The sequence below is a fragment of the Bacillus bruguierae genome, assembly GCF_037104725.1.
GTDB classification, from domain to species: domain Bacteria; phylum Bacillota; class Bacilli; order Bacillales; family Bacillaceae_G; genus Bacillus_A; species Bacillus_A bruguierae.
On sequence record NZ_JBAWSX010000002.1, the window covers coordinates 170,416 to 507,300 of the forward strand.

Genomic DNA, 336,885 nt, shown 5'->3' on the forward strand with positions numbered 1-336,885 from the left:
TAACGGTGCGAATAAAGAATAAACTTGTTGTTTTCATTGGTGGCGGACGAGTCGCGGCATTTAAGATAGCTCCTTTATTACAACAAGAAGCTAATATTATTGTCATTAGTAGAAAATTGGATAAAAGTTTAATTCAGCTTGTAGAAGAACATAAAATTCGGTGGTTTCAAAAAGAATATGAAACAAGCGATCTTATCGGGGCTTTTTTAGTTGTGGCAGCAACGGACGATCCGTTGTTAAATGAGAGAATTGCAGATGATGCAGCGTCAAATCAATTAGTAAATGTAATTACAAATCCGGAATGTGGTAATGTTCATTTTCCAGCAGCTATTCATCGGGGCAAATTGAACATTGCTGTATCTACTGAAGGGGCAAGCCCAAAACTTGCGAAAAAAATTCGTGATAAAATAGCAGGGAAATATGATGATCGTTATAAGGAATACCTAGATTTTTTATATGAAGTACGTATGAAAGTGAAGCAGTTACAACTAGATAAGAAGAAACAAAATATTGTATTACAGGAAGTGCTTAAGTCTACCTATGTACACGATATAGAAGAGCGAGAAACACTTCTGTATTCTTTATATAAATACAAATAAAAAAATCGACATAAAAATCCTCTTTCTTTTTAGGTGGGCGAGAGCATCTGGCCATGTATAGAAGCGGTCAGGGCCTTTTTCTGCTACATGCAAGGTTTAAAACAAAAGGAAAAAGCAAGTAGGGGTCATGTTGTATTCTGCACAGCGGCAACTTATATGTCGAAAAATTAAAATGTATATATAGATAAAAAAGCTAGTATTTTGATAGTTTGTGATGTTTTCCTCTCTTTAATAAAATAAAGAGTTACTAAAAAGGGAGAAGAGCTGTAAATTAATTTATTCTTTACAAATGAAATAATCTCCTCTATAATCACAATTAACTTCAATACATGAAATCGATGAGCAAGAAGAGTACGTATATTTGAGACGTTCAGAGAGCTGGGAAAAGGTGTGAGCCCGGTACGATAAAATATACAGAATGGGCTTGCGAGAGGTATGTTGAACGGATAGTAGGCAACCCGGGTTCCGCCGTTACAAGGATAAGGTATCGGAAGTTTTCCTGTACCTGAAAAGTGGGATAGTTTATCCAATTGAGGTGGTACCACGGTATTATATTATACATATCGTCCTCTACATGCATAATAGCGTGTAGGGGACTTTTTTATTTCCTGAAGGAGGTGGGCGAGTATGAACTGAAAGTGTATAATTAAGAAAAGTATAAATATTCAGATAAGGAGAAGTGAACATGAAAGAAACACAGCAATGGACGTCGAAAATTGGTTTTGTACTCGCAGCAGCCGGGGCAGCAGTAGGACTTGGGGCGATTTGGAAATTTCCATACGTTGCCGGGAATAGTGGAGGAGGAGCTTTTTTTCTTGTCTTTTTATTCATGACAATATTTATTGGGATGCCGCTTTTAGTGGCGGAATTTGTGATCGGTCGCAGTACGCAAAAAGAAGCGGTGACAGCGTATAAAGTATTAGTACCAAATAATAAATTATATCCATGGATTGGTCGCATGGGGGTTGTGACATGTTTTAGTGTTTTATCATTTTATAGTGTTGTTGGAGGTTGGATTTTACTTTATTTATTTTATAGCGTAACAGGTGGATTATGGGAGAATGCCGCTGATTACGCAAAATTATTTGGAGAAACAATCGCAAATCCAATAAGTGCAATTGGAGCACAATTTATTTTTATGCTTTGTACAATTTTTATAGTAAGTAAAGGTGTAGAAAAAGGAATTGAAAAAGCAAGTAAGTATATGATGCCGCTTTTATTTGTTCTGTTTCTTGCAATCATTGTTCGTTCTCTTACATTGGACGGGGCGTGGAAAGGTGTGGAATTTTTCTTAAAACCAGATTTCTCAAAATTAACAGCAAAAACAATTTTATATGCGATGGGACAATCGTTCTTTTCACTTACGGTTGGAGCTTCGGTTATGGTCACATATAGTTCTTATTTGAAAAAAGAAGAACATTTAGCAAAATCAGCAACGTCAATTACAAGCTTAACAGTCTTTGTTACTGTACTTGCGGGGCTAGCGATTTTCCCGGCGATTTTTGCGTTAGGTGTTAGTCCGACAGAAGGACCAGGATTATTATTCATCGTTCTTCCGGCTGTATTTGGAGAAATTCCTTTCGGGCATTTTTTCTTTATTTTATTCTTAATTCTGTTTTTCTTTGCAACGATTACATCGGCAATTTCTATGCTCGAAATTGTAGTTGCTTCCGTAGCGAAAGAGGATGAAAAGAAGCGTCCATCGGCATCGCTCTTAATTGGACTGCTTATTTTCGTAGTTGGAATTCCAGCAGCATTATCATTTGGAGTTATGAGTGATGTGAAATTATTCGGAAAGACATTTTTTGATTTAGTGGACTTTATGGTGAGTAACGTATTACTTCCGCTTGGTGTATTAGCCATTTCGCTCTTTGTACCAAATAAAATGAAGAAAGAGTTGTTAATGCAAGAATTAGAAGTTACAGGAACAAGAGGAAAAACGCTGTTTAATATATGGTTTTTCTTGCTTCGTTATATCATTCCGATTACAGTTATTCTTGTATTTTTAAATGTTATTGGTGTATTTTAGTTGATAAAAAACGGAGAATATTCTCCGTTTTTTATTATGATGTAGAAGTTTGTAATAGACGAGTATATGTTTTAAAAGCTACAACGGCTGCGATGAAGGAACCAATAAAAAAGATACCGGATCCAACTACTGAAAATATTCGGCCTATAAATGTCTCTTTGGCTTCTTGTAATTCTACAACTGCTTGTGATTCTTGATTCATGTGTAGACCTCCTCAAAAAACTTTTATATTATTGTATGTGTAATGCCTAGAAGGTGTTAAAAATCGCAAAATAATATGAAAGATGAGGCTCACTTGTTTTACATAAATAAAAAACTCGGCAATTGCCGAGTTTTTTTATTTAATATAAGGAGCTGGATCTACAGCATTTGATTTACTTTGATTCCATTCCCCGATATGTAGTTCGAAGTGCAAGTGTTGTCCTTGTGAATCTCCTGTATTTCCCATAAAACCGAGTTGCTGGCCTTGTGTTACTTTTTGTCCAACTGAAACAGAGCGGCTACTCATATGAGCATAAACAGTTGTATATGTTTGACCGTTCATACGGTGCGATAAGTATACAACGTTTCCGTAGCTACTGGAGAAGTCAGAGCGGATTACAACCCCATCAGCTGCAGCAACAATGGGTACGGTTCCGGGTGATGCAATATCAAGGCCTTTATGGCGACTACGACTTGGATCATCAAATCCAGAAGTAAAGCCACCAGCTGCTGGTTTAATAAAACCACCAGTATTTTTCACTTGAGATGCAGGAAGAATTGGTGCTAAAGGAGCTGATTGCTGAGATTGCTGAGGTTGCTTTTGTTCTTCAGCTTTTTTTGTTTCTGCTGCACGTTTTTCCTCTTCAATTGCATTTTGGACAGCTTGACGTTGATTTTCTAGAATAGTCTTAGCTTCTTCTAAACTTTCCATCTCAGAATCTATTTTTGAAGCCTTTGCGTGCAAATCAGCAATCAAAGTTTGTTGTTGCTGTTGGTTTGCTTGTAGTTCTTGCTGTTGTTTCTGTAATGTTTGCTCAGCTTCTTTCAGTTGTTGTTCTTTTTTCTCAATTGCTTCTTTTTCTTTTTTAATGGTATCTTGATCGTATGTTTGTTGTTTTACGATATCTGTATCATTATTTAAAATTAAACTGATAGAATACACATTTTCTAATAGTTCGGCGATATTGTTCGTATTGATTAATACTTCTGTAATTAAATTTGTACGAGGTTTTTCTTGCATAGATTGTAATCTCTGCTTAATTAATTCTTGGCGTGTATCGATTTTCTTTTGCAGTTCTTCAATATGCTTTTTTTTCTCTGCGATACTGTTTTGTGTTTTTTCAATTTCCGCTTTTGTTGCTTTTAAATCTGCCTCATTTTTATTAATAGAAGCAGTTAATTCATCGATTTTTTTCTGCAATTCTTGTATTTCTTTTTCTAATTGTTGTTTTTCTTCTGATTTCATATGTAATTCTTGTTGCTTACCGTCTAGTTGTGATTGAATATTAGATAATTTATCTTGACTCGTCTCCGCATACGCTGTTGAAAGCACAGGAGAAACGAAAATAGTGCCGGCTGTCAATAAACTAAACGCTGTTATTTTTTTGTTCATCTGCCTAACTCCTTCCCTATGTTTCTATATAATCATAGAAAAGCGAAAAATGTCTATTGTTGTAATGATAATGTAAAAAAATATTTAAATAATTGTTATTAAATGTCGGAAACTAGAAGAATTTTACGTCTTAATTGCTCATTTCTACTATAAAAATTTGTTCAGATAGTAACTGATGTATAGCAAGAAACAAGCGGAAGGAATCGTTCTCATGTTAGGTTTTCTTACATTGGTTTTATTTTTGTCAAGAAAAATATTTGCACATTGGCAAAGTTATTTAGTTGTCAGATTTTTATTTTTGCCTTATCATTTTAAGAGGGGAAGAAAGTATTGAATAGTCGAACAATATTTAATACTTCTATTTTTGTATTTTATAGAAAAATAGAATATGAAAATTAAGAACATCTAAGAAGGGGGTTGCAGCAAGTATGAAAAGAATTGGACTTGCGTGGCAAATTTTAATAGGTCTTGCTCTTGGTATTCTGGTAGGCGCGATCTTTTATGGCAATCCAGAGGTTGCAAAGTATCTACAACCGATTGGTGATATTTTTATTCGTTTAATTAAAATGATTGTTGTACCAATCGTAGTAGCAAGTATTGTTGTTGGTGTTGCCGGCGTTGGCGATGTGAAAAAGCTTGGACGTTTAGGCGGAAAAACAATTATTTATTTTGAAATTATTACAACGATTGCGATTGTTGTTGGTTTATTAGTGGCAAACGTATTCCAGCCGGGAAAAGGCGTGAATATGGCAGATTTACAAAAATCGGATATTTCTAAGTACACAGCTACGACAGAGCAAGTACAAAGTCATTCATTTGCAGATACGTTCGTAAATATCGTTCCAACGAACATTATGAAGTCGTTAGCAGATGGAGATATGCTTGCAATTATTTTCTTCTCTGTATTATTTGGTTTAGGTGTAGCGGCAATTGGAGAAAGAGGAAAACCAGTTCTGAATTTCTTCCAAGGTGTAGCCGATGCAATGTTTTACGTAACAAACCAAGTTATGAAGTTTGCACCGTTTGGTGTGTTTGCGTTAATTGGCGTAACGGTTTCTAAGTTTGGTGTAGCGTCATTAGTTCCATTAGGTAAATTAGTTATTGTTGTTTATGGATCAATGATTTTCTTCGTTGTTGTTGTATTAGGTCTAACGGCAAAGCTATTTGGAATTAATATTTTCCAATTCTTTAAGATTTTAAAAGACGAGCTTATTTTAGCATATTCTACAGCAAGCTCAGAGACGGTTCTACCAAAGATTATGGAAAAGATGGAACGTTTCGGTTGCCCGAAAGCAATTACATCTTTCGTTATCCCGACAGGTTATTCATTTAACTTAGATGGTTCAACATTATATCAAGCAATTGCAGCGATTTTCTTAGCGCAAATGTATGGTATTGATTTATCTATTTCACAACAAGTTACATTACTTCTTGTATTAATGGTTACTTCAAAAGGGATTGCCGGTGTACCGGGCGTATCGTTCGTTGTATTATTAGCAACACTTCATACAGTAGGTATTCCGTCTGAAGGTTTAGCATTTATCGCTGGTATTGACCGTATTTTAGATATGGCACGTACAGCAGTAAACGTAGTAGGTAACTCATTAGCTGCAGTTGTTATGTCTAAATGGGAAGGACAATATGACGCAGAAAAAGGACAAGCTTATTTGAAAGAGATTTCAGAGAAGCAAGTAGCTTAAATGATAGAAAGGCCTTCACGGTAAACGTGAAGGCCCTTTTCTATATAAATACATATAAAAAACCTTTCTTTTTAGATGGACAAGAGCATCCGGCCATGCATAGCAGCGACTTATATGTAAAAAAATGAAAATGAATTTATATATGGGAAAGGGAGAAATGAGGATGAAACGGAAATATGGAGATGGATCATCATGGAGACGGTTAATTGATAAAACATATTCAGTAAAAGATGTACAGGGTGGTATGTTAGGTATATTACATATAAAGCAAGTGAAGGAGCCTAGTTATAAGCAGTATAATAATCGAAAGATTTGTATTGCGCATAATGGCTATACTTGGATTCAGTATTTTATAAGTGAAAAACATTTTGTGATTACAGCGATGTTAAACGAGAACAAAGAGCTTGTTCAATATTATATTGATGTTGCAAAAGAGTATAAAATTGATGGAAGAGGATTTCCTTATTTTGATGATTTATATTTAGATGTTGTGTTGTTACCAAACGGGGAAATGTATGTATTAGATGAAGATGAGTTAGAAGAAGCATATACGGACGGAGATATTTTAAAAGAGGAGTATGATTTAGCTTGGAATACGGCAAAATGGATTATAAAAAAAATTGAAGAAGAAGATTTTTTATGGTTTTCAATTTTAGAAGCAGAAATTCAAAAAATAAAAGATAGTGTTTGATATATAAATTCATTTTCATTTTTTAACATATAAGTTGTGCTATTAGGCAGAACAAATTACTCTCTTTGTTTTCGTTTTACGCGTGGTAGGAAAATGGTCTGACTGCTTCTATGCATAGCCAGATGCTCTCGCCCGCCTAAAAAGAAAGAGGGTTTTTATGGCGCTGTTTTAATTTGTATTTATGTAATATCAAAAAAATACCAACTATTTTGATAGAAATAATGTTTGACATTTTCTCCTGTAACAAGTAAAGTAAAAAAAGATTAATTCATACAAAATATAATATGAAACCTTCTTATCAAGAGAGGCGGAGGGACTGGCCCTAAGATGCCTCGGCAGCGGACTCATAATAGAGTGCTGTGCCAAATCCAGCAAGCGATATGCTTGATAGATGAGAAGAGTGTTTCTTATATGATATATAAGACCTCTTCTCTTCAGAAGAGGTCTTTTTCGCTCTTGTGAAGGATAGGTTTAGAAATAGGAGAGGATATAACTTTGGAACAAACAAAAGGAAATGCATGGGCATTATTACCACTTGGCATATTTTTAGCATTATTTATTGGCTCTGGTGTAATTACAGGGGATTTTTATAAGTTACCAATTCTGGTTGCTATTTTAATTGCAGTTGCTGCTGCATTAGTAATGAACAGGAAAGAAAACTTTACGACAAAGGTTGAACGTTTTGCTAAAGGGGCTGGCAATCCAGATATCATGATTATGGTATTAATCTTTGTATTAGCAGGTGCGTTTTCTGAAACGGCAAAAGGAATGGGCGGTGTTGAAGCAACTGTAAACTTAGCTCTTTCTATTTTGCCGCAAGGATTTTTAGTTGTTGGTTTATTTGTTATCGGTGCTTTTATTTCATTAGCAATGGGAACATCAATGGGTACGATTGCAGCATTGGCTCCAATTGCAGTAGGAATTAGCGGAGAAACTGATATTTCTATGGCGCTTGCTATGGCGACAGTTGTTGGCGGTGCGATGTTTGGCGACAACTTATCTTTTATTTCAGATACGACAATTGCCGCTGTACGTACACAAGGAACGGAAATGAAAGATAAATTTAAAACAAATTTCTTAATTGTATTACCGGCTGCTATTGTTACGAGTGTGCTGCTAGTCGTTCTGACGTTAGGCACTCATTCAAATATGACGGCACATGCGTTTAATTGGGTGAAAATTTTACCGTATGCAGGAGTGTTAATTACAGCGCTGCTTGGATGTAACGTATTAGTTGTATTAACGGGAGGAACGGTGTTAGCTGGTATTATCGGAATGTTGGATGGAAGCTATACACTCGCAAGTTTCTTTAAAAGCGTTACAGTAGGAATTAATGGTATGATGGAGCTTGTATTATTAGCGATCTTAATCGGTGGAATGGTCGAAATTATTCAATATAACGGCGGTATTCATTATTTAATGAATGTGCTAACACGTAATATTCGTTCGAAAAAAGGTGCAGAATTTGGAATTGCGGGTCTTGTAAGTATGACAAATATGTGCACAGCAAATAATACGATTTCTATTATTTTCACAGGTCCACTAGCAAAGAATGTTGCAGATCAATATAATATTGATCCGAAAAAATCTGCGAGCTTGTTAGATCTATTCTCTTGTAGTGTGCAAGGATTAATCCCATATGGTGCACAAATGTTAACGGCGGCAGGATTTGCTTCACTTTCACCAATTGAATTATTACCGTACTCATTTTATCCAATGCTAGTTGCGGTTTGCGGTATTATCTCAATTATTATTAATTTCCCGCGTCTTTCGCCTGCAGCGGAGAAAAAGGAATATCAAAAAACAGCATAATGAATAAAAGAGGATGTCTTATAAAAGGCATCCTCTTTTGTTTTGGATATCACAACGATAGAATTCCATTTTTATTTTTAAAAATATAAGTCGCTGTTATGCACAATACAGCGTGGTCCGTACTCTTTTTCTTCTTTTGTTTGAAACCTTGCATGTGGCAGGGAAAGGCCTTGACCGCTTCTATGCACGGCCAGATGCTCTCGTCCCCCTAAAAGGAAAGTGGCTTTTATGCTTGTTTTTTATCTTGTATTTATATAGGTCTGATAATAAATAGGACTTAAGTCTGAGAGAAAAACGGTTCTTAAGCTCGTTATAGAAAAATGAAAAGATAGGTAAGATAAGAGTATCAAAACGAAGGGAGGCAAGCACAAGATGAAACAATTTTTAGCGTTTATGGCAGCCGGTATTTTAGCTTTAATTGCTCTTGGAAGTCTTGCTGGTATTGTAGGGTTAGCAATTGGAGCAGGGATTGTGTATTGGAGCTATAAATCATTTGTGCGAGCACAATCATTTTTTGGAAAACTAGCTTGGGGGATTGTCGGTTTAATTGGCTTGTCAATTGCCCTGTCCCATTCTCCAGCATTAATCGGTATTGCAGCACTAGTCGTTCTATATTATGGATACCGTGAATGGAAAAAAGAGAAAGATGTAGTAGATGTTGCTTCAGACAGCTCGAATTCGTATAGCAATTTTGAAGATGAGTGGAACAAATTAATGAAAAATAATTAATATTAAATAAAAAAAATAATAGAGTAGAAGAGAGGAAGATTAAAAATGAAACAATCATTATTCGGACGTGTACGCGATGCAATACTTGCAGATTTTCATAATGTGTTAGACGAGAAAGAAAGAAAAAATCCAATGGCGATGTTAAACCAATATTTACGTAATGGTGAGCGTGAGATAACAAAAATTGAAAAATTAATTGAGCGTCACAAAACATTGAAATCTAACTTTGCTCGTGAGCTTGAGCAGGCGCGTTATTTCGTAAATAAGAGATCCAAGCAAGCTGTAATTGCAAAGGAAGCAGGAGAAATGCAACTACATGATCGTGCATTAGAAGAAGTTGCGTACTACGAAGGGCAAGTAGCTCGATTAGAAAAAATGTATGCGGGAGTTGTAGAACAAATAGATGAGCTAGAACGTCGTCTATCTGAAATGAAAAATAAACTAAAAGAAATGAATGCGAAACGTATGGAATTAATGGCACGTGAAAATATGGCACATGCGAACCGTCGTATGAATACGGCTCTTCATAAAATGGATGAGAATAACCCATTTTTACGCTTTGAAGAAATTGAAAATCACATTCGTGATTTAGAGCTTCGTATTCATGAAGATCATGAGCGTGACACATTTGATATGAAAATTGCAAAGCTTGAGCGCGAAATGAAGGAGAAAAAAGAAGTATCTTTAACGAAAGAATCAGTACAATAATTGTAGTATATTATAAAACGAGCTTATGATATAGTGATAGAAGAAAAGGTGTTGGAATACAATACCTTTTTCTTCTATGTATATAATAAAGAAGGGGGAGCTGCAATGAAGAAACAATTTTCAAAAACACAATTATTAGGGATGCTCCTCGTCATATTTGGATTCGGTCTTTTTCTTGATATGATTCTTGGGCATTTTGAACCTGGTGCTCTTATTTTTGCATTTATTATGATTATGTTTGGGCGGCATTATCGAAACAAGAATCGATATGTGAGAGGGAATGTGTGTTTATTTGTTGGGGGACTTGTTTTCTTATTTTTCCTATTTTCATCAGCAGCATTCGTGCTCGTTTTATTTGCTTGTTTAGCCTTCATTGGTTACCAACTGATACAAAGTCAGCAAAAGACAAAAACGGTACAGGTCGAAATTAAGGAAAAAGAATATATAAATGAAGAAAAACCAATCTATCGAACAGAACCGTATATAAAAAATATAATGGTTGGTAACGTACGAATAATGGATCATATTTATGAGTTAGAAGATGTTAATATTCAATATGGAATTGGTGATGTTGAAATTGATTTAACAACAGCTATAATTCCAGAAGGTGAAACTGTCATTGTCATTCGCGGTGTGATTGGTAATATTCGTTTGTATGTTCCATACGACATTGAACTATCTTTAAATCATTCAGTTATTGTTGGGAGAATTTTGCTCCCGTCGCATGAAGAAACAGGCTTTAATCGTAATGTGAAGTTTAGAACGGAACAGTATAAAGAAGCTCCTCGCCGTATTAAAATTATTTCTTCGCTTATCGTAGGCGATACGGAAGTGAGGAAAGTATAATGAAAAAACAGAAGAACATTTCATGGATGTATATTCGTTACTCGATATTATCCTCTATGAGTATTGCACTTATTTGTACTATTGTTTATGTATGGAAAAGCCAGCAAAATGTGTATGATTTATTATGGAAAGAATCTATTGCTTCTGTTCCCGTTAGTTTGTTTATTATCGGTACGAGTCTTCTCATTGGTGGAATTGTTGGATATGCAATTGGTTATTATATGCAGCAGCGTATTCAAGAGCTAACGACTTTTTTATTTGAAGTAGAAAGAGGGAATTTTCCGAGAGATGCTTCCTTTACAGCAGAAGATGAGTTTCATGAAGTAGAACGGAAGGTAATTTCACTTGCTAGACGTTTAGAAGAGCAAGCAGGATTATTTCAAAAAGTAACGAATGAACGAGCGCATTGGAATGAAGAGATGAGACAACAGGCCATTTCAGAGGAGCGGCATCGTTTAGCTAGGGAGCTTCATGATTCTGTCAGTCAACAGCTCTTTGCGATGTCGATGATGATGTCAGCAATTAATGAGCAAACTGCTCATATATCAGAGGGTACGCAAAAACAATTAAAACTTGTTGAAAATATGGTTGTAAACGCTCAATCAGAAATGAGAGCGCTGCTTCTTCATTTACGTCCTGTCCAATTAGAAGGTAAAAAGTTAACAGAAGGCATTGAAGAATTATTAACAGAGCTTTCAAGAAAACAACATATGAAGATTGAGTGGTTGATTGAGCCAATTCAATTGAAAAAAGGTGTAGAAGATCACTTATTCCGTATTATACAAGAAGCACTGTCCAACACTTTACGACATGCAAAAGCGAAGAAAACAGAAGTGAGATTGCGCCAAATTGATGAATATGCAATTTTAAAAATTATTGATGATGGCGTAGGTTTTGAAGTAGGTGTGAACAAAGTAGGTTCATACGGTCTTCGCTCTATGCAAGAGCGCGTTCATGAAATTGGTGGAACTTTAAAGGTATTAAGTTTTCCGAATAAAGGAACGCAAATTGAGGTGAAAGTGCCAATTCTTATAGAAAGAGGGGGGGAACAAGATGATTAAAGTATTGCTTGTTGACGACCATGAAATGGTTCGTATGGGTGTATCAGCGTATTTATCGACTCAGCCGGATATTGAAGTTGTAGGAGAAGCGGAAAATGGAAGAAAAGGTTCAGAATTAGCACTATTGCTAAAACCAGATATTATTTTAATGGATCTTGTCATGGATGAAATGGATGGTGTTGAGGCAACGCGAGTGATTACTCAAGAATGGCCAGAAGCAAAAATTGTTGTTGTGACAAGTTTCTTAGACGACGAAAAGTTATATCCGGTTATTGAAGCTGGTGCAACAAGTTATTTATTAAAAACATCTAGGGCAAGTGATATAGCAGATGCAGTTCGAGCAACATACGACGGGGAAACAGTGCTTGAACCGAAAGTTACTGGGAAAATGATGTCGCGTATGCGTCAAAAGAAGGAACAGCCGTTGCATGAAGAGCTAACAGAACGAGAGTTTGAAATTTTATTATTGATTGCCGAGGGAAAGAGTAATCAAGAAATTGCTGATGAACTATTTATTGCTTTAAAAACAGTGAAGACGCATGTAAGTAATATTTTAAATAAATTACATGTAAGTGATCGAACACAAGCAGTTATTTATGCGTTTCGTCATCAGCTTACAGAATAAAAAAGGCTGTAAAGAAGCCTTTTTTATTTTGTAAGTATTCACTGTATTTTTTGAATATGATTCCCTCGAATATTTTCCAAGGATGGAGTAGAACGGATAAAATTTGCGAATGCTTCTTGATCTGTCGGGCCTTCAACACGATTTCGCCCTTTTTGAAATATAGTAAACTTATCTCCTCCATTTGCTAGGAAAGAATTTACTACGACGGAGTATGTTGTATGATCTTGGAGTGGCTCACCATTTTCTAGTGTAATTGATTCTATCCCACTTTTTCCCCATGTGTAACGAATTCCAGATACTTGTAACATACGTATTTCATCATTCCATTGTTCATGCAGTGCGCTTTGAATTTCTTTACCAGTTAAATCCATTTTAATGAGTTTATTTTCAAAAGGTTGGATGAGAAATGTATGTTCCCATGTAATGAAACCGGCTGGTAAATCATGGCGAATACTCCCCGGATTGACAAATGCAATGTCAGCTTGCATGGCTTGACGCTGGGATGTAGCAAGAAGGGCACCAAGATTTGCTTCTCCATCTTTATTTTGATCTCGCGTCAGCTCGTGTACACTTTTTCCAAGTACTTGCTCGGTTAGTGGGGCTATTTTTGTTTGATAGCTTTGGAGCCATGTTTGGATGATTGGATTAGGTTGCATTTGATCATGATGAGTAGGAATAATCTTTGCCGTTTTTCTTGTAATATCTTTCGTTTTACGATTAATTGTGAGTTGCACATTTGCAAAAGCTCTTCCATAAGAATACGCTTCAACAAGTAATTTTCCATTCACATATCCATTCATATAAGAATGATTGTGTCCACCAAATAGTATATCTACATCATCATCAAGCTTACTAGCTAAATCAGCAAGTGGCCCGTAGGTAATTCCGTCTGTTGTCTTACCATCTAGATGAGCAAGAACGATAATAGCATGGATGCCTTTTTGCTGTAATTCTCGTACGTATGTTTGAACAGCAGTAGCTTCATCTATAAAAGTGACTGCCGACATATCATTGTGCATCGTAAGAAATGGTGTCTCTTTTGTAACGACGCCAATAAAAGCAATAGGAATACCATCAATCCACTTAATTGCATATGGTGGAAATAGAGGCTTATTTGTGTTAGCATTTAGTGCATTTGCACAAACATAAGGGAAAGAACTACCTGGAAACATACCGGTTTTTGGATGAAAGCCACCATCAATTAGTCGTTTTAGCTCTTCTGCACCTTCATCAAACTCATGATTACCAATTGTTCCAACGTCAAATTGTAGCATATTTAAAAATTCTATTGTTGGCTCATCTTGAAAAAGAGCCGAAATGGGGGGGCTTCCGCCAATCATATCACCAGTATGAACAAGCAAGGTGTGTGGAAATTGTTTTTTATAGGAGTTGATATAGGAGGCTATGTAGTCAGCGCGGCCGGTGGGCTGTCTGTGCAGCGGCGTAGTTGTGTTGATTTGTCCATGTAAATCGTTTAATCCAATTATTTGTACAGGTATTTCAGGGGATTCTGGAGGAGAAAAAACGGAAGAAAGAGTTATAGAAATGAGAAAAGGGATATACGTAAGAAAGATAAACATGTTGTCACTCCTTCACATATACTAGTATTCTTATTGTATTAGAAGGACAACTTTTTATTTTATTAAAAAATCGTAAATCTTTTATGGAATTATAAAATTTTTTGTTTCTTATAAATTTACTTTCATTTTGCTCTAAGTGAAGTTTTATCCCGCTATTCGTGGGCAGTAAGATCCCTCCTCACATTCTGAACGAGCCGCTTCCGCTTTTCTAAAGAAGATAGGTGGGGGATAACTGCAGGCATGCGCCCGATTGGGCGGGCTAACCATCAGTGGGAGGAAAACCCCCACTGATGGAAGTTTTACTTTATTTTATGACGAAAAGAAGGATTTATTATTTATTATGGAGAATACTGTAATCATCCACTTGCTGGAAAGAACAAACGAAGCAGAGGTGACGATAATGCTTGTAATGGGTGTATTGTTATGTATTACTGCAATTTGTGGTTTTATATGGTTATATTATTCTCGTTCGCTTAAGCAGGCAGGAGTGTTACTTTTTGATAAAGGTAGTTTGTTTGCAAATCAATCCAGATTTTTAGTATGTCCGAAGTGTGGTACTGCACAGGCAAGAAATGGTGGATATCAAGAGTGTTGCCGAACAAGGTTATGAAAGAGTAACAAGCCTCACATGATGTGAGGCTTGTTACTCTTTCGCAGCTTTCCAAATTGTCCAACGATCTTGTTCTATAATGGGGGATTTCTTGTAAAGTTTAGAGTGAATATGTCGTAATAAACCAGAAAGTTCATTGTCTGATAATTCATGGAGAATAGAGCGGCCTGTACGTGGTGATAAGTCTTGAAGTAAATCTTCAATTGAAGGATGTGTTTTACGAACTTCCCAAAGAGTTTGAATCGGATTTGTCTCAAAGCCGTTATCATGTAACAAATGTTGTATTTGATTTGTTTCTGGTCTTCGTTTTGCTTCTATGCGGATTAATTTGGGATAGCAAGAAAAGAAATAGCCGCGAATATGTTCCGGACTTCCTGGAATCGTGCAGTCTTCAATTGTCCGATCTTGGAGAATAAGGATACCGCCTCGTTTTAAAATGCGATATGCTTCTTGAAGAAATTTCGGAATATAATCTAGATGATGAATAACAGCTCGTGATAGAACAATATCAAATGTTTCATCTGCAAAAGGGATGTTATAAGCGTCACCTTGTATAAAGGAAACATTTGATGTATGAGTACAATTTTCTTTGGCAGCCTGGATCATCTGATTTGAAAAATCAACACCAATTACTTCAGCTGCCCCCATCATAGCAAGTTGTTTCGTATAAATCCCACCTCCGCATCCAATATCAATCACTCTTTTTTCTTTGACATCTACAATGTTTTGTATCATATGTGTCCATGAATCTGTTGCTTGACGATTGGTATACGTATATTTGTTGTCTGAACTATGAAAATCTATCGGCATGTTGTAACCTCCTTTTCATGTATATTATATCGAATTTAATTTGTTAGGTTGATTTTGTTTTCTTTCGAGGACAATAAGTTTTTCTTATTTTGAGGAATGAGGATGAGAGCTATGCGAAAAAAATGGTTATTCATGTTCTTTCTTTTTTTATTAGTAGCATGTAATCAAACGGATGAGAACATAGAACAAAGTGAAAAATCAACAAAAGAAGCGGGGCGTATTGTGGAAGAGAATGTACAAGTAATTGTATCTCTAGTAGGGAAAAAAGAAACAATATTGAAGGATGACGAAGCAAAAATAGCGGCTAATATTATAAGTAAAGCAGAGAAACAAAATGTAATCGGTGAATTAGGTAAACCTGAATATGTAATTACAGTTAAGAAAAATGGACAAGAAGAGAAATATAAAGCTTGGCTTCGTACAGAAGCGAGAACAGGATGGTTACAAAAAGAAACAGATCCAAAAAATTTTTATCTTATATCAAAAGTGGATACAGAAAAACTTCTTTCTTTATTCCCGTCGGCACCTTTCATACAAAATGAGGAGGGACAGCAATCAACTATAACTGAAATCACTAAAAAAGATTTACAAATTACTCGTTTTCACATTAAAACAAAGGAAAATACAGTGTATTATACAGTGTATTATACGATTTCAGACGCATTATATAAAAAGCTGGAAAAAGAAAAAAACTATTATTTTCAATTACAATTTCCTTCGAAAATACAAAAGATAATAAATAAAGAAAAAAGTGAACAAGTACAAGGTGAGTTAGTGAAAGAAGGATATAAACAATATGAAGTGGACTTTATTGTTCCCGTTAGTGGTATATCATCATCTCAATTAAAAATGTTAGAAGCGTATTATGATCAATACAACCTAAAAGTATTGAATCATACAAAAGAAGAGATAGGTGCGTTTCAAAATATTATTCAAATAGTAAAAGAATATGGAGAGAAGATGCAGCTAGAAAGATAATGGTTGTTCTAGGAAATGAGAAAAAGAGTGATAAGATACCATCACTCTTTTATTTTGTTTTTGTTGAAGGTTCATTCATGGACTTTCGCGTAATAAAATAAGCGATAATAAGTGCAGAAAGGATAATGGAGCTAATAAAAATATTGTCGGGTAGCCAATCTAAAAGTAATACATATCCAACAGTATAAAAAATTAGCATAGAAGCTAGAAAAGATAAGGCGCCGATCATAACAGATTGCAATGTCACCGTTTTCACCTCCTTACATGTATAGTATTGGCTAAAAATGGAGGGAATAAACGATAGTTTCCAATAAACTTTAAAAATATGACATAATTAAGAAGAAAAAGATTATCGGTAAGGAGAGGAATATGAAACAAAATACAAAAGGATTATGGGGAATTATTGCAGCAGTTGGTGTTTTTCTGTTGTCTAAATTAAAATGGGTATTTGCTATTGTAAAATTAGCAAAGTTTTCTACTGTATTTAGTATGTTGCTATCTCTTGGTGCTTATGCAGCAATATACGGATGGAAATTTGGCGTTGCACTTGTATACTTATTACTTATTCATGAAATGGGTCATTTGTGGGCAGCAAGACGAAAAGGGATTGCAACATCACCTGCTATTTTTATCCCATTTTTGGGAGCGGTTATAGGAATGAAAGAATTGCCTAAAAACGCAAAAGATGAGGCATACATTGCATATATGGGACCGTTATTTGGTTTACTCTCTTTTTTACCAGCCATTCCACTGTATATGATAACAAAAGAACCATTTTGGGCACTTGTTATTGTACTTGGTAGTATGATTAATTTCTTTAACTTAATTCCCGTATCACCTCTTGATGGTGGACGAATTGTTTCTGTTGTAAGTACGAAAATTTGGGCGCTTGGCCTTGTTATATTGCTCGGTTATGCAATTGTACAAAAAAGTATTTTTCTTGGATTTATTTTTATACTAGGTTGTTTAGAGTGGCACAGAGTATCAAAGCGAAATCAACCAATCCAAGAGCTTGGTTGGAAAATAGATACCATAAAAGAATATATTATACGTTTGAAAGAAGAATTGCGAGAAACAGGTGCACTTCATCGCACCATCTATATGATGCATCATGAAGTGACAATGCTTAACCAGAAAGAAAGAGATAAAACATTAACAAAAGAAGAACGTCAAAGAAAAATAGCATTAGATTACTTGTATCCTAAATTTGAACCACTTGATTACGTACCGTATGAAGAGGAAAGCGAACGGTATCTTCTATTGATGCAAGATGCAGTAGCAGTGTCAGAGCGAAAATTACATAAGTGGGAAGAAGAAAAAGAACAGTATGAAAAGTACTATTCTGCAAATATGAAAACTCGTATAAGTATGTTCATTTTGTATGTATTATTACTTGTAGTACTCGGATATGCTACATATCAAGGAACCACTATCTTGCAGAATCAACTTCCGACACGTAATTTGTAGAAAAGTATTGTCGAAATGATAAGAACTATTTATACAGGAACCCCCATTTTTTCATAGAATATTACACTTCTAATAAATAAATGTAATATTTATAAAGCAAAGGGGTAAGGTGTATGAAAAAAATGTGGAGTATACTTGGAATTCTTCTTGTCATGGGAATCGCTAGTTACGGCTTAAGCAAATTTTTTATACACTATGCGAGTAAGCCAGTTGGTGTAGCATCAATGCCAAAAGTAGAAGATGTGGATGAGACGAAAGAAGTGTTACAATTTATCGGTACAACACATGCAAGTTATAATAACTTTTTAAATTATGGAAAAGCAGAAAAGTATACAGATGGAGATTGGGATCATTTCATGAAATGGTTTCAAGAACAGGAGAATGCTTTAAAAAATTTTGAGAAGAAAGTAAAAAACAATCAAATAAAACGAGATGTGAAACGAAGTTATGAAACTTTAAAAAAGGGAGTAACGAATCGGAATATTGAATATATTGTTTATGCACATCGTGTATACCATGATCTTGATATTATTGTAAATAAATATACAGGTGAAACGAACATTTGGGGCTATACAGAGTTTGGAAATGGAAAAGATGTGAAAATAATCGAACAGGTATTGCAAGCACCGTAAAAAGACATACTTAGTATGTCTTTTTATTATTCTGCTACTTTTGAGCAGTAAGTCACTACCTTAAGATGGAGAGACAAGCACAAAAGAGAGATGAAAGCACTGATTAAAGTTTCACTTTATGACGTTTTTCACAAAAACATCATGTTTATAGTGATTAAAATCACAACCTATATTTGGAGTATTCTATAAAATAGAGGTAGATAAAGAAATAGAGGAGTGAATAGTATGTTAAATCCAAAAACAATTGAAATCGTAAAATCAACTGTACCGTTATTACAAGAGAAAGGTGTAGAGATTACAACACGTTTTTATGAAATTATGTTTTCTGAGCATCCTGAACTATTAAATATTTTTAACCATACAAATCAAAAAAAGGGAAGACAGCAACAAGCCTTAGCAAATGCAGTATATGCAGCTGCTAATTATATTGATAACTTAGCAGTAATTATTCCAGTTGTAAAACAAATTGGACACAAGCATCGCAGCTTAGGTATTAAAGCAGAGCACTATCCGATTGTTGGAACATGCTTATTGCAAGCAATTAAAGAAGTAGCTCATGCGCCGCAAGAAGTATTGGACGCTTGGGGAGAAGCTTATGGTGTAATTGCTGATGCATTTATTAGTATAGAAGCAGAGATGTATGAAGAAGCGGCAGCAAAAGCGGGTGGTTGGAAAGATTTCCGCAACTTTATTGTCGTGAAAAAAGAGAAAGAGAGCGATGTGATTACATCCTTTTATTTAAAACCGGAAGATGGAGGGGCGCTATCCTCATTCTTACCAGGACAATATGTAAGCGTACAGCTAAACATCGAAGGAGAAACATATACACATAACCGTCAGTACAGTTTATCCGATGCCCCTGGAAAAGATTATTATAGAATTAGTGTAAAACGTGAGAAAAGTATGGAAGGTCCAGAGGGAGTGATATCTAATTATTTACATGATCATGTAAAAGAAGGAGATATTTTACCGTTAAGTGCACCGGCAGGAGATTTTGTACTTAATATGGATTCACAATTACCAGTTGTGTTAATTAGCGGTGGGGTAGGAATTACACCGATGATGAGTATGTTAAATACATTAATTAAGCAATCACCAAACCGTAATGTATACTTTATTCACGGTGCGTTAAACAGCGATGTACACGCAATGAAAGATTATGTTGCAAATATAGCGCAAGAGCATGAACAAGTAAAAGCATATACTTGCTACTCTGCACCAACTGAGCAAGATAAGAAAGTAAAAAACTATGATAAAGAAGGATTCGTTGATTTAGCGTGGTTACAAACTATTATTCCTTCTAATGAAGCAGATTTCTATTTCTGCGGACCAGTACCATTTATGAAGCATATTCATGCAGATTTGACAGAATGGGGCGTTTCATCAGAACATATTCACTTTGAATTTTTTGGACCAGCAGCAAGCTTACAGTAATTAGAAAGAACGAGGTGTTAGTTCACCTCGTTTTTTGTTTGTTCCCGAAGGAGACGATTTACGGTTTCACGGCGAATGCCAATTAATTGCCCGATTTCCGTTTGTGTTAAGATTTCATAAATGGGGATATCACCTAAATATGTTGCGAACCATTCTTGTAAACGATAAAGGCGTTCTTTTGGTGATACAGTTGTAAGTTGGTCGATACGATGCTGCATCATGCGTAATTTTGTTTGCAGCTGAAGGGCGATCTCGGCATAAGATTCAGGGGCTGTTTGTAATTGTTCATACCATGTTTTACATGTAATCGGTGTTACTTCTGTTTTAATTAAAGCGATTGCAGTACCATGATATTCTTTTGGTGAGATTAAAGAGTGATGAGGAATTGTTTCACCTGGAACAATAATGTTAAATAAAAAAGGTGTGCCATCTTCTTGGACACGAATGACTTTTAATAGACCGCTTTTTATAAAATATAGAGGGCCTTCCTCTCCTTGGCGAAATAATATTTCTCCTTTATGTAAAATCACTGTAAGCACCTCTTTATATTTTGCTGTTAATTTCATTATAGAGGAATTGTTTATATAAGACTATACTTGATACAGATAGAAGTGACTGTATATATAAATCTATCTTGAAAAAACGATATAAAAACCCCGTTCCTTTTAGGTGGGCGAGAGCAACTAGCCATGTATAGAAGTAGTCAAGGCCTTTTTCTGCTACGTACAAGGATTAAAACAAAAGGAGAAAGCGAGTACAGGTCATGTTTTGTTCTGCACAGCAGGATTTATCCCGCATTAACGGGCAGTAAGACCCTGACCTCAAGATTTGGAGAGAAGCGAAGAAAATAGGTGAGGGACAACTGCCCGTAAAAGCCCGATTGGGCGGGCTAACCATCGCTGGGGGATGGAGAACCCCCCACTGATGGAAGTTTCACTTTATATAGCTTTATCAAATCACTTATAAGTAGTAAGATTTGAATTATAAGGTTAAGAGAGTGTGCCTACTAATGGACATTTCACTTTATATATAGTAGAAAAAACATTCACCTATATAAAGTCCATTAATTGTATTGACGAAGGATACCGTATTACAGTAGTATACTGTTTAGTGTGTATGTGTAAGAACGGTACTAGAAAGGAATATTTTTTAGGGGGCATACCATGTTAGATGAAAAAATGACTGATGTGAGGATTTCAGCTGATGCAGTGATACATGTGGAAGAAATGAAGGGCGGAGTTGTTCTATCAGTCGAAATAGATGGACAAATCGTTTATACGATGGCTTATGATGAAGAAACTGATAGTTATGCAGAATTATACGATCGAAATGATAAACGAGCAAGGCAAGTTCATGAAGATTTTATGGGATGGTCGCTTGTACACTAATGGAATTTTTAACAATCCAATAAATGCTGCTTTTCATTTATGAGAGAAGCATTTATTGGATTGTTTTATATTTACAAGTTAAAAAACGACATAAAGCCTCCTCTCTTTTTAGGTGGGTGATAGCAACTGGCCACGCATAGAAAACGAAAACGGTCAGGGCCTTTTCCTAGCACATGAAAGGATTAAAACAAAAGGAAAAAGCAAGTAGCGGCCATGTTGTATTTTACATAGCCGCTACTTATATGTTGAAAAATTAAATTGAATATATTTATAAATATAAAAACAATGAGATTGTATATATAATGTAATAATTACATAGAATTTGTAACACTTATTTCTATATTGTTAGGGCATTGTAAATGTATATGTTATGTTTTTTCGGTATGATAAAGTAAATAGGGATTTTTCATTAGTTGAATCAATGAAGCTCTTATGGAAGATTCATTTTACCTATATCGGTAGGAGTCTTACTGTACGTTAGAGCGGGATCAAGTAAAAAAGATGCAACAAACATAGGAGTGATTATTTTGGAGAATTTACATATTTCTAACTTTATTTTATTATGTGCCTGCTCAGTATTATGTATTATTTTAGGAGTGTTTTTTTATACATGTATATAAAGAAACGCATTCTAAAAAAAGAATGCGTTATAAAATGGAACTAATAATCAAGCGTGTGCCGAGAATAATTAAGGTAATGCGTAATAAATTGATAATGACATTACCGCTTAATTTTGTATTAATATAAGCTCCCAATTTTCCGCCAATCCATGCCCCGGGGATTAAAACAAGGGCATAGCCCCAACTAACATTCCCAAGGGAGATATGAGTTGCTGAATTTACAATTGCAGATAAAAGAACAATAAACATAGATGTCGCAACAGCGATTTGTGCCGGAAAAGCAAAAAGAAGCATCATTGCTGGAACTAATAAGGCACCTCCACCAATCCCGAATAACCCAGAAATAAAACCTACACCAAATGAAATAATGATAGCAAGAAAAGGTGGAAACTGGTAGGTTATGATTTCTCCTTCTGAATTTGTAAAGGAACGTTTCACAACAGAACTACTTGAAAGAGAGATGGGTTTCAGTTTATGTCGTAGCATTAGTAAAATAGATACGAAAATAAGAAAGACTCCAAAATATAAAGAAAAAGATTCTTGATTTAAAAATTTATTTGCCCATGATCCGATGATTCCTCCAGGGCCACTCCCAATAAATAAAATAAGACCACTTTTGTAATCCACTCGTTTATGCCTCATATAAGTAAGGGTAGAAGCCAAACCTGTAAATACGACAGTAACAATTGAAGTACCGACGGCTAATTGTGGGGAAAGGCTATGTAAGCCAATTAGTAAAGGAACAATAATGATTCCGCCACCAAGACCAACTAGACTTCCAATCGTACCTGCTAATAATCCAACAAGTAGTAGCATAATATATTCCAACTGTAACATCTCCTCTTTTATAGCAAATACATCATTCATTATACAATGTTTTGAATGAGAATGATGTGTGTTCACAAAAAAGTCGTCTTCGTATGTAGAAGACGACTTTTTTTAGAAAATAAGATTTAATACGTAATAGCATAAAGCAGCTAATGAAGCTGAAATAGGAAGTGTGATAACCCATGTAATTAACATGCGTTTTGCTGTTCCCCATTTTACACCTTTTACGCGATGTGAAGCACCTACACCTAAAATAGAAGATGAAATAACGTGGGTTGTACTTACTGGTAAATGAATGAAAGTTGCGCCGAAAATAACAAGTGATGATGATAAATCAGCAGCTACGCCATTTACAGGGCGAATTTTCATAATCTGCCCACCAACGGTCTTAATAATTTTCCACCCACCAACAGAAGTACCTAGCCCCATTGCGGTTGCACACGCGAGTTGGACCCAAAAAGGGATATCTGTTGAAGTGTGATAATTATTTGCAATAAGTGCCATTGTAATAATACCCATCGCTTTTTGAGCATCGTTTGTGCCATGTGTGTAAGCTTGCATTGCAGCTGTGAACACTTGGAATAAACGGAAATTTTTGTTCGTTTTCGTTAGGTTAAAGTTCTTAAAGACGACTTTAAAAATACTATATACGATGTAACCAATGACGAAAGCGATAATCGGTGAAGTAATTAAGGCTTCAATAATTTTAATGAAACCTTTATAGTTTAATGAATGTATACCAGCAGCAGCGATAGCTGCCCCAGCAATAGCACCGATAATTGCATGAGATGAACTACTTGGAATTCCATAGTACCAAGTAATTAAGTTCCATGCGATGGCAGCAAGTAGCGCTGCTAAAATAACGAGACTACCATTTGGTAATGTAAATGGATCAACAATATCCTTTGTAATAGTTTTTGCTACACCCGTAAATGTCATTGCACCTAAAAAGTTCATAATAGATGCCATAAGAATAGCTTGCCTTGGCTTTAAAGCCTTTGTTGAAACAGCTGTTGCGATTGCATTTGCTGTATCATGGAATCCGTTAATAAAGTCGAAAGCTAAAGCACAAATGACAACTAAAACGGTTAAAATCAAGAGTGTATCCATGATCAAACTCCTTATGCGTTCTTCATAATAATTGTTTCTAAAACATTTGCTACGCTTTGACAGCTATCAGCAACTTCTTCTAATTCTTCGTAAATTTCTTTGTATTGAATAATCTTAATCGGATCTTTTTCACGAGAGAACAAATGTTTAATCGCATGTCTACGAATATCATCACATTTGGATTCGTAATCTTTAATTTTGATTGCATTTGTACGAATATCAAGCAACTTTTTATTTGACATCAATTCAATAGAAGAAGCAATTTCAATCGCACACTGATTAATTGCATCAACGAATTTAATCATGTACTCGTCTGCTTCTGTAATAGAGTACATCTCAAATAGACCAGCACTATGATCTAACCCGTCCAATACATCATCCATACTCATTGCAAGTTGCAAGATGTCTTCACGTTCAATTGGAGTAATAAACGCTTTGTTTAATTCCATAATGATTTCGTGAATATATGAGTCGCCTTTTGACTCATATTCTTTCATGCGCATGGAGAATTCTTTTAAATCACTTGCATTTTTAATTTTGTACTCCACAAAAAATTGCGCGCCTTCTTTTAAATTTTCGGAAATATTCGTTAACATTTCTGAAAATTTATCTTTTTTCGATTTGAAAACCATATTGTTACCCCCACCAAAAAAATAGTTATGTAAAGCATATTGGCTAGTTCATTCTATCAAAAAGCTGTCGTTTTTTAAAACATTTTATCGAAAAGTTTACAAAAACTTAACATTAGACATATTGAAAAATTAGCAATATTAACAAAAAATAGTGATGCTCTCATGTATAGAATACCCTTTTCTTATAAAAAGTATGACTAATAAAGAGAGCTTACACTTGACGAATTATAGCGGTATCATGGAAAATTTGTAAAGGTATAACGGTACATATATACATTTGAAAGTAAGATAGAGGAAGTGAATGAATGAAGTTCAGCAGCACTCATTTACAAAAGATACGGGAGTGGTTCAAAAGAAGAAAAAAATTGCGAATCGCATTGTTAACGATAGGCTTTTTTTTCTTATTCTTGTTTATCTTTGTGAATATTATGATCACAGTCCAAGATATTTCGGCATTAAAACAAGCAGTACCTCAGCCAACAGTTATTTATGATGCAAACAAGGAAGTAGCGGCAACATTGTCTTCTTCGAAAACGGAGGGAATTAAACGGAAAGACATTCCAAATGTTATGATTGAAGCTGTTGTTGCAGTAGAAGATAAAAAATTTTATGAGCACCGCGGCGTTTATTATAGCGGAGTTTTTCATGCGATTGTTAAAAATATAACAGCAGGAGAAGTTGTTGCTGGAGGAAGTACAATTACACAGCAGCTAGCTAAAAACGTATTTTTAACACAGGATCGGACATTTTCCCGAAAATTCAAAGAGTATTTTATTGCAAAGAAAATTGAACGAACATATACAAAAGATGAAATTATAGAAATGTATTTGAATCAAATTTATTTTGGAGAAGGAGCTTGGGGGATTAAAAAGGCGGCAAAAACGTATTTTGACAAAGAAGTAAAGGAATTGACGATTCCCGAAGCTGCTACTTTAGCTGGATTAATTAAAGCACCTTCTACGTACTCACCTTTTAAAGACTTTAATAAGTCGATTGAAAGAAGAAATATTGTTCTCTCATTAATGAAGGAACAAGGTTATATTACAGAGAAGCAATATCAAAAAGCAAAAGATGAAGGGCTTTCACTCCACAGAGGTATTGAAGATAAATATAAAGGAAAGTACTCTCAATATGTTGATTATATTGTTCGAGAGGCAATGAATAAATATAAATTGACACAAAATGAAATTTTATCAGGCGGTTATCATATTTACACGGAATTAAATCCAAAAATGCAAGAAGCTGCAGAAGATGCTGTGAATAATGATCATTATTTTCCAAAGACTACTTCTGATCAGATTATGCAAACAGGTGTTGTGCTTATGAATCCAAAAACGGGTGGTATTCCGGCCCTTGTAGGCGGGAGAGGACCGTATCAATTTTTACAGTTTAATCATGCGGTGCAATTAAAACGGCAGCCAGGTTCTACATTAAAACCATTAGCGGTGTATACACCGGCATTAGAACAAGGATATGAGGTTTATGATGTATTAAAAGATGAACCGCTTGAAATTAATGATTATAAACCGAAAAATAGTGGGAATGTATATCATGGTAATGTGACGATGTATGAGGCAATTGCTAATTCTTATAATGTACCAGCAGTTTGGCTATTAAAACAAATTGGTTTAGAACAAGGATTGAAGTCTTTAGAACGTTTTGGTATTCCACTGCAAGAAAATGACCAATCGTATGCGTTAGCACTAGGAGGGATGAGTGAAGGCACATCTCCCCTTGTTATGGCACAAGCGTACGCAACATTTGCAAATGATGGTGTTCAAATGGAAGCACATGCGATTCGGGAAATTCAAGATGGGGAAGGGAATACAGTAGGAAAATGGTATAAAAAAGAAATTCGTGTTACAGATGAAAAAACGGCTCAAAAAATGACATATCTATTAAAAGGAGTTGTAGAGAAAGGAACTGGTAAAAAAGCGAAACTTAATAATGTAGAGACTGCTGGAAAAACAGGTACAACACAACTAGCAGATGAATCAAATAATGGCGCAAAAGATTCATGGTTTGTTGGCTATACACCAGAATTACTTGCATCTATTTGGGTTGGTTACGATAAAACAGATAATGAACATTTTATTCCTGCTGGTAGTCAAATAACGGCAACGATGTTTCGTGATATTATGAATAAAGCAATTGGAAAGCCAAATCAAAAAAACTTTGATTTGTCTCTTATACCAGAAGCAGAGTATACAAAACAGCTACAAACAATTGAAGAAGAAATGAAGCGAAAAGAAGAGAAAAAAAGACAAGAAGAAAAACAAGGAAACGAACAAAAAGGGAGCTTGATGGATAAAATAAAAGAATGGTTTTCATCCTTTTAAGAAGTAGATCCCAGATTATAAAATAATCTGGGATCTACATGTATTTTAGACTGTTAGCACGGGAAACGTTATTATTTTAGTAACGACGTTTACCACAACGTTTACATCTTTTTGTTTTACATTTATCTTTATCACGCTTTTGGTTACGTGATTCATTATCATCATTGTTATTAGCGTTGTTATTATTATTATTTTTGTTCTTGTCATTACTGTCATTACTATTATTATAATTCCAGCACATGCTTTGAACATGGATCATTGGTACATACGTAATTTGACCATCAACATCAAGGAGAATATGACCTCTAGTACGACCTGCAACAATTCCTTCTACTTTTTTCGGGCCGCGATTTAATTGAATTGTTTCTCCTTTTAAACGGTCAATAACACTTCCAAAATAGTTACCCCCTACAATGATAGGTTCTTCATTTTCTTTATTTTGATTATCATTTTGTTCATTTTCATCAGATTCTTCTGATTCTTGTGATTCATCTGAAGATTGTTCGGCAAATCCATTAATATGATGTAATGGATAGTAAACAACACCATCGTCAGACTGTAAGACACAAAAGTCGCTTTGAATTTTTAATAAGGTTCCCTCTCCTTTTTCGGGCCCTCCTAAATTAATACGTACGTTTGTACCGATTAAATCTTTTAAATTTTTCGATATATTTCGAGCAAAATAATACGAATGATTATATGGATACATCATACATAGTTCCTCCTTAATGGAAATTCTTTCTCTTTAAATCATTTGTCGTTATATGATATTCATCTTTACAGGACAAGACCTAGGATACTTGACTAATTTATAAAAAATGTGCATATGCATAAAAACAAGCACTCTTTTAGATTAAGAGTGCTTGTTGAGTTGAATATTTATATTTGTATGCATACTATGCTCGGCTTTGGCTAATGTTGTATAAGAGATGACAATATTTCCTTTAGCAATTGGTTCATAAGCAAGGTCTTCATATTGGCCGTTATTTTTATTATGGACTGTTAGTTCAATAGAGTCGAGGTTTGCATGTGCATATTTTTCCTTTATATGTTTTGCAATTGTTTCTAATTGTTTATAGGAAGTGGCATCAGTAATCACCATCCCCTTTAAAACAACTTTTTCTTTTTGTCCGGTATGCGGTAATGGCACATGGTTTTTGTTTATATATAGAATGTGATAAGGAATGGCATCGTCATTTGAGGCTGCTTTTGGTTTATTATATTCTCCAATTAAAAAGAGTGCAAAACATAATGTTATACAAGACATGAGAATAATCCAAAAGCGGATAGATGATAATACTTTCATTAGCATTCACCCTCGTTTCCTATAAATTCTTTCATTATGAATTATACAAAATGAGCATTAAATTAACGTTAAGCTGTGGTAAAGAAAAGTAAAGATGAACATTTCGTATATATAATTACAAATTTTTTAAAAAAATAATGAAATTAATATATATATAAATTAAAAAAATACATAAAAACCACTTTCCTTTTAGGTGGGATGGGAGCATCTGGCCGCGCATAGAAGCGGTCAGGGCTTTTTTCTGCCACATGCGAGTATAGGTTATGTTTTATTCCATAGAGCAGTGACTTATATATTGAAAATCAAAATGGATGTATATAGAAAAATATCTTAGATTTGTTATAGTTAAGTAAGAAGCTATAGGATATGAATGATCTTGTAAAGAGTGTAAATGCGTCATGAGTTGTTCATTAATGAAATAACGCTTTCATTTTTTTCGATATATTATAATATGTTTTTAAGATTTAGAGGTAGATAGGGGATGGTGTTCAGATGATTTCTATTGGGTTAACAGGATGGGGGGATCACGACTCTTTATATAAGGATGCATATGAAATGAAGCATAAACTGCAAACGTATAGTGAATATTTTCCAATTGTAGAAGTAGATAGTTCTTTTTATGCTATGCAGCCTGTAAGAAATTATGAGAAATGGACTTTAGAAACACCATCAAATTTTTCGTTTATTGTGAAGGCTTATCAAGGAATGACAGGCCATATGCGCGGGGAAATTCCTTTTGCAAACATTGACGATATGTTTCACGTATTTAAAGAGTCAATTGCTCCTCTTCAAAAAGCCAATAAGTTAAAAATGGTTTTATTCCAGTATCCACCTTGGTTTGATTGTCAAAAGAAAAATGTGGACTTATTACGTTATACGAAAGAAAAAATGAAAGGTATCCCATGTTCATTAGAATTTCGGAATCAAACTTGGTTTGATCCACAATTTCGTAATCGAACATTACAATTTATGAAACAAGAAGGTTGGATTCATACGATTTGTGATGAACCGCAAGCAGGAATTGGCTCTATTCCAATTGTGCTAGAAGCCACGCATGAACAAATGACCTTAGTTCGATTTCATGGACGCAATGTACATGGCTGGCTGAACACGGGAGAGAATTGGCGGGCAGTTCGCTGTTTATATCGTTATAACAAACAAGAGTTAGAAGAATGGGTAGAAAGAATAGAAGAATTGAAAACAAAAACAAAGGAGGTTTATCTTCTATTTAATAATAACTCTGGCGGAGACGCAGCAGATAATGCGAAACAGCTAATGGAGATGCTTGGCATTATGTATGGGGAACCTAAACCTGAACAACTAAATTTATTTGACTGAAGTGAAAGATCATTCATTGATGAATAATCAAAATAAAAAGAAAAACACTGTACAAACAGGGGGAATGTACGGTGTTTTTCTTTATGAAAAAAGAGGGGTAACAATGTTACTGAGCGTTTGGTTGATTCATCAATTGTTGGCTTCGTAATCAATGATAATGGTTATCATTATCATTGTCAATGGTTTTCTCTAGCTTTTATCTTAAAAATTTAAAGTTTACAAAAAATTAATTTAATAATATAATAATATAGTTTATGTGATAATAATTATCAATTTCATTTAAAGGGGCGGGAATAGATGAAAAAGCCATGGAAAGTGATGACGACAGTTGCTGTTGTTTCCTCATTATTACTTTCAGTAGGGTGTTCTAATAAAAAAGAAGAGACGGCAAAAGAAAAAAGTACATATGGTGTACCGGTAACGGATTATACATTTGATACAGCAGCAAACATGTTTGCATATGCAGAATTTGAATTAGCCGGTGAACCGTTAGCAGAAGGTTTAGGTTTAGATTTAGATATTTTAGATGCAAAAAAACGAAATAAACCAACAAAATTTGATTATATGGCTGGTATCGAGTCTTATGAGTACTCAGAAGAAGGCATGTATGAGGTAGTAGAAAAATCAGGACTTGGTTTCCATTTACTTCATGCACCAATTGTACAAAAGATGACAAAAGAAGAAAATAAAGAAGTACCATCTTGGCTAGAAGAGAGATTTTATACATTAGCAGATAGTGTAGGATATCCGCGTAAAGAAATCTTTGCAAATATGTATCCAACATTTATGGAGTATGCTGGTGGTGATCCGCATTATATACAAAAAGTAGATACGTCTGTGTATGCAGAAAATGATGATAAGACATATGTACCATCTTTCCAGATGGATTTTAAAACACTACGCTGGGATCGTTCAAAAATGAATAAAACATTAACACCAGCAGCATACGGTTCTGCATTTTTAAAACAAGCATTATGGGCAGGGGATTTTTTAGGTGGTTTTCATACAGTAGATAAGGATGAGGAATTAGAAGCTACATCAAACACGCAAGATCAAGATTCGAATATTCGTCTTGGGAAAAGTAGTGCTGATGGTATGCAAGGTGTGATTTTAACAGAGGAAATTTGGAATAAACTTTCATATATTCGCGATGGGCTATTTTATGATGCAAATACAAAACAATTAACAAACGGGGCAGGAAGTAAATATAGTCCTGCGAGCGGTCTCGTTTACTTACCTCATGAGATTAAAGTAACGGAAGAGAACAAGAATGGTATTGCTAAAGCTAGTCAATTAGAAGTGAAAGACGCGCGCAGTGTGCTTCGGGATCAATGGATGATGTTGTGGCCAACTGCTGAATTTTTCGGAATGGTAGACCAGCGCCCAGATAATAAAAATGTAAATCCAGCGTTCCAAGCAGCATTTGATGGGGCACCGTTTGCAAAAGCGGCAACAGAAAATATCGATGGGGACACGGCTAACGATGCAAAGGCAGATGATCCTTATTCATTAAATCGTGATGTCATGTTACAAGTCTTTAAAAATATTGAAGCGATGCACTATAATAAAGAAACAGGAGCGTTTGTTACAGAGCATAGCGGAACAGAACAAGGCAAACGTATTGATACGTTTGATGCAAGTTATATGGTAGAAGCGCTTCGTATATTCCAGCGTGCCATTGATGGTATGCCAGTTGGATATGCGAGCGGAGCAGAGGCACAAGGCTTACAAACAGAAGAAGGTAAACGTGCTCTTCAAATGATGAAGACGCAAGCAGACTTCTTATTAAAAAATATGAAGACAAAAGATGGATTTATGGCAAATAGTTATACAATTGGAAAAGGACAAGATACTGATCCGGTTACATTAGAAGCGCAGCTAGGAGCAATTCGAGGGTTGACTGCAGCCTTTTTAGCAACAAAAGATGAAACGTATCGTGAAGAAGCACGTAAACTTTATGACTTAGTAGATCGTAAAATGTGGAATAAAGAAGTACATGCATATGAAACGAAAAAAGGTGAAATGAAGTATACTCCTTATACCGCTGGAAGTGTATCAGCAGTCTTGCGTGTTGCATTGCAAAATTTAAGTAATACAGATGCAGATAAAACGAAATACGATTCATTAGAACAAAAAATAATTACTTCTCGTTATGTTGATTTTTATGATCAAGTAATCAATGGGCCTTCATTAAAAGAAGGAATGCAAACAAGTGAGTTTTGGGATACTGGCGATGTTTATATAAAAGGGAAGCTTGGAAATACAGATAAGGACAATGTACCGCAAATTCAAGCAGGTCATGGTAAATATGGTATTGCTCCAGTTCTTGTCAATGTTGAAGTGAAAAAGGGAAAATAAATTTATGAGATTAATAAACCGAACAAGTTTATAAACTTGTTCGGTTTTTATGAAAGAGTGTAACAAAATGAAATTTCTATCAGAAGATGATGTGTTTTTTATTGATGGCTAAAAAGGGTGGTTACTTCTCTTCTATCTTCATTGTATAGATGGGAGAGACTGTACGGTAGAGTGAGATAAAGAGAGAAGGGCTAAATGATGAAGCGATTGTTTATGGCGATTACATTACTCCTATGTATCGGGATTTTTGCGAGTTGCGGGATGAAAACATCAGGAAAAGAAGAGAAGCGTAGCGCCGCTATTCATAGTAATAACATTGTAACGAGTGCTAATGGAAAGTGGATTTATACAGCAAATATTGATATTAATACAGTAACAATTATGGATGCAAAAAGTAGAAAAGTAGTATCAGAGATTCCAGTTGGAAAAGAACCGAGACAATTAACAATGAGCCCTGATGAAACGAAATTATATGTTTCTTGTATGTACGATAATAAAGTAGATGTTGTTTCACTTGAAAAGAAGAAAGTCATTGATCGAATTTCGACTGAAATTGAGCCATTTGGTGTTGTTACAAATCCAAATGGAACGAAGTTATATGTATCGAATTTTCGTTCTGGTAATGTATCGGTTATTGATATTGAGAAGAAGAAAACGGTACAAAAGATTAAGATTGGCGATCGCCCACGTACGCTTGCGATGACAAAAGACGGAAAGAAATTGTATGTACCGCACTATTTGGAGGGGAAAATTAGTGTTGTAGATACAGAGAGTAATAAAGTGAAGAAAGTGATTACACTTGCATCTTCACCGGATAAAGAAGACCATAAAAAGAGTCAAGGAATTCCAAATACATTAGAGCAATTTGTTATTGCACCAGATGGGAAAACGGCTTGGGTTCCACATCTGCTTACAAATGTGGATACACCCATTCAGTTTGAAGAAACAGTTTTTCCAGCTGTGTCGATTATTGATTTAGAAAAAGATGAGGAAATTATAAATCAGCGGAAACAATTATTCGAAGCGATGAATGTGAAAAATACAAAAAATGAAACGATGATTGTATCAAATCCATATGACGTAGTTTTTAATGAAAAAGGCACAAAGGCATTTGTAGTTATGTCTGGTAGTGAAGATCTCATGATGTTTGATTTAACACGTGGAGGAAATGCAACGCAAATTGTAAGGCGCATTCCAGGAAGTAATCCACGCGGTATTACGTTGCTTCCAAAAGAAAACACATTAGTAGTTCATAATGCGATGAGTCATGATCTTGCTTTTCTAGAAACAGGGGGAGATGATTCATATGCAAAAGTGAAAGCTGATAAGAAGACAGTTAAATTAATTGAAAAAGATTCCTTATCAAAACTTGTTCGTGAAGGAAAAGAAATTTTCTACAGTGCAAATAGCGATAAATATACAACAGCGATTACAGGAAACAACTGGATGAGCTGTGCAACGTGTCATAGTGATGGAGAAATTAATGGTTTATCATTACTGACACCAAGAGGGAAGCGAAATGTACCAAGCAACGTCTTAACGACAAAAACAGGTTTGTTTATGTGGGACGGCGCACGTGATGAGTTTACAGATTATATTCATACCGTACAAGGTGAAATGGGCGGTATGATGGAAATTGATCCAGGAAAAGAACTTCCAAAAGATGTTCAGCACATGTATGATGCGTTGCAAGCCTTTTTGGATGATCCGAATTCGTTTCCTGTCCCAAAAAGTCCATATCGTCAAGGAAATGGAGAATTAACACCTACTGCGAAGGATGGAGAGCAGTTGTTTAAAGGTAAGGCAAATTGTTTAACATGTCATGGCGGGGATAATTTCACAAATAGCACAAAAGCTGTTGATGAAAATGGTACATTAACGACGAACAATACAAACTTCCTTTATAACATTGGAACTGCTAATGAAACAGATACAAATTATGATGGTGATGCGCGTGGGGGATTCCAAAATAAAAGACCAAAAGGATATTTTGATCCTCCAACACTTCGCGGTGCATGGGCGACAGCCCCATACTTACATGATGGTAGTGCGAAAAACGTTGAAGAAGCAGTAGAAAAGCATCAATATGAAGAAAAGCCGCAGCTATCAAAACAGGAAGTTCATGCAATCGCAGAATATGTAAAATCAATTCAATAGGAAGAAGCCGTGGTTATCTTGCCTTAAAAGACAAAAACTCTTATCTTAAAGATAAGGGTTTTTTGTCTTTTAGAAACTTATCACTGTTCTTTTTGTTGTACGTATTGCTGTAAATCAAATGGTGTAACTTCTTGAATAAATTCTCTTGAAATAAGAGATTGAATAAGTGTACTTTCGGTAACGACAGCACCTGTTTTCTTTTTGTGAGCTTGTTGTAATAAACTTAGTTTTTCCAATGTTTCTTTCGGTAATTCAATTGTTAATGTGTTCATATTTCTCCCCCCTACTATTAGAGTATCACTAGAAGAGGAGAGAAACAAGAAAAGAGAAAGATATATAAGGTGTTACAGAAAATATATAAATACATTTTAATTTTCGAATATATAAGTCACTGCTGTGCAGGAGAAACTTCCATCTATATTCTTCGCTTTTCTTTGAATCTTGAGGTGGGAGTCCTACTGTCCGTGGATGTGGGATAAAACATAATCTGCACTCGCTTTTTCATTTTGTTTTAAACTTTGCATGTGATAGGAAAGGGCCTGACCACTTCCATGCATGATCAGCTGTTCTTGCTCACCAAAAAGAAATGGTTGTTTTAATCTATATGTATATAAAAAGAAGGTAACTATTTTCAAAATAGCTACCTTCTTTTACGATCTTTACAGTAAGTATAGTTAAGCGATACCGATGTATTTTAAAGTTTTGGATGGGGTACTATGATCAAAAAAGTGTTGTAAAAATGCAATATCTACGCCAGATTTATAAGCACAATATCCCCACGTTTTGCGAAGTGTATGTGAGCTAATCCCTTCTAAACCAACTTCTTTTGCCGCTTTGTTTAAAATGTACCAAGCATGTTGTCTCGTAATAGATTTTGTTCCTTTTTGAGATTTTAATAATGGTTCATTTCGCTTCCATACTTTTCGTTCTTTCATATATTGTTCAATTGTATGTTGCAATTCTTCATTTACAGCGAACCATTTATGCTTTTTCATTTTGTCATTGTAGAACAAAATAGAATGACGAACATGCTCATTTTCATCGATAACATCGCCAACTTTTAACTGTAATATTTCACTTACTTTTAATCCAGAATTCACAGCTAATACGAATAATAAAGCATCACGCTTTGATGATTGTATTAGTATATCTTTGATTTTTTCTAATTGTTTTTCGTTTTGAATTGGTTGTCCTACTTGTTTCATTTCACGCACTCTCCTCTTTTATATGTGTAAAGGAAAGGATTAACTAGTTATTACTGTAAAGGAAGTGTGTGAATTTCATGTGAACTTTTCGTGAAATTAGGACAATTTATTTGATTACTTTCACTTTTGGCAAATGAAAGTAAAAGACAACGCCATTTTCTTTATTATAAACACCATAATTAGCATGATGCAATTCTAAGATATTTTTTACGATAGATAGTCCAAGACCAGTTCCGCCTGTATGACGGCTACGTGATGCATCTATTCGATAGAAGCGATCCCATATTTTATCTAAACTTTCTTCGGGAATCGGTGTACCGTTATTTTCAATTTCAACTTTTATGGTTTCTTCATACTCACTGACAGATACTTTTACTTGTTCTCCAACTGGTGTATAACGAATCGCATTGCTTAATAAATTGACGACAACTTGTTCAATACGATTTCGGTTTGCTTGTACATAAATAGTGGAATCAAATACAAGTTCTACCTGTAAGTTTTTTTCTTCGATGCTAAATAATAGCTTAGTATATACTTGTTGAATCAACTCTCCTACCGAAAACTTTTCCAATTCTAATTTATATGTGCCAGACTCAAGTTTTGCAAGTTCTAGCATTTCGACAATAAGGCGGTTCATGTTATCAGTTTCTTCTAAAATAACGTCAGTATAATACGTAGTGTCGTTACTTACGCCATCTTTAATGCCTTCAGCGAAACTGCGGATTACACTTAATGGTGTTTTTAATTCATGTGATACGCCAGAGATAAATTCTTTTCTTGTTTTTTCTAGTTGTCGTTCTTTTTCAATATCTTGTTGTAGCTTTGTATTTGCTACATGTAATTTATCAATTCGGTCCTTTAAATTTACAGAAAGAGAGTTAATGCTACTTGATAGACTTCCTATTTCATCCTCTGTTGATATAGGGAGTTTTTCAGAGAAATCAAAGTTTGCCATTTTTTTTGTAACACGATTCATTTTAATAAGCGGGTTTGCAATGATTTTTGAGTAATAGAACGATAATAAAATAATGACAATAAAGACGATAATTAACGCATAAACATAATAATCTTTCAAAACAAGCATAGCCTCATTAACAGGCTGCAATGATGTCATTGCAAATGCAAATTCTTTTATTTCCCCATTTGTGATAACGGGTTTAACAAAAATCTGACTTTTAATTTCGTTTTCTCCGCCGAGTGTATATGTTGTCATTTCACTCGCATTCGTTTTCCCTAATGCGACAGAAAGTTCCCAATGCTGGATGCCTTGCATTAATGTATCTTTATTTGCAAGACGAATATCGTTTGGAGAAGGAATATGCAATTTTGATATAGTACCATCAAATTTGTTAACGCTATTACTAAAATCTTTTGTATATAAGTTTCTTTTGACGTCTGTAAGCTGAATGCCAAATAGCTTCAAATCTGAAATGATATTATCATTTTGCCATGTTTTATTATCAGCAGTAGTAATTGCAACAGGAATAATCATATTGTTTTTTAAAATACCTTGTACACTGATTGGGTCAGATATTTTTAATCCTAAATTGATAAACGAAGAATATTCAGGAATTGTGAAAGTATTATTCAATGGAATAAAAAGTGTATTATTAAATTTATCAACAATTTCAATGTGATAATTTTTATCATCTTTAATAATACCATTGCGGTCTAACAGGACGAGTTCAGCGTTTGTTTTTTCATAAAACTCTTGTTTAAACTTTGAAAGCTCTTCGAAGGTTCCATTGCTTTTTTCATATTTGTTTACAAATTTTTCGAAATTAGTCTGGACCGTATGAACTTTCTTATTAATATAAAATTTCTCTAAAAACAGTGATTGTCCAACGAAAAAGAGTAAAAATGTAGCAGTAAATAACGCTGATGTTAATAAGAAAAGCTTAAACACAATACTTCGTTTTTTCACTTTTTCACCTCATAAGCTGTAAATTCCATAATCGTCATTTTATTATAGCAAACGAATAAATATAGTAGGAGAGAAAATCTGTCGCATGCTGAGATAGTTTATTTCAAAAGGTCATATATAGTAGAGGGATAAAAAAAGAACTTGCCAGACGTATGACAAGTTCTTATCGGATTTATGATTGAATTGCTGCATCTAATGCAATTTCAATCATTTCGTTAAATGTTGTTTGACGTTCTTCAGCAGTTGTTTCTTCACCAGTAAAGATATGGTCACTTACTGTTAAGACAGATAATGCATTTACACCGTATTTTGCAGCTAATGTATATAGTGCAGTTGTTTCCATTTCAACAGCTAATACACCGTAGTCGCCAAGTTTTTTAACCATATCCATGCTTTCACGGTAAAATACATCGGCTGTTAGTACATTACCAACGCGGACGTGTAACCCTTTTTCTATACCAGCATCGTATGCTTTCTTTAATAAATCAAAGTTTGCACATGGTGCAAAATCAAATCCAGGGAATGTTAAACGATTTATGTTAGAGTCGGTACAAGTAGTCATTGCAATAATAACATCACGTACCTTTACGTCTTTTTGAATTGCACCGCATGTTCCAACACGAATTAAATTTTTTACACCGTAACTTTGAATTAGCTCGTTTACATAAATAGAAATAGAAGGAACTCCCATACCTGTACCTTGAACAGAGACGCGTTTTCCTTTATATGTCCCTGTAAATCCTAGCATGCCACGTACATTGTTGTAGCATGTTACATCTTCTAAAAAATTTTCTGCAATATACTTTGCACGTAAAGGATCTCCAGGTAATAAAATAGATTCTGCGATTTCGCCTTCTTTTGCTCCGATATGAACGCTCATATAAAATCCTCCTTGTTATGTAACAATCGATATTACTAAATATCTATCTCACTTTGTAGTATACACGAAGTAGAGCGTTTACAATAGTATATTTCTATTTATCTAACTATTTGGTCAATAAGATGCCACCTCAAGATTCAGGGAGAAGCAACACTTCTGATGGAAGTTTCACTGTATTACCCTTTCATGGGATAGGAAAAAGTCCAGACTGCTTGCCAGGCCAGATGCTCTTGTCCATTTAAAAAGAAAGTGGTTTATATGTCATTTTTTCAATTTGTATTTATATATTTTCTTGCAAATATAGTAAAACTTCTATTCATAGAGAGTGTTTATTATCTGCTTCAGACAGAATGAATTGTGCTCTAATAGATGTTTTTTTACGCAAAAATAATCTGAATTGTGTTACAATTTATTAAAAAATAGATGGGTGATTTCATGAAAAATGTTATTATAGGAGTTATTGCTTTGCTTCTTATTGTTCTTGGTGGATTTTATATGAAAAAATATAAAAATAGTGAAGAAACAACAGGACAGATACAACAAGTAAAGTGGCAACTGCATGATATGGATGTAAATGAAATCGTGAATATTACATTTGAATTACAAAATAAAAAAGGAACTGAAATTCGCGGTGTAAACGATCATATTCGAATGTTTATTGTGGACAAGCGGTTAACACAATCATATCAGATGAGTCCAACTTTTGTGGGGAATGGTTCTTACAAAGCTACTCATCAGTTTAAAAAAGAAGGAGAATATACAATTTTTCTATATGAAGAAACAGGAGATACAACAAAACAGTTCGCTGAAAAAAACATAACAGTAGGAAATAAAGTGGTAGAAAAAAAACAAAATCCAATTACTGCGGATACGGTATTAACGAAAAATATTGGTCCTTACAGAACATCGCTTTTATTTCGTACGTTATATCCGCATGAAGAAGAAACATTAACATTTCAATTTCAAATAGGGAAAGGGCAAAAGCTAAAGTTTCGCTCCAATACGGGAGAACGTGCTGAATTGCGTATAGTGGATGAAGGGCGACAGCATTTTCTATATGTTGTTCCTAATAATGATGAGGAACAATTACAATTTCGCGTTATGTTTCCGAGTGAAGGGATTTATAAAATATGGGGTACTTTTTATATAAACGGAAAGAAATATGAAGAACAGTTTACATTACAAGTTCAGAAACGAAAAGACAGCTAAGTTTTAGCTGTCTTTTCGTTTTCCGATTAATTTTGTTACAGCGAGCATCGTAATAGGTAAGGAATGATTTTTACGAAATGCTAAATACTTCCCGCTCCATGTTGGTTTATATTTTTCTTTGAAATGTCGCAGGCCGCTAAAGCTATATGTATAACGAACGTTATTAAAAATGGCTGCTGCAACGCGCTCTGACCAAAAGGATTGCGCTGATAATCCAACATTAGAAAGTGGAGCCATTCCAATATTAAAGCAGTAATAGCCATTTTCTTTTGTCCATTGGAATAAATGAATGAACATAGCATCCATAATTCCGCCTGGTGCATTAGGATAATAACGCATCAAATCAACAGATAATTCACCATCTTGGTATACAGGCATAAATGTTGTAAAGGCAATAATTTTACCATCAGCATCAGAAAGTGTTGCAATGGGCGCACGGTTTATATAATCACGATCAAAATAACCAAGAGAGAAGCTTTTCTCTTTTTTCCCCCCAAGCCATGCATCTGATACTTTTTTTAGTTCATCATACAATTCATCTGTAAATGGCGGCTCGTGAATCGCAAAAGTGTAACCTTCTCGCTCGAAGCGGTTGAAAGTGGCACGCAATCCAGCTCGTTTTTTTCCTGAAATTGTGAAATCATTCAAATCGACAACTGCTTCTTCACCAAGCTTGAAGAAGTTATAACCAAAATCATGATATAAACTCATCCATTTACTTTCAACTTGATAAAATACACAAATATAGCCGAAACGATCCGCCTCTGTTAGAAATTCTTCTAAAACTTTACGAAAAGAAGAAGGTTGTCCGATTGGATCACCGAGTACAATAAGACGTTTACCTGCAGACGCAAACTGAATCATTGCTTTTCCGTCGCTACTGAAAAAGAATTGCTTATCCCCTAAAAAACCAAGGTGACTTAACACGTTTCCACCGTATTCATCTAAAAAGTGCTGTAGTCGTGTCATATTGGCTGGTTGCCCGGGAAATTTATTTCGATAACGATTGGCGATAATAGAACCAATTAGTAGAAAGCTTGGTACAAAAAAAGCTGCTGCAATTGCACTGCGTTGTACTTGTTTAATATTACGAACAACAAAATCAGGTTTAAATACTTCTTTGGCTTCCGCAAATTGTACCCCAAGTTTTTTGTAAAGATACAATGTAATAAGTAAAAAGAGACAAACTTTTACTACATCTGAGAATGAAACCGCGATTTGTTCTCGAACAAATCGTTTGCGAATCATATATAGTACAGTAAGTACAATGAGTAAGATAAAGGTTTCTTCTAAATCAATTCCTTTTAGTGTATTGAAAATCGCTGCTCCGATTAGAGATACAATCGTCATATAATAGGAGCGTTTCGTGCCGTGATAAATGCCGCGTGATAAAATAACAAGTAAAATACCAAATGTTAGCGATAGACTAAAGGAAATTTGTACAAGGTGTTTAGGAACTAAAATATGCAGTGCATGAGCGCGTCCAATACTTGTTGGGAAAATGGTGGAAAAAATCACCATGAGTCCTGAGAAAATTGTTAATGCAGCAGATGCCCAGGAACCTAGTTTTCCTAGAAAATCACGTTGTAATGTCCAAATGACTCCGGTTGTTTCAAGGGCAGGTGCAATGAACGGTTTATCTTCAAATTTTTTTAAAGCAGCTCCTGTCATTTCAAATGCTGCAAAAATTAAACCGAGCCCAAAGGGTAAAATATAATATACAAGGCGGTATAATAACATAGCAGGGAGCAATACACCTGTATCTACTCCATATTGTCCAATCCCTGTTAAGAAAACAAGATCGAAGGAACCAAGGCCTCCTGGTACAAGACTCACAACGCCAGCCAAAGCTGCAATGACGTATACACCAAGAAACTTAGGGAAGTCTATCTCAATTCCAAATAGAAGTAAGATGACATACATGACTATGCCTGCTGATACCCACTCTACCAATGAAACAAGTGAGTAGAGGACAGTTGGATTTTTTTCTACTTGCTCTTCTTCTTTTCTTTGTTTGCGATTTTTTATTTTGGAAATACCTATGTATAATGGAACAAAAAGAGCAAAAAAGATGAAAACAGGCCATAGCCAAGGTTTTTCATGTAAAATAAATCTTGTATCTAGTACACCAATAAGGCCGAGAAAAGATAATAATGCTAGTCCGTTAATAAAAGCCGTTGTCATCCAGGCGATACTTCGAATAAGTTTACCATTTTCTTGTACATAAGGACGATATAACATTGTACGTATACCTGCCCCAACAAGACCACCAAATCCTATAAATCCATTGAATGTATTAGCAGTCCAAGAAATGCGGAAAATCTTTTTAACTGGAATATCTGCTTGCAAATGCCGCAGCATAACAAAATCATAAAAGAACATTGTAGCAACAGCAAATGCGCCGAGTATAACAGCTAAGAAAAATCCACCGGGTGGAATGTGTTTAATCGTTTCAACTGCTTCTCGAAATGAAATACCAGATAGTTCTTTGCGTGCTTGAAAAAACACAATTGTTAATACAGCAAAGGGAAAAATAAATTTTCCGATTTGTAATATACGTTTCCATGAAAACGACATAAAGACAACTCTCCTTGTATAAGAAAACTGAGGCAATATTTTTATTATGACAAACTTCAATAAAAATAAAAAGAAAAATTCTTTGAAAATTTAGTTGTAATCTTTATATGTGTAAACATTCTCCACTCATAAATTGCTAAATTCGATGCAATGGAGAGCAAATGAGGTTTACAGGCTACAATGGCTATAAACAAAAAAATGTATTCAACCACATCATCAAACTTTTTACATTTCACCACTAATATGTAAGCTAGAATAGAAAAGGCACTACATGTTTTGTGCCGCTATTAATGGTCGGTAAGACTCTAAACTCAAAAATCTGAGAAATCCCACTTTATTTTGAAGCTTTTTTGAAAGAATTTACTTCTTTTGAAGGAAATTGGTTTTTAAAATCGAAAATCAAAACATATATTTGCGTGATGTTGTTCTGTAGTTATGTGGTAAAAATAGAGATAGTGTGAGAGGATTTTCATATTAATACGCTAAAAGACTTTTGCGTATATTTTGATGAAGATACAATTGGGGGAAGACATTTTGTAAAGAAGCTGATCCAAAATAAATACATAACAGAAAAATCAACTTTCAAAATCAGTTCAAATGGTGGGGGGAGAAACTAGCATGTCCAATTTAATGGTTGAAAACCAAACGCAGCAAGTAACTGTTTTTTTGGGAGAAGTAGTTGAAGTAATTACAAAATATGTGAACAATCATACGTTACCTTTATTATTAGAAGAAACACCAGAAGGCGATGAACAGTATTTTGCTGGATTGTTAGCTTCCATTCGACGCTTACTTGTATTTTGTGAAGAAGGCTTAGATGCTTGCTGCGTATTACTGAATAATAAACCGTTTAGGAAAAATGCAGCGGAGAGAACGCTATATAAAATTTATCATCAAGTGATTGCAGAGTTTTTTTCACCCAAAAATGATCATTGGTATGAAAATAGTCGATCAGCTTATACAGGAAAGAATTCAATTGCGTTTCAAAAGCAACCTCCTTTTTCCATTGAACAAATGATGAAAGAGTTAGAAGGAAAATTCCAAATGTTGCGTGAAGAGTTAGAATATTATGAAACAGACTATCAAACGAAAATGATACAAAAATATTAACTACTGTAAGAAGTTAGGTAATTCCTAGCTTCTTTTGCTTTTTGAACCGTCATATACGACCGTAATTTTGAATACATTTAAAAAGGATATATTGATGGGGGTGTCATATGAGCCAGCAAGAAGTGTTCACTGATTACTTTCATGAAGTTGAAAGTTGGTGCGAAAGTGTTCTCCACGTATTAGATAGCCGGGCAACAGAAGTGTATGATGTTCATATGCTTGCATATAAAATTCAAATGCTATTAGATCGGATTAAAGAAAATGAATATGATTACGATGCAGAGTTTGTCTATGAAATTAGTGATGATGTCGAGCATATTCAACACTACTTACAAGAAGCGTTAATGTCTGATTCAGAACAATATGCATTATATGAAAGAAATTATGCAAGAGCTTCTGTACCAATTGGCGGACATACCTTGCCACCGCTTCCGTATCCGTATAATGCGCTAGAGCCTTATATCTCAAGGGAAATTATGATGCTTCACCACGATAAACATCATCGTAGTTATGTAGAGGGATTGAATAAGGCAGAGAAGATGATGGCAGAAGCACGAAAAACAAATCAATTTGATTTAATAAAGCATTGGGAGAGAGAAGCTGCTTTCCATGGTTCTGGACATTATTTACACACTATTTTTTGGAACAATATGAAAAAAGATGGTGGTGGCAGTCCGCACGGAGACTTATCGAGGGAAATTGAAAAAGGTTTTGGGAGCTTTTTACGTTTTCAAAAACACTTTACAGAAGCGGCAGCGAAGGTGGAAGGTTCGGGGTGGGCAATTCTCGTTTGGGCACCTCGTTCCGGACGATTAGAAATTTTACAAAGTACACTTCATCAATTATTTACGCAGTGGGATACAATCCCTTTACTAGTACTTGATGTATGGGAGCATGCATATTATTTGCAGTATCAAAACCGAAAGGAAGAATATATTAAGAATTGGTGGAATATTGTCAACTGGGGTGATGTAGAAAAAAGATTTCAAAGTGTAAAAGAACTTCAGTGGATACCATATTAGACGCATCATACATCGCGATGCGTCTTTTTTAATTGTCTTTCTATTCTTATGGAGTTAGTCTTGCATCTCAACTTCCATTCATATTTTAAAGGTCCAAGCATACACTTGTACAAAAAGTGCTAAAAAGGACGTGAATGCATGAGAGGAAGAGGGATCGTGATTGCACTTATTATAATATGTGCAAGTATGCTACCAAATGATACATATGCGCAAATGAATAATGTTAGTGCACGTAATGCGGTGTTGATGGAGCAGCATTCGGGGCGTGTACTATATGGAAAGTTAGAGCATGAATCTGAAAAAATCGCAAGTATTACAAAAATTATGACCGCACTTTTAGCAGCCGAATCAGGAAAAATGAAAGAAAAGGTATCCATTAGTAATACAGCAGTTCGGGTGGAAGGGTCAGCGATTTATTTAAAACCAGGACAGAAAGTACCGTTAGAAGATTTAGTATATGGCTTAATGTTGCGCTCAGGAAATGATGCAGCTCAGGCAATTGCAGAATATGTTGGCGGAAGTATAGATGGATTCGTTTATTTAATGAATGAAAAAGCAGCACAAATTGGAATGAAGGATACACATTTTTCTAATCCACATGGTTTAGACGGAGATGGAACACATTATTCTTCAGCATATGATATGGCACTGTTAACAAGGTATGCCATGGAAAATGAGGCATTTCGTAAAATTTTTGGAACGAAAACGTATCAGTCTGAAGTATGGGACTATCCATGGAAAAATAAACATAAGCTTGTTACTTCTATGTACGAGTATGCAACAGGAGGGAAAACTGGATTTACGAAAAAGGCAGGGCGCACACTTGTAACAACTGCATCAAAGGATGGGCTAGATTTGATTGTTGTAACATTGCAAGCTTCGAGTGATTGGGACGATCATATGTACTTATTTAATGAAGGATTTAAACAATATACAGCAACTACGGTAGTAGCGAAGGGCCCCCTTTCTGAACTGCAAGACAAAAAGTATACAAATCATATATATACGAAAAATGATTTATTAGTGCCACTAACGGAAGACGAAGCTAAAAAGGTTACATTGAAAATTGAATTTGATAAATCGGCCAAGCTGATAGATGGAGAAAAAGTAGGGCGTGCCGTTGCCTATTTAAATGATGAAGAAGTTGGAGAGCGTAACCTTTTTTATAGTAAACGGAAACTTATTGTGACTACAGGTTTGTTTTGGAAAGATTTTAAAGAAGTATTTTCTCACATGTTAGGTGTGGAAATAGATGGTTAATATTATATGGGTTGCGATGGCGGTAATTGGTATTGTATATGCAATGTTTAATGGAACGATGGATGAAGTGAATAAAGCAGTTTTCGAAGGTTCAAAAAATGCCGTAACCATTTGTATCGGATTGATTAGTGTTCTTGTTTTTTGGCTTGGTTTAATGAAAATTGCCGAGGAAGCTGGTCTGCTAAAGAAACTTGTTGCATTGTTTATGCCTCTTGTAAAAAAACTCTTTCCAGAAGTACCGAAGAATCATCCAGCACTAGGTTTTATCTTATCTAATATGATGGCAAATTTTTTTGGGTTAGGAAATGCAGCTACTCCGCTTGGGATTAAAGCAATGGAACATTTAAAAGAGTTAAATGGAGGAAGAGACTCTGCGAGCCGCTCTATGATAACCTTTCTTGCTTTAAATACATCAGCTATTACACTTATTCCCACTACGGTTATTTCGATTCGGATGACATATCACTCTGCAAATCCAACTGAAATTGTAGGCGCAACGTTTATCGCCCAAGTTTTATCTATGATTGGAGCTATTTGGATTGACCGTTATTTTTACCGAAGAAGAAATAGAAAGGGGAAGAAAAAATGAGCGTCGTTAATACGATTTCTTTATGGGTTATTCCATGTGTAATTGGATTTATTCTATTATATGGGACGGCAAAAAAAGTACCGACGTATGAATCATTTGTAGAAGGCGGGAAAGAAGGAATTCAAATTGCTGTATCTATTTTACCGTTCATGGTTGGTATGCTCGTTTCTATTTCAATATTCCGGGCTTCAGGCGCGCTAGATGCAATGATACATGTCATGAAACCAATGTTAGATGCTATCCATGTGCCAGCAGAAATTGTTCCCCTTGCACTTATTCGTCCTATTTCTGGATCAGCAGGGCTAAGTATTACAACGGATTTAATTGCCACATATGGACCAGATTCGTTTATTGGGAGGCTTGCGTCTACGATGCAAGGAAGTACAGATACAACCTTTTATATTTTAACAGTTTATTTTGGAGCGGTTGGGATTCGGAAAATGGGCGATGCCTTAAAGGTGGGATTATTTGCTGATTTAATTGGTATTGTGTGCTCAATTGTATTTGTTTCACTTATGTTTCAGTAATAATGGTTCATTTTTAATTTAAATTAGACTATAATACGGATACAGCCACTATTAAGAATGTGCTTAATAGTGGTTTTTTTATGGATTATTTTTGACAAAACCGTGAACATTTGTTGTAAGCAAAAAGAAGGGAGTAAATCATAATAAAGAGGAAAAATGTATTTTATTCCTTTATTAGCTTATAAAGTTGGCGATGTTGTTTATGGTAAGTAAGGGGAATTGTCAGCAAGGCTAGACAGTTGCCAAGTCCTTCTAATGAAGGTAAGATGAATTTGAGGTGAAGAAACGAAATGGAACGACTACAAAAGGTAATAGCGCAAGCAGGTATTGCATCGAGAAGAAAAGCAGAAGAACTCATTCAACAAGGGAAAGTTAAGGTTAACGGAAAAGTCGTGACCGAACTAGGAACGAAAGTGAGTGCACAAGATAAAGTTGAGGTAAATAATATTCCTCTCGAAAAAGAAACACCTGCTTACTTTTTATTATATAAACCAACCGGTGTTATTTCGAGTGTAACAGATGATAAAGGAAGAAAAGTGGTGACAGATTTCTTTGCGGAAATTCCACAACGTCTTTTTCCAATTGGACGATTAGACTATGATACGTCTGGTTTAATATTGATGACAAATGACGGAGAGTTTGCGAACATTTTAATGCATCCAAAGTATAAGGTTGACAAAACATACGTGGCAAAGGTAAAAGGTCAGCTAACTGGTGAAAAAATCCGCATGTTAGAAAAAGGCGTTATGCTAGAAGAAGGAAAGACAGCGCCTGCCCGTGTGAAAATTCTTTCTTGGGATAAACGTAAAGAGATTGCAATTGTACAATTGACAATTCATGAAGGAAGAAATCGCCAAGTGCGTAGAATGTTTGAAGCAGTTGGATGTAAAGTTATGAAATTAAAGCGTGAGCGTTATGCCTTTTTAGAGTTAGGTAGTTTACGCCCAGGGGATGCAAGAGAATTATCTCCTCATGAAGTAAAACAACTTCGTGCTCTTGCTTCAACGAAACCGAGATAGTACAGAATATAAAAGCTTCTATCAGTAAAGAAATTTTTGCTGATAGAAGTGAATACATATATAAATTCATTTTAATTTTTTGACATCTTTGTCTAGCTCTGCCTCCTAGGCCCTCATGTCTAAGAACCTTCCACACGAGAAGGTAAAAAACACCTTCTGTGTGAAAGAACCTTAGCCAATAGGCCTAAACAATCAGCGTCGCTTTTCCTTATAAGTCGCTGTTATGCAGAAAAATACATGACTGCTACTTGCTTTCTCCCTTTGTTTTACACCTTGCATGTGGCAGGAAAAGGACCTGACCGCTTCTATGCATGGCCAGACCCTCTTGCCTACCTAAAAAGAAGGTTTTATGTCGGTTTTTCAATTGGTATTTTTATAGAAAAGTTTAGTATGTGCTAAACTTCTTTATTTTGTTAAGGAAGGAGAGACACTGTGAAGAAAAATAGACTGTTATTTCGTGTAATTATATTGCTCATATTAGGAGGGGCATTAGGGTTTACGTTATATCAAAACTTTTTTGTTGATAAAGAGAAAGTACAAGTAGGAAAAGAAGCACCAAACTTCGTTGCCACTGATTTAGAAGGTAAAAAGATTACGCTAAAAGAATTGAAAGGAAAAGGGGTTTTCTTAAATTTCTGGGGGACATGGTGTAAGCCTTGTGAGAAAGAAATGCCATATATGAATGAACTGTACCCGAAATATAAGGAAAAAGGTGTTGAAATAGTGGCATTAGATGCAGACGAAACGGAACTTGCGGTGAAAAATTTTGTGAGTGGATATGGACTGAAATTTCCTGTAGCGATTGATAAAGGGCAAGAAATTTTAAATACATATGGTGTAGGGCCACTACCGACAACGTTTTTAATCGATAAGGATGGCAAGGTTATCGAAAAAATTACAGGTACACAATCAAAAGAACAAATGGAAGAATATTTAAAGAAAATTACTCCATAAGTGAGAAGAGTATAGAAAATCTATTCGTGCTCTTCGGTAATCGAGGTGCTGCACATGGATTTTCAGTACCTATCATGAGATTTCTGAGTATTTCGTTAATTACCTTAGAAACATAGATACATAGGAATAAGAAAAAGGCGGTGAAAAATTTGGAACAAATAAAATGTGTTTGTGGTCACGTAAACCCAATTGGTACAATTTTTTGTGAAGCTTGCGGGAAGCCTTTTGAAGATGAACAGGATACAAATTTACTAGATATGCGATATGAGGGAAGTGCACGGCGCTCTCTTACACATACCAAAACAGTAATAGATAAAATTTGGAGCTTTTTTTCCTCCGTAAAAGTTGGAATATGGCTTATTGTAATTACACTTATCGCGTCTGGGATTGGAACGATTTTTCCGCAAGAAATGTATATTCCACCAACCATCACGCCGGGAGAATATTATGAACAGCAATATGGTTTCCTTGGAAAATTATATTATCAATTAGGATTTAATAATCTATATAGTTCCTGGTGGTATATGATTTTAATAGCATCTATTGGGATTTCTCTTGTTATATGTAGTTTAGATCGTGTTGTTCCTTTATATAAAGCGCTGAAAAAACAAAGGGTAACAAGACATCCAAGTTTTTTAAAAAGACAGCGATTATACGGAGTAGCGTTTGCGACAACAGAAGAGATTGCACGTGTGAACGAGAACTTGAAAAAGAAAAAATACAACATTCAAGTGGAAGATGATAACATTCTAGCAGAAAAAGGCCGTTTTTCACGCTGGGGTCCATATGTAAATCATATTGGTCTTATTATTTTCTTATTTGGAACGATGCTGCGTTTTGTCCCTGGTATGTATGTAGATGCATCGCTTTGGCTTCGTGAAGGTGAAACGAAAGAAATTCCTGGAACAGACGGAAAGTACTATTTGAAAAATGAAAAATTTATTAAAGAAGTTTATGATAAAAGTAAAGAAAATGAAGTATTTAATGAGGCGATTGACCGAGTTGGAAATAAAATGATTGCAAAAAATTATCAAACAAATGCCGTGTTGTATAAAGTGGTCGGGAAAAATGTTGCTGGCGAGCAGCCGAAACTTGAGAAAGTGAAAGAGTATAACATTCGGGTAAATGAACCTCTTAAATTTGATGATTATGCTCTGTACCAAGTTGATTTTAAAGAAGGCGAATTTAGTAAAATGTCTTTCTCTTTACAAAAGAAAGATGGCGGACAAAAATGGGGTCCGATTACAGTTGACCTAACAAATCCAAAAGAAACATACGATTTAGGAAATGGATATTCTTTGCATTTGTTAAGTTATTTTCCCGATTTTTACTTTGATGAAAGCGGAAAGCCGAATACAAAAACGAAGCTTCCTAACAATCCTGCTTTTGTCTTTAAAATGTTTACGCCTGAAACGCCGAATGGAGAAGTAAGCTTTGTCGGAATTCGACAAAATATAGAGCCCGAAGGAAACAACTTATACAAAATGTCTTTTGCAGGTGTAGAAATGCGCAATGTTACAGCACTTACTGTTCGGAAAGATTTAACACTTTGGGTTATAGCTTTAGGAGGTTTTATTTTCATGGTCGGTGTTATCCAAGGGATGTATTGGAATCATCGTCGCATTTGGATACAGCGTGTTGATAATGAATGGTGGATTGCTGGTCATACAAATAAAAATTGGTATGGTTTGCGAAAAGAGATCGAAAAAGTGTTAGAAGGAACAAATATTCCGCAGCCAAATGATAGAGTAAATGAGAAAAAATTAGTTAAGGTGGGGAGAGAGTATGGTAGAAATAAGTAGTAATTTCTTATTTACTGCTTTCGTATTATATTTAGTTGCAACACTGTTCTTTGGGGGAGCGATTAAAGAAAAAGGGCGAAAGTGGGCAAACATCGGGATAAGTATTACGATTTTAGGTTTTGCTGCTCAGTCAGTATATTTTGTTACGAGATGGATTGCATCAGGGCATGCACCGGTGAGTAATTTTTTTGAGTTCGGGACATTTTTCGGTATGATGATGGTTGGTGCGTTTATTCTTATTTATTTTATGTATCGGACAAGTATACTTGGCTTATTTGCGCTTCCAGTTGCTATTTTACTAATTGCCTATGCAAGCATGTTTCCAAGAGAAATTACGCCACTTATTCCATCGTTAAAAAGTAACTGGCTACATATTCATGTAACAACAGCAGCGGCTGGACAAGCTATTTTATCGATTAGTTTTATTACGGGGGTTATATATTTACTGAAAAATGTGGACCAGTCCAAAAAAAGCAAGCAAACATTTTGGCTGGAAGCAGTTATTTTTTCGCTTGTTTGTGTAATTGGATTTATAGCAGTGACAACTGCTTTTTCAAGTGTGAAGTATGAAGCGAAGTTCCAATGGATTAATAAAAATGAGCAGCAAGCAGAAATGGTATATAATTTACCTGCTTTAGTCGGTCCCCATGAAGGCAAGTTAGTTACAGTTGAAAAATTTGAACCTGTAATGGAAACGCCGGCTATTATCAATGCGAAAAAATTAAACACAGTGATTTGGTCGATACTTATAGGGACGGGTCTATATATTCTCTTAAGATTGATTTTGAGAAAACGAGTAGCAGCAGCGATTCAACCTGCACTGCAGAAAGTTGATAGTGATTTGCTTGATGAAATCGGCTATCGCTCTGTCGCAATTGGATTCCCAGTCTTTACGTTAGGTGCATTAATCTTTGCGATGATTTGGGCACAAATTGCATGGACGCGTTTTTGGGGCTGGGATCCGAAAGAGGTTTGGGCACTAATTACTTGGCTCTTTTATGCAGCGTTTTTACATTTACGCTTATCGAAAGGGTGGCACGGTGAAAAATCAGCGTGGCTTGCAGTAATTGGCTTTGCAATTATTATGTTTAACTTTGTAGTAGTAAACTTAGTGATTGCAGGTTTGCATTCGTATGCATAACAAAAATTGAAGTTCAACGAATTCTATTGTGCAGTTCATTATTGCGGTATAAAATAGGAAAGTGACTGTCACTTTCCTATTTTAATTTTGTTAATTTCTTTTCTTTTTTGAGAAAAACATGACAAAGTATAGAGTGATTTTGTAAAATAATGTCGAGGACAAATGATATAGTTCAGGAAAAATACATATTTTTGGAAAAAATATGAACATATTTTATTATTTATGTGAAACATAATGCAAAAGTGAACTTTCTAATCGTGACGAGGTTTGTCTGTGAAAAGTTATTTCACTCTAATGAGAAATTACTACTAGCATGTGTCCTATTGATTTAACTAATTCTGATAAGGGAAGTTTCACTTTATTGAAGAAAGGTAGGTGTGAACCGCTGTGACATGTATGTGTACAGCGGATAGCCATGGAAAATGAACTAAAGATTTTAATTGTAGATGACGAAGATCGTATCCGTCGTTTGTTAAAAATGTATTTAGAGAGAGAGCAGTACATCATTGATGAAGCTGACAACGGAGAAACGGCTTTAGAAAAAGCATTGCAAACTGACTATGATCTTATCCTTTTAGATATTATGATGCCTGGAAAAGATGGTATTGAAGTTTGTAAAGGTATTCGTGAGAAAAAGGCAACGCCAATTATTATGCTAACGGCAAAAGGAGAAGAAATAAATCGAGTGCAAGGATTTGAAGTTGGCACAGATGATTATATCGTAAAACCGTTTAGTCCGCGTGAAGTTGTGTTGCGTGTAAAAGCTGTGTTACGTCGTTCAGTTACAACAACATTCTTTACACAAGATACAACAACAAAAGATGTTACTGTATTCCCGCACTTAACAATTGATAATGATGCACATCGTGTTACAGCAGATGGAGAAGAAGTGAATTTAACACCAAAAGAATATGAATTATTACTATTTTTAGCGAAGGCACCTGATAAAGTGTTTGACCGAGAACAATTATTAAAAGAAGTATGGCAGTATGAATTTTTCGGTGATTTACGTACGGTTGATACGCACGTAAAGCGTTTGCGTGAGAAATTAAGTAAAAAATCAGCAAATGCAGCGAAAATGATTGTAACAGTATGGGGTGTTGGTTACAAGTTTGAGGTTGTGAACGATTGATGCTTTGGAAAAGTGTTGTTGGGAAATTATGGATGACAATTTTACTCCTCGTTTCCTTCGTCCTAGGCTTTGTTGCTATTTTACTTTCTCAGTTTTTCGACAATTATTATGTGACGATGGGAGAAACGAGGCTGACGAATGTTGCAACGAGCGTTTCTGAATTAATAGAAGAGGGAGCAGATGAGAAGACGATAGAACATATCGCATATAAATTCGTTGATCCTCTTTCGCGAATTATTGTTGTTAAAGAGGGTGATAAAGTATCTGCTTCTCCGACTCAACGAGGATTGGTAACATTAACACTAGATGATTTAAAAAATGACAAAGAGTTACAAGCGGTATTTACAGAACGTAAAAAGGTACAAAAAATAAAAAGCGTCCCAGATGAAAAAAACAAGAAAAATCATGAAAATGATATTATGGTTGTCGGTGTTCCGTTAAAGTCATCAAAAGATGGTGCAGTTTTTGTATATCAATCGTTACAGGTCCCAAAACAGGGAATAGAAAAATCGACAGATTTTATCTTTTTATCTGCGGGGATTGCAATTATTTTAACAACATTCTTTGCGTTTTTCTTATCAACCCGGATTACAGCACCACTTCGTAAAATGCGTGAAGTAGCTTTTGAAGTAGCGCGCGGGAAATTTGATGCAAAGGTACCAGCGGTTTCACAAGATGAAATAGGTGAATTGGCAACAGCTTTAAATCAAATGGGGAAACAATTGAAGTTTAATATTAATGCCCTGCAGCAAGAAAAAGAACAGCTTTTTAGCATTTTAAGTAGTATGGCCGATGGTGTTATTACGTTAAACCAAGAAGGAGAAGTTGTTGTAATTAATCCGCCAGCAGAGCGTTTCTTACAAGTATGGCATGAAGAAAAAGAGATAGAGTTAAGTGCAAGTTTGCCATCTGAGCTTGTTGAACTGTTCCATTTAGTTGTAGAAAGTGAACAGCAACAAGTTGTGGAAATTAATTTAGAAAAAGGTAATTATGTTGTATTGATGACACCGCTATACAATCAGACAAAGATTCGAGGGGCTGTTGCAGTTCTTCGTGATATGACGGAAGAACGTCGTCTTGAGAAAATGCGGAAAGATTTTATTGCAAACGTATCGCATGAATTACGTACACCGATGGTTATGCTTCAAGGATACAGCGAAGCAATTTTAGATGATATTGTTCAAACGAAAGAAGAAGTACATGAATTTGTGCAAATCATTTATGATGAATCTGTACGATTAGGGCGTCTTGTGAATGAATTATTAGATTTAGCTCGAATGGAGAGCGGTCATGTAGAATTACATATATCAGAGGTAGATGTCGTTCCGTTTGTTGAAAAGATTGCCCGGAAATTCCAAGGGATAGCAAAGGAAAAAGAAGTACAATTGTTAGTTGATTTTCGAACTTCCATAAAGCAGCATTCTTTTGATCCTGATCGAATGGAACAAGTGTTAACAAATTTAATTGATAATGCGTTGAGACATACAAATACCGGCGGTAAAGTATCGCTTATTATTGATGAGAAAAATAACGGAATTGTATTTGAAGTTGCAGATTCTGGGGTTGGTATTCCAGAGGAGGACATTCCGTTCTTATTTGAGCGTTTTTATAAAGCAGATAAAGCTCGTACACGCGGGAAAACAGGTGGTACAGGCTTAGGGCTTGCGATTGCCAAAAACATTGTGCGAGGGCATGAGGGTAAATTAACAGTGTCGAGTGTAGTAGGTGAGGGTACAACATTCTCTGTATATTTGCCGTCAGAAGTATGATGAAAAGCTTATCTTTTTTGATAAGCTTTTTTTATAGCGTGAAACAATGAGTAGTAGGGGCTGAATTCTCTAATGAGTACCAATTAAATTTTTATGGATAAGTATCTGTAGTCTATATAAATCCAAATTAAAAAACGACATAAAACCATCTTTTTTTAGGTGGGCGAGAGAAGCGGTCAGGGCCTTTTCCTGCCACACGCGAAGTTTAAACAAAGGGAGAAAGCGAGTGGAAGCTCCTTTTTTCTGAATAGCAGCAATCTATATGTTGGAAAATCAAAATGGATTCATATAGTAAAAGAGTATATAAGAGAAGGGAGAAAAGTATGAAGCTCTATACAAAAACAGGAGATAAAGGCCGAACAAGTCTTATTGGAGGACGCGTAGATAAAGATGATTTGCGTGTGGAAGCATACGGAACACTTGATGAGGCGAATTCGTTTATTGGGCATGCAATGACACTACTGCAAGATAAATTGTTTCAAGATATTTACCTGGAACTTGAAAAGATTCAGCATGAGTTGTTTGATTGTGGCGGGGATTTAGCGATTGTGAAGAAAAAAAATCCGTATAAAGTAACAGAGGATATCATTACTTTTCTAGAGAAAAGGATTGATGTATATATGAAAGAAGCACCGCCACTGGAGCGCTTTATTTTACCAGGTGGAAGTGAAGGAGCAGCGATTATTCATATCGCTCGTACTGTTACAAGAAGAGCAGAACGGTGTATCGTTTCTTTAAAGAAACAAGATGAGATAAATGAACATGTTTTGCAATATGTAAATCGGTTATCGGATTATTTATTTGCAGTTGCAAGAGTTGTGAATAATCGTTTGAATGTAAAAGATGTAGAATATGAAAGAAGCGCAATTGTATTTCGGGATGAGCAAGAAAAGAAAGAGAAATAGACTCTTTCTTTTTTTGTATACTTTTTTCTATAATTAACCACAATAGAGAAAGTGTGATGGTTATTTAGAAAACGGAGGATTTACAATGAAAGCTTTAAAGGTGATATTGTTTTTCTTTTGTATCTTTTTTATAGGACAAACAGAAGGAGTTGCTGAGGAAAAACAGTGGACGTGGCCGGTAGAGGGACGAATTAGCGATTATTTTGGAACGAGAAATGGAAAGCATTTTGGCATTGATATTGCTGCACCAATAGGTACTTCAATTGCAGCTATGCAAGATGGCATTGTAACAAGATCTTATTTTTCTGATAGTTATGGTCATGTTGTATTTATTAAACATAGAGATTATGAAGCTGTATATGCACATATGAATAAACGACTTGTAAGAGAGGGAGAAGAGATTTTGCAAGGGCAAATAATTGGACAAGTAGGGAATACTGGACAATCTAATGGTGCGCATTTACATTTAGAAATTCATAAAGGGTCTTGGACGATAGCGAAAACACATGCGGTTAATCCGCTGCAAATTCTTGGAGAAAAACAAAATACAGTAGTATCTGCTTCTGTATATGTTGTACAAAAGGGGGATACATTAGTGAGTATTGCTAGGAAGTTTGGCACAACTGTTGGAGAATTGAGAGTAAAAAATCAACTGCAAAAAGATATCATTTATCCGTCGCAAAAATTACATATTAATTGAAAAAAGAGCTAGGAAGCCTAGCTCTTTTGTTGTTACCAAAAAATAAAGAGACAAATAAATCCAGCAATTGCTAAATAGCTATAATAATAAAATACTTTTTCTCTTGTTTTTTCTTCTGTTTTAAAAAGGACAATAGTAGGTTCAATAAGGCCGATAACAAAACAAAGTAGACCGAGCAACATACATCCGAGGGACAGTGAATACAAAGCGACTTGGATGACTTGAAATGGAACGATAACTTTTAATACAAACGCAATGAGTGCAGTATAGAAAATTGTTCCAATATACATATTTAATGTTGTATTAGAGCGATAACCGGGCAGTTTTTTGAAAAATGGTCTAGAAACGATTTCTATTTCTAAAGATGTGTAAGTTTCAATGATTTTTTCTGCCTTCTTTCCCTGGTGAAACAGAGAAAGAATCCAATTCCGTTTTCCTTGAAAGACGAACTGGGTTTTTGTTAAATAATGATCGATTTTGACTTTTCTCCAGCTTTTCCATGGGTGTCGTTCGCAGAGCTTTAGTTTACTGTCTGAATCTTTATCATATTGGTATATGCTAATTCCATGTTCATCAAAGGCAGCATAATATGTATCTCTTGAGAATTTTCCTAAGTCAACAGGACAATAGAACAGTAATTCCTTTTTTAAATAAAAGTATTCTTTGCGAAGATTTTTTTTCATAACTTCTTGAATAGGCTGTTTTTTTTCTTTACTCATGACATTTCCTCCACTGTAAGAAAATGCGGTTTTCTTAACAATATCATATCTTATCACTTTCGTGTACGAATGGCTAGAGAATTGTAAACAAAAAGGAACAAACACGAAAAAATGTTCTTTTTTGTCATATTATTTACTGGTTGTTAGAATGTCATGCAGTTAAGAATGTTTGACTATATAAAGTTTAATAAGAATTATATAAAGTGAAACTTCCGTCAGTGGGGGTCTTACTGCCCGCAAATAGCGGGATAAATAAAAATTAAAAAACCTTGTACTTTTAGATAGGATAGAGTATTTGACCATACATAGAAGCGATCAGGGCCTTTTTCTGCCACATGCAAGGGAAAGTGCTGCACAATGTGAATGAAAAAGAAGCATTTTCATTCACATTGTTTTAAAGTTGTTGTATAATGATGGGGAAAATAGAATATCGGTCTATCTTCGGGGCAGGGTGAAAATCCCGACCGGCGGTGATGAACACATGTATTTGTTCTAAGCCCGCGAGCCGTTAAGGCAGGATTTGGTGCGATTCCAAAGCCGACAGTACAGTCTGGATGGGAGAAGATGGAGGTTCAAGCGTTCAAAAAAGATAAGTATTTGAACGTCTATTTGATGTGCCTAAAATTTCTCCCTTTGCGTTTCAGATGCAAAGGGTTTTTTCATGCTAAAATATTAGGGCATAGCAGAACCTTTCCACTTTCCATGAGATGATCGATGGAAAAGGAGAGAGAAATATGAAACAACAGAAGAGTGTAGTAAAAATGATGAGCGTTGCGATGCTAGGTAGCATTGCGTATTTACTAATGATGCTGGATTTTCCATTTCCAGGATTACCGCCGTTTTTGAAAATTGATTTTAGTGATGTCCCAGCATTAATTGTAGCTATTATTTTTGGGCCGCTTTCAGGGGTAATTGTAGAGGCGATAAAAAACGTTCTGTATTATGGCATCCAAGGAAGTTTGACGGGAGTGCCGGTAGGGGAAATGGCGAATTTTATTGCTGGATGTCTCTTTATTCTTCCGGCATCTATTTTGTTTCGTAAACATCGCACAGTTAAAAGTTTAACAACTGGATTGATGTTAGGAGTAATTTGTATGACTCTTATTATGAGTGTGCTAAATTATTTTATCATTTTACCAGCTTACACTTGGTTCTTAGGTCAACCTGCTATGTCTAGCGGTGCAATGCGTCAAACAATTGTGGCGGCAATTTTACCTTTTAATTTAATTAAAGGAATTATAGTAACAATTGTTTTTGTTCCTTTATTTTCTCGATTAAAAGTATGGGTGTTTGCGAAAATGCAAAATGCATAAATAGAAGATTTTGCATCAGTGGAAATTTTTCTGCTGATGCTTTTTTATCCTGTAAAAGTCTGATTGCCGAGAGGTTTCCATTCATTTGGAAGGGAAATAACAATGATGGAAATTCATTTTTATAAAATAAAAAATACCCCTCAAATAATGAGGGGTATTTTTTGAAGTCAACGATGGAGACTATTCGAATTTTAATGCATCGCCGTCAAATGCTTCATCTGCTACCTTAATAGAATCAGTTGGGCAACCTTCAAATGCATCCATCATATCATCGATTAATACATCTGGAATTTCAACGATACCTTGGTTATCATCTAACGTTACGAATGCAATACCTTCATCATCGTAATCATAAATATCTGGTGCAGCTGCTCCGCAAGCTCCACATGCAATACAAGTATCTTTGTCAACGATTGTATATTTTGCCATCTTTATATTACCTCCTAGAGAATATGTATAAAAAACACTGATAAAAATTCTAATCTTATTGTAAAACGGTTTTTGGAACTTTTCAATATAAAATTATAATGATAATGCTTATCAATTAGATCTGTCAACTAATTTCTTTAGTTATCCATGATGTTTTTAAAATATCTAAATAAGATGCATTTTGTTACAATGGAAGTAGAAGTAGACTGAAAGGGTGGAAGCGGCATTGCAGCTACAATATACCGTACTATACTGTTTAAAACAATTAGAAGGTGAACGAACAGTTTCTTCTATTTATTACCTTTTAAAAGGAAAGCGTTCTTCACAAACATTACAAGATGGGAATATGTTTCACCTTTCCTTTTTATTTGGTGTATATAAATCTTTAAGACGTCATAATTATGATAAACAGATTGAAACATTATTAAACGCACAACTTATTACGTGTGTGCATGAAAATACTTACATTTTAACTGAAGCGGGAGAGAAACAAATAAATGAATGGGAGAAAATATTTTATTTTCCGAAACATTTACATGGCCTGCAATACGGCGAACTTGGAGAGAGTTTTTGGAAAAGATTATCTTTAATTATACAAACTGTATCTAATTTGCAGCAGCAATGTGTGAAATTTCTTCCGATTCAACAAGATACAGAAATTACGATATGGGTAAAACGATTTATTATGAGCTCTTCTGTTTCAAGAGGACATTTAGCAAAGCAGTTATATAAAGAAATAAATTTCATATTAATGAATGTGACTTCTATAGAAGCAACTATTTTTGTGTACCGTCTAACGGGATATCATCGTATTGGTTATACAACAGATCAGCTTGGAGATATGATGAAACAAGATGCGTTTCGCGTATATCTTTTATTTTGGGGAACAATTCATTTCATCATTCAACATGTGCAACATCATAAGCAACAGTTTCCGTTGTTAACACAAATCATTGCGTATCCGAATGAAAAAGCAGATTTATTTAGTATATCCACACAAAAAACGTATCAATTATGGAAACAAGGAAGAACTATGGAAGAAATTGCGAGAATCAGGAAACTAAAGGTTGCAACAATTGAGGATCATATTGTAGAAATTGCATTACGTGAGAAAGAATTTGAAGTAGAGCAATTTATAGAAAAAGAAAAAATGAAGCAAATACAGAACATGATTGAGAAGTTACAAACGCGGAAGCTGCGAATATTAAAACAAGCTGCTGGAGAGCATGTTTCCTATTTTGAGATTCGTCTTGTATTAGCGCGAGTAGGGGGATTACATGAAGCTTGAAAATAGTTTATATCAGTGGTTTGGATACCGAACATTTCGATCAGGGCAAAAGGAAGTTATTGAAGATTTATTAAAGGGAAATTCTGTTGTAGCGATGCTGCCAACCGGTGGCGGGAAATCGCTTTGTTATCAGCTACCAGGTCTTGTACAAGATGGAACGGTACTGATTGTTTCACCGTTATTGTCATTAATGGAAGATCAAGTTACACAATTAAAATATATAGTAAAAAATCAAGTTATTGCTCTTAATAGCTTTCGGACAATGATAGAAAAAAAAGAAGCTATGCGGCGGTTGCATTCCTATAAATTTGTATTTGTATCTCCCGAAATGTTGCAATCAGATATGTTGTTAAAAGAATTACGAAAAATTCATATTTCTTTATTTGTTGTGGACGAAGCACATTGTATTTCTCAATGGGGATATGATTTTCGAACAGATTATAAAAAGCTAGATCAAGTTATCGCATCGATGGGTTACCCACCGGTTCTTGCTTTAACAGCTACTGCTACGAAAGAAGTATTACAAGATATTATTGAAAGCTTACATTTGAAAGATGTGAAGCAGCATTTACATTCGATTGATCGTCCTAATATTGCTATGAAAATCAAGTTTGTTCAAACTATTCAAGAGAAAAAAGAAGTATTATTATCTCATGTGAAATATTTACAAGGTCCTGGGATCATTTATTGTTCAAGCAGGGCTTGGACTGAACGTCTTGCAGCGTATTTAAGGGATGAAGGTATTGACGATGTTGCACATTATCACGGGGGAATGGAACATGAAGAGCGGATGTTAATTCAGCAACAATTTATGAACGATCAACTTCAACTTGTTGTGTGTACAAGTGCATTTGGTATGGGAGTAAATAAGCAAAATACACGCTATATTATTCATTTTCATTATCCAATAAATATAGAATCTTATTTACAAGAGATTGGACGAGCGGGCCGTGATGGAGAGCCAAGCATTGCTATTTTGTTATGTAGCCCGCTTGATCATGATTTGCCGCTCTCCATTATTGAAGAAGAATTACCAAATGAACAACAAATTCGTTTTTTATTTTCCTTATTACGGGAAACAACGTTACAAAACAAAGTGTTATCGTTAGAAGATGTAGAAGAAATTTGCTATAATGCAGCGGGATTGAATGAACAATACTGGAGATTTATTCGATATCATTTCGAAAAGATGAAAATCATACAACGTAGGAAATTGATAATTGAATCCTTGTCAGATGAAGCGGAGCAGAAATTAATTACAGAAGTAAGAACGCGGCTTTGTAATAAATACGGTCAACTAGAAACGATGAAAGAATGGATATGGCGAACAGATTGTAAAAGAGAAGCAATTCTTTCTGAATTTGGATATACAAAGGAAATGCAACCGGAAAATTGTTGTACTTATTGTGGGATTCATATGGAAGATTATAAAAAAAAGAAAGCGAGACAATCTGTTTTCGACTATAATTGGGAAACAGAGTTACAATTGCTCTTCGGATTTAGAGGGAAGGAATGATGGATATACGCAAGAAAAGTATTGAAGACATGAACCCAAAAGAAATCCGATTGAATTTATATATTACACAAGTAATCGTTATATGTATGGGAATACTATTAGCGTATATATTCTTTCCAAGCATGGATACATTTCTATCTTTGTGGAACTGGGATTTTTCATCTATTTTTTTTATAGGTGGCGGAGTAGCTTGTATGATTGTTCTATTGGATTATATTGCGATGCATCTCTTTCCTGAATCATGGTTTGATGATGGTGGGATAAATAATCGTATGTTTCAAGGCATGTCTGTTATTCATGTGTTGGTTGTTACTGTTTTAATAGGAACAGCAGAAGAATTTCTATTTCGTGGTGTGATACAAACGTATTTTGGTCTAATTTTTGCGAGTGTGGTATTTGCGATTTTACATATTCGCTATATTACTAAGCCGTTTTTATTTTGTTTTGTATTGCTAATTAGTATTGTATTTGGTTATGTGTTTCAATATACAGGGAATTTATTAATTACAATTTTTGCGCATTTTTTAGTCGATTTCATAATGGGATTACAATTAAGAAATCAAATGAAAGATGGTGGTGACCGAGATGACGACGAGGCAGACAACAGAGTTTGAAGAGAATATGGAAGAGTCAACGCAAACAGAAGAGGGTTTACCGCCACGTAGTGAAGTTCATAAAGACAAACAAAAGAAAAAATCAAAATTTAAAATAAAGCACTTTTTTGTTCGAATTTTAACCGTATTATTTATCCTTCTTCCTGTTGGGGTTTTATGGTATACTGAGCATTACATTGTGGAAAAAAACAAGAAATCTGCTGCCGATTCTGAACAAAGTGCATTTGAAGTTATTTTTTTTAATTCAAAAAAGAAAACAAATCATGAACCAAAATCATCCTCATCAAAGACATTTCAGTTTCATACAGTGAAAGAAGGAGAAACTTTGGGAGAGATTGCAAAGAATTATTTTCCGGACGAAGATGGAATAGCGATTATAAAGAAATATAATGAGGTAGCAGAAGTATTAGAACCAGGACAGGTATTGAAAATTCCGAAGAAGACAGGATCAGAAACGAAAAAATAAAGTAAAGAGAAATTTTTATTCTGCAATTCGCTGACGGTAAGCCCCCTATCTTAAGATTGTGAGGAATTTGTGGAATAACTGCTGGCTCACATTAATCTTATTTTTACAGAGAGTAATTCCTCTCTCTTTATAAATTTGATGTAGGTCTTACTGCACGCAAATAACTTGATGAAGAAAAACCTTCTACTGATTGTAGAAGGTTTTTCTTCAAGATGTGTTATGATGTGATTATATAAATTCATTTTAATTTTTCGACATATAAGTTGCTGCTATGCAGAATACAACATGACCTGTACTTGCTTGCTCCCTTTAAACCTCGTATGTGGCAGGAAAGGGCCCTGACCGCTTCTATGCACGGCCAGATGCTCTTGTCCTCTCCTAAAAAGAAAGGGGTTTTTATGTCGTTTTTTTAACTTGTATATATAGATAGATTCTGTTAAGAAGAAAGTTGGGAAAAGTGTATGTCATGGGGAGTTTTAGGCTGTTTTATTTTATGTATTGTAATTGTTTGTTTTATTATGATGTATAGAGAAGCGATGCATGATACATTGTTAGAGCACACCATATCATTTGCGAATTTTCCAATTAGTTTTGGAGAAGTTCGAATTTTTTTTATTTCAGATATTCACAGAAGAACGGTCTCTCGATCTTTAATACAGCAAGTGAAAGGTAAAGTAGATCTTGTTATTATAGGTGGGGATCTAGCGGAACAAGGAGTACCTCTATCACGAGTAGCTGATAATATTAAACGGTTAAATGAAATTGGGCAAGTATATTTTGTTTGGGGAAATAATGATTATGAAATTGATTTTCACGAATTAGACGCGTTACTTCTTCAAAATGGTGTGAAAATTTTGGATAATACGGCGACTTTATTTGAATCGGAGCTTGGAGAAAAAATATGGTTACTAGGTGTTGACGATGTAGGTTTGAAGCGTGATCGATTAGATTTAGCATTAGCAGATTGTAAAGAAGAGGGTTTTCGCATCCTTGTGAGCCATAATCCTGATATTTTATATAAATTAAATGGAACCGAGCACATCTCCTGTATATTAAGTGGTCATACGCATGGTGGACAAATTCGATTGTTTCATGCTACACGTTTTTTGAAAGGTGGAATTTATGAATATCCACATACGACTTTGTTTGTAAGTAATGGTTATGGAACAACATTTGTACCATTGCGTTTTCGTGCGCCTGCACAAACGCATTTGATTACATTTCGAAGAAAAGATTGACGTTGTTTTTTTAAGGTGGGAAGATATATGCCAAGATCAACAGGTAAATATAATATTAAAGCAATTTCAAATATGCTCGGTATACATCCGGGAACATTGCGAGCTTGGGAAAGACGATATCAAATCATTACACCGAAACGTAATGATGCTGGACATCGTTTATATACGGAAGAACATGTTCAAATCTTTAAATGGCTTATTAACAAACTGGACCAAGGATTTACCATTGGACAAGCAGTTAGTTTATTAGAAAATAATCAATTACGAAATCACAATTTATTGGAAAAAGAATATAATAAAGTAGAACTTTTAGTAGACGATATCTTGTATTCTTTGTTAAAATTTGATGAAATACAAGCTCTTGAATTATTGGATGAAGCGTTTAGTATTTTTTCTATAGATAAAGTAATTGCAGATATATTCATAAAATTGTTGGTCAAGTTAAGAGAGAAACGCTTGAATGAAAAAATAACAAGCGCAGAGGAACAATATGCAATGTCCCTTTTACGATCACGTATGGGAGCGATTTACTATAGTATACCCACCAATACAGGAACATCAAAGGTGCTTTCAATATGTGTTCCAGGAGAATTACATGAACTCGAATTATTTATTTTTACAACATATTTACGACGAAAAGGTTATCCAACAATCTATATTGGGACAGGCATAGAAGAGGACAGCATTTATGATATAATCACACGAGTAAATCCTAAAATTTTGTTTATTTCTTGCACAATGCAGGAAAATATAATGGCAAGTGTTCAGCTTGCAAAGAGATTACGTGAGCAATATAAGAATCTTACTATCGGACTTTCTGGTGTTGCTTTTAGATTTGCTTCTAATGAAGAAAAAGAAGAGATTCATAACTTGTTTGTTGGCGATACGAGAGAAGAGTGGGATGAATGGTTAAAAATGTCAGAATAGTTGTTCGGAAAGAACCATCTATATTCTGTTTCATATAATAAAAATTAGATACAACGGTTGCGTAAGGAGGTTACGGGATGAGGCTGGAACGTTTAAATTATAATAAAATAAAAATCTTTCTAACGTTCGATGATTTGTCAGAACGTGGACTTACGAAGGAAGATTTATGGAAAAATGCTCCTAAAGTACAACAACTATTTCGAGATATGATGCAAGAAGCAAATAAAGAGCTCGGCTTTGAAGCTGATGGCCCAATTGCAGTAGAAGTGTTTTCATTGCAAGCACAAGGTATGGTTGTTATTGTTACAAAAGAAAATCAAGAGTTAGATACGGAAGAAGAATTTCAAGATGAATTTATTGAAATGCAAGTTACTCTTGACGAGAGTGAGCATATATTATACGAATTTACTTCATTAGACGATATAATTGCATTAGCTGGTCGTTTATATGGCCTAGGAATAACAGGTGGAAAGCTTTATGGATGGCAAGATCGTTTTTATTTATGGTTAGAAGAGGAAACGACTACGTTATTGAAAGAAGATATGATTGCTATTTTAGCGGAATTTGGTAACTCTTCCACAATTACAATTTATCGAATGATGGAATATGGAAAAGAACTGATGGCAAATGACGCAATTAAACAAATCTACAATTACTTTATCACAAAAGAAAACCTCAGCTAAGTGATATAGTTGAGGTTTTTCTTTATATAAAGCATTTAAACATTATATTATATAAAAAACGTTAATTTTTTAATCATTTTGCTTTTCTAAAAACAACAAAAAGACTATAATAACATTGAAAACGTTTGCAAAAATAAAAAAGGTTTGCATATATTTGTTAGCGTTTTCTCTTGCATTCCTATTTTAAGAGTGTATACTAGGCAATGAAGGTTTACTAAACAAGTGAAATTACAGGGGGTTTACTTACTATGGTAGCCGAAAAGGGAGCTCAAACACAAACACAACAAAGAGAACAACATTTTGAACTGTTGAATTCGACGCAAATTGTTATTAAAGAAGCCTTAGAAAAATTGGGTTATCCAAACGAAGTATATGAATTACTTAAAGAACCGATTCGTATGATGACAGTAAAGATTCCAGTTCGTATGGATGATGGAACTGTTAAAATATTTACAGGATATCGTGCTCAGCATAATGATGCTGTTGGCCCAACAAAGGGTGGTATTCGCTTCCATCCAAATGTAACGGAAAATGAAGTGAAAGCACTTTCGATTTGGATGAGCTTAAAATGTGGTATTGTTGATTTACCATACGGTGGAGGTAAAGGTGGTATCGTTTGTGACCCACGTGAAATGTCTTTCCGTGAGTTAGAAAGATTAAGTCGTGGCTATGTAAGAGCAATTAGCCAAATCGTAGGGCCGACAAAAGATATTCCAGCTCCAGACGTATTTACAAATTCACAAATTATGGCATGGATGATGGATGAATATAGCCGCATTGACGAATTTAACTCACCTGGATTTATTACAGGGAAGCCTCTTGTATTAGGTGGATCTCATGGTCGTGAAACAGCGACTGCAAAAGGTGTAACAATTTGTATTCGTGAAGCAGCGAAAAAGCGTAATATTGATATTAAAGGTGCGCGTGTTGTTGTACAAGGATTTGGAAATGCAGGTAGCTTCTTAGCTAAGTTTATGCACGATGCAGGAGCGAAGGTAATTGCGATTTCGGATGCTTACGGTGCACTTCATGATCCAAATGGTTTAGACATTGATTATTTATTAGACCGTCGTGATAGCTTCGGAACAGTAACAAAATTGTTCAATAATACGATTTCAAATAAAGAATTATTAGAACTAGATTGTGATATTTTAGTGCCAGCTGCCATTGAAAATCAAATTACAGAAGAAAATGCAGCAAATATTAAAGCGAAAATTGTTGTAGAGGCAGCAAACGGTCCTACAACATTAGAAGCAACGAAAATTTTAACAGAACGTGGCATTTTACTTGTTCCAGACGTATTAGCAAGTGCTGGCGGCGTAACAGTTTCTTACTTTGAGTGGGTACAAAACAACCAAGGTTACTATTGGACAGAAGAAGAAGTAGAAGCTCGTTTAGAAAAAGTAATGGTAAGCTCGTTTGATTCTATTTACGAAACATCGCAAGTTCGTAAAGTGGATATGCGTTTAGCAGCTTATATGGTTGGGGTTCGTAAAATGGCAGAAGCAAGTCGCTTCAGAGGCTGGGTATAAACCGATTATTGATTATGAAAACCGCAATTTCCTTGAAGGAAGTTGCGGTTTTTTGTCGTAATTAGATTGAAAGATTAAGTGGAGTTTCCATTCGTATTTTTACTGATGGTAAGTTGAAGGAATGTATATAAGTTACAAAACTGACATAAAACCCCTTTCTTTTTTATGTGAGGACGAGAGCGTCTGGTCGTGCATAGTAGCGATCAGGGCCTTTTTCTGCCACATGCTTGGTTTAAAACAAAGGGAGCAAGCAAGTGTAGGTCGTGATGTATTCTGCATAGCAGCGACTTATAAAGAACAGCGGAGCCGACTGTTTAAGCCCGTTGGATAAGCTTCTTTCACACAGAAGGTGTTTTTTACCTTCTCGTGTGGAAGGTTCTTAGACATGAGGGCTTAGGAGGCAGAGCTAGACAAAGATGTCGGAACATTAAAACAGATTTATACAGAAAAGTGCTGAAGGAAAGGCGGAGAAACATGCAAATAGATTTAATGAAACGAGTGATTGAATTAGAACAACGAATTATGAATTTAGAAAAGAAATTAGAGGAAAAACAACCGAGAAAAATACCACCTATTCGGTTGTTAGGAGAAGCACTTGCTTCTCTGTTGTTTGGAATATGTATTATTGGTCCACTCATTACAGGTGTATGTGCATTAGTTGTATTGCTTATGAGTTACATGAATTTATAAAAAGTAAAAAAAGAACAGTTGTTCTGGTAGAACGTTTGTGCTATACTCTCCTTAGATAGAAAAACAGAAATAAAGTGAAATTTCCATGGTGAGGAGTTTAGTCGGCATTCATTGATGGAAAGCATTCGCTAATTATAAAGGAGAGATTTTAATGAAAACGACTGCAGAACAACGTTTTATGATGCCAGCACATGTAATGGAGCGAGTTGGAGTTTTATGTAAGAAGAACGTGAAAGGTTCTTCCTTCCTGCGTACAGTGAGTCGTTTTTTTGGTTTAGAAACGAAACAAGATGAGATTTGGTTTTATGGCTTTTATACGGTGGCGGTAAGTGTACTATTGTTTATGGTGTTTGTTTCGAATAGGATGGATTTTCTGTTTTTATAATAATGTTTGCGATAGGGACACATCATCTGAATACATATAAGATTAGAGAGATTATTCTATAAGAGCGGAGATGATGTTAATGGCGAAGTTTCCTATACAGCGAAATTACATTAAACATGGAAGCTCAAGGTCTGGCCTTCCACTTTCAAAAGTTCGTTTTATTGTCAGTCATGACACAGGGAATCCAGGTAGTAATGCAATTGGAAATCGAGACTATTTCAATGAAGTGCAACCGAAAGCTTCAGCTCATACATTTATTGATGATACAACCATACTCGAGATTATTCCAATCAATGAGGTAGCCTACCATGTTCGGTACAACGTTCCAACAGATAATGATATGTATGGTTACAATGCTAATAGCGCAGCGATTGGCGTTGAACTTTGCTATGGTGGGAATGTGAATTTTTGGGATGCATATACACGTTTTACTTGGTATCATGCCTATTTGTGTCATAATTTTGGGTTGAATCCAAGGTCGGATATTGTTTCACATAAAAAGCTTGATCCTGCTCGTAAAATTGATCCAGAACGCGTATTAAATAATCAAGGTATACCTTTTAAACAGTTTTTAGCGGACGTCTATCGCATGTACGTATCGTATAGATGACAAATATATGAAAAATGAATACAATAAAGATAGGTGCCTACTGCTGAAAGTAGGTTTTTTCTTGTTTTTAATTGTTTATTTGGATAGAGAGTAGAAGACTAGGAGTTGAGCCTTACATGGAAAAGGAAACAGCAATTATCATCGGAGGCGGGCCGTGTGGATTAGCGGCAGCGATTGCGATGCAAAATGTTGGAATTAATCCACTTGTGATTGAAAAAGGGAATATTGTTAATGCAATCTATAATTATCCAACACACCAAACGTTTTTTTCATCTAGTGAAAAACTAGAAATTGGTGGAGTGGCCTTTATTACAGAAAACCGTAAGCCTGTTCGGAATCAAGCATTAGCATATTATCGGGAAGTAGTGAAACGGAAACATGTACGTGTGAACGCGTTTGAACGAGTAGAAGAAGTAAGGAAAGAAGAAGATATCTTCCTTGTTCAAACAATAAAAGATGATGGAGAACAAAAGAAGTACAATGCAAGATATGTTATTATCGCAACTGGATATTATGACAATCCTAATTATATGAATGTTCCTGGAGAAGAGTTAGAAAAAGTAGCGCATTATTTTAAAGAAGGGCATCCCTATTTTAATCGGGACGTTATCGTCATAGGTGGAAAGAATTCAAGTGTAGACGCGGCGTTAGAGCTTGTAAAATGCGGAGCACGTGTGACAGTTTTATATCGTGGTCAAGTATATTCTCCAAGTATTAAGCCGTGGATTTTACCAGAATTTGAAGCGTTAGTTCGGCAGGGAACGATAAAAATGGAATTTGGTGCACATGTAAAAGAAATTACAGAACATACAGTCACATATACAGTGGGAAACGAAGAATATACGGTTTCAAATGATTTTGTCTTTGCCATGACAGGTTATCATCCAGATCATAGTTTTTTAACAAAAATGGGTGTAGAAATTGACTCTGAAACAGGAAGACCGCTGTATAAAGAAGAGACGATGGAAACGAATGTGGAAGGGATTTTTATTGCAGGTGTAATTGCTGCTGGTAATAACGCAAATGAAATTTTTATAGAAAATGGTCGATTCCATGGAGATGCAATTGCGAAAATTATTGCAGCTCGAGAACAGAAAAATGAATAATGGAATAGTGACAAATGAAAAACACCTCCGTCTAATTCGTAAGTTTAAGAATTAGACGGAGGTGTTTTTGTTACAATCAAATTTTAATGTCTAAACATAGCCTGAAGTTCTGTTTGTTCTTTTGTTCCTTCTAGTGCAACAAGTAGCTTAATACGAGCCTTTTGAGCATTTAAACCATATGTGAAGATAATGCCCATATTTTTCAATTGTTTGCCGCCGCCCTCGTAAGAATATACATCTTGGACAATTCCGTTAAAACAACGAGAAACAAGAACAACTGGAATATCTTTATCTATCAAACGTTGCAGAGCAGGAAGTGTACGCGGTGGTAAGTTTCCTTGTCCGAGTGCTTCGATAATGATTCCATCAATTGGCAATTGTTCAATTGCCGCCAATAATGTTTCATCCATACCAGCATACGCTTTTAATATGACAACATTTTTTGTAATTTGTGTGACAGCATATTTTTCATGATGTACTAATGCGTGATGGAAGACGACACCGCGCTTTGTTACCATTCCAATTGGTCCGTATTGTGGACTTTGGAATGTTGCTACGTTACTTGTATGTGTTTTTGTCACATTCGTTGCACAGTGAATTTCATCGTTTAATACGACAAGAACGCCTTTTCCTTTTGCCTCTTCACTACTCGCAACTTTTACTGCTGACAAAAAGTTATATAAACCATCCGCCCCTAACTCATTACTTGAACGCATTGCTCCTGTAACGACAATTGGAACATCAGCTTGTACAGTTAAGTCAAGAAAATAAGCTGTTTCTTCCAGTGTGTCTGTTCCGTGTGTAATGACAACACCTTGCATGTTATCGTTCTTAACCTTCTCGTTAATCATGACTTGCAATTGCAACATTTCATTTGGTGTCATGTGAGGAGATGGAAGATGAAAGACATCTTCAACAATTAAATCGATATCTTCTTCTAAATTTGGAATGAATTTTAAAAGTGGATTTTGTGCGCCTGGTTGAACAACTCCAGTTTCTTTATCTTCCTCCATCGCAATTGTTCCACCTGTGTGTAAAACAAGAATTTTTTTCAATGCCTTTACCCCTCTCCAATCAATGAAAATACATTAAAAACATAACATGATTTGATTGAATTCGACAATGAAAAAAGTATAAAACTTATAAGCGAATATCACAATGAAAATAAAGTGAAAATTCTATCAGAAGGGAGAGCTTCATTCTGCCTGTTAACAGTTATCTATTTTGTAATTTAAAGGCGGACGTTTTAGCGTCTGCTAGAGCGAAATGATGAGTAAAAGGAGATGTAGGTTTTGAAAACGATAGAGAAAATTTTAATTTGGTTACTTATTGGACAATGCCTTTGTTTGTGTATTGTTCAATTGCTTTTAACAGAAGAGAACATAGCGAAATATGTATCAAAAGTTGTCTATTATGAGGGAGTCACAAAAGGGGTTATAACAAATATTTTAGAGGTCAATCAATAGTTTTTTCGTTTGCTTCTAAGAAAGAGTGTGCTACAATAGTTGAGGACTTGAAACGGGGTAAAGTGAAACGGTTATTAGTGTAAAAATCCAATCGTTAATGGAATCAATCGGATTTTTACTTCCTGTTAATGTAAAATGAAACAATGATGAGGGAAGCAGGGAATACCTGCTTTTCCTTCTGTTCTTATAAGTGAAAAATGGGGTGTTACAATGGAGAAACGAATTTCAATTGCAATTGATGGCCCGGCAGCTGCAGGGAAAAGTACGGTTGCTAAAATTATTGCTAAAAAATTATCTTATGTTTATATTGATACGGGTGCAATGTATCGTACTGTAACATATGCGGCACTAGAGCAAGGTATTGATATTGAAAATGAAGAAAAGTTAATGAGAATAATTAGGGATATAGACATTTCATTTCAGCATGGAGAAAATGCGCAGCTTGTCTTTTTAAACGGAAAAGATGTATCGGAAGTGATTCGTACACCAGAAGTAACAAATCGCGTATCAATTGTGGCAAGACATCGCCTTGTACGTGAAGAAATGGTACGTCGTCAGGAAGCTTTAGCGGAAAAAGGCGGCGTTGTTATGGATGGTCGTGATATTGGGACGCATGTATTGCCGAATGCGGAAGTGAAAATTTTTATGCTAGCTTCCGTTGAAGAACGAGCGGAAAGAAGACATTTAGAAAACACACAAAAAGGATTTCCTTCTAACTTAGAACAACTAAAAGAAGAAATTGCGCGCCGTGATAAATTAGATTCGGAACGTGAAGTGTCTCCATTAAAGAAAGCTGAGGATGCAATTGAATTAGATACAACGTCTTTATCTATTGAAGAGGTAGTTCAAAAGATAATGGATATTGTATCTGCAACATTCGTAAAATAAAGGAAGGGGGTAACCTCTTCCTTTATTTTTGTTTCTGTTTGTTAATAAGGAGACAATTTCCTTGACAAATTCATCAATTTGTTAGAAGTTAGTAAAAGAGGGTATTTTCTAAATATTTTACATACATGCAAATGGAAGCTATTGTTTCCATTTCGTATATACATAAAGATGCTTTGCCATTTCAGTAGGGAGGTATTTCCATGGTAGAAAAAATGAATGAAGAAGTTGTAAACACAAAGGCATTACAAGTAGGTGATATTGTTACAGGTACAGTAACAAAAGTTGAAGAAAAGCAAGTATTTGTAAATGTCGGGTACAAAACTGACGGTGTCATTCCAATTAGTGAATTGGCAAATGTTCATATTGAAAAAGCAAGCGATGTTGTAGAAGTAGAACAAACTCTTGAATTGAAAGTAATTAAATTGGAAGATGATGATTTAGTGTTGTCTAAGCGTGCAGTAGATGCAGAAAAAGCATGGGAAGTATTGCAAGGGCAGTTTACATCAGGTGAAGTATTTGATGTAACAATTAAAGATATCGTTAACGGAGGTCTAGTTGTTGACCTTGGTGTTCGTGGCTTTATTCCGGCTTCGCTTGTAGAGATGCATTATGTAGAAGATTTTACTGATTATAAAGGAAAAACATTGGCAGTAAAAATTGTAGAATTAGACCGTGAGAAAAATCGCGTTATTCTTTCTCATAAGGCAGTTGTAGAGCAAGAGCTAGACAAGAAGAAAAAAGAAGCGGTTTCTTCTTTACAAGCAGGTGATGTTGTAGAGGGAACGGTTCAACGTTTAACTGACTTCGGAGCATTTGTAAATGTTGGCGGTGTGGATGGCTTAGTTCATATTTCTCAAATTTCTCATGATCGTGTAGAACAACCATCTGATGTATTAACAGAGGGACAAACTGTAAAAGTAAAAGTGTTATCTGTTGATGCTGATACGCAGCGTATTTCTTTATCTATGAAAGCGGTGCAGCCAGGTCCATGGTCGAATGTATCAAATCAAGTAAAAGTAGGCGATATATTAGATGGGAAAGTAAAACGCCTTGTTACTTTTGGAGCGTTCGTTGAGATTTTTCCAAGTGTAGAAGGACTTGTTCACGTTTCACAAATTGCAAACCGTCATGTGAAAAATCCGAATGAAGTATTAAACATCGGGCAAGATGTGAAAGTAAAAGTATTAGAAGTTCATTCAGAAGAAAAACGTATTTCTTTAAGTATAAAAGAAGCACTTGAAGAAAATAATGAAACAGAAGATTATAGTAAATATGAACCAACTGCTGATTCTGCAACATTCCAATTAGGTGATATTATTGGAGAACAGCTAAAAAATTTAAAGAAATAATGAGGGATGTGTGTGGTAAGAGCAAAACGTAAATTAGAACACATTGAGTATGCTCTTTCTACTGGACAGTCTCGTACACATGGCTTTTGTGACGTTGCTTTTGTTCATCAAAGCTTACCGAATATAAGTTATGAAAGTATATCATTTCAAACAGAAATCGGCGAACTTGCTTTAAGTTCGCCGATTTTTATCAATGCGATGACTGGTGGTGGCGGAGAGCACACACTACATATTAATGCACAACTAGCACAAGCTGCACAGCAGTATCAGCTTGCGATGGCTGTCGGTTCACAAATGGCGGCGTTAAAAGACTCTAATGAAGCTGCATCTTATAAAATTGTGAGAAAAGTGAATCCGAATGGAATTGTTATTGCAAACTTAGGAAGTGAAGCAACAGTAGAACAAGCGAAGCGAGCTGTTGATATGATTGAAGCGAATGCATTACAAATTCATTTGAATGTCATTCAAGAATTGACAATGCCAGAAGGTGATCGAGATTTTACTGGTGCATTAAAGAGAATTGAACAAATTGTCAAGCATTCTTCTGTTCCTGTTATAGTAAAAGAAGTTGGTTTTGGTATGAGTAAAGAGGCAGCGGAGGATTTAGCTAGTGTTGGGGTTTCGACTATAGATATTGGTGGATATGGCGGTACAAACTTTGCGGTGGTTGAAAATGAAAGAAGACAGCGAGTACTTTCCTATTTCAATGAGTGGGGCATTTCGACTACTTCCTCTTTAATTGAAGTATCCTCTACACAAAACCCTCTCTCTATTATTGCATCAGGTGGTATTCAAACAGCACATGATGTAGCGAAAGCATTGGCCTTAGGAGCGTCAGCGGCTGCATTTGCCGGGCATTTTTTGCGAATTTTGATGCAAGAAGGTATAGAGAAACTGATGGAAGAAATTGGATTACTACATACAGATTTACAGTTTATCATGACGGCGCTTGGAGTGCGAACAATCACCGAGCTTAGGCAAGTACCACTTGTTATTAAAGGTGATACATACCATTGGCTTAATGAGCGCGGGATTGATACAACAATATATAGTAGGCGTTAAATAAAATGCATCTTAGGAAACATTTTGGTGGAGTTAATGTAAAGTGAATCCTAAACGCTGCATTTTTTATTTCACACTGGTTACAATCCTTTATTATTTGTTTAGGCTAGGATATAGTAAAACTTCCATTAGTGGGGTCTTACTGTAAACGAATAGCGAGATAAAAATCAACCATTCGGTTGATTTTTTTTATTTATAAAATCTATACAATGAAGGAGAAAGGAGAGGATGATATGAAACAGCTAATTGAAGTGAGAGCATTAGAAAAATGTTACGGCCATTATAAAGCGTTAAAAGGCATTTCGTTTGATGTGAGAGAAGGGGAAATTTTATGTTTTCTTGGTCCAAATGGTGCTGGGAAAAGTACGACTATTCATATTTTGTCGACCGTTTTACAGTACGACGGGGGAAAAATTTTATTTGAAGGGAAAGATGTAAAAAAACATGCACGATATGTAAAGCGTAACCTCGGTATTGTGCCGCAGGATTTAGCAATTTATGAAGATGTATCAGCGGAAAAAAATGTAGCGTTTTTTGCTGCTCTTTACGGTTTGAAAGGAGCGCAATTGCAGCAATCTGTAAAAGAAGCGTTGCAATTTGTTGGACTGCTTGATAAGAAAAATGAAAAACCAAAAACTTTTTCAGGCGGAATGAAAAGAAGGCTGAATATAGCATGTGCGATTGCACATAAACCAAAAGTTATTATTATGGATGAACCGACAGTTGGGATTGATCCGCAATCTCGAAATCATATTTTACAGTCGATTCAACAATTACAAGAACAAGGATCTACGATTATTTATACAACTCATTATATGGAGGAGGTGGAAGAAATATCAACAAGGATTATCATCATGGATCATGGTGAGATTATTACAGAAGGAACGAAAGAAGAACTTAAGAAGCATATTGCGGATGAAAAACGTTATTTTATAGAGTGTGAACATATAACAGCAGGTGTAGAAGAAAGCTTTTTTAAAATTGAAGGGATGAAAGAAGTAACAATAAAAGACGGAGTAATAGAAGTTGTCGTATTAAAAGGTGTGGAAAATTTAGATAAAATCATTACACTCCTTGTAAATGAAGGAATGAAAGTAAAAAATATTATGAGCGAAAGTGCGAGTTTAGAAACAGTATTTTTACAGTTAACAGGAAGGAAATTAAGAGATTGAAGGTGAAAATGATGGGTTTCTTTGTGTTATATAAACGTGATGTAGTTAATATTGTTATGAATCCAGTGCTTTTACTAACAAATACAATTTCTCCAATTTTATTTATATTAATTTTTGGTTATTTGAGCAATGGTAGATACGGAGAAAGTGAGATTACCTCCTATGATTATTATGGCGTTACAATTTTGATATATGGCATTTTGAATGTATCTATGACAGCTTCTAATAGTTTTATGGAGAAAAGGTTGAAAAATAGTAATTTACGAGTTATGTATAGCCCAATTCGTGTTTCTTATCTGTATTTGTCGAAAATATTAGCTACATTTACTTTTACATCTGTTTGTTATTTATTTGTCATGTATGTAGCTCATATAGGCCTGCATGTAGCATTCGGAGGAAGGAATGTTGGCTATATCATTATCATTATGTTGTTGTTTAATTTTTTATCAGCGGTTATTGGTGTATTGTTTTGCTGTATGTTTAAAAGTGAAGAGGTAACGAATAAAATATTAAGTTTGTTAAATAATGCTTTAGCAATTTTAGGAGGAGTATTCTTTTCTCTTGATGGATTGGGGGACACTGTTCGGACAATATCATATATTTCACCAGTAAAGTGGATTGTAGAATGTGTGATGAAGATCATATATGATCAAGATTTTAGCCTTTTCCTTACAACAGGCAGTGTGTTAGTTTTGTTAACTTGTTTTGGGTTAGTTGGTTGTAAATTTCTATTTAAGGTGGAGGATTATATATGAACGAGATTTTAATTGTTTTTCGTCATAATATCCGGCGAGCTATTAGTAAAAAGAATTATATACTGTTAACGATTCTCCTTACGTTTATTTCTATATCACTTGCCATCTACTTTACTTCCAAATTTGAAATGAAAGGGAATATCGCTTATGTAACACAAGAGGGTAAGAATGATATACATGTAGACGGGTTTCATATTAAAAGCATAAATAAAATTCCAAGTATGTCTGAATTTGTAATGAAAAAATACGATGCAGCAGTTATTCCGAAAGAAAACGGACAAATAGAGGTAAAGACAATTAAAGAACATGATTTCAAGGAAAAAATCGAGAGGGCATTTCAACAAAAAAGTATTGGTTCGTTTCATCAAAATGAAGTTAGGAAGGTAGGTACGAATATTTTGGGTTATCTCTGTATGTTTGTATTACTAGAGAGTATCATGTTTATGAGTTTTTTTACAGAAGATAAGGAAAATCGTACCTTTACTCGTATTGTATCTTCTCCTATACGTATTCATCATTATTTATTTGCACATTTCCTTTTTACATTCCTTATTGTATATATTCCAATATTGCTTATTTTAATCGTCGAGAAGATCATGTTTCAGGTAAATATAGGGTTCAGTTATTTAGAATATAGTTATTTATTGGCTATCCTTGTTATGATTGCAACATCTTTTTCGTTATTTATGAGTACGATTATAGAAACTACTGACAATACAATGATGTTGTCTTCTTCCATTATTGTTTTTACTTCTATTCTGTCAGGGTCCTTCTTTGCTTTAAAGCAAAATGACGGGATAGTTGATTGGTTTGTGCAAATTTTGCCGCAAAAGCAGTATCTTTCGATTATTGATGGTGTTGAAAATGGTTATAATATAGCACGGTATGGAGGCGCAATTACGTATATAAGCTTTATTATCTTGTTATTCTTTATGCTCAGTATAATTATTTGTAAAAAAAGAGTACAGGAAGGTCGATATTGATATTTGCTATGTTAACCATATAAAATGGAAATAAAATGGTTCATCAGCGTAACATGGGGTTGGTTTTTTGAAAATAAATTATTTTTCATACACGGAACGGAGAGTGGCGACTCCTGCGGGAATAGCGAGGAAAGTGAGACCCCGCAGGCTTGCCGAGGAGGCTCGCTCTCGCCCGTGGAAAGCGTCCACTCGGAGTGGAGTGTACATCTCTATATGTCCCCCCGTCTTTTGGTGATGAACCAATAAAACGCATAAAGAAAATAATAAGGTGATGAAATGAAGAGAGAAGTTCAAATCATTTCTACAAAATTAATGACTCCAACGCCAAGGAAAAATTATGTACGTAGAGAAAAATTATTAAAAAAATTAGAAACATTGTGCGATTATAAGCTTGTAGTTGTGAAAGGATCGGCTGGTAGTGGAAAAACGACTATATGCTCTTCTTTTGTCAAAGAAAACCCAGAATTTTCAATTACCTGGATTACTCTAGATAAAGAGAATAATAATGTATTTTCTTTTTGGTACTATATGTTAGAAAGTATGCGTGTATATATTGAAGAAATAGAAGACATTATTTCTGTATTTCAGATGATTATGCATAAAGATGATATGAAACGTATTATTGTATCTTTGATTAATCTACTAAGTAAAAAAGATGATATTACGATTATTATTGATGATTTTCACTATATAACGGATGTTGATGTTAATAAGACAATGGAATATTTTTTAAAGCATTCCTCAGAAAATGTTCGCATTGTTTTATTAACGAGAGAAGAACCTAAATTTTATGTAGGTGATTTTCTCATTTCAGGAAGATTATTAGAAATTGGAGAAGAAGAACTAAAGCTATCAGCAGACGAAGGTTTTCAGTTTATTAGACACACATTGCAGATGGATATAAAACATGAAATAGTTCATGGCATGAATATGCTGGCAGAAGGATGGATTGGTGGTCTTCAGTTAATCGCTCTTGCACGTTCTTATCATAAATATGATTGTATGCAACATGTGAAAGTATTGAATAAATATATGATTGCTTATTTGTCAAAAGAAATTTTAGAGGCATTGGAAGAAGAAGAGAAAGATTTCCTCGTAAAGACATCTATTTTGAGTTATTTTAATGAGGAGATTTGTAATGAATTGTTGGGAAAACAAGATACAAAAGAGATGATTATACGTCTATTTCAAAAACATTTATTTATAATTAATCTTGATGAAGATCGTGGAATATATCGTTATCACGCTATTTTTCAACAGTTTTTACAACATTCTTTTGAGCGGTTAGAAGTGGAGACGCAAAAGAAGTTACGTTTACGAGCGGCAGAAGTATACGAACAATGCGGTGATTTTGAGGAATGTATAAAACAATTATTAGAGATGCAATGTTATGAGGCTGCTTTGAGAAAAATTGAAATACACGGGCAAAACCCGCAAGGCTGGAGCTATTTGCGACATATTCCGTTAACGTGTATTGTGCAAAATAAAGAGATGGCATTTCAACTCATTTTTTACCATTATTGTAATATGGAGTTTGAGCAGTGCACAGAAATATTAAATACCGTGTACGAAGGGGAAAGTGGTCATCATCCTTGGGAGGTATTCGTATTTTGCAAGGCTTTAATTGAGGAAGAAAATTTACAATTAGATGTTTTGTTTATAGATGAAATTGAAGACATGGATATAAGTGATGTAACCAAGGCAATTATTTATGTAGAATTATCATTTTTTCTGTGGTTTCAGGAGCGAATCAAGGATGCACTATATGTGCTTGATAAAGCGTCTATGCTTGAGAAGAGAATGAAAAATCCATATGTCAAAATGGGCATTTTAAGTTCTTTATGCCAGATTAAAGAGGATTTAGGAGATTTAAAAGAGTGTGAGCGGTTATATAATCAGCTTTTTCAGGTGGTTGAACAACATCCATTTTTATCAGCTCTCAAAGTAACTTGTCATATTGGAATTACGGGTATTTATTTAAAGCGTTTACAATTAGATGAGGCTGAAAAATCATTACAACATGTACAAAATGACGAAGCTGCATTAGGAAAACCTTATTTATATAATTTAATGGAACTTCAATTTCTGAAAGGTGATAAACAGCAAGCGAAAGAAACGATCCAGAAATTACAAACATTTGATACATATCAAAATGAAGCATTTCTATCTTCTTTGTTAAAATATGCAATACATGTTGATGAAGAGTATGTACAGCAATTAGATCAATTTGTTCCCATATATCAACAAAAAAACGAAAAAAAGAAATTACGAACTGAAGATAAATTGTTATATGCTCAGATTTTATTGCGGAAAGGGCATATACAAGAATCATTACAATTACTTGATGACATTGCGGAATTTACAAGGAAATATAAAATGAAGATATTATTAATAGAAGCACTGTTATTAAAAGTGACTATTTTAGGAAATGAGTTGCAAAAATATAAACGAGAGCTTTTAAATTTATTAAGAGAAGCAATACATTATAGTTATGAAAATCATATTTTATTACCTTATAAAAGGCTAGATAAACAGACGCAAGTATTATTGATGTTATTGAAAGAAGAACGATTACAAGATTTAAATGAGGGAGAGAGGGAGTTTTTATATGTGTTATTACAGTTAGGAAATCATGATAAAGAGAATGTTCTTTTAAGTAATAGAGAATTAGAAGTATTGAAGGTTCTTGCGACTGGGGCATCAAATAAAAAGATTGGTGAACAATTGTGCATATCTCTTTCGACAGTTAAGACACACATTATTAACATATATTCGAAGCTTCATGTATCTAACCGTGTTGAAGCAATAAAGAAAGCCACAGAAGAAGGGATTATACAGTAAGTATTTATATGTATGAATATAAATTAAAAAACGAACACAAACTCCTTTTTTTAGGCGGACGAGAGTATCTTGCCATGCATAGAAGCGGCCTAGGCTTTTTCCTGCCACATGCAAGGTTTAAAACAAAGGGATAAAGCGAGTGTAGGTCACTTTTTGCTCTGCATAACAGCGATTTACATGTTGAAAAATAAAAATGGATTTATATATATACAAAGAAACAGCCAACGATATGTTGGCTGTTTCTTTGTTTTAATGTTGATTTTGTCTTCTTGCTTGCTCCGGTGTATCGAGTCCTGTTGCACCTGGATATTGTAATGATTGGCTGCGGTCAGATTCTACGCGTCGCGATTGTTTCAATTTCTTTTCTTGACGATCTTTACCCATGGTGTTCCCACCTCCTTAGTACAAAGTGTTGCTGTTATTTTTAAAAATATGCAGCGATAGAAGACGATTATTTTTCATGAAATATCCCCATAATGGAAATAATAGGAGGTGTTAACTTGGAAGGTGGTTATTTTTATTTTTTAGCGTGGATGGGCTGGATTGTTACGACGTTTTTTTGGAGAAAAGATACAGTTAGATTCAGGCTTAGTGCGGTCATTTTATTATTGATTATTTGTTCGCAAACAGTGATTTCAGTTGCTTCTATTACAATATCGGTAAATGCCCTTTTGTTAGGCGGAATCTCTTTTATTGGGATTGCGGCATATTCAGTATGGAAAAAGATCTACACTTTACTATGTGCACTTATAATCGCGATGTTATATGCAAGTTTTTCTTTAATTGAATTATATGATCCGATTTGGATTGTAGTAGATCGTACATTGATGTTAAGTAGTATTCTCGTTTATACATCTGTTTTATTACATAGGGACCGTCTATTACGTATATGGGGCTTATATGTAGGGGCGTTGCAAGGTGAGTTGTTTGTAGCTTTTATTTTAAAGACATTCAATTTTCCGTATCAATTAGGAAGTTTGCAATTTTTTAATATGATTGCTGTGTCTACAATGTTCTTTAGTCTTTTGTACGGAATTGGAAAAATAATTACATATACAGGGCAATTTAAGCAAAAGCAAGTGAAGGAGGGGCAAGGTTAATTTATGAACTCGTATACATCAGCTATGTTGCTTGGAGTAACTGTTGGAACTGTCACACGAATTTTAATGCTTCAAACTGATACAAGGCAGTATCCAACTCGTTTACATGGCAAGATTATTCATATTGCCATGGGAATTATTGCGGCTGCTCTTGGGGCGGTTGCCATTCCAGCTATTTTGAAAAAGGATTTCTCTGCTATTACATTTTTGACATTAGCAGCATCACAGTTTCGTGATGTACGTAATATGGAGCGGAATACACTGCAGCAATTAGACGGGTATGAACTTGTCCCTAGAGGGAACACATATATTGAGGGAATTGCAATTGTATTTGAGAGTCGTAATTATTTAGCTATGTTAACATCTTTCGTAGCTACTTTTGCTTATTTAGGATTTAAATCATGGTATGCCGGTATTTTAGCTGGAATCATAAGTTTCTTTTTCGCGAAAAAGTTGATGTCTGGTAAACGGCTGCGCGATCTTGTTGAAGTTGAGCATGCTCCATTGCATTTTGAAGGAGCAGGTCTTTATGTTGATAATATTTATATTATGAATATTGGTTTACCGGCAAGGCAAAAAGAAATTATGAAATATGGTATGGGATTTATTTTAAAACCAAAATCAATTGATGCAAGGGTGACATTGGCAAACCTTGGTCAAAGACAAGCGATTTTGCATGATATATCTGTTGCGCTTGGTGTATATCGAGATTCTGGAACACCAGCACTTGTACCTCTTGCGAAACGTGACTTAAATGATGGAAGAATAGGCATATTTGTTTTGCCGCAAGATCAAGATGTAAATAAAGCTATTCAGGTCATTGGAAATGTTCCAACATTAGAAAGTGCGATTCATATGTCTTCTGAGGCCCCAAAAGGAAGGGGAGATAAAGGATGATATTAGAAAAATGTATTCTTGCTGTTATTACAACAATTCCGGAAAAGTTTGCTGGCGGGGCGCCGTTATTTGTATGTGAGACAGTAGAGGAAATGGAGTTTGTTGCTAGCAATTTAGAGGCGATTTTAGATGGAATTGCACACCGCTTGCAAGAGAATTTATATATTATTGTGAAACATTCTTGAAATGTGTTATAATATGAGATGTTTTGATATGAAGAGAAATATTCTGGAATGCAAATCCCTTCTTGCACAAAGAAGGGTTTTTTACATAATAACAGAAGCAAATAGAAAGGATGAAAGTATATGCCAAAACCGGTAGTGGCAATAGTAGGGCGCCCAAATGTGGGGAAATCTACGATTTTCAATAGAATTGTTGGAGAAAGAGTGTCGATTGTTGAAGATATCCCTGGTGTAACAAGGGATCGTATTTATAGTGCAGGAGAATGGTTAAATCATGAGTTTAACATTATTGATACGGGTGGAATTGATATTGGAGACGAGCCATTTTTGACACAAATTCGTCAACAAGCAGAAGTTGCGATTGATGAGGCTGATGTTATCATCTTTATGACAAATGGTCGCGACGGTGTAACAGCTGCGGATGAAGAAGTTGCAAAGATTTTATATCGTTCTAAAAAGCCAGTTGTATTAGCTGTGAATAAAGTAGATAATCCAGAGATGCGCAGCGAAATTTATGATTTTTATGCGTTAGGATTTGGGGAGCCGTTTCCTATATCTGGAACACACGGCTTAGGTTTAGGGGACTTATTAGATGAAGTAGCAAAACATTTTCCACAAATTGAAGAAGAACCATACGATGATGAAACGATTAAATTCTGTTTAATTGGTCGCCCGAACGTTGGAAAATCATCAATGGTAAATGCGTTGCTTGGACAAGAACGTGTAATCGTTAGTAATGTAGCAGGTACTACACGTGATGCGGTTGATACGCCGTACAGTAAAGATGGACAAGATTACGTTATCATTGATACAGCAGGAATGCGCAAAAAAGGAAAAGTATATGAAAGCACAGAAAAATATAGTGTACTTCGTGCACTTCGAGCAATTGAACGCTCTGATGTTGTTTTAGTTGTTTTAGATGGTGAAGAAGGAATCATTGAACAAGATAAAAAAATTGCTGGATATGCCCATGATTCAGGTCGTGCTGTTATTATTGTTGTGAATAAATGGGATGCGGTTGAGAAAGATGAGAAAACGATGAAGGAATTCGAAGAGAATATTCGTGCTCATTTCCAATTTTTGGATTACGCACCAATCGTATTCTTATCTGCAAAAACGAGAAAACGTACACACACACTGATTCCTGTTATTAATGAGGTAAATGCAAGTCATAGTATTCGTGTACAAACAAATGTATTAAACGATGTAATTATGGATGCTGTTGCAATGAATCCAACACCAACGCATAATGGACAACGTTTGAAAATTTTCTATGCAACACAAGTCGCGGTGAAACCACCGACATTTGTTGTATTCGTAAACGATCCAGAATTACTGCACTTCTCTTATGAGCGTTTCTTGAAAAATCGTCTGCGCGATTCGTTTGGTTTCGTAGGAACACCGATTAAAGTTATTGCAAGAGCACGAGACTAATGGAGAGGGTGTGATTTTATGAAAAAAATCACAGTAGTAGGAGCAGGTAGCTGGGGAACGGCGTTAGCGATGGTATTAGCTGACAACGGCCATGATGTACGTCTTTGGGGTAACCGAGCAGAACTTATGGATGAAATAAATGAAAAACATGAGAATAGTCGTTATCTTCCGGGAATTACACTGCCAGCCAGTATCGTTGCTTACTCTTCCTTAGAAGAGGCATTAGTAGGAGTAGATACAGTACTTCTCGTTGTACCTACAAAAGCATATCGAGAAGTATTGCAAAATATGAAAAAAATTGTTTCGCAGCCAATTACATGGATTCATGCGAGTAAAGGGATTGAACCAGGAACTTCAAAGCGTATTTCAGAAGTGATTGAAGAAGAAATTCCGGCACATCTCATTCGAGATGTGGTTGTCTTATCAGGACCGAGTCATGCAGAAGAAGTTGGGTTGCGTCAAGCTACAACAGTTACATCAGCTGCAAAGCGTATGGAAGCAGCTGAAGAGGTTCAGGACTTATTTATGAATAGCTATTTCCGTGTATATACAAACCCAGATATTATTGGAGTTGAACTTGGCGGGGCGTTAAAAAATATTATTGCCCTTGCGGCGGGTATTACTGATGGACTTGGTTTAGGTGATAATGCAAAGGCAGCGCTTATGACGCGAGGATTAACAGAAATTGCTCGTTTAGGAAGTGAAATGGGTGGGAACCCATTAACGTTTGCTGGTCTGACAGGTATGGGTGACCTAATTGTAACATGTACGAGCGTTCATAGCCGAAATTGGCGTGCTGGTAACATGCTTGGTAAAGGTTGCTCATTAGAAGAAGTATTAGATAATATGGGAATGGTTGTTGAAGGTGTGCGGACAACGAAAGCAGCATATGAGATGGCTAAGAAAATGGATGTAGAAATGCCAATTACAACCGTTTTATATGATGTATTATTTAATGAGAAAAACGTAAAGGATGCTGTTGGAACGTTGATGGGACGTGTGCGTAAACACGAAGTAGAAGCGATTCCAGACTTGCTGTAAAAAAAGCTGTACAAATGTGAAAAGACATTTGTGCAGCTTTTTCTTTTGGGTTTTTTCACCATTCTTTATTTTCTGCATACAATGAAGTGTAGCTTACATGAGAGGGTGAACAAGGTGGATAACAATCTATTCAACAATATTGAAAAGGAAGCGAAAGTAAATAAAGATGATATTTTTAAATTAGCCTCTTCGGTTCAAAATGCAAATTTACGGGATGAGAAAGTATTACGTCAGTTAATTCATCAGGTTGCAACAATGGCGGGAAGAGATGTATCAAAAGAAAAAGAAGATCAAATTATAAATGCAATTATTAATAATAACATGCCAGCTGATTTTAGTTCATTGAGTAAAATGTTTAAAAAATAAAGTACGAGAAACCACTGTTATATATATTGCATACGATACTATGAAGGAATGAATATGAGCTGTTTGTGGGAGTATTTGGTCAAACGAAGCGAAGAAGTCCCGTTCGCTTCGTTTTTTATTCGTTTTCATATAAGTGAATGTATACCGCTCAGTATTTTAAGATGAAGTATCATCTTATTGTTAAATATATATCCATTTTAATTTTTCGACCTCTTTGTCTAGCTCCATCCCCATCCCCCTCTTGTTCTGAGCGAGCCGCTTCCGCTTTTCTTTATAAGTCGCTGTTATGCAGAATACAACATGACCGCTACTTGCTTTCTCTTTTTGTTTTAAACTTTGCATGTGGTAGGAAAAGGCTCTGACCGTTTCTATGCGCAGCTAGATACTCTTGTCCACCCTAAAAGAGAAGGGGTTTTTATGTCGGGTTTTTAACTTGTATATATATAAATGGAATATTTCTATTTGTTTAAAAGTTATAATTTGTTAAAATAATAGAAAAATATATTAAGATAAAGGGGGGTATATATGTCTGTTGGACTTATAAAGATGTGGTTTGCTTTGGGCGCAATGGTTCTTATGTTTATTTCTGTTGTTTTCATTTTGCTAAGTCGCCATAAAATAAAGAATGCATTTTTGAAAGGGTTTACAGCTTTGTTTGCATATGCATGTATGATTGTATCAGGACTTATTATTTTTCTTGTTGTATTTAGCGGACCGATTGAACAATAGAAACTAAAGGACGGATTTTTGATGAAGAAAACGCTACTGATTTTCGCATTGTGTTGTACGAGTATATTATCTGGGTGTCTATACCCGAAAGAAAAGATGCAACAACACGTCATGCCATATGAAGACCAATTACAAGCGGTGCAAACAGCAGTTAATACATATAGAGAACAAAATGGTCATATATTGCCTATTAAAACACGTGATATGAATACACCAATCTATCAAAAATATCCGATTGATTTTCAAAAAATTACCCCTAGATTGATGCAAGAACCTCCTGGAAATGCTTTTGAAAGCGGAGGCATTTATCAATATGTATTAGTTGATGTAGAAACAAATCCCACTGTGAAATTAATTGATGTTCGAACAGCTGAGCGAGTTCAAGATTTAAAGTTAAAACTAAAAATCTATCGTGATGAGCATCAATATCCACCGTTTAAAAAAGTAATTACAGATGGTGTGTATGAGCTTGATTATACTAAAATGGGATATAAAGAAATTCCTCAAGTGGAAAGCCCCTATTCTGGTAAAAACTTACCTTTTGTTGTTGATGAGAAAGGTGAGGTGTATATTGATTATCGTATTGATTTATACGATATGTTACAAAAATATGGTGATGAAGTAAAAGAAGGAGAAGATATTCGTCAGTTGCTTGTGAAACATACTCCATTTGTACCGGCGTATTCTTTGCCGTATACAGTGAAGAATAAAGAACCAATTTTTTTTAAGTGATAAGTCATGAACCTTTCTTTTAGCGAATAAGTTCTAGAAGAAGGGTTTTTTACTTCTTGAAATATTTGCATCGCAAATAAAAAGTTTTTTTAAAATAGTCATATGAAATTGGGACAAAATCATATGCTGTATTGTCCAAACTACAAGAATAATCATGATTTATTCCCAAAAATTTTGAGGGAGGGAATCACTTGGAAAAGGTTGATATTTTTAAAGATATTGCTGAGCGCACAGGCGGTGATATTTATCTTGGGGTTGTAGGGGCTGTTCGGACAGGGAAATCTACTTTTATTAAGAAATTTATGGAGCTAGTTGTTATTCCAAACATTGAAAATGACTCGGATCGCCAGCGCGCACAAGATGAACTGCCGCAAAGCGCAGCAGGGCGTACAATTATGACGACAGAACCAAAGTTTGTTCCAAACCAAGCGGTTTCTATCCATGTTGAAGAAGGGCTTGATGTAAATATTCGCTTAGTAGATTGTGTGGGCTATACTGTTCCAGGAGCGAAAGGGTATGAAGATGAAAATGGGCCACGCATGATTAATACACCGTGGTATGAAGAACCGATTCCATTTCATGAAGCAGCGGAAATTGGAACGCGCAAAGTAATTCAAGAGCATTCTACAATTGGGGTAGTTATTACAACTGATGGAACAATTGGAGAAATTCCACGCCGCGATTATATTGAAGCAGAGGGACGGGTTGTAAATGAATTAAAAGAAGTAGGAAAACCATTTATTATGATCATTAATACAGTACAGCCATATCATCCCGATACAGAACAACTTCGTCAAAGTTTAGTAGAAGAATATGATATTCCAGTGTTGGCAATGAGTGTAGAAGGGTTAAGAGAAGGTGATGTATATAACGTATTACGAGAGGCGTTATATGAATTTCCGGTTCTCGAAGTAAATGTAAATCTCCCAAGTTGGGTAATGGTGTTACATGACAACCACTGGCTTCGTCAAAGCTATCAAGAGGCTGTTCAAGAAACAGTGAAAGATATTAAACGTCTTCGTGATGTTGATCGCGTTGTATGGCAATTTAGTCAATATGAATTCATCGATCGTGCAAGTCTTGCAGGAATTGATATGGGGCAAGGTGTTGCTGAGATTGATTTATATGCACCGGATGAATTGTACGATCAAATTTTAAAAGAAGTGGTAGGTGTTGAAATTCGGGGCCGAGATCATTTGTTAAAATTAATGCTCGACTTTGCTCATGCGAAAACGGAATATGATCAAGTTGCGGATGCACTAAAAATGGTAAAACAAACAGGATACGGTGTTGCAGCACCAGCCCTAGCAGATATGAGCTTGGATGAACCGGAAATTATTCGTCATGGGTCACGATTTGGTGTGAAATTGAAAGCTGTCGCCCCGTCAATTCATATGATTAAAGTTGATGTAGAATCAACATTTGAACCGATTATTGGAACGGAAAAGCAAAGTGAGGAGCTTGTTCGCTATTTAATGCAAGATTTTGAAGACGATCCACTTTCTATTTGGAATTCCGATATTTTTGGGCGGTCACTTAGCTCTATCGTTCGAGAAGGAATTCAGGCAAAATTATCATTAATGCCAGAAAATGCCCGCTATAAATTAAAAGAAACGTTAGAACGAATTATAAATGAAGGATCAGGCGGCTTAATAGCAATTATTTTATAATCAAAAGACTCCTTATTTTGGGGTCTTTTTTCATTTTTCATAGAAAAACAAAATGCCATTATCTAATACTTTATAGTCGATTGTCAAGTTTTATCAGTTTTTCGTATTTTCATGGCAACATTTTCTTTAAAAATATTGAATTATAAAGGAGAATCGTATAATATAGGCCTTGATAATGATTTATCTACATCTTTGTAGTATAGAATTTGTAAAAATTGCCTACAAATGAAGGTAAGACTCATTTTATGATCATTATACAGTCGTATCTTTGGGAGGAGGTGAATGGCATGAACAAAACAGATTTAATCAATGCTGTTGCAGAAGCAAGTTCCCTTTCTAAAAAGGACGCAACAAAAGCAGTTGACGCTGTTTTTGATTCCATCTTAGAAGCTTTAAAGCAAGGTGATAAAGTACAACTTATCGGATTTGGTAACTTCGAAGTTCGTGAGCGTGCGGCTCGTAAAGGACGTAACCCACAAACTGGTGAGGAAATTGAAATCGCGGCAAGCAAAGTACCTGCATTCAAACCTGGTAAAGCGCTAAAAGATGCGGTTAAATAATCCTTACATATTACGGGGAAGAAGAGTTTCCTTACTTGGAAACTCTTCTTTTTGCTTTTAAAAACATATATATGCTAGAATGTGTTCGTAGCATTTTTAGGTTTTATTCGGGAGGGCTAGTGGATGGCAAATGTAAACTTAGAGCAAATCGAACATGCAGTACGCCTTATTTTAGAAGCAATTGGGGACGATCCAAAGCGCGAAGGCGTATTAGATACACCAAAACGTGTTGCGAAGATGTATGCAGAAGTATTTTCTGGTATGCATGAAGATCCGAAAGAACATTTACATAAAGTGTTTGGTGAAGATCATGAAGAACTTGTATTGGTAAAGGACATTCCGTTCTTTTCTATGTGTGAGCATCATCTCGTTCCATTTTATGGCGTTGCTCATGTTGCATATATTCCACGTGGTGGAAAAGTAACTGGATTAAGTAAATTGGCACGTACAGTAGATACAGTCGCACGTCGACCACAACTACAAGAACGAATTACATCAACAGTAGCGGATTCTATTATGGAAGTGTTAGAGCCGCATGGTGTAATGGTTGTTGTAGAAGCGGAACATATGTGTATGACAATGCGCGGTGTGAAAAAACCTGGTGCAAAAACTGTAACAACTGCAGTGCGTGGTACGCTCGAAGCAGACGCAGCAGCACGTGCGGAAATTTTATCTTTTATTAAAATGAATTAGTAGGAAAGCAGGAAACTGCTTTTCTTTTTTTATCTCGCTACTTTAAGAGTAGCAAGACCTCCACTGATGGAAGTTTCACTTTGTAACGATTTTATGCTCAAGATAAGGTGAATGAAAGGTCAATTTTTTGCTTTGGTTTGTTTCGTCAAGTTTTTTTTATAGAAAAATGAATGAATGTGTTATAATAGGTTTTATGAATTAGAAAACAAGGGTGATTTTTGTGGGTGAAATCTACGGAGGGTTTACGGATATAAAAGAGCAGCTATATAAAAAACTACGCCATCCTTATTTTATAAAATATATTGAAGAACCAGTTGTTGATGAAAAAAAAATAGCGTTCTTATATTCCATTTTAAAAAGTGCAAACTTACATAGAAAAGAAATTGAACATTACGTAGTAACGATTATGCTTGTACAAATTGCTTTGGACACGCATGAAAAAGTATCAAATAAAGAGGAGACCGATGCGTTTCATAAGCGGCGCCAATTAACAGTATTGGCAGGGGATTATTACAGCGGATTATATTATTATTTACTTTCAATGAATCATGATATCACATTGATTCGTGCCCTAGCAGAAGGCATTAAAGAGATTAATGAACAAAAAATTATGCTATATCAGCAAACATATGAAACGATAGAAGAAATGTTAAACAGTGTAGGAATGATTGAATCGGCTCTTTTACAGAAAACGTGTGACCATTTTCAAGTGACACATGTAAAGTCTGCAATTACTAACATGTTAACAATAGATCGTTTGCAAACTGAGTATCAAATATACATGAAGAAAGAATTGTCACCTGTGTTTGCTGCATTTCAAAAGATTTTATCTTATGATGAAATAAAAGTAGAAAACGTATACAGTGAATTGATAAGGAAAATGAGAAGTCAGATCAATACTTTGGTCCAAAATAATACAGGAATTGAAACGTTTTTTTCCACATTGAAAGAAGCCACTTGAACATTTTGAATTTACAGTTGGAAGAAGGGTAAAGCATGCAACAATCAAAAGAAGAAAGAGTACATGACGTATTTGAGAAGATATATAATAAATACGATGTAATGAATTCGGTTATTAGCTTTCAAAGACATAAAGCATGGCGCAAAGAAACAATGCGAATTATGGATGTTCAACCGGGCAGCATAGCGCTTGATGTATGTTGTGGAACGGCTGACTGGACGATTGGGCTTGCTGATGCAGTCGGTTCTAGCGGGAAGGTATATGGATTAGATTTTAGTAAAAATATGCTTTCTGTTGGAAAAGAGAAAGTGGCTGCTTTACAATTAAATCAAGTAGAATTACTTCATGGTAATGCGATGGAATTGCCATTTGAGGATAATATGTTTGATTATATCACAATTGGATTTGGGCTCCGGAACGTACCAGATTATATGCAGGTTTTAAAGGAAATGACGCGTGTTGTAAAACCAGGTGGAAAGGTTATTTGTTTAGAAACATCTCAACCGACAATGATTGGAATCCGCCAAGGCTATTTGTTATATTTTAAATTTATCATGCCGTTATTTGGAAAGTTATTTGCCAAAAGTTACAAAGAATATTCATGGCTACAAGAATCTGCAAGTACATTTCCAGGGATGAAAGAATTGGCTCGTATGTTTGAAGAAGCTGGATTAGAAAAAGTACAAGTAAAGCCGTTTACTTTTGGAGTAGCAGCAATGCATTTAGGATATAAACCGAAGTAAACGAGGGAATGTATTCTTTGTTGATGGAAAGCCTTCAGCAATCGGGAGCATATTAGAAGTTATCTCCCACCTTCCTTTTTTATTTTCTAATAATTTTAAGATGGAAGTTTTGTTATTGATTAGAGCGGGATAAAATAGAAAAGAAGTTTTAGGTTAAGGTGAACGATATGAAGTTACAACTTATGTATTCTTTTTTACGATCGGATATTGGTAAAATTGAGAAAGAACTAAAAATGGTTGTTGCTTCTGAGCAACAATTGCTGGAAGAAGCAGCGTTGCAATTGATTGAGGCCGGTGGAAAACGAATCCGACCTGTTTTCGTTTTGCTTGCAGGGAAATTCGGCGATTATAAGCTTGATGTGATTAAACATGTTGCGGTTGCATTAGAGCTTATCCATATGGCTTCTCTTGTGCATGATGATGTAATTGATGCCGCTCTTTTAAGAAGAGGAAGTGCGACTGTAAATGCCAATTGGGGTGATCGCATTGCAATGTATACAGGTGACTATTTATTTGCAAAGTCTCTGGAATGTATTACAAATTTAGAAAATCCAGAAGTGCATAAAGCATTATCAAATACAATTCTTGAAGTGTGTAAAGGTGAAATTGAGCAAATTAAAGATAAGTATGATTTTGGGCAAAATTTACGAACATATTTACGCCGTATAAAGCGGAAAACAGCATTGTTAATTGCAGCTAGCTGTCAATTGGGTGCAATTGCATCTGGAGCTTGTCGTGATACTGTAAATCGTTTGTTTTGGTATGGGTACTTTGTCGGTATGTCATATCAAATTATTGATGATATTTTAGATTTTGTGTCCACAGAAGAAAAGCTTGGAAAGCCAGCGGGTGGAGATTTATTACAAGGTAATATCACACTTCCTGCTTTATATGCAATGGAAGATCGTAAACTTCGTGAGAGAATTATTTGCGTAAATGAAAATACGTCTTCAGATGAAATGAAAGAAATTATTGAAGCAGTCAAAAATAGTGATGCAATTGATCGAGCTTTTGCATTTAGCGAAAGATATTTACATAAGGCATTAGAAGTTATTAAGCCGTTGCCTCGTGGACAGGCAAAACTGGCGTTGCAAAATGTTGCGAAGTATATTGGAAAACGTAAATTTTAAATGTTTTTCGAAAAAAATAATAATCTCTCCATTTCAAAACTATTGCACAATTCTGATAAGGGTGATACTATGTGTTTGGGGATATACAATCATATACATAATGAGAAGTGGAGAGATTTATTATGGAAAAAACGTTCTTAATGGTAAAACCAGATGGTGTACAGCGTGCAATCATTGGGGAGGTTGTTGCTAGATTTGAAAGAAAGGGCTTTCAATTAGTTGGTGCTAAGCTTATGCAAATCACATCAGAGATTGCTGGAGAGCACTACGCTGAACATAAAGAAAAACCATTCTTCGGCGAATTAGTAGATTTCATTACATCTGGACCTGTTTTTGCAATGGTATGGCAAGGTGAAGGTGTTGTTGAAACAGCTCGTAATATGATGGGGAAAACCAAACCAAGTGAAGCTGCACCTGGTACAATTCGCGGTGATTTTGGACTAACAGTTGGAAAAAATATTATTCACGGTTCAGATTCTCTTGAAAGTGCAGAACGTGAAATTGGTATTTTCTTTAAAAAAGAAGAGCTAGTTGAATACTCTAGAGTAATGAATGAGTGGATTTACTAATTATTTTGAAATAATTTGTAATCGCTTTAAAAATAGTAGATATAATGGAAAAGGCGCAAGAAAGGATGGTCACATTCCTTCTTGCGCTTTTTTATTTCATTTTGATGTTTCAATATCTTTGTCTAGCTCTGCCTCCTAAGCCTTCATGTCTAAGAACCTTCCACACGAGAAGATAAAAAGCACCTTCTGTGTGAAAGAACCTTAGCCAACGGGCCTAAACAGTCGGCTCTGCTTCTCTTTATAAGTCACTGCCATGCAGAACAAAAAGGAACTTGCACTTGTTTTTTCTCTTTTTTTTAACCTCGCATGTGGCAGAAAAAGGTCCTGACCGCTTCTATGCATGGCCAGATGCTCTTGTCCCCCTAAGAAGAAAGGGTTTTTTATGTCGGTTTTCAATTTGTATATATATAAATCCATTTTGATTTTTCAACATATAAGTCGCTGCTATGCAGAATACAACATGACCGCTACTTGCTTTCTCTCTTTGTTTTAAACCTCGCATGTGGCAGGAAAAGGCCCTGATCGCTTCTATGCACGGCCAGATGCTCTCGTCCTCCCTAAGAAGAAAGAGGATTTTTAGGTCGTTTCTTCAATTCGTACTTATATAGTTACGAAACAATAAAGGTTATGATATAGTGTTACATAAATACTGAAGTAAAGGGGAGTAACCGATGCGATATATAACAGCTGGTGAATCTCACGGACCGCAACTAACGACAATATTAGAGGGGATTCCGGCAGGTTTATCTTTAGTAGCAAATGATATTAATACGGAGTTAGAAAGAAGACAAAAAGGCTACGGACGTGGACGCCGCATGCAAATTGAAAAAGATCAAGTTCAAATTTTAAGCGGTGTTCGCCATGGATATACAATTGGTGCACCCATTACGCTTGTTGTCGAAAATCGTGATTTTGCACATTGGACAAAAATTATGGGTGCAGAACCGTTAACAGATGAAGAATCAAAAGAAATAAAACGGCAAATTACACGACCACGTCCAGGACATGCAGATTTAAACGGGGCAATTAAATATGGACATCGTGATATGCGAAATGTATTAGAGCGATCTTCTGCTAGAGAAACGACGGTTCGTGTTGCTGCTGGAGCTGTTGCAAAGCGTATTTTAGAAGAATTAGGGATAAAAGTAGCAGGACATGTCATTGAAATTGGAGGAGTAAAAGCAGAAAAGCAGTCGTATACCTCTACTGAAGAACTACAAACGATTACAGAGGCATCTCCTGTTCGTTGTTTAGATGAAGATGCAGGAAAGAAAATGATGCAAGCAATTGATGATGCGAAAGCAAACGGGGATTCTATCGGAGGAATCGTTGAAGTTGTTGTCGAAGGGATGCCGATTGGTGTCGGAAGTTATGTGCATTACGACTGTAAATTAGATGCAAAACTTGCAGCTGCGATCATGAGTATTAATGCATTTAAAGGTGTGGAGATTGGAATTGGTTTTGAAGCAGCTCATAAGCCTGGAAGCCTTGTTCATGACGAGATTTTATGGGACAAGGATCATGGGTATACAAGACGTACAAATAACGCAGGTGGATTAGAGGGCGGTATGACGACTGGGATGCCAGTTATTGTTCGCGGGGTTATGAAACCAATTCCAACTTTGTATAAACCGTTGCAAAGTATAGATATTGATACGAAAGAAGTGTTTCAAGCAAGTATTGAACGTTCAGATAGCTGTGCAGTGCCAGCAGCTAGTGTTGTAGCAGAGGCCGTTGTAGCTTGGGAACTTGCAGCAGCTGTAATCAAACAATTTGGAACAGATCGCATCGATTTAATTCGTGAAAATATAAAGAAACATAACGAATATGCGAGGGAGTTTTAATGGAGACAATACAGATTCAAACAAGTTCTAAACAATATAATGTGTATGTCGGAAATGATGCATTATCACAACTAGCAACGCTTATAGAAAATATGAAACCAGCTGTTTCGAATATTTTACTGATTTCTGATGAAACGGTAGCATCATTTCATTTAGACGAAGTGATAAATACTTTGCAGTTAGAAAAAGACGTATTTTCATTTGTGGTTCCAAGTGGTGAGAAAGAAAAGTCGTTTGAAAATTATTATGCTGCTCAAACGTTTGCGCTTGAAAAAGGTTTAGATCGTCATTCGCTTATTCTTGCGCTTGGCGGTGGGATGATTGGGGATTTAGCAGGGTTTGTTGCAGCGACGTTTATGAGAGGGATTCGATTTATCCAAATACCAACAACTTTACTTGCGCATGATAGTGCAGTTGGAGGGAAAGTGGCAATTAATCATCCACTTGGGAAAAATATGATTGGCGCATTTCATCAGCCAGAAGCGGTGATTTATCATACCCCGTTTTTAAATTCGCTTTCAGAAAAAGAATGGCGCTCTGGTTTTGGGGAGGTCATTAAACATTCGCTTATTGGAGATGTAGAATTATATCATTGGCTTCGTAAAGAAGTGAAACAGCTGACTGATTTAAGAGATGATAGATTAATTTATACACTGCAACGAGCGATTCCAGTAAAGGCAAAAATTGTAGCAGAGGATGAAACTGAAAAAGGTATTCGTGCTCACTTAAATTTTGGGCATACACTTGGACATGCACTTGAAAAAGAGATGGGATATGGAAACATAACACATGGTGATGGCGTTGCGATTGGCATGTTATTTGCTATCTTTTTAAGTGAACAAATATATGAAAAAGACCTTCAATATAAGGAAATCAAGCGTTGGTTTACGGCATATGGCTATCCAAGTATGCCAAATACACTTGATGTGAACCGCCTTGTTCAAGTAATGAAACAAGACAAAAAAGCGAACGGTGGAACAATTCGTATGGTTGTTATGCAGGAGATTGGGGTAGTAGATGTCGTATCTATTTCAGATGAGACCGTCCGAACGGCTTTAGAAGCATTTCAAAGAGAGGGGGAGTCTATTTGATTCGCGCAATTCGCGGCGCGATTACAGTCAATTGTAATGAAAGCGAACAAATATTGACTGCAACAGAGCGTTTAGTGAAAGAAATAGCAAAGAATAATAGAATTTCGCCTAGTGATATTGTATCTGTACTCATTTCAACAACAGCAGATATAAATGCATGTTTCCCAGCGGCTGCATTAAGACGTATTGAAGGCTGGTCATATGTACCGGTTATGTGCATGCAAGAAATAGAAGTACCAGATGCTCTTGAGAAATGCATTCGTGTTATGATGACGGTTATGACAAATAAACGACAGCATGAAATTCAGCATGTCTATTTAGAGAAAGCGGTACAACTAAGGCCTGATTTATAAAAATGACAGGGGGAATTCGAATGAAAGTAAAAGAGCAATTATTGTCGCTCAAAGCGTATGTGCCAGGGAGAAATATTGAAGAAGTAAAGAGACAATATGGACTATCTAAAATTGTGAAACTAGCGTCAAATGAAAATCCATTTGGATGTTCAAAACGTGTAGATGAAGCGCTGGCATCGTTAGCTGGGCAATATGCGCTCTATCCGGATGGCGGGGCGTATGCTCTTCGTGAAAAATTAGCAGCACATCTTCGTGTAAAAGGAGAACAAATTTTATTTGGTAGCGGCTTAGATGAAGTAATTCAAATGATTAGCCGTGCTCTTTTACAAGAAGGAACAAATGTTGTTATGGCAAAGCCGACATTTTCACAATATCGTCATCATGCCGTAATTGAAAAAGCGGAAGTACGTGAAGTGCCTTTAAAAGATGGTACACATGATTTAGAGGCAATGCTTGCGCAAGTTGATGAGCATACGCGAATTGTATGGATTTGTAACCCAAATAATCCGACCGGAACATATGTAGCAGAAAAACAATTACTTTCATTCTTAGAGGCAGTTCCGAAAACAACACTTGTTATTATGGATGAAGCATACTATGAGTATGCTGGAGCGCGAGATTATCCGCAAACATTACCATTCCTAGAGACATATGAAAATCTTATGGTATTGCGCACATTTTCAAAAGCATACGGATTAGCGTCATTCCGCATTGGTTATGCAGTCGGAAATGAAAAGTTAATGCGTTCGTTAGAAATTGCTAGATTACCATTTAATACGTCATCAATTGCACAGGTAGTTGCGCAAGCTGCTATTGAAGATCGAGCGTTTTTACAAGAGTGTGTGACAGTGAATAATGAAGGATTACAGCAATATTATGATTTTTGTGAGAAGTATCAAGTATTTTATTATCCATCACAGACGAATTTTATCTTTTTAGATCTTGGACTCTCAGGTGATGAAGTATTTGAAAGGTTATTGCAAAAAGGATACATCGTTCGTTCTGGTGGACCACTCGGTTTACCGAATGGTATTCGTATTACAGTTGGAACGAAAGAAGAGAATGCAGAAATTATAGAAGTGCTTACTGAACTTATAGAGGAGAACGTGAAAAAAGAAGAAACATATTCATAAGAAAAGAAACGGCTCCATGACTAGGAGTCGTTTCTTTCATCTTATTTGCGTAAAGAAGAAGGAAAGAAGTACAATAAAGAAACAAATACATAATTGTACATGATATAGAGGTGATAGAGGTGAAACGATTAACAAAGCTTAAGAATGGATTAAACGGAACGATTTTTGTTCCTGGAGATAAGTCCATTTCGCATCGTGCTGTCATGTTTGGGGCGATTGCAGAAGGGGTAACAAGGATTACAAATTTTCTTCAAGGTGAAGATTGCTTAAGTACAATTGCTTGTTTTCAAAAGTTAGGCATCACGATTGAACAAAATGGTACCGATGTCACTGTATATGGAAAAGGATTACAAGGATTAGTAGAACCAACAGAAGTACTAGATGTTGGGAATTCAGGAACGACAATTCGGTTAATGCTTGGTATACTTGCAAATGCACCGTTTCATTGTACAGTTATTGGAGATGCTTCAATTGGAAAACGTCCGATGAAACGTGTTACAGAACCCCTTCGTCAAATGGGTGCTAAAATCGATGGAAGAGAAGATGGACAGTTTACGCCTCTTTCGATTCGAGGAGGGAATATAAAAGGTATGCATTATTCTTCTCCTGTAGCAAGTGCGCAAGTGAAATCAGCTGTTCTCCTTGCAGGACTACAAGGGAAAGGCGTGACAACTGTGACAGAACCATTACAATCTCGTGATCATACAGAGCGTATGTTACGTGCATTTGGTTGCGATGTTACTGTTGACGGATTAACTGTATCATTACAGGGTGAACAAACGCTCTCTAGCGCAAATGTTGAGGTGCCAGGAGATATTTCTTCAGCTGCCTTTTTCTTAGCGGCAGGTGCGATTGTACCAAATAGTAAAATTGTCCTGAAAAATGTAGGATTAAATCCAACAAGAACGGGGATTCTTGATGTACTATCCCAAATGGGTGCCAATTTGTTTATAGATAATATTCGGAATGAAGAGTTTGAACCATGCGGTGATATTACAGTTGAAACCTCACAGCTAAGAGGGATAGAGATTGGTGGTACGCTTATCCCAAGACTCATTGATGAAATTCCAATTATAGCATTGTTAGCAACGCAAGCTGAAGGGATAACTGTAATTAAGGATGCAGAGGAATTAAAAGTAAAAGAAACGAATCGTATTGATACAGTTGTTAATGAATTGAAGAAATTAGGAGCAAATATTGAAGCGACAGAAGATGGTATGATTGTGCGTGGTAAAATGCAATTACACGGAAATGTGGTAAATAGTTATGGGGACCATCGGATTGGTATGATGTTAGGAATTGCAGCGTGTATAGCAGATGGAGAAGTTATCATTGAAAATAGTGAGGCGGTAGCTGTGTCATATCCAAATTTCTTTCAACAGTTACACATGCTAAAAAGCTAAAAGAATCTTTTCTTTTTGAGAAGGTTCTTTTCGTCATCATCACGGTTGATTACACAGAAGCAGTTGTTTATTATGGAATTTACATAAGTATTTATTTAAAGGAGCGAGTTATGCAAAAGTTTGAACAAGCTGTTACATATATTGAAAATGGGGAAGTAGAGAAAGGGTTACAACTATTAGCAGAACAAGTAAAACAAAGTACGGATGAAGAAAAGTATGATATTGCTCGTTATTACTATACACTAGGATTTATAGATCAAGCGCTAGAAATAACAGAAGATCTACGTTTGCTATATCCAGAAGAAAGTGAATTTACGCTATTTTTAGCAGAGTTATATATTGATTTAGATAAAGAAGATGAAGCGATTGAAGTACTTCACGATATTCCAGAGAATGATGAATTATATGTTCAATCTCTATTACTTGCATCTGATTTATATCAAATGCAAGGTTTTGATGAAGTAGCGGAACAAAAATTATTAAAAGCGAAAATGATGATGCCAGATGAGCCAGTAGTTGCTTTCGGACTTGGCGAATTGTATAGCAGTAAAGGAGAAGATAGTAAAGCAATTCCATATTATGAATCATTACTTCCAGAACACAAAGTGATGGGCGGTGTCGTTGTTCCGCTTCGTTTAGCTGAAAATTTAAGTGCACTTGGGCAATGGGATGAAGCGATTTCTTACTATGAGGAAGGTTTAGAAGAACAGAAGGACATTCATTCCTTATTTGGATTTGCGTTTACGCTATATCAAGGAGAACAGTATCAAAGAGCAATCAGTGTATGGGAAGAATTAAAAGAGTTAGATCCAGAGTATGCCTCTTTATATATGTATTTGGCGAAATGCTATGAAAAAGAAGGAATGCTTCAGGAGAGTTATGAAACGCTTCAAGAAGGAATAAAAATTGATGAATTATCGATACCGTTTTATGTAGAATTTGCTAACATTGCAGTGAAACTAGGGAGAAGAAATGAAGCGGAAGATGCGCTAAAAAAAGCGTTAGAGCTTGATCCTGCACATCTAGGTGCTACATTAAAATATTCATACATCTTAAAGGAAGAAGAAAGGTATGAAGAGATTATTACTGTTGTAGAAAAAGCTATTGATAACGGAGAAATGGACACGCAATTACTTTGGGATATTGCTTATGCGAAAAAACAATTAGAATTGTATTCAGATGCATTAAAACATTACCAAAGTGCATATACTTCTTTTAAGAATCATCCAGACTTCTTAGAGGAGTACGGCTACTTCTTGTTAGAAGAGGGATTGCGAAAAGAGGCGAAAGAAGTATTTATACGTTTATTACAACTAGATCCAACGCAAACGCATATCGAAGAATTATTATATAATTTAGAAGATTTTTCTTAAGTTGGAAGGAAACTTAATGCTGCTTCTTGAATGTAAAAAGAAAAAAGAAGGGCAGAGGAGGGATTAAGTGCGATGAATACCCCTGTTTCTGTGAACGAAAAGAAAGATTTCGTAAAATGGTTTTTAAATAATTATCAACTGAAACAGCGAGAATGTGTTTGGATTTTAAATTATTTAATGAGTCACGATCAATTAATGGATAAGGTGCATTTTGTAGAGCATGCGAAATATTGTCCGCGTGGACTGGTGATGTCAGCAAATTGTGTGAAAGATTTACCGTTTCATTTTTATAAACAAAATGTAATGACGACTGATGCGGAAAAATCCTTTCATGATATTCGCTTAAACAGAGATGAAGATATTTATATTCAGCTTAACTTCAAGTCATCTTTTCAAAATGCGAACTATGTTGCGGTGTTAGAAGAAAATCCATATTTACCGAAGAATATCGAAGTAAATGAAAAAGATCGTTTATTAGCAGAGCGATTCTTAGAGGAAAGTGTATATTCATTTCGGAAAGAACGACTTTTGAAACGAATTGACGAGGCACTTGATACTCAAGATGAAGAAGCATTTCGCAGGTTAACAGGCGAGTTAAAACGCTTATAAACTTCTCTGTGAAAGTTAATTTTGACAATTTTTAGACTATTCCAAAGAAAAACCGTCTTTTATAGATGGTTTTTCTTTTTTTACCTTTATCTGTATGGTTTAATAGAAATAAAGTAAACTGTTTTGTAATCATATGTTTTCATTTCAATTTTTTAACATATAAGTCATATAGTTTGTTAGAGTAGGAATAAGAGGAAAAGGGGGCTGCTGAGTGTGCAATGGGCTGTAGCAGATGTAGTACAATACGAAAAAACAAGAGAATATATTGATACAGGAATTATACCGCTGCTTTCAATTTCATTTGAAAAGGAAATGAAAGCAGCTGCTGTAGAAGGAGAATTTATTTCAGCTTTAACTAGAGAGCTAGAGAGGGAGTATAAAGGTAGAGTATTCTTATTACCAGCATTTACGTATGTAGAAGGAGCGTGTGCAAATGAGAGGCAACGTCTACTTGATTGGACGAACTATTTAAAAGAGAGAGGTTTGCAGCATATTGCGTTAATTACGGGTGACTTTTCTTGGAAAGAATTTGAATACGACTTAACAGAACAATTATTTTGCCTACCAGCACTACCGCTAGAACAGCTCAGTGATCAAGCGAAAAGAGAAATAATTCATGCGCAAATAAAAAATATTATGGAAATATTAACTGAAAAATGGGAAAATAAATAATTAATAGAAGGTTTTAATAATTGGGATTAGTATGATATTGACCAATGTAGTAGGGTATTATATCATGATAGTGTCCTAGTCTTTATCTTTTATTTCAATTTTTCACGGGGGACAATTTCTGATAGAGGGGGGAAATTTTCGTGAGTGAGAGAGAACATAGGGTGTCAAGAAGACAGTTTTTAAACTACACTCTTACCGGTGTAGGAGGATTTATGGCGGCAGGGATTTTAATGCCGATGACGCGTTTTGCGCTTGACCCAGTTCTAAGGAAAGAAGCAGGGGGGGAGATGGTTGCAGTCGCGCAAGTGAAAGATATTACGGCTGAACCGAAACGCTTCGATTTTAAGGTAAAACAAGTTGACGGTTGGTATAAATCAGAAGAACCAAAGTCAGCGTGGGTACACAAAGAGGAAAGCGGAGACATTGTAGCATTCTCTCCAATTTGTAAGCATTTAGGATGTACAGTAAACTGGAATTCGGACAAGTCACATCCAAATCAATTTTATTGTCCGTGTCACGGGGGGCGTTATACGAAAGACGGAAAGAACGTAAAGGGAACACCACCACTTGCGCCGCTTGATGTGTATGAGTCAAAGGTGAAAGATGGAACGCTTTATTTAGGTAAAGCGAAGCCACAAGGGGGTGCAAAGTAGATGTTAAATAAAATTTATGATTGGGTAGATGAACGGCTTGATATTACGCCTTTGTGGCGCGATATTGCAGACCATGAAGTGCCGGAACATGTAAACCCAGCGCATCACTTTTCTGCCTTTGTTTACTGTTTTGGTGGTCTTACATTTTTTGTAACTGTCATTCAAATTTTATCAGGAATGTTTTTGACAATGTATTATGTACCAGATATTAAAAATGCGTGGGAATCTGTCTATTACTTACAAAATGAAGTGGCATATGGACAAATTGTTCGCGGTATGCATCACTGGGGAGCGAGTCTCGTTATCGTGATGATGTTTTTACATACACTTCGAGTTTTCTTTCAAGGTGCTTATAAAAAGCCTCGTGAATTAAACTGGATTGTCGGAGTTCTTATTTTCTTTGTTATGTTAGGATTAGGTTTTACAGGATATTTATTACCATGGGATATGAAGGCATTATTTGCAACAAAAGTAGGGATTCAAATTGCAGAACAAACACCACTTATTGGACCTTATGTAAAAACGTTGCTTGCCGGCCACTCCGAAATTGTCGGTGCCCAAACATTAACTCGCTTCTTTGCTATTCACGTATTCTTCTTGCCAGCTGCACTTCTAGGATTAATGGCAGTTCACTTCATCATGATTCGCAAACAAGGTATTTCTGGTCCACTATAAGATGTTATTTGATTTAAAGGGAGAACAGAACATAATTAAAGGAGGGAGACTATGCATCGCGGCAAAGGGATGAAGTTTGTCGGAGATTCTCGAGTACCTGCTGTTAGAAAACCGAATATTCCGAAAGATTATTCAGAATATCCAGGCAAAACAGAAGCATTTTGGCCAAACTTTTTATTAAAAGAGTGGATGGTTGGTGCCGTCTTTTTAATTGGTTATCTTTGTTTGACGGTAGCGCATCCATCGCCACTAGAAAGAATTGCAGATCCTACAGATACAGGATATATACCACTTCCAGATTGGTATTTCTTATTTCTTTATCAATTATTAAAGTATTCTTATGCATCTGGTCCGTATACGGTCATTGGCGCATTTATTATGCCAGGCATCGCATTTGGCGCATTATTACTTGCTCCATTTCTTGACCGGGGGCCAGAACGCGGTCCGTTTAAACGTCCAGTTGCAACAGGATTTATGCTTTTAGCGTTGGCATCCATCGTTTTCCTAACGTGGGAATCTGTTGCTACGCATGACTGGGCAGCAGCGAAAAAGCAAGGTGCAATTGTAAAAACAGTACAAGTTGATAAGAATGATGACGGTTATAAAATTATGCAAAAAAATACATGTTTAACATGTCACGGTGAAAACTTGCAAGGGGGAGCAGCTGCACCAGCATTGCAAAACTTGACATTAAAGCCAGAAGAAATTGCGAAAATTGCAAAAGATGGAAAAGGTTCAATGCCAAAAGGTGTTTTTAAAGGAACAGATGAAGAGTTGAAGAAACTATCGGCATTTATTGAGAAATATAACAAAAAATAAAGTGAAACTTCCATTAGTGGGGGTCTTACTGTTCAAAATAGAAAAACTGACTACAACTTTGTAGTCAGTTTTTCTATTTTGAGCAAGGAATTTGCTATAATAAAGTAAAACTTTTATCAGTGTGGGATTGTAGCCCGATGCATTCTTGTTACGATTCATGCATCAAAGTGATGTTCATTTTTGGAAAGTTGAGGTATTTACATTTTGGCGTTTATATATTTGTTATTAAGACAACGTTCTTTTCTATGGCTTTTGCTTATTATTAATATTTTGGGGACGATTTACGGATACATTTGGTATAAAAGCCAATTGATAGAAACGCCGGCTATTTTTTGGCCGTTTGTTCCAGATAGTCCGACTGCAAGTTTGTTTTTTGTTTTTGTATTAATTGCGTTTATACAAAAGAAAAATTGGGGTCTAATGGAAGCGTTAGCAGTTGTGACATTGGTCAAATATGGGATTTGGGCAGTTGTAGTAAATGTATTAACTCTTATTATAACCGGTTATATTGGAATAGAAGGATATATACTCATTGTTTTTCATCTTGCAATGGCTGTACAAGGACTTTTATACGCACCATTTTATCGAATGAAATATTGGCATTTTATGATTGCAGTTATATGGACATTGCATAATGATGTTGTGGATTATTTATGGGGACAAATGCCGAAATACAGTGTCATGTATATGTATGACCGACAAATTGGCTATTTTACATTTTGGCTTAGTATCGTTGTTTTAGCTACTACATATTATTTTTGTCTAAGAGAGAAAAGACTAACGTTTTCTTTATAAAGTGAAACTTCTATCAGTGGGGGTCGGGTTATCCCCTACTGATGGTTAGTTGAACCAATCGGGCTTTTATGGGCAGTTACCCCTCCCAACTATCTTCTTTGTTTCCCTTTGTATCTTGAGGTGGGGTTCTTACTGCCCGTTAAAGCGGGATAAATAAAAAATAGGGAATGGGGAAGATGAATGAGTTCACATAGCGTATATTCAAAAATTTGGAATGGAGTTTTATTATGCATTGTTCCTTTTTGTATCGCCTTTTGTATTTTTTCAATAGCAGTCATGTGTGTTGTATATGGGAAAGAAATTTATTACATAGAGATTGATATGTTAAATATTCCTGAAACAGCAAGTATGACAAAAGAAGTAATTATTCAAAATTATAATGCGCTTATTACTTATTTTTCTCCTTTTTATAATAAACCATTACATTTCCCAACTTTAGATATGTCCGAGAAGGGAAGAATTCATTTTGTTGATGTGAAAAATATTCTTGTTGCAATTCAATATGCTATGTATATAAGTATTTGTATCTCTTTTAGCGGGGGAGTCTATCTTATACGGAAACAAAAGGAAAAGTTTTTGTTGTATGCAGGGGTTCTTACAATTGTATTTCCAATCGTACTCATACTCCCAATCGCAATCAATTTTGAAAAGAGTTTTGTATTTTTTCATAAACTTCTCTTTCAAAACGATTATTGGTTGTTTGATCCAGAGACTGATCCGATTATTCGTATGTTACCAGAGCAATTCTTTATGCATGCTGCCTGTATCATTTTATTACTTATTTTATTTGGGAGTGCTTGTTGTTATTTTCTATATCGTTTTTTTATGAAAAAGAGAGAATTGCATGTAGGAGGTTACAACAGCTAAAATAAAATTACCAAGAAACTATGGGAAATATTGTATATTAACTTTTGTTTGATAACATAAACCTCTCACTTTAACATATTTCCAAAAGAATTCCCCTTCCTCAAGGAATGAGAAGAGCGAAGCCTAATGAGTAGGGAGGGGATGAATTTTGATTGGCATAAGCCAAAGGAATGAAAAAGGAATTTTTTCAAATTAGATAGAATGTATGTAAAGAATATTTTTGGTCTCAAAGTTATTGTTTGCTGACTGTAGGCGGTGCACTATTAAAAGTTCTAAGACAATACATCGAAACACAAGGATAAAACTAGCGGGGGGTGATGACAATGTTGTTGAATCAAAAATATGAAATCTTTCCAACAGAAGCGCAAAAAGAAGTGTTAGACCGTTGGCTACAATATTGTCGTCAAACCTACAATTCTGCCTTGCTAGACAAAGAACGGAAATATAAGCAAAACAAAGAAAATTACGATCGTTATGATATGCAAAGACAACTTACATTGGACAAGAAGACGTATCCTTTTCTAAAAGAAATGCCTTCTCAGCCGCTACAAGAAGTTTTTGCACGTCTGAAAAAAGCATTTGATCATTTCTTTCGTAAAGATGCAAAATATCCAAAACAGAAAAAATATAAAGACTACAATAGTATGACGTTTCCACAATTCGGATTCAAACGAAACGAAAAGCATCGTTATGCCATGTCCTTCTCTGATAACGGTAAATTATACAATACAAAGCTAGGAGAAATAGATATCCTAATCCACAGACCACTCGAAGGAATAATCAAGCAACTGATTCTCAAACGCCAAGGGAAAAGATGGTACGCTATTTTCTGTGTCGAAAGACAAGTGGCACCATCTGATATCGATACCAATCGTACGATTGGTATTGACGTGGGATTACATAAGTATGCCGTTCTTTCTAATGGTTCAGAGTTTGAAAACCCTAGATTTCTCTGTGAAAAAGAAAAACAACTAAAGAAAGCACAGCGAAAACTTTCTAAGAAGAAAAAAGGTTCTGCTAACTTCATAAAACAGGCCGAGCGTGTTCGCAAGCTACATGAAAAAGTGGCGAACCAGCGCAGGGATTTTCTTCATAAACTTAGTTACAATCTTGCGAAAGAGTATTCCGTTATCGTTGTAGAAAATCTGAACATTCGTAACATGGTTAGAAACAGAAAATTATCGAAGTCTATTTCTGATGCGGGATGGGGTATGTTTCGAAACATGCTTGCTTACAAATGTGAAAATCATGGCGGTGTACTCATCAAAGTAGAACCAAAATATACTTCACAAGACTGTTCTGTTTGTGGGAATCGTGTAAAGAAGTCTCTATCTATTCGTACTCACATTTGTACAAAGTGCGGAATGATATTAGATAGAGACTATAATGCGAGCCTGAACATCCTACAAAAAGGATTAGAAGAACTGCTTATCACAAACTAAAGTCTACAAACTGTAGGGCAAGGTTATGTCCGAACAGTATAATCTACGCCTGTGGAGATTGTGTAAGACGTAGTGGGTTCCCCCCACTACGCAATGGTCTATGAAACAGGAAGCCCCTTCTTCAATCAGGCCGTAAGGTGGATAAGGAGGGGTTATTCACTTGGGATAGGTTCAAGGTCTATTCTTGTCCACTAGTTCATATATTGAACTAGAAGCTATAGGGGGGACAAGAATGAAAAAAGTATTAGCTGGAATCATAGCGTTTATGTTTATATTGTTTCCTATTCGGATATATGCAGCTACATGGAATGAGCTAAATGGATTATTAGATGACTCGCTCCTATTTGTAAAACAAGAAGAGTATGACAAAGCGACGCAACTGTTAACATATTTTTCAAAGCAATTTTTAACGGTCAATCAAAAAAAGAAAATAGCACCGGAGCATATTCGCGTGATTTCTCTTGCTTATGATAGAGCATTACAATCATTAGAAGGACAAGGAACTGATAAACAAATTAAAATAGATGATGTGCTCGCACTTCGCCTTGTGTTAGATGCTGAAATATCAGAATATCAGCCGCTTTGGATGGAACGGGAAGAAAATATAATGAGTACATTTGGAAAAATGGAAAATGCAATGCAAAAGGAAGAACATGATCGTTTTCAACAAGCATTAAATGTATTTTTGCACGAATTTGATATTATTTATCCAAGTTTAATGATTGCCTTACCGGAGGAACAGTTGCAACGTGTGAATTCTCATTTGTCGTATCTAGATGAATTTCGTCATATGATGATCCGAAATAAGAGCGGCCAAACACAAGTGAAGATTATAAAAGATGACATGAAGAAAATTTTTCGCACGGCGAAAAAGGATGAGATAGATTCTTCGCTTATATGGTTTATGACTGTAACAGGAGGTATTATTATTTTTACATTAACGTATGTTGGTTGGAGAAAATATAAAGGGGAAAAAGAGAAACAAAAAAGTACACTGCATTCAAAAAATAGATAAGTTTGTTTTCAAACGAAGTGAAATATAGAAACGATGTTGTAAGGTTTCTTTGTTGACAATGTTATGGGAAGAAAATAGAATGGTTATTACTATACAACAAAATTTTATGGGAGGTTCATGATGGGTTTTTACTTGATTTACTTTGCTATCATCATGATCATACCGATGTATGCACAATCTAGAGTACGCAGCGCATATAGTAAATACTCACAAGTGTATTCAACTTCTGGTATGACCGGAGCGGAAGTGGCTCGTAAGATTTTAGATGAGAATGGTTTGTACAATGTAGCGGTAGAAGAAACGCCAGGGCATTTATCGGACCACTATGACCCAAGATCGAAAACAGTTCGTTTATCGACGAACAACTATTATAGTCATTCTGTTGCTGGTACAGCGGTAGCTGCACACGAAGTTGGGCATGCGATTCAAGATGCAAAAGATTATAACTTTATGCGTTTCCGTCATGCACTTGTTCCTGTCGCAAATTTTGGCTCAAACATGTCGTGGGTTTTTATTATGATTGGTATGTTTGCGCATATGGCAAATTTGTTGTTATTAGGAATTATTTTGATAGCAGGCGGGGTATTATTCCAGCTTGTTACATTACCAGTTGAATTTGATGCATCAAAACGGGCAATGAAGCAAATTGAAGCGCTTGGTATTGTAACAACGGATGAATATGGTCAAGCTCGTAAAGTATTAAATGCAGCAGCTCTTACGTATGTCGCAGCAGCGGCCGTTGCAGTATTTGAACTGCTTCGTCTTGTATTAATTTATACAGGAATGCAACGTAATGATGATTAAAGGCTATCGAATTTGATAGCCTTTTTATTTTGTATTTTTGTTTTCATGATTATAACAGGATAAAAGATGAAAGTATAACATGCAAGAGGTGATAAACATGAAATATCCAGAGCTATTAGTAAAGCAAGCGAGAGAGCGAATGTCTCCCTATCCTGTTGAAGGCTTTTTATATGGACAAGGACCACAAAATCCCAAAATGATGCTTGTAGGAGAAGCGCCGGGTGAAACAGAAATTCATAACGGGATACCTTTTAGCGGAAGAGCTGGTAAGCAGCTTATGGATTTTTTAAAACGGATTAATGTAACAAGAGAAGAAGTATACATTACGAGTGCAGTGCGTAGCCGGCCATATAAATGGGGGGAGAAACGAGAACGGAACGGAGAAATCGTGAAGCGTAAATATAATCGTACGCCAAATCAGCAGGAAATACTTGCTCATGCTTCGATTTTAGATTACGAAATTGAGCATATTCATGCACCTATTATTGTTACACTAGGAAACATTGCACTAAAACGTTTAGCTGGTTCAGACAAAAAGGTGTCAGAGATGCATGGTCAAATGTTTACGCAACCTGTTCGGCGACTAGCAGATCCTAATAGCACAACCTATACGTGGACAGAGAAAACCTATACAATTTTCCCGACATTTCACCCCGCTTCCATTTTTTATAATCGCAGTTTATTGGATTTGATTTATGAGGATTTAGAAAAGTTGAGGGAGCATATTTAGTTTCATTTTTCGATATCTAAGTCGCTACTATGCAAAATACAATAGAATCTACATTCACTTTCTCCTTTTTTTAAAACATGGCATGTGGCAGGAAAAGGCTCTGGCCGCTTCTATGCACGGCCAGATGCTCTCTCCCCCTAAAAAGAGAGGGGGGTGTTGGTTTTTTTATTGGCATTTATATGTTAAGCTATCTCCTTTATCGTTATGCTATTGTTTCATAATCCAATATTATTGTCTTCTTTCTTTTCTTGTAAGTTTAGTATTTGTTTTACGTTGAGAATTAAAGGAATCTAACTTGTTTTGTTGCTTTTTTAGGTCAAAATAAAAATAAAGATATACACCATATATACCAAACACAACAGCCAATAAAGAAAAGACTAAAATTAAGAGGATTGCTAAACCATTTTGCGATAATGAACCTATACATATCTGTCCAATAATATATCCTAGTCCTGAAAAATAAACAATTGGAGAAATTTTTATGTTGTTTGTTTCTTCATTGTTTAATCGTCTTAAAAAACTTGTTATCCCAAGAGAGATTAGTTTATAAATTGTAAAAATGTAAAGCGAAAAAGTAACAATAAAAAAAAGCGGTGTTTCAATCTTAATAAAAGTATAAGCAAACTTTTGAATCACTATAAAACTTCCAAAAGAAAAAGTTGCTCCCATGAATCCATTATATAATATATGTACTAATCTTAACTCATGTGGTTTATAAAAAAATACCCAAATACCCCATATATTAGATATCAAAAGAAAAGGTAAAATTATATATAAATATATGGTAAAGGTCGGAGGAAATAAAAATGGTGTTGAGATCATAAAGTTAATAACAACCCACACCATAATGATACTTGATCTAACACTAAAGGGCATCAATGTTTGAATAATTTGTTCTGTGCTTTTTCCGTGATATTTTTCCATATTCATCTCCCAAGAAAATTAAAAGATTTTATCTAATATAATTTCGATTCCAGATTTAATTCGACCTTTTACCGAATCCTGTTTGCTATCATGATTCCAATCATTGTTTCATGATTAAACATACTAGTTAATACATATATTTCTTTACTTGATAACATAAGAGTCTCAGTAGTCAAATAGTCCCACTCCCTAACTTAATATATAATCTCCAGGAAATATAATGCAATAAAAAAATAGTTCAATATAGTAATAATTAGTTTTTGAAATCATAAGAATTCTAAAAATACGACGGGTAAAGTAACTCAATGAAGGCTTTTTAGGATAACAAAAAACAAAATTTTTCTTTTAAAATTCAAAAAGACAAGAAAAGCTCTCATATTCGAAAGCTTTTCTTGTCTTTTGTTTAGAAAAAAATGAGCGATTTCGAAGAATCTTCTTCATTAATTATGTAACGGATTTTTATTCTCATCCAGCGTAAATCCTTCACCAACTACGTCATGTACGTCACTTACTGCAACGAAAGCATGAGGATCAACAGATGTAATAATACTTTTCAGTTTTACAATTTCATTTTTTGCAACCACGCAATATAAAACGTGTCGTTCCATTTTTGTATATGTACCGATTCCTTTTAAGAAAGTTGCTCCGCGGTCCATCTCTGATAAAATTTTTTCGGCAATTTCATCATTTTTCTCAGATATAATTGTTGCTCCTTTTGCAGCGTAGGCTCCTTCTTGCATAAAATCAATGACTTTTGCACCGATAAAGACAGCAACTAATGTATACATTCCTTCTCGGTATGATAAATATGTAAGGATTGATAAAATAATGACAACGGCATCAAACATAAACATCGTTTTTCCCATACTCCAGCCGATATATTTATGTGCTAACCGTGCAATAATATCAACACCACCTGTTGTGCCGCCATACTTGAAAATAATCCCTAATCCAACCCCGATAAATAAACCAGCAAACAAAGCGGCAAGTGTCATATCATTTTGTAAGTTTAAATGTAAATTTAACGCATCATAACGCTGGAAAACCCAAAGAAATAATGAAACACTAAACGTCCCAATTAATGTGTACAAAAATGTTGTACGACCGAGCATTTTCCAACCGATAAAAAAGATTGGTATATTTAAGAGCAAGTTTGTATAGGAAGGATCCAGTGAAAATAGAAAGTAAAGCAGCAATGTAATCCCAGTAAAACCGCCTTCTGCTAAATGGTTTTCAATATTAATATTGACGATGCCAAATGAGAAAATAGCAGAACCAACTAGAATGAAAAGAATGTTTTCAATTTTTAAATTTAATTTCATGCGAATCCCCCTAGTATGTAGTAATGATCTTAGCTTGTTCTTATGGATAGTATACGTAATATATAGAAAAATTGGCAAGAAAACTTCACACATAGTAAGCATGGAGAAAGAGGGAATCGTCCTTTCAAAGTCAGAAGGGAATCAGTATCCTCAAAAATGCGATAAATAAGCGATAACATTTGTCAAATCGTTATGAATTGGCTAACATGATAATGGAAGGATTAGAGGTGAATAACATGGAACAAAAAACAATGAAAGATATGCAAAAGGAAGTAGATGCATATATTGGTCAATTTAAAGAAGGATACTTTAGTCCGTTGGCGATGCTAGCTCGTTTGACAGAAGAGATGGGAGAGCTTGCGAGAGAAATTAATCATTATTATGGTGAAAAGCCAAAGAAAAGCACAGAAAAAGAGCGTACAATTGAAGAAGAGCTTGGCGATGTGTTATTTGTGATGATTTGCATGGCAAATAGTTTAAACATTGATTTAGAAACGGCTCATAATATAGTTATGGAAAAGTTTAATACGCGTGATAAAGATCGCTGGACGCGTAAAGAAGAGGGAGAGAAAGAGAAATGAAAGAGATTAAAGTAATTATTGCAGGGCCAAGAGGACGTATGGGACAAGAGGCGGTACTTCTTATGGAAAGAACACCGCATTTCAATTTAGTTGCTGCTGTTGATTATAAACATGGTGGAAAGAAAATTTCTGATATTGCTGGATTACCTAACATAGATGCTCCAATTTATACAGATTTACATACTTGTTTAGATGAAGTAGAAGCCGATGTTTTACTAGATTTAACAACACCGGAAATTGGAAAAAAACATGTAACACTTGCAGTAGAGCGAGGCATTCGTTCTGTTATCGGAACAACAGGTTTTACAGAAGAAGAATTACAACATTTAACAGAAAATGCAAAAGAAAAACAAGTTGGTACGATCATTGCGCCAAACTTTGCAGTTGGAGCTGTTTTAATGATGAAATTCTCGCAAATGGCAGCGAAATATTTCCAAGATGTTGAGGTTATTGAATTACATCACGACCAAAAATTAGATGCTCCGTCTGGCACAGCTGTGAAAACAGTGGATTTAATTCGTCAAAATCGTGAGCCAAAACAGCAAGGGCATCCAAATGAAACAGAACAACTAGAAGGTGCACGCGGTGCAAATGTTGATGGTATCCATATTCATAGCGTACGTTTACCAGGATTAATTGCGCATCAAGAAGTACTATTTGGCGGAGATGGACAAATGTTAACAATTCGCCATGATTCCTTTAACCGTGCATCATTTATGTCAGGAGTAAAACTTTCTATTGAAACAGTGATGAACTTAGATCATCTTGTATATGGTTTAGAAAATATTATTGACTAAAGGAGAAAGTGAAGATGAAGATTGCCTTAATTGCCCATGATAAAAAGAAAAATGATATGGTCTCGTTTACGTATGCCTACCAGCCTATTTTAGAGAAACATATGTTGTTTGCAACAGGAACGACAGGTCTTCGAATTATGGAGGCAACAGGTATGTCTGTGACAAGATATCAATCTGGTCCGCTTGGTGGAGATCAAGAAATTGGTGCAATGATTGCAAAAAACGATTTAGACATGGTGATCTTCTTCCGTGATCCGTTGACATCACAGCCACATGAACCTGATGTGAATGCACTTCTTCGTTTATGTGATGTGTATTCCATTCCACTTGCAACGAATATGGCAAGTGCGGAGCTTTTAATGCATGCATTAGAGCGCGGTGATTTAGATTATCGAAAGCTACGAAAACGAGGGGAATAACATGAGCGGATTACATATTTTAGCTTTCGGCGCCCATGCCGATGATGTTGAAATCGGTATGGCGGGCACGATTGCAAAATATACGAAACAAGGATATAAAGTGGGGATTTGTGATTTAACCGAGGCAAATCTTTCTTCCAATGGAACGGTGGAACTGAGAAAACAGGAAGCGATGAAAGCAGCTCGCATACTTGGTGTACAGGAACGTTTGAACTTAGCGATACCAGACCGAGGTCTTTATATGAAGGAAGAGTATATTCAAGAGATTGTGAAGATCATCCGTACATATAAACCGCAGCTTGTCTTCGTACCATTTTATGAAGATCGGCATCCAGATCATGCAAACTGTGCAAAACTTGTAGAAGAAGCTATATTTTCAGCAGGAATTCGTAAATATATGCCGGAATTTCCTGCGCATCGGATACAATCACTCTATTTCTACATGATTAATGGTTTTCATAAACCGGATTTTTGTATTAATATCAGTTCTTATATTTCTGATAAGATTGCTGCTCTAGAAGCGTATGAAAGTCAGTTTACTAAAGGACTAGACGGTGTGATTACTCCGTTGACGGAAGGATATGTAGAGACAGTTGTAGCACGGGAGAAAATGTTTGGAAAAGAAGTTGGCGTGAAGTATGCAGAAGGGTTTATGAGCAAAAAATCAATTCTATTAGATGAAGATTTAATAGGGGGAGAAAAATGAAATTAAAAATAGGGATTACTTGTTATCCTTCTGTTGGCGGTTCTGGAGTGGTTGGAACGGAATTAGGGAAATTATTAGCGGAGCGCGGACATGAAATTCATTTTATTACATCAGGATTGCCATTTCGTTTAAATAAAGTGTATCCGAATATTTATTTTCATGAAGTGACAGTGAATCAATATTCTGTTTTTCAATACCCTCCGTATGACTTAGCGTTAGCGAGTAAAATGGCAGAAGTAGCGCAGAGAGAAAAGTTAGATATAGTGCATGTACATTACGCAATTCCACATGCGATTTGTGCATATTTGGCGAAGCAAATGATTGGAGAGAACGTTAAAATTGTCACGACATTGCATGGAACAGACATTACCATATTAGGATCTGATCCTTCTCTCAATAATTTAATTCGTTTTGGCATTGAACAATCTGATGTTGTGACGGCTGTATCACATTCACTTATTGAAGAAACGTATGATTTAATAAGAACACAAAAAGAAATTCAAACAGTTTATAATTTTATTGACGAGCGTGTGTATTTTCAGCGAGATATGTCACAGTTACGAAAAGAATATGGTATACAAGAAGACGAAAAAGTATTAATTCATATTTCGAACTTTCGTAAGGTAAAGCGTGTTCATGATGTCGTGAAATCATTTGCGCTCATTGTAAAACAAGTAAAAGCGAAATTATTACTTGTTGGTGATGGTCCTGAGTTTTGTACGATTGTTCAGCTTGTGAAGCATTTAGGAATTGAGGACAGGGTCTTATTTCTAGGAAAACAAGATAATGTAGCAGAACTCCTGGCAATGAGCGAACTCATGCTGCTGTTGTCTGAAAAAGAAAGTTTTGGACTCGTATTACTGGAAGCAATGGCGTGCGGTGTCCCTTGTATTGGTACACGTACTGGGGGAATCCCTGAAGTCATTCAGCATGGAGAAACGGGATACATATGTGAAGTAGGAGATGTAGAAGGCGCCTCGCAGCAAGCAATACAGCTTCTTCAAGATGATGCATTACATGCTAAAATGGCCAAGCGTTCCATGCAAGTGGCGTATGAGCAATTTGGCTCAGAAAAGATTGTTTCGCAATATGAAGCAATTTATTATGACATATTAAGGGATGACAAACATGAAACGATTTAAACAAGCGTCTTCAGTTATTAAGACGTTAACAGAGAACGGCTTTGAAGCATATTTTGTAGGTGGGAGCGTGCGCGATTCTATCATTGGTAGACCAATTGGTGATATCGATATTGCGACATCTGCTTTGCCAGAAGATGTAATGCGTCTATTTCCGCGGCACGTTCCTGTTGGAATTGAACACGGGACGGTTATTGTTTTACATGAAGATATTCCATATGAAGTAACAACGTTTCGAACAGAAGGTGACTATGAAGATTTTCGGCGTCCAACGAGCGTACAATTTGTTCGCTCGTTGGATGAAGATTTGCAACGCAGGGATTTTACAATGAATGCAATTGCGATGAAAGAAACGGGAGAAATAGTTGATTTATTTGGCGGACAAGAAGCAATTGTTAAGAAGGAAATTGCAACTGTTGGAAACCCAGTCGACCGCTTTCAAGAGGATGCCCTTCGAATGATGCGCGGTATTCGCTTTGTTAGTACACTAGGTTTTACCTTAGAAGAAGGAACGAAACAAGCCATTATAGAATACGGACATTTACTGGAACATATCGCAATTGAAAGAATTGCAGTTGAATTTGAAAAGTTACTTGTCGGTACACATTGTGCAAAAGCGCTTCAGTTATTGGTAGAAACAAAATTATATGAGCACTTACCTTATTTACAAATGTGCGGGGACTTCATCTCAAAAGCAGCGGAACATGATTGGAGCTTTTTTAAAAATGACATTGAAGCATGGGCGTTCTTTCTATATTGCGTTAGGGAAGAACATCCATCTGTTTTTTTACGACAATGGAAATTTTCGAATAAAAAAATAAAGGAAATTGTATCCGTTTTATTATATGTAAAAGCGCGAGAAAAACAAGAGTGGGATGCATGTTTATTATATAAAGCTGGGAAAGATGTTGCCGTTATGGCAGAGCGCGTATATGAAGGAATCATGAATACATATTTACATTCGAATGTTGAGCATATAGGGAAAGTATATGATGATTTACCAATTTGTAATCGTCAACAATTGCAAGTCAGCGGGAATGATTTATTATCATGGTCAAAGGAACAGGCAGGACCGTGGGTTGCTAATGTACTGCAAAAAATTGAAGAAGAAGTCGTATATGGACGATTAAAAAATGAGAAAGAGTGTATAAAGGAGTGGCTGCATAGATGCAATCTGCTATAAGAAAACAGTTATTGCAAATCTTTTCTGAAGCTAATGGTGAATTTCTATCGGGACAAACGATTAGCGAGAAGCTTGGATGCTCAAGAACAGCCGTATGGAAACATATGGAGGTTCTTAGGGAAGAAGGATATGAGCTAGAGGCTGTACGACGCCTAGGTTATCGCATTGCAAGTAAACCGGACAAAGTAACGGCAAATGAAATTCAGCTTGGTTTACAAACAGAGTTTTTAGGCAGAACGGTATACTTTGAAGAGTCGGTAACATCTACACAGCAAATCGCAGCTCGTCTTGCTTATGAAGGAGCGGCTGAAGGAACGATTGTTGTTGCAGAGGAGCAAACGGTAGGTCGTGGCCGATTAAGCAGAAAATGGCATTCACCAAAAGGGACAGGAATTTGGATGAGCGTTATTTTACGCCCAACAGTTCCGATTCATCAAGCACCGCAATTAACATTGTTAGCTGCTGTTAGCGTAGCGCAGGCAATTGAAAAATGCACAAATCTTTCCGTCGGCATTAAATGGCCGAATGATATTTTAATTAATGGGAAGAAAGTTGTTGGCATTTTAACAGAAATGCAAGCAGATCCTGATAAAATTAATGCTGTTATTATTGGAATTGGCATTAATGTGAATCAAAAGCAAGAGCATTTTGCTGAGGATATCCAGCACATTGCCACCTCTTTAGCAATTGAATCCGGAAAAACGATTGTACGAGCCGAACTTATGCAGCAAATTTTCTTACAGATGGAAAAGCTATATAAAGAATATTTAGAACGTGGTTTTTCAGTTATTAAGCTTCTTTGGGAGAGTTACGCTGTGAGTATCGGAAAAGAAATTACAGCGCGTACGATGACAAATACAATTATGGGAATTGCAAAAGGGATAACGGCTGATGGTGTCCTTATACTTGAAGATCAAGACGGGGTCATACATCATATTCATTCCGCTGATATTGAAGTAAAGTAAAACGTTGAGCAGCTATTTTTCACTTCTTTTCTTTGGTGATTATGAAAAACGAAGTCTCATTGTTCATTAAATTAGCATCAATATATAGCCCTTTGCTTAAAAAGAAGCGAAGGGCTATTGTATGTGAAAAAATGATTTTCTTTTTTAGAAAAGTATAGCAATTATGTTTTGCTATTTGTTATAATAAGGGCGAATATGGGCAGTATCAATAGGAACTGCACCGCTATGTGGGAAAATCAAAATAAACATGTGGTTCTGCCTTGATCCAAAATAGGACTGGGACAGAGGGATGAATATTGCCGAATGATACTACCCTTCTGCCTTTTTATGGTCAGAAGGGTTTTTTATATGTTTTTTCATCCGGCCATCTCCTCTCTCCAGGTACAGGAGGAGAAATTTGTGAAAACTGTGACGGATTTTTTGAAAATGAAAGAACAAAATGAGCCGATTGCGATGGTAACTGCGTATGATTATCCATCAGCAAAGTTTGCTGATGAAGCAGAAGTTGATATGATTTTAGTTGGAGACTCACTTGGAATGGTTGTGCTCGGCTATGACTCAACAATTCCAGTAACAGTTGATGATATGATTCATCATACAAAAGCAGTGCGCCGCGGTGCAAAAAATACATTTGTTGTAACGGATATGCCATTTATGTCTTATCATGTTTCACTGCAAGAAACGATGCATAACGCACGCCGCATTGTACAAGAAAGCGGGGCGCACGCTGTAAAAGTTGAAGGAGCAGATGAAGTTGTATCAATCATTCGTTTCCTTACGAATGCAGGTATTCCAGTTGTAGCTCATCTCGGATTAACTCCGCAATCTGTCGGTGTGCTAGGTGGCTACAAAGTGCAGGGGAAAGATGCAGAAAGTGCGAAAAAATTACTTGAAGATGCGAAAAAATGTGAAGAGGCAGGAGCAATTGCACTTGTATTAGAGTGTGTACCGATGCAATTAGCGGAACTTGTAACAAATCAACTATTGATTCCGACTATCGGTATTGGCGCTGGTAATAAAACAGATGGTCAAGTTCTTGTCTATCACGATCTGATTACGTATGGTGTGAATCGTGTTCCGAAATTTGTGAAGCAATATACGTCTGTACAAGAAGAAATTGTAAGAGGAATTGGACAATATGTTCATGAAGTGAAGCTGAGACAATTTCCAGAGAAAGCACATTCGTTTACGATGAAAGAAGAAGAATGCTTAGCGTTATACGGAGGAAAACAGTAATGAATATTCTTACAACAGTGCAAGAGATGCAGCAAATCGCAAGTGAGCTTCGTGCGAGCGGGAAAAAGGTTGGATTCGTTCCAACGATGGGATATTTGCATGAAGGGCATTTGACGTTACTGAGACAAGCGAAAAAAGAAAATGATATTGTCATGTTAAGTATATTTGTAAATCCGTTGCAATTTGGACCGAATGAAGATTTGGACCGTTATCCGCGTGATATTGAGCGTGATGAGCGTTTAGCGCGTGAAGTAGAAGTAGATTATTTATTTTATCCAAGTGTCAAAGAAATGTATCCCACGCAGCGAACAACGAATATTGAAGTCATGAAGCGCACGGATGTTTTATGCGGAAAGCAGCGACCTGGTCATTTTGCTGGCGTTGTAACGGTATTGATGAAACTTTTCAATATTACAATGCCAAATCGTGCGTATTTTGGGATGAAAGACGCACAGCAAGTAGCAGTTATTGAGGGATTTGTTGCTGATTATAATATTCCTGTTACAATTGTGCCAGTTGATATTGTAAGGGAAGAAGATGGGTTAGCACGCAGTTCTCGTAACGTCTACTTATCAGAAAGGGAACGCCAAGAAGCACCGCATTTATATAAAAGTTTATGTATAGCGAAAGAGCAAATTGCTAAAGGAGAACGTAGTCCAGAAAAGATTACGCACTTTATTAAAGAATATATTGAAATGAATACGCATGGTGTTGTCGATTATGCTGATATATATGCGTATCCAGATTTAACTGAGGCCCAGCAAATAAACGGACGCACGATCATTGCAATCGCTGTAAAGTTTGAAAATGCACGACTAATTGATAATATAACATTTACGGTTCAATAAGGGGGAGCAACTATGTTTCGTACAATGATGAGAGCGAAGTTACACCGTGCTACAGTAACGGAAGCAAATTTAAATTATGTAGGAAGTATTACAATTGATGAAGATTTAATGGATGCAGTAGGGATTGTGGAAAATGAGAAAGTACAAATTGTGAACAATAATAATGGTGCACGTTTAGAAACATATGTTATAAAAGGAGAACGCGGTACGGGTGTTATTTGTTTAAATGGTGCAGCTGCCCGCCTTGTTCAACCAGGAGATAAAGTTATTATTATTTGTTACGGACTAGTTTCAGAAGAGAAGGTACTAACACATATCCCGAAAATTGCTGTTTTAGATGATAATAATCAAATTGTGGAAATGCTTGGAGCGGAAAAAGCAGGCACGATTTTATAATGTATAAGAAAAGCTATCTCTGCAAAAGGGATAGCTTTTCTTATGGGAAAGCAAAATCATTTCATTTTTCGTATCTTTCCATTAAGATGAGGGAAAACGTGGTATAGTAACACTATAGAAATTTTGTTGTGCAAAGGTAAGAAATTGAGGTGTCATTGATGAGTAAGCGTTATGTCGTAGTCGATTTAGAAACGACAGGGAATGCCTGGAAAGATGGGAAAGATAGAATTACTCAAATTGCAGCAGTTGTTGTAGAGGATGGAGAAATTCTTGAAATTTTCTCTTCTTTTGTAAACCCCGAACGGGACATTCCACCATTTATTACAGAATTGACGGGGATTGATGAAACACTTGTGAGACAAGCTCCGTTATTCCGAGATGTGGCGCCGATGATTATTGAACTATTACAAGGTGCGTACTTTGTTGCGCATAACGTTCATTTTGATTGGAATTTTTTGAAAGAAGAATTACGGCAAGCTGGATTCTCAGAAGTAACATGCTCGAAAATTGATACAGTTGAACTGGCACATATTTTATTGCCGACAGCTGACAGTTATAAATTACGTGATTTAGCAAAAAGATATGGTTTCGACCATGATCAGCCCCATCGTGCTGATAGTGATGCAATGGTGACAGCAGAGATATTTTTACAATTACTTTTTAAAATGGAAAGCTTGCCACTCGTTACGTTGCAATCGCTATATGAATTAAGTGATATGTTTCAAAGTAACATTGGAGATATTATGTCTGCATGTATTTTGAATAAAATGATACATGGGTCAGATGATGAGAAACAATATGACATTTATAGAAATATTGCTTTAGGTAAACGTAATTATACATTGCAAATTGGAGATGATTCTCCTACTGATTTTTCTTCTTTTCTAACTGAAACGATGCAGCGTTTGAGGGAAGTAATGCCGTCTTTTGAAAAAAGAGAAGGGCAGCAAATTATGATAAATGAGGTTTACGAAGCGCTTCGAGACTCCCGTTTTTCGTTAATTGAAGCGGGAACAGGTACGGGAAAAACATTAGCATATTTACTTCCTAGTATTTTTTATGCGAAAGAAAAAGAACAGCCAGTAGTCATAAGCACACAAACTGTACAGTTGCAGCAACAAATTTTAGCAAAGGAAATTCCATTGCTGAAAACAATACTTCCGTTTCCGTTTGAAGTAGCAATGTTAAAAGGAAGAAAGCATTATTTGTGTCTACATAAATTTGAGCATGCATTGGGTGAAATTGAAAACAATTATGATAATGCATTAACGAAAGCGAAAATTTTAGTATGGCTCCTTGATACAGAAACAGGAGATCGAGATGAGTTGAATATTCCAGCTGGCGGGAAGCTATTGTGGGAGCGAATTTGCAGTGATGCTCATAGTCCAAGTAGGATGCAAAGTGCGTGGTTTAGCCGCTGTTTTTATCAACGTGCAAAAAACAAAGCATTGTTTGCAGATGTTGTAGTCATAAATCACACTTTGTTATTTCAGGATTTTGTAAGTGAAGAACCATTGCTTGCTTCATGTGAACATATTATTTTTGATGAAGCGCACCATCTTGAAGAAACGGCAAGTAGGGCGTTAGGAGAGCAATTTTCTTGCATGTATTTTCAACTCGTTTTATCACGATTTGGTACGTTAGAAACACCTAATGTGTTAACTAAAGTGTATGACATGATGAAACAATCGCAAATTGCTGTACGCTCTACTTTTCAAACGATTAATCATATGTTAAAAGAAATAAAATTTGATGCAGATGAGCTCTTTCATATGCTGCGTACGTTTATATTTCAAAAAACAAAGCAGGAACATGCCACTGGAAATATACCGCTTATGTATCGTTATCATGCGAATAAAGAAAGAGGAAAGCTTTGGCGTAGTATTGTTGAATTAACAGACCGTTTTGTACACCAGTTAGGGCGAGTACTTACGTTATTGGAAAAACAAGGTGAGATGTTGCAAAAGCAAAGTGAATGGGACATGCATATGATTACGGGAGAGTTTGTGCACCTTACTGAAATGCTTTCTAAAATGACCCAATCTTTACGGACGCTTATTTTAGAAGAAACGAGTCATGTGACATGGATGGAGGCTGAAACGAAAGGAACCATTCATTCGACTATTCTATACGCACAGCCAGTTCATATTAGTGATTTATTTGCTGATCAATTTTTGGCACGAAAACGAAGCGTTATTTTTACTTCAGCCACTTTAACTGTAAATGATACGTTTGATTATATAGAAGCAGAGCTTGGGTTAGAGGACTTTACACCAAATACAGTAACGATTCCATCACCATTTCATTATGAAGAGAAAGTAAAGTTAATGGTTTCAACAGATGTTCCTCATATTAAACATGTAAGTGAAGAAGAGTATGTAAGAGCAGTTTCTAAGCATATTATGAAAATTGCGAAAACTACAAATGGCCGAATGCTTGTTTTATTTACATCATATGAAATGTTAAAAGAGGTATTTGAAGTGTTGAAGAAGGCAGATGAATTAGAAGAATTTCTTTTACTAACACAAAGTGTTCATAACCGTAGTCGCAGCCGAATGATTAGAAAGTTTCAAGAGTTTGAAAAGGCCATTTTATTAGGGACAAGCAGCTTTTGGGAAGGGATTGACATACCAGGAGAAGCGTTAAGTTGTCTTGTCATTGTGCGGCTTCCGTTCACATCACCGCATCAGCCAATGATGCAAGCGAAAAGTGAACGATTAAAAGAAAAGGGAGAAGATCCATTTACACAGCTTGCTCTTCCGCAAGCAATTCTTCGTTTTAAACAGGGGTTCGGACGTCTTATTCGTACAACAGCGGATACAGGAACAGTGTTTGTGTTAGATCGTCGTCTTACTGCATCTTTTTATGGAAGACGATTTCTTCAGTCGATTCCAAGCATTCCATTGTATGAAGGACCATTAGACGAATTAATCGAAAAAATGGAGTAAGAGTGAAATTTTCATCATGGGATAAAGTGATTAGTAAAAGTTAACGCCTGAAGCAAATTTGCTTCAGGCGTAACATGTGGGTAGGAGGAATTTTTATTTTTTCTTACATTAGATGTAGAAATACAATGGTTTTCTACTTCAAACCTTTTTTTGAAGAACATGTCCTGCTATAATAGATGGGTGATGAAGCAGGGTTTGTAAAGAATGTACCCTTATTGTAACCGCAATGCGTTCTTCTATAATTAGAAATTTTGTGTAACGGAGGAGTTTTCATGGAGAAGAAAATTGAAGTATTATCAACGACGCGTCTGACATACTCGTCGGATTTATATAAGGTTGTTGATAGTTTAAATCGAACACTAAAAGAAAAAGATCTCATGTTCGGATTAGCATTAGACGAGAATGAAAAAGAGACAGCAATATTTACGATTTACAGAACGTAGTGATACAATGAAAAAGTGGATTTTGGCAATTTTTATTGTAATCGTTGCAGTTGTTTTATACGGGGGGCACATTTATAATACGACTATGGAGAAGAAAATTCCGAAAGAATCGAAAACAGTTGAGATTGCAAAGGAAAAAGCAAAACTCACAAAAGTGACAAAAATCGATTATTATAACGGTCAAACTCCATATGAAGTTGTACAAGGTGTGAATGAAAAAGGAGAACAATATATCGTTTGGGTGCCTGAGAAAAAAGGAGATATTCTAGTGCGAAAAGCAAGCGAAGGTATCTCTGAAAAAGAAGCATTGCAAATTGTTGCGAAGGAGCGAAAGCCAAAGCAATTTGTCAAAGCAAAATTAGGCGCTGAAAACAATGTTCCATTATGGGAAGTTACATATATTGATGATGAAAATCGTTATACTTACTATTATCTTGCATTTCAAGATGGTAAGTTTTTAAAGCGATATAGTATTGAAAAATAAGTGCAGGGGGAACTCAGGATGAGATTAGCAAAGCGAGTAGCTGCTCTAACACCATCTTCAACGTTAGAAATTACAGCAAAGGCACAAGCGTTAAAAGCGGAAGGACATGATGTGATTGGCTTAGGAGCAGGGGAGCCTGACTTTAATACGCCAGCACATATTATAGATGCTGCTTATAAAGCAATGTTAGAAGGTTATACAAAATATACACCAACAGGTGGATTAGCTGCGCTAAAACAAGAAATTATTAAAAAATTCGAGCGTGACCAAGGCTTATCTTATGAACCATCTCAAATTATTGTTTGTAACGGTGCAAAACACGCTTTATATACATTGTTTCAAGTATTACTTGATGAAGGTGATGAAGTTATTATTCCAACTCCGTATTGGGTAAGCTATCCAGAGCAAGTGAAGCTTGCAGGTGGTGAGCCGATATATGTAGATGGTTTGGAAGAAAATCATTACAAAATTACACCGGAGCAATTACGTCAAGTAATTACGGAGAAAACGAAAGCTGTAATTATTAACTCACCTAGCAACCCAACAGGGATGATTTATAGTAAAGAAGAGTTGCAGCAGCTTGGGAAAGTATGCTTAGAACATGACATTTTAATCGTTTCTGATGAAATTTATGAGAAATTAATTTATGGCGAGGCAGAGTATACATCAATTGCTCAGCTTTCTAACGAATTACAAGAACAGACGCTGATTATTAACGGTGTATCAAAATCGCATTCGATGACAGGATGGCGCATTGGCTATGCAGCAGGTAATAAAGAACTCATTAAGGCAATGACGAACTTAGCAAGTCACAGTACGTCAAACCCTACTTCAATTGCGCAGTACGGAACGATTGCTGCTTATGCTGGAGATCAACAACCTGTAGAAATGATGCGCAGAGCATTTGAAGAGCGATTAAATATCGTGTATGATAAGTTGATTCAAATTCCTGGGTTCTCTTGTATTAAACCACAAGGAGCGTTCTATTTGTTCCCAAATGTAAAAGAAGCAGTCGCATTAGCTGGTTATGAGACAGTTGATGAATGGGCAAAAGCATTGTTAGAAGAAGAAAAAGTTGCTCTCGTTCCAGGAACAGGATTCGGAGCACCGAACAATGTTCGTTTATCATATGCAACTTCACTTGAACAATTGGAGAAAGCATTAGAACGTATCCATACATTTATGAATAACAAAATGAAAGGCTAAGTGTAGTTCTTTCATTTCAATTTTTGCCAACTGTTTACTTGATAAGAGTAGGCAGTTCAAATGATACCTCCCTATATGAAAGGGAGGTTTTTTTGACGAATTGTGTCAAAAAGAAATATAAGAAGGTGTGTTATACTAGAAAGCGAGGTGTTTAAGTGTGAAGAAGAAAATCATGTTGGAGTGGTTTGAACAAGGTAGTATTGCAATTCCAAAATTATTAATGATGCATTACAAAAAACTTGGTTTAAATGAAATTGAGTTTATGGTACTGTTGCATGTCCATACATTTTTAGAATCGGGAAACTCTTTCCCCACACCAGGAGAAATTGCAGAGCGGATGACCATTACACAAACAAAGTGTATGGAAATTATTCAAACGTTAATTCAGAAAGGTTTTTTAGCGTTAGAAGGAGGACGGAAATCTGCGGAAATGATTTGTGAAAGTTACTCACTACAGCCTCTTTGGGAAAAAATATTACATTTTTTAATGAATGAAAACATTGAAGAGGAAGAGCGAGAACAAAAACAATTACAAATAAACTTATATACAGTATTTGAGCATGAATTTGGCAGACCCTTATCTCCATTTGAGTGTGAGACGTTAGCGATGTGGCAAGATCAAGATCATCATGATCCACTTTTAATTCAAACTGCCCTTCGTGAAGCCGTTATGAGCGGAAAATTGAACTTTCGTTATATTGATCGTATATTATTTGAATGGAAGAAGAACGGAATTAAAACGGTGGATCAAGCACAGAATCAAGGGCGGAAATTTAGAGAAAATCAACAGCGGAATCAGCAAGCATCACGTCAAGAAACGAAGTATACTGGAAAAGTGCCATTTTATAATTGGCTAGAGCAGTAATGGTAGGAGGAAATAATGCTAAATAAAACACAAATTAGACATTGTCTTGATGTAATGGGAGAGATGTACCCAGAAGCGCATTGTGAACTGAATCATGACAACGCATTTGAACTTGTTATTGCGGTTGCCCTATCTGCACAGTGCACAGATGTTCTTGTAAATAAAGTAACAAAAAGTTTATTTCAGAAATATAAAACACCAGAAGATTATTTAAAGGTGTCTTTAGAAGAATTGCAGCAAGATATTCGCTCTATTGGTTTGTACAGAAATAAAGCAAAAAATATTCAAAAGCTATGTCGTATGCTGATCGATGAATATGACGGAGAGGTGCCGCAAGATAGAGATGAATTAACGAAGTTACCAGGTGTAGGAAGAAAAACAGCAAACGTCGTTGTCTCTGTTGCATTTGGAGTTCCAGCAATTGCAGTTGATACGCACGTAGAGCGCGTTAGTAAACGACTTGCCTTTTGTAAATGGAAAGATTCTGTACTAGAAGTAGAGAAGACGCTCATGAAGAAAGTCCCGATGGAAGAGTGGGGCGTGACACATCATCGCATGATTTTCTTTGGACGTTATCATTGTAAAGCTCAGCGTCCTCAGTGCGAAGAATGCAAGTTGCTAGATTTATGTCGTGAAGGTAAGAAGCGCATGAGAGAGAAGGAAAAGAAATGAAGAAAGTACTTGAAATACCGAATCATTTTCAGTGCATCCCTTTCTTTGAAGAAGAGACTGTTATTGAATACAATGCAGAGAAATCATTTGGAGAGCTTTTAGAAGAGACGTGTTTTTTCTTTGATATTGAGCAGGGATATAAGCCATGGAATGAGATAGAAATGAGCATTCCTACTGTATTAGGCTTATGGAAAGAACAAAAAGAAGAGATTTCTATGTTATTTCGAAATCGAAACAAAAAAGAAGCGAAAGATCCGATGGTGCGATTTGCAGGACATCTTTTATCTATTTTACACTGGATGAATGGAACACCTGTTGGCAGTTTACAGGATATGAAGGAACAAATAGAAAGGCTAGAACAAAAGCCAGTTAACTTTATGGAGCGTTTTTTGTTTATTATGAAACAGCCAGATCATTATCATTCTTTTATTCAACTGACACAGTTATATGAAGAATTGGAAAAATTATATGTAAGAGTACTCATTATGCAAAAGAAGCCATCTTCTCAGTAGAGAAAATGGCTTCTTTTTTATTAATGTGTAGGTGATGGATTCGGACTCGGATTTGGGTTCGGGTTCGGAGGATTTGGAGTGGTTCCTCCGCCCGGTGTGGTATTTCCGTTATTTTGATTTTGGTTTTGGTTTTGGTCTTGATTTTGTTTATCTTGTTCAGCTTTCTTCTTAGCATCATCTTCAGCTTTTTTCCTAGCGTCATCTTCAGCTTTTTTAGCATCATCTTCAGCTTTTTTCTTAGCGTCATCTTCAGCTTTCTTCTTAGCTGCGTCTTCCTCAGTTTGTTTCTTAGCGTCACCACCAGGCACTACATACGTTATTGTTACCGGGTCACTAGAGCTACCGCTCTTTTTCGAAACAAGAGTGATGGTATAAGTAACACCAGGTTTTGCGCCGCTAATTGTTGCACTTGTACCGCTCACTTTTGGACTGCCACTAGACCCGTCACTACCTTTATAGCTTAGAGAGTATGATACGTCTGAATCAGATGAAGCGGCCCAACTTAATGATATAGTTTGCGATGCAGCATCATATGATGGAGTGATTCCAGCTGGTGCATCTACATTAATTTTTGGAACATCATCTTTTTTCGCACCTTTAACATAAAGTTCGTTATTAATCCGTTCTACACTACTTGGCATTTCAAAGCGAGCTGTATCACTTCCAAATTCACTCATCATCGCTTTAAACATATGCTGTGCGATAACGGTTGAATTTTTGTCAACATAATTTTCACTTTGTTTATTATACCCTGTCCATACAGCCATTGTATATTGTGGTGTATAACCTGCAAACCAACTATCAGGGCTTGCGGTACCAGGGAAATCAAATTTCCTTAGGTCTTCTGCAGAATAGTTTGTTGTTCCTGTTTTACCTGCAACGTCTAATGAAGGGATATTTGCCGCTTTACCAGTACCAGTACTAGATTTTACAACACTACGCATCATATCCGTAACCATATATGCTGTAGAATCTTTCATCACTCGTTTTCCTTTTGGTGCAAAGTTAACTTCTTTCCCATCAGGATAGACAACTTTTGTAATGAAATGCGGTTTATGATAAACACCACCATTGCCGTAAGCTGCATATGCTCCTGCAACTGTCAGAGGAGAAGAATCATTACTACCAATTGCTGTTGATTCTACTGCGCCTTTTGGAAATGTAAAGCCAAGTCCTTCTGCAAAAGCTTGTGCTTTATCACGGCCGACTGCATTCGCAGTTTGTACAGCTGGAACGTTACGTGACTGCGCTAATGCTTCACGTATTGACATCATACCTTTATGACCGTTGTCAAAATTCCGAACCTCTCGTTTTCGATCGGTTTCATAATAGTACGTTGAGTCATCAACTTGATGATACGTAGACCATTGTTTGTATTCAATAGCAGGGCCGTAGTCAAAGACTGGTTTCATAGTTGAACCAACTTGGCGCTGCATGTCAATAGCCATGTTTTGCCCTTTAAATGTTGCTTTATTTTCACCGCGTCCGCTGCCGAGTGCACGAACTTCACCAGTTTCCGTATCCATAAATACGAATGCCCCCTGGAATTTTTCATCCGGGTAGTTAATGATTTCTTCTGTGTTCAACATTTTATCCGCAAAATCTTGTGCTTTTGGATCTAATGTTGTATAGATACTAAGGCCATCAGAACCAATGTTCACATCTTTATCTTCTGCTTCAAGTTCTTTTATGGCAGCATCAAAATATCCTTGATAAGGCATTTGCGTTGCTTCTTGAGCTGGCTTAAGACCGTCTGTTACCGGAATTTTCTTTGCATCTTCCATCTCTTGCTTTGTAATATAGCCATGTCTATTCATTAAATATAATACAGTGTTGCGTCGTTCTGTAGCAGCTTTCACATTTTGTGGCTTTGTAGGATCATAATTATTAGGACCTTGTGGTAATCCCGCCAGCATCGCTGCTTCGTTTAATTTTAAATCTTTTAAATCTTTCCCGTAATAATTTTGCGCAGCAGCTGCAATTCCGTAAGAACGGTTACCTAAGTTAATTTTGTTTAAGTACATTTCTAAAATTTCATGTTTTGAATATTGCTGCTCTAGTTTGTAAGCTAAATACCATTCTTGTACTTTACGCTTCGTTGTTTTTTGCATTGTCAAGAAATAGTTTTTAATAACTTGCTGTGTAATGGTACTACCGCCTTGAGAACCAAAATCACCTGTTACGTTTTCGAAGATCGCTTTGGCAGTCCGCTTAAAATCAATCCCATTGTGCTCGTAAAAGCGAGAATCCTCTGTAGCTAGGAAGGCACTTTCTACTACTTTTGGAATTTGATCATATGTGACATTTGTTCGCTTCTCAGCACCATATTCATATATGAATTTTCCGTCTTTATCATAAAATTTTGTTGATAATGGATTTACAAGTTTTGCTTTATCTAGTTTTGGAGCATCTTTTACCATAACAAAGAAAGCAGAAACTCCCGCTACTAGTGTCACAATACCGATTAATAAGCAAGCGATTAGAAATTTACGTAGAAAAGAACTCTTTTTCTTTGGTTGCTCTTTTTTAGAATGTTCTTTTTTCTGTTTTTGAACTTGTTTTCGTTCTTCACGAGAACGATAATTTTCTGACATTATACTTTCTCCTACCTTTCATTTTCTCCCCAAAAGTCGAAAAATGAGCCTTATTGTTGACTCTATCATGAAAAATAAAGTGTGTCTAGTGTATGAATATAATCAATGCGAGGGTGATAACCGCATTGTAATAAATATCCATATTCTTCTATTTCTTCTTTTGTAATGGATTTACGCCCACCAGCTTCTTGTCGATCCCAAAATGTAATGATATGTTTTGCTTCCAATAAATAAAATTCATCGTAAAGAGTAAATTTAATAATAACAAATGCAATTCCGCTATGAGCTAATACTTCCTTCATATGCTTGATTTGATGAAGGTGAAAGTTTTGCAAAGGAAAGCTCGTTTTATTTCTCGTTTCTTTCGCTTCAAAATCAATGTACTTGCCTTTGTATACACCGTTGTAATCAGTTGTAGAAGGTTGTTTAAAGTACGCTTCTTTAATTACGGCAGCGCTTCGTTTTGGATAATCGACTTTTACGATTTGAAGAGGGGTCGGTTTTTTATGCACACAAGCAATATTGTGAGTTAAATAGTATTGATTTGTTTCATTCAGCTCCTCTTCAAGGGACATTCCCCTGTTACTATAAGTATGTTTTCTGATAGGTGACAGGTTGTGAGTTGGTTGAGTTTGCGTATACTTTCTTCCGTTTGGGTAACGAATGGTCATATTTTGTCCACTCCAAATTGCATAGAATCACTTACAAAGGTGATTATATCAAAAAAAATAAAAAATAGGCTATTTTTTTAAATAGATACGAGGTGAGATTATTTTGTGTGCACAAAATACATATGAAAAAATAAAACAAGAAAGGAAGGTTTCTTCTTATACAAATGAAGAAAAGGAGCTTGTCAGTCATATTCAGCAACAAATGATTCTTGCGAATGCTGATAACATTTCGCGTACGCATGCTTATAAGAAATATTATGAGCGTAATAAAGAAATTCGGTGGTCGTTTTTAGCTAGTATGGTGTCTCGAAATGCAGGGTGGAATATGACAGATTTAGAAGGAAAATATTATCCGAAAGTTTTATCTAAGGAGATACGTAAACAATTATTTCTTACATATGAACGTGCCAATTGGCTTATTTTTTTAGATGCGTACCCACAGTTGTTATTGTACGAATATAGTAAACGAATGAAAAAGTCCTTGTTTCATTTATTACAAATGTTTTCTGTTTCGGTATTTATGGAAGGGGAATGGTCTCGCTTTTGGCATCAAAAAAATGAAGAAAGACTTATGACAGCTCTTATTATTAATGAACAATGTATCATTCAAAAACCTATAATTGAGCATCCTTTTTATCAAAAGCACATTTTTCAAACATTAATGTTTAAATTTCAGGAGTTATTTCATTTTAGTGCAGTAATATTTCCGACAATAACTGGGGAATTATACGGTTTTTCTGTATATCAATTTGAAACATTAACAAAGAGAATTGAGTTAGGAAAACGATTAGCATGGTTGTTGTTTCATCCAACTTATAAGGAGTTTTTTTATACATTTTCTTCTCAAACAGTTCACACGGGATCAAGATTCGATTATGAACAATATTTTATTTTATCTAAGGAACAAAATACGCCGCAGCTTCGTGATGTATTTTCTGTTGTTTTTCATCACCGTAAGGCAGAGAAAGATTGGTTTCAGACAGGAGTTGATGTAGAAAAGCTGTTTTTATTTGAAGAACCGAAAGAAGAAGTTGAAATGACAGAATGGTTTTTACATAAACAGAAGCAATTACATTTCTTTGCCTCATTAAATAGCCTCTTTTAGCATGGGATATTTAGAAAAGAGAGAGCAGAATGTCTGTATTTCAATAAAGTAAGGTTATGATATAATAAAAAAATCCCGCTTTGTGGAAAGCGGGATTTAAACCACCCGTAAGAGCCCGATTGGTTCAACTAACCTTTCATGGGAAAGGCGTCCATGAAAGGAAGTTTCACTTTACCCCGCTCAAACGGTTGGTAAGAAGTATGAGCGGGAAGGAAAGCAACCCACCCGTAGGAGCCCGATTGGTTCAACTAACCTTTCATGGGAAAGGCGTCCATGAAAGGAAGTTTCACTTTACCCCGCTCAAACGGTTGGTAAGAAGTATGAGCGGGAAGGAAAGCAACCCACTCGTAAGAGCCCGATTGGTTCAACTAACCTTTCATGGGAAAGACGTCCATGAAAGGAAGTTTCACTTTACCCCGCTCAAACGGTTGGTAAGAAGTGTGAGCGGGAAGGAAAGCAACCCACTCGTAAGAGCCCGATTGGTTCAACTAACCTTTCATGGGAAAGACGTCCATGAAAGGAAGTTTCACTTTATGTCGCAGGGAAATTTGGACCGTCTAATTTTGGATTTCCTGTTTCTGGTTTATTTTGTTTGTTTTGAGGTTGTTTTTTATTGTTTTCATTTTTGTTTTTAGCCAATGTCGACACCTCCCTTTCGTATTGTTGCCACTTTCATAAACTTCATACAAAAAATCACTTTCTTTGCCGAATTACAACTAGTTTTGTCAAGCACGCAGGAGTAAAAATAGGGCTGGCGAATTAACATGACAAAGAAAAAGCAAAGAGGGAGGCGTATTGAAGATGAAAATGGTTCAGAAAGAAGATGTAATGAAAAAGATGGATCAGATGTTAAATACTCTTGATTTGCTTGAAATGAACGTGTCGCTTAGGGTTGATCATGCGCTTAAGGATAAAAGAGAATTTATAGTTAATAAAGTAGAGGTAATGGAAATGCATATGAAGCATATGGAAACGAAATTATTGAATCATAAAGAGAAAGGTAACTGGGTACAAACGTTTCAAGTAGTAGCCGTTAGTATATAAGTGGGTGGGAATAGTGGAAGATATAATATTGATTGAATTAACAAAAAAACTAATGGAGTATAATGACGAAACCATTATAAAAAAAAGAGCAAGTGAAGAATGTGAACTTGACTTTTATCAGGATATAAAGCCATTCGTATCTATAGTGGATCAAAACTTAGAAGAGTGGAAACAACTCGCTTCGGATTGGTTGCAGCGTACAAAGCCTAAATACATACATGTACAGCAAATTGAACAAGTATGTACAAATTTACAAAATAATTCTTTACAGTGCTTTGCCAAGAAAATGAATGGAAAACGTTTTTTTGAAACGCATCAAGCAATTCATTATACATTACAAAATATTTTAGAACAATGTAAGTAATAAGAGGGGAAAGCCCCTCTTATTTTTATGCTTCTGTTATAATATCTTTTTCTGTTTCGTAAGTTGGTTTTGTAGCCCCTATTGCTTCTAATTCACGTATTACACTTCTATACTGTGATAAACAAATTCTCCCTTGTAGGTAAGAATGTCTTGCAAAATCAAGTAACTCATTCAAATCTTCAGGTTCATACCCCTTTTTTACGATGAATTCTTGTTTTAAATCCCCTAATACCATGTTGATTCCTCCCCCATAAGAATCTTTTCTATTTAATGGTAGCATACAAACGCTTACTTTTTTATTTTTCGAAAATTTAAATTTCTTCAAAATTATGGTTTGTATTACATTATCTCGCTATTCGTGGTAGTAAGCACCGTATTTCAAACTTTTAGTGAAAGAAAAAAGCAGAGGATAACTGCTAACATGTTGAGATCCTCTCAGTGGTAGATAACGCACTTCCCATCAAATTTTTCAACTTATAGGATAATTACACATTTTCTTTTTGATTTCATATTCTAACTATATAGAAAACCGTTAGAGGAGGGAGAATGCATGTTTCAACATTCTAACATGTATCAGAATGAGCAAGACCCATACTTACGCTATAACATGTATCAGAATGAACAAGACCCATACTTACGTTATAATATGTATCCTTTTATGCCTTACTATATGAATTACAATAATTATTTTCAACCTTTTCAACTTCCGCATATGAATCAGCCGATGTTTTATCCACCGAAACAACCTATTCAATCTTCTTTTCATCCACATACACCATATCCAATGATGAATAAACAAAACTATACAAAACAACAGCCAAGTCAATTTTCTAGTTTGATGTCGCAGTTTAAAACATCTGATGGAAACTATGACATTAATAAAATGATGGGTACTGCAGGCCAAATGATGAATACAATGAACCAAATTACCGGTATCGTTAAACAAGTAGGGGGCTTTTTTATGAAATGAAATTAATCTGTCATAGACGCTTTTTCCATGAAAGGTTAGTTGAACAAATAGAGCTCATACGGGGAGTTTTTTTGAGTCCTTTATATAGGAAGATATGTGTAAAAGGTTAAAGGAGAATGTTTTAAAACATTTTAATATATGGAGATTAACAAATGTAAAATTTTGCATATGAAATGTCGTAAAAAATAGTTGTTCGGACCTCCTATCCATTTTACAATGACAGTAGCATTAAAAATATAATGTATGGAGAGGGCGAATGTGAAGAAAGTTATCTTACTTTTGTTTTTTGTCATGATTACATTAACTGTTTTTATTTTCACAAACTTCAAACAATTTTTATAGACAAATTTCCAGTATACAAATAGGTGTTTGTAACAAACGGCTTTTACTCTTTTCACATATTGTAAAATGTAAGGTTATTTTCAATTTGTGAGAGGGGAGAAACACTATGTATCATTGTCATCCTTGTTTTGGAGGACTGAGCCCAGTTACAACAACACCTCCAGTTGTGTGTCCGACAAAATGTTGTGAAACACACACATTTTCAAAAACGGTTGTACCTTATATCCATCCAACGCATATGAAACACGTTCACCATCAAGTAGTACAGGCGCAACATTATTTTCCACAAACACAATCTAACGTGAATGTTATACAACCTGCTCCTCCAACTTTTGTTGGAGGGTTTGGTGGACCTGGCCCTGGAGTTGGAGGGTTTGGCGGACCTGGCCCTGGAGTTGGAGGATTTGGTGGACCTGGTCCTGGAGTTGGAGGATTTGGCGGACCTGGCCCTGGAGTTGGAGGATTCGGCGGATGTGCCCCATGCGGTCCACAAATATCACCATTTGGTCCGAATGTGAGCCCAGCTGTATCACCAGCACCTAACATGGGACCAAATGTAGGTGGCATGTTTAAAAAGTAAGTGCTATGCTAGAACTAGCAAATTGCTAGTTCTTTTTTTTGAAAGGAAAAGGGGCGTTTTATATTGAAAGTTGTAGCTGTTACAGGATATAAACCATTTGAACTGGGTCTTTTTTCAAATGAACATCCCGGTGTGGAATACATAAAAAAAGCGGTGCAAAAAAGATTACTTTCTTTGTTAGAAGAAGGATTAGAATGGGTAATTATTAGTGGGCAATTAGGAGTAGAGTTATGGACAGCTGAAGTAGTCTTTGATTTGCAATTGGAATACCCAGATTTAAAATTAGCTATATTTACCCCTTTTTTAGAGCAGGAAGAAAATTGGAAAGAAAATAATAGGGAATATTACGAATTCATTCTTTCGCAAGCGGATCATGTAGATAGTATAACAAAGCGAAAGTATGAAAGCCCGGAGCAATTCCGTTTAAAAAATCAATTTTTTATTGAAAAAAGTGATGCCCTGCTTGCTATGTATGATGAAGAAAAACCAGGAAGTCCTAAATATATGGTGGAAATAGGAAGGAAAAAAGCAGAAACACAAAATTATCAATGTTATTTCATACTTTTTTCTGATTTACAAGATATAATAGAAGAAGAGCAGTGGAATAAAGATATATGATTGACAAAATGGACTGTTTCTGAAAAAATTTAAGTAATGAAAGTTTTGGTAAAGAGACTTGAGGTGGAATGAATGATTTCTGATAAAATTAAGTTAACAGCAAAAGATATTTTAGAAAAAGAGTTTAAAACGGGAATGCGAGGATATCAACAAGAAGAAGTTGATAAGTTTTTAGATCTAATTATTAAGGACTATGAAGCATTTCATAAGGAAGTTGAGCAATTAAAGCAACAGAATGCTCGTTTACAACAAGAATTGGAAGAACAAAAACAAAAAGCATTGAGTGTACAAGTACAACCAACGCCATCTCCAATTTCTACTCCACAACCAGTATATAACAATACAAATACAGACATTTTAAAACGTCTGTCGAATTTGGAGAAAGCTGTATTTGGAAGTAAATTGTACGAGTAATGGAAGAGAATAAATAAGTTCGCAGCATTTTCCGTATAAAAAATGTTGCAAAATATTTATGTTTCCACTATACTAATCCATGTCATAACGTTTGGGTAATCGCTGCAACGTTTTGTTGTAGAGGAAAGTCCATGCTCGCACGACCTGAGATGGTCGTAGTGTTCGTGCCTAGCGAAGTCATAAGCTAGGGTAATTTGGCGTAAAGCTGGATTAACGGCAGGGAAAAAACCTAAGTCCATGGGATATGGTTTGACTACCTTTAAAGTGCCACAGTGACGAAGTCCCGGAAGAAATGACGGGAGTGGAACGAGGTAAACCCCACGAGCGAGAAACCCAAATATTGGTAGGGGAACTTTTCCTAAGGAAATGAACGATGGGAAAGGACAGATGCAATTTTGCTCTGTAGATAGATGATTGCCACCGGAGTACGAGGCGTGGGCCGTTTGCAGTACAAAGGTACAGAACATGGCTTACAGAACGTTATGAACCAATCATGAGTTTGTTCAGCTCTCCTTTGTAAGAGGAGAGCTTTTTATTTGTATGAAGTGTTCTAATATGAGTTAAAATGGTAAAGAAGTTTTATCCGCTCAAATAGGCGGTATTTTTTGTATCTTATGAAACCTTCTATAAGAGCCCGATTGGTCAACTAACTTTTCGTGAGAAGAGCGCTCACGAAAGGAAGTTTCACTTTACTTAATGAGGAGAATGAAGATGGGAAAAGTTACTTTAATTGCAACTGCTGCAATGGGGATTGAAGCGCTTGTTGCAAGGGAAGTTCGCAGTCTCGGTTATGAATGCCAGGTAGATAATGGGAAAGTAATATTTGAAGCGGACGAAAAAGCAATTTGTCGCAGTAATCTATGGCTCCGTACAGCGGATCGTGTGAAAATTAAAGTTGGTGAATTTAAGGCAACAACATTTGATGAGTTATTTGAAAAAACAAAGGCGTTAAATTGGGGCGATTACATTCCGGAAAATGGAGAATTTCCTGTTATCGGTAAATCGATCAAATCTACTTTATTTAGTGTACCGGACTGTCAAAGTATCGTAAAAAAAGCAGTCGTTGAAAAATTGAAAAGTACATATAAACGTACAACATGGTTCGAAGAGAACGGCCCGCTATTTCGAATTGAAGTCGCATTATTAAAAGATGTGGCAACGTTGACAATTGATGCAAGTGGTGTTGGTCTTCATAAGCGTGGATACCGCGTTGGACAAGGGGATGCACCGTTAAAAGAAACGTTGGCAGCTTCGTTAGTTATGCTAACAAACTGGAAGCCAGATCGCCCATTTGTAGATCCTTTTTGCGGTTCTGGAACAATTCCACTGGAAGCAGCGTTAATTGGTCAAAATATTGCTCCAGGCTTTAACCGTGACTTTGCTTCTGATGGTTGGGGTTGGGTTGGTAAAGACAACTGGCGCATAGCTCGTGAAGAAGTAGAAGACTTAGCAAACTACGATCAACCACTTCAAATTATCGGATCAGACATTGATCATCGTATGGTACAAGTTGCTCAGGATAATGCTGATGAAGTAGGACTTGGTGATCTTATTACATTTAAGCAAATGCAAGTAAAAGATTTTGGGACAAAAGAGGAATATGGTTACGTGGTGACGAATCCTCCATACGGAGAGCGTTTAAGTGAAAAGCCTCTTGTTGAAAAAATGTATGCGGAGATGGGACAGGCATTTAAGCCGTTAGATACTTGGTCTTTATATGTATTAACAAGCCATCCGGAGTTTGAGAAATGGTACGGTAAAGATGCATCAAAGAAACGAAAGTTATTTAATGGATTTATTCGTACTGATTACTATCAGTATTTTGGTAAACGTCCGCCGCGTGATTAGTATAAAACTTCTTTAGAACGCATATACTTGCTATTATGCGATAATCTAAAGGAGGAAGCGCTAATGGATGGTTTGCAATTTTCTATGATTCAAAAGGCTATTCATCGAACGCATGATGAATTAGAAAAAGAAGTAAACCTTCACGGCGTAGCGGATCATGAATTCCAAAGAGCACGTGAAGAGTTTTTATCAGCTTTATCACATGAAACTTTAATTGATAAACGGTATTTAAAATCATTGATAGGGTGAAAAGTTTTCCTGCATCTAGGAAAACTTTTTTCAATCATTTGTTATGCAAGCAACAAGAAAACAGCAACTACTCTTTTTATGAGTGGTTGCTCTGTCTTTTTATATAGAAATTATGTAGTTGGAGGAATAGCATGTTTACGAAGCAGAAGCTGCCATTTGAAGTGGGGAAACAAGATAATTTTTTCGACAAGTTAAATGAATGGATTGGAGACGTTTTTTACGACGTTTTACCAGAAAAGGGATTTGAAGAGCGTGACGAGCAAATTTTTATGGCGTTTCAATTAGAACGAGCATTTCAAGAGAAGAAAGTAATGTTTGCTGAAGCGGGTGTTGGAACAGGAAAAACAATTGTATACCTTCTGTATGCAATTTGTTATGCACGCTATACAGGGAAACCAGCTATTATTGCTTGTGCAGACGAAACATTAATTGAACAGCTAGTAAAAGAAGAAGGGGACATTGCGAAATTATCAGAAGCATTAGGGTTATCAGTTGATGTACGGCTAGCTAAATCAATGGATAATTATTTATGTTTACGTAAACTTGAAGATGTAATGAGTGGACGAGCTCCGGAAGTAATTGAAGATTTATATTATGAATTGCCACAATTTGTATTTGATCATGGAACGATGCAAAACTTTACTCATTACGGTGATCGAAAAGAATTTCCGCTATTAAACGATGAAGAATGGTCTAAAGTATCGTGGGATTATTTCCAAGATTGTTTTACATGTGAATCCCGTCATCGCTGCGGACAAACATTATCTCGTGAACATTATCGTAAAGCAGCAGATTTAATTATTTGTTCGCAAGATTTCTATATGGATCATATTTGGACATATGAAGCACGTAAACGTGAAGGGCAAATGCCATTGTTGCCAGAAAGTAGCTGCGTTGTCTTTGATGAAGGTCATCTTGTAGAATATGCAGCGCAAAAAGCATTGACATATCGCTTAAAACAAACGATGATGGAACAACTTTTAACAAGATTACTGCAAAATGATGTTCGCGAAGAGTTTGCTTATTTAGTAGAAGAAACAATTTGGCAAACAGAACAGTTTTTTGAAACACTCAAAGAAAGTAAGAAGGAAATTGCTGGTTCTGATCGTTTAGAAATTCAATTAACAGAAAAAGTCATGAAAGAAGCAAAACGTCTATATGCAAAAATCTCTGAAGTCGGCGATGCGCTAGTTTTTGAAAGTGAAATGTACACAGTAAACACATATGATTTAAATATTGTTGATGAGCATTTAGATGTATTAGAGCATTCATTACGTTTGTTTATGCATGAGAAAAATGTAATTACGTGGGGAGAAGAAAGCGATGGCGACTTTACGCTTGTGATTATGCCGCGTGCTGTAGAGGAAGTACTACAAGAAAAAGTATTCTCCAAAAAAATTCCGTACATCTTCTCGTCTGCAACATTATCAGAAAATAATTCATTTGCATTTACTGCAAATAGTTTAGGGGTAAAAGATTATTTATCATTTTCAGTTGCTTCTCCGTTCGAATATGAAGAGCAGATGAAAGTGTACTTACCAACATATGCAAAAGAGAACGAATGGGAAAAAAAATGTCAGTATGCATTAGAAGAAATCCAAAAAACAAATGGACGCACATTGATTTTATTCCGTACAAAACAAGAGTTATTAGCGTTTAAAGAATATGTAGGGAAAGAACAAATGTCAGTACCGTTTTTATATGAAGGAGATCAAGAGATTAGTCAGCTTGTTTCTCGTTTCCAAAATGAAGAAGAAACGGTATTATGTGCAGTTCATTTATGGGAAGGTCTAGACATTCCAGGTTCTTCACTATCTCACGTTATGATTTGGTCGCTTCCGTTCCCTCCAAATGATCCTGTATTTGAAGCGAAGCGTAAGCACGTAAATGATCCGTTCTGGGAGGTTGATGTACCGTATATGATTTTACGTCTTCGTCAAGGAATTGGTCGTTTAATTCGTACGAGTGAAGATAAGGGTACGATTTCGTTATTCTTGTCAGATAATGAAAATGAAAAAGTGATAGAGGCTGTGAAAAAAGTACTTCCAGTAGAAGGTACAGTGCTATAGCTTGGCGATTGCCAAGCTTTTTTTCTATTTGAAAAGGGATTTCTATGTTTATGTCGAAATAAGGTTGAGGTAGAAAAAGGAGGTTTTTATAATATGACGATTACTGCATATGAAGTAGAAAAAGAATTTTTAGCATATGTGAAAAAGATAGAAAATTATGGGGAAGCGTTAAGTCTAATATTTTGGGATTTACGAACAGGGGCACCAAAGAAAGGTGTCGATCAGCGCTCTGAAGTAATCGGGACGCTTTCATCAGAAGTATTCGCATTATCAACTTCTGATGAAATGGGCAATTATTTAAATGAATTAGAGACTTTAATTTCTGAAAATAAAATTTGTGAAACTACAAAAAAAATTGTAGAAGAGTGCCGTAAAGAATATGATCGAAATAAAAAAATTCCACAGGCTGAATATGAAGCTTATGTGAAATTAGAAGCAAAAGCAGAGAGTGTATGGGAAGAAGCACGTGAAAAATCTGATTTTGAAATGTTCCGTCCATATTTAGAAAAAATTGTTGAATATAAAAAGAAATTCATTTCATATTGGGGTTATGATACATACAAATACAATACATTATTAGATATATATGAACCAGGTGTTACAGTAGAAGTATTAGATCGTGTGTTTGGACAACTGCGTGAGCGTATTGTTCCGCTTGTGAAAAAAATTTCTGAGTCTAAAAAAGAGTTAAAAACAAATGGTTTATTTGAGCATTTTTCAAAAGAACAACAAGAGAATTTTACTGTAGAGTTATTAAAGCAATTAAACTATAATTTTGAAGCTGGTCGTCTTGACGAAACGGTACATCCTTTTGAAGTTACATTAAATAGAGGCGATGTTCGGATTACGACTCGTTATGATGAGAATGACTTCCGCATGGCAGTTTTCGGAACGATTCATGAATGTGGACATGCTGTATATGAACAAAATATTTCAGAAAAATTGGAAGGAACGCCACTTTGTGAAGGGACATCGATGGGGATTCATGAGTCACAGTCTCTATTTTTCGAAAATTTTATTGGCCGGAATAAATCATTCTGGAAGAAAAATTATGATCTATTGAAACAATTTAGTAATGGCCAATTTGAAGATGTATCAGTAGATGAATTCTACGATGCAATCAATGAGTCAAAACCTTCTTTTATTCGAATTGAAGCGGATGAACTTACATATCCACTCCATGTTATGGTGCGTTATGAATTGGAGAAAGAATTGTTTGATGGCACATTAAAAGTAAAAGACTTACCAGCAGCATGGAATGACAAGATGGAGAATTATTTAGGTATTTGCCCAGCGAATGATGCACAAGGTGTATTGCAAGATGTTCACTGGTCTGGTGGCTCATTTGGATATTTCCCATCCTATGCACTTGGCTATATGTATGCAGCGCAATTTAAGCATAAGATGTTAGAAGAGATTCCGAACTTTGATGCATTACTAGAGGAAGGAAACGTGACACCAATTCGTGAATGGTTAACAAAAAACATTCACCAATATGGAAAGATGAAGAAGCCTTTAGAAATTTTACAAGATGTAACGGGTGAAGGATTGAATGCGAACTATTTAGCGGATTATTTAGAGGCGAAGTATAAAGAAATTTATGAATTATAAAAAGGAAAAGGAGCTGCATATATGTGGCTCCTTTTTATGAATTAACATTTTACTGTATGTGCGTTGCTTTGAGTTTCTTAGAATGATTTATTCAACCTCATGTTCATCAAGTTAAAAAATAAAAAGATAGTAAAATAAATAACGGCTTCTTTAACGTACAGGGAACTAGTTTACATATATCGAATATGCTTCTAAATGTACAATTAAAATAAAACAGGAAAACTCGTAAAGTACTTTCAATATGATTTGTGCTTGAGCGTGATGAAGGGATTGTGTGATAAATTGAGTAAATCAAGTGAAAAAAGTAGATTTGAGAAAAAATTCACAGAAAATGTTATTGAGGTGGCAGCTGTCACAGGGGCATCGGGAATTGGTGCGGGAAAAGCAGGTAGCGACATTTTATGGACTGCGTCAATTAATTTGATTGCATGGAAAGATTTATATAACAATGAAACTGTTATAAAAGAAGAGCTACGACTTGAATGGTTAGTTGATGATGAAGAATTGAAACAATCAAGAGAAGTTTTAAAAGAGAATGCAGTTGTGAGATTACAGGTGCGTAGAGCAGAAAATTCGATGATGCTTGTCAAGGTTCTGGAAACTCTATATAGAGATGATGAGTTGGAGATAATATTACAAGATTCGATGAAGCCGGTTTACTATAATGATGAGATGTTCGGCGAATTTTTCCTAAATAAAAGAGTTAAAGTTTTTGAAAAGAGAATTTCTTGGGCTGGTGAAGAATGCAATTTGTATTTTGATTGGGATGAAGACCAGAATAATATGAAGTCTGCGTTGGAAACAGCATATGTACTTTTCAAGGAGCAAGATGAATGGAACAAGAAAATTAAAATGTATGCTTCAGAAGAACTAGTGGAATTAGCAAATGATTGGCTACAGGATTATGATGAGGAAGAGATCAATGAGATTACAAAAGAAATGTTTATGGATTTAATGAAACTAGACAGCATAAGTGTTTATCCGGAAGGTGATTTTGAGATGTTCTTCTTTGATGGAGATATGTTTTTGGGACATTGTATCATTGTAGATGGAAATATTAATGGGATTCTCAATTCGGCTGATATTGCAGGATAAATGTGTGAAGTGAATGATTGGTGAGAAATAAAAAAATGAATGACTTATCATTTGTAGTTGAGTTAATTCATAATCAGGTACATTTTTTCTAAATAGAAGCAAATTTTTTAACATAAGATGAATTCGATTTAAGTCTGCAGGTGCATGGATGAAATCGTTACGCTTGAAATGAAGCAGAGGGGTACCCCTCTGCTTTTTATTTACCACAATTTAAACCCTTTCGAACCAGGCGGGGCATTTTGAATCATATCTATAAACGGAATTGTGTACGCGAATAAAATAAGCAGTGCTGTAATGCCGAGCCATAGTTTCCAATTCTCGAAGACAATTGGTGGTTGATCAGATGCATCAGATACTTCTGCAACCGGAAATTCAGTATGGCCTTTTGGAGCGAAGAAAGCAAGGTCTAAGAAAATAATGATAGCTAAAATAATGCCGACAAATAAAATCGTGCCGCCAACTGCTTGGGCAATTTGATATGGTATCCATTCAACTGCTTGCGGTGCATTGCCGTATGTGGAAAAAGAAGAGCGGCGCGGAGCTCCTAATAATCCAGCGAAGTGCATCCCAGCGGACATGAATAGCATTCCAAGTGTCCATATGCAAGTTTGAATCATTGCAAGGCGATTCATTTCTTTTGTCATAACACGTCCTGTTAAGTGGGGAATCAGCCAATAGCCAATGCCGAAGAATGTTAGTACGACAGATGTAGCCAACGTTAAATGAAAATGTCCTGTTATCCAAATTGTATTGTGAACCACTTGGTTTAATTGATGACTTGCATTCACTAGCCCGCCTGCTCCTGCTGGAATAAACATAAGCATTCCAACGAACGGTGCAAAGAACCTTGCGTCGGACCATGGAAGCATACGTAGCCAGCCGAATAGGCCAGTTGCTCCTTTTGAACGTCCATATTGTTCAAATGATGCAAATAGAGAGAATGCAGTCATTAATGATGGGATGATAACCATGAATGTTAAGACAACTTGTAAGTATTTCCACCCTGGGTCAATACCTGGTTCTGTTAATTGGTGATGGAATCCAACTGGAACGGAAAACAATAAGAATAAAATAAATGATAAACGAGCGAGAGAATCACTAAAAATTTTTCCACCAATAATTTTTGGGATAATGACATACCATGCCATGTAGGCAGGAAGAAGCCAAAAATAGACGAGTGGATGGCCGAAGTACCAGAATAATGTTCGGCTAACAAGAACATCAATTTTATCAACAATGCCTAAGCTCCAAGGAATGAATTGTACGAGTGCTGTTGCAGCAACGCCAAGAGTTGCAACGAGCCAAAGTAGCATTGTAATAACAGCCATAAAGCTCAGTAAGGGACCAACTTTTCCTTTATTGTGTTTTTTCCATGTGTGATAGTGAGCAAACATTGCAAAACCGCTAAACCAACTGCCGACAATAACGAGGGTAAGACCGATGTAAAAACCAGGATGAGCTTTTAACGGAGCATAAAATGTATAGAGAACGGTAGCCTTATTTAATAGTATAAAAATAGCAGTAATGGCGGTCCCAATTGTCATAAGCCAAAAACCAATCCAACCTGTCCTGCGCACTCCTTTTGAAAACGTTCCTGTTGTTTTGCTCATACAAGCAAATAAAAAGCCGATAATAAAAAATGTTGTTAATACGAGTCCTAGTAATACGCCGTGTGTTGTTAACACTTGATAATAACCGATTCCAGCTGGAAGATTAAACTTTCCAGATCGGACAAGTACTTGCAATAGCCCGCATACCCCTCCTAAAAATAGAGCGATAAATGCAACATGTATATGAGCCATTGCTAAATTTGCATCTCGTTTACTTATTTTATCTTGCAGTGCAATCATTTGTCAGTCACCTCTACTTTCGCACTCATCATATGATGGCCTGTTCCGCAATATTCATTACATACGATTAAATACTCACCAGCTTTTTGAAACACTTGAGAAGCTGTGCTCACATAGCCGGGCTCAACCATCATATTCACATTTGTTCCCGCGATTTCAAAGCCATGTACAACATCTTTCGTCGCGACAACAAAGTCAACTTTGGCTCCTTTTGGGACTTTAATGACATTTGGTGTAAAGGAAAATGCTTGTGAGACAATTGTTACTTGATAATGATCTTTACCAACTTGCTTTACACCAGGATGATCAAAGGGAGCAGTCGCATTTACTTTTTCTGGATCGATTGTCGTTAAGCAGCTAGGCGGCTGGTTTCCCATATAAAATGCGCTTACTCCAATTACGGCTAAAAATACAAATAATGAACCAACACCGAAAATGAGCCAAATTTTTTCATACTTATGCAAGTGCATATCTCATCTCCCCCTTGTTTCTGAGTCACATTACAATCGATTTAAAAAAATTTGATATACACTAAACCATGTGAAGATTAAAAAGAAACCAAGTAAAAAAACAAAAATTAATGTACCTTTGAGTGAACTCTCCTTTTGTTTTCTCTTCACTGATTGTTGTAAATTACGTTCTCCCATGTGCTCTCCCTCCTTGAGAAAGTAAATCTTATATTTTTATCATACGAAAGATTCCGACAATTTCCATATCGCCAGCGTGGCTTTCAAAAATTGTTCATTGATATAATTAAAACTATGTTCATGATGAAAAGTTGATAAATCATGATTTATTACCGATTTTGTAATGATTAAATGTGAAAAAAATGTGAAGTGAATGTTGGATTTGCGATTTTATTAAGGAAATTATAGAAATACAAATTAAAAAATTGACATAAAAATCCTCTTTCCTTTTAGGCGGACGAGAGTATCTGGCCATGCATAGAAACGATCAGGGCTTTTTTCTACCACATGCAAGGTTTCAAACAAAAGGAGAAAGTAAGTAGCGGTCATGTTGTATTCTGCGTAGCAGCGACTTATAAAGAAAAGCGGAAGCGGCTCGCTCAGAACAAGACGCGAAGCCACCGAATGTTCTAGCCGCTGGAGCTAGACAAAGATGTCGAAAATGGTGAATGATTATCATGGAATGGAAGGGGTTACAAAAAAACGAACAAAATCGGTCGGTAACGAATTTTTGTACGTGTTTTTTAAAGAAATGCTTTTCAAAGTGAAAAATGTACGTTATAATCCTTCTATAAAATGAAATAAGTTAGCAACACTCATATAATCGCAGGGATATGGCCTGCAAGTTTCTACCGAGGTACCGTAAATGCTTCGACTATGAGTGAGGACGAATATACTGCTATAGTTGCATTCTTTTTTTGCGAGGCTCCAAAAGCACGTCTCTCACTTGTATTGGGTGAAGGCTGCTTTTGGAGTTTTTTATTTGCATAAGAGGAGGAACAAACTATGAAATTATTACAAGAGAAAATTATGCGTGAAGGAAAAGTATTATCAGATGATGTGTTAAAAGTAGATGCATTTTTAAATCATCAAATTGATCCAGTGCTTATGCAAGAAATCGGAAAAGAGTTTGCAAGGCGTTTTAAAGACGATAAGATTACAAAAATCGTGACGATTGAGTCTTCAGGAATTGCTCCAGCTGTGATGGCTGCATTACAATTTGGTGTAACGGTTGTTTTTGCGAGAAAGCGTAAATCGTTAACATTACAAGATAATATGTATACTGCAAAAGTATATTCCTATACAAAGCAAGAAACGAACGAAATCTCTATATCGAAACAATATATAAATGAAGACGATCGCGTTCTTATTATTGATGACTTTTTAGCAAATGGTCAGGCAGCACTTGGTTTAATGAATTTAGTAGAGCAAGCTGGAGCAACGGTAGCAGGTATCGGAATTGTAATTGAAAAAGCATTTCAAGATGGAGGAAGTAAATTACGTGAGAGCGGTGTTCGCGTAGAATCGCTTGCGGAAATTGCATCGCTTGATAACGGGACAGTTCGTTTTGTGGAACGCGTGGTAGCGGAGGTAGAATGATGAAACAACATCCTTTTAAAATCGCGTCTCTTGGTATTCAACATATGTTGGCGATGTATGCCGGGGCAATTATCGTTCCGCTTATTGTTGGGGGCGGACTTGGATTGAATCAGCGTGAGCTTACGTATTTAGTATCAATTGATTTATTAATGTGCGGCATTGCAACGATTTTACAAGCGTTAACGAATCGTTTCTTTGGCATTGGACTTCCAGTAGTGTTAGGCTGTACTTTCACGGCGGTTGGACCAATGATTGCGATTGGTAAGCAGTACGGGGTATCTGCTGTGTACGGTTCTATTATTGCAGCAGGACTTTTCGTTGTGTTATTTGCTCGTGTGTTTGGAAAGCTTGTAAAACTGTTTCCGCCAGTTGTTACAGGTTCAGTTGTAACCGTTATTGGAGTTACATTAGTTCCAGTTGCGATTAACGATATGGCTGGCGGTGTAGGAAGTAAAGACTTCGGTAGTGTATCTAATTTAGCATTAGCATTCGGAGTATTGTTATTTATTATCATCATGTACCGTTTTTTTGATGGTTTCATTCGTTCTATTTCTATCTTATTAGGATTATTATTTGGTACAGCAATTGCTGCGTTAATGGGAAAGGTAAGCTTACAAGCTGTAGCAGAAGCGGATTGGTTTCATGGCGTGCAGCCATTTTACTTTGGTACACCAACATTCGAATTAACACCGGTCATTACAATGATTCTCGTTGCTTGCGTAGGAATTGTTGAAGCAACAGGTGTGTATTTTGCACTATCTGATATTTGCAACAAAGAAATTGGTGAAAAAGAATTAGCGAAGGGATACCGCGCAGAAGGGATTGCAATGGTGTTAGGTGGCATTTTTAACGCATTTCCGTATACGACATATTCACAAAATGTCGGTCTTGTCCAACTAACTGGTGTGCGCAATCGTGTTGTCATTTACACATGCGGCGGTATGCTGATTGTACTTGGATTTATTCCAAAGATTGCAGCAGTAACAACAATTATTCCAAAGCCAGTATTAGGCGGTGCTATGCTCGCTATGTTCGGAATGGTTATGGCATATGGGATTAAAATGTTAAGCAATGTTAATTTTGCGAAGCAGGAAAACTTATTAATTGTTGCGTGTTCTGTTGGAATGGGGCTCGGCGTAACAGTTGTACCAACATTATTCTCACAGTTTCCAGAGAGTATTCGTATTTTAACAGATAACGGAATTGTATTAGGAAGTGCATCAGCCGTGCTTTTAAATATTGTGTTTCATATGATTCCGCAAAGGCAAATGAAAGTAAAAGAGGAACAAGTTGCTAAGGGAGAAGAAAGCGTAGCAAATTTTGCAGGTTGAACGGATTAAATAATATATCTTTATCCAACATATTACCGTCTAAAATATGTTAAAACGTCGTCTATATTTTCTTTCCTTTTGGAATGAATTTAGAGGTAGCGTTTTTTATGAAAAGAAAAAGAATTAGTGTTCGTGTTGTTGAACTAACAGGTGCGTTTCTACAATAAGTGGAGACGCATTTTTCTTATTGTGCTAATGTGGCAGGTTGGTGGAAGAAAGACAAAGGATAATTCAAGTGTAAAATAGAAAACAGGGATATGATAACAGAGGTGGGATATAGTGATGGAAAGACATTTTAAAGAGGCACATCATTTTTGTAGTAAGAATAGAAAAGATTTAGAAAAGGATATCATATGTGGTTGCTTTTATTGTTTAAAAATATTTATTCCCACTGAAATTGATGAGTGGTGGGATGATGAAGATACAGCAGTTTGCCCTTATTGTGGAATTGATTCTGTTATAGGGGAGAGTTCTGGATTTCCAATCACAAAATTGTTTTTAAAAGGAATGCATAAGGAGTGGTTTTAGTATACAGGCTTGTTAACTACTAACAGCTGATTGTTGCTTAGAAGCTATTATTTCACTAACGGGTGCAAGAGTTGAACAACAAATCTTAAAGGACTTGATACTCTCCAAGTCCTTTTTCCTGTCTATTAGAACCACTTCGGAAGCATAGCGGAGGTCAATAAAGCACACACGCCCACAGATGCTCAAAATGGCTCGTGGAGGCGTTTTAAGAGGTATCTCCTCTCTTTATATAAGTTATGCTTAGCATCATGTAAGCCTAAATCATTGCTTATATAATGCTGTTAATCTACTATTTATTGAGTAATTCAAGTTCATATAAACAAAAAAGGTAAATAAACCCCGTTTTAAATATATAGTATGAAAGAATATACTTAAATTAATGAGCAAGATAGTTGAATAAGAAATATTAACTTATATGATATGTTAATTTTAAATAAATTGATGATCAAATTCAGATAAGTACTACCACCAATTAAGATGTAGGGGCGATTCAAAATGGATAACTGGAGAAATAATACGATTTGGTTTGAGCAAATACCAGATAATCTTCACGCTTACTTAAACTTAAAAGAAGTTAAATTTAATGAGATGAATCATGAAAATATTGAATATTTAACTCTTTGGTATCACAAAAGTAAATTACATAATTTAGTTGATTTATCTATTCCAGAAAGTCTTCTCTATCTCGATTTAACTTGGGCGAATATACATAATTTCATCGGAATAGAAAAATTGACTAATTTAAAAAGGCTAGAATTACACTATTGTACTAAATTACAAAATGATTTTGGTTTGTCTGGATTAGCAGATACGCTAGAACATTTACATATTAATCAATCAAAAAAATTCGTCCCAAATGAGGAATTATTCTCTTTGAAAAACCTTCGAGTTCTTTGCCTTAATTCTTGCGGTAATCTGGAGAATTTGCATTTTTTAAATCAATTTCCTAAGCTAATTGAATTTCGATTTGTTGATACTAATGTGTTAGATGAAGACTTATCACCGATATTAGACCATCCAACAATCCGAAGTGTAGGTTTTCTAAACAAGAGACATTACAATATTAAAGATGATAAGATGGATGCTATGTTAAAAGATAAAAATGGTGGGGGAAAATTTGAAACTGCTATCAAGTTTGGAAAATATGAGACTTTTAGATATATTTATTAACTAAATTTGTTATTGGACTAACGGGGCAGTTGAAGAAGAAATGCTATAATTAATTTAATTAAAAGGATTATAAAGGTGGTCATTCAAATTAAAAATTGGATTGAGTTATCTAATAAAGAGTACGAGATTATATGGGATAGAATATATAAAGAATTCAAGTTTAAACCGAGTGTTTCCCAATTCCCATCTTTTAACGTACCAAGTCCATTTATTACTTATGATATTTCAAAATATCTCAATTGGTCTGGTAATTTGAATGAGTATGATGATATTTATAATGACCTAGAGGAAAAAGCACTGCTGGCTTTTCAAGAAGTTACACAAAAAAACGAATATATTTACGCATTAGATTGGCAACATGATTGTTATTGGGTAAATCCATATTTAGAATTCACGAAAGATGAATTCGGTGAATGGACAATACCTATTTTTCCTAATGGGGATTACTATTTGTTTATTCATAAAAATCTTGAATGGGCATATTTGGGGAACCCTTGGGAAAGTACTATAACTGTTTTCGGGGTAGAACTGTTACAGGCTTTTGATAAACATAAACCTAGAATGTTTAATACGATATTACGAAAGGGATAGTACTGAACTTTATTAAGCTAATGGTTTGCTTTAGTGCTATTACAAAGGTGATTTCTCTGAGTAATTCTGTTTTGTACCCTAAAACTGAACCTGTTAATTGGAAGTTTAGAGAGTTCATAAAGCACACACGCTCACAGACGCTCAAAATGGCTCGTGGTGGTGTTTTGAGAAGTCTCTCCTCCCGTTTTCCCTTTTAATCTAGTTTGTATTTGGTATTCAATCTGAGTGCATTATATAAGCCTCTTATGACCACTCAGTTAGTTATCGACAACTAAAAAAGGAGTTTGGTTTACAAATTCCTTCTACAGTTAATCTGCTTTTCCTACTTCTTTGTATATAGTTCCATCGGTATCCATTATCACAATGTTCGATTTTAACCTATTCAGACCAATCATAATCCAAGGATTTTTCTCATTTGATTGATTATAAAAGGTTCTTATTTTGATTATTGTTGTATTTGCTTTCTCCTTTACATCTAAAACCTCAATGTTGTTTCCAGCCATTTTTTCACCTAAAGAAAGTACAATTGCTTTATCCCCCTCAGAAACTGTAAAGGTTTTATACCCTTTAATATTTGTGTGTTTTTGCAGTTGTTGTGAATATAAGTCCACTTCATCACCATAGTTTACTTTTTTTCCTACCCAATAATCTACCTTATTTAGGTAATCAAAAGAAACAAATAATACAACACAAGAAATAATGATAGTATAGATTGCCTTTTTCCATAATGAATTCCCCCCAAAAAAAGCCAATAAAATAGATACAGTAAAAATTCCTACACTTAGAACACCAAAAGGCATCCCTGCAAATCCGCCAATGATGATAAGACTCCCTAATAAACATATCGCTCCAATTATAAAAACGACTATAACTCTTCTCGAATTATCAGTGTCTTTTGCAAAAAGATATGTAAGTGAATAACATCCAAGTCCTACTAATAATCCAATTAGGTACATGTAAATAAACAAACCTTATCTCCTCCCTTTTTATCAAATTATACCAATTTTAGTCTGAGTTGTAAGGTGTTTTGACATTCTTTAGGGATACTTTGTCAATATGATGTAAACCTTCATGGAGTTACGTGTTAGTGAATTGGTCTAATACAGAAACCACTCTCATCCACAAACAAGCATTCAGTAAATTTCCGACACGACTCAAATAAATGGTGTGTTTTAGTGCGATAAAGCGATGAAATCTGTAGTAATAAGCTGATGTAGTTCGAAGAGGATATCCGAAAATAGCTTGCAACCTAAGTGTGTTATCTAAGGAATATATGTCTCTGCTTTTATCATGTTGTTTTCGATAATTTATACGTTTCAAAAGGTGCACCTTTTGAAGTATCGAGATATCTATGAAAAACATTGCTTCAAAACATTGAAAACTAAATATTCGAAGTACTTCTAAAAGATAAACACCTTTTGAAGTAAATTTGTTATAATAAATTTATAGAAAGGATAAAGGAGTTATTAAAATATGAATGTTAGAAAATTTGGGTACATACGTGTAAGTAGTAGAGATCAAAACGAAAACCGACAGCTTGAAATTATGAAGCAATATATAGAAGATGAACGGGACATTTTTATCGATAAACAAAGTGGTAGAGATTTTAATCGAGAACAATATCAACTTTTAAAACGAATGCTAAGAAAAGGGGATATTTTATATGTTCATTCACTGGATCGTTTTGGAAGAAATAAAGAAGCCATCCTTCAGGAGTGGAAAGACATCACAAAAAATATTCAAGCACACATTATTGTCTTGGATATGCCTTTGCTTGATACGACACAATACAAGGATAGTTTAGGGAATTTGATTACAGATCTTGTATTACAAATTCTTTCTTGGCTTGCTGAAGAGGAACGAACAAAAATTAAGACTCGTCAACGAGAAGGAATTGAAATCGCTAAGAAACAAGGGAAACATTTAGGAAGACCTAGAACTGAAATTACTGAAGAATTTATTGCAGCTTACACAGAGTGGAAAAAAGGCGAAATTTCAGCATTAGAAGCAATGAGAAGATGTAATATGACTAGCCCGACATTCTATAGGGTAGTCAAAAGATATGAAAATAGAAAATAATCTTATCTACAAAAAAATTTTACTTTGTCCTTAGTTACAAGAGTGCTGGTATTGGTTCTTATGAGAGAATTGGGTAAATTTCTTGTTTTCTAAAAAGGAATTTCACCGTAATACATAAAGGGGTTCTGGTGCAAATACTTAGGAAAGATATAAAGAGGCAAAAAGTTTCCTAGTGGAATCTAGTCTTAAGCAGCAATTCCAAATAGTTGATGGATGAAATTTACTTGATTTTGGACAGACTTGTCCAGTAAAACAAGTTGCCCTTTTTTTACCATATGCATAGCTTCTATTCCAGAAATAATGTATGTAGCTGTGCGAAAGGATTTCAATCCTAACATCGAACGAACTCGCTTTTTAATAAACCGATGATCTTGTTCCACTATGTTATTGAGGTATTTCACTTGCCTTAGTTGGATGCCTAATGGCATCTTTTTTTCCTTTCTCAATTCTTCAACTGCTATAGGATAAGCTGGATTCTTATCCACTGTCACGACACGAGGCTCAGAAACATGAAAAGACTGCAAAGCTTTCTTGAAGAATCGCTTTGCGGCCTTGTGGTTTCTTGCTTTGCTTAGGTAAAAATCGATGGTACTTCCTTTCGAATCGACAGCACGATACAGGTACATCCATTGACTTTTTACTTTGATATATGTTTCATCGACTCTCCAAGAGTCATTTGTTTGAGGTGACGACGATCAATATTACGATTAACAACAACATTAAAGTTCATAAAAATAAACAGAATGAATAATTGACAAAAAATGAGAATAGTAGTAATCTAACGTAAAACATACGCTACCGTATTTTACTGGAGAGATGATATGCAATTAACGAGGGAAGATTGGATAAAAGCAGGATTACAACAATTAGCTGATGAAGGGATACATAAAGTTCGTATTGAAGCACTTGCCCGATTGCTAAAAATAAGCAAAGGAAGCTTCTATCACTATTTTCGTGACCATCAAGAGCTTTTAGATTCTATGCTCGATTTTTGGGAAGTACATGCAACAAAGCTGATTGTTCAAAGTATGGAGCAACAGGATGCCTCTTTAGAACAGCTATTACAGATTAGTTTTAATCGAGATAAAAAAATTGAGAATGGTATTTATACTTGGGCGAAATATGATCCTGTTGTGGCAGCACGTTTAGTAGATATGGAAGAACAGAGAATTTCTTGTGTTGCAAAATTGTATCAAAAAATGGGCATAGACGAAACTGAATCAATTGATCGAGCGAGACTTGCCTATTTAACGTATGTAGGATGGATGACAAGGTTTGAAGTAAATCCTAATTTTGATATTGATAAAATGGTTGAGCTTTTAACTTCTTTCAGCGGGTGTCCAAACATCCGCTGAAAGAAGTTAAAGCCTCCAGCGGATGTCACGAAATTATGCCGAGGCATAATTGATTATTCGATAATAAATGTCCCTAATATGGTTATAAAACCTGAAGGGACAAAATTTTCACTATAACATACGGTAGTGTATGTTTCATTTGAAGTTACGACATTGGGGGCGAATAAATGAAATTACTATTAATATTAGTAGCTGTAGGGCTTCTGTGGTTTATCAGTTTTTTGCATATTTATTGGTCTTTTGGAGGTCGATGGGGTTCTGCCGCTGTTCTCCCAGTAAAAGAGGGAGAACATAAGCCTGCTTTTACTCCGAGAATATGGGGAACATTATTCGTAGCCATTCTTATTCTAATGGCTAGTGTCATTATTGTTGTTCAAGGAGGTTATTTGCAGGAGTTCCAAGCAAATAGTTTATCTAGAATCGCAAGTGTTGTCTGTGCTTTAGTTTTCATTATTAGGGCAATTGGTGATTTTAAGTTTGTTGGATTTTTTAAAAAAATTAAACATTCTCAGTTTGCTAGATACGACACTTGGTTCTATAGTCCATTATGTTTATTCTTTGGCTTTGTCTATATCATGTTGTTGTTTTAATAAGTATCTTCATTCCCTATTCATGACCAAAGTACTTTAAACAAACTTTTGCTTAGTGGGGTACCAATACCTTTATTCAAAAAAATAGGCTCCGTATGTAAGGAGCCCCAATAAGGAATAACATAATTATATTGCCATTAATCAAACTGGATGTTTTGCTCATCCCACTGAAAAGGTTCATTGATAAATTTTCAAATATAATCATAATAACCTTCGATTACATATCAAAAAAGTTCAAAATAAAATGCATAGAATTAGTCTTCAACACTAATATATATCTTAGTAATTATTACAAAAACTTCTCTAATTAAATCCCATACCATAGGGATTATTTGAACAATTTTATAAAACATAAAATTGAATTGAACTTCTTATTTTATAATATCAATTTCTTCGATTCCTATTTGTTTTAGTCGTGATATAGTAGGATTTTCTCTGTTGATATTAGAATGAAGTATGATATGAAATGGACACGGTAGCGTAATAAATGCACCGTATTCTCTACCTTGTGACCATTCTTCACAACAATCATATAAAATATTCATTAATATTCTAAACTCCTTGTCCTCCTCAATAAGTATCTGATCTACGTCGCTAATAAATATTACATATCCTTGGGGTACCGCCACATGCCTATCAAGCTAATATTTTGAGAACCCCCCATAACGAAAATTTTACCTTTTTATGGTTATTTATTTCGTTTTGAGGTAGCTCGTTTTTTTAGCTTGCTGGCGATGGAGTGATATCCCTTATGGAAGGTGACAATTTTGTAAGAATACAAGCTTAATTTGTAAGACAAATACATGTCTTCTTTAACCGTATTCTTCTAAAATAACATATGAACTAGTACAACAAATACTACAGTTCAATTAAACAATGGATACGCACAGCCTATTCCAAAGATTGGAGAATTAGCCACCGTAAACGAAAAGCATAAATTTAATCAAGGGGAATCGATAATGAAACTATCAGTAAGACTTTGTATGTTAATGATCGCTATGATTCTGGCAGTTAGTGGCCTCACACCCAAAATAGCTAACGCCGAATCAAGTGAAAAAATTCAAAAGATCGAACAGTTTGTTGAAGAGCAAAGAAGCATTAGTAAAACTCCAGGGATATCGGTAGTTATTGTAGAAAAGGGGAAAACGGTTTATCAAAAAGGCTTCGGGTACGCTGATGTTAAGGCGAAAACACCTGTGACTTCTAATACATTATTTGAAATCGGATCTACAACGAAAGCATTTACAGGTCTAGCCATTTTGCAATTGGAAAAGGAAGGGCTGTTAAAACGCTCAGATGATGTCCGGAAGTATATCCCATGGTTAGAGTTAAAATATAATGGAGAGCCGCAGACGATTACTTTGAATCAGCTGCTTCATCATACCAGCGGGATTGCTTCTAATTCTATAACAAAAATTCCTGAAAGTAATGCAGATAACGCCCTTGAGTTGACTGTAAGAACATTACTGAATCAGCAATTAAATCGAAAACCAGGTAGCTCTTGCGAATATGCGACAATCAATTACGATATACTGGGACTCGTTATCGAGAGCGTAACGAAGCAGCCCTATGATGTATATATGAAAAAACAGATACTAGAGCCGATCGGTATGAAAGAATCGTTCGTTGGGATGCATCAAGTTCAGTCCACTGAGATGGCTTCTGGTTATAAAATAGGATTTATGCAAGAGCAGCCTTACACGCCGCCCATTTATCGTGGGAACATACCAGCTGGATATCTTATCAGCAATACGAATGATATAGCAAAATGGATGAAATTACAATTAGGAAACGATTCGAGCAATGCAATCGACAAGCAGCTCATTCAAGAATCGCATATCCCTGATCAGTCAGTGGAACCTTTCGATAAGGACACCTACTATGCCAGTGGATGGGGAGTTATGAAAAAAAGCGAAAAACAATATATTTTCCATGCTGGAGAGAACCCAACATTCACCTCATATTTCATTATGCAGCCCGATGAACAATTAGGGGTAGCAATTCTGTCCAATATGAGCACGAGCTTTACGACAGCCATAGGTCAAGGCGTGATGGATTTATGGGAGGGAAAGAACATTACTAATAATCATTCCGACCGCAATCAAAAATTAGATAAATTCTTGACCATAATGTGTATTGTAGTCGGCTGTTTGTGTTTATTTTTTATCCTACTATCACTAGGGATAATACGGAAGCTTGTTAGAAAACAACGAGTTAGGACACCATTAAACGCAAAGAGGATCTTGCTATTATCCATTCATACGTTGATTGTAGCTGCAATATTGACACTTATAATCATGTTCCCGGAAATTTCGGGATTGCCTTGGGCATTTATTAAAGCATGGGGCCCAACGACGATTCCGGTATTTATTTATAGTATTATAGCGGTAAGTATCATTTATTATTTGTTTGGATTATTGCTTGTTTTCACTAAGAAAATAAAATTGAATTAAAGACGAAATAGATTTAGCCTAAACAACTTCAGCAATAATGAGGTAATGAAAAAACCCCAATTTCTCAATGTGTTACTTTTAAATAAAGTCACGGTGTTTATAAAAAAGACGCGATGTTTTGCCCCTTTGGGTCTGTTTATCTAAAGGGGTGTTTTTATAGTGAAAAGTGAAAAGAAAATCTGAACTGAAAGGCGGATTAAGGAACTGTTGAGTAGCAATAAAGTTACTCCACTAAAGAGCCAGATTGTTGAAGATAAAGGAAAAATAAAAATAATTATAGAAATAGTTATATAAGGGATCCCGCCCCATGCCCATAAACTTAAGAGCATTAACTATCCGGGGTACCGCCAGCATTTTGGAAAAAACCACGCTAAGCAAGAAAATATAAAAGCCGTCCTGATGGACAGCTTTTATATTTACATAATTGTCGTTAGCGGAAGTTAAATTTATGAATGTTTATTAATAATATTTCCCCATACAATCACTAATAATATTCCTAAAATTACCAATACCGCGTAAGTAATGGCAACAATATCTCCTATACTTTCTAATCCAAAAGGTAATAAAAAAGTTGTGATTCCTACAACATACAAAAAAACTCCAGATACTTTTGCTAGCCTTTCTTTATCACCCACAAATGTTTCTTCTTGATAGCCTGCAATGAGCCATAGTTTCTTTTTTATATGGATTTGATAACCCATAATAATCATAATTAAAGCAATAACTATACAAGTAATAAATCCACCGATCACACAACTTTTTAGAGTAATAGTATCAGTATGTCCGAGATTTAGAGATTACTTGCAATTGCCCTGAAGTTTTTTGCACCAGAACCCTCCTTCTACCCTATTATAGAAGCTATTTTGAACGTAAGGAATTTGTAAGGAATAGGTAAGAAAAAAGAAAGTTTCATTGTGTATGATAAAAATATAACGAGACGTGAAAGACAGAACAGATATGACTTATATACAAAAAACAAACCAGTAACAAGAGTGTTTCAAGGAAAAGAAGTAATTTCTAGGGTTAACATACATGTGAAAAAAGAGGGATTTACCGTTTGTTAGGACAGAATGGCGTTTGTAAAAATAATCATTATAGGATGATTACGAATTCAATGTTGACCTTTTGTCATTAGTGGAGATGATAGCTGTGTGGTTAGTATGAAACAGCAAGCAACCACCTATACAATATGAATAGAGGAGAAGAATGCCTTATGAAAATACGTAGTCAAATTACATGTGCAAGTCTTGCCCTTTTAATAGCTGGAAGTTCCCTTTTATACACATCGCCAACCTCAATTGTAAAAGCAGAGCCCACTCAAAATGTATCTAGTTCTTCGCACACAAGCACTCAACGAGATCGTAATTCTGTCAAGCAAGCAATGCGGGATACACTGCAACTTGGATTCCCGGGGATACTTGTTAAAACTTCTGAGGGTGGAAAAACGTGGGGTTATGCCGCTGGGGTAGCGGACCTAAGCACCAAGAAACCAATGAAAACAGATTTTCGCTTTCGCATCGGTAGCGTGACGAAGACGTTCACCGCAACCGTTGTACTTCAATTAGCTGGAGAGAACCGCTTGAATCTAGACGACTCCATCGAAAAATGGTTGCCTGGTGTCATTCAAGGAAACGGATATGATGCTAAACAGATTACTATCCGACAGATATTGAACCATACAAGTGGTATCGCTGAATACTCAAGGTCAAAAGAAGCTGATTTTGTTACGAATACAAAAAAGTCGTTTACCGCTGAAGAACTAGTGAAGATTGGACTTTCACTGCCCCCAGATTTTGCCCCAGGAAAGGGCTGGTCCTACTCAAACACAGGATACGTATTACTGGGTATGCTTATTGAAAAAGTAACCGGAAACAGCTATGCGGAAGAGATTGAAAATCGAATTATTGAACCGCTTGAATTGTCGAATACATTCCTACCTGGCAATTCAAGCGTTATTCCAGGCACCAAGCATGCCCGTGGATATTTCCAACCAGACGGAGCAAGTGAGCTAAAAGACGTTACTTATTATAACCCAAGTATAGGTAGCTCGGCTGGAGATATGATTTCTACTGCTGACGACTTAAACAAATTCTTCTCCTACTTACTCAGTGGCAAATTACTGAATGAACAGCAATTAAAACAAATGCTTACTACAGTTCCTACAGGGATTGCTGGAATCGATGGATATGGTCTTGGAATCTATGAAACTAAGCTTCCAAACGGTGTCTCGATATGGGGGCACACAGGTGGCATTCCAGGGTTTGTTACTCTTGCTGGAGGTACACTTGGAGGCAAGCATACGTTGGCCGTCAATTTGAACAGTTCGCCTAGAGCTAACACTCCTGATCCTTTTAAAAATATTTTACTTGCTGAATTTAGCAAGTAAGCAAAGAGGAAAAACGGATAAATTTTGTCATATTTTTTATAGCTAAACAAATAAGTGATGAAATCGATTACTTTATCTAAGGAGGCAATTCTCTCATGAAAAATAAACTCTCTGGGGTATTAGCCGCTACATTGGCACTAACGATGACCCTACCAACAGGGGCGATAGCGTCTTCTAGCAGTAATGTAGCTAATCAAGAAGTTGCTAGCCAAGAACTGGAGAAGATTGCGGCAGAGAAGGCTGCGCTACTCACGAAGTCTCATGGTACGACTAGCGTGCAGTATGCGTTAATTGATAATGGAAAACTTATTTTGTCGGGTCAGACAGGTAAGAACGATATGGAAGGGGAACAGCGGCTGACTAAAGATACTATATACGGGGTTGGTTCAGTCAGTAAAATGTATGCAGCAGCGGCTGTAATGAAATTGGTTGACGAAGAAAAAGTCGATTTGGATGCTCCTGTTGTCCACTATGTTCCTGATTTCAAGATGAAAGACGAGCGGTACAAACGCATTACGCCGCGTATGTTGTTGAACCATTCCTCCGGCTTGCAAGGTTCCACGTTTAGTAGTGTATATCTATTTAACGATAATGATACCTATGCCCATGATGTCTTGTTGCGACAATTGTCCAACCAGAGCTTGAAGGCGGATCCTGGCGCGTTCTCGGTATACTGCAACGACGGCTTTACGCTAGCCGAGATTTTGGTGGAAAGAGTCAGCGGTATGAGCTTTACCGAATTTCTACACCAAAAGTTTACAGAACCATTAAAGCTGAATCATACGAAAACGCCACAGGACAAATGGAGAGACGAAAAGCGTGCTGGACTTTATTTTCCGGCGTACCAAGGGCAGCTTCCCATTGAATCATTGAATGTGATTGGTTCGGGAGGGATTTCTTCTACGGCAGAAGATATGGTACGATTCTCACAATTATTTATGGGGCAGGGAAAAGGGATCCTCTCTGATAAAGCGGTCAAGGCGATGGAGCAAGAGGAATATAAAAAAGGAATGTGGCCGGGGGATGGAGATAATATTTTAAACTATGGACTTGGCTGGGATAGTGTGAAACTATACCCATTCAGTGAATATGGGATAAAAGGCTTGGCTAAGGGCGGTGACACGGCACTGCAACATGCTATACTGGTCGTGCTTCCAGAACAGAAGATGGCAGCGGCTGTGTTGTCATCCGGTGGCCAAAGCTCTACAAATCAACTGATGGCAACTCAATTACTGCTCGCCGCGCTCAAAGAGAAAGGCACAATTAAAGATATCAAGCCGAACAAATCTTTTGGCAAGCCGATCAAAGCTAAGATGCCTCAAGATGTGGCAAAGAAAGCGGGCTTTTACGGCAATAGCGGAAGTCATTTCAAAATAGAAATTACAAAGAATGGAGAACTGTTCTTACCATCTAATCGAGAAGAAAAATATGTATATACTGCGAATGGAAGCTTTATTAATGAGAAGGGTACTTCCAAGCTCAACTTCGTCACCGAGAAGAATGGAAGAACTTATTTGAGGGAGAGCACATATCAATCGACGCCAGGCTTAGGGCAAGATGTGTTAACTCATTATTTAGCTGAAAAACTAGAAGACAACGTGCTATCGAAGAAAACCGCTGCCGCATGGGCGAAGCGGGAAGGCGTCAAGTTCTATCTCGTAAACGAAAAATTTAGTTCTGCTGAATATCTCGTTGAACCGAAAATTCTTACCACACAAATTACTCGCAAGGAAGGCCTGGCGGGCTATTGGGACGGCAGAAAAATTACAGGCCCGAACACCGCAGCGCATCAGCTCCAGATTCCTGTGATGAACGGCCGTGATACGACAGAAACTCATTTTTATACAGAAGGCGGCAATGAATATATGGAGATGATCGGATTGTTATACGTAAGTGAATCCAACGTAAAACCGCTTGATGCAGGCCAATCATCCAAAGTTACGCTGCAAGCAAATGGGCATGCGAAATGGTTTAAGATCCCGCAAGCGGCAGCAGGGAAAACGATGACCGTGGCGTTGTCATCGAAGAGTTCGTTCGCGGTGTATGATGAGAAGGGAGTATGCGTCAATTTTACCATTGTGAGCGGCAATAACAAAGTAAAACTGCCGAATAACGGAACGGTTGTATTTGCTGGCGCGCCGAATTCGGAATTTGCAATCACGTTGAACTAGCTACAATTCAAGATGAACTTCAACAAAACCAGTACGACACAGAAAAGGTGTTTTGCTGGTTTTGTTTGTATTTACGCATTATCTTTACGAAGAGGCTTTCCACGAATAATATCACGCTCAAACTATGCAAGAACAGCTAGCATACCAGTTCTGGGCAATCATCTTTTGCCCCTTGTGCAAGATATACTTTTTCAATCGCTATTTCTGATATCATTGTTGTTTCTTGAATGTAAATTCGAATCGTGGCATGTATGTTTTCTTCTACGACAGGGATATTCATAGAAATCCAATTCACACACTCATTTTTATTTTGATCTTCAGTTTCAAGTGATAATTTTTGTAGCCAGTAATATAGCCGATGAACCGGTAGGTTCTATTTTTGACACCAGGAAACTTAGGATAATCCACTGTTTTTATAGTCTTGAATATAAGTTTTCCATTCGTTCTTTAATAGGTGTGTTCTGGTGCAAAAACTTCAGGGCAATTGCAAGTAATCTCTAAATCTCGGACATACTGATACTACTACTCTAAAAAAGGTGTGTGATCGGTATGGAAAAGGAAAATTTGTTCAAATGGAAGCACGAGGTTTGTCTATTGCTCACACCACCATTATGCGTTGGGTGCATCAATATGGACCTGAATTAGACGAAAGAGTACGACGTCATCTTAAGACAACAAATGATTCCTGGAGAGTCGATGAAACGTATGTGAAAGTAAAAGGTTAATGGATGTATTTATATCGCGCAGTTGATTCAGAAGGGAATACCATTGATTTTTATCTAAGTGAATCAAGAGATAAACAAGCAGCTAAGCGCTTTTTCAAGAAAGCCTTGGCTGCTTCTCATATTTGTAAACCTCGTGTTATAATAGCAGACAAGAATCCAGCCTATCGCGTAGCGATTCAAGAGTTAAAAGAAGAGAAACGTATGCCTGAAGGCATACAAATAAGGCAAGTTAAATATCTCAATAATATAGTGGAACAGGATCACCGTTTCATTAAAAAACGTGTGCGTTCTATGTTAGGATTCAAGTCGTATGAAACCGCCTCTTCTATATTGAGTGGCGTTGAGGCCATGCATATGATGAAAAAAGAACAACTTCACCTACAGGTGAAGTCTGCCCAAAATGAAGTTGGATTCATATATAAGTTGTTTGGAATTGCATCATAATCTGTCATTGAGCAGTCCATGTAGGTTCTATGTCTCTATCAAATGATTTTTGCACCAGAACCATTTATTGTATAGTACATCCACCGACGATTTGGAATTCTTACCATTTTATAGAAGAGGAAGATACAAAGAATTCACAGGGATATATATAAAGGAGATGAGGTTGTTTGTATATGAATGCTTCGTATACAAATAATAAGTAAACAAGTTTTCCTAATTTATCGGCTTACAAAATCTATAAATGGGGGTAATAAAGTGAAGAAAAAAACACTTATAACAGGTATGAGTCTAATACTTACTGTGGGAATTTTTGCGGGATGTACGAATCAATCAGACTCTAAAAGTACAGAACATCAACACGAGACAAAGAATGATAAAACAAATAAAGAGAATGAACATGTGGGTCATAGCGAAAAGAACGCACAAGATTTAAATGTCGCATGGCATTTATCATCTTCTCATCCAAAAGAAAACGAAAAAGAAAAATTAACTATCGAAATCAAAGATAACCAAAATAAACCTATTGAAGAATACGACATTAATCACGAAAAGAAAATGCATTTGATTGTAGTAAGTAAAGATTTATCTTATTTCAATCACATTCATCCTACATATGATGGAAATGGAAAATTCAACGTAGACGTAAGCTTTCCAAAAGGTGGAGAATATAAACTCATCTCTGACTTTATTCCAAAAGGAGGCTCGCAAACCACAAAAACACATACGATCAAAGTAGAAGGGACAGAACAAAAAGCAGAGCCTCTTCAAGCTGACAAATCATTAGTAAAAGTTGTGGACGGAAAAGAAATCACATTGAGTTATGACGGTGAATTAAAACCAAACAAAGAGGTCATGCTCAAATTCAACATAAAAGATGCAGCTACCAAGAAACCAATTACTGACCTTGAAACATATCTAGGTGCAACTGGGCATGTTGTCATTTTAAGTGAAGATACGGAAAAATACCTTCATGTACATCCAGCCGATACAAAGAACATGGGACCTGAAGCTATGTTCCACACAGAATTTCCAACTAGCGGCACTTATAAAATATGGGGACAGTTCCAGCATAAAGGCAAGGTATTTACAGTGCCTTATGTAATTACTATTCCTTAACTAGTCAATAAAAGGAACAATAAAAAGATCACCTTCATAGAGGTGATCTTTTTATACTGAATTTTAAACGCAAATTATTAGCCTTTCTTCACTCAACGGCTTCTTATAGGCCCAGTACCAGCGTTGCTGTAACCAGGGGCGTTTTCCAAAAGGAAAACAAGAAATTAATAAACAGCTGATTGAATATGTTGCGAAACAAGTGGGAGTGCCTGTTGATTCCTTTCAGGAATATGATTGGAATGGACGCTCCATTAAATATCATCGAGCACAAATCCGTGAATATATGGGATTTCGAGAGAGTACTTCCGAAGATATAGAACAAATGAAACTATGGCTACAAGCCAACATTTTACCACAAGAACTACAAATAGATCGTGTACGAGAATATGTTCTACACCACCTTAGACAACAACAACTTATTCCCCCAACTCAAGACCAACTAGAGAGAAATATCAAATCAGCTATTCACCAATATGAAGAATATATTTCACAATCTATTTTCACACAGCTTTCAGGACATTCAAAATCCAAATTAGATGCTTTCATACGTACTTGGTCCCAGACAGAACAACTTGAAGAGAATCAAACTATCCTTAGTTTTCGGGAACTTGTATCTGATCCTGGAAGGATTGGATTAGATAGTTTATTACAAGAAATAGAAAAGCTCCGAATTGTACGGGATATACAGCTTCCATCAGATTTATTCTACGGTGTTCCACCCAAGATGATCCGAACGTACAGACAGCGTGCAGTTTCTGAAGATATTAGAGAATTACGTAGGCACCCAGATCCTATCCGTTACACGTTATTAGCAGCTTTCTTTTGGTGTAGAGGTAGAGAAATTACAGATAATTTAGTTGAACTCATTATTCAAATTGTTCACCGTATTGGGGCTCGTGCAGAACGAAAAGTTGAAAAAGAATTTTTACGTGATTTTCGTAAAGTAAGTGGTAAGACAAACGTATTGTTTCGCATGGCCGAAAAAGCAGTGGAACAACCGGATGGCATTATACGAGATGTTTTATTTCCTGTCGTAGGTGAAGATACATTAAAAGACATTGTGAAAGAAATGAAGCATACAGGTCCGGCCTACAGACAAAAAGTTCATACAGTTATGAGATCTTCCTATGGTACTCATTATAGGAGAATGGTTCCCGCTTTATTGGATATTTTAGAGTTTCGATCGAATAATGATGTACATCGCCCTGTAATAGATGCAATTGATTTACTCAAACAATATAAGCTTACCAATCAGTATACATACAATGAAGCGGATTACATTCCGATAGAAGGAGTTGTAAAACCAGCATGGATTGATACAGTTATTGATAAGGAAACAAATCGTATTAATCGAGTGAATTATGAAATCTGTGTTCTTCAAGCTTTACGAGATCGACTACGTTGCAAAGAGGTATGGGTAGTCGGAGCAGATCGATACAGAAATCCAGAGGAAGATTTACCAGAGGATTTTGAACAAAACAGAGAAAAACATTACGAAGCACTCCAGAAACCCCTTGAAGCACAAACACTTATTCAAGAATTGAAAAATAGTATGAATACGGCTTTGGAAAAATTAAATAAACATGTGAAGAATGATACTAAAGTACGCATTTTGAGTAAAGGAACTGGATGGATTTCTGTATCACCTTTGCAGGCACAAGCTGAACCGGTTAATCTCAATTTCGTAAAAGCAGAGGTTATGAATCGCTGGCCAATGACCAATCTTTTAGATATTTTAAAAGAAGCGGATTTACGTGTCCACTTGACAGATACATTTCAAACATTAGGGAATCGAGAGATTCTCGATAAGGAGACACTGCAACGTAGACTTATCCTTTGTCTATATGGATTAGGAACGAACACAGGATTAAAACGCGTTGCTGCCGGAGACCATGGAGAAAATTATAAAGAGTTGCTTTATGTGCGCCGTAAATTTATTCATAAAGAAAATTTACGGCAAGCCATTTCAAAAGTAACCAATGCTATTCTAGCCACTCGTGTAATCGAAATATGGGGTGAAGGAACGACGGCATGTGCATCTGATAGTAAAAAGTTTGGAGCTTGGGATCAAAACTTACTTACAGAATGGCATATTCGATATAGAGGTCGAGGAGTAATGATTTATTGGCATGTAGAAAAGAATTCTACGTGTATTTATTCGCAACTCAAATCTTGTTCTTCTTCAGAAGTAGCTTCTATGATTGAAGGACTGCTGCGGCATTGTACAAATATGGAAGTAGAGAAGAACTATGTAGATACACATGGACAAAGTGAAGTTGCTTTTGCTTTTTGTCACTTGCTAGGCTTTCAACTGATGCCAAGGTTCAAAGCCATTCATGCACAAAAATTGTATCGTCCGGATGTAGGTATGCAAGAATCATATCCAAACTTGCAGCCAGTTTTAACTCGACCAATCAATTGGAATTTAATTGAACAACAGTATGATCAAATGATTAAGTATGCTACAGCCTTACGGCTAGGTACAGCTGAAACGGAAGCGGTTCTCAAACGATTTACCCGTAACAGTGGGCATCCAACTTATCGAGCACTAAGTGAATTAGGAAAAGCATTAAAAACCATTTTTCTCTGTGAATATTTATCATCAGAAGAGATTCGGAGAGAAATCCACGAAGGATTAAATGTAGTTGAGAATTGGAACTCTGCTAACAGCTTTATTTTTTATGGGAAAGGGGGAGAAATTCAAACGAATCGTATGGAAGATCAAGAGATTGCCGTACTTTCTCTTCATCTCCTCCAAAATTGTTTAGTATTAATCAATACTTTAATGATTCAAGAAGTTCTCTTAGACAAAAATAAATCTTTACTGAAGAAATTAGTCCCAGAAGATTTTAGAGCTTTAACACCACTTATCTATGCCCACGTAAATCCATATGGGACATTCAAATTAAATATGAAAGAACGTTTAACACTTCAAAGATCTTCTTAAGGTTTTTCAAATAAAAAGAAACTTCCTTATGGGGGACGGATTTACAACGCTAAGGAAATATAACATATAAGAAAGCCTAATTTTAAGCTATAATAACGAGAAATTAGGCTTTAATGATTCCATAAAAACAAAGGTTATTTATTATAGTTTTACCAACTTAGTAATTGTATTTATTTCTCCCAATTCGCTAAGTCTTTGCACTAGGATGGTTTCTGTATCCTCACTTAATACAAATTGTTCAGATGAAAACGGTACTAGTTGTAAGTTCTCACCGATCATTACTGAATACATTGCATGTTGAAACATTGTAATATCATTCGCATCATTACCGAATGATATATATTCTTTTTCTCCCACACCCAATTGTTGCAATCCACTCCACTTATCTATTCCATTTGGACTTATGTCTAAAATTCCTTCATTTCCATGAGAGTGAACCACAACATTCATGTTGCTAAGCCGTTCTTCAATTACTTCCATATTGTTTGAAGTAAGCACTAAAATTTTTATGATTGTCTGTAATTTATCCAATTTAACGTTTTTGGCACGTCCTTCTGGATCAAGATTATTCAAAATTGGATGTGTAGCTGGCCCTGTATAGGCATAATCCCACTCACCATCTATTAAATAAGAAGCATTATAAGTTCTAAGTAATTGAACAATATTTGCAAGCGTTTCTTCATCAAAACTAATCGTTGATATTATTTTTCCTTTATTTGCAATTATTGATCCATTTCCACCAATCATTGGGTATTGATGAAAACGCTCATGTAAGACGGGGAGTAAATCACGTATTGGCCTTGCTGAAGCAAAAATGACTTCATGCCCTTGAGCTACTAGCTTTTCTAATGATACTAGTAGTCTTTCGGAAATAGGCTGACCCTTAAAACAAATTGTCCCATCTAAATCAAATACAAACTTCATTCTACGCCACTCCTAAAATTTTCTATTTCCCTTATCATATCAGTTTATCTTATAATAAAAAGGACATATGTCCCAACAGGAGGATTAAATGAAATTTATTACTGACTTGAAACTACTTAAAACAAAATTACGAGAATATCATATTGAAGAAATGTTTGGTCGAGAAAAACACCCCCCATTTACTTTGCAACAATATGAACAAGATGAAATTATTTTACTTGAGGGAATTGAACTAGAATCATTATTATTTTTGGTGGAAGGAAAAGTAAAAATAACATCAAGTGTTGAAACTGGAAAATCACTTTTACTACGATTTGTCCAACCTTTTTCCATTATTGGTGATATTGAATTAATTCGAAATGTTCCCGTTCAATCACAAGTTAAAGCAGTTAATGAATGCTTATTAATTGGACTGCATTTTGATTATATAAAACAATATGAAATGAATAATCCGAAATTTTTACATACACTTTTAGAACATGTAAGCTATAAGCTTCAAACTTGTACAACAGCTTCTCGTGTAAACTTATTAGCATCTGTGGAAAACAAGTTTGCGAGCTATCTTATGTCCACGATATCACCTGATCCCGATAACATTTTTGGAATGGAGCTAAAGACTTCCAATATAAAAGAGGTTGCAGATTTACTTGGCACGACATATCGACATCTAAATCGAGTTATTCATTCGTTATCCGAAAAAAGAATCATTGAAAGAAATAAAAACTCTATTCGCATATTGAATTGGAGCGATTTAGAAGAAATGTCCAATGGAATCCGATATAAGTAAAAAGGATAATCCTGATTTTTCGAGGGTTATCCTTAAAATTCGTTAATTCTCCACTTCTGATACAGTAACCTCTAATTGATGCGAGTTTTATGAAGTTACTGTAACAAAAACGACCATTTTTGTTACAGTAGTTTGTATCAAGATATGAAGTCAAGTAAACTAGCAATCCAGACGTAACAAAAATATGTAACAAAATTATTTGTAACAATATATATTAAAAGACACTTTTGATACAATAAAAATAAAAAAGGAAGAATTACATGAAATTTGGATATATGCGAGTGTCTACGATTGATCAAAATTTAGATCGCCAAGAACAACAATTAAAAGAGGCCGGTTGTGAACGTATTTTTTTTGAAAAAATAACAGGATTTAAACGAAACCGCCCTGAGCTGAATCGTATGTTAGAATTTCTACGCCAAGGAGATACAGTAGTAGTAACAGATTTGACTCGTCTTTCTCGTTCTACAAAAGATTTAATTGAAATTGCCGAACTCATTTCTCAAAAAGGAGCAAACTTAAAAAGTCTAAAAGAAGCTTGGCTTGATACAACAACAGCACATGGAAAAATACTCTTTACTGTTTTTGCAGGGATTGCTCAATTTGAAAGAGATTTAACCTCTGAACGAACAAAAGAAGGAATCATAGCAGCCAAGAAACGTGGGAAACATCCTGGAAGACCCAAAACTGATGAGGAAAAGGTAAATTATGCTTTATATCTTATAGATCAAGGGATGAATCGTACGGATGCTGCAGAAAAAGCTGGTATCTCTCGCATGACGCTGTATCGTAAAATACAACAAAAAGATAATTAGCAATATAAATGAATGGGGCAGAGTGGAAATAGTATATCATTATTTGCTACTTTGCCCCTGGTTACAGCAACGCTGGTACTGGGCCTAAAAGAAGAGCAGATTTCAATACAAAGTACTGTTTCTGAAGCGTAAGAGAAAGCAGTGTCTCAAGATGAGATACTGCTTTGTTTTTTTAGCGGCATGCTTTTTCCATATGTGCCAAGGCGCCAAATATATTCAAGCGGTCCGTATTGATAACGAGAGAGCCACCAGCGGCTGATAAAGATTTGAATGATATAGAAGCCAATACAAAAAAGTGTACCGCCCCATAGTGGGAATATGATATTTGCTTTAAATAGTAATCCAAATACGAATAATGTTACGACCGTTTGTGAGATATAGTTCGTTAATGCCATACGGCCAACATATTGAAAAGGGCGGAAGATGTTTTGCCATTTCGCATGCTGCAAGAAACGCATAAGTGTGAAAATATAAAAAATGAATAGAGTCTTTCCGCTTAGCGTTATAAACGCAATCATTGTAAACGGTACGTATGGATCGTTTATAGTAAAATAGGTAATAATAATTCCCCATGTTGGCAAGGTAGAAAGGAAGGTAATGATTTGCCATTTTTTTAGCTTTGTATCAATCTCGTTTACGCGGCGAAACATTTCTTTTTTTCCGGCATACAGACCGAGTAAAAAGAGACCAACTGTTTCTGGTAGCATGATAAGAGATGAGCTAATTGCTTCTGAATAAAAAGCAGTAAAGCGATCTTGAACTTGCAAGCTCCAATCTAACAATGGAACGACAGGAGTAGAAAAAGCGTTAGGTGTTTCGTGGGGAATGAGCAGCATTATTAAATTCATAAACAACACAAAAAGTTCCCAAACACTTAACAAAATAAGTGACCAAATTAATAAGGTTTTTGGTTGTCTTTTATAAAATAAAAGAAGCAGGAACCCACCTATTGCATAATCATGTAAAATATCACCGTCCCAAAGTAGTACATAATGTAAAAATCCGAATAAGAATAAAATAAGTAGTCTCCGTATAAACAATAATTTTGGATGATGTGTCTTTTTTTCTGCGCGCTCCATAAAAATATAAAAACCAAGACCAAATAAAAAGGAAAAAATTGTGTAAAATTTTGTTTGGACAAACAGATCATAAAATAAGCGAATGTAACGATCGAACCCTTCATAATCACTCGTTAAATCTCGGGATTCAACTCCAGCTAATACGGGCCAATTTACAAGGAAAATACCAAAGATGGCAATCCCTCGTATAATATCAATAGAATGAATTCTTTCGTTTTGTGAAATACTGTTCATACTTCATCTCCTTATATATATTTCTTTAAGTATATTACAGTATGAATTGCAAGGTAAATATATCCATTTTATTTTTCGGCATCTTTGTTTAGCTCTGCCTCCTAGGCCTTCATGTCTAAACAGTTGGCTCCGCTTTTCTTTATGATCCAGCTCCAGCGGCTAGAACAGTCGGTGGCTTCGCGTCTTCCACTTTTCTTTTTGTATGTGGTAGGACAGTTTCTATGCGCGGCTAGAAGTTCGCGTTCTCCTAAAAAGAAAAGGGGGGTATATCGTTTTTTAACTTGTATATATGCATTTCCAAATTTTTCAACTGTTAACAATTCGCCTGTGAGTTATAATAAGAATGCACAACTATCTACGACTCCTTTAAAACAGGCAGAATGAAAGCTCTCCAAAAGGGAGCTTTTCTTTTTGAATTATATATTGATAATCATTCTCTTTAATGATACAATATGTTTAAAATTGATAATCATTATCAAAAATAAGGTGTGATAAATATGGTATATGCATTTTTGGGCGGAACAATTGTTTTATATGCAGTTGTAACAAAGCATGTGTTACATCGAGTAGGAGCAACTAAATAATGAACTATACTACATAGAAATCCTTTTCGTTCCACAGAGAATGAAAAGGATTTTTTTATTTTTTTACTGTGAAGATGCTGAAAATTTAGTAATATAAAAGATGGATACATCATGGAATAAAGGGGTACGAGGGGATGACAAACACAGTGCAAACAAACAGTTTACAAAAGCTCGTTTGTTTTTATGAAGAATGGCAGAAAAAAGGCGATATAGAACATAGTGAGAAGTTGCTTGAAGTTGTACGAAAATATAAAGAAGAGAAGCTTATGATTGCATTTTGCGGTCATTTCTCTGCTGGAAAATCAACAATGATGAACTATTTATATAAAGATCAATTGTTGCCAACAAGTCCGATTCCAACGAGCGCGAATGTTGTAAAGATAGAAAAAGGACCGAATCGCGTTGTTGTTATTTTAAAATCAGGGCAAAAATACGAGTATGACGGTATGTATACAGCAGAAGAGTTAAAAGAGCTTTGCAAAAATGGTGATGAAGTAATCGGTATTCATATTTATCGCACGGATGCACCGCTTCCAGAAGATGTTGTTCTTGTTGATACGCCTGGCATCGATTCAACTGATGATGCGCATCAACTTGCAACAGAATCTACGTTGCATCTTGCTGATGTTATTTTTTATATGATGGATTATAATCATGTGCAATCGGAAGTGAATTTACAGTTTGTTAAAGAGTTAAAACAGCGTAACAAAACCGTTTACCTTGTTGTGAATCAAATTGATAAACATAAAGAAAATGAATTGTCTTTCGAGACATATCAAAAAAGCGTAGCGCAATCATTTTTTAATTGGAATATAGAAGTTGATGGTATATTTTATACGTCTTTACGTATGCCGAATCACTCACATAACGAATTAGGGCAGTTAGAGCAACGACTTTCCTCGATAGTAAAGGAAAAAAATGTGTATGTGAAAAGAGGGATGGAGAGAGAAGTATCTTATTTGTTACAAGAACATTTCTCATTTTTACTTTCACAATATGAAAAACAATTGGAACCGTTTCAACAAGAGTTAGCATCGATGTTATCACTTCAAGATGTAACGGTGATTTTAGAACAGCTTGCAGAAAAAGAAAAACATATTACAAATACAGAAGCGGAAATGAAAGAGGAGTTTTTTAGTGGCCTGCAAAATATTTTAGACAATGCATATTTAATGCCGTTTGAAATACGTGATTTAGCAAATCAATATTTAGAGACGAAGCTCACTAAATTTAAAGTTGGTTTACTGTTTTCGAAAGGAAAAACAGAGCAAGAAAAACAGCGTCGTTTAGAAGTGTTTTATGAGTCACTAAAGAAAATAGTAGAGACGCAGCTTGATTTTCATATGAAAGAGTACGTTGTATCTTTTTTAAAGCAAGAAGAGCTATTCACAGAAGAACTTGGAAAAGTAATATATGACATAAATGCGGACTTTGGTCCGGCATTACTGGAAGCAACTATTAAACAAGGAGCTGGATTTACTGGAGATTATTTGCTTCATTATACAGCAGATGTCGCAAATGAACTGAAGAAATGTTATCGCCGCGCAGCACAGAATATACTTGAAAAAAGTTTGCCACTCTTGCAAAGTAAAGTGCAAGTAGACATGCAACGTATACGAGAAGAAATAGCACAATATGAAGCTGAAAAAGAGGCTAAGGAAATAAAGTTACAGTGCATGCAAGAGTATGATCACTATGAAAAATATTTACAAGATATATGGCACGATCGTTTTTCTGTTCCGCAAAGTATTGATATAGAGGAAGTTTTACAGCAAACAAAGAAAGTAACAAACGAAAAATTTCAAATACAAACGCAAATGGAAAAAGAGGATGAACTTACTTATAACGAGTCAGAAGCAGTTTCGAAAACAAAACTTAATATCACTCGTATTATGGAGCATGTTAAGGATGCAGAACATGTTTTGCAGAAACTTCCAGCTCTTAAACATGTACAACAAGAGATTATGGAGAAAAGGAAACGTGTGGAAGCGAAACAGTTTACAGTGGCGCTATTTGGCGCGTTTAGTGCTGGGAAATCTTCTTTTGCTAACGCGTTATTAGGAGAAAAGGTATTACCGGTATCACCTAATCCTACAACAGCAACGATTAATCAAATTTTACCAGTAACAGACGAGAAACCTCATGGTACGGTAATTGTACAGTTTAAATCAGAAGCGGCACTCTTTGAAGATTTAAAGGCTGTTTATAAATTATTTTATCGTGATATTACTTCCCTAGAAGAAGCGCTACTGCAAATTGATGATGTACTGCAATATCCAGAACCAAGCGGTAGACAAAAAACAACGTTTAGTTTTTTACGCGCTGTGCAGCATGGATATACGGAAGTAAAGCATCGGTTAGGAGAACAATCTCGTGTAACGTTATCTGAATTCGCTGATTATGTTGCCAATGAAGAAAAGTCTTGTTTTGTAGAGTATATGGAGCTTTATTATGATTGTGAATTGACAAGACAGGGGATTGCGCTTGTAGACACACCAGGAGCAGATTCTATTAACGCGCGTCATACAGACGTAGCGTTCCAATATATCAAGAATGCAGATGCAATTTTATTTGTAACGTATTATAACCACGTATTTTCACGAGCTGACCGAGAATTTTTAATTCAACTTGGACGTGTAAAAGATACGTTTGCACTTGATAAAATGTTCTTCTTAATTAATGCGGCGGATTTAGCGCAATCAGAAGAAGAATTACAAACAGTAAAGGGTTATATTAGCGATCAACTGCTGCAGTATGGAATTCGTAATCCACGGTTGTTCGCAATATCTAGTTTATTTGCACTGGAAGAAAAGCAAGGAAAAGATATTTCGAAAGAAGCGTATGGCATTTTACAACAATCTGGTCTTGCACAATTTGAACAAGCTTTCACTTCGTTTATTATGAGAGATTTAATGCTTGTATCAGTTCATTCTTTATACGGAGCACTTCAAAACAGTTATAAGCTTCTTGCAAATATGATTGAAAGTGCAATGCAAGGGAATGAAGAAAAAGAACAAAAACGACAAAAATATGAAGCAGAACGTGAAGAACTGCTTCATATGATCTCTTCGCACAGCGTTATAACAGAAGAAAAGGCATTGGAAAATGAAGTGAAAGAACTTTTATATTATGTAAAGCAACGTTTATTTTTACGATACAATGATGTGTTTACAGAATTTATTAATCCAGCTTCTTTGCGAACACAAGGGAATGTGAAAGAAAAATTACAAGAGTGCATGATGGAGTTAATAGCTTTCGTACAACATGACTTATTGCAAGAAATGCGTGCAACTTCGCTGCGTCTTGAAAAATGGATAAATGAAACGATGAGACATGTGCAAGAAGGCGTAGCAGAGCAATGTGTTACAAGGAATGAACAGCTCGTAATCCATACAGATGTAACATATGATTATCGCGTTCTTATGAATGAAAATCCATTTCCAACTATAGAAGCAACACAATTTAAAAAAGCATTATCCCATTTTAAAAGCGAGAAAAATTTCTTTGAGAAAAATGATAAAGCATTGATGCAAGAAGAAATGAAGCAAACGTTAGAACCGTTTGTAGCGGATTACGTAACAGAAGAACAACGCTTATTTGTTAGCCATTATAAACAAGAATGGCTTCATAGATGGGAACTTGTGAAAACAACTATGATGCAAGATATAGCACAATACTATGAAAGTTTATCATTTGCTTTATTGGAAACGATTGATGTTTCTGAATACGAACAGCGAAAAGAAGAATTAGGAAAGCAGTTACTAAAAATAGAACATGAAGTAGAAGGATTATAAGGATTAAGAGAAAAAAATACGTTCAATACGTTTTTGTAGTACAGTATCTAATGATTTTACAAATCCAGCAAATTCATCTGAGGAAACCATATGAGTTAAGACGAGACGTCTTCCATCTGGCGTTTCGCCGCATAAGACGAAGGAAGTGAACTCATATGGTTTTCCTTCTATTACTAATTTGGGGTAGGAGTACGTACCGTTTTTCTTTTTCTTCTCATCAATGGAGATTATATTGCACTTCTTTTCATTGTTGTCCATAGTAATGACCTCCTTTGTATTACTTATGGAAGACAAGTATGGTTTAGAACAAGGAGGGGAGAGAATTTTCATGGGAGAATTAGTAATTGAACATGTTTCACCAAATGAAGCACCGCTTTCGTTATTATTACTTGCCGATCCAAGTGAACGACAATTGAAATCGTATCTCCATAGGGGCATCATTTATATCGCAAAGTGTCTTGAACGTGTGATTGGTGTATATGTATTGTTGGAAACGCGCCCCAATACAATGGAAATCATGAATATTGCTGTTTCTGAAAAAGAACAGGGAAAAGGCATCGGAAAGCAGTTGCTACAGCATGCGATTATAACGGCAAAAGAACAAAACATGCACACGCTTGAAATTGGAACAGGCAATTCTAGTGTTTCGCAGCTTGCTTTATATCAAAAATGTGGATTTCGCATTTTTTCTATTGATTTTGATTACTTTTCAAAGCATTATGAAGAAGAGATTATGGAAAATGGCATTGTATGTCGTGATATGATTCGGCTTACGATGGACTTATAGTAGGAGGAAGAGAACATGGAAGTACATGAAGCAATTACAGCACATTCTCGCAAACAAAATGAAGTGGTGAAAGCATTTCTACAGTTAGAAGCACAGCGCGAAGCGGCGATTGAAGCGGCTGTATCACTTGCGTTAAATGGGAAATCTTTCTCTGTTGATGTAATTAATATGGTAACAAAACAAATTAATGAACTTGCAAAAAACGGCATTGCACAGCAGCGCAAGATTGTAACAGAAGAAATGGTAATGGAATACGTAGGGCGTTTAAAAGAGAAAGAAGGTCGTTAAGTATGATTGTTACAGTCGAATGGTTACATGAACATATACAAGATGAGCATGTTAGAATTATTGATTGCCGTTTTGACTTAGCAAATCCAAATTGGGGAAGAGAACAATATAATGAAGCACATATTCCAGGGGCGCTCTATTTTGATTTAAATACAGATTTATCAAGTCCAGTTACAAAGCATGGGGGGCGTCATCCGCTTCCGAGTATAGAAGAGTTTGTACAAAAGCTTTCACAAGCTGGGATTGATGAACATACGACAGTTGTGGCATATGATAGCCAAGGAGGAGCAATGGCTTCTCGTCTATGGTGGCTCTTAACATATCTTGGGCATAATAAAGCATATGTGTTAAATGGTGGTTTCCCAGCATGGAAGGAACAAAATTTGGAAGTAGTGAATGAGATGTCGGTCTTCGCACTGAAGACATTCGTTCCATCAGTGCAACATGATACTGTCGTAACAATGGAAGAGCTGCAAGCTAAAATTAGCAAACATGCTGATATAACACTGATTGATTCGCGAGAACCAAAGCGTTATGCAGGATTAGAAGAATTAGTTGATAAAGCAGCTGGTCACATTCCAAATGCGCAAAATTATTTTTGGAAAGATGGTGTAACAGAGTCTGGTGCTTTTAAGGAGCAGAAGGAACAAGAAGAGCGATTTATTCATCTTGATAAAAAGAAAGAAACGATTGTTTATTGCGGATCTGGTGTAACGGCGTGTCCAAACGTATTAACGTTAAAAATGACTGGTTTTACAAATGTAAAATTATATGTAGGCAGCTGGAGTGATTGGATTTCTTATCCTGAAAATATAATTATGAAAGAAAAACAGTAGCCTATTGCACGTCAAAAAAATTTGTATTACAATAGGGACACAAACAAGAAATACTTAAAAACAATATATTTTACACGTTGCGAACAATGTGATAAGATAACGATAAATAAATAAAACATCCTGCGGTGTGCGTAACTTATTTATGTCTAAAACCGATGATAGTAATACGGAAGTTCGATATTTAGAGGCCAACATCATGCCTTTCTTTGAGAAGGAAGATGAAAGGCAACTGTGAGAACATCCACCTGCGAGTAGCGGGTTTTTGGACATTTACGAGGGACGGCACGTGCGGGGTTCTATTTATACTTACGATTAATACTAACTGCCTACGATGTACGTAGCTTGTGTATGTCTTAAACCAATGATAGTAATACGGAAGTTCAATATTAAAATGTAGCCATCAAGCCATCTTTTTAAGAAGGAAGATGAAAGCATTTTTGAGAACATCCACCTGCGAGAGCGGGTTTATGGACATCTAGAAGAGAACGGCATATGTGGGTCTATATAAAAAACCTTACGTTTTATACGTAAGGTTTTTATTTTTTGTCAGCCTACTAGGAATGATTTGAGTTTTATTATGTGGAAAATATAAGTCGCTGCAATGCAGAATATAACATGATCGCTACTTGCTTTCTCCTTTTGTTAAAACATTGCACGTGGCATAAAAAGGCCCTGACCGTTTCTATGCGTGGCCAGATGCTCTCGCTCCCCTAAAAAGAAAGGAGGTTTTTAATTTGTATTATAACATAGGATTTTTAAATATTACCTGCATTCACCTGTAAATTCTCCATAATAAACATAGCACTTTCGATCTTCATCAATTTCTCTTGAGTCTAAGGCGAATTCCATCAATATTCCGTCCTTTTGAACGTACAAAATATCTGAATGAAGGTACGTTAAGATTTCTTCATGGTTCCATACATCTTTACTTTCTATCAAAATCGAATTTATTCCTTGTAGTTCTCTAATCTCAAAACCTATATGGGAATATGTTTTTTCTGAGGAATCATCGAAGAACTTTTCTTTTTCGACATATAATACCGCCGTTCCGTCAGAGTCCATCGCGGTCGCTGTTACGACATACGTATCTCCTTCTTTAACGAAATACTCACAAGTCATCCTTGCGACGGTTTCAGTGATAGAAATATCTGCATAGTTCCATAAGGCAGGATATTGTTTGGCTTCATCATTGAGTCGATATTCTAACCGCAATAGTAATCCCCCTTCCTTTTTCTTCTACTTTATCATGAATTCTATTATAATAAAAATATAATCTATAAAGGAGTGTAGGAAGGTGACAAAAACGAAATGGTTAGTAACAGGTGTTCTTACTTCTTTGATGGCCAGTACTTTATCTGGCTGTACAAAAGATCTCCCTCCAAAACCAAATGATAAGAGCTGTTCTGATTGGGATTGGGATGATGAACTTGGGGTGTGGCGGTGTGATGATAAGCATTCAAGTTATCATGGGCATTATTATTACAGTAGTAACTATTATCAAGATAAATCAACTTTCAAAAATTCACCTGAATTTAAGTCCTATCAAGCTTCGTCTGATTTTAAAGGGGGAATTGGAAGCGGTTCAAATGGCGGATCCGGAGGTTAAATCATGTCGTTTTACATAAAGGAACGAAGTCAATTTTATTCAAGGTTCCCTCACTTTTGGTCTGACTTATATGGGAGTGAGTATAGTCTTTTTCATGTTTTTGAAATAACAGAACAAACTATTAGGCATTTGCAATTAGCAACAGAACGAATGGGAAAAGTATTCTTTAAGACTGCTAGTCTTCTTCGGACTTTGCCGGATGATCAGCTTCTTGAACTTGGTTTTCCATCTTCAAGTCTACCTTTTATTAGAATGAAATCCCTGTTTCCTGAATCTGTTATTTCACGGTTTGATTTTGCTGTGACAGATGGTGGTATCAAAATGCTTGAGTTTAATAGTGATACCCCAACTTTTATTGTGGAATGCTTTCAAATGAATGGAAAAGTATGTGAAGAATTAAATTATCATGACCCAAACGAGAATCAGGAACGTCTTCTTTCTTCTGGTATCACAAAAGCGGTAATGGAAGCTGCTAAAGGAATAGAAATGCCAAACGTTGTCTTCACAGCCCATCATGAACATATAGAAGATTGGAATACGACTAGGTATTTGAGTCAGTTATGTCAGGTTAAAAACAAAATGATGTCAATGTCAGAACTCAGAATTACTGAAGATGCTTTGGTTGACAGAGACGGTGTGCCAATTGATATTTTGTATCGTCAAACATATCCAATTGAAGATTTAGTTGAGGACCGGGATCCTAAAACTGGAGATTTAGTAGGGATTGAGTTGCTGCAGCTTGTAAACAAAGGAAAGCTCTTTATTATAAATCCTATTTCGTCCTTTCTACTTCAGCCGAAATCGATACAATGCTTGATTTGGGGATTAGCTGAGATAGGCGCTTTTTATACAAATGAGGAACGACAATGGATTAAGGAATATATGCTGCCTACTTACTTAGAACCAGATCTATTTTTAGGAAAAAGTTCTTTTGTTCAAAAACCTTCGTTTGGTAGAGAAGGTGATACGGTTACAATTCGTGACAAAGACACGAGTATTATGATTCAAAATTCATATCAAACGTATAAAAAAGAACTTCCTGTGTTTCAAAAATACATAAAGCTTCCGGTTGTTTCCCTTGAGACTGAAAAAGGGAACGAGGAGCTGTCGTATGTGTTTGGATCGTTTTTAATTGCTGGGAAACCAAGTAGTATTGGTATACGTGCCGGTGAAAAAATTACGGGGAATGAATCTTATTATTTACCTGTAGGGATTAAAAAGGAGGATTATAAATAATGAATTTTTTACTTTATTTAGCAGTTTCACTCGGTCTTTTATGTATTGGTTTGTTTCTTATGGAAGTGACAACAAAAGTAAAGGAATTTTCGTTGATGGCGAAAGGGAATCGAGCAGCAAGCTACTCACTTGGAGGAAGACTTCTCGGTCTTGCTATCGTCTTGTATTCTACTGCTGCTCATTCTGTTTCACTAATAGATATGGCTTTATGGGGAGCGATTGGAGTTTTAGCGCAAATCGTTGTGTTTTATTTAGCTGAATTGTGCACACCGCGTTTTAACATTAATCAAAGCATCGAAGAAGATAACCAAGCCGTCGGACTTTTCCTTATGTTTTTATCAATTTCCATCGGAATTGTGATTGCTGGATGTTTAACATATTAAAAAACCTCACGTTTTATACGTAAGGTTTTTATTTTTTATTCGTTAATCCTTCTGATACGTACTCAATAAGTTTGTCTATTACTTTAGGAAATAGTTCTTCGCCGATTTCATCTTTATGTAATAGCATCATAAGAGCTTGTATTATCCCTGTGATTACTTGTGAATCATCTTTAGGTAATACTCCTCGTTCAATGAGAGCGTTGATGACTAGTGTACCTCTCTCCATATTATATTGAGAGAACTCCATCATTTCATTTGGCAATTTTCTCATCAGACGTTCGTGTTCATCATTTTGAAAAACACGTTGTAGAAAAGGATTGTCTTCAACAAATTGAAAGGATGTGTGAAAGAAGGAAGAGAGTAGTTCTTTTGAAGATAGCTTTTCTAGGAAATACTTGTTGTAATGAGGAAAAGTTTGAAATCAAGGTGTTGACATCTATTTTAAATAGGAGTAACATTTTCTATGTAATAAAATATGTCTCTGTTAGGTGAGGCTCCTGTATAGAGAGATGCTACTGCCCAAAAATGTCGAGAGACGCCAATGGGTCAACAAGAATGATCGAATTAAGGTCTTTTTTAATGTAGCTGGTTAAGAACCTATGCTATACAGTGCTAAAGCTCGGCGAGGGAGAGGTGCAATTGTTTTTAATACACACTACGTGATACGTAGTTGTATTAAACTTTGCTTATTTATGTATGTTCAGACCTTTACTCGCTCACGGGTAAAGGTCTTTTTTATTAGGGTGTATGTTGTACAAATATACATAGCTAAAAATAATCATATGAGGAGGTGAGGAACAATGTCAGCTTCGGACTCGGTTCCGTTACCCAGGTATTTCGAAAATAGAATGTGTGATGTAGGTAGGAAACGACTTGTTCCTCCCTCTATATCTGTAAATAGATAAATTGAGAAACAATGAGTTTCTTCCTGCATGTGTGAAGGAGGAGACGGACGGTGTTATATGTAAACAAGCGAGAAGGAATTATAAATAATATAAATCATAAAAAAACGATAAAAGTACAAGAGATTTTACAGAAGAATAATGAAATGCTGATGGAAGTTGCTATTCGAGATGTAAAATCTGTGTATGCTTATTTTAAAACAACAAGAAATGGTCTTTCTGTTAAAGAGGCAAAAAGACGTATTGTACAATATGGAAAAAATGAGCGATATGTGAATAAAAAAGTGATGTTGACTCATATTATGATGAAGTTGATGGAAAAAGTAAATCTGTTTGAAAAGGAAGCGAATCAAACGAACGCAATAACACCAAAAACAGTTACTGTTTTAAGAGTAGCAAATGATAAAGTGAATGGGATAGACACAGATTCTGAAATGATGAATATTCCAATAGAAGAATTGGTCCCAGGAGATGTGATTTGCCTTTCTGCAGGTGATACAGTACCAGCTGACGCTCGGATTATTTACGCAAAAGATGTATTAGTTGATGAATCTCCTTTAACGGGAAAAGAGGTGCTTGTAGAAAAGTATGAAAGTTGTTATCACATTGAAAAAAAACGATTTATGCCGCTAAAACGCATAAAAGATTATAATCCACTTTGTCTTGAAAATTTATGCTATCAAGGTACTCACATTATTAGCGGAACAGCAAAAGCAGTTGTTGTTTCCACTGGAAATAATACGTATGTGGAATTATTACATCAATGTTGTAAGTAATTTTTATGGATGCTAAATAAAGCAAATCATTGTATAATAACAATTACAATCATTATTTGATTATATAACCTTGCGTCATGACGTGAGGTTTTTATTTTTGTCATTAGGAGAGGAATTATGAAAAAAGTATTATTAGTAGATGGTATGGCATTGCTATTTCGTGCCTTTTATGCAACAAGTGTGTACGGACAATTTATGAAAAAACAAGATGGGATTCCAACAAACGGGATTCATGGTTATATGAAGCATTTATTAACAGCAGCTAGTACAGTTGAACCGACTCATATTGTAACGTGCTGGGACATGGGGAGTACAACGTTTCGAACAGAAACATTTTCAAACTATAAGGCGAATCGCGGAGCACCGCCAGAAGAATTAATTCCACAATTTGATTTAGTGCAAGAAATGACTGCACATTTATCTATCCCAGTTATTGGTATGAAAGGATATGAAGCTGATGACTGTATTGGGACATTAGCAAAAATGTATCAACATGAAGCGGAAGTGTTTATTTTAACAGGTGATACAGATTTATTACAGCTAGTTGATACAAAAATTACAGTCATGCTTCTTCGAAAAGGAATTGGAAATTACGAATTTTACACGCCTGAAAAAATTATGGAAGAAAAGGGCGTAGAGCCGTGGCAAATTGTTCACGCAAAGGCATTTATGGGTGATTCAAGTGACAACTATCCAGGTGTTAAAGGCATTGGTGAAAAGACAGCATATAAGCTTATTCAAGAGCACGGAACAGTTACAGGTGTTTTGGAAAACATTACATCATTAACAAAAGCACAGCGTACAAAGATTGAGAGTGACTTAGATAATTTACACATGTCACTACAACTCGCACAAATTCATTGTGAAGTACCAATTTTTTGTCGATTAGAAGAAGCTTTTCACACAATTGATAAGGAAAAAATACAATTCGTTTGTGAGCAGATGAACTGGGGTAGACCGGAAATGTTCATAAATATGTTATAGAAAGTGTTTTTTTAAGAACTTATATTGAACGAACTATAGATAACGCCCAATCAAATTAAGAATTTGATTGGGCGTTATTATTTATATAAATACAAATAAACCCCTTTCTTTTTGGGGGAGGCGAGAGCATTTGGCCATGTATAGAAGCGGTCATGATTTGTTTTGCATAGCAGCGACTTAGATGTCGAAAAAATAAAAAGGATTTATATAGATATGGTTTCTACAATATCTAGCTTCTGTAGAATGATAGTAATAGTAGTACATAAGCTGCTAGCAAAGTTACGTTTCAATAGTAAAACGATATACATACTAATTCATGTAAAAATATACGTAGTTTTCATTTGAATTTCAAATGGATTTCACATGAATCTTTTATTATTACACAATACAGATAATTATTTATCTTTTATATAAATAAAATTTTGTATCCCGTATTAACGAGCAGTAATCCCCCGCTCCAAGATTTAAAGAGAAATGAAGAAGAGAGGCGGGGGATGAAAAAAACTCTCACTTAGGGAAGTTTCACTTGTAATAATTAAGGAGGAAGATTGATATGCGAAAAAAAATAAGAAAATCCTTTAAACAGTTATTAATAGAAAATAAACAATTATTATTGAATGATAAAGAAAACATAAGAGAAATTGAAGAAAAAATTGAAAAAAGACATATATCATATAGAGCAACGAGTAATTGAGTAAAGAGCGGCCAAAAAATAAAGTGGAACTTCTATTCGTGAAAGAAGTTCCACTTTATTTTAATCGTTCGAATCTATAGACGTTTCTTTACCAAATGATACGTCTACTTTAGAGACCTCGTGGTTTGTATGTTCACCTTTTTCCAGCCGTCCAAAGCGAAAGGAAAAGGGTGGTTTTCGTAAGAGATAATCGTTGATAGCCACCACCTGACGGTAGCGGTTATCTAAAGATGAGCACATGTTGCTCTCTTTTTTATTAGATTCATTAGTCCGGTATTATTTTAATTAGATTCCTGTTTTAAAGTTCTAAATGCAAATGCCCCTGAAATGATTTGTAAAACCACTGGAAGGAATAAAATGAATACTGACATAACCAATGTTACTAATGGGAGTAATATCATACAAAGTCCGTAGGCGATATTGTTAACCTTATTTACTGAACATGCTAAAACTAACAGTCCTATTTGAATAATTAATAAAATAGAATAATAAGTCAAAGTTTTATAATCAACATGTCCATATAGGGCAATAACAGTAATAATAGACATGATCGATAAAATAAAAGTACCTATAACTCCTAAAATACCTCCAATTAAACCTAGTATAAATTCAGGAGTTCTTTTCATTTCTAATACCTTCCTAACTATTAATATATTATGTATATAATGTCCACTTATATATATTATCAAATACGGTTTGGAAAAACTATGCATAAATGGATTGGTTTTAACATTAGATGTAGCAAAAGAAATGTTCAATTTTATTTAGCAGAAGTCTTCAGATCACCTTATTGATTCCCTTTTCTTATACACGATCTCAATGATCCAACATACTGAAATTGATTCTTATAAGGGCAGTGAAGTAGGCCAGCTTTGGTGTGCGAACTCGAGGTTCTGGAGCAAGCACGACCTATTTTTCACTTCTACTATAAAAAAATAGTAGCACAGACCATGGCCGTGGTCTGTGCTACTAATCTTAGTATGTTTTGTTTTAAAACATCCCATGTGGCAGGACAAGCCCCTGACCGCTTCTATGCACGGACAGATACTCTCGTCCTCCCCTAAAAAGAAAGAGGTTTTTATGTCGGTTTTTTAATTTGGATATATATAAATCCAAATTGACATTCCAACACAAAAGTTACCGCCATGCTGAACAAAAAATAACCTGCTACTTTCTTTCTCTCTTTGTTTGAACTTCGCATGTGGAAGAAAAAGGAATTGACCGCTTCTACGCATGGCCAGACGCTCTCGACCATCTCAAAAGAAAAGGGGGTTATGTCAGGTTTTTAATTTGGATTTATATATACTATGTAGTAAGTGCTTCATTCTGCTCTCATTCTAGTAATTTTATGCAGCATGCATTTCTTTTTTTCGTTTATTTGGTAGTTCTACAAAGATCATTCCTAAGAAAATGCAAATACACCCAATGATAGCTGATAGCGATAATTGCTCATTTGCAACAAGAACACCTGTTATTGCTGCGAAGACGGGTTCCATTGCAAAAATAATAGCGACGCGGGTAGGAGATGTATATTTTTGCGCGGTTGTTTGAATAAAAAATGCAAGGGAAGTGGCAAAAAGTGATGTTAGTAAGAGCGCAAATAAAAATGAGCGATTTGTCCATAATGACATCGAAAATAATTTCTCCCAATCTTCAAACAGAAAAGCGCAAATAGAAGAGAGGAGTCCAACCGTTAATATTTGTGTTGTACTTAATAATAACGGAGATACCTTTTTGGAAAAGAATCCATTTACAAGGATATGAGCAGCAAATGCTACAGCACAACCTAAGATAAGAATGTCTCCTATATTGAATTGAAAAGCGTCTCCAGCTGTTAATAAAAAGAGTCCAATTGTAGCTGCTGTAATTCCGAGTACGATAAATAGATTTGCTTTTTGTTTTAAAAAGATAAACGATAAAATGGGTACCATGACAATGCTGAGCCCTGTTAAAAATCCGGCTTTAGAAGAGGTTGTATATAATAAACCAAACGTTTGTAGTAAATACCCAACAAATAAAAAGAATCCTACAATCATACCAGCACCGCTACTAAAGCCTACGTGTTTAATAGGTATTTTTTTCATAGAAATGAGCTGAATGATGAATAAAATCATTCCGGCTAATAAAAAACGTACACCATTAAAAGAAAATGGCCCGACAAATGACATGGCATTTTGAACGACAACAAATGTAGCTCCCCAAATGAAAGCAACAAACAATAAAGCGAGAGGAGCAATCCACTCTTTTTTCAATACACTACCTCCGTTACTTTTTTTGTATAGCTTTTCGTGCCAATTCATCGGCTGCTTTATTTTGGCTGCTTGGAATCCACTTTATAAAAAAGAGATCAAATTGCTGAATCATTTCCAGGGCTTCATCTAAAAGTGGTGCATATAATGGGTTTTTTACATATTGTTTTTCAATCGCTCGTTCTACAAGCTGTGAATCTGTTCGAAACGATACAATTTTATAATTATGTTCGGTGCAATATTTTAATGCAGTAAGTAATGCATGATACTCTGCTTCATGGTTGCTCATAATCCCAAGTGGAACAGTGAGCTCTACAGGTGGTTGAATCCCTTTAATAAAAACCCCAGCGCCGGAAGGGCCAGGGTTTCCTTTTGATGCACCATCGATGTACACTTCAATCAAACTGAACCCCTCCAATTAACCGATTGTAATACTATAGCAGCATGTAAATGTTTCATTCGCTTTTAACATTTGAATTCCTTTTTTCTCTTTAAAATCTTTTGCAGGCTCTAATTCATCGGCGATGCCATACCAAGGTTCAATACATAAGAACGGTGCATCATTTCCTGGTGTCCATACACCGACAAATGGGAATCCTTCAAATGAAACTTTGACAAACTTATTATGATTGTGAGAACGGATGGTAATTTCATTTTTGTTCATATCCTCAAATATAAGTGCATCGTTTTTAAATAAATCGTATGTAAGTGGAAGCTTTGTTGCTTCTTCGGCTATTACGAGTTTATTTTTAGAAAGAAATGGTCCTTTTAGTACACCTGCTTCTAAGCGCTCTGGAGTACTGAAAGATAAGTAGTAGTCTGTGAAAGATTCATTTGGTAATAACGGACAATTAAAACCAGGGTGTCCTCCAATTGAAAAATACATTTCTTCCGAGTTAGAATTGATTACTTCGTATGTTACATATACAGATGTTTCATTTAATTCATAAGAAACAAGTAATTCAAATGCAAACGGATAGTTTTGTAAAGTTTTTTCATTACTTGTTACTGCGTATGTAATTTTTGATTCACTTTGTTTTTTTATCGTAAATGTTAAATCACGAGCAAAGCCATGTTGTGTTAACGAATATGATTTACCATTAACATAATATGTATTGTCTACTAATCTCCCGACGATTGGAAATAAAATAGGAGCGCGTCGTCCCCAATACTTTGCATCTCCTTGCCACACATATTCTGTATGATCTTCTTTTAAGCGAACACTTTGCAGTTCTGCACCTTTTTCAGAAATGGACACGATCATTTTTTCGTTTTGAATCGTTGCTGTCATGAACAAACCTCCTAAATCTTTCATGTTTTTATTATACGTTTTATAAAAAGAAAAGAATAGTGTATGACTATCCTTTTGTAATTTGTTCATTTCATACATATAGCAAAGCTTTTTCTATATTGACTTGAATTCGAATCATAATTATAATGTAATTTTGTTTATTATAATATTTACGTGGTTCGTAACCATCCCACGAAAAAAAACTAAGGAGAGCGTATAATGAAAATTAAGACACTTGTTGGGAATGGTATTTTAGCGGCACTATATATTGCTGTTACTATGCTTATTCAACCTTTTGGTTTTACGAATATTCAATTCCGTATTTCAGAAATGTTCAATCACCTTATTGTGTTCAATAAAAAATATATTTACGGAATTGTGTTAGGCGTATTTTTAGCAAACCTCTTTTTCTCGCCAATGATTGCATATGATCTTGTATTTGGAGTCGGACAATCTATTATTGCTTTACTTTGTACAATTGTTTCTATGCGTTTTATAAAAGGAATATGGGCGCGTATGATCTTTAATACGGTGGTCTTTACATTTACAATGTTTATAATTGCGATTGAACTACACCTTGCATTTGACTTACCATTTTTGTTTACATGGTTAACATGTGCGATTGGTGAGTTTGTTGTAATGGCAATCGGGGGACCTGTTATGTATTTTATTAACAAACGAGTACAGTTTGAAAAATTTGTGTAAGATTCATTAGAGAGTTGTTCACTTTATCGTGGCAACTCTTATTTATTTTTTCGTGTTATCTTGTTGATGGATCTAAATACATTTTAATTTTTCATCTGCTATGCAGAATAAAACATTTCTCCTTTTGATTTCATCATTGCATGTGGTAGGAAAAGGCCCTCACCATTTCGATGCGCGGCTAGATGCTCTCGTCTGCCTAAAAAAGATGGTTTTTAATTTGTATCTATAAAGATAAATGAATTTCGAATAGAATACGGACCGCATAGACAAAATAGGATAAAATAAAAGCATAACATTTAGTATGAACGTGTATAGTTTTTGTATATAAAAGGGGGAGCAAAATGAAATATAAAATTACTTGGCTATATCGAACAAAAGATGGTTTAGAGACTAGTTTGGAAACAGATTTTCTTCGTTTAGAAGAGGCAATGCAATTCGCAGCGGATTTTGAAAAAACAGGGAGAGCGAAGGAATTGTTATTTCAGGATGAGATGGGAGTAGAATGGACGTTAAAAGAAGTTAAGAAACTAAGTAAACAAGTTGAAGAAGAAGTGCAAGATCTTACGCTGTATTTTGATGGAGGGTATGATATTGACACAAAAGAAGCAGGTGTAGGGGTAAGTATTTATTATAAGAAACAGGGGAAATTGTATCGAATTCGCCGCAATGCTTACATAGAAGGAATTGATGATAATAATGAAGCGGAATATGCAGCGTTATTATATGGAATGAACATATTAGAAGAGCTAGGGGTTAAATATGAATCGGTTATACTGCACGGTGATTCTCAAGTAGTTCTTCAACAATTAGCGGGTGAATGGCCATGTTATGAGGAGCATTTAATTCATTACTTAGACCAGATTGAACAAAAAGCAAAACAGATGAAAATAAAACTAGTATGTGAACCGGTTTCTAGGAAACAAAATAAAGAAGCTCATCAATTAGCAACACAAGCACTGCAAAGAACAAACATTGATAGTCATAAAGAAATAACAGAATAGGAGTGTAGAAGGAGTGAATCGTAAGCAACTGATTACTGAGGTGAATGATTTATTAGAAACATATTGCGATGGTTGCTTTTTGCAAAAGCATTTTCGAAAAGAACATAGTAAATATTATGCTCACTCCTTTTGTATTCGGCAATGTACGATAGGAGAAAAGCTACAAAAGTATGGAAAACAATTACAATAACCTCCTTGCTCAGGTGAAAGTTTTTTATTCCATTTCTGAACTGGCTACGCTAAAGATATAATAGGTGTACAGGTAAATAACTGAAATACATGGCTGGACAGATAAGTGAATTGCTTCTATTTGTATGATTATGCAAGGACAACCTTTATATAAAGTCTTATCTGATGGAACACAGACATATAAGGTTTGGACAAAAAGCCCAATCGAAAATCCCTTACCACCATCGGATAAGGGATATTTTTCAGTTGATTGCACAACGGATATAAGTTCTCTTTCGGATGAATATGTAGCCAATATGCTGTTAAAAGTCAGCGATAGACCTACAAGCAATTTTATGCAAGAAGATTATCTATCCTTGAAAGATCATTGCTAACGGAAAGGGGCGACTTTTTATCAAGAAAAGATAGACTGACGATAAGTGTTGTATTCTGGAAAAAATTTTTTAAAAATTCAAAGAGTCATAAGTAATTCTTATCGAATATTATAATTAATCAATATTTCAGTTATTGTATTTGGCGATATAAAATGAAAGAGGCTTTAGAAAGTGTTAAAAAAATTATTTGGTTATAGAAGAATTCAAATTTCAATTAATAATGGGAGTGGATTTTATGATTCTTGGTTTGCATCACGCTCAGATAACTATTCCAAAAGGTGCTGAAGAAGAGGGGAAAAATTTTTATTGTGGAATTCTTGGTTTACCTGAGAAAGAAAAGCCCGAATCACTAAAGGGGCGCGGAGGATTTTGGTTAAAAGTCGGAGATAGAGATGTACATATAGGTACAGAAGAAGGTGTTGATCGATTAAAAACAAAAGCCCATATAGCTTATCAAGTAGAGGATATATCGTACTGGAGAAATGTGTTAGAACAAAATAACATTCAGATAATTGAAGGAGTACCAATCCCAGGCTTTGAACGTTTTGAGTTCAGAGACCCATTCGGAAACAGAGTGGAAATGATTCAAGAAATTTAGTTACTCCATTAATTAAAAAGTAACTACTCAGTCACTCTATGAAAAACCGGTAGAAAAGCCTTTTTTAAGTGGTCAAGAGGGACTGGCTATGTATAGTAGCGGTCAGGGCCTTTTCCTGCCACGCGCAAAGTTTTAAAACAAAGAAAGGCAGCGAGGTGTAGGTCCATTTTTATCTTCATGGCAGCAATTATAGGTAAGCGTATTTTCGCTGGAATTATACTCCTTACCAAACTTCTAAATGAAATGTATGGCTGAGTAGTTACATTAAAAATAGACAAAGAGCTTAGGGGAATTTTCTAAGCTCTTTGTTGTGATTTATACTGAGAATTCGTTTGATATTTAATTGCAATTTACGATGAGAAATGGTCCGTTTTTTATCGTTTTGCACCTCAAAAGTGAACCTGTTAGAAACTTCTCTGGATGTTTTTTAATTCTTTGCTTCTTGTAATTGATGCTCGCATCTTTCTAATTTTTCTTCTTGATCCAATAGAAACGGTGCATCTAAATCTGTTGCTACTTCTTTCATTGTTTCGAGCTGATGACGAGCGGATTCAATGGCATTTGTAGCGTGCTGCAATGATTCAGGGTCCATTGTGACTGTCGCAGAACCAACCATCTTTTGCGCAGTTTCTACGCGGAATTTTACTTCTTCAAAATCGTTTACAGGTGAACCCATTGTTTTCTCCTCCTTATTTTCTCATTTCACATAGTTTTTGCTCTGTGGAAAAGAAATATGCAGAAGAATAACAAAGGAGGTTATCAGTAGATAACCTCCTGTCATGTATCAAATTAAAGTTTTACTACGTTAGTAGCTTGAGGTCCGCGATTTCCTTCAACGATTTCGAAAGAAACTTCTTGACCTTCTTCTAAAGATTTGTAGCCTTCGCCTTGAATTGCAGTGAAGTGTACGAACACATCGTCAGCACCTTCAATTTCGATAAATCCAAAACCTTTTTCGCTATTAAACCATTTTACTTTACCTTGCATACTACAATGCCCCCTAAATATGATTACTTTCTCATTTAGTGAATGGTATCTAAAATATTTACAAATTCATAAAATTGAAATTCGAATATTCTGCTAAATAATAACTTAAATATACATGTGATGGGAGATTTTAGTCAAGTAAGCGGTTTTATTTTTTGTATTTTTAAATAATCTTTCGCACTACATGAATACCAATTAAGAAACCAACATAAAAACTTTTTTAGGAGGTGAGAGCAGGACATGTTTTGTTCTGCATAGCAGCAAGCTATATCTTGAAAAATTAAAAATGAACGTTGTCAGTTCAGACAGTTTTTGTATGTTTGTGGATAAAAAAGGATATTTTAAATATGTGTATTTTTATCGTGGATTTCAAAATGTAAAACAAGGAATTTTATATTCAAATATCGAATATATAAGGTAAGAAGTGGTAGGGGGATTTCATTAATTCTTCATGGCATGTTTTTTAATCCGTTAAGCCTTGGTTTTTGGTTTGGTGTAATGGAAGTACAAATTATTTTACGGAATGTAAATATTGCTTTTTCTATTCATTTTGTATATAAAGTTTTATAATTGTTTATATAAGATTGAAGGGGAGATTTCTATGTATCGAACCACCGTAAATGAAAAGGAAATTATTATTACATTAGCAGCAAAAATACGTAAAGAAGTAACAGACAGAAATTCATTATACGAGGCTGTTCTTCAAATAGCTGAACGACTACTTCAAACAAAACAACCGACATTTGCTGTAAATCATGAAATATTAGGGTTGATTATTGGAGAAGTACAACGAGGAGAAGTGACAGTTTTTGCAGTGGAACATATTATTCCAAAACAGAATATATTCAGTTCGAGCAATACTTTCTATCCAAATGGGGGAACAAGCAAATTTGTGATGGGAATAGAATAGAAATAAAAAGGCGGCCATAACAATGCGTTACGGTCGCTTTCTAAAAGAGAGAGGGGAATGGGGATGAAACGGGTAATAAAAGAGTATTTTCTTCAGCACGATATTGTCATTATGATTGGAGTTTTAATTGCTTTTATCGTGTTTTTGAACATGAAATTGTTTACATGGATTGCAGCTATTGCAGTTATTGCAGGTATTATCTTTTATACAATTAACGAATATGTAACACATCGTTTTTTATTCCATTTAAAACCGCCAAAGAATCCATTTTTATTAAAAATGTTAAAACGTCTTCATTATGACCATCATGTATACCCGAATGATTTAAAGCTACTGTTTTTACCTGTGTGGTATAGTCTTCCTGGATTTGCAATCTATTTATGTATTGTATATGGTATTACTTCTAACCTTACGCTGACATTATCATTTGGAATTGGAATGATCTTTATGCTATTAGTATATGAATGGAAACATTACATTGCTCACCGGCCAATCCGTCCATTAACTCCGTACGGAAGGTGGCTAAAGAAGCAGCATACACTCCATCATTATAAAAATGAGAATTATTGGTTTGGAGTATCGAATCTATTTTACGATTTTCTGTTTAAAACATATAAAGAAGTAAAAGATGTCGAAACAAGTGAAACAGCTCGTAATTTAGAAGGTGAAAAAGCGGTGCGATAAGCACTGCTTTTTATTTTAATAAAATATATTAGAAAATTGGAGAAAAATGACAAAATTTGTCTATCGAAAAATCTTTGCTTACAAAAATAGATTGTCTAAAATAAACTTAAGTTTCTGAATATTTATAAAATTTAGTGTTTTGAATTATGAAAGGAAGTTTTTAGAGATTTCAATTGAAAAGAAAGGAGTAGGTATGAAATGAAACAAGAAACATCTGCGCGTAAATTGAATGGTGAAATCAATTACTCGAACGTAGTGCAGTCTACCGAATTTCAAAATTTGTTACAAGCAAAGAAAAAATTTATTGTACCGATGAGCATTTTCTTTTTCAGTTTTTTTATTGCTTTGCCTATTTTAACATCGTATTCAAAGGTGCTCAATACATCGGCGTTTGGTGATATTACATGGGCATGGGTATTTGCATTTGCTCAGTTCATTATGACATGGACATTGTGCATGATTTACAGTAAAAAAGCAGAATCATTTGATCGATTATCGAATCAAATTCTTGAAAACTTGGATAAAGAGAGGGGATAAATATTGAATACAACAGCTTTTACTTTATTTTTAGTCATTGTTCTTGGAACGCTTGTTATTACGTATTATGCATCGAAAAAAACAAAAAATGCAAGTGATTTTTATACAGCAGGCGGTGGGTTAACAGGATGGCAAAACGGTTTGGCGATTGCGGGCGATTACATGTCCGCTGCTTCTTTTCTTGGAATTGCCGGAGCAATAGCATTAACAGGGTTTGATGGATTTTTTTATAGCATTGGTTTTCTTGTTGCCTATTTAGTTGTATTATATCTTGTTGCAGAGCCGCTTCGAAACCTCGGGAAATTTACATTAGCAGATATGATTGCAGCGCGTTTTGATGCAAGAAAAGTACGCGGAGTAGCAGCTCTTAATACGATGACAATTTCAATTTTTTATATGATTGCACAGTTAGTCGGAGCAGGAGCACTTATTAAATTATTATTAGGAATCGAATACAGTGCGGCTGTACTCATTGTTGGGACATTGATGACTGTATATGTTATTTTTGGAGGAATGACAGCAACGAGCTGGGTGCAAATTGTTAAAGCGGTATTATTAATGGCCGGTACTTTTATTATTTCTGTTATTGTGTTTTCAAAGTTTAACTTTAGTATTACAGAAATGTTTGCACAAATGAAGACAGCGACACCATTGAAAGAAGCATTTTTAAATCCTGGTGTAAAGTATAAAGATGGTTTAGATACAATTTCGCTAAATTTAGGACTTGTTCTTGGTACAGCAGGGTTGCCGCATATTCTCGTTCGTTTCTTTACAGTGCGTGATGCGAAAACAGCCCGTCAATCTGTTGTATATGCCACGTGGCTAATCGGAGCTTTTTATATTATGACAATTTTCTTAGGATTTGGTGCAGCAGCATTTGTTGGGAATGGAGCAATTGTGAAAGCGAATGCAGCTGGTAATATGGCGGCACCAATGTTAGCAGAAGCGTTAGGTGGAAATCTTTTATTTGCTTTCGTTTCGGCAGTAGCCTTTGCGACAATTTTAGCTGTAGTAGCAGGACTTGTTTTAACAGCAGCATCGGCGTTTGCTCACGATTTTTATAATGAAATTTTACGCCGTGGAAAAGCAACAGAAAAAGAACAAGTAAAAATGGCACGCTACGCTTCAGTGGGAGTTGCAGTATTTTCTATTATTTTAGCGTTATTTGCACAAACGTTAAATGTAGCGTTCCTTGTATCGCTTGCATTTGCTGTTGCGGCAAGCGCGAACTTACCAGTTATTTTATTTACGATATACTGGAAGCGTTTTAATACGACGGGTGCTGTTTGTGGTATGCTTGTTGGCTTAACTTCCGCTATTCTCCTCGTTGCAATGAGTCCGAATGTATGGAATCCAGTGGCTGGAAAAGCGATTTTTGTGGGGGATCCCTTATTTCCATATACAACGCCAGGAATCATTTCTATTCCACTTGGATTTTTAGCGGCATATTTAGGAACGATTTTCTCAAGTAAGAAAGAAGATGTGGCGAAATTTGATGAAATACTTGTAAAGTCGAATACAGGACATGGTATTAGTGACGTATCGGTACATTAAGAAACAAAGTGCTTTCTGGCTAAGGGAAGGCACTTCTGTTTTTATTTGTTTTCTCAATTAAATTTATCCATTTTTATTGTAGATTTTTTTGTTTATACAGTAGGATTTATATTATTTTTGTGGAATGAAAGTTTAGTGAGAAAAAAGTTTCAACTATTTATGAGGCACCGAGCAGCTATAGAGATAAAAAGTTGTAATGGAAGGTGGAATATATAGTGAAAACGAGGCAAATTGGAGAATTATTAGCAAAAGATGAAAAATATGTATGGCATGGAATGCGTCCGTATAGTCCGAGCAGTACAATGATTGGAACAAAGGCAGAGGGCTGTTGGGTGGAGGATAGTGAAGGAAAGCGCTATTTAGATGGAATGAGCGGTCTTTGGTGTGTGAATAGTGGTTATGGAAGAAAAGAACTAGCTGATGCTGCACATGAACAGCTGAAAAAGCTTTCTTATTTTCCGATGTCACAATCACATGAGCCGGCAATTCAATTAGCAGAAAAATTAAATGAGTGGCTTGGAGGAGAATACGTTATTTTCTTCTCTAACAGTGGATCAGAGGCTAATGAGACAGCATTTAAAATTGCTCGCCAATATTATGCATTTAAAGGAGAACCGCATCGTTTTAAAGTTATGGCACGTTACCGCGGCTATCACGGAAATACAATGGCGGCGATGGCAGCAACAGGCCAAGCACAGCGGAAATATCAATATGAGCCGTTAGCTGCAGGTTTCTTACATGTTACACCGCCAGACTGTTATCGTATGCCTGGAATTGATGTAGAGGATATTTATGATGTGGAGTGTGTAAAAGAAATTGATCGCGTAATGACGTGGGAATTAAGCGAAACGATAGCTGCATTTATTATGGAGCCAATTATTACGGGCGGAGGTATTTTAATGCCGCCGCAAAATTATATGAAAGCTGTTCATGAAACGTGCAAAAAGCATGGTGCACTTCTTATTAGCGATGAGGTCATTTGTGGTTTTGGACGTACAGGAAAACCATTTGGATTTATGCATTATGATGTAAAGCCAGATATTATTACGACGGCAAAGGGAATTACAAGTGGATATTTACCATTGTCCGTAACGGCAGTGAAAAAAGAAATTTATGAGGCGTTTCAAGGGGCGGGAGAATACGAATTTTTCCGGCATATTAATACATTTGGTGGAAATCCAGCCGCTTGTGCATTAGCACTTAAAAATTTAGAAATTATGGAGGACGAAGGCTTGATTGATCGTTCTGCTCAAATGGGATCTCTTCTATTGAAACAATTAAAAGAGGCAATTGGTGACCATCCATATGTAGGAGATATTCGCGGAAAGGGATTACTTGTGGGAATTGAACTTGTAAACGATAAAGCGACAAAAGAACCAATTGATGGGGACAAAATTGCAAGTGTTGTGAATGCTTGTAAAGAAAAAGGATTACTTATTGGACGCAACGGTATGACGACAGCCGGTTATAATAACGTTTTAACGTTAGCGCCGCCGCTTGTAATTTCTAGTGAAGAAATTACGTTTGTTGTAACAACAGTGAAAGAGGCAATGGAGCGTATTAGATAAAAATGGGCAGGCGAGCCGGGACATAGAGGCTCGCCTGTCTATTTTTCAAGACACATGTTTCATCATGGCATGTAATCATCTGCTTTAAAAAGATGTCTTTTCCATTCATGACACATCTTTAATAATTTTTTATAACAGTACAGCTACATTAGCCCTTATAAATGATCTTTTCTTGTATTCCTGCTCATCATTTATTGTAGTTACATGGTAATGAGATTTACGATTGCTTAAAAGAAATTAGTATTGGAGATTTTGTTATTTATAATACAGTTCCTGCACTTGTATAATAAAGGAAACGGATGGGTAAATAAAAAGAACGGAGAAGTAAATATGTTATTAAATCAACGGTTTACAATTGGAGAAATGGCGAAAATGCATAATATCCCTGAATCGACATTGCGGTATTATGATGAAAAGGGAATCTTTCATCCAGCAATTGTTGATTCGCAAACAAATTATCGCTACTATACAATCGATCAATTTTCAATGTTGGATACGATTAAGTTTTTACGACAGTTAAATATACCGCTAAAAGAAATTAAACGATATATAGATGAAAGAACACCAGCGTTTGCGCTGGATTTATTGGAGAAACAGGAAGAGATGTTACTGAAAAAACAAAGGGAAATTGAATATACGTTAGCAAAAATAAAGCATAAAATTCATTTAATGAAAGAAGCTGTACAAACAGATGCTTATACGGTCTTTTTTAAAGAATTACCAAAGCGGAACATTACAGCTCTTCCTATTACTCCAAATGTAACAGATGATATGTTTGAATATTATATTCATTCACTTCAAAAAAATATGAAACAAGTAGATGATAGTTTATTTTCAGGTGATATAGGTGTAACTGTAGCAAAAGATGCATTATTACAACATGATTTTCAAGCATACAATCGTGTATTTATTCTTCTTGATTACATGCCATTTCAAATTACTACTTCTCATGTAATTGAAGAGGGAATATATGCGTGTGCGTATCATCATGGACCATACGAAGAAACTGGTAAGACTTACAAGAGGCTGCTACTAGCTATTGAGAAAGATAGATATGAAATATGTGGTGACGCAATTGAACTGTCCTTAATTGATTTGTCTGTAACGGATAATCAAGAGGAGCAAGTGACAGAAATACAAATCCCTGTGATGAAAAAGTGAAATAGAAAGGCTTCTCATTTATATATTTTTTACTTCTCTCTTGACCTTCAAGTAACTTGAAGGTTTACAATATGAATAGAGAGACGTAAAGGAGAATTTTGTAATGGAAACAACTGAGCATTTAAGAGAAAAACCGATGAAAAGTCTATTTATTTCTTATTTAATTCCGGCTGTACTTGGAATGGTACTGATGTCGGTGAATATTATAATCGATGCGGTTATGGTCAGCCGTGGTGTGGGAGCAAATGGATTGGCTGGAGTAAACGTTGCTGTTCCCGCATTTTCTATCTTTTTCTCCATCTCACTATGGATTGGGATGGGCGGAGCTACAATGTATTCTATTGCTTTAGGAGAAAATAATATAGAGAGAGCACGTTCTATTTTCACACAATCTATGACGGTAGCGGTTACGATTGTTGGTATATTAATGATTATTTGTTTATGGAAAATAGAAGATATAGCGTACTTATTTGGAGCAAATGATGTAATTTTACCGTATTCGTTAGATTATCTACACGTATTATTCACCTTTGGAATGATATATGTGTTAGAAAATGTCTTGAGTACATTTATACGAAACGATGGAAATCCGAATTTGGCTATGGCAGGTTTGATTGTCACAGCGGTGTTAAACATTGTATTTAATTATATTTTTATTTTCATTCTAGGCTGGGGTGTGACAGGATCAGCATCTGCTACAATTTTATCTGCAGCAATTGGTTTTCTTGTGCTACTGAGTCATTTCTTTAGAAAAAACAGTATTTTAAAATGGACGAAGCTCCATTTAGAATGGGAAACCGTAAAGCAAATTATGGTCATTGGTTTTCCGAGTTTCACGACAGAGGTTACAGTAGCGATTGTAACGATTGGATTTAATATCACTTTTATTCAATATGCTGGTGAACAAGGCGTTGCATCGTATGCTATAGTAAATAGTATTCATGCGATGACGTTACTTTTATTCTTTGGTGTTGGGGCAGCACTGCAACCAATCGCAAGCTTCCATTATGGTGCAAACTTAACGGAAAGATTAAAACAAGGGTTACAGATTGCGGTTAAAACAGCTGTTGCACTCGGTGTTATCGCAACACTGATTGGTTTATTCTTTGGGAAATATCTGGTCGGCTTATTTGACGTTCAATCCGAAGAATTATTAAATATGACGGTTATAGGAATTAGTTTATTCTTCATGCAATACGTATTTTTAGGTTATAACATTGTATATGGTGAATATTTCCAATCTGTACGACGAACAAAAAAATCTGTTTTAATTATTTTAAGTCGAGGGTTGTTACTTATCATTCCTCTTCTGTGGGTGATGCCAAAATTATTTGGTGTAAATGGAATATGGCTTGTAATGCCTGTTGCGGAACTATTAACAGCATGTGCCGTATTTGTGATGAATCATTATTCACATCCAGTTTCTATACGTGTGTTGGAAGAAAAACATATATAATAATGAAGTCCCCTTAATATGTTAAGGGGATTTTTTCTTGTTCTATACGAATTCGTACAAATATTACTTTTAAAGGATAAACTATCTTGAATTGGAAAATAAAACTATACAAATAATTGGAAGGATATTATGATGAAAAAAATGGTGAAATAGGAGAATTTATAGGGATGTTAAAAAAAAAGAAATTCAAAAAGTATTGTTTTATTTTCATTATCATTGCAGCAGTTTATATGAGTACTTTACAATATATTATTTACAAGCATGGTCACATGGAAGCACCAGATGATGCGGATTATATGATTGTACTTGGTGCTCGTGTGAAAGGAACAGAACCTTCTTATGCTTTGCAATATCGTATTGATAAAGCAGCTGAATATTTAAAAACACATCCACAAACAACTGTTATTGTGTCTGGTGGTAAAGGAAAAAGAGAGGATATTTCCGAAGCTTTAGCGATGAAACGCGGATTGGTGGCGCAGGGAATTCAAGAAGAACGAATTACAATGGAAGATCGTTCCACGAATACAGATGAGAACATAAAATTTTCAAAGCTGCTTATTCCAACAAATAAGAAGAAAGGAATCATTGTGACGAATGATTTTCATATGTACCGCGCAAAAAAAATTGCCGAAAAACAGGGATTGCAGTTAGAGGGATTGTCTGCAAGAACACCAAAGCCTATCATAATTCAATCTAATCTGAGAGAGTATTTAGCAATTACGAAGTATTGGATTATGAATCAAATATAATGAGAAATCTTACAAAAAGGAAAGAGTGACAAATTAAAAGGATGTAACGCAGACTGAATCAATGAGTACGTTTATGTGTATGAAAAGCTTGAAATATTTAGAGAGAAAGAGATGAGGAAGTAGAAAATAGAGGGGAATTGGCATTTTATTCTTAAAGAGGATGAACCGGGTGTTTAGCAATGGGTTCATCCTCTTTAAAGAAAGGTCAAGGGAATTGTAACAATCTCAATTTATGAGAGAATACGTTTTTCTCCTTGGATTTCTTGAATCGGATTAATATTTTGTGTGAATTCAAGGGTGCCCATGTATTCTCCATCTTCACTCCGTATAGCGAAATAGCGAATGTATACATATTTATCTTTGAACTTAATCCAGAAATCTTCACAATCTTTGTTTCCAGATTTAAAGTCTTCCAAGAGCTTTTCAACGACATGAACGCTTTTCGGAGGATGGCAGTTTTGAACTGTTCTGCCGATTATCGCTTTTGTGCGAGCAAAGATTCGCTCTTTTCCATGAGAGAAGTAGCGTACAACATCATTCTGATCAATGTACGTAATATCCACAGGCAAGTGGTTCAACATCATATCTAGTTGTTTTAAAGATAGTATACCTGTTTCTAAACGTATGAATCCTTCAGACATAGCCTGCTCTTGCACCGCTTTTCTTTCAGGTTTCCATATACTCGCAGGACCTGTTAAGCAATAGCCAATTTCATCACTTTCATGAGCGATTTTAACCCATTCATCTTCCGTAAGAGTTTGAAGTGCCATTGGAAACAAAATATTTTCCTCTTTAAAAATCATTTCAGTTACCTCATGGATGACAAAGTAAACGCCGTCTAAGACAGTCTTTTTATCTCCGTTATAGTTTGTTAATGCTTGTTTTACATCTTTAATGGCGTTACGAATGACATCATCGATTCCCCACATTACTTGTGTTGGGCCGTAAATTCCGTATTTTTCTAAATAGGGGAAAAGCAGATTTTCTTTACGGCTGTAGTGTTTATCCACATCCAGCAACAGATTTAAATCTTCGATTAGTTTATAAACGTTTTCTTCACTATCTTCTTTCTCGAAACGTTCGTAGTGAAGTTGAAGTTTGAAGTTAACAAGCTTATCAATTTTTTTGTTTTCAAGCTTAAATGTATGAACTGGATGCCCAGCTTGATCTTCGGGTTTATCGGATCGATGGATTTCTTCAATGGAACCCTTAAAAATAGCTGTATGCACCGAGCATAAACGTTGTACTTCTTCCACTGGAATTCCTTCTTCTTCCATGAGTGCCTGTTCAAGTTTTGAAATTTCCGCGACGGTAATATTCCCGACTGCTTCTTCAAATTGTGCCTTTACTTCTTCCACACTTTTTCCATTATGAAGATTTTTAATAATTTCCTTTAAGATAGCCTGTCTTTCAAATTGATTCATACTTTCTTGTTCACGATTATTAATTATTTCACTCATAAGGATCCTCCTCTATTCTTTCATGTTAAATCCATTATTTTTAAAAGTTTTTTTAACGATATCGAAAGAAATTCCCTTCATCCGGCATCCATTTGGAATAGTCATCACACGGCCGACCGTGTGCAGCATGCCGGGTTTCGTTATATCTTCAAAGCCTAGCTCTTTTAAGATAGGGATGATTTCAGGGTATTTGTTAGCCAAATCGCAAACGGTTTGACTAAAATCAATCATCTTTGTCATCACTCTCACCTCGGAAATAAGTGATATTAATTCTCAAAAACAATGTAACATAAAGAGAATGAATAAGAAGTGAGGAAAATCACACGTGTGATTTTTGAAAATTTGAAGGAAAAACTAGGGAACGTTAGGGGAGTACGTTGCGTAAAAAGAAGTACAAGAGGCCGTGATAAAAAGAAATTTTGTACCTACTCAGTCACTCTATGAAAAACCGATAGAAAAGCATTTTTTTAAGTGGTCGAGAGGGACTGGTTATGTATAGTAGCGGTCAGGGCCTTTTCCTGCCACGCACAAAGTTTGAAAACAAAGAAAGGCAGCGAGGTGTAGGTCCATTTTTATCTCGCTATTTGTGGGCAGTAATACTCCCACCTCAAAATTTGGCGAAAGCATTGTCCAGCTCCAGTGGCTAGAATGTTCGGTGGCTTCGCTTCTTCCTACGAGGTAAAAAACACCTCTACGTCAGAAGCTCCATCCCCCTCACATTCTGGACGAGCCACTTCCGCTTTTCTTAAGAAGTTAGGTGGGGGATAAACCACATGTAAAAGCTTGATTGGTAAGGGCTGATTAAAGTTTCATGCGTGATGTATCTCACAACATGAATTCTTATATAACTTTACAATGAGGATATAAGTCGATAGGAGGGTTTAATCTTGATTAATCGTGATTTTAACAAAAATCCATTTATTGTAATATGGGAGTTGACAAGAGCATGCCAATTAAAATGTCTTCATTGTCGCGCGGAAGCTCAGTATCATCGTCATCCTCTTGAGCTAACATTTGAAGAAGGTAAAAAACTAATTGATGATATATATGAAATGGATAATCCGATGCTTGTTTTTACCGGCGGTGATCCGTTAATGCGTCCGGATGTATATGATATTGCGGATTATGCGATAAAAAAAGGTGTTCGGGTATCTATGACACCAAGTGCTACTCCAAACGTTACGAAAGAAACAATTCAAAAAGCAAAAGAAGTAGGGCTTGCTAGATGGGCATTTAGTTTAGATGGGCCAACAGCTGAAATACATGATCATTTTAGGGGGACAGAGGGGTCATTTGAATTAACAATGAATGCGATTCGTTATTTGCATGAATTGGAAATTCCTATTCAAATTAATACTGTTGTTTCTAATTATAATGTGAATGTACTTGAAGATATGGCGAAATTAGTAGAGGAATTAGAGTGTGTGCTTTGGAGTGTATTTTTCTTAGTTCCAACGGGGCGCGGCAAGGAAACAGATATGATTTCACCAGCCGGGCATGAAAGAGTATTCCAATGGCTATATCAATTAAGTAAAAAGGTTTCTTTTGATATTAAAACAACGGCTGCTCAGCACTACAGACGTGTTGTTATTCAACAAAAAATGAGAGAGAATAAAACAACAGATCAGGCTATTCAATATCAGCATGTATTGATGAATGGAATGACGGGGCAGATTGATGGACTTGGACGTGCTCCAAAAGGGGTAAATGATGGAAACGGTTTTGTATTTATCTCTCATATTGGAGATGTATATCCAAGTGGGTTATTACCTATCAAAGCCGGGAATGTTCGAACAACACCACTAGCTGATATTTATCGAAACTCTTCCATCTTCCAAGACTTGCGTAACCCAGACAAGTATAAAGGAAAGTGTGGGGTTTGTGAGTTCCGATATGTTTGCGGAGGATCTCGCTCTAGAGCTTTTGCCATGACTGGAGATTACATGGAAAGTGAACCTTTCTGTGTATACATCCCAAAAGCATTACGAAAACAGAAACAAAACGTATAAAAATGACATTGTTGATAAAAGACTTTGGGTGAGGGTGTTAAAAGAATGAAGTTAATTATTCCAAAGCAGCATGGGGCATGGGGAATGCTGCTTATTCCATTTGTACTGGGTGTTTTAATTGGTAAAGGGACATGGTATCATATACCGCTCTTTTTGGCATGGTTGTTTGTGTACTTAGCTACGTATCCGTTATTAATGTACGTAAAACAACCACGAAAGAAGTATTATTTACATTCTTTCTTTATTTATTTTAGTGTGGCTTGTGTGTGTGCGATCATTGCTCTTATATATGAATGGCGTATTGTGTTCTTTTCCATTATTATGCTCCCATGTTTTTTCATAAATATTTACTTTTCTCGCCAAAAAAACGAACGAGCTTTACTAAATGACATGTGTGCTATTATTTTGTTTTGTATAGGGGGAATAATTAGTTATTATTTCACAATGAAAACAGTTGATGAGAAGATATGGGTTGTTGCAACTATATCATTTTTATATTTTATGGGAAGTACGTTTTATGTGAAGACGATGATTCGTGAGAAAAAGAATCCAACGTATCGCTTTGTTTCATGGGGGTATCATTCTTTACTTGTGATTGCGACTTTAATTGTATCACCGTGGTTTACCATTGCCTTTATACCAAGTTTGATACGATCTATATTCCTTTATGGTAGAAATATTTCGATTCTACAAGTGGGTATTTTAGAGAGTATAAATTCTATTTACTTTTTTGTTTCAGTAGTATTGTTAGCCAGAGCATTACTGTAATAATTATTACAGTAAGTTTGTGGGTGTTTAGTAATATTTTGATAAGGAAACTGACTCAAATATATAAATACAAATTAAAAAATCGACATAAAAGCCCTCTTTTTTTAGGTAGGCGAGAGCATCTGGCCATGCATAGAAACGGTCAGGGCCTTTTCCTACCACATGCCAGGTTTAAAACAAAAGGAGAAAGCAAGTAGCAGTCATGTTGTATTTTGCGTAACGGCGACTTATAAAGAAAAGCGGAAGCCGCTGGAGCTAGACAAAAATGTCGAAAAATTAAAATGGATATATATATAGATTCTGAAAGGACTGTATAAATAATGACTTTCTATCAAACGTTAACGCCATATTATGATGAAATTTTTCCTGCAAATGAGAAACAAATGAATTTTATAGTCTCTTATTTACAAAAAGGTAGCTCTATATTGGATGTGGGCGCAGGAACAGGTAATGTATCCCAATCACTAGTTGAAAAGGGGTTTGCTGTTACTGCGATGGAACCAGAGAAGACGCTGGCTGCAAAAATTCGGGAGAAAGCTGCAGTTTACGAAGGGATATTTAGTGTAAATACATTTGGAATGCAACAAATTGAAAATGTGCCTGGAGTATTTGATGGTATTTATTGTATTGGAAATACACTTGTTCATTTGGATAATTCGAAAGAAATCTTTAATTTTATCTGTGGATCTTATGAAAAATTAAAAGCAAACGGAAAACTAATTATTCAAATTGTAAATTATGAAAAAGTATTAGCTGAAAATAATTTCAAATTTCCGGTACTGGAGAAGAAACATTTCTCGTTTAAGCGTAATTATACGCTAGAAGGAGAAAAAGTATTATTTACTGCAACATTGAATGTGGATGATAAAGAACTATCAAATAGTATTCTGTTATATCCTATTACGAAAAAACAACTACTGCCTATGTTAAAAGAATGTGGTTTTCGTACTGTAGAAACTTTCGGTAATTTTAAAAAAGAGGCGTATTTACCGAATGGGCCAGCTTTAGTTCTTGTAGCTACAAAGTAAATATGTCATAAAAAATACTTTAGTAAAGAAAAATTTTCATTTACTAAAGTATTTTTTTTATTGGTTTTTGCAAAATGTGATTCAAGTCCTCTTTTTATTTTAGGAAAATTTTTATAATACAATTGTTGTTAAGAGATAAAAATGAGGAGGAATTAAAAAATATGAATAGAGAAATTAAGCTAACTGAAGATATATATTGGGTAGGGAAAATTGATAATAGGGAAGTTCCATTTCACCGTTTAATCTTAGCAAAAGGAACAACTTATAATGCATATCTTCTAAAAACGGAAAAACCAACAGTGATTGATACAGTTGACATAGAGTTTGGAAGAGAATTTGTAGAATATTTAAGTGAATTAATTGATCCGCAAGAAATTCAGTATATCGTAGTGAATCATACAGAACCCGATCATTCAGGTGGATTGGCAGCATTAGCATCAAGGGCTACAAATGCTACAATTGTATGCACAGAAATTGCAGTACCTGAGTTGCAGGAAATGTATAAATTGCATCACAGAAACTTTTTAGTTGTAAAAGATGGAGACACATTAGATATTGGTGGGAAAACGTTGAAATTTAAAGAAACTCCATATCTTCATACAGAAGAAACAATGATCACATATTGCATAGAGGATAAAATTTTATTCCCATGTGATATTTTCAGTACACATGTAGCGAATTATGAATTCTTTAACGATGAAGCGAATGAAGATATTACGGAAGATTTCATAGGCTACTATAATGCGATTATTCACCCGCATAGAAGATATGTCAGAACGTTAATGGAAGCATTGAAAGGCTTAGATGTTCAAATGATTGCTCCGTCTCATGGGTACATTTTACGCCAAGATGTCCAAAAATATATTGATTTATATGCAGAAATGAGTAGAGATACAACACTAGGGAAAAAAGTAACTATTGTATATACAACCATTAAAAATAACACGAAAAAAATCGCGAATATCATTAAAGAAACATTCGAGGCAGATAACATTGAAGTAACAGTATTTAATGCTGATAAATCAGATAGAGCTGAAATTCTAGAAAGTATTCAAGAAGCAGATGCAGTCTTCATCGGATCGTCAACTAAATACGCAGATATGATTGGAAATTTAGAAGAAATTTTAAAAGAAATGAAAGAAATGAATTTAGAAGGAAAAATAGCAGCTGCATTCGGATCATACGGTTGGAGTGGTGAAGCAATTGAGGTAGTACAAGATTACTTAAATGAAACAAATATGAATGTACAAAGTACATCAAATGTTATTAAGTCTACAGGTATGACTCATGTTGAATTCCCTATTCGTGTAAGATTCTCTCCAAAGGATGAAGAGAAAACAGAACGAATTAAACATGCAACAACATTTGTTACAGATTTATTATTAAGTTCTATTTAATAGAAAAACGTAGGTGAAAATATGGAAAAGAATTTTGTTATTATCGGAAGTGGAGTAGCCGCTGTAAATGCTGCAAAGACAATTAGAGATCATGACAAGGATTCAAAGATATTCATTTTTGGTGAAGAATCATCTTTACCCTATAACAGAATTAAACTATCAAAAGAGCTATATTCAGATTTACACAGTGAAAAAGTTTTAATCAAAAAAGAAAAATGGTACCAAAATAATAATATATCAGTTTTCACAAATACAAAGGTAGTAAAAATTGATACGGAGCAGAAAAATATTGTTACATCAAATCATGAAAAAATTTCGTATTACAAATTATTAATTTGCACGGGTGCAAATAATAGAAGGCTACCAGTAGATGGAATAAATAAAAAAAATGTCTTTACTATTAGAGACATGCAGGAAGCAGATAACTTTAAAGCATGTTTAGAAGATAAAAAGCATGTTGTAAACATTGGTGGAGGCGTACAAGGGTTAGAAACAGCTTGGTCTATGATGAAAGCTGGTAAAAAAGTATCCATTGTAGAAGTTGCCGCTACACTAATGGGAAGACAATTAGATGAAAAAGTTTCTCTTTTATTAAAACAAAAAATTGAAAGTTCCGGAGTAAAAGTATATTTAAATACGACTATTGATTCTATTCTTGGAGAAGAAGTAGTAACTGGAATGAAAGTGAATGGTGAACAACTAATAGATTGTGATAGTGTTGTTTATTCAATTGGGGTCACTCCTAACATTTCTTTAGTAAATAATACTCCTATTCATGTAAATAGAGGTATTATTGTCAATGAGAAGATGGAAACGAATGTGGAATCTGTATATGCTGCTGGGGATGTAGCAGAAGTAAACGGTGAAATTGGCGGACTATGGGGACGAGCAATGGATCAAGGGAAAATTGCAGGAAGTAATATGGTTTCTAATCCTGCAATTTATAAAGAAGCAATTCCAACTACTATCTTTAATGCATTCGATGTATCTTTATTCTCAATTGGATTCGTTGATGAAAAACAATGTGATACAACTATCGTTGAAGAAGATGGTAAAGAGAAGTATACAAGGTTATTTATCAAGGATCATAAAATAGTAGGTGTCATCTCATTAGAAGGAGTTGCTGCGTCCATCCCTTACAAGTCTGCTATTGAAAAGCAGGTATCATTAGAAGAGATTGATATGAAAAATACGAATGTAAGTGAAATAATGAGCAAGGTAAAAGAGAAACTGAAATCTTAATATAATAATAGAAAGAGGACATTATAATGAAAAAATATATTTGCTTACCATGCGGCTATATTTATGATCCAGAAATTGGAGACCCGGATGAAGATATAGAACCAGGAACAAGTTTTGAAGATTTACCAGAAGATTGGGTGTGTCCAGTATGTGGAGAAGATACTGAACATTTTGCACCGGTAGAGGAATAGCAAAAGAAAAAGTAACGAGAAGATTATATAATTTCTCGTTACTTTTTTAATATGAAAAGAATTTTTTGATGTGATTTGGGTCACTGGTTTAGCTTTTAGGAAGAGATATAATAATTTAGGTATCATAAGGATACTTTATTACGTATTAATGCCCATAAAAGCCCGATTGGTGAGGGCTAATAATAAAAAGACACTGATTAAAATTTCATTTTATATAATATATGTAAAGTTAGGTGAGGTAATATGAAAGAACATTGTTATCATAAAAATTTAGTAGAGCCTTGTCCAAGAAAAGTTCTAATTTTTAAATCTTTATCTGATGAGGAAATTTTAAAAATAGCTGCAATGTCAAAACATAAGCAATTTAAAAAGGGACAACCATTGATTCATGAAGGAGAGAAATCAGATACATTATTTATTATTAATAAGGGACAAGTAAAGCTATCTAAACTAACCACTCAAGGAAAAGAGCAAATCTTGCATATTTTAACGAGCGGTGAGTGTTTTTGTGAATTAAACATATTTAATTGTGATGAGAAGAGTAATTTTAGTGCGTATGCTATGGAAGATACGAAAATTTGTATGTTAAAAAAAGATGATATGGATAGTATAATAGAGCGAAATCCAGGTATTGCATTAAAACTGTTAAAAACCGTTACAAAACGGTTAGCGCATACAGAAAATTTAGCTCATAATCTTGCAACAAATGATCCAGAAGTTAGAATTGCCTATATCATTCTAGAGTTTTGTGAAAAGTATGGTAAGGATACTGATAAAGGAATAATTATAAATTTACCGTTAACACGGGAAGAAATTGCAAGTTATATAGGGGTGACACGGGAAACAATTAGTCGTAAATTTAGTAAATTTGAAGACTTAGGGTTTATAACATCAATTGGAAATAAGCAGCTAATAATTAAAAATAAGTTAGCCTTTAGAAAATATATAGAGTAGATGGATAAGTGATATTGAACTAGATAAAAAGCAAGGTTAAGTTAACTATATATACAAGTTAAAAAACGACATAAAAACCCCTTTCTTTTTAGAGGAGGGACGAGAGCATTTGGCCGTGCATAGAAACGGTCAGTGCCTTTTCCTGCCACATGCGAAGTTTAAAACAAAGGGAGAAAGCAAGTAGTGGTCATGTTGTGTTCTGCATAACAGTGACTTCTATGGCGAAAAAATAAAATGGATGTATATATATACAAGTTGAAAAAACGACATAAATTGTGTTTTAAGCATATTGTTTGTCCGTATACGAAAAATGTGGTAATTATTGAGTATTCAGACTATAGGGGGTAGGATGTTATGAATGAAATGATACATACAATGGAACAACACGTATCAGTACGGAAATATAAGAAAGAGCCAATTCCCAAGAATGTAATCGAAAGAATGATTGGGGCTGCGCAGCATGCAGCATCATCACATTTTGTACAAGCATATTCAGTTGTATATGTAACAGATGAAGCTTTGAAAGAACAACTAGCAGAGCTATCTGGAAATCGTCACGTGAAAAGTTGCGCGGCATTTTTTGTTTGTTGTGCAGATTTAAAGCGGTTAGAAGTTGCATGCGAGAAGCATGGAGCAGAAATTAAATCTGATACTACAGAAAATTTCATTGTGGCAACGGTAGATGCTTCCCTCTTTGCCCAAAATTTAGCGCTTGCCGCTGAATCTCTCGGATATGGTATTTGTTATATTGGTGGAATTCGTAATAACCCAGAACAAGTAAGTGAATTGTTACACTTGCCAGATAAGGTGTATCCAGTTTTTGGAATGGCTATTGGTGTACCAGATGAAAGCCATGGGATAAAACCTCGGTTACCAGTTGAAGCTATCCTACATGAAAACACATATGATGAGAAGAAATATAACGAATTACTAGATGAATATGATCATACGACTAATGAATATTATAAGGAAAGATTGACAAATCAAAAGGATGTGACATGGACAAGATCAATGAGCACGTTTATGTCACAGGAGAAGCGATTGCATATGAAAGAGTTTTTGGTTAAAAAGGGATTTAACCAAAAATAATGTAGAAAAAGCAAATCTGTTCGCACAGGTTTGCTTTTTTCATGATTAAAAAACAGTTCTTTGGTATCAAAACTTTCATTATTTTGGAGTTCTATAGAATCTTTCTTTGAAAAAGGCATTGGGTATGTAATTATGTATAAAAATGAAGTAGTAAGTATTTGTTTTTCAGGATTTGTTAGTGAAAATACACATGCAGTAGATATTGAAACAACGAAAGAGCATCGGGGGAAAAAATTAGCTCAGAAAGTTGCACATGCATTTGTACAGGATTGTCTCGCTAATGGGAAAACTCCTTATTGGGATTGTATGGAAGAGAACACACCTTCAACTGTGATTGCAGAGAGTTTAGGGTTTGTAAATGTGTTTAATTATATAGTATATGACTATCAGTTTTTATCTGAAGGACAAGAAGAGTAAGAATAAACCAATCTGAAAAAGGAATGATCCAGGCGTGTTGATTATCCAGTAAAAAACCATAAATACATACAAAAATGAAGAGAAATTCCCATGTGTTTTAAATTATAAAAGAATCACCGGAAAAGATTTTAGCGGAAGCTAAAGTCTTTTTTTGTTTTTAAAATAAAAATATTTCCAATTTTCGATTGACGATTTATTCCTATACTGCTAATATACTGAATAATTTTGCAAAATTATAAAACTGATTCGATAGATACCGAATCAAAGAGAGGGGACCATATGGTACACGTTACATCTTGGTTTGAACGACATGTCAAAGTTGTTTATTCACCATTTCGCGAAATGTTATTGAGTCTACACGTTTTATCTAATCCAGCACATCATGTGAAGCGACTACCGTGGGCAGAAAATCTATTGAGTATGATGAATGAAAACGAAAAGGAATTGCTGCATGAAATTAATAGAAAAAGTGATGATTGGTTTCGATTTATCGACTGGTGTTCAGAGTTTCCAGTTGAAGTGTATGTAGAAGAAGGGATTGAAAGGTTACGAGCTACAGATGAAAAGGTATTTCAAAGATTTTTTCCGGATTTAGAGAAAGAAACGATTTGTAATTTTTTATACGAATACCATCAATGTTATTTTGCAAGGGAGCTTTTTCGAATTGAACCTTGGCTTCAGCAATCCGTACATGATTTGAAAGAAATGATAAAACAAAATCCATTATCGCTTTCTAAGAGGTTACATCCAAGATTTTTAATTGAAGGCGAGCAAATCACATTTTTAAAAGCACGTACATGGCAGTATCGTTTTGTAGATTTATCTGCAATCACGTTTTATCCATCAACTTTTATCGCACCTCATTTGCTAATGGATAACTTCATTTCTACTCATATAAAAGTGTATTATGAAGTCGAAATTGCTTCATCCTATCCAGATGAAGTACCAAAGGATTTATTGCAAATTTTACAAGCGATATCAGATGAAACACGCTTAAAAATGTTGCGAGATTTATCATTTCAATCGTTTTGTACGCAGCAATTAACAGAGAGGTACAACCTTACGAAATCGACTGTTTCAAATCATTTAAAAATACTTGAAGCAACTGAACTAGTACAAAAAGAACGAAAAGGATATTACGTATTTTATCAAACAAATCGTGAAAAGCTGGAACAAATTCGAGTGGATTTAGATCAATTTATGGACTTTCCAGCCTTTCATAAAACAGAGGAGGAAAAAACGTGTGGCTAACGTTTTGGGCTACATTTCGTCGTGATTTTTATACGATGCGGAGAGCATATCCATGGGCATTTTTTCTAGGACATATTTTAAGTGGTATTTATATTGTGTTGTTTTCTTATTTAACATATCACTTTATGTTCCAAGGAAAATTAAATGATAGCTTTATGAAACTAGGAAAAACAGATGATTATCTTTCCTACGTTATACTAGGTGCTGTTTTTTATTCGTTTGCTGTTTCTTTATTAATGATTGTGAGCCGAACGTTAATTACAGAATTGCGTGAAGGAACGTTAGATGTACTGTTGTTAACTCCATCATCTCGGCAAGGATATTTTTTAGGAGCAGCTGCACAAGGAATGCTTCGAGTTGGAATTGAATTTATTGCAATTTTTATGTTTGGTTTGTTGTTTGGATTACAATTTCGTGAAATGAATATCGCTGCTGTGTCACTGCTATTACTTATTTTCTTTTTTTCAATTTTTGCACAAGCATTAGTGCTTGGAGCTTTCATGCTTTATTTTCGAGATACATATTTAACGCAAAATACATTATTTATTTTTATGAGTCTTGTTAGCGGAGTATTTTTTCCGATAGGCTATCTTCCTGCGGTTTTACAGACTATAAGTTTGCTCATGCCATTATCACATGGCTTATCAGCATTTCGATTATGCATGATCGAGGGCGGGAATGTAACTGCTATACAATCTGATCTTATATGGTTATTGGGATTAGGAGTTGTTTATTTTGTAATTGGTGTAATGGCCATAAAACGAATGGAAAAGTATGTTATTGAAAAACATTTTGCATAGGGGAGATTTGGATGATACGGGCGAAACAACTTGTGAAACGCTATGAATTAAAAGAAAAAATAGGTTTTTTTCGCAAAAAAAGAAAAATAATTGAGGCAGTGAACGGGTTAGATTTAACGATTGAGAAAGGAGAAATTGTCGGTTTGTTAGGTGTGAATGGTGCTGGGAAAACAACAACTATTAAAATGTTAGCTACGCTTCTTGAACCGACTTCAGGTGTGATTGAAATTGATGGAACAGATAGTACAAAGCAGGATATTCTTGTGAAGAAAAAAATTAATATGATTGCTGGTGGGGAGCGTATGCTTTATTGGCGCTTAACAGGGAAAGAAAACCTTCAGTATTTTGGAAGTCTATATGGTTTAAAAGGAGCAGAATTAGAAGAACGCATTCATTTTCTTTTGAAGCAAGTGGAGTTAGAAGAAGCTGCTAATACACCTGTTGAACGATATTCAAAGGGAATGAAACAGCGTTTACAAATTGCAAGAGGACTCATCAATGATCCTGATTATTTATTTCTTGATGAGCCGACATTAGGATTAGATGCACCAGTAGCAAAAAAATTACGAGAAATGGTATATAAATTAGCGAAAGAACAGAATAAAGGAATTTTATTAACAAGTCACTATCTTGAAGAAGTAGAAGAGCTTTGCGATCGTCTTTATATTATTGAAAAAGGAAGTCTTCTGTATGAAGGAACTCCTCAAGATATTATACAATCTATTGTACGTGAGCATCATTTAGAAATTGTGATTTCTGTGTTATCAAATGAATTAACGGAACAATTGGAGCGCTCTTTCGGAAAAAGAGAAATAAAGTTTGTAAAGGAACATATGGGAGATGGATTGCGCTATGAACTAACAGCATCTTTTGATATGACCACGGTAGTTTTATCGTTATTAGCAAAACATCAAATTAGCATACTACAATTAGAAACACATAAAGCGAGGTTAGAGGATGCAATCTTGCAAATTGCAAATGGGGTGAGTGCGTGAATATGTTTTTTGCAGAATGGAAGAAGAGCCACCGTAATCATTTTCATAGTAAAATGGTCTACTTTTCTTTATTCATTTGGCCTGTATTATTATTTGCGACTGCTTATTTTTCGGTGAAACCATTTGATACATCAAATAGTAGCCCACTGGCAAAATGGATGGATCCAAAGCAAATTAGCTTTTTTCTCATTACAGGTTATATCGGCTATGTTTTCTTTTGGAGTCTCGTTCAATCAGCATGGCAAATGTCATGGGAACGTCAAAATGGAACATTAGAGCTCATTTTTTTAACACCTGTATCACGCGTATGGATGATGTATTGCCGGGCGGGAGCAAATTTAATAGAAGGTGTATGGATGTTTACCGTTTTCTCTATACTCATTGTCTTATTTCTTGATGATGTGAAGGCACCACCAGTTGAAAATATTGCATTTGCTTTTATTGTGTTATGTATTTCAGCAGTTGTATGGGGAGGAGTCTTGAACACTATCTTTTTATTTTCAAGAGATGCGAGCATTCTCTTTACAATTTTAGAAGAACCGATGCAATTTTTTGCTGGTGTACGTATTCCTGTTGTTGTGTTACCTCTATGGGGAAAAATAATGGCAGCGTTGTTTCCATTAACATATGTGCTGCAAATATTTCGCTCGCTATTGATGGAGGGAGAGAGTGTTATAGATCTATTCCCAGACTTATGCTTGTTATTTAGTATGTTAGCCTTGTTGGTGGTCATATCTTATTTGCTCGTTCGAAAGGCAGAAAAGCATGCAAAACGAACAGGGAATATGGTTTTGTTTTAAGAGGAGGGAGAAAAAATGGAGATTTTTCAAGGTGCAGCAGCATTATGTATAAACAAAGATGGAAATTTATTAATGGTACTACAAGGACGACCAGATGTAAAAGAGGAGGAATTAAAATGGTCCGTTCCATCTGGTGGAAAATTTGAAAATGAAACATTTGAACAGTGTTGTATACGTGAAGTAAAAGAAGAAACGGGATATGATGTACGAATCATTCAAAAGGTACATGAAAAAATTGGTGACAGCAATGGGTATAACGTTCATATTGTGTACTATGAAGTAGAAGTGATTGGCGGAAAAGCAGAAATATGTGACCCGGACGGTTTAATTCATGAAATTAGCTGGAAAAGTTTGAGTGAAATAGAAGGAATCCACTTATCTTTTCCAGAGGATAAAGAGTTGTTTCATCAATTTGTTCTAGGGCCCCGTCAACAAAACGCGAATTTCGTACGCTAAGGAATTTTTAAGGCAAAAAACTTGGTTTCACCGTACGTTAAGAAGGTTCCATAAACGATATTTTGCATTTGATATGGGACTTTGTTTTTGGTACTGATTTTTGACCGTATTTCAGTTAGTTTTATTAGAACTCAATGAAGTTCCTTAAACGTTCGTTTTCGGTTCTTTCTTCATAGGGAGGAATTGGGGATTTATGTTAATACAGAAGTGAGATTGTAAAGAATTGTACTTAAACTAAAGGTCAGTTTTGTGGAAAAGGATATTGTTCAATGCAATAGAATAAATATGGTAGATGCCCTTTTAACATGAATAAAAAAGGTAGAAGTTTATTGGGAAATTTTCTGGAGGAAGACAATGCTAAAACCCTGTATTGATAGAGAAGTAAAAGAAAATTAGAATAAATTAAAGGGAGAAGAGTGATGATTGATATTTTAAAGATTTTTGTGGCCTTAGCTTTGGGCTACCTTTTAGGCAGCCTGAATACAGCGGTGATTGCAGGGAAAATATACGGCAAGGACATAAGAAGCCATGGAAGCAAAAACGCCGGGCTTACCAATACTCTGAGGATACTTGGGAAATCTGCTGCGGTGTTTGTTCTTGCGGGAGATATATTAAAAGGGATAATTGCCTGTTTTATAGGATTGTTCCTTAGCGTTTACTTTTATTCGGGAGAGGCTAAAGATTGCGTAAGCCTTTTAGCAGCAGGCGCAGGAGCGGTTATAGGGCATAATTGGCCGGTATATTTTGGGTTTAAAGGGGGCAAGGGAGCACTTACAGCAGTGGCTGTGCTGTTTATGGTTGACTGGGTTATGGCTCTTTTATGTCTTGGCTTTTTTGTGATAATAGTAGCTTTAACCCGTTATGTTTCTTTAGGTACAATATGTGCTACAATGCTTGTTGCGGCTATTTCATTTATTCCTGTTTTTGAGAATACCTTATATTTTTATATATTTGCGTGCCTAATGGCGTTTATGGTTATTTTCAGGCATATGGAAAATATACAAAGGCTGCTTTCAGGAACAGAAAATAAACTTATTTTTTCGTGGCGTTGAGCATGTCGTCAAAATAGAAAAAATTTGGAGTTAGTTAACCGTTTAAAACAGGAGGCCATATGAAAACAAACAAAGCCCATATGCTCTCTGACAAAGAACTTCGCAACCTTCAGATGGTTCTTCTGGAAATGCTTTTGAAAATTGATCGGGTTTGCAAAAAAAACGGCATAAGCTGTCGGAGACGTTAGTTTAATATGACATTATTTGGAGATAGAGGAATTGTTAAACAATAAGGCTATATAGAAACCCTGATTCTTTTGCCTAGTATAGAGAAATCAGGGTTTTAATTTCTCGAAAATATCTTAGCGTACAAAATTTGGCGGGACCCCTGCAAGTGAAAATATCGGTTTTTTATTTTGTGTTATTACCATATTCATAATGATAGTTATGAAACAGGTATAACCTTTTTAACTATGCCTATCAAACTAATATTTTGAAGAATTCCCAAAATGAAGGTTTTATCTCTCATAGTTGTTTATGGAATTTTAGCTCATTTTTTCATTTTGGGGAACAATGAATTTCTTAGCTTACTGGGCATGACTGTATGGATTTGGAGAAGGTCTTACACATGCTGGACATATCATTAAGTGAAATTTAGCAAAAGTATAAGATGATATTTTAAACTCTATTGAATTAAAAGCTCTTATATTCAATAAATCTAAGGGCTTTTTACGATACATAATTTGTATAGGAGAATTATTATGGACATTTTATTGATTAGACATGGTAAATCAAAATTTACTGAAAATAATAGAATAACCTGCAAAGAATTTAAAAATTGGGTTGAAAAGTATGATTATAATGGGGTTTTTGAAGAACCTTCTTATCCTTCAGAAACACTTAAAAAAATATCGTCAGCAAATATTGTTATTACAAGTGATTTAAAAAGGTCTGTCGAGTCAGCAAAGTTATTAAATCCCAAATTGAAGGCAATATCTGTGTCTCTGTTTCGTGAAACTGAGTTACCTGCTCTTTCAAGAAAATTATTGGATTTAAAATTAAAACCAAGTAATTGGGCCGTGATTTTAAGATGTTTATGGTTTTGTGGTTATTCAAATGAATGTGAGTCATTAAATAATGCTAAACGGAGGGCTAAGAAAGCATCTCAATTATTGATTGATTATGCTCGAAAACATAAATCAGTAGCCTTAGTTGGTCATGGTTTTTTTAATATGTTGATAGCAAAAGAGCTACAAAGAATGGGATGGAAAGGTAAAAGAAAAACAAGTACTAAGCATTGGGGTTGTACTATATATTCCTTGTAGTGATCACCATACATGCCCATCAAGCTAAAGTTTTAATGTACCCCAAAAATAAAAATTTTCTTTCACTACAGTTAATTACTTTGAGAAGTCAGCGTATTTTTTCATTTTAGGAGTATTTTGTTTTGTTAGCTTGATAGTGATGGGGTGGGACCCGTATATAAATAAAGGCGAAGTCTTCAAAGAGACTCCGCCTTTTCAACGTACAATAAATTTCAACAATTACTAGCTATTTCCTAAACATTGCTCCTCATTTACCAACCTGTTTATGCTTTTTTCAAACTTTGCACCAGAACCTTTCAATCTATATACTAAAAATAAAAAAATCTGAAATGTATTTACATATACATTATTTGTAAGATATGATTAGAGGTATGTTCCGAATATATCAAAAATTTGGAAATTTTGTAATTTTTATTAATTATTTAAAAATAGAGGGGTGTAATATGAAAAAATTACATGCATTAGCATTAACAATGGGTTTAATGACTTCAGCTGTGGTTGTACCTACTGCTACTTTTGCAGGAAGTGATGATTTACCTTATTTGAATGAAATTAAGAAAATGCAACCAGATTTGAGTACATCGGAATTAATATCAAGTATTAATGAAATGGCAAAGAATACAGGAAATACGAAAGAGGCAATTTCTGAACAGATTTATAAAGAACTCAAAGCAGATGAAGCTCAAAGTAAAAAAGAAGCAAGTAAAAAAGTAAATACGTTAGGAGGAGGAGGAGGTACAGTATCTGTAGGTAATAGCAATATGGGCGATTTCTTTTATACTGCTTCATATACTGCATATTTGAATCATGGACATGTTGGTATGTACTATAGTTCAAATACAATAGTAGAATCAGTTCCAGGTGACGGAGTACGTACACTTAGTACAACAGCTCGCAAAGTCGATAAAGGCGACGCTGTTGTCAAATCTGTAAATACTACTTGGCAAAACAAAAATGATGCTGCATGGTGGGCGAAAGATCGTGTAGGTAAAGACGGATATTCTTATAATTTCGCTACGAATAGAACTACCACTCATTATGGAGACAAAAATTGTTCAAAACTTATCTGGTCAGCTTATAAGCTTAATGGTGGTTTAGATTTAGACAAAGATGGTGGCGCTGGCGTATATCCACGAGATGTTCGTGATGCGAAACAAACATCAGTAGTTCGACATATTTAATAGAAAGAAGTGCAACGAATACATTTGTTGCACTTCTTCTTGTAAGAAAGGAATATATCATGATGAAAAAACTACTATTTGTTATTTTAGGTGTAATTGTGATTACAGTATTAGTCTATTTCTTCTTTTTCAGTAACTCAAATGTGGATTGGATATCTGAGGAAGATGTTCAAAAAAAAGATTTTTTGAAGGATAAACACGCTGTGATATACCTTTCTTCTACAGCTGATCAAGACATGGATGGTAAGGGTATTAGTTATGCAGTGTTTATTAATAAGAATGGGGAAGCAAGTGGTTATAAAATGAATGGTTTAGAGCTTGGTGGTATAGGAGTATCAGAAAATAAAAAAGAACTTTTATTAGAAAGTAAGGATAAGCTTAAATTTGTAGGGGAGAACTTTAAAGAGTTTAAGATGAAATACCAACATACAGGAGATTACAGAGCATATTTAAAGAACAGCGACTTGTTTGTAAATATCTATAATTCTGGTAGTAATCCTGATACCGGAGGATATGATTCAAACGTTGTATATGGTAATAAAAAAGGCATTCATAAAGGAAATATTCCACATTATCTTATGAGCTCTGGAGTGGATGAAGAAACTATTTTAGTCATAACTCAAGATATAGACAAAAAAGAATATAGTCTAAAAAAATTAGTATTTAATGATCTAAAGATGAAACTTGAAGATGTTACAGAAATTAGTTTAGATAAAATTATGTCATATTCTAGTTATTCTTCTATTTTAAGTGATTCAAATTATTACTATACGGTTTTAGTTGAAAATGATAATACGATTAAAGGAAAAGTTTATTTGTTGCGTATCGATAAAACGACATTAAAACAAGAATTAATTTTGTTGTCTTCCGAAGAGAACACTACAGCTTCAATACCATTTACAAAATATAATTCCGCGTATTTTTATAACAATGAATTATATTTTATAAATGGATTAGGTAATGTTATTACGTTTAATACACAGACAAATACAGTAAATACTAAATTTAAGATTGACTATCATGTAACAGATGGTGTTAGATACAATGAGCAAACTTTCTTCAAGGGCGATCAATTACATGTCTTACGGTATGATGAAAATCGAAAAGATAAATATTATATAGAAATTTATTCTTTAAAAAATGGTAAGAAAATTAAAGAAAGTGAAGTTATAGGTATGGAAGAAATCATTAACTCTGTCCAGGGAGGGAAATCAATTCATGCTTATGATTTTAAAGTGTTAGGTTCAAAAAATTAAATAAGTGGATTTGAGTCAATATTTTGGACACAAGAAAATTAAATCTATGCTACTTTTTTAGCTAGATCTTCTATTGCTTGGGGAGTTTTATAACCAATACTACTATGAATTCTCTTGCGGTTATACCATCCCTCAATGTATTGAAATAGTGCTACGTTTGCTTGTTCAAATGTGGCATATTTTGTACGATATACTTTTTCTTTCTTTAAATTTGCATGAAATGATTCGGTACAAGCGTTATCATACGGGCAGCCTTTCTTACTGAAAGAGGGCTTTATTTTATAATTCGTAAGTAGGGTTTGAAATTCTTGACTTGTATATTGTGTGCCTAAGTCGGTATGTAGAATAAGGCCTTCTGATGGCGTTTGAGTATAGTAAGCGCTTTCTAACACTTTTACCACAAGGTTCGTTGTCATGTGGCGGGACCTCATAATGAAAGAAGAGAATAGTAATATAGAAGAAACCATATGGGAATTTTTCATGCGGTTTCTTCTATATAATTAGTAGTAACTTTCAATCATGAATTATATAAATCTATTTTAATTTTTTAACATCTTTGTCTAGCTCTGCCTCCTAAGCCTCCATGTCTAAGAACCTTCCACACGAGAAGGTAAAAAACACCTTCTATGTGAAAGGTTCTTAGACAGCGGGTCTAAACAGTCGGCTCCGCTTTTCTTTATGATCCAGCTCCAGCGGCTAGAACAGTCGGTGGCTTCGCGTCTTCCGCCGAGGCAAAAAGCGCCTCTATGTCAGAAGCTCCATCCCCCTCTTGTTCTGAGCGAGCCACTTCCGCTTTTCTTTATAAGTCGCTGCCGTGCAGAATAAAACATGATAGCTACTTGCTTTCTCCCTTTGTTTTAAAGGCAGGGAAAGACCCTGACCGCTTCTATGCACAGCCAGATGCTCTGGTCTCATCATTAAAAAAGGGGTTTTATGTCAGTTTTTCAAATTGTATTTAGAATATTACTGCTTACAAGCCTCAACATCGATCCCAGCAGCAATTAATTTTTGTTCTCCTTCTTTCTCAATAATCTTTTGTAACTTTGATAAGAATGAATCAAAATCTGTATGCTGGGCAACTTGGAATGTCATTTTATGTTCAATAGGAAGCCACGTATCGATGTCTGCTTCATTATGTTGGATTTTTACTTCTAGCTTATCTAAAGCATTTGCTACTTTTGCTTCATACGTTTCTTTTTCTTCAAACTCCATCCATAGTTCATATAATTCTTCCCCAAGTGGACCTGACAATGTATGTTTAATATTTAGGATTGCTTGTTGTTCGTTTTCTTGTTTTTTTCGTTGTAATTCTTCACTATTCATTGTATCGAATGCAGGGATATCACCAGCTTCAGCTTCGACTAAATCGTGGATAATTACCATCTTAAGTAACTTTTCGATATTCACTTTTTTATCTAAATAAGGATGAACGAGGATAGCCATGAGTGACATACGCCATGTATGCTCTGCTACACTCTCTTGACGGCCGTTAGAAAGCCAACTGTGCCGCATTTCATATTTTAGTTTTTCTGCTAGTGCAATAACTTTTAAAATATTATATTCCATATAAATTCCCCTCCATATATATTAATCTTAATACGAAAGTAGAATGTGTCAAATTTATATTAAATAATTTCAGGGGTTATTTGGAATTGAATGTAATATTATTATAGTTTTTCTTATGTTAAAATAAGGAAGGGGAGTGAAGAAAATGAAATTAGATATTGAAAGAGTTGTATTTATTGGCCGTACGTTTGAAGAGTATTGTGATATGTTCCAATTATGTGATGAGGACATACAAAATAAGAAAATACTAGATTGCCCAGCTGGTGCTTGTTCATTTACTGCAGTCGCAAATGCAAAAGGCGGAGATGTAACAGCTTGTGATGTTGTATATCAATTTGATGGGGAAGCTTTATATGAAAAAGGATTACAAGATGTAATACATACGATGGAACATATGGAAAAAGCAAAAGACAATTACATATGGAATTATTTTTCTAGTGTAGAAGATTTACGGAAGCACCGTTTAGAAGCACTTCAAGTTTGCGGAACGGACATGAAACATAATCAAGAGAAGTATGTGTATGCTACGTTACCTAATTTGCCTTTTCAAGATGAAGAATTTGATATAGTTTTATCAGCACATTTTCTATTTATGTATGGTGATCGCTTCGATTATAAGTTCCATGTTGATACGATTACAGAATTGCTCCGCGTTGCGAAACAAGAAATTAGAATTTTCCCATGTATCGATTTAAAGGGTGAACGATATGAGTTTTTAGACGAGCTTATAGGAAATTTACGAAACAACGGATGCGAAGTAGAAGAAGTACAGGTCCCATATGAGTTTCAAAAGAATGGGAATACGATGCTGCAAATTAAGAAGGGCTGTTAGTATATGAAAATGGGACAATCTTTATATATAAGCTAAAAACCTCTGTCTTTTTAGCAGGGACGAGAGCCTCTGGCCGCGCATAGAAACGGTCAGTGCTTTTTCCTACCACATGCAAGGTTTAAAACAAAAGGAGAAAGCAAGTGCGAATTACATGGTGTATTCTGCATAGTAGCGACTTATATATCGAAAGATTAAAATGGATTAAGACTATAAAAGCCGCCTCATTTTGTTGAATATTCAGAATGTTCTTGACTGTGTTAGGTTCTTTTTTTATATTAGTAGGTATAATTATAACGACTAAAGTCAGTGTTAAGGATTAGTAAATCTAGATAGGTGCCGGGAAGTGGAAGGATGCGATTTTGAAGGAGGGATTGAGGTGGAGCGAGCAACAGTTTTGCAGGCGCAAGATGACACGTTTATGCAAGGCGTGAAAGACTGTTTGCCGACAGTTCTTGGTTATTTAAGTATCGGAGTAGCATCAGGTGTTATTGAAAAAACAGCTGGATTTTCATTAACAGAAATTGCGCTTATTTCGTTGCTGATTTATGCAGGTTCAGCGCAGTTTATTATGGCTGGAATGTTTGTAGCAGGTGCACCAGCTTCTACTATTATTTTTACAGTTTTTTTTGTGAATTTAAGACATTTTTTAATGAGCGCAGCATTAGCTCCCTATTTAAAAAAAGTATCGGTTTGGAAAAACATAGTGATTGGTTCGCAACTTACAGATGAAACATTTGGTGTTGCAGCCCAGCATGTAACAGGAAAACAATATGTAAGTGAAAAATGGATGCTCGGTTTAAATATGACAGGTTATATAAATTGGGTAGCAGCAAATATCATTGGTGGTATTTTGGGAGACTGGATACCAGATCCGCATACATACGGGATGGATTATGCAATTCCAGCGATGTTCATCGGCTTGTTTGTTTTACAACTTGTGAGCAGTCGTCCGGAGCTATTTGTTCATCTTTGTGTTGCAATTGCATCAATGATCATTGCATATGGTGCTCATTTCTTTGCATCAAATAGCGTAGCTGTTATTATTGCCACACTTGCAGCAGCAACAATTGGGATGGTGATTGAAAAATGGAAGTAAGATGGGATTTGTTACTTGTTGTGCTCGGATCTGCAATTGTCACATTTCTTCCGAGAGTCGTACCACTACTTGTATTAAGTAAAGTAGAAATTCCAGAATGGGGATTGAAATGGCTGGGTCATATTCCAATTGCAATATTAGCAGCATTGTTGGCACAAACGTTATTTATGCATGAAACGATAAAAATAGATTATGTAATAGCAGCTATTCCAACGTTTCTTGTTGCGATTTTCACACGGAGTTTACTTGGGGCTGTATTAACGGGAGTCATTGTGGTGTTTTTGTTGCGTTTCTTTTTTTCAGTTTAATAGAGAACCTTCTCTTTAATAGAGGTTTCAGTTTTTAGGATAAAGCGGTCATTCATCTCCGCATTTCAATGGGGAGATGAATGACTGCCTTCTTTGTGTTATCTACACACTATATGTACTATACTTGATGATTTGAATTATTGATAATATTTAGAAATTATTTTATGCTATATGTATGGAAAATAATTCAAATCTTAAACATGCGAGAACTTGTGTTTATAACGTTAACTATCATATCGTTTGGTCGGTCAAATATCGAAGAAAGCTGCTAACAGGAAAAATTGAACAGTATCTGAAGGAGCTTTTTCAGGAATTTGTCAATGAAAAAGGGTTTGAAGTCGTCATGATGGAGGTTGGCGAACAAGACCATGTTCATGTATTTGCTTCAACCCATCCTAAAGTGGCTCCCTCTTATATTGTTAAAATGTTAAAAGGAATCTCAGGGCGAAAATTGTTTTTGGAATTCCCTAAAGTTAAAGGGGAATCATGGAAATTGAATTTATAGAATCGTAGGTTCTATATTGAAACGGTTGGTTCTATAAACGAAGAAGCGATTAAAAAGTATATTGCAAAACAATCGAAAGGTGGGTGAGTCATGTGATTCGTGCATCTTATTTTATATTCAAGCCGAATAACGAAGTAGATCGGATTTTAATTCAGTTGGGGTATGCAGCAAGAAAGTTATGGAATGTCGCAAACTATGAAAAAATGAACTGGAATAAGGAGTCTAATGCTCCTTTTCCTGATTGGTATGATCAGAAAAAGAGACTAAAAAAACATTTTTGGTACAAAAATTTGCCCTCGCAGTCAGCACAGGAAGTTTTAAAAGTTCTTCAAGAAGCGTGGGTATCGTTTTTTGAATTAAAAAAGTCAGGAGGGATTGAAAGCCCAAAGCCTCCACGCTTTAAGCAAAAAAACGTGAATGTCAAGTTTTTGAATAATGGGTTTTGTCTAGATGGGAAAAATCTTCGGCTCTCGATCCCAGCACAACAAAAGGCTTATTTAAAAGAAAAGTATAACATTAAAAAGAAGTTTATCTATATTCCCGTTCCTACTCATATCAAACTAGGTGTTATTAAAACCGTGGAAGTGAAGCTCATATCTGATGGAGAGTACAAGATTATACTAGCTCAAGAATATCCAAATTGTTCGGTTTACGAAAAAAGTGATAAATGTATGGCGATAGATATCGGGGTCGCGAATGCCCTTACTTGTTATGATTATCGAGGACATTCACACATCATTTCTGGTCGCCAATGGCTGTCTGTTGAACGGTATTTTCATAAGAAAATAGCTCATTATCAAGCTATTTCAGACGCTCAACAATCAGTTAAAGGAATCGAATATCCGAAAAAATCTAAGAGAGTCCTTCAGTTATATAAGAAAAAGAGAGCTCAGACGTTTCATATCTTGCATTGTATGACAAAGAGAGTAATTGACATAGCAGTACAACAAGGAGTCGAGACCATTGTGATCGGCGATATTTCAGGGATTCGCGAAAAAGCTAACTTAGGGAAGAAGAACAATCAAAAATTTCATGCTCTTCCATTTTTGAAAATGGTTCAAATGATTACTTATAAAGCAGAAGAAAAAGGAATAGCTGTTCAAATAATCAAAGAAGATTATACTTCTCAGGTTTGCTCAATCTGTAAACCCATTCCTTCAAAGGAACATGCAAAAAAAGGTAATCGTAGACATAGAGGTCTTTATGTTTGCGAAGAATGTAAAACGGTTATCAATGCAGATGTAAATGGAGCCATTAACATCTGTAAAAGGTATCTGAAAGAGCTAAATGTTCAATCAGTAGTGGTGTTGGACACGCCAAATGTGTATACGTTTAACGGACAACAGTTCGTGGCGTAGAACTTGAAGCTCACCATTTTAATGGCGATGTAGTTCACAAAGAGGAGTATTTCATATTATATCGAACTTTGTAGTATAACGATTACTAAGGGAGGATGCCATGCTTATTTTAGCAAGCGGAGTTGTTATGTTTATGCTTTTTCTCTGTGTTGTAATAGGATTTACTGTATATAAAATGCGTGTTCAAAAAGTGACACCTCAAATTTACTACACGCCATTTGATTCCATTAGCGCACAATCGCGTGTGGAGTTTCATAAAGAGCAGGAAGATAGGGAAGAACGCACGGATGAAGGGGAAGATAACGATAGATAAAAACTATTTTATGTTGAAAGGGCAAAAATGAAAAAGTTTAAAATAATTTGTATTACTAGTGTTGTAACAATTTTGATTCTGCTTGGAATCTCTGTTTTTTCACCCTACAATGTTTTAAATCGTGTTCATGCAGAAGGGATTTTGCAAGAAAAAGAATTAAAAGATGAATTTGAAAGTAAAAACGTAAAGAGCGTTATATATAAAGGTGATCATACTTATGTTGTTAAAACGGATACGAAGGAATATGTTGTAATTCAAGAATACTACACATTTATGAACTATAAATGGAAGGTATATGAACTTCAAAAAACGTGGGGTTAAAATAAACATAACAGAGGAGTAGGTGCTACTTCTCTGTTATGTTTTGAAGAAAAGAACGTATCATCTCATACCCTTGATTCGCAGCTTCCTCGTTGTATGTTGTAGAAAATGGATCAAGAAATCCATGCTCTCCGTTAAACTGTTTTATATTTAGAAGGGGATGGCCTTTACTTTGTAAACTCTCAATCAAAGTAGAAACTGAAAAACTAGTTTCGTTTGCTGGGAATAATAAAAGCGCCTTGCATTTCGGTACAATATTTGTGTAATCACGAATGCGTGAACCATAGCAACCAATAACAAAATCAATTCTAGAATCTTCACTACATAACCAAGCAATTGTTGCGCCAACGCTAAATCCGAGAACTCCTACATACGTATAGTTATTTCGGAGTTCAGCGAGCATATCTTCAATTTGTTGTTTTCCCTGTTGAAATCCAACGTTCTTCATAAAATGTAAATATGCTTCTGATTCCTTATCGTAATGAAAGGGAGAGGAGCGCTGTAATAAATTCGGACAAATAACGTCTATAGTCGCAGAGGAAAGTGTATGAATGACATGTTCCATATGTTGATTGATTCCGTATATTTCATGTAGAAGAAGAAGAGCAGTTTTCTGTTTCATAGATTAAGACTCTCCTTTTGCAATACGATACTCTCTTTCAACGAGACAAATTCTTGTATGAAACTGTTCATACCATTGTTCTCTTCCTCTTTTTCTGGCGATGGTATGGGAGGCGTGTTCTTTCCACTGCTTGATTGCTTCAAGCGATTCCCAATATGAAATAGTAATACCAAATCCAGCTTCATTACGAACGCTTTCAACATCGATAAATCCGGGTTGCTGCGCTGCTAGTTTTACCATTTCATCTGCTACGATTTCGTAATCGTCAGTTTCAGATGATAGTTGAGAAGTGAAAATGACGGCATAGTATGGAGCTTTGTTCATTGTGTTTCCCCCTTACTATAAATTTTTTCTTTTTAGTTTATCACGAAATCTGAATAGTGTGTCATTTTTGTCTAAATTAAATACTAATTTCATTTACCGTAGTAAGTGTAATATTAAATAAGAAAGAGAAGCATATAAGTCCATTTTAATTTCCCGATATATAAGTCGCTACCATGCAGAATACAACATGACCGCTATTTTCTCTCTTTGTTTTAAACATCGCATGTGGCAGGAAAAGGCCCTGACCGCTTCTAGGCGCGGCCAGATGTTCTTGTCCATCCTAAAAAGAAAGGGGTTTTTATGTCACTTTTTGTGTTTACATAGGCAATAAGACAGTTTCTTAAGCGGGGGAATTGCCTGCAAGTGATAAAAGAACTCCCACTTCAAAATAAAATGAAGTGGGAGTTTTCATATTTCCTCTAAGCTGTTAATGGGAACGGTAAGTTCACGATTTGGATTTGTTGCCTCGTATATGCGCGCAGTTTCATTTGTTTCATCGACATGTTGAATCATAACAGACATGCCTTGAAATGTTACATTTGTTTGTTCCATTGATTCTGAAATTTCTTTTGCTCTTTGAATGTTCATTTTCAAACTCCTCTCTATATCCGATTGGTAAATCATCAAGATGGAAGTTTTCTTGTACTATTATTTTCCCTAAAAACAAGGGATAATATACCAATTGGTAGAGAGTTCACAGTTTTTGAATCATTTGTAATGTTTCTTCAGTGAAAGAAGAGAACATCGGAGCATGGTAATCTCGCATAGCATTGTGTGCTTGTTTTGCTTCATACAGTGCTTGTTCTGTATTTTCCAGGTGCATATAGCATAATGCACGAAAAGAGCCAGCTGTAGTCAGTAACGCTAGGTCTATTGGATGATGCGTATAAGTAGGGATTGTCACTTGGTTGAGCTCATGTAATGCTTCGTGATAACGGCCTAAACCATATAATGCTTTTCCTTTTTCAAGATAATAGAAGCCGTTTTTTTCGGGCTCTAGCTTTATAATAAGCTCTCTTCCATATGTTTCAACATGAGAAAGTGCTATTTCATATTGTTTCGTGATTGTATTATGAAAATAACCTTCTAATAGATGAAGGGTGGTTAATGACAAATTATTTTCTGTAAAGATGGCAAATTGCTTTGATTTCTCTAAATTGTGTAAATATCCTTCTGTATCTTTAACAAATATAGCTTGAAAAGATAAAATACGATAAAACTCATCCATTTTATAGTACACCTGATTTTTTTTAGAAAAATGAAGTGTTTGTAAAAGGATAGCTTTACATTCCTCATAATTCCCAAGTGCTAATAAAAGAATAGCTTCATACCAAAAAAGCTCAATTTGCATAATTAAATCCATTTCTAAATGTTTTCCATTATATTCGTCACGAATAGAATGAATCAATTGTAAGCATTCATTATATTGTTTTTGTCGAAACAATGAGTAGTAGGAGATAAGTTTTGTTTCGGTACTTTCCCGATATAAAGCATATTTTTCAAAAATGATGATGGCTTTCTCGATATACGTTTGTACATCGTAGTTTCCAGTATAAGTTTTTACTTTTGCATATTGTTTATATAAACGTGCAGTGTTCAATGTAGACGGTAGTGCATCATGCACAATAGGATGAAGGATTTCATATACCTCTTTAAAACGCAAATCTTGTATATGTTGTTCCATCTCTTGTACAAGAGTAGCAAGTTCATTCGCGTCTTCTTCTAACAAAAAGCTTGCATCGCAGCCGAGTTTGTCAGCGAGATAATGCAACGTTTTCATAGAAGGAGTTGCTTTACCATTTTCAATTTGACTGAGCATGCTTTTTGTTAGTTCTGTCCCAGCAAGTTCAGATTGGGTGAGTTTCTTTTCTTTTCGTAATGCCCGTATTTTTTCTCCGAGAGTAGTCATAGAACTCCTCCTTTTATATAAAAGTTAAATGTGATTAAACTTTTTATTGCTAAATTTTGAAAATTAATTATATAATAAGTTTAACACAATTTAACTTTTAAGGGGAGAGTGAGTGTATGGAGGGTGTATTAAAAAATCAAGATGATACACGATTGAAAATTGCAAAGCGAAATATTGTTTTGATGATGATTGGAAAATTATCATCAATGCTTGGAGCAAATATTTATACGTTCGCAATGGGGCTATATGTTTTAAAAACGACAGGGTCTGGTATGGGATTTGCGATTACACTTGTTTGTGGTGCTGTTCCGCGTTTAATTTGTGGGCCAATTGCCGGGGCAGCAGCAGACCGAGTTAGCCGAAAGAAGCTTGCTGTTGGAGCTGATATATTAAGTGCTCTTATTATGTTCACCATGTTTTTACTTTCAACTTCATTTGAACTTTCATTAATCTTCATCTATGTATCCGCAGCACTGTTATCGATATGTGCAAGTTTTTTCTCTATCGCTTTAACATCGTCAATTCCATCTCTAGTTGATACAACACGTATTCAAAAAGCAAATTCATTAAATCAAACAGCTACATCGCTTGCAACCATTTTAGGACCGGTTATTGGTGGTCTTGTATACGGCTTATTTTCTATAAAATTCTTTTTTTTACTGAATGGTATTACATTTGCTCTTGCGGCAATTGTAGAAGTATTTATGGTTTTTGATTTGTATAAAGCAAATAAAAAAGAAGAGAAGGGTCATTTTTTAACGAGCATAAAAGAAGGTTTTATATATGTGAAAGAGCAAAGTGATATATTTTCGATGTTGAAACTTTCACTTTGGATTAATTTCTTTTTTTGTGCAGTTACGGTCTCACTTCCGTATATTATTGTTCAAAAATTAGCACTTTCCTCTCAGCAATTTGGAATCATAGAAGGAATGTTTGCGGTTGGAATGCTAATTGCTTCTATTCTTTTATCCGTTCGAGCAGAGACAACAAATAAGTTTCAGACGATTCGCAGGAACCTTTTTATATTATCAGCCTTATTGTTTTGCATTGGATTGCCAATGTTTCTTTCATTATCTAATACAATGATTTTCATATATTACATTACCCTTATGATTCTTTTTGGGGTGAATTTAATCGCAATTAATGTTCCAATGCAAGTATATGTTCAAAAAACGACAGCACCTGAATATTTAGGACGTGTATTTGGGTTAATTGAAACGATTGCAACAGCAATTGTCCCACTTGGAACGCTTTTGTATGGTGTGCTTTTAGACTATATACCAGCATACATTGTTATTTTTATATCAACAATTGGGCTGTTTGTTGTTGTTTTCTTTGGAACGAGGCAATGGAAGGATATTAGGCATCAAGAGGGAGTGTCTATGTCTTAAAAATGAACAGTCATTGTTACAAAAATATGAACTTCCTACATTTGGAGAAAAAAAGGAGTATACTAATATCATAATCCAATTACAAGGAAGTGTCGGAATGAGTACGGTTAGTGTTGTATATGGAGTTATTCTTTCTTCTCTTTTTGTTTCTTTCATTATAGGCGTAACACATTATATTCGGAAATGGAAAAAAGGAATTGCGAAGCTAAACCATATTGAAGAAGAAGTAAGTGATTTCATGTTACATCACGGAAAATAATTTTTACAAAATCTATTATCCGCAGCATTTTTTAGAATAATTAAAAGTTCATAATTTTATTATGTAAACAGAAAGGGCATGGTGTTTCAATCAAACATCATGCTTTTTGCTAAGTAAAGTATGATATTACTTGATAATTAAACCTATATATACAAGTTAAAAAATGACATAAAAACCCCTTTTCTTTTAGGGGGGACGAGAGCATCTGGCCGTGCATAGAGGTGTTCAGGGCCTTTTCCTGCTTTAAAACAAAGGGAGCAAGCGAGTACAGGTCATGTTGTATTCTGCCTAGCAGCGACTTATATGTTGAAAAATCAAAATGGATCCATAATAAATAAGGTAAAGGGGACAGGGGAATGACTACTATTTATTTTGTACGGCACGCGCATTCTATATATACACCCGATGAGAGGGAAAGACCGTTATCTGAGGAAGGTTGGCAAGCCGCAGAGAGAGTGACAGAAGTATTGAAAAATGAATCTATAGATGTTGTAATTGCTAGTCCATATAAGAGAGCTATTCAAACAGTAGAAGGGGTTGCCAAACATTTTCAATTACCAATTGAATTAGAGGAAGATGTAAGAGAGCGTTTATTAAGCTTGGAGCCTGTTCAAGATTTTGAGCAAGCTATTACAAAAGTATGGGAAAATCCTTTGTTTCATATAGAAGGTGGAGAATCGAACATTATTGCTCAGGAGCGCGGGGTTTCTTGTATAATGAGAATCTTGGAGAAATATAAAGGAAAAAATATTGTTATAGGAACACATGGAAATATTATGGTCCTTATCATGAATTATTTCGATTCCAAATATGATTTTTTATTTTGGAAGGGGTTACAAATGCCTGACATATATAAACTGACATTTACAGAAAATCAACTTGTTCAAGTAAATCAAATTTGGAAAGAAGACTTTGTAAAGAATGTGTGAAGATTAACGAAAAGAGCAGGAGATTATACAGCAGCCATAGAAATAAATGGCTGGAATATAAAAGCTTTTAATAAAAGGAGGCTGTTCATATGTTCGAGAAAAACAATCGATTTTCATCCATGCCAGAAGAAGTTGTGGAAGTTCATAATGTATATGAGATTTTACCACCTGACGGAACGATTATTGGTATGGCAACACCTGAAGAAATGGAAATTGCTGCAGAACTAGAACTAAAACATTATGCCTTTTCACGTTTAATGGAAGCTAATATTCAATTAGACGGTGCCTCCTATAAAGAGATGCTAGAAGAATTTGAAGAATATGAAAGAAAATCAATGGCTTTCTGGCGGGCATTGCATGAAAGATTATCTGTGCCATGGGCGTGGGTATTACGTGTTGATGTCGCAAACGGTCCTATTCATGTAAGTACTGGGAACTTGTTTTATGATGTAGAAGAGTTAGAAGAAAACTTTGAATAAAAAGAAGAGGAAAGCAGTGATTCTATTGCTTTCCTCTTCTTTTTACAAGTTATGTAGATTTTTTATTGCTTCTATTATAATGTCTGGTCGGTCTCTCTCAATGGAGTGCCCAGATTTAGCAGCAGTAATAAGTTGGCTTTGTTTTGAAAGTGTAGTTTGTTCATGAATAAGTTCTTGCCACACAGTTTCTAGGGCTACCGCTTCTTCATAAGGAATACCATCTTGAATAGCTTGTTGGATAGAATGATGGGCATCTCTTTCAATAATTATTAATGGTATGTTAGGGAATGGTTGCATATTCTTCATCTTTTGAGCACAATCTTTCCAATGAATGATTTCCGAAGAAACGGCTTTATAAAGGGCTGGAGAGATTGGAAAAGATAACAATAGCTTTTGTATTTCAGCAAGTAATGTAGTTTGTGCGGTTGTTAGTTTTGGGAATACTTCCTGTTGTAATTGAGCGGTGTCTAAATCGGCATAGTATAAACATTTTTCAATCCATTTTTCATCTGAATCTGTCTCATCTAATGTAGGTAAGTCGAGTTCATCTAAGCGGTGCAGATTCATAGAGGTTGAATCTACGAGAACAAGTGAAGTAACTTGTTCTGGATAGAGCATAGTAAAATGTTGTACGCATAAGCCGCCATAAGAATGGCCGACTAAAATAATTGGTTGTTGAATGTGTAAAACACGTAGCAATTCTCGTAATTCATAAGCGGTTTGCTCAGTTGTCCGCTCTTCCTCACTTAATTCACTTGCTCCGTAGCCAGGACGATGAAACAAAACAACTTTGTAGTATGTAGAAAGTTCATTTGCAACTTCAATCCAATTATAAAAGGAGCAAAACATACCGGTTTGAATCACAACAGTTTGCGTACCTTCTCCTGTAATTAGCACTTCAACTTTTTTTCCGAAAACATCTACTTGTGTAATCAAAATAACGCCCCCCCTTAAGTTTGAAAAAACCTCTGACAAGCTAATAATATTCCCCATACTCCTATACCGAATAGAATAGAAGTGCTAAGTGAAAATGAGTTGCGAAGCCCTAAATATACAATGAATAATAGCAAGGCTGATGCAGGAAATCCATATAACACGCCAAGTGCAAAATCACTTAATTTTTCCCTAGAACCTCCCTCAACAGAAATCCAAAATAAACTAAGCAAACTAATTAACGGAAGTGCGGCAATGAAGCCGCCAAGTGTACTATAGTGCTTGGCAATCTCTGTAACGCCCCCAATAATAAGTGCAGAGACGATTACTTTAATGAGAAAAGACATCATATGCCTCCTTTGCTAATAATTCGAATGCAGATTGAATCAGCTTTTTTTCTTCTTCAGATAATTTCTCTTCTACTTTTTTTAGTTTTGTCTCATCGAGCAGTGTGTGTGTAGCTAATGCTTGCTGTCCTTTTTCTGTTAGCTTTACAATTACAACTCGTTCATCTTGTTGACTACGCTCCTTTATTACAAACTCTTTTTGAATTAATCGTTTAATATGTTCAGAAGCCGTGTTATGTGAGAGATGTAGTTTTGCTGCGATAGTACTAATGGTTTGTGCTTCTTGTCGAGAAATCATTTGTAAAATACGAATAGCTTGGTGAGTTAAATTTTCTTCATATTCATGACGAAGATAAAAATAAATTGTTTCCCAATGTTTATTTATTAGCATAATTACAACTCCTTTTTTATATCGTATTATACGATATAATCGTTTGTAAAGATATATATAGTTCTATTTGTGAAATTTTTCTTTGGAAAAGTATCTTTTTTTTAGTAGATAATATAAGCTTATCTTATAATCACAATGAAACGAGGGATGGGGATGAAGGCTGTACATACCTTTAAATGGATTAGTGATAAAAAAGCGTATTTAAATGAAATTCATGTTGAAGAGCTAGGTCCTCTTTCTATCGGATTATATGGCGGGAATTCAGAGGGAAGTGCAGTTGAAAATGAGGAAGCTGTCCTTGCTTGGTGTGATCCACATGGTACATGGGAATTTGTGATGATTTTTGATGCAGAGCATACAATTGAAAGAGCGCAGTTTATTATAAATATAATTTGTGAAAGAAAAGAGAAATTACTACAACTATTTTCATATCCAAACCATTTAGTTTTTCATCATACACATATGTATTTATTATCTCTATTTACAGATGAAACATTTATTGAAGAAAGTGAGAAGATGCGAGGGAAAACAGATTGTCTCATTTGTCTTCGGAAAGATCAGCTCGTGTATTGGTTGTCGGTAGGAGAGTGCTTCATTTATTTATTCCATCCAGAGTTACAACAATGTAAACAGGGCCGTTTAAATGAGCAACGGTTTTATGAGCGAATTGGTAGACGAAATGTTTTTGCAGCAGCAACGCCTTGCTTTACATCAGGTGTTCGTGAATTACAGAAAGGAACAAATCATATTGTGGTAGCAACAGATAAAATCATCGCATGTGGCGAACGAATGTTTAAAGAGGAACATTTCTTATATCATTCGTTGCTTAATGTTAGATATATACTGGAAAAGATGAATGCTTGGAAAGAAACAAATAGTGCTGCAATTATAGGTTGGACTGTGGATGTGGGCGGGTAGATTGTATTTGTAAGAATATGTTGATTATTAAAATATTTCCTTATAAGGATAAGTATTACTATCTCTCTTATTACTAAATAGTAGGATGAGGGGCTATGGATTTTATGAACTGTAAGCCCCCGCCTAGATTTTTTTGATTCTTTACAATCTTAGGAGGGGCTGATATTGAGGTGAAAGTAGGATTTATATAAAGCTATTTTCATTTTTCGACATATAAGTCACTGCTATACAGAATAAAATGTTACCTGTATTCGCTTGCTTCCTTTGTTTTAAGTGTTTTAAGTCTAGCTATATATAATGATTGTCATTCTTTTTATAGTTTAATATGGTATATCTTTAGCCATTCATTTACTTGAAGCATATATTCCATGATACTTCTAACTTGAAGTTCATCAATATGAAAACTTTTTCCTTCGGCAATGGTTCGTAATTTTGTTTTATCAACGAGACTAAAGATAGGTGCATTATGATCAGATAACATTTCAAGTGTTAAGTTACGAATCATTTGTAAATAATTTGGATCTTGTGAAGTAGGATAGGCACTCTTTCTTCTATTTCGAACATCATCAGGTAAAATATCTTTAAATGCTCTTCGTAAAATCCCTTTTTCGATGTTATCAATGCTTTTTATATGGAATGGTACGTTCCATAAATATTCGACAAGTCTGTAATCACAAAACGGTACTCGTACTTCAAAGCCAACATTCATACTCATTCGATCTTTACGATCCAGTAGAAATGGTAGGAAACGTGTTAAAAATAAATAGAACATTTGCCGCTGTCTGGCAGATTTGTAGTCCTCGCCTGGTAGACTTGGTACTTCTGCAACAGCTTCTTGAAATCGCTGTTGTATATAGGAATCTGTGTTTAATTGGTGTTTTACATCTTCTAATAGTAAGTTTGATGCATTGTTCATACTATAGAGCCAAGGAAATGTATTGATAGATAGGAATTCTTCCTGATGAAACCAAGGATATCCCCCAAATACTTCATCTGCCGATTCCCCAGATAATGCAACTGTGGCATCTTTTTTCATTTCCTGAAATAGTAAATAAAGTGAAGTTTCCATTTCACCAGCACCTGGTAAATCACGTGCGCGTAGAGGCACAAATAAATGACTTACTAGTTTATTTGCATCTACAATAATGTCATGATGGTTTGTGCCGACATATTCTGATACCCGATTTATCCACGGGGCGTCTAATCCTGTACGAGAAAACGTAAGTTCAAAGTCTTGGGCACTGTTCACAAAATCAATAGAATATGTGTTTAAAATTTTGTTATCTTTTTGGAATTCTTTTCTAGCTAATGCTGTAATACCGCTTGAATCTAAACCACCTGACAACATACATACGAGAGGAACATCGGCGATTAATTGCCTTTTTACTGTATCTTGTAGAATACTACGAATATGTGCTGCTGTTGTATCTGGATCCTCTGTGTGTATTTTGCTTTCCAGTGTCCAATATCTTTTTACTTCGGTTTTGTTACGTGTACAAGTTAGATAATGACCTGCACGTACTTCTTGTATATGCTTAAATACTCCACATCCAGGTGTGCGAAATAAATGTAACCCAAATATTTCATTTAGGCCATCTGTATCTATTTCCGTTTGAACAGCAGGGTGGGAGAGAAGAACTTTTAATTCTGAACCGAAAATGATACTACTGCCTTGCTGTATATAGAATAGTGGTTTCACTCCTAAATGATCGCGTGCCATAAATAATTGCTGCTTTTGTTCATCCCAAATTGCAAAAGCAAAAATCCCATTTAGATGTTGAACACATTCTTCGTGCCATTGTAAATACGCATGTAATAATACTTCTGTATCAGAATGAGTGTAAAATGTATGACCATGTTGTTTTAATATTTCTCGAAGTTCACGAAAGTTATAAATTTCTCCATTATACGTAATTGCATACGTATAATCTCCAGCTTGATATGTTTTTGGCTGAGAACCACCTTGTGGATCAATTACAATTAATCTCCGATGAGCGAAGGCCGCATGTGTAGAAAACCAATAACCTTCTGCATCAGGACCTCGATGTTCAATACTATTCGCCATTTTTTCAAGAATCGGACGTTCATTTGAAATATCCTTCAACCAATCAACCCAACCTGCAATACCACACATTCTTTTCATCCTCTCTTAATACAAGAAATTGATAGTTAGACTTGAAAATACTATTTATAAAATTATATAAATAGTAACTTTATAAATAGTATATTAGATTAACTAAAAGATAAGTTTGAGAAAGTTTTTATTGATGTAGATACCTTTCTTACAAATCCTGTTTATAAGGTGGAATCTTTTTTTATTTACCATCATACATATATATAATGTGGCCACAAAACGTTCATGCAGTATAGTGTCGAAAGGAGTTTGGAAAAAGAATGAGTTATGGGCTTCGTTATGCTGTAGAAAAAAGGAAGAAACTATTGATTGAGAAGTTAATTGATGTAGGGATATATAAAGTATTAAATAAGCAGTTGTACGAATTAACTTTGGATGAATTGGAAAAAGAATATCAGGATCTTTTAAAATATGAAGGGGTGCCAGCTTATATAAATATAAATTAAAGAATCGACATAAAAACCCTTTTTCTTTTTAAGCGGGAGAGAGCAAGTAGCGGTCATGTTGGATTCTGCATAGCAGCGACTTATATGGCGAAAAAATAAAATGGATATATAGTTTATTCAGTATTCTCCTTTTTAGAAGAATTCAAGATGATAGATACGGTTTGCTATTGGTAAGAGATAAAGAAAGCTGTATTTATGAACTCCCCTTTCTCAGCGTTGTGCGGAGAAAGGGGAGTTTTTTAATAAGCAGTCGTAAATGAAGGGATAGGGTCATGGAATATGTCCCACTCTTCATACATTTCTTGTTCAGTTAATAAACAGTGGTCTAAAGATTGTGCTATTTCTTCTTTGTTCATGTCAATACGGATAAAGACTAATTCTGTAATTTGGTCCCTGTATGTGTCATCCCAGTGGTTTAAAATGTCAGGCTCTTCTGCGATGAGTTGCTGTTGTTCTTCTTTTGAAGTAGCTGCAACTCATTCACCAGCTCCTTGGATGCCAGCCTGAGAGAGAAGCCCGATGATATTATTGCGAGAAGCAAGCCAAAAGAAACCTTTTGCTCTTACAATGTCAAGTGGCCAGTTTTCAAGCCATTTCAACAATCTTTCCGGGTGGAACGGACGTTTTCGGTGGTATACAAATGATGAAATATTATACTCGTCTGTCTCAGGTGTATGTTCACTATTTAATTCTTTTATCCACCCAGCAGCTTGACTTGCTTTTTCATAGTTAAATAGATTTGTATTTAAAATGGTTTGTAATGGTACTTGCGAATAAGTTGCTTTAATTTTTTTCTTATTGAACTAACGGTATAGGTTACTTGAAATGATTTACAGGATATTTCTGGAATGGTAAACTTAAGTAACCTGTAATAATGGATTGCAAAGTGTGATGCTTTCTTTATTTAGGATTACATATAGTGGGGGTAGCTGCCAATAACATATACCTATTTTAAAATTTGTTTTTGCCTATTTAAAATGGCGTACAAATTATGATAGGAGTGTAATAATGATTGAATTAAATACTGAAAGATTAAGACTAATTCCTCTGAGTGCAGAAAATCTGAAATTACTAATTGATAATCCAAAGAAAATGGAACTAAGGTTATCTTTAAGTGAATCAAATAAATTTCTTAGCCTAGAGCTTAAACAAGCTATGGAAACAAGGCTTTCAAAGCTGTTAGTTGATGAGGAAAATTATATATGGTATACCAATTGGTTAATTGTGTCGAAAGATAAAAACTGTAATGTTGGGGGAATCATGTTAAAAGGTCTTCCAAATGAAAATGGTGAAGTAGTAATTGGTTACTATACTCTTCCTGAATATCAAGGAAACGGCTATATGACGGAAACAATTAATACTATGAAAAAATGGTTGTTAAATCAGACGGGTGTTATGTACGTTATTGCTGATACTGATAAAGATAATATTCCATCGCACCGGGTATTAGAAAAATTAGGGGCGGAAATGTATAAAGAAACAGATGAATTATATTTTTGGAGATTTGTCCGAAATAAGTTCCCCGAAAAAATAACTAAGAGTCATCATTTTATAGTAATGGCTATTAGTTAAGGCATCAGTACAATGTTGATCAATAGAATGACAAAATTTTGTTCAATTAACGAGTGCTTCAGTTGAACAAAAAATAATTGAATTTTTTATAAAAGAGTAATACATTAGAATATTTTAAGAGCCTGTTTTGATTAAACTTTTTTCAAAACAGGTTTTTTCTTTTTGTTCGTTTATTAAAGTTATTAGCATTGATTTGTACAAACATGATTCCAAAGCAACAGCAAGCATAAATTTACAATCACAACATAATGGAGGAGATTGCATGGTATTTCCACTTGTAAAAATAAATAAAGTAGAAAAATAGAAACCGTATGCATATGAAAAATTAAAATCATAAAGAAAAAGATGAGCCCGAAACTGAGCTCATCTTAATTTATGGCTCATCTTCACAACTGGTTTTACAATTTATCCATATAAATCGCTGCTATGCAGAATAAAACATGACCTGCACTTGCTTCCTCCCTTTGTTTAAACCTCGCATGTGGCAGGAAAGAGCCCTGACCGCTTCTATGCACGGCCAGATGCTCTCGTCTTCTTCTAAAAGAAAAGGGGGGTATGTCATTTATATATTTCAATTACATAATGGATTTTTAACTTTTACATAAAAATAAGCATGAGCTTCTCCCATCATACGCATAAGAGTTAAAGCTTTATAATCTACTTTACCCGCAAAAAAGACAGCATAGTCAGATAGTACACACTCTTTGTAGTTAGGATCTTCTTGTAAATCTACAAAAATATTGTGTAAGACTCGTTTTACTATATTCCATAGCATTTGTTCATCTAATTCATAGACCTGACTTATATGTAAAAATAACTCGCCAAAGTGATTTTGCATGACAGAGTAAAACACTTTATTCCGCATACTTTTCTCATCATCTACTAGAATTCTTGATTTATGATGAAACATGTTCAGATCAAACCCTGCGTTTTGTAAGCGGTTGCGGTGAACGCGAATACCTTCCCAATCACGTACGAGTAGCCGGTCCGGTGTACCATCTTTTTTAAAGACAGGAACTGTGTTTTGGAGGTGACCTTCTAAACCGATGCCGTATTTAACCATGAGCGGAATAAAACCAGTAAGAGCATTCGTTACATATTTCTCTATAAATTGAACAATCGCATCTTGTAATGATAGGTCATGGCTCTCTTTGTATCGCTCAATTAGTTCTACTATGACTGGTTTATTTGTACCGTGCACAGAAGCGACAAGGGCAGAACCGACAATAGCCCATTCATCATGATTCACATAAGCATGAATATTGTCACGAATGACGCAAGCGAGATTTTCACTTCGTAATGTTTGTATTTCTTCGTCTACGTCATTCGGATGAAGAAAATGAGCACCAGCTCGCTCCATAATTGGAACAAAGCGATTTTCATCAATCATTGTATCTTGCGTAACAATTTGTTTTAAAATGTTGCTCATAATTGGTCCGTTATGAATCGTTTGTTCTGATAATGTTCGTACTTCCCCAGTTAAATGAATATTTGTTGTTAGTTTATAATGTGGTCTAATCGTATCATATTGTGCAGGAAATATAGTACGAAATGACATGCCGGCTAAATATTTCGCTTTATAATCTAACAAAATAATTATTTGTTTTTCAAGTTCAACACTGTAAATTTCACGTAACGTATGAGTAGCTTGCCATGGATGAATTGGTAATAGTATATAGTCGTCTATCTTATCACCAAGTTTCAGTTCGGCTTCTACTTGAAGTGCAGGTTCGAAAGAGCATAATACTGCATTCCAGTTTTGTTCTTCCATAAAAGCTGAGCTTATGTAATTTTTGTGTACAGCTACAAAGCAGAGTGGAATGGTATTTTTAAACTCTGCTGAATAAGCCAATGTTTCTTCCGGGCTTAAACCCTTTCTCATTTTGGTACCAGGATGACAAGGGTGCCCTTCAATAACGAGTTGTTCAAAAAAGGCATAGGAATCTCGTGCCTGAGAAGCAGCTTGTAGCGTTGAAGTATTCTCATTTTGTTCATGAAATGTATAAGCAAGAGCTAAATTAGCAGCACTATTTGTAACATCGTCTTCAAACATACGAAAATAGGAAGGAGGTCCTTGCCAATCTTCTTGCATTAGCAATGTCAATACTTCATTCGGATGCGTAATTTCTTTTTCTTTAGATGGTGATATAAGAATATACGGTCCACTTATAACTGGTCGTTCAAAAGCATATATGTGTCGAATAGGTATAAGCAGGTATGCGTTTTGCTTCTTGAAATATAGTCCTTGTATCATTGAAAACTCGTTAAATTGATGAGTATGAGTATTTATATAATCTAGTAAATAGTCTGGGCAACGCTGCTTTGAAAATGAAGCAAACATCCCTTTTTGTTTGCGAAACAAAATCCCAGTCTCAGTCATGTTACATATATTTTCACGTATGAAGGAAGATAGTAATCGTTCAAGTATACCAGCTCGTCCTTTTGGAATCATTTGTTGATAGGCTTCATGTAGTGGTGCGTGATGTTGTTGTAAAAAAGAAAGCAAGTTTTGTTCCTCTAATTCTAATTTTTGAATTGTATTGAGTTGCATAGAAACCACCTTTCTCAAATTTTTCTATCTTTACAGATAAAAAAGAATATTTTATATTATTTTATAGGGATAATGATAATCAATATCAATTATAAAGAGTGCATGTGAAAATGCAACAAAAAATTTCGGGGTGGTTTTTATTCGCAAACTATTTTTTAGTAGTTCATTTTTCTTATTTATGGGGAATTGGCTTGGAATGACTGCAATCAATTGGTACGTCTATGACTTGTATCATAGTGCCACATATTTAGGATGGATCAACTTTGTACGGCTGATTCCTATTGCATTGTTTAGTGTATATGCAGGGAAGCTTTGTGATTTGTATCCACGTATTAAGTTAATGAAGTCCTATTCATTTTGGGGATTAGTGGTTACAACAGTACTTGCTATTTATGTTGTGTTTATTACTCCTTCTTTTTTTATTTTTCTTCTTTTCTCATTTGTGAGAGGAATAATTAGTGCATTAGAAACACCAAATCGAAATACGATTCTTTCAGATATTGATACGAACCAGCAAATTAGTAAATTGATATCTATGAATTCATTTGTGATGAATGTTTGCCGCTCAACAGGGCCAGCTGTTGCTGGTTTTTTGATTGCAGGAGGACATATTGAGCTGACATTTATGATGCAGGCAGTTTGTTCACTTATTGCATTCATTCTCGTATTACCGATGAAAGATCGAACGATGAAAAAACGAAAAGAAAAGAAAAAAGCAAGCTGGGAACAAATTGTTCAATATTTTTCTCATGATACTATGGGAAGAAATATTTTTATGGCATCGATGATTACAATGGCTTTTGGCTTTTCGTATACGTCTGTATTGCCTGTACTTGTTTCTCATCAATTTACAGGAAAAGCGGAAGTGTTCGGCATTGCGATGTCTGCGGCAGCAATTGGGGCAATTATAGCAACGATTATTCTTCCTAGAATACTAGAGTATATTTCAGAAATTAAGATTTATTACATGAGTTTACTTTTGTTTTCCATTAGTATAGCGCTTCTTGTTATTAGTAATACGTTTACGTTTTTTATACTATTATTCTCTATCGGCCTTTTTGGACAGTTGTTACGCTCTAGTAACCGTGTCTATTTTCAAAATAATGTTCGTGAAGAAGAACGAGGCCTCATGCTTAGTGTTGTATTAATGGACCGAGGAATGATTCCGCTCGGTTCGATTGTAGTAAGTTATGCAATTGAATATGTGGGTATTTCCGAAACATTTGTGATGATGGGGATTTTATGTATTATTCCATTTGTATTTCAATATATAAAAGTGAAAAAACAAAACAGGAAGGTGAAGAATGTTGTCCATTCAAAGTAAACAATTCAATCGAGTACAAGCAGAATATCGTATTTTAAATCGTTTTTGTAATGCGTTAATTCGTGAAAAAAATTTATTAGAAAGTTGTGCTGTGCTAAAGCATGAGCATGGTATTGAAATTATAGATTGTATGAACGAAGCGGAATTATTACTAGAGGTGCAACAAGAGGGAGCATTTGAACGATACGAATTTGCGTTTCCACTTCGTTTTAAAGTAAGAGGACATGTTAGGTGGATTGGTTCATTACAATCGTTTTTTGAGGAAGTAGCACCATTCTTTCAGCTTCATGTTTCAGATGCTTTGCAAAATGAATTACAGAACAGCGTTGAGAACTTGGAAATGGCCTATGAGGCATGGGAGCAAAAACAAGAATGGGTAAAACAACAGCTTGAAACAAACATGATGTTTTTTGCGAAATACAAACCAAATAATCTATATCAATTTTTCGAAGAATTAAAAAGATGTACGTCATTTGATGAATTATTATATACAGAGTCATTAGTAATTGAAGGACATCCACTACACCCTTCAACAAAGACGAAACTTGGTTTATCGAAAGAAGAAGTAAAGCGCTATGCACCTGAATTTGAACAGATTGTTCCGCTATATGTATTACTTGTTCATAAAGATGCAATAACAGTTACAGGAGATGGTTTTGAAAAAACATTATTATATGAAGTTCTGCCAGACTTATATGAAACAGCATATGAAACATTAACAAATCAAAGAAAACAAATGGGGGATTATTATCCATTTCTTGTTCATCCGTGGCAATATGAACATGTACTAATCAAAGAGTATGAGAAGGATTTGGAGGAAGGACGTATTATTCCAATTCCTTATCAACTTTCGTCCCGGGCGACGCTTTCATTTCGAACGATGAATCTACTAGAATTGCCATACCATGTAAAGCTTCCAGTACGCGCGCAAGCTACGAGTGCGGTCAGAACGGTATCACCAGAAATAACGATAAACGGACCCATTCTTTCTTCACTGTTTGATACGATTTACGCAAATGAGAAAGAGTTATCGCAGTCAGTAGTTGTTGTTCGTGAACGAGTTGGGGCTACTTTTACGAAAAATGATGATGTTCATTTAGGCCGAAATCTCGCATTTATTTTACGAGAAAGCCCAAATGTTTATAGGAAAGAAGGAGAATTACTATGGGTTGGAGCTAGTTTAACCGCAAGTAATCCATTAAAAGAAGATGAACCCGTTATTGTAGATATAATGCGCGCATATTTTGAAACAGAAACGATTGGAAAAAAAGAGGTATTTCATTATGTTGCTCATTATACTGAAAAAGTTATGATTCCTTTACTACAGCTAGTTTTACGATATGGAATTGCTTTAGAAGGACATATGCAAAACTCTATTATTGTTACAAAGGGAGGAGAAATTCAACGTATTTTTGTGCGTGATTTAGGAGGCGTGCGAATTCATAAGCAGACATTAGGAAAGGTAGTAGATATTGCGAATCTGAAAGAAGCAGTTGTATTTACAGATGATAGAAATGAAGTTTATAACAAGTTTATTCATTCCGTATTGCAAAATCACTTTGGAGATGTGTTATTTACGTTAGCTCGTGCGATAGACGACGTACAGGAAAAAGAATTATGGAGAATCGTTGCTGCGATTGTGAAAGAGTATATGGTAGATGCAACAGAGGAGCAAAAAGCAGCTATATTCGCAGCTCAAATTGAAACAAAAGCATTGTTCTCAATGAGAATACAAGATCAAGCAAAATCTTATTTGTATACAAAGTTTCATAATCCGCTTTGTGCGTATATAAATACAAATTGAAAACCACTTTTTAGGTAGGTGAGAGCATCTGGCCGTGCAGAGAAGCGGTCAGGGCCTTTTCCTGCCACATGCAAGGATTAAAGCAGCAAGTAGCGGTCATGTTTTGTTCTACATAGCAGAGCTAGACAAAGGTGTTGGAAAATTAAAATGTATTTATGTAGTAGGAGGAATGAACATGCTGCCTATTATGAAAGTAAATCTTTCAAAATTGAAGCATAATGCCATGATGATGAAGCAGTTATGTGAGCGCTCAAATATGATATGTTTTCCAGTGACAAAAGGGGTCGGCGCTGTGAAAGAGGTAATTGAAACGCTTCAAGAGGCAAAGTATACAAGGTTTGCTGATTCTAGATTACAGCATCTTCATCACATTCGTTCTATTGTCGGAAAAGAAGCTGAGCTCTTATTGATTCGTACGCCAGCTTTGTCGGAAGTAGAAGAAACGGTTCTTTGTGCGGATATTAGTTTGAATTCTGAACTATGTATTATAGAAGCATTAGGAAGAGCGGCGAGAACATATGGAAAAATACATCGTGTAATTTTAATGGTTGATTTAGGTGATCTTCGCGAAGGAATGATGTCGCATCAAGTGGTAGAAGCAGCACAAAGAGTATCGAATATACCTGGAATTGCACTCGATGGTATTGGAGCAAATTTCACTTGCTTTAGCGGTGTGATTCCAACTGAGAGTTCTTTGCAAGAATTAACACAATTAGCAAAGTTAGTAGAGAAAAAAATAGGAACACAGCTTCGGCTTATTTCAGGAGGTAATTCAAGTTCGTTACCACTTATTATGCAAAAAAAACATATTGGACGTGTCAACTCTTTACGGATTGGAGAAGCCATTTTTCTAGGAAAAGAAACAGCATATGGGAAACGTATTCCTTTTATGTACCAAGATGTATTTTCAATTGAAGCAGAAATCATTGAAATAAAAAGAAAGCCGTCTATGCCAAGGGGAGTCATTGGAAGAAATGCGTTTGGTCAAGTTCCGTCTTTTGAAGATAAAGGAGAGCGACTACGAGCAATTGTTGCAATAGGAAGACAGGATCTTGATATTAGCGGTTTACGAGCTTCTGATAAGAATATTGAAATTCTTGGTGGAAGTAGTGATCATTTAATTGTTGATATAACGGATAGTACACTGCATAGCATAGGGGATATAATGACATTTATTCCGGCGTATAGTGCATTGCAAAGCGGTATGGTTTCTTCACTTGTACGAAAACAATATGTGTATGATGAGGTGCTTCAAAAATCGCTTATTTTATAAAGTGAAACTTCCATCAGTAGGGGCTACTGCTTGTGAATTGAGTGTATGAATTTTTCCAAAAAATATTTTTTTTGGAAAAATAATAGACAATTTCTAAAATTATGCTATCATATTAACTGAAATTGATTATCAATATTGTTGGTATGGGGGACTACATAATGAACAGGAAAAAAATAAGTACTTTACTTGTAGCTATGTCATTAGCGGTGGGAGCGCTTGCTGGTTGCAGTGGAGGAGCAAAAGAAACGGCCAAAAAAGAAGATAAAGCAGAAGCAAACAGTCAAGCAGGATCAGTGAAAATTAAACATGAGTGGGGAGAAACAGAGTTAAAAGAAACACCAAAAAATATTGTAACTCTTGACTTTTCATTTATTGATACATTAGTAGATTTAGGTGTTACACCAGTTGCAAATGCTGGAGTAGGGAAAACGAAAATTCCAGAATATTTACAAGATAAAGCATCAAAAGTTAAAGATGTTGGGGAGAGAAAAGCACCAAACTTAGAAGTTATTTCGTCTGTGAAACCAGATTTAATTATTGCAAGTAAAGATCGCCACAATATGATTCAAAAAGAATTAAAAGATATTGCTCCAACGATTGCATTTGATGACAATAGTTATGAAGAAGTAATGAAAAATATGGATACCATTGCTAAAGCAGTTGGAAAAGAAGAACAAGCGAAAAAGATTCGTACAGATTTACAAGATAAAATTTCAAAAGCAAAAGAGAAAGTAAAAGGAAATCCAACAGTACTGGTTATTGGTGCTTTTGATGATGAGTTTTCAGTATGGATTAAAGATTCATTTATTGGTTCGTTAATGACGGATGTTGGTGTGAAGTATGCATATGAAGGTAAAAAAGAAAAAACAGAAGGTAAAGCAGAAATTGCAAAAATTACGATGGAACGTCTAAATGAAATCAATCCAGACTATATCTTCTTATATGGAGAAAATGTAGAGAAGTTTAAAAATAATCCACTATACAATAACTTAAAAGCAGTAAAAGAAAAGCATGTAATTGATGTTGATCGTAATCTTTGGGCACGTGGGCGCGGACCAATTGCAGCAAATAAAATTTTAGATGAGGCACTTCCAGCATTAACAGGTCAGTCTTCTAAATAAGGAGTTGGAGACTTTGTATCATACACAAACTAGAAGCAGACGGGCGTTAAACCCGTATGCTTCTTCTACTTTGCAATTTATTTTCTTTTTTCTATTATTAGTAATGGTGGGAGCTTTCTCCGCATTATTTCGTGTAAAAGGATTATCATTTCATAACATATCAGAAGTATTTGCAACGGATACAAAAAATTTAATTTACTATACAGTTTGGCAAGTACGTATACCACGTGTAGTGTTAGGAGCTTTACTTGGCGCGGCATTAGCTGTTGCTGGGTGTCTTTTACAAGGAATTACACGAAATCCGTTATCTGATCCAGAAAATATGGGAATAAATCAAGGGGCTTCTTGTTTTGTTGTTATTGCCCTTTTAGTATTTGGGGAGAAGGATACGAGTTTCGTTATTTTACTAGCAGCTTTTCTCGGGGCCGCAGCAGGAGGAAGCGTTATTTATTCATTAGCATTTCGCGGCGAATATACACCTTCACGTCTTGTGCTTGCTGGTATTGCAGTGAGTCTATTCCTTGGATCATTAACGACAGGAGCAATTTTGTTATACGAAACACAACTAACAGAGATATTATATTGGATGGCCGGAAAGTTATCAGGGGCAAACTGGCAAGATATAAAAATGATGTTAGTATCAGCAGTTCCTGTTATAATTCTTGTTTTTTCTCTAGCAAATCAATTGAATATTTTATCACTTGGTGAGGAGACAGCGCGTGGACTTGGTGTAAATGTTCTTCGTATTCGGAGAGTATTTGCGTTTTTAATTGTTCTTCTTGTCGGTAGTGCAGTTGCGGTAGCTGGACCGATTGGTTTTATCGGACTGATAGTTCCGCATATTGCAAGAAAATTAGTTGGTCAAGATTATCGAATCATTTTACCATTTTCTGCATTGCTCGGCGCTAATCTTCTTGTCATCGCAGATTTTGCAGCGCAATGGGTGTCTTATCCAGCAGATACACCTGTTGGCGTTATAACAGCACTTTTAGGTACACCGTTCTTCATTTATTTAATGAGAAGGAAGAGAGGTGCTGTTAAATGAAGAAGTTTGGCCGGTTTACTATTGTTATAATAGTAGGTCTTATATTGCTAATTGCACTTTCTTTACTAAGTTTGCGGCTTGGCGCGGTACCAACGCCATTTGCTGAGATTATAGAAGGACTGATGACAGGAGAAGGTGTTGTCTTAAAATATCGTTTACCACGTCTTATCATAGCGATTTTAGTTGGAATTAACATGGCGTTATCAGGATCCATTTTACAAAGTGTTACAAGAAATCCACTTGCAGCACCTGATATTATTGGAGTTTCTGCTGGTGGAGGATTAGCGGCTGTTATTATGCTCCTTATGTTTCCGAGTGTGCCGGCAATTATGCTTCCAGTTGCTGCATTTGCTGGGGCAATGATTGCAAGTTTGCTTGTGTATGTATTATCGTATCAAAAAGGAGGAGTAAAACCGGAACGTCTTGCACTATGCGGCGTTGCGATTTCTACGGGTTTACAGGCTCTTATTACATTTATTATTGTGAAATTTGCAGTTGATTCCTCACAAGCACTTGTGTGGCTAAAGGGGAGTTTATATGCAAGATCTTGGGAACATGTTGACATGCTATGGCCGTGGACGATCATTGGAGCGGTCATTACATTTGCAAGTTATAAGCAAATTAATCTTTTATTATTAAATGAAGAAACAGTAAAAGGTTTAGGCATGCGTATTAATGCTGTTCGTCTTGTTCTGATCGGTGTGGCCGTTGCCTTAGCTGCAAGTTCAGTAGCAGTAGCAGGGACAATTAGTTTTGTAGGGCTTGTTATCCCGCATGCGGCGCGTCTGCTTATTGGTTCAGACAGTAGATTGTTCTTGCCAATTTCAGCGTTACTTGGTGCATTACTCGTTACGGGTGCAGATATGGTGGGGAGAATTATAATTCCGCCAATTGAAATACCAGCTGGTATTATAACAGCACTTATTGGCGCACCGTATTTTATATATTTACTCGTGATTAGAAAAGGAACATAGTCTCCTATAAAGTGAAACTTCCATCAGTGGAGAGTTTTTTTCATCTCCCACTGATGGTTAGCCCGCGAATAGCGGGACAAATAACAAATAAGGAGTGAACAAGATGACAAGTTTACATACGGAACAGTTGGAGCTTACGTACGGAAATCAAACCATTATTAATCATCTTGATTTACATATTCCAGAAGGAAAAATTACGGCACTAGTTGGCCGAAATGGATGCGGGAAGTCAACGATTTTAAAATCGCTAGCACGATTGCTGCAACCAACTAAAGGTCACGTATATTTAGATGGTAAAGCGATTCATATGATGCCAACAAAAGAAGTATCAAAGAAACTGGCAATTTTACCACAATCACCGACGGCACCCGAAGGATTAACAGTAGAAGGTCTCGTTTGGCATGGTCGTTATCCGCACCAACGCTTACTGGGAAAGCGAACGGAGAAAGACCATGAAATGGTAAACTGGGCGCTTGAAGTAACGGGAATGCATCAATTTACAGATCGTACATTAGATGAACTTTCAGGTGGACAGCGTCAGCGTGTTTGGATTGCGATGGCACTTGCGCAAGATACAGAGTTATTATTACTAGATGAACCGACAACGTATTTAGATATGGCCCACCAGTTAGAAATATTAGAGTTATTGAGAAAGTTAAATGAAGAAGAAAATCGAACGGTTGTTATGGTTGTACATGATTTAAATCATGCGGCTAAATATGCGCATCACATTGTTGCGATTAAAGATGGAGATAAAGTAATGGAAGGAGCACCAAGTGATATTTTAAATGATGAATTGTTTGAAACAGTGTTTGGTGTGAAAGCACGTGTTGTGTATGATCCAGTTGCGATGACGTACATGTGTACACCGTATGCGTTACTCTCAGAGAAAAAAGAACAGCAAAAAGAAAGAATTGTTGGATAAAAAAACTGTTGAGAAAAGATTCTCAGCAGTTTTTTTATTGGGAATTTTATCTCGTTCTTTGCGGGCAGTAAAATCCCATTTAAGAATGAGAGAGAAGTGAAGAAGATGTGCACATAATAAAGTCATTTCATTTTATTTTTAGGTTGTTTTCTCAAAGATTGTTGTTTTGTAATTAAAAACAAAAAAGAACATATGTTTGTTGTGTGTGAGTTTTATGTTATGATTATATTAACTTAATTTAGAAAAGAGGGATTAATTTGAGTGAGGTAAAAAGTATAATTCGTCATTTTAATCATTATTCATCTTGGCTAATCACTTTAGAAGAAGTCGATGAAACTTTATGGTTTAAACCGATAGCCGATGGTAAATGGTCTGTAAGTGAGATAATAGCACATATTATGAATTGGGATAATTATCTATTAACAGAAATCCTCCCATCTGTACAAAATGAAAAGGGAATGGAGTTTCCCGATTTTGGTATACATAATCAAAAGGCATCAAACTACGCAAAATCAGGCATATCACAATCAAAACTTCTTGAAGAAGCAAAAGATACAAGGGAACTACTTGTAAAAGAACTTAATGAACTGCCAATCGAAAAGCTAAAAAAGCCATTAACTGCAAACGGTGTAACTCATTGTCCACATACAGGAACGCCTTATTCACTTATATATATTGTTAAGGAATTTACAGACCACGATAACCACCACCAAAGACAAATTATACAATTCCTAAGGGAAAACAGCCTATTTTTAAAAATATAAAGGTGTAGCTTTATAATCAGGTTTGATTTAAAGTGTTTCTCAAAACTGGATGATACAACCAAATAAAAAGAAGCCATTTTGAAAAAGCTTAGTCAAAATGGTTTTCATTTTTGAAATTAGATTTTTGGTTTTATAAAAAAGTTGATTATTTCTTTGGCTGTTAATATAGATGCCTTAAGAAATACTATATTGTTATTTTTAACTCAGTATTTTATTTATCGCTGTAGTTGCTTTGGGCCATCCAACATAAAAAGCCATATGTGTTATCAAAGCAATAATCTCCTTTTCGTTAATTCCATTCTTTTTAGCTAATTGTAGATGAAATGGTAGTTGTTCAGTATTGCCAATACTAATTAGAGCGGAAAGGGTAATTAAACTTCTTTCTTTTGATGTTAATGTTGGATCTCTCCATACTTTTTCAAATAATATATTTTCACCGTAATCAACAAAATCAGGAGCAATATCTCGCATTTCCTTTGGTATATTGGATTCGATACGATCATTCACTATTTTTTTCCTCCTTCATAGTAACCATTTGTGCTATTCCTTGACCAAATGACCAGTTTTCAGCAGATGTCTCGTTTAATGTAATAAAAACATCAGTTGTAGAGATGTTTAAATGATTATAAAAAGCTTCCGCGATGGATTGATACAAATCTCTTTTTTGATTTATTGTTCTTCCTGGTCCACATGTAATAGAAACGTGTAGTATTTTATCTGTTCTCTTTTGCTCTCCTTCTAAGAGATAATACGGGTCGTAAAAAAACTGATTAGATTGGTAAGGTAAAAACATGTGAAAGTAATCATTTTTGGGAATTTTAAAATGTTCAATTAATGAATGATGAATACAATTGCTCACCTTTTTTAACTCTTCTTTATTCAATTGCCCTTCTGGATAATAAACATTAACAAACGGCATATTTTCACTTCCTTCCTGACAACTTTATTGTACTTCTGGAATGTTGATTTGTATAATTGAAAATAAATAATATTATTATCAATAAAATCGATAGAGATTAGGTGTAAAATTGGAAATAAAAGAGTTAAATACATTTAAAAAGATTATTGAAGAAGGAACTTTTTCACTTGCAGCTAAAAAATTAAACTATGCTCAATCAACGGTAACAACACATATAAAAAAATTAGAAAATGAGCTTGGCTTTCTTTTATTTGAACGAGGGTGGGATGCTCGATTAACAGATGAAGGTGTATTATTTGCTGAGGAAGTAGATAACTTATTAATGCATTGGGATTATTCTGTATCTCAAGCGCAGCGCATAAGTAATGAAGAGAAGGGGGATTTAAGAATAGGATTATTGGAATCAGTTGCAGAAAAATTAATTCCACCTATATTAAAATATTTAAACGATAAGAAACCATACATACATTGTGATTTTGTCGTGGGAAATACAGCGCTTTTATCACAAATGATCGATCAAAATAAGATTGATTTTGCCGTTTGTGGAAACAACAAAAATATTTCCAATGTAAATTTTACTCCACTTTGCAAAGAACAAATCGAATTTATAGTAAGTAATCCAAATCATCCAGTATTATCAAAAGAATTAGTTGAAATATCTGATATTATTAATTATCCCATTTTGGTTGGAGAGAATAGTTGTTATTATTATCAATCTGTGAATGCTTTTTTATCAGAGAACAATTTATCTTTTAAAAGAGTCTATAATTGTAGTGCCCTGCATCTTATTCCACAAATGGTTTTTGGGGATGCGATAGGTATAATCCCTAAGGGAACTATTTTAAAACAAAATTCAATATCATTTAAGGTTGAGGGATTTGATCCTAAAATGCCTATAGGATTAGTAATTTCTTCTAAAAAAAGAAACTATTTAAGCCAAACAAAACAGCAACTTATGAAATTGATTGAATCGATGTTGTTATAAATAACGTTTTCGATTACTTATTATCTAAGTTGATTTGATTAAATACATCATACAAATCTTTAAAAGTTGAGAATACAAAAAGAAGCTATTTTTATCAATTTTAAAATAGCTTTTTTTTTTATGACTCGGATTGAATATGATGAGATATGAAAAAATAATGTAATTTTTAAAAATTAGCATTGCGAAATACAGGTTGTACTTTTAAAATAAAAAGGTCGTGTATTTATTATACTAAAAAAACAAATCGGAATAATGTGAATATTTATGTTTTATCTAGTTATGTTTATGTAAAAATAACTAAACGACATGCATCATGTTATTGCTTCATAAGGAGAGAAGAAATTTGAAAAGTGTAAGATTACCATCGATGATCGAAATCATCATTCTTTTGTTGTTATTTTTAGGCGTTGTCTTTTCATTTCAGACAATTTTTGATTTACCGATTCAGCTTGCGTTATTTATTTCATGGTTTCTTGTCATTGCGCTTGGATTAAGACTTGGGTTTCGTTATCAAGAATTACAAGATGCAATTACAAAAGGAATTTCGAATGGACTTGAAGCAATTTTAATATTAGTAGCGGTTGGTTCTCTTATTGGAACTTGGATTGCTGGTGGTGTTGTGCCAACACTTATTTATTATGGTTTAGAATTTATTCACCCAAGTATCTTTCTATTAGCGACATTAATTATTTGTTCGATTACATCTATCGCAACAGGTACTTCTTGGGGGACGGTAGGTACAGCTGGTATTGCCATGATGGCAATCGGGGAAGGACTTGGATTACCACTTCCTCTTGTAGCTGGTGCAGTTCTATCTGGTGCATATTTTGGAGATAAATTATCACCATTATCTGATAGCACCGTACTTGCAGCTTCTATGGCGAAAGTAGATGTTATTGCGCACGTTCGTGCTATGTTGTATTTAGATATTCCAGCTTATATTATTACCGGTATTATGTTTACAGTTGCCGGCTGGATATATGGCGGGAAAAATGTAGATTTAGAAAAAGTAGATTTCCTAAAGGCATCTTTACTAAAACAATTTGATATTCACATTTGGATGCTCGTTCCAGCGGTCGTTGTCATTATACTGTTAGCGATGAAACGTCCATCTATGCCTACAATTGCAATGGGTGCTCTTCTTGGTGCCATCTGGGCAGCTGTGTTCCAAGGCATGCCTTTTGGAGAAGCGATTGGCACAGCTTACAAAGGATTTTCTATTGATTCTGGTATCGATTTCATTGATAAGTTATTAAATCGCGGCGGAATTGAAGGAATGCTCAGCTCAGTTGCTGTTATTATTTTCGGACTTGGTTTTGGTGGTTTACTAGAAAAGCTTGGCGTTTTGAAAGTTATTGTTTCGAAGTTTGAGAAAAAATTAACATCTGCAGGTAATGTAACACTTTCGACTTTAATTGTTGCATTTTTAGCAAACGTATTTGGCTGCGCCATGTATGTATCATTAATTTTAACGCCAAAAATTATGGAAGAAAGCTACGATAAATTAAAATTAGATCGCCGCATTTTAGCTCGTAACTCAGAAGTCGGTGGAACGCTCACATCAGGAATGGTTCCATGGTCTGATAACGGTATTTTTATGGCGGGTATTCTAGGCGTTTCGACGTTATCTTATCTGCCATTTATGTGGCTGAGCTTTGTATCATTAGCGCTTGCTGTTATTTACGGATATACAGGTAAATTTATTTGGTATGTAAATGATGTAGAGAAAGAAAAGCAAGTATCATAGTATGAAAAAATCATCCTTTCGCTTATAGCGGGGATGATTTTTTGTTTTTATGGGCTAATTTAATATCTTTGTGCAGTAATTTATATTATCAAAATCATCATTCAATAGATGACTTTCATTTTTAGTGGTAATATTTATTATTTTTAGTGTTTTCAGTAAAATGAAAGAGAAGGTATTTAATTCTAAGGGGATGAAAATATGGAGTACAGAATTGAAAGAGATACATTAGGAGAAATGAAAGTTCCAGCTGATAAATTATGGGCAGCACAAACGCAGCGTAGTAAGGAGAACTTTCCAATTGGAACAGAGTGTATGCCGCTTGAAATTGTTCGGGCATTTGCAATTTTAAAGAAAAGTGCAGCGATTAGTAATCAAAAGTTAGGGAAGCTAGCAGACGAAAAGGCAAATGCAATTGTAGAGGCAGTTGATGAAATTTTATCGGGAAAATGGGATGAGCATTTTCCGCTTGTTGTTTGGCAGACAGGAAGTGGTACACAATCTAATATGAATGTGAATGAAGTGATTGCTAACCGTGGAAATCAAATTTTAAGAGAAAAAGAGCTTGATCTACATATTCATCCAAACGATGATGTAAATATGTCTCAAAGCTCAAATGATACATTTCCAACAGCACTTCATATTGCGTGCGTGATAGCTGTAGAAGAGCAAGTATTACCAGCAGTAGAAAAATTAAAAGGCACGTTAAAAGAAAAAGTAAACGAGTTCTCTCATATAATTAAAATTGGTCGTACTCATTTGCAGGATGCAACGCCGTTAACGTTAGGTCAAGAAGTGAGTGGCTGGCATCGTATGCTTGAAAAGACAGAGCGGATGATTATAGAAAGTAGTACATATATGAAAGAGCTTGCAATTGGTGGTACTGCGGTTGGAACAGGGATTAATGCCCACCCAAAATTCGGTGATATGGTTGCAGAAGAAATTAGTAATTTCACAGGAAAACATTTTGTATCAGCACTAAATAAATTTCATGCGTTAACAAGTCATGACGAAGTTGTTTATACGCACGGGGCATTAAAAGCGTTAGCAGCGGATGTAATGAAAATTGCAAACGATGTCCGCTGGCTTGCAAGCGGACCGCGTAGCGGCCTTGGGGAAATTACGATTCCAGTCAATGAGCCAGGGAGCTCTATTATGCCAGGAAAAGTAAATCCAACGCAAAGTGAAGCTTTAACGATGGTTGCAGCACAGGTCATGGGAAATGATGCAACAATCGGCTTTGCGGCAAGTCAAGGAAACTTTGAGTTAAATGTCTTTAAGCCAGTCATTGCTTATAATTTCTTACAATCTGCTAGATTATTAGCAGATGCGCTTGTTTCATTTAATGATAAATGTGCAGTAGGTATTGAAGCAAATGAAGAAATTACCAGACAGCACTTAAATAACTCGTTAATGCTTGTAACAGCGTTAAATCCGCACATCGGTTATGAAAATGCAGCAAACATTGCCAAGCATGCACATAAAGAGGGATTAACACTAAAAGAAGCGGCACTGCAATCAGGTTTGTTAACAGAAGAACAATTTGATGAAATTGTAGATCCGAAGAAAATGATTGAGCCGAAGGAATGAAATACTTTATAAAAGGTAGGGTTCTCAAGTGAGGATCCTATTCTTTTAGTTTATCCCGCTATTTTTGGGCAGTAATACTCCCACCTCAAAATTCAGCGAAAGCATTGTCCAGCTCCAGTGGCTAGAATGTTCGGTGGGAGATAAACGGCTGGCATGCGCCCGATTGGTGAGGATTGATTAAAGTTTCACTTTATAAAGGGATTATATATATGAATCAGTTTCATAATTGTTTCTTTTCCTGAGTTGGATTGGCAGAATTTTAGAAGTATGTTTTTTGAAAATACTAAGCGGTTTTTCCATCATGTAAGTAGTTTAGAAAAGATAAAATGAAATTTCCATTAGTATGGATCTTACTGCCCACGAATAGCGGAATAAAAAAATCTCCGTTATAAACGGAGATTAGAAGGAAAGAAAGAATAAAGTTGTATTTTGAATCTATTACTAATTTGGGGGCAATATAAGATTATATTTTCCTTAAGTTTTAAATAAATAATGAAACAACTTTTTGATGCATTTTATTAATCTCTGCAAGCAATTCGTGTTTTTAATAGACGCGAAAAAACAAACCAGTAAGTTCAGAGTTAACACTAAAATCATCATTTAACGTGATAGAGAAACAAGCAGTTAAAGGTAACGTAATTACGACAGATCCATCTGCTTTTACTTCGATTGTAGGACTTGTCCCACATGCATCAGCACAATCCACAACTACTTCAGTTTCACTACCTGGTGTAATGGTAATTGTAAGACATATATCAAAACAAACATTCTCTTTTGTACAAGCCATCATTTTCCCTCCTTTAATAGAATTCACTGATAGATTATGTAATAAAGAGAGAAAATGTACCTTATAATTCATATATTAAGTTTAAAATGGGGTATATACTCTATATTTTCTCTTGAAAAATGTTGTTATTATTTATGGCTTATATTCTTTATTAACAACATTTGCTCTTATTTTTCTTTCTATATATAGAATCCACTTATCGATTTAACTAAGTTGCACTTTATAGTGAAAAAATATTATTTTCCAAATCATACAAAATTACTTCACAAATTCCACACAATTGTTTGTTATCCTTCATATAGGTCGACTTGATTTAGAGGAGATTGCCATATGAAAATAACTCGAGTTTTTTTTCTCTTTTGTATAATTTTTTTAAGTTTTTCATTCCATACTTATGCACAGGATACGTTACAATCTCAAATTAACGCTGCTCCTGAATATGGAATTGTAAAAATACCGAGTGGTGTCTATAACGAGATACTCGTTCTTTCAAAGCCTGTTACTTTAGAAGGGACAGGGGAAGTCACTGTTCGTTCTTGTAGTAAAGAACCTGTTATTACGGTAAAAGGACAATCTATCACCCTGAAGCATATAAAGGTAGAACAATGCAGCAGTAGAGCAGACACGGAGGCTATTCGTGTTACTGGTAAGAATCATAGGTTGAATAATCTTCAAATCTACACAAAGCAGTTCGGGATTAAATTTAATGAGACAAATGATACGGTTGTAGAAGGTGGTTTTATTAAAGGGAATTCGAAAGGAAACGGAATCGACTTATGGGAATCAAATAACAATATGATTCAAGGAGTCGAGATTGATAGAGTAAGAGATGGCATTTATATTGAAAATAGCCATTTTAATCGAATAACTCGCAATGCTATCGGAAATTCTCGTTATGGCATACATATTATGTTTTCTAATCACATAACCGTACAGGATAACAAGTCTCACAACAATATTACAGGTGCCATGGTGATGGGAACAAAAGAGACAAAAATTAAAAGGAACGAGTTAACTTTCAATAATCGTAATGTTAATGCACAGGGTTTATTGCTGTATGATGCAGAGAAAACAGAAGCGATTGGCAATCGAATTTCTTATAATCGTGTTGGAATGTATGTGGAAAATGCAAATAACAACCGTATTTCAGATAATAAAGTAAATGGGAATTTTATTGGCATGCAATTTAAAAATGCTAATGAAAATAATGTGTCTGACAATGTCTTTATTGGAAATGTAAATGAGTCTCAAGCGATAAACAGCACTGAAAACAAAATTATACATAATTATTGGGACGCATCCTTGAAACTGGATACAAAGGGAAATGGTATTAGCAGCATTCCGCACAGAGCAGATCCATTTTTTCTAACACTAACAAATGAAGTCCCCGAATATCAGTTGTTTTTCCAAGCACCTGGTATGCTTGTACTCCAAGCATTGTTAAAAAGTCCTGAAAATCAAGTTTTAACTGATTATGAACCTAGGATGACAATTAGAGGGGAAAAGGAAGAAAACAATTCTTCATTTAAGATGCAAATCGGAATAATCAGTATGAGTATGTTAGCAATAAGTATTACTTTATTTAAAATTGGGAGGAAAAGAAGATGAAATGGAAAGGTTTGTTTATTACAATAGTTGCAGCTCTTTTATTGACAGTAGTTGGCTGCGGGAAAAAGGAAGTTAAGCCAGTATCAATTGACGAGAAAACTGATAAATGTGCCAACTGTAATATGGCTGTGACGAACGATCAGTTTGGAACAGAAGTAATTCTTGAAAACGGTAAATCATTAAAATTTGATGATCTTGGTTGTATGTACAAATGGATGAATAAAAACAAGAACGAAAAGTTGCAGGCAAAATTTGTACGTGATTACAATACAAAAGAGTGGGTTGAAGTAGAGAAAGCGACTTATGTTTATGACAAAGATATTAAAACACCGATGGCTTATAATGTGATTTCTTTCAAAGATAAAAAAGATGCAGAAAGCTTTGTCTCTAAAAATAAAGGTGAAGTGTTAGAAGCAAAAGATTTGGAAAAGCATGAATGGAAAAAGAACATGGATATGATGATGAAAATAAAAGAAGAGAATGCAAAGAAAAAGGATATGAATCATTCTCATTAATAAAAAAGGACAACCGTTCCGGTTGTCCTTTTTTATCCTGCAATAAGAGGGAGTTAGCCCCACTTTAAGATTGAGAGAGAAGAAAATAGGTGGGGGCTAACTGCTGGCATGCGCCCGATTGGTTCAATTAACCATCAGTGGGAGACTCCACTGATGGAAGTTTCACATTATGGAAAGAGGGATATTATGTGGCACATTTGGCAATCTGAGTGGCGAATCACGATAAGACAACGTTCATCTTATACATTTGTCATTCTTTGGACGAGCGTTTTGTCTTTACTATTTTTATTGGAGCGAAATACACCTACTATAACAGGATACACAAATATGACAGGTACAATGGTGAATTTAGTGCTGTATATTATACCGTTATTTATGCTTATTATCAGTTCTTTTTCTATTGCAAATGAAATGGAAAACGGACAGTGGCGGTTATTAAGTACGTATCCCATTTCTAGTGTTGCTTATGTAATGGGAAAAGCATTCGGGCAATTTACAGCGCAGCTCATTATTTTTACACTTAGTTATGGTATAAGTCTTATAATTGGTCTCATTAGTGGAAGTGCATTATCTATTAAATGGGTGCTAGCTCTTTATATATTCTCAATAGTATTAATGCTTTTCTTTCTAATAATCGGTTTCGTGGTAGGTTCTTTTGTCGTAACAAGATGGCAGGCGCTAACAATATCTGTTGGGGTTTGGTTTTTCTTAATTATGATTTGGCCTACTGCACTTATTGCTGTTCTTAGCTTTGTTCCGTATCCAATGATTGCTGTGTTCCTAAAAGTAGCTTTGTTTGTTAATCCTGCTGAACTGCTTCGCATCGTATTTGTTGTTCAATTAGGTGGTGGTGCAATATTTGGACAAGCATACGATACTCTTATTACTTTCTTACAATCTGAGGCGGCGTGGGGAGTTCTCATTTTATATACACTGATATATATGGCTTTTGGCTTTACTCTCTCTGCATGGAAGTTAGAAAGGAGAAAAATGCAATGACACTTTTACAAGTTACAGAGGTTTCAAAAGAATATAAGACAAAACAAGCACTTTCTCACTTTTCACTTCAAGTAGATGCGGGAACTTGTATCGTACTATGCGGCGGAAACGGTGCAGGAAAAAGTACACTTCTTCATATATTGGCAGGTATTTTAAAACCGACAGCAGGTACAATTGTATTAAACGGTATTGCTCTCCATGAAAACAGGAATGCATACGTGTCGCAAATTGGATATATGCCAGATGACTTCCATGCGCAGGAAATGATGACTGTGCACGAATTTCTTTCTTTTTATGGTGTGTTACGAAAGGTAAGTCAAAAACAAATACAAGAGATTTTAGAAAAAATCGGTCTGATTGAAAAGAGGAATGAACTTGTAAAACATTTATCGAAGGGAATGCGGCAACGCTTAGTATTTGGACAAGCGTTGTTAGGGAAACCGAAACTATTATTATTAGATGAACCGACAAATGGTTTGGATCCATTTTGGGTCAATGCATTCGTCGAGGTTTTACAGGACATCAAGAAGAATGGGACAATTGTTATTTTTTCCACACATATGATGGACGTGGCGGCGGAGATAGGGGATTGTATTTTGTTTATGAAAGATGGAATCGTGGCAAAGCGTATTGAACATAAAGGGAGTAAAGAGGAGAAAACACTGCATCTATTACAATTGCACCGGCAGGGATGAAATCGAAAAAATAAAAGTTTAATAGTGATAATGAACAATAGGACTAGTATGGTAGCTAGTCCTATTTGTTGTATGTAAGCAAAAGTTGTAGTTGCTTCTTCAGTTACTGGGGAGAATAAGACCACATTGATAGAAATGTTGTTTTATTGAAAGGCATAAAATTCCCTTTTGATTTTTATGAAACATAAACATTATTTAATTTTGTTTGAAGATAGGCAAACGATATGTTGGAATGTTTGTTTTTGTTATGATATTATAAATAAAAATAAACTAAATCATAATTTGTTTGTTTTTAAAATAAACTTTTTAGGGGATTGTTTAGCATGAATGATATTTCAGAATGGTTTTGGAATGCCACGGTTGATGAATTGAAAAAAGGATATGTATTTGAGAAAGACACTGAAGAATACGTTTGTTTAGCTTGCGGAGAAAAATTTATGAAAGGTATTATTTATCAAGAACAGAACGTTTTTTATGAAGCGGAGAAATTTACACAGCTTCATATCGCAAACGAACATATTTCTATGTTCGACTATTTATTAGGGTTAGATAAGAAGTTAACAGGTTTAACAGATTTACAGAAGAAGATGATACAGTTCTTTCATATGGGTTTAAACGATAAAGAAATTGTGAAGGAAATGGACGGTGGAAGCACTTCAACTATTCGGAACCATCGTTTTACATTAAGGGAGAAGATGAAACAAGCAAAAGTGTTTCTTGCGCTTATGGAACTGTCAGAAGAAAAAGCAACGAATCAACCTAAAATTCTCCCTATTCATCGTACAGCTACGATGGTTGACCAGCGGTATGACATTACAGAAGCAGAGAGTGAAGAAGTTTTAAAATTGCATTTTACAGAAGGATTAGACGGACCGCTCTCTAAATTTCCGAAGAAACAAAAGCGAAAGCTCATTATTTTGAAACATTTAGTCACAAAGTTTGATAGTAATCAAAAATATACAGAAAAAGAAGTTAATGAGATTTTAGAAAATGTATACCCTGATTATGTCACGTTAAGAAGGTATTTAATTGAATATGGTTTCCTCGATAGAACAGCAGATGGAGATCAGTACTGGGTGAAATTATAGAGAATAATATAAATGCAAATTTAAAAATCAATATAAAAACCCTGTTTTTTTTAGGTGGGCGAGAGCATCTGGTCGTGAATAGAAGCGGTCAGGGCCTTTTTCTACCACATGCCAGGTTTAAAACAAAAGGAGAAAGCAAGTAGCGGTCATGGTGTATTCTGCATAGCAGCGACTTACAAAGAAAAGCGGAAGCGGCTCGCTCAGAACAAGAGGGGGCAGAGCTAGACAAAGATGTCGAAACAATAAAATGGATATATATAGATGAAGTTGAAAGGAGAAAGGAAATTGAATAGAAAAAAAGAATTAAAACAAATGTATAAAGAAACAAAAACAGAAGCGGGTATTTATTGTATTAGAAATACAAAGAACGAAAAAGTGTATGTAGAGAGTACAAGGGATTTAAAAACGATGAGTGGAAGACGACTTTTACTTAATATGGGTTCTCATACGAATAAGGCATTGCAAGATGATTGGAAGGAATACGGGACAGATGCTTTTGAGTTTGAAATATTAGAAGTGTTGAAAAAGAAAGAAACGGGATATTTTAATGAAAAAGAAGAATTAAAGAAACTAGAAGAGAAGTGGTTAGAGAAATTGCAGCCATATGGAGAGCGAGGATATAACCGCGAAATCTCTCGATAAAAGGGGTTATGAAACTTGAAAATAACTGAAGAAGGAACAGAAAGTAAACCAATATGGCGTTCTATGTCTATGTTTCTCATTCCTTTACTGTTAAGTAATGTATTGCAGTCACTTGGACAGTTGTTTGGTATGGTAGTGGTAGGGCGTTGGCTTGGTATGATTGAATTAGCTGCTATTTCGGCTTTCTTTCCGTTATTTTTTCTACTTATTTCATTTGTAATTGGGATTGGTTCTGGTAGCTCGATTTTAATTGGTCAGGCTTTTGGGGCTCGTAATGAAGAGCGCTTAAAGGCCATTGTCGGTACAACGTTGACATTTACGTTTGTACTTGGAGCAATTTTAGCAGTAGTGGGTAGTATGTTCGCAATGGATATTATGCGACTTGTTGGTACGCCGGAAAATATTATTGATATAAGTGTTCATTATGCACGAATTTTATTTATTTCCATGCCAGTGCTATTTTTGTATTTTGCATATACAACATTTATGCGCGGAGCAGGGGATTCTAAAACACCATTTTATTTTTTAATTGTGAGTACAGGACTAAATATGATATTTTTACCTATTCTTATATTTGGTTGGTTCGGCCTGCCGAAACTCGGTGTGTACGGCGCAGCATATGCTTCTGTTATATCAACAATTGTTACATTTATTATTCTGTTAGTGTATTTAAGAAAAACGAAACATCCATTACAATTTGATGCAACAGTTCGAAAGTATCTTCGCATGGATGGGGAGTTGTTAAAACTATTATTACGTCTTGGCATTCCAGCAAGTATTAATATGATACTCGTTTCATTATCAGAGATTGCCGTTATTTCGTTTGTAAATCGTTTTGGGTCAGATGCAACGGCAGCGTATGGAGTAGTGAACCAAGTGGCAAGTTATGTACAGATGCCAGCAGTGAGCCTTGGGATTACTGTTTCCATATTTGCAGCGCAGTCCATTGGAGCAAATCAATTTGATCGCCTGCAAAAAGTAATTCGAGCAGGACTTGTTATGAACTATGTAATTGGTGGAATATTAATCTCTTTTATTTATTTGTTCTCAAAACAAATTTTAGCGCTCTTTTTAACGAGTCAGAATACCATTGATATTGCACATAGTCTCATTATGATTACATTATGGAGTTACTTAATTTTTGGTCATGCGCAAATTATTGGGGCAACAATGAGAGCGAGCGGAACTGTATTATGGCCGACTATTTTTGCGGTTATTTCAATTTGGCTTGTAGAAGTTCCGGTAGCCTATTTTCTGTCGTATCATACGAGCCTTGGAATAAAAGGAATATGGGTTGGGTATCCAGCTGCGTTTATTGTGAGTTTGCTCCTGCAATACGGATATTACAGGTTGTCGTGGAAGAAGAAGCGAATTACGCGTCTTATCAGTTAGAATTAATTATGTAGATAAGGAATCTCCTTCAGATTTGAAGGGGATTTTTATCGTTCTATATAAAGTGAAACTTTAATCAGTGGGGGTTTTCTTCATCCCCACTGATTATTAGTTGAACCAATCGGGCTTTTACGGGCAGTTTATCTCTCACCTAACGTCTTTGCTTTCGCCGAATTTTGAGGTGGGGGTATTACTGCCCGTTAATGCGGGATAAATAAGAATTAAACCCTCTTTCTTTTTAGGCGGGCAAGAGCATCTGGCCATGCATAGAAACGGTCAGGGCCTTTTCCTACCACATGCAAGGTTTAAAATAAAAGGAGAAGGTAAGTAGCGGTCATGTTGAATTCTGCACAGTAGCGACTTGTATATTAAAAAAATAAAATGAGTAAATATAGCTAAAGAATATATGCCATTGATTCATATATAAAACAATTACATGTTATTATAAAAAGACAGAATATTCTTTAGGGAGGTGGGGATTACTTTGCTAGGTGAATTAGAATTAGTCATTGATGCGAAGGCTACTCTTGGAGAAGGGCCTTGCTGGGATAGTAAAAAGCAGTTATTGTATTGGGTCGACATTTTGGAGAAGAAGGTTCATATTTATAATCCAGTTACAAATGAAGATAAGGAAATTTTTCTTGGACAAATGGTAGGGTCAGTGGCTCCGAGTGAATGTGGTGAAATGATTCTTGCTCTAGAGAATGGCTTTTATTTCTTAAATTCGGATACGGAAGAACTACGGGCTATTTGTGACCCTGAAAGTCATTTGCAAGAAAATCGTTTTAATGACGGGAAATGTGATCCGGCAGGTCGTTTTTGGGCAGGCACCACAGAAGGTGTTGGTATTGATGGAAAGGGAGCTCTTTACTGTTTAGATACCGATTTGAATGTAAAAAAGAAAGTAGAACATGTAAGTACTTCTAATGGCTTAGCGTGGTCACCAGACCATATGTATATGTATTTCATAGATACGCCGACAAGAAAAGTAGTTCGTTTTGATTATGATATTTGCACAGGTCATATTGAAAATCCACAAGATGTTGTTGTCGTGCACAAAGAAGAAGGATTTCCTGATGGAATGACAATTGATGAAGAAGGAATGTTGTGGATTGCCCATTGGGGTGGTTCTAAAGTATCGAGGTGGAATCCTATGAACGGAGAACAGCTACTAAGTATTTCTATCCCAGTCTTAAATGTAACTTCTTGCACATTTGGTGGAAGTGACTTAAACGAGTTATACATTACAACAGCCAAAATGCATACTACTGATGCAAGCGCTGGTGGAGTATTTCGAATAAAAACGAATGTAAGAGGGTGCCCTACATATCGATTTAATAGACTTTACTAAATATATTGTTTTTTGATTTTTAAAATGTAAGAAATATAAGACGAAGAAAAAACGTAGTTTGATCAAACTATGTTTTTTCTTCGTTAGATAAGGTTTTATAAATTTTTATTTGCTTTGCAATAGATGAATTGGTTTAGCTGATAAGGATTGTTTTGCTGCAATCCAAACAACAATCGCTGTTGTGATAACAGATAACAAGATGCCCAGAATAGACCAAGTTATATCAATTTTCATAGGCATTTGGAATAAGAATCGTAAAACAACTCCTGAAAAAGCTAAAGCAATTCCAGCCCCAACGAATCCGGCTGATAAGGAAATGACCGTGTTTTCTAATAAAATGGATTTCATTAAATTGCCCGAAGACATACCAACTGTCTTTATAATGGCAACATCTCGTGTTTGTTGAAGTAAGCGAATGACCACTTGATTTCCAATCGTCAGAACTGCAGTTAAGAATGCAAATAAGGCTACGATAGAAAAGAAAGCACTTTGCATACGAATAATATATTGTAGACTATCGATAGCTGTAGCGGAAATGGAGTAAGCCATTGCTGAATTTGGAAGTTTGTTGTTTAGATCTGTTAGAATGACATTCGTTTGCTTCGGATCGCTATCTATTGAATAGGTAATGCGGTTCGGCTTTCCGTATGTAGCTAATGTTTTTGTTGGAATACGAATACCTACCGTTTTCACAATACCTGATTTAAAAAAACCTACAATTTCACAACTCACCAATTCATTTCCTATTTGAATATCAACTGTATCACCTGTTTTGAGTCCTATCTTCTTATAACTATCCAACAGGATTGCTTTTTTTTCATCTGCATCTGCTGAAGTTAAATCGCGTCCTTCAGATATGGTATATGCTTTGGAAGTAAGAGAAGTATCTATACCTTCTACTGAAATTTTAGTTGAACTAAAAAATTTGTCCTCTTTTATTTTTTGGGCGAATTTAGCTGCGGCTTCTTCACCATTAATATTTTGGAGTCTTCCATCTAATTGATAGCCTTTTTTCCATGCTTTTATTTCCTTCATTGATTTAAGTTGTTTTTCAACTTTTTCTTCATCGTTCACTGAACTTGTAATTAGAAGATTTCCCATTGCTTCTTTTTCTAATTGTCCTTGAACAGATTCAATTAAATTATCAGCAAATACGTGGCTAGAAACTACAGAAACGACACCTATCGTTAAGGTAACTGCTAATAATCCATTTCGCTTATTCGTAGCTGCTATATTGTGTAAGGCAAGAAAAAGACCTTGTGGCATCCTATTTTTCATAGCCCCAATAGTTCGGAATAATAAAGCGTATATAAATCCAATCGAACGAATGAAAGAAAAGAGGAGTAACATGACTCCTGTTGTAAGTAGGAAAGCAAGAATCCATTTAAATATAAAACTACCATTTGCGCTGGTTGTAAATGCTACTTTGTAAACATAAATAGAAAGAATACTACAAACTAAAATAAAAAGTTGAAGTTTTTTTCTAAAAGGTAATGAATAATTTACATTTGTATTCTCTGTATCCCGTAACATTTGCAGAGGTGACACACGCATTCCACTTTTTACTGGTATCCATGATGCTAAAAAGGTTACGACAAATCCAACAACGATTGTAGTACCAACAACAGACCATGACATTCCCCACGTAAGAGGTAATGAAAGTACACTTGATAAATATGAGGTGAGCCAAACACTAACTAATAATCCAATTCCAATACCACCAGTTGTTCCGAGGATTGCTAACCAGAATGCTTCTAGCAAAAAATATCGAACGATAGATCGCGTTTTCATTCCTACTGATTTCATGACAGCGATATCATGTGTGCGCGTGGCAATGATTACTTTCATTGTATTTGAAGTTGTGATTGCCGCGATTCCAAGAGCTAATATGCTAAATAGTTGAAGAAATGGCAGTAACATATGCAAATCTTTTTGTTTTTCTAATTCTTTATCACGAATGTCGATTACACTGCTTTGTGGGAATTGTTCTTGCACTTTACTTTTAAAAGTAGAAACGTTAACTTTATTATGCAATACAATTAAAGCTTCATTAATTGTATTTGCTGGTACATTTAAAAGTTGTTGTGCTTGATTTAAATGTAGATAAGCTGTTCCAAAGATAGAAGCATCACCATAAGATTCTTGAACGCCTTCGACAAGCCCACGAATTTTATAAGAAGACATCGCTCCGGTAGAACGATTCGGAATCTCCACATTATCTCCGACTTTCACTTGTAAACGATCCGCAGTACTTTTTGATAAAAGCACTTCATTCTCTTGTAAATTACGAACATTCGGAAACTGATTATCTCCATACAGCGGATATTGCTTTGGTTCTATACCCTTTATTATTAAGCTTGTTGTTTTTTTATCAGACTTTACCATACTCTGACCTAATAAAGAAGTTGTAAGTGCTTTTTGTTCTTCTTTAGGAACAGAAGAGATCAATGTATCACGGTTAACAGGGTTTAAGTAGGATTGAATAGCTACGTCTCCTCCTAAAAGAATTTTAGAGGATTCGTGAATAGAACGAGGAACTAATTCGACTAACAGTGACATTGAGAAAAAGCTAGCTACCCCAATTACAATACTGAACATAGTAAAGAGGGTTCTCAAACGATTTCGTACTAAACTACGTAATGCTGATTTTAGTAACATGACGTTGTTTCACCTTCTTTGGGAGTTGTATGATTATTCACGTTTTCTTGCATTAACAATCCATCTTCTATTTGTAAAATACGATCTGAAAGCTTTGCTATATAAGAATCATGTGTAGCGATAATAAAAGTCATGTTAAGTTGATCACGTAGTTGAAAGATTAAATCCAAAATAGTTTGTCCCGTTTTCGTATCTAAATTACCAGTAGGTTCATCTGCAATAACAATAGCGGGGTTGTTTACTAATGCACGGGCAATTGCAACGCGTTGTTGCTGACCTCCTGATAGCTGGCTTGGTAAATGATGATAACGTTCTTTCATCCCAACAAGATCGAGCATCTCTCTTGCCTTATGTATCATTTCTTTTCGACTCTTCATCCCGGCGCACATAAGTGCCATCATTACATTTTCCTCGGCTGTCATTGTTGTTACTAAATTATAGGATTGAAAAACAAAACCAATTTTTTTTGCACGAAAATCTGCTAAATTTTCTTCAGATAGGGATGTAATATCCTGTTGATCAATCATAATGCGTCCTTCGCTTGGGGTGTCTAATGATCCTAATATCCCGAGTAATGTAGATTTTCCACTCCCACTAGGACCTATAATACTAACCACTTCTCCTCGGTAAAATTGTGTATCAATTCCTTTTAAAATATGGATGATTCCTGCTTCCGTTTCATAATTTTTCTTTATTCCCTGTACTTGAAGAATAGGGTGTTTTGTTGTCATCCTTTGTTCCTCCAGACTTTTTGAATTTTAGTGCGAAGACAATTATGGTTCTAATTAAAACTATAATGATTACAATGAACAAACCTTTTGCATTTCCCCAAGTAAAAGATTCTATAGATGTTAATAAATAAAAGATGTATCGAATAATGAACCATATGGCAGTAATGACTGAACAAAAATATATACTGGCATATGTGAGAAATGCTATTTTGTAGTGTTTACTCATATTCCGAATGGTATCATTGAATTGCTCTTTATAATCAGGTTTGAAAAACAAGTATCCTAGTAAACCGCTTTTTACCAATTTGAAAGTTCTAGTATGCAAGTTTGCGATTCCTAGAATGTCGGTTAGAGCCCAAAAGCCATCATATTGTAAAAATGGATATAAGTTATATAAAACTGTAATGAGAATAAATTGATTTGCTACAAAAAGTTCTTGATACCCTGAAATCCAATAGCATAATTCTAAAAATATAAATATCCATAATTCAAAATAAATTCCCCCGAGATCAATAATTACTCTATACTTCCTAGGTAATCGCCAAGCATCACTTAAATCAACAAATAAAACAGGTCTCATCATATAAAGACCAGCTCCAACATCCTTTGGTTTTATCCCATAACGATAAGCGGCAACTATATGACCAAATTCGTGGATAATTATAGAAAATAAAAGTAGAAAAATTGCAATGAAAAATTTAGATACTGATCCAAATGTGTTAGCTATATTTTCAGTATTAATTTGAAAAAAATAATGTATTAGACTTATACTGAAACAGATGCAGAATAAAAATAATGCTCCCCATGAAAAAACGAATTTGAAATATTGAGACGCTTTTTGTAAGCGTGATGCATGGAATATTGCTATTCTAAATGTAATTGCAGAGTGATGAGATGCTCTTTTTTCTGAACCAACTAAAATTCCCTTTGGCAATAAATGCCCATTTATAAGCTCTTCTAATTCGCTTATAGTTATATGTCCACCATAATCATTCTGTACAATTGTACAAATATCCTCTATTGAACTTGTTCCATCCATATAATTAAATAGGTTTTTTAATGATTCTGTAACTTTTATCTGTAACCCGTTATCAAATTTAATTAAATAACGGGGCCCGTCCTCCCAAACATCCATATTGTAAACTTTATAAGGGATTAGTTTTGGGAAAAAGATTTGTGAGGTTGTCAAATTTGTCACATCCTTTGAGAAGAAGTAACCCCACAATGATAAAGATGTTTGTGGAGTTAGATATTTTTATTTGATTAGTTCTAAAAAAGCTGTTTCGTTTTGTTTTATATAAGTTGAAATTGTTTGATGTGAGTCATTACAATAAGGTTTATTAATGGCACCATTACGCATTAGATTGGCATAAGCGCAGCCCCCGCCACAAAATAATGAAATGCTACAGCTAATACATTGCTTTGAATCAGTGATATCTTGATCCCAAATGGCATGTTTGCTAGGATCTAGATTATATTCAGGGAAAAAAGAACCTACTGCTGTTTGGGGTTTACCCACTGCTTCTGGACAAGCATATATTAGACCTTCTGCACCAAACGCATAAAAACGATGTTCTCGTGCGCTGCATTCTTTAAAATAAGGTAAGCTATGCATAACAGGAGAACATGAATCGAGTTCGCTTACCTTTTCCCAATCAAAAGTACGTATAGCTTGACGGATCCTAGAAGTACGAATATTAAGGTCTGTACCGAGTTTGGCATTAAATTTATCCATAAAGTCCTCTAAATCTCCAAAAATATTATAGATTTCGGCCAGTAGTTCATGCTCTGGAAGATGGTTTGGTAGATTGTCTCCATAATGGTCTGTAACAGGGGATACCTGCCAACCAAAGTTAGGATAATTATGCCAATTTTTGTTTTCGATAAAAGTAGCTAATTCTTCTAAATGCTCGAGGTTATCTTTATTTACATTGGTACGCAAACCCACTGCGAAGCCGCGTTCTAATGCCATTGAGATATTAGCGGTAATTCGATCGAATGTTCCGGTACCACCTGCTGTAATACGCCGTTGATCATGTATATGTTTTGGACCATCAATAGAAATTTGAAAATAATCCCAGTTATCTTTGTAGGGTTCTAAAAAATCTAAAAATTCGTGTAAGAACGTACCGTTTGTAATTGCATACATGCGAAATCCATATTCTTTGGTTGCACGTTGAACCACTCTTTCGACAGTTTTTCGAGTTGTTGGTAATAATGGTTCACCACCATATAGCATCATACGATGGGTCGCATCTTTAAAGCGTCCACGCTCATTCTCCATAGATAAAATGTTGTCCACTGCTTGAAACATTTTATCTACTTCTGTAGATGTTAAAGCATGTGAGATTTTATGTATGTCATGACCTTGGTAACAATAAGGACATCGAAGATTACACATATATGTTGTACATACGTTGAATGTAACACCGGAATTGCTGCTTGCTAAAGATTGGGTCATCCGATCACGAATAATAGTAAGTGTGTTTAATTCTTCATCACGATTCTTAAAAAGGTAACCGCGTTTTGTTAAAAAAGAGAGGAGTTCCTCTAATTCAGGATAAGGAGTTAAATTTTTATTACGCCTAATATCATCTAAAACTTTTTTTATGTCCGCATTAATTACATCAAGGGCACCGCTTAGTGAGTTTATTAAAACAAAATTTCCATCAGATAATTTATATGTTGAATTATAAGTGCTTGCAATCATAGCTTAGTCTCTCTCCCTATATTAAAATTTCTTCTTTAATGCTATCTAAATATTCGAAAACTTGTTTATTTGTTTGTGGACAGTTTGGCTGATTTAAATTCCCGTGAACAATAAGAGCCTCAGCAGCACAACCACCTCCGCATATAGGAGATGAAGCACAGGACTTACATTGTGGAATGGTAAGTGAATTGAATTCTTTCCACTTGTCCCATTTCCAATCTTGACGAGCGAATTTAGGGAAATAATCTCCAATTTTGAATTCTGGTCGTCCAACTAAATCGGGACATGCGTAAATGTGGTTATCTGGTCCAAAGACCACTCGTTTTCCTTCAGCTGATTCACAATAAACTATATTCGGTACTATCATTTCAATTTTATTTTTTAATGCAGGGTCTAACTGCATAATTGGTTTGAAGAAACGATACATATCAGCCCCAACGTTAAGCGATTTTTGAGCTTCTAATTTTTCAAAATCGGGAATGTTTTTCTGGAGTTTCTTTACAATTTCGTACCCTTTCATTAAATCTTCTCCCAAGCCTTTGCATGTATGATCTGTAACAGGTGAAAAAGAAATTGAGAAATTTTCATTATTAAACAAGTTATTTTTTTGATAATAGTCTATGAGAAGTGGGATGTAGTCAACGTTAGTTTGATCGATATTGACCCTTACAATGGTTCGGATACCATGATTAAGTGAATCGCAAATACCTTTTTGAATCTGATCAAATGTACCTTGTCCTCCAGTCATAATCCGTCGTTGATCGTGTATAGATTTAGGACCATCGACTGTAACCATAATACTCATTCGATCACGATAGTTTTTTAAAATTTGTACGAAAGAAGAAAGGTGATAGCCATTTGTATTGCAGCCAATTTTGAAGTTGCGTTTAACAGCTTCTTCACAAATTTGTTTGACTATATTTTTGGTGAATGGAAGAAGTGGTTCACCTCCGAAAAGATTGATCATTCCAATTGTATAACCACTTTCTTGATGAAATATATCTATAGCGGCCATGATTGCTTGTAGCTGTTCATCGGTTAAAGCTGTTATTTTTTCATGAAGACTATGACTTTCAAAACAGTAAGGGCATCGAAAATTACATGTATATGTAGGACAAATTACATATTGCATTTCATTTCCAGCATCTACAATATTTTTGGCTTGCCATAATCTGTGTTCCCTGTCTTCATTGTTTCTAAATATATACCCTCTATCTAGTAACACTTTAGTGGCATCTTTCTCCTCGTTAGATAAATTTATTGGATCTATATGTGGTAATTTATCCATCAAGTCAATTAAATCTTGTGAAAAAAAATCAACAGCACCTGTTAAGGTGTTAATCATTAAAACCTCTCCATTTAAAGGATAGCGTAAGTGATATTTATTAATAATCATCGAATCACCCTTGTATGATAATATTTATACTTGTTGAAGTTATTAGTTAATTAGTATAAATATTTTCTGTTCTTGCACAGCAAGAACAGAAAATATTAGATTTAATACTTCAAAGTATTAAAGAATACAATTACTTACCTTGTTTTTAACCATGAGTATAAACTAGATTTGGAAACAACAATTAAAGCAACAATTATCGCAACAAATTGAGCAGTTGAAGCATCTCATTTCATCTCGATTTTCAAGTGTTTCCATTTGATCAGCTAGTTTTGTCCAAAGTTGATCGTTTTCATTAACAGAACGAATCTTAAAAGATTTATTTTCCATTCTTAAATCCTCCTCTTGAGTTATTTTAATACGGTTACATACAATGAAACAAAAAGCGAATCATAATATAAAAATAATTCTTGTGAAAATAGGTTTAGCATCTATTGAAAAAAATGTATGGTATACCATATTCTTACTGTATTTTTCCATTATTTGGAGTCGACTCAACTATTATAATAAACGAATCTATATTTAGTTAACAAGAGTTAATATCTGAACATTCTGTGACAGACTTTTCAGACTAATAAGTCTATTAAATACATTGAGTTCCACATTCTTGAATAATGATAACCAAAATTTTATGTGTGATTTTTTTGATAAAGAATAGCATTGTTTTTCTTTTCAAGATAAAAGTTAAAAAAGATATAGAAGGAGCTTTTAGTGGATGATAAAAAGGAGTTGACCTTTATTGGTCAACTCCTTTTTACAGTTTCAAAAAATATGATGTGATATAGTCAATATAAGGTAAAACGTTATTTGTTGCTAACACCTTTATTTTTAGAAAGTAGTATTTTTTTCTCTTTAGAAGATAAGTAGACGCCTATTCCAATTAAACAGGCTCCTAAAAGGAAAGTAATGCCTAAACTTTCATCAAGTAATAAAAAGCCTAACAAGCTACCAACTACAGGTTGAAGGAAAAAGAAGAGAGAACCAGTACTAGCATCTAAATATTCAAAGCCCTTGTTCCAAAAATAAAATGCTACTGCAGTTGATATAATTCCTAAGTACAATACTCCTAACCAAATCCATACATCTTCTGGTAAATCAGTAGGCGTAACTTCTTGTTCCCAAATTACAATGGGAATAGTAAAAATTACACCAAACAAATTAGACCAAGTAGTAACTGTAAGAGAAGAATATTTTTGAGTTTGGACTTTACTTAGTACTGTATAAATGGCCCAAGTAATAGCAGCACCGAAGAGTATAATATTTCCAAGATACATACTTTCAGTTTGATTATTGGTTGATGGAAAACCGATAACACAAAGTACCCCAATTGTTGCTAGAATCAGTGCTGTTATTTTATTTATATGTAATCTTTCTTTTAAAATATAGAAAGCAAAGATAGAGATAAGTGCTGGAGAAGCAGCTGTAATTAAAGATCCCATAGCAGCACTAGATAGATCTGTCCCAACAAACTGCATTCCAATAGAACCAGTATATCCAACTAGACCAATCATAGCCATTTTAAAAACATCTTGTCGCTGGATTTTCCATAATCCTTTCCACCAAGTTATAAATCCTAAAACAAATAAACTAATAATAAAACGCATCTCTAATAATAACCAAGGCTGAATATATCCTAAAATAATTTTACTTACTACATACATACCACCCCAAATAGCAGCAGCTAATGATAAAGCTAACGCTCCTTTTAAAAAGTTCTTATTCATATGCATACCATCTTTTCATTTATTTATATCCAATAGCAAGATACATTTGCCCCATTTTATTGGTAATTCTACTATAAATATACTCTTGAATCCCTAAAAATGCCTCAAATTCATTATCTGGCTGAAAAGAAGCCATTTGTTCGTCTGAAAAGGGAATGATATTTTGAATTTTAGCATACGGAAATATTGAATCCATTAATTTTTTAAACTCGATAGCAGACATACTATTATTCTTTAATTTAACTTTTTCTTGTTCGTTATAAAAAGATAAAAATTCAGTGAAAGAACAATCTGGATCCCAAGAAGAAATAATCACAAAACCTCTTGGTTTTAAAATATATTTAACTTTTTTTAGAAAATGTTCATATTGCTCTTGGTTCATATGACAAATAGTACCCATCATACATGTGATTAAGTCGAATGAATTTTCAGGGAAATCAAGTTCTGTTGCATCCATTTTAAATAAATTGACTTTATCAGAAACTCTTTCTTTCATAACATTGTTAGACGCGATTGTTAGAGCGTCATCGGAAATATCTATTCCAGTAACCTCATATTTCTTTTTTGCAAATAAAATCGGATATCTTCCGGTAGCGGTACCAATATCTAGAATTTGTGAAATGTTTGGATTTTCACTTACAATTTTTAATACACTTTGTAGTTCTAAATATTTTTTTACTTCATCAGCATGAGGTAACTGCATATAGGTTTCATATCTTTTTTCATCATATTTAATCATGTCTATCCCCTCTTTTTCAGTTGATAAAATCCATTTATAGAATTATATTACAATTAAAGCTCCTTATTTTTAAAGGAATAAAAATTTTCTCAAGTGAATTACCTTGGGGAATTTCCAATTTGAAAGTTTCATTCATTTCATAGACCAATTAGGGAAAGAATTTATGATGTTTCTAGAATGAAGATTCTATCTCTTTTATAGCAATGAGATTCATTTCTATTGTTTGGAGAATAATTAATTTTGTTATGTTGAGGGGACGACACCTTCAGCATGACGAAAAAAGCATGCTAAGTAAATTTGATAAAGAACACTCGATTTTAATTATATTGAGATTTATGAAAGAAAGTTACTAAAAGTAAGCGAAACTATGAAAGAGAAAATATGATTTTTCATATGTGCGAGTAGGAGGGATATACAATGGCAGCCTTTTTAATTATTTTAGGTGCAAGCATACTTGTGTTCATCAGTCTCATTCATATGTACTGGGGATGTGGTGGATCTTGGGGGAGCAAGGTTGTGCTTCCGATGAAAAAAGACAGCGGAGAATATGCTTTTGTTCCGCGGAAAATAGGGACTTTTTTAGTGGCACTTGCCATTCTTTGTTTTGCTATGATGCTATTAGCACAAAGTGGATACTTGTCTTTCTGGAATCCGAGTCGTTATACAAAATGGGGATGTATGGCTTTAGGTGGAATTTTCTTTTTACGTGCAGTTGGTGATATGAATTATGTTGGTTTTTTTAAGAAAGTAAAAGAGACAAAATTTTCGATGTATGATACGTGGTTATATAGTCCGCTTTGTTTGTATATCGCACTTATTTTTGTAGTAGCGTTTTATTGTTATTGATATGTAGAAGGAAAACTTTCAGTAAGGGAGGTTTTCTTTTTTTATTTTCTCTCTTTACAATAAGAGTTTAGAAGAGTATATTAACAGACAAATGGAAAATTTTACAGCCGAATATCGCTTAATCCATATAGGAGCGGGGGAACCAATTTTGTGCTTTGTCACTCGGGGTGAATCCTTTTTAGGTAGGGCTACTCTCAAGGTCCGAATCCGACAGCTAACCTCGTCAGCGTTTTGAGAGGGGGGACTTGTGTGTAAAAAACACTAGGTGCAGCCTAGTGTTTTCTTTTATTCTTCTTGTGGTAAAAAATTACATTACGGCTTATTTCTATGTTTAATGGAGAAAAATATAGAGATAACAGAGGAGAGGAAAAGAGTGAGCTGGCTTACAAGTCTAATTACAATTTGTTTATTTGTAGTTGTCGCAAAACCAATGGGAGATTACATATACAATGTTTTTCAACAAAATGGACCATTTCAAAAGGTATTTGGTCCGATAGAAAAAATTTTGTTTAAAATCGCGGGCATTAAGGGTTATAGTCAAAGTTGGAAGCGCTATTTGTTTTGTTTAATCATAACGAATCTATTTTTTATACTTGTTGTGTATTCTATATTTCGATTACAGGGGATGTTACCGTTAAATCCAAATCATTTTCCAGGAATGGAGCCGACGTTAGCGTTTCATACAGCCATCACGTTTATGACAAATGCGAATCTACAACATTATGGGGGCGAAAGTAATTTATCTTATTTCTCTCAAATGGCTGGGGTAACGTTTATGATGTTTGCAGCACCTGCAACTTCAATGGCGATTGGGATTACGTTTATTCGTGTGCTAGCAGGTAAAAAAGTAAGGAATTTCTTTGTTGATTTTGTTCAATCTATTGTAAGGGTATTGTTACCAATTTCATTTGTAGCTTCGTTAATTTTTCTAGCACTAGGAACACCGCAGACGTTAGATTCTACAATTATCGCAAAAACGTTAGAAGGAACGGAGCAGGTAATTCCTCGTGGACCAGTAGCGTCGTTGCTAGCTATTAAAGAACTTGGAGATAATGGCGGTGGTTTTTTTGGAACAGTTTCAGCACATCCTTTTGAAAACCCAAATATGATTAGTAATGTGCTTCAAATGATGCTGCAAATGTTAATTCCAATGGCATTTCCGTTTGTATACGGACGAATGGTTGGAAATCGTAAACAAGGAAGAATGTTTTTTGTATCAATGCTCATTTTGTTTATCGTTGGATTTTCGGCACTTGCCATATCTGAATTGAAAGGAAATCCGCTGTTAAATCAAATTGGTGTAGATCACTCACAAGGAAATATGGAAGGGAAAGAAATGCGTCTTGGCGTTATATTTTCCGCTTTATATGCAACTGTTACAAGTGCTTCGGGGACAGGGGGCGTGAATACAACACATGATACGTTAACACCAATTGGAGGAATGGTCCCGCTCGTAAATATGCTTCTAGGAACTGTATATGGCGGGATTGGAGTCGGATTCATGAACGTAATCATGTATGCAATGATTGCAGTATTTTTGGCAGGATTAATGGTAGGACGTACGCCGGAGTTTCTTAACAAAAAATTAGAAGGGAAAGAACTGAAATTAATCGCCATTACGATTGTATCTCAGCCATTACTTATTCTTGGCGCTGCAGCAATTGCCTTTTCAACACATTTCGGAACAGATGCAATTTCGAATCCTGGCTTTCACGGTTTAACACAAGTTATATACGAATATACATCGTCTGCTGTAAATAATGGATCTGGATTTGAAGGATTAAATGATAATACCCCATTTTGGAATATTTCAACAGGTCTTGTTATGTATATTGGTCGTTATTTTAGTATCATTACGATGCTTGCTGTTGCAGTTGGACTCAAAAAGAAAAAAATTGTACCTGAAACGATTGGCACGTTCCAAACCGACAGTCGTTTGTTTGGAGGAATCTTACTTGGTACGATATTTATAATAGGTGCTTTAACATTTTTACCAGTACTTGTACTGGGGCCAATTGCTGAATTTTTAACAATATTATAAAATTGTAAAATGAGAGAGGCATATAAGCCTCTCGTTTTTGTTCTGAATTTCTTTGTTATTTTTAACGTGGTTTATTATAGTATATATATGCTTGTGTTAAAGAAAATTGAGATTCTATACATAAAGGTCTAAATCATTCAATGAATTTACAAATTGAAGGGTTTACTTATACATAATAAGAGGATGTGGAAATACAATGTCACTACAGTCAAAATATTTAGCTGGAATTTCACTTGGAATAATGGGAGTTGGGTTTGCCGCAACAATTCCGTTTCAAGGAACGATAGCAGGTGGGATTATACAAGGCGGCTTTGAAGCTGGTTTAGTAGGCGGACTTGCCGATTGGTTTGCAGTTACGGCGCTGTTTCGTCATCCGATGGGAATCCCAATTCCGCATACAGCACTACTACCAAAAAACCGGAAACGAATTACGAAAGGAATTGTTTCTACACTGGAAAATGATTGGCTGACGAAAGAAAGTATAACAAATAAAGTAAAAGAGATGGAGTTAGCACAAATCGTATTGCAGGTTGCAGAAAGAGAGTTGCAATCGGATAACGTGAGAAAAGGCATTGTTACAATCGCTGAAAAAGCGATTCTTCAAATTAATACTGAAAAATTAGCTACTGTAATTGAAAAAGAATTAAAAACGTATTTGCATACGATTCATACAGGAAATATACTGCAAGTCCTTATTGATCAATTAGTTGCAGAAGAATACGATGAAAAAACATTTGATTATATGTTAGTTAAAGCAAAAGAGTGGACACTTCAAGATGAAGCGCGTTATCAGCTCGGAAGTTTAGGCATGAAAGCGATGGAAAATATAAAAGTAGAGGGATTTTTACAGTTTACGCTTAAATCTTTTATGAATATGGTAGATGAAGAAAAAATCGGGAATATTTTGCAGAAGTTTGTGATTAGTAATATTGGTAGTTTACAAAATCCTGATAATAGCACAAGACAACTTATATTAATGAAGATTCGCCAAGAACTTATTCAAGTTAAGGAAAATGAAGCGGTACTACAGGAATTGGAGAATTGGAAAGAAAGTTTGATTACCAATTGGAAAGTGAATGAAAAAATAGCAGAAATATTGAGTCAGGCACAAGAAAGAGTAGTTGCTTTTGTGAAAAAAGAAGAGTTTACAAATAAATATCTTCTTTCATTTTTAAGGGCGCAAATAAATAAAGTAAAAGAAGATCCAGCAACGATTCAAAGACTGGAAGAATGGTTGCAAAAGCAAATTGTAACCTTTGTCGAAAACAATCATTCTAAAATTGGAAAGCTTGTACAAGAAAATTTGGATAAGCTAGATGATCAAACACTAATTGAAATGATTGAAAATAATGTAGGAAAAGATTTGCAGTGGATTCGTGTAAATGGTGCTGTTTGTGGCTTTATGATTGGGTTAGTTTTGGAAGGAATTAAAGCAATTATATAGAAAAATCCTTCCACATGATGAATGTGGAAGGGTTTTTTAGCTTCTTATTTTTCAAGAACACTTATGTCTATATTATAAGTTTTTTGAATGTTTAGCTGGTGTGCACCATTTCCAGTTTTTATGGTGTTTTTATACCATTGTTCTTGCTGATTTGAATCGGGATTCTCTTCTGAAGTATTATTTTCTGTTTTCGTTAGTTTTTCTACATGTTCCCAAGGTGTACTCCCATGAGAATCCTTTTGAGTGGTTACAGCTGATAGTGTCATATCACTATCTTTTACAAGATGAACAGATATGTTTGAACTTTCTTGTACAGACCAATTGTTTTGTAATTGACCTGGGTAAAGAGAGAGTTCTCTTTCAGAACCACGAATTTCCACGTTTTTATTTTGCGGGAGGACAAGTGTTGCTGTCATTCGTGATTGTGAAGCGAAGAATTTATGGTGAACGGGCAATGGTTTTAATGTCACATACATCGTTTCGCCGACTGTTTGAATCGCAATGAAGTCGTCCTGCTTGAGTTTGTCTTTTTCATTTTCTTTCATAGTCATTTCATATGTTCCTAATAAATGTACTTTATTGCTGTTGCTTCCTTCTATTGTAAGAGGGGCATTACTTGTATTAACTACAATTTTTTTAATAGAGTCAGCTATGTCATACTGCACTTCTGGGATGTTCTTTGTTTGTTCAGTTGTGTTAATAGAATAACGAATCTCTTCTAGTAATCCAGTGGATAATAAGAAATAGAAGGCAATACCAATTGTCCCTAAGACACCGATAAAGAAAATACTAAAAATATCATATTTAATGATAGGTTGCTCTTTTTTAGAGAATATAACATATAGTAAAATTTCGATGCCGAGTACAATGAAAAGAATAGGCCACCATGCTGTAATGTTATCGAATACTTGTATACCTTTTATAGTTGAAAATAATAAGAAACAACCTAATGTAATAGTTGAAATCCCCATAGATATCGTTCCTACACGCCATGTTCTCATTCTTTCGCACCACCTTTTTCTTCTTTATTTCCTAGTAATAATTTAAAGCCACCACCAATTAAAAGGAGGGCAACGATAGATGTTTGGAAATAGCGATAATACAATTCGCTAATATGAATGTTAAATATAGTAGCGAAATAATCGTTTAAAATAGGAAGGAGTGTTTGATCTAATAAATAGTAGACTCCTAACCCGATAAGTCCGATGCCGAGCCATTTTTGATGATTAATAAAATAATCAATAATGGGTGTGTCTTGTAAGTCTTCTTTTCCGTATTTTGCAGTTTGCTGTAATGTATCAAAAAAGCTATAAAACCAAATAATAGGTACTAAAAATAAGAAGGCTGATAATCTTAATAAGTCGAGCAAATAAATAGCAAGTAAAAAAGCTGCCATTAGCTGAAGACCGCGGCGCTGTAAGCCTAAGTACATATGGCCTGCTCCAGGGAACATAGCTAAAATAGAAGCAAATGTTTTGCTTTTCTTTCCTTGTTCTCGATGCTCTTCAAATTCTTCGAAAATAGTACGATCGACTATTATATCACCGCGTTCTTTTTTCTGTAGTTGTTGGACGACATCGAAGAAATTATAAATCCAAAGAACAGGTAAAGTAGCAAGAAAGATAAGAAAGCTTTCTTGATTTGTTAATAGTGTAACGAATATAATCATGCTACCTAGTCCTGTGCAAGCAACTAAAAATGTAAGTCCGCGCTGCATAAGTCCTAATTGAAAATGCCCAAGTCCAGGTATGATGGATAAGAGAATGATATAAAATCGTTCACTTTCACGTGCTGATTCTTGCGTTTGGTCTTTCTCTTTTTTCCATGACTGATTCACTATAGAAATAATTAAGTCTAGCAGATTTATTCCCCATACAAGTGCTAATAAAAATACGATAAGGAAAATTATATCGCTATACCCGAAGTTAATAATAAACCCTACCGCAGCAGTGAATAGTAATAATGAACAACCACTATATATAATAAAACGTCCAATGCGCTTTAAATATAAATGTCCAAGCCCAGGAATTAGCCCTAAAACAAGCGCTAAAAAAGGATTTTTATTCATGTTTTGAACCTCCGTTCGTTTTTGATGTGTGTATAGTTTTGTTTAAGATTTGTTTTGAAATCGAAACCCCACTTTGTTTAGAAGATTGTTCAAAACTAGAAGTTACTGTGAAAATATAATGGAATAAACCGCTTGCCATAAAAATTAACGTAGCTGCAGTTGCAATTATGTAGTGAATGAGCGTACTTTTTATTTGTCTTGGTTGCTTCTTACTCATTTTTTCTTCAGACTCTAAGGCTTCAAAGTTGATTTGCTCCATAACTTCATTTGTAAATGAAGAATCATTTATCATTGGAAGGTTTTCATTTTGTTCATCAATGATTTCCATATAAAGTGCTAAACAATGATCACATTCATAAAGATGTTGTTCCATAGATTCGCGTTCACTGTTTGATAGAAGGTCTAAAATATAATTGCACCAAACTTCTTTTGAAAAATGCGTCATAAAAAATCTTCCTCCTTCCAATGTTTTTTAATCCATTTTCTTGCTCTGTAAAGTTTCATTTCCACCGTTTTGACTTCAGCATTTTGTTGAGCAGCAATTTCTTGATAACTTCTTTCTTCTAAGTAATGTGCGAGAACAACATCACGATAATTCTTTGGAAGTTCTCTTAGTTTTTGAGCAATCAACAATTTTTGCTCTTTCGTCAATAACAATGCCTCAATATTATGGGAGGATTTTATATCTTCCTGAGTTTTTTTGGATAAGGAGAGTTCTTCATTTTCCCTTGCTTTCTTTCTCTTATAATCAATGGCATGATTTGTAGCAATCCGCGTAATCCACGTTTTGAATCCGCGGAATTGATAATTAGGTAGAAAAGTGTGGATCTTTACGAACACTTCTTGTGTGACATCTTGGGCATCTTCTTGATGTCTTAAAATAGCAAAAATAACTTGAAAAATATAATGGCGATATGTTTCTATAAGGATGCGAAAAGCATGTTCACTTCCTTGTTGTGCTTTTTCAATTAATTGTTTTTCCTCAATGGTTCTCTCCCTCCTTTTTGACACATTCTATTATATAGACGTAAGAAATGAGAAGTCCCCCTACACATGATATAAAAAAAGAATAATATATTTTCAGAGAAGGGGCTATATCAAAAAAAGTGTGAAAAAATGGTATAGAGAAGTATATAATGAGCAATAGGGAAATGTTACATGGAGAAAGGATGTGAATGTTAGTAGGAGAATTTCCATACTAACAAACATGAAAATAAAAATATTAATAGCTGATGATAACTCTTTTATTAGAGAAGGCATGAAGATTATTTTAAGTACATATGAAGAATTTGAAGTGTTAGAAACGGTAAATGATGGACAAGAAGCTTTAGCATATTGTAAAAAACATGAAGTGGATATTGCGCTTTTAGATGTTCGGATGCCAAATATGAACGGTGTGGAAGCAACGAAATTAATTTGTGAACAAACAAAAACAAAGCCGCTTATTTTAACGACATTTGATGATGACGAATACATTTTAGATGCAGTGAAAAATGGAGCGAAAGGTTATTTATTGAAAAATAACGACCCAGAGCGTATTCGTGATGCGATAAAAGGAGTATATAACGGGCAAACTGTTATGCAAGACGTAGTGCTTGATAAAATTAAGTCTAACTTGCTGGAAAACAAAGAAGAGGAGTCAAAAATAGATAAGACTCTTTTCACAGAGAGGGAACTTAGTATTATTGCATTAATTGCAAAGGGTTTCTCTAATAAAGAAATTTCAAAGCAGCTCTTCATATCAGAAGGAACAATTGCAAATTATATTACGTCTATTCTAGGGAAAACGGGCCTTGAGCATCGTACGCAAATCGCGATTTACTATTTAACAGGGAAAGTAGACTAATTATATGGAATCTTGGTTAATCATGAGTAAATTAATTGTCTTCCTATATATTGTGTTCAGTTATATTTACTCAAATGCTACAAACTTACCGTGGGTTATATTTGCTTTGCTTTCATATCTTTGTGTGAACGTGACAATTTCTATTTTAAAACAAGATGTTTATAAAAAAATATTAATCGGGATTTCAACTGGCATTACAATTTTGTTTACAGGACAGATTCATCCGTTATTCATTTTGTTTTTACCACTGAACTTATATGAACTAGTATCTTATTACGTGAAAGAGAAATGGCAGCCTTTTTTAATTATGATTCTTCCTATTGTTTTTGCTGATGAAAGTGTCCGAATGACATATGGATTAACTGCTACATTTTGTTTTCTTATTTTCACAATGGCGTCTCTTTATACAGCGCGTTTATTAAAGTTTGAAATGCAAAATGATAGGATGCGAAAGGATATGCAACGACTCACAAAGAGCTTAAACGAAAATAAAGAATACATAAGACAATCTGAATACACATTTAAATTAGAAGAGAGAAATCGATTATCACAAGAAATTCATGATAAAATTGGTCATTCCATGACAGGTGCGCTTATTCAAATGGAAGCAGCAAAGAGGTTAATGGAAATAGATAGGGACAAAGCTGCGGAGTTATTACAAAATGCGATTCATATTTCTAAAGATGGTATTGAAAGTATTAGGATTACTCTTAAAAATATGAAACCACCAACTGAGCAAATGGGGATTCATCGTATGAAATTATTCATAGATGAATTTGCGAGCAAGCATAATATAAAAATCCCATTTGTGTATAAAGGAAATTTGGATACAATTTCTCCTATCCAGTGGAAAATTATCGGTGAAAATGTTACAGAGGCATTAACGAATGCGATGAAATATGCGGATGCGACGGTTATTTCAATCGATATTCATGTGCTTAACAAGATGGTTAAGGTGCAGGTGAAGGATAATGGGAAGGGTGGAGTTCTTGTTAAAAAAGGCCTTGGTATTATTGGGATGGAGGAGAGAACCGCGTCCGTTAATGGCAAGATTATTGTAGATGGAACCAATGGTTTTTCTGTAACAATGCTACTGCCGATACAATAAAGTGAAACTTCCATCAGTGGGGAGTTTTTTCATCTCCCACTGATGGAAAGCCCTCACCAATCGGGCTTTTACGGGTAGTTATCCCCCACCAATATTGAGGGGGCCTACTGCCCGTTAATGCGGGATAAAGAATAAGTGAGATGAATAATCTCATATGAAAAAAGTGAATATTCTCATGTGAAAAGAATGAACTTCTGCACTGAGCAGGTTCATTTTTTTTGCTTATAATAACAACATAGAAACGAAAACAGGGGTGAAATGATGAACGCATTAGAAATAAAAAACTTAACGAAAAAATTTGGGGATTTCATCGCAGTAGATAATATGTCTTTAGCTATTAAACAAGGAGAAATATTTGGTTTTTTAGGTTCAAATGGTGCTGGTAAAAGTACAACAATTAATATGATTGCTGGATTGTTACGAAGTAACGAAGGTGAGATTTGTATACTAGGAAAAAATATAAAGAAGCATAACCGTTTTGCAAAAATGAACATCGGTATTGTCCCGCAAGATTTAGCAATTTACGAGGAATTAACAGCCTATGAAAATGTAAAGTTTTTTGCAGGATTATATGGCTTACGAGGAGCGGAATTAAAAGCGAGAGTAGAAGAAGCCCTTCAATTTGTAGGGCTTAGTGATAAACATAAAAGCTATCCAAAGAACTTTTCCGGTGGAATGAAACGAAGACTTAACATTGCTTGTGCTATTGCGCATCGTCCGAAGTTAATTATTATGGATGAACCGACAGTAGGGATTGATCCGCAGTCAAGGAACTACATTCTCCAGTCTGTTCGAAAGTTAAATGAAATGGGGAGCACAATCATTTATACAAGTCACTATATGGAAGAAGTGGAGGAAATCTGTACAAAAATTGCGATTGTTGATCACGGAAAGATTATTGCAGAAGGAACGAAAGAACAGTTAAAGGCGATCATTACTGATACGAAAGATATTTGGATTGAAGTAAAATCGCTTGAAAATATGAATGTGAACCAACTTAAAGAAATTAGCGGGGTTAAGGCTGTTCAAATAGAAGAGAACGTAATTAAAGTGAATTCCGATACAGGAGTGAACAATTTAAATAAAATCATTCAATATTTTATTAGTCATGATATAGAAATACGATCATTAGAAGAACAGGCACCAAACTTAGAAACAGTGTTTCTGACATTGACGGGAAGAAAATTACGAGACTAACAAGATTAATAGTAAATCGAAAAAGGAGGTTCATCGTTTGAATATCTTCAATATTGCTATCACACAAATTAAAAGGGATTTTCGAGATATAAGAACATTAGTTTTTATGTTAGCATTCCCAGTTGTGCTTATGCTAATCTTGGGAACAGCTTTAACAAATGCATTTAATAGTGACAGTCTTTCTATTAAAAATATACAGGTATTATATAAAGATGAAGCGGATAGTAAGTTCTCACAATCATTTGAAGCATTTATAAAAGAAACAAGTAAATCGGGAATTCACTTTAAAAAAGTTTCAACCGATGTAGATGGAAAGGAAGAAGTGAAACAAAATAAATATGCTGGCTATGTAGAAATGAATCAAGATGGTGTGAAGTTATATGAGAGTGATCGAAATAGTATTGAAGGAAGTATTGTTGAGGGGATGCTTACTACATTTGTCGATAAGTACAACGTAGTAGTAGAAGTTGCGAAAGTAGATCCTGAGAAAGTTAGTACAGTTATTTCAAGTGGAAATCATGATGATTATATAAAAGAGACATCTTTACAAGCTGCTAAAAAACCAAGTTCTATGGATTATTATGCGGTTGTGATGACGACAATGATTGCCTTGTACGGAGCGATGGGAGCAAGTCATCTCATTCGCGGAGAGCGATTACGAAGAACGGGAGATCGTTTAATTGCTGCGCCGGTTAGCAAAGCGGAGATTTTCTTAGGAAAAATATTTGGTAGTCTTGTAACAAACGGACTTTGTTTACTTCTTGTTATTTTCTTTAGTAAGTTTGTCTATAAGGCAAATTGGGGTGATCATCTTGGGGTAGTTTTTCTGATTTTACTGACAGAAGTATTGCTTGCGATTAGCTTTGGATTAGGGATAGGCTATATTACGAAAACAGGTGAGGCAGCTAAAGCAATGATTATGGTCGTTGTACAATTAGCTTCTATTTTTGGAGGGGCATATTTTGTAGTCGAAGAAAATGTGCTGACAAATATGTCGCCATTAACATGGGCAAATACAGCGATTATGAAAATTATTTATGCGAATAATTTAGGAGCAGCATTTCCGGTAATTTCTTTAAACCTTGGAATTTCAGCATTGTTTTTATTGCTTGCGATTATCGTATTACGTAGACGGGAGGGGCTATAATATGAAAGATATTTTATGGCTCATACAAAAAACATTATCTGTACTTTTGAAAAATAAAAAAGGGTTACTTTTTATTATTGGATTGCCCATAGCAGGAGCGTTAATTTCATTTTTGATGTATGGAAATGCAGGGCAGGGGACATTACGTATTGGGGTTGTAAATAATGAAAATCATTATATAGCAAGTGATACTGTGAAATTTATAGAAGGATTAGACCATGTAAAAGTAAGCAAAATTAAATCATCAGAAATAGAAGAGAACCTTGCCTCGAAAAAACTTGATGCAGTCATTACGTTAGATTCAGGCTTTTCGCAAAGTACTCGAGATGGCAAGCCGAGTCACATTGAAATCTCCTCCATTAAAGGTGTACAAATCACAGGTTTTATAAAATCTTATTTGTATAATTATATTGATAATATAACGGCAATAAGTAAAGTAGCACAAGGTGATCAAAATAAGTTTGACAAGATGTATGCAAGCTATCAAAAAAATTCGTTCAAGTTAACAGCTCATACACTTAAGGATACTTCGAAAAATAAAGATATGACGAATCAAACAGTTGGTTATCTCATAATGTTTATGCTATTTTCAGCGGTGAACTTTTCAGAAGTAATTTTGAAAGAAAAAGAGAATAGAACGTATTTCAGATTATTATCAACACCGATAGATGGAAGGAAATATATATTATCTAATGTTGCTGTTAATATGCTTATTTTAATCGTACAAATTGTTGTAACAGTATTATGTATGACGAATGTATTTCATATTGATCCCAATATGCCTTTGCTTGTTATGATTGGAGTATTGATGATATTTGGCTTAATCGCAATAGGTTTATCGTTAGCAATTGTATCTTTTGCGAAAAATTCACCTTCTGCAAACGCAATGCAAAACATCATTATTACACCTACATGTTTGCTTGCAGGATGCTTCTTTCCATTTGAAATTATGCCAACATCAGTCCAAAAAATAGCTGAATTTCTTCCGCAGCGTTGGTTATTAGATACAATCACGAAATTACAGCAAGGAACGCAGTTCGCAGATTTATATTTAAACATTTTAATATTATTCGCCTTTGCAATTTCCTTCTTCTTAATTGCTATTTATAAATTTGGCCGTAATAACGATGCTAGGAATTTTATTTAATAAAGATGGAAAAAGGGTACAGCTGAATGCTGTATCCTTTTTGTGCATGGGCGAATTAAAGTATCTTTTGTAATATTGATATGCTTTTATATAAAATCTCATTATGAGTTCCTTGTACAATATATTTGTCTCCGTCTAAAAGAAAAACAATATTTGAAGCATTTAACGAGCATTAAAAGCAACTTCTGTTGAAATACTATGTAGAGACAATTATTTTGTACGGAAGGAAAACGAAACGGTGAAAAAAATACTTCGGATTATTTCTATTATCATTGCTATATTAGTTCTTCTGCTTGTTTGGATGCATGTTGATGTTACACTGGGAAGGAAAATAGAAGCGAACAAAAATCAAACGAAAGAATATGGACCTCACTATAGTGATTTTCAATTATATGCTGATGGGCAACCTTTGTATCAGCAGCTATTTTCTGATATAAAAGAGGCGAAACATTCAATTTTCACCTATTTCTTTATCATTTCAGATGATAAAAGCGGCCATACTTTTTTGAAGTTGTTGCAAGAAAAGGCAAAAGAAGGAGTACAAGTATACTTGTCAATCGATTTGATTAATGATTTGTCTTTCGAAAGAAAATTTAAAAATGAATTACAAGCAAGCGGTGTTCATTTTACATATAGTAGAAAACCTGAATTTCCATTCTTTTTTTATTCGCTACATCATCGGAATCACCGCCGAATCACAACAATTGATGGGAAAATAGGGTACAGTGGTGGTTTTAACATAGGAGATGAGTATTTAGGAAAAGAAAAGAAATTTGGATACTGGCGAGATTATCATATACGAATAACGGGAGAAGGGGTGAAAGATTTAGAAGAACAGTTTGCAATAGACTGGAAACGAGATGCTTCTGAAGTAATAACAAGTACTTCTAAACAGAGTGTCCCAGGGAAAACGTTACATACAATGTCTAGTTATAATGGTCATGATGTAATCCAAAAGTATATTGAATTAATAAAGCAGGCAAAACAATCTATTGTTATTGCCACCCCGTATTTTATACCAAAAGATGAAAAACTTATGAATGCTTTAATTCAAGCAAGGCAGCGTGGTGTTTCCATTAAAATACTATGGTCTTTCAAGCCGGATGTTCCTTTTATAAAAGAGGCTGCATATCCTTATATTCGGCAAGCTATCGAGAATGATATTTCTGTATATGGATATAAAAAGGGGATGTTTCATGGAAAAGCTATGGTATTTGATAATGAAACAATCGTTATAGGGACAACAAATTTTACTTCACGTAGCTTTCATATCAATGATGAGATGGATTTCTATATAAAGGATGGTCCGATTCTGCAACAAATCAATCAGGCATTAGCGCAAGATATTCAAGATTCAAAAGAAATGACGATATCATTTTTAAACAATTTATCCTTTTTAGATAAGTGTAAAGAAAAGATAGTAGGAATATTTAATTATTATTTATAGGCGCAAAAATATGAATGAGGGAAAATGCGGCGTGATGCTGCATTTTTTCTTATTTATCCCGCTACTTTAGGGCAGTAAGACTCCCACCTCAAGATTCTGAGAAAACATTGTCCAGCTCCAGTGGCTAGAATGTTCAGTGGCTTCGCTTCTTCCTACGAGGAAAAAAAACTCTACGTCAGAAGCTCCATCCCCCTTACATTCTGAACGAGCCACTTCCGCTTTTCTTAAGAAGATAGGTGGGAGATAACTGCCCATAAGAGCCCGATTGGGTGGGCTAACCATCAGTGGGGGATGAAGAAAAACCCCACTGATGGAAGCTTCACTTTATAATGATTCCTCGAGAAACGAAAACATATTTTTACAACATATATTTGGGGTGATACACTAAAATGGCAAGGAAGAATTATTTTCCAGGAAAACAAGGAAGCATGTGGGTGGATTTCGTGAGGAGGGATTTGGGTGAAACGTCAAACTGTTATTCGTAAAATTGCCGAGCATATATGTGCACTTAAATTAAATCATCCTGTAAGAGTGGGTGTTAGTGGTATTACAGCTTCTGGGAAAACAACATTTGCAAATGAATTGGCGAAAGAAATTCAAAACCAAGGAAGAACAGTAATTCGAACGAGTATCGATCATTTCCATAATCCAAGAGCAATTCGATATTCACAGGGGAAGGAATCAGCAAAGGGGTATTATGAAGATGCTCATGATTATAAAGCTATTTCTGAACGATTATTAAAACCATTAGGACCTAATGGTACGATGCGTTATGAGATACAATCACATGATTTAGAGACCGATATGTATATTCATTCAGAATCTGTACTAGCCTCAGAAGATACTATATTTATAGTAGATGGAACCTTTTTATTTAAGGAAGAATTGAAACATTTATTTGACTATAAAGTATTTATAGAAACAGACTTCAAGATTGCTAGAGAACGTGGTTCCAAAAGGGAAGCGCAAGCTTTTGGAAGTGAAGAGAAGGCAGGCGAAATGTTTTTACAGCGATATCATGCGGCTTGTCATATGTACATAGAAGAGCATGCACCAAAGGATTGTGCGGATGTAGTTGTAAACAATAATCATATAGAAGAACCAGTAGTTGTATTCACCAATTTGTGATTGTATATATAAGTTTAAAAACGACATAAAAACCCCCTTTTTTAGGGGGACGAGAGCATTTGGTCATGCATGGAAGCGGTTAGGGATTTTTTCTGCTACACATGCAAGGGTTTAAAACAAAAGGAGAAAGTAAGTAGCGGTTATGTTGTATTCTACAAAGCAGCGATTTATTATAGAAAGTATAAGGTGCGGTGTATCACTGCATCTTATTGTATGTTCATAATTACAGTTGGATTTTGTTTTGAAAAATGCTAGTTTTCATCCTCAAGTTTTGTTAACTGATGGCTGATTAAAGTGCCGATATGTTCTCCTAAGCATATTTTTTTCATAACTCCTTGTTCATCAAAGTTAAAGATATGGACGGGTAAATGATAGTCACGAGCAAGTAGTAAAGCTGATTGGTCCATCACTTTTATATTGTTTTTGACGACGTCGTTATAGTTTAAATGGTGATACATTTTTGCTGATTTATTTCGCTTGGGGTCACTTGTGAAGACACCATCTACACCTTGTTTTGCAACTAAAATTGCGTCGCTATTCATTTCGATTGCCCGTTGTACACTTGGATAATCTGTTGTAACAAAAGGTTGGCCATTGCCGCCCCCAAAAATAACAATGTATCCTTTATCTAAATGATGCATAGCTCGTAAATGAATGTAGGGTTCAGCAACAGTAGTAATAGGAATAGATGTCATGACGCGAACTTCTTTATCTGTTTTACTTTTTAGTACACCGCGTAACATTAAGCTATTAATAATTGTGCCTAATGTACCTATATTGTCTGCCTCTACCCGGTCAATTCCCCAGTCCTCAGCTAAATTCCCTTTAAAAATGTTACCTCCACCCACGACAATAGAAACTTCAATTCCCAAATCGATAATAGATAAAATTTCAGTTGCGATGTGCTCTAAATGATTGGAACTAAAACTGTTTCCATCATGATCGGCTAGAGCGCCGCCGCTTAGTTTGATTAAGACCCGCTGATACAATTTCATCATTACTCCTCCTTTTAAAAATGGCGTTAAAAAAAGAGCGAAGGCGAATGCCTTTGCTCCTTTACGAGAAAATGAAACGGAAAAGAAAGGTTTATAATGAAAGTCATTGTATATCTTTTCATAATATCTCCTCCTTTTCGTTTCGCTGTTTAATAGGTTTACTTTTTGGATTATACAAAATAATCTGATGTTTTAACAATTCTATGTTTCGATTGTATACTAAAGAAGAAGAACAATGAACATTTTAAGGGGGAAATTCGAAAGTTTTGTGACAAACTTGTAGTTTTTTGTCTGATTTTGTAGGTTCACCTATATCATGTGGGTAAGCTTTTATACATACAAATTGAAAGCGTTCGCATGGAGGGGATGAAAATACATGAAAAAATTCGGATTAGCTACACAAATTTTTGTAGCGCTCATTTTAGGGATTGTAGTAGGGGCAATCTTTTATGGGAATAAAACAGCTATTTCCTATATTACACCGCTTGGAGATATTTTTATTCATTTAATTAAAATGATTGTTGTTCCAATTGTTATTTCTGCACTTATTGTAGCGGTAGCTGGTGTGGGCGATATGAAGAAGCTTGGTAAATTAGGTGGAAAGACAATCCTTTATTTTGAAATTATTACGACGATTGCTATTTTAATGGGATTAATAGCAGCAAACGTGTTCCACCCAGGAACGGGCGTTGATATGAGCCATTTACAGCAAGGTGATATTTCAGCATACAAAGCAACAGCTGATGCAACGCAGAAAAAAGGTTTTGCAGAAACAATTGTTCATATTGTACCAAAAAACGTATTTGAATCAATTGCACAAGGAGACTTATTACCAATTATTTTCTTCTCAGTGTTATTTGGTTTAGGGGTTGCTGCAATCGGAGAAAAAGGAAAGCCAGTCTTTCATTTCTTTGAAGGTGTCTTAGAAGCAATGTTTTGGGTGACAAATCAAGTCATGAAATTTGCTCCGGTTGGTGTATTTGCACTAATTGCTGTTACGGTTGCAAAATTTGGAGTGGCTACACTGCTTCCATTAGGAAAATTAGTGGTCGCAGTTTATGTAACAGTTGTGTTATTTGTTATTGTTGTACTAGGTATAAATGCAAAAATGGTGGGAGTAAATATTTTCACCTTAATGAAAGTTTTAAAAGAAGAATTGATTTTGTCTTTTACAACAGCAAGTTCAGAAGCCGTTTTACCAAATATTATGAGAAAAATGGAAGAGTTCGGTTGTCCGAAGGCCGTAGCTTCTTTCGTAATACCTACTGGTTACACATTTAATTTAACTGGATCAGCTATTTATCAAGCGTTAGCATCGCTATTTGTGGCGCAAATGTACGGTATACACATGTCACTAACAGAACAAGTTACATTGTTATTTGTTTTAATGTTAACGTCTAAAGGAATGGCTGGTGTTCCTGGTGCTTCCTTTGTTGTCGTATTGGCAACACTAGGTTCGATGGGACTTCCATTAGAAGGAATTGCTTTAATTGCTGGTATTGACCGCATTTTAGATATGATTCGCTCGTCTGTCAATGTATTAGGGAACGCATTAGCAGCGATTGTCATGTCAAAATGGGAAGGCGAATTTGATCAAGCGAAAGCAAAACAGTATGTAGAAACTGTAAATCAAACAAAAGCAGCATAAATTGAAAGCTTAATCAGTGAGAGATTTTTTATCTCTCGCTGATTATTCGTGAAACGAATTGATTTATCACAAATAGTATATCTCTCGCTTCATTTTTTATTTCTTATAAAATTTGAGGTAGGAGAATGGTTACATATGAATGTGGAGAAAAATAAGTTGAGGAGTGAACAGATATGGCAGCAATAACTGAAGCTACAAAAGATGTGCGAATTGAAAAAGATTTTTTAGGTGAGAAAGAAGTACCAATGCATGCATATTATGGTGTTCAAACAATGCGTGCGGTCGAAAACTTTCCGATTACAGGTTATAAGATTCATGAAGGATTAATTAAAGCATTTGCGATTGTAAAAAAAGCGGCGGCGCTTGCAAATACAGATGTTGGACGATTAGAACTAAAAAAAGGTACAGCAATTGCGGAAGCAGCACAAGAGATTCTTGAAGGGAAATGGCACGAGCATTTTATCGTTGATCCGATTCAAGGCGGAGCTGGAACTTCTATGAATATGAATGCAAATGAAGTTATTGCCAATCGTGCTCTTGAATTATTAGAAATGGAAAAAGGGGACTATCATTACATTAGTCCAAATAGCCATGTGAATATGGCACAATCAACAAATGATGCATTCCCGACTGCAATTCATATTGCGACGTTAAACTTGTTAGAAGAATTATTACAAACGATGGGATATATGCGTGATATCTTTGAATTAAAAGCAGAACAATTCGATCATATTATTAAAATGGGACGTACGCATTTACAAGATGCTGTACCAATTCGTCTTGGACAAGAGTTTAAAGCATACGCTCGCGTGCTTGGACGTGATATAAAACGCATCGAGAAATCTCGTCAACACTTATATGAAGTGAATATGGGAGCAACAGCTGTTGGTACAGGATTAAATGCAGATCCGCAGTACATTGAGGCTGTAGTAAAACATTTGGCGGCTATTAGTAAGTTGCCTCTTGTTGGAGCAGAGGATTTAGTAGATGCAACGCAAAATACAGATGCATATACAGAAGTATCAGCTGCACTGAAAGTATGTATGATGAATATGTCAAAAATTGCAAATGACTTACGCTTAATGGCATCTGGCCCACGTGTTGGGTTAGGTGAAATTATGCTTCCAGCTCGTCAACCTGGTTCTTCTATTATGCCAGGGAAAGTAAATCCTGTAATGCCAGAAGTGATTAACCAAATTGCGTTCCAAGTAATTGGGAACGACCATACAATTTGTCTTGCTTCAGAAGCAGGCCAATTAGAGCTAAATGTAATGGAACCGGTGCTTGTATTTAACTTACTTCAATCCATCAGTATTATGAATAACGGCTTCCGTGCCTTTACAGATAATTGCTTAAAAGGGATTGAAGCAAATGAAGAGCACTTAAAAGAGTATGTTGAGCAAAGCGTTGGTATTATTACAGCTGTGAATCCACATATCGGATACGAAGCAGCAGCTCGCGTTGCAAAAGAAGCAATTGCAACTGGCCAATCTGTCAGAGAGCTTTGCCTGAAAACCGGTGTATTATCAGAAGAAGAATTAGATTTGATTTTAGATCCGTATGAAATGACGCACCCTGGAATTGCGGGAGCATCTCTTTTAAAGAAAAATTAAAAAAAAGGGGGGGACTTTCCCCCTTTTTTTGTTTACAATATAGAAATGTTATATATATAAATAAGGGTAGGGATTTTATGAGTAAATTTACAGTTTCCTCGGATGGAACTTTAGAAACGACATTACGAGGAAGGGAAGTATTAGCAACACCACTTTTAAATAAAGGCGTTGCTTTCACAACAGAAGAAAGGGAAGAACTAGGGCTGAAAGGATTATTACCACCAGCTGTATTAACATTGGACGAACAAGCACGCCGTGCATATGAACAGTTTTGTTCACAGCCGGATGACTTATTAAAAAACGTATACTTAACAGCACTGCATGATCGTAATGAAGTGTTATTTTATCGTTTGCTTACAAATCATTTACGAGAAATGCTTCCGATTGTATACACGCCAACTGTTGGTGTGGCGATTCAAAGATATAGTCATGAGTATCGTAAACCACGTGGGGTGTATTTATCAGTTAATGATCCAAATGGTATTGAGGAAGCATTTTCTAACATTGGTGCAACTGCAGAAAATATTGATTTAGTCGTTGTAACAGACGGTGAAGGTATTTTAGGAATTGGAGACTGGGGTGTAGGTGGTATTAATATTGCCATTGGAAAACTAGCTGTTTATACAGCAGCAGTTGGTATTGATCCAAGTCGTGTATTACCGGTTATTTTAGATGTTGGTACAAACAATGAAGATTTATTAAATAATCCGTTTTATATCGGAAATCGCCATCCACGTGTAACGGGAGAAGCGTATGATACATTTATCGATTTGTTTGTAAAAGCTGTATGTAATAAGTTTCCGAATGCATTGCTGCACTGGGAAGATTTTAGTACACGTAATGCACGTAAAATTTTAGACAAATATCGCGATAGCGTATGTACATTTAACGATGATATACAAGGAACTGGGGCTGTTTCACTGGCAGCTGTGTTATCAGCTGTGAAGGCTTCAGGTATTCCACTTTGTGAACATCGCGTTGTAGTCTTTGGTGCGGGTACTGCTGGAGTTGGAATTGCAGATCAAGTACGTGATGCAATGGTGCGCTTAGGTTTATCGAAGGATGAAGCAAACCGCCGTTTTTGGTGTATTGACCGTAATGGTTTACTTACTGATATGGATGATCTTCTTGACTTCCAACGTCCTTATGCACGTGAAAGGTCTGAAGTCCAACAATGGCAGCAATCAGAAATGATTGGTCTTGCTGAAGTTGTAAAACATGTACAACCAACTATTTTAATCGGGACGTCAACAGTTGCTGGTGCATTTACAGAAGCAATAGTAAAAGAAATGGCAGCACATGTGGAACGACCAATTATTTTACCAATGTCTAATCCAACGTCTCTTGCAGAAGCGAAACCAGCCGATTTAATTTCTTGGACAGAAGGGCGAGCGCTTGTTGCAACTGGTAGTCCGTTCGATCCAGTTACATATAATGGAGTTACTTATATAATTGGGCAATCTAACAATGCACTTATCTTCCCAGGTCTTGGTCTTGGTACAAATGTTGTTCGTGCTCGTGTAATGACAGATGGCATGTTTGCAGCGGCAGCAGAAGCGGTAGCGAGTATGGTAGATACAAGTCAACCTGGTGCACCAATTCTTCCGGAAGTAGAAGAGCTGCGTAATATTTCAGAGATTGTTGCTGTTGAAGTAGCAAAAGCGGCAGTTGCTGAAGGTGTTGCTCGTGAGGTATTAAGTGATAACGATATCAGGAAGGCTGTAAAAGATGCAATGTGGCAACCTGTTTATCGTCAAATAAAAGCAGTTGAAAAGGTAACAGTATAGGAATAAAGCCCGTTTATATAATAAGCGGGCTTTCCTTATTATGTTTCAATACTAGATAATGGGAAGTGACGTGTTTGAACTGGCATCAATTGTGGAAAAAAGATATTTCACTTTTAATTATTTTAATTTTGATTGTTCCAGTAGCTGGAGAATTGAACTTTCATCCATTTAATGATACGTTTCGTGTTAGCTTTGGAACACCGATTTTCTTCTTTTTACTATTATTTTTAAGAAAAATTCCAGCTGCTATAGCAGGAATTCTTGTTGGGGCATCTGTAGTAATATTTCGAATTGGCCTTGACTGGATGCTGCAAGGTTCTTTTCATTTTTCAGACTCCTTTTGTATGCGTTATCCAGTCTTCTTTTATTATTTCGTATATGGAAGTCTTTTTTCAATATGCAAAGTAAATCAATTTCATCAAAAACCATTTTTAATCGGATGTTTTGGCATTACGATTGAAATTATTTCAAGCATGGCGGAACTTGCTTTTTATCATATTTTTGTGTTGAGCACGATGATTACAGTTTCAGAAGTGAATAAAATTATTATTATTGCTACTTTCCGTAGTTTTTTTGCGCTCGGTTTTTTAAATATGATGAGTTTATATGAGACAAAATTAAAAGAAGCGCAGGTTCGGAAAGAAAATGAAAAGATGTTTATGCATCTTTCTAACTTGTATGTAGAATCTGTTCATTTGAAGAAAACGCTGCAAGATGCTGAAAGGATCACACAAGAAGCATACCAATTATATCGGAATTTACAGCAGCAAGAAAGTGCTGGAAGTGATATAGAGCTGTATAGTAAGAACGCGCTGAAAATTGCAGGAGAGGTACACGAAATAAAAAAAGATAACCAAAGAATTTTTGCAGGGTTATCTAAACTTCTTTTAGATAAAGATCTTTCGGAATATATAAATGGAAATGAACTGGCGGAAATGATTATAAGAATTAACGAGAAATACGCACAGTTATTACAAAAGGACATCGTATTTTCTAAACAGATAGAAGGGGAACATACGCAATATCATGTATATACCGTTTTGTCGATTTTAAATAATTTAGTTGCAAATGCTGTAGAAGCAATTGATCGTGTTGGTACAATTACAATTCATATTAAGAAGCAAGGAGCGGTTGTCTCGTTTGAAGTAATAGATGATGGTCCGGGTATTTCGGGGAAATATAAGGAGCTAGTATTTAAGCCTGGTTTTACTTCAAAATATGACCAAACTGGAACACCGTCAACAGGAATTGGCTTATCTTATATAAAAGAGATGGTGACGGAACTTGGGGGAGAGGTTATACTACAAGACAGAGACGCTGAAAGAGGCTGCAAATTTATTGTACGGTTGCCGGAATCTAGCCTGACTAAGGAAGGATGAGTCTATGTTTTATTACATCGTAGATGATGACGAAGTGTTTCGTTCTATGTTAGCGCAAATTATTGAAGATGAAGACCTTGGAGAAGTAGTTGGAGAAGAAGAAGATGGGGCTTTTGTAGAAGGGGAAAAATTAAATTTTAAAAAAGTAGATATATTATTTATTGACTTATTAATGCCAATTCGCGACGGAATTGAAACGGTTCGGCGCATCGTCCCGTCGTTTGCGGGGAAAGTGGTTATGATTTCTCAAGTAGAATCAAAACAATTAATTGGTGAAGCTTATTCCCTTGGTGTTGAATATTATATTACAAAACCTCTCAATAAAATTGAAGTTGTATCAGTTGTACGAAAAGTGATAGAACGTATTCGCTTGGAACGCTCTATTCAAGATATTCAAAAATCATTAAACAATGTATTTCAATGGGAACAACCAAAAGGACGCATTGAATCAGGGCTAGAAGAGAAAAAAATTGCTGATTCTGGCCGTTTCTTATTAGCGGAACTAGGGATTGCTGGGGAGAACGGAAGTAAAGATTTACTAAGTATGCTGGAATACTTATATCAATATGAAAAGAAGGAAACCTTTGAACACGGTTTTCCAGTATTAAAAGATATTTTTCAACATATTACGGTCAAAAAGTTAGGTGAAATGGCTTCGGAAGGTGAGATTGATAAAGAGAGAAAAGCTTCAGAACAAAGGGTGCGCCGAGCAATTTATCAATCGCTTAATCACTTAGCTTCTCTTGGCTTAACGGATTTTTCGAATCCGAAATTTGAAAGCTATGCTCCGAAATTTTTTGATTTTACAATTGTGCGTAAACGAATGACAGAGTTAACAAACGAATCATTATCATCGACTGGTCATACACGAATTAATACGAAGAAATTTATTCAAGTGTTGTATTTTGAAGTGAAGCGATTGACTGAAGACGATTAAGTGGATAAAGTACGGTAAAAGAAAAAGATGTTTGCTTATTTGTGGCAAACATCTTTTTCTTTTACTGTTTGATAAACGCCCATTTTTTCATAATATATCGTATTAATGAATTTTAAAAGTTGTCTTTTTACAATGAGCAACCACTTGTTTTGTTGTTTTAAATCTTTGCTTTTCTCCGCAAAATAAACCCACACAACATCTATCTTACACTTACACGAAAGATATCAAACGGAAATAGCAGTCCCTATCTTTCGGATTTGTCACCTGTATTACTGTTTGTCTTTGCGCCACCCGCTTTTTTCACACCTTTGCTTGTATAAGGTTTGGCACTCTTTTTTTTGTTGGCACTGGCTTTCCAGCGGTTCCAGCCCTTACTGCCTGTTCCTCTACCTGTTCCGCCTTTACCTTTAGCTTTACTCATATAATATAATCACTCCGTTATTATTGTATAGCAAATCTGTTTCCACAGTAGTCGATAAATCTTTAAAATAAAATTTGGGTTTATGACTTTTTCCTTTCCGACAGTTGCTCATAAAAATGAACAGCAGGATATAATAGTATATCATAACATGGACAGTAATGCGCAAAATTCTCAGGTTTATCCCGTTAATAGAAATCTTTTAATTTTTGCTGATAGTAATGTGTTATGTAAAAGGTGTTAAATCTTGAATACATGGTAACTACTTAGTCACTCTGTAAAAAAAGGTAGAAAAGAATTTTTTAAAATGGCCTGGGAGGGACTGGCCATGCATAGAAGCGGTCAGTGCCTATTTCTGCCACGTGCAAAGTATGGTAACAAAGAAAGGCAGCAAGGTGCATTGTCATTTGTATCGTCACGGCAGCAATCTATGTGCTGAAAGGTAATAAGTGGTGTATGGCTGAGTAGTTACTTTTTTAATGTTTCATATACGCCCATTTGTAACTATAGACTCCAGCAAAAGATTATTTTAGAGTAAAGGGATAGGAAAGAGATTAAAATTCTATTATTTCATGGAGGAGTAATATGGGGGGAAAAACAACAGTAATATCTATTTCAGCTGTATCTGGCGGCGGTAAGACAACCGTTACGAAGGAGTTAGCTAATAGACTGAATAACGCCAAGACTTTTCATTTTGATGATTATAATTTAGAGGGGCCAAGTGACATTTGTGCATGGATGGAAAAAGGTGCAAATTATAATGAGTGGAATGTTAGTCCCATCATGATAGATATTGAATCGTTATTAAATGATGCAGTTGTAGATTATATTATTTTGGACTATCCATTTTCGTACTTGAATAACCAGATGAAAGATGTGATAGACATTTCATTTTATATTGATACACCATTAGATATAGCGATGGCGAGAAGATTTATTCGTAATCCTTTACATACTATTGATGAGGTTCTTTTCGAATGTGAGGTATACTTGCAAGCTGGGAGAGAGGCATACTTAGAGATGGAGAAAAGTGTGAAACCTAATGCTGACTACGTAATTGATGGGGAGATGACGGTTGAACATATCGTAGAAGCAATTATGAATAAACTGTAAGATCTCTAGCATAGTAATAGATGGTTTTTTATTGTATATAAATACAAATTGAAAAAATGACATTTTAGATAGGCAAGAGCGTCTGGCCATGCATAGAAGCAGTCAGGGCCTTTTCCTGCCACGGACAATGGTTAAAACAAAGAGAGAAAACGAGTGCAAGACATTTTTTCTCTCTAGCAGCAACTTGTAAGCTGAAACATTAAAATGGATTTATATAGTAAATTTTTTGATTCATGTCACGATTTATAAACCCAATTTGTCTTATATATGAACAGCAAAATAACAGTCTCAAAAAACAAGACGAATTAGTTGAAACATATATAGGGGGAATAGAATTGAACATTTTTCTTGCCGGAGCAACTGGTGTAATCGGACGCTCTTTAATTCCTTTGTTAGTACAGGAGGGCCACGATGTGTTCGGAATGATTCGTGATGAATCAAAGGCAAGCACAATTACAAAATTGGGTGCAAAGCCCGTGGTGGCCGATGCATTTGATCGAGATGCTGTATTCACTGCATTGCAAAATAGTCAGCCAGATGTAGTGATTCATCAACTTACATCGTTAAGTGGGGGAAGCTCCGTAGATAATGCAAAAATGCGAATGGAGGGGACAGAAAATCTTGTAGATGCTGCAAAATCAGCAGGAGTTAGACGAATCATTGCACAAAGTATTTCGTGGGCGTATGATCCGGGAGAGGGACCCGCTACAGAAGAAGACATGTTAGACATTACAGCTCCGTTTCCGCGAAAAACAACGATAGAAGGTATTATGGTGTTAGAAGAAAAAGTGTCTCAAATGCCAGAGTTTGTTATACTTCGTTATGGAACGCTCTATGGTCCGGGAACTTGGTATGCAATAGATGGAATGATTGCGAATCAAGTACGACGACAAGAAATGGCAGCAACTGATGGTGTAGCTTCTTTTCTACATGTAGACGATGCAGCAAGAGCAGCACTACTGGCACTAGATTGGCCATCTGGTCCGGTCAATATTGTCGATGACCATCCTGCATCAGGACATGTTTGGTTGCCTGTTTATGCTTCTGCAATCGGTGCACCTGAGCCTTCTTTTCAAGTTAGTAGTAATCGTGGTGAGCGCGGCGCTTCTAATACTAAAGCTCGAAAAGAATATGGGTGGGAGCCCATTCATCCTTCTTGGTCTAAAGGGTTTCAAAATCATTTGTAGAATCAATTATAAATACAAATTGTTAGGTAAGTGAGAGCGTCTGGTCATGCGCCAAGGCGGTCAGCCCCCTTGTCTGCCACGTGCAATAAGAAAATCAAAACAGATTCATCCAGTTAGTAATTTTGTTATAAATATTATTTTTTTAAAATGTTTTTTGAGAAATTTACATAGGTATACCCTAGAAAATTTTTTCTAGGGTATTTGTGATTGGATATAATGCTAAAATTTGGGTGAGTTAGCTTCGAGGAGGGGTAAGGTGGAAGGACATCATTTAGACATAAATAAATTGTATATAGCATACAAATCTTATTTTATTGCTATTGCATATAAAATGCTTGGATCGATAAGTGATGCTGAAGATATTGTTCAAGATACATTTCTAAAGCTACAGATGAATGAGATTCATTTAACTGATATTAACAATATAAAGTCGTATATAAGTAGAATGGTTGTAAATCGTTGTATAAATGAATTACAATCAAGCCGAAAAAAAAGAGAAACTTATGTGGGTACGTGGCTGCCAGAGCCGATTGTACAGGATATGAAATGGGATCCTTTAGAGAAAATCATGCAAGATGACCAGCTACACTATACATTTGTTGTTCTTATGGAAAAACTCTCGGCCACAGAGCGAGCGGTTTATGTTCTAAAAGAAGCATTAGATTTAAAACATAGTGAAATCGCGGATTTACTCCATATAACGGAGATGAATTGCCGTAAAGTGTTTAGCCGTGCGAAGAAGAAAATGAATGTATCTTTTGATGAAAATTATACATCATACGAAATTCAACAAGAGCAAATTCATAAGTTTATTTTGGCCTTATCGAAAGGCAACGTTCAAGAAATTTCAGAGATTCTTACTAACGATGTAACCCTTATTGCAGATGGAGGAGGGAATGTTGTTACAGCTATTAATCAAATTATTAGTAAAGAGCGCGTGCTGAGTTTGTTATCTGCAATTGCTACAAAATTTTTCACAGGAAAAAAAGCACAAGCAGTCATAGTAAACAATGAGCCAGGCGTTCTCATATTAAAGGATGAAGAGGTCGTCGGTGTCTTCAGTTTTGCTTGGAAGCAAAATACGAATCAGATTGAACAAATTTTTTATGTTGTAAATCCTGATAAGCTGGGGCGCGTTATTATACAACGTTAAGGGCGTAGAGTTGTTCTAAAAGTTGTGAGATAACTGTTAGAGCAACTCTTATTTGTATTGTTTGCGAACTAATCATTTTGATTGGCTTGTATATTTTTGTAGAAATGATTTTGCTTTTTTCGTAAAGAAAATGACATTAGGAAAGACAAGAATAGGACAGAGAAAATAGTAAGTACGACATATTTAAACATCATTTTTGTCCCGATATACGGACCTATACTAGATCCTAAAAATAAAGTAAATGTATAAAGTGCCATTGCAACTCCTTTTTTCTTCCCGCTTATTTGTCCAATATGAAAAATGATCGAAGGTAGTACGACTGAAATTCCTGCCGCAAATAGGATTGTAGTGATAGAGAGAAAATAAATATGATCCCATTTCAAGAACAAAAGTACTCCTGTGCACGTGATTATAAGTCCTAATGTCATCATTTTTGGGGCTTTCGTACGTGTAATAAAGTTATTCATAAAAGGAGAAATAGACATTCCGATTATGCCAAGGCATTGAAATAACAGAATTTCATGACCTGTAAGGTGATACATTTGGATTAATAAGTGATGTAAAGAACTATAAATGGCAACGAATGAAAGAAACTGTGTAAAGGTAATCGCAAGACAAATTGCCATGTAACGATTTCGAAATAATGTAAACATATCAAACCAGTATGCCATAGATAATGGACGATTACTTTTGATAGATGCAGGTAGAGTGAAATATAAAATTGCCCCACATAAAAGATGAATGAAAGCGAAAAAATAAAAAAGACTAGGAAAAGCGTATTGAGATATAAACCAATTACTGAGTATTTGTCCTAATAGGCTAGACATGGTAAATGCTGTGCTTAAAATCCCGATAACATAGCCTTGACGCTTTGGAATAAACAATTCGAATGCATAGGCAAGCGCTAAAGGCGTAAACGTAGCTGCTACTAGTCCTTGCAAAGCTCTAAGAAACAAAAATAAGTTGTATACTTTGCAAAAGCTAATCGTCAGCGTACAAAAGGACAAAGCGAATAGACCGAGAACTAATATATTTTTCTTCCCAAATCGATTGGATAGAGGAGCGGAAATTAAGAATCCAATGGCGTAGAAAATGGAAAATATGCTGCTTGAGAGATAGGCAACATTTTTAGGAATTTGAAAATAGAATATAAGTTGACTTTCGATTGGAATCATGATGAATCCTTGAGAAACGACACTGATCCCAGCGGTGCAAAATACAAATATGTATAACCATTCAGGAACTTTATTTGTTAAATTACTCATGGAGATCCTCCTTTATATTTAGTATTTATTAATAAGACACGATAATTTGTTGAAGTGTGACACATGTTATTTTGTGAATACACAAAATAAAGAATTGAAAAATATTTTAAAAATTTTTGTTGACTTTCTTATTTTTTTGTATAGAATAAACTTTAATAAAATGTTTCAGAGATGTGACAGTAAAACGACTGTGAAAGGAAGAGTAGTAATAGGACGTAGTCCAAGCGAGTCAGGGATGGTGTGAGCCTGATACGAAGCCTGTTATGAAGAACCTCCTGGAGTCGCTAACCGAAATCCTTTTTAGGAAAGTAGACTTAGCCGGGAACTTCGCCGTTACAAGAAGAACAGTATCGAGTTATCTCTAATCTCCGTACTGATAAGTGAGCAACCTCTGTTGCTAATTTGGGTGGTACCGCGGAACCAAAGTCTTTCGTCCCAGTTTTTTGGGAAAGAAGGGCTTTTTTTATTGGTTTCTTTCCTCATTACATCAAAACATTTTAGGAGGAAAACATCATGTATCAAACATTAATGACAGTAAGAGAAACACAAATCGCAATTAAGGAAGTTAAAACATTTTTTGAAGAGCAATTATCAAAACGTCTTGGGTTATTCCGTGTATCTGCACCATTATTTGTAACGAAAAAATCAGGATTAAACGATCATTTAAACGGTGTGGAGCGTCCAATTGAATTTGATATGCTGCATTCAGGAGAAGAGTTAGAAATTGTACATTCACTAGCAAAATGGAAACGATTCGCTTTGCATGAATATGGATATGAAGCTGGTGAAGGGCTATATACAAATATGAACGCAATTCGCCGCGATGAAGAATTAGATGCAACGCATTCTATTTACGTGGATCAATGGGATTGGGAAAAAATTATTCAAAAAGAATGGCGTACAGTAGATTATTTACAAGAAACAGTACGAACAATTTACGGAATATTCAAAGAATTAGAGAGCTATTTGTTTGAAAAATATCCGTTCCTTGGTAAGTATTTACCAGAAGATATCGTATTTATCACATCACAAGAGCTTGAGGATAAATACCCAGAATTAACACCGAAGGATCGTGAGCATGCGATTGCGAAAGAACATGGTGCCGTCTTTATTAGCGGGATTGGCGGGGCGCTTTGCTCTGGGGAAAAACATGATGGACGCGCATCGGACTATGATGATTGGAAATTGAACGGAGATATTTTATTCTGGCATCCAGTATTGCAGTCTTCATTTGAGTTATCATCGATGGGCATTCGCGTTGACAGTAAATCTCTTGATGAACAATTAACAATAACAGGGGAAGACTTCAAACGTGAATACGATTTCCATAAAGGAATTTTAGAAGATGTACTGCCGTTAACACTTGGTGGTGGCATTGGACAATCAAGAATGTGCATGTACTTTTTACGTAAAGCACATATCGGTGAAGTGCAGTCTTCAGTGTGGCCAGATGAAATGCGTGAAGAGTGCAAAAAGCAAAACATTCACTTGTTCTAAAAGACCGAGCTTTAGAGACTAGACTGTTTTTCATGTCGAATCGCCGATATATTTTAAGAAACGGTCGATATATTGTAAAAAGCGCCGATAAAAGTACCATTTCCGCCGATATATCGGCGGATAAGTAAGAAGGAACCGACCTCCGAAAGGCACCTACGTACTTTTGGAGTTGGTTCCTTGTTTTTTTAATTTACTGATGCAAAACGCTCAATTTTTGCCATAAACGATTCATGAAGTGCTTCGACACCTTTTACTAAATGAAGGCGGTCGATTACGACAGATACTTTAATTTCTGATGTACTTACCATTTTAATGTGAATATGTTCTTCTTGTAATGTTGAGAACATTTTCGCAGCGACACCTGGATTAGATACCATACCTGATCCAACGATCGATACTTTTGCTAAATGGTTTTCATACTCTACAGATTCATATTGCATAGATTCACGATTTTCTTCTAAAACCGCTAGTGTTTCTTTTAAATCATTTGAATGAATAGAGAAGGATAAATGTACAGTTCCTTCATTTGTAATACTTTGAATGATAATATCTACATTAATATGAGCACTTGCTAATGTAGAGAAGACTGCGGAAAGTTTTCCTGCTTGTAGGCCTTTCATTGTTACACGTGTAATATTATCTTCAAATGCAATGCCTTTTACGATTGATTGTTGTTCCATGTCACATTCTCCCCTTACGATTGTTCCGTTTTCTTGTTCCATGCTTGAGCGAACTTCTAACATAACATTATGATTTTTTGCAAATTCGACTGCTCTTGGGTGAAGTACACCAGCGCCTAAATTTGCAAGTTCTAACATTTCATCATAGGAAATTTCATCTAATTTGTAAGCGTCTTTTACAACGCGAGGATCAGTTGTATAAACACCTGTTACATCAGTATAAATATCACATTTTGTTGCTTGTAATGCTGCAGCTAATGCAACTGCAGTTGTATCGGAACCGCCGCGGCCAAGCGTTGTAATTTCCTGATCTCTGCTTAATCCTTGGAAACCAGCTACAACAACAATCGTTCCTTTTTGTACATAAGATTGAATACGCTCTATATTTATGTCGATAATTCTTGCGCTGCCGTGTACGGGCTCTGTTGTAATACCAGCTTGCCAGCCAGTGAATGAAATTGCCTCATACCCTTTTGTTTGCAAGGCCATTGTTAATAAAGAAATTGAAATTTGCTCACCTGTTGTAAGTAACATGTCCATTTCTCGTTTACTAGGTTGATCTGTAATACTAGCAGCTAAAGATACTAATTCATCTGTACTATGTCCCATTGCAGAAACGACCGCTACAATTCCGTGTCCTCTTTCATATTCCTCAATGATTAAATCGGCAACATGTTGAATCCGTTCGATATTTCCGACAGATGTACCACCAAATTTTTGAACAATAATCTCCATGATAAGAGCCCTCTTTCAAGTTAATATAGATAAATAAATTAGGGAAAATGTTGTTAAACATAAGATGGGAAGTATAGATCTTCCTGTAAGTTATCGAAAGCAAATAAAAAACACCATCTCAAATAGGTGAGGATGGTGCTGTTACAGGAAAAAGGAAACAGAAAACGGAGCTAATAAAAAAACCGCCAAAAAAGAAGATGATCATAAAAAACATGATCTCTCTTTTTTGTAGATAGCTCTTCATATATACACCGCTGTATATATGACAGTTCTGTTTCTATTCGAAAACAGCCCCAATGTATATGCTCAGAGGAACATATACATTTCGGCAACTTTTCCTTTCATCTACATTCACTGACAATCTCTGTGTCTCCTATAGAATACTCATAAAAGTTGCGACCTCTATCTCACGTCATTAGGCGAGAGTAATTGGTTGTATGAAGTTGTTTGTAACATTTGTTCTATAGTAATCAAAATGTTGAGAGAAATCAAGTGGGTTATAAAAATTTTGAAAATTAAAATGGTTTATTGGTAAAATGAAAATGATATGTGGTTGAAAGGGGTAAATATTACAAATTTCACATATGGATGGAGGAGTGGGAATGAAAAAACAAAACCCCATTTATGTAAAAACCGAAATAGAAACTACAATGGATGAACTTTGGAAGTATACACAAGATCCAAAGATACATACGGAATGGGATGCACGGTTTACAGAAATATCGTATTTAGAGAAGAACGAAGGCGAACCACAGCATTTTTTATATAAAACAAAAATTGGTTTCGGACTTGAAATTGCTGGAGAAGGAGAATCAATAGGAGAATTACAAAAAGAAGGCGGGGAACGCATTTCGTCACTGAAATTTTGGACAGATAGTAAGCTTTCGTTAATTTCGGTAGGGAGAGGCTATTGGAAGTATAAACCGAATGAGAATAAGGTTCGCTTTAAAACGCAGTATGATTATGAAACGAGGTTTGGAGGTATAGGAAGATTTATAGATTCATATATATTTCGTCCGTTATTAGGGTGGGCAACAGCTTGGAGTTTTGATGCCTTGAAATTGTGGTTAGAAAAAGGATTTCATCCGCGTTTATTATTAAAAAGAGCTATTACATATTATCTCATTTGCTTTTTGTTGTCTTTTGTGTGGATCTATCAAGGTCTTATTCCGAAAATTTTATATACTCATCCAGAAGAGGTACAGATGCTTTCCAAGCTTATTGGTTCAGAAAATTACGCTGCCGCAATGATTAAAATGGTTGGATTTTTGGAAATTGTGTTTGGGGTGATCTGGTTGTTACCTTTCCAAAAACAGAAATTATTTTTTCTTCACACTTTTATAATATTAATATTGACAGCTGCGGCGGGATTTACAAATATCGCTAGCTTTATGCAACTTTTTAATCCGATTACGTTAAACATCATATTAATTGGACTCTCAATAATCGGTTATATGAATAGCAATAACTTACCGCAAGCGAAGAATTGTAAGAGAAGTAGAAAGGAGTAGAAAATTGACTTCCATTTACGAAACATTATTAGAAGAATCCTATCATCAGTTACACCCAAAGTTACAAAAACGGTATGCAATTACAGAAGAATATAGTTTTACAGGTGAAGGGAGGATGGACGAAATTACAGAAGGTTCTGCTGCTGTAAGAATGTTTTTAAAAGTAGCAGCAAAATTCCGGATGTTCTTTTCGGAAAGAGGGACAGAAGTACCATTTATTATCCAAAATAAAGCAGAGAAAGACAGTAAAGGAGAGACATTTGTAAGATGGAATCGGATGTTTTTATTCGGTGAAAAAAAGCGTTATTTTCATGCTGTTATGTATTTGAATGGTAAACAAAATGAAATTGTCGATTATTTTGGTGAACCGCATTTGCTCGTATCGACGTTAGCGTTTCACGTTGATGCAAAAGGAGCGATGCATATTTCATCTAAAAAACAATGGTTCTACTTATGCGGAATGAAGATTCCGTTGCCAAAGTTTTTATATGGACAGGCAAAGATTATAGAAAGTTATGATGATGAATTAGAGTGTTATCGAATACAAGTACAAGTACAAAATCCATTATTAGGACCGCTTTTCTCCTATAAGGGAACGTTTAGAGAAAGGGATATAAATTTATGCGAAATATAATAATTGGTTGCATCTATTATGTTATTTTTCTTATATTAGAATGGCTAAATCTGCACCCTGTTGAATTGATTATATTATTGTCTATTCTTGTATTTATCCCAATGGCGTTTTCTATTGTAGATAAGAAAAAAAGAAATGGAGACGAACTATTTTGTTATAAGCTCGCAGCATTTTTTTATCCGATTGCAGCAATAAGTGCAATGCTTGCTTTTGTAACAGACTATTTTCCATTTGCGATAATTTGGTTTTTATATACCGGTATTGTCGCACTGTTTGGAGTATCCCGATTGTTAGAAAGAGGATGGAAACCGTTAGAAGAAACTGCAATTGATAGTGGATTTATATATTTATTTTTAGGTGGATTTTGGTTCTTTGCCTCTGTAGCAAATATACCAATTATGCAGTTTAGTTCAGATATTGTTTTACTCACAGCGGCTCATTTTCATTACTCTGCTTTTTTACTTCCCTTGTTTGCCGGTTTGTTAGGGAGGAAACAACAAGAGAAAAGTAAGTTGTATACAACCGCTATGTTCATTATGATTATTTCACCAATGACAGTTGCAATCGGGATTACATATTCAAGAACGTTTGAATTTTTTGCAGTGTTACTCTATCTTATTTCCCTTTATATTTACGGGATTTTTGTATGGAAAACAAAGTTTACTTCAAAGAGTGCAAAAATTCTTCTTATCATCTCGTCTAGTACACTTATGGTAACTATTCTTTTCTCGCTTTTCTATTCATATGGCAACTTTAAGCATGTCATGACGATTACGATTGCGCAAATGGTTTGGATTCATGGAGTTGTGAATGGAATGGGTGTAGCATTCCCTGGTTGTATTGGCTGGATGATTGAAAAAGCTGCACCGACATATATGCGTTATGGAAAACCGATGAGTCGTATAAAAGGTAAGATGAAAATTGGAAAAAATGTTTTATTAGAAAATAACTTAATAGAGGAGAACGAATATACAGGCCTTATAAATAAAGTGATAGATTTTGATAGTAAACAGTTTAATACAAAGAATGTATCACCACTTATTATTGATTTTTATGAGAACACGAAAGAATATGAGTTAAAAGCAACTATTCACTGGTCACGCTGGTTTTGGCCATTTGCTTTTTTGTATGAAAAAATAAGCCGACGTGTACAACAAATTCATTTAGGAATGGGAGATCGCTTAGAGAGGATGGAAGGAGAAATTGTTGCTATAAAAGATGAAAAAGACGGTAGAAATGACGTTAGAGCCTGGGTTCGGAAAAACGAACTGAATGAAACAATCTTTGTCGCGCTCTATTCTCAGCATGAATATAACGAGGAAACATACATGAATATTGCATTGCCATTACCATATGCGAATATGACGGGCATTTTAAAACTGCGTAATGATAAGAAACATCTTATTATTACGAGTCGATTAAGGAATAGTGCAAGAGGGGATGAGGGGATTTATTTACATAGCCGCTTCTTTACGATTCGCTTGCCACTCACAGAAACGTTTACGATAAGAGAGAAGGATGCAACAACGTTAACAGCACATCATCAAATGTGGCTGTTTGGCGCAAAGTTTCTAGAGATTGATTATGAAATAGAACAAAAAGAGAATATTGCATAATAAAAAATGAGTTTGGTATGATGCCAAGCTCATTTTTTGTTAGGTGTTCTATATAAATTTATTTTAAATTTTGATATATAAGTCTCTGCTATGCAGAATACAGCATGATCGCTACTTGCTTTTTTGTTTTAAACATTGCATGTGGAAGGAAAAGGCACTGACCATCTCTGTGCGCGGCCAGATGCTCTCGTCCTCCAAAAAAAGAAAGGGTTTTTTAACTTGTATATATAGTGAATCTTAAGAATTCTTAAGAATTTACCTACAAGAAACTTAAAAAATTTCTGAGAAGATACGAATAGATACTAAGAGATAGGGGATGAAGTTATGAAAAGTGCTGTAGTAGAGGTAAATCAAGTAGAAAAAGTATATGGGAAGAGAAATGAAAATCACTCAAGGGTATTAAAAGGAATAACGTTATCGGTAAAAGAAGGTGAGTTTGTTGGGATCATGGGTCCATCGGGATCAGGGAAAACGACGTTGTTGAATGTGATTTCGACACTTGATCAAGCGACTAGTGGTACGGTGGAAATTGCTGGAACAGATATTGTGAATATGAAAGGAAATGCATTATCTGATTTTAGAGCGCAAAAGCTAGGATTTATTTTTCAAGATTTTAATCTTCTTGAAAACCTTTCAATTTATGAAAATATTGCATTGCCGTTGTCACTGCAAGGAGTGTCTTCAAAAGAAATTGCAGGAAAAGTACAAGAGGTAGCGATAAAACTTGGGATAGAAGCAATTTTAGAGAAATACCCAACTGCAGTTTCTGGTGGTCAAAAGCAGCGTACAGCAGCAGCTCGTGCACTCGTACATAATCCAGCAATTATTCTTGCAGATGAACCAACAGGAGCACTTGATAGTAAAAATGCGAAAAGTTTATTAGAAGCGATGCATGATTTACATGAAAATCATCACGTTAGCATTATGATGGTAACGCATGATGTGTTTAGTGCAAGTTATTGTGAACGTATTTTATTTATCCAAGATGGATTGCTTTATAAGGAAATTCACCGCAATGGAAGTAGAGAAGCATTTTATCAAGATATTTTAAATGTGCTTGGAAAAATGAGTTCTTCCAAGGAAGCGATATAAGGAGATGAGGACATGTTACTGAAATTATCGATACATAGTATACGAAAGATGATGAAAGATTATCTTGTTTTGTTAATTGGTCTTATCGTTAGTATAAGTATTTTTTATATGTTTCAAACGATGGCTTTAAATACTGAATTTACGAAAGAAAATAGTATTATTAGCAGCATTCGTATTGTCTTTGGGATTGGTTCTGTGTTACTTTCGTTTATTACCTTATTTTACATTCTTTATGCAAATTCATTTTTGCTTACACTGCGTCGAAAAGAATTAGGAATGTATATGATGCTTGGTGCAAAAAAGAAAAAGGTTGCACAGCTGCTTTTTATCGAAACATTGGGGCTTGGAATGGTTGCTTTAATGATTGGAAATATAGTGGGGATTGGATTAGCAAGTGCGGTAGGGAAGGTTCTTATAAAAGGTATGGATGTATCAGCGAAGGGATACGAGGCGTTTTATATTCCTGCTTTAATTGCAACGTTACTTTTCTTCTTTGTTCTTTTTGCAGTGACAGGGATGATTAATAGCATTCGTCTTCTGCGCAAAACAGAATTAGAGCTTATACGAGAAGATGAAACGCAAGATGAGGTAGAAAAAAGTAAACTTCGTATTACGGTTTTTACGGTGCTTGGAATATTGATGCTAGGCATTGGATATTACTCGATCATTCATGTGAATGAATTGCAGGAAATGGGACTTATAGTTGCAACAATTTGTACGACAATTGGAACTTATTTTATATTTGGTTCATTATTGCCTTTATTTGTTACGATGTTAAAAAGAAATAAAAAAAGAAACGAAGCAGGACTTAATAGCTTTACACTTGCACAGCTACGTTTTCGAATTAATAGTTTATCAAGAGTATTAGGGACAGTTTCTATGTTGATTGCACTAGGTGCTGGTGCGATGACAGCTGGGATGGCGTTTCAAAAAAATGTTGGAATGACAACGGAATTTTCGCGAGTGTATGATGCGACGATTCATGATCCAAATGCAGAAGAGATAAAAGAATTAAAGCAAATGAACATTATAGAAGAAAAGAAATATTCTTATAAAGAAAATAACGAAGCGGTTTACTTTTTACGTGACGATTTACTTAATCAGCCACCGCTTATTTCGGAGCACAAAAGTGCAAAGAAAAGTAAAAAGCCAATCCGTGTTCGTGTAAGTGAGGGACTTTCTGAACCAATATACACATCGCTTGAGAAGCGGGAAACGCAGCAATATCCAAGTATGCCTGGGCAATGGGAGGATGCACTCGTTCGTGAATTTCAAATTAGTTACAATCAATTTGGCGGAAAGCCGCTTCGCATCGCTGATAAAGAAAATTATGAAAAATTACAAGGAACAGTGCACTCACTCCTTTTAATTCGCGTAGATAATTTGCAAAAATATAAACCGATTCTTACAAAAATAGATCAACGACAAAAAGAAGTTGCACAAAAAAATATCGGGGAAGAAGTACCAATGCAAACGAAAATGACGACGTATCAGTATATGTATACTTTTATGAGCGGTACAATGTTTATGGGATTTTTCCTAGGCGCTTCTTTTCTTGCGATGATGGCTAGTTCGCTTATGTTTAAAATTTTAACAGGAGCATCTAGAGATAAACGCCGCTATGCCATGCTTCGAAAAATTGGTGTTCGAAAAGGAGTGCTCTCTCGCAGCATCTATAAAGAAGTATTCTTCATCTTCTTATTTCCTGGGATTGTTGGAATTGCTCATGTGTTAGTTGGCATGAATCTATTTTCATTCATTTTACTTGATCCGTATGTGAAAATTTGGATGCCAATTAGTTTATTTGTCTTCATTTATCTTGCATATTACTGGATAACAGTACAATTGTATAAAGGTATGGTATTACCGAAAATATAATGCTGAGAGAAAGACCTTATGTACGATCGTGTATGTAAGGTCTTTCGTGCTTATTGTAAGTGAACGTATATAAATCTATTTTAACTTTTCGACATATAAGTCGCTGCTATGCAGAATACAACATGACCGCTACTTGCTTTCTCCTTTTGTCTGAAACCTTGCATGTGGTAGGAAAAAGCCCTGACCGCTTCTATGCATGGCTAGATACTCCCTCACGCCTAAAAAGAAAGAGTTTTTTTATGTCGATTTTTTAATTTGTATTTATATAGAAATCTTGCAAATAAGTTTGAAGAATCCTCACAAAATGTTCACATATATTCGATATATTAAAAATCAGAATTATAGTCTTATAAGTTTTTATAAAGTGAAACTCCCGTCAGTGGGGGTCTTACTGCCCACAAATAGCGGGATAAATAAGGAAGGACGAGTATCATTTAGGGGGAAAACGAAATATGTTTGCAAAACAACAAACAGTAAATCATTCTACTGAAGATCATGAAGCTCAGGTAGACAGTGCAAAAGCACAATTTTTATATCGAGCTGTGTGGCGCTGGCATTTTTATGCTGGTATTATTTTTGCACCTTTTGTAATCTTATTAGCAATTACAGGTATTATCTATTTATTTAAACCACAAATTGAAAATATTATATACAAAGATTATTACTATGTACAAGCTACAAAAGAAAAGTTGACTGCTGAAGAACAAATAGAAGCAGTCAAAAAAGCGTATCCTGGTGCTTCTGTTACAAAGTACAAGCCATCTTTTGTGTCAGATCGTTCAGCAGAAGTAGGAATCGTAGATAAGAAAGTTCCAATGACGGTATTCATAAATCCACATAATGGAAAGGTCTTAGGTGATTTAAAGAAAGAAGAGAAATTTATGAGCCAAGTGGAGCGGATGCACGGCGAGCTGATGATTGGTAAGGCAGGAGATCGGATTGTAGAAATGGCTGCTTGCTGGGCCATGATTTTGTTAATTACCGGCTTATATTTATGGTGGCCGCGCAATAAAAAATCAATTTTTGGTACATTGATTCCAAGGTTTTCTAAAGGAAAGAGGATCATGCTAAGGGATTTACATTCTGTTCCAGCGTTTTGGTTTTCACTGTTCATTTCTCTATTTATACTGACAGGACTTCCTTGGTCTGGATTATGGGGAGATTATATTAATAAAATCGCAACGGCTACAAAAACAGGATACCCGACAGGACTATGGGATGGTAATTTGCCACAGTCTACTGTTCCATCTAAAGCGGTAGCGGATGTTCCTTGGGCAGCAGAAAAGTTACCAGTTCCAGAATCTAAGGAAAATAAAACAGCCCCTCTTGTAGTGGCAGACATTATGAAAATAGCAGAAAAAAATCATTTAGAAGATGGATACACGATTACATTCCCTAAAGGAGAAAAAGGTGTGTACACATTATCCGTTAAACCTGACAATCCAAAAGGGGAAGCAACGCTGCATATTGATCAGTACAGCGGAAAGGTATTAGCAAATTTGAGATTTGCAGATTATGGAATATTAGCTAAAGCGATTTCTATTGGGATTGCGCTGCATGAAGGGCGTTATTTCGGATTAGTTAATCAATTATTGGATCTTGTAATTTGTCTTGTATTAATCGGAATTGCTGTAACAGGCTGCATGATGTGGTGGAAACGTAAGCCATCTGGTACGTTAGGTGCACCTTCTTTACCGAAGAACTTTAAATTAATGAAAGGAGCAGTAATACTTATTATCATGCTGGGGATCTTGTTCCCGCTATTAGGTATTTCGTTGCTTGTGGCTTTGATGCTTGACTGGCTGGTAATAAAGAGAGTGCCAACTTTGAAAAAATGGTTTGGTTAATGTAGGTTACATGATTGATAAAATAAGGAGAATGAAATGAAAAAGAAAATCTTTTCATATATAGTAGTGAGTGTTTTATTAATAATAGGTATATATTTATATATAGGCCATCATAAAACGTATGAAACAAAAGTTACAGATACACCGCCTTGCCATACCAACAAGTAGAGTACTGAAAATAGTAGATTATTTTAAGGGAAATAAGAAAGCGCACTTGTATTTGCGAAAGTTTTTTATCATATCTGGCGAGAAGACCCCCACCTCAAGCGTGCACTTCTGCACCGGTAGGTGGGGGTAGTTCAATATTCATTATTTAAATAGATGAAAGTAGGTGTATACGGCTATAATAGAGGCGGCAATTGGAGCGATAACAGGTACCCATGCATAGTGCCAGTGTGAGCTTCCTTTTCCCTTAATTGGCAAAAGTGTGTGAGCCAGACGAGGCATAATGTCACGGGCGGGATTTAGAGCAGGGCCAGTTGGACCTCCTACTGAAAGAACGAGTCCCCATACTAAAAAGCCAATAACTACATGAGCTGTTAGATGTTCCTTTCCCATAAGCGGAGAATGTACGATCCCTAATGCACTAAAAATTAAGATGAACGTACCAATGAATTCCGTTATGAATGCGTTAAAATATGTTTTTTTGTAAGAAGGGACAGAGCCGAAACAGCCTAGCACTTCTATAGTGTCTTCTGTATCATCCATAAAAGGTTTATACATCAACCAAACAATAACAGCGCCAATAAACGCACCAATGAGCTGTGCAATGATGTAAGGAACCACTTTCTCCCATGGGAATTTTCCATTAAGTGCTAAACCAATGGTAAAAGCAGGATTAATATGATTTCCGCTAATACCTCCGAATATAACAGCAGGAATTCCGACTGCGAACCCCCAACCGGTAGCAATCACCATCCAGCCTGTTTTATGCCCTTTTGCTCCTTTTAAATGAACATTTGCGACAACGCCGTTTCCTAATATAATAAGTAAAGCGGTCGCAAATATTTCTGCGATGTATGCTGTCATAGTAGCTCCTTTCTAGATACGTAAATGAAATGCTAAATATAGTTTGTTTAAAAGTGGCGGGAATTATTGTAAAAAATAAATGTTTTCTAAACACATTTACGAAAGAGAAGTAACTTTTGACAATCGTAGTAAGAAGAATGTAGGAATATGATAGGGTCAACATTTTTTTCTTACTACAAATGAAGAGGCATAAAAGGGACTTGGAAAAGAGGTACTGGTCAAATGGTACCTCTTTTTCGATATGCTTTTGTTGAAATAGTTATAATTAGGGAAATGGCAATAAGAATATAGGCGATACCTCCAATCAAACCTAAGGCACGTGGCGTAAGGTATTGCAATGCCAATCCAGAAATAAACATAGATATTCCCAATACGGTATTTATGATTGTTGCTAATAATCCAAACATGGTTCCTTGGTGTTGTTCAGGAACTTCTTTCATAAGAATGGTATCAAAGCATGCATTGCCAATCCCAGACATAAAGGCAATCCCGCAAAAGATAAGAAATGCAAAAACGACTAAATGTGTTTGACTTAATAACAGCTGAAGTATCCCCTCAAGCAATAGACATACTAAGCCTGCAACAAGAAAATTTTTTCGTAGTTGATTTGCAACAGAAAAGCTTAAGATTAAGCCAATACCTAATGCACCATAAAAAAGACCTACACCTACATCACCAAGATGGAACTCGTTAATCGCATAAACGCTAATTAAAACATTATCAATTCCATGTATTGAAGCAATTAATATCTCACAGAAAAAAAGAATTTGTACCGTAATCGACATCAAGATTACCTTTTTGAAGGTGAAGATTAGATTTTCTGACTTCTCTCCTTTTTTTCCATTTTCACTCTCTGGAAACTTAATCGTATAGTTGATGGCGGCAGCCCCTAAAAATGATCCTGCATTTAACCAATAAGTCACATTAGGTCCGAAAATAGACGAAACTACTCCCCCTGAAAGTGCTCCAATGATTAAAACGATCCCTATCATTACTTGTTCTAAACTATTTACTTTTACAAGATGTTTTTTATGAACAAGCCTAGGTATTGCTGATTTTCTTGCTGGTCCATATATAGCTTCTCCTGCCGCCAAAATAAATGAACTAAAATAAACGATCCAAATATCTTCTTTACTTTGAACAAATAGAAAGGACAAGGCAAATAGAATTCTTATAAGGTCTGTTACAACTAATATTGTTTTTTTTGAAAATCGATCAGCCAACATTCCGCCTATTGGTCCAAAAAATAAAGAGGGGATGAGACGAATTGCTAAAGTCATTCCCACAGCAAATCCTGAACCTGTTAAATGGAGTAGCATCGCTAGCACAGCTACGGAACTAAATCGATCTCCAATACCATTTACAATGCCAGCTAAAAATAACCGCCGATATTGTTTTTCTTCATTTAAAAATGAAATATTCATAGCTATTCCCCTTGTTTTATAAATATCTAATTTCATAATCATCTAATTAGATGGTTGAAAAATAAGGCGCTAGGTAACGCCCTTTATTTTAACCACCATAACTCAACAGGGTTTAACTCATATTGATTATTTTCTCGATACATATATTGGCACATAATGAGTTCACGCCTTAATGTCGCGTAATCCTCATGAAATTGCTTTAAATATTCATTCATTTCTTTCTCTTGATAAATTTTTCTAAATTCTAATCCTTTAATCATATGTGCAAGTACGACAAGTTTTTTCTTTCGTTGTGCAGGATAGGTTTTTAGTTTTCCATCTTTTGTGAAGAAATTATTGATAATAGCTGAACGTTCCTTTTCAGTAACTGACATTTCCATATTTGAATCGCCTCCTGTTCCTACAGTAAAAATAGCCTTAGCATTCATCTCCAATATTTTTGTGTTAAGAGAAAAATAGATAGTATTTTTATCACGGCGTTCTTTTATAAGTCCAACATCTCGCAGCTTTGTCATATGGTGGGTAATTGTTGGTGGCTTAAGTCCTAACTTTCCAGCAATCTCTTGTCCACTCAAATGCCCTTGCTGTAGCAAGGCGATAATACGAACACGTGTAAGATCACCTAACGATTTATGAAACTCAACAATTTTATTTAATTGCATGTAGAAATCACCTACTTTCATATTTATCTAATTAGATTATAATCGAATTACTTTTGGCATTCAAGTAATGAAATGATAAAGGTGTTAATAACGGTAGGTAGGCTTATTTTTCTACTCTGTTTAAAGTGAGTACAACTGGCAGTGGAAAGAGGGGAGCAAAGAGATACAAAAGGAGTGTATTGTATAGATATCTTCGCAAAATCATATATTTTGAAGCTTTTTCGATTTTATTGAAAGAATTTCAAAAAACTACCCCCACAAAAAGATTAGTCGGTTCGAATATTATATATAGAGAAGGAGGAATTAGTGTAATACTTGGTATAAGATACTCATTCTGAATCTATTAAAGTATGAAATACTTTAATTTATTGTGTTATTGAATGTAAAGATGTTACAATGTGTTATTGTACGCTTAATTTCTTCATTAGCAGATTTATTAATGATTCTAGAGATTTTTAGTAGTGGTCTTTTAAAAGTTTTGAAGGTTTTATTATTTATTCTTTGTAATTGATGTTCTTGCTTTGATGTAAGAAGAAGTAAAGCATTCAATTGGGAAGTCAGGAAGTATAATGAGTACAACCTTTTTTTATCATCTTTCACTGTGCCTCTTATTTTATGTTTCTATGAATAGATTATTTCTTCATTACCTTGCCCTTGGATGAGCCATGGGTAAGTTCTCTTAAATTTTAAAGTAGGAGACTAAGACCTAGAAATAGCGGGATACATTAATATTCGCTAAAGAAAGTACAATTACATAATATATGGAATAGATTATGTATATTAGAATAATAGAATTATGTGTATTAGAAGGTGTCGTTCGTTTGTGTAAAACACGAATGAACGTTTCCATATAAAGGTTTTTGATGAGTGTGTATGTTAAAAATATTTCAAAATACTTGTCGAAAATACTATATTAAAATTTCTATAAAAATAGTAATATGTAAAAGTAGTAAAGAGGGACATAAATGTTAGGGATTTTAATTATTAGAACATATATTAAAAGATTACATAAAAATAGACCTCTTTCAGCTACAAGATTATTACAATTTAAGGAGAGGGTGTCTAGAAGTGAAAAAAATTTGGCTATCTGTGTGTACCGCGATTACGGTTTGTGGTGCCCAGACAGTAACTGTTGGAAATCCAAGCACTGCTTTGGCAGCTAGTACAGTTACAAATGAACAAGCAGTCAATTTCGATGGCTTGCTTAAAAATAACATGAATGGTAATGGTATATGGACAGTACCATATGGTTTACAAGGAGCTAGTTACCTTGGAGACGTTACCAAATATAGTGGTAAGGTGATTCATGTTATTGGTAGTGTACAGGCTGGAGGTGTGCTTTGGTATCATGTGCAGGTAGATGGAAAAGATGGAGGATGGTTTGATAGTAAAGTTCTATATACTACAACGAATGTTAATCAGAATCAGTTAATCGTCTCTACATCTGGGAACGGAGTTTGGTCTGTTCCATATGGTCTAAACGGCGCGAGCTATATTGCTTCCGCTAATAATTATGTAGGAAAAGACGTAAAGTTGATTCAGAAATTAACGCTTGGAAATGTCACATGGTATCAATTTAGCGTAAACAATCAAGTCATTGGCTGGCTCGATGGTCGTGTGTTAAGTAGCTTGACAAATATACAAGTTATCAATCAAGCGGCCGTTATGGGGGCGACAAATGACAATGGTATATGGAGCATGCCATATGGTCTTCCAGGTGCAAATTATTTAGGATCTACCAATCAATATGCTTTGCGAGATCTGCAGTTAATCCAGAGCGCTACATATCAAGGTGTACAATGGTATAAGTTTAGTGTAAATGGTCAAGCTATTGGCTGGATTAGCAGTTATGCATTAGACAATACAGGTATAACAAAGCCGGCGAACTTTTCTGTTACTATCGGAAGTACGAATGGCAATGGCATATGGACAGTACCGTACGGCCTTGCTGGCGCAAAATATGTACAAAGTACAAATGATTATGCTTATCAAACGCTTCAAGTTGTAAAGACTGCAACAATAGGAAATGTTACTTGGTATCAAGTAGCGAAAAACGGTAACATATTAGGCTGGCTTGATAGCGGAAAGGCGCTTACAGATTTAACTAATATTAAAGATGAGAATCGAGCAGCAGTTATAAAGCCATCAACGAACGGTGATGGTATATGGACAGTACCTTATGGGGAATATGGAGCGAAGTTCGTAGCGCCTACAAATGATTATAAATTCCAAATGGTGCAAGTTGTACAAAGTGCTACAATAGGTTCTACCACTTGGAATAAAATTAAGCAAGGCGATCGTATTTTAGGCTGGGTTGATGCGAATATACTATCTTCGCAACTTGCTTACACTCAGCTGGACCAAAACGGTGAAGTTCATTATAACTGGGGATCAGGAGGTCCTGCTGGTTTTCCTTCTCAACAGTTTCAGGCTGATTTTGTTCAGAATAAGCAACTGTCTGGAGGGGATTATTTTGTTCAATCGTTTGCAGATGATGGCGTAAAGGTTTCAGTTGATAATAATTTAGTCATTAATCGCTGGTCAGCAGCTGCTGGTGAAACGAATCGTGCATTATTACCAAACCTAGCAGCAGGTTCTCATAGTATTCACACCCAATATTATCAAGAGGGTGGACAAGCAGCTGTGTTTTCAGATGTAGTACCATTTGGTAGTTGGCTTGCATATTACTATCCGAATGAATCTCTTTCTGGATATCCAGTTGCAGCTAAGGTTCTTTCACAAGCAGCAAATGGCGGCTTGCAAGAAGATAATGGATTTGAACGCTCACCGGCTACAGGTGTATCAGGAACCCATTTCTCAGCACGCTATGTCACAGCTAAGCGTTTGAAAGCTGGACAGTATCTTCTGTATACGGGAGCGGATGATGGAATTCGTGTATATGTAGATGGAAAAAAAGTTGTAGATGCATGGGGATATCATGGTTACAATGAAAAAGCATTAAGAATGGATATTCAAGATAACCCAAATGCAGCAAATGGATTGACAGATGTTCACTGGATTGAAGTGGAATATATGCAAGGTACAGAAGATAGTAAAGTAACGACAACCCTGAAACCTTCTTATACATTTATTGACGTTTCACACTGGGAAGGAAATATAGATTGGAATCAAGTAAAGCAGTCTGGTATTAATGCTGCTTATATGAAAGCAACTGAAGGTGTTTCATATACAGATCCAACCTATGCACAATATGTACAAAATGCATCTGCAGCAGGTCTTTTAGTTGGAGCATATCATTTTGCTCGTCCAGAATCAAATGACCCGATTGTGGAAGCAAAACATTTTGTTGATGTATTGAATCGATACCATACGGATTTAATGCCTGTCCTTGATCTGGAATCACCATCTGGGCCGACAGGCAACATAACAGGACCTTATGTATCAAATTGGGCACGTACTTTTATTAATTACGTACAACAGACAACAGGAAAACGTGTTATGATTTATACAGGACCTTGGTATGTAAATGGCTTTAACTTATCCGGACTTGGCGATGTACCTCTTTGGCTTTCTAGATATAACTCTACTACTCCAACTACATTAAGTGATTGGAAAAACTGGAATGCTTGGCAATATACAGAAAGCGGGAATGTAAATGGAGTAGAAGGAGCGGTTGATATTAACGTTACTACTTCCTTAGATGGACTTAGACCATAACGGATTTCTTGCCTGTATAATCAAGGAGAAGCAAGAACGAAACTTAATGAAAAAGCAGACCTTTTTAGAAAAAGGTCTGCTTTCTTTTATAGACTACTTGAACTAGTGGTTTTATTAGTGTTTGTTTGTGTATTCAGGCCTTTACTCGTCTATGAGTAAAGGCCTTTTTTATTGGAATGATACACTTTTCTCTCAAACCTTACATAATATATTCAAGAAATTTGATTCGGATAAGGAGGTGGGGAACGATGTCACATGGAGACCCAAGCCCGATACCCATATGTTGTACATTTATATTTCATCATGTAGGTAGGAAACGACTTGTTCCTCCCTCTCTACAAAATAGATAGTCGAGAAACAATGAATTTCCTCCTGCGTGTATAAAGGAGGAAACTACCAATGTTACGTACAAAAAAACAAATGGACATCCATCAAACAAATAAAGGTACACCAAAACGAAACAAACAAACTTCTCATCATCAAGAAATGATGAAGCTAAATAATGAAATATTGGTGGAAGTTGCTACAAGAGATGTTCAATCAGCATTCGTTTTTTTAGAAACAACTCCAAACGGAATTTCTGAAAAAGAAGCTGAAAGGCGTATGGATACACATGGAAGAAATGAGGTGGTACATGAAAAGCCACCAGCATGGTATCTTCAATTCCTTCTTGCATTTAAAAATCCATTTATTTTCGTATTATTAGCTTTAGGAATTTTATCCTTCTTGACTGATGATATGAAGGGAACAGTTGTTGTAACTGTAATGGTTGTTTTAAGTGCTACCATCCGTTTTTTACAAGAATTTCGTTCTCAACAAGCAGCAGAAAAATTAAAGGCAATGGTCCGTACAACAGCTACTGTTTTAAGAACAAAAGAATTCACAAATAACATAGATAAAAACGTTGATATAAATAACAACCAACTATTAGAACTTCCTATTGAAGATCTTGTACCTGGTGATATTATCACGCTTTCCGCGGGTGATATTGTTCCAGCTGATGTTCGTATCCTTTCAGCTAAAGATTTATTTGTAAACCAATCTGCTCTAACTGGAGAAGCTTTGCCTGTTGAAAAACACGAAAATTTCCATAATTCCAGTACTAATACAAAAAGAAATGATGACCCACTTGAAATGGACAATTTATGTTTTATGGGAACAAATATCGTAAGTGGAACTGCAACGGCTGTCGTTGTATTAACAGGTACAAATAGTTATTTTGGTTCATTAGCCAAGAGTGTAGTTGGAAAGCGTCCAGAAACAAGCTTCGATAAAGGAGTTAATAAAGTAAGTTGGCTTTTAATTAAATTTATGTTTATCATGACGCCAGTTGTATTTTTAATTAACGGGATTTCAAAAGGTGATTGGAAAGAAGCGTTCTTCTTTGCGATTGCAATTGCTGTAGGATTGACACCAGAAATGCTTCCAATGATTGTAACGGCAAACTTAGCTAGAGGAGCTGTCCAGATGTCTAAAAAGAAAGTAATTGTGAAACAGCTAAATTCGATTCAAAACCTTGGGGCAATGGATGTTCTCTGTACAGACAAAACAGGAACATTGACTGAAGATAAAGTCGTATTAGTCCGTCATCTTGATCCAATAGGAAACCAATCTAAAAGTGTATTACAACTAGCCTATTTAAATAGTTTTTATCAAACAGGATTAAAAAATCTTATCGATAAAGCTGTTATTAAGCATACAGAAGAGAAACATCGATTAGATACGAAGGAATTTCATAAAGTAGATGAAATTCCATTTGACTTTGCTCGGCGTCGTATGTCCGTTGTTGTTAAAGATACAAGCAATATGACCTTAATGGTTTGTAAGGGAGCAGTAGAAGAAATTTTATCTATTTGTACACACACGGATATGAATGATGAAATACTTCCTCTTATGAAAGAAGCAACGACCAAAATTAAACATCTTAGTGAACAATTAAATGAGGACGGTATGCGTGTAATTGCAGTGGCTTATAAGCTTGAAGCAGCTAATAACGAGAAAGCTTATTCTATTCAAGACGAATCGGATATGATTTTTGCAGGATATATTGGGTTTTTAGATCCTCCCAAATCATCAGCGGCACATGCAATTCGAACATTGCAAGAACAAGGTGTACAAGTTAAGATTTTAACTGGTGACAATGAAATTGTAACGCGTAAAGTATGTAAAGAAGTAGGATTAGAAATAGGGGAACCTGTACTTGGTTATGAAATTGATCATTTACCTGAAAAGGAATTAGCACAATTAGCAGAAAGAACAACTGTATTTGCGAAATTAAATCCAATGCAAAAGTCGCTTGTCATTAAAGCATTGCAAGCAAACGGCCATACTGTAGGTTACATGGGTGACGGTATTAATGATGCGGTTGCACTGCGTGATGCCGATGTAGGTATCTCCGTTGATACAGCTACAGATATTGCGAAAGAATCATCTGATATTATCTTGCTTGAAAAAAGTCTGAATGTACTGGAAAAAGGAATTATTGAAGGGCGTACAACATTCGGGAATATTTTGAAGTACATTAAAATGACAGCAAGTTCTAACTTTGGAAATGTATTTAGCGTGTTAGTAGCGAGTGCATTTATTCCATTTCTTCCAATGCTGGCTATTCACTTATTAATTCAAAACTTGCTATATGACTTATCTCAGCTTTCTATTCCATGGGATAAGATGGACAAGGAGTTCTTAGAGCAGCCTAGAAAATGGGAGACTTCAAACTTGCGTAATTTTATTATTTGTATTGGTCCTATTAGTTCAATTTTTGATATTACAACTTTTGTTGTGATGTGGAATGTGTTTGGCGCTAATACAGTTGCGGAACAATCCTTGTTCCAATCCGGTTGGTTTGTAGTAGGATTACTTACGCAAACGTTAATTGTGCATATGATTCGCACACAAAAGATTCCGTTTATTCAAAGTACGGCTTCTGTGCCAGTCCTATTATTAACAGCACTCATTATGGGGATTGGTATTTACATTCCGTTTTCCCCGCTAGGAGTTGCTGTAGGTTTACAGCCACTGCCACTTAGCTATTTCCCGTGGCTGTTGGGAATTTTAACAGGATATGCTGTTTTGATTCAATTTCTTAAGCGGTTATATATTAAGAAATTTCATAGTTGGTTATAACATCTTCCTTTTTGACATGTAAACCTGGTTTAATAGAGATTTTATTATAAATAGGTTAAGGTATAAAAAATATATCTTAACTTATTTTTATATGTATCTCAGTTAAATTCCAAGAGAGTATTTCTAAAGATTATTAAGAGTGGAAAACAAAGAAGTAGTTAATAAAGTGAAACTTCCATCAGTGGAGAGTTTTTTATCTCCTACTCTTTGAAAAACATAATGTTGCTACTTACTCAGTCATCTTAATAATGAGTTTTATTACTTTGTTTATTACTGATCTGAAGAAAAAAATAAATAGATATAACAAAGCAGGAACTTTTCGTTTAAAAAGTTCCTGCTTTTCATATTTGCTTATTTCTGTTTAATTAAAAGAATGTCTTTGTATATGGTTTGTTATGACATACTTAAATTTGTTGATAATATTTAAATGCTACTGTAAAATTATACTAGTTTCTATTTATGCAAACGCTTTCGTAGGAGGGGATGTTAGCTTATAATTTACAATTAATCCTTATTTTATAGAAGGCAGGTGTAAGAGGCGGAAGGAATGTATTTAATTACTCTAACGGTATAACGGCTCATATTTGTAAAAGGGGAAGGAGGAGATTTATAAATGATCGAAGTAAAGGATGTTACTAAAAGTTATAAGATTTTAGAGCGAGAACCAGGTCTAATAGGTGCAATAAAGGCTTTAATAAAACGTAAGTATTATGACAAGCAGGCAGTGCAACCGATTTCTTTTTCTGTTGAAAAAGGGGAAATGGTTGGGTATATCGGATTCAATGGTGCTGGAAAATCAACCACTATTAAGATGTTGTGCGGAATTTTAACTCCAGATACTGGTGAAATTAAGGTGAATGGAATTATTCCATACAAAAATAGACAAGAAAATGCTAAAAATATTGGAGCTGTTTTTGGGCAACGCACACAACTTGCTTGGGATATACCGGTGCAAGAGTCTTTTGAACTATTAAAACATGTTTATGAAATTCCAGAAACAAAATATCAGGAAATGTTGCATTTATTTGAAGATGTACTAGATCTCGGAACGTTAATGCCATTACCTGTTCGTCAACTATCACTTGGACAAAAAATGCGTTGTGAGTTGGCTGCCGCTTTTCTTCATCAACCTTCTGTTGTGTTTCTAGATGAACCTACAATTGGTTTAGATATTGATGTAAAAGAAAAAATACGTAGTTTTATTAAGAAAATGAATAAGAAATTAGATGCAACAGTTGTATTAACTACTCATGATATGCAGGATATAGAAGCGCTTTGCCAGCGGATTATTATTATTGATAAAGGGTCTATTATTTATGATGGGGACTTACAAGATCTTAAAGATCGTTTTTCTTATAACCGCATTCTATCTTTAGAATTAGAAGAGCGTACAAAGTTTGAGATTCCTGTATCATTACAAAATTACATCGTGATACAGAAAAATGAAGCAGAAAATGAATCTTACGTAGAGTTAAGTTTTCATACAAAGTATGTTTCATCGGAATTTGTGCTTTCAGAGCTCGCAAGGCACAATAAAATATCAGACTTGACTATTTCAAATCCTAAATTGGAGACGATTATTAAAGACCTTTATCAGCATGGAGGTGAGGAATCCCTTGAGGAAATATTGGGAAATGCTTAAAATGCAGATAAAACTGGATACCTCATATGCAGCGTGGTATTGGGCAGGTACGTTTGCGATTATCGTTAAATTATGTACGTTATATTATTTTTGGAATGCTGTTTACGAGAACAAAGAGACTGTTGGCGCCCTTTCACTATCTAATATGCTAACGTATATGGTTATTGCTTTGTTATTGGAACAATATGTATCTGGAGTAGGGAACAATTTAGCGAGAATGATTAAACAAGGTGACATAGCAATGGAACTTATGAAGCCATATCATTTGTTAGATAAACTTGTAGCGATGGATATAGGACAAAAAATTTCTAACTCTATGCGCACAACGTTTCCTATGCTACTGTTTGCTATTTGGTTTGTAGGGATTCAACTACCACAATCATTAGAGTCTTTTCTATTATTTTCGGTAAGTGTAGTTTTAGGTATTTTAATTGGAACGCAATTAGATCTTATTATCGGTATATTAGCTTTTTGGACTGTTAATATATGGGGACTTCGACTTCTGCGAGAGTCTGTTGTTCAGTTTTGTTCCGGTGCACTTGTCCCATTATCACTTTATCCACAATGGTTTCAAGAAATTAGTATGTTTTTACCTTTTCAGTCTATGGTCTATATACCTGTTTCTATTTATACAGGTTCTATATCAGGTACTCAGGCTTATATGGCAATTGCGACACAATTCATGTGGTTAATTTTCATTACAGCACTTGTCAGATTCTTATGGACTTTAGCAATCCGAAAAATCACAATATTTGGGGGGTGAGTGAATTGTTGCATACTCTTAAACGATACTCATTCTTATACATTGTCTATTTTAAGCAACACTTAAAAGTTATGATGGAGTATAAAGTAGACTTTCTAATCGGAATTTCTTCCGTCTTCATTCAACAATTTGCCTCCATCTTTTTCATAAAGGTGGTATTTGATCATATTGAAACTTTAAAGGGATGGAATTTTTATCAAATTCTCTTAATCTACGGTATTGCTTTTGCAGGAAGGGCAATCCATCATATTTTCTTTGATAATTTATGGACGATTGGATGGCAATACATTCGGACAGGAAACTTAGATCGTTTGCTTATTCGTCCTATTAACCCGTTGTTCCAAATTATAGCGGAGCGTGTTCAACAAGATGGATTAGGACAACTGATAATAGGGGGAATTGTTCTTTATTATTCCATTAGTAATCTAGATATTGCAATTACACTTGGAAATGTACTGATACTCATCATAATGATTCTATCAAGCGGTCTTATCTTTGTTGCGTTAAACCTGTTTTTTATTACTTTTTCTTTTTGGATGACAGATAGCCTCCCTGTTGTATCAGCAGTATTCAGTTTAAGTGATTTTTCACGGTATCCGATTACGATTTATAATAAAGTTATAGCATTTATTTTAACGTTTATTATTCCTTACAGTTTTACATCCTTTTATCCAGCAGCCTTTTTCTTCGATAAGGGGTATAAATGGGTTTCTTTATGTACACCATTCGTTGCTATCATACTATGTTTCATTGCTTATCGTTTCTGGAAATATGGATTAAGTGCATTTACTAGTACAGGAAGCTGATCTGAAGAATGGTATAGTAGTACAAAAAGATACTTTGTGATATTTCATGAAATGGAGAGACCAGCTGAAAATGCTTTCTTTCGATGGAATGCATTTCTGCTGATCTCTTTTTCGTTATATTATTAATCTATTAGCATTTTTTAGGATCTTGTTTAACAGAGTAAACATTAAAAACTATATCATAATACACGACTTGCTATTAATTCAAAGCAGGATGTTTTAATAAAATGTAGCCAAATGTTGTAATAACATATCCAATTCCCAATCCCAATCTACAAATGATCTGTATTTTTCGCTATTAACCACCCCGATAAAGTTGGTATCAGCAAATTTCATACAAAGTTGCATTTACATCCTCACTTATAATCTGAAAATAAAGCTTGAAATCACGCGAATTTATCTATTTTCCAATTAATCATTGTTTCTGTAGTATCTATTTTTTTCATGTTTAGTTTTTCTAATACACGAATAGAACCATGATTGTCATGTAGTGTTTCAGCTATTATTCTATCAACTTTTGATGTTTCAAAAGCCCATTGAATTAAGGCTCCTACAGATTCTGTTGCATAACCATTATTCCAATAATTTTCAAGGAAACCATACCCAACTTCTACTTCTTTATTCTTATCTGGTTTTCCCTTAAAACCTATGTCACCGATGACAACACCATCTGGTTTTCGAATAACAAGCCAAGTACCCCAATATAATAGAGAGGAATCTTCTTTTAACTTCCTCAAATAATTTGAGATTTGCGGCCCGTTATCGTATTTCTGATTTATAGCAATCTCAACTGTTTCTTCCGTACACGGTATAATGCTTAGTCTTTTCGTTTCTAATTTCATGATTATTCCTCCTCGTTATGAAATGCAATCACCTCAATGAAAATAGATATACAAAACATAAAATCCTCCCCTTTAACAGTTAATATTTCTCATTATATCATTTTTTGACTTTTCTGACTCTATTGAATATATAAATTTCAAAAAACTACCCCCACAAAATGTTTGATTGGACCGAATATTATACTAGGGAAAAGAAAGAATCATGTTAGTGCATTATATATCGTATTTATCCTTAGTCTAGGTAAGTAGTATTTCTAGTTATTCAAGAAGGAAAGAGAAAGAATATACATTTGCAATGCTAATAAGTGATGAATTAAGTTAGAATCCTTTACTTATTAAAATACTTTATGCTTGCACCAGAAGGAAATAAAAGGAGTATATCAAAAAAATGATAGAGAAAACAATGCGGCAAGAGAAAGATCAATCTAAAGTCATTTTTTATGATGCTAAAGGAAGAAGGAAGATATTTTTTAATTGGTTTCTATGTCTTACAATAATTATTATGATTATTGTTTTTTACTTTTTCTTTCGAAGTATTTTATCAGATGCGAAATTCCCGTATATGAAAACTTCTACAACTCAAGATAAAAAAATTGTACCTATTAATGAAAAACTTAACGATCAGCAGTTACAGAAAGAATTAAAAAATGGAGGATATGAGTACTCTAATCCTAAAACGGATAACAATACATATTCTCAACATTCGGAAGTTAATGATAAGCAGCCTAAAGAAGTTTACGGTTTTTATGTAAACTGGGATGTAAACAGTACGACTTCTTTAAAGGATAATATTCGTTCATTAACTATGTTAATACCAGAGTGGTATCACTTAAATGAAGATTTAACAATTAGTAGTGAGATTAAACCTGAAATTGTAAAGTTAGCGAAAGAAAATCATGTGAAAATTATACCTTTAATCAATAACTTTACTCAAAAAGGTTCTGGCGCGGATAGTGCATTAATTCATAAATTGCTGCGTGCACCAGCTAATGTACAGACAAAGTTTATTAATGATTTAGTAAAACAAATTGAAACCAATGAATTTGCAGGCATTAATATCGACTTTGAGTCAATACCAGAAGCGGATCGAAATGAACTAACAAGATTTATGAAAGAACTTACTACTGTGTTTCATCAACATCATTTGCTTGTGACACAAGATGTTCCGGCTGCTGATAATACTTTTGATTATGGAGCTTTAGCAAAAGAAATAGATCGTATGATTGTGATGATGTATGATGAACACCATCAAACTGGGAGTTCAGGTCCAATTGCTTCAAATAAATGGTTTGAGAATATGCTTAATCATTTAGATATTCCTTCAGAAAAACTAGTAGTTGCTTTCGGGAACTATGGATATGATTGGGAAAGGAATAGTAGGAAACCGGCTAAACCTTTAACTTTTTCAGACATTATGAAGATGACACATGATTCGAATGCAAAAATTCAATGGGATAAGATAAGTGGAAATCCTTATTTTCGATATCGAGAAGGTACACAGGATCATATTGTTTGGTTTTTAGATGGTGTGACTCTTTACAATCAAATGAAAATAGCATTGAAAAATGATGCAAAAGGATTTGCATTTTGGAGATTGGGAGCAGAGGATCCGACTGTATGGAAATCATTAAGAAATCCTATAGAAATACAAAAGGATCTTAGTCCATTACGTAAAATTGATAGTATAAATCAAGTAAGTTATTCTGGGCAAGGTGAAATCTTAAAAGTTACGCATGAAGGTCAAAAAGGACTTAGAGATTTTAAAGTAGGAAAAGATAATTATCTTACAGATGAAGTGTATCAATCACTTCCATCGTCATATCAAGTGCAACGTTATGGACAACCAAAAGGAAAACAAGTAGTACTAACATTTGATGATGGACCTGATCCTAGATATACGCCGGAAATCTTAGATATATTAAATAAGTATAAGGTAAAAGCTGATTTCTTTGTAGTTGGTGAAAATGCGCAATTAAATACTAGTATTCTTAAAAGAATATACGATGAAGGGCATGAAATAGGTAATCATACTTTTACACATCCTAACATAGCGGATACTTCTTCAATGCGAACAAAAATGGAGTTAAATGCCGCTCAACGGCTTATTCAAGAAACAACAGGCCACTCGACGGTTTTATTTAGACCGCCATATGAAGCGGATGCTGAGCCATATTTACCAAATGAGATAATACCTATTTTGCGTGCTCAAAATATGAACTATACAATGGTTGGAGAAAAGGTTGATCCTGAAGACTGGACTAAACCATCAACAAATGAATTGGTAAAACGTGTTCTTAAATCTGTTTATAGCGGTGAAGGGCATATTATTCTCCTTCATGATGCAGGCGGAGATCGTACTCATACAGTAGAGGCACTACCAATTATTATTGAAGACTTAAAAAAACATGGATATAGTTTTGTGACAGTTTCAGATTTAATGGGTAAAAAACGAGATGATGTTATGCCTTCTATTTCTTCTGAGGACAAGCCATATCTATTTTATGATCGAGTTGTTTTTTCAGGAGCAGGATATGTGAATCACATATTCACGACTATTTTTTATATTGCTATTGGATTAGGTATTTTTCGGTTCCTATTTTTAATTTATTTTGCATTTAGACAAAAAAAGAAAGCTACATCCCATTTATCTACTAATTCTACCTATCAACCTTTTGTTAGTGTTGTGATAGCAGCATATAATGAAGAAAAAGTTATTACTAAGACGATTCGTTCTATTTTGGATAGTGATTATCGGGATTTTGAAATTATTATTGTGGATGATGGGTCAAAAGATGGTACGTCAAACGTAATTCAAGAAGCATTTCATCAGCATCCTAAAGTGTATGTAATCCAAAAAGAAAACGGTGGTAAAGCATCCGCAATGAATGTAGGATTCCAAAAATCGCGAGGAGAAATAGTTATTTCATTAGATGCCGATACCGTTATTGCTCAAGATGCTATTTCTTTAATGGTTAGACATTTCGAAGATGATAACGTAGCTGCAGTTTCTGGTAACGTTAAAGTAGGAAATAGACGGAATTTGTTGACTACATGGCAACATGTTGAATACATTACAGGCTTCAATTTAGAACGAAGGGCTTTTGATGAGTTAAATTGTATTACTGTCGTTCCTGGCGCTATCGGAGCATGGCATAAAAAACGTGTGGAAAAAGCGGGATACTTAAGTGAAGATACACTTGCGGAAGATACGGATCTTACTCTAACATTTTTACGTCAAGGATATCGAATTGTGTATGAAGAAAAAGCATATGCTTATACGGAGTCGCCTGAAGATGTAAAAAGTCTTGTTAAACAGCGATATCGTTGGTCGTATGGAACGCTTCAGTGTCTATGGAAGCACCGAAAAGCTTTATTTAATGTAAAACATAAAACATTAGGATTTATTGCACTGCCAAATATGTGGTTATTCCAATTTATTCTGCAATCGATTTCTCCATTAGCAGATGTATTAATGATTATGGGCATATTTAGTAGTCATCCTTTGAAAGTTCTAGGATTTTATCTTTTATTCTTTGCAATTGACCTTCTAGCTTCACTCTTTGCCTTTCGATTAGAAAAGGAAAATCCTAAACCGTTAGTCTGGTTAATTTTACAACGCTTTATTTATCGTCAATTTATGACTTATGTTGTAATCAAATCTATATTTTCTTCTATTCGAGGAATAGCAGTAGGCTGGAATAAACTGAAGCGTATGGGAAGTGTCAAGGAATCCTCTTGTCACAATAAAGCATCATAAGAGAGCAGAAAATCTGCTCTCTTTTTGTCGTTAGTTGTGTTCCGGTTTACCGTATCGGGGAAAAGCCTTGATATCATGAGTATGGTAATCGCTAGCACCTACATAGATGCTTCTATTTGCAAAAATATATATGTGTAATTTAGAATTTAATAGAATTTGAATATTTTAGGAGGGAATATACATGCTATATGAAATAGATAATGCAGCATTAATTATTATTGATGTCCAAAAAGCGTTTGATCATGAAAAATGGGGGAAACGAAATAACTTAGAAGCAGAACAAAATATTGAAAGTTTATTAAAAATATGGAGAAAAAAGAAATATCCAGTTATTCATATTCAACATCTATCAGATAATATTCATTCTATTATGCACCCTAGTCATGAGGGCTCTAAATTTAAAGATATGGTAAAACCAATTGAGGGTGAAGTCATTATTCAAAAGAAGGTAAATAGTGCATTTATAGGGACAAACTTGGAAGAATATTTACGTTCGAATGGCATTGAAAAGGTTGTTATAGTTGGATTAACTACGCCCCATTGCGTTTCAACTACCACTAGAATGAGCGGTAATTTGGGATTTGATACATATCTAATTTCAGATGCTACAGCTGCATTTGGAATGAAGGGACCAAATAATATTTACTATAGTGCAGAAGAGATTCATGCTATTTCACTGGCTACCTTGCATGAGGAGTTTGCTACCATTCTTACAACTAAAGAAATGATGGGAATGATGGAAATAGGGACCTTAAAATAAAGTGAAACTTCCATCAGTGGGGGTTTTCTTCATCTCCCACTGATGGAAAGCCCTCACCAATCGGGCTTTTACGGGCAGTTATCCCCCACCTATCTTCTTCGATTTTCTTTCAATCTTGAGGTGGGGGTCTTACTGCCCGTTAATGCGGGATAAATTCTTGTAGAGATAGCATCACGTTATTATTGAATGATGTGTAGTATGTGCAAAGAATTTATGTGCTATAAAACAAAAGAGATTAGATTTAGAACACATATTATACATGTTTAATATGTGTTCTTTTTCTTTATTTTCAACAACTACATTTTTTCTTTAATAATACAGTTTATATTTGAATAGAACGGATGAATATTCTTTAGGTAAATAAAGTTATGATGGAAACTGACGCATACTACACCGCTGCATGAACAATCATTACCTTAGAGTCCATCAGTGAATTGAATATGTAATTGTTTGTTACGATATTCGGTAATAGTTAACCATATTCCACTCAAAGCAATAAGAAGAGCTAGTATACTAAACGGAGCAGCATAACTATGTAAATAGTCAACAAGTATACCAAACAATGCAGGTGCAAGCACAATAGCAAATTGATTTAATGTTAAAGCAAAACTTACAGTTAAACCAATAAATTGCGGATCTGATCTTTCTGATACTAAAACGATAAATAAACTAAACCACCCAATGGCAAAGAAACCAAGAAAGAAGCATAAGATTACAAGTAACCAAAAAGTCATATAAGACATGATATAGCACATGCAAAGGAGCAATAAGATAGTGATACCGATAGCTATTTGTAATGGGATGACACGATTTCCTTTAAATATGTTATCACTAGCCCATGCTAAAAGGATCCTCCCAATCATTCCGCCCAGCAATACTACACTTAATAATGTTCCAGCGTGATGAAGATTTGTATGAACTTCATTTGTAAGATAACTCATTAGGTGGGAAACGAGCACCATTTGTAATGACATCATTGTTATTCCAATTAAAAAGATAGGGTAGAGAGAATCGTTTCTTCGTATCTGCTTTAACTTTGTCAGGAAGGAAACTGTTTCTATTTTTTGAATGGTGGAACGTTCCTCACGATAAAATAGGATGAACAATAGGCCCCCACTAATAGCTACAATTGCTTGCACAAAGATTACAGAAGGGAGTCCATATTTGTAAAAAAAGAAAGGAAGCGTACTAGAAGCTAAAGCGCCTCCAATTGGAATTCCAGTTTGACGAATGCCCATGGCAAGTCCTCTACGCTGAGGAGGAAACCACTTTACAATCGCTTTACTACCCCCAGGTTGTGCCGTTCCATACCAAATTCCTACAAATAGTAAAATAACTACTAGATATGTATAATTGTTGACTGGATAGGCAAGCAACATACTCGCTCCAAGAAAGACAGACCCTACACCTACAATCCATCTTTCGCCATATCGGTCCATTAAGTTTCCAAATGGCAACATCGAGAAGATCGGTCCAATATTTACAGCCGATACAAGTAACCCTGTTTGAAACTGAGATAGGTGATGTACTTGCTGCCATAAAGAAGCTAAAGGACCAATTCCGTACGTAACAAACGTAGCAAACGTTTGTGAAATAGTTGCAATCAATAAGATAACCCACCTGTAAGAGCTAGTGGAATCATTTCTTATTTTTTGTTTCTGCATTTTATCATTACCTCCTCTTCGCTCTTATTGTATAAATATAGAGGTATCATGTAAAATAAATAATAAAGATAAAAAGTATCAAAAAAATTGATATCATGAGAGGTGAGTTATGTGGATATTAAAGATTTGACTGTATTTAAAAAGGTAGCCGAAGAAGGAAGTATATCGAAAGCAGCAAAATCACTAAGCTATGTTCAATCAAATGTCACTATGAAAATTAAACAGCTAGAGGATGAGCTAGGAGTTCCTTTATTTTACCGGAATGGAAAGGGAGTTACTTTAAATTCTAATGGCGAGATTTTGTTAACATATGCTAGGAAGATTCTAGATTTAACTGAGCAATCAATCAGATTGGTACAAAGTAATCACTCTAAACCTCTTGGTACGCTGAAAATTGGATCTACCAACTCTACAGCTGCAGTCCGTTTACCCCCGCTTCTAAAAAACTATTATGAAAATTATCCTGAGGTCGAATTAGTATTGGAAACCCATACAAGCACTGAGCTAATTCAACTTGTGCTCGAACGTAAACTAGAAGGAGCATTCATTGTCGAGAATGTTCATCATCCAGATTTAACTTCAATTCTGTTTTGTGAGGAAGAACTAACGATTATTAGTCACCAACCATTACATACTTTGCAAGAGCTTGATAAAGTCACTATGTTAGCATTTGGGAACGGTTGTCACTATCGGAATAGGGTAGAGAAGTGGTTAAAAGAAGAAGGCATTTATCCAAAGCGTGTATTAGAATTCGGTACGATTGAAGCGATCATCGGTTGTGTGAAAGCTGGAATGGGCATAGCCGTCATGGTCAAATCAATTTTGAAAGACCATGAGCAGTCTTTAATTATGACTGATTTACATGAGAAGTATTCCAAAGTACCGACTTATTTTATCATGAGAAAAGATGTACTTTTTTCGGCTGCTCTTCAGAAATTTGTTGAGATGATAAAATAAATTGCTGTGTAACTTAATTCTAATTATTGAGGATTGATTTGGCGGCGGCATATAGGATAGAGGCCCTCATTTTATATGAATGAAATTATAAGCTTCGCCGTAAATAGTCGTTTTCGTTAAAAATATAAAGTAATCTATTGTATTTATTTAGCATGTAAGCACCTCGCACCACTCTGAAAACGCTTGGATAACTATTCAAGCGTTTTACTATTCTTTCAAAGTCTTATTAAATGAATTGACAGCGAATAAGACTCTACATTTGAGTATGCTTTTTAAGCGGAATATCTAGATATTTTACATATCTGTTTGTTTCTTTTTCTTGATATATCCTTATGAAACTCACTTCAAATGTAGGATAAGGACTGAGCTCTTTTTCAGTAATTTTAGCCATGTTTTTTAATTCCTTACTAGATAACCCCCAATGTGTTTGTCCCATTGTTAAATGAGGTACATAATTATCTAGTTCCATATATTTTTTTATCAATTCATTATCAGGAGAAATGACATTAATAATTTTTTGATGTAATTCAAAAATTTTCTCTGATGTAACACTCAAGAATAGAACACTTTCTCCAAAAAACATTGGTTGATTTAGGGAGACATTGAACACAGAAAAACTTTCACAAACCTTTTTCAATTTTTCAATCCATTCTAAATCGGCAGTTAAGCCACCTTGAGCTTTTACCGTAATGTGTGGCTCAACAACATCGACAAGTAAATTATTTTCCCATCGTTGTTGAACTTTAATTATTTTCTCTTGATATTCGCCTGGAGGCACAATCCCAATAAAGTATTGCATATTTATTCTCCCTTTATATAGTTAATTAAAATATTTGTACGTAAATAGAATTTTCTTGTAGGTTAGTTTAAATTCATCTCTCCTAATCTTAATTTCTATAATTATTTTAACGCAATTTAAAAAAATCATAAAATTTAAATTTTATGGTGTGTAAAGTTGTGATGACAACAATCTAACTTTGACATCCTTGCTCCATTATGAAGCATATAAGAATTGGACAGAGTTGTGAGTTGAAGTTCAGATTTCTATGAAAAGAGGATTCTTCACTTAGATTGCGAATGAAGATAAGGGATATACAATAAAGTGTGGAAAATGATTGTAAATAGATAGAATAGGAGGGGAATCACATTGAAACAACTGAAGACGATAATTCTCTCAGCAGTTGTTTTTTCCTCGCTATTATTAGGCGGATGTCAAACGACTGATAAGCAAACAGGCAGCAAAACAAAAGCAACAGAAACAACGAAAGATGTACGGGGAATCGCTTGGAATTCACTTTCTGATTTGCAGAAAAAAGAAGTGATTGGTGAATGGAAAGAAGCCCAAGTAAGTAAAACGGTTGCAAATGCTCAGGGATTTGCTTTAACATATTTTCCGAAAAGAAGTCCCCTTCCTCAAGGAGCGAGAAGGGCGTAGCCCAGCGATTAGGTGGGGGATGAATTTTCGGTAGGTGATCGCTTACATATGTTCTTTGTATGTACTTTTGAGGCTATGCGATATAATAAATATGAAAATTCGAAAGAAAGGAGAAAGTATATGGCAACCACAAAAGAGGGTGTACATATAAAAGGAACAAAAAAGTCGTTACCGGATGGATGGTCTACCTATGCATTTCGATACGCTATTTTTCCCACACCTGAACAAGTAACGAAATTAGAAAAATCGTTTGGATGTGAACGAAAAGTGTATAACGAATATGTCTCTGGTTTGTATGAATATTTAGAATCTATCGGTTTTGAAAGTGGATGTATTCGTTATAAAGTTCCAAATTATACAACGATCACGGCCAAATATGATTACTTAGATAAAAGTAATGATTCTTTCGTTTATAATGACGCAAAAATGAGATTCCAGGCAGCCATTAAAAAATATAATGAAACCTACGCGAAACAACCTATTCAATATAAAAAGTCAGTTCGTAAAAAAATGCAAACAATCGGTTATGTTCCTACATTGAAAGACATAAAAGGTATGCCTAAATTCCATAGTAAAAAACAGGGGAAATTAAGCTATACTACGAATCAAACTAACGGAAACATAAAAATCACACAAGAAAACGGTTCTTATTTTTTATGTATTCCAAAGTTTCAAGAAGGTATTTCTATTCATCTACATCGAGAATTACCGATTGATGGAATTCATTAAAAAAGCAACAATTAAGCGAGAAGGA

General features: G+C 35.3%; 320 protein-coding genes, 3 other RNA genes, 9 pseudogenes, 7 riboswitches and 2 other annotated features (2 of these 341 cut by a window edge). Of the genes and pseudogenes, 248 read left to right on the top strand and 84 right to left on the bottom strand.

What is annotated here, in order from left to right:
• On the top strand, positions 1-22 hold the 3' end of the coding sequence (locus tag WAZ07_RS05020) for a sirohydrochlorin chelatase (protein ID WP_336471572.1). It extends 737 nt beyond the left edge of the window; only the last 22 of its 759 coding nucleotides appear in the window; its start codon lies off the left edge, out of view; its stop codon occupies positions 20-22.
• A protein-coding gene (locus WAZ07_RS05025; RefSeq protein WP_336471573.1) for an NAD(P)-binding protein crosses the window boundary here: on the top strand, positions 1-599 show its 3' portion. Its footprint begins 10 nt before the window's first position; the window shows 599 of its 609 coding nt (coding positions 11-609); its start codon lies beyond the left edge, outside the window; its stop codon occupies positions 597-599. The genes WAZ07_RS05020 and WAZ07_RS05025 overlap by 32 nt, the downstream gene beginning before the upstream one ends.
• 329 nt (positions 600-928) lie before the next feature.
• Positions 929-1,173 (top strand) — a binding site (T-box leader).
• A 111-nt stretch (positions 1,174-1,284) separates the two neighbouring features.
• Positions 1,285-2,628, top strand: coding sequence for a sodium-dependent transporter (locus tag WAZ07_RS05030; RefSeq protein ID WP_336471574.1), 1,344 nt, complete (start codon positions 1,285-1,287; stop codon positions 2,626-2,628).
• A 34-nt stretch (positions 2,629-2,662) separates the two neighbouring features.
• Here WAZ07_RS05030 and WAZ07_RS05035 read toward each other — a convergent pair whose 3' ends face one another.
• Both WAZ07_RS05035 and WAZ07_RS05040 read right to left on the bottom strand, forming a co-directional pair.
• Positions 2,663-2,830, bottom strand: a complete 168-nt coding sequence (locus tag WAZ07_RS05035) for a hypothetical protein (protein ID WP_336471575.1) — start codon at positions 2,828-2,830, stop codon at positions 2,663-2,665.
• Between the two features lie 135 nt (positions 2,831-2,965).
• Complete coding sequence (locus WAZ07_RS05040) at positions 2,966-4,222, bottom strand: murein hydrolase activator EnvC family protein (protein ID WP_090915435.1); 1,257 nt, start codon at positions 4,220-4,222, stop codon at positions 2,966-2,968.
• A 428-nt stretch (positions 4,223-4,650) separates the two neighbouring features.
• Here WAZ07_RS05040 and gltP point away from each other — a divergent pair, with 428 nt between their 5' ends.
• The 8 genes from gltP (at position 4,651) to WAZ07_RS05080 (ending at position 12,394) form a co-directional block, all read left to right on the top strand.
• Positions 4,651-5,922 carry a glutamate/aspartate:proton symporter GltP gene (gene gltP / locus WAZ07_RS05045; protein WP_336471576.1) on the top strand — a complete coding sequence of 424 codons (1,272 nt, stop codon included), beginning with the start codon at positions 4,651-4,653 and terminating at the stop codon, positions 5,920-5,922.
• A gap of 163 nt (positions 5,923-6,085) precedes the next feature.
• On the top strand, positions 6,086-6,613 hold the full coding sequence (locus WAZ07_RS05050; protein WP_336471577.1) for a ribonuclease FAU-1 family protein: 528 nt from the start codon (positions 6,086-6,088) through the stop codon (positions 6,611-6,613).
• 292 nt (positions 6,614-6,905) lie between these two features.
• Positions 6,906-7,011: riboswitch (SAM riboswitch) on the top strand.
• 97 nt (positions 7,012-7,108) lie between these two features.
• On the top strand, positions 7,109-8,425 hold the full coding sequence (locus tag WAZ07_RS05055) for a Na+/H+ antiporter NhaC family protein (RefSeq protein ID WP_336471578.1): 1,317 nt from the start codon (positions 7,109-7,111) through the stop codon (positions 8,423-8,425).
• A 372-nt stretch (positions 8,426-8,797) separates the two neighbouring features.
• The gene (locus tag WAZ07_RS05060; RefSeq protein WP_336471579.1) at positions 8,798-9,154 is read left to right on the top strand and encodes a lmo0954 family membrane protein; all 357 of its coding nucleotides are present in this window, start codon (positions 8,798-8,800) and stop codon (positions 9,152-9,154) included.
• Positions 9,155-9,199: 45 nt separating this feature from the next.
• Positions 9,200-9,862, top strand: coding sequence for a PspA/IM30 family protein (locus tag WAZ07_RS05065; protein WP_336471580.1), 663 nt, complete (start codon positions 9,200-9,202; stop codon positions 9,860-9,862).
• Between the two features lie 105 nt (positions 9,863-9,967).
• Positions 9,968-10,708 carry a cell wall-active antibiotics response protein LiaF gene (liaF, locus tag WAZ07_RS05070; RefSeq protein WP_336471581.1) on the top strand — a complete coding sequence of 247 codons (741 nt, stop codon included), beginning with the start codon at positions 9,968-9,970 and terminating at the stop codon, positions 10,706-10,708.
• A complete protein-coding gene (locus tag WAZ07_RS05075; RefSeq protein ID WP_336471582.1) occupies positions 10,708-11,769 on the top strand; it encodes a sensor histidine kinase in 1,062 nt (353 codons plus the stop codon). The genes liaF and WAZ07_RS05075 overlap by 1 nt, the downstream gene beginning before the upstream one ends.
• Positions 11,762-12,394, top strand: a complete 633-nt coding sequence (locus WAZ07_RS05080; RefSeq protein WP_336471583.1) for a response regulator transcription factor — start codon at positions 11,762-11,764, stop codon at positions 12,392-12,394. The genes WAZ07_RS05075 and WAZ07_RS05080 overlap by 8 nt, the downstream gene beginning before the upstream one ends.
• A gap of 38 nt (positions 12,395-12,432) precedes the next feature.
• On the opposite strand, the gene WAZ07_RS05085 is transcribed toward WAZ07_RS05080, so the two are convergent.
• Positions 12,433-13,974, bottom strand: coding sequence for a bifunctional metallophosphatase/5'-nucleotidase (locus WAZ07_RS05085; protein WP_336471584.1), 1,542 nt, complete (start codon positions 13,972-13,974; stop codon positions 12,433-12,435).
• A gap of 400 nt (positions 13,975-14,374) precedes the next feature.
• Between WAZ07_RS05085 and WAZ07_RS05090 the strand changes: the two genes are divergently transcribed.
• Positions 14,375-14,584 (top strand): hypothetical protein, encoded by a 210-nt coding sequence (locus tag WAZ07_RS05090; RefSeq protein ID WP_336471804.1) that lies wholly within the window; start codon positions 14,375-14,377, stop codon positions 14,582-14,584.
• Between the two features lie 33 nt (positions 14,585-14,617).
• On the opposite strand, the gene WAZ07_RS05095 is transcribed toward WAZ07_RS05090, so the two are convergent.
• Positions 14,618-15,394, bottom strand: a complete 777-nt coding sequence (locus WAZ07_RS05095; protein ID WP_336471585.1) for a class I SAM-dependent methyltransferase — start codon at positions 15,392-15,394, stop codon at positions 14,618-14,620.
• 111 nt (positions 15,395-15,505) lie between these two features.
• Between WAZ07_RS05095 and WAZ07_RS05100 the strand changes: the two genes are divergently transcribed.
• The gene (locus tag WAZ07_RS05100; protein ID WP_336471586.1) at positions 15,506-16,372 is read left to right on the top strand and encodes a hypothetical protein; all 867 of its coding nucleotides are present in this window, start codon (positions 15,506-15,508) and stop codon (positions 16,370-16,372) included.
• Between the two features lie 49 nt (positions 16,373-16,421).
• Here the strand turns inward: WAZ07_RS05100 and WAZ07_RS05105 are convergent, their stop codons facing one another.
• The gene (locus WAZ07_RS05105) at positions 16,422-16,619 is read right to left on the bottom strand and encodes a hypothetical protein (protein WP_090915460.1); all 198 of its coding nucleotides are present in this window, start codon (positions 16,617-16,619) and stop codon (positions 16,422-16,424) included.
• A 122-nt stretch (positions 16,620-16,741) separates the two neighbouring features.
• Between WAZ07_RS05105 and WAZ07_RS05110 the strand changes: the two genes are divergently transcribed.
• The 3 genes from WAZ07_RS05110 to hmpA all read left to right on the top strand — a co-directional run bounded on the left by WAZ07_RS05110 (position 16,742) and on the right by hmpA (position 19,905).
• Positions 16,742-17,839: a site-2 protease family protein gene (locus WAZ07_RS05110; protein WP_336471587.1), complete on the top strand. Its 1,098-nt coding sequence runs from the start codon at positions 16,742-16,744 to the stop codon at positions 17,837-17,839.
• Between the two features lie 113 nt (positions 17,840-17,952).
• The gene (locus WAZ07_RS05115; RefSeq protein WP_336471588.1) at positions 17,953-18,471 is read left to right on the top strand and encodes a hypothetical protein; all 519 of its coding nucleotides are present in this window, start codon (positions 17,953-17,955) and stop codon (positions 18,469-18,471) included.
• 225 nt (positions 18,472-18,696) lie between these two features.
• The gene (gene hmpA, locus WAZ07_RS05120; protein WP_336471589.1) at positions 18,697-19,905 is read left to right on the top strand and encodes an NO-inducible flavohemoprotein; all 1,209 of its coding nucleotides are present in this window, start codon (positions 18,697-18,699) and stop codon (positions 19,903-19,905) included.
• Between the two features lie 17 nt (positions 19,906-19,922).
• Here the strand turns inward: hmpA and WAZ07_RS05125 are convergent, their stop codons facing one another.
• The gene (locus WAZ07_RS05125) at positions 19,923-20,435 is read right to left on the bottom strand and encodes a Crp/Fnr family transcriptional regulator (protein WP_090915466.1); all 513 of its coding nucleotides are present in this window, start codon (positions 20,433-20,435) and stop codon (positions 19,923-19,925) included.
• Positions 20,436-21,068: 633 nt separating this feature from the next.
• On the opposite strand from WAZ07_RS05125, the gene WAZ07_RS05130 reads away from it, so the two are divergent.
• Positions 21,069-21,293 (top strand): hypothetical protein, encoded by a 225-nt coding sequence (locus tag WAZ07_RS05130; RefSeq protein ID WP_090915468.1) that lies wholly within the window; start codon positions 21,069-21,071, stop codon positions 21,291-21,293.
• A gap of 647 nt (positions 21,294-21,940) precedes the next feature.
• Here WAZ07_RS05130 and WAZ07_RS05135 read toward each other — a convergent pair.
• From WAZ07_RS05135 to WAZ07_RS05145, 3 genes are all read right to left on the bottom strand, one after another.
• Positions 21,941-22,741, bottom strand: a complete 801-nt coding sequence (locus tag WAZ07_RS05135; protein WP_336471590.1) for a sulfite exporter TauE/SafE family protein — start codon at positions 22,739-22,741, stop codon at positions 21,941-21,943.
• Positions 22,742-22,852: 111 nt separating this feature from the next.
• Positions 22,853-23,851, bottom strand: a complete 999-nt coding sequence (locus WAZ07_RS05140; protein WP_090915470.1) for an inorganic phosphate transporter — start codon at positions 23,849-23,851, stop codon at positions 22,853-22,855.
• A gap of 11 nt (positions 23,852-23,862) precedes the next feature.
• Positions 23,863-24,483, bottom strand: a complete 621-nt coding sequence (locus WAZ07_RS05145) for a DUF47 domain-containing protein (RefSeq protein ID WP_098915380.1) — start codon at positions 24,481-24,483, stop codon at positions 23,863-23,865.
• 305 nt (positions 24,484-24,788) lie between these two features.
• On the opposite strand from WAZ07_RS05145, the gene WAZ07_RS05150 reads away from it, so the two are divergent.
• A complete protein-coding gene (locus WAZ07_RS05150) occupies positions 24,789-26,822 on the top strand; it encodes a transglycosylase domain-containing protein (RefSeq protein ID WP_336471591.1) in 2,034 nt (677 codons plus the stop codon).
• A gap of 76 nt (positions 26,823-26,898) precedes the next feature.
• Here WAZ07_RS05150 and WAZ07_RS05155 read toward each other — a convergent pair whose 3' ends face one another.
• The gene (locus tag WAZ07_RS05155; RefSeq protein ID WP_336471592.1) at positions 26,899-27,534 is read right to left on the bottom strand and encodes a hypothetical protein; all 636 of its coding nucleotides are present in this window, start codon (positions 27,532-27,534) and stop codon (positions 26,899-26,901) included.
• A gap of 141 nt (positions 27,535-27,675) precedes the next feature.
• The gene (locus tag WAZ07_RS05160; RefSeq protein WP_336471593.1) at positions 27,676-28,128 is read right to left on the bottom strand and encodes a hypothetical protein; all 453 of its coding nucleotides are present in this window, start codon (positions 28,126-28,128) and stop codon (positions 27,676-27,678) included.
• 492 nt (positions 28,129-28,620) lie between these two features.
• Between WAZ07_RS05160 and WAZ07_RS05165 the strand changes: the two genes are divergently transcribed.
• The 3 genes from WAZ07_RS05165 (at position 28,621) to WAZ07_RS05175 (ending at position 33,981) form a co-directional block, all read left to right on the top strand.
• Positions 28,621-29,466: a DUF72 domain-containing protein gene (locus tag WAZ07_RS05165; RefSeq protein WP_336471594.1), complete on the top strand. Its 846-nt coding sequence runs from the start codon at positions 28,621-28,623 to the stop codon at positions 29,464-29,466.
• A gap of 297 nt (positions 29,467-29,763) precedes the next feature.
• On the top strand, positions 29,764-31,824 hold the full coding sequence (locus WAZ07_RS05170; RefSeq protein ID WP_336471595.1) for a hypothetical protein: 2,061 nt from the start codon (positions 29,764-29,766) through the stop codon (positions 31,822-31,824).
• 198 nt (positions 31,825-32,022) lie between these two features.
• The gene (locus WAZ07_RS05175) at positions 32,023-33,981 is read left to right on the top strand and encodes a beta-propeller fold lactonase family protein (protein ID WP_461781907.1); all 1,959 of its coding nucleotides are present in this window, start codon (positions 32,023-32,025) and stop codon (positions 33,979-33,981) included.
• 80 nt (positions 33,982-34,061) lie between these two features.
• Here WAZ07_RS05175 and WAZ07_RS05180 read toward each other — a convergent pair whose 3' ends face one another.
• The 5 genes from WAZ07_RS05180 to deoD form a co-directional block, all read right to left on the bottom strand.
• On the bottom strand, positions 34,062-34,253 hold the full coding sequence (locus tag WAZ07_RS05180) for a DUF3924 family protein (RefSeq protein WP_090915487.1): 192 nt from the start codon (positions 34,251-34,253) through the stop codon (positions 34,062-34,064).
• A 183-nt stretch (positions 34,254-34,436) separates the two neighbouring features.
• Positions 34,437-34,616 (bottom strand): hypothetical protein, encoded by a 180-nt coding sequence (locus tag WAZ07_RS05185; protein ID WP_336471596.1) that lies wholly within the window; start codon positions 34,614-34,616, stop codon positions 34,437-34,439.
• A 39-nt stretch (positions 34,617-34,655) separates the two neighbouring features.
• A complete protein-coding gene (locus WAZ07_RS05190) occupies positions 34,656-35,186 on the bottom strand; it encodes a tyrosine-type recombinase/integrase (protein WP_090915491.1) in 531 nt (176 codons plus the stop codon).
• Between the two features lie 106 nt (positions 35,187-35,292).
• Positions 35,293-37,110 (bottom strand): sensor histidine kinase, encoded by a 1,818-nt coding sequence (locus WAZ07_RS05195; protein WP_336471597.1) that lies wholly within the window; start codon positions 37,108-37,110, stop codon positions 35,293-35,295.
• A gap of 172 nt (positions 37,111-37,282) precedes the next feature.
• Positions 37,283-37,990, bottom strand: a complete 708-nt coding sequence (gene deoD, locus WAZ07_RS05200; RefSeq protein ID WP_336471598.1) for a purine-nucleoside phosphorylase — start codon at positions 37,988-37,990, stop codon at positions 37,283-37,285.
• Positions 37,991-38,425: 435 nt separating this feature from the next.
• Here deoD and WAZ07_RS05205 point away from each other — a divergent pair, with 435 nt between their 5' ends.
• Positions 38,426-39,199, top strand: coding sequence for a hypothetical protein (locus tag WAZ07_RS05205; protein ID WP_090915497.1), 774 nt, complete (start codon positions 38,426-38,428; stop codon positions 39,197-39,199).
• 3 nt (positions 39,200-39,202) lie between these two features.
• Here the strand turns inward: WAZ07_RS05205 and mprF are convergent, their stop codons facing one another.
• The gene (gene mprF / locus WAZ07_RS05210) at positions 39,203-41,776 is read right to left on the bottom strand and encodes a bifunctional lysylphosphatidylglycerol flippase/synthetase MprF (RefSeq protein WP_336471599.1); all 2,574 of its coding nucleotides are present in this window, start codon (positions 41,774-41,776) and stop codon (positions 39,203-39,205) included.
• Between the two features lie 618 nt (positions 41,777-42,394).
• Between mprF and WAZ07_RS05215 the strand changes: the two genes are divergently transcribed.
• The 13 genes from WAZ07_RS05215 (at position 42,395) to WAZ07_RS05275 (ending at position 55,706) form a co-directional block, all read left to right on the top strand.
• Positions 42,395-42,886, top strand: coding sequence for a DUF3907 family protein (locus tag WAZ07_RS05215; RefSeq protein WP_336471600.1), 492 nt, complete (start codon positions 42,395-42,397; stop codon positions 42,884-42,886).
• 107 nt (positions 42,887-42,993) lie between these two features.
• Entirely contained in the window at positions 42,994-43,908 is a 915-nt protein-coding gene (locus WAZ07_RS05220) for a superoxide dismutase (RefSeq protein ID WP_090915503.1), read from the top strand.
• 138 nt (positions 43,909-44,046) lie between these two features.
• The gene (locus WAZ07_RS05225; protein ID WP_336471601.1) at positions 44,047-45,168 is read left to right on the top strand and encodes a D-alanyl-D-alanine carboxypeptidase family protein; all 1,122 of its coding nucleotides are present in this window, start codon (positions 44,047-44,049) and stop codon (positions 45,166-45,168) included.
• On the top strand, positions 45,161-45,757 hold the full coding sequence (locus WAZ07_RS05230; protein WP_336471602.1) for a nucleoside recognition domain-containing protein: 597 nt from the start codon (positions 45,161-45,163) through the stop codon (positions 45,755-45,757). Before WAZ07_RS05225 ends, WAZ07_RS05230 begins: the two co-directional genes overlap by 8 nt.
• Positions 45,754-46,284, top strand: a complete 531-nt coding sequence (gene spmB, locus WAZ07_RS05235) for a spore maturation protein SpmB (RefSeq protein WP_090915509.1) — start codon at positions 45,754-45,756, stop codon at positions 46,282-46,284. Before WAZ07_RS05230 ends, spmB begins: the two co-directional genes overlap by 4 nt.
• A gap of 290 nt (positions 46,285-46,574) precedes the next feature.
• Complete coding sequence (gene rluB, locus WAZ07_RS05240) at positions 46,575-47,303, top strand: 23S rRNA pseudouridine(2605) synthase RluB (RefSeq protein WP_336471603.1); 729 nt, start codon at positions 46,575-46,577, stop codon at positions 47,301-47,303.
• 432 nt (positions 47,304-47,735) lie between these two features.
• Positions 47,736-48,257, top strand: coding sequence for a thiol-disulfide oxidoreductase ResA (gene resA, locus WAZ07_RS05245; RefSeq protein WP_090915513.1), 522 nt, complete (start codon positions 47,736-47,738; stop codon positions 48,255-48,257).
• Between the two features lie 149 nt (positions 48,258-48,406).
• On the top strand, positions 48,407-50,059 hold the full coding sequence (resB, locus tag WAZ07_RS05250; protein WP_336471604.1) for a cytochrome c biogenesis protein ResB: 1,653 nt from the start codon (positions 48,407-48,409) through the stop codon (positions 50,057-50,059).
• Positions 50,043-51,200, top strand: a complete 1,158-nt coding sequence (gene ccsB / locus WAZ07_RS05255; protein ID WP_336471605.1) for a c-type cytochrome biogenesis protein CcsB — start codon at positions 50,043-50,045, stop codon at positions 51,198-51,200. Before resB ends, ccsB begins: the two co-directional genes overlap by 17 nt.
• 415 nt (positions 51,201-51,615) lie before the next feature.
• On the top strand, positions 51,616-52,332 hold the full coding sequence (resD, locus tag WAZ07_RS05260; protein ID WP_090915519.1) for a DNA-binding response regulator ResD: 717 nt from the start codon (positions 51,616-51,618) through the stop codon (positions 52,330-52,332).
• Between the two features lie 32 nt (positions 52,333-52,364).
• Positions 52,365-54,101 (top strand): ATP-binding protein, encoded by a 1,737-nt coding sequence (locus WAZ07_RS05265; RefSeq protein ID WP_336471806.1) that lies wholly within the window; start codon positions 52,365-52,367, stop codon positions 54,099-54,101.
• 323 nt (positions 54,102-54,424) lie between these two features.
• Complete coding sequence (locus WAZ07_RS05270; RefSeq protein ID WP_336471606.1) at positions 54,425-55,006, top strand: cob(I)yrinic acid a,c-diamide adenosyltransferase; 582 nt, start codon at positions 54,425-54,427, stop codon at positions 55,004-55,006.
• A gap of 85 nt (positions 55,007-55,091) precedes the next feature.
• Positions 55,092-55,706: a peptidoglycan DD-metalloendopeptidase family protein gene (locus WAZ07_RS05275; RefSeq protein WP_090915523.1), complete on the top strand. Its 615-nt coding sequence runs from the start codon at positions 55,092-55,094 to the stop codon at positions 55,704-55,706.
• Positions 55,707-55,738: 32 nt separating this feature from the next.
• On the opposite strand, the gene WAZ07_RS05280 is transcribed toward WAZ07_RS05275, so the two are convergent.
• Positions 55,739-56,425, bottom strand: a complete 687-nt coding sequence (locus WAZ07_RS05280) for a hypothetical protein (RefSeq protein ID WP_336471607.1) — start codon at positions 56,423-56,425, stop codon at positions 55,739-55,741.
• A 433-nt stretch (positions 56,426-56,858) separates the two neighbouring features.
• Positions 56,859-56,995: riboswitch (FMN riboswitch) on the top strand.
• A gap of 164 nt (positions 56,996-57,159) precedes the next feature.
• On the opposite strand from WAZ07_RS05280, the gene WAZ07_RS05285 reads away from it, so the two are divergent.
• A complete protein-coding gene (locus tag WAZ07_RS05285) occupies positions 57,160-57,738 on the top strand; it encodes an ECF transporter S component (protein WP_090915527.1) in 579 nt (192 codons plus the stop codon).
• Positions 57,739-57,918: 180 nt separating this feature from the next.
• Here the strand turns inward: WAZ07_RS05285 and WAZ07_RS05290 are convergent, their stop codons facing one another.
• The gene (locus WAZ07_RS05290; protein WP_017152544.1) at positions 57,919-58,167 is read right to left on the bottom strand and encodes a ferredoxin; all 249 of its coding nucleotides are present in this window, start codon (positions 58,165-58,167) and stop codon (positions 57,919-57,921) included.
• 226 nt (positions 58,168-58,393) lie between these two features.
• Between WAZ07_RS05290 and WAZ07_RS05295 the strand changes: the two genes are divergently transcribed.
• The 12 genes from WAZ07_RS05295 to WAZ07_RS05350 all read left to right on the top strand — a co-directional run bounded on the left by WAZ07_RS05295 (position 58,394) and on the right by WAZ07_RS05350 (position 69,222).
• Complete coding sequence (locus WAZ07_RS05295) at positions 58,394-59,455, top strand: YpbB family protein (protein ID WP_090915529.1); 1,062 nt, start codon at positions 58,394-58,396, stop codon at positions 59,453-59,455.
• Complete coding sequence (locus tag WAZ07_RS05300) at positions 59,445-60,971, top strand: RecQ family ATP-dependent DNA helicase (RefSeq protein WP_336471608.1); 1,527 nt, start codon at positions 59,445-59,447, stop codon at positions 60,969-60,971. Before WAZ07_RS05295 ends, WAZ07_RS05300 begins: the two co-directional genes overlap by 11 nt.
• On the top strand, positions 60,971-61,585 hold the full coding sequence (locus WAZ07_RS05305; RefSeq protein ID WP_336471807.1) for a CPBP family intramembrane glutamic endopeptidase: 615 nt from the start codon (positions 60,971-60,973) through the stop codon (positions 61,583-61,585). Before WAZ07_RS05300 ends, WAZ07_RS05305 begins: the two co-directional genes overlap by 1 nt.
• Positions 61,557-62,051, top strand: coding sequence for a LysM peptidoglycan-binding domain-containing protein (locus tag WAZ07_RS05310; RefSeq protein WP_336471609.1), 495 nt, complete (start codon positions 61,557-61,559; stop codon positions 62,049-62,051). Before WAZ07_RS05305 ends, WAZ07_RS05310 begins: the two co-directional genes overlap by 29 nt.
• A 461-nt stretch (positions 62,052-62,512) precedes the next feature.
• A complete protein-coding gene (locus tag WAZ07_RS05315; RefSeq protein WP_336471610.1) occupies positions 62,513-63,289 on the top strand; it encodes a metallophosphoesterase in 777 nt (258 codons plus the stop codon).
• A gap of 27 nt (positions 63,290-63,316) precedes the next feature.
• On the top strand, positions 63,317-64,216 hold the full coding sequence (locus WAZ07_RS05320; RefSeq protein ID WP_336471611.1) for a MerR family transcriptional regulator: 900 nt from the start codon (positions 63,317-63,319) through the stop codon (positions 64,214-64,216).
• A 77-nt stretch (positions 64,217-64,293) separates the two neighbouring features.
• Positions 64,294-64,899, top strand: coding sequence for a genetic competence negative regulator (locus WAZ07_RS05325; RefSeq protein ID WP_336471612.1), 606 nt, complete (start codon positions 64,294-64,296; stop codon positions 64,897-64,899).
• Between the two features lie 248 nt (positions 64,900-65,147).
• Positions 65,148-66,431: an NAD-specific glutamate dehydrogenase gene (gudB, locus tag WAZ07_RS05330; RefSeq protein WP_336471613.1), complete on the top strand. Its 1,284-nt coding sequence runs from the start codon at positions 65,148-65,150 to the stop codon at positions 66,429-66,431.
• Between the two features lie 474 nt (positions 66,432-66,905).
• Complete coding sequence (locus WAZ07_RS05335) at positions 66,906-67,121, top strand: hypothetical protein (RefSeq protein ID WP_336471614.1); 216 nt, start codon at positions 66,906-66,908, stop codon at positions 67,119-67,121.
• 151 nt (positions 67,122-67,272) lie between these two features.
• Complete coding sequence (locus WAZ07_RS05340) at positions 67,273-67,506, top strand: DUF3961 domain-containing protein (RefSeq protein WP_336471615.1); 234 nt, start codon at positions 67,273-67,275, stop codon at positions 67,504-67,506.
• Between the two features lie 79 nt (positions 67,507-67,585).
• Positions 67,586-68,116 carry a peptidoglycan recognition protein family protein gene (locus WAZ07_RS05345; protein WP_090915547.1) on the top strand — a complete coding sequence of 177 codons (531 nt, stop codon included), beginning with the start codon at positions 67,586-67,588 and terminating at the stop codon, positions 68,114-68,116.
• 116 nt (positions 68,117-68,232) lie between these two features.
• Complete coding sequence (locus WAZ07_RS05350) at positions 68,233-69,222, top strand: YpdA family putative bacillithiol disulfide reductase (RefSeq protein WP_336471616.1); 990 nt, start codon at positions 68,233-68,235, stop codon at positions 69,220-69,222.
• A gap of 83 nt (positions 69,223-69,305) precedes the next feature.
• On the opposite strand, the gene WAZ07_RS05355 is transcribed toward WAZ07_RS05350, so the two are convergent.
• The gene (locus tag WAZ07_RS05355) at positions 69,306-70,277 is read right to left on the bottom strand and encodes an asparaginase (protein ID WP_336471617.1); all 972 of its coding nucleotides are present in this window, start codon (positions 70,275-70,277) and stop codon (positions 69,306-69,308) included.
• 237 nt (positions 70,278-70,514) lie between these two features.
• On the opposite strand from WAZ07_RS05355, the gene WAZ07_RS05360 reads away from it, so the two are divergent.
• The 8 genes from WAZ07_RS05360 to WAZ07_RS05395 all read left to right on the top strand — a co-directional run bounded on the left by WAZ07_RS05360 (position 70,515) and on the right by WAZ07_RS05395 (position 79,738).
• The gene (locus WAZ07_RS05360; RefSeq protein WP_336471618.1) at positions 70,515-70,688 is read left to right on the top strand and encodes a DUF5359 family protein; all 174 of its coding nucleotides are present in this window, start codon (positions 70,515-70,517) and stop codon (positions 70,686-70,688) included.
• A gap of 210 nt (positions 70,689-70,898) precedes the next feature.
• Positions 70,899-71,576, top strand: a complete 678-nt coding sequence (gene cmk, locus WAZ07_RS05365; RefSeq protein ID WP_336471619.1) for a (d)CMP kinase — start codon at positions 70,899-70,901, stop codon at positions 71,574-71,576.
• 200 nt (positions 71,577-71,776) lie between these two features.
• The gene (rpsA, locus tag WAZ07_RS05370) at positions 71,777-72,925 is read left to right on the top strand and encodes a 30S ribosomal protein S1 (RefSeq protein WP_336471620.1); all 1,149 of its coding nucleotides are present in this window, start codon (positions 71,777-71,779) and stop codon (positions 72,923-72,925) included.
• Between the two features lie 12 nt (positions 72,926-72,937).
• Positions 72,938-73,987 (top strand): type 2 isopentenyl-diphosphate Delta-isomerase, encoded by a 1,050-nt coding sequence (gene fni, locus WAZ07_RS05375; protein WP_336471621.1) that lies wholly within the window; start codon positions 72,938-72,940, stop codon positions 73,985-73,987.
• 233 nt (positions 73,988-74,220) lie between these two features.
• The gene (locus tag WAZ07_RS05380; RefSeq protein ID WP_336471622.1) at positions 74,221-75,159 is read left to right on the top strand and encodes an ABC transporter ATP-binding protein; all 939 of its coding nucleotides are present in this window, start codon (positions 74,221-74,223) and stop codon (positions 75,157-75,159) included.
• An 8-nt stretch (positions 75,160-75,167) separates the two neighbouring features.
• Positions 75,168-75,914, top strand: coding sequence for an ABC transporter permease (locus WAZ07_RS05385; protein WP_336471808.1), 747 nt, complete (start codon positions 75,168-75,170; stop codon positions 75,912-75,914).
• Positions 75,911-76,897: an ABC transporter permease gene (locus WAZ07_RS05390; protein ID WP_336471623.1), complete on the top strand. Its 987-nt coding sequence runs from the start codon at positions 75,911-75,913 to the stop codon at positions 76,895-76,897. The genes WAZ07_RS05385 and WAZ07_RS05390 overlap by 4 nt, the downstream gene beginning before the upstream one ends.
• Positions 76,898-77,173: 276 nt before the next feature.
• Positions 77,174-79,738, top strand: a complete 2,565-nt coding sequence (locus WAZ07_RS05395) for a LuxR C-terminal-related transcriptional regulator (protein WP_336471624.1) — start codon at positions 77,174-77,176, stop codon at positions 79,736-79,738.
• 249 nt (positions 79,739-79,987) lie between these two features.
• Here WAZ07_RS05395 and WAZ07_RS05400 read toward each other — a convergent pair whose 3' ends face one another.
• Positions 79,988-80,122: a YpzI family protein gene (locus tag WAZ07_RS05400; RefSeq protein ID WP_090915567.1), complete on the bottom strand. Its 135-nt coding sequence runs from the start codon at positions 80,120-80,122 to the stop codon at positions 79,988-79,990.
• Between the two features lie 116 nt (positions 80,123-80,238).
• Between WAZ07_RS05400 and WAZ07_RS05405 the strand changes: the two genes are divergently transcribed.
• The 33 genes and pseudogenes from WAZ07_RS05405 (at position 80,239) to WAZ07_RS05565 (ending at position 108,823) form a co-directional block, all read left to right on the top strand.
• A complete protein-coding gene (locus WAZ07_RS05405; RefSeq protein WP_336471625.1) occupies positions 80,239-80,838 on the top strand; it encodes a YphA family membrane protein in 600 nt (199 codons plus the stop codon).
• A gap of 3 nt (positions 80,839-80,841) precedes the next feature.
• A complete protein-coding gene (locus tag WAZ07_RS05410) occupies positions 80,842-81,735 on the top strand; it encodes a YIEGIA family protein (protein ID WP_090915571.1) in 894 nt (297 codons plus the stop codon).
• On the top strand, positions 81,732-81,920 hold the full coding sequence (locus tag WAZ07_RS05415) for a capping complex subunit for YIEGIA (RefSeq protein ID WP_090915573.1): 189 nt from the start codon (positions 81,732-81,734) through the stop codon (positions 81,918-81,920). Before WAZ07_RS05410 ends, WAZ07_RS05415 begins: the two co-directional genes overlap by 4 nt.
• Positions 81,921-82,040: 120 nt before the next feature.
• A complete protein-coding gene (gene der / locus WAZ07_RS05420) occupies positions 82,041-83,351 on the top strand; it encodes a ribosome biogenesis GTPase Der (protein WP_336471626.1) in 1,311 nt (436 codons plus the stop codon).
• An 18-nt stretch (positions 83,352-83,369) separates the two neighbouring features.
• Complete coding sequence (locus WAZ07_RS05425) at positions 83,370-84,392, top strand: NAD(P)H-dependent glycerol-3-phosphate dehydrogenase (RefSeq protein WP_336471627.1); 1,023 nt, start codon at positions 83,370-83,372, stop codon at positions 84,390-84,392.
• A 114-nt stretch (positions 84,393-84,506) separates the two neighbouring features.
• Positions 84,507-84,758 carry a stage VI sporulation protein F gene (locus WAZ07_RS05430; RefSeq protein ID WP_336471628.1) on the top strand — a complete coding sequence of 84 codons (252 nt, stop codon included), beginning with the start codon at positions 84,507-84,509 and terminating at the stop codon, positions 84,756-84,758.
• 525 nt (positions 84,759-85,283) lie between these two features.
• The gene (locus WAZ07_RS05435) at positions 85,284-85,487 is read left to right on the top strand and encodes a DUF2768 domain-containing protein (RefSeq protein ID WP_090912578.1); all 204 of its coding nucleotides are present in this window, start codon (positions 85,284-85,286) and stop codon (positions 85,485-85,487) included.
• Between the two features lie 21 nt (positions 85,488-85,508).
• Complete coding sequence (locus WAZ07_RS05440) at positions 85,509-86,219, top strand: hypothetical protein (protein WP_336471629.1); 711 nt, start codon at positions 85,509-85,511, stop codon at positions 86,217-86,219.
• A 191-nt stretch (positions 86,220-86,410) separates the two neighbouring features.
• Positions 86,411-87,889 (top strand): stage IV sporulation protein A, encoded by a 1,479-nt coding sequence (gene spoIVA / locus WAZ07_RS05445; protein WP_336471630.1) that lies wholly within the window; start codon positions 86,411-86,413, stop codon positions 87,887-87,889.
• 287 nt (positions 87,890-88,176) lie between these two features.
• A complete protein-coding gene (locus WAZ07_RS05450) occupies positions 88,177-88,449 on the top strand; it encodes an HU family DNA-binding protein (protein ID WP_001043860.1) in 273 nt (90 codons plus the stop codon).
• 123 nt (positions 88,450-88,572) lie between these two features.
• Positions 88,573-89,142 (top strand): GTP cyclohydrolase I FolE, encoded by a 570-nt coding sequence (folE, locus tag WAZ07_RS05455; protein WP_336471631.1) that lies wholly within the window; start codon positions 88,573-88,575, stop codon positions 89,140-89,142.
• A 220-nt stretch (positions 89,143-89,362) separates the two neighbouring features.
• Positions 89,363-90,103: a heptaprenyl diphosphate synthase component 1 gene (locus WAZ07_RS05460; protein WP_336471632.1), complete on the top strand. Its 741-nt coding sequence runs from the start codon at positions 89,363-89,365 to the stop codon at positions 90,101-90,103.
• A 35-nt stretch (positions 90,104-90,138) separates the two neighbouring features.
• Positions 90,139-90,846, top strand: coding sequence for a demethylmenaquinone methyltransferase (locus WAZ07_RS05465; protein WP_336471633.1), 708 nt, complete (start codon positions 90,139-90,141; stop codon positions 90,844-90,846).
• A gap of 167 nt (positions 90,847-91,013) precedes the next feature.
• The gene (gene hepT / locus WAZ07_RS05470) at positions 91,014-91,976 is read left to right on the top strand and encodes a heptaprenyl diphosphate synthase component II (RefSeq protein ID WP_336471634.1); all 963 of its coding nucleotides are present in this window, start codon (positions 91,014-91,016) and stop codon (positions 91,974-91,976) included.
• Positions 91,977-92,098: 122 nt separating this feature from the next.
• Positions 92,099-92,545, top strand: a complete 447-nt coding sequence (gene ndk / locus WAZ07_RS05475) for a nucleoside-diphosphate kinase (protein ID WP_336471635.1) — start codon at positions 92,099-92,101, stop codon at positions 92,543-92,545.
• Between the two features lie 671 nt (positions 92,546-93,216).
• Positions 93,217-94,389 carry a chorismate synthase gene (gene aroC, locus WAZ07_RS05480; RefSeq protein WP_336471636.1) on the top strand — a complete coding sequence of 391 codons (1,173 nt, stop codon included), beginning with the start codon at positions 93,217-93,219 and terminating at the stop codon, positions 94,387-94,389.
• The gene (gene aroB, locus WAZ07_RS05485; RefSeq protein WP_336471637.1) at positions 94,389-95,480 is read left to right on the top strand and encodes a 3-dehydroquinate synthase; all 1,092 of its coding nucleotides are present in this window, start codon (positions 94,389-94,391) and stop codon (positions 95,478-95,480) included. Before aroC ends, aroB begins: the two co-directional genes overlap by 1 nt.
• The gene (gene aroH / locus WAZ07_RS05490; protein ID WP_090912555.1) at positions 95,477-95,833 is read left to right on the top strand and encodes a chorismate mutase; all 357 of its coding nucleotides are present in this window, start codon (positions 95,477-95,479) and stop codon (positions 95,831-95,833) included. Before aroB ends, aroH begins: the two co-directional genes overlap by 4 nt.
• A gap of 20 nt (positions 95,834-95,853) precedes the next feature.
• The gene (gene hisC, locus WAZ07_RS05495; RefSeq protein WP_336471638.1) at positions 95,854-96,966 is read left to right on the top strand and encodes a histidinol-phosphate transaminase; all 1,113 of its coding nucleotides are present in this window, start codon (positions 95,854-95,856) and stop codon (positions 96,964-96,966) included.
• Between the two features lie 113 nt (positions 96,967-97,079).
• A complete protein-coding gene (gene aroA, locus WAZ07_RS05500; protein WP_336471809.1) occupies positions 97,080-98,369 on the top strand; it encodes a 3-phosphoshikimate 1-carboxyvinyltransferase in 1,290 nt (429 codons plus the stop codon).
• A gap of 110 nt (positions 98,370-98,479) precedes the next feature.
• Positions 98,480-99,742, top strand: coding sequence for a tetratricopeptide repeat protein (locus WAZ07_RS05505; protein WP_336471639.1), 1,263 nt, complete (start codon positions 98,480-98,482; stop codon positions 99,740-99,742).
• Between the two features lie 72 nt (positions 99,743-99,814).
• A complete protein-coding gene (locus tag WAZ07_RS05510) occupies positions 99,815-100,351 on the top strand; it encodes a ReoY family proteolytic degradation factor (protein WP_090912547.1) in 537 nt (178 codons plus the stop codon).
• A 213-nt stretch (positions 100,352-100,564) separates the two neighbouring features.
• Positions 100,565-101,023 (top strand): YpiF family protein, encoded by a 459-nt coding sequence (locus tag WAZ07_RS05515; RefSeq protein ID WP_090912545.1) that lies wholly within the window; start codon positions 100,565-100,567, stop codon positions 101,021-101,023.
• A 140-nt stretch (positions 101,024-101,163) separates the two neighbouring features.
• Positions 101,164-101,676, top strand: coding sequence for a menaquinol-cytochrome c reductase iron-sulfur subunit (qcrA, locus tag WAZ07_RS05520; RefSeq protein ID WP_090912543.1), 513 nt, complete (start codon positions 101,164-101,166; stop codon positions 101,674-101,676).
• Positions 101,677-102,351 (top strand): menaquinol-cytochrome c reductase cytochrome b subunit, encoded by a 675-nt coding sequence (qcrB, locus tag WAZ07_RS05525; RefSeq protein ID WP_020059592.1) that lies wholly within the window; start codon positions 101,677-101,679, stop codon positions 102,349-102,351.
• 51 nt (positions 102,352-102,402) lie between these two features.
• Positions 102,403-103,170: a menaquinol-cytochrome c reductase cytochrome b/c subunit gene (locus tag WAZ07_RS05530; RefSeq protein WP_336471640.1), complete on the top strand. Its 768-nt coding sequence runs from the start codon at positions 102,403-102,405 to the stop codon at positions 103,168-103,170.
• Positions 103,171-103,374: 204 nt separating this feature from the next.
• Positions 103,375-103,965 carry a lipoprotein heptaprenylglyceryl N-acetyltransferase LhaT gene (gene lhaT, locus WAZ07_RS05535; protein ID WP_336471641.1) on the top strand — a complete coding sequence of 197 codons (591 nt, stop codon included), beginning with the start codon at positions 103,375-103,377 and terminating at the stop codon, positions 103,963-103,965.
• Positions 103,966-104,145: 180 nt separating this feature from the next.
• A complete protein-coding gene (locus WAZ07_RS05540; protein WP_336471642.1) occupies positions 104,146-104,832 on the top strand; it encodes a TIGR01906 family membrane protein in 687 nt (228 codons plus the stop codon).
• Positions 104,833-105,002: 170 nt separating this feature from the next.
• Positions 105,003-105,134, top strand: a pseudogene (locus WAZ07_RS05545) (transposase); the annotation flags it as partial.
• Between the two features lie 15 nt (positions 105,135-105,149).
• Positions 105,150-106,274 carry an RNA-guided endonuclease InsQ/TnpB family protein gene (locus WAZ07_RS05550; protein WP_336471643.1) on the top strand — a complete coding sequence of 375 codons (1,125 nt, stop codon included), beginning with the start codon at positions 105,150-105,152 and terminating at the stop codon, positions 106,272-106,274.
• Positions 106,275-106,506: 232 nt separating this feature from the next.
• Complete coding sequence (gene ypjB, locus WAZ07_RS05555) at positions 106,507-107,289, top strand: sporulation protein YpjB (protein ID WP_336471644.1); 783 nt, start codon at positions 106,507-106,509, stop codon at positions 107,287-107,289.
• A 120-nt stretch (positions 107,290-107,409) separates the two neighbouring features.
• Entirely contained in the window at positions 107,410-108,093 is a 684-nt protein-coding gene (locus WAZ07_RS05560) for a zinc metallopeptidase (protein WP_090912533.1), read from the top strand.
• Positions 108,094-108,172: 79 nt separating this feature from the next.
• Positions 108,173-108,823 carry a uracil-DNA glycosylase gene (locus WAZ07_RS05565; RefSeq protein WP_396546629.1) on the top strand — a complete coding sequence of 217 codons (651 nt, stop codon included), beginning with the start codon at positions 108,173-108,175 and terminating at the stop codon, positions 108,821-108,823.
• A gap of 228 nt (positions 108,824-109,051) precedes the next feature.
• Here WAZ07_RS05565 and WAZ07_RS05570 read toward each other — a convergent pair whose 3' ends face one another.
• Together WAZ07_RS05570 and WAZ07_RS05575 are read right to left on the bottom strand one after the other, a co-directional pair.
• Entirely contained in the window at positions 109,052-109,747 is a 696-nt protein-coding gene (locus WAZ07_RS05570; RefSeq protein WP_336471645.1) for a hypothetical protein, read from the bottom strand.
• Positions 109,748-110,187: 440 nt separating this feature from the next.
• Positions 110,188-111,069, bottom strand: a complete 882-nt coding sequence (locus WAZ07_RS05575) for a YitT family protein (RefSeq protein ID WP_336471646.1) — start codon at positions 111,067-111,069, stop codon at positions 110,188-110,190.
• 236 nt (positions 111,070-111,305) lie between these two features.
• Between WAZ07_RS05575 and WAZ07_RS05580 the strand changes: the two genes are divergently transcribed.
• The 17 genes from WAZ07_RS05580 to WAZ07_RS05660 all read left to right on the top strand — a co-directional run bounded on the left by WAZ07_RS05580 (position 111,306) and on the right by WAZ07_RS05660 (position 126,469).
• Positions 111,306-111,650, top strand: a complete 345-nt coding sequence (locus WAZ07_RS05580) for a nucleotide pyrophosphohydrolase (protein ID WP_090912523.1) — start codon at positions 111,306-111,308, stop codon at positions 111,648-111,650.
• Positions 111,647-112,447, top strand: coding sequence for a 4-hydroxy-tetrahydrodipicolinate reductase (gene dapB / locus WAZ07_RS05585; RefSeq protein WP_090912522.1), 801 nt, complete (start codon positions 111,647-111,649; stop codon positions 112,445-112,447). Before WAZ07_RS05580 ends, dapB begins: the two co-directional genes overlap by 4 nt.
• A 14-nt stretch (positions 112,448-112,461) precedes the next feature.
• Entirely contained in the window at positions 112,462-112,866 is a 405-nt protein-coding gene (mgsA, locus tag WAZ07_RS05590; protein WP_336471647.1) for a methylglyoxal synthase, read from the top strand.
• Between the two features lies 1 nt (position 112,867).
• The gene (gene bshB1, locus WAZ07_RS05595) at positions 112,868-113,572 is read left to right on the top strand and encodes a bacillithiol biosynthesis deacetylase BshB1 (RefSeq protein WP_336471648.1); all 705 of its coding nucleotides are present in this window, start codon (positions 112,868-112,870) and stop codon (positions 113,570-113,572) included.
• The gene (gene bshA, locus WAZ07_RS05600) at positions 113,569-114,714 is read left to right on the top strand and encodes an N-acetyl-alpha-D-glucosaminyl L-malate synthase BshA (protein ID WP_336471649.1); all 1,146 of its coding nucleotides are present in this window, start codon (positions 113,569-113,571) and stop codon (positions 114,712-114,714) included. The genes bshB1 and bshA overlap by 4 nt, the downstream gene beginning before the upstream one ends.
• Positions 114,701-115,894, top strand: coding sequence for a CCA tRNA nucleotidyltransferase (locus WAZ07_RS05605; protein ID WP_336471650.1), 1,194 nt, complete (start codon positions 114,701-114,703; stop codon positions 115,892-115,894). Before bshA ends, WAZ07_RS05605 begins: the two co-directional genes overlap by 14 nt.
• Positions 115,879-116,859 (top strand): biotin--[acetyl-CoA-carboxylase] ligase, encoded by a 981-nt coding sequence (locus WAZ07_RS05610; RefSeq protein ID WP_336471651.1) that lies wholly within the window; start codon positions 115,879-115,881, stop codon positions 116,857-116,859. The genes WAZ07_RS05605 and WAZ07_RS05610 overlap by 16 nt, the downstream gene beginning before the upstream one ends.
• 399 nt (positions 116,860-117,258) lie before the next feature.
• Positions 117,259-118,095: a 3-methyl-2-oxobutanoate hydroxymethyltransferase gene (gene panB, locus WAZ07_RS05615; protein WP_336471652.1), complete on the top strand. Its 837-nt coding sequence runs from the start codon at positions 117,259-117,261 to the stop codon at positions 118,093-118,095.
• Positions 118,095-118,943 (top strand): pantoate--beta-alanine ligase, encoded by an 849-nt coding sequence (gene panC, locus WAZ07_RS05620; RefSeq protein ID WP_336471653.1) that lies wholly within the window; start codon positions 118,095-118,097, stop codon positions 118,941-118,943. The genes panB and panC overlap by 1 nt, the downstream gene beginning before the upstream one ends.
• A gap of 12 nt (positions 118,944-118,955) precedes the next feature.
• Positions 118,956-119,339 carry an aspartate 1-decarboxylase gene (panD, locus tag WAZ07_RS05625; protein ID WP_090912506.1) on the top strand — a complete coding sequence of 128 codons (384 nt, stop codon included), beginning with the start codon at positions 118,956-118,958 and terminating at the stop codon, positions 119,337-119,339.
• 158 nt (positions 119,340-119,497) lie between these two features.
• Positions 119,498-122,287 carry an ATP-dependent DNA helicase DinG gene (dinG, locus tag WAZ07_RS05630; RefSeq protein WP_336471654.1) on the top strand — a complete coding sequence of 930 codons (2,790 nt, stop codon included), beginning with the start codon at positions 119,498-119,500 and terminating at the stop codon, positions 122,285-122,287.
• A gap of 272 nt (positions 122,288-122,559) precedes the next feature.
• The gene (locus WAZ07_RS05635) at positions 122,560-122,730 is read left to right on the top strand and encodes a YpmA family protein (protein ID WP_081904925.1); all 171 of its coding nucleotides are present in this window, start codon (positions 122,560-122,562) and stop codon (positions 122,728-122,730) included.
• 7 nt (positions 122,731-122,737) lie between these two features.
• A complete protein-coding gene (locus WAZ07_RS05640) occupies positions 122,738-123,214 on the top strand; it encodes a cell wall elongation regulator TseB-like domain-containing protein (protein WP_336471811.1) in 477 nt (158 codons plus the stop codon).
• Positions 123,215-123,232: 18 nt separating this feature from the next.
• On the top strand, positions 123,233-124,420 hold the full coding sequence (locus WAZ07_RS05645) for a pyridoxal phosphate-dependent aminotransferase (RefSeq protein WP_336471655.1): 1,188 nt from the start codon (positions 123,233-123,235) through the stop codon (positions 124,418-124,420).
• A 157-nt stretch (positions 124,421-124,577) separates the two neighbouring features.
• A complete protein-coding gene (dnaD, locus tag WAZ07_RS05650; RefSeq protein WP_336471656.1) occupies positions 124,578-125,285 on the top strand; it encodes a DNA replication protein DnaD in 708 nt (235 codons plus the stop codon).
• Positions 125,286-125,300: 15 nt separating this feature from the next.
• Positions 125,301-125,957 (top strand): endonuclease III, encoded by a 657-nt coding sequence (nth, locus tag WAZ07_RS05655; protein ID WP_090912496.1) that lies wholly within the window; start codon positions 125,301-125,303, stop codon positions 125,955-125,957.
• On the top strand, positions 125,954-126,469 hold the full coding sequence (locus WAZ07_RS05660) for a YpoC family protein (protein ID WP_336471657.1): 516 nt from the start codon (positions 125,954-125,956) through the stop codon (positions 126,467-126,469). Before nth ends, WAZ07_RS05660 begins: the two co-directional genes overlap by 4 nt.
• Before the next feature lie 20 nt (positions 126,470-126,489).
• Here WAZ07_RS05660 and WAZ07_RS05665 read toward each other — a convergent pair whose 3' ends face one another.
• Positions 126,490-129,063: a PBP1A family penicillin-binding protein gene (locus WAZ07_RS05665; RefSeq protein ID WP_336471658.1), complete on the bottom strand. Its 2,574-nt coding sequence runs from the start codon at positions 129,061-129,063 to the stop codon at positions 126,490-126,492.
• Between the two features lie 65 nt (positions 129,064-129,128).
• On the bottom strand, positions 129,129-129,734 hold the full coding sequence (recU, locus tag WAZ07_RS05670) for a Holliday junction resolvase RecU (RefSeq protein WP_090912490.1): 606 nt from the start codon (positions 129,732-129,734) through the stop codon (positions 129,129-129,131).
• 103 nt (positions 129,735-129,837) lie between these two features.
• Here recU and WAZ07_RS05675 point away from each other — a divergent pair, with 103 nt between their 5' ends.
• From WAZ07_RS05675 to WAZ07_RS05685, 3 genes are all read left to right on the top strand, one after another.
• A complete protein-coding gene (locus WAZ07_RS05675; RefSeq protein WP_336471659.1) occupies positions 129,838-130,839 on the top strand; it encodes a DUF2515 domain-containing protein in 1,002 nt (333 codons plus the stop codon).
• An 801-nt stretch (positions 130,840-131,640) separates the two neighbouring features.
• A complete protein-coding gene (locus WAZ07_RS05680) occupies positions 131,641-131,883 on the top strand; it encodes a hypothetical protein (RefSeq protein ID WP_090912486.1) in 243 nt (80 codons plus the stop codon).
• A 52-nt stretch (positions 131,884-131,935) separates the two neighbouring features.
• Entirely contained in the window at positions 131,936-132,247 is a 312-nt protein-coding gene (locus WAZ07_RS05685) for a YppE family protein (protein WP_413788870.1), read from the top strand.
• A gap of 25 nt (positions 132,248-132,272) precedes the next feature.
• Here the strand turns inward: WAZ07_RS05685 and WAZ07_RS05690 are convergent, their stop codons facing one another.
• A complete protein-coding gene (locus WAZ07_RS05690) occupies positions 132,273-132,482 on the bottom strand; it encodes a YppF family protein (protein WP_090912482.1) in 210 nt (69 codons plus the stop codon).
• 315 nt (positions 132,483-132,797) lie between these two features.
• Here WAZ07_RS05690 and WAZ07_RS05695 point away from each other — a divergent pair, with 315 nt between their 5' ends.
• The 10 genes from WAZ07_RS05695 (at position 132,798) to WAZ07_RS05740 (ending at position 142,043) form a co-directional block, all read left to right on the top strand.
• Positions 132,798-133,217 (top strand): YppG family protein, encoded by a 420-nt coding sequence (locus WAZ07_RS05695; RefSeq protein ID WP_336471661.1) that lies wholly within the window; start codon positions 132,798-132,800, stop codon positions 133,215-133,217.
• 448 nt (positions 133,218-133,665) lie between these two features.
• Complete coding sequence (locus WAZ07_RS05700) at positions 133,666-134,139, top strand: CotD family spore coat protein (protein WP_336471662.1); 474 nt, start codon at positions 133,666-133,668, stop codon at positions 134,137-134,139.
• A 63-nt stretch (positions 134,140-134,202) separates the two neighbouring features.
• Positions 134,203-134,757 carry an SLOG family protein gene (locus WAZ07_RS05705; RefSeq protein WP_336471663.1) on the top strand — a complete coding sequence of 185 codons (555 nt, stop codon included), beginning with the start codon at positions 134,203-134,205 and terminating at the stop codon, positions 134,755-134,757.
• A gap of 72 nt (positions 134,758-134,829) precedes the next feature.
• Entirely contained in the window at positions 134,830-135,171 is a 342-nt protein-coding gene (gene gpsB, locus WAZ07_RS05710; RefSeq protein WP_090912474.1) for a cell division regulator GpsB, read from the top strand.
• A gap of 87 nt (positions 135,172-135,258) precedes the next feature.
• Positions 135,259-135,649, top strand: an RNA gene (gene rnpB / locus WAZ07_RS05715) — RNase P RNA component class B.
• 233 nt (positions 135,650-135,882) lie between these two features.
• Positions 135,883-137,019: a THUMP domain-containing class I SAM-dependent RNA methyltransferase gene (locus WAZ07_RS05720; protein WP_336471664.1), complete on the top strand. Its 1,137-nt coding sequence runs from the start codon at positions 135,883-135,885 to the stop codon at positions 137,017-137,019.
• A gap of 63 nt (positions 137,020-137,082) precedes the next feature.
• A complete protein-coding gene (locus WAZ07_RS05725) occupies positions 137,083-137,268 on the top strand; it encodes a DUF3921 family protein (protein WP_336471665.1) in 186 nt (61 codons plus the stop codon).
• Between the two features lie 131 nt (positions 137,269-137,399).
• On the top strand, positions 137,400-139,337 hold the full coding sequence (locus tag WAZ07_RS05730) for an ATP-dependent DNA helicase (protein ID WP_090912468.1): 1,938 nt from the start codon (positions 137,400-137,402) through the stop codon (positions 139,335-139,337).
• A gap of 93 nt (positions 139,338-139,430) precedes the next feature.
• Positions 139,431-140,948 carry a carboxypeptidase M32 gene (locus WAZ07_RS05735; RefSeq protein WP_336471666.1) on the top strand — a complete coding sequence of 506 codons (1,518 nt, stop codon included), beginning with the start codon at positions 139,431-139,433 and terminating at the stop codon, positions 140,946-140,948.
• A 261-nt stretch (positions 140,949-141,209) separates the two neighbouring features.
• Complete coding sequence (locus tag WAZ07_RS05740; protein ID WP_336471812.1) at positions 141,210-142,043, top strand: DUF2262 domain-containing protein; 834 nt, start codon at positions 141,210-141,212, stop codon at positions 142,041-142,043.
• A gap of 200 nt (positions 142,044-142,243) precedes the next feature.
• Here WAZ07_RS05740 and WAZ07_RS05745 read toward each other — a convergent pair whose 3' ends face one another.
• From WAZ07_RS05745 to WAZ07_RS05755, 3 genes are read right to left on the bottom strand one after another with little or no spacing between them, the layout of a single operon-like run.
• On the bottom strand, positions 142,244-143,893 hold the full coding sequence (locus WAZ07_RS05745) for a b(o/a)3-type cytochrome-c oxidase subunit 1 (RefSeq protein WP_336471667.1): 1,650 nt from the start codon (positions 143,891-143,893) through the stop codon (positions 142,244-142,246).
• Positions 143,890-144,363 (bottom strand): cytochrome c oxidase subunit II, encoded by a 474-nt coding sequence (locus WAZ07_RS05750; RefSeq protein ID WP_336471668.1) that lies wholly within the window; start codon positions 144,361-144,363, stop codon positions 143,890-143,892. Before WAZ07_RS05750 ends, WAZ07_RS05745 begins: the two co-directional genes overlap by 4 nt.
• 30 nt (positions 144,364-144,393) lie before the next feature.
• Positions 144,394-144,540: a cytochrome c oxidase subunit 2A gene (locus tag WAZ07_RS05755; protein WP_090912460.1), complete on the bottom strand. Its 147-nt coding sequence runs from the start codon at positions 144,538-144,540 to the stop codon at positions 144,394-144,396.
• Between the two features lie 472 nt (positions 144,541-145,012).
• On the opposite strand from WAZ07_RS05755, the gene WAZ07_RS05760 reads away from it, so the two are divergent.
• From WAZ07_RS05760 to WAZ07_RS05785, 6 genes are all read left to right on the top strand, one after another.
• Entirely contained in the window at positions 145,013-145,159 is a 147-nt protein-coding gene (locus tag WAZ07_RS05760; RefSeq protein WP_336471669.1) for a hypothetical protein, read from the top strand.
• Positions 145,156-145,257, top strand: a riboswitch (purine riboswitch). Its footprint overlaps the gene before it by 4 nt.
• Before the next feature lie 108 nt (positions 145,258-145,365).
• Positions 145,366-145,959, top strand: a complete 594-nt coding sequence (locus WAZ07_RS05765) for a xanthine phosphoribosyltransferase (protein WP_336471670.1) — start codon at positions 145,366-145,368, stop codon at positions 145,957-145,959.
• Positions 145,959-147,290, top strand: a complete 1,332-nt coding sequence (gene pbuX, locus WAZ07_RS05770; RefSeq protein ID WP_336471813.1) for a xanthine permease PbuX — start codon at positions 145,959-145,961, stop codon at positions 147,288-147,290. The genes WAZ07_RS05765 and pbuX overlap by 1 nt, the downstream gene beginning before the upstream one ends.
• Positions 147,291-147,572: 282 nt before the next feature.
• Positions 147,573-147,818: a cytoplasmic protein gene (locus WAZ07_RS05775; protein ID WP_090912454.1), complete on the top strand. Its 246-nt coding sequence runs from the start codon at positions 147,573-147,575 to the stop codon at positions 147,816-147,818.
• A 495-nt stretch (positions 147,819-148,313) separates the two neighbouring features.
• A complete protein-coding gene (locus WAZ07_RS05780; RefSeq protein ID WP_336471671.1) occupies positions 148,314-148,988 on the top strand; it encodes a hypothetical protein in 675 nt (224 codons plus the stop codon).
• Positions 148,989-149,075: 87 nt separating this feature from the next.
• Entirely contained in the window at positions 149,076-149,579 is a 504-nt protein-coding gene (locus tag WAZ07_RS05785) for a DUF2716 domain-containing protein (protein ID WP_336471814.1), read from the top strand.
• A 308-nt stretch (positions 149,580-149,887) separates the two neighbouring features.
• Here WAZ07_RS05785 and WAZ07_RS05790 read toward each other — a convergent pair whose 3' ends face one another.
• Entirely contained in the window at positions 149,888-150,547 is a 660-nt protein-coding gene (locus WAZ07_RS05790; RefSeq protein WP_336471672.1) for a hypothetical protein, read from the bottom strand.
• A 505-nt stretch (positions 150,548-151,052) separates the two neighbouring features.
• Between WAZ07_RS05790 and WAZ07_RS05795 the strand changes: the two genes are divergently transcribed.
• Positions 151,053-151,658: a recombinase family protein gene (locus tag WAZ07_RS05795; protein WP_336471673.1), complete on the top strand. Its 606-nt coding sequence runs from the start codon at positions 151,053-151,055 to the stop codon at positions 151,656-151,658.
• A 185-nt stretch (positions 151,659-151,843) separates the two neighbouring features.
• Here WAZ07_RS05795 and WAZ07_RS05800 read toward each other — a convergent pair.
• Positions 151,844-152,341 (bottom strand): annotated as a pseudogene (locus WAZ07_RS05800) (IS6 family transposase); the annotation flags it as partial.
• A gap of 138 nt (positions 152,342-152,479) precedes the next feature.
• On the opposite strand from WAZ07_RS05800, the gene WAZ07_RS05805 reads away from it, so the two are divergent.
• Both WAZ07_RS05805 and WAZ07_RS05810 read left to right on the top strand, forming a co-directional pair.
• Positions 152,480-153,013, top strand: a complete 534-nt coding sequence (locus WAZ07_RS05805; RefSeq protein WP_336471674.1) for a TetR/AcrR family transcriptional regulator — start codon at positions 152,480-152,482, stop codon at positions 153,011-153,013.
• Between the two features lie 167 nt (positions 153,014-153,180).
• Positions 153,181-153,603 (top strand): DUF3995 domain-containing protein, encoded by a 423-nt coding sequence (locus tag WAZ07_RS05810; protein WP_336471675.1) that lies wholly within the window; start codon positions 153,181-153,183, stop codon positions 153,601-153,603.
• A gap of 371 nt (positions 153,604-153,974) precedes the next feature.
• Here the strand turns inward: WAZ07_RS05810 and WAZ07_RS05815 are convergent, their stop codons facing one another.
• Entirely contained in the window at positions 153,975-154,232 is a 258-nt protein-coding gene (locus WAZ07_RS05815; RefSeq protein WP_336471676.1) for a hypothetical protein, read from the bottom strand.
• A gap of 330 nt (positions 154,233-154,562) precedes the next feature.
• Between WAZ07_RS05815 and WAZ07_RS05820 the strand changes: the two genes are divergently transcribed.
• Positions 154,563-156,056 (top strand): serine hydrolase, encoded by a 1,494-nt coding sequence (locus WAZ07_RS05820; protein WP_336471677.1) that lies wholly within the window; start codon positions 154,563-154,565, stop codon positions 156,054-156,056.
• A gap of 446 nt (positions 156,057-156,502) precedes the next feature.
• Here the strand turns inward: WAZ07_RS05820 and WAZ07_RS05825 are convergent, their stop codons facing one another.
• Positions 156,503-156,808: a DUF3784 domain-containing protein gene (locus WAZ07_RS05825; protein ID WP_336471678.1), complete on the bottom strand. Its 306-nt coding sequence runs from the start codon at positions 156,806-156,808 to the stop codon at positions 156,503-156,505.
• 461 nt (positions 156,809-157,269) lie between these two features.
• On the opposite strand from WAZ07_RS05825, the gene WAZ07_RS05830 reads away from it, so the two are divergent.
• A complete protein-coding gene (locus WAZ07_RS05830; protein ID WP_336471679.1) occupies positions 157,270-158,442 on the top strand; it encodes a serine hydrolase domain-containing protein in 1,173 nt (390 codons plus the stop codon).
• 95 nt (positions 158,443-158,537) lie between these two features.
• Positions 158,538-160,613: a serine hydrolase domain-containing protein gene (locus WAZ07_RS05835; protein WP_336471680.1), complete on the top strand. Its 2,076-nt coding sequence runs from the start codon at positions 158,538-158,540 to the stop codon at positions 160,611-160,613.
• 136 nt (positions 160,614-160,749) lie between these two features.
• Here the strand turns inward: WAZ07_RS05835 and WAZ07_RS05840 are convergent, their stop codons facing one another.
• Positions 160,750-160,908 (bottom strand): hypothetical protein, encoded by a 159-nt coding sequence (locus tag WAZ07_RS05840; protein WP_336471681.1) that lies wholly within the window; start codon positions 160,906-160,908, stop codon positions 160,750-160,752.
• Between the two features lie 277 nt (positions 160,909-161,185).
• Here WAZ07_RS05840 and WAZ07_RS05845 point away from each other — a divergent pair.
• The 3 genes and pseudogenes from WAZ07_RS05845 to WAZ07_RS05855 all read left to right on the top strand — a co-directional run.
• Positions 161,186-161,782 (top strand): annotated as a pseudogene (locus WAZ07_RS05845) (IS6 family transposase); the annotation flags it as partial.
• Positions 161,783-162,037: 255 nt separating this feature from the next.
• Positions 162,038-162,898: a hypothetical protein gene (locus tag WAZ07_RS05850; protein WP_336471682.1), complete on the top strand. Its 861-nt coding sequence runs from the start codon at positions 162,038-162,040 to the stop codon at positions 162,896-162,898.
• Between the two features lie 133 nt (positions 162,899-163,031).
• Positions 163,032-165,845 (top strand): annotated as a pseudogene (locus WAZ07_RS05855) (Tn3 family transposase); the annotation flags it as partial.
• A gap of 141 nt (positions 165,846-165,986) precedes the next feature.
• On the opposite strand, the gene WAZ07_RS05860 reads toward WAZ07_RS05855, so the two are convergent.
• Complete coding sequence (locus WAZ07_RS05860; protein WP_336471683.1) at positions 165,987-166,769, bottom strand: HAD-IIB family hydrolase; 783 nt, start codon at positions 166,767-166,769, stop codon at positions 165,987-165,989.
• 88 nt (positions 166,770-166,857) lie between these two features.
• Between WAZ07_RS05860 and WAZ07_RS05865 the strand changes: the two genes are divergently transcribed.
• Positions 166,858-167,556, top strand: coding sequence for a Crp/Fnr family transcriptional regulator (locus WAZ07_RS05865; protein WP_336471684.1), 699 nt, complete (start codon positions 166,858-166,860; stop codon positions 167,554-167,556).
• Between the two features lie 260 nt (positions 167,557-167,816).
• Complete coding sequence (locus tag WAZ07_RS05870) at positions 167,817-168,371, top strand: recombinase family protein (RefSeq protein WP_090912386.1); 555 nt, start codon at positions 167,817-167,819, stop codon at positions 168,369-168,371.
• A 146-nt stretch (positions 168,372-168,517) separates the two neighbouring features.
• Here the strand turns inward: WAZ07_RS05870 and WAZ07_RS05875 are convergent, their stop codons facing one another.
• The gene (locus tag WAZ07_RS05875; RefSeq protein ID WP_336471685.1) at positions 168,518-169,684 is read right to left on the bottom strand and encodes a DUF418 domain-containing protein; all 1,167 of its coding nucleotides are present in this window, start codon (positions 169,682-169,684) and stop codon (positions 168,518-168,520) included.
• A gap of 718 nt (positions 169,685-170,402) precedes the next feature.
• On the opposite strand from WAZ07_RS05875, the gene WAZ07_RS05880 reads away from it, so the two are divergent.
• Positions 170,403-174,062, top strand: a complete 3,660-nt coding sequence (locus tag WAZ07_RS05880) for a dynamin family protein (protein ID WP_336471686.1) — start codon at positions 170,403-170,405, stop codon at positions 174,060-174,062.
• A gap of 3 nt (positions 174,063-174,065) precedes the next feature.
• Here the strand turns inward: WAZ07_RS05880 and WAZ07_RS05885 are convergent, their stop codons facing one another.
• Positions 174,066-174,320, bottom strand: a complete 255-nt coding sequence (locus WAZ07_RS05885; protein WP_020059547.1) for a DUF3931 domain-containing protein — start codon at positions 174,318-174,320, stop codon at positions 174,066-174,068.
• A gap of 70 nt (positions 174,321-174,390) precedes the next feature.
• On the opposite strand from WAZ07_RS05885, the gene WAZ07_RS05890 reads away from it, so the two are divergent.
• From WAZ07_RS05890 to ssrS (WAZ07_RS05910), 5 genes are all read left to right on the top strand, one after another.
• A complete protein-coding gene (locus WAZ07_RS05890; protein ID WP_336471687.1) occupies positions 174,391-174,849 on the top strand; it encodes a GNAT family N-acetyltransferase in 459 nt (152 codons plus the stop codon).
• Between the two features lie 15 nt (positions 174,850-174,864).
• Positions 174,865-175,137, top strand: coding sequence for a YpbS family protein (locus tag WAZ07_RS05895; RefSeq protein WP_336471688.1), 273 nt, complete (start codon positions 174,865-174,867; stop codon positions 175,135-175,137).
• 2 nt (positions 175,138-175,139) lie between these two features.
• The gene (locus tag WAZ07_RS05900; RefSeq protein WP_090912376.1) at positions 175,140-175,973 is read left to right on the top strand and encodes a sulfurtransferase; all 834 of its coding nucleotides are present in this window, start codon (positions 175,140-175,142) and stop codon (positions 175,971-175,973) included.
• Positions 175,974-176,087: 114 nt separating this feature from the next.
• Positions 176,088-176,272: non-coding RNA, 6S RNA (ssrS, locus tag WAZ07_RS05905), on the top strand.
• 21 nt (positions 176,273-176,293) lie between these two features.
• Positions 176,294-176,478, top strand: a non-coding RNA gene (ssrS, locus tag WAZ07_RS05910) — 6S RNA.
• A gap of 257 nt (positions 176,479-176,735) precedes the next feature.
• Here the strand turns inward: ssrS (WAZ07_RS05910) and WAZ07_RS05915 are convergent.
• The gene (locus WAZ07_RS05915) at positions 176,736-177,185 is read right to left on the bottom strand and encodes a hypothetical protein (RefSeq protein WP_336471689.1); all 450 of its coding nucleotides are present in this window, start codon (positions 177,183-177,185) and stop codon (positions 176,736-176,738) included.
• Between the two features lie 82 nt (positions 177,186-177,267).
• Here WAZ07_RS05915 and WAZ07_RS05920 point away from each other — a divergent pair, with 82 nt between their 5' ends.
• From WAZ07_RS05920 to WAZ07_RS05930, 3 genes are read left to right on the top strand one after another with little or no spacing between them, the layout of a single operon-like run.
• The gene (locus WAZ07_RS05920) at positions 177,268-177,579 is read left to right on the top strand and encodes a hypothetical protein (RefSeq protein ID WP_336471690.1); all 312 of its coding nucleotides are present in this window, start codon (positions 177,268-177,270) and stop codon (positions 177,577-177,579) included.
• 3 nt (positions 177,580-177,582) lie between these two features.
• On the top strand, positions 177,583-178,815 hold the full coding sequence (locus tag WAZ07_RS05925) for a glutathionylspermidine synthase family protein (RefSeq protein ID WP_336471691.1): 1,233 nt from the start codon (positions 177,583-177,585) through the stop codon (positions 178,813-178,815).
• Positions 178,812-179,198 carry a DUF350 domain-containing protein gene (locus tag WAZ07_RS05930; RefSeq protein WP_090912368.1) on the top strand — a complete coding sequence of 129 codons (387 nt, stop codon included), beginning with the start codon at positions 178,812-178,814 and terminating at the stop codon, positions 179,196-179,198. The genes WAZ07_RS05925 and WAZ07_RS05930 overlap by 4 nt, the downstream gene beginning before the upstream one ends.
• 28 nt (positions 179,199-179,226) lie before the next feature.
• On the opposite strand, the gene WAZ07_RS05935 is transcribed toward WAZ07_RS05930, so the two are convergent.
• Complete coding sequence (locus WAZ07_RS05935; RefSeq protein ID WP_336471692.1) at positions 179,227-179,424, bottom strand: hypothetical protein; 198 nt, start codon at positions 179,422-179,424, stop codon at positions 179,227-179,229.
• A 247-nt stretch (positions 179,425-179,671) separates the two neighbouring features.
• Positions 179,672-179,837: riboswitch (M-box (ykoK) riboswitch) on the top strand.
• Between the two features lie 316 nt (positions 179,838-180,153).
• Here WAZ07_RS05935 and WAZ07_RS05940 point away from each other — a divergent pair.
• The 3 genes from WAZ07_RS05940 (at position 180,154) to WAZ07_RS05950 (ending at position 182,554) form a co-directional block, all read left to right on the top strand.
• Positions 180,154-180,876 carry a P-type ATPase gene (locus tag WAZ07_RS05940; RefSeq protein ID WP_336471693.1) on the top strand — a complete coding sequence of 241 codons (723 nt, stop codon included), beginning with the start codon at positions 180,154-180,156 and terminating at the stop codon, positions 180,874-180,876.
• 117 nt (positions 180,877-180,993) lie between these two features.
• Complete coding sequence (locus tag WAZ07_RS05945; protein WP_336471694.1) at positions 180,994-181,860, top strand: 5'-3' exonuclease; 867 nt, start codon at positions 180,994-180,996, stop codon at positions 181,858-181,860.
• A 553-nt stretch (positions 181,861-182,413) separates the two neighbouring features.
• Positions 182,414-182,554 (top strand): FbpB family small basic protein, encoded by a 141-nt coding sequence (locus WAZ07_RS05950; RefSeq protein ID WP_090912362.1) that lies wholly within the window; start codon positions 182,414-182,416, stop codon positions 182,552-182,554.
• A gap of 281 nt (positions 182,555-182,835) precedes the next feature.
• Here the strand turns inward: WAZ07_RS05950 and WAZ07_RS05955 are convergent, their stop codons facing one another.
• The 4 genes from WAZ07_RS05955 to WAZ07_RS05970 all read right to left on the bottom strand — a co-directional run bounded on the left by WAZ07_RS05955 (position 182,836) and on the right by WAZ07_RS05970 (position 186,094).
• The gene (locus tag WAZ07_RS05955) at positions 182,836-183,180 is read right to left on the bottom strand and encodes a DUF4064 domain-containing protein (RefSeq protein WP_336471695.1); all 345 of its coding nucleotides are present in this window, start codon (positions 183,178-183,180) and stop codon (positions 182,836-182,838) included.
• Between the two features lie 720 nt (positions 183,181-183,900).
• Positions 183,901-184,806: a DMT family transporter gene (locus WAZ07_RS05960; protein ID WP_336471696.1), complete on the bottom strand. Its 906-nt coding sequence runs from the start codon at positions 184,804-184,806 to the stop codon at positions 183,901-183,903.
• A 13-nt stretch (positions 184,807-184,819) separates the two neighbouring features.
• A complete protein-coding gene (locus WAZ07_RS05965) occupies positions 184,820-185,206 on the bottom strand; it encodes a reverse transcriptase-like protein (RefSeq protein WP_336471697.1) in 387 nt (128 codons plus the stop codon).
• Between the two features lie 15 nt (positions 185,207-185,221).
• Entirely contained in the window at positions 185,222-186,094 is an 873-nt protein-coding gene (locus tag WAZ07_RS05970) for an aldose 1-epimerase family protein (protein ID WP_336471698.1), read from the bottom strand.
• 168 nt (positions 186,095-186,262) lie between these two features.
• Positions 186,263-186,307: riboswitch (PreQ1 riboswitch) on the top strand.
• A gap of 6 nt (positions 186,308-186,313) precedes the next feature.
• On the opposite strand from WAZ07_RS05970, the gene WAZ07_RS05975 reads away from it, so the two are divergent.
• The 4 genes from WAZ07_RS05975 (at position 186,314) to WAZ07_RS05990 (ending at position 188,961) form a co-directional block, all read left to right on the top strand.
• A complete protein-coding gene (locus tag WAZ07_RS05975) occupies positions 186,314-186,799 on the top strand; it encodes a QueT transporter family protein (protein WP_090912354.1) in 486 nt (161 codons plus the stop codon).
• 341 nt (positions 186,800-187,140) lie between these two features.
• The gene (locus tag WAZ07_RS05980; RefSeq protein ID WP_336471699.1) at positions 187,141-187,800 is read left to right on the top strand and encodes a ribonuclease H family protein; all 660 of its coding nucleotides are present in this window, start codon (positions 187,141-187,143) and stop codon (positions 187,798-187,800) included.
• A 13-nt stretch (positions 187,801-187,813) separates the two neighbouring features.
• Positions 187,814-187,990 (top strand): zinc-finger domain-containing protein, encoded by a 177-nt coding sequence (locus WAZ07_RS05985; RefSeq protein WP_336471700.1) that lies wholly within the window; start codon positions 187,814-187,816, stop codon positions 187,988-187,990.
• A gap of 608 nt (positions 187,991-188,598) precedes the next feature.
• Complete coding sequence (locus tag WAZ07_RS05990; RefSeq protein ID WP_336471701.1) at positions 188,599-188,961, top strand: VOC family protein; 363 nt, start codon at positions 188,599-188,601, stop codon at positions 188,959-188,961.
• 427 nt (positions 188,962-189,388) lie between these two features.
• On the opposite strand, the gene WAZ07_RS05995 is transcribed toward WAZ07_RS05990, so the two are convergent.
• Both WAZ07_RS05995 and cspD read right to left on the bottom strand, forming a co-directional pair.
• Entirely contained in the window at positions 189,389-189,637 is a 249-nt protein-coding gene (locus WAZ07_RS05995; protein ID WP_090912346.1) for a DUF2564 family protein, read from the bottom strand.
• Between the two features lie 113 nt (positions 189,638-189,750).
• A complete protein-coding gene (gene cspD, locus WAZ07_RS06000; RefSeq protein WP_090912344.1) occupies positions 189,751-189,948 on the bottom strand; it encodes a cold-shock protein CspD in 198 nt (65 codons plus the stop codon).
• A 601-nt stretch (positions 189,949-190,549) separates the two neighbouring features.
• On the opposite strand from cspD, the gene WAZ07_RS06005 reads away from it, so the two are divergent.
• The 8 genes from WAZ07_RS06005 (at position 190,550) to WAZ07_RS06040 (ending at position 198,567) form a co-directional block, all read left to right on the top strand.
• Entirely contained in the window at positions 190,550-190,858 is a 309-nt protein-coding gene (locus WAZ07_RS06005; protein WP_336471702.1) for a cytoplasmic protein, read from the top strand.
• A gap of 63 nt (positions 190,859-190,921) precedes the next feature.
• Positions 190,922-191,542 carry a sterol desaturase family protein gene (locus tag WAZ07_RS06010; RefSeq protein WP_336471703.1) on the top strand — a complete coding sequence of 207 codons (621 nt, stop codon included), beginning with the start codon at positions 190,922-190,924 and terminating at the stop codon, positions 191,540-191,542.
• Positions 191,543-191,740: 198 nt separating this feature from the next.
• A complete protein-coding gene (locus WAZ07_RS06015) occupies positions 191,741-192,079 on the top strand; it encodes a DUF485 domain-containing protein (protein ID WP_336471704.1) in 339 nt (112 codons plus the stop codon).
• Between the two features lie 3 nt (positions 192,080-192,082).
• Positions 192,083-193,633: a solute symporter family protein gene (locus WAZ07_RS06020; RefSeq protein WP_336471705.1), complete on the top strand. Its 1,551-nt coding sequence runs from the start codon at positions 192,083-192,085 to the stop codon at positions 193,631-193,633.
• A 215-nt stretch (positions 193,634-193,848) separates the two neighbouring features.
• Positions 193,849-195,201, top strand: coding sequence for an aspartate aminotransferase family protein (locus WAZ07_RS06025; protein ID WP_336471706.1), 1,353 nt, complete (start codon positions 193,849-193,851; stop codon positions 195,199-195,201).
• Between the two features lie 330 nt (positions 195,202-195,531).
• The gene (locus WAZ07_RS06030; RefSeq protein ID WP_336471707.1) at positions 195,532-196,362 is read left to right on the top strand and encodes a MerR family transcriptional regulator; all 831 of its coding nucleotides are present in this window, start codon (positions 195,532-195,534) and stop codon (positions 196,360-196,362) included.
• A gap of 103 nt (positions 196,363-196,465) precedes the next feature.
• The gene (locus tag WAZ07_RS06035; protein WP_336471708.1) at positions 196,466-197,818 is read left to right on the top strand and encodes an MATE family efflux transporter; all 1,353 of its coding nucleotides are present in this window, start codon (positions 196,466-196,468) and stop codon (positions 197,816-197,818) included.
• Positions 197,819-197,985: 167 nt separating this feature from the next.
• Entirely contained in the window at positions 197,986-198,567 is a 582-nt protein-coding gene (locus WAZ07_RS06040; protein WP_336471709.1) for a YdcF family protein, read from the top strand.
• A 230-nt stretch (positions 198,568-198,797) separates the two neighbouring features.
• Here the strand turns inward: WAZ07_RS06040 and WAZ07_RS06045 are convergent, their stop codons facing one another.
• Together WAZ07_RS06045 and WAZ07_RS06050 are read right to left on the bottom strand one after the other, a co-directional pair.
• Positions 198,798-200,027, bottom strand: a complete 1,230-nt coding sequence (locus WAZ07_RS06045) for a DUF438 domain-containing protein (RefSeq protein WP_336471710.1) — start codon at positions 200,025-200,027, stop codon at positions 198,798-198,800.
• A 12-nt stretch (positions 200,028-200,039) separates the two neighbouring features.
• On the bottom strand, positions 200,040-200,267 hold the full coding sequence (locus tag WAZ07_RS06050) for a DUF1858 domain-containing protein (RefSeq protein WP_035434913.1): 228 nt from the start codon (positions 200,265-200,267) through the stop codon (positions 200,040-200,042).
• 647 nt (positions 200,268-200,914) lie between these two features.
• On the opposite strand from WAZ07_RS06050, the gene WAZ07_RS06055 reads away from it, so the two are divergent.
• From WAZ07_RS06055 to WAZ07_RS06140, 19 genes and pseudogenes are all read left to right on the top strand, one after another.
• On the top strand, positions 200,915-202,036 hold the full coding sequence (locus tag WAZ07_RS06055) for a TIGR04053 family radical SAM/SPASM domain-containing protein (protein ID WP_336471711.1): 1,122 nt from the start codon (positions 200,915-200,917) through the stop codon (positions 202,034-202,036).
• Between the two features lie 45 nt (positions 202,037-202,081).
• Positions 202,082-202,804: a YwiC-like family protein gene (locus tag WAZ07_RS06060; protein WP_336471712.1), complete on the top strand. Its 723-nt coding sequence runs from the start codon at positions 202,082-202,084 to the stop codon at positions 202,802-202,804.
• A 320-nt stretch (positions 202,805-203,124) separates the two neighbouring features.
• Positions 203,125-203,832, top strand: a complete 708-nt coding sequence (locus WAZ07_RS06065; protein ID WP_336471713.1) for a class I SAM-dependent methyltransferase — start codon at positions 203,125-203,127, stop codon at positions 203,830-203,832.
• 161 nt (positions 203,833-203,993) lie between these two features.
• Positions 203,994-205,229, top strand: coding sequence for an FprA family A-type flavoprotein (locus WAZ07_RS06070; protein WP_336471714.1), 1,236 nt, complete (start codon positions 203,994-203,996; stop codon positions 205,227-205,229).
• A gap of 21 nt (positions 205,230-205,250) precedes the next feature.
• Positions 205,251-206,471 (top strand): NAD(P)/FAD-dependent oxidoreductase, encoded by a 1,221-nt coding sequence (locus WAZ07_RS06075; protein ID WP_336471715.1) that lies wholly within the window; start codon positions 205,251-205,253, stop codon positions 206,469-206,471.
• A gap of 26 nt (positions 206,472-206,497) precedes the next feature.
• Positions 206,498-206,662, top strand: a complete 165-nt coding sequence (gene rd / locus WAZ07_RS06080; RefSeq protein ID WP_000759862.1) for a rubredoxin — start codon at positions 206,498-206,500, stop codon at positions 206,660-206,662.
• 243 nt (positions 206,663-206,905) lie between these two features.
• Entirely contained in the window at positions 206,906-207,616 is a 711-nt protein-coding gene (locus tag WAZ07_RS06085) for a Crp/Fnr family transcriptional regulator (protein ID WP_336471716.1), read from the top strand.
• A gap of 354 nt (positions 207,617-207,970) precedes the next feature.
• Positions 207,971-208,705 carry an oxygen-insensitive NADPH nitroreductase gene (gene nfsA, locus WAZ07_RS06090; protein ID WP_336471717.1) on the top strand — a complete coding sequence of 245 codons (735 nt, stop codon included), beginning with the start codon at positions 207,971-207,973 and terminating at the stop codon, positions 208,703-208,705.
• 60 nt (positions 208,706-208,765) lie between these two features.
• A complete protein-coding gene (locus tag WAZ07_RS06095) occupies positions 208,766-209,122 on the top strand; it encodes a GNAT family N-acetyltransferase (protein ID WP_336471718.1) in 357 nt (118 codons plus the stop codon).
• Positions 209,123-209,401: 279 nt separating this feature from the next.
• A complete protein-coding gene (locus WAZ07_RS06100) occupies positions 209,402-210,373 on the top strand; it encodes an ArsR/SmtB family transcription factor (protein WP_336471719.1) in 972 nt (323 codons plus the stop codon).
• A complete protein-coding gene (locus tag WAZ07_RS06105) occupies positions 210,364-211,173 on the top strand; it encodes an ABC transporter permease (RefSeq protein ID WP_336471720.1) in 810 nt (269 codons plus the stop codon). The genes WAZ07_RS06100 and WAZ07_RS06105 overlap by 10 nt, the downstream gene beginning before the upstream one ends.
• A gap of 11 nt (positions 211,174-211,184) precedes the next feature.
• Entirely contained in the window at positions 211,185-212,168 is a 984-nt protein-coding gene (locus WAZ07_RS06110) for an ABC transporter ATP-binding protein (protein ID WP_090995308.1), read from the top strand.
• A 2-nt stretch (positions 212,169-212,170) separates the two neighbouring features.
• On the top strand, positions 212,171-212,968 hold the full coding sequence (locus tag WAZ07_RS06115; RefSeq protein WP_336471815.1) for an ABC transporter permease: 798 nt from the start codon (positions 212,171-212,173) through the stop codon (positions 212,966-212,968).
• Positions 212,969-212,983: 15 nt separating this feature from the next.
• Complete coding sequence (locus tag WAZ07_RS06120; RefSeq protein WP_336471721.1) at positions 212,984-213,424, top strand: NUDIX hydrolase; 441 nt, start codon at positions 212,984-212,986, stop codon at positions 213,422-213,424.
• Positions 213,425-213,843: 419 nt separating this feature from the next.
• Complete coding sequence (gene plsY, locus WAZ07_RS06125) at positions 213,844-214,476, top strand: glycerol-3-phosphate 1-O-acyltransferase PlsY (RefSeq protein ID WP_336471722.1); 633 nt, start codon at positions 213,844-213,846, stop codon at positions 214,474-214,476.
• A gap of 701 nt (positions 214,477-215,177) precedes the next feature.
• Positions 215,178-215,741: a phosphoglycerate mutase family protein gene (locus WAZ07_RS06130; RefSeq protein WP_336471723.1), complete on the top strand. Its 564-nt coding sequence runs from the start codon at positions 215,178-215,180 to the stop codon at positions 215,739-215,741.
• Between the two features lie 165 nt (positions 215,742-215,906).
• Positions 215,907-215,978: pseudogene (locus WAZ07_RS26390) on the top strand (IS6 family transposase); the annotation flags it as partial.
• A 206-nt stretch (positions 215,979-216,184) separates the two neighbouring features.
• A complete protein-coding gene (locus WAZ07_RS06135; protein ID WP_336471816.1) occupies positions 216,185-216,922 on the top strand; it encodes a hypothetical protein in 738 nt (245 codons plus the stop codon).
• Between the two features lie 62 nt (positions 216,923-216,984).
• The gene (locus tag WAZ07_RS06140) at positions 216,985-218,178 is read left to right on the top strand and encodes a hypothetical protein (RefSeq protein ID WP_336471817.1); all 1,194 of its coding nucleotides are present in this window, start codon (positions 216,985-216,987) and stop codon (positions 218,176-218,178) included.
• Positions 218,179-218,222: 44 nt separating this feature from the next.
• Here WAZ07_RS06140 and WAZ07_RS06145 read toward each other — a convergent pair whose 3' ends face one another.
• Together WAZ07_RS06145 and WAZ07_RS06150 are read right to left on the bottom strand one after the other, a co-directional pair.
• The gene (locus WAZ07_RS06145; protein WP_413788867.1) at positions 218,223-218,660 is read right to left on the bottom strand and encodes a transposase; all 438 of its coding nucleotides are present in this window, start codon (positions 218,658-218,660) and stop codon (positions 218,223-218,225) included.
• Positions 218,661-219,141: 481 nt separating this feature from the next.
• Positions 219,142-219,744, bottom strand: coding sequence for an HD domain-containing protein (locus tag WAZ07_RS06150; RefSeq protein ID WP_336471724.1), 603 nt, complete (start codon positions 219,742-219,744; stop codon positions 219,142-219,144).
• Positions 219,745-219,889: 145 nt separating this feature from the next.
• Here WAZ07_RS06150 and WAZ07_RS06155 point away from each other — a divergent pair, with 145 nt between their 5' ends.
• From WAZ07_RS06155 to WAZ07_RS06185, 7 genes are all read left to right on the top strand, one after another.
• Positions 219,890-220,576 carry a class I SAM-dependent methyltransferase gene (locus tag WAZ07_RS06155; RefSeq protein WP_336471725.1) on the top strand — a complete coding sequence of 229 codons (687 nt, stop codon included), beginning with the start codon at positions 219,890-219,892 and terminating at the stop codon, positions 220,574-220,576.
• 418 nt (positions 220,577-220,994) lie between these two features.
• Positions 220,995-221,672 carry an AzlC family ABC transporter permease gene (locus tag WAZ07_RS06160; RefSeq protein WP_336471819.1) on the top strand — a complete coding sequence of 226 codons (678 nt, stop codon included), beginning with the start codon at positions 220,995-220,997 and terminating at the stop codon, positions 221,670-221,672.
• Entirely contained in the window at positions 221,663-221,980 is a 318-nt protein-coding gene (locus tag WAZ07_RS06165; RefSeq protein ID WP_336471726.1) for an AzlD domain-containing protein, read from the top strand. Before WAZ07_RS06160 ends, WAZ07_RS06165 begins: the two co-directional genes overlap by 10 nt.
• A gap of 175 nt (positions 221,981-222,155) precedes the next feature.
• Positions 222,156-222,485: an IS200/IS605 family transposase gene (gene tnpA, locus WAZ07_RS06170; RefSeq protein WP_396549497.1), complete on the top strand. Its 330-nt coding sequence runs from the start codon at positions 222,156-222,158 to the stop codon at positions 222,483-222,485.
• 92 nt (positions 222,486-222,577) lie between these two features.
• Positions 222,578-223,843, top strand: coding sequence for an RNA-guided endonuclease InsQ/TnpB family protein (locus tag WAZ07_RS06175; RefSeq protein ID WP_336471727.1), 1,266 nt, complete (start codon positions 222,578-222,580; stop codon positions 223,841-223,843).
• Between the two features lie 100 nt (positions 223,844-223,943).
• Positions 223,944-224,156, top strand: a complete 213-nt coding sequence (locus tag WAZ07_RS06180; RefSeq protein WP_090912308.1) for a DUF3951 domain-containing protein — start codon at positions 223,944-223,946, stop codon at positions 224,154-224,156.
• A 27-nt stretch (positions 224,157-224,183) separates the two neighbouring features.
• Positions 224,184-224,477: a hypothetical protein gene (locus tag WAZ07_RS06185; RefSeq protein ID WP_090912306.1), complete on the top strand. Its 294-nt coding sequence runs from the start codon at positions 224,184-224,186 to the stop codon at positions 224,475-224,477.
• A 25-nt stretch (positions 224,478-224,502) separates the two neighbouring features.
• Here WAZ07_RS06185 and WAZ07_RS06190 read toward each other — a convergent pair whose 3' ends face one another.
• The 4 genes from WAZ07_RS06190 to WAZ07_RS06205 form a co-directional block, all read right to left on the bottom strand.
• The gene (locus WAZ07_RS06190; RefSeq protein ID WP_336471728.1) at positions 224,503-225,099 is read right to left on the bottom strand and encodes a dienelactone hydrolase family protein; all 597 of its coding nucleotides are present in this window, start codon (positions 225,097-225,099) and stop codon (positions 224,503-224,505) included.
• A 3-nt stretch (positions 225,100-225,102) separates the two neighbouring features.
• Positions 225,103-225,423 carry an antibiotic biosynthesis monooxygenase family protein gene (locus tag WAZ07_RS06195; RefSeq protein WP_090912302.1) on the bottom strand — a complete coding sequence of 107 codons (321 nt, stop codon included), beginning with the start codon at positions 225,421-225,423 and terminating at the stop codon, positions 225,103-225,105.
• Between the two features lie 408 nt (positions 225,424-225,831).
• Complete coding sequence (locus WAZ07_RS06200; RefSeq protein WP_090912300.1) at positions 225,832-226,011, bottom strand: H-type small acid-soluble spore protein; 180 nt, start codon at positions 226,009-226,011, stop codon at positions 225,832-225,834.
• Between the two features lie 106 nt (positions 226,012-226,117).
• Positions 226,118-227,332 (bottom strand): helix-turn-helix domain-containing protein, encoded by a 1,215-nt coding sequence (locus WAZ07_RS06205; protein WP_336471729.1) that lies wholly within the window; start codon positions 227,330-227,332, stop codon positions 226,118-226,120.
• A 116-nt stretch (positions 227,333-227,448) separates the two neighbouring features.
• Here WAZ07_RS06205 and WAZ07_RS06210 point away from each other — a divergent pair, with 116 nt between their 5' ends.
• The 4 genes from WAZ07_RS06210 (at position 227,449) to WAZ07_RS06225 (ending at position 230,390) form a co-directional block, all read left to right on the top strand.
• Positions 227,449-228,723 (top strand): MFS transporter, encoded by a 1,275-nt coding sequence (locus WAZ07_RS06210; protein WP_336471730.1) that lies wholly within the window; start codon positions 227,449-227,451, stop codon positions 228,721-228,723.
• Positions 228,724-228,820: 97 nt separating this feature from the next.
• Positions 228,821-228,982, top strand: a complete 162-nt coding sequence (locus WAZ07_RS06215; RefSeq protein WP_336471731.1) for a peptidase — start codon at positions 228,821-228,823, stop codon at positions 228,980-228,982.
• A gap of 356 nt (positions 228,983-229,338) precedes the next feature.
• Entirely contained in the window at positions 229,339-229,911 is a 573-nt protein-coding gene (locus tag WAZ07_RS06220; protein WP_336471732.1) for a histidine phosphatase family protein, read from the top strand.
• Positions 229,912-230,000: 89 nt separating this feature from the next.
• The gene (locus WAZ07_RS06225; protein WP_090912291.1) at positions 230,001-230,390 is read left to right on the top strand and encodes a hypothetical protein; all 390 of its coding nucleotides are present in this window, start codon (positions 230,001-230,003) and stop codon (positions 230,388-230,390) included.
• Positions 230,391-230,432: 42 nt separating this feature from the next.
• Here WAZ07_RS06225 and WAZ07_RS06230 read toward each other — a convergent pair whose 3' ends face one another.
• The 3 genes from WAZ07_RS06230 to WAZ07_RS06240 are packed head-to-tail and all read right to left on the bottom strand — an operon-like array spanning position 230,433 to position 232,061.
• Positions 230,433-231,326: an alpha/beta fold hydrolase gene (locus WAZ07_RS06230; protein WP_336471733.1), complete on the bottom strand. Its 894-nt coding sequence runs from the start codon at positions 231,324-231,326 to the stop codon at positions 230,433-230,435.
• A gap of 14 nt (positions 231,327-231,340) precedes the next feature.
• Positions 231,341-231,670: a DUF3147 family protein gene (locus WAZ07_RS06235; RefSeq protein WP_090912289.1), complete on the bottom strand. Its 330-nt coding sequence runs from the start codon at positions 231,668-231,670 to the stop codon at positions 231,341-231,343.
• Positions 231,654-232,061 carry a transcriptional regulator, SarA/Rot family gene (locus tag WAZ07_RS06240; RefSeq protein WP_396549485.1) on the bottom strand — a complete coding sequence of 136 codons (408 nt, stop codon included), beginning with the start codon at positions 232,059-232,061 and terminating at the stop codon, positions 231,654-231,656. The genes WAZ07_RS06235 and WAZ07_RS06240 overlap by 17 nt, the downstream gene beginning before the upstream one ends.
• Positions 232,062-232,214: 153 nt before the next feature.
• On the opposite strand from WAZ07_RS06240, the gene WAZ07_RS06245 reads away from it, so the two are divergent.
• Positions 232,215-232,979, top strand: a complete 765-nt coding sequence (locus tag WAZ07_RS06245; protein WP_336471734.1) for a hypothetical protein — start codon at positions 232,215-232,217, stop codon at positions 232,977-232,979.
• 313 nt (positions 232,980-233,292) lie between these two features.
• Here WAZ07_RS06245 and asnB read toward each other — a convergent pair whose 3' ends face one another.
• Positions 233,293-235,113: an asparagine synthase (glutamine-hydrolyzing) gene (gene asnB, locus WAZ07_RS06250; RefSeq protein WP_336471735.1), complete on the bottom strand. Its 1,821-nt coding sequence runs from the start codon at positions 235,111-235,113 to the stop codon at positions 233,293-233,295.
• Between the two features lie 260 nt (positions 235,114-235,373).
• Here asnB and WAZ07_RS06255 point away from each other — a divergent pair, with 260 nt between their 5' ends.
• A complete protein-coding gene (locus WAZ07_RS06255) occupies positions 235,374-235,559 on the top strand; it encodes a Fur-regulated basic protein FbpA (RefSeq protein ID WP_336471736.1) in 186 nt (61 codons plus the stop codon).
• A gap of 239 nt (positions 235,560-235,798) precedes the next feature.
• On the opposite strand, the pseudogene WAZ07_RS06260 reads toward WAZ07_RS06255, so the two are convergent.
• Positions 235,799-236,359, bottom strand: a pseudogene (locus WAZ07_RS06260) (CobW family GTP-binding protein); the annotation flags it as partial.
• A 208-nt stretch (positions 236,360-236,567) separates the two neighbouring features.
• On the opposite strand from WAZ07_RS06260, the gene WAZ07_RS06265 reads away from it, so the two are divergent.
• On the top strand, positions 236,568-237,131 hold the full coding sequence (locus tag WAZ07_RS06265; protein ID WP_336471737.1) for a GNAT family N-acetyltransferase: 564 nt from the start codon (positions 236,568-236,570) through the stop codon (positions 237,129-237,131).
• Positions 237,132-237,702: 571 nt separating this feature from the next.
• Here the strand turns inward: WAZ07_RS06265 and WAZ07_RS06270 are convergent.
• Positions 237,703-239,682 carry an IucA/IucC family protein gene (locus WAZ07_RS06270; protein ID WP_336471738.1) on the bottom strand — a complete coding sequence of 660 codons (1,980 nt, stop codon included), beginning with the start codon at positions 239,680-239,682 and terminating at the stop codon, positions 237,703-237,705.
• A gap of 130 nt (positions 239,683-239,812) precedes the next feature.
• On the opposite strand from WAZ07_RS06270, the gene WAZ07_RS06275 reads away from it, so the two are divergent.
• The 8 genes from WAZ07_RS06275 (at position 239,813) to WAZ07_RS06310 (ending at position 248,912) form a co-directional block, all read left to right on the top strand.
• Entirely contained in the window at positions 239,813-241,006 is a 1,194-nt protein-coding gene (locus WAZ07_RS06275) for an MFS transporter (RefSeq protein ID WP_336471739.1), read from the top strand.
• A complete protein-coding gene (locus tag WAZ07_RS06280) occupies positions 240,987-242,810 on the top strand; it encodes an IucA/IucC family protein (RefSeq protein ID WP_336471740.1) in 1,824 nt (607 codons plus the stop codon). Before WAZ07_RS06275 ends, WAZ07_RS06280 begins: the two co-directional genes overlap by 20 nt.
• 175 nt (positions 242,811-242,985) lie before the next feature.
• Positions 242,986-244,083, top strand: coding sequence for an alanine/ornithine racemase family PLP-dependent enzyme (locus WAZ07_RS06285; RefSeq protein WP_336471741.1), 1,098 nt, complete (start codon positions 242,986-242,988; stop codon positions 244,081-244,083).
• A gap of 158 nt (positions 244,084-244,241) precedes the next feature.
• Positions 244,242-245,204, top strand: a complete 963-nt coding sequence (locus WAZ07_RS06290; RefSeq protein ID WP_336471742.1) for an ABC transporter substrate-binding protein — start codon at positions 244,242-244,244, stop codon at positions 245,202-245,204.
• A gap of 13 nt (positions 245,205-245,217) precedes the next feature.
• Positions 245,218-246,249, top strand: a complete 1,032-nt coding sequence (locus tag WAZ07_RS06295; protein WP_336471743.1) for a FecCD family ABC transporter permease — start codon at positions 245,218-245,220, stop codon at positions 246,247-246,249.
• A complete protein-coding gene (locus tag WAZ07_RS06300) occupies positions 246,246-247,223 on the top strand; it encodes a FecCD family ABC transporter permease (protein WP_336471744.1) in 978 nt (325 codons plus the stop codon). Before WAZ07_RS06295 ends, WAZ07_RS06300 begins: the two co-directional genes overlap by 4 nt.
• A 103-nt stretch (positions 247,224-247,326) precedes the next feature.
• Positions 247,327-248,148, top strand: a complete 822-nt coding sequence (locus WAZ07_RS06305) for an ABC transporter ATP-binding protein (protein ID WP_336471745.1) — start codon at positions 247,327-247,329, stop codon at positions 248,146-248,148.
• A 257-nt stretch (positions 248,149-248,405) separates the two neighbouring features.
• Positions 248,406-248,912, top strand: a complete 507-nt coding sequence (locus WAZ07_RS06310; protein ID WP_336471746.1) for a DinB family protein — start codon at positions 248,406-248,408, stop codon at positions 248,910-248,912.
• Between the two features lie 198 nt (positions 248,913-249,110).
• Here WAZ07_RS06310 and WAZ07_RS06315 read toward each other — a convergent pair whose 3' ends face one another.
• A complete protein-coding gene (locus tag WAZ07_RS06315) occupies positions 249,111-249,419 on the bottom strand; it encodes a carboxymuconolactone decarboxylase family protein (protein WP_090912263.1) in 309 nt (102 codons plus the stop codon).
• Positions 249,412-249,831, bottom strand: a complete 420-nt coding sequence (locus tag WAZ07_RS06320; RefSeq protein ID WP_336471747.1) for a tautomerase family protein — start codon at positions 249,829-249,831, stop codon at positions 249,412-249,414. The genes WAZ07_RS06315 and WAZ07_RS06320 overlap by 8 nt, the downstream gene beginning before the upstream one ends.
• Before the next feature lie 109 nt (positions 249,832-249,940).
• On the opposite strand from WAZ07_RS06320, the gene WAZ07_RS06325 reads away from it, so the two are divergent.
• The 3 genes from WAZ07_RS06325 (at position 249,941) to fumC (ending at position 254,150) form a co-directional block, all read left to right on the top strand.
• The gene (locus WAZ07_RS06325) at positions 249,941-250,816 is read left to right on the top strand and encodes a LysR family transcriptional regulator (RefSeq protein WP_336471748.1); all 876 of its coding nucleotides are present in this window, start codon (positions 249,941-249,943) and stop codon (positions 250,814-250,816) included.
• Positions 250,817-251,159: 343 nt separating this feature from the next.
• Positions 251,160-252,563 carry a Na+/H+ antiporter NhaC gene (gene nhaC / locus WAZ07_RS06330; protein WP_336471749.1) on the top strand — a complete coding sequence of 468 codons (1,404 nt, stop codon included), beginning with the start codon at positions 251,160-251,162 and terminating at the stop codon, positions 252,561-252,563.
• A 198-nt stretch (positions 252,564-252,761) separates the two neighbouring features.
• Positions 252,762-254,150, top strand: coding sequence for a class II fumarate hydratase (gene fumC, locus WAZ07_RS06335; protein WP_336471750.1), 1,389 nt, complete (start codon positions 252,762-252,764; stop codon positions 254,148-254,150).
• A gap of 544 nt (positions 254,151-254,694) precedes the next feature.
• Here the strand turns inward: fumC and WAZ07_RS06340 are convergent.
• Entirely contained in the window at positions 254,695-254,937 is a 243-nt protein-coding gene (locus tag WAZ07_RS06340; RefSeq protein WP_336471821.1) for a hypothetical protein, read from the bottom strand.
• 330 nt (positions 254,938-255,267) lie between these two features.
• On the opposite strand from WAZ07_RS06340, the gene WAZ07_RS06345 reads away from it, so the two are divergent.
• The 8 genes from WAZ07_RS06345 to WAZ07_RS06380 all read left to right on the top strand — a co-directional run bounded on the left by WAZ07_RS06345 (position 255,268) and on the right by WAZ07_RS06380 (position 263,227).
• The gene (locus tag WAZ07_RS06345; RefSeq protein WP_336471751.1) at positions 255,268-256,545 is read left to right on the top strand and encodes a right-handed parallel beta-helix repeat-containing protein; all 1,278 of its coding nucleotides are present in this window, start codon (positions 255,268-255,270) and stop codon (positions 256,543-256,545) included.
• Positions 256,542-257,060 (top strand): nitrous oxide reductase accessory protein NosL, encoded by a 519-nt coding sequence (locus WAZ07_RS06350; protein WP_090912249.1) that lies wholly within the window; start codon positions 256,542-256,544, stop codon positions 257,058-257,060. Before WAZ07_RS06345 ends, WAZ07_RS06350 begins: the two co-directional genes overlap by 4 nt.
• Before the next feature lie 186 nt (positions 257,061-257,246).
• On the top strand, positions 257,247-258,059 hold the full coding sequence (locus WAZ07_RS06355) for an ABC transporter permease (protein ID WP_336471822.1): 813 nt from the start codon (positions 257,247-257,249) through the stop codon (positions 258,057-258,059).
• Positions 258,056-258,754 (top strand): ABC transporter ATP-binding protein, encoded by a 699-nt coding sequence (locus tag WAZ07_RS06360; protein WP_336471752.1) that lies wholly within the window; start codon positions 258,056-258,058, stop codon positions 258,752-258,754. Before WAZ07_RS06355 ends, WAZ07_RS06360 begins: the two co-directional genes overlap by 4 nt.
• A gap of 323 nt (positions 258,755-259,077) precedes the next feature.
• Positions 259,078-259,842 carry a DUF2087 domain-containing protein gene (locus WAZ07_RS06365; protein ID WP_336471753.1) on the top strand — a complete coding sequence of 255 codons (765 nt, stop codon included), beginning with the start codon at positions 259,078-259,080 and terminating at the stop codon, positions 259,840-259,842.
• A gap of 285 nt (positions 259,843-260,127) precedes the next feature.
• Positions 260,128-260,484, top strand: a complete 357-nt coding sequence (locus WAZ07_RS06370) for a GIY-YIG nuclease family protein (RefSeq protein WP_336471754.1) — start codon at positions 260,128-260,130, stop codon at positions 260,482-260,484.
• 63 nt (positions 260,485-260,547) lie between these two features.
• Positions 260,548-261,876 (top strand): MATE family efflux transporter, encoded by a 1,329-nt coding sequence (locus WAZ07_RS06375; RefSeq protein WP_336471823.1) that lies wholly within the window; start codon positions 260,548-260,550, stop codon positions 261,874-261,876.
• Positions 261,877-262,360: 484 nt separating this feature from the next.
• Positions 262,361-263,227, top strand: coding sequence for an SMP-30/gluconolactonase/LRE family protein (locus tag WAZ07_RS06380; protein ID WP_336471755.1), 867 nt, complete (start codon positions 262,361-262,363; stop codon positions 263,225-263,227).
• A 105-nt stretch (positions 263,228-263,332) separates the two neighbouring features.
• Here WAZ07_RS06380 and WAZ07_RS06385 read toward each other — a convergent pair whose 3' ends face one another.
• The 7 genes from WAZ07_RS06385 to WAZ07_RS06415 form a co-directional block, all read right to left on the bottom strand.
• On the bottom strand, positions 263,333-265,885 hold the full coding sequence (locus WAZ07_RS06385) for an ABC transporter permease (RefSeq protein ID WP_336471756.1): 2,553 nt from the start codon (positions 265,883-265,885) through the stop codon (positions 263,333-263,335).
• Positions 265,876-266,616 carry an ABC transporter ATP-binding protein gene (locus WAZ07_RS06390; RefSeq protein WP_336471757.1) on the bottom strand — a complete coding sequence of 247 codons (741 nt, stop codon included), beginning with the start codon at positions 266,614-266,616 and terminating at the stop codon, positions 265,876-265,878. Before WAZ07_RS06390 ends, WAZ07_RS06385 begins: the two co-directional genes overlap by 10 nt.
• The gene (locus WAZ07_RS06395; protein ID WP_336471758.1) at positions 266,564-267,805 is read right to left on the bottom strand and encodes a peptidase; all 1,242 of its coding nucleotides are present in this window, start codon (positions 267,803-267,805) and stop codon (positions 266,564-266,566) included. The genes WAZ07_RS06390 and WAZ07_RS06395 overlap by 53 nt, the downstream gene beginning before the upstream one ends.
• A gap of 66 nt (positions 267,806-267,871) precedes the next feature.
• Positions 267,872-269,326, bottom strand: coding sequence for a radical SAM/SPASM domain-containing protein (locus WAZ07_RS06400; protein WP_336471759.1), 1,455 nt, complete (start codon positions 269,324-269,326; stop codon positions 267,872-267,874).
• Between the two features lie 16 nt (positions 269,327-269,342).
• Positions 269,343-270,722, bottom strand: coding sequence for a radical SAM/SPASM domain-containing protein (locus WAZ07_RS06405; RefSeq protein ID WP_336471760.1), 1,380 nt, complete (start codon positions 270,720-270,722; stop codon positions 269,343-269,345).
• Positions 270,723-271,522: 800 nt separating this feature from the next.
• The gene (locus WAZ07_RS06410) at positions 271,523-272,443 is read right to left on the bottom strand and encodes a DMT family transporter (protein WP_336471761.1); all 921 of its coding nucleotides are present in this window, start codon (positions 272,441-272,443) and stop codon (positions 271,523-271,525) included.
• Between the two features lie 19 nt (positions 272,444-272,462).
• The gene (locus WAZ07_RS06415; protein WP_090912228.1) at positions 272,463-273,182 is read right to left on the bottom strand and encodes a class I SAM-dependent methyltransferase; all 720 of its coding nucleotides are present in this window, start codon (positions 273,180-273,182) and stop codon (positions 272,463-272,465) included.
• Between the two features lie 417 nt (positions 273,183-273,599).
• Here WAZ07_RS06415 and WAZ07_RS06420 point away from each other — a divergent pair, with 417 nt between their 5' ends.
• From WAZ07_RS06420 to WAZ07_RS06430, 3 genes are all read left to right on the top strand, one after another.
• A complete protein-coding gene (locus tag WAZ07_RS06420) occupies positions 273,600-274,028 on the top strand; it encodes a DUF3995 domain-containing protein (protein ID WP_336471762.1) in 429 nt (142 codons plus the stop codon).
• A 105-nt stretch (positions 274,029-274,133) separates the two neighbouring features.
• A riboswitch (cyclic di-AMP (ydaO/yuaA leader) is annotated at positions 274,134-274,273 on the top strand.
• 128 nt (positions 274,274-274,401) lie between these two features.
• Positions 274,402-276,069 (top strand): potassium-transporting ATPase subunit KdpA, encoded by a 1,668-nt coding sequence (kdpA, locus tag WAZ07_RS06425; protein WP_336471763.1) that lies wholly within the window; start codon positions 274,402-274,404, stop codon positions 276,067-276,069.
• Between the two features lie 196 nt (positions 276,070-276,265).
• On the top strand, positions 276,266-277,513 hold the full coding sequence (locus WAZ07_RS06430) for a DUF445 domain-containing protein (RefSeq protein WP_336471764.1): 1,248 nt from the start codon (positions 276,266-276,268) through the stop codon (positions 277,511-277,513).
• A gap of 44 nt (positions 277,514-277,557) precedes the next feature.
• Here the strand turns inward: WAZ07_RS06430 and WAZ07_RS06435 are convergent, their stop codons facing one another.
• Genes WAZ07_RS06435 through WAZ07_RS06450 form a run of 4 tightly spaced genes read right to left on the bottom strand, consistent with a single transcriptional unit; the run spans position 277,558 to position 280,592 of the window.
• Positions 277,558-278,514 carry a LiaF transmembrane domain-containing protein gene (locus WAZ07_RS06435; RefSeq protein ID WP_336471765.1) on the bottom strand — a complete coding sequence of 319 codons (957 nt, stop codon included), beginning with the start codon at positions 278,512-278,514 and terminating at the stop codon, positions 277,558-277,560.
• Positions 278,511-279,581 carry a hypothetical protein gene (locus tag WAZ07_RS06440; protein ID WP_336471766.1) on the bottom strand — a complete coding sequence of 357 codons (1,071 nt, stop codon included), beginning with the start codon at positions 279,579-279,581 and terminating at the stop codon, positions 278,511-278,513. The genes WAZ07_RS06435 and WAZ07_RS06440 overlap by 4 nt, the downstream gene beginning before the upstream one ends.
• A complete protein-coding gene (locus tag WAZ07_RS06445; protein WP_336471767.1) occupies positions 279,574-280,026 on the bottom strand; it encodes a hypothetical protein in 453 nt (150 codons plus the stop codon). Before WAZ07_RS06445 ends, WAZ07_RS06440 begins: the two co-directional genes overlap by 8 nt.
• A complete protein-coding gene (locus tag WAZ07_RS06450; RefSeq protein WP_336471768.1) occupies positions 280,023-280,592 on the bottom strand; it encodes an RNA polymerase sigma factor in 570 nt (189 codons plus the stop codon). The genes WAZ07_RS06445 and WAZ07_RS06450 overlap by 4 nt, the downstream gene beginning before the upstream one ends.
• A 196-nt stretch (positions 280,593-280,788) precedes the next feature.
• Here WAZ07_RS06450 and WAZ07_RS06455 point away from each other — a divergent pair, with 196 nt between their 5' ends.
• The 5 genes from WAZ07_RS06455 to WAZ07_RS06475 all read left to right on the top strand — a co-directional run bounded on the left by WAZ07_RS06455 (position 280,789) and on the right by WAZ07_RS06475 (position 286,026).
• Complete coding sequence (locus WAZ07_RS06455) at positions 280,789-281,427, top strand: response regulator transcription factor (RefSeq protein ID WP_090912212.1); 639 nt, start codon at positions 280,789-280,791, stop codon at positions 281,425-281,427.
• A gap of 4 nt (positions 281,428-281,431) precedes the next feature.
• A complete protein-coding gene (locus tag WAZ07_RS06460; protein ID WP_336471769.1) occupies positions 281,432-282,535 on the top strand; it encodes a sensor histidine kinase in 1,104 nt (367 codons plus the stop codon).
• A gap of 261 nt (positions 282,536-282,796) precedes the next feature.
• On the top strand, positions 282,797-283,732 hold the full coding sequence (locus WAZ07_RS06465; RefSeq protein WP_336471824.1) for an ABC transporter ATP-binding protein: 936 nt from the start codon (positions 282,797-282,799) through the stop codon (positions 283,730-283,732).
• A gap of 37 nt (positions 283,733-283,769) precedes the next feature.
• Positions 283,770-284,879 carry an ABC transporter permease gene (locus tag WAZ07_RS06470; RefSeq protein ID WP_336471770.1) on the top strand — a complete coding sequence of 370 codons (1,110 nt, stop codon included), beginning with the start codon at positions 283,770-283,772 and terminating at the stop codon, positions 284,877-284,879.
• 1 nt (position 284,880) lies between these two features.
• The gene (locus WAZ07_RS06475) at positions 284,881-286,026 is read left to right on the top strand and encodes an ABC transporter permease (RefSeq protein ID WP_336471771.1); all 1,146 of its coding nucleotides are present in this window, start codon (positions 284,881-284,883) and stop codon (positions 286,024-286,026) included.
• 55 nt (positions 286,027-286,081) lie between these two features.
• Here the strand turns inward: WAZ07_RS06475 and WAZ07_RS26175 are convergent.
• A pseudogene (locus WAZ07_RS26175) lies at positions 286,082-286,174 on the bottom strand (esterase/lipase family protein); the annotation flags it as partial.
• 153 nt (positions 286,175-286,327) lie between these two features.
• Between WAZ07_RS26175 and WAZ07_RS06480 the strand changes: the two are divergent.
• Together WAZ07_RS06480 and WAZ07_RS06485 are read left to right on the top strand one after the other, a co-directional pair.
• Positions 286,328-287,473, top strand: coding sequence for a phospholipase D-like domain-containing protein (locus tag WAZ07_RS06480; protein ID WP_336471825.1), 1,146 nt, complete (start codon positions 286,328-286,330; stop codon positions 287,471-287,473).
• 459 nt (positions 287,474-287,932) lie between these two features.
• The gene (locus tag WAZ07_RS06485) at positions 287,933-288,601 is read left to right on the top strand and encodes a nucleoside/nucleotide kinase family protein (protein WP_336471772.1); all 669 of its coding nucleotides are present in this window, start codon (positions 287,933-287,935) and stop codon (positions 288,599-288,601) included.
• A 251-nt stretch (positions 288,602-288,852) separates the two neighbouring features.
• Here the strand turns inward: WAZ07_RS06485 and pyrH are convergent, their stop codons facing one another.
• Positions 288,853-289,596: a UMP kinase gene (gene pyrH, locus WAZ07_RS06490; RefSeq protein WP_090912197.1), complete on the bottom strand. Its 744-nt coding sequence runs from the start codon at positions 289,594-289,596 to the stop codon at positions 288,853-288,855.
• 376 nt (positions 289,597-289,972) lie between these two features.
• Between pyrH and WAZ07_RS06495 the strand changes: the two genes are divergently transcribed.
• From WAZ07_RS06495 to WAZ07_RS06515, 5 genes are all read left to right on the top strand, one after another.
• Positions 289,973-291,244 carry a cation:dicarboxylate symporter family transporter gene (locus tag WAZ07_RS06495; protein ID WP_090912195.1) on the top strand — a complete coding sequence of 424 codons (1,272 nt, stop codon included), beginning with the start codon at positions 289,973-289,975 and terminating at the stop codon, positions 291,242-291,244.
• Between the two features lie 173 nt (positions 291,245-291,417).
• Entirely contained in the window at positions 291,418-292,857 is a 1,440-nt protein-coding gene (gene aspA / locus WAZ07_RS06500) for an aspartate ammonia-lyase (RefSeq protein ID WP_090912193.1), read from the top strand.
• 56 nt (positions 292,858-292,913) lie between these two features.
• Complete coding sequence (malS, locus tag WAZ07_RS06505; RefSeq protein WP_336471826.1) at positions 292,914-294,644, top strand: oxaloacetate-decarboxylating malate dehydrogenase; 1,731 nt, start codon at positions 292,914-292,916, stop codon at positions 294,642-294,644.
• 74 nt (positions 294,645-294,718) lie between these two features.
• The gene (locus tag WAZ07_RS06510; protein ID WP_336471773.1) at positions 294,719-296,023 is read left to right on the top strand and encodes an ATP-binding protein; all 1,305 of its coding nucleotides are present in this window, start codon (positions 294,719-294,721) and stop codon (positions 296,021-296,023) included.
• A 4-nt stretch (positions 296,024-296,027) separates the two neighbouring features.
• Positions 296,028-296,960 carry a response regulator gene (locus tag WAZ07_RS06515; protein ID WP_336471774.1) on the top strand — a complete coding sequence of 311 codons (933 nt, stop codon included), beginning with the start codon at positions 296,028-296,030 and terminating at the stop codon, positions 296,958-296,960.
• Between the two features lie 244 nt (positions 296,961-297,204).
• On the opposite strand, the gene WAZ07_RS06520 is transcribed toward WAZ07_RS06515, so the two are convergent.
• On the bottom strand, positions 297,205-297,381 hold the full coding sequence (locus tag WAZ07_RS06520; protein WP_020060606.1) for a DUF3934 family protein: 177 nt from the start codon (positions 297,379-297,381) through the stop codon (positions 297,205-297,207).
• A 582-nt stretch (positions 297,382-297,963) separates the two neighbouring features.
• Here WAZ07_RS06520 and WAZ07_RS06525 point away from each other — a divergent pair.
• The 3 genes from WAZ07_RS06525 (at position 297,964) to WAZ07_RS06535 (ending at position 300,831) form a co-directional block, all read left to right on the top strand.
• Positions 297,964-298,491, top strand: coding sequence for a nucleoside/nucleotide kinase family protein (locus WAZ07_RS06525; protein WP_336471775.1), 528 nt, complete (start codon positions 297,964-297,966; stop codon positions 298,489-298,491).
• A gap of 335 nt (positions 298,492-298,826) precedes the next feature.
• Positions 298,827-299,678 (top strand): NAD-dependent epimerase/dehydratase family protein, encoded by an 852-nt coding sequence (locus WAZ07_RS06530; RefSeq protein WP_336471776.1) that lies wholly within the window; start codon positions 298,827-298,829, stop codon positions 299,676-299,678.
• Positions 299,679-299,934: 256 nt separating this feature from the next.
• Complete coding sequence (locus WAZ07_RS06535; protein ID WP_336471777.1) at positions 299,935-300,831, top strand: sigma-70 family RNA polymerase sigma factor; 897 nt, start codon at positions 299,935-299,937, stop codon at positions 300,829-300,831.
• A gap of 68 nt (positions 300,832-300,899) precedes the next feature.
• On the opposite strand, the gene WAZ07_RS06540 is transcribed toward WAZ07_RS06535, so the two are convergent.
• A complete protein-coding gene (locus tag WAZ07_RS06540) occupies positions 300,900-302,096 on the bottom strand; it encodes an MFS transporter (RefSeq protein WP_336471778.1) in 1,197 nt (398 codons plus the stop codon).
• Positions 302,097-302,277: 181 nt separating this feature from the next.
• Positions 302,278-302,537, top strand: a binding site (T-box leader).
• Between the two features lie 72 nt (positions 302,538-302,609).
• Between WAZ07_RS06540 and asnA the strand changes: the two genes are divergently transcribed.
• Complete coding sequence (gene asnA, locus WAZ07_RS06545; protein ID WP_336471779.1) at positions 302,610-303,593, top strand: aspartate--ammonia ligase; 984 nt, start codon at positions 302,610-302,612, stop codon at positions 303,591-303,593.
• Between the two features lie 185 nt (positions 303,594-303,778).
• Here asnA and WAZ07_RS06550 read toward each other — a convergent pair whose 3' ends face one another.
• Entirely contained in the window at positions 303,779-305,008 is a 1,230-nt protein-coding gene (locus WAZ07_RS06550) for an aspartate kinase (protein WP_336471780.1), read from the bottom strand.
• Between the two features lie 225 nt (positions 305,009-305,233).
• Positions 305,234-305,421: riboswitch (Lysine riboswitch) on the bottom strand.
• 189 nt (positions 305,422-305,610) lie between these two features.
• Here WAZ07_RS06550 and WAZ07_RS06555 point away from each other — a divergent pair.
• The 6 genes from WAZ07_RS06555 (at position 305,611) to WAZ07_RS06580 (ending at position 313,586) form a co-directional block, all read left to right on the top strand.
• Positions 305,611-306,519: a DoxX-like family protein gene (locus WAZ07_RS06555; protein ID WP_336471781.1), complete on the top strand. Its 909-nt coding sequence runs from the start codon at positions 305,611-305,613 to the stop codon at positions 306,517-306,519.
• A 4-nt stretch (positions 306,520-306,523) separates the two neighbouring features.
• A complete protein-coding gene (locus tag WAZ07_RS06560) occupies positions 306,524-307,153 on the top strand; it encodes a DUF4166 domain-containing protein (protein ID WP_336471782.1) in 630 nt (209 codons plus the stop codon).
• Entirely contained in the window at positions 307,141-308,769 is a 1,629-nt protein-coding gene (locus WAZ07_RS06565) for a YndJ family protein (RefSeq protein WP_336471783.1), read from the top strand. Before WAZ07_RS06560 ends, WAZ07_RS06565 begins: the two co-directional genes overlap by 13 nt.
• Before the next feature lie 324 nt (positions 308,770-309,093).
• Positions 309,094-309,861, top strand: coding sequence for an ABC transporter ATP-binding protein (locus WAZ07_RS06570; RefSeq protein WP_090912165.1), 768 nt, complete (start codon positions 309,094-309,096; stop codon positions 309,859-309,861).
• A gap of 12 nt (positions 309,862-309,873) precedes the next feature.
• Entirely contained in the window at positions 309,874-311,739 is a 1,866-nt protein-coding gene (locus tag WAZ07_RS06575; RefSeq protein WP_336471784.1) for an ABC transporter permease, read from the top strand.
• Positions 311,740-312,191: 452 nt separating this feature from the next.
• On the top strand, positions 312,192-313,586 hold the full coding sequence (locus WAZ07_RS06580; protein ID WP_336471785.1) for a PepSY-associated TM helix domain-containing protein: 1,395 nt from the start codon (positions 312,192-312,194) through the stop codon (positions 313,584-313,586).
• Between the two features lie 309 nt (positions 313,587-313,895).
• On the opposite strand, the gene WAZ07_RS06585 is transcribed toward WAZ07_RS06580, so the two are convergent.
• The 3 genes from WAZ07_RS06585 to WAZ07_RS06595 form a co-directional block, all read right to left on the bottom strand.
• A complete protein-coding gene (locus tag WAZ07_RS06585; RefSeq protein ID WP_336471786.1) occupies positions 313,896-314,615 on the bottom strand; it encodes an MIP/aquaporin family protein in 720 nt (239 codons plus the stop codon).
• A 218-nt stretch (positions 314,616-314,833) separates the two neighbouring features.
• A complete protein-coding gene (locus WAZ07_RS06590; RefSeq protein ID WP_336471787.1) occupies positions 314,834-316,039 on the bottom strand; it encodes an MFS transporter in 1,206 nt (401 codons plus the stop codon).
• Between the two features lie 83 nt (positions 316,040-316,122).
• Positions 316,123-316,701, bottom strand: a complete 579-nt coding sequence (locus WAZ07_RS06595) for a DUF2087 domain-containing protein (RefSeq protein WP_336471788.1) — start codon at positions 316,699-316,701, stop codon at positions 316,123-316,125.
• Positions 316,702-317,790: 1,089 nt separating this feature from the next.
• On the opposite strand from WAZ07_RS06595, the pseudogene WAZ07_RS26180 reads away from it, so the two are divergent.
• The 6 genes and pseudogenes from WAZ07_RS26180 to WAZ07_RS06625 form a co-directional block, all read left to right on the top strand.
• Positions 317,791-319,023, top strand: a pseudogene (locus WAZ07_RS26180) (GW domain-containing glycosaminoglycan-binding protein); the annotation flags it as partial.
• A 321-nt stretch (positions 319,024-319,344) separates the two neighbouring features.
• Positions 319,345-320,373: pseudogene (locus WAZ07_RS26185) on the top strand (GH25 family lysozyme); the annotation flags it as partial.
• 426 nt (positions 320,374-320,799) lie between these two features.
• The gene (gene mgtA / locus WAZ07_RS06610) at positions 320,800-323,505 is read left to right on the top strand and encodes a magnesium-translocating P-type ATPase (RefSeq protein ID WP_396549802.1); all 2,706 of its coding nucleotides are present in this window, start codon (positions 320,800-320,802) and stop codon (positions 323,503-323,505) included.
• 613 nt (positions 323,506-324,118) lie between these two features.
• The gene (locus WAZ07_RS06615; protein WP_336471790.1) at positions 324,119-325,147 is read left to right on the top strand and encodes an ABC transporter ATP-binding protein; all 1,029 of its coding nucleotides are present in this window, start codon (positions 324,119-324,121) and stop codon (positions 325,145-325,147) included.
• 1 nt (position 325,148) lies between these two features.
• On the top strand, positions 325,149-325,910 hold the full coding sequence (locus WAZ07_RS06620; RefSeq protein ID WP_336471791.1) for an ABC transporter permease: 762 nt from the start codon (positions 325,149-325,151) through the stop codon (positions 325,908-325,910).
• A gap of 5 nt (positions 325,911-325,915) precedes the next feature.
• The gene (locus WAZ07_RS06625; RefSeq protein ID WP_336471792.1) at positions 325,916-326,716 is read left to right on the top strand and encodes an ABC transporter permease; all 801 of its coding nucleotides are present in this window, start codon (positions 325,916-325,918) and stop codon (positions 326,714-326,716) included.
• Positions 326,717-327,102: 386 nt separating this feature from the next.
• Here WAZ07_RS06625 and WAZ07_RS06630 read toward each other — a convergent pair whose 3' ends face one another.
• The gene (locus WAZ07_RS06630; RefSeq protein WP_090912146.1) at positions 327,103-327,558 is read right to left on the bottom strand and encodes a GNAT family N-acetyltransferase; all 456 of its coding nucleotides are present in this window, start codon (positions 327,556-327,558) and stop codon (positions 327,103-327,105) included.
• Between the two features lie 388 nt (positions 327,559-327,946).
• On the opposite strand from WAZ07_RS06630, the gene WAZ07_RS06635 reads away from it, so the two are divergent.
• Positions 327,947-331,315 carry a glycosyltransferase gene (locus WAZ07_RS06635; RefSeq protein WP_413788868.1) on the top strand — a complete coding sequence of 1,123 codons (3,369 nt, stop codon included), beginning with the start codon at positions 327,947-327,949 and terminating at the stop codon, positions 331,313-331,315.
• A gap of 181 nt (positions 331,316-331,496) precedes the next feature.
• Entirely contained in the window at positions 331,497-332,075 is a 579-nt protein-coding gene (locus WAZ07_RS06640) for a cysteine hydrolase family protein (protein ID WP_336471793.1), read from the top strand.
• A 416-nt stretch (positions 332,076-332,491) separates the two neighbouring features.
• Here the strand turns inward: WAZ07_RS06640 and WAZ07_RS06645 are convergent, their stop codons facing one another.
• Positions 332,492-333,739: an MFS transporter gene (locus tag WAZ07_RS06645; RefSeq protein ID WP_336471794.1), complete on the bottom strand. Its 1,248-nt coding sequence runs from the start codon at positions 333,737-333,739 to the stop codon at positions 332,492-332,494.
• 111 nt (positions 333,740-333,850) lie between these two features.
• On the opposite strand from WAZ07_RS06645, the gene WAZ07_RS06650 reads away from it, so the two are divergent.
• Complete coding sequence (locus WAZ07_RS06650; protein WP_336471795.1) at positions 333,851-334,696, top strand: LysR family transcriptional regulator; 846 nt, start codon at positions 333,851-333,853, stop codon at positions 334,694-334,696.
• 253 nt (positions 334,697-334,949) lie between these two features.
• On the opposite strand, the gene WAZ07_RS06655 is transcribed toward WAZ07_RS06650, so the two are convergent.
• On the bottom strand, positions 334,950-335,495 hold the full coding sequence (locus WAZ07_RS06655; RefSeq protein WP_336471796.1) for a 2'-5' RNA ligase family protein: 546 nt from the start codon (positions 335,493-335,495) through the stop codon (positions 334,950-334,952).
• A gap of 348 nt (positions 335,496-335,843) precedes the next feature.
• On the opposite strand from WAZ07_RS06655, the gene WAZ07_RS06660 reads away from it, so the two are divergent.
• Positions 335,844-336,131 (top strand): hypothetical protein, encoded by a 288-nt coding sequence (locus tag WAZ07_RS06660; RefSeq protein ID WP_336471797.1) that lies wholly within the window; start codon positions 335,844-335,846, stop codon positions 336,129-336,131.
• A gap of 120 nt (positions 336,132-336,251) precedes the next feature.
• The gene (locus WAZ07_RS06665; protein ID WP_336471798.1) at positions 336,252-336,860 is read left to right on the top strand and encodes a helix-turn-helix domain-containing protein; all 609 of its coding nucleotides are present in this window, start codon (positions 336,252-336,254) and stop codon (positions 336,858-336,860) included.
• The last annotated feature ends 25 nt before the right edge of the window (positions 336,861-336,885 follow it).

What these genes read in the sequence shown, in the direction of transcription:
- WAZ07_RS05810 (WP_336471675.1), top strand. Translation starts at nt 153,181, where the DNA reads ATGAAATTACTATTAATATTAGTAGCTGTAGGGCTTCTGTGGTTTATC.
- WAZ07_RS06145 (WP_413788867.1), bottom strand. Translation starts at nt 218,660, where the DNA reads ATGAAAAATTCCCATATGGTTTCTTCTATATTACTATTCTCTTCTTTC.
- WAZ07_RS06015 (WP_336471704.1), top strand. Translation starts at nt 191,741, where the DNA reads ATGAAACAAGAAACATCTGCGCGTAAATTGAATGGTGAAATCAATTAC.
- WAZ07_RS06435 (WP_336471765.1), bottom strand. Translation starts at nt 278,514, where the DNA reads ATGAGAACATGGCGTGTAGGAACGATATCTATGGGGATTTCAACTATT.
- WAZ07_RS05385 (WP_336471808.1), top strand. Translation starts at nt 75,168, where the DNA reads ATGATGGGTTTCTTTGTGTTATATAAACGTGATGTAGTTAATATTGTT.
- tnpA (WP_396549497.1), top strand. Translation starts at nt 222,156, where the DNA reads ATGGAAAATAATTCAAATCTTAAACATGCGAGAACTTGTGTTTATAAC.
- mprF (WP_336471599.1), bottom strand. Translation starts at nt 41,776, where the DNA reads ATGTCGTTTTCATGGAAACGTATATTACAAATCGGAAAATTTATTTTT.
- WAZ07_RS06210 (WP_336471730.1), top strand. Translation starts at nt 227,449, where the DNA reads ATGGAGGGTGTATTAAAAAATCAAGATGATACACGATTGAAAATTGCA.
- WAZ07_RS05220 (WP_090915503.1), top strand. Translation starts at nt 42,994, where the DNA reads ATGAGCCAGCAAGAAGTGTTCACTGATTACTTTCATGAAGTTGAAAGT.
- WAZ07_RS06655 (WP_336471796.1), bottom strand. Translation starts at nt 335,495, where the DNA reads ATGCAATACTTTATTGGGATTGTGCCTCCAGGCGAATATCAAGAGAAA.
- WAZ07_RS06555 (WP_336471781.1), top strand. Translation starts at nt 305,611, where the DNA reads ATGAAAAAACAAAACCCCATTTATGTAAAAACCGAAATAGAAACTACA.
- WAZ07_RS05740 (WP_336471812.1), top strand. Translation starts at nt 141,210, where the DNA reads ATGAAGGGATTGTGTGATAAATTGAGTAAATCAAGTGAAAAAAGTAGA.
- WAZ07_RS06590 (WP_336471787.1), bottom strand. Translation starts at nt 316,039, where the DNA reads ATGAATATTTCATTTTTAAATGAAGAAAAACAATATCGGCGGTTATTT.
- WAZ07_RS05875 (WP_336471685.1), bottom strand. Translation starts at nt 169,684, where the DNA reads ATGAACAGTATTTCACAAAACGAAAGAATTCATTCTATTGATATTATA.
- WAZ07_RS05895 (WP_336471688.1), top strand. Translation starts at nt 174,865, where the DNA reads ATGGAAGTACATGAAGCAATTACAGCACATTCTCGCAAACAAAATGAA.
- WAZ07_RS06585 (WP_336471786.1), bottom strand. Translation starts at nt 314,615, where the DNA reads ATGACAGCATACATCGCAGAAATATTTGCGACCGCTTTACTTATTATA.
- WAZ07_RS05325 (WP_336471612.1), top strand. Translation starts at nt 64,294, where the DNA reads ATGAGGCTGGAACGTTTAAATTATAATAAAATAAAAATCTTTCTAACG.
- WAZ07_RS05610 (WP_336471651.1), top strand. Translation starts at nt 115,879, where the DNA reads ATGCAATCTGCTATAAGAAAACAGTTATTGCAAATCTTTTCTGAAGCT.
- WAZ07_RS06645 (WP_336471794.1), bottom strand. Translation starts at nt 333,739, where the DNA reads ATGCAGAAACAAAAAATAAGAAATGATTCCACTAGCTCTTACAGGTGG.
- WAZ07_RS06215 (WP_336471731.1), top strand. Translation starts at nt 228,821, where the DNA reads ATGAGTACGGTTAGTGTTGTATATGGAGTTATTCTTTCTTCTCTTTTT.
- WAZ07_RS06415 (WP_090912228.1), bottom strand. Translation starts at nt 273,182, where the DNA reads ATGATTAAATATGATGAAAAAAGATATGAAACCTATATGCAGTTACCT.
- WAZ07_RS06355 (WP_336471822.1), top strand. Translation starts at nt 257,247, where the DNA reads ATGTGGCACATTTGGCAATCTGAGTGGCGAATCACGATAAGACAACGT.
- WAZ07_RS05115 (WP_336471588.1), top strand. Translation starts at nt 17,953, where the DNA reads ATGAAAAAAATGTGGAGTATACTTGGAATTCTTCTTGTCATGGGAATC.
- WAZ07_RS05165 (WP_336471594.1), top strand. Translation starts at nt 28,621, where the DNA reads ATGATTTCTATTGGGTTAACAGGATGGGGGGATCACGACTCTTTATAT.
- recU (WP_090912490.1), bottom strand. Translation starts at nt 129,734, where the DNA reads ATGACCATTCGTTACCCAAACGGAAGAAAGTATACGCAAACTCAACCA.
- WAZ07_RS05760 (WP_336471669.1), top strand. Translation starts at nt 145,013, where the DNA reads ATGTCGAAAATGGTGAATGATTATCATGGAATGGAAGGGGTTACAAAA.
- WAZ07_RS05830 (WP_336471679.1), top strand. Translation starts at nt 157,270, where the DNA reads ATGAAAATACGTAGTCAAATTACATGTGCAAGTCTTGCCCTTTTAATA.
- WAZ07_RS05300 (WP_336471608.1), top strand. Translation starts at nt 59,445, where the DNA reads ATGAAGCTTGAAAATAGTTTATATCAGTGGTTTGGATACCGAACATTT.
- ndk (WP_336471635.1), top strand. Translation starts at nt 92,099, where the DNA reads ATGGAAAAAACGTTCTTAATGGTAAAACCAGATGGTGTACAGCGTGCA.
- WAZ07_RS05505 (WP_336471639.1), top strand. Translation starts at nt 98,480, where the DNA reads ATGCAAAAGTTTGAACAAGCTGTTACATATATTGAAAATGGGGAAGTA.
- WAZ07_RS06140 (WP_336471817.1), top strand. Translation starts at nt 216,985, where the DNA reads ATGAAAAAACTACTATTTGTTATTTTAGGTGTAATTGTGATTACAGTA.
- WAZ07_RS05575 (WP_336471646.1), bottom strand. Translation starts at nt 111,069, where the DNA reads ATGAAATTAAATTTAAAAATTGAAAACATTCTTTTCATTCTAGTTGGT.
- WAZ07_RS05285 (WP_090915527.1), top strand. Translation starts at nt 57,160, where the DNA reads ATGAAACAACAGAAGAGTGTAGTAAAAATGATGAGCGTTGCGATGCTA.
- WAZ07_RS05315 (WP_336471610.1), top strand. Translation starts at nt 62,513, where the DNA reads ATGTCATGGGGAGTTTTAGGCTGTTTTATTTTATGTATTGTAATTGTT.
- hisC (WP_336471638.1), top strand. Translation starts at nt 95,854, where the DNA reads ATGAAAGTAAAAGAGCAATTATTGTCGCTCAAAGCGTATGTGCCAGGG.
- WAZ07_RS05730 (WP_090912468.1), top strand. Translation starts at nt 137,400, where the DNA reads ATGTTTACGAAGCAGAAGCTGCCATTTGAAGTGGGGAAACAAGATAAT.
- WAZ07_RS06615 (WP_336471790.1), top strand. Translation starts at nt 324,119, where the DNA reads ATGATCGAAGTAAAGGATGTTACTAAAAGTTATAAGATTTTAGAGCGA.
- WAZ07_RS06320 (WP_336471747.1), bottom strand. Translation starts at nt 249,831, where the DNA reads ATGCCGTTTGTTAATGTTTATTATCCAGAAGGGCAATTGAATAAAGAA.
- WAZ07_RS06640 (WP_336471793.1), top strand. Translation starts at nt 331,497, where the DNA reads ATGCTATATGAAATAGATAATGCAGCATTAATTATTATTGATGTCCAA.
- asnA (WP_336471779.1), top strand. Translation starts at nt 302,610, where the DNA reads ATGTATCAAACATTAATGACAGTAAGAGAAACACAAATCGCAATTAAG.
- hepT (WP_336471634.1), top strand. Translation starts at nt 91,014, where the DNA reads ATGAAGTTACAACTTATGTATTCTTTTTTACGATCGGATATTGGTAAA.
- rd (WP_000759862.1), top strand. Translation starts at nt 206,498, where the DNA reads ATGAAAAAATATATTTGCTTACCATGCGGCTATATTTATGATCCAGAA.
- WAZ07_RS05665 (WP_336471658.1), bottom strand. Translation starts at nt 129,063, where the DNA reads ATGTCAGAAAATTATCGTTCTCGTGAAGAACGAAAACAAGTTCAAAAA.
- WAZ07_RS05215 (WP_336471600.1), top strand. Translation starts at nt 42,395, where the DNA reads ATGTCCAATTTAATGGTTGAAAACCAAACGCAGCAAGTAACTGTTTTT.
- WAZ07_RS06085 (WP_336471716.1), top strand. Translation starts at nt 206,906, where the DNA reads ATGAAAGAACATTGTTATCATAAAAATTTAGTAGAGCCTTGTCCAAGA.
- WAZ07_RS06065 (WP_336471713.1), top strand. Translation starts at nt 203,125, where the DNA reads ATGACTTTCTATCAAACGTTAACGCCATATTATGATGAAATTTTTCCT.
- WAZ07_RS06240 (WP_396549485.1), bottom strand. Translation starts at nt 232,061, where the DNA reads ATGCTAATAAATAAACATTGGGAAACAATTTATTTTTATCTTCGTCAT.
- WAZ07_RS05030 (WP_336471574.1), top strand. Translation starts at nt 1,285, where the DNA reads ATGAAAGAAACACAGCAATGGACGTCGAAAATTGGTTTTGTACTCGCA.
- rluB (WP_336471603.1), top strand. Translation starts at nt 46,575, where the DNA reads ATGGAACGACTACAAAAGGTAATAGCGCAAGCAGGTATTGCATCGAGA.
- WAZ07_RS05225 (WP_336471601.1), top strand. Translation starts at nt 44,047, where the DNA reads ATGAGAGGAAGAGGGATCGTGATTGCACTTATTATAATATGTGCAAGT.
- WAZ07_RS05695 (WP_336471661.1), top strand. Translation starts at nt 132,798, where the DNA reads ATGTTTCAACATTCTAACATGTATCAGAATGAGCAAGACCCATACTTA.
- WAZ07_RS05310 (WP_336471609.1), top strand. Translation starts at nt 61,557, where the DNA reads ATGACGACGAGGCAGACAACAGAGTTTGAAGAGAATATGGAAGAGTCA.
- WAZ07_RS05640 (WP_336471811.1), top strand. Translation starts at nt 122,738, where the DNA reads ATGAAAAAGTGGATTTTGGCAATTTTTATTGTAATCGTTGCAGTTGTT.
- qcrB (WP_020059592.1), top strand. Translation starts at nt 101,677, where the DNA reads ATGTTAAATAAAATTTATGATTGGGTAGATGAACGGCTTGATATTACG.
- WAZ07_RS06205 (WP_336471729.1), bottom strand. Translation starts at nt 227,332, where the DNA reads ATGACTACTCTCGGAGAAAAAATACGGGCATTACGAAAAGAAAAGAAA.
- WAZ07_RS06270 (WP_336471738.1), bottom strand. Translation starts at nt 239,682, where the DNA reads ATGCAACTCAATACAATTCAAAAATTAGAATTAGAGGAACAAAACTTG.
- WAZ07_RS06430 (WP_336471764.1), top strand. Translation starts at nt 276,266, where the DNA reads ATGTCACTACAGTCAAAATATTTAGCTGGAATTTCACTTGGAATAATG.
- WAZ07_RS05865 (WP_336471684.1), top strand. Translation starts at nt 166,858, where the DNA reads ATGAAATTTATTACTGACTTGAAACTACTTAAAACAAAATTACGAGAA.
- WAZ07_RS06300 (WP_336471744.1), top strand. Translation starts at nt 246,246, where the DNA reads ATGAAGAAGTTTGGCCGGTTTACTATTGTTATAATAGTAGGTCTTATA.
- WAZ07_RS06280 (WP_336471740.1), top strand. Translation starts at nt 240,987, where the DNA reads ATGTTGTCCATTCAAAGTAAACAATTCAATCGAGTACAAGCAGAATAT.
- WAZ07_RS05795 (WP_336471673.1), top strand. Translation starts at nt 151,053, where the DNA reads ATGAATGTTAGAAAATTTGGGTACATACGTGTAAGTAGTAGAGATCAA.
- WAZ07_RS06050 (WP_035434913.1), bottom strand. Translation starts at nt 200,267, where the DNA reads ATGACAAAGATGATTGATTTTAGTCAAACCGTTTGCGATTTGGCTAAC.
- WAZ07_RS05950 (WP_090912362.1), top strand. Translation starts at nt 182,414, where the DNA reads ATGCGAAAAAAAATAAGAAAATCCTTTAAACAGTTATTAATAGAAAAT.
- WAZ07_RS05040 (WP_090915435.1), bottom strand. Translation starts at nt 4,222, where the DNA reads ATGAACAAAAAAATAACAGCGTTTAGTTTATTGACAGCCGGCACTATT.
- WAZ07_RS05175 (WP_461781907.1), top strand. Translation starts at nt 32,023, where the DNA reads ATGAAGCGATTGTTTATGGCGATTACATTACTCCTATGTATCGGGATT.
- WAZ07_RS05435 (WP_090912578.1), top strand. Translation starts at nt 85,284, where the DNA reads ATGTCTGTTGGACTTATAAAGATGTGGTTTGCTTTGGGCGCAATGGTT.
- WAZ07_RS06525 (WP_336471775.1), top strand. Translation starts at nt 297,964, where the DNA reads ATGGGGGGAAAAACAACAGTAATATCTATTTCAGCTGTATCTGGCGGC.
- WAZ07_RS05860 (WP_336471683.1), bottom strand. Translation starts at nt 166,769, where the DNA reads ATGAAGTTTGTATTTGATTTAGATGGGACAATTTGTTTTAAGGGTCAG.
- WAZ07_RS05560 (WP_090912533.1), top strand. Translation starts at nt 107,410, where the DNA reads ATGGGTTTTTACTTGATTTACTTTGCTATCATCATGATCATACCGATG.
- WAZ07_RS06455 (WP_090912212.1), top strand. Translation starts at nt 280,789, where the DNA reads ATGAAAATAAAAATATTAATAGCTGATGATAACTCTTTTATTAGAGAA.
- WAZ07_RS05700 (WP_336471662.1), top strand. Translation starts at nt 133,666, where the DNA reads ATGTATCATTGTCATCCTTGTTTTGGAGGACTGAGCCCAGTTACAACA.
- WAZ07_RS05065 (WP_336471580.1), top strand. Translation starts at nt 9,200, where the DNA reads ATGAAACAATCATTATTCGGACGTGTACGCGATGCAATACTTGCAGAT.
- WAZ07_RS05980 (WP_336471699.1), top strand. Translation starts at nt 187,141, where the DNA reads ATGAAATATAAAATTACTTGGCTATATCGAACAAAAGATGGTTTAGAG.
- WAZ07_RS06305 (WP_336471745.1), top strand. Translation starts at nt 247,327, where the DNA reads ATGACAAGTTTACATACGGAACAGTTGGAGCTTACGTACGGAAATCAA.
- WAZ07_RS05725 (WP_336471665.1), top strand. Translation starts at nt 137,083, where the DNA reads ATGGATGGTTTGCAATTTTCTATGATTCAAAAGGCTATTCATCGAACG.
- WAZ07_RS06520 (WP_020060606.1), bottom strand. Translation starts at nt 297,381, where the DNA reads ATGAGTAAAGCTAAAGGTAAAGGCGGAACAGGTAGAGGAACAGGCAGT.
- resD (WP_090915519.1), top strand. Translation starts at nt 51,616, where the DNA reads ATGGAAAATGAACTAAAGATTTTAATTGTAGATGACGAAGATCGTATC.
- WAZ07_RS05100 (WP_336471586.1), top strand. Translation starts at nt 15,506, where the DNA reads ATGCGAAAAAAATGGTTATTCATGTTCTTTCTTTTTTTATTAGTAGCA.
- WAZ07_RS05530 (WP_336471640.1), top strand. Translation starts at nt 102,403, where the DNA reads ATGCATCGCGGCAAAGGGATGAAGTTTGTCGGAGATTCTCGAGTACCT.
- WAZ07_RS05885 (WP_020059547.1), bottom strand. Translation starts at nt 174,320, where the DNA reads ATGGACAACAATGAAAAGAAGTGCAATATAATCTCCATTGATGAGAAG.
- WAZ07_RS05075 (WP_336471582.1), top strand. Translation starts at nt 10,708, where the DNA reads ATGAAAAAACAGAAGAACATTTCATGGATGTATATTCGTTACTCGATA.
- panC (WP_336471653.1), top strand. Translation starts at nt 118,095, where the DNA reads ATGAATATTCTTACAACAGTGCAAGAGATGCAGCAAATCGCAAGTGAG.
- gudB (WP_336471613.1), top strand. Translation starts at nt 65,148, where the DNA reads ATGGTAGCCGAAAAGGGAGCTCAAACACAAACACAACAAAGAGAACAA.
- WAZ07_RS06030 (WP_336471707.1), top strand. Translation starts at nt 195,532, where the DNA reads ATGTTATTAAATCAACGGTTTACAATTGGAGAAATGGCGAAAATGCAT.
- ccsB (WP_336471605.1), top strand. Translation starts at nt 50,043, where the DNA reads ATGGTAGAAATAAGTAGTAATTTCTTATTTACTGCTTTCGTATTATAT.
- WAZ07_RS06440 (WP_336471766.1), bottom strand. Translation starts at nt 279,581, where the DNA reads ATGAATAAAAATCCTTTTTTAGCGCTTGTTTTAGGGCTAATTCCTGGG.
- WAZ07_RS05880 (WP_336471686.1), top strand. Translation starts at nt 170,403, where the DNA reads ATGACAAACACAGTGCAAACAAACAGTTTACAAAAGCTCGTTTGTTTT.
- WAZ07_RS06475 (WP_336471771.1), top strand. Translation starts at nt 284,881, where the DNA reads ATGAAAGATATTTTATGGCTCATACAAAAAACATTATCTGTACTTTTG.
- WAZ07_RS05890 (WP_336471687.1), top strand. Translation starts at nt 174,391, where the DNA reads ATGGGAGAATTAGTAATTGAACATGTTTCACCAAATGAAGCACCGCTT.
- WAZ07_RS05335 (WP_336471614.1), top strand. Translation starts at nt 66,906, where the DNA reads ATGCAAATAGATTTAATGAAACGAGTGATTGAATTAGAACAACGAATT.
- WAZ07_RS06565 (WP_336471783.1), top strand. Translation starts at nt 307,141, where the DNA reads ATGCGAAATATAATAATTGGTTGCATCTATTATGTTATTTTTCTTATA.
- WAZ07_RS06010 (WP_336471703.1), top strand. Translation starts at nt 190,922, where the DNA reads ATGAAACGGGTAATAAAAGAGTATTTTCTTCAGCACGATATTGTCATT.
- ypjB (WP_336471644.1), top strand. Translation starts at nt 106,507, where the DNA reads ATGAAAAAAGTATTAGCTGGAATCATAGCGTTTATGTTTATATTGTTT.
- WAZ07_RS05765 (WP_336471670.1), top strand. Translation starts at nt 145,366, where the DNA reads ATGAAATTATTACAAGAGAAAATTATGCGTGAAGGAAAAGTATTATCA.
- WAZ07_RS05085 (WP_336471584.1), bottom strand. Translation starts at nt 13,974, where the DNA reads ATGTTTATCTTTCTTACGTATATCCCTTTTCTCATTTCTATAACTCTT.
- WAZ07_RS06220 (WP_336471732.1), top strand. Translation starts at nt 229,339, where the DNA reads ATGACTACTATTTATTTTGTACGGCACGCGCATTCTATATATACACCC.
- WAZ07_RS06165 (WP_336471726.1), top strand. Translation starts at nt 221,663, where the DNA reads ATGGAAGTAAGATGGGATTTGTTACTTGTTGTGCTCGGATCTGCAATT.
- mgsA (WP_336471647.1), top strand. Translation starts at nt 112,462, where the DNA reads ATGAAGATTGCCTTAATTGCCCATGATAAAAAGAAAAATGATATGGTC.
- WAZ07_RS05780 (WP_336471671.1), top strand. Translation starts at nt 148,314, where the DNA reads ATGGATAACTGGAGAAATAATACGATTTGGTTTGAGCAAATACCAGAT.
- WAZ07_RS05345 (WP_090915547.1), top strand. Translation starts at nt 67,586, where the DNA reads ATGGCGAAGTTTCCTATACAGCGAAATTACATTAAACATGGAAGCTCA.
- gltP (WP_336471576.1), top strand. Translation starts at nt 4,651, where the DNA reads ATGAAAAGAATTGGACTTGCGTGGCAAATTTTAATAGGTCTTGCTCTT.
- dinG (WP_336471654.1), top strand. Translation starts at nt 119,498, where the DNA reads ATGAGTAAGCGTTATGTCGTAGTCGATTTAGAAACGACAGGGAATGCC.
- WAZ07_RS05110 (WP_336471587.1), top strand. Translation starts at nt 16,742, where the DNA reads ATGAAACAAAATACAAAAGGATTATGGGGAATTATTGCAGCAGTTGGT.
- WAZ07_RS05550 (WP_336471643.1), top strand. Translation starts at nt 105,150, where the DNA reads ATGACAATGTTGTTGAATCAAAAATATGAAATCTTTCCAACAGAAGCG.
- WAZ07_RS05540 (WP_336471642.1), top strand. Translation starts at nt 104,146, where the DNA reads ATGAGTTCACATAGCGTATATTCAAAAATTTGGAATGGAGTTTTATTA.
- WAZ07_RS06285 (WP_336471741.1), top strand. Translation starts at nt 242,986, where the DNA reads ATGCTGCCTATTATGAAAGTAAATCTTTCAAAATTGAAGCATAATGCC.
- WAZ07_RS05290 (WP_017152544.1), bottom strand. Translation starts at nt 58,167, where the DNA reads ATGGCAAAATATACAATCGTTGACAAAGATACTTGTATTGCATGTGGA.
- WAZ07_RS06135 (WP_336471816.1), top strand. Translation starts at nt 216,185, where the DNA reads ATGAAAAAATTACATGCATTAGCATTAACAATGGGTTTAATGACTTCA.
- WAZ07_RS06445 (WP_336471767.1), bottom strand. Translation starts at nt 280,026, where the DNA reads ATGACGCATTTTTCAAAAGAAGTTTGGTGCAATTATATTTTAGACCTT.
- cspD (WP_090912344.1), bottom strand. Translation starts at nt 189,948, where the DNA reads ATGCAAGGTAAAGTAAAATGGTTTAATAGCGAAAAAGGTTTTGGATTT.
- WAZ07_RS05720 (WP_336471664.1), top strand. Translation starts at nt 135,883, where the DNA reads ATGGGAAAAGTTACTTTAATTGCAACTGCTGCAATGGGGATTGAAGCG.
- WAZ07_RS06120 (WP_336471721.1), top strand. Translation starts at nt 212,984, where the DNA reads ATGGAGATTTTTCAAGGTGCAGCAGCATTATGTATAAACAAAGATGGA.
- WAZ07_RS05410 (WP_090915571.1), top strand. Translation starts at nt 80,842, where the DNA reads ATGAACTCGTATACATCAGCTATGTTGCTTGGAGTAACTGTTGGAACT.
- WAZ07_RS06100 (WP_336471719.1), top strand. Translation starts at nt 209,402, where the DNA reads ATGGTACACGTTACATCTTGGTTTGAACGACATGTCAAAGTTGTTTAT.
- WAZ07_RS06630 (WP_090912146.1), bottom strand. Translation starts at nt 327,558, where the DNA reads ATGAAATTAGAAACGAAAAGACTAAGCATTATACCGTGTACGGAAGAA.
- WAZ07_RS06060 (WP_336471712.1), top strand. Translation starts at nt 202,082, where the DNA reads ATGAAGTTAATTATTCCAAAGCAGCATGGGGCATGGGGAATGCTGCTT.
- WAZ07_RS05635 (WP_081904925.1), top strand. Translation starts at nt 122,560, where the DNA reads ATGGAGAAGAAAATTGAAGTATTATCAACGACGCGTCTGACATACTCG.
- WAZ07_RS05805 (WP_336471674.1), top strand. Translation starts at nt 152,480, where the DNA reads ATGCAATTAACGAGGGAAGATTGGATAAAAGCAGGATTACAACAATTA.
- WAZ07_RS05265 (WP_336471806.1), top strand. Translation starts at nt 52,365, where the DNA reads ATGACAATTTTACTCCTCGTTTCCTTCGTCCTAGGCTTTGTTGCTATT.
- WAZ07_RS05750 (WP_336471668.1), bottom strand. Translation starts at nt 144,363, where the DNA reads ATGCACTTGCATAAGTATGAAAAAATTTGGCTCATTTTCGGTGTTGGT.
- WAZ07_RS06365 (WP_336471753.1), top strand. Translation starts at nt 259,078, where the DNA reads ATGAATGATATTTCAGAATGGTTTTGGAATGCCACGGTTGATGAATTG.
- WAZ07_RS06045 (WP_336471710.1), bottom strand. Translation starts at nt 200,027, where the DNA reads ATGAGTGAAATAATTAATAATCGTGAACAAGAAAGTATGAATCAATTT.
- WAZ07_RS06155 (WP_336471725.1), top strand. Translation starts at nt 219,890, where the DNA reads ATGAAATTAGATATTGAAAGAGTTGTATTTATTGGCCGTACGTTTGAA.
- WAZ07_RS05050 (WP_336471577.1), top strand. Translation starts at nt 6,086, where the DNA reads ATGAAACGGAAATATGGAGATGGATCATCATGGAGACGGTTAATTGAT.
- WAZ07_RS06350 (WP_090912249.1), top strand. Translation starts at nt 256,542, where the DNA reads ATGAAATGGAAAGGTTTGTTTATTACAATAGTTGCAGCTCTTTTATTG.
- folE (WP_336471631.1), top strand. Translation starts at nt 88,573, where the DNA reads ATGGCAAATGTAAACTTAGAGCAAATCGAACATGCAGTACGCCTTATT.
- WAZ07_RS05090 (WP_336471804.1), top strand. Translation starts at nt 14,375, where the DNA reads ATGCTTGTAATGGGTGTATTGTTATGTATTACTGCAATTTGTGGTTTT.
- WAZ07_RS05230 (WP_336471602.1), top strand. Translation starts at nt 45,161, where the DNA reads ATGGTTAATATTATATGGGTTGCGATGGCGGTAATTGGTATTGTATAT.
- WAZ07_RS06420 (WP_336471762.1), top strand. Translation starts at nt 273,600, where the DNA reads ATGGCAGCCTTTTTAATTATTTTAGGTGCAAGCATACTTGTGTTCATC.
- WAZ07_RS05755 (WP_090912460.1), bottom strand. Translation starts at nt 144,540, where the DNA reads ATGGGAGAACGTAATTTACAACAATCAGTGAAGAGAAAACAAAAGGAG.
- WAZ07_RS05305 (WP_336471807.1), top strand. Translation starts at nt 60,971, where the DNA reads ATGGATATACGCAAGAAAAGTATTGAAGACATGAACCCAAAAGAAATC.
- WAZ07_RS05340 (WP_336471615.1), top strand. Translation starts at nt 67,273, where the DNA reads ATGAAAACGACTGCAGAACAACGTTTTATGATGCCAGCACATGTAATG.
- fumC (WP_336471750.1), top strand. Translation starts at nt 252,762, where the DNA reads ATGGAGTACAGAATTGAAAGAGATACATTAGGAGAAATGAAAGTTCCA.
- WAZ07_RS05465 (WP_336471633.1), top strand. Translation starts at nt 90,139, where the DNA reads ATGCAACAATCAAAAGAAGAAAGAGTACATGACGTATTTGAGAAGATA.
- WAZ07_RS05925 (WP_336471691.1), top strand. Translation starts at nt 177,583, where the DNA reads ATGTCGTTTTACATAAAGGAACGAAGTCAATTTTATTCAAGGTTCCCT.
- WAZ07_RS05510 (WP_090912547.1), top strand. Translation starts at nt 99,815, where the DNA reads ATGAATACCCCTGTTTCTGTGAACGAAAAGAAAGATTTCGTAAAATGG.
- WAZ07_RS06075 (WP_336471715.1), top strand. Translation starts at nt 205,251, where the DNA reads ATGGAAAAGAATTTTGTTATTATCGGAAGTGGAGTAGCCGCTGTAAAT.
- WAZ07_RS05970 (WP_336471698.1), bottom strand. Translation starts at nt 186,094, where the DNA reads ATGACAGCAACGATTCAAAACGAAAAAATGATCGTGTCCATTTCTGAA.
- WAZ07_RS06390 (WP_336471757.1), bottom strand. Translation starts at nt 266,616, where the DNA reads ATGACAACAAAACACCCTATTCTTCAAGTACAGGGAATAAAGAAAAAT.
- WAZ07_RS06130 (WP_336471723.1), top strand. Translation starts at nt 215,178, where the DNA reads ATGGACATTTTATTGATTAGACATGGTAAATCAAAATTTACTGAAAAT.
- WAZ07_RS05605 (WP_336471650.1), top strand. Translation starts at nt 114,701, where the DNA reads ATGAAACGATTTAAACAAGCGTCTTCAGTTATTAAGACGTTAACAGAG.
- WAZ07_RS06595 (WP_336471788.1), bottom strand. Translation starts at nt 316,701, where the DNA reads ATGCAATTAAATAAAATTGTTGAGTTTCATAAATCGTTAGGTGATCTT.
- WAZ07_RS06265 (WP_336471737.1), top strand. Translation starts at nt 236,568, where the DNA reads ATGATTGAATTAAATACTGAAAGATTAAGACTAATTCCTCTGAGTGCA.
- WAZ07_RS05735 (WP_336471666.1), top strand. Translation starts at nt 139,431, where the DNA reads ATGACGATTACTGCATATGAAGTAGAAAAAGAATTTTTAGCATATGTG.
- WAZ07_RS05170 (WP_336471595.1), top strand. Translation starts at nt 29,764, where the DNA reads ATGAAAAAGCCATGGAAAGTGATGACGACAGTTGCTGTTGTTTCCTCA.
- WAZ07_RS05775 (WP_090912454.1), top strand. Translation starts at nt 147,573, where the DNA reads ATGGAAAGACATTTTAAAGAGGCACATCATTTTTGTAGTAAGAATAGA.
- WAZ07_RS05685 (WP_413788870.1), top strand. Translation starts at nt 131,936, where the DNA reads ATGGAGTATAATGACGAAACCATTATAAAAAAAAGAGCAAGTGAAGAA.
- WAZ07_RS05390 (WP_336471623.1), top strand. Translation starts at nt 75,911, where the DNA reads ATGAACGAGATTTTAATTGTTTTTCGTCATAATATCCGGCGAGCTATT.
- asnB (WP_336471735.1), bottom strand. Translation starts at nt 235,113, where the DNA reads ATGTGTGGTATTGCAGGTTGGGTTGATTGGTTGAAGGATATTTCAAAT.
- WAZ07_RS05660 (WP_336471657.1), top strand. Translation starts at nt 125,954, where the DNA reads ATGAAGAAAGTACTTGAAATACCGAATCATTTTCAGTGCATCCCTTTC.
- WAZ07_RS05935 (WP_336471692.1), bottom strand. Translation starts at nt 179,424, where the DNA reads ATGGAGAGAGGTACACTAGTCATCAACGCTCTCATTGAACGAGGAGTA.
- WAZ07_RS05160 (WP_336471593.1), bottom strand. Translation starts at nt 28,128, where the DNA reads ATGAAAGTATTATCATCTATCCGCTTTTGGATTATTCTCATGTCTTGT.
- WAZ07_RS05995 (WP_090912346.1), bottom strand. Translation starts at nt 189,637, where the DNA reads ATGGGTTCACCTGTAAACGATTTTGAAGAAGTAAAATTCCGCGTAGAA.
- pyrH (WP_090912197.1), bottom strand. Translation starts at nt 289,596, where the DNA reads ATGAAATTGTATCAGCGGGTCTTAATCAAACTAAGCGGCGGCGCTCTA.
- WAZ07_RS05955 (WP_336471695.1), bottom strand. Translation starts at nt 183,180, where the DNA reads ATGAAAAGAACTCCTGAATTTATACTAGGTTTAATTGGAGGTATTTTA.
- hmpA (WP_336471589.1), top strand. Translation starts at nt 18,697, where the DNA reads ATGTTAAATCCAAAAACAATTGAAATCGTAAAATCAACTGTACCGTTA.
- WAZ07_RS06160 (WP_336471819.1), top strand. Translation starts at nt 220,995, where the DNA reads ATGCAAGGCGTGAAAGACTGTTTGCCGACAGTTCTTGGTTATTTAAGT.
- WAZ07_RS05145 (WP_098915380.1), bottom strand. Translation starts at nt 24,483, where the DNA reads ATGGTTTTCAAATCGAAAAAAGATAAATTTTCAGAAATGTTAACGAAT.
- WAZ07_RS06620 (WP_336471791.1), top strand. Translation starts at nt 325,149, where the DNA reads ATGCAGATAAAACTGGATACCTCATATGCAGCGTGGTATTGGGCAGGT.
- WAZ07_RS06005 (WP_336471702.1), top strand. Translation starts at nt 190,550, where the DNA reads ATGTATCGAACCACCGTAAATGAAAAGGAAATTATTATTACATTAGCA.
- WAZ07_RS06040 (WP_336471709.1), top strand. Translation starts at nt 197,986, where the DNA reads ATGTTAAAAAAAAAGAAATTCAAAAAGTATTGTTTTATTTTCATTATC.
- WAZ07_RS05270 (WP_336471606.1), top strand. Translation starts at nt 54,425, where the DNA reads ATGAAGCTCTATACAAAAACAGGAGATAAAGGCCGAACAAGTCTTATT.
- WAZ07_RS05690 (WP_090912482.1), bottom strand. Translation starts at nt 132,482, where the DNA reads ATGGTATTAGGGGATTTAAAACAAGAATTCATCGTAAAAAAGGGGTAT.
- WAZ07_RS05745 (WP_336471667.1), bottom strand. Translation starts at nt 143,893, where the DNA reads ATGATTGCACTGCAAGATAAAATAAGTAAACGAGATGCAAATTTAGCA.
- WAZ07_RS05140 (WP_090915470.1), bottom strand. Translation starts at nt 23,851, where the DNA reads ATGGATACACTCTTGATTTTAACCGTTTTAGTTGTCATTTGTGCTTTA.
- aroB (WP_336471637.1), top strand. Translation starts at nt 94,389, where the DNA reads ATGGAGACAATACAGATTCAAACAAGTTCTAAACAATATAATGTGTAT.
- WAZ07_RS06185 (WP_090912306.1), top strand. Translation starts at nt 224,184, where the DNA reads ATGAAAAAGTTTAAAATAATTTGTATTACTAGTGTTGTAACAATTTTG.
- WAZ07_RS06635 (WP_413788868.1), top strand. Translation starts at nt 327,947, where the DNA reads ATGATAGAGAAAACAATGCGGCAAGAGAAAGATCAATCTAAAGTCATT.
- bshA (WP_336471649.1), top strand. Translation starts at nt 113,569, where the DNA reads ATGAAATTAAAAATAGGGATTACTTGTTATCCTTCTGTTGGCGGTTCT.
- WAZ07_RS06150 (WP_336471724.1), bottom strand. Translation starts at nt 219,744, where the DNA reads ATGGAATATAATATTTTAAAAGTTATTGCACTAGCAGAAAAACTAAAA.
- WAZ07_RS06115 (WP_336471815.1), top strand. Translation starts at nt 212,171, where the DNA reads ATGTTTTTTGCAGAATGGAAGAAGAGCCACCGTAATCATTTTCATAGT.
- WAZ07_RS05095 (WP_336471585.1), bottom strand. Translation starts at nt 15,394, where the DNA reads ATGCCGATAGATTTTCATAGTTCAGACAACAAATATACGTATACCAAT.
- WAZ07_RS06570 (WP_090912165.1), top strand. Translation starts at nt 309,094, where the DNA reads ATGAAAAGTGCTGTAGTAGAGGTAAATCAAGTAGAAAAAGTATATGGG.
- WAZ07_RS06515 (WP_336471774.1), top strand. Translation starts at nt 296,028, where the DNA reads ATGTTTTATTACATCGTAGATGATGACGAAGTGTTTCGTTCTATGTTA.
- WAZ07_RS06665 (WP_336471798.1), top strand. Translation starts at nt 336,252, where the DNA reads ATGGCAACCACAAAAGAGGGTGTACATATAAAAGGAACAAAAAAGTCG.
- spmB (WP_090915509.1), top strand. Translation starts at nt 45,754, where the DNA reads ATGAGCGTCGTTAATACGATTTCTTTATGGGTTATTCCATGTGTAATT.
- WAZ07_RS05565 (WP_396546629.1), top strand. Translation starts at nt 108,173, where the DNA reads ATGCAAGAGGTGATAAACATGAAATATCCAGAGCTATTAGTAAAGCAA.
- WAZ07_RS05080 (WP_336471583.1), top strand. Translation starts at nt 11,762, where the DNA reads ATGATTAAAGTATTGCTTGTTGACGACCATGAAATGGTTCGTATGGGT.
- WAZ07_RS06190 (WP_336471728.1), bottom strand. Translation starts at nt 225,099, where the DNA reads ATGAAACAGAAAACTGCTCTTCTTCTTCTACATGAAATATACGGAATC.
- WAZ07_RS06375 (WP_336471823.1), top strand. Translation starts at nt 260,548, where the DNA reads ATGTCTATGTTTCTCATTCCTTTACTGTTAAGTAATGTATTGCAGTCA.
- WAZ07_RS05975 (WP_090912354.1), top strand. Translation starts at nt 186,314, where the DNA reads ATGAAAATTAAGACACTTGTTGGGAATGGTATTTTAGCGGCACTATAT.
- WAZ07_RS05350 (WP_336471616.1), top strand. Translation starts at nt 68,233, where the DNA reads ATGGAAAAGGAAACAGCAATTATCATCGGAGGCGGGCCGTGTGGATTA.
- WAZ07_RS06200 (WP_090912300.1), bottom strand. Translation starts at nt 226,011, where the DNA reads ATGAACATTCAAAGAGCAAAAGAAATTTCAGAATCAATGGAACAAACA.
- WAZ07_RS06460 (WP_336471769.1), top strand. Translation starts at nt 281,432, where the DNA reads ATGGAATCTTGGTTAATCATGAGTAAATTAATTGTCTTCCTATATATT.
- WAZ07_RS06480 (WP_336471825.1), top strand. Translation starts at nt 286,328, where the DNA reads ATGCATGTTGATGTTACACTGGGAAGGAAAATAGAAGCGAACAAAAAT.
- WAZ07_RS05060 (WP_336471579.1), top strand. Translation starts at nt 8,798, where the DNA reads ATGAAACAATTTTTAGCGTTTATGGCAGCCGGTATTTTAGCTTTAATT.
- WAZ07_RS05190 (WP_090915491.1), bottom strand. Translation starts at nt 35,186, where the DNA reads ATGAAACAAGTAGGACAACCAATTCAAAACGAAAAACAATTAGAAAAA.
- aspA (WP_090912193.1), top strand. Translation starts at nt 291,418, where the DNA reads ATGGCAGCAATAACTGAAGCTACAAAAGATGTGCGAATTGAAAAAGAT.
- WAZ07_RS05415 (WP_090915573.1), top strand. Translation starts at nt 81,732, where the DNA reads ATGATATTAGAAAAATGTATTCTTGCTGTTATTACAACAATTCCGGAA.
- pbuX (WP_336471813.1), top strand. Translation starts at nt 145,959, where the DNA reads ATGAAACAACATCCTTTTAAAATCGCGTCTCTTGGTATTCAACATATG.
- WAZ07_RS05820 (WP_336471677.1), top strand. Translation starts at nt 154,563, where the DNA reads ATGAAACTATCAGTAAGACTTTGTATGTTAATGATCGCTATGATTCTG.
- WAZ07_RS05035 (WP_336471575.1), bottom strand. Translation starts at nt 2,830, where the DNA reads ATGAATCAAGAATCACAAGCAGTTGTAGAATTACAAGAAGCCAAAGAG.
- WAZ07_RS05870 (WP_090912386.1), top strand. Translation starts at nt 167,817, where the DNA reads ATGAAATTTGGATATATGCGAGTGTCTACGATTGATCAAAATTTAGAT.
- WAZ07_RS06345 (WP_336471751.1), top strand. Translation starts at nt 255,268, where the DNA reads ATGAAAATAACTCGAGTTTTTTTTCTCTTTTGTATAATTTTTTTAAGT.
- WAZ07_RS06235 (WP_090912289.1), bottom strand. Translation starts at nt 231,670, where the DNA reads ATGTCTTTTCTCATTAAAGTAATCGTCTCTGCACTTATTATTGGGGGC.
- WAZ07_RS05180 (WP_090915487.1), bottom strand. Translation starts at nt 34,253, where the DNA reads ATGAACACATTAACAATTGAATTACCGAAAGAAACATTGGAAAAACTA.
- WAZ07_RS06400 (WP_336471759.1), bottom strand. Translation starts at nt 269,326, where the DNA reads ATGATTGCAAGCACTTATAATTCAACATATAAATTATCTGATGGAAAT.
- WAZ07_RS05440 (WP_336471629.1), top strand. Translation starts at nt 85,509, where the DNA reads ATGAAGAAAACGCTACTGATTTTCGCATTGTGTTGTACGAGTATATTA.
- nfsA (WP_336471717.1), top strand. Translation starts at nt 207,971, where the DNA reads ATGAATGAAATGATACATACAATGGAACAACACGTATCAGTACGGAAA.
- cmk (WP_336471619.1), top strand. Translation starts at nt 70,899, where the DNA reads ATGGAGAAACGAATTTCAATTGCAATTGATGGCCCGGCAGCTGCAGGG.
- WAZ07_RS05400 (WP_090915567.1), bottom strand. Translation starts at nt 80,122, where the DNA reads ATGGGTAAAGATCGTCAAGAAAAGAAATTGAAACAATCGCGACGCGTA.
- WAZ07_RS06245 (WP_336471734.1), top strand. Translation starts at nt 232,215, where the DNA reads ATGAAGGCTGTACATACCTTTAAATGGATTAGTGATAAAAAAGCGTAT.
- WAZ07_RS05130 (WP_090915468.1), top strand. Translation starts at nt 21,069, where the DNA reads ATGTTAGATGAAAAAATGACTGATGTGAGGATTTCAGCTGATGCAGTG.
- mgtA (WP_396549802.1), top strand. Translation starts at nt 320,800, where the DNA reads ATGGACATCCATCAAACAAATAAAGGTACACCAAAACGAAACAAACAA.
- WAZ07_RS05570 (WP_336471645.1), bottom strand. Translation starts at nt 109,747, where the DNA reads ATGGAAAAATATCACGGAAAAAGCACAGAACAAATTATTCAAACATTG.
- deoD (WP_336471598.1), bottom strand. Translation starts at nt 37,990, where the DNA reads ATGAGCGTTCATATCGGAGCAAAAGAAGGCGAAATCGCAGAATCTATT.
- rpsA (WP_336471620.1), top strand. Translation starts at nt 71,777, where the DNA reads ATGGTAGAAAAAATGAATGAAGAAGTTGTAAACACAAAGGCATTACAA.
- WAZ07_RS05380 (WP_336471622.1), top strand. Translation starts at nt 74,221, where the DNA reads ATGAAACAGCTAATTGAAGTGAGAGCATTAGAAAAATGTTACGGCCAT.
- WAZ07_RS06070 (WP_336471714.1), top strand. Translation starts at nt 203,994, where the DNA reads ATGAATAGAGAAATTAAGCTAACTGAAGATATATATTGGGTAGGGAAA.
- bshB1 (WP_336471648.1), top strand. Translation starts at nt 112,868, where the DNA reads ATGAGCGGATTACATATTTTAGCTTTCGGCGCCCATGCCGATGATGTT.
- WAZ07_RS06580 (WP_336471785.1), top strand. Translation starts at nt 312,192, where the DNA reads ATGTTTGCAAAACAACAAACAGTAAATCATTCTACTGAAGATCATGAA.
- WAZ07_RS05275 (WP_090915523.1), top strand. Translation starts at nt 55,092, where the DNA reads ATGAAAGCTTTAAAGGTGATATTGTTTTTCTTTTGTATCTTTTTTATA.
- WAZ07_RS05945 (WP_336471694.1), top strand. Translation starts at nt 180,994, where the DNA reads ATGAAAAAAGTATTATTAGTAGATGGTATGGCATTGCTATTTCGTGCC.
- aroC (WP_336471636.1), top strand. Translation starts at nt 93,217, where the DNA reads ATGCGATATATAACAGCTGGTGAATCTCACGGACCGCAACTAACGACA.
- plsY (WP_336471722.1), top strand. Translation starts at nt 213,844, where the DNA reads ATGATTGATATTTTAAAGATTTTTGTGGCCTTAGCTTTGGGCTACCTT.
- WAZ07_RS05580 (WP_090912523.1), top strand. Translation starts at nt 111,306, where the DNA reads ATGGAACAAAAAACAATGAAAGATATGCAAAAGGAAGTAGATGCATAT.
- WAZ07_RS06180 (WP_090912308.1), top strand. Translation starts at nt 223,944, where the DNA reads ATGCTTATTTTAGCAAGCGGAGTTGTTATGTTTATGCTTTTTCTCTGT.
- liaF (WP_336471581.1), top strand. Translation starts at nt 9,968, where the DNA reads ATGAAGAAACAATTTTCAAAAACACAATTATTAGGGATGCTCCTCGTC.
- WAZ07_RS05205 (WP_090915497.1), top strand. Translation starts at nt 38,426, where the DNA reads ATGAAAAATGTTATTATAGGAGTTATTGCTTTGCTTCTTATTGTTCTT.
- WAZ07_RS06255 (WP_336471736.1), top strand. Translation starts at nt 235,374, where the DNA reads ATGAGTTATGGGCTTCGTTATGCTGTAGAAAAAAGGAAGAAACTATTG.
- WAZ07_RS05425 (WP_336471627.1), top strand. Translation starts at nt 83,370, where the DNA reads ATGAAAAAAATCACAGTAGTAGGAGCAGGTAGCTGGGGAACGGCGTTA.
- WAZ07_RS06385 (WP_336471756.1), bottom strand. Translation starts at nt 265,885, where the DNA reads ATGTTACTAAAATCAGCATTACGTAGTTTAGTACGAAATCGTTTGAGA.
- WAZ07_RS05645 (WP_336471655.1), top strand. Translation starts at nt 123,233, where the DNA reads ATGAGATTAGCAAAGCGAGTAGCTGCTCTAACACCATCTTCAACGTTA.
- WAZ07_RS05320 (WP_336471611.1), top strand. Translation starts at nt 63,317, where the DNA reads ATGCCAAGATCAACAGGTAAATATAATATTAAAGCAATTTCAAATATG.
- panD (WP_090912506.1), top strand. Translation starts at nt 118,956, where the DNA reads ATGTTTCGTACAATGATGAGAGCGAAGTTACACCGTGCTACAGTAACG.
- WAZ07_RS06550 (WP_336471780.1), bottom strand. Translation starts at nt 305,008, where the DNA reads ATGGAGATTATTGTTCAAAAATTTGGTGGTACATCTGTCGGAAATATC.
- WAZ07_RS06110 (WP_090995308.1), top strand. Translation starts at nt 211,185, where the DNA reads ATGATACGGGCGAAACAACTTGTGAAACGCTATGAATTAAAAGAAAAA.
- nth (WP_090912496.1), top strand. Translation starts at nt 125,301, where the DNA reads ATGCTAAATAAAACACAAATTAGACATTGTCTTGATGTAATGGGAGAG.
- WAZ07_RS06410 (WP_336471761.1), bottom strand. Translation starts at nt 272,443, where the DNA reads ATGAATAAGAACTTTTTAAAAGGAGCGTTAGCTTTATCATTAGCTGCT.
- WAZ07_RS06360 (WP_336471752.1), top strand. Translation starts at nt 258,056, where the DNA reads ATGACACTTTTACAAGTTACAGAGGTTTCAAAAGAATATAAGACAAAA.
- WAZ07_RS05150 (WP_336471591.1), top strand. Translation starts at nt 24,789, where the DNA reads ATGAAGTTCAGCAGCACTCATTTACAAAAGATACGGGAGTGGTTCAAA.
- der (WP_336471626.1), top strand. Translation starts at nt 82,041, where the DNA reads ATGCCAAAACCGGTAGTGGCAATAGTAGGGCGCCCAAATGTGGGGAAA.
- gpsB (WP_090912474.1), top strand. Translation starts at nt 134,830, where the DNA reads ATGATTTCTGATAAAATTAAGTTAACAGCAAAAGATATTTTAGAAAAA.
- WAZ07_RS05680 (WP_090912486.1), top strand. Translation starts at nt 131,641, where the DNA reads ATGAAAATGGTTCAGAAAGAAGATGTAATGAAAAAGATGGATCAGATG.
- dapB (WP_090912522.1), top strand. Translation starts at nt 111,647, where the DNA reads ATGAAAGAGATTAAAGTAATTATTGCAGGGCCAAGAGGACGTATGGGA.
- WAZ07_RS06540 (WP_336471778.1), bottom strand. Translation starts at nt 302,096, where the DNA reads ATGAGTAATTTAACAAATAAAGTTCCTGAATGGTTATACATATTTGTA.
- WAZ07_RS05990 (WP_336471701.1), top strand. Translation starts at nt 188,599, where the DNA reads ATGATTCTTGGTTTGCATCACGCTCAGATAACTATTCCAAAAGGTGCT.
- WAZ07_RS05155 (WP_336471592.1), bottom strand. Translation starts at nt 27,534, where the DNA reads ATGATGTATCCATATAATCATTCGTATTATTTTGCTCGAAATATATCG.
- WAZ07_RS05280 (WP_336471607.1), bottom strand. Translation starts at nt 56,425, where the DNA reads ATGAGTAAAGAAAAAAAACAGCCTATTCAAGAAGTTATGAAAAAAAAT.
- WAZ07_RS05900 (WP_090912376.1), top strand. Translation starts at nt 175,140, where the DNA reads ATGATTGTTACAGTCGAATGGTTACATGAACATATACAAGATGAGCAT.
- WAZ07_RS06195 (WP_090912302.1), bottom strand. Translation starts at nt 225,423, where the DNA reads ATGAACAAAGCTCCATACTATGCCGTCATTTTCACTTCTCAACTATCA.
- WAZ07_RS05450 (WP_001043860.1), top strand. Translation starts at nt 88,177, where the DNA reads ATGAACAAAACAGATTTAATCAATGCTGTTGCAGAAGCAAGTTCCCTT.
- WAZ07_RS06575 (WP_336471784.1), top strand. Translation starts at nt 309,874, where the DNA reads ATGTTACTGAAATTATCGATACATAGTATACGAAAGATGATGAAAGAT.
- WAZ07_RS06035 (WP_336471708.1), top strand. Translation starts at nt 196,466, where the DNA reads ATGGAAACAACTGAGCATTTAAGAGAAAAACCGATGAAAAGTCTATTT.
- WAZ07_RS06405 (WP_336471760.1), bottom strand. Translation starts at nt 270,722, where the DNA reads ATGATTATTAATAAATATCACTTACGCTATCCTTTAAATGGAGAGGTT.
- WAZ07_RS05395 (WP_336471624.1), top strand. Translation starts at nt 77,174, where the DNA reads ATGAAGAGAGAAGTTCAAATCATTTCTACAAAATTAATGACTCCAACG.
- WAZ07_RS06465 (WP_336471824.1), top strand. Translation starts at nt 282,797, where the DNA reads ATGAACGCATTAGAAATAAAAAACTTAACGAAAAAATTTGGGGATTTC.
- WAZ07_RS06225 (WP_090912291.1), top strand. Translation starts at nt 230,001, where the DNA reads ATGTTCGAGAAAAACAATCGATTTTCATCCATGCCAGAAGAAGTTGTG.
- WAZ07_RS06340 (WP_336471821.1), bottom strand. Translation starts at nt 254,937, where the DNA reads ATGGCTTGTACAAAAGAGAATGTTTGTTTTGATATATGTCTTACAATT.
- WAZ07_RS05835 (WP_336471680.1), top strand. Translation starts at nt 158,538, where the DNA reads ATGAAAAATAAACTCTCTGGGGTATTAGCCGCTACATTGGCACTAACG.
- WAZ07_RS06495 (WP_090912195.1), top strand. Translation starts at nt 289,973, where the DNA reads ATGAAAAAATTCGGATTAGCTACACAAATTTTTGTAGCGCTCATTTTA.
- WAZ07_RS06290 (WP_336471742.1), top strand. Translation starts at nt 244,242, where the DNA reads ATGAACAGGAAAAAAATAAGTACTTTACTTGTAGCTATGTCATTAGCG.